Source organism: Paragemmobacter straminiformis (assembly GCF_014243445.1).
Lineage (GTDB): Bacteria > Pseudomonadota > Alphaproteobacteria > Rhodobacterales > Rhodobacteraceae > Paragemmobacter > Paragemmobacter straminiformis.
Window position 1 is genome coordinate 506,235 of the sequence record NZ_JACLQD010000001.1, and the last position, 455,952, is coordinate 962,186.

The 455,952-nt window shown below is 65.5% G+C and carries 421 protein-coding genes, 3 tRNA genes, 2 other RNA genes and 1 pseudogene (2 of these 427 running past the window's edge); 207 read left to right on the forward strand and 220 right to left on the reverse strand.

The annotated features are described in order from the left end of the window. Positions 1–361 carry the 5' portion of a transcriptional regulator BetI gene (gene betI / locus H7F16_RS02390; RefSeq protein ID WP_185795948.1) on the reverse strand. It extends 224 nt beyond the left edge of the window, so the window shows 361 of its 585 coding nt (coding positions 1–361); the start codon lies at positions 359–361; its stop codon lies beyond the left edge, outside the window. 90 nt (positions 362–451) lie between these two features. Here betI and H7F16_RS02395 point away from each other — a divergent pair, with 90 nt between their 5' ends. The 3 genes from H7F16_RS02395 (at position 452) to choV (ending at position 3,334) form a co-directional block, all read left to right on the forward strand. Continuing rightward, the gene (locus H7F16_RS02395) at positions 452–1,378 is read left to right on the forward strand and encodes a choline ABC transporter substrate-binding protein (protein WP_185795949.1); all 927 of its coding nucleotides are present in this window, start codon (positions 452–454) and stop codon (positions 1,376–1,378) included. A 94-nt stretch (positions 1,379–1,472) separates the two neighbouring features. Further along, positions 1,473–2,303 (forward strand): choline ABC transporter permease subunit, encoded by an 831-nt coding sequence (gene choW / locus H7F16_RS02400; protein WP_185795950.1) that lies wholly within the window; start codon positions 1,473–1,475, stop codon positions 2,301–2,303. Then, positions 2,300–3,334, forward strand: a complete 1,035-nt coding sequence (choV, locus tag H7F16_RS02405) for a choline ABC transporter ATP-binding protein (protein ID WP_185795951.1) — start codon at positions 2,300–2,302, stop codon at positions 3,332–3,334. Before choW ends, choV begins: the two co-directional genes overlap by 4 nt. A 113-nt stretch (positions 3,335–3,447) precedes the next feature. Here the strand turns inward: choV and topA are convergent, their stop codons facing one another. Both topA and dprA read right to left on the reverse strand, forming a co-directional pair. Beyond that, positions 3,448–6,060, reverse strand: a complete 2,613-nt coding sequence (gene topA, locus H7F16_RS02410; protein WP_185795952.1) for a type I DNA topoisomerase — start codon at positions 6,058–6,060, stop codon at positions 3,448–3,450. Between the two features lie 266 nt (positions 6,061–6,326). After that, on the reverse strand, positions 6,327–7,442 hold the full coding sequence (gene dprA / locus H7F16_RS02415) for a DNA-processing protein DprA (protein ID WP_185795953.1): 1,116 nt from the start codon (positions 7,440–7,442) through the stop codon (positions 6,327–6,329). A 218-nt stretch (positions 7,443–7,660) separates the two neighbouring features. On the opposite strand from dprA, the gene H7F16_RS02420 reads away from it, so the two are divergent. The 4 genes from H7F16_RS02420 (at position 7,661) to H7F16_RS02435 (ending at position 11,084) form a co-directional block, all read left to right on the forward strand. Next, complete coding sequence (locus H7F16_RS02420) at positions 7,661–8,938, forward strand: 4-aminobutyrate--2-oxoglutarate transaminase (RefSeq protein ID WP_185795954.1); 1,278 nt, start codon at positions 7,661–7,663, stop codon at positions 8,936–8,938. A gap of 261 nt (positions 8,939–9,199) precedes the next feature. After that, on the forward strand, positions 9,200–9,940 hold the full coding sequence (locus H7F16_RS02425) for an energy-coupling factor ABC transporter ATP-binding protein (protein WP_185795955.1): 741 nt from the start codon (positions 9,200–9,202) through the stop codon (positions 9,938–9,940). After that, positions 9,915–10,514 carry an energy-coupling factor transporter transmembrane component T family protein gene (locus H7F16_RS02430; RefSeq protein WP_185795956.1) on the forward strand — a complete coding sequence of 200 codons (600 nt, stop codon included), beginning with the start codon at positions 9,915–9,917 and terminating at the stop codon, positions 10,512–10,514. Before H7F16_RS02425 ends, H7F16_RS02430 begins: the two co-directional genes overlap by 26 nt. A 27-nt stretch (positions 10,515–10,541) precedes the next feature. Continuing rightward, the gene (locus tag H7F16_RS02435) at positions 10,542–11,084 is read left to right on the forward strand and encodes a biotin transporter BioY (RefSeq protein WP_185795957.1); all 543 of its coding nucleotides are present in this window, start codon (positions 10,542–10,544) and stop codon (positions 11,082–11,084) included. A gap of 65 nt (positions 11,085–11,149) precedes the next feature. On the opposite strand, the gene H7F16_RS02440 is transcribed toward H7F16_RS02435, so the two are convergent. The 5 genes from H7F16_RS02440 to metF form a co-directional block, all read right to left on the reverse strand. After that, entirely contained in the window at positions 11,150–12,232 is a 1,083-nt protein-coding gene (locus H7F16_RS02440; RefSeq protein ID WP_185795958.1) for an acetyl-CoA C-acyltransferase, read from the reverse strand. Continuing rightward, positions 12,229–13,440, reverse strand: a complete 1,212-nt coding sequence (locus H7F16_RS02445) for an AMP-binding protein (RefSeq protein ID WP_185795959.1) — start codon at positions 13,438–13,440, stop codon at positions 12,229–12,231. Before H7F16_RS02445 ends, H7F16_RS02440 begins: the two co-directional genes overlap by 4 nt. Before the next feature lie 25 nt (positions 13,441–13,465). Further along, the gene (locus H7F16_RS02450) at positions 13,466–14,230 is read right to left on the reverse strand and encodes an HpcH/HpaI aldolase family protein (protein ID WP_194308394.1); all 765 of its coding nucleotides are present in this window, start codon (positions 14,228–14,230) and stop codon (positions 13,466–13,468) included. Then, positions 14,230–14,670, reverse strand: coding sequence for a type II 3-dehydroquinate dehydratase (aroQ, locus tag H7F16_RS02455; protein WP_338401944.1), 441 nt, complete (start codon positions 14,668–14,670; stop codon positions 14,230–14,232). The genes H7F16_RS02450 and aroQ overlap by 1 nt, the downstream gene beginning before the upstream one ends. Positions 14,671–14,992: 322 nt before the next feature. Further along, positions 14,993–15,862: a methylenetetrahydrofolate reductase [NAD(P)H] gene (metF, locus tag H7F16_RS02460; RefSeq protein ID WP_185795961.1), complete on the reverse strand. Its 870-nt coding sequence runs from the start codon at positions 15,860–15,862 to the stop codon at positions 14,993–14,995. Positions 15,863–15,954: 92 nt separating this feature from the next. On the opposite strand from metF, the gene H7F16_RS02465 reads away from it, so the two are divergent. Beyond that, positions 15,955–16,860, forward strand: coding sequence for a LysR family transcriptional regulator (locus H7F16_RS02465; RefSeq protein WP_185795962.1), 906 nt, complete (start codon positions 15,955–15,957; stop codon positions 16,858–16,860). A 22-nt stretch (positions 16,861–16,882) separates the two neighbouring features. Here H7F16_RS02465 and H7F16_RS02470 read toward each other — a convergent pair whose 3' ends face one another. Further along, positions 16,883–19,429, reverse strand: coding sequence for an AMP-binding protein (locus tag H7F16_RS02470; protein WP_185795963.1), 2,547 nt, complete (start codon positions 19,427–19,429; stop codon positions 16,883–16,885). A 150-nt stretch (positions 19,430–19,579) separates the two neighbouring features. Between H7F16_RS02470 and H7F16_RS02475 the strand changes: the two genes are divergently transcribed. Then, positions 19,580–20,368 (forward strand): inositol monophosphatase family protein, encoded by a 789-nt coding sequence (locus H7F16_RS02475; protein WP_185795964.1) that lies wholly within the window; start codon positions 19,580–19,582, stop codon positions 20,366–20,368. 197 nt (positions 20,369–20,565) lie between these two features. Here the strand turns inward: H7F16_RS02475 and H7F16_RS02480 are convergent. Both H7F16_RS02480 and putA read right to left on the reverse strand, forming a co-directional pair. Then, a pseudogene (locus tag H7F16_RS02480) lies at positions 20,566–21,349 on the reverse strand (rhomboid family intramembrane serine protease). A 654-nt stretch (positions 21,350–22,003) separates the two neighbouring features. Further along, positions 22,004–25,444, reverse strand: a complete 3,441-nt coding sequence (gene putA / locus H7F16_RS02485) for a bifunctional proline dehydrogenase/L-glutamate gamma-semialdehyde dehydrogenase PutA (protein ID WP_185795965.1) — start codon at positions 25,442–25,444, stop codon at positions 22,004–22,006. A gap of 104 nt (positions 25,445–25,548) precedes the next feature. On the opposite strand from putA, the gene H7F16_RS02490 reads away from it, so the two are divergent. Then, complete coding sequence (locus tag H7F16_RS02490; RefSeq protein WP_185795966.1) at positions 25,549–26,034, forward strand: Lrp/AsnC family transcriptional regulator; 486 nt, start codon at positions 25,549–25,551, stop codon at positions 26,032–26,034. A 128-nt stretch (positions 26,035–26,162) separates the two neighbouring features. On the opposite strand, the gene H7F16_RS19800 is transcribed toward H7F16_RS02490, so the two are convergent. The 3 genes from H7F16_RS19800 to H7F16_RS02500 all read right to left on the reverse strand — a co-directional run bounded on the left by H7F16_RS19800 (position 26,163) and on the right by H7F16_RS02500 (position 27,810). Continuing rightward, positions 26,163–26,294 (reverse strand): hypothetical protein, encoded by a 132-nt coding sequence (locus H7F16_RS19800; RefSeq protein ID WP_277818342.1) that lies wholly within the window; start codon positions 26,292–26,294, stop codon positions 26,163–26,165. Between the two features lie 301 nt (positions 26,295–26,595). Further along, positions 26,596–27,636: an acyltransferase family protein gene (locus H7F16_RS02495; RefSeq protein WP_185795967.1), complete on the reverse strand. Its 1,041-nt coding sequence runs from the start codon at positions 27,634–27,636 to the stop codon at positions 26,596–26,598. Between the two features lie 88 nt (positions 27,637–27,724). Next, positions 27,725–27,810, reverse strand: a tRNA-Leu gene (locus H7F16_RS02500). Between the two features lie 117 nt (positions 27,811–27,927). On the opposite strand from H7F16_RS02500, the gene H7F16_RS02505 reads away from it, so the two are divergent. From H7F16_RS02505 to H7F16_RS02525, 5 genes are all read left to right on the forward strand, one after another. Then, complete coding sequence (locus H7F16_RS02505; RefSeq protein WP_185795968.1) at positions 27,928–29,133, forward strand: META domain-containing protein; 1,206 nt, start codon at positions 27,928–27,930, stop codon at positions 29,131–29,133. Further along, positions 29,130–30,152 carry a hypothetical protein gene (locus H7F16_RS02510; protein ID WP_185795969.1) on the forward strand — a complete coding sequence of 341 codons (1,023 nt, stop codon included), beginning with the start codon at positions 29,130–29,132 and terminating at the stop codon, positions 30,150–30,152. The genes H7F16_RS02505 and H7F16_RS02510 overlap by 4 nt, the downstream gene beginning before the upstream one ends. A 74-nt stretch (positions 30,153–30,226) precedes the next feature. After that, positions 30,227–30,931 carry a CoA transferase subunit A gene (locus H7F16_RS02515; protein WP_185795970.1) on the forward strand — a complete coding sequence of 235 codons (705 nt, stop codon included), beginning with the start codon at positions 30,227–30,229 and terminating at the stop codon, positions 30,929–30,931. Continuing rightward, positions 30,928–31,557 (forward strand): CoA transferase subunit B, encoded by a 630-nt coding sequence (locus H7F16_RS02520; RefSeq protein WP_277818353.1) that lies wholly within the window; start codon positions 30,928–30,930, stop codon positions 31,555–31,557. Before H7F16_RS02515 ends, H7F16_RS02520 begins: the two co-directional genes overlap by 4 nt. Positions 31,558–31,741: 184 nt before the next feature. Continuing rightward, positions 31,742–32,029, forward strand: coding sequence for a GNAT family N-acetyltransferase (locus tag H7F16_RS02525; protein ID WP_185795972.1), 288 nt, complete (start codon positions 31,742–31,744; stop codon positions 32,027–32,029). On the opposite strand, the gene H7F16_RS02530 is transcribed toward H7F16_RS02525, so the two are convergent. Then, complete coding sequence (locus H7F16_RS02530; RefSeq protein WP_185795973.1) at positions 32,030–32,896, reverse strand: lytic transglycosylase domain-containing protein; 867 nt, start codon at positions 32,894–32,896, stop codon at positions 32,030–32,032. It lies immediately after the preceding gene. 381 nt (positions 32,897–33,277) lie between these two features. On the opposite strand from H7F16_RS02530, the gene H7F16_RS02535 reads away from it, so the two are divergent. The 14 genes from H7F16_RS02535 (at position 33,278) to H7F16_RS02600 (ending at position 46,175) form a co-directional block, all read left to right on the forward strand. Continuing rightward, positions 33,278–33,451, forward strand: coding sequence for a Flp family type IVb pilin (locus H7F16_RS02535; protein ID WP_422121101.1), 174 nt, complete (start codon positions 33,278–33,280; stop codon positions 33,449–33,451). A gap of 636 nt (positions 33,452–34,087) precedes the next feature. Beyond that, positions 34,088–34,270, forward strand: a complete 183-nt coding sequence (locus H7F16_RS02540; protein WP_422121096.1) for a hypothetical protein — start codon at positions 34,088–34,090, stop codon at positions 34,268–34,270. Positions 34,271–34,394: 124 nt separating this feature from the next. After that, positions 34,395–34,583, forward strand: a complete 189-nt coding sequence (locus H7F16_RS02545) for a hypothetical protein (RefSeq protein ID WP_185795974.1) — start codon at positions 34,395–34,397, stop codon at positions 34,581–34,583. Positions 34,584–34,664: 81 nt separating this feature from the next. After that, complete coding sequence (cpaB, locus tag H7F16_RS02550) at positions 34,665–35,510, forward strand: Flp pilus assembly protein CpaB (RefSeq protein WP_185795975.1); 846 nt, start codon at positions 34,665–34,667, stop codon at positions 35,508–35,510. A gap of 233 nt (positions 35,511–35,743) precedes the next feature. After that, complete coding sequence (locus H7F16_RS02555; RefSeq protein WP_422121102.1) at positions 35,744–37,090, forward strand: type II and III secretion system protein family protein; 1,347 nt, start codon at positions 35,744–35,746, stop codon at positions 37,088–37,090. A 5-nt stretch (positions 37,091–37,095) separates the two neighbouring features. Beyond that, complete coding sequence (locus H7F16_RS02560; RefSeq protein WP_185795977.1) at positions 37,096–37,809, forward strand: OmpA family protein; 714 nt, start codon at positions 37,096–37,098, stop codon at positions 37,807–37,809. A gap of 254 nt (positions 37,810–38,063) precedes the next feature. Continuing rightward, positions 38,064–39,362, forward strand: a complete 1,299-nt coding sequence (locus H7F16_RS02565; protein ID WP_185795978.1) for a CpaE/TadZ family protein — start codon at positions 38,064–38,066, stop codon at positions 39,360–39,362. Positions 39,363–39,388: 26 nt separating this feature from the next. Next, a complete protein-coding gene (locus tag H7F16_RS02570) occupies positions 39,389–40,846 on the forward strand; it encodes a TadA family conjugal transfer-associated ATPase (protein ID WP_185795979.1) in 1,458 nt (485 codons plus the stop codon). A 7-nt stretch (positions 40,847–40,853) separates the two neighbouring features. Continuing rightward, positions 40,854–41,822: a type II secretion system F family protein gene (locus tag H7F16_RS02575; RefSeq protein ID WP_185795980.1), complete on the forward strand. Its 969-nt coding sequence runs from the start codon at positions 40,854–40,856 to the stop codon at positions 41,820–41,822. 12 nt (positions 41,823–41,834) lie between these two features. Next, positions 41,835–42,818: a type II secretion system F family protein gene (locus H7F16_RS02580; protein WP_185795981.1), complete on the forward strand. Its 984-nt coding sequence runs from the start codon at positions 41,835–41,837 to the stop codon at positions 42,816–42,818. Between the two features lie 13 nt (positions 42,819–42,831). After that, a complete protein-coding gene (locus H7F16_RS02585; RefSeq protein WP_422121097.1) occupies positions 42,832–43,392 on the forward strand; it encodes a tetratricopeptide repeat protein in 561 nt (186 codons plus the stop codon). 36 nt (positions 43,393–43,428) lie between these two features. Further along, entirely contained in the window at positions 43,429–44,274 is an 846-nt protein-coding gene (locus H7F16_RS02590; protein WP_185795982.1) for a tetratricopeptide repeat protein, read from the forward strand. 9 nt (positions 44,275–44,283) lie between these two features. Beyond that, entirely contained in the window at positions 44,284–44,784 is a 501-nt protein-coding gene (locus H7F16_RS02595) for a prepilin peptidase (RefSeq protein ID WP_185796613.1), read from the forward strand. A gap of 59 nt (positions 44,785–44,843) precedes the next feature. Next, a complete protein-coding gene (locus H7F16_RS02600; protein WP_185795983.1) occupies positions 44,844–46,175 on the forward strand; it encodes an ATPase in 1,332 nt (443 codons plus the stop codon). A 252-nt stretch (positions 46,176–46,427) separates the two neighbouring features. Here H7F16_RS02600 and H7F16_RS02605 read toward each other — a convergent pair whose 3' ends face one another. Continuing rightward, on the reverse strand, positions 46,428–46,976 hold the full coding sequence (locus H7F16_RS02605) for a 5-formyltetrahydrofolate cyclo-ligase (RefSeq protein WP_185795984.1): 549 nt from the start codon (positions 46,974–46,976) through the stop codon (positions 46,428–46,430). Continuing rightward, positions 46,973–48,343 carry a magnesium transporter gene (mgtE, locus tag H7F16_RS02610; RefSeq protein WP_185795985.1) on the reverse strand — a complete coding sequence of 457 codons (1,371 nt, stop codon included), beginning with the start codon at positions 48,341–48,343 and terminating at the stop codon, positions 46,973–46,975. The genes H7F16_RS02605 and mgtE overlap by 4 nt, the downstream gene beginning before the upstream one ends. A gap of 155 nt (positions 48,344–48,498) precedes the next feature. Between mgtE and guaD the strand changes: the two genes are divergently transcribed. Further along, positions 48,499–49,776 (forward strand): guanine deaminase, encoded by a 1,278-nt coding sequence (gene guaD, locus H7F16_RS02615; RefSeq protein ID WP_185795986.1) that lies wholly within the window; start codon positions 48,499–48,501, stop codon positions 49,774–49,776. A 130-nt stretch (positions 49,777–49,906) separates the two neighbouring features. On the opposite strand, the gene H7F16_RS02620 is transcribed toward guaD, so the two are convergent. The 4 genes from H7F16_RS02620 to H7F16_RS02635 form a co-directional block, all read right to left on the reverse strand. Further along, the gene (locus tag H7F16_RS02620) at positions 49,907–50,218 is read right to left on the reverse strand and encodes a ribonuclease E inhibitor RraB (RefSeq protein WP_185795987.1); all 312 of its coding nucleotides are present in this window, start codon (positions 50,216–50,218) and stop codon (positions 49,907–49,909) included. A gap of 10 nt (positions 50,219–50,228) precedes the next feature. Then, the gene (locus H7F16_RS02625) at positions 50,229–51,566 is read right to left on the reverse strand and encodes an 8-oxoguanine deaminase (protein ID WP_185795988.1); all 1,338 of its coding nucleotides are present in this window, start codon (positions 51,564–51,566) and stop codon (positions 50,229–50,231) included. 248 nt (positions 51,567–51,814) lie between these two features. Then, complete coding sequence (gene hisN, locus H7F16_RS02630; protein ID WP_185795989.1) at positions 51,815–52,615, reverse strand: histidinol-phosphatase; 801 nt, start codon at positions 52,613–52,615, stop codon at positions 51,815–51,817. A gap of 106 nt (positions 52,616–52,721) precedes the next feature. Next, complete coding sequence (locus H7F16_RS02635; RefSeq protein ID WP_185795990.1) at positions 52,722–53,084, reverse strand: helix-turn-helix domain-containing protein; 363 nt, start codon at positions 53,082–53,084, stop codon at positions 52,722–52,724. Between the two features lie 341 nt (positions 53,085–53,425). Between H7F16_RS02635 and H7F16_RS02640 the strand changes: the two genes are divergently transcribed. Continuing rightward, positions 53,426–54,394 carry an NADPH:quinone oxidoreductase family protein gene (locus H7F16_RS02640; protein ID WP_185795991.1) on the forward strand — a complete coding sequence of 323 codons (969 nt, stop codon included), beginning with the start codon at positions 53,426–53,428 and terminating at the stop codon, positions 54,392–54,394. Here the strand turns inward: H7F16_RS02640 and H7F16_RS02645 are convergent. Next, positions 54,382–55,233, reverse strand: coding sequence for a LysR family transcriptional regulator (locus H7F16_RS02645; RefSeq protein ID WP_185795992.1), 852 nt, complete (start codon positions 55,231–55,233; stop codon positions 54,382–54,384). The genes H7F16_RS02640 and H7F16_RS02645 overlap by 13 nt on opposite strands. 117 nt (positions 55,234–55,350) lie before the next feature. Here H7F16_RS02645 and H7F16_RS02650 point away from each other — a divergent pair, with 117 nt between their 5' ends. Then, a complete protein-coding gene (locus H7F16_RS02650; RefSeq protein ID WP_185795993.1) occupies positions 55,351–55,554 on the forward strand; it encodes a DUF1127 domain-containing protein in 204 nt (67 codons plus the stop codon). Between the two features lie 121 nt (positions 55,555–55,675). Continuing rightward, positions 55,676–56,416, forward strand: a complete 741-nt coding sequence (locus H7F16_RS02655; protein ID WP_185795994.1) for a Bax inhibitor-1/YccA family protein — start codon at positions 55,676–55,678, stop codon at positions 56,414–56,416. A 273-nt stretch (positions 56,417–56,689) separates the two neighbouring features. Here H7F16_RS02655 and rpmG read toward each other — a convergent pair whose 3' ends face one another. The 7 genes from rpmG to gatC all read right to left on the reverse strand — a co-directional run bounded on the left by rpmG (position 56,690) and on the right by gatC (position 61,483). Beyond that, on the reverse strand, positions 56,690–56,857 hold the full coding sequence (gene rpmG / locus H7F16_RS02660) for a 50S ribosomal protein L33 (RefSeq protein WP_185795995.1): 168 nt from the start codon (positions 56,855–56,857) through the stop codon (positions 56,690–56,692). 111 nt (positions 56,858–56,968) lie between these two features. Further along, the gene (locus H7F16_RS02665) at positions 56,969–57,688 is read right to left on the reverse strand and encodes a class I SAM-dependent methyltransferase (RefSeq protein WP_185795996.1); all 720 of its coding nucleotides are present in this window, start codon (positions 57,686–57,688) and stop codon (positions 56,969–56,971) included. Between the two features lie 115 nt (positions 57,689–57,803). Next, positions 57,804–58,204, reverse strand: an RNA gene (gene rnpB, locus H7F16_RS02670) — RNase P RNA component class A. A gap of 12 nt (positions 58,205–58,216) precedes the next feature. Beyond that, positions 58,217–58,888: an N-acetylmuramoyl-L-alanine amidase gene (locus H7F16_RS02675; protein ID WP_338401946.1), complete on the reverse strand. Its 672-nt coding sequence runs from the start codon at positions 58,886–58,888 to the stop codon at positions 58,217–58,219. Then, the gene (locus tag H7F16_RS02680) at positions 58,885–59,685 is read right to left on the reverse strand and encodes a hypothetical protein (RefSeq protein WP_185795997.1); all 801 of its coding nucleotides are present in this window, start codon (positions 59,683–59,685) and stop codon (positions 58,885–58,887) included. The genes H7F16_RS02675 and H7F16_RS02680 overlap by 4 nt, the downstream gene beginning before the upstream one ends. A gap of 35 nt (positions 59,686–59,720) precedes the next feature. Beyond that, entirely contained in the window at positions 59,721–61,199 is a 1,479-nt protein-coding gene (gatA, locus tag H7F16_RS02685; RefSeq protein ID WP_185795998.1) for an Asp-tRNA(Asn)/Glu-tRNA(Gln) amidotransferase subunit GatA, read from the reverse strand. Continuing rightward, positions 61,196–61,483 carry an Asp-tRNA(Asn)/Glu-tRNA(Gln) amidotransferase subunit GatC gene (gene gatC, locus H7F16_RS02690; protein ID WP_185795999.1) on the reverse strand — a complete coding sequence of 96 codons (288 nt, stop codon included), beginning with the start codon at positions 61,481–61,483 and terminating at the stop codon, positions 61,196–61,198. Before gatC ends, gatA begins: the two co-directional genes overlap by 4 nt. Before the next feature lie 122 nt (positions 61,484–61,605). On the opposite strand from gatC, the gene H7F16_RS02695 reads away from it, so the two are divergent. Both H7F16_RS02695 and H7F16_RS02700 read left to right on the forward strand, forming a co-directional pair. Beyond that, on the forward strand, positions 61,606–62,286 hold the full coding sequence (locus H7F16_RS02695; protein WP_185796000.1) for a metal-dependent hydrolase: 681 nt from the start codon (positions 61,606–61,608) through the stop codon (positions 62,284–62,286). 208 nt (positions 62,287–62,494) lie between these two features. Beyond that, positions 62,495–63,493, forward strand: a complete 999-nt coding sequence (locus H7F16_RS02700; protein ID WP_185796001.1) for an NAD-dependent epimerase/dehydratase family protein — start codon at positions 62,495–62,497, stop codon at positions 63,491–63,493. 366 nt (positions 63,494–63,859) lie between these two features. Here H7F16_RS02700 and H7F16_RS02705 read toward each other — a convergent pair whose 3' ends face one another. Both H7F16_RS02705 and H7F16_RS02710 read right to left on the reverse strand, forming a co-directional pair. Beyond that, a complete protein-coding gene (locus H7F16_RS02705; protein WP_185796002.1) occupies positions 63,860–64,348 on the reverse strand; it encodes a pyridoxamine 5'-phosphate oxidase family protein in 489 nt (162 codons plus the stop codon). A 65-nt stretch (positions 64,349–64,413) separates the two neighbouring features. Further along, a complete protein-coding gene (locus H7F16_RS02710) occupies positions 64,414–65,400 on the reverse strand; it encodes a 2-hydroxyacid dehydrogenase (RefSeq protein ID WP_185796003.1) in 987 nt (328 codons plus the stop codon). A gap of 164 nt (positions 65,401–65,564) precedes the next feature. Between H7F16_RS02710 and H7F16_RS02715 the strand changes: the two genes are divergently transcribed. From H7F16_RS02715 to H7F16_RS02745, 7 genes are all read left to right on the forward strand, one after another. Further along, positions 65,565–66,230, forward strand: coding sequence for an SH3 domain-containing protein (locus tag H7F16_RS02715; RefSeq protein ID WP_241741149.1), 666 nt, complete (start codon positions 65,565–65,567; stop codon positions 66,228–66,230). Between the two features lie 168 nt (positions 66,231–66,398). Continuing rightward, the gene (locus H7F16_RS02720; RefSeq protein WP_185796004.1) at positions 66,399–67,301 is read left to right on the forward strand and encodes a cation diffusion facilitator family transporter; all 903 of its coding nucleotides are present in this window, start codon (positions 66,399–66,401) and stop codon (positions 67,299–67,301) included. Between the two features lie 105 nt (positions 67,302–67,406). Then, positions 67,407–68,054 (forward strand): TetR/AcrR family transcriptional regulator, encoded by a 648-nt coding sequence (locus H7F16_RS02725; RefSeq protein WP_185796005.1) that lies wholly within the window; start codon positions 67,407–67,409, stop codon positions 68,052–68,054. Positions 68,055–68,130: 76 nt separating this feature from the next. Continuing rightward, positions 68,131–69,315 (forward strand): pyridoxal phosphate-dependent aminotransferase, encoded by a 1,185-nt coding sequence (locus tag H7F16_RS02730; protein WP_185796006.1) that lies wholly within the window; start codon positions 68,131–68,133, stop codon positions 69,313–69,315. Then, the gene (locus tag H7F16_RS02735) at positions 69,312–70,889 is read left to right on the forward strand and encodes a 5-guanidino-2-oxopentanoate decarboxylase (protein WP_185796007.1); all 1,578 of its coding nucleotides are present in this window, start codon (positions 69,312–69,314) and stop codon (positions 70,887–70,889) included. The genes H7F16_RS02730 and H7F16_RS02735 overlap by 4 nt, the downstream gene beginning before the upstream one ends. Positions 70,890–71,039: 150 nt before the next feature. Then, complete coding sequence (locus tag H7F16_RS02740; RefSeq protein ID WP_185796008.1) at positions 71,040–72,404, forward strand: aspartate aminotransferase family protein; 1,365 nt, start codon at positions 71,040–71,042, stop codon at positions 72,402–72,404. Positions 72,405–72,408: 4 nt separating this feature from the next. After that, on the forward strand, positions 72,409–73,803 hold the full coding sequence (locus tag H7F16_RS02745) for a glutamine synthetase family protein (RefSeq protein ID WP_185796009.1): 1,395 nt from the start codon (positions 72,409–72,411) through the stop codon (positions 73,801–73,803). Positions 73,804–74,158: 355 nt separating this feature from the next. Here the strand turns inward: H7F16_RS02745 and H7F16_RS02750 are convergent, their stop codons facing one another. Continuing rightward, positions 74,159–74,779, reverse strand: a complete 621-nt coding sequence (locus H7F16_RS02750; RefSeq protein WP_185796010.1) for a response regulator transcription factor — start codon at positions 74,777–74,779, stop codon at positions 74,159–74,161. A gap of 144 nt (positions 74,780–74,923) precedes the next feature. On the opposite strand from H7F16_RS02750, the gene H7F16_RS02755 reads away from it, so the two are divergent. Then, on the forward strand, positions 74,924–77,545 hold the full coding sequence (locus tag H7F16_RS02755; protein ID WP_185796011.1) for a hybrid sensor histidine kinase/response regulator: 2,622 nt from the start codon (positions 74,924–74,926) through the stop codon (positions 77,543–77,545). Here the strand turns inward: H7F16_RS02755 and H7F16_RS02760 are convergent. From H7F16_RS02760 to H7F16_RS02785, 6 genes are all read right to left on the reverse strand, one after another. After that, positions 77,515–78,297 carry a sirohydrochlorin chelatase gene (locus tag H7F16_RS02760; protein ID WP_185796012.1) on the reverse strand — a complete coding sequence of 261 codons (783 nt, stop codon included), beginning with the start codon at positions 78,295–78,297 and terminating at the stop codon, positions 77,515–77,517. The genes H7F16_RS02755 and H7F16_RS02760 overlap by 31 nt on opposite strands. Before the next feature lie 73 nt (positions 78,298–78,370). Beyond that, positions 78,371–79,300: a LysR family transcriptional regulator gene (locus H7F16_RS02765; protein ID WP_185796013.1), complete on the reverse strand. Its 930-nt coding sequence runs from the start codon at positions 79,298–79,300 to the stop codon at positions 78,371–78,373. Positions 79,301–79,382: 82 nt separating this feature from the next. Next, the gene (locus H7F16_RS02770; RefSeq protein ID WP_185796014.1) at positions 79,383–80,060 is read right to left on the reverse strand and encodes a DUF1028 domain-containing protein; all 678 of its coding nucleotides are present in this window, start codon (positions 80,058–80,060) and stop codon (positions 79,383–79,385) included. Positions 80,061–80,182: 122 nt separating this feature from the next. Then, positions 80,183–80,596: a RidA family protein gene (locus H7F16_RS02775; RefSeq protein WP_185796015.1), complete on the reverse strand. Its 414-nt coding sequence runs from the start codon at positions 80,594–80,596 to the stop codon at positions 80,183–80,185. Between the two features lie 100 nt (positions 80,597–80,696). After that, positions 80,697–81,854: an aromatic ring-hydroxylating oxygenase subunit alpha gene (locus H7F16_RS02780; RefSeq protein ID WP_185796016.1), complete on the reverse strand. Its 1,158-nt coding sequence runs from the start codon at positions 81,852–81,854 to the stop codon at positions 80,697–80,699. Between the two features lie 201 nt (positions 81,855–82,055). Then, complete coding sequence (locus H7F16_RS02785) at positions 82,056–82,970, reverse strand: LysR family transcriptional regulator (protein ID WP_185796017.1); 915 nt, start codon at positions 82,968–82,970, stop codon at positions 82,056–82,058. A 140-nt stretch (positions 82,971–83,110) separates the two neighbouring features. Here H7F16_RS02785 and chvE point away from each other — a divergent pair, with 140 nt between their 5' ends. From chvE to H7F16_RS02820, 7 genes are all read left to right on the forward strand, one after another. Further along, positions 83,111–84,187: a multiple monosaccharide ABC transporter substrate-binding protein gene (gene chvE / locus H7F16_RS02790; protein ID WP_185796018.1), complete on the forward strand. Its 1,077-nt coding sequence runs from the start codon at positions 83,111–83,113 to the stop codon at positions 84,185–84,187. Positions 84,188–84,253: 66 nt separating this feature from the next. Beyond that, positions 84,254–85,786: a multiple monosaccharide ABC transporter ATP-binding protein gene (gene mmsA, locus H7F16_RS02795; RefSeq protein WP_185796019.1), complete on the forward strand. Its 1,533-nt coding sequence runs from the start codon at positions 84,254–84,256 to the stop codon at positions 85,784–85,786. Next, positions 85,786–86,988, forward strand: coding sequence for a multiple monosaccharide ABC transporter permease (mmsB, locus tag H7F16_RS02800; protein ID WP_185796020.1), 1,203 nt, complete (start codon positions 85,786–85,788; stop codon positions 86,986–86,988). The genes mmsA and mmsB overlap by 1 nt, the downstream gene beginning before the upstream one ends. 7 nt (positions 86,989–86,995) lie before the next feature. Beyond that, positions 86,996–87,988 (forward strand): AraD1 family protein, encoded by a 993-nt coding sequence (gene araD1, locus H7F16_RS02805; protein ID WP_185796021.1) that lies wholly within the window; start codon positions 86,996–86,998, stop codon positions 87,986–87,988. Positions 87,989–88,001: 13 nt separating this feature from the next. After that, positions 88,002–89,744, forward strand: a complete 1,743-nt coding sequence (gene araD, locus H7F16_RS02810; RefSeq protein WP_185796022.1) for an L-arabinonate dehydratase — start codon at positions 88,002–88,004, stop codon at positions 89,742–89,744. Positions 89,745–89,752: 8 nt separating this feature from the next. Next, positions 89,753–90,664 (forward strand): Gfo/Idh/MocA family protein, encoded by a 912-nt coding sequence (locus H7F16_RS02815; RefSeq protein ID WP_185796616.1) that lies wholly within the window; start codon positions 89,753–89,755, stop codon positions 90,662–90,664. Positions 90,665–91,156: 492 nt separating this feature from the next. Further along, positions 91,157–92,149, forward strand: coding sequence for a substrate-binding domain-containing protein (locus tag H7F16_RS02820; protein ID WP_185796023.1), 993 nt, complete (start codon positions 91,157–91,159; stop codon positions 92,147–92,149). Positions 92,150–92,213: 64 nt separating this feature from the next. Here H7F16_RS02820 and H7F16_RS02825 read toward each other — a convergent pair whose 3' ends face one another. Genes H7F16_RS02825 through H7F16_RS02835 form a run of 3 tightly spaced genes read right to left on the reverse strand, consistent with a single transcriptional unit; the run spans position 92,214 to position 95,148 of the window. After that, complete coding sequence (locus H7F16_RS02825; RefSeq protein WP_185796024.1) at positions 92,214–93,188, reverse strand: carbohydrate kinase family protein; 975 nt, start codon at positions 93,186–93,188, stop codon at positions 92,214–92,216. Continuing rightward, positions 93,185–94,324, reverse strand: a complete 1,140-nt coding sequence (locus tag H7F16_RS02830) for a Gfo/Idh/MocA family protein (RefSeq protein WP_185796025.1) — start codon at positions 94,322–94,324, stop codon at positions 93,185–93,187. Before H7F16_RS02830 ends, H7F16_RS02825 begins: the two co-directional genes overlap by 4 nt. A gap of 2 nt (positions 94,325–94,326) precedes the next feature. After that, a complete protein-coding gene (locus H7F16_RS02835) occupies positions 94,327–95,148 on the reverse strand; it encodes a class I fructose-bisphosphate aldolase (RefSeq protein ID WP_185796026.1) in 822 nt (273 codons plus the stop codon). Positions 95,149–95,337: 189 nt separating this feature from the next. On the opposite strand from H7F16_RS02835, the gene H7F16_RS02840 reads away from it, so the two are divergent. From H7F16_RS02840 to H7F16_RS02865, 6 genes are all read left to right on the forward strand, one after another. Further along, a complete protein-coding gene (locus tag H7F16_RS02840; protein WP_185796027.1) occupies positions 95,338–96,180 on the forward strand; it encodes a phosphogluconate dehydrogenase C-terminal domain-containing protein in 843 nt (280 codons plus the stop codon). Continuing rightward, positions 96,180–96,902 (forward strand): transcriptional regulator NanR, encoded by a 723-nt coding sequence (gene nanR, locus H7F16_RS02845; RefSeq protein WP_185796028.1) that lies wholly within the window; start codon positions 96,180–96,182, stop codon positions 96,900–96,902. The genes H7F16_RS02840 and nanR overlap by 1 nt, the downstream gene beginning before the upstream one ends. A gap of 66 nt (positions 96,903–96,968) precedes the next feature. Beyond that, positions 96,969–98,681 (forward strand): D-apionate lactonase family protein, encoded by a 1,713-nt coding sequence (locus tag H7F16_RS02850; protein ID WP_185796029.1) that lies wholly within the window; start codon positions 96,969–96,971, stop codon positions 98,679–98,681. Then, positions 98,678–99,688 (forward strand): Gfo/Idh/MocA family protein, encoded by a 1,011-nt coding sequence (locus H7F16_RS02855; protein WP_185796030.1) that lies wholly within the window; start codon positions 98,678–98,680, stop codon positions 99,686–99,688. Before H7F16_RS02850 ends, H7F16_RS02855 begins: the two co-directional genes overlap by 4 nt. Beyond that, positions 99,685–100,929 carry a ribulose-bisphosphate carboxylase large subunit family protein gene (locus H7F16_RS02860; RefSeq protein ID WP_185796031.1) on the forward strand — a complete coding sequence of 415 codons (1,245 nt, stop codon included), beginning with the start codon at positions 99,685–99,687 and terminating at the stop codon, positions 100,927–100,929. The genes H7F16_RS02855 and H7F16_RS02860 overlap by 4 nt, the downstream gene beginning before the upstream one ends. Then, a complete protein-coding gene (locus tag H7F16_RS02865; RefSeq protein ID WP_185796032.1) occupies positions 100,929–102,308 on the forward strand; it encodes a four-carbon acid sugar kinase family protein in 1,380 nt (459 codons plus the stop codon). The genes H7F16_RS02860 and H7F16_RS02865 overlap by 1 nt, the downstream gene beginning before the upstream one ends. Before the next feature lie 116 nt (positions 102,309–102,424). Here H7F16_RS02865 and H7F16_RS02870 read toward each other — a convergent pair whose 3' ends face one another. Beyond that, the gene (locus H7F16_RS02870) at positions 102,425–102,622 is read right to left on the reverse strand and encodes a hypothetical protein (RefSeq protein ID WP_185796033.1); all 198 of its coding nucleotides are present in this window, start codon (positions 102,620–102,622) and stop codon (positions 102,425–102,427) included. A 216-nt stretch (positions 102,623–102,838) separates the two neighbouring features. Here H7F16_RS02870 and H7F16_RS02875 point away from each other — a divergent pair, with 216 nt between their 5' ends. Then, entirely contained in the window at positions 102,839–103,753 is a 915-nt protein-coding gene (locus H7F16_RS02875) for a hypothetical protein (RefSeq protein WP_185796034.1), read from the forward strand. Between the two features lie 31 nt (positions 103,754–103,784). On the opposite strand, the gene H7F16_RS02880 is transcribed toward H7F16_RS02875, so the two are convergent. The 8 genes from H7F16_RS02880 to H7F16_RS02915 all read right to left on the reverse strand — a co-directional run bounded on the left by H7F16_RS02880 (position 103,785) and on the right by H7F16_RS02915 (position 111,189). Continuing rightward, on the reverse strand, positions 103,785–104,480 hold the full coding sequence (locus tag H7F16_RS02880) for a ribulose-phosphate 3-epimerase (RefSeq protein WP_185796035.1): 696 nt from the start codon (positions 104,478–104,480) through the stop codon (positions 103,785–103,787). A gap of 10 nt (positions 104,481–104,490) precedes the next feature. Continuing rightward, on the reverse strand, positions 104,491–105,279 hold the full coding sequence (locus H7F16_RS02885; RefSeq protein ID WP_185796036.1) for an alpha/beta fold hydrolase: 789 nt from the start codon (positions 105,277–105,279) through the stop codon (positions 104,491–104,493). After that, positions 105,279–106,112: a sugar phosphate isomerase/epimerase family protein gene (locus H7F16_RS02890; RefSeq protein WP_185796037.1), complete on the reverse strand. Its 834-nt coding sequence runs from the start codon at positions 106,110–106,112 to the stop codon at positions 105,279–105,281. The genes H7F16_RS02885 and H7F16_RS02890 overlap by 1 nt, the downstream gene beginning before the upstream one ends. After that, a complete protein-coding gene (locus H7F16_RS02895; protein ID WP_185796038.1) occupies positions 106,112–107,188 on the reverse strand; it encodes a Gfo/Idh/MocA family protein in 1,077 nt (358 codons plus the stop codon). Before H7F16_RS02895 ends, H7F16_RS02890 begins: the two co-directional genes overlap by 1 nt. Before the next feature lie 63 nt (positions 107,189–107,251). Continuing rightward, on the reverse strand, positions 107,252–107,995 hold the full coding sequence (locus H7F16_RS02900) for an ATP-binding cassette domain-containing protein (protein WP_185796039.1): 744 nt from the start codon (positions 107,993–107,995) through the stop codon (positions 107,252–107,254). Then, positions 107,988–109,043, reverse strand: coding sequence for an ABC transporter permease subunit (locus H7F16_RS02905; RefSeq protein WP_185796040.1), 1,056 nt, complete (start codon positions 109,041–109,043; stop codon positions 107,988–107,990). Before H7F16_RS02905 ends, H7F16_RS02900 begins: the two co-directional genes overlap by 8 nt. 115 nt (positions 109,044–109,158) lie before the next feature. Continuing rightward, positions 109,159–110,145: an ABC transporter substrate-binding protein gene (locus H7F16_RS02910; RefSeq protein WP_185796041.1), complete on the reverse strand. Its 987-nt coding sequence runs from the start codon at positions 110,143–110,145 to the stop codon at positions 109,159–109,161. A gap of 144 nt (positions 110,146–110,289) precedes the next feature. Continuing rightward, entirely contained in the window at positions 110,290–111,189 is a 900-nt protein-coding gene (locus tag H7F16_RS02915; RefSeq protein ID WP_241741154.1) for a sugar-binding transcriptional regulator, read from the reverse strand. Positions 111,190–111,384: 195 nt separating this feature from the next. Between H7F16_RS02915 and H7F16_RS02920 the strand changes: the two genes are divergently transcribed. From H7F16_RS02920 to H7F16_RS02945, 6 genes are all read left to right on the forward strand, one after another. Next, positions 111,385–112,287: a tagatose-bisphosphate aldolase gene (locus H7F16_RS02920; RefSeq protein ID WP_185796042.1), complete on the forward strand. Its 903-nt coding sequence runs from the start codon at positions 111,385–111,387 to the stop codon at positions 112,285–112,287. A gap of 1 nt (position 112,288) precedes the next feature. Then, positions 112,289–113,659, forward strand: a complete 1,371-nt coding sequence (locus H7F16_RS02925; protein WP_185796043.1) for an ROK family protein — start codon at positions 112,289–112,291, stop codon at positions 113,657–113,659. A gap of 118 nt (positions 113,660–113,777) precedes the next feature. Further along, on the forward strand, positions 113,778–114,815 hold the full coding sequence (locus H7F16_RS02930; protein WP_185796044.1) for a fatty acid desaturase: 1,038 nt from the start codon (positions 113,778–113,780) through the stop codon (positions 114,813–114,815). Between the two features lie 35 nt (positions 114,816–114,850). Next, a complete protein-coding gene (locus H7F16_RS02935) occupies positions 114,851–115,219 on the forward strand; it encodes a thiol-disulfide oxidoreductase DCC family protein (protein WP_185796045.1) in 369 nt (122 codons plus the stop codon). Between the two features lie 81 nt (positions 115,220–115,300). After that, complete coding sequence (gene sseA / locus H7F16_RS02940; protein WP_185796046.1) at positions 115,301–116,149, forward strand: 3-mercaptopyruvate sulfurtransferase; 849 nt, start codon at positions 115,301–115,303, stop codon at positions 116,147–116,149. 3 nt (positions 116,150–116,152) lie between these two features. Beyond that, complete coding sequence (locus H7F16_RS02945; protein WP_185796047.1) at positions 116,153–117,331, forward strand: amino acid aminotransferase; 1,179 nt, start codon at positions 116,153–116,155, stop codon at positions 117,329–117,331. Positions 117,332–117,383: 52 nt separating this feature from the next. Here the strand turns inward: H7F16_RS02945 and H7F16_RS02950 are convergent, their stop codons facing one another. The 3 genes from H7F16_RS02950 to H7F16_RS02960 all read right to left on the reverse strand — a co-directional run bounded on the left by H7F16_RS02950 (position 117,384) and on the right by H7F16_RS02960 (position 119,590). Then, on the reverse strand, positions 117,384–117,731 hold the full coding sequence (locus tag H7F16_RS02950; RefSeq protein WP_185796048.1) for a GFA family protein: 348 nt from the start codon (positions 117,729–117,731) through the stop codon (positions 117,384–117,386). Between the two features lie 169 nt (positions 117,732–117,900). Next, the gene (locus H7F16_RS02955) at positions 117,901–119,223 is read right to left on the reverse strand and encodes an ammonium transporter (RefSeq protein ID WP_185796049.1); all 1,323 of its coding nucleotides are present in this window, start codon (positions 119,221–119,223) and stop codon (positions 117,901–117,903) included. A gap of 28 nt (positions 119,224–119,251) precedes the next feature. Beyond that, positions 119,252–119,590 carry a P-II family nitrogen regulator gene (locus tag H7F16_RS02960; RefSeq protein ID WP_185796050.1) on the reverse strand — a complete coding sequence of 113 codons (339 nt, stop codon included), beginning with the start codon at positions 119,588–119,590 and terminating at the stop codon, positions 119,252–119,254. A gap of 267 nt (positions 119,591–119,857) precedes the next feature. Between H7F16_RS02960 and H7F16_RS02965 the strand changes: the two genes are divergently transcribed. Together H7F16_RS02965 and H7F16_RS02970 are read left to right on the forward strand one after the other, a co-directional pair. Continuing rightward, on the forward strand, positions 119,858–122,212 hold the full coding sequence (locus H7F16_RS02965; RefSeq protein WP_185796051.1) for a transglycosylase domain-containing protein: 2,355 nt from the start codon (positions 119,858–119,860) through the stop codon (positions 122,210–122,212). A gap of 76 nt (positions 122,213–122,288) precedes the next feature. Further along, positions 122,289–122,768, forward strand: coding sequence for a VOC family protein (locus tag H7F16_RS02970; protein ID WP_185796052.1), 480 nt, complete (start codon positions 122,289–122,291; stop codon positions 122,766–122,768). 105 nt (positions 122,769–122,873) lie between these two features. Here the strand turns inward: H7F16_RS02970 and H7F16_RS02975 are convergent, their stop codons facing one another. Beyond that, the gene (locus H7F16_RS02975) at positions 122,874–123,491 is read right to left on the reverse strand and encodes an MlaC/ttg2D family ABC transporter substrate-binding protein (protein ID WP_185796053.1); all 618 of its coding nucleotides are present in this window, start codon (positions 123,489–123,491) and stop codon (positions 122,874–122,876) included. After that, positions 123,481–124,251, reverse strand: a complete 771-nt coding sequence (locus H7F16_RS02980; RefSeq protein WP_185796054.1) for an MlaA family lipoprotein — start codon at positions 124,249–124,251, stop codon at positions 123,481–123,483. The genes H7F16_RS02975 and H7F16_RS02980 overlap by 11 nt, the downstream gene beginning before the upstream one ends. A gap of 206 nt (positions 124,252–124,457) precedes the next feature. Here H7F16_RS02980 and H7F16_RS02985 point away from each other — a divergent pair, with 206 nt between their 5' ends. The 7 genes from H7F16_RS02985 (at position 124,458) to H7F16_RS03015 (ending at position 131,111) form a co-directional block, all read left to right on the forward strand. Further along, a complete protein-coding gene (locus H7F16_RS02985; protein ID WP_185796055.1) occupies positions 124,458–126,188 on the forward strand; it encodes a type I secretion system permease/ATPase in 1,731 nt (576 codons plus the stop codon). Then, the gene (locus H7F16_RS02990) at positions 126,185–127,510 is read left to right on the forward strand and encodes an HlyD family type I secretion periplasmic adaptor subunit (protein WP_241741156.1); all 1,326 of its coding nucleotides are present in this window, start codon (positions 126,185–126,187) and stop codon (positions 127,508–127,510) included. Before H7F16_RS02985 ends, H7F16_RS02990 begins: the two co-directional genes overlap by 4 nt. Before the next feature lie 78 nt (positions 127,511–127,588). Then, positions 127,589–128,047, forward strand: a complete 459-nt coding sequence (locus tag H7F16_RS02995; protein WP_185796056.1) for a RidA family protein — start codon at positions 127,589–127,591, stop codon at positions 128,045–128,047. Then, positions 128,047–128,817, forward strand: a complete 771-nt coding sequence (locus H7F16_RS03000) for a glycerophosphodiester phosphodiesterase family protein (protein ID WP_185796057.1) — start codon at positions 128,047–128,049, stop codon at positions 128,815–128,817. Before H7F16_RS02995 ends, H7F16_RS03000 begins: the two co-directional genes overlap by 1 nt. A 121-nt stretch (positions 128,818–128,938) precedes the next feature. Continuing rightward, positions 128,939–130,153: a GNAT family N-acetyltransferase gene (locus H7F16_RS03005; protein ID WP_185796058.1), complete on the forward strand. Its 1,215-nt coding sequence runs from the start codon at positions 128,939–128,941 to the stop codon at positions 130,151–130,153. A 60-nt stretch (positions 130,154–130,213) separates the two neighbouring features. Then, positions 130,214–130,831, forward strand: a complete 618-nt coding sequence (locus H7F16_RS03010; protein WP_206682559.1) for a glutathione S-transferase family protein — start codon at positions 130,214–130,216, stop codon at positions 130,829–130,831. Further along, the gene (locus tag H7F16_RS03015; protein WP_185796060.1) at positions 130,824–131,111 is read left to right on the forward strand and encodes a 4a-hydroxytetrahydrobiopterin dehydratase; all 288 of its coding nucleotides are present in this window, start codon (positions 130,824–130,826) and stop codon (positions 131,109–131,111) included. The genes H7F16_RS03010 and H7F16_RS03015 overlap by 8 nt, the downstream gene beginning before the upstream one ends. A gap of 451 nt (positions 131,112–131,562) precedes the next feature. Here the strand turns inward: H7F16_RS03015 and H7F16_RS03020 are convergent, their stop codons facing one another. Next, positions 131,563–132,051 (reverse strand): peroxiredoxin, encoded by a 489-nt coding sequence (locus H7F16_RS03020; protein WP_185796061.1) that lies wholly within the window; start codon positions 132,049–132,051, stop codon positions 131,563–131,565. Between the two features lie 92 nt (positions 132,052–132,143). Here H7F16_RS03020 and H7F16_RS03025 point away from each other — a divergent pair, with 92 nt between their 5' ends. Genes H7F16_RS03025 through H7F16_RS03035 form a run of 3 tightly spaced genes read left to right on the forward strand, consistent with a single transcriptional unit; the run spans position 132,144 to position 134,567 of the window. Beyond that, positions 132,144–133,349 carry an NAD(P)/FAD-dependent oxidoreductase gene (locus H7F16_RS03025; protein WP_185796062.1) on the forward strand — a complete coding sequence of 402 codons (1,206 nt, stop codon included), beginning with the start codon at positions 132,144–132,146 and terminating at the stop codon, positions 133,347–133,349. 1 nt (position 133,350) lies between these two features. Continuing rightward, the gene (gene rsmD / locus H7F16_RS03030; protein ID WP_185796063.1) at positions 133,351–133,914 is read left to right on the forward strand and encodes a 16S rRNA (guanine(966)-N(2))-methyltransferase RsmD; all 564 of its coding nucleotides are present in this window, start codon (positions 133,351–133,353) and stop codon (positions 133,912–133,914) included. Next, positions 133,911–134,567, forward strand: coding sequence for an HAD family hydrolase (locus H7F16_RS03035; protein ID WP_185796064.1), 657 nt, complete (start codon positions 133,911–133,913; stop codon positions 134,565–134,567). Before rsmD ends, H7F16_RS03035 begins: the two co-directional genes overlap by 4 nt. Positions 134,568–134,648: 81 nt before the next feature. On the opposite strand, the gene H7F16_RS03040 is transcribed toward H7F16_RS03035, so the two are convergent. Both H7F16_RS03040 and mbfA read right to left on the reverse strand, forming a co-directional pair. Beyond that, positions 134,649–135,353, reverse strand: a complete 705-nt coding sequence (locus H7F16_RS03040) for a nitroreductase family protein (protein WP_185796065.1) — start codon at positions 135,351–135,353, stop codon at positions 134,649–134,651. Continuing rightward, positions 135,353–136,330 (reverse strand): iron exporter MbfA, encoded by a 978-nt coding sequence (gene mbfA, locus H7F16_RS03045; protein WP_185796066.1) that lies wholly within the window; start codon positions 136,328–136,330, stop codon positions 135,353–135,355. Before mbfA ends, H7F16_RS03040 begins: the two co-directional genes overlap by 1 nt. Positions 136,331–136,457: 127 nt before the next feature. Between mbfA and H7F16_RS03050 the strand changes: the two genes are divergently transcribed. Continuing rightward, positions 136,458–137,084: a TetR/AcrR family transcriptional regulator gene (locus H7F16_RS03050; protein ID WP_185796067.1), complete on the forward strand. Its 627-nt coding sequence runs from the start codon at positions 136,458–136,460 to the stop codon at positions 137,082–137,084. A gap of 46 nt (positions 137,085–137,130) precedes the next feature. Here the strand turns inward: H7F16_RS03050 and H7F16_RS03055 are convergent, their stop codons facing one another. Both H7F16_RS03055 and accD read right to left on the reverse strand, forming a co-directional pair. Next, complete coding sequence (locus H7F16_RS03055; protein ID WP_194308422.1) at positions 137,131–138,369, reverse strand: bifunctional folylpolyglutamate synthase/dihydrofolate synthase; 1,239 nt, start codon at positions 138,367–138,369, stop codon at positions 137,131–137,133. Between the two features lie 39 nt (positions 138,370–138,408). Further along, positions 138,409–139,302 carry an acetyl-CoA carboxylase, carboxyltransferase subunit beta gene (gene accD, locus H7F16_RS03060; protein WP_185796069.1) on the reverse strand — a complete coding sequence of 298 codons (894 nt, stop codon included), beginning with the start codon at positions 139,300–139,302 and terminating at the stop codon, positions 138,409–138,411. 423 nt (positions 139,303–139,725) lie between these two features. Between accD and H7F16_RS03065 the strand changes: the two genes are divergently transcribed. The 5 genes from H7F16_RS03065 (at position 139,726) to H7F16_RS03085 (ending at position 144,745) form a co-directional block, all read left to right on the forward strand. Continuing rightward, positions 139,726–140,322 (forward strand): cation transport ATPase, encoded by a 597-nt coding sequence (locus H7F16_RS03065; protein WP_185796070.1) that lies wholly within the window; start codon positions 139,726–139,728, stop codon positions 140,320–140,322. A gap of 137 nt (positions 140,323–140,459) precedes the next feature. Beyond that, positions 140,460–141,221, forward strand: a complete 762-nt coding sequence (locus H7F16_RS03070; protein WP_185796619.1) for a DUF6478 family protein — start codon at positions 140,460–140,462, stop codon at positions 141,219–141,221. A 3-nt stretch (positions 141,222–141,224) separates the two neighbouring features. After that, positions 141,225–141,626, forward strand: coding sequence for a hypothetical protein (locus H7F16_RS03075; protein WP_185796071.1), 402 nt, complete (start codon positions 141,225–141,227; stop codon positions 141,624–141,626). A 66-nt stretch (positions 141,627–141,692) separates the two neighbouring features. Further along, entirely contained in the window at positions 141,693–143,693 is a 2,001-nt protein-coding gene (locus H7F16_RS03080) for an NADPH-dependent 2,4-dienoyl-CoA reductase (protein ID WP_185796072.1), read from the forward strand. 146 nt (positions 143,694–143,839) lie between these two features. Then, positions 143,840–144,745, forward strand: a complete 906-nt coding sequence (locus H7F16_RS03085; protein WP_185796073.1) for a LysR family transcriptional regulator — start codon at positions 143,840–143,842, stop codon at positions 144,743–144,745. A gap of 18 nt (positions 144,746–144,763) precedes the next feature. On the opposite strand, the gene H7F16_RS19955 is transcribed toward H7F16_RS03085, so the two are convergent. The 3 genes from H7F16_RS19955 to H7F16_RS03100 are packed head-to-tail and all read right to left on the reverse strand — an operon-like array spanning position 144,764 to position 147,213. Next, positions 144,764–145,771 carry an OmpA family protein gene (locus H7F16_RS19955; RefSeq protein ID WP_185796074.1) on the reverse strand — a complete coding sequence of 336 codons (1,008 nt, stop codon included), beginning with the start codon at positions 145,769–145,771 and terminating at the stop codon, positions 144,764–144,766. 21 nt (positions 145,772–145,792) lie between these two features. Next, entirely contained in the window at positions 145,793–146,497 is a 705-nt protein-coding gene (locus H7F16_RS03095; protein ID WP_185796075.1) for a GNAT family N-acetyltransferase, read from the reverse strand. Continuing rightward, a complete protein-coding gene (locus H7F16_RS03100; RefSeq protein ID WP_185796076.1) occupies positions 146,494–147,213 on the reverse strand; it encodes a competence/damage-inducible protein A in 720 nt (239 codons plus the stop codon). The genes H7F16_RS03095 and H7F16_RS03100 overlap by 4 nt, the downstream gene beginning before the upstream one ends. A 131-nt stretch (positions 147,214–147,344) precedes the next feature. Here H7F16_RS03100 and map point away from each other — a divergent pair, with 131 nt between their 5' ends. The 8 genes from map (at position 147,345) to H7F16_RS03140 (ending at position 156,693) form a co-directional block, all read left to right on the forward strand. Further along, the gene (gene map / locus H7F16_RS03105; protein ID WP_185796077.1) at positions 147,345–148,175 is read left to right on the forward strand and encodes a type I methionyl aminopeptidase; all 831 of its coding nucleotides are present in this window, start codon (positions 147,345–147,347) and stop codon (positions 148,173–148,175) included. Positions 148,176–148,502: 327 nt separating this feature from the next. Next, positions 148,503–149,333, forward strand: coding sequence for an S-formylglutathione hydrolase (fghA, locus tag H7F16_RS03110; RefSeq protein WP_185796078.1), 831 nt, complete (start codon positions 148,503–148,505; stop codon positions 149,331–149,333). Next, on the forward strand, positions 149,326–149,781 hold the full coding sequence (locus tag H7F16_RS03115; RefSeq protein ID WP_185796079.1) for a YaiI/YqxD family protein: 456 nt from the start codon (positions 149,326–149,328) through the stop codon (positions 149,779–149,781). Before fghA ends, H7F16_RS03115 begins: the two co-directional genes overlap by 8 nt. Positions 149,782–149,941: 160 nt before the next feature. Beyond that, positions 149,942–150,910: a DMT family transporter gene (locus H7F16_RS03120; RefSeq protein ID WP_185796080.1), complete on the forward strand. Its 969-nt coding sequence runs from the start codon at positions 149,942–149,944 to the stop codon at positions 150,908–150,910. After that, entirely contained in the window at positions 150,885–151,508 is a 624-nt protein-coding gene (locus H7F16_RS03125) for an HAD-IA family hydrolase (RefSeq protein WP_185796081.1), read from the forward strand. Before H7F16_RS03120 ends, H7F16_RS03125 begins: the two co-directional genes overlap by 26 nt. Then, complete coding sequence (locus tag H7F16_RS03130; protein WP_185796082.1) at positions 151,505–152,452, forward strand: ornithine cyclodeaminase family protein; 948 nt, start codon at positions 151,505–151,507, stop codon at positions 152,450–152,452. The genes H7F16_RS03125 and H7F16_RS03130 overlap by 4 nt, the downstream gene beginning before the upstream one ends. Before the next feature lie 39 nt (positions 152,453–152,491). Then, on the forward strand, positions 152,492–152,743 hold the full coding sequence (locus H7F16_RS03135; RefSeq protein ID WP_185796083.1) for a GlsB/YeaQ/YmgE family stress response membrane protein: 252 nt from the start codon (positions 152,492–152,494) through the stop codon (positions 152,741–152,743). 326 nt (positions 152,744–153,069) lie between these two features. Next, positions 153,070–156,693: a beta strand repeat-containing protein gene (locus H7F16_RS03140; protein WP_185796084.1), complete on the forward strand. Its 3,624-nt coding sequence runs from the start codon at positions 153,070–153,072 to the stop codon at positions 156,691–156,693. Positions 156,694–156,775: 82 nt separating this feature from the next. Here the strand turns inward: H7F16_RS03140 and H7F16_RS03145 are convergent, their stop codons facing one another. Together H7F16_RS03145 and H7F16_RS03150 are read right to left on the reverse strand one after the other, a co-directional pair. After that, positions 156,776–157,390, reverse strand: a complete 615-nt coding sequence (locus H7F16_RS03145) for a hypothetical protein (protein ID WP_185796085.1) — start codon at positions 157,388–157,390, stop codon at positions 156,776–156,778. Positions 157,391–157,720: 330 nt separating this feature from the next. After that, the gene (locus H7F16_RS03150; RefSeq protein WP_185796086.1) at positions 157,721–159,016 is read right to left on the reverse strand and encodes an AAA family ATPase; all 1,296 of its coding nucleotides are present in this window, start codon (positions 159,014–159,016) and stop codon (positions 157,721–157,723) included. Between the two features lie 340 nt (positions 159,017–159,356). Here H7F16_RS03150 and H7F16_RS03155 point away from each other — a divergent pair, with 340 nt between their 5' ends. The 7 genes from H7F16_RS03155 to H7F16_RS03185 all read left to right on the forward strand — a co-directional run bounded on the left by H7F16_RS03155 (position 159,357) and on the right by H7F16_RS03185 (position 169,794). Continuing rightward, entirely contained in the window at positions 159,357–161,177 is a 1,821-nt protein-coding gene (locus tag H7F16_RS03155) for a site-specific integrase (protein WP_185796087.1), read from the forward strand. Positions 161,178–161,283: 106 nt separating this feature from the next. After that, positions 161,284–163,119, forward strand: a complete 1,836-nt coding sequence (locus H7F16_RS03160; protein WP_185796088.1) for a type I restriction-modification system subunit M — start codon at positions 161,284–161,286, stop codon at positions 163,117–163,119. Continuing rightward, the gene (locus H7F16_RS03165) at positions 163,116–164,435 is read left to right on the forward strand and encodes a restriction endonuclease subunit S (protein ID WP_185796089.1); all 1,320 of its coding nucleotides are present in this window, start codon (positions 163,116–163,118) and stop codon (positions 164,433–164,435) included. The genes H7F16_RS03160 and H7F16_RS03165 overlap by 4 nt, the downstream gene beginning before the upstream one ends. Beyond that, positions 164,432–165,355 carry a GIY-YIG nuclease family protein gene (locus tag H7F16_RS03170; RefSeq protein WP_206682560.1) on the forward strand — a complete coding sequence of 308 codons (924 nt, stop codon included), beginning with the start codon at positions 164,432–164,434 and terminating at the stop codon, positions 165,353–165,355. The genes H7F16_RS03165 and H7F16_RS03170 overlap by 4 nt, the downstream gene beginning before the upstream one ends. Beyond that, the gene (locus H7F16_RS03175; RefSeq protein WP_185796090.1) at positions 165,352–165,990 is read left to right on the forward strand and encodes a hypothetical protein; all 639 of its coding nucleotides are present in this window, start codon (positions 165,352–165,354) and stop codon (positions 165,988–165,990) included. Before H7F16_RS03170 ends, H7F16_RS03175 begins: the two co-directional genes overlap by 4 nt. After that, positions 165,987–166,682 (forward strand): hypothetical protein, encoded by a 696-nt coding sequence (locus tag H7F16_RS03180; protein WP_185796091.1) that lies wholly within the window; start codon positions 165,987–165,989, stop codon positions 166,680–166,682. Before H7F16_RS03175 ends, H7F16_RS03180 begins: the two co-directional genes overlap by 4 nt. After that, positions 166,666–169,794, forward strand: a complete 3,129-nt coding sequence (locus tag H7F16_RS03185; protein ID WP_185796092.1) for a type I restriction endonuclease subunit R — start codon at positions 166,666–166,668, stop codon at positions 169,792–169,794. The genes H7F16_RS03180 and H7F16_RS03185 overlap by 17 nt, the downstream gene beginning before the upstream one ends. A 42-nt stretch (positions 169,795–169,836) precedes the next feature. On the opposite strand, the gene H7F16_RS03190 is transcribed toward H7F16_RS03185, so the two are convergent. The 4 genes from H7F16_RS03190 to H7F16_RS03205 form a co-directional block, all read right to left on the reverse strand. Beyond that, positions 169,837–171,609, reverse strand: coding sequence for a DUF927 domain-containing protein (locus H7F16_RS03190; protein WP_185796093.1), 1,773 nt, complete (start codon positions 171,607–171,609; stop codon positions 169,837–169,839). Between the two features lie 68 nt (positions 171,610–171,677). After that, entirely contained in the window at positions 171,678–172,106 is a 429-nt protein-coding gene (locus tag H7F16_RS03195) for a hypothetical protein (RefSeq protein ID WP_185796094.1), read from the reverse strand. A 390-nt stretch (positions 172,107–172,496) separates the two neighbouring features. Continuing rightward, positions 172,497–172,976, reverse strand: coding sequence for a hypothetical protein (locus tag H7F16_RS03200; protein ID WP_185796095.1), 480 nt, complete (start codon positions 172,974–172,976; stop codon positions 172,497–172,499). Positions 172,977–173,145: 169 nt separating this feature from the next. Next, positions 173,146–174,054 carry a hypothetical protein gene (locus tag H7F16_RS03205; protein WP_185796096.1) on the reverse strand — a complete coding sequence of 303 codons (909 nt, stop codon included), beginning with the start codon at positions 174,052–174,054 and terminating at the stop codon, positions 173,146–173,148. A 539-nt stretch (positions 174,055–174,593) separates the two neighbouring features. On the opposite strand from H7F16_RS03205, the gene H7F16_RS03210 reads away from it, so the two are divergent. Next, entirely contained in the window at positions 174,594–175,430 is an 837-nt protein-coding gene (locus tag H7F16_RS03210; RefSeq protein ID WP_185796621.1) for a protein NO VEIN domain-containing protein, read from the forward strand. Positions 175,431–175,448: 18 nt separating this feature from the next. Here the strand turns inward: H7F16_RS03210 and H7F16_RS03215 are convergent, their stop codons facing one another. From H7F16_RS03215 to H7F16_RS03275, 13 genes are all read right to left on the reverse strand, one after another. Continuing rightward, positions 175,449–176,744 carry a type II toxin-antitoxin system HipA family toxin gene (locus H7F16_RS03215; RefSeq protein WP_185796097.1) on the reverse strand — a complete coding sequence of 432 codons (1,296 nt, stop codon included), beginning with the start codon at positions 176,742–176,744 and terminating at the stop codon, positions 175,449–175,451. Positions 176,745–176,768: 24 nt separating this feature from the next. Continuing rightward, entirely contained in the window at positions 176,769–177,104 is a 336-nt protein-coding gene (locus H7F16_RS03220; protein WP_185796098.1) for a helix-turn-helix transcriptional regulator, read from the reverse strand. A 370-nt stretch (positions 177,105–177,474) separates the two neighbouring features. Then, on the reverse strand, positions 177,475–178,290 hold the full coding sequence (locus H7F16_RS03225; protein ID WP_185796099.1) for a recombinase family protein: 816 nt from the start codon (positions 178,288–178,290) through the stop codon (positions 177,475–177,477). A gap of 671 nt (positions 178,291–178,961) precedes the next feature. Further along, on the reverse strand, positions 178,962–179,363 hold the full coding sequence (locus H7F16_RS03230) for an XRE family transcriptional regulator (RefSeq protein ID WP_185796100.1): 402 nt from the start codon (positions 179,361–179,363) through the stop codon (positions 178,962–178,964). Between the two features lie 99 nt (positions 179,364–179,462). After that, positions 179,463–179,813: a cyclophilin-like fold protein gene (locus tag H7F16_RS03235; protein ID WP_185796101.1), complete on the reverse strand. Its 351-nt coding sequence runs from the start codon at positions 179,811–179,813 to the stop codon at positions 179,463–179,465. Beyond that, the gene (locus H7F16_RS03240; protein ID WP_185796102.1) at positions 179,813–180,733 is read right to left on the reverse strand and encodes an NAD(P)-dependent oxidoreductase; all 921 of its coding nucleotides are present in this window, start codon (positions 180,731–180,733) and stop codon (positions 179,813–179,815) included. Before H7F16_RS03240 ends, H7F16_RS03235 begins: the two co-directional genes overlap by 1 nt. Next, positions 180,726–181,517: a hydroxypyruvate isomerase family protein gene (locus H7F16_RS03245; RefSeq protein WP_185796103.1), complete on the reverse strand. Its 792-nt coding sequence runs from the start codon at positions 181,515–181,517 to the stop codon at positions 180,726–180,728. The genes H7F16_RS03240 and H7F16_RS03245 overlap by 8 nt, the downstream gene beginning before the upstream one ends. Continuing rightward, a complete protein-coding gene (gene otnC, locus H7F16_RS03250) occupies positions 181,514–182,164 on the reverse strand; it encodes a 3-oxo-tetronate 4-phosphate decarboxylase (protein ID WP_185796104.1) in 651 nt (216 codons plus the stop codon). The genes H7F16_RS03245 and otnC overlap by 4 nt, the downstream gene beginning before the upstream one ends. Then, entirely contained in the window at positions 182,161–183,423 is a 1,263-nt protein-coding gene (gene otnK / locus H7F16_RS03255) for a 3-oxo-tetronate kinase (RefSeq protein WP_185796105.1), read from the reverse strand. The genes otnC and otnK overlap by 4 nt, the downstream gene beginning before the upstream one ends. Before the next feature lie 3 nt (positions 183,424–183,426). Further along, positions 183,427–184,332 (reverse strand): L-threonate dehydrogenase, encoded by a 906-nt coding sequence (gene ltnD / locus H7F16_RS03260; RefSeq protein ID WP_206682561.1) that lies wholly within the window; start codon positions 184,330–184,332, stop codon positions 183,427–183,429. 37 nt (positions 184,333–184,369) lie between these two features. Beyond that, on the reverse strand, positions 184,370–185,818 hold the full coding sequence (locus H7F16_RS03265; protein WP_185796106.1) for an aldehyde dehydrogenase family protein: 1,449 nt from the start codon (positions 185,816–185,818) through the stop codon (positions 184,370–184,372). Between the two features lie 22 nt (positions 185,819–185,840). Further along, positions 185,841–186,665: an SDR family NAD(P)-dependent oxidoreductase gene (locus H7F16_RS03270; protein WP_185796107.1), complete on the reverse strand. Its 825-nt coding sequence runs from the start codon at positions 186,663–186,665 to the stop codon at positions 185,841–185,843. Positions 186,666–186,726: 61 nt separating this feature from the next. After that, positions 186,727–187,515, reverse strand: coding sequence for an HpcH/HpaI aldolase family protein (locus tag H7F16_RS03275; protein ID WP_206682562.1), 789 nt, complete (start codon positions 187,513–187,515; stop codon positions 186,727–186,729). A 224-nt stretch (positions 187,516–187,739) separates the two neighbouring features. On the opposite strand from H7F16_RS03275, the gene H7F16_RS03280 reads away from it, so the two are divergent. Next, positions 187,740–188,579 carry a cupin domain-containing protein gene (locus tag H7F16_RS03280; RefSeq protein WP_185796108.1) on the forward strand — a complete coding sequence of 280 codons (840 nt, stop codon included), beginning with the start codon at positions 187,740–187,742 and terminating at the stop codon, positions 188,577–188,579. A gap of 40 nt (positions 188,580–188,619) precedes the next feature. Here the strand turns inward: H7F16_RS03280 and H7F16_RS03285 are convergent, their stop codons facing one another. From H7F16_RS03285 to H7F16_RS03305, 5 genes are all read right to left on the reverse strand, one after another. Beyond that, a complete protein-coding gene (locus tag H7F16_RS03285) occupies positions 188,620–189,546 on the reverse strand; it encodes a LysR family transcriptional regulator (RefSeq protein WP_185796109.1) in 927 nt (308 codons plus the stop codon). Between the two features lie 91 nt (positions 189,547–189,637). Further along, complete coding sequence (locus tag H7F16_RS03290; protein WP_185796110.1) at positions 189,638–191,089, reverse strand: NAD-dependent succinate-semialdehyde dehydrogenase; 1,452 nt, start codon at positions 191,087–191,089, stop codon at positions 189,638–189,640. Between the two features lie 26 nt (positions 191,090–191,115). Further along, positions 191,116–192,021: an NAD(P)-dependent oxidoreductase gene (locus H7F16_RS03295; protein WP_185796111.1), complete on the reverse strand. Its 906-nt coding sequence runs from the start codon at positions 192,019–192,021 to the stop codon at positions 191,116–191,118. 111 nt (positions 192,022–192,132) lie between these two features. Further along, positions 192,133–192,978 (reverse strand): SMP-30/gluconolactonase/LRE family protein, encoded by an 846-nt coding sequence (locus H7F16_RS03300; RefSeq protein ID WP_185796112.1) that lies wholly within the window; start codon positions 192,976–192,978, stop codon positions 192,133–192,135. A 33-nt stretch (positions 192,979–193,011) separates the two neighbouring features. Next, on the reverse strand, positions 193,012–193,755 hold the full coding sequence (locus H7F16_RS03305) for an SDR family oxidoreductase (protein ID WP_185796113.1): 744 nt from the start codon (positions 193,753–193,755) through the stop codon (positions 193,012–193,014). Positions 193,756–193,963: 208 nt separating this feature from the next. Here H7F16_RS03305 and H7F16_RS03310 point away from each other — a divergent pair, with 208 nt between their 5' ends. Continuing rightward, the gene (locus H7F16_RS03310) at positions 193,964–195,346 is read left to right on the forward strand and encodes an MmgE/PrpD family protein (RefSeq protein ID WP_185796624.1); all 1,383 of its coding nucleotides are present in this window, start codon (positions 193,964–193,966) and stop codon (positions 195,344–195,346) included. Here the strand turns inward: H7F16_RS03310 and H7F16_RS03315 are convergent. From H7F16_RS03315 to H7F16_RS03330, 4 genes are all read right to left on the reverse strand, one after another. Next, complete coding sequence (locus H7F16_RS03315; RefSeq protein ID WP_185796114.1) at positions 195,343–196,119, reverse strand: glucose 1-dehydrogenase; 777 nt, start codon at positions 196,117–196,119, stop codon at positions 195,343–195,345. The two genes, H7F16_RS03310 and H7F16_RS03315, sit on opposite strands and share 4 nt — an antisense overlap. 63 nt (positions 196,120–196,182) lie before the next feature. Continuing rightward, positions 196,183–197,394 (reverse strand): ABC transporter permease, encoded by a 1,212-nt coding sequence (locus H7F16_RS03320; RefSeq protein WP_206682564.1) that lies wholly within the window; start codon positions 197,392–197,394, stop codon positions 196,183–196,185. Between the two features lies 1 nt (position 197,395). After that, on the reverse strand, positions 197,396–198,949 hold the full coding sequence (locus tag H7F16_RS03325) for a sugar ABC transporter ATP-binding protein (RefSeq protein ID WP_185796115.1): 1,554 nt from the start codon (positions 198,947–198,949) through the stop codon (positions 197,396–197,398). A gap of 43 nt (positions 198,950–198,992) precedes the next feature. After that, the gene (locus H7F16_RS03330; protein ID WP_185796116.1) at positions 198,993–199,955 is read right to left on the reverse strand and encodes a sugar ABC transporter substrate-binding protein; all 963 of its coding nucleotides are present in this window, start codon (positions 199,953–199,955) and stop codon (positions 198,993–198,995) included. Positions 199,956–200,450: 495 nt separating this feature from the next. Here H7F16_RS03330 and H7F16_RS03335 point away from each other — a divergent pair, with 495 nt between their 5' ends. The 7 genes from H7F16_RS03335 to H7F16_RS03365 all read left to right on the forward strand — a co-directional run bounded on the left by H7F16_RS03335 (position 200,451) and on the right by H7F16_RS03365 (position 211,199). Continuing rightward, on the forward strand, positions 200,451–202,091 hold the full coding sequence (locus tag H7F16_RS03335) for an MFS transporter (RefSeq protein WP_185796117.1): 1,641 nt from the start codon (positions 200,451–200,453) through the stop codon (positions 202,089–202,091). A 97-nt stretch (positions 202,092–202,188) separates the two neighbouring features. After that, complete coding sequence (locus H7F16_RS03340) at positions 202,189–203,811, forward strand: GMC family oxidoreductase (protein ID WP_185796118.1); 1,623 nt, start codon at positions 202,189–202,191, stop codon at positions 203,809–203,811. A 32-nt stretch (positions 203,812–203,843) separates the two neighbouring features. After that, positions 203,844–204,599 (forward strand): SDR family NAD(P)-dependent oxidoreductase, encoded by a 756-nt coding sequence (locus H7F16_RS03345; RefSeq protein ID WP_185796119.1) that lies wholly within the window; start codon positions 203,844–203,846, stop codon positions 204,597–204,599. 12 nt (positions 204,600–204,611) lie between these two features. Then, positions 204,612–205,514, forward strand: a complete 903-nt coding sequence (locus tag H7F16_RS03350) for an SMP-30/gluconolactonase/LRE family protein (protein WP_185796120.1) — start codon at positions 204,612–204,614, stop codon at positions 205,512–205,514. Positions 205,515–205,540: 26 nt separating this feature from the next. Further along, on the forward strand, positions 205,541–206,941 hold the full coding sequence (locus H7F16_RS03355; RefSeq protein WP_185796121.1) for an MmgE/PrpD family protein: 1,401 nt from the start codon (positions 205,541–205,543) through the stop codon (positions 206,939–206,941). Then, positions 206,941–208,419, forward strand: a complete 1,479-nt coding sequence (locus H7F16_RS03360) for an aldehyde dehydrogenase (RefSeq protein WP_185796122.1) — start codon at positions 206,941–206,943, stop codon at positions 208,417–208,419. Before H7F16_RS03355 ends, H7F16_RS03360 begins: the two co-directional genes overlap by 1 nt. Before the next feature lie 602 nt (positions 208,420–209,021). Next, a complete protein-coding gene (locus H7F16_RS03365; protein ID WP_185796123.1) occupies positions 209,022–211,199 on the forward strand; it encodes a hypothetical protein in 2,178 nt (725 codons plus the stop codon). 252 nt (positions 211,200–211,451) lie between these two features. Here H7F16_RS03365 and H7F16_RS03370 read toward each other — a convergent pair whose 3' ends face one another. The 4 genes from H7F16_RS03370 to leuB form a co-directional block, all read right to left on the reverse strand. Continuing rightward, entirely contained in the window at positions 211,452–212,657 is a 1,206-nt protein-coding gene (locus H7F16_RS03370; protein ID WP_185796124.1) for a PDDEXK family nuclease, read from the reverse strand. 213 nt (positions 212,658–212,870) lie between these two features. After that, positions 212,871–212,947: transfer RNA gene (locus H7F16_RS03375), tRNA-Pro, on the reverse strand. Positions 212,948–213,003: 56 nt separating this feature from the next. Further along, positions 213,004–213,966: a DMT family transporter gene (locus H7F16_RS03380; RefSeq protein ID WP_185796125.1), complete on the reverse strand. Its 963-nt coding sequence runs from the start codon at positions 213,964–213,966 to the stop codon at positions 213,004–213,006. Between the two features lie 121 nt (positions 213,967–214,087). Next, positions 214,088–215,194, reverse strand: a complete 1,107-nt coding sequence (gene leuB / locus H7F16_RS03385) for a 3-isopropylmalate dehydrogenase (protein WP_185796126.1) — start codon at positions 215,192–215,194, stop codon at positions 214,088–214,090. Between the two features lie 193 nt (positions 215,195–215,387). Here leuB and H7F16_RS03390 point away from each other — a divergent pair, with 193 nt between their 5' ends. Genes H7F16_RS03390 through H7F16_RS03400 form a run of 3 tightly spaced genes read left to right on the forward strand, consistent with a single transcriptional unit; the run spans position 215,388 to position 217,822 of the window. Continuing rightward, positions 215,388–215,933: a hypothetical protein gene (locus tag H7F16_RS03390; protein WP_185796127.1), complete on the forward strand. Its 546-nt coding sequence runs from the start codon at positions 215,388–215,390 to the stop codon at positions 215,931–215,933. Between the two features lie 3 nt (positions 215,934–215,936). Beyond that, positions 215,937–216,947, forward strand: a complete 1,011-nt coding sequence (locus H7F16_RS03395; protein ID WP_185796128.1) for a LytTR family DNA-binding domain-containing protein — start codon at positions 215,937–215,939, stop codon at positions 216,945–216,947. Further along, positions 216,944–217,822 (forward strand): LytTR family DNA-binding domain-containing protein, encoded by an 879-nt coding sequence (locus H7F16_RS03400; protein ID WP_185796129.1) that lies wholly within the window; start codon positions 216,944–216,946, stop codon positions 217,820–217,822. Before H7F16_RS03395 ends, H7F16_RS03400 begins: the two co-directional genes overlap by 4 nt. Here H7F16_RS03400 and H7F16_RS03405 read toward each other — a convergent pair. From H7F16_RS03405 to leuC, 4 genes are all read right to left on the reverse strand, one after another. Next, entirely contained in the window at positions 217,819–218,751 is a 933-nt protein-coding gene (locus H7F16_RS03405; RefSeq protein WP_185796626.1) for an endonuclease/exonuclease/phosphatase family protein, read from the reverse strand. The two genes, H7F16_RS03400 and H7F16_RS03405, sit on opposite strands and share 4 nt — an antisense overlap. A gap of 83 nt (positions 218,752–218,834) precedes the next feature. Beyond that, on the reverse strand, positions 218,835–219,671 hold the full coding sequence (locus tag H7F16_RS03410; protein WP_338401947.1) for a hypothetical protein: 837 nt from the start codon (positions 219,669–219,671) through the stop codon (positions 218,835–218,837). Between the two features lie 256 nt (positions 219,672–219,927). Next, positions 219,928–220,533 (reverse strand): 3-isopropylmalate dehydratase small subunit, encoded by a 606-nt coding sequence (gene leuD, locus H7F16_RS03415; protein WP_185796130.1) that lies wholly within the window; start codon positions 220,531–220,533, stop codon positions 219,928–219,930. Between the two features lie 11 nt (positions 220,534–220,544). Continuing rightward, a complete protein-coding gene (gene leuC, locus H7F16_RS03420) occupies positions 220,545–221,969 on the reverse strand; it encodes a 3-isopropylmalate dehydratase large subunit (protein WP_185796131.1) in 1,425 nt (474 codons plus the stop codon). Positions 221,970–222,197: 228 nt separating this feature from the next. Here leuC and H7F16_RS03425 point away from each other — a divergent pair, with 228 nt between their 5' ends. Beyond that, entirely contained in the window at positions 222,198–222,788 is a 591-nt protein-coding gene (locus H7F16_RS03425; RefSeq protein WP_241741161.1) for an SOUL family heme-binding protein, read from the forward strand. 151 nt (positions 222,789–222,939) lie between these two features. On the opposite strand, the gene H7F16_RS03430 is transcribed toward H7F16_RS03425, so the two are convergent. Next, positions 222,940–225,846, reverse strand: a complete 2,907-nt coding sequence (locus H7F16_RS03430) for an error-prone DNA polymerase (RefSeq protein ID WP_185796629.1) — start codon at positions 225,844–225,846, stop codon at positions 222,940–222,942. 319 nt (positions 225,847–226,165) lie between these two features. Between H7F16_RS03430 and H7F16_RS19960 the strand changes: the two genes are divergently transcribed. Further along, the gene (locus H7F16_RS19960) at positions 226,166–229,780 is read left to right on the forward strand and encodes a Hint domain-containing protein (RefSeq protein WP_185796132.1); all 3,615 of its coding nucleotides are present in this window, start codon (positions 226,166–226,168) and stop codon (positions 229,778–229,780) included. Positions 229,781–229,827: 47 nt separating this feature from the next. Here H7F16_RS19960 and H7F16_RS03440 read toward each other — a convergent pair whose 3' ends face one another. Next, positions 229,828–231,105 carry a lytic murein transglycosylase gene (locus tag H7F16_RS03440; protein ID WP_241741163.1) on the reverse strand — a complete coding sequence of 426 codons (1,278 nt, stop codon included), beginning with the start codon at positions 231,103–231,105 and terminating at the stop codon, positions 229,828–229,830. Positions 231,106–231,621: 516 nt separating this feature from the next. Between H7F16_RS03440 and H7F16_RS03445 the strand changes: the two genes are divergently transcribed. The 7 genes from H7F16_RS03445 (at position 231,622) to H7F16_RS03475 (ending at position 240,281) form a co-directional block, all read left to right on the forward strand. Then, the gene (locus tag H7F16_RS03445; RefSeq protein WP_185796133.1) at positions 231,622–232,560 is read left to right on the forward strand and encodes an ABC transporter permease; all 939 of its coding nucleotides are present in this window, start codon (positions 231,622–231,624) and stop codon (positions 232,558–232,560) included. Then, positions 232,557–233,390, forward strand: coding sequence for an ABC transporter permease (locus H7F16_RS03450; RefSeq protein ID WP_185796134.1), 834 nt, complete (start codon positions 232,557–232,559; stop codon positions 233,388–233,390). The genes H7F16_RS03445 and H7F16_RS03450 overlap by 4 nt, the downstream gene beginning before the upstream one ends. After that, entirely contained in the window at positions 233,387–235,045 is a 1,659-nt protein-coding gene (locus H7F16_RS03455) for a dipeptide ABC transporter ATP-binding protein (protein WP_185796135.1), read from the forward strand. The genes H7F16_RS03450 and H7F16_RS03455 overlap by 4 nt, the downstream gene beginning before the upstream one ends. Beyond that, positions 235,042–236,556, forward strand: coding sequence for an ABC transporter substrate-binding protein (locus H7F16_RS03460; protein ID WP_185796136.1), 1,515 nt, complete (start codon positions 235,042–235,044; stop codon positions 236,554–236,556). The genes H7F16_RS03455 and H7F16_RS03460 overlap by 4 nt, the downstream gene beginning before the upstream one ends. Positions 236,557–236,616: 60 nt before the next feature. Further along, entirely contained in the window at positions 236,617–238,170 is a 1,554-nt protein-coding gene (locus H7F16_RS03465) for a D-aminopeptidase (protein ID WP_185796137.1), read from the forward strand. A 228-nt stretch (positions 238,171–238,398) separates the two neighbouring features. Beyond that, on the forward strand, positions 238,399–238,758 hold the full coding sequence (locus tag H7F16_RS03470; RefSeq protein WP_185796138.1) for an Hpt domain-containing protein: 360 nt from the start codon (positions 238,399–238,401) through the stop codon (positions 238,756–238,758). Then, a complete protein-coding gene (locus tag H7F16_RS03475; RefSeq protein ID WP_185796139.1) occupies positions 238,755–240,281 on the forward strand; it encodes a response regulator in 1,527 nt (508 codons plus the stop codon). Before H7F16_RS03470 ends, H7F16_RS03475 begins: the two co-directional genes overlap by 4 nt. Before the next feature lie 46 nt (positions 240,282–240,327). Here the strand turns inward: H7F16_RS03475 and H7F16_RS03480 are convergent, their stop codons facing one another. Next, positions 240,328–241,170: a transporter substrate-binding domain-containing protein gene (locus H7F16_RS03480; protein WP_185796140.1), complete on the reverse strand. Its 843-nt coding sequence runs from the start codon at positions 241,168–241,170 to the stop codon at positions 240,328–240,330. 133 nt (positions 241,171–241,303) lie between these two features. On the opposite strand from H7F16_RS03480, the gene H7F16_RS19810 reads away from it, so the two are divergent. Next, positions 241,304–243,973 (forward strand): response regulator, encoded by a 2,670-nt coding sequence (locus tag H7F16_RS19810; protein ID WP_185796141.1) that lies wholly within the window; start codon positions 241,304–241,306, stop codon positions 243,971–243,973. A 221-nt stretch (positions 243,974–244,194) separates the two neighbouring features. Beyond that, entirely contained in the window at positions 244,195–245,148 is a 954-nt protein-coding gene (locus H7F16_RS03490; RefSeq protein WP_185796142.1) for a GNAT family N-acetyltransferase, read from the forward strand. Positions 245,149–245,173: 25 nt separating this feature from the next. Here H7F16_RS03490 and H7F16_RS03495 read toward each other — a convergent pair whose 3' ends face one another. The 3 genes from H7F16_RS03495 to H7F16_RS03505 form a co-directional block, all read right to left on the reverse strand. Continuing rightward, positions 245,174–247,135, reverse strand: coding sequence for an ABC transporter permease (locus H7F16_RS03495; protein WP_185796143.1), 1,962 nt, complete (start codon positions 247,133–247,135; stop codon positions 245,174–245,176). Continuing rightward, positions 247,132–248,166 (reverse strand): quaternary amine ABC transporter ATP-binding protein, encoded by a 1,035-nt coding sequence (locus tag H7F16_RS03500; protein ID WP_241741164.1) that lies wholly within the window; start codon positions 248,164–248,166, stop codon positions 247,132–247,134. The genes H7F16_RS03495 and H7F16_RS03500 overlap by 4 nt, the downstream gene beginning before the upstream one ends. A gap of 96 nt (positions 248,167–248,262) precedes the next feature. Beyond that, positions 248,263–249,207: an ABC transporter substrate-binding protein gene (locus H7F16_RS03505; RefSeq protein WP_185796144.1), complete on the reverse strand. Its 945-nt coding sequence runs from the start codon at positions 249,205–249,207 to the stop codon at positions 248,263–248,265. 187 nt (positions 249,208–249,394) lie between these two features. Here H7F16_RS03505 and H7F16_RS03510 point away from each other — a divergent pair, with 187 nt between their 5' ends. Further along, positions 249,395–250,099, forward strand: a complete 705-nt coding sequence (locus H7F16_RS03510; protein WP_185796145.1) for a response regulator — start codon at positions 249,395–249,397, stop codon at positions 250,097–250,099. Here the strand turns inward: H7F16_RS03510 and H7F16_RS03515 are convergent. Further along, positions 250,080–252,968 (reverse strand): ATP-binding protein, encoded by a 2,889-nt coding sequence (locus tag H7F16_RS03515; RefSeq protein WP_185796146.1) that lies wholly within the window; start codon positions 252,966–252,968, stop codon positions 250,080–250,082. The two genes, H7F16_RS03510 and H7F16_RS03515, sit on opposite strands and share 20 nt — an antisense overlap. On the opposite strand from H7F16_RS03515, the gene torT reads away from it, so the two are divergent. Beyond that, positions 252,957–254,117, forward strand: a complete 1,161-nt coding sequence (torT, locus tag H7F16_RS03520; protein WP_241741167.1) for a TMAO reductase system periplasmic protein TorT — start codon at positions 252,957–252,959, stop codon at positions 254,115–254,117. The genes H7F16_RS03515 and torT overlap by 12 nt on opposite strands. Before the next feature lie 52 nt (positions 254,118–254,169). On the opposite strand, the gene lhpI is transcribed toward torT, so the two are convergent. Then, positions 254,170–255,855, reverse strand: coding sequence for a cis-3-hydroxy-L-proline dehydratase (gene lhpI / locus H7F16_RS03525; protein ID WP_185796147.1), 1,686 nt, complete (start codon positions 255,853–255,855; stop codon positions 254,170–254,172). 178 nt (positions 255,856–256,033) lie between these two features. On the opposite strand from lhpI, the gene H7F16_RS03530 reads away from it, so the two are divergent. Both H7F16_RS03530 and H7F16_RS03535 read left to right on the forward strand, forming a co-directional pair. Then, the gene (locus tag H7F16_RS03530; protein WP_185796148.1) at positions 256,034–256,672 is read left to right on the forward strand and encodes a helix-turn-helix domain-containing protein; all 639 of its coding nucleotides are present in this window, start codon (positions 256,034–256,036) and stop codon (positions 256,670–256,672) included. A 12-nt stretch (positions 256,673–256,684) separates the two neighbouring features. Further along, positions 256,685–257,722 carry an Ldh family oxidoreductase gene (locus H7F16_RS03535; protein ID WP_185796149.1) on the forward strand — a complete coding sequence of 346 codons (1,038 nt, stop codon included), beginning with the start codon at positions 256,685–256,687 and terminating at the stop codon, positions 257,720–257,722. Positions 257,723–257,773: 51 nt separating this feature from the next. On the opposite strand, the gene H7F16_RS03540 is transcribed toward H7F16_RS03535, so the two are convergent. The 5 genes from H7F16_RS03540 to H7F16_RS03560 are packed head-to-tail and all read right to left on the reverse strand — an operon-like array spanning position 257,774 to position 261,722. Next, positions 257,774–258,802, reverse strand: a complete 1,029-nt coding sequence (locus H7F16_RS03540) for a trans-3-hydroxy-L-proline dehydratase (protein ID WP_185796150.1) — start codon at positions 258,800–258,802, stop codon at positions 257,774–257,776. A 12-nt stretch (positions 258,803–258,814) separates the two neighbouring features. Next, positions 258,815–259,540 (reverse strand): amino acid ABC transporter ATP-binding protein, encoded by a 726-nt coding sequence (locus H7F16_RS03545; RefSeq protein ID WP_185796151.1) that lies wholly within the window; start codon positions 259,538–259,540, stop codon positions 258,815–258,817. Then, positions 259,533–260,186: an amino acid ABC transporter permease gene (locus H7F16_RS03550; RefSeq protein ID WP_185796152.1), complete on the reverse strand. Its 654-nt coding sequence runs from the start codon at positions 260,184–260,186 to the stop codon at positions 259,533–259,535. The genes H7F16_RS03545 and H7F16_RS03550 overlap by 8 nt, the downstream gene beginning before the upstream one ends. 12 nt (positions 260,187–260,198) lie before the next feature. Next, a complete protein-coding gene (locus H7F16_RS03555; protein ID WP_185796153.1) occupies positions 260,199–260,864 on the reverse strand; it encodes an amino acid ABC transporter permease in 666 nt (221 codons plus the stop codon). Between the two features lie 60 nt (positions 260,865–260,924). Continuing rightward, complete coding sequence (locus H7F16_RS03560; RefSeq protein WP_185796154.1) at positions 260,925–261,722, reverse strand: ABC transporter substrate-binding protein; 798 nt, start codon at positions 261,720–261,722, stop codon at positions 260,925–260,927. Between the two features lie 176 nt (positions 261,723–261,898). Here H7F16_RS03560 and H7F16_RS03565 point away from each other — a divergent pair, with 176 nt between their 5' ends. The 5 genes from H7F16_RS03565 to H7F16_RS03585 all read left to right on the forward strand — a co-directional run bounded on the left by H7F16_RS03565 (position 261,899) and on the right by H7F16_RS03585 (position 267,003). Continuing rightward, positions 261,899–262,606, forward strand: coding sequence for a GntR family transcriptional regulator (locus H7F16_RS03565; RefSeq protein WP_185796155.1), 708 nt, complete (start codon positions 261,899–261,901; stop codon positions 262,604–262,606). A 111-nt stretch (positions 262,607–262,717) separates the two neighbouring features. Next, positions 262,718–263,674, forward strand: coding sequence for a dihydrodipicolinate synthase family protein (locus tag H7F16_RS03570; RefSeq protein WP_185796156.1), 957 nt, complete (start codon positions 262,718–262,720; stop codon positions 263,672–263,674). A gap of 1 nt (position 263,675) precedes the next feature. Next, positions 263,676–264,914: an NAD(P)/FAD-dependent oxidoreductase gene (locus tag H7F16_RS03575; RefSeq protein WP_185796157.1), complete on the forward strand. Its 1,239-nt coding sequence runs from the start codon at positions 263,676–263,678 to the stop codon at positions 264,912–264,914. 10 nt (positions 264,915–264,924) lie between these two features. After that, positions 264,925–265,926, forward strand: a complete 1,002-nt coding sequence (locus H7F16_RS03580) for a 4-hydroxyproline epimerase (RefSeq protein WP_185796158.1) — start codon at positions 264,925–264,927, stop codon at positions 265,924–265,926. A 135-nt stretch (positions 265,927–266,061) separates the two neighbouring features. After that, positions 266,062–267,003 (forward strand): hypothetical protein, encoded by a 942-nt coding sequence (locus tag H7F16_RS03585; RefSeq protein WP_185796159.1) that lies wholly within the window; start codon positions 266,062–266,064, stop codon positions 267,001–267,003. Between the two features lie 116 nt (positions 267,004–267,119). Here the strand turns inward: H7F16_RS03585 and H7F16_RS03590 are convergent, their stop codons facing one another. From H7F16_RS03590 to H7F16_RS03600, 3 genes are read right to left on the reverse strand one after another with little or no spacing between them, the layout of a single operon-like run. After that, positions 267,120–267,605 (reverse strand): cytochrome b, encoded by a 486-nt coding sequence (locus H7F16_RS03590; protein WP_185796160.1) that lies wholly within the window; start codon positions 267,603–267,605, stop codon positions 267,120–267,122. 39 nt (positions 267,606–267,644) lie between these two features. Continuing rightward, a complete protein-coding gene (locus tag H7F16_RS03595) occupies positions 267,645–269,120 on the reverse strand; it encodes a sensor histidine kinase (protein WP_185796161.1) in 1,476 nt (491 codons plus the stop codon). Then, positions 269,117–269,788: a response regulator transcription factor gene (locus H7F16_RS03600; RefSeq protein WP_185796162.1), complete on the reverse strand. Its 672-nt coding sequence runs from the start codon at positions 269,786–269,788 to the stop codon at positions 269,117–269,119. Before H7F16_RS03600 ends, H7F16_RS03595 begins: the two co-directional genes overlap by 4 nt. A 199-nt stretch (positions 269,789–269,987) precedes the next feature. Here H7F16_RS03600 and H7F16_RS03605 point away from each other — a divergent pair, with 199 nt between their 5' ends. Beyond that, a complete protein-coding gene (locus H7F16_RS03605) occupies positions 269,988–270,620 on the forward strand; it encodes a hypothetical protein (RefSeq protein WP_185796163.1) in 633 nt (210 codons plus the stop codon). A 5-nt stretch (positions 270,621–270,625) separates the two neighbouring features. Beyond that, positions 270,626–271,387: a COG4705 family protein gene (locus H7F16_RS03610; protein WP_185796164.1), complete on the forward strand. Its 762-nt coding sequence runs from the start codon at positions 270,626–270,628 to the stop codon at positions 271,385–271,387. Between the two features lie 78 nt (positions 271,388–271,465). Here H7F16_RS03610 and H7F16_RS03615 read toward each other — a convergent pair whose 3' ends face one another. Genes H7F16_RS03615 through H7F16_RS03625 form a run of 3 tightly spaced genes read right to left on the reverse strand, consistent with a single transcriptional unit; the run spans position 271,466 to position 274,172 of the window. After that, on the reverse strand, positions 271,466–272,173 hold the full coding sequence (locus tag H7F16_RS03615; protein WP_185796165.1) for a VIT1/CCC1 transporter family protein: 708 nt from the start codon (positions 272,171–272,173) through the stop codon (positions 271,466–271,468). After that, positions 272,170–273,516, reverse strand: a complete 1,347-nt coding sequence (locus tag H7F16_RS03620) for an ATP-binding protein (protein WP_185796166.1) — start codon at positions 273,514–273,516, stop codon at positions 272,170–272,172. The genes H7F16_RS03615 and H7F16_RS03620 overlap by 4 nt, the downstream gene beginning before the upstream one ends. Continuing rightward, positions 273,513–274,172 (reverse strand): response regulator transcription factor, encoded by a 660-nt coding sequence (locus tag H7F16_RS03625; protein ID WP_185796167.1) that lies wholly within the window; start codon positions 274,170–274,172, stop codon positions 273,513–273,515. The genes H7F16_RS03620 and H7F16_RS03625 overlap by 4 nt, the downstream gene beginning before the upstream one ends. Before the next feature lie 193 nt (positions 274,173–274,365). Here H7F16_RS03625 and H7F16_RS03630 point away from each other — a divergent pair, with 193 nt between their 5' ends. The 8 genes from H7F16_RS03630 to H7F16_RS03665 all read left to right on the forward strand — a co-directional run bounded on the left by H7F16_RS03630 (position 274,366) and on the right by H7F16_RS03665 (position 283,112). Then, on the forward strand, positions 274,366–274,674 hold the full coding sequence (locus H7F16_RS03630; RefSeq protein WP_241741169.1) for a PepSY domain-containing protein: 309 nt from the start codon (positions 274,366–274,368) through the stop codon (positions 274,672–274,674). A gap of 55 nt (positions 274,675–274,729) precedes the next feature. Next, the gene (locus tag H7F16_RS03635) at positions 274,730–275,086 is read left to right on the forward strand and encodes a hypothetical protein (RefSeq protein WP_185796168.1); all 357 of its coding nucleotides are present in this window, start codon (positions 274,730–274,732) and stop codon (positions 275,084–275,086) included. Positions 275,087–275,099: 13 nt separating this feature from the next. Further along, a complete protein-coding gene (locus H7F16_RS03640; protein WP_185796169.1) occupies positions 275,100–275,570 on the forward strand; it encodes a DUF2271 domain-containing protein in 471 nt (156 codons plus the stop codon). Positions 275,571–275,581: 11 nt separating this feature from the next. Next, on the forward strand, positions 275,582–277,789 hold the full coding sequence (locus H7F16_RS03645; protein WP_185796170.1) for a PepSY domain-containing protein: 2,208 nt from the start codon (positions 275,582–275,584) through the stop codon (positions 277,787–277,789). Next, on the forward strand, positions 277,770–278,738 hold the full coding sequence (locus H7F16_RS03650) for an FAD:protein FMN transferase (protein WP_185796171.1): 969 nt from the start codon (positions 277,770–277,772) through the stop codon (positions 278,736–278,738). Before H7F16_RS03645 ends, H7F16_RS03650 begins: the two co-directional genes overlap by 20 nt. 83 nt (positions 278,739–278,821) lie before the next feature. Further along, positions 278,822–279,592, forward strand: coding sequence for an ABC transporter ATP-binding protein (locus tag H7F16_RS03655; protein ID WP_185796172.1), 771 nt, complete (start codon positions 278,822–278,824; stop codon positions 279,590–279,592). Further along, positions 279,586–281,946: an ABC transporter permease gene (locus H7F16_RS03660; protein WP_194308396.1), complete on the forward strand. Its 2,361-nt coding sequence runs from the start codon at positions 279,586–279,588 to the stop codon at positions 281,944–281,946. The genes H7F16_RS03655 and H7F16_RS03660 overlap by 7 nt, the downstream gene beginning before the upstream one ends. Further along, on the forward strand, positions 281,943–283,112 hold the full coding sequence (locus H7F16_RS03665) for an efflux RND transporter periplasmic adaptor subunit (protein ID WP_185796173.1): 1,170 nt from the start codon (positions 281,943–281,945) through the stop codon (positions 283,110–283,112). The genes H7F16_RS03660 and H7F16_RS03665 overlap by 4 nt, the downstream gene beginning before the upstream one ends. Positions 283,113–283,180: 68 nt before the next feature. On the opposite strand, the gene H7F16_RS03670 is transcribed toward H7F16_RS03665, so the two are convergent. From H7F16_RS03670 to H7F16_RS03705, 8 genes are all read right to left on the reverse strand, one after another. Next, complete coding sequence (locus tag H7F16_RS03670) at positions 283,181–284,335, reverse strand: Gfo/Idh/MocA family protein (protein ID WP_185796174.1); 1,155 nt, start codon at positions 284,333–284,335, stop codon at positions 283,181–283,183. Next, the gene (locus H7F16_RS03675; protein WP_185796175.1) at positions 284,326–285,393 is read right to left on the reverse strand and encodes a sugar phosphate isomerase/epimerase family protein; all 1,068 of its coding nucleotides are present in this window, start codon (positions 285,391–285,393) and stop codon (positions 284,326–284,328) included. The genes H7F16_RS03670 and H7F16_RS03675 overlap by 10 nt, the downstream gene beginning before the upstream one ends. Next, positions 285,393–285,692 (reverse strand): putative quinol monooxygenase, encoded by a 300-nt coding sequence (locus H7F16_RS03680; protein WP_185796176.1) that lies wholly within the window; start codon positions 285,690–285,692, stop codon positions 285,393–285,395. The genes H7F16_RS03675 and H7F16_RS03680 overlap by 1 nt, the downstream gene beginning before the upstream one ends. 2 nt (positions 285,693–285,694) lie before the next feature. Beyond that, positions 285,695–286,651 carry an ABC transporter permease gene (locus tag H7F16_RS03685; RefSeq protein WP_185796177.1) on the reverse strand — a complete coding sequence of 319 codons (957 nt, stop codon included), beginning with the start codon at positions 286,649–286,651 and terminating at the stop codon, positions 285,695–285,697. Further along, positions 286,644–288,215 carry a sugar ABC transporter ATP-binding protein gene (locus H7F16_RS03690; RefSeq protein ID WP_185796178.1) on the reverse strand — a complete coding sequence of 524 codons (1,572 nt, stop codon included), beginning with the start codon at positions 288,213–288,215 and terminating at the stop codon, positions 286,644–286,646. Before H7F16_RS03690 ends, H7F16_RS03685 begins: the two co-directional genes overlap by 8 nt. After that, on the reverse strand, positions 288,212–289,378 hold the full coding sequence (locus H7F16_RS03695; protein WP_185796179.1) for a levoglucosan dehydrogenase: 1,167 nt from the start codon (positions 289,376–289,378) through the stop codon (positions 288,212–288,214). Before H7F16_RS03695 ends, H7F16_RS03690 begins: the two co-directional genes overlap by 4 nt. A gap of 125 nt (positions 289,379–289,503) precedes the next feature. Further along, the gene (locus tag H7F16_RS03700) at positions 289,504–290,625 is read right to left on the reverse strand and encodes a substrate-binding domain-containing protein (protein WP_185796180.1); all 1,122 of its coding nucleotides are present in this window, start codon (positions 290,623–290,625) and stop codon (positions 289,504–289,506) included. A gap of 55 nt (positions 290,626–290,680) precedes the next feature. After that, positions 290,681–291,502, reverse strand: a complete 822-nt coding sequence (locus H7F16_RS03705; protein WP_185796181.1) for a sugar phosphate isomerase/epimerase family protein — start codon at positions 291,500–291,502, stop codon at positions 290,681–290,683. Between the two features lie 213 nt (positions 291,503–291,715). Between H7F16_RS03705 and H7F16_RS03710 the strand changes: the two genes are divergently transcribed. Together H7F16_RS03710 and H7F16_RS03715 are read left to right on the forward strand one after the other, a co-directional pair. Further along, positions 291,716–293,104 (forward strand): ROK family protein, encoded by a 1,389-nt coding sequence (locus H7F16_RS03710; RefSeq protein WP_206682566.1) that lies wholly within the window; start codon positions 291,716–291,718, stop codon positions 293,102–293,104. Further along, positions 293,101–294,105, forward strand: a complete 1,005-nt coding sequence (locus tag H7F16_RS03715) for a substrate-binding domain-containing protein (RefSeq protein WP_185796183.1) — start codon at positions 293,101–293,103, stop codon at positions 294,103–294,105. Before H7F16_RS03710 ends, H7F16_RS03715 begins: the two co-directional genes overlap by 4 nt. Positions 294,106–294,176: 71 nt before the next feature. On the opposite strand, the gene H7F16_RS03720 is transcribed toward H7F16_RS03715, so the two are convergent. From H7F16_RS03720 to H7F16_RS03745, 6 genes are all read right to left on the reverse strand, one after another. After that, a complete protein-coding gene (locus tag H7F16_RS03720) occupies positions 294,177–295,187 on the reverse strand; it encodes an ABC transporter ATP-binding protein (RefSeq protein ID WP_185796184.1) in 1,011 nt (336 codons plus the stop codon). 40 nt (positions 295,188–295,227) lie between these two features. After that, on the reverse strand, positions 295,228–296,250 hold the full coding sequence (locus H7F16_RS03725; RefSeq protein ID WP_206682567.1) for a zinc-binding dehydrogenase: 1,023 nt from the start codon (positions 296,248–296,250) through the stop codon (positions 295,228–295,230). 37 nt (positions 296,251–296,287) lie between these two features. Beyond that, the gene (locus H7F16_RS03730) at positions 296,288–297,106 is read right to left on the reverse strand and encodes a carbohydrate ABC transporter permease (protein WP_185796186.1); all 819 of its coding nucleotides are present in this window, start codon (positions 297,104–297,106) and stop codon (positions 296,288–296,290) included. Further along, positions 297,103–297,960, reverse strand: a complete 858-nt coding sequence (locus H7F16_RS03735; RefSeq protein ID WP_185796187.1) for a carbohydrate ABC transporter permease — start codon at positions 297,958–297,960, stop codon at positions 297,103–297,105. Before H7F16_RS03735 ends, H7F16_RS03730 begins: the two co-directional genes overlap by 4 nt. Positions 297,961–298,025: 65 nt before the next feature. Continuing rightward, positions 298,026–299,312, reverse strand: a complete 1,287-nt coding sequence (locus H7F16_RS03740; protein ID WP_185796188.1) for an ABC transporter substrate-binding protein — start codon at positions 299,310–299,312, stop codon at positions 298,026–298,028. A gap of 60 nt (positions 299,313–299,372) precedes the next feature. Further along, positions 299,373–300,197 carry a sugar phosphate isomerase/epimerase family protein gene (locus tag H7F16_RS03745; RefSeq protein ID WP_185796189.1) on the reverse strand — a complete coding sequence of 275 codons (825 nt, stop codon included), beginning with the start codon at positions 300,195–300,197 and terminating at the stop codon, positions 299,373–299,375. A gap of 278 nt (positions 300,198–300,475) precedes the next feature. Here H7F16_RS03745 and H7F16_RS03750 point away from each other — a divergent pair, with 278 nt between their 5' ends. After that, positions 300,476–302,254, forward strand: a complete 1,779-nt coding sequence (locus H7F16_RS03750) for an extracellular solute-binding protein (protein WP_185796190.1) — start codon at positions 300,476–300,478, stop codon at positions 302,252–302,254. Positions 302,255–302,320: 66 nt separating this feature from the next. On the opposite strand, the gene H7F16_RS03755 is transcribed toward H7F16_RS03750, so the two are convergent. The 12 genes from H7F16_RS03755 to H7F16_RS03810 all read right to left on the reverse strand — a co-directional run bounded on the left by H7F16_RS03755 (position 302,321) and on the right by H7F16_RS03810 (position 315,717). Continuing rightward, complete coding sequence (locus H7F16_RS03755) at positions 302,321–303,916, reverse strand: ABC-F family ATP-binding cassette domain-containing protein (protein ID WP_185796191.1); 1,596 nt, start codon at positions 303,914–303,916, stop codon at positions 302,321–302,323. A gap of 239 nt (positions 303,917–304,155) precedes the next feature. Next, complete coding sequence (locus H7F16_RS03760) at positions 304,156–304,488, reverse strand: hypothetical protein (protein WP_185796192.1); 333 nt, start codon at positions 304,486–304,488, stop codon at positions 304,156–304,158. Positions 304,489–304,495: 7 nt separating this feature from the next. Further along, entirely contained in the window at positions 304,496–305,548 is a 1,053-nt protein-coding gene (locus tag H7F16_RS03765) for a ketopantoate reductase family protein (RefSeq protein ID WP_185796193.1), read from the reverse strand. Positions 305,549–305,558: 10 nt separating this feature from the next. Beyond that, on the reverse strand, positions 305,559–306,428 hold the full coding sequence (locus H7F16_RS03770; RefSeq protein WP_185796194.1) for an intradiol ring-cleavage dioxygenase: 870 nt from the start codon (positions 306,426–306,428) through the stop codon (positions 305,559–305,561). A gap of 89 nt (positions 306,429–306,517) precedes the next feature. Continuing rightward, entirely contained in the window at positions 306,518–309,043 is a 2,526-nt protein-coding gene (locus H7F16_RS03775; RefSeq protein WP_206682568.1) for an ATP-binding cassette domain-containing protein, read from the reverse strand. 82 nt (positions 309,044–309,125) lie between these two features. Beyond that, a complete protein-coding gene (locus H7F16_RS03780) occupies positions 309,126–310,187 on the reverse strand; it encodes a substrate-binding domain-containing protein (RefSeq protein ID WP_185796195.1) in 1,062 nt (353 codons plus the stop codon). Continuing rightward, entirely contained in the window at positions 310,180–311,211 is a 1,032-nt protein-coding gene (locus tag H7F16_RS03785; RefSeq protein WP_206682569.1) for an ABC transporter permease subunit, read from the reverse strand. The genes H7F16_RS03780 and H7F16_RS03785 overlap by 8 nt, the downstream gene beginning before the upstream one ends. Positions 311,212–311,241: 30 nt before the next feature. Further along, positions 311,242–312,222 carry a zinc-dependent alcohol dehydrogenase gene (locus H7F16_RS03790; protein ID WP_185796196.1) on the reverse strand — a complete coding sequence of 327 codons (981 nt, stop codon included), beginning with the start codon at positions 312,220–312,222 and terminating at the stop codon, positions 311,242–311,244. Positions 312,223–312,237: 15 nt separating this feature from the next. Continuing rightward, entirely contained in the window at positions 312,238–313,245 is a 1,008-nt protein-coding gene (locus H7F16_RS03795; RefSeq protein WP_185796197.1) for a Gfo/Idh/MocA family protein, read from the reverse strand. Then, positions 313,242–313,529, reverse strand: coding sequence for a YciI family protein (locus H7F16_RS03800; RefSeq protein ID WP_185796198.1), 288 nt, complete (start codon positions 313,527–313,529; stop codon positions 313,242–313,244). The genes H7F16_RS03795 and H7F16_RS03800 overlap by 4 nt, the downstream gene beginning before the upstream one ends. Before the next feature lie 17 nt (positions 313,530–313,546). Continuing rightward, on the reverse strand, positions 313,547–314,617 hold the full coding sequence (locus H7F16_RS03805) for an SDR family oxidoreductase (protein ID WP_185796199.1): 1,071 nt from the start codon (positions 314,615–314,617) through the stop codon (positions 313,547–313,549). A gap of 32 nt (positions 314,618–314,649) precedes the next feature. Continuing rightward, the gene (locus H7F16_RS03810; protein ID WP_185796200.1) at positions 314,650–315,717 is read right to left on the reverse strand and encodes a 2,3-butanediol dehydrogenase; all 1,068 of its coding nucleotides are present in this window, start codon (positions 315,715–315,717) and stop codon (positions 314,650–314,652) included. A 312-nt stretch (positions 315,718–316,029) separates the two neighbouring features. On the opposite strand from H7F16_RS03810, the gene H7F16_RS03815 reads away from it, so the two are divergent. Further along, positions 316,030–316,959, forward strand: coding sequence for an NAD(P)-dependent oxidoreductase (locus tag H7F16_RS03815; RefSeq protein WP_185796201.1), 930 nt, complete (start codon positions 316,030–316,032; stop codon positions 316,957–316,959). Between the two features lie 4 nt (positions 316,960–316,963). Further along, entirely contained in the window at positions 316,964–318,694 is a 1,731-nt protein-coding gene (locus tag H7F16_RS19585; RefSeq protein ID WP_185796202.1) for an extracellular solute-binding protein, read from the forward strand. Between the two features lie 367 nt (positions 318,695–319,061). Here the strand turns inward: H7F16_RS19585 and H7F16_RS03825 are convergent. The 3 genes from H7F16_RS03825 to rpoN form a co-directional block, all read right to left on the reverse strand. Beyond that, a tRNA-Met gene (locus H7F16_RS03825) sits at positions 319,062–319,138 on the reverse strand. Positions 319,139–319,180: 42 nt separating this feature from the next. Then, the gene (locus tag H7F16_RS03830) at positions 319,181–321,196 is read right to left on the reverse strand and encodes a hydantoinase/oxoprolinase N-terminal domain-containing protein (protein ID WP_185796203.1); all 2,016 of its coding nucleotides are present in this window, start codon (positions 321,194–321,196) and stop codon (positions 319,181–319,183) included. A gap of 221 nt (positions 321,197–321,417) precedes the next feature. After that, positions 321,418–322,671, reverse strand: coding sequence for an RNA polymerase factor sigma-54 (gene rpoN, locus H7F16_RS03835; protein ID WP_185796204.1), 1,254 nt, complete (start codon positions 322,669–322,671; stop codon positions 321,418–321,420). 227 nt (positions 322,672–322,898) lie between these two features. On the opposite strand from rpoN, the gene selD reads away from it, so the two are divergent. After that, positions 322,899–325,079, forward strand: a complete 2,181-nt coding sequence (gene selD / locus H7F16_RS03840; RefSeq protein ID WP_185796205.1) for a selenide, water dikinase SelD — start codon at positions 322,899–322,901, stop codon at positions 325,077–325,079. Between the two features lie 83 nt (positions 325,080–325,162). Here the strand turns inward: selD and mnmH are convergent, their stop codons facing one another. Together mnmH and argE are read right to left on the reverse strand one after the other, a co-directional pair. Next, positions 325,163–326,200: a tRNA 2-selenouridine(34) synthase MnmH gene (gene mnmH / locus H7F16_RS03845; RefSeq protein WP_185796206.1), complete on the reverse strand. Its 1,038-nt coding sequence runs from the start codon at positions 326,198–326,200 to the stop codon at positions 325,163–325,165. Then, on the reverse strand, positions 326,200–327,354 hold the full coding sequence (gene argE / locus H7F16_RS03850) for an acetylornithine deacetylase (protein WP_185796207.1): 1,155 nt from the start codon (positions 327,352–327,354) through the stop codon (positions 326,200–326,202). The genes mnmH and argE overlap by 1 nt, the downstream gene beginning before the upstream one ends. A gap of 136 nt (positions 327,355–327,490) precedes the next feature. On the opposite strand from argE, the gene H7F16_RS03855 reads away from it, so the two are divergent. The 3 genes from H7F16_RS03855 to H7F16_RS03865 all read left to right on the forward strand — a co-directional run bounded on the left by H7F16_RS03855 (position 327,491) and on the right by H7F16_RS03865 (position 330,372). Then, positions 327,491–328,171 carry a hypothetical protein gene (locus H7F16_RS03855; RefSeq protein ID WP_185796208.1) on the forward strand — a complete coding sequence of 227 codons (681 nt, stop codon included), beginning with the start codon at positions 327,491–327,493 and terminating at the stop codon, positions 328,169–328,171. A 377-nt stretch (positions 328,172–328,548) separates the two neighbouring features. Beyond that, positions 328,549–329,535 (forward strand): class I SAM-dependent methyltransferase, encoded by a 987-nt coding sequence (locus H7F16_RS03860; protein WP_185796209.1) that lies wholly within the window; start codon positions 328,549–328,551, stop codon positions 329,533–329,535. A 15-nt stretch (positions 329,536–329,550) separates the two neighbouring features. Next, complete coding sequence (locus H7F16_RS03865) at positions 329,551–330,372, forward strand: SDR family NAD(P)-dependent oxidoreductase (RefSeq protein WP_185796210.1); 822 nt, start codon at positions 329,551–329,553, stop codon at positions 330,370–330,372. Here H7F16_RS03865 and H7F16_RS03870 read toward each other — a convergent pair. Continuing rightward, positions 330,369–330,767, reverse strand: coding sequence for a hypothetical protein (locus H7F16_RS03870; RefSeq protein WP_185796211.1), 399 nt, complete (start codon positions 330,765–330,767; stop codon positions 330,369–330,371). The genes H7F16_RS03865 and H7F16_RS03870 overlap by 4 nt on opposite strands. Before the next feature lie 126 nt (positions 330,768–330,893). Here H7F16_RS03870 and hemF point away from each other — a divergent pair, with 126 nt between their 5' ends. Together hemF and H7F16_RS03880 are read left to right on the forward strand one after the other, a co-directional pair. After that, on the forward strand, positions 330,894–331,754 hold the full coding sequence (hemF, locus tag H7F16_RS03875; RefSeq protein ID WP_185796212.1) for an oxygen-dependent coproporphyrinogen oxidase: 861 nt from the start codon (positions 330,894–330,896) through the stop codon (positions 331,752–331,754). Positions 331,755–331,798: 44 nt separating this feature from the next. Continuing rightward, complete coding sequence (locus tag H7F16_RS03880; protein WP_185796213.1) at positions 331,799–332,143, forward strand: hypothetical protein; 345 nt, start codon at positions 331,799–331,801, stop codon at positions 332,141–332,143. Positions 332,144–332,270: 127 nt separating this feature from the next. Here the strand turns inward: H7F16_RS03880 and H7F16_RS03885 are convergent, their stop codons facing one another. Together H7F16_RS03885 and H7F16_RS03890 are read right to left on the reverse strand one after the other, a co-directional pair. Further along, a complete protein-coding gene (locus tag H7F16_RS03885; protein ID WP_185796214.1) occupies positions 332,271–334,778 on the reverse strand; it encodes an ABC transporter permease in 2,508 nt (835 codons plus the stop codon). Further along, positions 334,775–335,443 (reverse strand): ABC transporter ATP-binding protein, encoded by a 669-nt coding sequence (locus tag H7F16_RS03890; protein WP_185796215.1) that lies wholly within the window; start codon positions 335,441–335,443, stop codon positions 334,775–334,777. Before H7F16_RS03890 ends, H7F16_RS03885 begins: the two co-directional genes overlap by 4 nt. Before the next feature lie 13 nt (positions 335,444–335,456). Here H7F16_RS03890 and H7F16_RS03895 point away from each other — a divergent pair, with 13 nt between their 5' ends. The 3 genes from H7F16_RS03895 (at position 335,457) to H7F16_RS03905 (ending at position 338,892) form a co-directional block, all read left to right on the forward strand. Continuing rightward, positions 335,457–336,140 (forward strand): arylesterase, encoded by a 684-nt coding sequence (locus H7F16_RS03895; RefSeq protein ID WP_185796216.1) that lies wholly within the window; start codon positions 335,457–335,459, stop codon positions 336,138–336,140. 158 nt (positions 336,141–336,298) lie between these two features. Further along, positions 336,299–337,708, forward strand: a complete 1,410-nt coding sequence (locus H7F16_RS03900; protein WP_185796217.1) for an FAD-binding oxidoreductase — start codon at positions 336,299–336,301, stop codon at positions 337,706–337,708. Next, positions 337,705–338,892 carry an MFS transporter gene (locus H7F16_RS03905; RefSeq protein WP_185796218.1) on the forward strand — a complete coding sequence of 396 codons (1,188 nt, stop codon included), beginning with the start codon at positions 337,705–337,707 and terminating at the stop codon, positions 338,890–338,892. The genes H7F16_RS03900 and H7F16_RS03905 overlap by 4 nt, the downstream gene beginning before the upstream one ends. A 137-nt stretch (positions 338,893–339,029) precedes the next feature. Here H7F16_RS03905 and hemC read toward each other — a convergent pair whose 3' ends face one another. After that, on the reverse strand, positions 339,030–339,974 hold the full coding sequence (gene hemC / locus H7F16_RS03910; RefSeq protein ID WP_185796219.1) for a hydroxymethylbilane synthase: 945 nt from the start codon (positions 339,972–339,974) through the stop codon (positions 339,030–339,032). A 95-nt stretch (positions 339,975–340,069) separates the two neighbouring features. Between hemC and hemE the strand changes: the two genes are divergently transcribed. Beyond that, positions 340,070–341,101 carry a uroporphyrinogen decarboxylase gene (gene hemE / locus H7F16_RS03915; RefSeq protein ID WP_185796220.1) on the forward strand — a complete coding sequence of 344 codons (1,032 nt, stop codon included), beginning with the start codon at positions 340,070–340,072 and terminating at the stop codon, positions 341,099–341,101. Between the two features lie 53 nt (positions 341,102–341,154). Here the strand turns inward: hemE and H7F16_RS03920 are convergent, their stop codons facing one another. Then, complete coding sequence (locus H7F16_RS03920) at positions 341,155–341,952, reverse strand: glutathione S-transferase family protein (RefSeq protein WP_185796221.1); 798 nt, start codon at positions 341,950–341,952, stop codon at positions 341,155–341,157. A 309-nt stretch (positions 341,953–342,261) separates the two neighbouring features. On the opposite strand from H7F16_RS03920, the gene iolG reads away from it, so the two are divergent. Next, on the forward strand, positions 342,262–343,263 hold the full coding sequence (iolG, locus tag H7F16_RS03925) for an inositol 2-dehydrogenase (protein WP_185796222.1): 1,002 nt from the start codon (positions 342,262–342,264) through the stop codon (positions 343,261–343,263). Between the two features lie 339 nt (positions 343,264–343,602). On the opposite strand, the gene clpS is transcribed toward iolG, so the two are convergent. After that, the gene (clpS, locus tag H7F16_RS03930) at positions 343,603–343,935 is read right to left on the reverse strand and encodes an ATP-dependent Clp protease adapter ClpS (RefSeq protein ID WP_185796637.1); all 333 of its coding nucleotides are present in this window, start codon (positions 343,933–343,935) and stop codon (positions 343,603–343,605) included. A 201-nt stretch (positions 343,936–344,136) separates the two neighbouring features. Here clpS and H7F16_RS03935 point away from each other — a divergent pair, with 201 nt between their 5' ends. From H7F16_RS03935 to H7F16_RS03945, 3 genes are all read left to right on the forward strand, one after another. Then, positions 344,137–344,853 carry an HAD family hydrolase gene (locus H7F16_RS03935; RefSeq protein ID WP_185796638.1) on the forward strand — a complete coding sequence of 239 codons (717 nt, stop codon included), beginning with the start codon at positions 344,137–344,139 and terminating at the stop codon, positions 344,851–344,853. A 173-nt stretch (positions 344,854–345,026) separates the two neighbouring features. After that, positions 345,027–346,709: a D-alanyl-D-alanine carboxypeptidase family protein gene (locus H7F16_RS03940; RefSeq protein ID WP_338401950.1), complete on the forward strand. Its 1,683-nt coding sequence runs from the start codon at positions 345,027–345,029 to the stop codon at positions 346,707–346,709. After that, positions 346,706–347,377, forward strand: coding sequence for a fumarylacetoacetate hydrolase family protein (locus tag H7F16_RS03945; RefSeq protein WP_185796223.1), 672 nt, complete (start codon positions 346,706–346,708; stop codon positions 347,375–347,377). The genes H7F16_RS03940 and H7F16_RS03945 overlap by 4 nt, the downstream gene beginning before the upstream one ends. 113 nt (positions 347,378–347,490) lie before the next feature. Here the strand turns inward: H7F16_RS03945 and ccoS are convergent, their stop codons facing one another. The 8 genes from ccoS to ccoN form a co-directional block, all read right to left on the reverse strand. Next, the gene (gene ccoS / locus H7F16_RS03950; protein WP_185796224.1) at positions 347,491–347,649 is read right to left on the reverse strand and encodes a cbb3-type cytochrome oxidase assembly protein CcoS; all 159 of its coding nucleotides are present in this window, start codon (positions 347,647–347,649) and stop codon (positions 347,491–347,493) included. Between the two features lie 3 nt (positions 347,650–347,652). After that, a complete protein-coding gene (locus H7F16_RS03955; RefSeq protein ID WP_185796225.1) occupies positions 347,653–349,854 on the reverse strand; it encodes a heavy metal translocating P-type ATPase in 2,202 nt (733 codons plus the stop codon). Between the two features lie 2 nt (positions 349,855–349,856). Further along, the gene (locus H7F16_RS03960; protein ID WP_185796226.1) at positions 349,857–350,306 is read right to left on the reverse strand and encodes a FixH family protein; all 450 of its coding nucleotides are present in this window, start codon (positions 350,304–350,306) and stop codon (positions 349,857–349,859) included. Position 350,307: 1 nt separating this feature from the next. Further along, a complete protein-coding gene (gene ccoG / locus H7F16_RS03965) occupies positions 350,308–351,726 on the reverse strand; it encodes a cytochrome c oxidase accessory protein CcoG (protein ID WP_185796227.1) in 1,419 nt (472 codons plus the stop codon). A gap of 367 nt (positions 351,727–352,093) precedes the next feature. Beyond that, the gene (gene ccoP / locus H7F16_RS03970) at positions 352,094–352,975 is read right to left on the reverse strand and encodes a cytochrome-c oxidase, cbb3-type subunit III (protein WP_185796228.1); all 882 of its coding nucleotides are present in this window, start codon (positions 352,973–352,975) and stop codon (positions 352,094–352,096) included. Positions 352,976–352,978: 3 nt separating this feature from the next. Continuing rightward, complete coding sequence (locus tag H7F16_RS03975; protein WP_185796229.1) at positions 352,979–353,173, reverse strand: cbb3-type cytochrome c oxidase subunit 3; 195 nt, start codon at positions 353,171–353,173, stop codon at positions 352,979–352,981. 12 nt (positions 353,174–353,185) lie between these two features. After that, positions 353,186–353,911: a cytochrome-c oxidase, cbb3-type subunit II gene (ccoO, locus tag H7F16_RS03980; protein WP_185796230.1), complete on the reverse strand. Its 726-nt coding sequence runs from the start codon at positions 353,909–353,911 to the stop codon at positions 353,186–353,188. A gap of 14 nt (positions 353,912–353,925) precedes the next feature. Then, positions 353,926–355,524 carry a cytochrome-c oxidase, cbb3-type subunit I gene (gene ccoN / locus H7F16_RS03985; protein WP_185796231.1) on the reverse strand — a complete coding sequence of 533 codons (1,599 nt, stop codon included), beginning with the start codon at positions 355,522–355,524 and terminating at the stop codon, positions 353,926–353,928. A 219-nt stretch (positions 355,525–355,743) separates the two neighbouring features. Between ccoN and H7F16_RS03990 the strand changes: the two genes are divergently transcribed. After that, positions 355,744–356,592 (forward strand): universal stress protein, encoded by an 849-nt coding sequence (locus H7F16_RS03990; RefSeq protein WP_185796232.1) that lies wholly within the window; start codon positions 355,744–355,746, stop codon positions 356,590–356,592. 253 nt (positions 356,593–356,845) lie between these two features. Here the strand turns inward: H7F16_RS03990 and fnrL are convergent, their stop codons facing one another. Further along, a complete protein-coding gene (gene fnrL, locus H7F16_RS03995) occupies positions 356,846–357,592 on the reverse strand; it encodes a transcriptional regulator FnrL (RefSeq protein ID WP_185796233.1) in 747 nt (248 codons plus the stop codon). 82 nt (positions 357,593–357,674) lie between these two features. Between fnrL and hemN the strand changes: the two genes are divergently transcribed. Beyond that, a complete protein-coding gene (gene hemN / locus H7F16_RS04000; protein ID WP_185796234.1) occupies positions 357,675–359,030 on the forward strand; it encodes an oxygen-independent coproporphyrinogen III oxidase in 1,356 nt (451 codons plus the stop codon). Here the strand turns inward: hemN and H7F16_RS04005 are convergent. The 6 genes from H7F16_RS04005 to H7F16_RS04030 all read right to left on the reverse strand — a co-directional run bounded on the left by H7F16_RS04005 (position 359,027) and on the right by H7F16_RS04030 (position 366,739). After that, entirely contained in the window at positions 359,027–360,250 is a 1,224-nt protein-coding gene (locus tag H7F16_RS04005; RefSeq protein ID WP_185796235.1) for a glycosyltransferase family 4 protein, read from the reverse strand. The two genes, hemN and H7F16_RS04005, sit on opposite strands and share 4 nt — an antisense overlap. Beyond that, entirely contained in the window at positions 360,247–361,842 is a 1,596-nt protein-coding gene (locus H7F16_RS04010; protein ID WP_185796236.1) for an ABC transporter ATP-binding protein, read from the reverse strand. The genes H7F16_RS04005 and H7F16_RS04010 overlap by 4 nt, the downstream gene beginning before the upstream one ends. Continuing rightward, positions 361,839–362,948, reverse strand: a complete 1,110-nt coding sequence (locus H7F16_RS04015; protein WP_185796237.1) for an ABC transporter permease — start codon at positions 362,946–362,948, stop codon at positions 361,839–361,841. The genes H7F16_RS04010 and H7F16_RS04015 overlap by 4 nt, the downstream gene beginning before the upstream one ends. A 3-nt stretch (positions 362,949–362,951) precedes the next feature. Beyond that, entirely contained in the window at positions 362,952–364,100 is a 1,149-nt protein-coding gene (locus H7F16_RS04020) for a microcin C ABC transporter permease YejB (RefSeq protein WP_185796238.1), read from the reverse strand. Between the two features lie 21 nt (positions 364,101–364,121). Beyond that, on the reverse strand, positions 364,122–366,023 hold the full coding sequence (locus H7F16_RS04025) for an extracellular solute-binding protein (RefSeq protein ID WP_185796239.1): 1,902 nt from the start codon (positions 366,021–366,023) through the stop codon (positions 364,122–364,124). Between the two features lie 191 nt (positions 366,024–366,214). After that, complete coding sequence (locus tag H7F16_RS04030; RefSeq protein ID WP_185796240.1) at positions 366,215–366,739, reverse strand: c-type cytochrome; 525 nt, start codon at positions 366,737–366,739, stop codon at positions 366,215–366,217. A 121-nt stretch (positions 366,740–366,860) separates the two neighbouring features. Here H7F16_RS04030 and H7F16_RS04035 point away from each other — a divergent pair, with 121 nt between their 5' ends. Next, positions 366,861–367,691, forward strand: coding sequence for a prephenate dehydratase (locus H7F16_RS04035; RefSeq protein ID WP_185796241.1), 831 nt, complete (start codon positions 366,861–366,863; stop codon positions 367,689–367,691). Between the two features lie 28 nt (positions 367,692–367,719). On the opposite strand, the gene H7F16_RS04040 is transcribed toward H7F16_RS04035, so the two are convergent. Both H7F16_RS04040 and nudC read right to left on the reverse strand, forming a co-directional pair. Beyond that, on the reverse strand, positions 367,720–368,196 hold the full coding sequence (locus H7F16_RS04040; protein ID WP_185796242.1) for an SRPBCC family protein: 477 nt from the start codon (positions 368,194–368,196) through the stop codon (positions 367,720–367,722). A 64-nt stretch (positions 368,197–368,260) separates the two neighbouring features. Continuing rightward, positions 368,261–369,211, reverse strand: a complete 951-nt coding sequence (gene nudC / locus H7F16_RS04045; RefSeq protein ID WP_185796640.1) for an NAD(+) diphosphatase — start codon at positions 369,209–369,211, stop codon at positions 368,261–368,263. Between the two features lie 188 nt (positions 369,212–369,399). Here nudC and H7F16_RS04050 point away from each other — a divergent pair, with 188 nt between their 5' ends. From H7F16_RS04050 to aqpZ, 8 genes are all read left to right on the forward strand, one after another. Further along, positions 369,400–371,217, forward strand: coding sequence for a bifunctional 2',3'-cyclic-nucleotide 2'-phosphodiesterase/3'-nucleotidase (locus tag H7F16_RS04050; protein ID WP_185796243.1), 1,818 nt, complete (start codon positions 369,400–369,402; stop codon positions 371,215–371,217). A 36-nt stretch (positions 371,218–371,253) separates the two neighbouring features. Beyond that, positions 371,254–371,880, forward strand: a complete 627-nt coding sequence (locus H7F16_RS04055) for an HAD family hydrolase (RefSeq protein WP_185796244.1) — start codon at positions 371,254–371,256, stop codon at positions 371,878–371,880. A gap of 66 nt (positions 371,881–371,946) precedes the next feature. Then, an RNA gene (ffs, locus tag H7F16_RS04060) (signal recognition particle sRNA small type) lies at positions 371,947–372,043 on the forward strand. Between the two features lie 104 nt (positions 372,044–372,147). Beyond that, a complete protein-coding gene (locus H7F16_RS04065) occupies positions 372,148–372,615 on the forward strand; it encodes a hypothetical protein (protein ID WP_185796245.1) in 468 nt (155 codons plus the stop codon). Positions 372,616–372,668: 53 nt separating this feature from the next. Beyond that, entirely contained in the window at positions 372,669–373,271 is a 603-nt protein-coding gene (locus H7F16_RS04070; protein ID WP_185796246.1) for a hypothetical protein, read from the forward strand. A gap of 127 nt (positions 373,272–373,398) precedes the next feature. Next, positions 373,399–375,672 carry a mechanosensitive ion channel domain-containing protein gene (locus H7F16_RS04075; protein WP_185796247.1) on the forward strand — a complete coding sequence of 758 codons (2,274 nt, stop codon included), beginning with the start codon at positions 373,399–373,401 and terminating at the stop codon, positions 375,670–375,672. A gap of 133 nt (positions 375,673–375,805) precedes the next feature. Then, entirely contained in the window at positions 375,806–376,348 is a 543-nt protein-coding gene (locus H7F16_RS04080; RefSeq protein WP_185796248.1) for a hypothetical protein, read from the forward strand. Between the two features lie 77 nt (positions 376,349–376,425). Then, positions 376,426–377,115, forward strand: a complete 690-nt coding sequence (gene aqpZ / locus H7F16_RS04085) for an aquaporin Z (RefSeq protein ID WP_185796249.1) — start codon at positions 376,426–376,428, stop codon at positions 377,113–377,115. A gap of 55 nt (positions 377,116–377,170) precedes the next feature. On the opposite strand, the gene H7F16_RS04090 is transcribed toward aqpZ, so the two are convergent. Further along, positions 377,171–377,965, reverse strand: coding sequence for a CPBP family intramembrane glutamic endopeptidase (locus H7F16_RS04090; protein ID WP_185796250.1), 795 nt, complete (start codon positions 377,963–377,965; stop codon positions 377,171–377,173). 200 nt (positions 377,966–378,165) lie between these two features. On the opposite strand from H7F16_RS04090, the gene H7F16_RS04095 reads away from it, so the two are divergent. Then, positions 378,166–379,170: an SH3 domain-containing protein gene (locus H7F16_RS04095; RefSeq protein ID WP_185796251.1), complete on the forward strand. Its 1,005-nt coding sequence runs from the start codon at positions 378,166–378,168 to the stop codon at positions 379,168–379,170. A 305-nt stretch (positions 379,171–379,475) separates the two neighbouring features. Then, complete coding sequence (locus H7F16_RS04100) at positions 379,476–380,453, forward strand: helix-turn-helix domain-containing protein (RefSeq protein WP_185796252.1); 978 nt, start codon at positions 379,476–379,478, stop codon at positions 380,451–380,453. A 265-nt stretch (positions 380,454–380,718) separates the two neighbouring features. On the opposite strand, the gene H7F16_RS04105 is transcribed toward H7F16_RS04100, so the two are convergent. After that, the gene (locus H7F16_RS04105; RefSeq protein WP_185796253.1) at positions 380,719–381,504 is read right to left on the reverse strand and encodes a helix-turn-helix transcriptional regulator; all 786 of its coding nucleotides are present in this window, start codon (positions 381,502–381,504) and stop codon (positions 380,719–380,721) included. 133 nt (positions 381,505–381,637) lie between these two features. Here H7F16_RS04105 and H7F16_RS04110 point away from each other — a divergent pair, with 133 nt between their 5' ends. The 5 genes from H7F16_RS04110 to H7F16_RS04130 are packed head-to-tail and all read left to right on the forward strand — an operon-like array spanning position 381,638 to position 386,433. Then, on the forward strand, positions 381,638–382,771 hold the full coding sequence (locus H7F16_RS04110; RefSeq protein WP_185796254.1) for an ABC transporter ATP-binding protein: 1,134 nt from the start codon (positions 381,638–381,640) through the stop codon (positions 382,769–382,771). 24 nt (positions 382,772–382,795) lie between these two features. Beyond that, a complete protein-coding gene (locus H7F16_RS04115; protein WP_185796255.1) occupies positions 382,796–383,950 on the forward strand; it encodes an ABC transporter substrate-binding protein in 1,155 nt (384 codons plus the stop codon). 34 nt (positions 383,951–383,984) lie between these two features. Then, positions 383,985–384,842 carry an ABC transporter permease gene (locus H7F16_RS04120; protein ID WP_185796256.1) on the forward strand — a complete coding sequence of 286 codons (858 nt, stop codon included), beginning with the start codon at positions 383,985–383,987 and terminating at the stop codon, positions 384,840–384,842. An 8-nt stretch (positions 384,843–384,850) separates the two neighbouring features. Then, complete coding sequence (locus tag H7F16_RS04125) at positions 384,851–385,654, forward strand: ABC transporter permease (protein WP_185796257.1); 804 nt, start codon at positions 384,851–384,853, stop codon at positions 385,652–385,654. Positions 385,655–385,668: 14 nt separating this feature from the next. Continuing rightward, the gene (locus H7F16_RS04130) at positions 385,669–386,433 is read left to right on the forward strand and encodes an SDR family NAD(P)-dependent oxidoreductase (RefSeq protein WP_185796258.1); all 765 of its coding nucleotides are present in this window, start codon (positions 385,669–385,671) and stop codon (positions 386,431–386,433) included. A 130-nt stretch (positions 386,434–386,563) separates the two neighbouring features. Here the strand turns inward: H7F16_RS04130 and H7F16_RS20025 are convergent, their stop codons facing one another. The 14 genes from H7F16_RS20025 to H7F16_RS04195 form a co-directional block, all read right to left on the reverse strand. Then, a complete protein-coding gene (locus tag H7F16_RS20025; protein WP_422121099.1) occupies positions 386,564–386,995 on the reverse strand; it encodes a lysozyme in 432 nt (143 codons plus the stop codon). Between the two features lie 102 nt (positions 386,996–387,097). After that, entirely contained in the window at positions 387,098–387,475 is a 378-nt protein-coding gene (locus tag H7F16_RS04140; protein WP_338401951.1) for a helix-turn-helix domain-containing protein, read from the reverse strand. Continuing rightward, positions 387,472–387,684: a hypothetical protein gene (locus tag H7F16_RS04145; protein ID WP_185796260.1), complete on the reverse strand. Its 213-nt coding sequence runs from the start codon at positions 387,682–387,684 to the stop codon at positions 387,472–387,474. The genes H7F16_RS04140 and H7F16_RS04145 overlap by 4 nt, the downstream gene beginning before the upstream one ends. After that, positions 387,681–388,268, reverse strand: a complete 588-nt coding sequence (locus H7F16_RS04150; RefSeq protein WP_185796261.1) for an MT-A70 family methyltransferase — start codon at positions 388,266–388,268, stop codon at positions 387,681–387,683. Before H7F16_RS04150 ends, H7F16_RS04145 begins: the two co-directional genes overlap by 4 nt. Continuing rightward, entirely contained in the window at positions 388,261–388,893 is a 633-nt protein-coding gene (locus tag H7F16_RS04155) for a hypothetical protein (RefSeq protein ID WP_185796262.1), read from the reverse strand. Before H7F16_RS04155 ends, H7F16_RS04150 begins: the two co-directional genes overlap by 8 nt. Continuing rightward, entirely contained in the window at positions 388,893–389,345 is a 453-nt protein-coding gene (locus H7F16_RS04160; protein WP_185796263.1) for a regulatory protein GemA, read from the reverse strand. The genes H7F16_RS04155 and H7F16_RS04160 overlap by 1 nt, the downstream gene beginning before the upstream one ends. Then, a complete protein-coding gene (locus tag H7F16_RS04165; protein ID WP_185796264.1) occupies positions 389,345–389,671 on the reverse strand; it encodes a hypothetical protein in 327 nt (108 codons plus the stop codon). Before H7F16_RS04165 ends, H7F16_RS04160 begins: the two co-directional genes overlap by 1 nt. Positions 389,672–389,771: 100 nt before the next feature. Then, positions 389,772–390,122, reverse strand: a complete 351-nt coding sequence (locus H7F16_RS04170) for a hypothetical protein (RefSeq protein ID WP_185796265.1) — start codon at positions 390,120–390,122, stop codon at positions 389,772–389,774. After that, on the reverse strand, positions 390,119–390,439 hold the full coding sequence (locus tag H7F16_RS04175) for a dATP/dGTP pyrophosphohydrolase domain-containing protein (protein ID WP_206682570.1): 321 nt from the start codon (positions 390,437–390,439) through the stop codon (positions 390,119–390,121). Before H7F16_RS04175 ends, H7F16_RS04170 begins: the two co-directional genes overlap by 4 nt. A gap of 4 nt (positions 390,440–390,443) precedes the next feature. Further along, positions 390,444–391,208 (reverse strand): DUF3164 family protein, encoded by a 765-nt coding sequence (locus tag H7F16_RS04180; RefSeq protein ID WP_338401952.1) that lies wholly within the window; start codon positions 391,206–391,208, stop codon positions 390,444–390,446. Next, entirely contained in the window at positions 391,205–391,363 is a 159-nt protein-coding gene (locus H7F16_RS04185; protein ID WP_206682571.1) for a hypothetical protein, read from the reverse strand. Before H7F16_RS04185 ends, H7F16_RS04180 begins: the two co-directional genes overlap by 4 nt. A gap of 68 nt (positions 391,364–391,431) precedes the next feature. Continuing rightward, positions 391,432–391,716, reverse strand: a complete 285-nt coding sequence (locus H7F16_RS04190) for a hypothetical protein (RefSeq protein WP_185796267.1) — start codon at positions 391,714–391,716, stop codon at positions 391,432–391,434. Beyond that, a complete protein-coding gene (locus H7F16_RS19815) occupies positions 391,716–391,847 on the reverse strand; it encodes a hypothetical protein (RefSeq protein ID WP_277818343.1) in 132 nt (43 codons plus the stop codon). The genes H7F16_RS04190 and H7F16_RS19815 overlap by 1 nt, the downstream gene beginning before the upstream one ends. A 195-nt stretch (positions 391,848–392,042) precedes the next feature. Continuing rightward, positions 392,043–392,309: a hypothetical protein gene (locus H7F16_RS04195; protein WP_185796268.1), complete on the reverse strand. Its 267-nt coding sequence runs from the start codon at positions 392,307–392,309 to the stop codon at positions 392,043–392,045. 88 nt (positions 392,310–392,397) lie between these two features. On the opposite strand from H7F16_RS04195, the gene H7F16_RS04200 reads away from it, so the two are divergent. The 3 genes from H7F16_RS04200 (at position 392,398) to H7F16_RS04210 (ending at position 395,434) form a co-directional block, all read left to right on the forward strand. Further along, positions 392,398–393,141 (forward strand): XRE family transcriptional regulator, encoded by a 744-nt coding sequence (locus H7F16_RS04200; RefSeq protein ID WP_338401954.1) that lies wholly within the window; start codon positions 392,398–392,400, stop codon positions 393,139–393,141. 31 nt (positions 393,142–393,172) lie between these two features. Beyond that, positions 393,173–393,487, forward strand: coding sequence for a hypothetical protein (locus H7F16_RS04205; RefSeq protein ID WP_185796270.1), 315 nt, complete (start codon positions 393,173–393,175; stop codon positions 393,485–393,487). 612 nt (positions 393,488–394,099) lie between these two features. After that, positions 394,100–395,434 (forward strand): Nramp family divalent metal transporter, encoded by a 1,335-nt coding sequence (locus H7F16_RS04210; protein ID WP_185796271.1) that lies wholly within the window; start codon positions 394,100–394,102, stop codon positions 395,432–395,434. Here the strand turns inward: H7F16_RS04210 and H7F16_RS04215 are convergent. Next, positions 395,431–395,886 (reverse strand): phosphatase domain-containing putative toxin, encoded by a 456-nt coding sequence (locus tag H7F16_RS04215; protein ID WP_185796272.1) that lies wholly within the window; start codon positions 395,884–395,886, stop codon positions 395,431–395,433. The genes H7F16_RS04210 and H7F16_RS04215 overlap by 4 nt on opposite strands. A gap of 73 nt (positions 395,887–395,959) precedes the next feature. Here H7F16_RS04215 and H7F16_RS04220 point away from each other — a divergent pair, with 73 nt between their 5' ends. Genes H7F16_RS04220 through recR form a run of 3 tightly spaced genes read left to right on the forward strand, consistent with a single transcriptional unit; the run spans position 395,960 to position 398,681 of the window. After that, the gene (locus tag H7F16_RS04220; protein WP_185796273.1) at positions 395,960–397,714 is read left to right on the forward strand and encodes a DNA polymerase III subunit gamma/tau; all 1,755 of its coding nucleotides are present in this window, start codon (positions 395,960–395,962) and stop codon (positions 397,712–397,714) included. Positions 397,715–397,725: 11 nt separating this feature from the next. Then, the gene (locus H7F16_RS04225) at positions 397,726–398,079 is read left to right on the forward strand and encodes a YbaB/EbfC family nucleoid-associated protein (RefSeq protein ID WP_185796274.1); all 354 of its coding nucleotides are present in this window, start codon (positions 397,726–397,728) and stop codon (positions 398,077–398,079) included. Next, entirely contained in the window at positions 398,079–398,681 is a 603-nt protein-coding gene (gene recR, locus H7F16_RS04230; protein ID WP_185796275.1) for a recombination mediator RecR, read from the forward strand. Before H7F16_RS04225 ends, recR begins: the two co-directional genes overlap by 1 nt. A 164-nt stretch (positions 398,682–398,845) precedes the next feature. Here recR and H7F16_RS04235 read toward each other — a convergent pair whose 3' ends face one another. After that, positions 398,846–399,604, reverse strand: coding sequence for a DUF1013 domain-containing protein (locus H7F16_RS04235; RefSeq protein WP_185796276.1), 759 nt, complete (start codon positions 399,602–399,604; stop codon positions 398,846–398,848). Positions 399,605–399,729: 125 nt separating this feature from the next. On the opposite strand from H7F16_RS04235, the gene H7F16_RS04240 reads away from it, so the two are divergent. Then, a complete protein-coding gene (locus H7F16_RS04240; RefSeq protein WP_185796277.1) occupies positions 399,730–400,365 on the forward strand; it encodes a ribonuclease T2 family protein in 636 nt (211 codons plus the stop codon). A gap of 410 nt (positions 400,366–400,775) precedes the next feature. Here H7F16_RS04240 and H7F16_RS04245 read toward each other — a convergent pair whose 3' ends face one another. After that, the gene (locus H7F16_RS04245) at positions 400,776–401,765 is read right to left on the reverse strand and encodes an NAD(P)H-quinone oxidoreductase (RefSeq protein WP_185796278.1); all 990 of its coding nucleotides are present in this window, start codon (positions 401,763–401,765) and stop codon (positions 400,776–400,778) included. Between the two features lie 16 nt (positions 401,766–401,781). After that, entirely contained in the window at positions 401,782–402,492 is a 711-nt protein-coding gene (locus H7F16_RS04250; RefSeq protein ID WP_185796279.1) for a COQ9 family protein, read from the reverse strand. A gap of 107 nt (positions 402,493–402,599) precedes the next feature. Here H7F16_RS04250 and rpsU point away from each other — a divergent pair, with 107 nt between their 5' ends. Beyond that, positions 402,600–402,806 carry a 30S ribosomal protein S21 gene (gene rpsU / locus H7F16_RS04255; RefSeq protein WP_008027119.1) on the forward strand — a complete coding sequence of 69 codons (207 nt, stop codon included), beginning with the start codon at positions 402,600–402,602 and terminating at the stop codon, positions 402,804–402,806. A 311-nt stretch (positions 402,807–403,117) separates the two neighbouring features. Here rpsU and H7F16_RS04260 read toward each other — a convergent pair whose 3' ends face one another. The 3 genes from H7F16_RS04260 to H7F16_RS04270 all read right to left on the reverse strand — a co-directional run bounded on the left by H7F16_RS04260 (position 403,118) and on the right by H7F16_RS04270 (position 405,629). Then, positions 403,118–404,824: a methyl-accepting chemotaxis protein gene (locus H7F16_RS04260; protein ID WP_185796280.1), complete on the reverse strand. Its 1,707-nt coding sequence runs from the start codon at positions 404,822–404,824 to the stop codon at positions 403,118–403,120. Next, positions 404,817–405,086: a hypothetical protein gene (locus H7F16_RS04265; RefSeq protein ID WP_185796281.1), complete on the reverse strand. Its 270-nt coding sequence runs from the start codon at positions 405,084–405,086 to the stop codon at positions 404,817–404,819. The genes H7F16_RS04260 and H7F16_RS04265 overlap by 8 nt, the downstream gene beginning before the upstream one ends. 81 nt (positions 405,087–405,167) lie before the next feature. Next, a complete protein-coding gene (locus H7F16_RS04270; protein WP_185796282.1) occupies positions 405,168–405,629 on the reverse strand; it encodes an Lrp/AsnC family transcriptional regulator in 462 nt (153 codons plus the stop codon). A gap of 142 nt (positions 405,630–405,771) precedes the next feature. Between H7F16_RS04270 and ald the strand changes: the two genes are divergently transcribed. Next, positions 405,772–406,890, forward strand: coding sequence for an alanine dehydrogenase (gene ald / locus H7F16_RS04275; RefSeq protein WP_185796283.1), 1,119 nt, complete (start codon positions 405,772–405,774; stop codon positions 406,888–406,890). A 43-nt stretch (positions 406,891–406,933) separates the two neighbouring features. Here the strand turns inward: ald and mscL are convergent, their stop codons facing one another. The 5 genes from mscL to mobA form a co-directional block, all read right to left on the reverse strand. After that, positions 406,934–407,359, reverse strand: coding sequence for a large conductance mechanosensitive channel protein MscL (gene mscL, locus H7F16_RS04280; RefSeq protein WP_185796284.1), 426 nt, complete (start codon positions 407,357–407,359; stop codon positions 406,934–406,936). Positions 407,360–407,482: 123 nt separating this feature from the next. After that, positions 407,483–408,061 carry a GNAT family N-acetyltransferase gene (locus H7F16_RS04285; RefSeq protein ID WP_185796285.1) on the reverse strand — a complete coding sequence of 193 codons (579 nt, stop codon included), beginning with the start codon at positions 408,059–408,061 and terminating at the stop codon, positions 407,483–407,485. Continuing rightward, entirely contained in the window at positions 408,058–408,930 is an 873-nt protein-coding gene (locus H7F16_RS04290) for a molybdopterin guanine dinucleotide synthesis (protein WP_185796286.1), read from the reverse strand. The genes H7F16_RS04285 and H7F16_RS04290 overlap by 4 nt, the downstream gene beginning before the upstream one ends. Beyond that, positions 408,927–409,427: a molybdopterin-guanine dinucleotide biosynthesis protein B gene (gene mobB / locus H7F16_RS04295; RefSeq protein ID WP_185796287.1), complete on the reverse strand. Its 501-nt coding sequence runs from the start codon at positions 409,425–409,427 to the stop codon at positions 408,927–408,929. Before mobB ends, H7F16_RS04290 begins: the two co-directional genes overlap by 4 nt. After that, a complete protein-coding gene (gene mobA / locus H7F16_RS04300; protein WP_185796288.1) occupies positions 409,424–410,017 on the reverse strand; it encodes a molybdenum cofactor guanylyltransferase MobA in 594 nt (197 codons plus the stop codon). Before mobA ends, mobB begins: the two co-directional genes overlap by 4 nt. Before the next feature lie 70 nt (positions 410,018–410,087). Between mobA and H7F16_RS04305 the strand changes: the two genes are divergently transcribed. After that, positions 410,088–410,789 (forward strand): AzlC family ABC transporter permease, encoded by a 702-nt coding sequence (locus H7F16_RS04305; protein ID WP_185796289.1) that lies wholly within the window; start codon positions 410,088–410,090, stop codon positions 410,787–410,789. Continuing rightward, a complete protein-coding gene (locus H7F16_RS04310; RefSeq protein WP_185796290.1) occupies positions 410,786–411,109 on the forward strand; it encodes an AzlD domain-containing protein in 324 nt (107 codons plus the stop codon). Before H7F16_RS04305 ends, H7F16_RS04310 begins: the two co-directional genes overlap by 4 nt. Before the next feature lie 63 nt (positions 411,110–411,172). Here the strand turns inward: H7F16_RS04310 and H7F16_RS04315 are convergent, their stop codons facing one another. The 5 genes from H7F16_RS04315 to H7F16_RS04335 all read right to left on the reverse strand — a co-directional run bounded on the left by H7F16_RS04315 (position 411,173) and on the right by H7F16_RS04335 (position 415,238). Further along, positions 411,173–411,778: a hypothetical protein gene (locus H7F16_RS04315; RefSeq protein WP_185796291.1), complete on the reverse strand. Its 606-nt coding sequence runs from the start codon at positions 411,776–411,778 to the stop codon at positions 411,173–411,175. A 21-nt stretch (positions 411,779–411,799) separates the two neighbouring features. Further along, on the reverse strand, positions 411,800–411,943 hold the full coding sequence (locus H7F16_RS04320; RefSeq protein WP_185796292.1) for an aa3-type cytochrome c oxidase subunit IV: 144 nt from the start codon (positions 411,941–411,943) through the stop codon (positions 411,800–411,802). 90 nt (positions 411,944–412,033) lie between these two features. Further along, a complete protein-coding gene (locus H7F16_RS04325) occupies positions 412,034–412,549 on the reverse strand; it encodes a DUF6173 family protein (protein WP_241741172.1) in 516 nt (171 codons plus the stop codon). Beyond that, positions 412,546–413,568 (reverse strand): MBL fold metallo-hydrolase, encoded by a 1,023-nt coding sequence (locus tag H7F16_RS04330; protein WP_185796293.1) that lies wholly within the window; start codon positions 413,566–413,568, stop codon positions 412,546–412,548. Before H7F16_RS04330 ends, H7F16_RS04325 begins: the two co-directional genes overlap by 4 nt. After that, a complete protein-coding gene (locus H7F16_RS04335) occupies positions 413,565–415,238 on the reverse strand; it encodes an acyl-CoA dehydrogenase family protein (protein ID WP_185796294.1) in 1,674 nt (557 codons plus the stop codon). Before H7F16_RS04335 ends, H7F16_RS04330 begins: the two co-directional genes overlap by 4 nt. A 93-nt stretch (positions 415,239–415,331) precedes the next feature. Between H7F16_RS04335 and H7F16_RS04340 the strand changes: the two genes are divergently transcribed. After that, on the forward strand, positions 415,332–416,276 hold the full coding sequence (locus H7F16_RS04340; protein WP_185796295.1) for an L-threonylcarbamoyladenylate synthase: 945 nt from the start codon (positions 415,332–415,334) through the stop codon (positions 416,274–416,276). 54 nt (positions 416,277–416,330) lie between these two features. Here the strand turns inward: H7F16_RS04340 and H7F16_RS04345 are convergent, their stop codons facing one another. Next, a complete protein-coding gene (locus tag H7F16_RS04345) occupies positions 416,331–417,347 on the reverse strand; it encodes a hypothetical protein (RefSeq protein WP_338401956.1) in 1,017 nt (338 codons plus the stop codon). Positions 417,348–417,359: 12 nt separating this feature from the next. Then, positions 417,360–417,830: a transcription elongation factor GreA gene (gene greA, locus H7F16_RS04350; RefSeq protein WP_185796297.1), complete on the reverse strand. Its 471-nt coding sequence runs from the start codon at positions 417,828–417,830 to the stop codon at positions 417,360–417,362. A 287-nt stretch (positions 417,831–418,117) separates the two neighbouring features. Between greA and H7F16_RS04355 the strand changes: the two genes are divergently transcribed. From H7F16_RS04355 to H7F16_RS04365, 3 genes are all read left to right on the forward strand, one after another. Next, complete coding sequence (locus H7F16_RS04355; protein WP_185796298.1) at positions 418,118–419,767, forward strand: electron transfer flavoprotein-ubiquinone oxidoreductase; 1,650 nt, start codon at positions 418,118–418,120, stop codon at positions 419,765–419,767. Positions 419,768–420,001: 234 nt separating this feature from the next. Then, a complete protein-coding gene (locus H7F16_RS04360; protein WP_185796299.1) occupies positions 420,002–421,714 on the forward strand; it encodes a tetratricopeptide repeat protein in 1,713 nt (570 codons plus the stop codon). Beyond that, complete coding sequence (locus H7F16_RS04365) at positions 421,704–422,534, forward strand: 4-(cytidine 5'-diphospho)-2-C-methyl-D-erythritol kinase (protein ID WP_185796300.1); 831 nt, start codon at positions 421,704–421,706, stop codon at positions 422,532–422,534. The genes H7F16_RS04360 and H7F16_RS04365 overlap by 11 nt, the downstream gene beginning before the upstream one ends. Positions 422,535–422,709: 175 nt before the next feature. Here the strand turns inward: H7F16_RS04365 and H7F16_RS04370 are convergent, their stop codons facing one another. Then, positions 422,710–423,711: a polyprenyl synthetase family protein gene (locus H7F16_RS04370; protein ID WP_185796301.1), complete on the reverse strand. Its 1,002-nt coding sequence runs from the start codon at positions 423,709–423,711 to the stop codon at positions 422,710–422,712. A 60-nt stretch (positions 423,712–423,771) separates the two neighbouring features. Between H7F16_RS04370 and H7F16_RS04375 the strand changes: the two genes are divergently transcribed. The 3 genes from H7F16_RS04375 (at position 423,772) to H7F16_RS04385 (ending at position 425,026) form a co-directional block, all read left to right on the forward strand. Then, positions 423,772–423,990 carry a putative signal transducing protein gene (locus tag H7F16_RS04375; protein WP_185796302.1) on the forward strand — a complete coding sequence of 73 codons (219 nt, stop codon included), beginning with the start codon at positions 423,772–423,774 and terminating at the stop codon, positions 423,988–423,990. Between the two features lie 13 nt (positions 423,991–424,003). Next, positions 424,004–424,762, forward strand: a complete 759-nt coding sequence (locus H7F16_RS04380) for a tRNA1(Val) (adenine(37)-N6)-methyltransferase (protein ID WP_422121103.1) — start codon at positions 424,004–424,006, stop codon at positions 424,760–424,762. A 99-nt stretch (positions 424,763–424,861) separates the two neighbouring features. Next, the gene (locus H7F16_RS04385) at positions 424,862–425,026 is read left to right on the forward strand and encodes a DUF465 domain-containing protein (protein WP_185796304.1); all 165 of its coding nucleotides are present in this window, start codon (positions 424,862–424,864) and stop codon (positions 425,024–425,026) included. 8 nt (positions 425,027–425,034) lie between these two features. On the opposite strand, the gene yddG is transcribed toward H7F16_RS04385, so the two are convergent. The 4 genes from yddG to H7F16_RS04405 form a co-directional block, all read right to left on the reverse strand. Further along, complete coding sequence (gene yddG / locus H7F16_RS04390) at positions 425,035–425,916, reverse strand: aromatic amino acid exporter YddG (RefSeq protein ID WP_185796305.1); 882 nt, start codon at positions 425,914–425,916, stop codon at positions 425,035–425,037. A 133-nt stretch (positions 425,917–426,049) separates the two neighbouring features. Further along, positions 426,050–426,775, reverse strand: coding sequence for a beta-ketoacyl-ACP reductase (gene phbB, locus H7F16_RS04395; RefSeq protein ID WP_185796306.1), 726 nt, complete (start codon positions 426,773–426,775; stop codon positions 426,050–426,052). 112 nt (positions 426,776–426,887) lie between these two features. Beyond that, positions 426,888–428,063, reverse strand: a complete 1,176-nt coding sequence (locus H7F16_RS04400) for an acetyl-CoA C-acetyltransferase (RefSeq protein WP_185796307.1) — start codon at positions 428,061–428,063, stop codon at positions 426,888–426,890. Between the two features lie 124 nt (positions 428,064–428,187). Beyond that, positions 428,188–428,988 carry a cobalamin B12-binding domain-containing protein gene (locus tag H7F16_RS04405; protein WP_185796308.1) on the reverse strand — a complete coding sequence of 267 codons (801 nt, stop codon included), beginning with the start codon at positions 428,986–428,988 and terminating at the stop codon, positions 428,188–428,190. A 521-nt stretch (positions 428,989–429,509) separates the two neighbouring features. On the opposite strand from H7F16_RS04405, the gene rsgA reads away from it, so the two are divergent. After that, entirely contained in the window at positions 429,510–430,412 is a 903-nt protein-coding gene (rsgA, locus tag H7F16_RS04410) for a ribosome small subunit-dependent GTPase A (protein ID WP_422121104.1), read from the forward strand. On the opposite strand, the gene H7F16_RS04415 is transcribed toward rsgA, so the two are convergent. The 6 genes from H7F16_RS04415 to H7F16_RS04440 form a co-directional block, all read right to left on the reverse strand. Beyond that, complete coding sequence (locus H7F16_RS04415) at positions 430,409–431,560, reverse strand: polysaccharide pyruvyl transferase family protein (RefSeq protein WP_185796310.1); 1,152 nt, start codon at positions 431,558–431,560, stop codon at positions 430,409–430,411. The two genes, rsgA and H7F16_RS04415, sit on opposite strands and share 4 nt — an antisense overlap. A 3-nt stretch (positions 431,561–431,563) precedes the next feature. Beyond that, positions 431,564–434,623, reverse strand: coding sequence for a glycosyltransferase (locus H7F16_RS04420; protein WP_185796311.1), 3,060 nt, complete (start codon positions 434,621–434,623; stop codon positions 431,564–431,566). A 16-nt stretch (positions 434,624–434,639) separates the two neighbouring features. After that, a complete protein-coding gene (locus H7F16_RS04425) occupies positions 434,640–436,607 on the reverse strand; it encodes a glycosyltransferase (protein ID WP_185796312.1) in 1,968 nt (655 codons plus the stop codon). Between the two features lie 168 nt (positions 436,608–436,775). After that, positions 436,776–437,111, reverse strand: a complete 336-nt coding sequence (locus H7F16_RS04430; RefSeq protein WP_185796313.1) for a hypothetical protein — start codon at positions 437,109–437,111, stop codon at positions 436,776–436,778. A 403-nt stretch (positions 437,112–437,514) separates the two neighbouring features. After that, positions 437,515–440,625 (reverse strand): calcium-binding protein, encoded by a 3,111-nt coding sequence (locus tag H7F16_RS04435; RefSeq protein WP_185796314.1) that lies wholly within the window; start codon positions 440,623–440,625, stop codon positions 437,515–437,517. 542 nt (positions 440,626–441,167) lie between these two features. Further along, positions 441,168–442,493, reverse strand: a complete 1,326-nt coding sequence (locus H7F16_RS04440) for a serine hydroxymethyltransferase (protein WP_185796315.1) — start codon at positions 442,491–442,493, stop codon at positions 441,168–441,170. Between the two features lie 113 nt (positions 442,494–442,606). Here H7F16_RS04440 and H7F16_RS04445 point away from each other — a divergent pair, with 113 nt between their 5' ends. Further along, a complete protein-coding gene (locus H7F16_RS04445; protein ID WP_185796316.1) occupies positions 442,607–443,491 on the forward strand; it encodes a LysR family transcriptional regulator in 885 nt (294 codons plus the stop codon). A 29-nt stretch (positions 443,492–443,520) separates the two neighbouring features. After that, positions 443,521–444,423, forward strand: a complete 903-nt coding sequence (locus H7F16_RS04450) for a DMT family transporter (protein ID WP_185796317.1) — start codon at positions 443,521–443,523, stop codon at positions 444,421–444,423. A gap of 198 nt (positions 444,424–444,621) precedes the next feature. Here the strand turns inward: H7F16_RS04450 and H7F16_RS04455 are convergent, their stop codons facing one another. Next, positions 444,622–445,263, reverse strand: coding sequence for a response regulator transcription factor (locus tag H7F16_RS04455; protein WP_185796318.1), 642 nt, complete (start codon positions 445,261–445,263; stop codon positions 444,622–444,624). Between the two features lie 281 nt (positions 445,264–445,544). Here H7F16_RS04455 and H7F16_RS04460 point away from each other — a divergent pair, with 281 nt between their 5' ends. Both H7F16_RS04460 and H7F16_RS04465 read left to right on the forward strand, forming a co-directional pair. Then, entirely contained in the window at positions 445,545–446,066 is a 522-nt protein-coding gene (locus H7F16_RS04460) for a putative pterin-binding protein (RefSeq protein ID WP_338401958.1), read from the forward strand. Between the two features lie 43 nt (positions 446,067–446,109). After that, positions 446,110–448,737 carry a response regulator gene (locus H7F16_RS04465; protein ID WP_185796320.1) on the forward strand — a complete coding sequence of 876 codons (2,628 nt, stop codon included), beginning with the start codon at positions 446,110–446,112 and terminating at the stop codon, positions 448,735–448,737. 4 nt (positions 448,738–448,741) lie between these two features. Here the strand turns inward: H7F16_RS04465 and H7F16_RS04470 are convergent, their stop codons facing one another. Then, on the reverse strand, positions 448,742–449,713 hold the full coding sequence (locus H7F16_RS04470; protein WP_185796321.1) for a hypothetical protein: 972 nt from the start codon (positions 449,711–449,713) through the stop codon (positions 448,742–448,744). Positions 449,714–449,815: 102 nt separating this feature from the next. On the opposite strand from H7F16_RS04470, the gene flgB reads away from it, so the two are divergent. The 8 genes from flgB to H7F16_RS04510 form a co-directional block, all read left to right on the forward strand. Then, positions 449,816–450,172: a flagellar basal body rod protein FlgB gene (flgB, locus tag H7F16_RS04475; RefSeq protein ID WP_185796322.1), complete on the forward strand. Its 357-nt coding sequence runs from the start codon at positions 449,816–449,818 to the stop codon at positions 450,170–450,172. 3 nt (positions 450,173–450,175) lie between these two features. After that, positions 450,176–450,586 carry a flagellar basal body rod protein FlgC gene (gene flgC, locus H7F16_RS04480; protein WP_185796323.1) on the forward strand — a complete coding sequence of 137 codons (411 nt, stop codon included), beginning with the start codon at positions 450,176–450,178 and terminating at the stop codon, positions 450,584–450,586. Between the two features lie 28 nt (positions 450,587–450,614). Beyond that, positions 450,615–451,286, forward strand: a complete 672-nt coding sequence (locus tag H7F16_RS04485) for a flagellar hook assembly protein FlgD (protein WP_185796324.1) — start codon at positions 450,615–450,617, stop codon at positions 451,284–451,286. Positions 451,287–451,319: 33 nt separating this feature from the next. After that, complete coding sequence (locus H7F16_RS04490) at positions 451,320–452,594, forward strand: flagellar hook protein FlgE (RefSeq protein ID WP_185796325.1); 1,275 nt, start codon at positions 451,320–451,322, stop codon at positions 452,592–452,594. Positions 452,595–452,599: 5 nt separating this feature from the next. Then, positions 452,600–453,358 carry a flagellar basal body rod protein FlgF gene (locus H7F16_RS04495; protein WP_185796326.1) on the forward strand — a complete coding sequence of 253 codons (759 nt, stop codon included), beginning with the start codon at positions 452,600–452,602 and terminating at the stop codon, positions 453,356–453,358. Between the two features lie 78 nt (positions 453,359–453,436). Beyond that, entirely contained in the window at positions 453,437–454,225 is a 789-nt protein-coding gene (flgG, locus tag H7F16_RS04500; protein ID WP_185796327.1) for a flagellar basal-body rod protein FlgG, read from the forward strand. A 12-nt stretch (positions 454,226–454,237) separates the two neighbouring features. Next, complete coding sequence (locus H7F16_RS04505) at positions 454,238–454,897, forward strand: flagellar basal body L-ring protein FlgH (RefSeq protein ID WP_185796328.1); 660 nt, start codon at positions 454,238–454,240, stop codon at positions 454,895–454,897. After that, positions 454,894–455,952, forward strand: the 5' portion of a protein-coding gene (locus H7F16_RS04510; protein WP_185796329.1) for a flagellar basal body P-ring protein FlgI. It continues 60 nt past the right edge of the window; only the first 1,059 of its 1,119 coding nucleotides appear in the window; it begins with the start codon at positions 454,894–454,896; the stop codon falls past the right edge of the window. Before H7F16_RS04505 ends, H7F16_RS04510 begins: the two co-directional genes overlap by 4 nt.

The following is a 455,952-nucleotide window of genomic DNA, read 5'->3' on the forward strand; positions in this document are numbered from 1 at the left end:
TTGCCTCGGGAACGGTCTGCGCCAGCACGTAGAAGTTGAGCCATGCACCGACCACCTCGCGCCGGAAGTTTCCGGCGGTGAACGAGGCCGCGAGAATCGCCCGCAGGCGTTGCTCGGGCCCTTGGGCCACGGCCAGCGCGCCACGCACCTCGGCCCCGTAAAGCGTCAGGACGTGGCGCATGGCGGCCAGAAAGATATCGTCCTTCGAGCCGAAATAGTGGTGTGCCAAGGCGCTGGACATGCCCGCGCGCTTAGCGATCTGGCTGACCGTGACATCAAGCGAACCGACGCGACCGATCTCGGTGATCGTCGCTTTGACCAGCGCGGCCTTTCGGATAGGCTCCATCCCAATCTTCGGCATTCGGTGCGGCCCCAAGAAAAAACTTGCCAAACCGAATAAGCGTGAAGTTTATTAACTCGTCAATCAACAAAAACCGACAGGGAGTCCGCCATGTTCAAATCCACCCTCCTCGCCAGCGTCGCCACGCTGGCCCTGGCCGGTGCCGCAGCCGCTGAGGGTTGCGACAAGGTCACCTTCTCGGATGTCGGCTGGACCGACATCACCTCGACCACGGCCGCGGCGTCGGTCGTGCTGAAAGCGCTGGGATACGAGACGGAAACGAAAATCCTTTCGGTTCCGGTCACCTATACCGGCCTGTCGCAGGGCGACATCGACGTTTTCCTTGGAAACTGGATGCCGTCGATGGAGGCCGATATCGCCCCCTACCGCGATGACGGCAGCGTCGAAACCGTGCGCGCCAACCTTGAAGGCGCCAAGTATACGCTGGCCGTGAACGAGGCCGCCGCCGCCCTTGGCATCAAGGACTTCAAGGATATCGCCGCCCACAAGGACGAGCTGAAAGGCCAGATCTACGGGATCGAGCCGGGCAATGACGGCAACCGTCTGATTCTCGACATGATCGACAACGGTCCCTTCGGCCTTGACGGGTTCGAGATCGTCGAAAGCTCGGAACAGGGGATGCTGGCCGAAGTCGCCAAACATGACAGCGCGGGCGAGCCGATCGTCTTTCTCGGCTGGGAACCCCATCCGATGAACGCCAACTTCAAGATGTCCTATCTGACGGGCGGTGACGATTACTTTGGCCCGAACCTCGGCGGGGCCACGATCTACACCAACACCCGCAAGGGCTATGTCGCGGAATGCCCGAACACGGGCAAATTCCTGTCGAACCTGTCGTTCACCCTTCAGATGGAGAACGAGATCATGGGCGCGATCCTTGACGATGGCGAAGATCCGGAGGCCGCCGCCAAGGCATGGCTTGCCGCCAATCCCGCCGCCATCGAGCCGTGGCTCGAGGGTGTGACCACCAAGGACGGTGGCGATGCGAAAGCTGCCGTGACGGCCGCACTGCAGTAAACCGCGCCTTTGCGGAAACAGGGCGGGGGGCCTATGCCGCCCCCCGCACCCCCCGCAGAGTATTTTCCGCAAGGATGAAAGGGAGCGGCCGCGCATGGAGTGGCTTACCGATTACAAGATTCCTGTCGGCAAGACCGCGAAGCATATCTTCGACTGGTTCAAGGAACATGCCGGGCCCTTCTTCGACTTTCTCTCGATGCTGCTCGACGGCATGATCGCGGGCATCCTCTGGGTTTTGCAGACCCCGCCGCCGCTTTTGGTGATTGCGGTTTTCATCGCCCTGACGTGGTTTCTGCAACGGTCGTGGAAAACCTGTCTGGGCATCCTGCTCGGCTTTCTCTTCATCCTGAACCAGGGCTATTGGGAGGAAACGACCGAAAGCCTGACGCTGATCCTTTCGGCCTGCGTCGTCTGCATGGGGCTTGGCGTGCCGATCGGCATCGCCGCCGCGCACCGCCCGCGCCTCTATCGCGCGATGGTGCCGGTGCTTGACCTGATGCAAACCCTGCCGACCTTTGTCTACCTGATCCCCGCCATCGTGTTCTTTGGCCTTGGCATGGTGCCGGGGCTGATCGCCACCGTGATCTTTGTCCTTCCCGCGCCGATCCGCCTGACGCATCTGGGCATTTCGACCACGCCGCAACCGTTGCTGGAAGCGGCGACCGCATTCGGTGCCACGCCAAGCCAGCGGTTGTGGAAGGTCGAGCTTCCCTATGCCTTTCCGCAGATCATGGCAGGGCTGAACCAGACGATCATGCTGTCGCTGTCGATGGTCGTCATCGCGGCGCTCGTCGGGGCGAACGGTCTTGGCGTGCCGGTGGTGCGGGCGCTCAATTCGGTCAACACGGCGCTCGGCTTCGAATCGGGCTTCATCATCGTCGTCGTTGCCATCCTTCTTGACCGTATGCTGCGGGTGACCCGATGACGGCTGTAGAATTCGACCGCGTTTCCATCGTTTTCGGTGACAATCCCGATCGCGCGCTGCCGCTGATGGACCAGGGCATGTCCCGTGCCGAAGTGCAGGAAAAAACGGGGCAGGTGCTGGGCGTCCATGACTGTTCGCTAACCGTGGCCGAGGGCGAGATCCTTGTCCTCATGGGGTTGTCCGGTTCGGGCAAATCCACGCTTTTGCGGGGCGTCAATGCGCTGAACCCCGTGGTGCGGGGCGAGGTGCGGGTGAGCGACGGCAACAAGATGGTGTCGGTCACCAAGGCCGACCCCGAAACCCTGCGCAAGCTGCGGCTTTCGCGGATCGCGATGGTGTTTCAGGCCTTTGGCCTGCTGCCGTGGCGCAGCGTGCGCGAGAATGTAGGGCTGGGGCTGGAGCTTGCGGGCCAGACCCCTGCGCAGCGCAAGGCGCGCGTGGACGAACAGCTCGCGCTTGTGAACCTGTCGCAATGGGCCGAACGCAAGGTGGGCGAATTGTCGGGCGGCATGCAGCAGCGCGTCGGACTGGCCCGCGCCTTTGTCACCCAGGCGCCGATTCTGCTGATGGACGAACCCTTTTCGGCGCTCGACCCGCTGATCCGCGCAAGGTTGCAGGACGAGTTGCTGGACCTTCAGGCCAAGCTGAAACGCACGATCATCTTCGTGAGCCACGATCTGGACGAAGCCTTCAAGATCGGCAACCGGATCGCGCTGATGGAGGGGGGCCGCATCGTCCAGTGCGGCACCGCGCGCGAGATCATCGCCAATCCCGTTTCGGATTACGTGGCCGATTTCGTCGCCCATATGAACCCGCTCGGCGTGCTGACCGCCCGCGACGTGATGCAGGCGGGAACCAGCGGGGCCAGCCGGTCGGTCGACATCGACACGCCGGTGAAAGAGGTGATGTCCCACCTGACGAATGGCGTCACCGAACTTGCCGTGACCGATGGCGGCAAGCCCGCAGGCCATATCCGTGCCGAAACGGTGATGGCAAAGCTGCTGAACCCGCGCGGAACCTCGGCCCTGTAAGCGGGAACGCCCCGCCCAAAGGGGATGTGGAACACGCACAGGCAGGCAATGCCCCGCATGGTGCGCAAGCCTTGCGCACCCTTGCCGCCGGAATATCAAGAAAGCTGCGCGGCCTATGCCTTCTTGGCGACCTTCGGCTTCGCTGCCGCTTTCGGCTTCGCCGTGGCTTTCGGTTTGGACTCGGCTTTCGGCTTGGCCGCAGCCTTCGGCTTTGCGGTGGCCTTCTTCGGCGCGGCCTTCTTGCCGCCCTTGCCTGCCTTCTCGGCGACCAAGGCCAAGGCTTCCTCAAGCGTGACAGCTTCGGGGGTCAATTCCTTGGGCAGGGTCGCGTTGACCTTGGCCCATTTGACATAGGGCCCGTAGCGCCCCGGCATGACCTGAACCTCGCCGCCATCGGGATGCTCGCCCAACACGCGCAGGGGGCCAGCGGGGGCCGCCGTGCCGCGCCCGCGTGTGGCCTTGTTCGCCAGCACTTCGACCGCGCGGTTCATGCCGATGGTAAACACCTCGTCCACATCGGCAATGTTCGCATAGGTCGCGCCGTGTTTCACATAGGGGCCGAAGCGTCCGATCCCCGCCTCGACCAGCTCGCCCGTTTCGGGGTGCGGGCCGATGGGGCGCGGAAGGTCGAGAAGCTGCAAGGCCCGATCAAGCGTGATGCTTTCCGGCGACCATCCCTTGGGCAAGCTGGCGCGCGGCGGTTTGGGGGCGGCCTCGGTCGCCTCGCCGCGCTGGACATAGGGGCCGAAACGCCCCGATTTCAGGCTGATTTCCAAACCGTTCGCATCAACCCCGAGGACCGAGTCGCCCGCAGCCCCGCCGTTTTCGTCGCTGCCGCCGATGGGGCGGGTGTAGCGGCATTCGGGGTAGTTGCCGCAGCCGATGAAGGCCCCGCCCGAGCGCGCGGTCTTGAGATGCAGCCGCCCCGTCCCGCAGGTCGGGCAAGACCGCGGATCGGACCCGTCGGCACGCGCGGGGTAAAGATGGGGCCCGAGGAATTCGTCGATCTTGTCGAGAACCTCGCCGATCCGCAGATCGGCGGTTTCGGCGATGGCGGCCGAAAAATCGCGCCAGAAGCGTGACAGCACTTCCTTGTAATCGCGCTCGCCGGCCGAGACGTCATCGAGCTGCGCTTCGAGGTCGGCGGTGAAATCATATTCGACGTAGCGGCGGAAATAGTTCGTCAGGAAGGCGGTGACGAGACGGCCCTTGTCCTCGGGGATCAGGCGGTTCTTGTCTTTCCTGACGTATTCGCGGTCCTGGATCGTGCCGATGATGCTGGCATAGGTCGAGGGGCGGCCGATCCCCAGCTCTTCCATCCGTTTCACGAGGGTCGCTTCGGTATAGCGCGGCGGCGGCTGGGTGAAGTGCTGCTCGGGTGCGACCTTGCGCTTGTCGACAGCTTCGCCCTGCATGATCTGCGGCAGGCGGCCGCCTTCGTCTTCGTCATCGACGACCACTTCGTCGCGGCTTTCGTCATAGACCGCCATGAACCCGTCGAACAGCACCACCTGCCCCGTGGCGCGCAGGCCCACTTCGGCATCGGCGCTGGCGATTTCGACCGTGGTGCGTTCCATCCGGGCCGAAGCCATCTGGCAGGCGATGGTCCGCTTCCAGATCAGGTCGTAAAGCTTGCGCTGATCCGCCTCGGCCAGACGCAGGTCGTCGGCGCTGGCGGCCATATCGGTCGGGCGGATGCATTCATGCGCTTCCTGCGCGTTCTTGGCCTTGTTCTTGTACATGCGCGGGGCGTCGGGCACGTAGGTCGCGCCGAAGCGGCGCTTGATCTCGGCGCGCGCCGCCGTCACGGCCTCGGGGGCCATGTCGATGCCGTCTGTCCGCATATAGGTGATGTGCCCCGCCTCGTAGAGGCGCTGCGCGGCGTTCATCGTGGCCTTGGCCCCCATGCCGTATTTGCGGCTGGCTTCCTGTTGCAGGGTCGAGGTCATGAAGGGCGGATAGGGATTGCGGGTCGCAGGCTTGGCCTCGACGCTTGCCACCTTCAGCGTGCGCGATGTGACAGCCTGAACCGCCAATTCCGCCGCCGTGGCGGTGGGAATGTCGAACTTCTGCAATTTCTTGCCGCCAAGGACGGTCAGCTGCGCTTCGAATTCCTGCCCGCGCGGTGTCGTCAGAACGGCCTTGACGGTCCAGTATTCCTGCGCGCGGAAGGCTTCGATCTCCATCTCGCGCTCGACGATCAGCCGCAGGCAGACCGATTGCACCCGCCCCGCGGATTTCGCCCCCGGCAGCTTGCGCCACAGAACGGGCGACAGGTTGAAGCCGACAAGATAGTCAAGGGCGCGGCGGGCGAGGTAGGCTTCCACCAGCGGCAGGTCAACGTCGCGCGGTTCCTGCATCGCCTTGGTCACCGCATCCTTGGTGATGGCGTTGAAGGTGACGCGGCGGACGGTCTTGCCCTTTTTCAGCGACGAGGCCAGCGCCTCTTGCAGGTGCCACGAGATCGCCTCGCCCTCGCGGTCGGGGTCGGTGGCAAGGATCAGCGTATCGTCGGTTTTCAGCGCCTCGGTGATCGCGCGGACGTGCTTTTTCGACTCGGCCGCGACCTCCCACTCCATGCGGAAGTCGTTTTCCGTATCGACCGAACCATCCTTGGCCGGAAGGTCGCGGACATGGCCGTAGCTTGCCAGAACGACGTAACCGGGGCCGAGATATTTGTTGATCGTCTTGGCCTTTGCGGGAGACTCGACAACGACGACTGCCATGAAAATCCTGCCCTTTCGGCCCCGTGAATAGCGCGGCAACATGTGGGCGATGGGCGCGGCTGTCAATCGGCGGCTTTCCCGACCGTCATGGCGGGCGCGGAAGCTTTGCCCGAAATCGCGCAGACGCTGCGATTTTTCTGCGAAAAATCAAATGCCTGCCCCCGGCCACCGGCCAAAACCCCGGCGAACGCCGCATATAGCCGCAGCCCGACCGCCCCCCTTGGTCTGCCAGGGGTCGCTGCCCGCCAGCGCAGCCCGACCCGCCGCTAGACGCTGCGCGCCAAAAGCCCGCCCGCCTGCCGCGTGATCGCGCCGTCGAGTTCCAGCGCGACGAGTTCGGGCGCCACCTGTGCGGCAGGCAGGGCCAGATCGCGGATCAGCTGGTCCTCGGCCATCGGGCTTGGCCCCAGCCGCGCGAGGATCTGCCCGTGCAGTTCGGCCAGTTGCGACAGGGGCCGCGCCACGGGCACCGGACCGGGCAGCGGACGGGCCAGCGGCGGGCGGGCATCGACCTCGTCCCCGAAGTTGCGCTGCTGCTGCACGCCCAGCGCCTCGAGCACGTCGGCCGCACCGCGCACCAGCGTCGCGCCGTCGCGGATCAACATGTTGCAGCCGGCGGCGCGGGCGTCGAAGGGATGGCCCGGCACCGCCATGACCTCGCGCCCCAGTTCGAGCGCCTCGCGCGCGGTGATGAGCGAGCCTGACCGGGCCGCAGCCTCGACCACCACCACCGCCCGCGAAAGCCCTGCCACCACGCGGTTGCGTTGCGGGAAATGCCGCGCCTGCGGTTGCAGGCCCATCGGTTGTTCCGACACGAGGCACCCCCGTTCCGCAATCGCCGCCGCCAGATGCGCGTTCTCTTCGGGGTAGACGACATCGACGCCCCCCGCCATCACGGCCACCGTTCCCCCGTCGAGGGCGGCCAGATGCGCCTCGGCGTCGATGCCGCGGGCAAGTCCCGATGCCACGACCTGCCCTCCCTCGCCCAGCGTGACGGCCAGCCGCTTCGCCATCCGCAGCCCGAGCGACGAGGCGTTGCGCGCCCCCACCATCGCCACCATCGGGCGCGACAGCAGCGCCGCGTCGCCGCGCGCCCAAAGAACGGGGGGCGCGTCGGGCAGTTGCGCCAGAAGCGGCGGATAGGCCGCATCGCCGTGGCAAAGCATCGTAGCCCCGGCGATGCGCGCCTGACGCATCTCGTGCTCGGCCACCTCGACCGGACAGGGGCTGTAATCCTGCACGCCCGCGGCGCGCGCCACCTCGGGCAAGGCCGAAAGCGCCGCGGCCGCACTTCCATGTTCCTCGACCAGCCGGTGAAATGTCACCGCCCCGACGCGGCGCGACCGGATCAGCCGCAATCTTTCCAAAGCGTCGCGCGCCATTTCATCCTCCGGGCCATTGCGACTCGCATCCTTGCGGCGCAGGGTTAAAATTCGGTGAATCGCACCTCAGCGGCCAAAAGGTCGCGAATGGGCCAGCGCGGGCGACAAAATGGACCAGCCCCGCCTGTGCCTTCGTGATTGAAGCCGGACACAAAGTTTGATCAAATGCCGCCAAACCCGATCCGTCCGGCTCAGACGGGTCAGAACAGGAGCTTGCTATGCTGAACGTCGAAGTCGCCCGCCGCCGTGATGACGCCATTTCCCGTGGCGTCGGGATGATGACCCAGATCTATGCCGACCGCGCGCTGAACTCGGAAATCTGGGATATCGAAGGCAACCGCTACATCGACTTTGCCGCAGGCATTGCGGTTGTGAACACCGGCCATTGCCACCCCAAGGTCATGGCCGCCGTCACCGCGCAGATGGCGAAATTCACCCACACCTGCCATCAGGTGCTGCCCTATGAAAACTACATCCGTCTTGCCGAGCGGCTGAACGCCATCGTTCCGGGCGACTTCCAGAAAAAGACGATCTTCGTCACCACCGGCGCCGAGGCCTGCGAGAACGCGATCAAGATCGCCCGCATCGCCACAGGCCGCAACGCCGTGATCGCATTCGGCGGCGGCTTCCACGGCCGGACCTTCATGGGCATGTCGCTGACCGGCAAGGTCGAACCTTACAAGAAGGGCTTCGGCGCGATGATGCCCGATGTCTTCCACGTGCCTTTCCCGATGGGCCCGCATGGCATTTCGACCGAAGATTCGATGAAGGGCATCGAAAAGCTGTTCAAGGCCGACCTCGACCCGAACCGCGTTGCCGCCATCATCTTCGAACCGGTGCAGGGCGAGGGTGGCTTCTACGAGGCGCCGACCGACCTCGTCCGTGCCCTGCGCGCGCTTTGCGACAAGCACGGCATCGTCATGATCGCCGACGAGGTGCAGACAGGCTTTGCCCGCACGGGCAACCTCTTTGCCATGCAGATGCACGGCGTCGCGGCCGACCTGACGACGATGGCCAAGGGGCTTGCAGGCGGCTTGCCGCTTGCCGCCGTCACCGGCAAGGCCGAGCTGATGGATGCGGCCAATCCCGGCGGTCTGGGCGGCACCTATGCCGGCAACCCGCTGGGCATCGCCGCCTCGCATGCCGTGCTTGACGTGATCGAGGAAGAAGACCTCTGCGCCCGCGCCAACGAGCTTGGCAGCCGTCTGAAGCAGCGCCTCGAGCAGATCCGCTCGACCACGCCCGAGATCATCGACATCCGCGGTCCGGGCTTCATGGTCGCCGTCGAATTCGCCAATCCGTCGAACCACGAACCCGACGCGGGTTTCACCGGGCGGGTGCGGATGGAAGCGCTCAAGCGCGGGCTGATCCTGCTGACCTGCGGCGTCTATGGCAACGTGATCCGCTTCCTCGCGCCGATCACCATTCCCGATGCCCATTTCGCCGAGGCGATGGACATTCTGGAAGAATCGGTCGCGGCCGCGCGTCAGGGCTAAGCGCATTCCGCAATCCGGGACGGGGGGCTTTCCGCCCCCCGCGTGCCGCGTTCCGCGGCCCTCCCCCCGAGGATATTTGGGGCAAGAGGAAGCGACCGGACCTTTTTGCGCATTCATACTCGTCCAAATATCCTCAGGGGGTGAGGTGCGCAGCACCGAGGGGGCAGAATGCCCCCTGCCGTTCCGCAGCCTGACGAGGGGGCATAAAAGGAGGATGCGTTTGTGCTGGAACGGCCAAGCCCGTTGCGCTAATCGCGCAGCATGGCAGGGACAGGCACGATCACAGAACAGGGCATCACCCTTTCCGGCGCATCCTACGCCGTGGCGGGTCGTCCGATCCTGTCCGGTCTGACCCTTTCGCTCACCGAAGCGCGCATCGGGATCGTCGGGCGAAACGGATCGGGCAAGACCACGCTGTTGCGGCTGATGGCGGGGCTGGTGGCCCCGACCGAGGGCGCGGTGCGCATCGAAGGGGCCGATCCCGCCGACCGCAAGGCGATGTTGCGCCACCTTGGTATCCTGTTCCAGAACCCCGATCACATGATCCTTTTCCCCACCGTCGGGGAAGAACTTGCCTTCGGGCTGCGCCAGATGGGTGAAAGCGCCGAACGCGCGGCGGCTGCCGTTGACGCCCTTTTGGCTGCCGAGGGGCGCGCGCATTGGGCCAAGGCCGCCACCGCCACCCTGTCGCAGGGCCAGCGCCATTACCTGTGCCTTCTGTCGGTCTTGCTGATGCGGCCGCGCACCATCCTGCTTGACGAACCCTTTGCCGGTCTGGACCTGCCCACGCAGGCGCGGCTGGCGCGCCGCTTCGCCACGCTGCCGCAACGTCTGGTCACCATCAGCCACGACCCTGCCGCCGTGGCCACAGCCGACCGCGTGATCTGGCTTGACGCGGGGCGTGTCCGCGCGGACGGCCCGCCTGCCGATGTGCTGCCCGCTTTCACCGCCGAAATGGCGCGGATCGGAGAGGCCGATGCTGACGCTGACCTCGCCGGTTGAAACCCCGCTGCACCGCCTGCCCGCAGGCGCGAAGCTGGCGGGGCTTTGCCTTGCCACGGTGGTGCTGTTCCGGCTGGACAGCCCGGTGCCTCTGGGGGCCTGCCTTGCCATGCTTGCCGTGCTGCACCTAGCGCTCGGCCTGCGGTTCGCATCGACCGCGCTGCGCTTGCTGGTGCCGCTTTGGCCCTTTGTTCTGGTGATCGCGTTCTGGCACCTGTGGCTTGGCGAACCTGCCGCCGGCGCCACGATCCTGCTGCGGCTGGTAACAGCGGTGGCTGCGGCGAACCTTGTCACGATGACGACGCGGCTGTCGGACATGGTCACCGTCATCGAGAAGATCGCCGCGCCCTTGCGCCGCATCGGCCTGTCGCCACGCAGCCTTGCTTTGGCCATCGCGCTGGCGATCCGCTTCCTGCCTGTGCTGTCGCAGCGCATGGGCCAGATTTCCGAAGCCCTGCGCGCCCGTTCCCCCCGACGCGCCGGATACCGCGTGCTGATTCCGGCCTGTCTTGCGGCACTCGATGATGCCGAGCATGTGGCCGAGGCCTTGCGCGCCCGTGGCGGGGCAGGCTAAACCCGCGCAGTCACAACGGAGCCGCCCATGGAACGCACCCTCTCGCATGTTGCCCTTTTCGCCGCGCTCATCGCGGTGCTGGGCTTCGTGCCTGCCGTCACCCTGCCCTTCGGTGTGCCGATCACGGCGCAGAGCCTTGGCATCATGCTCTGCGGCACGGTTCTGGGGGCAAAGCGCGGCGCGCTTGCGGTGCTGCTGTTCCTGTTGCTCGTCGCCGTCGGCCTGCCGCTGCTTTCGGGCGGACGGGGCGGGCTTGGTGTCTTTGCCGGTCCCTCGGTCGGCTTTCTGATCGGGTTCCCCGTCGCCGCTTTCGTGGCAGGGCTGGTGGTCGAGCGTTGGACCGCCCCCGTTGCGCTTGCCGCACTTTCGGGCAGCGTGCTGGGCGGGATCGTGGTGCTTTACGCCTTTGGCATTCCGGGCATGGCGCTGGTGCTTGGCAAATCGATCCCCGAGGCGACGGGTCTTGCCCTTGTCTACCTGCCCGGCGACCTGATCAAATGCGCGCTTGCAGCACTGGTGACCCGTGGCATCGCGCAGATGCGCCCCGGCGCGTTGCTGTCGCGCAGCTGACACAGGGGGGCATGCAGCCCCCCGCGTTTTCCGCCTGCCCCCGCCGCCTACCCCCGCCGCCTACCCTAGCCGCGCAGGACCAGCGCCGTGCCAAGACCGCCCGCCGCGGCAATCGCGGCAAGGCCATACCCCCCCGCCAAATCGTGGAACAAGCGCACCGCCAGGATCGCGCCCGAGGCCCCGATGGGATGACCGCGGGCAAGGGCGCCGCCGCGCAGGTTGACCCGTGCCGCATCCAGCCCCGCGCCTTGCACGCAGGCGATGGCCTGCACGGCATAGGCTTCCATGACCTCGGCCCGCTCAAGGGCAAAAGGCGCAAGGCGCACCGCCGCAAGGGCCGCGCCGATAGCCGCAACGGGGGCGAGGCCCGGCTCATCGGGCGTTCCGCCCAAGGTCAGGCCCGAGACGATCTCGACCGCCCGCGCGGCCCGTGCCGCGATGCGTTCCGAGACCACCAGACACAGCGCCGCACCGTCCGCCGCGACGGCGGCATTGGCGGCGGTGATGCCGCCCGTCACAGGCGTTGCGCGCGCGGCCAAAGCGGGCGTCAGCGCCCTTGTGAAGGCATCGTCCGCCACTCCGGCCAGCGGCAGGATTTCGGCCCGCAAGTTCGCCCGTGCGGCCATCGCCTTGGCATGGCTGGCGACGGCCCAGTCATCCGCCGCCTTGCGGGAAATTCCCAGACGCAGCGCCAGCGCCTCGGCCGCCTGGGCCATGTCGGGGTCGCGGTCGGGCCAAGGGGTAAAGCGCGCCTGTCCATAGGGCGCATCGGCCCCCGGCATCCGCCGTTCGGGACGCTGCGAGGCGCTTTCCGCCCCGCCCGCGACAACGACATCTGCCCCGGCCGCGATCAGGGCGCGCGCCAGAAGCAGCGCGTCCAGCCCGCCCGCACATTGGCGGTCGATGCTCAGCCCCGCGACACGCTCGGGCAGACCCGCCAGCAGGGCCACGCGCCGCGCGGGGTTTCCGCCCTCGCCCAGCGCGTTCGAGACGATCACCTCGTCAACCCCTTCGGGCGCGATGGCAGCATCGGCCAACAGGGCTTGCAGGACAGACGCCCCCAAGGCATCGACCGAAAGCCCCCTGAAGGCCCCGCCCTGCGGCACCACCGCCGTCCGCCGCGCGGCGACAAGGAAAGCCCGCCTCATAGCCCGCACTCGGCGGCAAGGCGGGTGAGGTTGGTCTTGCCCGATGTCAGCATGGGCCAGTCCTTGCGCCAGATCACGGCGCGCGGGGCCTTGAGAGGCCCGAATCTGGCCCGTGCCGCTTGCAGGATCGCCGTTTCCGCGGCGGGGTCGCCCTGCATCACGGCCACCATCACCACGCCCCGCAGCGCATCGCGGCGCGGCAGCACCGCGACCCGCGCCACGCCCGGCAAGGCGGCAAGAAAGGTCTCGATCTCTTCGGGAAAGACGTTCTCGTCGGCGACCGTCACCATGCGCCCGACGCGGCCTGCCAGATGCAGCATGCCCTTTTCCATCCAGCCCGCCTCGCCGACCGAAAGCCAGCCCCGGTTCCAGCGGGCCGTGCCCGGATCATCACCCGCGTAGGACAGGAAGAGATAGGGCGAACGGACCCAGACCTCGCCCACGGCACCATCTTTCAACGCCTCGCCAGCGCGGTTGCGAATGGCGATGCGGACCGAAGGATAGGCGCGCCCGACCGAGTCGACCGCCGTGTCACTGTCGGCAAGGGTTATGAAACTCGCCTCGGCGGCGCCGTAGAATTCGCGCACACCGGCGGTCGGTGCCAGACGCGAAAGCGCTGCGCGCAGGGCCGCGTCAAGCTTCGATCCGCCGACCAGAACCACCCGCAGCGCGCCAAGCTCGGGCCCGCCCGCCTCGACCAGCATGCGCAATTGCGAGGGGGTGGCGTAAAGCACCTCGACCGCTTCGGCGGCCAGCGCGGCCCGCTGCCGGTCGGGCCGCATGCCGCCCATCAGATAGACCGCGCAGCCCATATGCGCCCCCTCGAGCGCACCATAGAGCGAGAGGGAATGCGCAAGCCGTCCCAATACGGCAACGCGCACGGCCGGACCAAGACCGAAGAGCCCCGCGTTCACCGCAAAACTGGCGATCCAGCTTGCCTGTTTGCGCAGAATGCGGCGCGGCCTGCCGGACGAGCCCGAGGTAAGGGTTTCAAAGACCGGGGGGGTCTGGTCAACCGGAGCGGGGGCATCTTCTAGCCCGATGCGGAAGGATTGCCCCTTGGCAGCCCGTGCCAATGCCGAAAGAAGTGCAGCCGCCCCGCCCGTTTCGGGAAGCACCGCCGCGTCGGGCAAGGCGGTGTCGACCCGGCCCACTCCGTCGGCGATCGTGGCCAGCCGATGCAGGCGAAAGCGATCCACGCTTGCCATTGGCCGCCCCCCTGCCCCTTGGGCCCTATTCTTCGCGGAACCGCGCCGAAAGCGCCCGTGCCGATTGCGCCAGCAGCACCATGTCGATCCCGACTGCCGTGAAGGTCGTGCCCCATTCGATGCAGCGCCGCGCGAATTCGAGGTCGGTGGTCAGGATGCCCGCAGGCAGGCCCGCATCGACGATGGCATGGATGGCGCGTTCGACCATCGCCACCACGTCGGGATGGGCCATGTTGCCCACATGCCCCATCGAGGCCGCAAGGTCCGCCGGCCCGATGAACAGCGCGTCCACCCCGTCAACGGCGGCGATCTCGGCGATGCGGTCGACCGCTTCCGCGGTTTCGATCTGCAGGATCAGACAAAGCTCGTCCTCGGCTTTGCGGTGATAGTCCGGCACGGTCTGGAACACCGAGGCGCGCATCATTCCGGCCACGCCCCGCAACCCGCGCGGCGCGTAGCGGATGGCCTCGACCGCGGCCCGCGCCTCGTCCGCGTTCTGGACATAGGGGATCAGCAGGGTCTGCGCGCCGAAATCCAGCAGGCGCTTGATCAGCACCTTGTCATTGCTGGCGGGCCGCACCACGGGGGCGGTGCGATAGGGGGCCATCGCCTGAAGCATCGGCAGGGTGTCGGGAATGTCCGTCAGGGCATGTTCGGTGTCGATCACGACCCAGTCGTAGCCGCAGGTTGCCAGCATTTCGGCGGTCAGGGACCCGGGGATCGAGTTCCACAGGCCGATTTGCTGGCGTCCGTCTTTCAGGGCGGCCTTGAAGCGGTTCTTCGGAAGCATCACTTGCTCACCAGCGTTTTCATCCGGCGCAGCGCCAGCCCGTAGCCTTCGGTGCCGAAACCGGCGATCACCCCTTCGGCTCGAAGGCTCACATAGGAATGATGGCGGAAAGCCTCGCGCCGGTGGACGTTGGAGATATGCACCTCGAGCACCGGCCCCTCGAAGGCGTTGAGCGCATCGAGGATCGCCACCGACGTATGGGTATAGGCCGCGGGGTTGATGATGATGCCCGAGGCTTCGGCCCGCGCCTGATGGATCCAGTCCACCAAGGCGCCTTCGTGGTTGGATTGGTGGAAACGGATGCTCAGGCCCAACTCCTCGGCAAGGGCCGAGCAGGCATCGGCCACATCCTCGAGCGTCTCGCGGCCGTAAATCTCGGGCTGGCGCATGCCGAGCAGGTTGAGGTTCGGACCGTTCAGAATGAATACGGGCTTTGGCACGGGCAAATTCCTGTCACGAAAGTTTCGCGACGATAGCCCCCAAGACGCGAATGCCACAAGGCCCGAAGGGGGATTCCTGCCAAGCATCGCATTCACGAACATGAACCGTTGCGCAAATGCCTGCGGGGCAACCGCGCGGCGCGGAACGGGCGTCGGAGGCTTGGTGCCGATGGGGTGCGCGTGACGCCCCGCCCTGCCGAAAAAAGGCGGGCGCCCGCCGTTTCGTGGTTCCTGCCCATTCCGCGGGAGCCCACCGGGTGCGGAAGGTCGAAGAACCGGCAGGCGCCCAGTCTGCCACAGACTCTCGGGGAGCGTGGATGCCTTAAGCCACTTTCTCCAAAGCCACTTCGGGTGCGATCCCCAAGGCCCGCACCACCTCGCGGGTCAGGTTCGGACGGTTGAGCGTGTAGAAATGCAGGTCCTCGACGCCACCTTCGATCAGGCGCGCGCAAAGGCTGGTGCATTGCGTCAGGGCCAGCAATTCCTCGCGCCCGTCGCGGGCGGCAAGGCGGAACGCCTCGTCCAGTGACGCGGGAACCTGCGTGCCGCAGCGAGCGGCGAACTTCTTCGCGCCCTCCCAGCTGATGATCGGCAGGATGCCCGGAATGACCGGCGCATCGATGCCCGCCTTGGCACAGGCATCGCGGAAGCGGAAGAACGTGTCGGCGTTGAAGAAGAATTGCGTGATGGCGCTGGTTGCCCCCGCGTCGATCTTGCGCTTGAGCCAGGTCACGTCGGCGGTCTTGTCGGCGGCGTCGGGATGCGGTTCGGGATAGGCACCGACGCGGATCTTGAACTTGCCGGTCCTTGCCAGCGCCTCGACCAGCTCGACCGACGAGGCGAAGCCTTCGGGATGGGCTGTGAAGCGGTCAGCCCCCTTGGGCGCATCGCCGCGCAGGGCGACGATTTCGGTCACGCCGGCGGCGGCGTAGCTTTCGGCGATTTCCAGCGTCTCGGCCCTCGTCGCGTCGACGCAGGTCAGATGGGCTGCGACGTTCAGCCCGTAGTTGCGCCCGATCGTGGCCACCGCCTCGTGCGTCAGCTTGCGGGTCGTGCCGCCCGCGCCATAGGTGACCGAGGCGAAGGACGGCTTCAGCGGCGCCAGCATCTGCACCGTCTCCCACAGCCGGAAAGACGCATCAAGCGTCTGGGGCGGGAAGAATTCAAAGCTGATGCGGGGCGTGACGGTCATGGTGGTCTCCTTCGTTGACCCTCTTGTGCCAGATCACCACCTGTGAGACAAATTCATAATATTCACGTTCAACATGAGAATGGCGCATAATCATGCATCTCGAATTCCGCCACCTCCGCACCATCCGCGCCATCCATCAGGCGGGCGGCCTTGCCCGTGCGGCCGATATGCTCAACATGACGCAAAGCGCCCTGTCGCATCAGGTCAAGGGGCTCGAGGATCAGGCAGGGGTGGAGCTTTTCGTGCGCCGCGCCAAGCCGATGCGGCTTTCGGCGGCGGGGTTGCGGATGCTGAAACTCGCCGAACGCATCCTGCCCGAGATCGACGCGCTGGAAGAGGAATTCCGCGCGCTGAAATCCGGCAAGACGGGGCGGCTGCACATCGCCATCGAATGCCACGCCTGTTTCGACTGGCTTTTCGTGGTGCTCGAGTTGTTCCGCCACGCATGGCCCGATGTGGATGTGGACATCCGCGCGGGACTTGCCTTTGACGCCCTGCCCGCGCTGCTGCGCGAGGAGGTGGATCTGGTGATCTCGTCGAACCCGACGGCGCTGGACGGGATCAGCTTCAATCCGCTTTTCGACTATCATCCCACCTTTGTCGCGGCCAAGGACCACCCGCTTGCGGCGAAAGCGGTGATCGAGGCCGAGGATTTCCGGAACGAAATCCTGATCACCTATCCCGTGACGCGCGACAAGCTGGATGTGTTCACCGAACTTCTGACCCCCGCGCGGGTCGAGCCGCGCGGACAGCGGCCCGTGGAACTGACGGCCGTGATCCTGATGCTCGTCGGGTCGAACCGTGGCGTCTCGGTGCTGCCCGACTGGGTGCTGCGCGATGTCCGGTCGAACGCCGACTACATCACCCGCCCGCTCGGGCCGCAGACCATCACGAAACGGCTTTACGCCGCGACACGGGAAGAGGATGCGACGCGCCCCTTCATGGCGCATTTCCTGCGTCTGGCACGGTCGGAACCCGTCAAACTCCAGCGCGGCTGAAAACGCGCAAGGAGCGGGGGTTTCACCCCCGCGCCCCCAGAGTATTTGTCCAAGGATGAAGCGGGGGACGGTGTTTGGCCCAAAGCCGCAGCAGCGCCCTTTGCGCGGCAAAGGCCAGAAGGCCGATCCCGATGCCGCCCGCGACCGACAGGGACGAGAAGAGCCATGCCGGCATGTCCGCGACAAAGGGGGCAAGCAGCAGGTTCGGCACGAAGCGGTGCGTCAGGTAGATCAGGTAGCTTGCCCCCGCCACGGCCAGCACGGGCCGCAGCGCCCAAGCCGGAAGGCGCATCTGCGGCACGAAGAGGAGCAGGGCGATCACCGCAAGGACAGAGCCGTATTTGAGCCATGCCCCGTACCAGTTGCCACCGTAGAGTGCGACGAGCGCCAGCACGGGCGCGGCAAGGGCAAGCACCAGAAGCCGCTGCCGCCCCCGCGCCACACCGACAAGCCAGCCGAGCGCTGCAAGGTAAAGCACCCATGCCAGCGTAAAGATCCGCTGGCCGCCGATATCCCAGACCAGCGGAAAGACGAAGCGCAAGGCCAGCGCCCCGCCTAGGAACCACAGCCCGAAGCGGAACGGATCGCGCCCGATCAGGCGGCGCAGTGGCGGAAGCATCACCAGCACGGCCAGAACCAGCATCATCTGGGCGAAGGCCTCGACGAACCAATAGAGGAACGGCAGCCGGTCGAAGGTTGCGGGCGCGCCGATGCCGAAGTTCGACACCAGCAGCGCCGAACCCCAAGGGATTTGCCCCCAAGCCACGGCGTAACCTGCAAGGATCAGGTAATAGGGGGCCAGCACACGGCCCAAGGGGCGCAGCAGATGGCCCACACGCCCCTCGGCCATCGCCGCACGCTGGAACCGCGCCAGCATCAGGCCGATCAGCACGACCATCACCGCAGCCCCGCCGTAAAGCGGCCAAAGCGTCTCGTGCGTCAGCACGACGGCGAGAACGGCGAGCGCCCGCATGACCAGCGCGGTATCGACGGTCGCAACCTTGGGCACGGGTGCCGTGGCGAGCGCCGCGAGGCGGGCGACGGACATGGCCTCCCACCCTTCGGGCAGATGGCCGAGGCGCGTTTCCAGCACCATCGCCAATTCGACATGGCGCAGGGAATCGCCGCCCAAGGCCGCGAAACTGTCGTCAGGTGATACGATGACAGGGTGGAACACCTGCGCGAAGGCTTGCGCGATATCCGTCGCCGCAACCTCGGGGCCGGACGCGAGGCGGGGGTAATCGATCTTGCCATTCGCAAGGCGGGGCAACGAGGGCATGTGGCGCAGCGAGACATGCCGCGCGGTGAGGCCGGTCAAGCCTGCCACGACGGATGCCACATCCGCCTGCCCTTCGGCTGCCACGCAAAGCCGCGTGTCATCGCCCCAGACAGCGGCGGGAATGCCCCGTTCGGCCAAGGCGGCCTCGACGGCGTCATGCCCGATCCGCAGGCCCGCGATCTTGGACATGCGCCGTGCGCGCCCCGTGATGCGGAACAGGCCGTCCGGCCCGATCTCGGCCAGATCGCCTGTCGCCAAGGCGCCGACCTCGGACCCGCGCGCAAGGTCGGCGCGGTCCGTGGCATAGCCCATCATCACGCCCGGCCCGTCATAGACCAACTCGCCATCGCGCAGCGACAGGCGCCCGCCCGGAACCGCCACGCCGATCACACCGTGCTTTTCGACCCGCGCCGCCTGTTCGGGCGGAAGATAGGCGATCCGCGCCGTGGCTTCGGTTTGACCGTACATTGCCAGAAACCGCCCGCCCCGCGCCGCCATCATCCGGCCGAGTTGGCGCATCCGCGCCACGGGCATCGCCCCCCCCGCCGAGGTGAGAAGGCGAAGATCGGGCAGATCGGCCTGATCGAAGCCAAGCCGCGCCAAGACCTGATGCCCGTGCGGCACGGCGGCAAGGCTGGTGGCCCGCACCGCGCGCAGGGCGGCAAGGAAGCCGGGTTGCAGCAACCCGCCTTCGGCCAGCCAGACCGATGCCCCGACCGACAGGTGGGAATTCAGCACCGAAAGACCGTAGGAATAATGCAGGGGCAGCACGAGCGCCGCCCTTTCGCCCGCCGTCAGCCCCTGAAACGCGGCGATGGCATCGGCGTTCTCTTGCACCGCGCGCGACGACAGCCGCACCGCCTTGCCATGTCCGGTGCTGCCCGATGTCATCATCACCACGGCCAAATCGGGGTGCAACGCGGGTTTGTCGCGCCCGTCGAGGACAAGCCGCCAGCGCCCGCCCTGACGTGCAAAGACGGCGTCGGGCTGGAAACGCGACCGGAAACCGGCCACCGCTTCGGCGTCGGGCAGCAGGGCCACCACATGCCCCGCGCCAAGAGCGCCAAGGTAGGCCGCGACGAAATCGGCCGAGGGTGCAGCCTCGAGCGCCAGAAGCTTGCGCCCGCCGCCCAGCCGCCGTGCAAAACGCCCTGCCCGTTCGGCAAGATCGGCATAGCTGACCTCGCCCGTCGCGGTGACAAGCGCCACAGCCGCCCCGTGAACGGCCAGATCACGGGCGAAGCGCGGGGCGAGGGGCAGAGCCCTGTCTGGGGCGGAACGGGCGTTCATCGGGGCCTCGTACTAAAACCTAGCGTTTCAGTCAACAAATTCTTACCCGCCGCTTTGCCCTGCACATCCGCCTTCCCTCTTTCCTTCCGCCCCGCCCCCGTGTAATCCCCGCCCCTTGACCGAACCCCGCGAAACCGACCGGAGCCTCACATGCAAGGCAGCGCCAACCTCAACCTGATGATCAAGGCCGCCCGCAAGGCTGGCCGCAGCCTCGTGAAAGACTTCCGCGAGGTCGAGAACCTTCAGGTCTCGTCCAAGGGCCCCGGCGATTTCGTCAGCCGCGCCGACCGCGAGGCGGAGCGGATCATCAAGGAAGACCTGCTCGGCGCGCGTCCGACCTATGGTTGGCTGGGCGAGGAGACCGGCGAGACGGAAGGCGCCGATCCGACCCGCCGCTGGATCGTCGACCCGCTGGACGGAACCACCAACTTCCTGCACGGCCTGCCGCATTGGGCTGTCTCGATCGCGCTGGAACACAAGGGCGAGATCGTCTCGGCCGTGGTGTTCGATGCCGCAAAGGACGAGATGTTCTGGGCGGAAAAGGGCGCGGGGGCCTGGTTGAACGACAGCCGCATGCGCGTGTCGGGGCGGCGCAACATGGTGGAAGCGGTTTTCGCGACGGGCGTGCCCTTCGGCGCCAAATCGACCCTGCCTGCCACGATGCAGGACCTTGCCCGCCTGATGCCCGCCTGTGCGGGTGTGCGGCGCTGGGGGGCTGCGGCGCTCGATCTCGCCTATGTCGCGGCTGGCCGTTATGACGGCTATTGGGAACGCGAGTTGAAAGCCTGGGACATCGCTGCCGGTCTGTTGCTGGTGAAAGAGGCGGGCGGCTTTGTTTCGGCCATCCGCGATGGCGACGAACCGCTGGTCAAAGGCTCGGTCATTTGCGGGAACGAAGGGTTGTTCGAACCCTTCCGCAAGATCATCCGCGGCGAGTAAATCCCGCACGCGCGGGGTTTGCACGGGGCCCACACGGGGGGCCATGCGCCCGCCCTGCGCCGCGTTCGGCGGCGCTTTGCGCAGGACAGTCCGATCCGTGAGATGCGGGTCAACGCACTGATCTTGCTTCGCTTTGTCCCGATTTCTATTGCGCCGCGCGTCGGGCCGAATGGCCTGAAGCGGCGCGTCGGGCCGCTTTAACGCCGCCCGCCCCAAGGCCCCCGATCCGAAGGAAGCGGCCGCCGCACCACGCGCGGCAGGCGGCTTTGAACCAAGGGATATTCCGCGACCGGATGGGGCGGCAGGCCGTGGTTGGCAGACCAGAACCCTGTTCCACCCAGCCGCAGGAAAACCGGCACGGCGAGAGCGAGTCCGGCGAGGAAGCCGCCGACATGCGCCCAATAGGCGACGCCGTCTGCATCGGTCGGGGTCATGGCTCCGCTGCCGAGCTGGAGTGCGAACCACACGCCCAGAACCACCCATGCCGGAATGGGGAAGATACGGAAAAATATGATGAAAATGAACAGGACATCCACCCGCGCGCGGGGGTAGAGCAGCAGGTATCCCCCCATCACACCCGCTATGGCGCCAGAGGCCCCGACCATCGGCACGCCCGAGGCGGGGTCGTCGAGAACCTGCGCCAGAGCGGCGGCGATGCCCGAGGCAAGGTAGAAGCCGAGGAAGGGGCCGTGGCCCATCCGGTCTTCGAGGTTGTCACCGAATACGTGCAAAAACAACATGTTACCCAAGAGATGCATCCAGCCGCCGTGCAGGAACATGCTGGTCAGGAAGGTTTCGTATCCTTGGCCATAGGCGATGCGGGCGGGAACGAGGCCCCAGCCCATGAAGAACCGCGCCACGGCCTGATCCGAGGGCAGGCCGAGCCAATAGGACAGGAATATCAGACAGTTAAGCCCGATCAGCAGGCGCGTCACATGGGGGGGTGCGCCCCGAGGGGTTATGGTCGCGGATCGGGAACATGGGGTGCAGGCTTTCCCATCGCGGCGCGGGGGTCAAGGGGTGCCGCGCAGGCGCAGACGGGGCGGTCCGCGCGGATGCACAGGGCATGCACAGTCTGACACGGCCGCATTAACCGCCGCTTTACCCTACCCGGCGGCACAGAGGACGGCGGAGGACGGGCCGAAGGGTGGGACGCAGGACGGGCGGCAGGACGGGTCGGAGGACGCGACGCAGGACGGGCCGAAGGACGGGACGCAGCACGGGACGGAGGACGGACCGCAGGACGGGCCGCAGCACGGGCCGAAGGACGGGACGCAGCATGGGACGCAGCACGGGACGGAGGACCGACCGCAGGACGGGCCGCAGAACGGGCCGAAGGACGGGACGCAGCATGGGACGCAGCACGGGACGGAGGACGGGACGGAGGACGGACCGCAGGACGGGACGCAGCACGGGCCGAAGGACGGGACGCAGGACGGGACGGAGGACGGGACGCAGCACGGGCGGCAGGACGGACCGCAGGACGGGAAACAGAACGCGCCGCAGCACGGGCGGCGGGACGGGACGGAGGACAGGACACAGAACGCGGCGCACGGCTGGCCGCAAAACTCACCACATGCACGGGCCGCAAAACGCGCCGCAGCGGGTATGGCCGCTGCGGCGCGCTTTGCGGGACTAGGCTTCGGACACGGCGACGAGCAGTTGTGCGTTGCCGCCCGATGCCGTGGTGTCGATGCAGACGTGCCGTTCGAGCCGCGCGTGGCCCGCATCGGGCCTGCCCACCAGCGGCAGGATCGGGCCTTGGCGCGCGGCCAGTGCCTGCGCATAGGCGCGCCCCGTTGCCGCGTCACCCCACCAGAGCGCGCCGGAAATCCCGCCGATCCGGGCGAGAACCCCGGGCGCGAGCGAGGGGGCTTCCACCGCCTGCCCGCCAAGGGCGCGCACGGCTTCGGCCTGCTGCACCGCCGCCGCCTCGGACGGGCCGAGGCAGAGAAGCGGCGCCCGCGCTTCGGAGCCGAGACGGTTCGATTCGCCCGTGGGGCCGGGCAGATCCTGACCTTCGGGCTTTGGCACGGCATGGGGGGCGCGCAGGGCGGCCATTACCTCGGCCTCGGCCGCGATGCGGCCGGCGGCAACGGTCACGTCAACCGGGGCCGAGGCGAACCGCGCGAGATAATCCGGCCCGCCCGCTTTCGGCCCCGTGCCGGAAAGCCCCTCGCCGCCGAAGGGCTGGCTGCCCACGACCGCGCCGATCTGGTTGCGGTTGACGTAGATGTTGCCGACCCGCACGCGGCTGACGATGCGCTGGACGCGGTCGTCGATGCGGGTGTGCAGGCCAAAGGTCAGCCCGTAGCCGGTGGCGTTGATCGCATCGACCACGGCGTCGATCTCGGCCGCCCTGAAGCGGGCGACATGCAGGACGGGGCCGAAAATCTCGCCCGGGAGATCGGCGATGCCGCCGACGCGAATGACGGTCGGGCCGACGAAGCAGCCTGCGGGGGCGGGCATCTCGTGCATCACGCGCCCTTCGGCGCGCGCGCGGGCGATATAGGCTGCGATGCCGGCCTGTGCTTCGGCGTCGATCACGGGGCCGACGTCGGTTGCAAGCTGCCACGGATCGCCCAGCGCCAGTTCCTGCATGGCGCCGAAAAGCATCTCTTCCACCGCTTCGGCCACATCCTCTTGCACGTAAAGGCAGCGCAGGGCCGAGCAGCGTTGCCCCGCCGACTGGAAGCTTGAGGCCAGAACGTCGCGCACGGCCTGTTCCGGCAGGGCCGTCGAGTCGACGATCATGGCGTTGAGGCCGCCTGTCTCGGCAATCAGCGGGGCGGTCGGGTCAAGATGTTCGGCCATCGCGCGGCGGATCAGCAGTGCCGTCTCGGTCGATCCGGTGAAGGCCACGCCCTTGACGCGCGGATCGCTTGTCAGGGCGCGCCCGACCACCGCACCGTCGCCGGGCAGGAATTGCAGGGCGGTCGCGGGAACGCCCGCCTTGTGCAGTAGGCCGATTGCCAAGGCCGCGATCAGCGGGGTCTGTTCGGCGGGTTTTGCCAGAACCGCATTGCCTGCGGCCAGCGCCGCCGCGACCTGCCCCGTGAAGATCGCAAGCGGGAAGTTCCACGGCGAGATGCAGGTGAACAGGCCGCGCGCGGGCTGGGACAGCGCCGCAGCGCCCGATGCGTAGTAGCGCAGGAAATCCACCGCCTCGCGCAATTCGCCCACGGCATCGGCGAGGGTCTTGCCTGACTCGCGCGCGAGAAGGGCGAAGATGCGGCCGTATTCGGCTTCATACAGGTCGGCGGCGCGGTTCAGGACGGCGGCGCGTTCGGCGGGGGCGGCCGACCAGGGTTCGGCCAGACGCAGGGCGGTTTCGACATCGGGGGTCGCGGCATCGACGACATGGCCGACCAAGGCGCCTGTCGCGGGGTTGCGGACCTCGTGCCGGATGCCGCCGGCGGTGCGTCCGGCCAGCATCGGCGCGGCCTCGAACAGGGCGGTGGCATGGGGGGTGCGCGCGGTCTCGATCGCGGCGAGGTCGAGCGCGTCGGTCAGGTCCCAGCCTTTGGAATTGGCCCGCGCCCCGAAGAGGCCCGGCCCCGTCTTGATGGCCGCCGAAGGCACGTTCGCCATCGCCTCCATCGCGGTGAGCGGGCAGGTTGCGACGGTTTCGGGCGGGACATCCGCGTTCACGATCTGGTTGACGAAGGACGAGTTCGCGCCGTTTTCAAGCAGACGCCGCACCAGATAGGCCAAGAGATCGCGATGCGCCCCGACGGGGGCGTAGATGCGGCAGCGGGTGGCGTTGTCGGTCAGCACGATGTCGTGCAGGCGTTCGCCCATGCCGTGCAGGCGCTGGAATTCGAAGGCCCGCTTGTCGGTTGCCATGTCGAGGATTGCGGCGACCGTATGGGCGTTGTGGGTGGCGAATTGCGGATAGATGCGGTCGGCCATGCCCAGAAGTTTGCGGGCGTTGGCGATGTAGGAGACGTCGGTCGCCTGCTTGCGGGTGAAAACGGGAAAGCTGGTCAGGCCCAGCACTTGCGCCCGCTTCACCTCGGCGTCCCAATAGGCGCCTTTGACCAGACGCACCATGATCTTGCGGTCAAGACGGTTGGCCAGATCGTAGAGCCAGTCGATCACCGCGCCCGCGCGTCGCCCGTAGGCCTGCACGACCACGCCGAAACCGTCCCAGCCCTTGAGCGCGGGGTCGGACAGCACGGCTTCGATCACCTCGAGCGAGAGGGCGAGGCGGTCGGCTTCCTCGGCGTCGATGTTGAAGCCAAGACCCGCGGCCTTGGCCAATCCGGCGAGGGCGCGGACGCGCGGGACGAGTTCTTCCATGACCCGCGCGCGCTTTGCGACCTCGTATCGCGGATGCAGGGCGGAGAGTTTGACCGAGATGCCCGGATTGGCGCGGATGTCATCGCCCTTGGCGGCGGCGGCGATGGCCGTGATCGCCTTGGAATAGGACAGGTGGTAGCGGCGCGCGTCGGCTTCGGTGCGCGCGGCCTCGCCCAGCATGTCGTAGCTGTAGCTGTAGCCCTTGGCTTCGAGTTCGCTGGCGCGCTTCATCGCCGCCTCGATGGTTTCGCCAAGCACGAACTGGCGGCCCATCTCTTTCATCGCCTGCGCGACAGCGCGGCGGATGACGGGTTCGCCAAGGCGTTTGACGGCGGCGCGCAGGTGGCCCACGACGCTGGGTTCGCGGTCTTCCAGAACCTTGCCCGTCAGCATCAGCGCCCAGGTCGAGGCGTTGACGAGGCTCGAGGCCGATCGGCCGAGGTGACGCCCCCAGTCGGAGGGCGCGATCTTGTCCTCGATCAGGGCATCCATCGTTTCGGCGTCGGGCACGCGCAAGAGCGCCTCGGCCAGACACATGAGGGCGATGCCCTCTTCGGTCGAAAGGCCGTATTCGGCAAGGAACACTTCCATCAGGCCGGGCTTGACGCTGTCGCGGATGCGGCGCACCAGATCGGCCCCTGACGCCGAGATCCGCGCCCGCGCGGCGGTGTCGAGGGCGGCCGCGGCGATCAGGCTTCGGTCCAGTGCGGCCTCGTCGGCGAGGGCGCCGCCCTCGATGATGGTCCACGGTGTCACAGTTGCGTCGCGGGGCATGGTAATATTCCTTTGTTTCGACTATAATAGCGCAGGTTTAACAGGCCGTTCTCCCCAATGCTGCCGTTTGGGCAGCCGGATCGGCCGTTCTTGCGGGGTATCCCATGTCGATCAGCCTGCCGCCCTATCGGTCTGCCGCGCGCATCGAACTTGACCGCTTCGACGAGGCGATCATCCGCACGCTGTCCATGGACGGGCGCATCAGTGCGACCGAACTGGCCCGCAGGATCGGCCTGTCGAAATCGCCCACGCAAGCGCGGATGAAGCGGCTGGAGGATGCGGGGCTGATTACCGGATACCGCGCCCTGCTTGACCCGATCCGGCTGGGGCTGGCCCATGTCGCCTTTGTTGAGGTGCGGCTGTCCGACACCCGCGAGGCGGCGTTGCAGGCCTTCAACAAGGCCGTGCTGGCGGTGCCCGAGGTGGAGCAGTGCCATATGATCGCCAGCCGCTTCGACTATCTGCTGAAGGTGCGCACCGCCGACATTCAGGATTACCGCCGCGTGCTGGCCGAACGCATCAGCGCGCTGCCGCATGTCGCCTCGACCTCGACCTATGTGGCGATGGAGGCGGTGAAGGACCTGTTCTGACCGGCGGCAAGGCGGGCTAAGGCGGAAGGCGGGCCAAGGCGGAAGGCGGGCCACAGCGGAGGGTGGGCCACGGCCGCGCCCCCGCATCGCCTTGGCGGCAAAGGGCACGGGCCTGCCGGTCAGAAGACCTATTTCTTCTTGTCGCCCGCGCCGATCTGGATGCCCTTGGCAAACAGCTCGCCCGCCTTGGCGGGATCGGCCTTTTTCACCTGTTTGGGCTTCTTCACTTCGCGGTTGCTGTGACTTTTTCCTTTGGCCAAGGCATGTTCCTTTCGCCCGCTCGGGGCAATTCGTGGAAGTGTCGCCCTGCCTTGCGCGCCAAGACAGGCGTCGAAACGCATGCAAAGCGGCCATGCCTGCCCCCCGCCTGACGCGGGTGCGCGCGCACCTGCACGCAGGTGCCCAAGGTCTGGTCGTTTCGCGGATTTGCCCAACCACGCGGCGCGAGAGCCGTGCAGGCCCGAAGGGGCACACCCCCTTATACGCCGCGCCCCTGCGGATGGCGAGGACTGCTTGCGATGGCGTCCGTAGACCCGTGGCCTTGACCACCCGAGGCAGGCGTCAGGCGACCGCTGCCGGACCCGCCGCGAAGCCGCGCTTGAGGCGCAGGGCCGGCTTTTCCACCAGCGACCAGGACAGGGCCGCACAGGCCAGTGTGACGGGCAGGGAAAGCGCGATGTTCCCCCACACCGTCAGAACGCCCGCCGAAGCGAAGGCCTGCTGGATCGGGAATGCATAGATGTAGGTGCCATAGGACCAGTCAGCGCCGCGATTGAACCGCGCCAATAGCGGCAGGCGTGCATAGCCGAGGACAAAGGCGCCATAGGCCACACAGATCGTCAGCATCGGCAAGAATAGCTTTGTCGGCAAAAGCAGGGCCGTGAGGGCGACGAGGCCAAGCGCGTAGACCCATGACAGCCGGACATGGTCGCGCCAGACCCAGAAGCACATGCCGATGATGAAGGGGAAGGAAAGCTGCACAAATCGATTGCTGTCGCTGGAGTAGACCATGCCGCCGTATGCCAACAGCATACCCGCCACCGAGGCCGCGAACCGCCGCGGGTTGCGGAGGATTCCGAGCGAGCCGATGGCAGCAACGCAAAGATAGAAATAGACCTCGAATTCCAGCGTCCATAGGGATGCGTTCGTGTCAGGCTCATACGGGTTGTTCTCGAACACTCCGGGCAGGGCGCGGGAGTGCCAGAACATCGACAAGGATGCGTTGGAGTAGATGTAGCGCGGGACCGCAGCCCAGTAATCGCGCGGCGCAGCCGTCGAGATGAAAGACCCGACAAGCGCGCAGACTAGCAACATCACGACCAGTGCAGGCATGATCCGAAGGAAACGCGCGACAAGGAACGAGAGCGGATTGGGCGCAGATTCAAAGCTGCGCGCAATGAAGAAGCCGGAGACCGCAAAGAAGAGCATCACGCCGAGACCGCCAAGCCCCATGCCGTTCAGGAGCAGCGCCACAGGCTCGCGATGGTAGTCGCCGTCTGTCACGGGATAGGCATGTGACACCAGCACCCCAACAGCCGCCAGAAGCCGGATCAGGTTGAAGTTGTTGTCATGACCGGCGCAGCGGTCGGAAATTGAAATCATCGGGGCGCCTGAAGGAATTCTGCAAATGCAAGAAACATTAAGCGCAGCGGGCCGCACGGCAAGGGAAATCCGTTGCACGGCCGATCGGTGGTGCCCGCGGCGAGAGTCGAACTCGCACGGCCTTTCGGCCTAAGGATTTTAAGTCCTCTGTGTCTACCGTTCCACCACGCGGGCAGGCGTGATGGGGGTCGCTACCAAGGTTTCGGCTGCCGGTAAAGCCCGCGACCCTACGCGCGCTTTGCCGCGGCCGAAACTGGCGCTAGGGTCGGGATTGGTTAACGGGGGGTTCCGATGCGCGTTTTGCCGGCTCTGCTTTGCCTGTTGCTTGCGGCCCTTCCGGCTGCGGCGGGCGAGGTCACGCGCGAGATCACCGGCAGCCTTGCCTATGCCCCGCGCATCGCGTTGCCGCCGGATGTGGAAATGGCGGTCGAACTCTCCGGCCCTTCCGGCCCAGTTGCCAGCCTGCGGCAGATGACGCGGGGGGCGCAGGTGCCTTTGCCCTTTGCCCTGGAGGCCCGCGAGGGCGAGGCGCTGACCCTGCGCGCGGCGCTGTTCCTCGACGGTCGTCCGCTCTGGATCACGGGGGAGGTGGCGGTTCCGGCGGGGGACGAAGATCTCGACCTCGGGCGGATTGCTTTGCAGGCGCATGTCGCCATCGGCCCCGACACGCGGCTCGATTGCGGCGGGCAGGAAGTTCGTCTGGGCATCACCGGCGACAGTGCCGTGCTGTCGGCGGGCGGAGCGAGCATCGCGCTGGCGCGCGGGGCGGCGGCGACCGGAACCCGCTTTAGCGACGGGGCCACGCCCGAAACCGCGCTTCGGCTGCAAGCGGGCGGGATCGCCGTGACCTTGCGCGGCAAGACATTGCCCGATTGCACGGCGCTGATCCCCGATGCGCTGCTGCCGCTGACATTGCGCGGCACCGAGCCGTTCTGGGCGCTGACCATAGCACCTGACGGGATGCGCCTCGAGCGGGCCGATGCGGCGGCGCTGGAACTGCCCCTGCCCCCTGTCGAAACCCTGCCCGGGGGCATCGCCTTGCGTGGCGGGGGGCTTGAGGTCACCCTGTCGGCCGCGCCCTGCCACGACGCCATGACCGGCATGCCCTATCCGCTGACGGGGGTTGTGACGCAGGAGGGCAAGACCCTGAACGGCTGCGGTGGTGATCCTGCGTCGCTGCTTGCCGGAGCATGGCGGGCCAGTGAGATCGGCGCCAAACCCCTGCGCGGCGGAGCCGAGGTCACGCTGGTCTTCGCCAAGGACAGGTTCAGCGGGCAGGCCTGCAACCGGTTCGGCGGACCCTTCAGCCTGACCGGAGAGGGGCTGCGCCTTGGCCCTGCCACGGCCACCCGCATGGCCTGCCCTGCCCCGCAGATGGAGGCCGAGACCGCGACCTTTGCCGCCCTTGCCGCCGCCACGGGCTTTGATATCGATGCAGACGGCCAACTTGTCCTTGTCGCCGCCGATGGCGTGCCGCTTCTGAAAGCCCGCAAATGACCTTTCCTGCCGACCGTGCCGAGACGATCATCCGCGAAAGCCTTGCCCATCTTTTGTCGCTGATCGGAAAGAAGGGCCGCTTCGTCTATGCCCACAAGGCTGATGATCCTGCGGCGGCAAGCGAAGGTTACAACATGCTGCGCCATTGCGGCACGTTGTGGTTTATGCTGCGGGCGGTGGCAGAGCTGGATGTGACGCTGACGACCGCCGAGACGAAGCGGCTTGCCGCGGCGATCGGCTATGCGGGCGGCAAGATGCAGCGACCGGCATGGATCGCCGGGCCGTCCTATGCGCTGGTGACGAAGGGCATGGTGAAAACCGGGGGGATCGGGCTGTCGCTGGTGATGCTGATCGGGTGGCGCGACCTTGCGGCGCGGCGCCGCCTGCCCGCGCCCGAATTGCCCGCACCGCTGGACGACACCGTCGCGGGGCTGGTGACCTATGGTCTGCATCAGGCCGAGGGGGGCGATTTCATTCACAAACGCAGCATCGAGGACGGCACGCCCACCCCCTTTCGCAGCGACTATTACACGGGCGAGGTGTTGCTTGGGCTGATCTGTGCCGAAGCGCCGCGCGATCTTGTCGGCCCGCTGACGCGGGGTTTGATGGAGCGGGGCTACGGTATCGACATCCAGAGCCACTGGATGGCCTATGCCGCCTGCGAGGCCATCGAGCGCGGGTATGTCGATGCGGCCTTTGGCGAGGCCTATGTGACGCGTCTGGTCGCGCATATGGCCGAACATACCGAATACCGCCTGCGCCGCGCCTCGACCCCCATCGCCTGCCGGACCGAGGCTTTGACGCGGGTGCTGATGCTGGCCAAGGCGCGCGGGGCGGACTGCACGCTTTCGGCGGAAACGCTTGCCACGGCGCGGGCCGAGGCCGAAACCAATCTGGCGCTGCAACTCGACTGGTATCGAAACGGCCAGTTCCTGAAGTCGGACGAGGACGACAAGGTGCAGATCGACTACATCCAGCACAATGCCACGTCCTACCTCAACTGGCTGGCCATCGGCTGATGCCGCAGCGCAGCGATTGACAGTGCCAAAGGGGCGGTCCCATATGTCGGCGGGCACCGCCACGGGGAGGAAACATGAAGAAAATCTATCCGGACGCCAGCGCAGCACTATCGGGTCTGCTGTTCGACGGCATGACCATCGCCAGCGGCGGCTTTGGCCTGTGCGGCATCCCCGAACTGCTGATTGCCGCCATCCGGCAGGCGGGCACGAAGGACCTGACGGTTGCGTCGAACAACGCGGGCGTTGACGGGTTCGGGTTGGGCGTTCTGCTGGAAAGCCGGCAGGTGAAGAAGATGATCTCCTCCTACGTGGGCGAGAACGCCGAATTCATGCGGCAGTATCTGTCGGGCGAGCTGGAGTTGGAATTCAACCCCCAAGGCACGCTTGCCGAACGCATGCGCGCCGGCGGCGCGGGCATCCCCGGTTTCTACACCCGCACCGGCGTCGGCACGGTGATTGCCGAGGGCAAGGAACACAAGGATTTCGACGGCAAGACCTATATCCTTGAACGCGCCATCAATGCCGACCTCTCCATCGTCAAGGCGTGGAAGGCGGACCCTTCGGGCAACCTCGTCTTCCGCAAGACCGCCCGCAACTTCAACCCGCCCGCCGCCACCTGCGGCCGTACTTGCGTGGCCGAGGTCGAGGAGATCGTGCCCTTGGGCAGCCTCGACCCCGACACGATCCACCTGCCCGGCATCTATGTGCATCGCATCGTGCAAGGGCAGCACGAAAAGCGCATCGAACAGCGCACCGTCCGCAAGAAGGAGGCCGTCTGATGTGGGACCGCAACCAGATGGCGGCGCGGGCCGCGCAGGAACTGCAAGACGGCTGGTATGTGAACCTTGGCATCGGGATTCCGACGCTTGTGGCGAATTACATCCCCGAAGGGGTGGAAGTGACCCTGCAATCGGAGAACGGGATGCTCGGCATGGGCCCCTTCCCCTATGAGGGCGAAGAGGATGCCGACCTGATCAACGCAGGCAAGCAGACGATCACCGAACTGCCGCAGACGGCGTTCTTCGACAGCGCCCAAAGCTTCGCCATGATCCGCGGCGGCAAGATCGCGATGGCGATTCTTGGTGCGATGGAGGTGGCCGAGAATGGTGACCTTGCGAACTGGATGATCCCCGGCAAGCTGGTCAAGGGCATGGGCGGGGCGATGGACCTTGTGGCGGGCGTGGGCCGCGTGGTCGTGGTGATGGACCACACCAGCAAGCACGGCGAGTCAAAGGTGCTGAAACGCTGCACCCTGCCGCTGACGGGGCAAGGCGTGGTGAACCGGATCATCACCAACCTTGGCGTTCTGGATGTCGTCGAGGGCGGCCTCAAACTGGTCGAACTTGCCGATGGCGTGACCGAAGCCGAACTGCGGGCCGCGACCGAGGCGACGCTGGTCAACTGAGCGCGGCGCGGGCCCGAGTGACGGTTCCGCGTGGCGGGCGCGCGTGGCATGGATGTTTCGCCCCCTCTTTCCCCGCGGCCGTTCCAAGGCGGGGACGGGGGGGGGCGGCACCCGCGGAAGCGGAAGCTTTTCCTTGCCGCCTTGCGCGCGACCTGCGAGTCTGGGCGCAGACCGGAGCGCCGCCATGACACATACCATCACCCGCGAACATGGCCCCACCAAGGGCCGCTATGTCATAAGCCTTGGCGCGGCCGAGGCGGAGCTGACCTATTCCATCACCTCGCCCAAGCTGATCATCGCGGACCATACCCTTGTGCCGGACGCCTTTCGCGGCACGGGCGCGGGTCTCGCCCTTGTCACGCGCATGGTCGAGGATGCCCGCGCGGAAGGGGTCAAGATCATGCCGCTTTGCCCCTTTGTGAACGCGCAGCGCAAGAAGCACCCCGAATGGGCCGATGCCTTTTCGGTCTGATCAGTCGGAAGCGGAAATCACGCGGAACACGCAAGGGTCGGTGACAAGTTCGGGCGGGCTTTGGCACAGGCCCTGTGCCACCTGCCACGCCGCCAGAACCTTTGGCACGTAGTCGCGCGTTTCGGAATAGGGCGGCACCCCGCGATTGGCTTCGACCGCGCCCTCGCCCGCGTTATAGGCAGCGATGACCATCAGCGGGTCGCGGCCGAAACGCTTCATCAGCCAGTCGAGATAGGCGATCCCGCCCTTGATGTTCTGCACCGGATCGAAGGCATCGGCGACGCCGAAGCGTTGCGCGGTGGCGGGGATGAGTTGCATGAGGCCCTGTGCGCCCGCCCCGCTTTGCGCATCGGCCACGCCGCCGCTTTCGGTCGCCATCACGGCAAGCGCCAAGGCGGGCGAAACCTCGGTTCCGACGGTGGCCTTGAGAAGCTCGACCCCCCAATCCTTGGCCAATTGCTGCATGGCTTGCAGGCGCGGGGCGGCGACGACCTCGCCCTTGGGGCCTTTGCCCAGCGTGGCGAGGGCCAGCGCGAAGCGGCCATCGGCCTTGTCGATGCCCGCAGGCACCGTATCCCAATACCAGCTGTAACGCGCGGCCGCTTGCGGCAGGGGCCCCAAGGGCCGGTCGGGCGCGTCAGGCAGGGGAAGGTCGGGCTTTACCTGCGGCACCTTGGGCAAGAGGGCCAAGAGACGCGCCTGTTCGACCGGATCGATCTGGACGGTGATGCGCTTGCCGGGAAGCGAGTCGCCCACGCGGATGCGTTTGAAGGTGAAATCGGCCTTTGCGGGCGGCTCTTGGGCCGAAAGGACCTGAGCCGCAAGCAGGGTCACACACACCACCCCCAAAGCTGCCCGCCGAAACATCGATTCCCGCCCCTGTTCGCTGGCATTGCCGGTTTACCGACGAATGGGTGCGACTCTCGCAAAGAATCGCGTCTTTGGCCACCCGAAGGCAGGTGAAAGGTGGCGTTTTCGCCCAAGGTGTTAACAAACCGGGCCGATTTTCGTGTTTTCTTTCGAGTGGCGATAAAAATAAACCAGCAAAAGCAATGGCTTGATAATTTTCAGCAAAAAAATCGACCTGCCCAAAAATGCCCCGACGCGCCCCAAATCAGGCCACGTTCAGGGGGCTATATAGGGACATGCCGAACGGGATCGGATGGAACAGAGGCCACCGAAACAGCAACCGCCCGGCATGTAACGAAGTGAAACCGTAACGAGTAAGGAACGACCAAAATGCTGAAACTGAAAAACTTCTTCAAAAACTTCTCGGCCAACGAAGCTGGCGCCGTGACCGTGGACTGGGTTGTCCTCGCCGCTGCCGTCGTCGGTCTGTCGGCTGTGGTCGGCACCACGGTGAAAACCGCGATCAGCACCAAGGCCAACGCGATCTCGACCTCGATCGCTGCTGCCAACTGATATTGGCAAACGGTCCGGGGTGGCTGCGTTCGCATCATGCGACCGACGGGCCACCCCGTGCCGGCTGATCCCAAAATGCTCAGAACCCTCCTTCGGAAGTTTTGCGCCGGCGAAGCGGGGGCAGTTACAGTTGACTGGGTGGTCTTGACCGCCCTTGTCGTCGGACTGTCTGCGGTCGTCGGGACAACGGTGAAAACATCACTCCAGACCAAAGCGAACGCGATCTCGACCTCGATCGCGGCCGCCAGGTGAGAAACTGAGTCGGGGCGAATCCCGCTGGACCCTTCACTACGGTGTTGCGCGGCCCGACTCGTCTTATCGCCCAGAGTGCTGGGATTGAGCCGAAAACCATCCGAAAGATGGCATTTTCGCCAGATTCACACCAGAAAGGACGCCGGACACAGACGAAAGCATGGGTAGTTAAGAATTGTTTCGTTTCCTTTCAAAGGGTTGCGTTAACAATTGCTAAAATCCTTCCGCGGACGGGATATGCCTAAAGCATTCCTAACTGCGGCCACGATTCGAGGGCCATATGAGGCCATACCGAACGGAGATCGGGACGGAACAGAGGCCGGACCGAAGAGACCCGAACGGTTGTGAAAACTCGAAGCAAACCGTGTAAAAAGGATGACGACCATGCTGAAGCTGAAAAACCTGTTCAAAGCCTTCTCGAACAACGAAGCCGGTGCCGTGACTGTTGACTGGGTGGTTCTGACCGCCGCTGTCGTCGGCCTGTCGGCTGTTGTCGGCTCGACCGTGCTGACCGCCATCAACTCGAAGGGCAACGCGATTTCGAGCTCGATCGCCGCGACGAACTGATCCGGCTGGAATTCGTCTAGGGATCCGCGGCCATGTTGAGACCCGACATGGCCGCGATCTCACATCATGACCCGGTCAGGCGGCTTTCGCCGGTCCACGTAACAGTAGCACCGAGAGGACGAAGATGTTTCCGCGCCGCCTCTTAAAGCGCTTCAAGCGCGGGCTCAGTCGGGAAGACGGAGCCGTGACTGCGGACTGGGTCGTCTTGACCGCAGCCGTGGTCGGAATGGCCGCCGCGCTGTTCAGTATCTTGCAGGATCCGGTCAACGGGGCTGCCACTTCCATCTCGAACAAGATTGCGGCCAGCAACTGAGCCGGCCGTTCCAGCGGCCGGTTTTGACGGGTTAACGGTATCATTGCGGTCTTGTTGGACCGGAACAAAGGGTAAAGACAGATGCGTGCGATGTTCGGATTGGTGCTGTTGATCGGCATGGCCCTTGCGGGTTTTGCCGTCTACATGGCCCAGGGCTACATCAACCAGACGGAAAGCGCCCTCACCGCCGAGCGGAGCTTCCGCGAGAAGCTGGGCGAAGTCGTGCCGGTCTATGTCGTGACCGAGCAGCTTGGGTTCGGGGATCCGATCACCAAGGACAACGTGCAACAGATCTACTGGCAGAAAAGCGCCCTTCCTGAAGGCACCTTCAGCGAGGAGGACGCGCTTTTCCCGCCGGAAACGGACAAGCCGCGCTATGCGCTGCGTCCGATGGAAATCAACGAACCCGTCCTTGCCATCAAGGTGACCAAACCGGGCGAACCGGCGGGCCTTGGCAGTGCGCTCCAGCGCGGGATGCGCGCCTTTGCGGTGCGGGTCGACGTGTCGTCGGGCGTGTCGGGCTTTGTCTATCCGGGCAATTCGGTCGACATCTACTGGACGGGCACCACCGAAAAGGGCGACGTCACGCGGATGATCGAAAACAACGTGGCCGTGATCGCCGTGGACCAGTCGGCTTCGGGCGATGCGACCGGCGGGGCGATCGTCGCGCAGACCGTGACCGTCGCCGCGACGCCCGAACAGGTGGCGCGACTGGCCCAGGCGCAGGCGACGGGCCGTCTTGCCCTGTCGCTTGTCGGGTCGGACGATGACAGCGTGTCGGGCGCGGTCGAAGCGGATGCGACCTCGCTTCTTGGCCCGGCCGAACCGGAGAAGGTGGTCACCGCAGCGCCCGTCGCGCAGGTCTGCACCATCAAGACCCGCAAGGGCGCCGAGGTCCTCGAGATCCCGATCCCCTGCACGAACTGAACAGGTTTTCCCTCAACTTGCGGTCGCCCCTGTGGCGGCCGCATTCCCTTTTGGGGTGAATTCGGGGTGGAACCGCGACATATCCACATCAGAAACACCCGCCAAGGTTTTGATTCTTGCAATAAATGCGCCTCTAGGGCACATTCGGTGAAAGATCGGGCGACCAAGACCCGTCAGGCAGTGATCGAAAGGGCAGGTCACAGATGCGTATCGGACTGCTTACCACAGCCGCCATGCTGGGCGTTGCCCTTGCGTGGGCTTTACCCATGCCTGCGGCGGCGGAAACCCTGCGTGTGCTGTCGGGCACCTCGTCCGAGCCCCTGTCTGTGCCGATGAACCGCGCGGTCGTGGTCGAAAGCGACACGCCCTTTGCCGAGCTTTCGATTGCCAACCCCGGGATTGCGGATATCTCGACCCTGTCGGACAAGTCCATTTACGTGCTGGGAAAAACGCCGGGCCGCACGACGCTGACGCTGCTGTCGGCCGAGGGCAAGCTGATCACCAACGTCGAGGTGCAGGTCACCCCCGATATCGGCGAGTTCAAGGAACGGCTCAAGCAGATCCTGCCCGGCGAGAATATCGACGTGCGCACCGCCAATGACGGCATCGTGCTGTCAGGCACCGTGTCGTCGATCACGAAACTCGACAGCGCGATGGAGCTTGCGAACCGCTACGCGCCCGACCGCGTGTCGAATCTGATGACCGTGGGCGGAACGCAGCAGGTCATGCTGAAAGTGCGTTTTGCGGAAATGCAGCGGTCGGTTTCGAAAAACCTGTCCTCGTCGCTGGCCATCGCCGGCACGCGGATCGGCGGACAGACCGGCACCTATCTGGACAACGGCAACACCATCGGCGGCACCAAGACCTTGCGGTCGGATGCGGCGGGCGGTTTCTCGATCGGGGCGGGGATCGGCTCGCTCGAGTTCGAGGTGCTGCTCGAGGCGCTGGAAGCCAAGGGCGTGGTCCGCACGCTGGCCGAACCGAACCTGACCGCCCTTTCCGGACAGCAGGCATCGTTCCTTGCCGGTGGCGAATATCCCGTGCCGGTCGCGGACGACAAGGGCGTGAAGGTCGAATACAAACCCTTCGGCGTGTCGCTGGACTTTATCCCGACCGTGCTTGACGGCGATCTGATGAACCTGCAGCTTGAGGCGACGGTTTCGTCGATCGACAACTCGGTCACGCAGGAATCGGCGGGCATCACGCTCAACGCGTTCAAGACGCGCAAGACCTCGACCACGGTCGAGATGCGCGACGGCGAAAGCTTTGCCATCGCCGGACTGTTGCAGGACGATTTCCGCGACAACAACAGCAGCATTCCGTGGCTGGGCGACGTGCCCGTGCTGGGCGCCCTGTTCCGGTCGACGGCCTATCAGCGCAGCCAGACCGAGCTTGTCATCATCATCACGCCCCATCTGGTCAGCCCGACACGGGGCGAGGCGCTGGCGCTTCCCACCGACCGCATCAAGATTCCGACCGAGCGCGACCTGTTCCTGTTCGGCAAGTTGACGGGCAAGGGCGCGGCAGGCGAAGTCGCACGGCAGGATTTCAGCGGTTCCTACGGTTACACGATGGAGTGAGACGGATGACGAAACCCACGGCACCGCTTCTCTTGATCGTTGCGCTTGGCCTTGCCGCCTGCAACAGCCCCAACCTTGACCGCACGGCGGGCCATGAAGTCGACGAAGGCGGCTTCGGCAATGCGACGGCCAACAACATGCTGGTGCAGACCGGGCAGCGCGACGCGACCTTTGCACTGGGCACGCGCTTTGCCGCCGAGGTTCCGTCGACCATCACCTTTCCGTTCAACAGCGCGGATTTGACGCCCGAGGCGCGCGCGGCGCTGATGCAGCAGGCCGACTGGATACGGCAGTTCCCCGAGCTGCGTTTCTCGGTCTATGGACATACGGATGCGGTGGGGTCGAACGCCTATAACAAGTCGCTCGGCCTGCGCCGCGCCAAGGCGGTGGTCAACTTCTTCGCAAGTCAGGGCATTTCGCCCAGCCGCCTTGAAGCCCTTGTTTCCTATGGCGAAACCCGCCCCGTCATCGCAACGCCCGGCCCCGAGCAACAGAACCGCCGGACGGTGACCGAAGTGTCGGGCTTCGTGAAGAACCATCCCGGCCTGCTGAACGGCAAATATGCCGAAGTGATCTTCCGCGCCTATGTCGCTTCGGCCACGCCGACGGCGGGAACGCCCGCGCCTGCGGGGGCTGCGGCGGGTGCCGCAGGGGCAGCGGCCGCGCCCGCAGCCTCGGGCGGAAGCACGGGCGGCACGGCCACCGGCCCCACGCCCTGACCGGCCCGAAAGGCCGCCGCAAAGCGGCCATCGGGATGGGTTCGCATAGCGAAACGATGGGCGCCGGATTGCGCCCGATGCCGGTCAAACCCAAGTAAAACCAAACAATCACGATTTTTTGGCCCAAGAATCGCCACCATTCCCCCCCAGCCTCGGGCGCTAGGAAACAGGTGCGCGGGCCGTCTCTCGCGCCGGATTCCGGGGCGGACGAATCACGTGCCCCGGTGTCCGTCAGTTGAAAAGGACTTGGGGCGATGAGCACGGCAGTCAGTCTTCAGCCGGAACCGGCAGCACTCGTGGCCTGCACGATCTCGCGGGATGTGCAGAACTTCGATCTTCTGATCGACGACATGGAAATCGAGCTTGGCGAAAGCTGGGGCGACCTTTCCTTTGACGAAGCCCGCGAATATCTGAGCCAGCCCGACGCTGCCGCACTCGAATTCGTTGCCATCGCGGTGAATGCCGATGACGAGGGCGATCTGACCCGCATCACCGACATCATCCGTGCGGCCAAGGAGCGGCAGATCAAGGTCGTGCTGATTGCCGACCAGATCAGCCCTGCGGGGTTGCACCAGTTGTTGCGGCTTGGGGCGGATGATTTCGTGCCCTATCCGCTGCCCGACGGCGCGCTGCACGAGGCCATCGAGCGCATCCGCAAGCCGGCGGCGGTTCCTGCCGCGGCCCCTGCCGCAGCGCAGGCGACGGTCACGCATTTGCACGCCGTGCCGACCGAACCCGTGGTGCAGGCGCCCGCGTTCAAGGCCAAGGGCGACCGCAATGGCGTGGTGCTGCCGGTTCACGGCCTTGCGGGGGGATCGGGGGCTTCGACCTTTGCGGCGAACCTTGCCTGGGAGCTGGCCATCGTCGAGAAGACCAACGCGCCGCGCGTCTGCCTGCTCGACTTCGATTTCCAGTATGGGTCGGTGGCGACCTTTCTTGACCTGCCGCGCAAGGAGGCGGTGTTCGAACTGCTGTCCGACACGGGTGCCGCCGACAGCGATGCCTTTCTGGCCGCGATGCTGACCTATAACGACAAGCTGCATGTTCTGACCGCCCCGGCGGATATGCTGCCGCTTGACATCGTGGCGCCCGAGGACATCGGGCGCATCATCGACATGGCGCAGACGAATTTCGATTTCGTCGTGATCGACATGCCCAAGACCATCGTGGCCTGGACCGAGACGGTCCTGTCGCGCGCGCATGTGTATTTTGCCACGCTCGACCTTGACCTGCGTTCGGCGCAGAACGTGCTGCGACTGGTGCGCGCGCTGAAGGCCGAGACGCTGCCGCATGAAAAGCTGCGCTATGTGCTGAACCGCGCGCCGAAATTCACCGACCTGTCGGGCAAGTCGCGCGTGAAGCGGATGGCCGAAAGCCTTGACATCAAGCTCGAGGTGCAGATTCCGGATGGCGGGGCGCAGGTCACGCAAGCCAATGACCACGGCCAGCCCTTGGCCGATATCGCGCCGAAAAGCCCGGTGCGGCGTGAAATCCAGAAACTCGCAAAATCGCTCTACGACCTGAACAAGGCCGTCGAGACCGGTAAAAGCTGATCCGTAGGCCTGGGGGGGCCAAACCGATGTTCTCACGTTTCAAGAAACCTGACGCGACCGAAGCCAAGCCCCTGCCCGCCGCAGGGGTGCGGCCCGCAGCGCCCGTAGCCCCGCCCGCGGGCCAGCCCAGCGCCGCGCCCCGGCCCGCGCTGGCGGCACGACCGGTGGCGGCGCAGCCTTCGGCCGAGGCCGTGGCCGCGGACAAGGAAAAGAAGCGCAAGGACCGGTTGATGGAGCTCAAGGTCGAGCTTCACAAGAAGCTGCTCGAGAACCTGAACCTCGCGGCGCTGGAACATGCGACCGAAGCCAACCTGAAGGCCGAGATCGCCGACATCGCCTCGGAGGCGCTGACCGAAATGTCGGTCGCGCTGAACAAGGACGACCGCGCGACGCTCAACCAGGAGCTTTATGACGAGGTGATGGGGCTTGGCCCGCTGGAGCCGCTGCTGAAAGACGACAGCGTGTCCGATATCCTTGTGAACGGGCCGCACCGTATTTTCATCGAACGCGGCGGCAAGCTGACGCTGACCGATGTGACGTTCAAGGACGAACGCCACCTGTTGCGGATCATCGACAAGATCGTTTCGGCGGTGGGCCGCCGTGTCGATGAATCGAACCCCTATTGCGACGCCCGCCTTGCCGACGGGTCGCGCTTCAACTGCATGGTTCCGCCCGTGGCGGTGGACGGCAGCCTTGTGTCGATCCGGAAGTTCAAGAAGGAAAAGCTTGCCATTTCGGACCTTGTCCGCTTCGGGGCCTTTACCGAGGAGATGGCCGCCTATCTGCAAGCCGCCGTGTCCTGCCGCCTGAATGTCATCGTCTCGGGAGGGACGGGTTCGGGGAAGACCACCACGCTCAACGCGCTGTCGTCGTTCATCGACAACACCGAACGCGTGCTGACCATCGAGGACACGGCCGAACTTCAATTGCAGCAGGTCCACGTGGGCCGCATGGAAAGCCGCCCCGCCAACGTCGAAGGCAAGGGCGCCGTGACCCAGCGCGACTGTCTGCGCAACGCGCTTCGGATGCGCCCCGACCGGATCATCGTGGGCGAAACGCGCGGCGAGGAAGTCATCGACATGTTGCAGGCCATGAACACGGGCCATGACGGGTCGATGACCACGATCCACGCCAACAGCGCGCGCGACGGGATCAGCCGCCTTGAAAACATGGTGGCGATGGCGGGCATCGAAATGCCGCTGAAGGCCGTGCGCAGCCAGATCGCAAGCGCGGTCAACCTGATCGTGCAGGCCAGCCGCTTGCAGGACGGCTCGCGCCGGATGGTCAGCATCACCGAGATCACGGGGATGGAAGGCGAGGTGATTTCCATGCAGGAAATCTTCCGCTTCGAACGGCTTGGTGTCGAACCCAACGGCAAGATCATCGGCCGTTTCAACGCGACGGGGGTGCGGTCGCACTATTCCGACCGCTTCCGGCAGTGGGGCTATGACCTTCCGGCCTCGATCTATGAACCCATCGTGTGAGTAGCCCATGCAAATCAGTGCCGCACCGCTTATCTACATCCTGATCTTTGTCGCTGTCGTCGTTCTGGTCGAGGGCCTGTACCTGACCGTCTTCGGCAAATCGATCAGCCTGAACAGCCGCGTCAGCCGCCGCCTTGCGCTTCTGGAAAAGAACCAGAACCGCGAACAGGTGCTGGAACAGCTCCGCAAGGAGATGACGCAGCACATGAACGCGCGGGGCATCCCGCTTTACCAGATGCTGGCGTCGAAGGCGCAGAAGGCCAACATCGCCTTTACCCCGCAGCAACTGATCGGGATCATGGGTCTTGTGTCGGTCATGGCGCTGGTGGCGCTGACCTTCGGGACGGGCGCCGCACTGGGCGTGCGGATCCTGCTTTCGGTCGGCTTCGGTGTGGGCGGGGTCTACTTCTGGGTCAACAAGAAGGCCAAGAAGCGCATGTCGATGCTGGAAGAACAGCTTCCCGATGCGGTCGAGCTTATGGTGCGGTCGCTGCGCGTGGGTCACCCCTTTTCGTCGGCCATCGGCATCGTGGCGAAAGAGGTGGCCGACCCGCTGGGTTCGGAGTTCGGCCTTATCGCGGACGAGGCGGCCTATGGCCGCGACGTTTCGGAAAGCCTGCGCGAATTCGCCAAGCGGATGGACAACCAGGACCTTCATTTCCTTGCGGTGGCCGTGACGATCCAGCAGCAATCGGGCGGCAACCTTGCCGAAATCCTTGAAGGTCTGGCCAAGGTCATCCGGTCACGCTTCAAGCTGTTCCGCCGCGTCAAGGCGATCACGGCGGAAGCGAAATTCTCGGGCCTGTTCCTGTCGGGCTTTCCGCTGGGGGTTCTGGCCTGCATCCAGGTGTTCAAACCCGATTTCTACGACCCCGTCATCAACACCGAATACTTCGTTCCGGGTGCGCTTTTCGTCGGCGTCTTTCTTACCATCAACATCCTGTTCATGCGGATGATGGTCAACATCAAGGTCTGAGGCGGTATCGAAATGTCCCTGTTTTCAAGTATTTCCAACAGCCTTACCGACCTATTCGGTCCGCTCGGCCCGCTTCTGGTGCTGGGGGGGATCGGGCTTGTGCTGATCGTGGCGACGCTGCCCTTCATGCTGCGCCGCCCCGAGGACCCGTTCGACAAGCTCAAGCCGAACAAGGCCGCGGCCCCGCGCCGCGTGACCAAGGCCGCCACACCCGATGCCCTGCGGCGCGGGGGCAATATCAAGGCCGACAAGCTTGAACGCTTTGCGCATTTCCTTGAACCGCAGGACAAGGAGCAGATGTCGGCGGCGCGCCAGAAGATGATGCGGGCGGGCTACCGGTCGAAGAACTCGGTCCGGATCTTCCACGCATGGCAATTCGTGCTGGGCATCGGCGCGCTGCTGATCGGCTGCATCTATACCTATACGATGAACCAGATCATTCCGGTCGAAATGAAGAATATGGTCATGTGGACCATTCTTCCCGCCGCCGCCGGATATTACCTGCCGGCCTATTGGGTCGCCCGCCGCCTGCAGACACGGCAACAGCAGATCGTCGAGGGCTTCCCCGATGCGCTGGACATGATGCTTGTCTGCGTCGAGGCGGGGCAATCGCTGGACCAGTCGATCAGCCGGGTCGCCAAGGAGATCGGCGGGGCCTATCCGGCGCTGGCGGAAGAGTTCGACATCGTGGCGCAGGAAACCCGCGCCGGCAAGGAACGCGTCGTCGTGCTGCGCGACATGTCGGACCGCGTGGGCCTGTCGGACATCACCTCGTTCGTCACGACGATGATCCAGTCGGCCAGTTTCGGCACCTCGATCGCGGATGCCTTGCGTGTCTATTCTGCCGAAATGCGTGACAAGCGCGTGATGCGGGCGGAAGAAAAGGCAAACACCTTGCCGACGAAACTTACCCTCGGCACAATGATGTTCACGGTGCCGCCGCTTCTGGTCATCCTGATCGGACCTTCGCTATACGGCATCGCCACTTCGTTCTGATGGTGCCCGCCGCGTGCGATCCTATGTGTTTGGCCTTGTGCTGCTGACCCTGTTGGCCGCCTGTTCCGCAGGCGGCCTGAACCGTTCGGGCGATGCGGGCTTTGCCCCCGGCATCGACAGCCGCCGCGAAGGCGAGGACGGGCTGATCGTGGGCCACCGGCTGATGGCGGCGGGGGAATACGAGCTGGCGCTGCGGGCCTATTACCGCGCCGCGTCGGAACAGGGGCTGAACAGCGATATCCTTTCGGCGCTTGGGTCGGCCAACCTCAAACTCGGCAGGCTGGGACAGGCCGAGCAGCTTTTGCGCCGCGCGCTCGAGGCGGATCCGACCTTTGTGCCGGCGCTGAACAACCTTGGGGTGGTGCTGATGGAAAAGGGGCAGGCCGGCGAGGCGCGCGTGGTCTTCAAGCAAGCCTATGCGCTGGACAGTGGCGATTCCGACTCGATCCGCGAAAATCTGCGACTCGCTATCGCGCAAAGCGAATCCGCGCTTTATGATACCCCCCAAGAAAAGCCCGCCTTCAACCTCGTGCGGCGCGGACAGGGGCGTTACGTCCTTCTCTCGCAGCTATAGGCGCCAAGGACGGGATGAGCAGTAAGGACGCCACCGATGCGCCACACCGCCCTTGCGGCCATTTGCCTTGCAGGCATGGCCCTTCTTGCCGCCTGCCAGCCCTCGGGGAAGGCGGCCTCTGACCGCGCCCTCGCCTCGATCAACGAGGTGGACGACGAGAACCTGAACCAGATCATGCTGACGGTCGCCGATCCGGCCGAAGCGGTGGCCTATTTCACCAAGGTCAGCGCCGAGAAGCCGGATGATCCGGACCTGAAACGCAGCCTTGCGAAATCGCTGATCCGCGCGGGCAAACCGACCGAGGCGGCGACGGTGCTGAAGGCGATCACCGCCACGCCGGCCGCGACCAACGAGGACCGCGTGAACCTTGCCGACGCGATGATCCGCACGAACGACTGGACCGGGGCCAAGGCCGAACTCGACCGCGTGCCGCCCACCTACGAGACCTATGACCGCTACCGCCTCGAGGCGATGGTGGCCGACAGCCAGAAGAACTGGAAAAAGGCCGACAGCTTTTACGAAATCGCCTCGGGGTTGACGACGAAACCTGCGGGGGTGCTGAACAACTGGGGTTTCTCGAAGCTGACCCGTCAGGATTATGCCGGTGCGGAACGGCTGTTCACCGAGGCGCTGACCTTTGATGCCAACATGTTCACCGCCAAGAACAACCTGGTTCTGGCCCGCGGTGCGCAACGAAAGTACGATTTGCCGGTGATTGCCATGACCCAGACCGAACGCGCCGAATTGCTGTACACGCTGGCTTTGACAGCGATCAAACAGGGGGACCTGACCGTGGGCAAGGGCCTGCTTCAGGACGCCATCGAAACCCATCCGCAGTATTTCGAGGCCGCCGAGCGCAGCCTTCAGGCGCTGGGGGGCTGAGCGATGGATATGCCCGTGCTTCCGACGCTGTGGACGGCGCTGTGGTTTCTGCTGCCGGTGGTGCCGATTTCGATCTGGGTGTCGTGGTCCGACCTGCGGTCGATGAAGATCCCGAACAAGGCCGTGCTGGCGACCGCCGCCGCCTATCTTGTGATCGGCCCGATCGCGCTGCCGTTCACGATGTGGCTTTGGGGATGGGCGCTCGGGGCCGGTGTGCTGGTCGCGGGGTTCATCGCCACCTCGGCCGGATTCGTCGGTGCGGGTGACAGCAAATTCGCCGCCGCGATGGCGCCCTTTTTCATCGGGGGCGATGCGCGCTTCATCCTTGCGCTTTTCGCCGGCTGCCTGCTGGCCGCTTTCGCCACGCACCGGATTTTCGGGCGCATCCCCGCCTTTCGCCGCGCGACGGCGGATTGGGAAAGCTGGACGCACAAGGATTTTCCGATGGGGCTGGCGCTGTCGGGCACCTTCGTCTTCTACTTTGTCCTCGCTCTCCTTTTCTCTGCCTGAATTTTTGCACGATCCGGTAGTATCCCGTTAAGCATGATCGCCCCAAACGGACGCATGCCATGAACGCACCTGTCGCACCGCTGACCCCTTCGACCCCCGCGATTCAGGCGCCGCCCGTCCCGCGCACGCTGGCGGAAACCGGTCTTGCACCTGTGATGCTGCGTGACATTCTGCTGAAGACCATGTTCCGCATGAATGCCGAACATGTCTCGACGCTGGCGCGCATCTGCTGCCTGCCTGCGCCGCTGATCCAGGAACTGATCGACGCCGCCCGCGGCCAGAAGCTGATCGAGGCGACCGGCACGCTGCACGCCACATCGGGCAACGAGATGGGCTACCAGTTGACCGAAGCGGGCAAGGCCCGCGCGCTGGATGCGCTGTCGCAGTCGGAATATTATGGGGCGATGCCCGTGCCGCTGGCGGCCTATAAGGAACAGGTCAAACGCCAGTCAATCCGCAACATCACCCTGACGCGGGCGGAACTGCTGCGCGGCATGGGGCATCTAATCCTGCCCGACGACTTGATCGACAACCTTGGTCCCGCCGTCACGTCGGGCCGTTCGATCCTGATGTATGGCCCACCCGGAAACGGGAAATCGTCGATCTCGAACGGCATCCGCGACGCGCTGGGCGACCGCATCCACGTGCCGCGCGCCATCGAATATTCGGGACAGGTGATTACCGTCTATGACCCGATCGTCCATTCCGCGGCCTCGGAAAGCGGGGATGATCCGATGGCGCTGCGCCGTGCCGCGAACCGCTTCGACGCGCGCTATGTGCTGTGCGAACGGCCCACGGTCATCACCGGGGGCGAACTTACGCTCGACATGCTCGACCTGAAATACAACCCGACCGCGCGCACCTATACGGCCCCTTTGCAGCTGAAGGCCACGGGCGGCATCTTCATCGTCGACGACCTTGGCCGTCAGGCCGAACCGCCGCAAAAGCTGGTGAACCGCTGGATCGTCCCGCTCGAGGAATCGCGCGACATCCTTGCGCTGCAATCGGGCGAGAAGTTCACCGTGCCCTTCGATACGCTGGTGATCTTTTCGACCAACTTCCACCCCAACGAAATCTTCGACGGCGCGGCGTTGCGGCGGATCTTCTTCAAGATCAAGATCGACGGGCCCAGTCAGGAAAACTTCCTCAAGATCTTCGCGCTTGTCGCGCGCAAGAAGAAGATTCCGCTGGACGAAGCCAGCCTCGTGCATCTTCTCAAGGTCAAATACCCGACGATCAACAACACCTACGCCAATTACCAGCCGGTCTATCTGATCGACCAGATGATCGCGATCTGCGAGTTCGAGGGCATCCCCTACCAGATGACGCCCGAGTTGATCGACCGCGCCTGGGCCAACATGTTCGTGAAGCAGGAAGCCATCGCAAAGTAGCCAGCCGCGATTTTTCTGCGAAAAATCCGCCCCCGTCCTGTCAGGGCGGTTCGCGCGACAGGCCCGCGCAATCGAGTATTTGGGCAAGGCTGAAACGGACGGCCTGCCCTTTCAGCCTTGCACGAAATACTCCGGGGGGAATCGGCCAACGGCCGATGGGGGGCTGGCCCCCCTTCTTGTTGGCCGGACATCCGCGCGCCCCTTTGGCGGTTGCCTGATCTTTCGCAGAAAAATCGGGGCCGCAGCGGGGTGTCAGAAAAGGCGCAGGCCCGTTTCGGTCACGATGGCATCGAGCTTCTGGTCGTATTCGTCGGTCGGCACCTCGGGCAATTCCTGTGCCGCGAAGGCAAAGCCCACCGCCAAGGTCGGCCTGCGCGACCGCAGCAGGGCGAGCGTGCGGTCATAGAACCCGCCGCCGTAGCCCAGACGGAAGCCCCGCGCGTCGAAGCCGACGAGGGGGACGATGACCACCTCGGGTTCGATCCATGCGCCCTCGGCCGGGACCATCGCCTTGAAGGTGCCCTCGACCAGCGCACAGCCCGGGGACCATTCGCGGAATTTCAGCGGCGTGTCCTTTGCCATGATGACAGGCACGCCCACGGCCCCCTGATGCGCGGCCATTGCGGACATCGGGTCGATTTCGGTCCGCATGGCCATGTATCCGGCCAGCGGCTTGCCGCGATGGGCCGACAGGTAATCGGCCAGAATCTCGGCCGCCTGCCCCTGCCCTGCGGCAAAGGCACCGGCCCGCGCGGCGAAGCACGCCTTGCGCGCCGCGGCCTTCACCTCGTCTATGGTCATAGCAGCACCATCGTCGCCAGCCCCAGAAATGCAAGATAGCCCATCACATCCGTCAGCGTCGTCACGAAAGTGCCAGAGGCCAAGGCCGGATCGAGCCCGAAGCGTTCAAGGGTCAGCGGCACCATGACACCGCCGAAGGCCGCGACGATCTGGTTGGTGATCATCGCGAGGGCCAGCACAAGACCCATCCACGGATCGCCCAGCACCAGCGTGCCGACAAGGCCGAGGATCACCGCAAGGACCACCCCGTTGATGGCGCCCGCCGTCACCTCGCGCAGCACCACGCGCCGCGCGTTGGAACTGGTCAGGTCGCGCGTCGCAAGCGCGCGCACGGCCACCGCCAGCGATTGCGTTCCCGCGATGCCGCCGGTCGAGGCGACGATGGGCATCACCGCCGCCAGAGCCACCAGTGCGGCAATCGTCGCCTCGAACCGCGAGATGACGAAGGCCGAGAGCGAGGCCGTGAACAGGTTCACCACGAGCCAGGGCAAGCGTTGCCGCACGGTGGCGATGGGGCCGTCGAACACGCTTGCCTCTTCGCCGACACCGGCGAGGAGAAGCATGTCCTCCTCGTGTTCCTCGTCCAGCACGTTCATCGCGTCGTCTATGGTGATGACGCCGACGAGACGGTCGTTTTCATCGACCACGGGGCAGGAGATGAGGTGATACTGGTTGAAGATATAGGCGACCTCTTCCTCTTCCTCGGTCGCAACCACGGTGCGGAAGCTGTCTTCGGTGATGTCCTTGAGCCGCACATCGCGCCGCGCGGACAGCAGACGCCCGAGGGTGATGTACCCCAGCGGCTTCATGCGGGGATCGACAAGGATGACGTGGTAGAACTGGTCGGGCAGCGCGGTCGCCTCGCGCAGGAAATCGATGGCGTCGCCCACGGTCCAATGTTCGGGGGCGACCACCACTTCACGCTGCATCAGACGTCCGGCGGAGCCTTCGGGAAAGCTCATCGCCTGTTCGACGGCAACGCGGTCGACCAGTTCCAGCGCGTCGAGGATCTTGCCCTGCGCGGGGGCTTCGAGGTCTTCGAGAATGTCCACGACATCGTCGGTGTCGAGGTCGCGCACGGCCTCGGCCACCACTTCGGGGGGCAGGCTTTCGATCACCTCTTCGCGGATCGTCTCGTCAAGTTCCGACAGCACGTCGCCGTCGATCTCGCCCGACCAGAGTGCCAGCAGCTCGCGCCGCTCGGTGGCGCCGATCTGTTCCAGAAGGTCGGCGATGTCGGCGGCGTGCAGCGGTTCGAGAAGGCGGCTGACGAGGGCGGAGTCGCCCTGATCGACGGCCTCGCGGATCGCTTCGACCCGGGCCTCGTCCAATTCGACTTCTTCTCCGGCTGCCTCGTATTCCGCCATGCCGCCAGCCCCCTATGCGATTACCCCGAACCTAGCGAAAGCTGTTTCACCGAAACAGGGGGCGCGGGGAAATTTACCCATGCGCCAATTAGGCATAGCCTGCAAGCAGGCGTTAACGTGCTTGTGACCGCCGGCGCGACAGGGAAACGAATGATATGGCCGATCTGCTTCTGGGACAGGTTCTCAGCTTTACCGCCGACCCCTTCGTTGCGGGCGAGTCCGCGGCGCGGCACGAAAGCCATGGTGCCGTGCTGGTCGAGGCGGGACGCATCCTTGCAACCGGCCCCGCCGACCGTCTGCGCGCCGCGCATCCGCAGGCCCGCATCCATGACTACGGGCGCGACCTGATCACTGCGGGTTTCATCGACGCCCATGTGCATTATCCGCAAACCGCGATCATCGCCTCGTGGGGGAAGCGGCTGATCGACTGGCTGAACAGCTACACCTTCCCCGAGGAAATGCGGTTCGCCGACGCCGCCTATGCGGCCGAGGTGGCCGAGCGCTACCTGACGCTTGCCACCGCCCACGGCACCACCACGGCCTGCACCTATTGCACCATCCACCCCGAAAGCGTCGACGCCATCTTCACGGCGGCACAGGCCCGCGGGATGCGGATTTATGCGGGCAAGACCTGCATGGACCGCAACGCACCCGACGGCCTGCGCGATACCGCGCAGACGGCCTATGACGAGTCAAAGCGCCTGCTCGGGAAGTGGCACGGGGTGGACCGCCTGTCCTATGTCATCACGCCCCGCTTCTCGCCCACATCGACGCCCGAACAGCTCGGGGCGCTTGGTGCGCTTTGGGGCGAATATCCCGATTGCCTGATGCAGACCCATCTTTCGGAACAGGTGGACGAGATCGCCTGGGTGAAAGACCTGTTTCCGCAATCGCGCGATTATCTCGACACATACGAGGCGCAGGGGCTGCTGCGCGAGGGGGCGCTTTTCGGACATGCGATCCATCTGACGCCGCGCGAAAGGGCGCGACTGGTCGAGGCGGGGGCGAGCCTCGTGCATTGCCCGACCTCGAACACCTTCATCGGATCGGGGTTGTTCGACATGGGGCTTGCGCGCGCGCTTCGCGTGGGATTGGCGACCGATACGGGCGGCGGTTCGAGCTTTTCCATGCTGCACACGATGGCCGCCGCCTACGAGGTCGCGCAGCTGCGCGGGCAGGCGCTGCACCCGGCGCAGTTGATCTGGCTTGCCACGCAAGGGTCTGCCCGCGCGCTGCATGCCGAAGACCGCATCGGCAACATCGCTGCGGGGATGGAGGCGGACCTGACGATCCTGAACCTTGCCTCGACCGCCGCCATCGAACAGGCCACCCGCCGCGCCGGAACCATCTGGGAGGCGCTGTTCCCGACCATCATGATGGGCGACGACCGCGCTATCCGCGCCACATGGATCAACGGCAAACCGTCACGCTAGGCAGAGCCGCCAAGGCGGCACGCCACCCCCGCGCGCCGTGGGCGCGCGACCGGGGGGCTTTCCGCCCCCCTGCGGGCCGCGCAGGGCGCGCCCCTTCCCCCCGAGGATATTTCGACGCGTATGAAAGGCGCTATTCGGCCAATTCCCAGCCGTCGGGGTAGAAGTCGTATTTGAGCGCGAGTTCCGTGGAAAGCCGCTCTTTCTCCCAGATCGCCTCGGGCGTCACGGGAATGGGGCCGAAGCTGGCGATCAGGGTTTCGCCGTCGCTCTCGCGTTTTGTCTTGAACCCCCGGGCGCGGAGGTCTTTTTCAAAGGCCGCCCAATTGGCGTCGGTCTCTTCCAGAAAGAAGACGAAATCGATCACCGAGGTCGCGGGCAAACCCTGCACCCCCTTGAACGAGGCGAAGGTTTCGCGCCGCTGCGCCTCGTAGTTATGTGCCATTGCCTTGCCCCTATGCCATAAGCCGCGCCGCGAGCCGGTTCTGCCGCTCGATCACGCGGGGCAGATCGACCGTGGCCATCTGACCGCCCCTTACCACCTGTCGCCCCTCGACGAACAGGTCCCGCACGCGCATCGGCCCGCAAAAGACCAGCGCCGCGACGGGGTCCCACGATCCCGCCGCCTCGATCCCCGATACGTCCCATATGGCCAGATCGGCCCGCTTGCCGACCTCGAGCGATCCGCAATCGCTGCGGCCAAGAACACGCGCGCCGCCCAGCGTGGCAATCTCCAGCGCCTCGCGCGTGCCCATCGCATCGGCCCCCAGTGCCACGCGTTGCAAAAGCATGGCCTGCCGCGCCTCGGCCATCAGGTTGCCTGCGTCATTGCTGGCCGACCCGTCCACCCCAAGCCCGACCTTGACGCCCGCATCGCGCATCGCCCGCAAAGGCGCGATTCCCGACCCGAGCCGGCAGTTGGAACAGGGGCAATGCGCCACCCCCGTTTTCGTCCGCGCGAAAAGGTCGATCTCGCCCGCGTCCAGTTTTACGCAATGCGCGTGCCAGACATCGTCGCCGGTCCAGCCGAGGTCTTGGGCGTATTGCCCCGGACGGCAGCCGAATTTCGCAAGGGAATAGGCGATGTCCTCGTCATTCTCGGCCAGATGGGTGTGCAGCATCACCCCCTTGTCCCGCGCCAGAACCGCCGCCTCGCGCATCAGGTCGCGGCTGACGGAAAACGGCGAGCAGGGCGCAAGGCCCACCCGCACCATCGCCCCTTCGGCCGGATCGTGGAAGGCGTCCACCACCCGCACCATATCGTGCAGGATATCCGCCTCGCGTTCGACCAGACTGTCGGGCGGCAAGCCCCCGTCGGACTCGCCGATGCTCATGGCGCCCCGCGTGGGATGAAAACGCAAGCCCAGCTCGGCGGCGGCATGGATCGTATCCTCGAGCCGCGCGCCGTTCGGGTAAAGATAGAGATGGTCCGAGGTCAGCGAACAGCCCGAGAGCGCCAGTTCCGCCAACCCCACTTGGGCCGAGGTGAACATCTCTTCCGGCCCGAAGCGCTGCCAGATCGGGTAAAGCGTCTTGAGCCAGCCGAAGAGCAGCGCATCCTGCCCGCCCGGCACCGCCCGCGTAAGGGTCTGATAAAGGTGATGGTGCGTGTTCACCAAACCCGGCGTCACCACGCAGCCCTTGGCCTCGACCACCTCGCCGACGGTCGTCAGCCCCAGACCGACGCCCGCGATCACCCCGTCACGGATCAGCACATCACCGCCCGCCACCTCGTCGCGCGTGGCGTTCATCGTCACCACCTCAGCCGCGCCACGGACCAGAACCTCTGCCATCGGAATACCCCCCCCCCTGTGCCGACCCTTCGGTTGCGCCAAAAGCGGACCCGCGCGACAGAAGGGGGAAGGACTCGTCGCAGGCAGGGCGAGCTTACCGCAAAGCGGCAAGACGCTCAAACCCCTGTTCATCCTTGCGGAAAATACTCCACGGGGGGGAAGGGGTGCGGCAGCACCCCTTGGGGGGCGTGAAGCCCCCCTTTGCCTTGCGCCGGGGGCGCGAGGGCAAGGGCTTGCGCGCTGTCAGGTCAGCCGTTCAGCAGGGCCAGGGCTTCGGCATGGATCGCGCGGTTGGCCGCAGCAAGCACCTGCCCGCCCTCGTGGCAGGGGTTGCCTTGCCAGTCGGTCATGATGCCGCCCGCCGCCTCGATCACGGCGATGGGGGCCTGCACGTCATAGGCCTGCAAGCCCGCCTCGATCACCAGATCGACCATTCCCGCCGCGACAAGCGCGTAGCCGTAGCAGTCGGTGCCATAGCGGGTGAGTTTGGCCTGAGCCGCGACACGCCGGAAGGCCGCGCCTTCGGCTTGGGTGCCGACTTCGGGGAAGGTGGAATAGAGGATCGCTTGCGAAAGCGGCCTGTGGGTGCGCGCGCGCAGCGCCGCCTCGCCCGATGGTCCCACGACCCGCGCGCGGCCTAGCCCCCCCTCGAAGCGTTCGCGGATATAGGGTTGGTCGATGATGCCGTAGACAGGCCCTGCCGCATCGCGGACCGAGATCAGCACGCCCCAAGTCGGGGTGCCGGAAATATAGCCCCGCGTGCCGTCGATGGGGTCAAGCACCCATGTCAGGCCGCTTGTCCCGGCTTTGGGGCCGAATTCCTCGCCCAGAATCCCGTCATGGGGCCTGCGCCGCGCCAGAATGGCGCGCATGCGTTCCTCGGACAGGCGGTCGGCCACGGTGACGGGGTCGAAGCGCGTGCTTTCCTTGTTTTCGGCTGCCAGATCGGTCTTGCGGAAATAGAGAAGCGTCGCCTCGCGTGCCGCATCCGCCAATTCTGCGGCGGTGGCGAAGATGTCTTCCGCCTCGTCTGCCGGGATCCTTGCCATGCCTGCCTCCGCTTGAACCTGCCCTTCCGCCTAAGCGGCGAAAGGGTTCGGGTCAAGTTCCACGGTCAGGCATCGTGGCGGTTCAGGCCGCGTCTCAGGCTGCGTCTCAGGCGGCGTCGCTGAGAACGCGGGCGAGGTCGAAGAGGCGGCGGCGCTGCGCTTCGGGAATGGCGTAGTAGGACCGCACGAGTTCCAGCGCCTCTTTGTCGGCCATGAAGTCGCCTTCGGCGGCCCGTGCCTGTTCGCGCGCGTCATCCAGCCCTTCGAAGAAGAAGCCGATGGTCACGCCCAGCGCATCCGCAACATCCCAGAGACGCGAGGCGGAAACGCGGTTCATGCCGGTTTCATACTTCTGGATCTGCTGGAACTTGATCCCGACCTTGTCGGCCAATTGCTGTTGCGTCATGCCCACCATCCAGCGACGATGCCGGATACGCTTGCCCACATGGGCGTCAACCGGGTGCTTCATAATACTTAACTCCAAACCTGCCTGTCCCTGTCTAACTATAAGCATAATCCATGCCAAACACAGCAAAACGCCGCGCGGACCGAAAAAAAGCGCCGAAGCCGCGGAAACCTATCTTTTCGGATATGTCCGATTATACAGTTGGACAAGAACAGCCCTGCCAAAGCGGGCAATCATCCTGTAGGGTTTCTCGTTTTGGCTGGCTCACCCTTAGCGTGTTTCGCAAATTGCTTTTCATTTTGCATTCATCGGAAGGGATTCTTAGCATAATGCAACGATCTTGGGCGTCATTTCTCCCTCAGCCCGTCGCTTGGCTGCCCCGAAACACGTAGCGAGAGAAAAACATGCAGGCATGGCAAATCGAAACCCTTGGTGCGGAACCGGTTCTGCGCGACCTGCCCTTGCCGGTGCCCGCCAAGGGTCAGGCGCGGGTCAGGATCGCGGCGGCGGGGCTGAACTTTGCCGATCTTCTGATGGCGAAAGGCAGCTATCAGGAACGGCACCCCCTGCCCTTCACGCCCGGTCTAGAATGTGCGGGCGTGGTCGACGCGCTGGGGCCGGACACGACCGGCCCCGCCGTCGGCACGCGGGTGGCCTGCTTTGCGGGGGTCGGCGGGCTGGCCGAGTTCGGCGCCTTTCCGGTCGAGACGCTGACGCCGATACCCGACACGATGTCCTTCGAGACGGCGGCCGGTTTCCAGATCGCCTATGGCACGTCGCATCTGGCGCTTGGCCATCTCGGGCGGCTGCGGGCGGGCGAGACGCTGCTTGTGCTGGGGGCGGCAGGCGGGGTCGGGCTGACGGCGGTCGAGATCGGGGCGCTGATGGGGGCGCGTGTCATTGCCTGCGCCCGTGGCGAGGAGAAACAGGCCATCGCCCGCGCCGCCGGGGCGCAGGAGACGCTCGACAGCGAAACCGCCGATCTGAAAGCCGCGCTCAGGGCAATGGGCGGGGTCGATGTGGTCTATGATCCGGTCGGCGGCGCGGCCTTCGATGCCGCCTTGCGGGCCACGCGCCCCGGCGGGCGACTGCTGACCATCGGCTTCGCCTCGGGCGAGGTGCCGCAGGTTCCTGCCAACCTTTTGCTGGTGAAGAACCTGTCCGTCATCGGCATGTGGTGGGGCGGCTATGCGAAATTCGCCCCGCATATCCTGCAAGACAGCCTGTCGACGCTTTTCGCATGGCAGGCTGCGGGCAAGCTGCGCCCGCATGTCTCGCATCTGCTGCCCTTTGCGGAATTGGCTGTAGGACTCGAGCTGCTGCGCAACCGCAGGGCGACGGGCAAGGTGGTGATCGGCATTCAGCAGCAATAGGCCTGCCGCAACTGCGACAGAAGGGCGGCGGCGGGTTCGCCGCGCAGGGTGGGGGCGGCATAGAGGCAGATGCTTTGCTGGCCCAGATCAGGCAGGGCGCCCCGCGCCTCGATCGGGACGAGTCCCTGCGGCATGGCGTTGGTCAACCGCGCCGAAATGGCAAGGTCGGCGGCGACGGTGGCCTCGATCGCCTGCTCGCTTTCGCCGTCGACGGCCAGTTCCCATGCGATCCCCGCCCCGGTCAGCGCCGCGATGGCCTTTTGCCGGAAGATGCAGCTGTCCTTGAACCCGAGCCGCAAGGGGCGCTTTTGCCAGATCTGCCCGTCATCGGCACCGACCCAGACAAGATCGCGCGTGCCAAGCACTTCGGCCCCGGCGCCGGGCAGGTCTTCGGTGGTGAGGATCACGTCATATTCGCCCCGCGCGAAGCCTTCGCGCAAAAGCAGGGTGAAGCTCGAGGCAAGGCTGACGCGGACACGGGGATAAAGCGCCGCAAGCCGCTTGAGGATGCCCGGAATCGCCGGATAGACGATGTCATGCGGCACGCCGAGGCGCAGCTCGCCCTCGTATCCGGCCGAGGTCAGGCGTGCCATCGCCTCGTCGTTCAGGGCCAGCATCTTGCGGGCGTAGACAAGCAGCTGCTCGCCCTCGGGTGTCAGGGTCAGCTTGCGGGCGGCGCGGGCGAAAAGGCCGAGGTCCAGCGCCTCTTCCAGACGTTTGAGCTGCATGGAGACCGCAGATTGCGTCAGGTTCAGCAGACCCGCCGCCCGTGTCACCCCGCCGCTGTCGGCCACCGCCACGAAGGACCGAAGGGCCACAAGGTCGAGCATCCGCGCCATCATCACACTCCCTGATGAAGAACCGCACAATCATTCGTTTTACGAATAAACCAATCTGGCGCATTCTTCAAGCATCCCGATGGAAATGCCATCGGCCATCACAGAAAGGAATGCGCCATGCTCTCCCTCCGCCTTGGCCTGCTGCGCCTGCCGAACCTCTCGTTGCGCTTTGGCGCATGGCTCGGGCTTGCCCGCAGCCGGGCGCATCTTGCCCGGCTCGACGACCATTTGCTGCGCGATATCGGCCTGACGCAAGAGCAGGCGAAAGCCGAGGTTTCGCGCCCCGTCTGGGACGCGCCCGACCACTGGATCCGCAAGTAGGACCGCGTTCCGTTTTTGGCCCCGCGCGTCTTGAATTCTGTATCTGCCGTCCCGATATTCGACAGCATACGGACTGCGGGGCCAGACAATCCGCAGCCAAGGGTCAATATCGGAGGCTTACATGGCTGACTACCAAACGATCCGCACGGTCGGCGCAGGCGCCCAAGCCGCACAGATCGATGCCGGGCTGCGCGCCCATATGAACAAGGTTTACGGGCTGATGTCCGTGGGCATGCTGCTGACGGGCGGCGTTGCCTGGGCGGTCGGCACCTCGGATGCGCTGCTTGGCATCTTCCGCGATCCGATGACGCTGCAGCCCAATATCCTTGGCTGGGCGATCATGTTCGCGCCGCTTCTGATGGTCTTTGCCTTCGGGGCCGCGATCAACCGCATGTCGGTTTCGGCGGCGCAGCTGTTCTTTTACGCCTTCTCGGCGGTGATGGGCCTGTCGCTCGCGTGGATCTTCAAGGCCTTTACCGGCGTGTCGATCGCGCAGACCTTCCTTGTCACCTCGATCGCCTTCGCCTCGCTGTCGCTTTACGGCTATACCACCAAGCGGGACCTGTCGGGCTTTGGCACCTTCCTGATGATGGGTCTGGTCGGGCTGATCGTGGCATCGATCCTGAACATCTTCATCGCCTCGTCGGCGCTTGCCTTTGCCGTGTCGGTGATCGGCCTGCTGATCTTTGCCGGTCTGACCGCCTATGACACCCAGCGCATCAAGACCGATTACATCGCCCATGCCCAGCATGGTGACACCGAATGGCTAGGCAAATCGGCCGTGATGGGGGCGCTGAACCTTTACATGAACTTCATCAACATCTTCATGTTCCTGCTGCAATTCCTGGGCAACCGCGAATAAGCGGCGCGCCACGGGCAAGGCAAAGGGCCGGTCGCAAGACCGGCCCTTTTGCTTTGCCACCCGAACCACACCAGCCCGTCAGCCCAATCGTCCCGCGTCCCGACCCGCTTTCATACTCGCCGCAAATATCCTCGGGGGAGGCCCGCTTGCGGGCCGTGGGGGCGGAAAGCCCCCGCGCCGCCCTGGCCGGAAAGCGCCGGGTCGCAGGGAGGGCACGAACGCAAAAAGCCGCCCCTGCGGGCGGCTTGCGGCATTGCTGCGAAAGGCAGGATCTTACTTGATCTTGCCTTCCTTGTATTCCACATGCTCGCGCTTGACGGGGTCGTATTTCTTGACCGACATCTTTTCGGTCATGGTGCGGGCGTTCTTCTTGGTCACGTAGAAGTGCCCGGTCCCCGCCGTCGAGTTCAGACGGATCTTGATCGTCGTCGGCTTCGCCATAGTCGTTTCTCCTGCAACGGGGAAACGCATCGCCCCCGCGAAATCTCTTGAAGCCCGCCTTTTACCCACGCGGGGGGCAGAGTCAACCGCAATCCGAAAGGAAAGTGACGACTAGGCGGCCGTGTCGTCATTGCGGGTGAAAACCACCACCTCGCAGGGATATTCGGCGTCGCCGCTGCGGTCGAGCACATCGGTCACGCGGCCAAGCTGCCGGCATGCGTCGCCCATGATCCGGACCACGCCCTCGCGCGTGGCACCAAAGGGATCGAGCGCGTTGGACGCGCGCGGCGCATGGCCCCGTGTGTGGTCGATCAGGATCACCCCGCCCGGCTTCAGGCTTGCAGCCCAGGCGCGGAACGCCTTGGACGGGTCATAGGCATGGTCCCAGCTGTTGGAGTAGACGAAATCGGCCCGCCCGGCCCATTCGGGATTTTCGTCGTGGAAGTCCCATTGCACCGTGTCGGGGAATTCCTTGGCGGTTTCCGAGATGTCGGTGCCGATCACCCGTGCCGACGGCAGGCGTGACATGAACCATTCCTGTTCCTTGCCGCGCCGCACGCCGTGGCACAGGCCGAAGCCCACCGTCCGGCGCGCGGCCAGCCAGTCGGCAAGAAAGACGATGTGCCCCTTTTTGACGAACTGGGCGCGCAGCTTGAGCTTGTTGCCCTCTTCCTGCGTGCGCCGGTAGGTTTCGTAGTCGTCGTAGAGGTGCTGGGTGTAATCCTCGCCCTGCTCGATCCGCGTGCGGGCAAGGGATTCGCTGTTGGCCACAGCCTCTTTGAACATGGATCTGCGCGCGGCGCGTCGTGCCGCCTTTTCGTCTTCGGACATCCGTCACCCCTAACTCTGGACAGGATGCCAATGAATCAGACAAGCCGATGCGAAGCCAGCACAAAGCGTGGCGGCATGCAGCCTTTCGACAACCGCCACGGGCGGCAGGGGGGAAATGCGCGGATGGCCTGTAAGCCGGATTCTGTCCAAGGTCGGGTCTTGCGACCCTTCCTCTGGATGACCATTCCTCTGCCGCTCGTGTTACCACGGCGGTCAAGCTGCCAACCCGGGCCTCTGGGCTGAAGCGTCCCTGCGGAGGTCTCTGCGTGATGCAGACCTTTCCGCGCGAGGCCCCTATTCGGCATTGCTCCGGGTGGGGCTTGCCTTGCCGTCCTTGTTGCCAAGTCCGCGGTGGGCTCTTACCCCACCGTTTCACCTTTCCCCTGCATGCAGGGTAGTCTCTTCTCTGTGGCGCTTTCCCTGGGGTTACCCCCGCCGGGCATTATCCGGCACCCTTGCTTCATGGAGTCCGGACTTTCCTCGAAGGTTGCCCCCCGCGGTCATCCAGCCATCCGCGCGAGGGGCGGCTTACGCCCGCGGCGCCAAGCCGTCAACGCCAAAGCGCCGCGCAAGGTCGGTCGCCATGCCCGCATCGACCCTGTCCAGCGGGCCGAAGGCCTGCGGGCGGAAGCGCAGGCGGAAGGCGTTGAGGAGCAGCGCCTCATCTGCCACGGCATAGCCGAAGGCCCGCGCGGCGGGGGCGAAGAGCGCGGCATCCGCTTCGCCCCCGTCGGGCCAGACGGACAGCCCGCCCAGCGCCAGCCGCCGCCAGTCGAAGCGCGCGCCGGGGTCGGCCTTGCGGGCGGGGGCCATGTCGGAATGGCCGATCACGCGGCAGGCGGGAATGGACCAGCGCGCCATGACCCCGGCCAGCAACCGCTCGAGTGCGGCGATCTGCGGTTCGGCAAAGGGGCTGCGCCCGTCATTGGCAAGTTCGATGCCGATGGAACGGGAATTGACATCGGTCACGCCCGCCCATTCGCCCGCGCCCGCATGCCATGCGCGCAGCCTTTCATCGACCAGCGCTTCGGCCATGCCGGTTTCCGAGATCAGCCAATGGGCCGACACCTCGGCCGACGGGTCGCACAGGCGCGCGCGCGCCTCGGCGCAGGTGGCCATGGCCGTGTAATGGAGGACGATGATGTCGGGCAGCGCCCCCCCGCGCCGTTCCGAGACGTTCGGCGAGGGGTAGCGGGTCACTGGAGGCGGAAGGGGCGCGGGTCCCAGGTGCAGGCGAAACCGTCGCCGTCCGGGTCCAGCCCCTTGCGGTCACGTTCGGGGCCGCCGGCCTCGAGGAAGGCCTGTTGCGCAAGATCGGACGAGCCGTAGCGGGCGCAGGCGACCAGCGGGTCGGTCAGGCGCAGCGACGAGCGGCTGTAGACCTGCGTGCCGGGGTTGTTGGTGGTTTTCAGCGCGTATTCCACGATATTGGCACCCGTCGCCGTGCGCTCGGGGATCGCGGTGGGCTGGATCACCTGATATTGCGCACGGTTGCGCGCCAGACGTTCCTTGTCGCTTTCGATGGTCTCGCGCTGCGACACGGCGTTGAAATCCTGCTCGTCGGAAATGCCGGTGTTGCTATGCACCATCTCGCCCGACTCGGTCTGGATGTTGCTGGGGGCATCGCCGCGCGGGCGGTTCGGATCGAGCGGGCCGGTGTTGGCCGCGGGCTGGGTATAGGTCGGCTGCGGATAGGTCGTGAGCGGCGTGTTCACCGGATCGAGCGGCGCCGTGGTGGCAAAGACCGGCTGGTTCGGGTCTTGCACGCCCGTCGCACGGTCGATGGCGGCAGCGGCGGCATCGGTCGAAAAGGTCGTGGGGGCGGCGCCGATCGGGGCGCCTGCCACGGGCTGGCGCGCGGCCGAGGCCGCCTGCTCGCGCATGTAGCTGTTGTAGTCGCCGAAACCGACGCCCGCGCCCGCGCCCGAATCCGGCACAGGCGGGGAACAGGCCGCCAGCCCGAGAAGGCTTAGGGCAAGAATAGCTTGGGTCCGCATCGGTCTGCCTCGGTTCCGTTTCTTGGCTTGCGCCATTACCACCATTTGCCCGGCTTTGCCACAAAGCCCGCCGCGCGTTCCAGCACATAGGCGTGATTGAGCAGATCGCCTTCTTCCCAGGGCCGCCCGATCAGTTGCAGCCCCATCGGCAAGCCCTTGGCATCCAGACCCACCGGAACCGAAACGCCCGGAAGGCCCGCAAGGTTCACCGTGACGGTGAAAACATCGTTCAGATACATCTCGACCGGATCGGCGCTTGCCATTTCGCCCAGACCGAAGGCGCTGGACGGCGTGGCGGGGGTCAGGATCGCGTCGACCCCGTTGGCGAAGGCAAGTTCGAAGTCGCGCTTGATGAGCGCCCGCACCTTGCGCGCGCGGTTGTAATAGGCGTCGTAGAAGCCCGCCGACAGAACATAGGTGCCGACCATGATGCGGCGCTGCACCTCGGGGCCGAAGCCTTCGGCGCGGGTCTTTTCATACATCTCGGTGATGCCGTCGCCCGCGGAAAGCGTGGCGCGGTGCCCGTAGCGCACGCCGTCATAGCGGGCGAGGTTGGACGAGGCTTCGGCCGGGGCGATCACGTAATAGGCGGGCAGCGCGTATTTCGTGTGCGGCAGCGAGATGTCGACGATTTCGGCGCCGGCATCGCGAAGCATCTCGGCCCCGTTGTGCCACAGCGTCTCGATCTCGGCGGGCATGCCGTCCATGCGGTATTCTTTCGGGATGCCGATCTTCTTGCCACGGATGTCGCCGGTCAGCGCGGCCTCGAAATCAGGCACGGCAAGATCGGCGGAGGTGGAATCCTTCGGGTCGTGCCCCGACATGGCGGCAAGGAAGATCGCCGCGTCCCGCACCGATTTCGTCATCGGGCCGGCCTGATCGAGCGACGAGGCGAAGGCCACCACGCCCCAGCGGCTGACGCGCCCGTAGGTCGGCTTGATGCCGACGATGCCGGTAAAGGCGGCAGGCTGGCGGATCGACCCGCCCGTGTCGGTTCCCGTGGCGCCAAGGCAGAGGTCCGCCGCCACCGCCGCCGCCGACCCGCCCGACGACCCGCCGGGTGTCAGCTTGCGGTCGTCGACCTTCCACGGGTTCACCGCATTGCCGTAGCAGCTCGTCTCGTTCGAGGAGCCCATCGCAAACTCGTCCATGTTGAGCTTGCCCAGCATGACCGCGCCCGCATCGAAAAGCCTGGTGGTCACGGTCGATTCATATTCGGGCCGGAAGCCGCGCAGGATGTTGGATGCGGCCTGCGACGGCACGCCCTTGGTGCAGAACAGGTCCTTGATCCCGAGCGGAATGCCGCACAGATCGGGGGCCGCGCCCGCCTTGAGCCGCGCATCCGCCGCGCGCGCCTGATCCAGCGCGATATCGGGTGTCTTGTGGACGAAAGCGCCCAGCGTGTCGGCGGCGTCGATGGCCGTAAGGCAGGACATGGTCAGATCGACCGCCGAAATCTCGCCCTTGCGCAGCGCGTCGCGCGCCGCGGCGATGGTCCATGTGTTCGCGTTCATTCCACCACCTTCGGCACGGCAAAGAAACCTTCGCGCGCATCGGGCGCGTTCTTGAGGATTTGCGACTGGATGTTGCCATCGGTCACCACATCGGCCCGCCGCTTCAGGCGCATCGGCGTGACCGAGGTCATCGGCTCGATGCCCGTGACGTCGACCTCGTTCAACTGCTCCATGAAGGTCACGATGTCGTTGAGCTGGCCTGCCAGTTTGGGCAGGTCGGCTTCCTCGACGCGGATGCGTGCCAGCTTGGCCACCCGCCGTGCGGTTTCGATGTCGATGGACATGTCGCGCTCCGAATTTTCCTTCGCCCGTTTAGCCCCCGCCCCGCAACCCCGCAAGACCCGCCGCGCCATTCCCTTTCGTGCCGGGCGGGCTAAAACAGTCGTCAGGCATCAAGGAGGATGAAATGCAGATCACCTGGCTCGGCCATTCCGGCTTTCGCATCGAGGTCGAGGGCGCGACGTTGCTGATCGACCCGTGGCTGTCGGGCAACCCCATGTTTCCCGCCGACCGGCGCGCCGAGGCGATCAGGGGCGCAACCCATGTGTTGCTGACCCACGGGCACGGCGACCATTCGGGCGATGTCGCGGCCATCTGCAAGGAGCTGGATGTCCCGCTTGTCGCCATCTACGACCTTGCCGCGCATTTCGAAAAGACCGAAGGGCTGAAGATCGTCGGCTTCAACAAGGGCGGCACGGTCGATCTGGACGGGGCCAAGGTCACGCTGGTCAATGCCTGCCATTCGTCGAGCCTTGGCGCAGTGCCGGTGGGGTCAGAATGCGGCTTCATGATCGCGGGGGGCGGGCATACGGTCTATGTCTCGGGCGATACCGACATCATGGCCGATATGGAGTGGATGGGCGATTACCACAAACCCGATATCGGCATCCTGTCGGCGGGCGGGCATTACACGATGTGCATGGCGCGCGCGACCTATGCCGCGAAACGCTATTTCGATTTCAAGACCGTGATTCCCTGCCACTACCGCACCTTTGGCGCGCTGGAGCAGAACGCGCAGGTGATGCGCGACGGGCTGCCCGGCGTGAAGGTGATCGAACCCGAGGTGATGGTGGCCATCGCCCTGTGATGCGACAGGGGGCGGCGCGGCCGTGGCGGGGGGCTTGCCCCCCCTTGCGGTGCTTGCGCCACGGGCTGCGGCTTGCGGGCCGCCGCCCCGCCCCCCGCGGGGTGTTCCGGCCCTGCGGACAGGCATAATCGCGAAGGGCCGTCGCTCTTTGGGTTGACCTGCCCCCTTTTGTTGCGCGACTTGGGCGCGACAGGACTGGAGGGTTGGAATGGCGAAGCGTGCTTTGGTGACGGGATCGGCGGGTTTCATCGGCTATCACCTGTGCGCCCGCCTGCTTTCCGAGGGTTGGCAGGTCGTCGGACTGGACGGCATGACCACCTATTACGACGTGCGCCTGAAAGCGCGGCGCCATGCGATGCTGTCGCAGAATCCGGGCTTTCGCGCCGTCGAAGGGCTGGTCGAGACCGCAGGTCTGGTGCGCGAGCTGGCCGAGGGGGCGGATGCGATCATCCATCTGGCCGCACAGGCGGGGGTCCGCTATTCGATCGACGCGCCCCGGTCCTATGTCGAGGCGAACCTGATCGGCACCTTCGAGGTGCTCGAGGCCGCGCGGGCGACGAAACCGGCGCATCTGCTGATGGCATCGACCTCGTCCGTCTACGGGGCGAATACCGAAATGCCCTATGCCGAGGTCCACAAGGCCGACAGCCCGATGTCCTTTTATGCCGCGACGAAGAAGGCGACCGAGGCGATGGGCCATTCCTATGCCCATCTTTACGACATTCCGACCACCATGTTCCGGTTCTTTACGGTCTACGGCCCCTGGGGGCGGCCGGACATGGCGCTGTTCAAATTCGTCAAGGCGATCCTGTCGGGCGAGCCGATCGACATCTACAACCACGGCGACATGCGGCGGGATTTCACCTATGTCGATGATCTGGTGACGGGGATCGTCCGGCTGGTCGGCGTGCCTCCGGCGGGCGGGGCGGCGGGGCCGATGGACAGCCTGTCGCCCGTCGCGCCCTTCCGGATCGTGAATATCGGCAACGGTGCGCCGGTGGGGTTGATGGATTTCGTGCTGGCCATCGAGACCGCGCTGGGGCGCAAGGCGGAAAAGCGCTTCCTGCCGATGCAGGCGGGGGACGTGCCGGCGACATGGGCCGATGCCAGCCTGATCGAGGCGCTGACAGGGCCGCTGCCCCGCACCGGAATAGACGAAGGGGTCGCCCGTTTCGTCGCGTGGTATCGGGATTTCTACGGGGTCTAGGGCGCATGAAAACGGTGCGCAGCGAGTGCGCACCCTACCGGAACGCGGGTTGGTCGTTTTTCCATGCAGCTTGGTGGCGGGCGCGGCGTAGGGTGCGCAGGCGTTGCGCACCGTTTCGCGACCGCCGGTTGGGCGTTTTTCCGTGCAGCTTGGCGGCGGGCGCGGCGTAGGGTGCGCAGGCGTTGCGCACCGTTTCGCGACCGCCGGTTGGGCGTTTTTCCGTGCAGCTTGGCGGCGGGTTCGGCGTAGGGTGCGCAGCGAGTGCGCACCGTTTCGCGACCGCCGGTTGGGCGTTTTTCCGTGCAGCTTGGCGGCGTTGCGCACCGTTTCGCGACCGGCGGTGCAACGCCTGCGCGCGCTTCGGGGTCAGTGCAGCGGTCCCTTGGTCACATGGCCCTTGACGTCCGGCTTCGGGTCGCGCCCGAGGAGCATTTGCAGCCCCGCGAAGAGACCGGAGCCGTTCTTCCAGATTTCGGCGCGCGACGGGTCGAAGCGCAGAAGGAGAAGGTTCTTGTCGTCCCTGCCTTGGGGATACCATGCCGCGATGAAGGGGTTCCACAGCCGTTCGACCACGGCCGGATCGCTGTGGGGCGAGATGAGGCCGTGGACGGTGGCGAACAGGGCGTGGTCGCTGGCGGCGAAGGTGAAGAAGGCCGGAGCGGTCGCGGTGACTTTGGCGCCGAGTTCGGTGTCCTTTCCGGTGAAAATCCAGATAGGGCCGTGATCATGTTCGCCTTCGGTGATGGCGGTCATCGGACGCGGGGCGGCGCTGCCCCCTTCGAGCCCGAGCATGACGGTGCGGTCGGAGTGCAGCGCGCGCCAGAAGCCGGCACGGAGTTCACGGTCGTCGGTCATAGGCATCTTCCTTTGGTTGGCAGAGGAAGAAGCCGCCGGGGCGGGATCGGGTTCCCGCCGCGCGTTTACAGCATTCCGGGCACGACCTGATCGGGGGGGCGGTGGCCATCGGCGAAGGTCTTGATGTTGATGATGACCTTTTCGCCCATCTCGACCCGCCCCTCGCGCGTGGCCGACCCCATGTGGGGCAGCAGGACCACGTTGGGCAGCTCGCGCAGGCGGGGGTTTATCTCGGCCCCGCGTTCGTAGACATCAAGCCCCGCTCCAGCGAGTTCGCCCGCCCTGAGCATCCGTGTCAGGGCGTTTTCGTCGATCACCTCGCCGCGCGAGGTGTTCACGATCACGGCCGAAGGTTTCATCAGCTTGAGCCGCCGCGCGTTCATCAGATGGAAGGTCGAGGGCGTGTGCGGGCAGTTCACGCTGATGACATCCATGCGCGACACCATCTGGTCGAGGCTTTCCCAATAGGTGGCCTCGAGTTCGGTCTCGACCTCGGCGCGGACGCGGCGGCGGTTGTGGTAGTGGACCTGCATGCCGAAGGCGCGGGCGCGTTTTGCGACCGCCTGCCCGATGCGCCCCATGCCGAGGATGCCAAGCCGTTTGCCGCCGATCCGCCCGCCCAGCAGCGAAAGCGGCGACCAGCCGTGCCATTCGCCCGATTGCATCAGGGCCAGCCCTTCGGGAATGCGGCGGGTCACCGCCAGCACCAGCGCCATCGCCATGTCGGCGGTATCCTCGGTCAGCACGCCGGGGGTGTTCGAGACGAGAATCCCGCGCGAGCGGGCGGTGCCGACGTCGATATGGTCGACCCCTGCGCCGTAATTGGCGATGAGTTTCAGCTTGTCGCCCGCCTGCGCCAGCAATCCGGCGTCGATCTGGTCGGTGATGGTGGGCACCAGAACATCGGCGCGGCGCAGGGCTGCGGCAAGTTCGTCGCGGGTCATGGCATCGTCGGTGTCGCGCAGGTCGACGTCGAACAATTCCTTCATCCGGGTTTCGACAACTTCGGGCAACCGTCGCGTCACGACAACACTCAGCCTCGATGCGGGCATGAGCTTCCTCCCTTGCACTTCCAAATCGCGTTCATGAATGGCAAAGTGGCGGGAAGCGGGGAAAGGCACAAGTCCCCGCCGCAAGGCACAGGCCGCAAGAGCCTGGCAAACATGGCAGGCCGCCGGATCGAACCGGCGCGGGGCTTCGGGCACAGGCGGACAGAATGAGAATTATGCAGGCAGTGGCGCTTGTGGTGACACTCGGCTTGATCGGGGTGGCCGCCGCGGAAGAGCTTGGCAGCAAGCGTCCGGCACCGCGCCCCGAAAGCCTGACGGCGACCGGCGAGAGCGCGGCCCCGCTTCCCTCGGCCGAGGCAGGGGCGGCCAAACCCGCGCCCGCCCTTGCCGCGCCCAAGCCCCAGCCCGCCGTGGCGAAACCGCGCGTTCCGCCGCGCGATCCGACGCGGGGGACCGTCACCAACCTGCCCCTGCCGCGCTATGTCAGCCTGAAGGGGAACGAGGGCAACGCCCGGCGCGGCCCCGGCCTGACGCACCGGATCGACTGGGTGTTCACCCGTGCCGGAATGCCGCTGCGGATCACCGCCGAATACGAACACTGGCGCCGGGTGGAAGATGCCGAAGGTGCGGGCGGCTGGGTGCATTACTCGCTGCTGTCGGGCGTGCGATCGGCCCTTGTGGCGCAGGATCTGGCCGATTTCCGCGATGGCCCCAGCGACGATGCCGCTGTTCTGTTCCAGGCGGAACGCAATGTCGTCGGCTGGATACAGGAATGCGAGCCGGAGTGGTGCCGTCTGTCCATCGATGGCGAAAAGGGGTGGGTCCGCAAGACCGCGCTTTGGGGTGTCGATGCGGGCGAAGTGATCGAGTGACAGGCCCTGAGGCGAAGCGGGCAAGGCCGGCAGCGGGTGGCTGAGGAACGGGCCGCGCGCGACGGGATTGCGCCGCCCGCGCGCTTTGCGAGACGGTCTCACTTGCCCCCGAGGCCCGCGATGCGCTAGCCCCGAAAGTCTTGACAGGACCAATGTCGGACACAGCGGATGAGCCTTGACCAATCCTCGCGCATGAACCTTTCCGCCGCTTTCGCCTCGGTCGTGGTGGCAAGTGTGCTTGTCATGCTGAAGCTTTGGGCTTTGGGCGAGACCGGCGCGCTGTCTGTCGCGGCCTCGCTTGCCGACAGCGCGATGGACCTGATGATCAGCCTCGGGGCGATGGCGGCGATCTTTTACGCGGCCAAGCCTGCGGACGAGGACCATGCCTTCGGCCATTCCTCGGCCGAGGATCTTGCCGCACTCGGGCAGGCGGTGTTCATCGTCATTTCGGCCAGCGTGATCGCATGGGCGGCGGTTGTGCGGTTGCTCGACCCCGCGCCGGGGCGGATGCAGTCGGAAAGCTCGGGCATGGTGGTGATGACGCTGTCGATCCTGCTGACGCTGGGGCTGGTGCTTTGGCAAGGGCGGGTCGCGGCGCGGACGGGCAACAAGGTCGTCGCGGCGGACCGGTTGCATTATCTGGGCGACCTCTTGCCGAACATCGGGGCCATCGTGTCGCTTTGGGCATCGAAGTCCTTTGGTCTGGCGTCGATCGATTCGGTCGTGGCGCTGGGGGCGGCGGCGATGCTGGTGATGGGGGCCGTGCGGATCGGCAAGGGGGCTTTCGATGCGCTGATGGACCGCCGCGCCGACCCCGACATCGTCGCGGGGATCGGCCGCATCGCGGATGGCTGGCCGGGGGTGCATGGATACCATGACCTGAAAACCCGCACCGCCGGAAGCCGCGTCTTTGTCAACATCCACATCGAGCTTGACGGCGACCAGTCGCTGCGCGAGGCGCATGACATCGGCGCGGGATTGCGGCGCGCGATCCTTGCCGCCTATCCGCAGGCGGATGTGATCGTGCACAAGGATGTGGCCTATCCCGATCCGGACGAGGGAAAGGTCTAGCGCGCCCCGAAACCCCGGCAGCATCCCGCCGGTGCGGGGCACAAGTGGCGTGACAGTTCTTATCCAGTCGTATAATTCATGTGGGATACCGCTTTCCGGACCGCCATGACCGACCACACCGCACATCGACGCCCCTACCGTCGCGAGGCCGAAGAAAAGCGGCGCGACGACCTGATCGCGGCAGCGATCGCCCTTGTCTCCGAGGGCGGGGCCGAGGCGGCGACCGTGCGTGCCATCGCAGACCGCGCGGGGGTGACGCCGGGCCTGATCCGGCATTACTTTGCCACCAAGGACGATCTGACCCAGACCGCCTATCGTCTGGTGATGGAGCGCATGACGCAAAGCGCCGTCGAGGCCCTGTCGGGCGCTGCGCCCGATGACCCCGTGGGGCGGCTTGCGGCCTTTGTCGCCGCGAATTTCCGTGCCCCCGTTCTGGACCCCGTCAATCTTTCGGTCTGGGCGGCCTATCTGCACCGGTCGCGCAACGACCCCACGATCAACGCGGTCCACCAGACCACCTATCTGGCCTATCGTGACCAGTTGCAGACCTTGATCGCCGCCTTGCCCGGCCGCCCGGTTGACGCCGAGAAGGACAGGCGCGACGCCATCTCGTGCAACGCGCTGATCGACGGGCTCTGGATCGAGGGCGCGGCCCTGCCCGACGCCTTTCGCCGTGGCGAGGTGGCGCGGATCGCGCTTGATGCCATCGGCGCGATCCTGCGCCACCCGCTGCCGTCGCCGCCCGATATCTGACGGCGACCGGACCGCCCCCCCTGCCGCCCTCCCCTACCGACACCCTCCTGCCGACCGACCGACCAAAGGAAGCCCCATGCGCTACGCCCCCGTGACAGAACACCTTGCCGGATTGGGCAGCGAGAAATGGGCCGTCCATGTGCGCGCCCGCAAGATGAAGGCCGCGGGCGATGCGGTGATCGAGCTGACCATCGGCGAACCCGACGTGCCGACGCCGCCCGCGCTGATGGAAGCGGCGGCGCAGGCGATGCTTTCGGGGCGCACCGGCTATTCCAACGGGCGGGGCGAGCCTGCGCTGCTGCGCGCGCTGTCGGCCCGTTACAGCGCGCGGCGCGGGCGGACCATCGGGACCGACCAGATCATGTGTTTCCCCGGCACACAGACTACGCTTTACGCCGTGCTGCATGCCCTTTGCGCCGACGGGGACGAGGTGCTGCTGGGCGATCCGATGTATGCCACCTATGAAGGGCTGGTCCGTTCGACGGGGGCGAGGGTCGTGCCCGTGCCGCTGCGCCCCGAAGCGGGGTTCCGCATGCAGGCCGCCGATGTCGAGGCGCGCATCACCCCGCGCACGCGGGTTCTGATGCTGAACTCGCCGCACAACCCGACGGGGGCGGTGCTTGACCACGGCGACCTGCGCGCCCTGTGCGAGGTTGCGGCAAAGCACGATCTGTGGGTGCTTTGCGACGAGGTCTATGAAGAGATGTGTTTTCCCGGCACGACCTTTTGCTCGCCGCTCGACCTGCCCGAATATGCCGAGCGGGTGGTCGTGGCCTCGAGCATCTCGAAATCGCATGCGGCACCCGGATTCCGTTCGGGCTGGTGCGTGGGACCGGCCGAGTTCTGCGCGCGACTGCTGCCGCTTTCGGAAACCATGCTGTTCGGCAACCAGCCCTTCATCGCGGATATGACCGCCGCCGCCGTCTCGGCCCCCTCGCCCGTCGCGGCGGGCATGGTCGAGCGGTTCCAGCGCCGCGCGGCCCTGATGGGGCGGCTGCTCGACGGGGTCGAGGGGCTGCGGGTGCATCAGCCGCAGGCGGGGATGTTCGCGCTGGTCGATGTGCGGGCAACCGGCCTGTCGGGCGACGGGTTCGCCAATGCGTTGCTCGACGCGGCCAAGGTGGCGGTGATGCCCGGCGAAAGTTTTGGCGCCGCGCTTTCGGGCTGGCTGCGTGTCAGCCTGACCCAGCCCGATGCCGTGATCGCCGAAGCCTGCGACCGCATCGCGACCTTTGCCGCGAGCCGCAGGAGTGCCGCATGAGAACCGTCGGACAGGCGCTGGTCGAAGGGTTGCGGCAACGCGGGGTCGAGGTGGTCTTCGGCATTCCGGGTGTGCATACGATCGAACTTTATCGCGGGCTTGCCGGGGGCGGCATCCGCCATGTCACGCCCCGCCACGAACAGGCCGCCGCCTTCATGGCCGACGGCTATGCGCGGGTGTCGGGCAAGCCGGGGGTGGCATTCGTCATCACCGGACCGGGCCTGACCAATGCGCTGACCGCGATGGCGCAGGCGCGGGCGGATTCGGTGCCGATGCTGGTGGTGTCGGGGGTGAACCGTCGCGCCTCGCTGGGCAGGGGAATGGGGCATCTGCACGAATTGCCCGATCAGGCGGGACTGATGGCGCGGCTTTGCCCGACCGAGCGGGTCGAGGACCCTGCCGCGCTTTCGGCGGCGCTCGACCGCGCCTTTGCCCGCATGGCGACGGGGCGTCCGGGTCCGGTGCATATCGAGATACCGACCGATGTGATGGGGCTGGCCTGCCCCGAGCCTGCGCTTGGCGCGGTGGCTGACGCCACGGCCCTGCTGCCCGAGGCGGGCATCGCGCAGGCTGCCGCGATGCTGAACGGCTGCGACCGCGCGGTGATCCTTGCCGGAGGGGGGGCGCGGGGTTGCGATGCGGCGCTGACGGCATTGGCCGAGGCGCTGGACGCGCCGGTCGTGATGACGGTGAACGCACGCGGGATGCTGCACGGGCACGGGCTTGGCGTGCCGGCCTCGCCCTCGCTTGATGCGGTGCGGGGCTTGATCGCGGGGGCGGATCAGGTGCTGGCGCTGGGAACGGAACTTGGCCCGACCGATTACGACATGTACATGCGCGGCGGCCTGCCCGACCTGTCGGGGATGATCCGCGCCGATGTCTGCGCCGATCAGTTGCAGCGCCACCCTTGCGCCCTGCCGGTGCAGGCGACGGTTGCGGCGATGCTGGCTGCGCTGGCCCCGCGCATCACCCCGCGCAAGGGTGACGGGGCCGCCCGCGCGCGGGCCGCACGGGGGGCGGCGCGGGCGGAACTGGCGGGGCTGCACCCGTCGATGCCCGCCCAGTTGGCGATGGTCGAGGCGATCCGAAGCGCCCTGCCCCAAGCCATAATCGTGGGCGATTCCACCCAGCCGGTCTATGCCGCGAACCTGTTCTACGACCATGACCGCGCGGGCGGCTGGTTCAACGCGGCCACGGGCTATGGCGCGCTCGGCTACGGGCTTGGCGCGGCGATCGGCGCGGCCATCGCCGCCCCCGGCACGCCTGTCGTCTGCCTGATCGGCGACGGCGGCCTGCAATTCGACCCGGCCGAGATGCGTGTGGCGGTCGACGAGAACCTGCCCGTCACCTATGTCGTCTGGAACAACGCCGCCTACCGCGAGATCGCCGAGGCCATGCGTGACGCGCAGACCGAGGTGATCGGCTGCTCGCCCTCGCCGCTGAAACTTGGCCATCTTGCGGCCGCCTGCGATCTTGGCTTCGAGAGCGTCGAGAACGCGCCCGAGGCGCTGGCCGCCGCCCTGACCCGCCCGCATCGCGGGCCGAGGCTGGTCGAAGTGCGCGTGACCGACTGAGCGGCTTTCACACTGGCCCAAATATCCTCGGGGGGTGAGCCGAAGGCGAGGGGGGCCGAGGCCCCCCTTTTCTGTCTGGCGAAACTGGCCGCTTCCATTTGATCAAATTCCGCGCCATAAGCTTGGGCCAAGATTTGACGGGTGATCGTGATGACCAAGACCATCGCTGGCGTAAGGGCCGAACGGCTCGACCGGCTTGCCCTGCGCGAGGCGAAACGCTTTGCGTCGGGGCGTCCGCATTCGGCCGCCGCCATGCTGGCGGGAAGCGGGGTGTTCCTGAACGGCGTGCCGATGCACTGGATGACGGATTGGCCGATGCCGCATCTGCCGCTGGTGGCAAGCGCCAAGGGCGCGCGGATCACCGATATCGACGGATACGAGATCGACGATTTCTGTCTGGGCGACACGGGGTCGATGTTCGGCCATTCTCCGAAAGCGGTGGTCAAGGCCATCCGGCATCAGGCCAAGCACGGGCTGACCTATATGCTGCCCACCGAGGATGCGCTGGAAGCGGGGCGTCTGCTCACGCAGGTGTTCGGGGATTTCCGCTGGCAGATCGCGACGACGGCGACCGATGCCAACCGCTTCGCGCTGCGCGTGGCACGGGCCGTGACGGGGCGGGCCAAGGTGCTGGTGTTCAACGGCTGCTATCACGGCACGGTCGATGACACGATGGTGGAATTGCGGGCCGGCCGGACCGAGCCGCGGGCGGGCCTTGTGGGGCAGGTGCAAGACCTGACCAAGGGCGCGGTGGCCTGCGAGTTCAACGATCTGGCCGGTGTCGAGGCCGCGCTGAAGACGGGCGAGATCGCCGCCGTCCTGACCGAACCCGTGATGACCAATTCCTGCATGGTGCTGCCCGAGGCGGGGTTCCTTGACGGGTTGCGCAGCCTGACGCGGCGCTACGGGGCGCTTCTGGTCATCGACGAGACGCATACGCTTTCGACAGGGCTTGGCGGCTATACCGGCGTGCATGGACTGGCCCCCGATATGTTCGTTGTCGGCAAATGCGTGGCAGGCGGCATGCCCACCGCCGTCTGGGGCATGACGCCCGACATCGCCGCGCGGTTCCAGCGCTATGACGCGGGGCGCGAGGCGGGGCATTCCGGCATGGGGACGACCCTCTCGGCCAATCCGATGCAATTCGCCTGCCTGCGCGCCACCCTGTCCGAGGTGATGACGGCGAAGAATTACGCCCGCATGGACAAGGGGGCCGCGCGACTGGTGGCGGGGCTGACCGCCGCGATCGAAAAGCACAAGGCCCCGTGGCACGCGCTGCGCGTGGGCGCGCGGGTCGAGTTCATCTGCGCCAAGGGACCGCTGAAGAACGGGACCGAAGCCGCCGCCGCGCATCAGCCCGCGATCGAGGCGGCGCTGCACACGGCGCTTTTGAACCGTGGCTGCCTGATCGCGCCCTTCCACAACATGATGCTGGTCAGCCCTGCCACGACCAAGCGCCAGATCGACCGGCTGATCGCCGCCTTCGACGAAATCCTGACCGACCTCTTCGAGTGACCCCATGACCGAAACGACCAGCCCTTCGGGCAGCACCGTGGCCGTGGCCGAAGCCTTCCTTGCCGCGCACCCCGAGATCGAGGCCTTCGACATCGTGCTGCATGACGCAAACGGCATCGGGCGCGGCAAGATCATAAGGCGGCACGAATTGCTGCCCTTCTTCAGAAGCGGGCGGCATCTGCCGATCTCGATCCTCGGCCTTGATATCTGCGGCGAGGATGTCCACGAGACGGGGCTGATCTGGGATCAGGGCGATGGCGATTTGCGGGCATGGCCGATCCCCGGTTCCTTGGTGCCGCTGCATGGCACGAACCCGCCGCGCGGCGAGGTGTTCATGTCGATGTATGACCTGAACGGGGCGAAGATGGGATCGGACCCGCGCCATGCGCTTCAGGCACAGGTCGATGCGATGGCGGCCGAGGGGCTTTATCCCTCGGGGGCGTTCGAGCTTGAATTCTTCCTGCTCGACAACCAGCGCGGACCGGATGGCAAGGTGATGCCCGCCCGCGACGTGCTGGACGGGCGGGCAAGCTTCAAGACCGAGGTTTACAGCGTCGACCATCTGCACGGGATGCTGCCGCTGTTTTCCGACATCTATGCGGCGGCGGCCAAGGCGGGGATCAAGGCCGAGACGATGATTTCGGAATATGCCCCCGGCCAATACGAGCTGACCCTGCACTACCGCACCGATGTGATGCAGGCGGCAGATGATCTGATGCGGCTGAAGCGCATCGTGCGCGGGCAGGCGCGGGCGCATGGGGTGACGGCGTGCTTCATGGCCAAACCGGTCGAGAAATATGCCGGATCGGGCATGCATTTCCATGTCTCGCTCTGTGACGCGGCGGGCAAGAACGTGTTTGTCGAGGCGGTCGAGGGGCAATGGTCCGACACCATCCTGCATGCCTTGGGCGGGCTGCGGGCGACGATGGGGGAATCGATGCTCGTCTTTGCGCCGCATGCCAATTCGTGGCGGCGCTTTGCGGCACAAAGCTATGCGCCGGTCAGCCCGACATGGGGGGTGAACAACCGCTCGGTCGCCTTGCGGATTCCGGCGGGCGACATCAGGGCGCGGCGGATCGAGCATCGTCCGGCCGGAGTGGATGCGAACCCCTATCTGGTGGCCGCGACCGTGCTGGCGGGCATCCGCCACGGCATGGCGCAGAAGATCGATCCGGGGCCGGAGACGACCGGAAACGGCTATGCCGAAGCACAGGACGCGCCGCCGATTCCGGTGGACTGGCGCTCGGCCATCGTGGCCGCCGAAGGGTCGGCTTTCCTGAAAGAGGCGTTGGGGACCGAGATGCACCGCACCTTTACCGCGATCAAGGCCGCCGAATATGCCCGCGTGGCGCGGACCGTGAGCGAGGTGGATTTCGACCTCTATCTGCACACCGTCTGACGGGCAGACCTGACGGGGCAGACGATTTTTCTGCGAAAAATCGGGACCTTGCCTGATGCCCCTGCGCAGCCCGCAGGGTGCAGGGCGCGCATTCCGGGCGGGGGCCATGCTGTGCGTTCTGCCGTGACGCCCTGCAGGTTACGGCACGGGGTCTGACGCGGCGGGGCGGCTGGGAGGGTCGCAAGATCGAGTATTTGGGCAAGGATGAAGGGGCAGGTTCCCTTGCGCTTTCATCCTTGCGCAAAATACTCCGGGGGGAGCGGCCAGGGGCCGCAGGGGGGCTGGCCCCCCTGCCCCGCCGGATGCGGGCGCGACAGGGCAAGGCAGGCGGGATTTTTCGCAGAAAAATCGGGGCTCAGTGCATGCCGGAATCGCGGGCGATCATGGCCGCATGCGTGCGGTTCTTGGCCCCCAGTTTGCGCGACAGCGTCTTGACGTGCAGCTTTACCGTCACCTCTTGCAGATCGAGGTCGCGGGCGATTTCCTTGTTCGACTTCCCTTCGCAGATGCCTTTGAGGACATCGGTCTCGCGGCGGGTCAGGCCGGCCAGAACCTGATCGACCGGGGCTTCCTGCATCAAAAGCGAGATCGGGGCGAAAATCTCGCCCGAGGCCATCGTCTGCACGGCGGCGACCATCGCGCGCGATGCGAGGGTTTTCGGAACGAAACCCGCCGCCCCTGCCGCAAGCGCCGCCTCGGCCAGATCGCGATGCGTGGTGCCGGAGATGATGGCGATGGGCAGGTCGAGCTTTGCCGCACGGGCCGCGGCAAGCGCGCGGGCCAGCCCGTCAAGCCCGTTCATGCCGGGCATGGTGTAGTCGAGAAGCACGATGTCGAACACGGTATCGCCCGCGATGGCCTCGAGTGCGGCATCGAGATCGGGCACGGCGCGCACCTCGGCAAAGCCCTCTGCAAGCAGGAAGGCGGCCAAAGTCTCGCGAACGAGATCGTGGTCATCTGCGAGGAGTACCCGCATCGATTGCGGACTGTCTTTACCGGGAAACACGCGATCATCCCATACCTTTGTCTCCATCATTCGATGCAGAACGGGATGGAACGCAAGCCTCTTGTGATCTATCTTTGTAAAAAGGCGTTGGATCAGTGGGCAGGATCGCAGGAAATGACCCAAGACAGTCGGTCCAGGGCCTCCGATGCCATAGCCTCGTTGCGCCTTGCCGGGGCAATCGTGCTTGTCTCTGTCTGCATGATCGCAATCGGGATGCTGGCGCTTGACGTGAAAGACCGTCTCAAGGCGCTGGAACGGGCCAATTCCGACAATACGCAATGGGTCCTTATGCAATCCGAGGTCGAGGTGCTTCGGTTGCAGGGGGCGATCCTGTCGGCGCTGGCTTCGCCGCCGCCCGCCGACATGCCGGCGGCGCTTGACGAGACGCGGCGCTGGTTCAACGTGCTTTACAGCCGTGTGTCCATGCTCGAGCAAAGCTCGATCTACGCGCCGTTGCTGGGCAAGGCCGATTATCAGGACGACCATCACGTCCTGCGCGCCTTTCTTGACGACAACGTCGCGCTGATCGACAGTTCGGACGACAAGCTTCTGGCCGCGCTGCACGATCTGTCGCTGCGCCTGCCGCCGGTGCGCAATGCGGCACGGCAGTTGACGCTGAAGGCGCTGACCGATTTCGCCGCCGTGTCGGACGCCCAGCGCGAATCCATGTCGGACACGCTGGTGCGGCTGGCGATCATGACGGGTGCCTTGTTCCTGTTGCTGGCCGGTGCGGTGATCGTGCTGTCGCGGCTTTACAAGGTGTCCGAGACCCGCGCGGGCGAGTTGCGCAACACGGGCGCGCGTCTGGCGACGATCATCTCGAATTCCGCCGATGGCATCGTGGTGACGGACAAGTCCGGTGCCATCCTCGAATTCAACCCCGCCGCGCAGGCGATCTTCCTGCGGCGGCGCGACGAGGTGGTCGGGGGCAGCGGTCTGGACCTGCTGTTCGCCGACGGGGCCAACGGCAAGCAGGGCCGCGCGCTGGCCGAGGCCATGGCGAAGATGACCGACGGGCGCGAGCCGCTGCGGATGGAAATCGACGCGCTGCGCGGCGACGGCACGACCTTTCCGGCCGAAATCTCGATCGCGCTGTCGCGCCCTGCGGGCGGCAACCTTGTCGTTTCCTTCGTGCGCGACATCTCGGACCGGCGCAAGGCGCAGCGCGACCTGACCGACGCGCTGGATCGCGCGCTGGCGGGCGAGAAGGCCAAGGCAGAGTTCCTCGCCGTGATGAGCCACGAGATGCGCACGCCGCTGAACGGGCTGATCGGGTCGATGGACCTTTTGGGCCAGACCGGGCTGAACGAGGAACAGCGCGAGTTGCTGTCGGTGATGGAAACCTCGGGCGACATCCTGCTTGGCCATGTCAATTCCGTGCTGGACATCAGCAAGGCCGAGGCGGGGGCGATCCAGATCGTCGAGGACCGCTTCGATCTGGACCGGCTGATCGACGACACCGTGTCGAACCAGACCGGCCTTGCCGCATCGCGCGGCACGACGATCAACGTCGTCCGTGCGAGCGGCCCCTTGGGCGAGGTCACCGGCGATGCGGGGCGGATCCGGCAGATCTTGCTGAACCTTGTCGGCAATGCGGTGAAGTTCACCAAGGACGGGACCATTACCGTCGAGACCGAAATTCTGGCCGAGCGCGATGCGGGGACCGGACGCAATATCTACGAATTCCGCGTGATCGACAGCGGAATCGGCATTTCCGAAGCGAACCTGTCGCGGATCTTCGAGGATTTCGTGACGGTCGATGCCAGCTACGGCCGGTCGCAGGGCGGCACCGGCCTTGGCCTTGGCATCGCGCGGCGGCTGGCGCAGGCGATGGGGGGCAACATCGGAGCCGAAAGCGAGGAAGGCGAAGGCAGCCTGTTCTGGCTGCGCCTGCCCCTTGCCGCGCCCGTGGGCGAGGCACCGGCGGAAGCGTCGCGCGACACGCGTCTGCGCGGTGACCAGCAAGCCCCGCAGGGCAAGCCGCTGAACGTGCTTGTTGTCGAGGACAACGAGATCAACCGCTTCCTGTTGCGCCGCTATCTGGAAGCTGCGGGCCATACGGTGACCGAGGCGGTCGACGGGTTGAACGGGGTCGAAGTGGCGCAAGGCGCGGCCTTTGACGCGATCCTGATGGATATTTCCATGCCGCGTATGGACGGAGTCGAGGCGACCACGCGCATCCGCGCTTCGGGCGGGCCATCGGCCAAGGCGCGCATCCTTGCCCTGACCGCCCATGCCCTGCCCGAAGAGCAGCAGCGGTTCCGCAGCGTCGGCATGGAGACGGGGCTGACCAAACCTGTCGACCGTGTGGCCCTGCTGCGCAGCCTTGCCGCCGGAACGGGGACCGAGATCGCGGTCGAGACCGGCGCCGTGGCCGAGGACGATGTGCTCAATCTGGCGAGCCTGCGGGAACTGGTCGAACAGATCGGGCAGGAGATGGCCGCCACCCTGATCCAGCGGCTGGTCGAAGAGGGCGAGGGCATGGTCGGGCGTATCCTGACGCTTGCCGCCCCGGCGCATGACGCGGAAGTGGCGCGGATCGCGCATCAACTGGCCGGAACCTCGGGCACCTTCGGCACCACCAAGCTGCGCCATGTGCTGAGCGGGATCGAACAGGCGATCAAGCAGGGGGACCGCGACGCCCTGCACAGGAACCGCAGCGCCCTTCCCGAGATCTGGCAGGCGTCGCGGACCGCGCTGGAAGCTCAGGTCGCGCTGATGGAAAGCGTGGCCTGAGCCGCCGCCCTGCGCAAGGCATCGGCGATAAGCGATGGCACGCGCGGGTCAAGACCGACAGGTTCAAGCAAGCGGCCGCGAAACCCCGCCTCGTGCAGGGCTTCGGGAAGGTCGTCGACGACATGCCCGCCCTTTGCGGCGAAGAAGGGCAGGACAAGCGCCCCTTCCGAGAAGCCTGCCGCCGCCTCGGCGATGCGCGGGGACTGGTCGATGAAGGCGGCCTCGACACGGCCAAAGCCCGATGCGGCGATGCGTGCGGCCATCGCATTTGCCACCTTGGCCGGAGCGGGGCTGCGGAACGAGCCATGCGCGGCCAGCAGCAGCTCGGCATCTGCCGGGGCCACGCCTGTCGCTGCCGCCGCCTCATGCGCGAGGGTGACGGTCAGGCGTTGCACGGCGTCGTCGATGCCGAAGGGGTCTAGCACCTGCCACGCGCCTCCGCCCGCTTCGGCCAACCGCTTGGGCAGGTGGTCGCGGGTGAACCAGCCGTCGGCCATGAAAAGCGGATAGGCAAAGCCCCCCGCCGCTTCGCCCGCCGCTGCTTCGCCCCCCGCTGCTTCGCCACTAGCGGCCCCGACCTGCACCGCCCGTGCCACCGCTTCGGCCAAGGCCCCCTCGGTCGCGAGGGTGGCAGAGGCCACATGCCAGTCGGGCATGAGCGCCTGCACGCGGGCGGCGAGGGCGGCGATTTCCGCCTCGGCCGGGGCCGGATCGGAGGGTTGGCCGTGCGAGATGATCAGGGCTGCGGGCATGGGATATCCTTTGTCAGCCCATCTATGCGCGCCGTGGCCCGCGTCAAGTTGCGGCGCGTAGGGCGTGACCGCGTCATGTGCGGGGCGAGGTCAGGCCGGGCAAGGCGCTTTCGGTGACGGTGGCGCGGCAATGCGCGACAAAGGCGGCCACGGTCCGGCGCTGCGCGGCCCCTGCGGCAAGGATCAACCCCATGCGCATCGGCGGCAGATCGGTCTCGATCGGCACAAAGACCAGCCGGCTGCCATCGGGCGCGCGGTCGGACCCGAGACGGATGTTGGCGATGGAATAGCCGAACCCGTTGGCCACCATCGCCCGCATCACGCCCATATCCCGCGTGCGCTCGGCGATGTCGGGTTTCGGGCCTGCGAAGAGCGACAGGAAATAATCGGCACTGTAGGGCAGGTCGAGCAGCACCATCGGATGGGGCGCCAGTTCGGATGCGGTGACGCTGGCACGGGTGGCCAAGGGATGATCCGCCGCCAGCAGGGCATAGGGTGGCAGGGCGAGAAGCGGAACAAAGGTCAGGTCGGGCGGGACCTGCATGTCATAGGACAGCGCCGCGTCAAGACGGGCGTGGCGCAGCGCGTCGATCAGGGCGGCGTGGTCATGTTCGGATTGCCGGAAGTCGACCTGCGGGTAGGCATCGGCAAAGCTGCGGCGCAGGCGGGGCAGGACGACCTGCGCAAAGGTGAGCAGGCAGCCGACCGAGAGCGCCCCGCTCACGGCGCCGGTCAGTTCCGCGGCACGGTCGCCAAGGGCGGCGGCCGCTTGCAGCAGATGGCGCGCCTCGGCCACCAGCTCGCGCCCGCCTTCGGTAAGCGACAGGCCCTGCGCATGGCGGCGGATGAACAGCGGCAGGCCGAATTCGGCCTCGAGCTGGCCGATGGCGGCCGAGATGGAGGGCGACGAGACGTGCAGCCGTTCGGCGGCAAGCGCGACCGAGCCGCTGTCGGCGACCGCGATCAGATATTCGATCTGGCGAAGGGTAAAGCGAAACGGCATGGCCCAAGGCTAGCGCGGCGGGGCGACGGGGGAAAGGGCGCCGATGCGCGGCCTGCGCCCCGAACGCGGGGGCAGAGCGGCGCTATTCGTCGCCGGGCACGCCGTAACTGGGCGCCTCGCGCGGGTCGCGGGCGCGCTGGATATAGGCGGCCATCTGCGGGGCATAGACCTGCCATGCACGGGCGACGGCCTCGATGGGGCAGCCGTCGTCCACCCAGTCGGCGCGCAATTCCGCGCAGGGCCATGTGTCGGCATCGACCATCAGCAGGCCCGCCGAATGGACGGGACCCGCCTCGCCCCCGGCATCGCGTCCGGCGCGCAGGGCGGCGACCAGACGGTCGCCCAGCGCACCGGTGCTTGCCTCGAAGGCGGCGACCATCGCTTGCGGCACGCCGTCATCGGCCAGAAGGTTCCCGCCCGCCACGCAGTCGCGCCCTTCGGCCGTGTTCCAGACCCCGAGGATGCGGGTGCCGGAATGGGTGGCCGTGTTGCCCTTGGCATCGAGACAGAGAAGCTGGCGGTATTCGGCATGTGCCGCCCCCGCCACCACAGCGGCCATCGCCGCCGCCGCACCGGCCCCCTGCCCCATCGCATCAAGCAGCCTTGGCCCGAGGGTCGGGTCGGTGATGTTCTGCGTCGCGGCCACCCCTACCCCGGCCCGCGCATGGGCGCAGCGCGCCGCGACGGCGGGCGAGGACGACGAGATCACCATGCCGAAGCGCCCCGTATCGGCGCAGCGTGCGAGAAGGGAGAAGGTCATGGACGGGCCTTTGTCATCTGTCGGCGCCTTGCGGCTTTCATACTCGCCCAAATATCCTGCAAGGGGGTCCGGGGGACGGCATACGTCCCCCGGCGTCGGGCATAGAACGGATCAGTCGGGGATCAGTCGGGGATCACGGCGGTGGCGTCGATTTCCACCAGCCAGTCGGGACGGGCAAGGGCCACGACGACAAGGCCGGTGCAGACCGGAAACACGCCTTTGATGTATTCGCCCATCGTGCGGTAGACCGCCTCGCGGTGGCGGACATCGGTCAGGTAGACGACGAGCTTGGTCACATGCTCCATCTTGCCGCCGCATTCCTCGACGAGTTGGCGGATGTTCTGCATCACCTTGTGGGTCTGCTCGACGGGATCGTGGCTGTCGATGTTCTTCGCGGTGTCGAGGTCCTGCGGGCATTGGCCGCGCAGGAAGATCATCGTGCCGCGCGCGACGACCGCCTGGCACAGGTCGTTGTCGAGCTTCTGTTCGGGATAGGTGTCTTTGGTGTTGAACTTGCGGTGGCGGGTATGGGCCATGATGTCCTGCGTTGGGTTCCGTCTGAAAGGGCGCGGCGGGGGTTTTGCACCCCCGCACCCCCGCAGAGTATTTGGGCAAAGATGAACGGGGAAGGCGGGGTCAGGCGAGATCGGGCATCATCTGCGCGATGTAGGTGGCGAATTCGAAGTTGGGCCGTTCGAGATGGCTGAGGGGCCCGGGCGAGGAAAGGCCCGCGCAGAGACCGCGATAGACCTTTTCGGTGCAGCCCTTGTCCTCGATGTTCACCTCGTCCAGCAGGGCCTTGACCGTGGCGATGTGGTCGGGCGCCTGCGGGTCGGCCATCCAGTCGGCGCTCATCCCGCCGCCGAACAGCACCTTGACATGGCCGGCTCCGTCGGGCGTCAGGCTGAGGTACCAGAAATACCCCGGTGTCAGGGTGATCAGCAGCGTCGGATAGATCGCGATGAGCCATGTCACGCGGCGCTGGTCGCCGGTCAGCGTGGTGTTCGAGGGATGCGCCAGAGCCAGCGGAACCGTGTCGTTCTTGACGATCCAGTGGTAGTTGAAGGCGGGCGAGCCTTCGGGGCAGGTCATCAGCGCAAGGTCGCAGCTGCCGCCGATGGTGCCGGAATGGCAGGCGGGAAGGTGGTAGCTTTCCATGAAATTCTCGGCCAGCACCTTCCAGTTGGTGGCCCAGCGGAATTCCTCGCGGAAGGTTTCGGTGTAGCTGGACATGTCGAGGTGACCAACAAGGTCTTCGACGCCCTTTAGACGTTCGTGCGGGTCGGGGGCATCGGGGTTCAGCGTCACGAGAACCCAGCCCAGCCAGTCGACGACGCGGATCTGCGGCAGGGCGATCGCCTCTTTGCAGAAGCCTTCGTTCAGGGTCATGGCCGGCGCGCCGCGCAGGGTGCCGTCGAGGTTGTAGGTCCAGGCGTGGTAGGGGCAGACGATGCTGCGGACATGGCCGCGCCCCTGCAAGAGCGTCGACATGCGGTGACGGCAGACGTTGGACATGCCGCGCAAAGCGCCGTCGCGGTCGCGCAGCACGATCACGGGTTCGCCCGCGATCTCCATCGTCAGATAGTCGCCCGGTTCCTTCAGCGCATCGGCGCGGCCCGCGCAAAGCCAGTCCTTGGCGAAGATATGCTCTTGTTCGGCCTTGGCGAATTCGGGCGAGGTATAGACCGATTTCGGCATGGCGAGCGCGCGTTCGAACGGCGTGGCCACGTTGGCGCGCAGCTCGGCGATGGCGGCGGCGGCTTCTTCGGTCAGGGCGGGGTCGTGCTGGGTCATGGGCTTCTTCCGGCGGGTCGTTACGGGTTGCGGCTGGACAACCGGGGCGTGTGTTCGGGGCATTTCACCCGGCGGAACTATGAAGTCAAACCCGTCGGGATGACAGGGGAAAGCGTGTCGCGGTCCAGACACAGGGCGGACCATCGGCCATGCGGGCAGAGGCTTAAAGAACGATGTTCCGCCGCGCGGCTTCGGCAAAACCTAATCAAGCCCAGCGTCGCCCTGCCCCTGCACGATCATATCGGCCAGACGCCGCGCCACGGGCGTCAGGATCGCGCCGCGACGGGTGAGCAGGCCGAAGGGTTCGACCGTGATGCCAAGGTCGAGCGGCAAGATGACATAGGGCGCGTCGGGGGCAGAGCCGAAGCGGTCGCAGACGGCACGGGCCAAGGGGGCGATGGCGTTGGATTGCTGGATCAGCGCCAGGGTCAGCAGGAAGGACGGCGTGGCAAGCCGCTGCGGCGGTTGCGGCAGGCCGAGGATGCGCAGGCGGGCCAGCACCTCGCGCGTCAGCAGGGCATCGGGGCCAGGCATGACCCAGTCGTAATCCATCAGCTCGATCGGGTCGATTTTGGCCTGCAAGGCAAGGCGATGGCCGCGGCGCACCATCAGGGCGACGGGTTCGCTGTCGATGGGGTCCGAGAGCGTGAGCTGGCCTTCCATGCCGAGGGGCATCCGCCCGATGGCGAAATCGAGCCGTCCGGCCAGAAGTTGCTGGCCCAGAAGATCGGACGGGGCGACGATGGCTTCGGCCGTGACACCCGGCAGGGCGAGGCGGGCCGTGCGCAGCGCGGGCAGCAGGCGGTCGAGCGCGGGGCCGGTGACAGAGCCGATCCGCACATGGCCCGACCCGCCCGAGGCGATTTCAGCGATCTCGCGTTCGGCGTCGCGCAATTCGGTCACCACGCGGCCGGCGCGGCGGGCAAGGGCTTCGCCCATCGCGGTGAGGGTGATGCCGCGCCCCGTGCGCAGATGCACGGGCTGGCCCGAGATCCGCTCGACCTCGGCCAGCAGGCGCGAGGCGGCGGGCTGGGCGATGGAGAGCCGTTCGGCGGCAAGGCCGATCTGTCCGGTTTCGGCCAAGGCATGGAGCAGCCGCAGATGGCTGAGCTTCAAGCCCCTGCGCAGAAGGGAATCTGTTTCAATCATAACATTTCAGCCATGAATTCATCATGAAGCATTCTTTGACGGATATGCCGCGGATTGGCAACTAAAGCCCCACGTGCCGCGGCGGTTCGCGGCAAGGGAGGAACACAATGAAACTTTCCAGAAGGGCGCTTTTCGCGCTCGCAACTGCCGCTGCCGTGATCGGCGCCCCGTCGCTGTCCTTTGCCCAGGACAAGGGCACCATCGGCATCGCCATGCCGACGAAATCTTCGGCCCGCTGGATTTCCGACGGGGAATCGATGGTCAAGCAGTTCGAGGCCGCCGGCTACGCGACCGACCTGCAATATGCCGAGGACGATATCCCGAACCAGCTTGCCCAGATCGAGAACATGATCACCAAGGGTGTGAAGGTTCTGGTCATCGCGGCCATCGACGGCACCACGCTGTCGAACGCGCTGGCGAACGCGCAGGCCTCGGGCATCAAGGTCATCGCCTATGACCGCCTGATCCGCGATTCGGGCGATGTCGACTATTACGCGACCTTCGACAACTTCAAGGTTGGCGTGCAGCAGGCGGAATCGCTGGTGAAGGGCCTGAAAGAGCGCTTCCCCGATGTGAAACCGTGGAACGTCGAACTTTTCGGCGGCTCGCCGGACGACAACAACGCCTTCTTCTTCTACAACGGCGCGATGTCGGTGTTGCAGCCGATGATCGACGCGGGCGATATCGTCATTCCGTCGGGCCAGACCGGCATGGACGTTGTCGGCACGCTGCGTTGGGACGGTGCGGTCGCACAGGCCCGCATGGACAACCTGCTGTCGGCCAACTACGGCGACAAGGCCCTGCATGGCGCGCTGTCGCCCTATGACGGGCTGTCCATCGGCATCCTGTCGTCGGTCAAGGGCGTGGGCTACGGCTCGGGCGATCTGAAGATGCCGATCGTGACCGGTCAGGACTGCGAGGTTCCGTCGATCAAGTCGATCATCGCGGGCGAGCAGTATTCGTCGATCTTCAAGGACACCCGCAATCTGGCCGGCGTGACCGTGAAGATGGTCGACGCGATCCTGCAAGGCGGCGAGCCCGAGATCAACGACACCACGACCTATGACAACGGCGTCAAGGTGGTTCCGTCCTACCTGCTCGAGCCGCAGCCGGTCGATGCGACCAACTACGAAAAGGTTCTCATCACCGATTCGGGTTACTACACGGCCGACCAGCTGAAGTAAGCTGACCCAAGTCACGGCCCGCCCCCGAGCCTGTCGGGGGCGGGCCTTTCTTCACCGGAGGGATAAATGGCGACGCTTCTGGAAATGCGCGGGATTACCAAGGTCTTTCCGGGCGTGAAGGCGCTGGACCACGTGAACCTGACGGTGGAACAAGGCGAGATTCACGCGATCTGCGGCGAGAACGGCGCGGGAAAATCGACGCTGATGAAGGTTCTGTCGGGGGTTTACCCGCACGGGTCCTATGAGGGCGAGATCATCTATGACGGCGCGCCCCTGCACTGCCGCGGCATCCGCGACAGCGAGGCCAAGGGGATCATCATCATCCATCAGGAACTGGCGCTGGTGCCGCTTTTGTCGATTGCCGAGAACCTGTTCCTTGGCAACGAGGTGGCAAAGCGCGGGGTCATCAACTGGCCGGAGTGCTTCCAGAAAACCGAAAGCCTGCTGAAAAAGGTGGGGCTGTCGGAAGCGCCGACAACGCAGGTCGGCAAGCTGGGCGTGGGAAAGCAGCAGCTGATCGAGATTGCCAAGGCCCTTGCGAAAGATGTGCGCCTGCTGATCCTTGACGAACCCACGGCGGCCTTGCAGGAGAATGACAGCCAGAAGCTGTTGGACCTGCTTTTGGAATTGAAGCGGCAGGGGATCACCTCGATCCTGATTTCGCATAAATTGAACGAGATTTCGCGGGTCGCGGACCGCATCACCATCATCCGCGACGGCACTTCGGTTTCCACGCTGACGACCGATGCCATTTCCGAAGAGCGCATCATCCGCGACATGGTGGGCCGCGACATGGCGCACCGCTACCCCGACCGCACGCCGAAGCTGGGCGAGGTGCTGATGGAGGTCGAGGGCTGGAACGTCTGGCACCCCGAACAGACGGGCCGGCAGATGATAAAGGATGTGTCGATCAACGTCCGCAAGGGCGAGATCGTGGGCATCGCCGGGCTGATGGGCACGGGGCGGACGGAACTGGCGATGAGCCTGTTCGGCCATTCCTACGGGCGCAACATCTCGGGCAGGGTGAAGATGGGGGGCAAGGCCGTCGACACCTCGACCGTGACGCGCGCCATCGCGGCGGGGCTGGCCTATGTGACCGAGGACCGCAAGCAACTGGGACTGGTGCTTGAGGAACCGATCGTGAAGAACATCACGCTGGCCAATCTGGCGGGCGTGGCGACACGGTCGGTCATCAGCCGCGGACGCGAGCAACAGGTGGCCGAGGAATACCGCCGCGCCATGTCGATCCGCACGCCGAGCGTGTTCCAGAAGGTGGTGAACCTGTCGGGCGGCAACCAGCAAAAGGTGGTGCTGTCGAAGTGGCTGTTCACCGATCCGCAGGTGCTTATCCTTGACGAGCCGACGCGCGGGATCGACGTGGGCGCGAAATTCGAGATTTACACGATCATGAACGACCTCGTCGCCCAAGGGCGCGGGGTGGTCATGATCTCGTCGGAGATGCCCGAGCTTCTGGGCATGTGCGACCGTATCTACGTGATGAACGAGGGCCGGATCATGGGCGAACTGACCAAGGCCGAGGCCAGTCAGGAACGGATCATGGCGCTTATCCTGAAGAACGAAACGACAAAGGTGGCATGATGGCAGAGACAACGGCAGCCGGCGGCGGCAAGGGTATCGGCGCGCATCTGGGCGGGCATCTGCGCGAGAACGGGATGCTGATGGCGCTGGTCGCCATCGTTCTGTTCTTTTACGTGATCCTGCAGACCGTGCCGCAGAATCCGGTCGATTTCCTGTCGGCGCAGAACATCACCAACCTGTTCCTGCAAAACTCGTACGTCATCATCATGGCGCTGGGGATGCTGCTGGTGATCGTGGCGGGGCATATCGACCTGTCCATCGGGTCGGTCGTGGGCTTTACGGGTGCTGTCGCGGCGGTGTTGACGGTGAACATGGGCTTGCCGGTCTATGCGGTGATCCCCGTCTGCCTGCTGATCGGGGCCTGCATCGGCGCGGCGCAGGGCTACTGGATCGCCTATTGGCGGATCCCGTCGTTCATCGTGACGCTGGCGGGGATGCTGGTGTTCCGGGGACTGACGCTGTGGCTTTTGAACGGGCAGAACGTCGGCCCCTTCCCCAAGACATTCCAGTCGCTGTCGACCGGGTTCATTCCCGATGCCTTCGGCGTCGACAAGCCGAACGTGACGGCACTGGTCATCATCGCGGTGGCGGCTGCCATCGTGGTCTGGCTGGGCTGGCGCGCGCGCAGCCGCGATCAGGAATTCGGGATCACTCCGGAACCGATGGCGATGTTCGTCGCGCGCAACATCGTGGTGACGGCGGCGCTGATGTTCGTGGGCTACAAGCTTGCCACCTTTCGCGGCCTGCCGAATGTGGTCGTGGTGCTGGGGCTGTTGACGGTGCTTTACGCCTTTTTCACCGAAAGCACGACGACGGGGCGCCGCGTCTATGCGCTGGGCGGAAACGAGAAAGCGGCGAAGCTGTCGGGCATCAACACCGACCGTCTGGTGTTCCTGACCTTTGTCAACATGGGGGTTCTCGCCTCGCTTGCCGGAATGATCGTGGCGGCGCGGTTGAACTCGTCCACGCCCAAGGCGGGGGTGGGGTTCGAGCTTGACGTGATCGCGGCCGTTTTCATCGGCGGGGCGTCGATGACCGGCGGGTCGGGCAAGATCATCGGGGTGGTGGTCGGCGCGCTGATCATGGGGGTGATGAACAACGGCATGTCCATTCTGGGCATCGGCATCGATTACCAGCAGGTGATCAAGGGGCTGGTGCTTCTGGCCGCCGTGATCTTCGACGTTTACAACAAGAACAAGTGAGGGCGTCATGCTGATTTCCCAGATCATCGGGCCCGACGGCAAGACCGCCGTCGTGGTGCGCGAGGGGTCGGAGGCCGCCGTGCTGCGGGCCACACCCAGCACCTATGCGCTGGCGATGGAGGCGGCGGGGTCGCGCCGTCCGGTCGCCGCAGTGGTGGCCGAGCGCGGGCTTGGCGAGGCGGTGGACCTGCCCTCGCTTCTGGCGGCGGGGCGGGTGACGCTGCCGATCACCCATCCCGATCCGGTGCATATGCATCTGACCGGAACGGGGCTGACCCATCTGGGAAGCGCCTCGGCCCGCAATGCGATGCATGCCAAGCTGGAAGGCGCCGAGGTGCTGACCGACAGCATGAAGATGTTCCGCATGGGCCTCGAGGGCGGGCGGCCGCAGGCGGGTGCCGTGGGGGCGCAGCCGGAATGGTTCTACAAGGGCAACGGCACGACCGCCGTGGCCCCCGGCGGGGCGTTGACCATGCCCGGCTTTGCCGAGGACGGCGGCGAGGAACCCGAGATCGCGGGCATCTATGTCATCGCCCCCGATGGCGCGCCCTGCCGTCTGGGCTGGGCCTTGGCGAACGAGTTTTCCGACCATGTGACCGAGCGGGTGAATTACCTGTGGCTGGCGCATTCCAAGCTGCGGCAGGCCTCGTTCGGCCCCGAAATCCTGATCGGGGATCTGCCCGCCGATGTGCAGGGCACCAGCCGCATCCATCGGGGCGGCGCGGTGGTCTGGGAAAAGCCCTTCGTCTCGGGCGAGGCGAACATGTCCCATAGTTTCGCCAACCTTGAACACCACCACTTCAAATATGACATCTTCCGCCACCCCGGCGATGTGCATGTGCATATGTTCGGGACCGCCACGCTAAGCTTTGCCGACGGGTTCGGCACGCAGGCGGGCGATGTTTTCGAGATCGAGGCCGCGCCCTTCGGGCTGCCGCTGAAGAATACGCTTGCCAAGGCCCCCGCCATAGATGGCACCGTGGCCGTGACCGCCCTTTGAAAGGAAGCCCGAAATGACCTTCAAACCCGCCGCATGGCCCCGCAAGTTGCGTTCGCAGGAATGGTTCGGTGGCACGGGCCGCGACCAGATCTACCATCGCGGATGGATGAAGAATCAGGGCTTCCCGCATGACCTGTTCGACGGGCGGCCGGTCATCGGCATCCTGAACACCTGGTCCGAGCTGACGCCCTGCAACGCGCATCTGAACGACCTTGCCCAGCGCGTGAAGCACGGCATCTACGAGGCGGGCGGCTTTCCGGTGGAAGTGCCGGTGTTTTCGGCCAGCGAAAGCGCCTTTCGCCCCACGGCGATGATGTTCCGCAACCTGGCGGCGATGGCGGTCGAGGAAGCGATGCGCGGGCAGCCGATGGATGGCTGCGTGCTGCTGGTCGGATGCGACAAGACCACGCCCAGCCTGCTGATGGCGGCGGCCTCGACCGACCTGCCGTCGATCGTGGTGACGGGCGGGCCGATGCTGAACGGCTATTACAGGGGCGAACGGGTCGGGTCGGGCACGCATCTGTGGAAGTTTTCCGAGGCCGTGAAGGCGGGCGAGATGACGCAAGCCGAGTTTGCCGAGGCCGAGGCGTCGATGAGCCGCTCTCCGGGGTCGTGCAACACGATGGGCACGGCAAGCACGATGGCAAGCATGGCCGAGGCGCTTGGCATGGCGCTGTCGGGCAATGCCGCCATTCCGGCGGTGGACAGCCGCCGCCGCGTGATGGCGCAACTGACCGGGCGGCGCATCGTGCAGATGGTGAAGGACGATCTGAAGCCTTCGGACATCCTGAAGAAAGAGGCCTTCGAGAACGCGATCCGCACCAATGCGGCCATCGGCGGGTCGACCAATGCGGTGATCCACCTGCTTGCCATCGCCGGGCGCGTGGGGGTCGACCTGACGCTGGACGACTGGGACCGCTGCGGGCGCGATGTGCCGACGATCGTGAACCTGATGCCGTCGGGCAAATACCTGATGGAAGAGTTCTTCTACGCCGGCGGCCTGCCCGTGGTCATCAAGCGGCTGGGCGAGGCGGGCTTGCTGCACAAGGACGCGCTGACCGTTTCGGGCGAGACGGCCTGGGATCAGGTCAAGGATGTGCAGAACCACAACCCCGATGTGATCCTGCCTGCCGACAAGGCGCTGACGAAATCGGGCGGGGTTGTCGTGCTGAAGGGCAATCTTGCGCCCAAGGGGGCGGTGTTGAAGCCCAGCGCCGCCACGCCGAGCCTGATGGTGCATCGGGGCCGCGCGGTCGTGTTCGAGGATATCGACGACTACAAGGCCAAGATCAACGACGAGGCTTTGGACATCGACGAAACCTGCGTCATGGTGCTGAAGAACTGCGGGCCAAAGGGCTATCCCGGCATGGCCGAGGTGGGCAACATGGGCCTGCCGCCCAAGGTGCTGCGCAAGGGCATCACCGATATGGTGCGCATTTCCGATGCGCGCATGTCGGGGACGGCCTTTGGCACGGTCTGCCTTCACACCTCGCCCGAAGCGGCTGTTGGCGGGCCGCTCGCCGTGGTGCGGAACGGCGATTTCATCGAACTCGACGTGCCGAACCGCCGCCTGCATCTGGACATTTCCGACGAGGAACTGGCGCAGCGGCTGGCGGCATGGACGCCCACGCATTCCGAGTTCGACTCGGGCTATGGCTGGCTGCACCAGCGGCATGTAGAGGGTGCCGATACGGGCGCGGACCTCGATTTCCTCAAGGGCAGCCGCGGGGCGCCCGTGGGGCGGGATTCGCACTGATGGGGCGGATGAAGGTCGCGCTGGTCGGGATCGGCAAGATCGCGCGGGACCAGCATGTTCCGGCGCTCGCCGCTTCGGGCGATTGGGAATTGGCGGCAACCGTCAGCCGTGCGGGCACGGTCGAGGGGGTCGAGGCCTACACCGACTTTGCCGCGATGCTGGCGGCGCGGCCCGATATTCCGATGGTCTCGCTGTGCCTGCCGCCGATGCCGAGATTTGCCTATGCCGAGGCCGCGCTGAAGGCGGGGCGGCATGTGATGCTGGAAAAGCCGCCGGGGGCGACGCTGGCCGAGGTGCATGCGCTCGAGGCTTTGGCCGCGGCGCAGGGCCTTACGCTTTACGCCACATGGCACAGCCGGATGGCCGAGGCGGTGGCGGCGGCCAAGGCGTGGCTGTCGGATAGGGTGGTGCGCCGCGCGCATATCACCTGGCGCGAGGATGTGCGCAAATGGCACCCCGGTCAGGACTGGGTCTTCGAGCCGGGCGGGATGGGGGTGTTCGATCCCGGGATCAACGCGCTGTCGATCCTGACCGAAATCCTGCCCGCCCCCGTGCATGTGACCGCCGCCACGCTGGAATTCCCCGAAAACCGCGACACGCCGATTGCGGCGCAGATCACCTTTTCGGGCGGGGTCAGCGCCGATTTCGACTGGCGTCAGGAAGGCCCGCAGACATGGGATATCGAGGTCGAGACCGACAAGGGGCCGATGGCCCTGCGGATGGGGGGAAACCGGCTCGAGATCGGCGGGGTCGAGGCAGGGGGCGTCAATTCCATCATGGGGGAATATCCCGCCCTTTATGCGCAGATGGCAGCACTGGTGCGCGCGGGGCGGTCGGATGTCGACCTGTCGCCCATGGTCCATGTGGCCGATGCGCTGACGCTGGGCAAAAGGGTCGTCACGGCCCCGTTCCATTTCTGAAATGAAAGAGGGTCCGGACCTTGCCGTCCGGACCCTATCGACAGGCTCTGCCCATCGTTCATGCCACGGTTTGACCGCCGCGGCCGCCTGCCGCTGGGGACAGCAGGGGGCCGGTTGCCGAAACTCGTAATGCAATCATAAAGCGTGATACTCGAACCGCACTTGTCACTGCGCGCTGGGACTGCTTCGCGCTGGCACGGGCCATGACACGCCGACCCTTGATCCGCCAGAGAGGGACAACTGCCCTGACGCCCTTGGGTTTACCGATTAACCTTACGCAAACAGCAATAACACGACCGTACAACAAGGTGCAGTCAAGTTTGCGTAGTGCGGATTTTCCGAACAGGGGTGCGACAGACAGACGAAGCGAAAAACCTATACTTTGGATCAGTTACCAAGACGGCGGCCGATCCGTGCAAGCGGGGTTCTGCGAATCCTGTTGCCCGTCCGGCGCATGGGGTTAGACTCGGGCAAAGACCAAAGAGGACCGGCGTGGCAGGCATTCGCGACATCGCAGAAAAGGCGGGGGCCTCGATCGCAACCGTGTCGCGGGTGATCAACGGTTCGGGCTATGTCTCGCCGGGGATGCGCGCGCGGATCGAAGCGGTGATCGCCGAATTGCAGTTCCGCCCCAACGCAGGCGCGGCGCTGATGCGGCGTGGGAAAAGCCGGATGGTGGGTGTGCTGCTTCCGGCGCTGGATGTGAAGTTCTTCGGCATCCTCGCGCATGTGATCGAACAGGCGCTGTTCCGGCGCGGCTACCACGCCTTCATCTGCTGCAGTTCCGAAAGCCCCGAGCACGAGGCCGAATACATCGCCGCCATGCTGGCGCAACGGGTGGACGGGGTGATCATCGCCTCGGTCGCCTCGGACGCTGCCGCCGCCGCACGGTTGACGGCGGCCGGCGTTCCCATCGTGGCGGTGGACCGTGCGATTGCGGGGGCGGTGACGGTCAAGGCCGACCATTACGCGGGCGGGCGCCTGATGGCCGGCTATCTGACCGGCTTGGGCCACAGGCGCATCGCGGTCATCGGCGCTCCGGAACATTCGACGCCGGTGCAAGAGCGGCTTGCCGGTGTCCGCGACGCGCTGGCCGGGGCGGGGCTGGAGCCTGTCGCCGTGGCGCTCGGGGCAAAGCATGGCTTCGAGGCCTGCCGCGACCTGCTGCTCGGCCTGCTCGACAGGGGCTTGGCGGCAGATGCGGTGATCGGATTGACCGACCTTGCCGCCCTTGGTGCGATCCACGCGCTGCACGAGCGCGGCATTTCGGTGCCGACGGATGTGTCGGTGATCGGCTTCGACGACATGCCGCTGGCGCGCTACATCATTCCGCAGCTGACCACCGTGGCCCAGCCCATCCGCGAGATCGGCGAGTTGGCGGTGGAACAGATCGTGCGGCTGATGACGGGCGAGGCGCTGAGCGATGCGACGCCCCCTGCCCTGTCGGTCGTGGTGCGCGGCACCACAGCCCCGCGAAAGACCTGAGCGGCTTTCATACTCGGACAAATATCCTCGGGTGGGTCCGGGAGGGCAGACAGCCCTCCCGGGGTCAAAGCAGGGCGACCAGGGGGGGGATGGATTCCGTGGCCGTGGCGCCTTTCAGCGCAGCCGCCGCCGCGCGGTGGCCAAGGCGAAGGCAGGCGTCGGGCTGCCAGCCTTCGTGGATGCCGTAAAGGCAGCCCGCGGCAAAGGCATCGCCCGCGCCGACGGGGCTGACGATGTCTTCGGGCATCACCGGGTCGGGGCGTCGGGTGATGCGGGTGCCGTCGGCGCCGAACCACAGGCCCAGCGCGGGGGTATGCAGGATCACGGCACGGGCGACACCTCCGGCCAAAAGCCGGGCGGCTGCGGCGGCAATGGCGGATTCGTCCGCGGCTCCGGCAATGGCGATGCCCGTGGCGCGGGCGGCTTCGACCTCGTTCAGGAAAAGGTAGTCGATATGGGGCAAGGCCGCTTCGACGGCGGCGCGGAATTCGGCGCGGTCGGTCGAGACAAGATCGACCGCCGTCTCCATCCCCGCCGCCTTGGCGCGGGCAAGCACGCGGCCAGCACCGGTCTGGCCCTGCTCGACAAGATCGAGCTGGCCCAGAAGGTTCAGGTAGCCGAGGTAGAAGATACGCGCCCCACGGGCTGCGGCGGATTCGACGGCGACGTCCTCTTCCGAGAGCAGGTCATTGGTGCCGGGGTGATAGAAAAAGGTCCGGCTGTCACCGGGCAGGTTCATCACATGGGTATGGGCGGTGGGGGCGCGGCCGGTCTGTTTCAGCCCTGCGCGGTCGGCACCTGCCCCCTTGACCGCCGCAAGGACGGTTTCGGCGTGGCGGTCGGTGCCGATCAGGCCCATCGCATAAAGCGGCAGGCCGGTGCGAAAGGCCGAGAGGGCAAGAAGGACGTTTGCGGCGCCGCCGCCGGTTCCCTCGACCTCGTCCCTGATGCGGACGAGGTCGCTTTTCTGCGGCCATGCCTCGATCGTGTGGACGATGTCCACGATCCAGTTTCCGGCACAGGCGATGCCGCGCTTCATGCGTAGGCGACCTTGACCGATTGGCCGGACTTGCCCGCCTGAAGTGCTGCGGTCAGCACGGCGTGGTGGGCGGCGGCCTCGGCCGGGGTGGCGCAGGGGAAGCCCTTGGCATCGCCCCCTGCCAGCTCGTCGACAAAGGCGGCCCACATCTGCTGGATGGCATCGGTAAAGCCGAATTCGAATATGCCGCCCGTGATGGCGGGGAACAGCGGGGTGTAGCCCAGATCCTCGGTGGCCCAAGCCTGCGGCCCGCCTGCCGTGTAATGCATATAGGACCATTGGCGCGGCGATTTGGTGGTGAAGAAGGCCGAGCCGTTCATGCCCAGCACGCGGATGGACCATGTGTTCGCCTCGCCCGGGGCGATGCGCCATGTTTTCAGCACCAAGGGGAACGCGCCGTCTGCATGGGGGACGGTGGCGGTGATGGTGGCGTTGTCCCATGTGTCGCAAGGGACGGTGCCGCCCTTGCCGTCGGGGCGGGTGGGGACGCGTTTGACAAGCGAGGCTGTGACGCTTTCGGGGCGCCAGCCAAGGCGGAGGGGCACGTGCAGGACATGCATGCCCAGATCGCCCATGCAGCCGTATTCGCCGTTCACGCGGGCCATGCGCTTCCAGTTCAGCGGCTTTTGCGGGTTGATGTCCGACGAATGGAGGAAGCACGCTTCCACTTCGAGGATCGGACCGATGGCGCCGGAGGTGACGAAATCAACGACCTTCTGCGCACCGGGGTAGAAGGGCATTTCCGAGGAGCAGCGGACGAGAAGATCGGGTCGGGCGGCGATGGCGGCCATGATGGTGGCGTTCTGCGCGGCATCCATGCCGAAGGGTTTCTCGCCCAAGAGGTGCTTTCCGGCGGCAAGGATCGCGGGGTAAAGCTCGGCATGCAGCACGTGGGGGACGGCGCAGTAGACGGCGTCGATGTCAGGGTTGGCGAGGAGTTCGCGGTAATCGGTCGTCTGCTGCATCGGGCCGAGGTGGTCGGCATACCAGCCCAGAAGCGCGGGGTTGGTGTCGCAGACGGCGACGATGCGGGGCTTGGCCTTCACATCGGTCAGGTGCAGCCAGCGGGCGGCGGCCGAGGCGAATTCGCGGCCCATCAGACCGCAGCCGATGATGCCGAAGCGGATCTCGCGCATGGTCAGATCATCTCCAAGGCGGTTTCGGGTGCGGTGCCTTCGTGGACGATGGCCATCAGCGCGCGGGTCATTCCCGCGGGGTTCGGATGCTGGACCACGTTGCGGCCATAGACGATGCCGCGCGCGCCTTGACGCATCAGCTCGGCGGTGCGCGACAGGATTTCGGCATCGGAGACACGGCCCCCGCCACGGACAAGGACGGGCAGACCTTGGGCGATTTCGATGACGCGGTGGTATTCGGCCACGTTCTCGCAGGGATCGGCCTTGATGATATCGGCGCCAAGTTCGGCGGCCTGCCGGACAAGCGGCAGGATCAGGTCGATGTTGCCGTCGACCATGTAGCCGCCTTTGGAATTGTCTTGCATCACAAGGGGTTCGACCATGAGCGGCATCCCCATGATCTCGCATTCCCGTTTCAGGCTGTTCACGTTGCGGACGCAGGCGCGGTAGACCTCGGGCTGGTTGGGCAGCAGCAGCAGGTTGACCACGACGCAGGCCGCATCGAGGACCACGCCCTGCTCGACAGCGCGGTCGATCACCTCGGAGAAGAGCGACGAGGGGAGCGGGGTGCCGTAGACATTGGCGATGTCAGTGCGCAGCACCAGCGCGGGGCGGGCCTTGCCGGGGATGGCTTGCAGGATCGGCGCGGTGCCGGGGGGAAGCTGGATCGCATCGGGGGCGGCGGCGGCGATGGTCTGGATCGCCTGTTTCATGTTCTCGATCCCGCCGAGGAAGGAGCGTTCGTTGAACATGCCGTGGTCGATCGCCACGTCGAAGCAATTGCCCGAGGGCGAGAAGAGGCGGTTCATGCGGGCGGATTTCATGGGGGCGACCTGTGCTGGAAACGTTTCCAGAAGGTTACTTGCCGCCACCCGCCTTGTCAAAAGCTTTGGTGGAGGGTTTTGCAGAAGGCGGAAATTCAACTGGTATGATGAGTATACATGCGCTAGACCCTTTGCCAAGCCGCCGGACGCGGTTGTTCAGCTTTGCGAAACCCTTGGAGGAAAAAGCACATGGCGAAATCGGTCGCGGTTCTGGGAGCGGGCGGGAAGATGGGTTTCCGTGTTACACGGAAATTCGTTGAAGCCGGGTATGACACCCGCGCGGTGGAGGTGGGCGACATCGGTCGCGCGCGTCTGGCCGAGGTGGGCATTGCGGCGGTCGACCAGACGGCGGGGCTGGACGGGGCCGAGGTGGTGGTTCTGGCCCTGCCCGACAGCCTGATCGGCAAGGTCGCGCACGAGATCGTGCCGAAGCTGGCTGCGGGGACGATGGTCGTGATCCTCGACGCTGCGGCCCCCTATGCGGGGGCGCTGCCGGAACGCGCCGATATCACCTATTTCGTGGGCCATCCCTGCCACCCGCCGCTTTACAACGACGAGACCGACCCCGCAGCACGGGCCGATGTGCATGGCGGCGTGGCCAAGCAGGCCATCGTCTGCGCGCTGATGCAGGGGCCCGAGGCGCATTACGAACTGGGTGCGGAAATCTGCCGAGTGATGTGGTCGCCCGTGATGCGGACGCATCGGGTCACGGTCGAGCAGTTGGCCATTCTGGAACCGGGGCTTTCGGAAATGATCGCCATGCCCTTTGTCGACATGATGGCGGAAGCGGTCGAGGTTTGCGCCGGGACATACGGCATCCCGCGCGAGGCGGCGTTCGACTTCCTGATCGGGCATCTGAATGTGGAAATCGCCATGTGGTTCGGCTATTCGCCCAAGGTGCCGTCGGATGCGGCGCTGCGGGTGATGGCCCATGCGCGGAAATATCTGATCAAGGACACATGGTTGGACGTTCTGTCGCCCCCCGTGGTCAAGGACAGCTGCGAGCTGATCGTGCAGGGCCGCACCGCCTGATGAGCGGGCCGATCCAGAAGCGCAAACTGGGCGAGGAGGTGCGCTTGCGCCTGCTTGCCCAGATCGAGGGCGGCGAATTGCGGCCCGGCGACGCGCTGCCCTCGGAGCGGGAACTGATGGAAAGCCTTGGCGTCGGCCGCCCCGCGATCCGCGAGGCGATGCAGGCGCTGGAGCGGTCGGGGCTGATCGGAATCCGCCACGGGGAACGGGCGCGGGTGGCGGAACCTTCGGTCGGGCGGATGGTCGACCAGATGTCCGAGGCGATGAAACATCTGCTGGTGCATTCCAACGCGAGTCTCGAGAACCTCAAGGATGCGCGGGTGACATTCGAGGTCGAGATGGCCCGGATCGCTGCGCGGCGGCATTCGGGAAGCGACCTTGAACGGTTGCGCGACACGGTGGCGCGGCAAGAGGCGGCGCTGGGTGACGGGGCGGCGTTCCGGCGGCTGGACGGGCAGTTCCACCGCGAGATTGCGGCGATCAGCGGCAATCCGATCTGGTCGGCGCTGTCGGACGGGCTGTTCCGCTGGCTGAACGATTTCCACGTCGATCTGGTGAGCGTGCCGGGGAAAGAGAACCTGACGCTGGCCGAGCATCGCGGCATCATTGCGGCGATTGCCACGGGGGATGCGGCGCGGGCGGCGGCGGCGATGGCGGATCACCTGAACCGCGCGAACGAGATGTATCGGCGCGGCGGCGGCGATTCCGGAATGCACAGGTGATGCAGACACGGGGTGCGCGGCCTTAGGGCTTTGGCAGGTTTCGTGAAGCAGGGATGAAGCACTGGTATGACGACTGGGGGCGGAGCGATGGAATATCAGGTCGGGCGGCTTTCGCTTCTGGTCGTCGAGGGTGATCTGCGGCGCATCTGTTTTGACGGGGTCGAGGTGCTGCGGCGGGTGTCCTATCCGGTGCGCGACGCAAGCTGGGGCACCTTTGCGGTGCGGACGGTTTCGGAAGCGGTCGAGCGGGATGCGGGGCGGTTGCGCTATGAACACCATTTCGCCGCGCGGGATGGCGGCTTTGCGGGGGTGTTTCGCGCCGAGATCGAGGAGGCGCATCTGGTGCTGACGGTCGAGATCGACGCCGCGACGGATATTGCGGTGAACCGCGCGGGGTTCACGCTGCTGCACCCTTTGCGCGGCGTGTCGGGGCAGGCGCTGGCGGTGACGCATGGCGACGGGTCGGTCGAGGCGCTGCGCTGGCCTGCGACGATCTCGCCCGGCCAGCCGGTGTTCGACATTGCGGGACTGGCGCACGAGGTCGCGGGCGTGCGGGTCGCCCTGACGATGGCGGGCGAGGTGTTCGAGATGGAGGACCAGCGCAACTGGACCGATGCGAGTTACAAGACCTATTGCCGCCCGCTTGCCCTGCCCCTGCCCTTTGCGCTTGGCCCCGATGCCCCCGTTCGGCAGCGGGTCGAGCTGCGCCTTGGCGGGCAAGCAGCCAAGGCGGCGGCGGGGGATGCGGCGCAAGAAGGTATCGTGCCCGAGGTCGCCGTGGCGATGGAGGCCGGACTGGCCGAGGCGGTCTTGCCGGGGTTTGCGGTGCAATTGCGGCTGCGGGCGGGGGACAGGGTGCCTGCGCTGGCGGGGCCGGTGCATCTGGAGATCGTGGTTGACGAAGGGTTGGACGGGTTGGCGCCCATCGCCGCCGCCTGCGCGGGGCTGGATGTGGCGCGGGTCACGGTGTTGACCGCGCCTTATCTGAAAAGCCACCAGCCCGAGGGGCCATGGCCCGACGGGCCGACCCCGATGGCGCTGGTGGCGAAAGCGCGGGCGCTGTTTCCCCGTGCCGCCGTGGGCGGGGGGATGTTCACCAATTTCACCGAATTCAACCGCTGCCGCCCCGATCCCGATCTGGTGGATTTCGTGACCTTCGGCGGGACGGCGGTGGTTCATGCCGCCGACGACATGTCGGTGCTGGAGACGCTTGAGGCCTTGCCCGGGGTCTTTGCCTCGGCGCGCGGCATCGCGCGGGGCAAGCCCTTGCATCTTGGGCTTTATTCGATTGGCATGCGGTCAAATCCCTATGCGGCGGATTGTGTGGCCAACCCCGCGCGCGAGCGTCTGGCGATGGTGCGCGACGACCCGAGGCAAGAGACGCGCTTTGCCGCCTGCTTTGCGGCGGGGGTGCTGGCCGGGGCAAGTGCGCAAGGGGTGGCATCGGTCGCGCTGGCAATGTCGGACGGCCCCTTGGCTGCGGGCGGGGCCGGTGGGGTTTGGCCGGTCTATCACGTGCTGCGCTTTGCCCGTGACCTTGCGGGCGCGGCGGCGCGGACCGGGGCGGGCGGGAGCATCCGCATCGAAACGGCGCGGGGGTCCATCATCGCGGTGGTTGAGGGGGCGGTGACGCTGCCCGCCGGTGCGCGCGGGCATGTGCTTTGCGCGGCGACCGAAGCGGCGGCGCGGGCGGCGGACTGGCTTGACGGGCCGCCGCAGGATTTGGGCGGGGTGCGGCTTTCGCGCTTCGATCTGGCTTTTCTGGAGGGACGGGCATGACGCATCGGGGCGTGCTGATCGGCTGCGGGTTCTTTGCCCGCAACCATATGGAGGCCTGGACGCGGCAGGCGGGGGTGAAGATCGTGGGGGTCTGCGACACCGACCCCGCCAAGGCCGAGGCTTTCGCGGCGGCCTACGGGGCCGAGGCGGGCACCGATGCGGCAGAGATGCTGGCGCGGTTGCGGCCCGATTTCGTCGACATCGCCACCACGGTCGGGTCGCACCGGGCGCTGGTCGAACTGGCGGCGCGCCATGCGCGGCTGGTGATCTGCCAGAAGCCCTTTGCCGAGACGCTGGACGACGGCGCGGCGATGGTGGCGGCCTGTGCCGAGCGCGGTGTCGTGCTGACGGTGCACGAGAATTTTCGCTGGCAACGGCCGATCCGCGAGATGAAGGCGCGGATGGACGGGCTGGGCAAGCCCCGCTTCCTGCGGCTGTCGTTCCGGCATGGCTATGACATCTATGCCAACCAGCCCTATCTGGCCGAGGTGCCGGACCTTGCCCTGACCGATGTGGGGCTGCACCTGTTCGACATGGCGCGCCATCTGATGGGCGATGTGGTGCGGGTGGCCTGCGAGGTGCAGCGGCGCAATCCGGCGGTGAAGGGCGAGGACGCCTTTACCGCGCTGCTGCGCCACGCCTCGGGGGCGGTGAGTTCGGTGGAATGCTCGTTTCATTCGGTGCTGGAGCCGGACCCGTTCCCGCAATCGCTGGCGCTGCTGGAGGGGGACGAGGGGTCGCTCGAGCTGACGCAGGGCTATGCGATGCGGCTGCACAAGGGCGGGCGGGTCGAGAGTTTCGACACGGAACCTGCCTGCCCCGACTGGGGGGCGAAGCCGTGGCATCTGATACAGGATTCGGTCGTGGCCTTTCAGGCGCATGTGGCGGCGGTGCTGGACGGGCGGGCCGAGGCGGCGCCTTCGGGGGCGCATAACCTCGGGACATTGCGGCTGACGCTGGCGGCGATACGGGCGGGGCAGACGGGACAAACGGTGGATCTGGCATGACACGCTTCGAGGCGGATTATCTGGTCGAGACGGGCTACGATCTGGCCGTGGCGGCCGAGGCGATGGCGGGCGAGCAATCGTCGGGCACCTTTCTGCCCGTGCCGGGGGAAACGCCCGAGCTGAAGGCGCGGGCGGCGGCGCGGGTCGAGCGGATCGAGGAGATGGGAGAGGTCGCGGCGGCCCTGCCCGGGGCGGGCAAAGGGTCGGGCGTGGTGCGGGCGGCAAAGGTGACGCTGTCATGGCCGCTTGCCAATATCGGGCCGAGCCTGCCGAACCTGCTGGCGACGGTGGCGGGAAACCTGTTCGAGTTGAAGTATTTCAGCGGCCTGCGCCTGCTTGACCTGCGCCTGCCCGTGGAATTCGTGCAGCGCTATGGCGGGCCTGCCTTTGGCGTTTCGGGGACGCGCAGGCTGACCGGGGTGCAGGGGCGGCCGTTGATCGGAACGATCATCAAGCCGTCGGTCGGGCTGTCGGCCGCGGATACGGCGGAAATGGTCGACCTGCTTTGCGCGGCAGGGATCGACTTTATCAAGGATGACGAGTTGCAGTCGGACGGGCCTGCCTGTCCGTTCGGGGACCGCGCCCGCGCGGTGATGGAGGTGATCAACCGCCATGCGGACCGGACGGGGCGCAAGGTCATGTTTGCCTTCAACGTCACGGGCGAGGTGGACGAGATGCAGGCGCGGCACGATCTGGTCGAGACGCTGGGCGGGACTTGCGTGATGGTCTCGCTCAACTCGGTCGGGTTGACGGGGTTCACGGCGCTGAAGCGGGCGGCGCGCCTGCCGATCCATGCGCATCGCAACGGCTGGGGCGCGCTGTCGCGGCATCCGTCGCTGGGGTTCGACTATGTGGCATGGGCCAAGCTGTGGCGCGTGGCGGGGGCGGACCATCTGCATGTGAACGGGATCAGGAACAAGTTCTGCGAAAGCGATGCGTCCTCGATCGCCTCGGCCCGTTCGGTGCTGCGCCCGATGTTCGCAGGGGGGCCGGGTTGCGAGGCGATGCCGGTGTTTTCCAGCGGGCAATCGGCGGCGCAGGCGCATGACACATGGGCGGCGCTGGGGTCTGTCAATCTTATCCATGCGGCGGGGGGCGGGATCATGGCGCATCCGGGCGGGCCTGCGGGGGGTGTGGAAAGCATGCGGGCGGCGTGGGAGGCCGCCGTTGCGGGCGTTCCTCTGGCGGTGGCGGCGCGCGAGAACCGCGCCCTTGCGCAGGCGGTGGGGCTGTTTTCGTGATGCCCTCCACTGATGCGCTGCCCGCCCCCGTTGCGCTGCCCGACCCTGTTGCGCTGCCTGATGGCGTGCTGCTGACATGGTATGGCGATGATTTCACCGGATCGGGCGCGGTGCTGGAGGCGCTGGAATTCGCGGGGTTGCCTGCGGTCCTGTTCCTTGGCCTGCCGTCGCCCGCGCTGATGGCCCGCTTTGCGGGCAAGCGGGCGGTGGGAATTGCGGGCGATGCGCGCAGCCGCGATCCGGCATGGATGGAGGCGCATCTGCCGCCCGTCTTTGCCGCGCTGCGGGCGATGGGCGGGCGGGTGCTGCATTACAAGCTGTGTTCGACCTTTGACAGCGCGCCGCATGTGGGCAGCATCGGCAAGGCCGCCGAACTGGGGATTGGCGACTGGGCGCCGCTGGTGGTGGGCGCGCCGAAGATCGGGCGCTGGCAGATGTTCGGCACCCTGTTCGCGCGCAGCCCGCAAGGCGTGGTGCGGCTGGACCGGCACCCGACGATGGCGGTGCATCCGACGACACCGATGCACGAGGCCGATGTGCGGCGGCATCTGGCGGGGCAGACGGATTTGCCGGTGGGGCTGGTCGATGTGCTGGCCTTGCAGGCGCGGGAGGGCGGGGCCGCCTTGGCCGCGGAACTGGCGGCGGGCGCGCGGATCGTGGCATTCGACGTGCTGGACCAGCAGACATTGGCCGAGGCGGGGCGGGTGATCTGGGCGCGGGCGATGGAGCGGCCGCTTTTCGCGCTGGGCTCGCAGGGGTTGGAAGAGGCGTTGATCGCGCATTGGGACCTGCCGCGCCCCGCGCCACGGCTGGCGGGGCCAGCGGGGCGGATCGCGGTCGTGTCGGGATCATGTTCGCCCGATACGGCGCGGCAGATCGCGGCTGCCGGGGCGGCGGGCTTTGCCGCGCTGCGGTTGGCGGCAGAGCGGGCGGTGGATGCGCGCGGCTGGGCGGAAGAGGTGGCACGGGTCGAGGCGGCGGCACTGGCGGCGCTGGAACGGGGGGAAAGCCCGCTTGTCTATACGGCGAGCGGGCCGGAGGATGCGGCCCTCGGGCGGGTGGCTGCGGCGCGCGCGGCGGCGGGGCTGGATGCGGTGGCGATGACGGCGCGCCTGTCGCAGGGTCTGGGCGGCATTCTGGCGCGTGTGGTGCGCAAGGCGGGGCTGACGCGGGCCGCGATTGCGGGGGGCGACACGTCGAGCCATGCCACGGCGGAACTGGGCTGCGTGGCGCTGACGGCCGAGGCGGCGATTGCGCCTTCGGTTCCGCTGCTGACCGCGCATTTCAACAGCGGGCCTGCGCTGGAACTGGTGCTGAAGGGCGGGCAGATGGGGGATGCGGGGCTGTTCGCGCAGATCCGCGACGGGATCAGGGCCTGACAGGCGGCGACCGGCCCCGGAGGTCTGGGGCCGGTCGCCAGAAGCGCCGCTGCGTCCTGTTCGAGCGAAGGGGATCAGACAGGATCAGGACGGGTAACGCGGCACCAAGGCTTTGGTCAGTTGCGCTTGCGGCTGGTCGAGACGGCCCCCCCGGCCCCGTCCGCGCCATCGCGCAGGCCGCGCGCGGTGGCGATGTCCGACGGGTGCAGGGGTTCGGAAAGCACGGGTTCGGCGCGGAAGCGCGAGCGCATCTCGGCGGGCATGGCGGCCATTGCGAGGGCAAGGGCGGCAAGGCCCAGCAGCAGCGAAGTCATTTGTAGAAATGTCTGGGACTGGGTCACAATCGGCTCCTGTTGGCGGGAGTGGTGGGCACGGGTCCGGCAGAAAGACCGGCCGCGCCCACCGGGGGCAGTGCTGCAATGGGGAAAGGCTGTGCCAAAGGGCCGTGGCGGGCAAACGAAAGTATTGGAATTCCAGTGTTTGGCGGCTAGCGTTCGGGCAAGATTTCTTAACGGCTTTGAAAGGAACTCATGTCGCTGTCCTTCGCGCAGAAGCTCGGCATCACGGCGGTTGTTCTGGGATGTTCCACCCGCAAGGAGCTTTGCGCCCGGTTTCGCGCGCTCAACCCCGCGACAGAGTTCGACCTCGAGCGCAGTTTCAAATGGTTGCAGGGAAAATCGCTGCCCCGTTCGATGACCGTCTACGAGGATTGGGCGCGGCTTCTGGGCACGGGGCGCGGCGGGACGTGGCTTGCGGGCTGTTCGGTCGAGGCTTTCAGCGAAGAGGTCTGCGCCCTGTTTCAGGCCGATGCGCGCGAGGTGCAGGCGCGGACGGCGGCGTTTCTGGGCGAGAAGGCGGCGACGGGGGATGCGCTGGTCGGGGATTTCGTCTGCTATTCCTGGGCGTGGTCGCCCTTTCATCAGGGACTGCTGATCCGTGGCGAGATGGCGCTGCGGCCTGCGGCGCAGGGTAAGGTCGGCGCGGTCTACAGCGAGCAGCTCGACGGGCATCTGGGGGTGTTCCGTGGCAGCGGAACGCGCGCGGGGCGGACCTTGCAGTTGACGCTGTCGGGGGCCGAGGGCGAGCATATGGCGCAATCGCTGCTGGTGTCGGGGCGGCCGAGCGACTGTTTTTGCGGGTTGAGCCAAGGCTTTACCGTGGCCGGAACGATGGAGGAGGTTTCCGTCTGCCGGATCGTGGGGATGCGCCTGCCCGAGGGCGGGACGGTCGAGGGGCTGGCCTATCTGCCGCATCGGGCCGATGCGGTGGCGGCGGATCTGGCGGCCTGCGGCTATGCGGCGGGGATCACCGATGCGCTGGCTGCGGCCGTGATGCGCTTTCTGGACGGCGGGGGCGCGCCGCATCCGCTGAAGGTGCTGGGCGAGGACCTGACCGAGGTTGCCCGCGCCCTTGCGCTGGCGCGCAGCGAAGGCGCGCGGGGGTAGCGGCGGATAAGGGCGGGTGCGGCCTGCGGGGTCAGCCGAGGCCGTGCAGCCATTCCATGCGGGCGGCAAGGTCGGGCGCGCCGAAGGCGAGCGAGCCAAGCACCACGGTTTCGGCCCCTGCCCCGCGCAGCAGCGGCACGGTGGTATCGCGGATGCCGCCATCGGCAGCAAGGACGATGCGGCGTCCGGCGGGCGCGATCAGCGCCTTGGCTTCGGCCAGACGGGTGGTGGCGCGGGGGTCGAGGCCCTGCCCCTTTACCCCGATGGCGGTGCCGAGCAGGGTCAGGACATCGAGCCGTCCGATATGGGGTGCGGCGCGCGACACGGGGGTTTCGACGCGCAGCACCATGCCGGATTTGAGGCCGTATCCCGCGATCAGATCAAGCGCCTTTGACGCATTGGCGTTTTCGGCGTGCAGGCTGATGAGGTCGGCCCCCGCTTCGGCGAATTGTTCGACCTGCGACAGAAGCACGGCGTCGTCGACCATCAGATGCACGTGGATCGGCAGGTCGGAGACATCGCGGATGCGGGCGACGAGGTCGGGAAAGAACAGGAAGGCGGGGGCAAAGACGCCGTCGGCCACGTCGATATGCAGGATATCGGCATGGGGACGGATGCGGGCCATGTCATCGGCCAAGCGGATCAGGTCGGCGGACCAGACCGAAAACTCGGCGATCAGGCGGTGTGTCGGCAGGGCGGCGAGCCAGTCGGAAGCAGGGCGGGGCATGGTCGGTCCTTCAGGTCAGGAAATCGGTAAGGGCGCGGTGCAGGGCCGCGAGATGGGCCGGTTTGTCACTGCCCTTGGGCGGCAGGGTGACATGGGTCGCAGCCGGAATGAGGGCGGCGAGGTCGCGGGACAGGGCGAGCGGGTGGATCGCATCTTCGGCGCAGCCCGCGACAAGGGTGGGCAGGCGCAGGGCGCCGAGGTCGGCGGGGGTGACGCCCGGGCCGTCGCGCGAGATGGTGTTGAGCAGGATCGCCGTGCGCGAGACGGGGGTGCGGTCGAAAAAGCCGCGCAGCGAGTTGAGGTTGTCGGGCGCGGTCGCGGCGAGGGTTTGCGCGGTGTCCGAGGACAGGAAGGCCGCCCGTGCCTCGGCCACGGGAAGGCGGACGAGGGCAAGGCCGACTTCGGCATTGGGTGCCATGTTGGGCGGGGCGGCATCGCAGCCCCAAGCGGGGCGGACGAGAAAGAGGCGCGAGACAAGTTCCGGCCGCGTGACGGCAAGGCGCAGGGCGATGGCCGCCCCCATCGAGATGCCACCGATGGCGACGGGCTGGCCAAGCGTTTCGGCCAGTGCCGCCACATCCTGCGCGAATTTGGCAAGGCCGGGCTGCGGGTCGAAGTCGGATGTGCCGTGGCCGCGACAGTCGAGCGTGAGGCAGCGCAGGCGGGGATCGGCCGGGAAGGCCTCGAAGGTCTGGCGCGCATCGCCGCAGAGGCCGTGCTGGAAGATCACCGGACGGCCCGCGCCGCCCGCATCGTGGACGGTCAGGCGCAGGCCGTCGCGGTGCAGGACCGAAGGCATCAGGCCAGCCCGCGCAGGAAGGCTGCGACGGCGGGCGCTTCGGGCGCGGTCAGGCCGTGGGTGACGAGATCGCCGTGAAAGCCCGCCGCTTTGAGGCAGGCGATGAAATGCGGGAAATCGACCACCCCCTGCCCTGCCGTGGCAAAGCTGCCGTCGGGGTGGCGGTCCTTGGCGTGGGCCATGACGATCCGGTCGGCCAGACGGTCGACCGCATCGGCGATGATGGCGCGGCGGTCAGCATCGGAGGCCGTCTCGAACAGGTTGGCGGGATCGAGGACGATGGCGAGGGCGGGGCTTTGCAAGCTGTCGATCAGGCGGCGCGCGGCGGCGGCGCTGTCGACGACATTTGCAAGCTCGGGTTCGATGCCAAGGCGGATGCCGGCGGATTCGGCCTGTTCGCAGGCCTTGGCCATTTCAGCCAGCAGGTCGCGCCATGCCTCGGGCGTGGCATTGTCGGGGTGGTGCGCCCATTGGTCGGTGGCATGGCGGGTGCCGGTGCAAAGCGTGACCATGCCGGTTCCCATGGCGCGGGCATGGGCGATGAGCAGCGACAGGCGGCGCAGGCCCGCCGCGCGCTGGGCGGGGTCGGGGTGGATCATGTTGTAGGTGCCCGAGACGGCGGCGATGGCGACGCCCGTCGCCTCGGACGCGCGGCGGATGGCGGCGATGTCGGCTTGGGCAAGCGCGTCGGGCATGGCGGGCATGCCCGAGCAGGCCATGTTGTATTGCACCGCCGCATAGCCCGCGTCACGGGCCGCGGCCAGCACGGTCGCGGGGTCGCTGCCTGCGAAGGTTTTGGCAAAGATGCCCAGACGAAGCGGCGCGGGCTGCATCAGACCGGACCCGCCGCCTGATCGATGCGCACGGGCTGGCCGCTGCGGACCGATTGGGCGATGGCGACCATCGCGCGGACCGAGGCGATGCCGTCCTCGATATCGGCGCCTTGCATCGGGGTGCCGTTCAGCACGGTATCGGCGAAGCCTTCGAGCTGGCGGCGGTAGAAGTGACCGTCGGCGCCGAGGACGCGGCGGCTTTCGCCCGCGCTTTCGTGGAAGATGTCGACCTCGGAGGATTTGTAATACCAGGGGTTATAGGTCTTGCCGAGGATGGACCCGTTGGCGCCGTAGATCTGGAAGCCTTCGTGCCAGTCCATGCGGACGGCGACGGTCAGGTCGAGATGGCCGAGCGTGCCGTTTTCGAATGCGACATCGACGAACCAGCAGCGCAGGCCGCCACGGTTGAGCAAGCGCGCGTCGACCGAGGCGATGGGGCCTGCGAAGTAGCGGGCGGTGTCGACCAGATGGCTGCCGTGGGCAAGCATGTAATAGCGGTCGAGGTCGGCTTTGGGGTCGCCTGCGGGTTTGCGGGCGTTGCGGCTGGTGACCATCAGCGGCTGGACGGCATCGGTCATCGGGTAGCGGTGGGTGCTGTCGCAATACCATGCTTTGAGCGCGACCATCTCGCCCATGTCGCCGTCGACGAAGGCCTTGGCCGCCTGCAAACCGGCGTCGAAGCGTTTCATATGGCCGACCTGGAGGATGCACCCCGAGGCGGCGGCGGCGGCGCGGAGGCTTTCGGCCTCTTCCACCGAGGTGGCGAGGGGTTTTTCGCACAGCACATGCTTGCCCGCTTCCAGCGCGCGTTTGGCGGCGGGAACGTGGAAGGCATCGGAGGTGGCGATGATGACGGCCTGAAGGTCGGGGTCGGCCAGCATGGCATCGTAATCGGCAAATTGCCGTTCGGGCGCGTGGGTGGCGGCCATGCGTTCGCGCAGGTCGTCGGCCACGTCGCAGATGGCGTAGAGCGTGGCATTGGCCGCCTTGGTGCAGCTTTCGAAATGCGCGGCCTGCGCGATGGGGCCGCAGCCGAGCACGCCGACGCGGAGAAGGCGGTCTTGTTTCTTGGGCATTCGATCCTCGTCGCCTGTGTCGGTCGTGGTGCGGGGGCGGACCGTGATCCGCCCCGCCTTGGCTTAGCCGCCAACCATGAGCTTGACCACCTCGTCATGGGTGGTGTCGCTGATGCGTCGTTCGCCCGCCATGACGCCGCGCCGCAAGACGACGATGCGGTCGGAGACGGCGAAGATGTCTTGCAGGTTGTGGCTGATGAAGATCACGCCGCGGCCCTGCTCCTTGAGCTGGTGGATCAGGCTGATGACCTTGCGCTGTTCCGGCACGCCGAGGGCGGCGGTGGGTTCGTCCATGATGAGGACCTGCGCGTTCCAGTAGACCGCGCGGCCGATGGCCACGGCCTGCCGCTGCCCGCCGGAAAAGTTCGACACCGGCGCGTCGAGGCGGCTGACGTGGAAATCGAGCAGGGCCATCGTGTCGCGCGCGGCTTCGGCCATTTTCTTGCGGTCGAGGACGGGCAGGAAGCCGAAGGCCTTGGTCATGGGTTCACGGCCAAGGAAGATGTTGGCGCCGATCGACAGGTTGTCGGCAAGGGCGAGGTCCTGATAGATCGTCTCGATGCCGCTTTCGCGGGCTTCCTGCGGCGAGGCGAAGCTGACCTCGCGCCCTTTCAGCAATACCTGGCCCGAGGAGGGGCGGTAGACGCCCGAGATCGCCTTGATCAGCGTGGTCTTGCCTGCGCCGTTGTCGCCGGCAAGGGCCACGACCTCGCCTGCGTTCACATGCATGGACAGGTCGGCAAGCGCCTGCACGGGGCCGAAGTTCTTGGACAGGTGACGGGTTTCGAGAAGCGGCTGGTCACTCACTTTGGCGGCCTCCGGAAATGCGGCGCTGGGCTTGGTCGATCAGGACCGAGATGATGATGACGACCCCGACCGAGATGAATTGCCAGAAGGGTTCGACGTTGATGAACACAAGGCCGTACTGGATGACGGCGATGACGAGCGCCCCCGCCACGGTGCCGAGGATGGTGCCCGAGCCGCCGAAGAGGCTGGCCCCGCCGATCACCACGGCGGCGACCGAGTCGAGCAGAAGCGGTTCGCCCGCCTGTGCCGCACCCGCCGTGAAGCGGGCGGCGTAAAGCACCCCCGCAAGGCCCGCGCAGATGCCCGACAGGACATAGAGGCGCAACAGGTGGCTTTTGATGTCGATGCCCGCGCGGCGGGCGGCCTGTTCATTCGCGCCGATGGCGTAGTTGTGCTGGCCGAAGCGGGTTTGCGACAGGATGTAATGCATGACCAGCACGAAGATGGCCGTGATGATGATGATCCACGGAATGCCGAGGATGCGGCCGTTGCCCAGAAGCGCGAAGAAGCTGTTCTTGACCGGAACCGTGGTGCCGCCTGCCAGAAGGAAGGCCACGCCGCGCGCCACGCCGAACATGCCCAGCGTGCCGATGAAGGGCGGCACCCGCAGGCGCGAGACGAGAAGGCCGTTCACGAAACCGGGGATCATGGCAATGGCGACGGCGACCAGCGTGCCGAAAAGCACGGCCAGCGGCTCTCCCATGGCGGGGGCCGACCAGTTGATGACATGGGCCGCGACCACCGCCGCAAGCCCCATGATGAAGCCCATCGACAGGTCGATCCCGCCCGAGATGATGACGAAGGTCTGACCCGTCGCCAGCAGAAGCGGGGCCACGGCGAAAATGGCGATCGAGGTGATGTTGTAGGGATTGACGATGAAGCTGCCGCCGAATGCGGTGCGGCTCCATGCCTCGAACCCGATGATGAGGGCGGCGAGGAACAGCCACGCGCGCAGGTCGGCGATGCGCTGCACGAGGGTGCGGGACTTGTCGGCATGGTCTGCTGGGGGCGAGACGTGTCCGCTGCTTGCGGGCGGCGCTTCGGTCATTTGGCGGTCCTGTCGGCTGGGATGGCAAACCCCGGAACCGTGGCGGATTGCCGGGCACCGGGGCGCTGGTCTTGGGAGCAAATTGCCCCCGCCGCAGGGGCGGGGGCGGGAGCGATCATTCCGAGTAGACGTATTTCGCGACGTTCGGGTCGGAGACGTTGTTCTTGTCGATGATCGTGAAGCCCGTACCGATGCTGACCGGGATCGAGTTGCCGGTCAGGTGGGCATAGGCCGAGACCACGCCGTAATAGCCGATTTCGGCGGGGTGCTGGGCGATGGCCACATCGACAAGGCCGGTCGAGAGGTTGTCGACGATGGAACCGGGCGCGTCGAAGGCGACGACCTTGACGTTGCCGGTCTGCCCGGCCTGCTGCACGCCGTTGGCGGCACCGAGGGCCGAGAAGAGGTTGGCGCCGAACACGCCCTTGAGGTCGGCTTCGCGGGCCAGAACGCCCTGAAGCTGCGAGGCGGCCTTGTTGGCGTCATTCTCGTTGAACTGGGTTTCCAGAACGGTGACGTTGGGGAATTCCTCGGCCATCGCCTGCTTGAAGCCCGCTTCGCGCTGGTCGGTGGTCGAGATGCCCGGCTTGACGTTCGAGACGTAGACCTTGCCTTCGCCGCCGATGGCCGCCGCGAGGGCGCGGGCCGCGATCTTGCCGCCGAGGACGTTGTCCGAGGCGATGTAGGACAGCGGGAAGTCGGCATCGCCCGCGCCGGTCTGGTACTGGCCGGTGCCGATGAAGGTGTCGACGGTGATGACGGGGATGCCCGCGTCATGCGCCTTGCGCAGCGGCTCGACCAGCTGGGTGGTGTCGGTCGGCGCGATCAGGATAGCGTCGGGGGCGCGGGCGATGACCGCATCGAGCACCGGAACCTGCGTCACGGGGTTGAAGTCGGGCGCGCCCTGGAAAACCAGTTCGACACCCAGCGCATCGGCAGCGGCCTGCGCGCCCTTTTGCATGGTGATGTAGAAGGCGTCGGTGGTCAGGCCGGGAATCAGCGCAATCGTGAATTTCTTGTCCTGCGCCTGCGCTGCACCCATGCCGAGCGAGAGCGACAGGCTGGCCGCAGCAACGGCCCCCAGAATCGAACGACGTTTCATGTTTTCTCCTCCCATTGGGCCGGAATCGCCCTTTTGGGCTTTCGCGCCGGACCCGGTTCACGTGGGGCAAATGAAAGCCGAGAGGCGGCTTGGGTCAAGAGAAATTTTTTGCAGCAATATTTTGCTGCACTTGCGAAAAGGATTTCACAAGCCGCGGGACAGGCCGTCCAGCACCGCCTGGGCGGTTTGCGCATCGGTCACGAGCGCGTTTATCAGACCCGCGCGGGCGGCCCCGATGATGGAAAGGGCCTTGGCCTCGCCCGAGGCCACGCCGATGCACAGCCGCGCACGTCTGAGTTGTTCGGGCGAAACGGCGATCAGGCGGTCGGCCCCCTCCCAGTCGATGGGGCGGCCCTGCGCGTCGAAGTAGTGGCGAATCACGTCGCCCGCCGCATCGACGAGTTGCTGTTCGGAGGGGGTGGCAAGGCTGGCGTCGGGGGCGTTCAGCGCATGTGGCAGGCCCACGCCGACAACGGCGACATCGATGCGGTCCCACAGGGCGACGGCCTCGCGGATGGCGGGATCGGCAAGGAAGATGTCGCGGGTGTCGGGCGAGGGCAGGAAGGGCGCATGGACGAAATAGGCGGTTCCGCCGGCCTGTTCTGCCGCCATTCTGGCGAATTCGTTGATCTGGAAATGGGCGTGGTGCTGCTGCATGCCGCCGGTTGCGGGCACGACAAGCACGCCTGTCATGGGGGGCAGACCCGCCTCGAGGACGGCGCGGATCGCGCGGCCCCAGCCCAGCGCCAGAACGGCGCCGGGGCCGAGGTTGGCGGTTTTCAGCATGGTCCCCAAGGGGGCGGCAAGGGCCACGGCGGCATTGCCTGCCGGGGTTTCGACGACCGAGACGCGGCGCAGGCCAAGTTCGCGTTCGAGTTGAGCGCCCAGCGCATCGGGGACGACGAGGTCTCGCACCTCGATGCGCACGATGCCTTCGGCCCGCGCCCGTTGCAGCAGGCGCGAGATGGTGGCGGTGGACAGGCCGAGCTGCTTGGCGATCTGCACCTGCGGCAGGTCGCCGACATAATGCAGTTTCGCCACCATGTGCATCAGCGCCCGCGTTTCACCGGCGTCGGGAGTGCCTGCCTGAGACAGATTGCAATTCCTTTCTGCAACGTGTTACATCGCTTACCATAGCAGCCCCGCTGTGTCTGACAACGGAAAGTTCCCGCCGGAATGGCACGCGGGGCTTACCCTTGTGCGGGCAAGGGGGCAACCGGCAAGCAAAGGCAGGATGTGATGACCCGAATGACCAGTGCCGAACGGCGCGGCTACCAGCTGATCTGCGGCGACGAGGGCGCGATGATGGTGATCGCCTGCGACCAGCGCGGCGGCATGCGCACGATCCTTGGCGCGACGCCCGAGGAGCAGGCCAAGATCGGCACCGACATTCTGGGCCAGACCAAGATGGACATCGCGGCCTATCTTGCGCGCCATGCGACCGCCGTTCTGGTCGATCCGGTCTGCGCCCTGCCTGCGATGATCGACGAGGGGATGCTGCACCGGTCGACCGCGCTGCTGGTCGGGCTGGACGATTCCGGCTTTGGCCTGACGCCCGAAGGATACCGGATCTCGAAGCTGGTCCCCGGCATCACGGCGCGCAAGGTGCGCGAGTTGGGCGGCACCGGCGCCAAGATCATGGTCTATCTGCGGTCGGACATTCCGGCCGCCAACATCGCCAATATCGCGCTGCTGCAAGAGGTGATCGCGGATTTCGCCGCCGAGGACCTGCTGCTGGTGGTGGAATTCCTGACCTATGCGCTGCCGGGCGAGGACAAGGCCACCCATTCCGCCGCCGTTCCGGCGCTGATCGAGGGCGGGTCGCGCATCTGTCTCGACCTTGGGGCGAAGGTGCTGAAGATCCCCTATCCCGGAACGCCGGAGGCTTGCGCCAATGTCACCGCGATGTGCGCGGGCGTGCCTTGGGCGGTGTTGTCGGCGGGGGTGGACCATGCGACCTTCCTCGGGCAGGTCGAGACGGCGATGGCCAACGGCGCTTCGGGGGTGATCGCGGGGCGGTCGCTGTGGAAGGATTGCATCTCGCTTGACCGCGCAGTGACGAAGGAGCGGCTGACCACGGTCGCGCTGCCGCGGTTGCGGGAAATTCAGGCGGTGATCGGCCGCTACATGCCAAGGGGCTAGGATGCGCGCCACGATCGGCATCGACATCGGCGGGACGAATGTCCGCGCGGCGCGGATCGGCGCGGATGGCGTGGTGCAGGACCGCCGCGCAAGGCCGAGCCTGCGCGACGGCGAGGGCTGTTTGCGCCTGTGCAGGGAAATGGTCGCGGAATTGCGTGACGAAACGGTCGCGGCCATCGGGGTCGGCGTGCCGGGTCAGGTGGATTTCGCAAGCCAGCGGGTGCTTTCGGGGGGGTATGTGGACCTGTCCACCCTGCCCTTTGCCGAACGTCTGGCACAAGAGACGGGCCTGCCTGTCACGTTGGACAACGATGCGAACATGGCCCTGCTGGGCGAGGTGGCGCAGGGGGCCGCCAAGGGGCTGGCGCATGTCGTGCTGCTGACCATCGGCACCGGGATCGGGGGGGCCATCCTTGACCACGGGCGCATTTTGCGCGGGCGCGGGGTGGCGGGGCAGCTGGGCCATCTGACCGTGGTGCCCGAGGGGCGCGACTGCGTCTGCGGCAAGCGGGGCTGCACCGAGACGGAAAGCTCGGGCACGGCCTTCGGACTGCATCTGGCCGAGGCGGGATTGCCTGCGGGCACGCGGGCCGAGGCGTTGCTGGCGCGGGGCGATGCGGTGGCAGAGCGGGTTCTGCACCGCTGGGCCGCGCCGCTGCGCGGGGCCATCGACACGCTGATCGCCACGCTTTCGCCGGAGGCCGTGATCATCGGCGGGGGGGCTGGCGCTGCGATGGTGGCGGCGCTGGGCCGCGTGCCGGCGCGGAGATCGTGGTTTCACGCGCCGGTTCTGGGCGCGGGTCTGGGCGATGATGCGGGCGTGATCGGGGCTGCGGTGGCGGCACGGCCCAAGGGGCGGCGCGCCGTTCTGGTGAACGGGGTGCCCGCTTCGGGAAAATCCGGTGTGGCACAGGCGATCGCGGCGGCGACGGGCTGGCCCATCCTGTCGCTGGATACGGTGAAGAACCCGTTTCTGGTGGAACTTGCCCCCGTGGACCGCTTGATGAACCGGACCTTGGGGCGGGCGGCCTATCGGTCGATCTTTGATCTGACGGCGCAGTTCGCGCCGGATGCCACGGTCATAATTGACGCATGGTTCGGCTTTCAGCCGCCCGAGGTGTTGCAGGCCGGGCTTGCCGCGGCGGGGATCACCGAGGTGCGGCAAATCTGGTGCCACGCCCCGCCCGAGACCATCGGCGCGCGCTATGCGGCGCGGGTCGCCACACGGCCTGCGGGGCATCCGGGGCTGGATTATGTGCCGGAACTGGTCGCGCTGGCGACGCGGGCGCGGCCGCTCGACGGCTATCCGAGCCACGAGGTCGACACGGCCGCGCCGCTGGACAGGGACGCTTTGATGCGGTTTCTGGCCTGACCTTGCGGCAGAATGGCGCTATCGCGCCGAAAGCGCGGCAATGGCCCTTTCCGGCAAGCCTGCAATGCGTCATGAAGAATGACCCGCTGCGCCCGCGGGTGGTGACAAAGGTAAAGCGATGACCGGACCCGAGACTGCGCCCCCGCAAGGGCCGCGCGATGCGATGGCTTGGGTGCGGGTTCTGGCGCGCTATCGCGACCCTTCGACAAAGCGCAGCATTCTGGAGCTGGCGGCGACACTGGTGCCTTTCTTGGCGCTGTGGGGGCTGGCATGGGCGTCAATGTCGGTCAGCCTGTGGCTGACGCTGGCGCTGGCGGTGGCGAACGGTTTCTTTCTGGTGCGGCTGTTCTGCATCCAGCACGATTGCGGCCATGCGGCCTTTTTCCACAGCCGCCGCGCGCAGGACTGGGTGGGGCGCTGCATGGGGGTGTTGACGCTGACGCCCTATGACGTGTGGAAGCGGACCCATTCGATGCACCATGCGCGGCACGGCAACCTCGACCAGCGGGGGATCGGCGATATCCTGACGCTGACGGTGGCCGAGTATCGGGCGCGGGGCTGGTTCGGGCGGTTGATGTACCGGCTGTACCGCAACCCGCTTGTGCTGTTCGTGCTGGGGCCGGCGTGGCTGTTCTTTCTGCAGAACCGGCTGCCGATGGGGCTGATGACGGCGGGGGTGCGCTACTGGATTTCGGCGATGGGGACCAATGCGGCCATTGCCATCGGTCTGGGTCTGATCATCTGGCTGGGCGGGTTCATGCCCGTGCTGCTGATCTATATCCCGACCTCTGTCGTCGCGGGAACGCTGGGGGTCTGGCTGTTCTATGTGCAGCACCAGTTCGAAGAGACGCATTGGGCCAAGGAGGGGGACTGGCAGTTGCACGATGCCGCCCTTGCCGGATCGTCGCACTACGTGTTGCCGCAGCCCCTGCAATGGCTGTCGGCCAATATCGGCATCCACCATGTGCATCATCTCTATTCGCGGGTGCCGTTCTACCGTCTGCCCGAGATCTTGCGCGACCATAAGGAACTGGCCGATGCGCAGCGCCTGACGCCGCTGCAAAGCCTGCGGTCGGTCGGACTGAAACTATGGGACGAGCAGCGGGGGCGGCTGATGTCCTTTGCCGAGGCGCGGCGGCTTTATGACGCGGCCTAGGTGACGGGCGCGGGCTTTGCGCTAGCTTGCCGCGCATGAGCGACGAGATCCGCATCCTTTACAACGACACCTGCCCTGTCTGCCGGTTCGAGATCGACGGCTACAGGCGCTTGGCCGAACGCGGGGCGCTGCCGCTGCGCTTTGACCGGCTGGACGAGGCCGCCGCATGGGGGCTGACGCCGGATGCCGCCGCGCGCCGCCTGCATGTGGTCGAGGACGGGCGGCTTTTGTCGGGGATGGCGGCGTTCCGGGCGATCTGGGCGCGGCTGCCGCATCTGGCATGGGCCGCGCGGGTCACGGGCTGGCCGGTGATCCGGCAGGGGATGGAGTTTGCCTACGACCGGATCGCGGCCCCGGTTCTTTACCGCGCGCATCTGCGCAGGCAGGCCCGAAAGGGGCGGTAACGGTGTATTCCGGCCTGTGCAGACTTGCCCTTTTGCCGCGTTGAGGCTACCTCCCGCCTGTCGCCATACAAGGGTAATCCCATGTCCGATGATCCGAAGACGCTGGTTTCGACCGAATGGCTTGCCGCGCATCTGAAGGACCCTGACCTGCGGGTGCTGGATGCGTCGTGGTATCTGCCCGACGCGGGCCGCAACGCCAAGGCCGAATATGCCGCCGCCCATATTCCCGGTGCGCGCTTCTTCGACATCGACGAGATTTCGGACCAGCGGTCGTCGCTGCCGCATACCGTGCCTCCGGTCGAGAAGTTCATGAGCCGGATGCGGGCGATGGGCGTGGGCGACGGGCATCAGGTGGTGGTCTATGACGGGGCGGGGCTGTTTTCGGCAGCGCGGGTGTGGTGGACGTTCCGGCTGATGGGCAAGATGGATGTGGCCGTGCTGGACGGGGGTTTCCCCAAATGGCGGGCCGAGGGGCGCGAGATCGAGGATATGCCGCCCGTGGTGCGCGACCGGCATATGACGGTGAGCCGCCAGAACCAGCTGGTCAAGGATGTGACGCAGGTGGCCCATGCCTCGAAGCTGCGCGAGGCCGAGATCATCGACGCGCGGTCGGCCGCACGGTTCAAGGGCGAGGCGCCCGAGCCGCGCGCGGGGCTGCGGGGCGGGCATATCCCGGGGTCGAAGAACGTGCCCTTCGGCACGCTGTTGCAGGCGAATGGCACGATGAAGCCCGTGGCCGAGCTGCGCGCCGTGTTCGAGGCGGCGGGGGTGGACCTGACCAAGCCCGCCATCACCACCTGCGGGTCGGGGGTCACGGCGGCGGTGCTGTCGCTGGCGCTGGAACGGATCGGCCACAGGAACCACGCGCTTTATGACGGGTCGTGGTCGGAATGGGGCATGTATGACGATTTGCCCGTGGAAAAGGGATAAGGGATGTTCGACCATTTGAAGCCGCAGCCGCAGGACAAGATCCTGCAACTGATCCAGATGTTCCGCGAAGACCCGCGCACGACCAAGATCGACCTTGGCGTGGGCGTCTACAAGGACGCGACCGGCCTGACCCCCGTGATGCGGGCGGTGAAGGCGGCGGAGAAGAAGCTGTGGGAGGTCGAGACGACCAAGACCTATACGGGGCTTGCGGGCGAGCCTGCCTATAACGCGGCTTTGGCGGGGATGATCCTTGGCGATGCGGTTGGCATGGAGCGCGTGGCCTCGGTCGCGACACCCGGCGGGACGGGGGCGATCCGGCAGGCGCTGGAATTGATCAAGCTGGCGACGCCGGAGGCAACGGTCTGGCTGTCGAACCCGACATGGCCGAACCATCCGTCGATCATCAAATACCTTGGCATGAAGATGGCCGAGTACCGCTATTTCGACGCCGAGACGCGGGGCGTCGATTTCGGCGGGCTGATCGAGGACCTTGGCGCGGTCAAGGCGGGGGATGTGGTGCTGCTGCATGGCTGCTGCCACAACCCGACGGGCGCGAACCTTGATGCGGGCCAGTGGGCGCAGGTGGTCACGCTGCTGGTGGCCCGTGGCGCGGTGCCGCTGGTGGACCTTGCCTATCAGGGGTTCGGCGACGGGCTTGAAGCCGATGCGGCGGCGACGCGGTTGGTGGCTTCGTCTTTCCCCGAGGTGCTGATTGCGGCCTCGTGCAGCAAGAATTTCGGCATTTACCGCGAGCGGACGGGGATTCTGGTCGGGATCGGCGCGGCGGATGGCAAGGGGGTGCTGCAAGGCAACCTCAACTTCCTGAACCGGCAGAACTATAGCTTTCCGCCCGATCACGGGGCGCGGCTGGTGACGATGATCCTTGAGGATGCCGCGCTGAAGGCCGATTGGCAGGCGGAACTGGAAGAGGTGCGGCTGAACATGCTGGGCCTGCGCAAGGCCTTGGCCGACGAGCTGCGCCGCGTGACCAATTCGGACCGTTTCGATTTCGTCGCCACCCATCGCGGCATGTTCAGCCGCCTTGGCCTGACCGAGGCGCAGGTGGTGCGGCTGCGGGAAGAGCATGGCATCTATATGGTGGGCGACAGCCGCATCAACATCGCGGGGCTGAATGCGAGAACGGTGCCGATCCTGGCGGCCGCCATCGCGCAGGTGTCGTGAACGAACCGACCCAAGGCCAAGGCCCGGCGCGACCCGCCGGGCCTTGCGCGTTTCAGAAGGCGGCGCCGTTGACGGCCTTGCGCGGAATGGCGGCAAGGTCGGCCGCGGGCACGCAGCGGATGTTGACGGCGCGCATCGGCTGCCCGTTCTGTTCGCCCTCGGCAAAGGGTTCGGTGCCGCAGGTGGTGCAGAAGCGGTGGGTGATGCGGTGTTTGTAGAACCGGTAGCGGCCCAAGGACGCCTCGCCGCTGTCGAGCGTGAAGGCGGTGGCGGGCACGAAGGTCAGCAACAGCCCCTTGCGGCGGCAGATCGAGCAGTTGCATTCGTAAACTTCGGCCGGCAGGTCAGCCGTCACGGTAAAGGCCACGGCACCGCAATGGCAGGAACCTTGGTAGGGCATCGGCTGCGTCCCCCTGTGGTTGCAGGCGCAGGATAGCGCGATACCGCAGGGGCGCCAAAGAAAAAGGGCCCGCGCAGGGAGGAGTGCGCGGGCCGCTTCAGTTTCGTGCAAGGGGGAGGAGCCTTGCCCGCCGTGTCGCAAGGGGCCGGCGCACCGGCCCCCCGTAACCTCAGCCGTGGTAGGCCGCTTCGCCGTGCGAGGCGAGGTCGAGGCCCTGCCGTTCGGTATCGCCATCGACGCGCAGGCCGACGGTCATATCGACCAGCTTGTAGAGGACGAGCGAGATGATGCCCGACCACAGGATGGTGATGCCGACGGCTTCGATCTGGATCCAGGTCTGGGCCGCGATCGAGTAGTCGTCGCCCTTGACCCCGCCAAGGCTGGCCGCCGAGAAGATGCCGGTGCCGATGGCGCCGATGATGCCGCCCACGCCATGCACGCCGAAGACGTCGAGGCTGTCGTCATACTTGAACATGTTCTTCACCACGGTGACGAAGAAGTAGCACACGCCCGAGGTGATCGTGCCGAGGGCGATTGCCCCCATCGGGCCGACCGTGCCGCAGGCGGGGGTGATGGCGACCAGACCGGCGACCATGCCCGAGGCGGCACCCAGCATCGAGGCCTTGCCGCGCAGCACGCCTTCGAGCAGCGACCAGGCGCAGACGGCGGCGGCGGTGGCGACGAAGGTGTTGATCATGGCAAGGGTGGCACCGCCGTTGGCTTCAAGGTTGGAGCCGACGTTGAAGCCGAACCAGCCGACCCAGAGCATCGACGCGCCGATCATGGTCATGACCATCGAATGCGGGGCCATGTTTTCCTTGCCGAAGCCGACACGCTTGCCGATCACGAGGCAGCCGACGAGGGCCGCGACACCGGCGTTGATATGCACCACGGTCCCGCCGGCGAAGTCGATGGCACCCATCGTGAAGATCAGGCCCGACACGTCCCAGACCATATGGGCCACGGGGAAGTAGACGAAGGTCACCCAAAGCACCGAAAAGAGCAGGATCGCCTTGAATTTCACGCGCTCGGCAAAGGCGCCGATGATCAGGGCGGGGGTGATGGCCGCAAAGGTCATCTGGAAGGTGATGAACAGGTATTCGGGGATCACGTAGCCCGCCGAGAAGGTGGCCGCCATGCTGTCGGGCGTCACGCCTGCAAGGAAAAGCTTGCCGAAGCCGCCCCAGTAGGGCGAGGTGCCGCCGCCGAAGGTGACCGAATAGCCGTAGACGACCCAGAGGATCATGATGACGCTGGCGATCAGCGTCGTCTGCATCAGGATCGACAGCATGTTCTTGGCGCGCACGAGGCCGCCGTAGAACAGGGCAAGGCCCGGCAGGGTCATGAACAGCACGAGCACGCTCGAGGTCATCATCCAGGACACGTCGCCCTTGTCCATCACGGGAGCGGCGTCTTGCGCCAGCGCCGGCAGGCCCGCCATCAGCGCCGCGGCCAGCGCGGTCAGGCCCGAATATTTTGCGAAGTTCTTCATTGGTTCGGTTTCCCCTTCCCGGACACGTTCAAAGCGCGTCGTCATCGGTTTCGCCCGTGCGCACGCGCACGGCGTGCTGGACGTCCAGCACAAAGATCTTGCCGTCACCGATCTTGTCGGTCTTGGCGGTGGTGCGGATGGTTTCGACCACCTGCTCGGCCAGCGCGTCGGAGACGACGATCTCGAGCCGGACTTTCGGCACGAAGTTCACCGCGTATTCCGCGCCGCGATAGATTTCGGTGTGGCCGGATTGCGAGCCGAAGCCCTTGATCTCGGTCACCATCATGCCGCGGACGCCGATCGTGGTGAGCGCCTCGCGCACTTCCTCAAGCTTGAAGGGCTTGATGGCTGCAATGATAAGTTTCACGTCGTTCCCCTTCCGTTGGCCGGGACCGGTGGCCCCGAGCGGTCCTTGACCTGCATCAGGCGGAAGCGGGCGCGGGCATACAAGAAAGGGGCGGGGCGTTCAGGGGCGGGATGCCGCCGAAACTGCCCATTTTTTATACTTTTTGGGCGACTTGTCTAAATAATGAGCGGATCGCGCACCCGAATCGCGGCAGCTTGCCCTTCGCATTCCGGTTGCGGGGGGTTAGATTAACGCAAAACCAGACGCGCGAAGCACGGGCAGCAGACGATGGCATTGACGGGCAAAGGGCGTGGTCCGCTTGTGGCGGACCGGCGCTATTCCTCTGTAAAGACGGCGAAGGCGACGGGCGGTGGGCCGCGCGGCGGCGCGGGCGGTGGTGGTGGTGGCGGCGGCGGTGGTGGTGGCGGCGGTGGGCCGAGAAAGCCCGCGCCCCCGAAACGGGCCCCGCGCAAGGCGCCGCGCAAACGCGGCGTCATCGGGACGCTGGTCTTTGGCCTGCTGGGGTTGATCTGGCGCGTCGTCTGGGGTGTGGGCTGGCGCGTCGGGTTCGTTTCGGCAACGATCCTGTTCTTCGTGGTCATGTATTTCTACGCCCAACTGCCGCCGGTAAGCGCGCTGATCGACGCCCGCGCCAAGGGGTCGGTCACGATGCTGGACCAGGATGGCAAGGTCTTTGCGTGGCGGGGGGAAACCTTTGGCGGGATGATCACCGCCGACACGGTTTCGCCCTATCTGCACGATGCCGTGGTGGCGACCGAGGACAAGCGCTTTTACCGCCATTTCGGCATCAGCCCGCGCGGCATCGCGAGTGCCGTGCGCATCAACCTGTCCGAGGGGCGCGGACCGCTGGAAGGCAACGGCGGGTCGACCATCACGCAGCAGGTGGCAAAGCTGCTGTGCCTTGGCGTGGCCTATGATCCGAAGAAATGGAAATCCGAGGCGGAATACGAAGCCGATTGCCGCAAGGGCGGGATCGTGCGGAAGATCAAGGAAGTGCCTTTCGCGATGGCGATGGAGGCGAAGTATTCCAAGGAAGAAATCCTGACGATCTATTTCAACCGCGCCTATCTGGGCGCGGGGGCGCGCGGCTTCGAGGCGGCGGCGCAGCGGTATTTCGGCAAATCGGCCAACGAGGTGAACCCCGCCGAGGCGGCGATGCTGGCGGGCCTGCTGAAGGCGCCCTCGACCTTTGCGCCGACGAACAACCTCGAACGGGCGCGGGCGCGGGCAAATGTGGTGATCGGGCTGATGGAGGAGCAGGGCTATCTGACCAAGGCCGAGGCCGACGAGGCCCGCGCCAACCCCGCAAAGCTGAGTGCGGCGGCGCAGACGAAATCGGGCGGCTATTTCGCGGATTGGGTGATGGAGACGGCGCCGGCTTTCCTGACCTCGGAAACCACCGAGGACGTGGTGATCAAGACGACGCTCGACCAGCGGATGCAGAAGGCGGCCGAGGATGCGGTGGCCTATGTGTTCGACAGCAAGCTCAAACAGGGGTCGAACGCGCAGACGGCTGTGGTGGTGATGTCGGCCGACGGGGCCGTCAAGGCGATGGTGGGGGGCCGCAAGACGGAAGCGGCAGGGTCGTTCAACCGCGCGACGCAGGCGCTGCGGCAGACGGGGTCGGCCTTCAAGCCCTTTGTCTATGCGGCGGCGCTGGACCTTGGCTGGAGCCCGATGGATTATGTGGAGGATGTGCCGCTGACCATCAACATCCCCGGATCGGGGCCTTGGACACCTTCGAACTACGACAAGGAGTTCAAGGGCATGATCACGCTGGCCCAAGCCTTGCGGGAAAGCCGGAACATTCCGGCGGTCAAGGTTTCGGAAGCGGTGGGGCGCGATCTTGTGCGGCAGGTGGCCCAAGGGTTCGGGATCGAAAGCGATCTGGCCGCCGGCCCCGCGCTGGCGCTTGGCGCTTCGGAAGCGACGCTGATCGAGATGACGGGGGCCTATGCGGGCATATTGAACGGCGGGTCGGCGGTGAAGCCCTACGGGCTGACCGAATTGCGCCTGCAGGGCGAGAATGACCCCTTGATGGGGGCGGCAGGCGGGATCGGCGAGCGGGTGATACAAGAAAAATCGGCCCGCCTGCTGACATGGATGATGACGCAGGTGGTCGAGGGGGGAACCGGTGCGCGGGCGCGTCTGCCCGACCGTCAGGCCGCCGGAAAGACCGGCACGACGCAGGCCGCGCGGGATGCGTGGTTCGTGGGTTTCACTGCCGATTACGTGGTGGGCGTCTGGATGGGCTATGACGACAACACGCCGCTCAAGGGGGTGACGGGGGGCGGCATTCCTGCCGAGATCTGGCACGAGGTGATGATGCGCGTGAACGAGGGCGTGCCGCCAAAGCCCCTGCCGATGATCGTGCCGGAGCCGAAGGCACCGCCCCCGCCGGGGACCGAGGCGCAGCCCTTGCCGCCGGGCGCGCTTGAAGGGGGGATCGACACGGATGGCGATGGCGTGATCGACGCCTGGCCGGTCGACCCGAACGATCCGAATGCCGCGCTTGCCCGCCCGCGCGAGGTGCCGCAGGGCGAACCGGTGCAGCCGCGCCGGAACCGCGCGCAGGAGGACCCCGTCGAGTCGCTGCTCAAGGATTTGCTGGGGATCAACTGAGGGCAAGAAAACCGCCGGAGCCGGGGACATTCGCGCTATGCTGGGCGGAACCGTGACCCGCAGCGGAGGCAGCGCCATGACCACCCCCAAGAACACGATCTGCATCTGGTATGACCGCGAGGCCGAGGCCGCGGCCCGTTTCTATGCCGAGACCTTTCCCGACAGCGCGGTGACGGGCGTGTTCCACGCGCCCGCCGATTACCCTTCGGGCAAGGCGGGCGATGTGCTGACGGTGACCTTTACGGTCGCGGGGGTTCCCTGCCTTGGCCTGAACGGGGGGCCGGCCTTCCGGCAGTCGGAGGCGTTCTCGTTCCAGATCGCGACCGAGGATCAGGCGGAAACCGACCGCTACTGGAACGCGATCACCGGCAATGGCGGGGCGGAAAGCGCCTGCGGCTGGTGCAAGGACCGCTGGGGGCTGAACTGGCAGATCACGCCGCGCGTGCTGACCGAGGCGCTGGCGCAGGGCGGGGCGGTGGCCGAGCGCGCCTTTGCCGCGATGATGCAGATGGGCAAGATCGACGTGGCCGCGATCGAGGCGGCGGTGCGGGGGTAGCGAAGGGGAGCGGGCTGGCGGTGCGGGCCTGCGTGCCCAAGGTGCGCAGCAAGTGCGCACCCTACGATCTGTTGTTCAAGGGCGTTGGGCGACGGGCAGCCGCTTTTACAGGGTCTTGAGCTTGGCGATCAGCTTGTCGATGTCGCCGCCCGCCTGATCGAGCATCGCGCCGATTTCGGTCCGCTCGGAGGCGAGCATGTTCACGCCTTCGATGATGATGTTGAAAAACAGGTTGCGGCCCGATTTGTCCGAGACATGCCAGCGCAGGTCGAAGGGGGCTTCGCCCTTCAGCGTGGCGGTCGAGATCACCTCGTAATAGCTTTTGATCGGCTTGGCGTCGGTGACTTCGATCTTGCCGCCGATGAATTCGCGGAAGCGGCGGCCGTATTTGCGCGAGAGATAGCCCTGATAGGCTTTGGTAAAGGCCGTCATCTGCGCGGGGGTGGCCGAACGCGCGGCAACGCCGAGGGCCGAGCGGGCGATCACCGGCACGTCGGCGTATTTGACGAAGAGCTTTTCGAAATCGCCGAACATCTGGGTTTCGGAGCGGCCGGAGCTGATGATCGAGTTCACGTCGGCCACGGCCTTGTCGATCAGCGCGCGCGCGGTCGCCACGTCGAGTTCGGCAGCGGCGGGCAGCGGCAGGGCGAAGGCAGCCGACACGGCAAGTGCGACCGAGGTGAAGCCGCGGCGCGTCAGGCGAAGGGTGGGATCATTGCGCATAGGGGTCCTCGAAATTGGGGTCGTCGCCGCTGCCGTCTGCGGCACTGCCGGTCTGACCCAGCGCGAACCGCCTGTTTTGCAGATAGAGAAGCCGCGCCTGCGCGTAGCTGTCTGCGCTTTCATATAGGATGGAATCGAAAGTCGAGGAATAGCGTTGCCGATCACCAAGGGTTGAAGCGAACTTGGCGCCGGTCATCCAGTAGGTTTCAGGCGCTTGCAGCACGAGGCGCAGCGGGTTCAGCGCCACGTCGACCAGCGTTCCCGCGAAATCGCGGCCCGTCGAGGGGCCGAGGACCGGCACTTCGATGTAGCGCCCCTCTTTGGCACCCCAGACATGGAGGGTTTCGCCGAAATCGGTCGGCGCGCCGTTCAGGCCGAGTTCGGTCGCGGGATCGAACAGCCCGCCGATGCCGATGGTGGTGTTGACCACGAAACGCGCGGTGTTGCGGATCGCATCGCCCGGATTGGCCTGCAACAGATCGTTGACCACATCGCCGGGGCCGTCGAGGTTCGAGGCGAAATTGGAAACGCCCGCTTCGATGGGCGCGGGCACGACCGAGCCATAGGCCGAGGCCGCCGGGCGCAGCAGGGCCTTGTCGAGCGCGCGGTTGAAAGCGTGGACGCGGCGATTCACATTCTCGTCAGGATCGTTAATGCCCTGCGGCGCGGGTTCGCGGGCGCAAGCCGAAACGAGAAGTGCAAGCACGAGCATGGCTGCGGTGCCGCGGCGGCCCTTGCCGGGATGAACCCAAGAAAACATTGGAACTCTGCGGATCATCTTTCTACTTTCGGCATAGCCCGCGGGCAAAGGATAAGGTTCGTAAAAGCGCCTTGGCCGGGGAAAGACAAGGCATAAGACGCCCGCAAGGGCATGACAACCGACGAAGCGTGTTCTGGCAGATACGCGTTGCGGAAAGCCGCCCAAAGGGCCAGACAATTCCTTTACGACGATAAGGGGTGTTTTGGATGAGTCGAGAGTTTCAACGTGGCCTGAATGAATTGCGCGCCGCGCGGGTCGAGCAGAACGGTCTGCTTGTCGCGGCCTTTGTATTTTCCGTCTTCGTCAATATCCTGATGCTGACCGGACCGCTTTACATGCTGCAGGTCTATGACCGCGTGCTGGGAAGCCGGTCCGAGGCGACATTGGTCGCACTGTCGGCGCTGGTGACGTTTCTTTTCGTGGTCATGGGCATTCTGGACCATGCGCGGGGGCGGGTGCTGGCGCGGGTGGGCGCGCGCATCCAGCAAAGGCTGGAACGGCGGGTGTTCGAGGCCGCTCTCAAGCGGTTGATGGTGGCGCCGGACGATCCGACCGCCCTTGCCGCGCAGAAGGATGTCGAGGCGGTGCAGCGGTTCTGGTCCTCGCCCGCGCTGGTCGCGCTGATCGACATGCCCTGGGCACCGCTGTTTCTGGTGGTGATCTTCGTTTTCAACTGGGTGCTTGGCGTGATGTCGGTGATCGGCGGGATCATCATCGTGGCCATCGCCATCCTGAACCAGACACGGACCAAGGTGCCGCTGGCGCGGGCGACCTCGGCCGGGTTGCATGCCGACCGTGCGGGCGAATTGCTGAAAGGCGAGGCCGAGACGATCCGCGCGCTGGGCATGACGGGTGCCGCGTTCGACCGCTGGCAAAGGGCGCGCGGCGTGGCCGTGGCCGAAGGGATGGCGGCATCCGATGTGGGGGGGGCCTATTCCATCATCTCGCGCACGTTCCGGCTGTTCCTGCAATCTGCGATGCTGGGGCTTGGCGCTTGGCTGGTGCTGCATGGCGAGATGACGCCCGGCGCGATGATCGCGGGGTCGATCCTGATGGGGCGGGCCTTGCAGCCGATCGAGCAGGCGGTTGGGCAATGGTCGGTGGTGACGCGGGCGCGCGACGGATACGGGCGCTTGTCGGAGTTGCTGACGCGGGTGCCGCCCGAACAGCAGCGCACCGCCCTGCCCCGCCCCAAGGCGCAGGTCGAGTTCTCGGGCGTCACCGTGATGCCGCCGGGCGAGCAGGTTCCGGCCTTGCGGATGATGACCTTTACCCTGCCGCCCGGTCAGGCGCTGGGGGTGATCGGGCCTTCGGGCGCGGGCAAGTCGACCGTGGCGCGGGCGATTACCAATGTCTGGCGCATCGCCAGCGGCAAGATCCGGCTGGATGGCGCGACGCTGGACCAATATGACCCCGATGTGCTGGGCGGCTATATCGGCTACCTGCCGCAACGGGTGACGCTGTTCGACGGGACGGTTGCAGAGAACATCTCGCGTCTGGGCAAGCCCGATCCGGCCAAGGTGGTGGAAGCCGCCAAGGCCGCCGCCGCGCATGAGATGATCCTGAAGCTGCCCGAAGGCTATGACACGCGGCTGTCATCGGTGGGCGGGCGGCTGTCGGGCGGGCAGATGCAGCGCATCGGCCTTGCGCGGGCGCTTTACGGCAATCCGGTGCTGCTGATCCTCGACGAGCCGAACTCGAACCTCGACAACGAGGGGTCGCTGGCGGTGAACGCGGCGATCCGCGCGCACAAGGCGGCGGGCGGATCGGCCATGATCATGGCGCACCGTCCGGCGGCGATTCAGGAATGCGACCTGCTTCTGGTGGTGGAAGAGGGCACGCGCCGCGCCTTTGGCCCGCGCGATCAGGTCCTGCGCGAGATGGTGAAGAATTCCAACGAGATCAACCGCGCGGCGACGCCCGGAGGTGTGGTATGAGTATGAACCCCAATTCCCTTCCCCCGGTGCCTCCGACATGGTCGCCCCGCGGCCCGATCCTGCTGGGCGCCGGCGCCCTGGCCGTGCTGCTGGGCGGCTTTGGCCTGTGGAGCGTGACGACCACGATTTCGGGCGCCATCGTGGCGAACGGGCAGATACAGGTCGAGCAGAACCGGCAGGTGGTGCAGCACCCCGATGGCGGGGTGGTCGAGGCGATCAGCGTGACCGAGGGGCAGGCCGTCAAGGCCGGTGACCTGTTGCTGACGCTGGACGGGGCGATGCTGAAATCGGAGTATTCCATCGTCGAGGGGCAGTTGTTCGAGCTTATGGCCCGGCGCGCGCGGCTGGAAGCCGAGCGCGACGATGCCGCCGCCCCCGTGATGCCCGCCGAACTGGTCGAGACCGCGAAGGCCCGCGCCGATGTGGCCGAACTGGTCGACGGTCAGGTGAAGCTGTTCGACGCCCGCCGCGATACCGTGGCGCGGTCGACCGAACAGTTGCAGCGCCGCAGCGACCAGACGCGCGAACAGATCAACGGCATCGACGCGCAGGTGACGGCGATGGCGACGCAGCTCGATCTGGTGCGCAAGGAGCTGGCCGACCAGAAGGCGCTGCTGGAAAAAGGGCTGACGCAGGCCAGCCGCGTTTCGGAATTGCAGCGGCAAGAGGCCGACATGATGGGCCGCGCGGGCGAGCTGACCGCAGCCCGCGCCGAGGCCGAACAGCGGGTGACGGAAGTCGACCTCGAGGTGCTGCGCCTTGCCGCCCAGCGGCGCGAGGATGCCAGCACGCAGCTGCGCGACATCGGCTCGCAAGAGCTGGAACTGGTCGAGCGCCGCCGCGCGCTGAGCGGGCAGATCGAACGGCTTGCCGTGCGCGCGCCGGTGTCGGGTATCGTGCTGGGGCTGGCGGTGACGACGCCGCGCGCCGTGGTGCGGCCGGCGGACCCGCTGCTTTACATCATCCCGCAGGACCGCCCTTTGGTGATCGAGGCGCAGATCCCGCCCATCCACATCGACGAGGTGCGGGTGGGGCAGGAAGTGCGGCTGGTGTTCCCCGCCTTTTCCTCGCGCACGACGCCGGAACTTTTCGGGGTGGTGTCGGTCGTCTCGGCCGATGCGTTCAACGACCAGAAGACGGGGGCGACCTTTTACCGGGCCGAAATCGTGCTTGAAGCCGAGGACATGGTGAAGCTGGGTGACAAGGAATTGCTGCCCGGGATGCCGGTGGAGGCCTTTATCAAGACGGGCGACCGCACGCCGATGGCCTATCTGCTGAAGCCCTTTACCGACTATTTCCAGCGCGCCTTCCGCGAAACCTGACGCGAAAGCGTCGCTTCCGGTGCTTGCGGGGGGCCATGCCTCCCGCTAGCGTCTGGCCGAACCCGAACGGAGGCCCCCATGACCATCGAAGCCCGTCTTGCCGAACTTGGCGTCACCCTGCCCGACGCGCCCGCCCCTGCGGCGAATTACGTACCTTTCGTGGTAGTGGGCACGCTGGTCCATGTGTCGGGCCAGATTTCGCAAGATGCGAACGGGCTGATCAAGGGGCGGCTTGGCGCGGATATGACGGTGGAACAGGGGGCGGCTGCGGCGCAGCGCTGCGCGATCTCGTTGCTGGCGCAGGTCAAGAAGGCCTGCGGCGGCGACCTCTCGCGTCTGGTGCGGGCGGTCAAGCTGACCGGATTCGTCAATTCGACGCCGGATTTCACCGACCAGCCCAAGGTGATCAACGGGGCGTCCGATTTCCTTGTCGCGGCCTTGGGCGATGCCGGCCGGCATGCGCGTTCGGCGGTCTCGGCGGCCTCGTTGCCGCTGGGGGTGGCGGTCGAGATCGAAGGCATCTTCGAGATCCGCTGATGCGCGTGCCCCTGCCCGATGCGTTCCTGCGTGCCCCGCTGGCCCACCGCGCGCTGCATGACGTTGCCGCCGGCCGGCCCGAGAACAGCCGCGCCGCGGTGCGGGCGGCCATCGCGGCGGGTTACGGGATCGAGATCGACCTGCAACTGTCGCGTGACGGGGTGGCGATGGTGTTCCATGACGAGACGCTGGAACGCCTGACCCCGCGCGAGGGGTGGTTGCGCGACCTGACGGCGGCGGAACTGGCCGCCACGCCGCTGACCGGCGGGGACGAGGGGATTCCGACCTTTGCCGAAATCCTGACCATCGTCGCGGGGCGCGTGCCGCTGCTGGTCGAGTTGAAGGACCAGACCCTGCGCATGGCCGAAACCGATGGCAAGCTCGAGGCGGCGACGGCCAGCGCAGTTTCGGGCTATAACGGTCCCGTGGCGCTGATGTCCTTCAACCCGCATTGCATCGCGCATCTGGCCCGTCTTGCGCCGCATCTGCCACGGGGGATCACCACCTCGGCCTATGACCATGACGACTGGGCGCCGCTGCCGCCCGACACCTGCGACCGCCTGCGCCTGATCCCCGATTACGACCGCGTCGAAGCCGGTTTCATCAGCCACGAGGTCGCCGATCTGGCCCGGCCGCTGGTCGCCGGATTGAAGGCGAAGGGGGCGGCGATCCTGTGCTGGACCGTGCGGTCGCCGCAGGTCGAGGCCGAGGCGCGGCGCGTGGCGCAGAATATCACCTTTGAAGGCTACATGGCGGCGATGCCCGCTTGACGCATGGCGATTGCGGGCCACCCTTAGCCCCCTGCCGGCTTTCACACCGGCGCAAATATCCTCGGGGGGGTCCGGGGGGGCAGACAGCCCCCCCGGCCTGTCCGGCAAACCGACGGTATCCATGACCGAGCCCGAACTTCACGACAGCATGACCGAAATTCCCGCCGCCGCATGGGACGCTGTCGCCTGCCCCGAGGCGGCTGACGGCGGGCGGCCGCTCGATCCGTTCACCACGCACCGCTTTCTGGCGGCGCTCGATGTTTCGCATTCGACCGGCAAGGGCACGGGATGGGGGCCGAAGCCGCTGGTGATCCGCGAAGGCGGGCGGCTGATCGGGGCCATGCCGCTTTATGTCAAAAGCCACAGCCAGGGCGAATACATCTTCGACCACGGCTGGGCCGAGGCGCTGGAACGGGCGGGCGGGCGCTATTATCCCAAGTTGCAGATCGCCGTGCCCTTCACCCCCGCCACGGGGCGGCGGTTTCTGGCGGCCCCCGACGCGCCCCATGCCCGCGATGCGCTGGTGGAAACCGCCATCGGGCTGGCGCGGGGGAACCGGCTGTCGTCGCTGCACGCCACCTTTTGCACCGCGGAAGAGGCAGAGACGCTGGCCGCCCGCCACGGCTTGCTGCACCGTGTCACCCAGCAGTTCCACTGGGAAAATCGCGGCTACGCCAGTTTTGACGATTTCCTTGGCGACCTGTCATCGCGCAAGCGCAAGAACATCCGCAAGGAACGCGAGACGGCCCGCGCCTCGGGGCTGACGATCCGGGCGCTGACGGGGGACGAGATCGAGGACCGCCATTGGGACGCGTTCTGGGTGTTCTATCAGGATACCGGCAGCCGGAAATGGGGCACGCCCTACCTGACGCGGGCGTTCTTTGCCGAGATCCACCGCAGCATGCGCAACGATGTGCTGCTGGTGCTGGCCGAACGCGACGGAAAGCCCGTGGCGGGGGCGTTGAACTTCATCGGGCGCGAGACGCTTTACGGCCGCTACTGGGGTTGCACCGAGGATCATGCCTGCCTGCATTTCGAGCTGTGCTACTATCAGGCCATCGATTACGCCATCGCCCACCGGATGCCCCGTGTCGAGGCAGGCGCGCAGGGCGAGCACAAGCTGGCGCGCGGCTATCTGCCGACGCCCGTGCATTCGCTGCACTGGATCGCGGACGAGGGCTTCCGCGAGGCCGTGGCGCGCTATCTGCGGTCGGAACGCCGCGCGGTGGATGAAGAGATCGAGGTGCTGACCGCCTATGGCCCCTTTCGCAACGCCCGATCCGAGGACGGGCAAGAGGGCGAGGGGCAGGACGGGGACTGGCAAGGCGGGGACTGACAGGACGGGGACTGACAGGGCGGGCGTTTTGCGCCACTCTGGCCCCTGATGGAGGTGACGATGACCCTGACGCTTTATTCCCACCCGATGTCGCGCGGCCGCATGGCGCGCTGGATGCTGGAAGAGGTGGGCCAGCCCTACGAGGTGGTCTACCTCGACTATGGAACGTCGATGAAAGCGCCCGGCTATCTGGCGCTGAACCCGATGGGCAAGGTGCCCGCGCTGGTGCATGACGGGCATGTGGTGACCGAATGCGCCGCCGTGATCGCCTATCTGGCCGATGCCTTTCCGCAGGCCGGGCTGATGGCGCCGGACCGCGCCGCATTCTACCGCTGGATGTTCTTTGGCGCGGGCCCCTTCGAGGCGGCGGTGACAAACCGCGCGCTGGGCGTCGAGGTGCCGCCGGAAAAGGCGGGCTTCGTGGGCTATGGCGGGTTCGACCGGGTTCTCGACACGCTCGACGCCACGCTGTCGGCGCGGGACTGGCTGGCGGGCGACGGGTTCTCGGCGGCGGACCTTTATGTCGGATCGCAGCTTGGCTACGGGCTGGTGTTCGGAACCCTTCCGGCGCGGGCGTCGTTCACGGCCTATTGGAACCGGATCAAGGACCGCCCCGCCCGTCTGCGCGCCTCGGCGCTGGACGATGCGGCGCTGGCGAAAGCAAAACAGAATGGCTGAGAAACTGACGGACCGCGCGGCACTGGAGCCCTTGCTGGCCAATGGCTGGCACAGTGTCGAGGGGCGGGATGCGATCGGCAAACGCTTCGTCTTCCGCAACTTCGTCGAGGCCTTCGGCTTCATGACCCGCGCGGCGCTCTGGGCCGAAAAGCTGGACCACCATCCCGAATGGTCGAATGTCTACAAGACCGTCGACGTGGTGCTGACGACGCATGATTGCGACGGGTTGAGCGAGCTTGACGTGAAGCTTGCAAGGAAGATGGACCAACTGGCCGGATAGCCCGCGATTTTTCTGCGAAAAATCGGGCCGCGCGCCTGCGGACGGCATCCTGGCTGCAAAGGTCAGACGGCAGCCAGAGAGACGGGGGGCCAGCGACGGGGGCCAGCGACGGGGGCCAGCGACGGGGGCCAGCGACGGGGGGCCAGCGACGGGGGGCCAGCGACGGGGGGCCAGCGACGGGGGGCCAGCGACGGGGGGCCAGCGACGGGGGGCCAGCGACGGGGGGCTGTCTGCCCCCCGGCCCATCGCGGGGCGATGGGCTCCCCCCGAGGATATTTGGACAAGTGCGAAAGCAGGGGCTTTCTTGCCGCTTTCACACCCGCGCAAATATCCTCGGGGGGTGAGCCGCCCCAAGGGCGGCGAGGGGGGCAGACGGCCCCCCTTTCCCGAAGGATGCGGCGCGCGCGACCTGTCGGTATGGCGCGGAATTTTCGCAGAAAATTCGTGCGGGTCAGATCTTCTCGAGCAGTTCCTCGCCGACCGAAAGCTCGCAGGCGCCGGGTTTCTCTTCGGTGTTCAGCACCTTGACGACACCGTCCTCGGCATAGATCGCGTAGCGTTTGGAGCGGTCGATCAGACCGACGACGCCGGCGCTGAAGTTCATGCCGATGGCCTTGGTGAAGGCGGCTTCGGAATCGGCCAGCAGGGTGACCCCGGCCTTGCCGGCACCCGTGGCGGCATCCCAGGCTTCCATGACCCAGGGGTCGTTGACCGAGACGCAGATGATTTCGTCGACACCTTTGGCCGCGAATTTCTGGCGCGTGCGCATGAAGCTGGGCAGGTGGATGGTCGAGCAGGTGTCGGTGAAGGCGCCCGGCAGGCCGAAGACCACGACCCTGCGGCCCTTGAGCCGGTCCTGGATCGAGACGGGCGAGACGTTGCCGTCCTCTCGCTTGAGCAATGTGGCTTCGGGCAGTTTTGAACCCACGGAAATCGTCATGAATCATCCCTCTTCGCGTTGCGTTTTCTTCCTTGCGGGATATAGGGTCCGGCCTTGAAATAGGCCAGTGCTGGCGGGACGGAGGAACGGGAATGGCGCGGATCGTGATCGTGGGGGCGGGGCAAGCGGGTGCGGCCTGTGCAGCCAAGCTGCGGAGCCTCGGCTATGACGGTGCGATCACGCTTTTGGGCGAGGAACCCGCGCCGCCCTACCAGCGCCCGCCGCTGTCAAAGGCCTATCTTCTGGGCGAGATGGAGGAAGAGCGGCTTTGGCTGCGGTCGGCGGCCTTCTATGCCGAGCAGAAGATCGAGCTGCGTCTTGGTGCGCCGGTGCGCGCGATAGACACCGCCGCGCGGCGCGTCATGGTGGGGGACGAGGCCCTTGGCTATGACGAGCTGGTGTTGACCACGGGATCGACGCCGCGCCGCCTGCCTGCCGCGATCGGGGGCGATCTGGGCGGGGTCTATACCGTGCGCACCCTTGCCGATGTCGATGCGATGCGGGGCGAGTTCGTGGCCGGGCGCAGGCTTGTCATCGTGGGCGGGGGCTATATCGGCCTCGAGGCGGCGGCGGTGGGGGCGAAGCTGGGCCTTGATGTCACGGTGCTGGAAATGGCGCCGCGCATCCTGCAGCGGGTGGCGGCGCCCGAAACCTCGGACTACTTCCGCGCGCTGCATGCCTCGCGGGGGGTGAAGATACTGGAATCGACCGGGCTCGAGCGGCTGTTGGGCGAGGGACGCGTGAGCGGCGTGCGCTTGTCGGACGGGCGCGAGCTGGCGGCCGATTTCGTGATTGCGGGCGTGGGTATCCTGCCCGGCACGGCCTTGGCGGAAGCGGCGGGGATCGTGATCGAGAACGGCATCAGGACCGACGCGATGGGCCGCACCTCGGCCGCGCATGTCTGGGCGGCGGGGGACTGTGCCTCGTTCCCGTGGCAGGGCGGGCGGCTGCGGCTGGAATCGGTGGGAAATGCCATCGATCAGGCCGAGGCGGTGGCGGCGAACATCATGGGGGCAGAGGCCCCCTATGTCGCGCAGCCGTGGTTCTGGTCGGACCAGTATGACACGAAATTGCAGATCGCCGGGCTGAACACGGGCTATGACCGGATCGTCACGCGCGGACCCGAGGGGGATGCCGTCTCCTTTTGGTATTTCAGGGGCGACACGCTTCTTGCCGTGGATGCGATGAACGACAGCCGCGCCTATATGGTGGGCAAGCGGCTGATCGAACAGGGCAAGCCGGTAGACCCTGCGGCGATTGCGGATCCTGCGACCGTGCTGAAGGCGTTGCTCAGGTAACATGCGGATCATCGGCGGTCAGTTTCGCGGCCTGCACCTTGCCCCTGTGGGCGAGGGCGACCCCAAGGCGCATTTGCGCCCGACATCGGACCGCGTGCGCGAGTCGATCTTCAACCTGCTGGTCAACGGCGGGCATGGCGATGTGTTGACGGGGGCAAGGGTGCTTGACCTGTTCGCGGGCACGGGGGCGCTGGGGCTCGAGGCGATCAGCCGCGGGGCGGCGCGGGTGGCCTTTGTCGATGACGGGGCTACGGCGCGGGCGCTTTTGCGGCGGAATATCGAGCTGACGCGGACGATGGGTGTGACCGACGTGTGGCGGCGCGATGCGACGAAGATGGGGCCGAACCGGGGTGAGGGCTATGACCTTGTGTTCCTTGACCCGCCCTATGGCAAGGGGATGGGCGAGGCGGCGCTGGCCTCGTGCCTTGCGGGGGGGTGGCTTGCCCCCGATGCGCTTCTGGTCTGGGAGGAGGGGGTTGCCCCCCTGCCCCCTGCGGGCTTTGATATGGTGGACCAGCGGCGCTATGGCGATACGCATGTGACGCTGCTGCGGGTGGCGCAATGACGCCGCGCGCCGTGATCTTCGATTGCGACGGTGTGGTGGTCGATAGCGAGCATCCGACCCTGCTGATGGTGCAGGCGGATCTTGCCCGCTACGGCCTGCCCGTGACGCTGGAAGAATTGAACGCCAGATATGTGGGCGGCACGGTCGAGACCGTGGCCGAGCGCGCCCGCGCCAACGGTGCGGCGCTGCCTGCGGATTGGGTTCAGGATTTCTACCGGCGCATGTATGCGATGCTGCGCGAGAATACGCCGCTGATCGAAGGGATCGTCGGCGTCCTCGATGCGCTGGATGCGGCGGGGGTGCCCTTTGCGATGGGGTCGAACGGGACCATCGAGAAGATGCATATCACGCTGGGCCAGCACGGGCTGATCGGGCGGTTTCGCGGGCATCTCTATTCGGGGCAGGAGATCGGCAGGCCGAAGCCCGCGCCGGACCTGTTTCTGATGGCCGCCGAGCGGCTGGGGGTTGCGGCGGGCGACTGCGTGGTGATCGAGGATTCGGTCGCAGGGGCCACGGCGGCGCGGGCGGCGGGGATGCGCTGTTTCGGCTATGCGCCGCATGGCGATGTGACGGGGCTTGCGGGCGTGGGCGCGCAGGTGTTTTCGTCGATGCGCGACTTGCCCGCGCTGTTGGGCCTGAACGGCGAAATCTGACGCAGATTTCACGGCGATTTTTGACGCAAAAATCGGGGGCGGGGCGCGGAATTTGCGCCAGATTCCGGCGCGATTTCTGCGTCAGAAATCGCTTTGGCGGAAGATCGAGAGGATTTCCGGGAGCGGCTTCTTGCGTTTGGCGACGGCGGGGACGGTCGCATCCCCGGCAGGCCAGCCCACGGGCAGGATCATGACGGGTTTTTCATGGTCGGGCCGGCCCAGCAGGGGGCCAAGGAATTTCATCGGGTTGGGCGTGTGTTCAAGGCAGCACAGCCCCGCATGGTGCAGCGCCGCGATGAGGAAGCCCGTGGCGATGCCTGTGCTTTCGGGGACGTAATAGTTCTTGTAGCGCGCGCCGTCCTGCGTGACGCCGTAGCGTTGGGCAAAGACGACGATGAGCCAGGGCGCATCGGTCAGGTGGGGTTTGGACACGCCCGTCCCGATAGGTTCGAGGGCGGCAAGCCATTCGTCACCCGCCCCGCCCGAGTAGAAGGCGCGTTCTTCCTCTTCCGCGCCTTGGCGGATGCGGGCTTTCAGCGCGGGGTCCGAGATGGCCACGAAATGCCACGGCTGGTGGTTCGCGCCCGAGGGGGCCGTGCCGGCAGCGGCGATGCAGGCCTCGATGATCGGCAGCGGAACGGGGCGGGGCGAGAACTGGCGGACCGAATGGCGTTTTTTCATATAGGCAAGGAAGCTTTCGGCCGCGGCCTGCGCCTGATCGTCGGGCAGTTGCACGCGGTCGGGCAAGGCCAATGGCTGATAGCTTACCTCACCCTTGCGATACATCAGCCGCCCCCGATCAATGCCCCTGCGGCAAAGACCAAAGCACCGCCGAGCACGACCTGCAAGGCCGCACGCAGGAACGGGGTCTCCATGAAACGGTTCTGGATCCATGCGATGGCCCAAAGCTCGACGAAAACGACGATCATGGCGATGGTCGTGGCGGTCCAGAAATCGGGGATCAGGTAGGGCAGCGCGTGGCCCATGCCGCCAAGCATGGTCATGACACCCGAGGCGAGGCCCCGCTTCCAGGGGGAGCCGCGACCCGAAAGGACGCCGTCGTCATGGGCGGCTTCGGTGAAGCCCATGCTGATGCCCGCGCCGACGGATGCTGCGGCCCCGACGAGGAAGGTCGTCCATGTGTTCTGCGTGGCAAAGGCCGTGGCGAAGATCGGCGCGAGGGTCGAGACCGAGCCGTCCATCAGCCCCGCAAGGCCCGGCTGCACCCATGTCAGGATGAACTGGCGGCGGTCGGCGGCATCTTCGGCCTCGCGCGTGTCGGGGTCGAGGTGGGTGCGCTCCAACTCTCCGGCGCGGCGTTCGTGGCCCGCCTCGGCCGCGGCGAGATCGCCCAGCAGCTTGCGGGTGGCGGCGTCCGAGGTGGATTGCGCGGCGCGGGTGTAGAACTTGTGCGCTTCGGATTCCATCGCCGCCGCTTCGGCGCGGATGGTGGCAAGCGGCAGGTTGGCGGTCAGCCAGACGGGTTTGCGGGCATAGTGGCCCGCGACATGTTCGCGGCGGATGAGCGGGATCACATCGCCAAAGCGGGTGCGATGCAGGTCGATCAGGCGCTGGCGGTGCGTATCCTCTTCCGCAGCCATGCCGTCGAACACGGCGGCCGAGCCTGCATATTCGCCGCGCAGGCGTTCGGCGTAGCTGCGGTAGATGCGGGCGTCATCCTCTTCGGAGGAGATGGCGAGGGCGAGGATTTCCTGCTCGGTCAGGTCGGAAAAGCGGCGGCGGGTGGTGAGGCCGGGAATCATGGAGCGCCCTGTCAATCTGGAATGATTCTAAAATAGCGAAGCGCCAATCGGCGGCAAGGCGGAAATGGCGCGCCCGCTTGCCGCAGGGGAAGCGGGTGGTCTATGCTTTGCGCGATCGGGGGACAGCATGCCAGTTACCGTCGCGGCCGTGCCGCAGACCATACGCCGCGGGCGCAAGTTCGACCAAGTGCTTGCCGGCGCGCGGACGGTGTTTCTGCGCGACGGCTTCGAGGGCGCCTCGGTCGATGACATCGCGCGGGAGGCGGGGGTCAGCAAGGCGACGCTTTACAGCTATTTCCCCGACAAGCGGCTGTTGTTCATGGAGGTGGCCAAGGCCGAATGCCGCCGCCATGCCGACGAGGCGGCGGCCCTGATCGACGAGACCGCGCATGTGTCGCAGGTGTTGCGCGTTGCCGGACTGCGGATCGTCGGCTTTGCGCAATCGGATTTCGGGCAGCGGATGTTCCGCATGTGCGTGGCCGAAAGCGACCGGTTCCCCGCGCTGGGGCAAGAGTTCTATCAGGCGGGGCCGATGGTGGTGCGCGAGCGTCTTGTCGGGTTTCTGGAACGGGCGCGGGCGCGGGGCGAGGTGCGGATCGAGGATCTGGCCCTTGCGGCGGACCAGTTCGCCCAGCTGTGCAAGGCCGATCTGCATGATCGCGTGATCTTCGGCATCAGCGATTCAGCGCCGCGCGACGTGGCGCGCGTGGTCGAAGGCGCGGTCGCCATGTTCATGGCCCGCTACGGGGTGTGACCGGGGCGAAGATTTTTCGGCGAAAAATCTTCGGGCGGCGGCGGGGTCAGCCGTTTTCGCGCAGGATGCTGCCGGCAAGGTAGAGCGAGCCGCAAATCAGCACGCGCGCGGCGGGGTTTCCTGCGGTGATGGCGGCGAGCGCGTCGCCCACCGACGCAGCGGCGACGGCGTCGATGCCGGCCTTGCGGGCGGCTTCGGCCGTCACCTCGGCGGGCAGGGTGTTCTGCTCGCCTGGGATGGAGACGGCGTGCAGGCGCGTGACCTGCGGGGCAAGCGGGACCATGTAGCCCGACACATCCTTGGTGTTCAGCATGCCGCAGATGAGGTGGGTTTCGCGTTCCGGCATGCGGGCAAGCGTGGCCGCGACCGCTTCGCCCCCGGCGGGGTTGTGGCCCCCGTCGAGCCAGAGTTCGACACGCGGCGCGGCGTCGACGAGCGGGCCGCGGCGCAGGCGTTGCATGCGGGCGGGCCATTCGGCGCGGGTGACGGCGGCTTCGGCGGCGGCCTCGTTCCGGCCAAGGGCGCGGAGTGCGGTGATGGCAGCGCCTGCGTTCTGGATCTGGTGCGGGCCGGGAAGGTTGGGCAGGGGCAGGTCGAGAAGGCCGTTCTCGTCCTGATAGAGCAGGCGGCCATTTTCTTCCCAGACATGCCAGTGCTGGCCGAAGACAAGCAGCGGCGCGCCGAGGCGGTTGGCGCGGGCCTCGATCACGGCAAGCCCCTCGTCGGTTTGCGGGCCGACGATGCAGGGCACGCCGCGCTTGATGATGCCGGCTTTCTCGCCCGCGATCGCGCCCACGGTATCGCCGAGAAAGGCCTGATGGTCGAGGCTGACGGGGGTGATGATGGTCAGCGCGGGGCGTTCGACCACGTTCGTCGCGTCAAGCCGCCCGCCGAGACCCACCTCGAGCAGCGTCCAGTCGGCGGGGGTGCGGGCAAAGGCCGCAAAGGCGGCGCAGGTGGTGATCTCGAAAAAGGTGATCTCGTCGGGACCGTTCCTTTCGACGCATTCGTCGAGAAGGGCGGTGAGGGCGGGTTCGGAGATCAACTCGCCTGCCAGCCGGATGCGTTCGTGGAAGCGGGCAAGGTGGGGCGAGGTGTAGGCATGGACGCGGTCGCCCCCCGCCTCAAGCCCCGCGCGGATCATGGCCTGCGTGCTGCCCTTGCCGTTCGTGCCCGCGATATGGATCACGGGCGGAAGGCTGCGTTCGGGATGGCCCAGCGCCGCCAGCAGGCGATGCACCCGGTCGAGCGTGAGGTCGATGACCTTGGGGTGCAGGGTCATCATCCGTTCGAGGACGGCGTCGGAGGTCCTGGTGGCCACGGGTCAGGCTTCGGCAGGTTGCAGGGTCAATTCGCCCTTGATCGCGGGGGGTTGGCCCGTAAGCAGGCGGATGATCGTGACCAGTTCCTCGCGCATCGCCTTGCGATGGGTGACGCGGTCGAGCATGCCGTGGTCAAGCAGGTATTCGGCGCGCTGGAACCCTTCGGGCAGTTTCTCGCGGATGGTCTGTTCGATCACGCGGGGTCCGGCAAAGCAGATCAGCGCGTTGGGTTCGGCGATCTGCACATCGCCCAGCATGGCGTAGGAGGCCGTCACGCCGCCCGTGGTCGGGTGGGTGAGGACGACGATATAAGGCAAGCGCGCCTCGCGCAGCATTTCGACGGCGACGGTGGTGCGGGGCATCTGCATGAGGGACAGGATCCCTTCCTGCATCCGCGCGCCGCCTGCGGCCGAGAAGAGGACGAGCGGGCGCTTCATCTCGACCGCGCGCTGTGCGGCGGCAAGGATGGCGTTGCCGACATACATGCCCATCGATCCGGCCATGAAGGAGAAGTCCTGCGCCACGGCGACGACGGGGGTGCGGGCGATCTCGCCCTCGGCCACGAGCATGGCTTCGCGTTCGCCCGTCGCCTTTTGCGCGGTCTTGAGACGGTCGGGGTATTTCTTCTGGTCGCGGAAGTGCAGCGGATCGACGACGGGTTCGGGAACCTTCACCTCGGTGAAGATGCCGCCGTCGAAAAGCGCGCCGAAGCGGTCGCGCGGGCTGATCGCCATGTGATGGTCGCAGTGGGTGCAGACGTTGAGGTTGGCGGCGAGTTCGCGGTGGAACAGCATCGTGCCGCATTCGGGGCACTTGGTCCAAAGGTTCTCGGGCACTTCCCTGCGCGAGAAGAGCGAGTTGATCTTGGGACGGACGTAGTTCGAAATCCAGTTCATCGCAGGCGCGGCCCTTCGGTCGTGGCACTTGGCAGTCGGAGACAGATAGTCCGGCGGGGGGTGAATTGCAATCGTCGGGCAGCGGGCGTCGGGCAGCGGGCGTCGGGCAGCGGGCGTCGGGCAGCGGGCGTCGGGCAGCGGGACGGCGGGCAGCGGGACGGCGGGCAACGGGCGGCAGCGGAACAGGGCGGGCGCCCGGTGCTGCGCGGGGCGGTTGCAGGACGGGGGGCAGGACGGGGGGCTTTCCGCCCCCCACGCGCCCCGTGCGGGGCGCCCCCCCCGAGGATATTTGGGCGAGCATGAAAGGGCCAAGGGCGCCTGCGCCGCATCAAGCCGATGGACGCATGGGCTGCGGGGGCGCTATGCAAGGGGCAAAGCCGTCACGGCGGGATGCCGGCATGTGCGGAGCGATGGGGTGGCAGAATGACGAACCCGTGGAGGGCGGCCCTTGCCGTGCTGGTGGCGCTGGCCTTGGCAGGTTGCGATGCGGCGGGCGTGGGGCGCATCCGCAGCATCGACATTCTGGACGGGGCGGTCACGGCGGCGGCACCCTCGGGCTATTGCATCTCGCCGGGGGCGGGGATGCGGGGGACGGATGCCGCGGTGATCCTGATGGGGCGCTGTTCGGGCAGCCCTTCGGCCACGGCGGCACCGGCGGTGATCACGCTGTCGGTCGGCCCTGCGGGATCGGCCGGAGTGATGGCGGATGGCGGGGCGAGCCTTGCGGCATTCTTCCAGACCGAGGAGGGGCGCGGCGCGCTGAGCCGTGCGGGCAAGGCCGAGGATGTGCGCGTGCTGTCGGCCGTGGGCAGCGACGATGCCTTTGTCATGCATGTGGCCGACAGTGCCGTGGGGGAATACTGGCGGGCCATACGCGGATTGCGCGGACGGCTTGCGACGATCTCGGTCAGCGGGGCCGAGGGGGCGCCGATCACCTCGGGACAGGGCAAGGCGCTGCTCGAGGCGACGCTGGCCGCGCTGGCGGCGGCGAATCGGGTGGCCGCTGCGGTGGCGCCGTGACACTTTCGGCGGGGCTTGCGCAATTTTGGCAGTGGCGCGCCCCGCCTTTTGCGGCATAAACAGCCACGGGGCGCGGGCTGCAGGGCACGCGCGCGCGGCGTGGGCACGCGGGTGTGGGGCAGTGTGATTTGGGCAGGCTGGACAGCGTTTTGGACAGGGTGCTTCAGCGACGCGCGCTGAGGCGGTGGGAAGAGATGGCCGAGGCCGCGCCGGCTGCCGATTTTTCGGCATTGCGGGTGTGGCGCAACCGTGCGCGCGCCCTGCGCCGCCAGCTGGACCGCGTGATCCATGCGGCCGACCACAGGCTTGCCCTGCCGATCATCGGATCGAACGCGATGCGCAAGTTGCCGGGCACCGACTGGGTCTGGCGGCCCGATCTGTGGAAGGGACCGATCCCCGTGCCGGGGATGGCGGCGGTGACCACGCGGGCGCAGGTGTGCGAGGGGGCGACGATCTTCCACGATTGCCGCCAGTCGGAACTGACGCTGCGGCAGGTGCGGAACACGCGCGAAGAGGATGTGGCCCCCTTTGGCCTGCGGATGGACGTGTTCCGTTTCGACGGGTCGTTCCTGTCGCTGGTCATCGACCTGCCGGACGAGGGCGCGCGGGGGCTGAAGCTGCGCCACCTGTTGCGGGTCGATGCGATCATCGAACTGGAAAAACCGCTCGAGATCTTTGCGCGGCTGAACATCAAGCACGGGCCGAACACCGAACAGGTGGTGCGGGAAATGCCCTTTGACGCGCCCCATGCGATGGTGGAATTCGACCTTGCCTATACCAAGGTCAACGAAAAGCGGATCGAGCGGCTTTGGGTCGATCTGATCTTCGAGGGGCCGGAAATGAACCAGATCACCCTGCGCGACCTGACGGTGAGCCGCAGGCCAAGGGCGGAGTTGTAAGTGATGGACGCGGCAAGGGACGGGGCAAGGGACGGGGCAAGCCTGACAAAGACGCGCATCCGCAACGGGGTTTGGGAAGGCGTGTTGAAGGCCGAGTCCGATATCGGGCAACCCGCACTCGAGGTGCGGCTGAACGAGGTGGCGCTGCCGGGCCTGTCGGTCACGGCCTTGCCGGACCGCGAACGGGAATGGCTGGTCAAGGTGCCGGTCCCGGCGTCGGTGCTGAACGAGGGGGTGCAGACCTTTCTGATCCGCGCCCGCGCGTCGGGGCAGACGCTGGCGCATTTCACCATCATCACCGGGGTGGCGATGGAGGACGATCTGCGCGCCGAGGTCGATCTGCTGCGGGCGGAGCTTGACATGCTCAAACGTGCGTTCCGGCGGCATTGCGTGGAAACCGCGTGAGCTGACGTCGCGTTCGCGGGTGACTTCGCCGCCGCGCCGCGCCATCGTGGCGGGCAGGAGGAGACCATGCCCTATCCGCATCTGCTGGCACCCCTGACGCTGGGCCATATCACGCTGCGCAACCGCGTGGTGATGGGGTCCATGCATACGGGGCTGGAGGAGCGCGGCGACTGGGACCGCGTGGCGGCCTTTTACGCCGCGCGGGCACGGGGCGGGGCGGGGCTGATCGTGACGGGGGGCATGGCGCCCAATGTCGAGGGCGCGGTGTTTCCGGGGGCGGCGGGGCTGTTCGGTGATGCCGACATCGCCAACCATCGCCGCGTGACCGCGCAGGTGCAGGGCGAAGGCGGGCGGATCGTGATGCAGATCCTGCACGCGGGGCGATATGCCTATGGCAGGGAGTGCGTCTCGGCCTCGGCCATCCGTTCGCCGATTTCGCCCTTTACCCCGCGCGCGCTGGACGAGGCGGGGATCGAGAAGCAGATCGCCGACATGGTGACCGCCGCCCTGCGGGCGCAGGAGGCGGGGTATGACGGGGTCGAGGTGATGGGGAGCGAGGGGTATTTCCTGAACCAGTTCCTCGTGCGGCATGTGAACCGCAGGACCGACCGCTGGGGCGGAGCCTATGAGAACCGGATGCGGCTTGCGGTCGAGGTGGTGCGGCGCATCCGTGCCGCGACGGGGGCCGGATTCCTGCTGGTGTTCCGGCTGAGCCTGATCGATCTGGTGCCGGACGGATCGACCTGGGACGAGGTCGCAACCCTTGCCAGGGCCGTGCAGGCGGCGGGGGCGGATGCGATCAACACCGGCATCGGCTGGCACGAGGCGCGGGTGCCGACGATTGCGACAAGCGTGCCGCGGGCGGCCTTTGCGCATCTGACGGGGCGGTTGCGGGGGCAGGTCGGCATTCCGGTGATCGCCGCCAACAGGATCAACACCCCCGAGGTGGCCGAGGGGATTCTGGCGGCGGGCTTGGCCGATCTGGTCGGCATGGCGCGGCCGCTGCTGGCGGACCCCGATTTCGTGGCCAAGGCGGCGGCGGGGCGGGCGCGCGAGATCGCGCCCTGCATCGCCTGCAATCAGGCCTGTCTGGACCACACCTTCAGCGGCAAGCCCGCGACCTGTCTGGTCAATCCGCAGGCGGGGCAGGAACTGGATCTGGTCTATGCGCCCGCGCGGCAGCCGCGCCGGATCGCCGTGGTCGGTGCGGGGCCGGCAGGGATGATGGCGGCGGCGGTGGCGGCAGAGCGCGGGCACCGGGTGGTGCTGTTCGAGGCGGCGAATGCCATCGGCGGGCAGTTGCGTCTGGCGGCGGCGGTGCCGGGAAAGGAAGAGTTTCGCGGATTGATCGACTGGTTCGCCACGCGGCTGGCCGTGGCCGGGGTCGACCTGCGTCTGGGTGCCGCGCCGACGGCCGAGGCGTTGCGCGGCTATGACGAGGTGGTCGTGGCCACGGGAGTTGCCCCGCGCGCGGCCGGAATCGCCGGGCAGGAGCGCGCGCTGTCCTATGCCGATGTGCTGCGGGGGGCGCCCGTGGGCGCGCGCGTGGCGGTGATCGGGGCGGGGGGAATCGGCTTCGATGTGGCCGGATTTCTGGTGCAGGGCGGGGAAAGCCCGGCGCTGGATGCGGGGCTGTGGCGGCGCGAATGGGGGGTGGGCGATCCTGCGACCTCGGCAGGCGGATTGGCCCCCCCTGCCCCGCTTGCGCCCGCGCGGCAGGTCTGGCTGCTGCAACGCAAGGCCGAAAGACCGGGGCGCGGGCTGGGCAAGACCACGGGCTGGATCCACCGCGCCGCGCTGGCGGCCAAGGGCGTGCGGATGCTGGGCGGAGTGAGCTATGACCGGATCACCGCCGAGGGGCTGCACATCTTTCGCGAGGGCAAGCCGGAACTGATCGAGGCCGATTCGGTTGTGATCTGCGCCGGGCAGAGCGAGCGGCGCGAGCTGTGCATCGCGCTTGATGCGGCGGGGGTTCATCATCATGTCATCGGCGGGGCGCATGTTTCGCGCGAACTCGACGCGAAAACTGCCATAGATCAGGGCGCGAGGCTTGCAGCGTTGCTTTGATCGGCCCTGACGGTACGGAACCGTCCGTTTCCCGCGGCGCAACGATGGTAAAGAATACCGCGGATAGGTCGCATCCCTGCCCCGATCCTGCCCGAATTGACGATCAATAACGGGTCATTCGCCCTCATAGTTGCCAGAGGAAGACAATGGACCGACTGACCGAGATGGAAGCCTTTGCCACCGTGGTGGACCAAGGCGGCTTTACAGACGCGGCCAAGAAGATGGGAATCTCCAAATCGGCCGTGTCCAAGCACGTGTCGGCGCTCGAGGCGCGTTTGGGGGCGCGTCTGCTGAACCGCACGACCCGCCGCGTGTCACCCACCGAGATCGGGCTTGCCTATTACGACCGCGCCCGCCGCGTGCTGAACGATGCCGGAGAGGCGGATGCGCTGGTTACCAGCATGCAATCGGCGCCGTCGGGATTGTTGCGCATCAGCGTGGCGACCGACTTCGGCGTGAACCTTCTGTCGCCGATCCTTGGCGACTTCCTGCTCGAATTCCCCGACATCACCGTGAACATGGTGCTGAACAACCGTTATGTGGAGCTGATCAGCGAAGGCTTCGACCTTGCGATCCGCGTGGGCGAGCTGGAGGACAGCTCGTTGCGCGCCCGCAAGCTGACGGAAACGACCAAGCGCATGATCGCCTCGCCCGCCTATTTCCAGCGGCACGGGCGGCCGATGAAGATCGACGATCTGAACGACCACAAGCTGTTGCACTATTCCAATCAGGCCAATGGCAACGTCTGGAAGCTGACCGCCCCTTCGGGCGAGAAGCGTCAGGTGCGCACGGCGGGATGGCTGACGGTGAACGACGGCCAGTCGCTGCTGAATGCCGCCGTGTCGGGGCTGGGCATCGCCTATCTGCCCTCGTTCCTTTACGCCGATGCGATGAAACAGGGGCTGGTGGAAGAGGCCATTCCCGGCCTGCCCGTGGAAGTGCAAGGCATCTATGCCGTCTATCCGCCGGGACGGTTCACCCAACCCAAGGTGCGGGCTTTCATCGATTTCCTTGCACGGCAACTGATCGACAAGGGCCCGGACGCCTGGTAATTTCGAGCACGAGAACCTTTAGCGGGTCGGGGTGGGCAACACCTCGACCCGTCGGTTTTTGAGCCGCCCTTCGGGGGTGTCGTTGCTGGCGCGGGGGGCTGCAGGGCCAAGACCTTTTGCGGCGATGCGGTCGGGGGCTATGCCGTAGCTTGCCACCAGAACCTCGCGCACGGCGTCGGCGCGCTTTTGCGACAGGGCGGTGTTGGCCTCGACGCTGCCCGATGCATCGGTGTGGCCGACAAGGGTGACGCGGGCCTCGGGATTGGCGGCGAGCCAGTCGGCCAGTTCGCGCAGCGAGGCATAATCCCCCGACGACAGCGCCGCCATGCCCGAGGCGAAGCCGAGGTCCTCGAGAACGGCGGGTTCCCCTGCCGACAGGCTGGCTTGCAGTCCGGTCGCGGGCAGCGAGCCCGTGGGAAGGCCAGAGAGGTCGACGGCTTCGGCGGGCAGTTCGGGCGATTTGGTCGAGGCGGTCAGGTCGGGCGGGGCCTCGGTTCCGACGAGGGTCAGCTGCACGAAGCCCTGATCGGCCGAGCGGCTGACGAGAAGCGACAGGTATTCCGGCCCGTGCTTTCCGCTGCGGCTGGCCGAGAGGAAGCGGAAATCACCAAGGTCCACATGCATTTCGGGTTCGGGCAGGACGTCGATCGCGTAGCGGAAATCGAAGCCGCCGCAGGCCGCCGTTTCGCATTCGTAAAGCGTCTGCCACCCTGCGGCGGCGATCTGGTCACGCAGGGGGGAAATCAGTTCGAGCGTCGAGCGCCCCGCCCGGTCGAGCCGCCATGCGGTTTGCTGGAAACTGCCCTCGGTCAGTTTTGCCGGAACGGTATCGGCGGCGAAGGGACCCGTTGGCAGGCGGTACGAGGTGAGATCGGCGCGACGCTCGCCCTGCGCCGTGGCGGGGGCGTTGAAATCCAGCGTGAAGGCGCGGGCCGGAGCCACCGGCGCAAGGGCAAGCGCCACGGCAAGCCAGATTGCACGGCCTTGCCGCGCGGCGGGTTCTGCGCTGTTCCGACGGGTCTGCACTGCTCTGGCCTCTTTGCGGGCTCACAACTTCCGATAGTGGTAGTGTCCCACAACAGACATGTTCAGGGAAGCATAGAGTGCCCGCGCGCCCGCGTTCGCCTCGGTCACGAGAAGGGCAAGCGTGTCGGCCCCGTGATCTTGCGCCCATAGGGCGGCCGCCCGCAGGATATTGTGCGCGGTTCCCTGCCGACGATAGGCGGGCGCGACCTCGAGCGCGTGCAGCATGGCGGTCTTGCCGTGAAGGGCGACAAAGGCCACGCCGGCGGCACGGTCGCCGTTGCGGCCCAGAATCACGCATTTGGGGACCGCGACACGCTCCATCACCGCAAGCCGCGCGGGGTTGAGGCCGGATTCGAACCACAGCGCCGTGGCGATGCCAAGCGGCGGCCAATGGGGAAAGGTGGTCAGGAAAGGCGGCGCGGGGTCGGCAAGGGCTGCGGTCGGGGCGGCATAGGCGACGACGGGATCGTTGATGCGGTAGCCGCGCGCGGCAAGGGCCGCGTCAAGTGCCGCGTCGTCGGGCCAGATGACGAAGATCGGGCTCTGGCCCAGGGCGCGCATCGCGGCTTCGGCCTGCGGGATATCGGCCCCGGCCCAGACGCCGGAGGCACTGGTGGCGGATACGCGCTGCCCCGCCCCCTGCCCTTCGCGCACGATCCAGGGGCCGACCGCATGTTTCGCGGCGGGGGGCCATGTCGCTTCGGTCAGGGCGGGCAGGTCGATCATGCGAACATCTTGGCCAGCCGGGTCATGGCCGCGTCGATGCGGGCGGCATCGGTGCCACGGATCACAAGGTTGGTGCCGTAGACGCCGTTGGTGTTGAAGGGGTAGCTGCCCATCGAGAGGTCGGGGAAAGCGGCGGCGAGGGCGGCGAAATCCGACGCGATCTCGCCCTCGCCCCTGTTGACGCGCAGGGATTGCGACAGAAGCGGCGCGCCGCCGGTAAGGGTGGGAAGGACACCTGCGAGCATGGCCTCGAAGATGGTCGGCACGCCGGCCATGACATGCACGTTGCCAAGGGTGAAGCCGGGCGCTGTCGAGATGGGATTGTCGATCAGCGTGGCACCGTCGGGAATGCGGGCCATGCGTTGCCGCGCCTCGTTGAAGGGAAGGCCGGCGCGGTCGTAATGGGCCTGCAGCAGGGCCATCGCATCGGCCCGGTGGGTGATGGCCACGCCGAAGGCGGCGGCGATGGCATCGGCGGTGATGTCATCATGCGTGGGGCCGATGCCGCCCGAGGTGAACACGTGGTCATAGGCGGCGCGCAGCGCGTTCAGCGCCGTGACGATGCGGTCATGGTCGTCGGGGACGACGCGCGCCTCGGCCAGGGTGATGCCGTGATCGGTCAGCCGCTGGGCCAGATGGTGCATGTTTGAATCGCGGGTGCGGCCCGAAAGGATTTCGTCGCCGATGACCAGAATTGCGGCGGAAGGGTTGGGCATGGGCGTCTCTTTCGGCTGCGATGGCATGGGTATAGGGCGCTGCGTGGCGCTTTCAAAGGTGCTTCAGGGCGCAGGTCTGGTCTTTGACACGCAATTTGCCTATCTAGAGAGAAAGAGTCGCAAGGACAGACATGTTGGACGAAACGCGCGGTCGCATCACCAAGGACGGCATCCGCATCCACGAGGATGCGGATTTCGCGGGCATGGCCAAGGCAGGGCGGGTGGCGGCGGCGATCCTCGACGCCGTGGCGCCGCTTGTCGTGCCGGGGGCGACGACGGGCGAGATCGACGCCTTCATCACGGCGGAAGTCGAGCGGCATGGCGTGACCTCGGCCACGGTGGGATACAAGGGCTATCAGCACGCGTCCTGCATCAGCGTGAACCATGTGGTCTGCCACGGCATTCCGGGCAGCAAGGTTCCGGGCCGCACGAATGACGTGTTGCAGGCGCAGGACATCCTGAACATCGACGTGACGGTGATCGTGGATGGCTGGTTCGGGGATACGAGCCGGATGTATGTTGCAGGCACGGCCAAGCCCTTTGCCCAGCGCCTGATCAACGTCACCCACGAGGCGCTGATGCGCGGCATCGCTGCGGTGAAGCCGGGCAACACCTTTGGCGACATCGGCCATGCGATCCAGTCCTATGTCGAGGCCAACCGCATGAGCGTGGTGCGCGACTTCTGCGGACACGGGTTGGGCCGCGTGTTCCACGCCCCGCCGAACGTGCTGCACTACGGCCGTCCCGGAACCGGCCCCGTGCTGGAAGAGGGGATGTTCTTCACCATCGAGCCGATGGTGAACCTCGGCCGGCCCGAGACCAAGGTTCTGGCCGACGACTGGACCGCGATCACCCGCGACAAGAGCCTGTCGGCGCAGTTCGAGCATTCTGTGGGTGTCACCGCCACGGGCTGCGAGATCTTCACGCTGTCGCCCGCAGGCAAGTTCCATCCCACCCAGTGACCCTGCGGAGCGCGGGCAGGCCCGCGCAAGCCTTTGTCCCCTCCGGGGCGGGAAGATCAGGGGGGCTGCCGCCCCCCTCTTGGCCGTTCCGGCCAATTCACCCCCTGCGAGTATTTGGGCAAGGCTGAAAGGCTGTTGTTCCTGCCGCTTTCATACTCGGGGAAATATCCTCGGGGGGTGCGGGGGGCAGACGGCCCCCCGTTCCGCGGCTGGTGCGGTTCACGACGGCAGGGCGCGGGGAAACGGACGGGGGCGGGTTTTTGCTGCCCGAGGGTTGCATGCCCCTGCGTGGCGTGGAAATTTGGGGACAAAGCGAAAGGACATGTGATGAAGACCGTTTCGGAAAGCCGGGCCTTCGGTGGTGTGCAGGGCGTCTATTCCCATCCCTCGGCACTGTGCGATTGCGACATGACCTTCGGATTGTTCCTGCCCGAACAGGCCGAGGACGGGCCGGTGCCCTTGCTGTGGTATCTGTCGGGGCTGACCTGCACGCACCAGAATGCGATGGACAAATCCGGCGCGCAGCGTTGGGCGGCCGAGGCGGGGATCGGCATCGTGTTTCCCGACACCTCTCCGCGCGGAGCGGGGGTCGCGGATGATGCGGCCTTTGACCTTGGCCAAGGCGCGGGCTTTTACGTCAATGCGACCGAAGACCCGTGGGAGCCGCATTTCCAGATGTGGGACTACATCACCGACGAATTGCCGGACGTGCTGTTTTCGGCCTTTCCATTGGCCGAGGTGGCGCAGGGCATCACCGGGCATTCGATGGGCGGGCATGGCGCGCTGACCATCGCCATGAGTTTTCCGGGGCGGTTCCGGTCGGTTTCGGCCTTTGCGCCGATCTGCAATCCGACGGCCTCGGATTGGGGGAGGAAGCAGTTCTCGGCCTATCTGGGCAAGGACGAATCCGCCTGGGCGGCCTATGACGCCACGCTTCTGATGCGCAAGCGCGGCTTTGACGGGCCGATGCTGATCGATCAGGGGACGGCGGACCAGTTCCTCGACCTTCTGAAGCCCGAGGCTTTGGCCGAGGCGATGGCGGCGCGGCGGCAGGGCGGGTCGTTCCGGATGCAGAAGGGCTATGACCACAGCTACTTCTTCGTCTCGACCTTCATGGAGGAGCATGTCGCCTTTCACGCGGCGGCGCTGCATGCCTAGGGTCTACATCGACGCCGATGCCTGCCCCGTCAAGGAAGAGGCCGAGCGGGTGGCCACGCGGCACGGGGTGGCGATGATCGTCGTGTCGAACGGCGGCATCCGGCCTTCGGCCAATCCGCTGGTGGAAAGCGTCTTCGTGACGGAAGGCCCCGACGAGGCGGACAAGTGGATCGCCGAACGGGCCGGGCGCGGCGATGTGGTGGTGACGGGGGATATTCCGCTGGCGGCCCGCGTGATCGCGGCGGGAGCGGTCGTGGTCAAGCACAATGGCGAGGTGCTGAACGGGCGCAACATCGGCAATGCGCTGGCCACGCGCGACCTGATGCAGGATCTGCGCAGCGCCGACCCGTTCCGGCAGGGCGGGGGGCGGCCTTTCAGCAAGGCGGACCGGTCGCGGTTTCTGGAGGTGCTGGAGCGCGAGTTGCGGGCGGCAAAGGCGCTGGGGTGAGGCGTGGCGGTGCGCAACGCGTGCGCACCCTACGCGCCCTGTAGGGTGCGCACTCGTTGCGCACCTGCTGCCCCCCCATCGCGCAGCCGTTCAAACCCGCCCTGTCCATGTCGCGGGCGGGACAGATTAACGCGGGATGGCGCGGTGAAGTCGGGGCATCATGACCACGCATCCCCCGGCCCGCGTCAAGCTGACGGGCATCCTTTTGGCGCTTGGCGGATCGGCCACGCTGTCGATCAACGATCTGGCGATCAAGTTCCTGTCGGGATCTTACGCGCTGCATCAGGTGATCCTGATACGGGCCGGGATCGGGATGGTGTTCCTGATCGGGCTGATGCATTTTTCCGGCACGGGCTTCCGGCAGGTTCTGACCAGACGGCCCAAGGACCACATGATCCGCGTGGGTTTCGTGCTGTGTTCGAACCTGTGCTATTTCCTTGGCCTTGCCGCCCTGCCCTTGGCCGATGCCGTGGCCATCGCCTTCGTCTCGCCCCTGCTTGTCACGCTTCTGTCGATCCTTGTGCTGGGCGAGGAGGTCGGGCCGCGGCGCTGGCTGGCGGTATGTGTGGGCATGATGGGGGTCGTGGTCATGTTGCGGCCGGGCAGCGGGGTGATCCAGCCTGCGGCGGTGCTCGTGCTGGTTTCGGCCTTCTGCTATGCGTCGTCGCACATGATGACGCGGCGGATGAAGGATACGGAAAGCGCCATGGCGCTTTCGTTCTTTGTGCAATGCGGGTTCATCGTGCTGTCCACGCTGATGGGGCTGACCGTCGGGGACGGGCATTTTTCGGGGTCGGACAATGCCTCGATCGCGTTCCTGTTCCGGCCCTGGGTCTGGCCGCCGCTGCATGATCTGCCGTGGTTTCTGGCCACGGGGATCGCGGTGGCGATTGGCGGGTTGATGGTAAGCCAGGCTTACCGCCTGCTCGAGGCGGCCTTGGTGGCGCCTTTTGAATATGCGGCGATGCCGCTGGCGATTTTCTGGGGCATCGTGATCTTCGGCACCTGGCCCGACATGACGGCGGCGGTGGGGATTGCGCTTATCTGCGGGGCGGGCCTTTATACGCTGTGGCGCGAGACGCGGCGGAAGAAGGACGTGACCGGTGACCCCCGAGGCAGTGATCTTTGACATCGGCAACGTGCTGACGCGCTGGCAGCCCGAGGCCTTTTACGACCGTGTGATCGGGGAAGAGCGGCGGCGGGCCCTGTTCGCGGCGGTGGACCTGCACGGGATGAACGATCTGGTCGATGCGGGTGCGGCCTTTCGCGAAACCGTCCATGACTGGGCCGCGCGGCACCCCGACTGGGCTGCGGAAATCCGGCTGTGGCATGACCGCTGGGTCGAGTTGGCAAGTCCGCGCATCGACGGGTCCATCGCTTTGCAAAGGGCGCTGCGGGCCAAGGGCGTGCCGGTCTTTGCGCTGACGAATTTCGGGCGCGACACTTTCGAGCATGCCTTGCCGCTGATGGATTTCCTGCGCGATTTCGACCGGCTTTACGTGTCGGGCCGGATGGGGGTGATCAAGCCCGATCCGCGTATCTATGCAATGGTCGAGACGGATTGCGGCATTGCGCCGGGGCGGCTGCTCTTTACCGATGACCGTGCGGACAATATCACCGCGGCGGCGCGGCGGGGCTGGCGGACGCATCAGTTCGAAAGCTGGCAGGGCTGGGCGCGGCGGCTGGTCGCCGAAGGGTTGCTGACGGAAGGCGAAGCGGGGCTATGAGCATCGAGATCATCGGACCGGAGGCCGAGGCGCTTTTGTCATGGCAGGGGCTGACCGATGCCCTCGAGGCGGGCCACCGCCTGCCGAGGGCCGAGATCAAGGACCTGTTCCTGTACCGTGGCAAGGATACGATCCTGAACCGCGCGGCATGGATCGACGGCTTGGCGCAGCTGGTCAAGGTGGCGACGATCTTTCCGGGCAACGGGGCGCTGGGGTTGCCGTCGATCCACGGGGCAGTGAACCTGTTCGACGACAGGACCGGGGACCTTAGGGCGCTCGTGGATTTCCATCTGGTGACGAAATGGAAGACGGCGGGCGACAGCCTTTTGTCGGCCAAGCGGCTGGCGCGGCCGGATTCGGGGGTGATCCTGATCCTTGGCGCGGGGCCTGTGGCGCGGTCGATGGTTGCGGCCTATGGCTCGCATTTCACGGATGCGCGGTTTCTGGTCTGGAACCGCACGGCGGCGGGGGCCGAGGCGATTGCGGCGACCGATGCGCGCGTGACGGCGGTGACGGACCTTGCGGCGGCGGTGCGGCAGGCGGATATCGTCTGTTCGGCCACCATGACCAAGACGCCGATCCTGCGCGGCGAATGGCTGCGGGCGGGGCAGCATATCGACCTGATCGGCGCATATCGCCCCGACATGCGCGAGGCCGACGACGAGGCGATGCGGCGGGCGCGCATCTTCGTCGACAGCCGCGCCACCACGATCCACCATATCGGCGAGATCATGGACCCCATCGCCAATGGCACGATCACCGAGGCCGATATCGCCGCCGATTTCTACGATATCGCGGCAGGGCTGTACCGGCGGTCATCCGCCGAGGAGATCACGCTTGCCAAGAATGGCGGGGGCGCGCATCTCGACCTGATGACGGCGCATTACATCATGGGCTGCTGGACCAACCGGAGGGAACCGCAAGCGGACCAGAGCGTTCGGTAAGCAAGGGGCACACCGCCCCATGCAGGAAGGGTTCTGCCCATGTCGATCATCTGGACCATCATCATCGGCTTCATCGTGGGCATCATTGCCAAGATGATCGCGCCGGGGCGGAACGAACCCTCGGGGTTCATCCTGACCACGCTTCTGGGCATCGTCGGGGCTTTCGTCGCGACCTATCTGGGGCAGGCACTTGGCTGGTATCCCCCGAACCAAGCCGCCGGATTCATCGCCGCCGTGATCGGCGCGATCATCGTGCTGGCCGTGTGGGGCGCAGTCTCGCGCCGCGCGTGACCTTGTTTGCCGCCCAAGGTGGCGGCAAGCGGTGGCACGGCCAGAACCATCGCGCCCTGCCCTTTCGGGCATCGCCGCCGTGGCGGGATGCTTGAACCGCGCCAAACGGGGCGGGTTGCCGGGGCGGGGGGAGCTGGCCCGAAGCCCCCGTCCCGCGCGCGGTGAAATCCCTGCGCGCCTGTCGGCAGGGCCCGCATCCGCTACCGGAGACGGGCGCCGACGGCGGCTTTGGCCGCCTGACGTTGCGAAATTCCCTTTGACACGACCCGGCCCTGCGGCACACGTTCCGGCAGAGTGGTATGCCTGCGTAACGAGTGGAGAGTTGAATGGCCGTTTTTCAGGGCGGAAGCGCCAATGATGTGATCACGGCAGGAGCCGAGAGCGATTACATCAACGCGGGCGAAGGCAACAACACCGTTCAGGCCGGAGGCGGCACCAACGCGGTCGTCGCGGGGGCGGGCAACGATACGGTCATGGCCGGTTCGGGCGACGACGCCATTTCTGCCGGTGAGGGCCGCAATCTGGTCGAGGCAGGCGAGGGGAACAACGTAGTCTCGGCCGGTGCGGGCGCGGATACGATCACCGCCGGGGCCGGCAACGACGTGGTCTTTGCCGGTGAGGGCAGCAATGCTGTCGCGGTCGGTGACGGGCGCAATGTGGTTGGCGCCGGATCGGGGGCGGACACGATCCTGTCGGGCGGGGGCGACGATGTTCTTGGCGCAGGCGAGGGCAACAACAGCATCGACGCGGGCGGCGGCAACAACACGATCAGCGCGGGGTCGGGCAGCGACAGCATCGCAACGGGCGCGGGCAACGATGTCATCGCGGCGGGCGAAGGCAACAACAGCATCGCGGCGGGTGACGGGGCCAATGTCATCGCGGCCGGTGGCGGGGCGGACCGGATCACCGCAGGGTCGGGCGCCGATGTGATCGCGGCAGGCGAGGGCAACAACAGCATCGACGCGGGCGGCGGGCGCAACATCGTAAGCGCCGGGTCAGGCAATGACAGCATCGCCAGCGGCGCGGGGGATGACACGATCTTTGCCGGAAACGGCAACAACACGGTCAACGCGGGCGCGGGCAACAACCTGATCGCCACGGGCTTTGGCAACAACACCATCACCACGCTTGGCGGCAACGACACGGTGTTCGGCGGACAGGGCAACAGCCTGCTCGATACGGGCGGGGGCAGCGACCTTGTATATGGCGGCATCGGCAATGATGTCTTTGTCCACCGCTTCGGGGCCAACGCGGGGGCAAGCGATTTCTACGAGGGCAGCACCGGCCGCGATACGCTGCGGCTTGAACTGACGCAGGCGGAATGGCAGCGGGCCGATGTGCAAGCGGATGTGGCGCGGTTTCTGGCGCATCTGGCAAGTGCCACGAACCAGAGCCTCGGGCTTGCGGGGCTGACGACGCCGTTCACCTTTGCCTCGACCGGATTGACGGTGTGGAACATCGAGGGGTTCGAGGTCGTGGTGGCGGGGGTCGTGCTGGACCCGAGGAACGAGGCGGTCACGGCGCGCGGCGACCTTGCCGGAACGACCGAGGACAGCCCCGCGCCCGCGATAGACCTGCTGGCCAACGATCTGGTGCCCGATCGGGTCGCCTCGGTCACGCTGCTGACGCCCTCGGCGCTGGGAACCGCCGGTCTGGCCCTGTCGCTGGACGGGGCGGTGCAGACGGCGGTTCTGACCTTTACCCCCGGTGCGGCATTGCAATCGCTGCGCGAAGGCGAGGTCCGGTCCGAGACGCTGACCTATCGCGTCACCGATGCGAATGGCGATCAGGCGACGGCCACGGTCACCATTTCGGTGACCGGGACGAATGATGCGCCGACGGTTTCGGCCCATGCGGCCGATGTGGTCGAGAATGCCGTGGTGACGGGTGCGGTCACGGGCCTGGATGCCGATGCGGGAGAGACGGCCACGCTGAGCTATGCGCTGACGGGGGCCGCGCCGGAGGGGCTGAGTTTCCTGCCGGATGGACGGTATTCCTTCGACGCCTCGGGCTATGATGCACTGGCCGAGGGCGAGACGCGGGTTCTTTCGGTGGGTTTCGTCGCGACCGATGTTCACGGGGCGGCATCAGAGCCGCGAAGGCTGACGATCACGCTGACAGGCACCAACGACGCGCCGGTTGCCGTGGCGTCGGTCGCTGCGGTGGACGAGGGCAATGCCGTTTTCGGAACGGTCACGGCCCTTGATGCCGATGCGGGCGAGACGGCCACGCTGACCTATGCGCTGACCGGCCCTGCGCCAGAGGGGCTGAGCTTCGGGTCCAACGGCAGCTATTTCTTCGACGCCTCGGGCTATGATGCGCTGGCCGAGGGCGAGACGCGGGTTCTTTCGGTGGGTTTCGTCGCGACCGATGTTCACGGGGCGACATCAGAGCCGCGAAGGCTGACGATCACGCTGACAGGCACCAACGACGCGCCGGTTGCCACGGCGGCGGTCGCGGCGGTGGACGAGGATGCCGTGGTGACGGGGACGGTCACGGCCCTTGATGCCGATGCGGGCGAGACGGCCACGCTGACCTATGCGCTGACGGGGGCCGCGCCGGTGGGGCTGAGTTTCCGGCCCGATGGCAGCTACAGCTTCGACGCATCGGGCTATGGCCATCTGGCGCAGGGCGAGACGCTACAGGTGCAGGTGGGCTTTACCGCGACCGACGCGCAGGGGGCCAGTTCGAACGAAGAGACCCTGAGCTTTACCATCACCGGCGCGAATGACCGGCCCGTGGTGCAGGACATCGCCATCACCTTGGGCGAGAACGCGGCGACCTTCGGGATCCTGTCGGGACGCGATGCCGATACAGGCGACAGCGACTCGTTGACCTATGCGCTTGTCGGGCCCGCCATTCCGGGGCTTGTGGTCAATCCTTCGGGCGGGTTCAGCTATGCGGCGTCTTTCGACCGTTTGGCGCAGGACGAGACCTTTAGCTTTACCGCCGTCTATGTCGCCACCGATGCGCTTGGCGCGCAGTCTGACGGGGGGCAACTGACGATCACGGTCGTCGGAAGCAACGATGCGCCCGTGGTGAGCGGACCGATCACCCGGACCGTGACCGAGGATGCGGGCGTGGTCGCGGTCGATGCGCTGGGCAATGCGTCGGATGTGGACAGCGCCGCGCTTTCGGTCCTGTTCACCGCGCCGCTGCCGGCGGGGGTTTCCTATGACGCAGGAACGCAGCGCTTCCTGATCGATCTGAACGCGCCAGCCTACCAGCAGCTCAACACGGGGCAGAGCGCGACGGTTACGGTGAACTACGGGGTGAGCGATGGCTTAGCGACGGTGCCCACCTTTGTGACATGGACGGTGCAGGGGGTGAACGACATTCCCGCAAGCCCGCCTGTGGTGACCACCGGCGCCGACCCGCTGGACAATGACGCCCGCGGCGCGGCGGCGGCGGGCATATTGACGGGAAACAACACCGCCGAAACCATCTACGGCGGCGCGGGAGGCGACACGATCGCGGGCCAAGGCGGGGCCGATACGATCTATGGCGGATCGGGGGCCGACAGCATTTCGGGCGGGGGCGGCACCGACCTGATCTATGGCGGGTCGGGCAATGACGTGATCACCGGCGACGCCAATGCCGATACGATTCAGGGCGGCTACGGTGCCGATACCCTGACCGGAGGCGCGGGGGGCGGGATTTCCGACGTCTTTGTCTTTGCCTCGCTGTCCGACACCGGCGACCGGATCACCGACTTTGCGCCGAACACGGACAGGATCGACCTTGGCGCCATCGACGCGGCCCCGAACGATCCTGCGGTGGGCGCGTTCAGCTTTGGCGGCACGACCGCGAGGGCGGGCGGGGTCTGGTATTTGCAGCTTGGCGGCGACACGGTCGTCTACGTCGATACGGATGGCGATGTGTCATCGGCGGAACTGGTCATTTCGCTGACCGGAACGCTGACGCTGGCGGCCACCGACTTCGTGCTGTAGCGGCGCGAAAGGCACCGCCACCCGATGCCCTGCGGGTGGCGGCGGCGCACAGGTTCAGGAGCGCCGTTTCAGGATGGCCAGTTCAGGACGGGTCCTGCGCGGGGCAGCTGCCGCCTTCCAGATCGAGGGGACGCGCGAACTCGTCAGGAATGGACGAGGTGGCGAGACTTGAGGTCAAAACCCTGCCGGTCTTGGGGTCGCGCAGCGCCCACCAATGGGTGATATCGTCGATGAAGGCGTAGTAGTGCAGGTTCTGGCCGATGCGCGACAGGGCGCGCGGCTTGCCCATCGTATCACCAAAGACCCAGACGCCGGTATCGGTGTCGGAGTAGAAGGCGACGATGTGCAATTCGCTTTGCCGCGTGGGAAGCTGCGTCACCAGCAGCCCGAGGCGGCTTGACGGAAAACCGGCGCATACCGCCAGCTGCGCGCTGGTCACCGCGACATCGTCGCAATCGGCGGCGGGCTTGCGCTTGCCTTCGATCACGGCGGCGGTCAGCGGTGTCCATGTGTCGGCCCCCGGATCGGGGCGGAAGAACACGCGCTTTTTCAGGCGGTTGTCGATCTCTTGCAGGGATTCGATGCTGGTGCCATGCGGCCATTCATTCGCGTCGTAAGAGCTTTGGAGCGCGCCGCAGGTCGCGATGGAGCCGAAATCGCGCTTCATGATGTTGGACTGGGGCATGAACCAGTTCATGATCTGCGGAAAGGGATTGTCGCGCGCGGCAAGGGGGGCCGCCCCGAGCGGGGAAAGCAGTGCGATACAGGCCAGTCTGAAACAAAGTGAAAGTGAGGGCATTTCATCACCGTCATCGGAACTGCCATGCACGCCAAGGCCAAGCGGACCAGACGCACCGTTACATCTTGGGCTATCCGTAAGTTTCAGGCCGATCAATCATAAGGCGTATTTCCGGCAAATATCCATACCGATGCCCCGGCAATACCCATACGAAACGATGGGTAAAAGCCGCGCCGCGCGGCGTGGCACAAGGGGCGGGACGGCAAGGCGAATCAACCGACGCGCCGCCTAGTCCCGGCGCAGCGGGGTTTTCGACGGGGCATCCTTGACGTCGCTGATGACGTTTTGCCACGCGAGATCGAGCAATTCGCGCGTCAGGCGGACGGGCTGGCCCAGATAGCTTGACGCCGCCGAGACATGTTTCAGCAGAAAGCCGGGATGCGCGCCCGAGGTGACAAGACCCTGCGCGGGATAGGTCTTGTCGTAGAAGTCTTCCACCACCTCGGGCACGTAAGGCACGGCGCGACGCACGCAGGCGCGGCGGAAGATTTCCAGATACTCGGCGCGCGTGGGGCTGGGAACGTGGATCTTGAAGAAGATGCGGCGCAGGCCCGCGCTGTCGGTGATGTCGGTCATGCGCATGTTGGTCGAGAACACCAGAAGCAGGTCGAAGGGCACGACGAACTTCTTGCCGGTGTGCAGGGTAAGAATGTCGAAGCCGCGTTCCAGCGGACCGATCCAGCGGTTGATGAAGGCCATCGGATGCTCTTTCTGGCGCCCGAAATCGTCGATCAGGAACATGCCGCCCAAGGCCTTGATGTGCATCGGGGCTTCGTAGAAGCGGGCATGGGCCTCGAAGATGAGGTCGAGCTTGCCAAGGGTCAGCTCTCCTCCGGCGGTGATGATCGGGCGGCGGCAGCGCACCCAGCGGCGGTCGACGGCCTCGCCCTGGTCTTCGCTGACGACGATGTGGACCGTGTCGTCGAAAACCTGGATGATCTCGTTTCGCACCATGAAGGCATGGGGAAACAGGATCGTGTCGCTGAAGGTGGTGGCCAAAGCCTCGGCGATCGAGGTCTTGCCGTTTCCGGCCTCGCCATAAAGCAGGACCGAGGCGGCCGAGTTCACGGCGGGGCCGAGACGTTCGGTGAGGCCCGCAGGCAGGACGAGATGCGACAGGGCTTGTTCGAGACGGGACTGATGGATGGTTTCGGCGCTGATGCTTTGGGCTTCGACCTGTGCGACGAAGGCTTCGAGCGGCACAGGGGCCGGACCGACATATTGCGAAACGGCCAGAACCTCGGCGGCCCAGACCTCGCCGCGGTCGGACAGGGCAAAGCGCAGGTCCGAGCGCATCTCGCTTTGCAGGGCCAGACCGCGCGCCTCGATCAGTTGCAGGCGCACCATTTCTTCGGCCAGCGCACGCACGATGACGCGGGGAAGGTGGATCGCGTCGGCCAGTTGCGAGATGGCCATCACGCCATTGTATTTCATGATCTTGGCGGCAAGCCCGATCAGGAAATCGACGCTCAGTCCGGTCTCTTCGAGGCTGGAGGGCGCGGCGGGATGGGTGAAATCGGTCATCGGCTGTTCTTCGTCCCTGAATGCGTCCGGCGGCGTAACAAGGCGCGCAAGGCATCCAACAGCCCAAACGCGCCAAGAGCAAGCCGCAGGCAGGGCGGAAAGCAGGATTTGTTAACACAGCAGCAGGGCTGGTCGGGCGGGACCGCCCGCAAGGCGGCGACTGCAAGGCGCGGCAAGGTTTTTCGGGATTTTTTGATTTGGTCGGAGCGAGAGGAACATAACCCAAAATTCGAAAGAGCGAGCATCGTCAATAAGTTGTTGACTATCTTGACACTTTCTTGGGACCACTGTTCCGGAATTGTGTTCCGGAGAGGTGGTCCGGAAGTCTTCGGAGAGGCTGATGACGCGTGGAACTTATCTCTTCAAGCGGGACGGGGTTTACTACGCCCGAATCGATGTTCCGACCGATCTGGTCGCCGCTTTGGGGAAAGAAACGCTCAAGAGGTCGCTCAAGACGAAAGACACACGCGAAGCAAAGTCCAAGTTGCCCTCGATCATCGCAGAGTGGCAGGACCTGTTTATCGCGACACGGTCCAAGCTCGCCGTTTCGCCCTCTGACCGAGAACACGCCGTCTGGGACCACTACACTTCGGAGTTGCGCGCTGACGAGTCGGAACGCGTTAATCGCCCATCGGAAACCGAGATCAAAGCAGCAATCGACCGTATTCAGGCGCGTGTCGAGAAAGGCGAAATCACCTCTACCGATCCGCTAACCCTTCTTGAGGCCACGCTCGACGTGCAAGTCATGAAGAATGCAAAGACGTTTTCCGAGACAGTGCGACGAGCCAAGCTCTCCGAACTGAAGCGTCATCTCGCGTCCAATATCACAGTCCTCGTCGCTGATGCCGTCGACGACTATCTGACGAAGAACAAGTTCAAGATCGCCAGATCAACCCCCGAATGGGTTTCGCTCGCACGACTTTTCATGCGCGCGGAGATCGACGCCCTTGAGCGAACAATGGAAAGGGATGTTGGCAACTACGAAGGTGTCCCGAAAGACCCGTTGATCAAGCAGCCATCGCAGGAGCGCGGTAGTCCGCACGGCTCGGCCGCGCCTGGAGAGACGATAGCGGAAGCCTTGGAAGCCTTTCGGAAGGAGAACCCGCGGAACGTTTCGAAGAGTAGGATCGACGAAGCCTGCCGCGACATCGGCATCTTCATTCAGACGGTCGGCCTTCGCTTCCCAATTGCGAACGTCACCAAGAAACACGTGCGCGACTGGAAGGCCCTGCTCATGAAGTATCCGGTGCGTGCTACCGAGGTCGTCGATCTCCGCGGCCTCACCATCGCCGAGGCCGTCGCTGCGAATGAAAAGCTTAAACGACCAGTGCTGTCGGACAGAACAGTGAACCGATATCTGTCTAGCCTTTCCGCCTTTTGCTCCTGGGCTGCGGTGAACGGTTATATCACGACCAACCCATGCCAGGGGATGGCGCTTCCGAAAGAGCGCAGATCCAAGACGCTGCCTTTCACGAGCGATCAAATGAACATCCTCTTTCGTTCCCCTCTCTTCACGGGAGCCCAGAGTGGAGACAAGTGGAGCCTGATCGCCCGCCCCGGCAATGTCATGATCCGTGACCACCGGTTCTGGGTGCCGTTGATCATGCTCTTCACCGGTGCACGGCCAGGAGAAATCGGCCAACTCGCGCTGTCCGATGTGCGCGAGGAGCACGGGCACTGGATCATGCACATCACGACCGAGGGTGACGATCACGAGCAGGGCAAGACCGTAAAGACCGAAGGGTCCATGCGCGTCGTCCCGCTGCATCCGGAACTCATCAAGCTGGGCCTGCTGACATATCACAAAGAGCGGAAGGCAGCCGGCGATAGGCAGTTGTTTCCGGGCGCGACGAGGAACGAGCGTGGGCAGATGATGTCGGATCTTTCACGAGAATTCGGCAAGTATCTTAAACGCATTGGCCTGAAAGACGGTCGCGGCCTCTCGCTCTACTCGTTCCGCCATGGTGCAGCTGACGCGCTCAGGCGCGCGGGACATCTCGACGAACAATTCGGTTTCTTGCTTGGCCACACCAAGGCATCGATGACGCAACGCTACGGACTTCTGCCCCAGGGAATGTTGGATCAGCGCGTCGAGCTTATCAGGTCGATCGCCTATCCGGGGTTGCAGCTAGGCCACCTCTATCTGCCCACGCAACCTTAGCCTCGCGCTAGTAAAGCATCGCACTGTCGTCGAGCTACCGACTGCATTGCCAAACGCAGCCGACATCGGTTCTACTGCCGGATGAATGCATTCGGAGCCTACCCCTTTGAACCAGCAAGCCCTTTCGTCTTTCCTCTGGTCTGTCGCCGACCTCCTCCGTGGCGACTACAGGCAGTCCGATTACGGTAAGGTCATCCTGCCCTTCACTGTTCTGCGCCGTATCGACTGCGTGCTCGGGCCGACAAAGGATGCCGTTCTGGAGGAACTGGCGCTGCGCCAATCGCAGGGGATGAACCCTGAACCCTTCCTGCTGCGCAAGGCGGGGCAGACATTCTATAACACGTCGAAGCTCGACCTGAAGAAGCTGCTCGGCGACCAAGACAACATCGCGGCCAATCTCTACAGCTACGTCCAAGCCTTTTCGCCCGCCGTGCGCGACATTTTCGAGCGGTTCGAGTTCTCCGCGCAGGTGGACCGCCTGTCCAAGTCGGGGCTGCTCTATCAGGTCGCCGAAAAATTCGCACAGATCGACCTGCACCCCGACCGCGTGGACAACCATCAGATGGGCCTCGTCTTCGAGGAACTCATCCGCCGCTTCGCCGAACTCTCGAACGAGACCGCAGGGGAGCACTTCACGCCGCGTGAGGTTATCCGCCTCATGGTCAACCTGATGTTCGTCGAGGATGACGACGTGCTGTCAAAACCCGGCGTCGTTCGCACCATCTACGACCCAACAGCGGGCACGGGGGGCATGCTCTCGGTCGCTGGCGAATACCTGACCGAGCACAACGACCGCGCCTCGCTGGTCATGTATGGGCAGGAGTTAAACCCCGAGTCCTACGCGATCTGCAAGGCCGACATGCTGATCAAGGGGCAGGACGTTTCGAACATCATCTTCGGCAATACCCTGTCCGACGATGGCCACCCCTCGCAGAAGTTCGACTACATGCTGTCCAACCCGCCCTTCGGCGTGGAATGGAAGAAGGTCGAGAAAACCGTCCGCTCGGAACATGAACGCCTCGGCTTCAGTGGCAGGTTCGGCCCCGGCCTTCCGCGCGTCTCGGACGGCTCCCTCCTGTTCCTTATGCACCTCTTGTCCAAGATGCGCCCTGCACGCGATGGCGGCAGCCGCTTCGGCATCGTGCTCAACGGCTCGCCCCTCTTCACGGGCGGCGCGGGCAGCGGTGAATCCGAAATCCGCCGCTACGTGCTCGAGAACGATCTGGTCGAGGCGATCATCGCCCTGCCGACCGACATGTTCTACAACACGGGCATCGCCACCTATGTCTGGGTGCTGTCGAACCGCAAACCAGACCACCGCAAGGGACAGGTTCAGCTGATCGACGGCTCGAACTTCTGGCAGAAGATGCGCAAGAGCCTTGGCTCCAAGCGCAAGGAGATGGGCGACGCCGACATCGCCACCGTCACGCGGCTGTTCGGCGGCTTCCATCAGGCGCAGCTTGCCACCGTCTTCGATGCTGCTGGCAAGGAAACGGGCAGGCATGTCGTGCTGGAGGGTGAGGCCGCGCCCGAGGCTCCGGCAGGTGGCAAGGTCAAGCTGGCCCGCTTGGCCCGCATCTTCCCCAACACCGCCTTTGGCTACCGTCAGATTACCGTGGAGCGGCCCCTGCGCGATGCGGCGGGCACGGTGGTGCTGGGCGAACGTGGCAAGGCCAAGGGCAAGCCGCAGCCTGACACTGCCCTGCGGGATACCGAAACGGTGCCGCTGAACGAGGACGTGAAGGATTACTTCAAGCGCGAGGTGCTTCCCCATGCGCCCGATGCATGGATCGATGAAGATAAGACCAAGGTCGGCTACGAGATACCGTTCAACCGCCACTTCTATGTCTTCGAGCCGCCCCGCCCGCTGGCCGAGATCGATGCCGAATTGGCCGAGGTGACAGGCCGTATCCAGCGGATGCTGACGGAGTTATCGGCATGACAAGGCAGTATCCGGCGTATCGGGAATCTGGGGTGGAGTGGCTTGGGCAACTTCCCGACGGGTGGTCAGTGATGAACCCTCGCCGCATCTTTTCGCAAGAACGGGAACCTGCACAGGCAACAGACGAGCAGTTGTCTGCGACTCAGAAAAGCGGGGTCATTCCGCAAAGACTTTACATGGAGCAGGAAGACCAGAAAGTGGTTCTGGCCCTTGCAGGTCTCGACAACTTCAAGCGCGTCAGAGCGGGTGACTTCGTCATTAGTCTTCGCAGTTTTCAAGGCGGTATTGAGCGAAGCTCGTATGATGGGTGTGTCAGTCCTGCCTACACCGTCTTGCGTCCGAAGCTGAAAACTGATGGTGGCTATTTCCGTTACCTGCTGAAGACCGATGAGTTCATCTTAAAACTGCAATCCGTGACGTCTGGGATTCGAGACGGCAGAAATGTCAGCTATGAGCAGTTTGCACTTGTTCCGCTTTGCTTCCCTCCCCTGCCCGAACAAACCGCCATCGCAGCCTTCCTCGACCGAGAGACGGCCAAGATCGATGCGCTGGTCGAGGAACAGCGGAGACTGATCGATCTGCTGCGCGAAAAGCGGCAGGCCGTCATCAGCCACGCCGTCACCCGTGGACTGAACCCCGCCGCCAAGCTGAAACCCTCGGGCGTGGACTGGCTGGGCGATGTGCCGGAGTGGTGGGAGGTGGCAAGCGTCCGTCGCTGTTCAACCCGCGTAGTGACAGGCAGCACCCCGTCAAACGATGCGCCCAATACTGAACAAGACGAAGCCTTCGCTTGGTATACTCCCGGCGATTTCAGTGAAGAGTTGCTGCTTTCTGCGTCCGCTCGAAGCGTGCCAAGTTCAACCGTTCTCGCGGGCGAACTGCGGGTATTCCCGTCCAACAGCGTTTTGGTGGTCAGTATAGGCGCTACACTCGGGAAAGTGGGCTACAGCGAAGTGGCGTGCTCAGCCAACCAGCAGATCAACGCTATTGTTCCCAACGAAAAGGTGACGGCTCGCTTCCTAGCCTATTCACTGTCCGAAAAAACTGCAGTGATGCGCTTCCTGTCAAATGCGTCGACAATCGGCATTATGAACCAAGAAAAGACAAAGGAAATTGTTATCGCGGTTCCTCCTATTCGAGAGCAGGACGACATAGTTCGGTATTTAGACCAGCGAACTAGCGAGTTAAAAGCGCTCAGCGAAACCGCCGAAGTTGCCATCACTCTCCTCCAAGAACGCCGTGCCGCTCTCATCTCTGCCGCCGTAACAGGCAAGATCGACGTGCGCGACTTCGCGGCCGAAACCGAAGCCGCATGATGACCCAGACCCTTGGCAAATCGCTCGAACTCTTCTTCATCGACGGTCGCCCCGACGGCATCCTGACCGCCGAGGTGTTCAACTGGACCGGCCATGTCCTGATGACCCCGCGCACCCGCATCGCCGATGCGCTGAAACGCGACGAGGCCGCGCATACCGGCGTCTATCTGCTGCTTGGCGAGCGCGATGGCGAACCGCTGGCATATGTCGGCGAAAGCGACAACATCCGCAAACGCATCACGCAACACGACGTGCAGAAGGACTGGTGGGAAACGGCGGTGCTGGTCACCACCTCGGCCAACAACCTGAACAAGGCGCATGTCCGCTACCTCGAAGCGCGGCTCGTTGCCAAGGCGAAAGAGGTGGGCCGCGTTCCCCTCGACAACGGCACCGCCCCCGCCGCCATGGGGCTGACCGAGTCTGCCCGCGCCAACATGGAGGCTTTCCTCGATTACCTCTGGATGGTCCTGCCCGCCCTACGCATCGACATGTTCCTGCAACACGCCAAGCCCAAGGGGGCTGCATCAGTCGCCGCCACGGTGGCATCCGGCCCCGTGTTCGAACTGGTGAACAAAAAGCACGGGCTGCATGCGAGGGCATCGCTGATCGACGGTGAATTCGTGGTGCTCGAAGGATCGACCGCCCGCCTGACATGGGCCAGCGCGGCGCAGAACCAGCACAGCTACGCCCATATGCGCGACGATCTGGAAAAGGCAGGCATCTTGTCACCCCAAGGTCCCGTCTGCGTCTTTACGGCCAGCTACGCCTTCAGCAGCCCAAGCGCAGCCGCCGCCATCGTAAACGGCCGCCCCGCCAACGGCCGCATCGAATGGCACGTGCCCGGCACCCAACAGACCTACCACGCGTGGGAGGCGGCAAACCTCGCCGCTCAAGTTCCGAGCGACGAGGATTTCGAATGACCGAGATCTCCCCCGAGCACATCGAATGGGCCACTGTCGACCGGATGCGGCAGATGCTGGCCCAACCGCGTCAGGGGTTCGAGGTGACGGGGACGCTCGCCTTATTCACGGGAATTCTGTGCTGGACCATGCAGCGTATCCGGACAGACGATGACCAGACGGATGGCATCGCAAAGAAAATGGCGACCCTCTCGAAAAGCTTACAGAAACGACCGTTTAGCCAGTTCTTAAAGACTGAACCGAAAGAGGTTTTCACAACGAGTCTTGACGGATCTGGCGTGAGTTCAGTTGCGCTCAATTCAATGACAGATTTCAAGAAGGACGGAAAAACCCTTAGCGCATACAACGGTCTTGTCGCGTTGCGAAACGCCGTTGGTCATGGTGATGCCCGCCGACTCACCCCGATAAACCGGGAAGGCCAGTTGCTTGGATACAGGTTCCTTTGCACCCAAGCATATCAGGCCGAGAACAACGGCACGTGGATCGAGAAGTGGCGCGGCACTCTCAGTCTCGACGTCGAAGGAATGACCAGCATCGCCGGCGAACTGGCACTTCAATTCTGTGAGACTCTGCAAGATGGCAGACCCAATTTCGAGACCGAGGCGCGCAAAGTCCTCGAGGCGCCTCCACGATGATTGGATCAGATGACCCGCTCACCGACGCCCTGAATGACCTGACTGGACCCGAACTGTCCTGTTATTGCCCTTGCGCGGGACGCGACGTCAGTCTGGCGCTGGCATGGTTCGGATCACGCTTCGACCGCTTCGTCTTCTGCGACCGTGGTTACCGCCGCGAGAACATGACCGGGCGCGATGCGGTTCCAGCGAATTGGAAGCGCATTCATGTGGTGCCCGAAGAACGACGGCGGCCTGATGAAAGACCAGACCGCTCGTTCATGCCAAAGGTCATCGAAACATGGCATCGCCCTGACGGTTCTGCGGTGGTTCTGGAGTTTCGGGCAGAGCCCGCGGAAGACTGCCTAACAGCACGCTTCGCTGCCGGGACGATCTCGGCGCTTTTGCACATCAACGACGGCGTCGGCGAGGGGGGGTCAAACCTGTGGTTTCTCGGAACTCCGGGACAGTGCCAAGCACAGGCAAGCCGTTGCCTGCTTCCCGAGGTGGAAGCTCGGCTGGCGGATGAGGCTCTGATCATAACAGACGGAATGCTGACTGACCGTGAATTTGCCAACTCAAGACCGTTCCGGCGCAATGGTCGGTCGTGGAAGCCAATTGCGGACTTAGATGCCACCCGTGAGCGCGGGCATGGTGTGACCGTCTGGCGCACAACGCTTATGCGAGAGGTTCAAGATGACTTTGCACCGTGAGGTCAAACTCGAGGACCAGATCTGCGCCGCGATGGCCGCCTCGGGCTGGCTTCACGCGGACGGCGATGCCGCCCTCTACGACCGCGCCCGCGCCCTGTTCCCCGCCGACATCATCGCATGGGTCCAAGCCAGCCAGCCCAAGGCGTGGGAGACGCTGAGCAAGAACCACGGCACGGCGGCAGAGGTGATGCTGCTCGACCGCATCCGCAAGCAGATCGACGAGCGGGGCACCCTCGAGGTGCTGCGCAGGGGCGTCGAGATGATTGGGCTTCGCTCGGAGATAAAGCTAGCGCAGTTCAAACCCGCATTCGGGACGAACGACGAGTTGACCGCCAGCTACAACGCCAACCGCCTGCGCGTGGTGCGGCAGGTGCGCTATTCGCTTCAGAACGAGAACAGCATCGATCTGGTGCTCTTCCTTAACGGCATCCCTGTCGCCACGGCTGAATTGAAGACCGACTTCACCCAAGGCATTCAGGACGCCGTAGACCAGTATCGCTTCGACCGCCTGCCCACCCCCAAGGGCAAGCCCACAGAGCCCCTTCTAAGCTTCCCCGGCGGCGCCTTGGTGCACTTCGCGGTGAGCGATTCCGAAGTGATGATGACCACCCGCCTCGCTGGCCCCGACACGCGCTTTCTGCCGTTCAACAAGGGTGACCACGGCGGCAAGGGCAATCCGGTGAACCCGAATGGGCACCGCACGGCCTACCTGTGGGACGAGGTCTGGCAGCGCGACAGCCTGCTGGAAATCCTTGGCCGATACATGGTCGCGACGAAAGACGCCAAGAAGCAGATCACCGGGATGATCTTCCCCCGTTACCATCAGCTTGACGCCACCCGAAAGCTGCAAGCGGCGGTGCTGGCCGAGGGTGCTGGTGGGAAATACCTCATCCAGCATTCGGCTGGTTCAGGTAAGACCAATTCCATCGCCTGGTCCGCCCACTTCCTCGCCGATCTCCACGACGCCGAACACCAAAAGGTCTTTGACTCTGTGCTTGTGGTGTCTGACCGCAATGTGATCGACACGCAGCTTCAGGAAGCGATTTTCAGCTTCGAGCGGACAACCGGGGTCGTGGCCACGATCAACAGCGATGCAGGGGCCAAGAGCGGGCAACTGGCAACGGCGCTGGCAGGTGGCAAGAAGATCGTCGTCTGCACCATCCAGACTTTTCCCTACGCGCTGGCGGCAGTGCAAGAGCTTGCAGCATCCAAAGGCAAGCGGTTTGCCGTCATCGCCGATGAAGCCCATAGCAGCCAGACAGGCGAGGCTGCGTCGAAGCTGAAGCTAGTGCTGTCGGCAGAAGAGGCCGCAGACGTGGCGGACGGAGGCGAGGTCAGCGCCGAAGACGTGCTTGCCGCCCAGATGGCCGCACGGGTGGGCGAGACAGGCATCACCTATGTGGCCTTCACGGCGACCCCCAAGGCAAAAACGCTGGAACTGTTTGGGCGGCGCCCAGACCCCAGCCTGCCTGTCAGTTCAACCAACCTGCCCGAGGCATTTCATGTCTATTCGATGCGGCAGGCGATCGAGGAAGGATTCATCCTCGATGTGTTGAAGAACTACACGCCCTACAGCCTCGCCTTCCGCCTGGCAGGGGATGGCAAGGAGATCGACGAGAAAGAGGTCGAGCGTAACGAGGCTGTCAAAGCCCTGATGCGCTGGGTTCGTCTTCACCCCTACAACATCAGCCAGAAGGTGCAGGTGGTGGTCGAACACTACCGCGCCATGGTGCAGCCTCTGCTTGAAGGTAAGGCCAAGGCGATGGTCGTTGTGGGCAGCCGTCACGAAGCCGTGCGATGGCAATTGGCAATCGAGAAATACATCAAGTCCAAGGGCTACAAGCTGGGAACCCTCGTCGCCTTCTCGGGCGAGGTAATCGACAAAGAGAGCGGGGCCGAGCCGTTCACCGAGACCAGCAAGCAGCTGAACCCCGGCCTCAAAGGACGCGACATACGGGAAACCTTCAAGGAACCTGACTATCATATCCTGCTGGTCGCCAACAAATTCCAGACTGGTTTCGACCAGCCACTGCTTTGCGGGATGTATGTGGATCGTCGCCTCGCGGGCATCCAAGCGGTGCAGACCCTGTCGCGCCTGAACAGGGCTTATCAGAGCGGCGGTGTGGTCAAGGACACGACCTACGTCCTCGATTTCGTGAACAGCAGCGATGACATCCTCAAGGCCTTCCGCACTTACTACGGGACAGCGGTGTTGGAAGACGTGACCGACCCGAACATCGTCTTCGACCTAAGGGCAAAGCTGGATGCGGCGGGGCATTACGACGACTTCGAGGTCGATCGCGTTGTGCAGGTCGAAGTGAACCCAAAGTCCACCCACGGAGATCTGGTCGCGGCGATCTCTCCTGTCGCAGACCGCTTGCTGAAAGCCTATCGGGCCGCTCATGAGCGCGTGAATACTGCACGTGATAGCGGAGACGACAACACGTCCAAAGACGCTCAAGACACGCTCTCAGCGCTTCTTCTCTTCAAGAACGATATGGGTGCGTTCCTCCGTCTCTACACCTTCCTGTCGCAAATCTTCGACTACGGGAACACGGCTATCGAGGCCCGGAGCATCTTCTACCGCCGCCTCATCCCGCTGCTCGAATTCGGCAGAGAGCGCACATCGCTCGATGTATCGAAGGTTGTCCTGACGCACCACAAGCTGAAGTCAGGCGGGCAGCAGCAGCTGTTCTTGGGGGGTGATGCTGAGCCCCTGAAGCCGCTTACCGCGACTGGTTCTGGGACGCTACAAGAGAAGGAGAAAGCGCTTCTGGCAGAGATATTGGCGAAGCTGAACGACCTTTTCCAAGGCGACGTCACCGACGATGACCAACTCATCTACGTAAACAATGTGATTAAAGGTAAACTGATGGAAAGCGCGACGCTGGTCCAACAGGCAACCCACAACAGCAAAGAGCAGTTCGCAAACTCGCCCACCCTCATGCCAGCGCTGACAGATGCGATCATCGACTCGCTGGAGGCACACAATACAATGAGCAAACGGGCGCTAGAGTCTTCGGCGATACGGCAGGCGTTGATTGATATCTTGCTCGGGCCCGGACAGCTTTATGAAGCTCTGCGCAGTAAGTCCGGTGTAGCTCATCCATGATCTTAAAATTGATGGGACCGGCGGGACCGGTCCCATGTTTGATCAATTAGCGCGATAAGCACCGAGCTTTTTCAGATCGATGACATAAAGACGCGGACGACCGGGCACAGAACGCGGCGCCTTCCGCATGAGCCGCGCACCGTCTCCGCCCAGCAGCAGGCCCATGTCGAAAAGCGCTTTTGCCGCCTTGGTGGCATCGAGCCCGCGGAAGACATGGCCCCAGGCAACGGGAGAGAAGTAAGCACGCGTCTCATCGCGCATCTCATCCGGGCAGACACCGGCCGCGAACGGCCCCTGGACATCAGGCATACCTGACAAGTTAGCCGCGACATGCCTCTGGAGACCAGACACGAAAGCATCCGAGGCTTCGCGCTTCGATGCATAGCGATAGTCATACCAATCGAGAAAGGCCCGATGTGCCGCGTCTCTTGCTTCTGCAGAGCCCCAGCCTGTCAGGCCGGCCTTGGTCGCCACAGTTCCGCTGATCGCCACGAGTGCAAGACGCTGGGCAACGCGCTCGATCTGCCCGTCGGGTGCGGAGGGGAGATCCAAAACCCAAGATGCAGCATAGCGGTCAACGGCTGATCTGAGCACCTCGAGTTTCCCCTTGCCGATGATTTCGATGCAATACTCGACGAAGGCCGGTCCCGCGGTCCCGTAAGCGGTCTGGCTTGCGCGCCTGACTGTATCTGCGAATTTGGCCGGACTGGTTTCACCGTGAAGATCATCAAACACACCATAGGTGTGCGCATCAGACTCGATGTCGATCAACCGAACCTCGTGCCCCGCCATCGCCGATACACCGGCCTCTGCAAGCTTGTCGGCTGCGCTGATCTCCCCGGACGACAGGTAGGCAAGCTGCCAGCGCTTCGTATCCTGCAAGGTGCCCTCCATCGTCATACGTGCTTTACCGGACCCGTTCCCGAGCATGTAGATGGCAGCATGCAGGTCCCGCGGGGCGATCTCCGCAATTTCGTCGAGAGGAAGCAGCATCCCGTTAAGGGCTGCGGCTGTCGCTTCGAGGCCGTTCGAGGTGGCGCGCCAGGGAGAAATGAGATCAGGCGATCCCCAGGCAGAAGCTGCCAAGCGAAGCAAGGTGGTTTTCCCCGAAGACGACGCCCCGCGGAAATGGACTCCACCGCTAGGCATGCCAAGTGGCGCCAGGAGCGGGCCGGAGAAGGCCACAGAAGCCGCGAGGATCATCAGCGGGTTGCCGATGCACCTGAGCCCAACCTCGGCCTTCCACTCGCCCGCAGAGCCCATCCGAGACGTAGCCGACACATGACCCCCTGCCGGCAGTTTGGGCACAACACGTTGATCACCAAGCACAGCTCCACCAGCGACAAAGGCCGAGTAGGTGCTGTCGACCCAGCCGCTCCTCTCGACGCAGAGCATACTCTGCCCGGGCTTCCATGCCCGCAGGAGGTCAAGCAGGCGCTCCTTCGACTTCCGGTCAGCGCCGAGTTCCAGCCCATGGTCGACGAGCTTTCCCACAACCTTCGACGGGTGGCAGGTCAGGTCGGAGTTGGTCACGCTGATGTCGCGCCACGATCCATCCGGCGCACGCACGGACACAAGCTTGCCCCAGCCCGTCCCGTTCGGGCTGCGCCTGGTGGCATCGATCCGAAGCGGCGAGCAGACATAGATCGGATCGGACAGGCCGTCCTGGGGCAGATAGTAGACCCCGTCATCGAACATCGCATAGTCGTCCGGCAGCTCGGGAGGCGTTGCTTCAGCCGAGTGCAGGTGAGATGCGATAATTGCGTTCGAATTCATCGTTTTATCCTTTCTGAGGGTTTGATTGGTATGGATCATCGTGCGCAGCGGCTGGCTGCGTGTCAGTTCGAACCGAACCGCGATGACCTGTGCGTCGGGAGTGGGGTTTAGACGGCCGAGTGAGCCGAAGGGGCTTCAAGATTGGCCACATTAATGGCGCCCCGAAGACGTGCCTCGTAGCCGGCTCTCGCGGCCTGCGTCATTGAGCGAGATACCCAGCATAAGGAACGACCAGTCTGCATGCCGAGGAATCTGCGCGTGCTGGCCACATCCTTGGCGATGTATTTCAGCCAACCGTCCGGGGCATAGACCAACCTCGTATAAAACTGCCGCGAACCCGCATGACCAGGAACAGTTCCGACGGCACGACGCATAGCGTGCTGAACACGATCACGGTCGATTCCGTTGGGAACGATGACCCCGTGCAGATGCAACATGCCCCTGCTCCTTTTTGCTTCAAGGACAAGGAAGACCTGAAGTGCGCCAAGATCCGCTGAGCGCAAGGCAGAGTTCATCCGCTGACCGATGACCCTCATGGGATACCTATGCTTGGCCAGGTAGATTTGAAACGGCTCGGACAGTCTCAGCGTAACGGCGTATCCGTTCCGTCTTGCGGCGTAGCGGACAAATTCACAGTGCCGTTGATCTGAGTCGAGCTTTGCCCAAGGGACCAAGAGCGGTGAGTAACGAGGTGATACGGTGCAGGTTTTAGACATGGGGTTTCGCTCCCTGTAGAGGGGTTGATGAGGGATGATGTTGATAGGGAGAAAGGCGCACTGAACAAATGCGCGCCAACTTGCTGACGGCGCCTTAGAAACTTGGACTTTTCGCCGCCTTCGGATCAGCCGAGCTTAGACATTATGCGCGTTTGCCTGGTCACGGTCAGGGCCGCTCAATTTGTCGGAACCGCGAACATCGACTTGCCGCTAGACCAACGCTGTAAGCAGCTTGATGGCGTAGTCTTCAGCATTGCGATCTTCGAGCGGAGCGATAATTGCCCGGTCCCCTTTGCGAACGACCAAGTTCTGCTCAAGCTTCGCAGCAACAGCCAACTGGGGTTTGTTGAAGTGCCCTTCGATCAGCCAAGCCCGGTTCGAAAAGTCACGCTGGGCGCGCCAAAGTTCGACCGCGCGATGCAATTCAATGCCAAGCGCGATCAAGTTGTCGGCTTGCGACGAGATCATAATTTCAGCCTCGACATCTGAATGCGCGTGGCTGAAAGCGAAGTCGACGAAGGCGCTTCCAAATTGGCGCTTTCTTCCGTAACGCCTCGAACCCGTCAGAAGTTCGAGAATGTCTTCCGCAATCGTTGCTGTGGCAAACTGATTTTTGCGCGAAAGCAGCACCTTTTTCAGCAGCTTAGGCGTCTTCAGCGTTTTCGTCCGTCCAAGAATCGTGTATTTCATAGCTGGTTCTTCTCGATAACTAGGGGTGAGCCGCTCTGACGCCGGGCAGTTGCAGCTGTCCGGCGTTTATCATTCCCAACCCGCAAGCGGATCGAGCTGGGTGTTTCTAGAAAGGCGAGATTGAAACGCTTCGGTCAGAAGCCGAGGGTTTCTTCTTTAGGAAGCTGTCTCAGCGCGGCTCCCTCCTCAGCAAGGTTTCGATCGCGCGCCCAACGAACGACGGGACGTCGGAGGAGAGCGCTTCGGCAAGCTGACGCAAGCTGGCAATGTCGCATTCGGCATGTGAGCCCCCAATAATCCTCTGAAGCCAGGGGAGCGGCACAGCTGCTTTCTCTGCCAGCATCTCCGTATCCAGTGCTTGTCTTTCCATGAGCGCTTGCAGGGCGAGCTCAAACGGAAGCTCATCAAAGAGGCTCACCGGTTCCGTCCGAGATGAGGCGCTCCCCTCGTCGCCGAGTTCAAGGGTGGGGATAAACCCGCGGCGCCGGCGCAGCCAAGGTTCAGCTGTCTCCGCGCTTACCTTGGCAGGTTTCCCTTCAGTCTTGATTCCTTCGCCACTCAGCGCCGTCCGAACAGCGCCTTCGCCAATGTCGGCGAGAAGCGCAAGTTCTCTGATCGTCAATGCAAACCCATGCTTGAGGCGCATTCTTGCGATGGCCATATCGAGTGTCCGGCGCAACGGGCTGTCCTCGTTCGCCAGAGGTGTAGGTTCGCCACCGAAGCTGCACCGTGACGCGCTTTCGACGAGCAGCGCGATGTCATTCCAGTCGTCATTTGAGAATGCGGTCCGGGCAAGCGCGCTGCCCTGTTGATACGCGAAATCGAAGGCCGCCGAGATCTGGCGCGCTGCGTGAAACTTTCCCAAGTCGACGTTAGCGATAATGTCACGAAAGTCCCGCGGCATCATGCCTAGCGAAAACTCATCAAGGCTGATGCCGAGGTAAGCCTCAGCGAGTTCGACTTCACCCTTTGTCGCCACCATCAGGCAGGCGATGCCCAAGATCACTTCCCGAAACTCATTCAAGACGGTTGTCTTGTCAGTCGCGGTCCGAGGCGCCGTCAGGTTGCGGGGTTCCATCTTACTGTCCTCTTTGGTTCGGATGATCCGATTCGATTGAATATATGTAGCAATATCTGATGTGCCACTTGAGCACAAGTAAAATATAAGAAGCATTCCTAAATATATTCATATGTTCTTGAGCGTAGGACCACAGCGAAGCATCCTGCACGAAATGTAAGAGCACGTCATAGGAGGATTTGGGCGCCAAAATGCGGCTGGGGCAGAAGGCATCCCCTTCGCTCTGCTCGCCTTTTTCTAGGACTTCGACTTCCCCATGCGACCCGTTCCCCACGGAATGTCGAGCCGTTCCTATTTCCTCGATGCTGACGGGTGATCGGAGCGCGCGGTCGACGACATCATGGATGCGCTCTAAGCACTCGGGTCTGACGGTGCTTCCGGAACGCGTTGATCGAGCGTTCTGTTCGTCTGGGAGATACCCACTTCATAGTTCGCCGATCACCTGCGGGGGCGTGTGATCAAAAGGTGGTGCACATGAGGTCAAGCGGGCACCAGATTTCTCCGTGACAACCCATGCGAGCGTTTCTACCCTGGGCGCTATGGCTCCCTCGGACTGGTCAGACGAAGAGAACGACACGGTCGTCGCGGAATACTTCGCGATGTTTGCCGATCATCTTGCTGGCCAGCAGTTCATCAAGGCGCAGCGGCACCGTGCTCTGGCGGAGCGGCTTCCGGCGCGGTCGGAGAAGTCAGTCGAGTTCAAGTTACAGAACGTCAGCGGCGCGTTGCAGGCGCTGGGAGAGGCGTGGCTCGACGGTTACGCACCGGCGACGAACTTCCAACTCTCGCTCGCGGATGCGATCGTGCGTTGGCAGAAGGTGCATCCGTCGTGGGCGGCGAGACCAGCGCAGAGGGGTGTGACGGCTTTCGCCGATGCGTATGCACTCTTTGTCGGTCCCTCGCCTACCCTGGCAAACCGTCCCCCTCCGAGGGATCTGGAGAAGATGCTGAAGGTCGCGCGCAAGTTCGACGTGGCGGGGCGGGACGCGCGGAACCGCGCGCTCGGGCGGGCGGGCGAAGAGCTGGTGGTGGCCTACGAACGTGAGAAGTTAAGGGCGGCGGGCCTGACGGGTCTTTCGCATAAGGTCCGTTGGGTCTCGGAAGAGGACGGTGACGGTGCAGGCTATGACATAGCCAGCTTCGATCTGGATGAACGCCCACGCCTGATCGAGGTGAAGACGACGAACGGGGCTTGGGATCGCACGCCCTTCTTCATCAGCCGGAATGAGCTGGAGGTTGCTGAAGAGTGGCGCGCGGAATGGTGCCTGTTCCGACTCTACGACTTCGCCCGCACCCCGAAGGCGTTCGAGTTGCGGCCGCCGCTTGATGCGCATGTCTCGCTGACCGCGATGACCTATCAGGCGGGCTTCCACTGACGGGCTAGGACCGAGGGCCTATAGCGGACCTTCCAGCGCGGCGATCTCTTCCGGCGAGTCTTCGAAAACATAGGGGTTCAGGATCGCGCGTCCGGCCAGAAGGTCCTGCAAGGCGGGGTCGATCCCAGCATGGGATGCAAGCTCGCGGTAACGGGCGCGGATCGTCTCGATCTGGCGCTTGGCGATGGAGACCGCTTCATCGCGGCGCAGTGAGAAGTGGCCCACGGCATCGAGGGCTGTGGCGATGCGTGAACGGCGGTCAGTGCGGGTCACGGCCATGGCCTGATTGGCCTCGCGACCCAAGCGCGGACGGGGATCGATGTCATAGGCTGGGGTCAGGCGGATCGATCTGCCATCCCAGAAGCAGGCGTGGTTGCGGGCGTGATCGTCGGTGTTACCGACCAAGATGTTGAACAGCATCCGCGACCAAAGCTCCCGCAGATCGCACGACGGATCGGCGGCGCGGTGCCGGATCGCATCGGCGATGGCGGGGTAGCTCGCATAGCGTGCCGCGGTTTCATCCAGACCCTGCAGCGTGAGCGAGGAGACCATCGCCCTCCGCAGGAAGCCATGATTGGTGTGGATGCGGTCGAACCGCTCGACGAGCAGGACATCCTTGCCTGCGGCCTTCACAAGCTGGACAGGTGCCACGTCGAGGCCGACGGCCTGAGCCAGCTTCATGGCGAGGTATTCTCCCTGCACCACGTTATGCGTGTCTCGCGACGCTGCGAATTTGGCGATGAGCTTCCTGTTCCCGTCCACGAGCTGCGCTTTGGGTCTCGCACCACCGATCGAGGTGCCGTGGCGGAGGGCGTCGTCAAGGTCAGGCGAAAGCGGCACTCCGGCCTCGACCGCTTCAGCCGCATTAAGAAGCTCCTCCAGACGCGCCTCGCGTTGCAGTCGGGGAACGTAAGCGGTGGGTGAGGTCTGGAAGTCGAGCGCGCCGATCCGGTCCGAGCCGGAGAGCAAGAGGTAGTTGAGCTCGTCGAGGTCACCGGTGTCGACATCGCGGCCGCGACGCTGGAATTGGCGGTTGAGCACCACGCGACGGCCCCACTGGTCTGGCGCTGCATCGCGGAGGGCGCCCGCGATGACATGCGGAGCTTCCGGCACGAGAACAGCATCTACCAGCGGCAGTTCGGGCAACCAGATCGGGATGGCGTTGGGGCGGGCAAGGTAGCTTTTGCCATAGGTGAAGCGGTTGATCCCGTCCGCAAGATCGATGCGACCGCAGACCACCGGCTCGGTCGCCTCCGGCAGCCAGATCCAGACATATGCCGACAGCGCGGGTGCAAGCAGGGCGGGGCGCTTCATTTGGAGGGCCGGAGTTGGTGGGGATCAGAAGTCATTGTCGGGCTTCGCTTGGCTGGCCTGGAAAGCCCGCTTGGGCAGCAGCGCGTTCATCGCCTCCTTCTGGCTCCGTAGGGTTCCAAGCTGGGTGGCATCGACGTCGAAGAGTGGCAGGCCGAGAACGATCGCGGCCTCGAAAGCAGCGCCGATAGCGGTGCCGGGCTCACCTGCTTCGAGCCGCTGGATCACGCCGCGCGAGACGCTGACGCGTGCGCCCAGCTCGGCCGCCGTCATGCCGCGCTGCACACGCGCAGCGCGGATCATGGCGCCGAAGGTCGCCAAGGCGTCTGTGGCTTGCGATGAGAGCGATTGAGCTTGTTTCATGATCTATATATAATACTCAAAATACTCATAAGCAACATATATAGACCATATTCTGCCGGTTTGGAGTGCGCAGCGGCGGCCGGCTTGAAACTATCTCCCAGACAGACCGGGCATGTAACCACTTCGCACTTGCGCGCGTATCTAGGCTAAGTCAGCACATTCCAAATGTAAGGCTTTACCGAAAGTCCATATCGGCTGCACCAGCCGCTCACCTGTGCGTCCCGTCACTCGCCAGCCACCCTCATAGCGCCCAGCCGGACAGCGTGCACCAGCGCTCGCCCCACGAAGCCTGGCAGCAAGTGCAGACGCCAGTGCAGCGAACTTTGAAGGCCGATCACGAGCGCACAAGAGATATGGCCGGAGGTCGCGCTTAGAAAAGGCCGTAAAGCGGATTGGCCCTCATCAGGCGATCTTCTTCATCCGAGACATCTACAAAGCGCTTCCGGGCCTGCCTGAGCGGCACGCGGACACGGCCTACGGTCCATGTCTGGTTTTGACCGGTGAGGACCCCAAGCTGGTTGAGCTGATCCACCACCTGCACCGCTTTGACTTTGTCCGGATCAGCTTCGGCGCGAAGAATACGAACAATTGCATCGATGATGGCATTTGCTTTGTCCGAGGCCGCTGCGGTGCCCTTCACCTGCGCTTCACGGATATTGGGATTACCGAACGACGCCCCCTCGGCCTTCTTGCGTCCCATGCCTTCTTTAGTGCGCCGGGAGATTTCATTGTGCTGAAGTTCAGCCCGCTTCAGACGCGCCTGCTCGCTTGCCTGCGCAAAACCTTCTCCATCCTTGAGAGAAAGAATTCGATCCGGAGATGGAACGAGCGCTTTGATGTTCTCTTCGGATGCCGCGTGCCTAGAAAGGCGCGACCAATCCCAGACGACGAGAACAGCGTCATGATCTCTACAGGCTTGAAGAGCATTCAGCAGTCCCTGACGACCACGTAGACTTGAGGCACCCGCTCCGGAAGCCACATCTTCAAAGACCTCTATCAAAGGCAAATGGCAACCTCGGGCGAACTCGTGAATTGCTTCCCGCTGAAGATCGATGCTGATGCCCTCGCGTCCCTGACGCTCGGTAGAAACACGAACGTAGCCGACGATCGCCTTCGCGCCAGTGCCATCCTTCCTTCTCGCTGCCATCAGCACACCCTCCGCTCCAGCACGATATGGTGCGGCCATGCGAGGGATGAAGAGGCTGCGAAAGATAAAGGCGCGCTGTGTCAGATGAGAGAGCGCTGTAAGAAGGTGTGAAGGTAAGAGGAGTATAGACGTGTGGGAACCTATCCGATCCCCTTTAGGAACCCGTTATGCTAGCAAACCTGTCGAAACCTAAGGGTTGGAGTGACCGCGGAGGACATACGGAGCCAACGCTGGCGCGAGCACATAGGCGAAGCTGCGGTTAGCCAAGTAGCTAGATAGCTGCATCCGACTAAATAGATGCAGGCAGATGCATGTCTAGCTGCTCGCCTATGTCCGTCGCGCATCGTCATCCCACCATGGGCCTACATTTACTCGCCCGTCGTGATTTGCGTTGGATGCATGGCTGGATGGTTGACAGATGGAGAGATTTTCGCGGCGGCTCCGAACTTGTTCGCCATAGCCACGAAGTCCTTATTTCTCTGGATCGGAACGGTTTACACTTGTCCAAAGTGTTACCTTACGAGACGGCCGGAACCTGCGTCCCGGCTCTTGGTGTCACCCTTTCTGACGACTAGGTGTCACCCGAGTGTAAACCGGCAGGTTGTCGTTTCCGATAAGCTTCTTGCGTCCTGGATTGATTTGGGCGCATGGCTTGCAACCTGCGGAATCTGCACTCAGACCAAACTCCGCCAGCGGTCCCGTCGAACGGTTCACGTCTCATGAAGGAAGAGCTTCAGCACCCGCCGGATAGTGCGAGCCGGCGCGGGGTCGGTCTTGGCGGAAGAGTCACGGATGATCTTGATCCATTCTTTCTCGTTTTCCGTCAGGTTTTCGCCCAGCAACTCGGAAAGGAGCTTCAGCATTTCTGGGCCAAAGCTCTGCTCGACCGCAAGCCGCATAACGAAAGACGGATCGGCTTCGAGGGCTTTTGCGAGAGCGGGCACGCGATCCAGTGCCAGCTTAGCATTGCCCATCTTGAGCATGGTAATGAAGTTGGCATTCCTGAAGCCCGCCTCGCGGGCAATGTCAGCCTGGGTCTTGTGATGCAATTCTTCGATGCGCCGGTCGATGAACTGGGCAAGGTGGGAGGAGGCGTAGGGGGTCGTGCTCATGCTGGTGTCCTTGAAATTTGCGCACGTAGCTGTGCGATGTTTCAAAGATAGCGAGAGAGCAGATGGGGAATTCGTGGGACTTGGGCGGCAAGGCGGAAACTATATTACGATCTCGCACTTCAATTCGTGCTTTCCCTTGCGCAGGAGCGGACCAATCGTTCCATCCAGCATACCGATGCGGATCAGCCCGGGAGAGTAGCGGTAGCCGCCGTGGAAGAACGCTAGGGTCTTCCACGGAGCGTAATAGCAGAGATCACCGGGGCGCTCGCCTTCGAACCGGATGGCACCCCGCTCCGACAAGCCCGCCGGAAGGCGCGCCATCTTTTCGTTCTGGCCGTAATCCTCGATCGTCAATTCGAGCGGCAGCATGGCAAAAAGATCGCGCGCGGTCGGGTTGCCGAACAGCGTGAGGCTGAAGTTCTTGCCTGCAAAGCTGCAGCGGACGCGCATCAGCCGCCTTTCTTTACCTCGGCGGCCATGTCGACCCCGTTCAACGCACCGACGAGATCACTTAGCATCGGAACATAGTCTTCGCCCCGGCCGGTTGCGATGGCATGGGTATAGTAATGCTTGGCGCCGCCTGCGATGATATTCACCATGTCCGCATCCGATGCCATGTCATTGAGATAGCGCAGATCCTTCGCCGCGTTCGCGATGGAGAATTTGTGCGAGTCACGATTGCGGTCCACGACGTAGCCCATGAACGTCTCAAAGAAGCCGTTGCCCATTCGGCTGGGGGAAATCACCTCGCGAATGATTTGGGGCGAGATGCCAACCTTGGCCCCAAGCACGACGACTTCAGAGAAGAGGGCGCCGTAAGACAGGCCGATGAAGTTCATCAGAAGTTTCATCTTGTGACCGCTGCCCACTTCGCCGATCCGGGTGGACTTTGCAGCCCATGTATCGAGAACGGGACGAATACGGTCAAAGATAGCCTCTTCGCAGCCGACCATTGCGCTAAGCTGGCCCGCTTCGGCCTGCACTGGTGTGCCGCCCAAGGGCGCGTCGACAAAATGCCCGCCTTTGGCTGACAATTCGGCAGCCAGCGCCTCGGTCGACGCAGGGTTGGCGGTAGATGCGTCGATGACAATCAGTCCTTTGCGTGCACCCGCAAGAATGCCATCCGGGCCGCGCATCGTCGCTTCGATCTGAGGCGAGTTCGACAGGCAGATGTGGATGATATCGCAGACTTCGGCCATCTGTCTCGGGCTGGTGGCTTCCTTGGCCCCCATCGACAGCAGGCTTTCGACCGGCGTGCGGTTCGAGCGTCCGCGCACCCACAGCTCATAGCCCTTGGCACGGATGTTCTTGGCCATGCCGTGGCCCATGAAGCCAAGGCCGATGAAGCCGATGACGGGTTTGTCAGACATGCGAGTGGTCCTTTTGCGATGCGTTCTTTTGTGCGGCCAGCCAGCCAAGGGTTTTGTCGGTATTTGCCCCGGGCAGGTATTCCGCGCCGATCGGGCGCGACCAGCCAAGGGCGGTGATGCGGTCGAAGACGTAGCGATAGTCCAATTCACCATGATCGGGTGCGCCACGGTCTGGCACGGCGGCGATCTGGATATGTCCGATCAAGGGCAGCAGATGCTCCACACGCCGTGTCACGTCGCCTTCGATGATCTGGACATGGTAGAAATCGAACATCAGTTTCAGGTTCAACCGACCGACTTCGCGTATGATATCGGCGGCGAGGCTTGTCGAGCTGAGGAAGTAGCCGGGAGCGTTGTAGGGGTTCAGCGGTTCGATCAGGATCGTTATGCTGTCCTTTGCCCCCTGCTCGCAGGCGTAAAGAAGGTTGGAAACAAACGACGCACGCGCCCTTGGCCCGCTCGTGTTGCCGGCCATGACATGAACTGCGCCCGCCCCGATGACGCGGGCATAGGCCAACGCTTCGTCAATGGCAGCCCGCGCCTCGACTTCGCGTCCGGGAAGGGCAGAAAGGCCATTCTCGCCGTGCGAGACATTGCCTCGACGAGTGTTCAGGCCAAGCATGGACAGCCCTGTTTCCTGCAATGCGGCGCGCACTTCGTCCGCAGGGACGTCATAGGGCCAATGACATTCGACCGCATCGAAGCCGGCGGCCTTGGCCGCGCGGATTGCGACGGGTAGCGGGCGGTCGGCCCAGAGAAAACCGAGATTGGCGGAAAATTTCATGCGTCCCACTCGACGTTGAAGGTCGTGGCGAGCTCTTGCACCTGCACCTGGTTTAGAAGGCGCGGGTTCATGCCCCGCGTCAGAAGCGCGAGCCGTGCGGTTGCTTCCAACTCTTCGATGGCATTGCAGGCAGCCTCGACATCCTTGCCAGCGACAACGGGGCCGTGGTTGGCCAGCATCACCGCGCTGCGCTTGCCCGCTAGGCCACGCACAGCCTCGCCCATCGCCGGATCGCCGGGACGGAAGTAGGGCAAGAGTTTCACCCGTCCAAGCTGCATCACCGCATAGGGCGTGATGGAGGGAAGGAAATCGTCCGGGTCGGCGTCGCTTACCGTCGACAAGGCGACCGAGTGGCATGCATGCAGGTGGACCACTGCCCCCGCCGTGCTCCTCGTGTCGTAAAAAGCTTTGTGCAGGGGCATTTCCTTCGTAGGCGCATCGCCTCCGACGTGGCGGCCTACCGCATCGAATTGCGCCAGACGTGCGGGATCGAGCCTGCCGAAACTGCTGCCGGTGGGCGAAACGAGGAGCCCGCCATCGGGCAACCGCACCGAGATGTTGCCCGTGGAACCATGCGTCAGGCCCCGGTCGAACATGGACGCGGCAAGTGTGCAGATGGTTTCACGCAGTCGGCTTTCTTCGCTCATCCCAACCTCTCCAACGCATCGGCAAAGAAGGTCTCGGCCCCGAAATTTCCGGATTTGAGCGTGATTGCCACCTTCTGCCCCTCGCTTTCGGCAAAGCACCACGGCACACCCGGCGCAATCTCCTGGCCCACATCCAGACGGTCGATGTGCAAAGCCTTGGCCACCGCGCCAGAGGTTTCGCCCCCTGCCACGACGAAGCGCCTTGCCCCTTTGTCACGGGCAACCACCGCGCAGGCGGCCAACGCATCTTCGACGAGCTTCCCCGCCCGCTCACGACCCAGACGCGCCTGAGTATCCTTCACGGCCTGCGGTTCGGCCGTGGCATAGATAAGCGGCGTTCTTGCCAAGTCCTGTGACCGAAGCCAGTCGAGCGCGGCGCCGGCGCCTTGGTCGGCAAGGCAGACGGGATCGAGCCGGAAACCTGGTCGCCCTGCAGCCAGTGCGGCGGCGACCTGACGGTTGGTCATGGCAGAACAACTGCCCGAAAGAAGAACGGCAGGCCCGTCTAAAATACCCGCTCGCGCCGTCGCTCCCCGCGCGACCTTGCCCTGATCCGCCCATAGTTTCGGGAGGGCCATCGCAACGGCGCTTCCACCCGTCAGCAAGGTCATGTCCTGACATGCCGTGGCGATCACGGTCAGGTCGTCGTTCGACACGGCGTCGACCACGACATGGGCAACTCCATGCGCCCGAAGCTCTTCCAGACGCGCCGAAAGAGCCCCTGCCCCGCGTGCCACCACATGGCGATTTGCCAGACCGACCGGCCGCTTCACCTGCGGTGCCAGAAGCCGCATGAGATTGGAGTCGCGCATAGGGGTCAGCGGGTGGTCCTTCATCGGGCTTTCCGCCAACGGCTGCTCGCCGACGAACAGGTTGCCCATGAAAATGCTCCGCCCATTTTCGGGGAAAGCCGGACAGTAGATCGTCTGATCGACACCCAATTCCTCAATCAGCGCTTCGGCAACCGGTCCGATATTGCCATCGGGCGTCGAGTCAAAGGTGGAGCAATACTTCCAGAAGAACCGCACGGCTCCAGCCCGACGCAGCCAGTTAAGCGCTGCTCGGGTCTCGTTCACGGCAACAGCAACGGGCTCGGTCCGGCATTTCAGGGCGATGATTTCAAGCGCTGCAGTTTCCGACGGTTCGCCTTTGGGCACACCCATCCGCAACGACACGGGAACGCCTGACCGGGCGAGCAAACCGGCTAAATCCGTGGCTCCGGTCAAATCGTCGGCAATGGCTCCGAAGAAGGTCGTCATGCGCTATTCGAGCCCCGGTAGGGACAGTTGCGCGTTTCGGGCGTAGACCTTGGCGACGGCAGCGTCATCTTCTCTGCCAAGGCCCATGCCGCTGGCCGCAACGAACTGCTGCAACGCAGCAGCCGTCAAAGGAGCCGCGAACTTCGATGCCCTCGCGGCGTCGAGCACGATACCGAGGTCTTTCGGCCAGATGTCGACGGCGGAATGGGGCGTATAATCTCCCGCCACCACGTGAGGTGCACGGTTTTCTAACATCCAGCTCGTTCCAGCGCATTTCGGGATGACTTTGAGGAACGTCTCCGGCGCAATCCCTTGGGTCATGCCGAATGTGAGAGCCTCGGCCATAGCCGCGATATGGGTGCCCGCAAGCATCTGGTTGACCGCTTTCATGGCCGACCCCATCCCGGCGCTGTCGCCAAGTTCGAATACGGTCTCTGCCGTCGCGTCCAGCACGGGACGTGCCGCCGCAAAAGCCTCGGGGCTGCCGGAAGCCATGATCGCGAGTTTGCCTGCCGCCGCCTTGACCGACCCGCCGGAAATCGGTGCGTCAAGGTAATGCAGTCCAAGTTCGGCACAGCGAGCCGCCACTGACCGCGCGAAATCCGGCGCGACCGTAACGCAGCATAGAACGACCGCGCCTTTCTTCAGCATTGGAGCGATACCTTGGGCGCCAAAGAACACCGCTTCTACCTGCGCCGCGTTCAGGACAACCACGACCAAGGCGTCAAGGTTTCCCGCGGCGACCGTGATGCTCTGCTGCGCACCGCCCTGCGCGCGGAACCGCTCGACCGCGGCCTCGCTGACATCCGCGCCGCAGACCGCATGGCCTGCCCGCAAAAGGGACGAGGCCATGCCGAACCCCATCGAGCCCAGACCAATCACACCGACCTGCATCGCCTTCGTCTCCATTCCGCCCGCGCAGCCCGCGCGGCATTTTCCGCAATTGTCACACATGCTCGGGCAACTCCGCTGCCTCGGTCGCGAAACCGTAGACCGACTTCACTTCGAGGTATTCCTCGAGCCCGAAGACACCCATCGACCGCCCGATACCCGATTGCTTGTAGCCGCCCATCGGCGTCAGCGAATTGGTCGCCGCACCGTTGAAGCAGACCCGTCCCGCCGCGATCTGCGAGCAGACACGGTAGCCGCGCTCGCGGTCGGTGCCAAAGACGTAGCCGCCCAGACCGAAGATGGAGTCGTTGGCAATTGCGATTGCCTCGGCCTCGGTGCGGTAGGGAATGACACAAAGGACAGGCCCGAAAATTTCTTCCTTCGCGATGACCATGTCAGGGCGGACATCGGCGAAGACCGTGGGCCTGACGAAGTATCCGCCGCTCAGCCCGTCGGGACGTCCAAGCCCGCCACATACCAACCTTGCGCCCTGATCGATCCCCGACTGGATATACCGCTGCACCGTCTCATATTGCGCCAAGCTGACCGCCGGACCCATTGTTGTCGCAGGATCGCGCGGATCTCCGATGCGGAAACGCGACGCCTCATCGGCAAGGAAGGGAAGCACAGCTTCGACCTGATCTTGGTGCACGATCATCCGGCTTGGAGCGTGACAGGACTGGCCAGTGTTGAAGAAGCAGCGTTGGATGTTCCACCGCGCTGCCTTTTCAAGGTCCGCGTCCTGCAGGACAACGTTGGCAGACTTGCCACCCAGTTCGAGACAGGTCCGCTTCACTGTGCGCGCCGCGGCCTCACCGACTTTGGCACCTGCTCCGGTCGAACCGGTGAACGAGATCATGTCCACTTCGGGATGCGCGGCCATCGCTTCTCCAACGACGCGACCACGGCCGATGACGAGGTTGAAGACCCCCGGCGGAACCTTCGCCTCGTGCATCACCTCGGCCAGAAGTATCGCGCTGAGCGGTGAAGCGTCGGACGGTTTGAGAACAACCGTGCATCCGGCCGCAAGCGCGTAAATCATCTTGATGACCGGCGTCTGGATCGGCCAGTTCCATGGTGCGATCAGCGCGCAGACACCAATCGGCTCGCGTCGGATGATCGTGTCGCCAATATGCCGTTCGAAGGCATAGGTCCGGATCAGGTTACGTGCTACTTCCAAGTGCCCGATCGGACCCGAAACTTGCGCCTTGGAACTGACAGGAATTCCGACCTCACGCGCGATGATATCAGCGAACTTGTCAGCCCGCGCTTTGTAGGCCGCGATGATTCGATCGATCAGCGCGATACGGTCGGCCACGCCCCACTTCGAAAAACTGACAAAGGCGCGACGGGCAGCGAGAACCGCACGGTCCACGTCGGCAACTCCAGCCTGACCGACCGAGGCGAAGACGCTTTCGGTGGTTGGGTCGATGACTTCGCGGATGCCGCCGGTCAAGGGTTCGACCCAGGTGCCGTCGATGTAAAGTTGCCAGTGGTTTATCATGCTCTGTCCTTCCGCACTTCTACTAGGAGCTGTGCGTGTAGCCGCCGTCACAGGCGATGGTTTGTCCGGTGATGAAGCTGGATGCTGGCGACGACAGGAACATCATCAGGCCGACAAGATCCGGCGGTTCCATCCCCCGTTTGATGCATTGCTGCGCAATCTGGTTGCGCTTAAGGTCTTGGGTAGGATTGACCGCCCGTTCGACTTCGGTTGCGACCGCACCAGGGCGCACGCAGTTGACGTTGATCCCGTCTTCGCCCAACTCTCGGGCCATGGCGTTGGTGAACCCGATCATTGCCGACTTCGACGTAACGTAATGCATGTAATTCATCACGCCCTTCGGCACGGCGTCCGAGGCGATATTGATGATCCGGCCCCACCCTGCCTTGCGCATCACCGGTGCCACAGCACGGGCACACAGAAGTGGGCCGTTGATGTTGACGCGCATGACGCGGTCCCATTCGTCGAGCGGTATGAACTCGAATTTGCGTTTCTCGAGCGAGGCGAAGATCGCAGCGTTATTGATCAGCACATCGACCCGACCGAATTGATCGACAACACTCTGGATCATGGCATTGACTGAAGCTTCGTCGGCAACATCCACTTTGATCGCCGCAGCGCGGCCGCCAGGCAGTTCAATCTCGGCCTTGACCTTTTGGGCGTTGTCCAACTGAACATCGGCCACAATCGCAATGGCTCCCGCCGCGCCGAACTGGCGGGCAAGTTCGCGCCCGATACCCTGACCCGCGCCAGTGATCACCACCACGCGATCCGCCACGCTGAAATCACGCGCCCATTCCGGCACACCGGAATCCTGCGGCGCCTTTACGTGGTTCACTTCGTTCATCTGTTCCTCCCAGATTGTGCGGTGGCACGGGCATGCGGTCTTTGCCGCAGTGCCGTCTGCGTCACCGAAAGCTCTTTGCGGTTGCCGTCGCCGCGCTCATTAGAAAACCCGTATCGCTTCCGGCCGAGACGTAGCTCGCCCCGAGCGCGATCATTTCCTTGGCGACTTCAGGCCGCGAGTTCAGCCCTCCGACCCCCAGCCGTTTGCCGTGCCGTTTGCAGGCGGCGGCCACCTTTTCATAGGCTTCGCGCACTTTCGGGTGGTCGAGCTGACCTGGAACGTTAAGCGAATTGCAAAGATCGTTCGTGCCGATCAACAGCATGTCGAGCCCCTCGACGGAAGCGATCTCGTCCGAATTGCCGACCGCTTCGATCGACTCAATCATCCCGACCACAAGCGTTGCATCGTTCATCGCCTGCATCGTTTCCGCAGCGGGACCGATGCGGAACAAGGTGTGTGGGTTCATCCCCAGAAGCGAACGGCTGCCCATCGGCGGGAATTTTGCTGCCTGAACCAGCAGTTCAGCATCTGCTCGGGTTTCGAGGTGCGGAACGATCACACCCTGAGCACCGGCTTCCAGCGTCCGCCCGATTTCGGCAGCATCCAATCCCGGCACACGCACCATAGGCGTCACGCCAAGGGCCGTCGAAGTCATGCAAATCTGGCTGACCGTTTCGAGCGAAAAGCTGCAGTGCTCAAGGTCGATGTAAAGGCAGTCGAAGCCAGCGCTCTTGGCGATCGCAGCGATTTCCACTCCACGCATCAGACGCACAATCATGCCCACGGCAAGGCCACCCGAAGCCATCTTCTGCTTCACGCGGTTTTCCGAAACGATGGGCGGGGTGTTCATGCTGTTTCCAATGTCCGACGGGGGCGCCGAAACACGACCTGTGACAGGTCATCGCGGCGGTTCCTGACTCTTGGAGACCTTTCCCCTTCCGATCAAGCGAGAGCGGCCGCGCCGCCCCGGACCCAATAACACAAGGTTATACCGCAGCTTTTTTCGGGATATCGCAGCTACCCCCGCCTGCCTTAACTGAGGCCAACCGAAACCCGAGACCAAGGAGTTGGAAGATGCGTATTTCCGAAGCGGCTACGTCGGAAGGCGGCGATGTGGGTTCGATGCGTGTGGGTAAACTTTCGCAGAAGTTCCTGCTGCAGGGCGAGAACGGATCGCCGAATAACTACCTGCTGAACGTCGGCCTGACCGGCTCTGGCGGCTGGGGCACCCCGCGCCACCGGCACAACTTCGACCAGATCCGCTATGTGTTGAAGGGCAAATACCCGGCCTCGCCGCATAAGATCATGGGCGAAGGTTCGGTCGCCTATTTTCCCGAAAGCGTGCATTACGGACCGCAGGACCGCCCTGAAGGGCTGGAAATGATGGTGATCCAGTTCGGTGGCGCAAGCGGATCGGGGTTCCTTTCCACACCGGACCGCGAAGCGGCGAACAAGCGGCTTGAAGCCAAAGGCACCTTCAAAGACGGAATTTTCACCTGGATCGATAACAAGGGCCAAAAGCACAACATGGACGGCTCTGCCGCCTGTTTCGAAGAGGCGACGGGCCAGAAACTGGTCTTCCATCCCGCCCGCTATGACGACGTCGTCATGATGGACCCGGCCGCTTATGAATGGGCACCGACCGGCATGCCGGGCGTTTCGACCAAGCTTCTGGGCGTGTTCACCGAACGCAACATCCAGATCCGTTTCTTCAAGGTTGATGCCGGCGCCACGATGAACACCGGCACGCGCGACCAGCTCGAAGTGCTTTTCATGGCAACCGGCTCGGTCACCGTCGAAGGCACGACCTATCGCGAAAAGACCGGCATTGAGCTTCTGCCGAGCGACAAGCCTACGGATATCAAGGCCAATGCCGAGTCGATCTTCTTCTCGGTGACGCTGCCCAAATTCTGATGGCAGCGACCCGGCGCAGCGCTCCCCTGCGCCGGGACAGTCAGGGTGCAGGGCCGGTGCGAGAAAGCTCCAGACCGCATTCCTTCACACATGCGACCAGATCTTTGCGCGGCAGGTCCATCTCATATCCCTCGCGGAAGAAGACCGCGATGTTCCGGCTCAGGACCGGGTCTTCGAAGGGCAATGCGACAAGGCGGCCCTCGCTGAGTTCCGAGCTAGCTGCATGAACAGGCAAGAGCGCCAGATAGTCCGAAGTGGCGACCAGTGACTTCAGAAGCGACACCGAACCGCAGACCGTGACCTGCTGGGGAGGACCGACATTCATCGTATTCATGACATGCTCGAGCACAGTATGCGACCGCCGCGAGGTGGGTGAAATCCACGGGTGCTGCACAAGGTCCTGCCAGGTCAGGTTCTCCACGCTGTGCAGCGGATGACCCGGTCGGACGATGACGCAAAGATGATCGCGGAATAAAACTTGCTGGCGTAGGCCGTCGAGCATGTCGAAGACTTCGGTGAAGCCGACAACGAAGTCGAAGTCGCGGCGAAGTAGACCCGTCAACAGGTCGAACTGTGCGTTTTCGACGACTTGAAGGTCGCCATCGGGATGCATCATGCGCCAGCGGCCAAGGGCCATAGGGATGATCGACCCCGCCATGCTCGGCAAACTGCCGACACGGATCGACTCGGTCAGCCCCGAGCGGGCATTCATCAGATCGCGCTTTGCAAGCTCCACCTCCTCGCGGATCAGACGGGCATGGCAATAGAGGATTTCGCCGTAATTTGTGGGGACGATTCCACTTGGCCCCCGTTCAAGAAGGTGCATCCCCATCTCGGCTTCGAGCCGGTCCATTGACGTCGATAGCGCTGGCTGCGACACCTTTAGCGACTTCGCAGCGCGGTTCAGGCTGCCATGTTCGATGACGGCTGCAAAATAGAGCAGTTTCTTGGGGTCGATATCGAACATCTCGGCAGCGTCAGCCTCCTGTGGCGCGGGCTCCGCCACAGGGGATGATTGTATCGACAACACGGCCCGCAACAAGCCGTTGCCTGCGATATCAGACGCGGACACGGCGTTCGGCGATCGTCTTGGCGACGGTATAGCTTTGATACATTTCCGGCCCCCCTTCACGCCCGATCCCGCTTTCGCGATAACCGCCAAATGGGGCATCGGCACCGGGACTCGTGAAGCAGTTGAGCGCGATCGAACCCGCCTGAAGCTCGTGCGTCAGCCAATCCGCAGTCGCCATGTCATTGGTGAAGACGAAACCTGCGAGACCCATTTCGAGGCTATTCGCAATTTCGAGGGCCTGATCCATCGAACCGACTGACATGCAAGGCGCAATCGGGCCGAAGGTTTCTTCGGTCATCACACGAGCGTCGAGCGGCACATCGGCAAGGACCGTCGGTCGGAAGAACCAACCCCGATTGCCCAATCGCGCACCACCCGTGGCGATCTTTGCTCCCCGTTCCACGGCGTCCTGCACGAAGCCTTCCATGGTTGCCAGACGGCGGCGGTTGGCCAGCGCGCCCATCTGCACGCCTTCCATGAAGCCATCGCCGACCTTCAGGCTTTCTGCCTCTCGGACCAAAGCTTTGACGAAGTCGGGATAGACCTTCTCATGGATCAGAAAGCGCGAAGCGGCCGAACAGAATTGCCCGGCCATGCGGAATTTCCAGTGCGAAGCCAGTCGCGCGACTTCAACCGGATCGACCGTATCATCGACGAGCACCGGCGCGTGGCCGCCCAGTTCCATCAACACAGGCTTCATCGTTTCGACCGCAAGGCGGCTGAGGTGCTTGCCCACATTGATCGAGCCGGTCAGCGTCACCAGCCGCGTGATGGGCGACAGGACGAGCGTGCGGGATACATGGTCAGATTCACCGAAGACCACGTTCAGCACGCCCTTCGGCAGACCGGCATCCAAGAAGCACTGCGCGAACAGACAAGCGGTTGCAGGTGTGTCAGAGGACGGCTTCAGAATTACCGAGCATCCCGTCGCAAGTGAGGCACTGATTTTCCGCGAAGGCGCGCTCATCGGCACGTTCCACGGCGTAAACGCGGCAACCGGACCCACCGGCTCGCGGATGACGTATTGTTGGATCGGCGGATCGGTGGGAACGATGCGCCCGTATATGCGCCGGATCTCTTCCGAGTCCCAGTCGAGGAACGTGGCCGAACGCTCGATCTCGGCTCGCACTTCGGCAAGCGTCCGTCCCGACTCGGCCACGAAGATCGGCGCGATGTCCTCGGCCCGCTCGCGCACGAGGGCAGCTGCCCGCCGCATCAAAGCTGCGCGGGCCGTTGGCGAGGTCTTGCGCCAAGTCTCGAACCCACGCGCCGATGAGGCAAGCGCGGCTTGCAAATCTTCTTCAGTAGCCTTTGGCACGGTGCCAAGGGTCGCTTCGGTGCTTGGATTTTCGACCTCGCACAGGGTCGGTCGGTCATAGATCCACTCGCCATCGATCAGAAGTCCGATGCGCGGATAAGAAATGGCGGGTGCGGTCATTTGAAGGTCCTTTGCAGTCGTTCGGGTCACAGGCCGAGAAAGGCCAATACTTCGGCTTCGGCGATCTTGGCGGCACGGGCACGTTGGCCCCAGGTTTGCGCGCCGATATGGGGGGTAAGGATCACATTGGACAGCGCAGCAAGACGCGTCGGCACATGCGGTTCGGTGTCGAGCACATCAAGCGCAGCACCTGCGATGCCCCCCCTTTCAAGCGCATCGATCAGCGCGTCGGTATCGACAAGGTTGCCGCGCCCGACATTGACCAGACGTCCCTTCGTCCCAAGGGCCGCCAGCACATCGGCGTCGATGATAGCGGAAAGATCATCGGTTCCCGGAACGGCAAGGACCAGGACATCGGATGCTTCGGCCAGCGCTCGCCAACCATCGTGCAGACTGTCGCCCAGCCCTCGGTTCGACGGGCGGTCAAGACCCGCGATCCTCATTCCCGAAACCCGCGCCCGCGCTGCGATGGCCTGCCCGATCCGACCGCTTAATCCCGCGATCCCGATGGTCATGCCAACGAGGCTATCTCCCAGATCGAAGCGCCCCGATGCCCACGCCCCCCGAGAGAAGCGGTCCGCAGCAACCAGATTGCGGCAAAGCATCTGCGTCAGGGTCATGGCAAGGTCGGCAACATCCTCGGTCACAGTTTCATTGACCAGCCGCAGCTTGATTCGGCGCGCATCGAGCGCCTTTCGATCTATCTTTTCAGAACCCGCCCCCTGCGAAATGACGAAGGCGAGGTTGGGAAGCAAAGAGATCGTCTCTTCGTTGCAACCACGCGAGGCGCTCGTCATCAAGACGCGCACTTCGGCCCTCTCGTCCGCGCCTAATCTCGCGATGCCAGAAGCGTCCGGCACGATACGCCAGAGGATTTCAAGGCAAGGATAGGTCATGCCCGCAAGTGCGGGATAGGCAAGGATCGGCTGCATGGAAACCCGTTTCCACCAATGGAACTGAGCGCCAAGCTATCCCCCGGCCTCTCTTGCTGCAACGAACTGCGCCAGCCACACGCCGTCGAGATATAACCAAAAGCTATACCCTTAAGGACGTGGCCCGCCGACATCGACACGCGCCATAAAGACCGCGCTTTTGCGTTTCTCCGTTGCGATTTCGTCGCTCGGCCCAAGGAAGGTAGTCATGAACAGCGTCTTTCCGTCCTCACCCCCTAGGACGCAGGAAATGGCCGAGCCGTCGAAGCGGAAGACATCGGTGATTTCTCCCCCATCCAGCACCCGCAGAAACTCGCCGGTATTGAAGCAGCCAACCCAAATCGCGCCTTCCGCATCGGCACAAAGCCCGTCAGGGAACCGGTCGCTCAGATCGGCAAAGACGCGCCGGTTCGACAGGTTACCCTGCGCGTCCAGGTCGAAAGCGGCGATGCGCCCCTCCCAAGTCTCGGCCACGATAAGCGTGCCACCGTCATCTACGATAACCGAACCATTCGGAAAATCGACACCGTCCGCCACGGCGGTGATATATCCGTCGGGGTCGACCCGATGCAGCTTGGTCGTTTTTCGCGCCTCGCCGGCGTCGTAGTCATAGCCGAAGTCACCGACATAGATGCGCCCGTCCGCGTCGATGGCGAAATCGTTGACATAGCCCGCAGCGTAACTGGACAGGTCGGCATAGGTCGATAGATTTCCATCCCTGACCTCGACCAAGCGGCAATCTGCGGCAGAGACAACGATATGCCGCCCGTCCGGCAGGAAACCTTGGCCCGACGGCCGTGCCGGAACGAAGCACACCTCGCGCCGCTCTCCGTCAGGCGTCAGGGCGAAGACGCGGTTATCGAAAACATCTGACACCCATAGTTGCCCGTCATGCCATTTCGGCGCTTCAAGAAACTTGAAGCCGTCAGCTAGAAGTGTCGCCCTATGCTCGCGCATGTCTTCCCCCTTCTCCTCACTTGAACGCGCCGCTTACCACCCGCCATCGCAATGGATGTTCTGGCCGGTGATCAGGTCAGCCTGCGCCGATGCCAAGAAGACAGCCAGATTGGATATGTCTTCCGGCAAGATACGACGCTTCAGACTTTGCCGTTCGAGAATCCAACGATCATATTCCTCGGCCTTGTCGCCGAAATGCCGGAATTCGGCATCCGACAGCACGGCGCCAGGGCTGATGCCATTGACGTTGATGCCGTAGTGCCCGAGCTCACGCGACAGGGATTTGACCAGACCATACATGGCACCCTTCGACGCGACGTAGGGCACGAAGCCTTCCCAATGGCCGGTCAGCGTTAGAGAGGTCAGATTGATAATCTTGCCTTGTCGTTTTTCCTTCATCGCGGCGCTGCACGCCCGCGTCAGGATGAAGGCCGCGCTAGAGTTGATGCGGACCTCGGTTTCGTATTCCTCGATCGAGAACGCCTCGTGCGGTTTGTTCACGACGAAAGCCGCATTGTTGATCAGGATATCGACCCCGTCCAATTCCGCGCAAAGTCGTGTGACGGCGGTTTCGGTGGCAGCGAGGTCATTGAGATCGCAGCCGAAATAGCGGACCGGCGCGGGAAGCCCCGCAAAACAGGAAGCAGATTCTTCCATCCCCGGACGGTCAAGCGCGACGACCTGTGCACCCTCGGCCACAAAGCGGGCGACCAAAGTCTGGCCAATGGTGCCAAGTGCCCCTGTTATAAGGGCCGTCTTGCCCGAAAATTGTGCCATGCTGCGCATCCCGTTACTTCCATTCGTGAAGCATCACAGAAGCGGAATTGCCCGCGCAGGTGAACCGGCATTCCCACAACCTTGCGCCGCGCCTATAACCAAGAATTATAACCTGCCGCCATTTACCAAGTGTGCAGATGGATCGGCGGAGCGACGGCACTTAGGGTCAGCCCTAATGCCTGACCTGCTACAAACGAAAGACCAATCCATGTCTGGACCCCGCGATCTAATCCATCTCTTTGCTGCCCATGCCGCTAGGATGCGCTATGAGGATCTGACCGAAGAGGCGCGGGAGGCCGCGAAGAAGAGCGTGCTCGACACGCTGGGCGTCATTCTGGCCGCAAGCGGCAGCGAACCTGCCGTGCGTGGGGTCATCGATATCGTCCGCGAAAGCGGTGGCGCACAGGATTGCACGCTGCTCGCCTTTGGCGGAAAGGCTCCGGCGCTGATGGCGGCGCTTGCGAATGGCGCCTTGGCACATTGCCTCGACTACGACGACCAGACACCGTGGGGCCAGCATTGCGCGAGTTCCATAGTCCCTGCGGTCTTTGCAATCGCCGAGAGGAGCGGCGGCATATCGGGGCGCGAGTTGATCACGGCCGTCGCCGTGGGTCAGGACATCTTTGCACGCCTGCGCTGCAATGTGGGCTGGAACAAAGACTGGAACCTGTCGACCGTGCTTGCTGTCTTCGCCGCTACTGCTGCGGCGGGGCGAGTGGCGGGGCTTGATACCGAGCGCATCGCCCATGCGATGGGCATCGCCTCCATGCAATCGAGCGGAATCATGGAAATGGTTGCCGGTCGCGGCAGCGATCTTCGTGGCATGTATGCAGGCTTCTCCGCCAAGGGCGCGGTTCTGGCTGTGCTGATGGCAGAAAAAGGCATCACGGGCATCGACCGCATGTTCGAGGGCAAATACGGCTTCTTCAACACATATTTCGGCGGACGATACGACCGCGCGGCCATCGTCGAAGAGTTAGGAACGGACCTTCTTGGCAGTGGCACGCTTTACAAACGCTGGCCATGCGTCGGCACGGCGCACAGCCATATGAAAGCCGCCATCGACATCGTAACCGAGAACAATCTTACGCTTCGTGACATCGCTGAAATCCGGTTGCACGTCGGAGATTATCACGACCTGATGTGCCAACCATTGGCAGAGCGTCGCGCGCCTGCCACCTTGGCGGATGCGAAGTTCAGTCTGCCCTTTCTCGTCGCTATCGCGGTGGTTCGCAGAGGCATGAGCGTGACCGATTTCTCGGAGGCCGGTCTGCGTGATCCTGAAGTGTTGGCGGCAGGGGGCAAGATTTCCCTCCACACCGACCCTGCGCTCGACTGGAAGCTGGAACTGCCACCGGGACGTGTCGAAATCGTTGCAACCGACGGTCGCCGCTGGACCATCACCGGGACGAAAGTGCCTGGCAATGCGGACAATCCGATGGGCTGGGCAGACATCTTCGCCAAGTTCCGCGAATGTGCCGCAGTCGCGGTCACACGCATCGACCCGGAAAAAATCGCCCGGGCGCAAGAACTGGCCCGGGCGCTGGAAGAGTTGGAGGATGCGACGGACCTTGTCCGGGCGCTGGCTTAGATACCTGCGGTTTGCGCCCCATCTGCGACGAGAGCGTGACCGGTGATGAACGAGCCCTGCTCGGAGCACAGGAACAGGACGGTCGCCGCAATCTCTTCGGGCTTACCCATGCGGCCCACCGGTTCCTGTTTGATGATGCGGGCGCGGCCTTCCTCGGTCCCGCCCGTGTAGCGGGCGATCATGGGCGTGTCGATGATACCGGGGCAGAGCGCATTCACCCGGATGTTCTGGTCGGCGTATTCCAGCGCGGCCACCTTGGATGCCACGGTCACGCCAAACTTCGAGGCGCAGTAACCCGACTGGTTTCGGATCGCCATGACGCCTGCACCGGACGATGTGTTGACGATCGCCCCGCCACCGTTCTTCAGCATCAGGGGGATCTGGTGTTTCATGCACAGGAACACGCTTTTGAGGTTCACGTTGAGCACGCGGTCGAGAAGATCCTCATCGAGATCCACAATCGACGCGCCGGGCTGTTCGATACCTGCGTTGTTGAATGCCGCATCGAGTCTACCAAACGATATGATCGTCTTCTCCAGCGCGGCTTTGATTTCCGCCGATTTCGTTACATCTGCACGGACGGACAAAGATTTGCCTCCGGCGGCCGCGATCAGGGCTGCCGTTTCCGCAAGCCCTTGTTCGGAGATGTCCACGATCGTTACGGACGCGCCAGCTTCAGCAAACGCCAGTGCCGTAGCGCGCCCGATCCCGCTGCCAGCGCCAGTGACGAAGGCGACCTTGCCCGAATAGTCGAATGTCGGGGCTTTGCTCATGTCGAGTTCCTGTCAGTCTGTCTTGAAAAGTGACGGTCCGACACTCTTGCCGGACCGGTAGTATCAGTGACCTTTGGCGCGGCCTTGGTTGCCGACCGTGTAGATCGCGGCGGCCACGACGACGACGATCCCTTCGATCAGGCCCTGCCAGTTGGCACCAAGGTTCAGAATGTTGAAGCCGTTGGTCAGTGAGAAGAGCAGGAGCGCCCCTGCCAGCGTTTTGATCACGCTGCCCGCGCCGCCGAAAAGCGAGGTGCCACCAAGGATCGCCGCAGCGATCACAGTCAGTTCGGCACCGGTCAGACCTGCAGGGTTGATCGACCGCAGGCGGCTTGCGAACAACACGCCGGCAAAGCCCGCAGCACCGCTGCACAGCACGAAGGCCATCAGCTTGTAACGCAGCACGTTGATACCAGACAAACGAGCCGCCTCGCTATTGCCACCCACTGCATAGATACGGCGCCCCACCATCGTGAAGCTAAGGACAAACCATACGACTGCGGTGAAAATGCCCATATAGACGACCGGCGTTCGAACGACGAGTTCACCGCCCGAAGCGAGTGCCAGCAGCAGAAGAATTACCCCACCAATCACCGTGCCAACGGCAGCGGGACGCAGCGACTTGCCGCTTGAACGGCTTTTGATAACGCTGCCGATCCCCAGAGCAAGGCAGACGATCCCTGCCGCTACGACCAACAAGAACACATCATTCTTGCCAGATTCAAAGGCTTTCATTTGGGCGATTACACCAGGGTCCTTCACAGAGAGCGACCGACCGTCGGTATAAATAAGCACAAGCCCGCGGACCGCCGTCATAGTGCCCAGCGTCACGATGAAAGCGTTGATACCGACGAACTGAACGATCGATCCGTTCAGAAGCCCAAGCGCCATCGCTACAGTCATAGCCAGGGCAACTGCCGGCCAAAATCCCATCGCGTCCGCATTGCCGACCAGCACCGCGGCGGCCAAGGCCGCGACCGAGGCCACCGACAGGTCGAAGTTGCCGGTGATCAAGATCACCGTCATCGCGACCGCCATGATCGAGGTCAGCGACGACTGATAGATGACGTTGGTCAGGTTCTGAATGCTGAGATAGTTTTCCTGTCCCAGATAGGTGGTGATCATCGTCAAGACGAAAATTAGGAGCAACAGCGCGTAATAGACGCCCATCTCGCGAAGTCCGAAGATCCGCTTCCAATTGGTTGGCTTGGCAGTGGCCGTCTGGCTTGCGCGGGATTGGGTCTGGGTCATTTGAGTATCGCTCGCCATGGTCATGTCAGTGTCCTGCTGCCTTGCCGGAACCGTTTACCGCTTGCCCCTTAGGGCCCTGACCGCCTGCCAGCAGCAGCAATTCGTGTTCCGATGTTTCATGCACATTGCGCTCGGCAATGCATTTTCCGTCACGCATCACGAGGATGCGGTCAGCGACGGCCAAGAGTTCCTCGAATTCGGAGGAGACGATGATCACCGTCTTCCCTTCGCCCGCAAGTTTCCGGATCAGTCGAAGGATGTCGGTCTTGGCGCCGATGTCGATGCCCGCCGTCGGTTCGTCCAGAAGGAATAACTTCACATCACTGAACATCCACTTGGCGATCGTAACCTTCTGCGCATTACCCCCGCTGAGCTCGCGCACGAGGATATCGGGCGAGCTTGCCTTGATCGAGAGCATGCGGATCGCCTCCTCGCCACGTTCGCGTTCGCGTTCGGGCTGGGGCAGCATGTTGAAGGCGGAAACGCCCTGCAATGCAGGAAGGGTCAAGTTGCGCCAGATCTCAAATTCCGGCACCAGTCCTTGTCCCATGCGATCTTCTGGCACCAGCCCGATCCCGGCGCGAACCGAAGCCGCCGTGCTGCGGGCCAAGGTTTGGCCATCAAGAAGCACGTCGCCGACTGCGTCCTTGTCGGCACCAAAGATGGCATGGATCAACTCGCTGCGACCCGAGCCGAGCAGTCCGGCGACACCGATCACCTCGCCCTTTGCCACACTAAGTGAAACTGGCATCAACTTATCGGGCGAGGATAGACCGCGCAGCTCCAGCCGTGGCGTGCCGCTGGCCGCAGACGGGCCAATACGCGCCTCAGCTGCGCGCTCGAGTTCTACGATCTGCTTGCCGACGATTGCTTCGGCCAGCCGCGTCTCGTCCAAGGTGGAGGTTTCGGCGCGCAATACCGCTTCGCCATCGCGCAGCACCGTGACCTGATCGGTCAGGGCCATCACCTCATCAAGAAAGTGGGAAACGAAAAGGATCGCCTTGTTCTCGACTTTCGAAAGCTGGCGGACAGTCGCGTAGACCAATTCGCGTTCGTCGGTCGCCAGGGATGCCGTCGGTTCGTCCATCACGATTAGATCGGCACCGGTGCCGAGCGCTTGGAGAATCGACACCATCTGCCTTTCACCAATAGAAAGATCACCTGCAAGTGCATCTGGGTCTGGCCAGTAGCGCACGCGCTCGCACAATTCGTCGAACCGCTTGCGTGACACGGAGGCGAGGCGCCAAGCGCCAGTGCTTCCCAGAAAAACGTTTTCCAGAACCGACAGCGTCGGAACCAGAGGAATATGCTGGTGGATCGTGGCAACGCCCATGTCATTGGCGGCTTTGGGACTGTCCCAACTGACGGGTTGACCGCGCCACGAGATAGTCCCGCCCGATGCCTTGAAGGCACCGGACAGGATCTTGATCAAGGTGGATTTCCCTGCACCGTTGGCCCCGAGAAGGCCGTGGACCTTACCCTGCACGATGTCGAGATCGACACCGCGCAAGGCAACCGTTCCATTACCAAAGGTCTTCGCGACCGAACGCAGGGTCATGATTGGACTGGTCTTTTCCATGCGTTTGGAAGCTCCGTCTTCTTCAGGTCAACGTCAGGTCAGATCACCACTGCTCGGGGCAGGAATCGAGCGTTTCTTTAGTGATCTGCGGCATGTCGTAGGTCACGTAGCGCGCCTTCGGCGTGTCAGGGTTGGTCGCTGCTTCCAACAGCGATTGGAACATCAAAGCGCCCAGCAGACGCGGACGGGTGCAAACCGAACCATACATCTCGCCGTTCTTGATCGCGTCATAGCCGAGTTTGGAGCCACCACCCGTAGCGATCAGGGTGACTTTCGATCCAGCCGCTTCGATGGCACGGGCGCAACCGATAGCCATATCGTCCGCTTGGCTGAAGATCAGGTCGAGATCGTCATGCGCAGTCAGGAAGTTCTGGCAAACGGATTCACCTTCGTCCGGGGTCCAATTGGTGGGCTGGGCGGCGACGATCTCATAGTTCGCGCCGGCTTTGTCGAGCGCAGCCTTGAACCCGTCGGTGTCGAGCTTCACCACGGCATATGCCGGGTCGCCTTCCACGATCGCGATCTTCGCGGTGCGGTCTTTCGGCAGCAGGCCAGCAGCCATTTCGCCCGAAACATAACCCGCCTTGAAGTTGTCGGTGGCAACGAAAGCCGAAAGTTTCGGATAGGGATCATCCACGGCGCGGGTGTTCGGATCGCCGACCTGCGAGGCGATTGCCACAACCGGTTTGCCGGCTTCGTCGATCTTGTCGACGAAGGATTCTGCAACGACCGAGTCAAGCGGCAGAAAGCCGATACCGTCCACGTTCTGGGTCAGCAAGTCGTCGATCGCGTTGCCCTGCTTTTCGACGCTGCCGCGCGGATCAAGCACGACGACCTTCACACCGGCCTTTTCCGCAGCTTCCTTGAAGCCCTCGGCGGTCTGGACGTTGTAAGGGTATTCGAGACTGGCGGGAACGTAGCCAAAGGTCATTTCTTCAGCATAGGCCGCTCCGGCCGAAAGCAGAGTGGCAGCCATCAGCGCCGCTGTGCGTTTGGTGAATTGCATGTATTCCTCCCTGGTCATGCGTCGTTAATCTTTTGCCGTCCGGTTTGCACTGGACATGCACAAGTTCCTCGGGGCGCAGGCAAACGGTGCTAACCGCCCTGCGTCCTTGCTTTTTCGTCTTGGCACAACCGGGATGACCGGCCGAACCGTTCCGTCAGTTGAATGATGTGCGGTCGCTTCCTCGTCGCTGTCCGCAACTCCTCCGACCATTGGCCTAGCATGTCGGTTTTTACCGATACAGCGTTTCGGACGGTTCGGCGGTAGCAAGGTATAACAGCGCGTTATGCCACCTCAACCCGGGGCGGGTGGCCGGGTTACGCACCGTTTGCTGGAAGAACGCGGTGCAACCTTGATCTGGCTCAAACGCAGAGAAATAAGGACAAGTCAGTTATAATGGCGTGTTATTTGCCGAGCCCGCGGAACTGACAGTTGATTGCGGTCACGCACGCCATCTGCAACGCATGGGCACGCGGCAATGCGCAAGGAAACCCCGACATGACGACCTCGTCCCTAGCCGGCCCGCTCTCGCATCGGTCGTTCCGACTGCTTTGGCAGGGCGGTCTCGTATCGAATCTTGGCACAATGGTTCAGACGGTCGGCGCAGGTTGGTTGATGGCGACGATCTCGACGCAATATGACATGGTCGCCTTCGTTCAGGCGGCCACGACCCTGCCTGTGATGCTATTCTCGATCCCTGCGGGCGCACTGGCGGACAGCTATGAACGGCGCAAGATCCTCATGGTCGCGCAGTTGCTGATGATGGGAATGTCGCTCGCGCTCGCCATCGTTGCTTTTGCAGGCCATGTCACGCCGTGGCTGCTGCTTGTGCTGACCTTCCTCATCGGTTGTGGAACGGCGCTGCACACGCCGTCATGGCAGGCATCGGTCGGCGACGTGGTTCCGCGCGACCAGATAGCGGGCGCTGTGACATTGAACAGCATGGGTCTCAATCTGACCCGAAGTGTCGGGCCTGCGCTCGGTGGGCTCATCGTCGCCTCGGCAGGTGCCGCAGCGGCCTTTGCTTTCAACGCAGCAAGCTTTCTGCCGATGATCTATGCGCTGCTGCGGATAACGCCCGAAAGTAAAGCCGAAGCCCTCCCGCGAGAAGGACTTCGCCACGCCGTGTGGGCGGGCTTTCGCTACGTTTCTATGTCACCAAACCTCGTAACGGTCATTCTGCGCGGCTTCCTCTTCGGCGTTGCAGCCATCGTCATCCTCGCTTTGTTGCCCATCGTCGCACGCGATCTTCTCGGCGGCGGCGCCCTCGTCTACGGTTTCTTACTTGGCGCTTTCGGACTTGGCGCGATCGGCGGGGGTCTGGCGAACTCGCATCTGCGGGCGAGGCTTTCGAGCGAAGGACTCGTGCGCCTCGCCTTTTGCGGCATGGCGCTGAGTGCCTGCCTCGTCGCGGTCAGTCGGAACGTCTGGCTGACAGGGCTAGTGCTCTTGCCCGCTGGTGCCAGTTGGGTGCTGGCCTTGTCGCTCTTCAACGTGATGATGCAACTCTCCACGCCCCGCTGGGTGGTTGGGCGCGTGCTGTCGATTTACCAGACCGCGTCATTCGGCGGGATGACGGCGGGCGGATGGCTGTGGGGACGCGTTGCCGAAGGCCAAGGTGTGCCGACTGCACTCTTCATCGCCGGCGCACTTTCATGCGTTGGGGCTGCAATCGGCCTGCGATTTGCGGTGCCGCCACTTGCGGCGCGCAATCTGGACCCGCTGGACCATTTCCGCGAGCCCGCGACCCAGCTGGACCTGCAACAGCGCAGTGGCCCGATCTTCATCATGATCGAATACGAGATCGACCAGACCGATGTGCCCGATTTTCTGTCTGTCATGGCCGAACGCCGACGTATCCGGATCAGGGACGGGGCACAGCAATGGGTTTTGCTGCGCGATGTCGAGAACCCGAGCTTCTGGAAGGAAGCCTATCACGTGCCGACCTGGGCAGATTACTTGCGTCATAATCAACGCCGGACCCGAATGGATGCGACCGTTTCGGAGCGGCTGATCGCGTTGAACCGTGGACAGGCAAAGCCGTCGGTCCGACGCATGATCGAGCGTGAGACCGTGCCGCAACGCGATGACATGCCGCTGAAGCCCTTCGACGATCTGCATGGCTTATCAATAACCTGACATTATACCCCTGATCCGTCAGAGCTCGGTTTCCCGATGCCCCCGACACCGGTGTTTCCTACTGTGGCGCACAGACGGCCAGCCAAGGGACAAACCTATGAACACCTTTGACTACATCATCGTCGGCGCAGGCTCGGCAGGCTGCCCTGTCGCTCGTGCCTTGACGGAAGATCCCAATGTCTCTGTCCTTCTGGTCGAAGCCGGACCCCATGCCGACCGCTTCTGGGTGAACACGCCGGCGGGGATGGCAAAGCTCTATTTCAATGAGCGGCTGAACTGGAACTACCACACCGAACCCTTGGCCAAGCTCAAGAACCGCCGGATGTATTGGCCGCGCGGCAAGACGCTGGGCGGGTCGTCCTCGATCAACGGCATGGTCTTCATCCGTGGGCACGCGAAGGATTTCGACAGTTGGCGCGATCTCGGCAACCCCGGCTGGGGCTATGACGACGTCCTACCCCACTTCAAAGCGATGGAGCATTTCGAACGCCGCGCCGACCAGTGGCGCGGTCAGGGTGGGCCACTCTGGATCAGCGATCCGGTCGTCAAATCCGCTTCCAGCTACGATTTCATCGAATCCGCATCCCGTCTCGGGCATCCTAGGACCGAAGACATGAACGGCGAGGCGCACGACGGCGTCGGTTTCATGCAGCACAGCATCAAGGGAGGGCGCAGGCATTCCGCCTTCGTTGCCTTCGTGAAGCCGATCCTAAACCGTAAGAATTTGACAGTGGTGACCGATGCGCCCGTCCAACGCGTCTTGTTCGATGGTAAAGCAGCAACTGGCATCGAGGTGAAGCATGAAGGTGAACTCCGCCGCTTCACCGCTGCGCGCGAAGTGATCCTGTCGGGTGGCGCGCTGAACACTCCGCAACTCCTCATGCTGTCCGGCGTTGGACCAGGTGGCGAATTGCAGAAACACGGCATTCCGGTGGTGCATGAAAGCGCAGGCGTCGGGCAGAACCTGCAAGACCACTTCTACATGCACACCGGTTGGCGGGCGACGGCTGATAGCTCTTACAACGCGAATATCGCCGGGCTTCGGAAATATTGGGAAGGCTTCAAATACTTGATGACCCGCCGCGGCTATCTGGCGCTCGGCTCGTCTCAGGTCGCAGCCTTCGTCAAAAGCAGTCCCGACGAGCCTTATGCCGACCTGCAGATCAGCTTCCGGCCCATGACGTTCCAGTATTTCCCCGATGGCACCGTTGCTGTCGAAAACCAGCCCGGCATGGGTGTCTCTGTCTACCAGTTGCGTCCTCAGACCACCGGAACGGTCACGCTGCGCTCGAACCGCCCTTCGGACAAAGCGGTGTCTTCGCCGGAATTCCTGACCGATCCCTATGATATCGCGGCCATGATCAGTGGCATCAAACAGATCCGCCAGATCATGACCACCGAACCGATCCGTTCCCGCGTGGTGTCCGAAGAAGTTCCGGGACCCAAGGTCAGGACCGACGAGGACATCTTCAATTTCATGGTCGAAACCGGCAACTCGGCGCACCATCAAGGCGGCACGTGCAAGATGGGCCGCGACCCGATGGCCGTGGTCGACGAGCGTCTTCGGCTGAGAGGAATCGAGCGACTCCGCGTGGTCGACGCCTCGATCATGCCGCATCTCACCTCGGGCAATACCAACGCGCCAACCATCATGATCGGTGTGAAGGGCGGCGAGATGATCCGGCTGGACGCGACGCCACGGCGTGCGATTTCAGCGTGACACAAACAGACAAGAACGGCAGGGACAAGAATATGGCACGTTTCGAAGGCGATTGGATCGTAGTGACAGGCGCCGCGAGTGGGATCGGGGCAGCAGTCGTTCGCCGCTTGTTGAGCGACGGAGCATCGGTGCTAGCGTGCGACCTTTCGCAGGACGCGCTGGGTTCGCTATACGGAGAATTACCGGACGAAAAGCGCCTTGAAACTGCACGGCTCGACGTGACCAATCACGCGGCCGCGCTTGAGATGGTGGCTTCTGCACGCGCTCGGCATGGCGCACTGCGGGGACTGGTGAATTGCGCCGGAATTGCCGGCGTAGCGAACATCATGGACGTAGAACCAGACGCCTACCGCAAGGTGATGGGGGTCAACCTCGATGGCACGATCAACATGTGCCAAGCCTTCGTGAGAGCGGTGAAAGACGACAAGAACCATCGCGCGATCGTCAACATTTCCTCTGGGGCGGGCCTGATGGGTGTGGCGAACCGCTTGCCGTATGTGGCTGCGAAATTCGGGGTTTCCGGTATCACCAAGTCAATGTCGCCAGAACTCGGCCCGCTGGGAATCCGCGTCAACGCCGTGGCACCGGGCGTCACACGCACGCCTTTCATGGAATATGTCCTGAAAGACCCGGCGGCAGCGGCCCGCATCATCGCAGCCCACCCCATCGGGCGGATCGGCGAGCCCGAAGAGATTGCCAACGTCATCGTCTTTTTGCTGACTGACGATGCCAGCTTCATGACAGGCGCGGTGGTTTCGGTAGACGGCGGCCAGACGGCCTGCCTTTAACGGAGCCTCCCTATGCCCGACATTCGGCTGCTCGTCGATTGCAAGACCAACCTCGGAGAAGGTCCGGTATGGGACGTCGCCGAGCAGCGCCTTTACTGGGTCGACAGCACAGCAGGCGAAATCTTCCGGTGCCTAGAAGACGGAAGCGAAGTGCAGCGCTTCTATCTTCCGACCTTCATCGGCTCGCTGGCCTTGCGCGAAACCGGTGGCGCTGTCTTGGCGATGGCAGACGGCTTCAACTTTTTCGACTTCGATACCCAACGCATCACGCCGATCTATAACCCCTTCGCGGATCGACCCGAATACCGTTTCAACGATGGAAAGGTCGACCGAAAGGGGCGTTTTTTTGCAGGTGCGATGGGTCTGGACTTCGACCCGCTCGATGTTTCGAAGCCGAAGGCTCCGGCGCGCAACGGTTCCCTCTTTCGGCTCGACCCAGACCTAAGCGTGCACGAGTTGGAAACCGGTCTGATCTGTTCGAATGGTCCCTGCTGGAGCCCGGACGACAGAACGTTTTATTTCGGCGATTCCGAGCACAAGACCATTTGGAGCTATTCCTACGACATCGAGACAGGCCGGATCGCTGATCGTCGACTATTCGCATCCGATCAGGGTTTCGCCCGGACTGTGGATGGCGCGACGGTCGATGCCGAAGGGTTTCTCTGGATGGCCAAGGTGCTGGGTGGCCAGATCATCCGTTACGCGCCTGACGGCAGCATTGACCGCGTCATAGATTTTCCGCTGCGGAACCCAACGAGCGTAAACTTCGGCGGCAGCAATCTCGACATTCTCTACGTTACCTGCATGGGCCGCCCCATGCGAGGCATCCCGCCGACCCACCCGAATGCTGGCGGTGTATTTGCTATCCACGGCCTTGGTGTTCAGGGCCTTCCCGAGCCGCGCTTCGCCGGCTGACCTTCCGAACTCAGGACAGAACCCTAATGGCACCCACCGCCGACATCTCGCACGACTTTGCAAGCTTCGCCGCGAATACCCGCTACGAAGACCTGCCAGAGGCAGCCGTAGAGGCAGCAAAAAAGAGCCTTCTGGATACTCTTGGCGTCATGCTAGCGGCAAGCGGCATGGAGCCGGCCGTCCGTCCGATCCTCGAAACGGTCTTGGAAAACGGCGGGCAAGAGCAGGCGACCATCATCGGCTTCGGCAAACGGGTGCCCTCGTCACAGGCGGCCTTCGTAAACGGTGCCCTCGCTCATGGGCTGGATTTCGACAGTCAGACCCCTTGGGGTGCGCATCCCGATAGTTCCGTTGTTCCCACTGTCCTTGCTCTTGCCGAAAAGCGGGGCGGAGTGTCCGGCAAAGAACTGATCCGTGCCATTGCCATCGGACAGGAACTCTTCATCCGGTTGCGCTGCAACGTCGGCTGGCACATGGACTGGAACCTCTCAACCGCCGTCGGCTGCTTCTCGGCGACAGCAGCGGGCGCGGCAGTAATGGGTTTGGATACTCCCACAATTGCCCGAGCGCTTGGCATCGCCAGCATGCAGTCAGCGGGCACGATGGAACAGATCTTCGGGATCGGCAGCGATCTTCGCGGCATGTATGCAGGGTTCACCTCGCAAGGTTGCGTCAATGCCGTTCTGCTTGCGGCCAAGGGAATGACAGGAATCGACGGGCTCTTCGAAGGCGAGGCGGGCCTTTTCAAAGTCTATTTCAAGGGCGAGTATAACCGCGAAGCGATGCTCAAGGACCTCGGCTCCGAATTCCTTTGCGGCGGCATGACCTATAAATATTGGCCCGCCGTCGGTAACGCCCACACCTACATTCATGCTGCAATCGAACTCATGCGCGAAAACAACGTCGCGTTGGAAGACGTCGAAAAGATCCGCGTTTACTGTGGCGACTTCGCGATCCGAATGTGTGTTCCGCTTGAAAAGCGGCAGGTTCCAGGCACTCTCGTAGACGCCAAGTTCAGCTTGCCGTTCCTCGTCGCCCTTGCGCTCACGAAGAGGCAAATGAACATCTCGGACTTCACCCAAGCCGCGTTGCGGGAAAGCGCGGTCTTGATGCTCGCTCGCAAGGTCACACCGGTGTTGGACCCGGCCTTCAACTGGAACGGCCGATTGCCGGACGGAAAGGTGGAGATCACCCTGACGGGTGGCCGGACCATTTCTCGCCTCGGTTCACATGTGCCAGGCACCCCCGACAACCCGATGACCTGGGATCAAATTGGATGGAAATTCAAGGATTGTGCGTCAGCTGCAATCCATCCTGTGGATGCGAACTCCGCAAGCCGCGCAATCGATCTTGTCCAGAAGCTGGAAGCGCAGGACAGCAGCGTCATCAGCGCGCTTTTTTCTACTGTGTCCGGCGGGGTTGCGTGATGCAAACCTACTCGAACTGGATAAACGGAACGTTCGTCGAACCGTCGTCTTCAGCATGGATCGATAGCGTCGACCCCTATCGCAACGAGGTCTGGGCCCGCATCCCCGCGAGCAACCAGACTGACGCGGATCGTGCCGTCGCGGCTGCAAAAGCTGCAATGACCAAAGGGCCTTGGGCGACCATGACCGCATCGGCCCGCGGTCGCATCCTTTCGAAAATTGCGGACGTATTGGAAGCGAACATCGAAAGATTGGCGATCCTTGAAGTCCGCGACAACGGCAAACTGCTCGCCGAAATGCGCGGGCAGGTGAAATACTCCGCAGACTACTGGCGCTACTACGCCGGGCTTGCCGACAAGATCGAAGGCAGCGTCGTCCCGATCGAAAAGGCCGACACGATCGGCATGACCTTCAAGGAACCGGTCGGAGTCGTTCTTGCCATCACCGCTTGGAATTCTCCGCTGACGTTCTTTGCCTTGAAGTGCGCCCCCGCCCTCGCCGCAGGTTGCGCTGTCGTTCTGAAACCGTCCGAATTTTCGTCTGTAAGTTCACTGGAATTTGCCGCGCTTACCAAGGAGGCGGGGCTGCCGGACGGTGTCATAAATGTCGTATCCGGCTATGGCGCAGACATCGGCAGCACCCTTGTCGAACACCCTGATGTCGCACAGATAACCTTCACCGGTTCTGACCAAACTGGTGCCCACATCTACGCGGCAGCTGCTCGCCACATGAAGCGGGTCGCCATGGAGCTCGGCGGGAAATCACCCAACATCGTCTTCGAAGATGCCGACCTCGAAGCAGCAGCCCACGGCGCGGTATCCGGGATATTCGGGGCGGCCGGACAGATGTGCACTGCAGGGTCGCGTCTGCTTGTCCAAAATTCAATCAGGAGCGAATTCACACAAAAGGTCGTTGACCTCACGAAGTCTATCAAGCTCGGCGATCCGACGGACCCTGCAACCCAGATGGGCCCCATTTCGAATGCCGCGCAACACCGCAAAGTGCTCGACTACATAGGGATCGCAAAGGCTGAAGGAGCAGTCTGCACTCTGGGAGGCGTCGCTCCAGAATCGACCCTGTCAAATGGCCTGTTCATCTCTCCGACCATTTTCACCGGCGTAACGAACGACATGCGTATCGCGCAGGAAGAAGTCTTTGGACCGGTGCTTTCCGTCATCGGTTTCGAAGACGAAGCCGAGGCGATCCAGATCGGAAACGACATCGCCTTCGGCCTTGCTGCTGGCGTCTGGACCAAAGATATCGGGCGGATGATGCGAATGACGAAGGATCTGAATGTAGGCACGGTTTGGGGCAATACCTACCGATCCTATAGCTACACCTTGCCGTTCGGCGGGAGAAAACGGTCTGGGATAGGGCGTGAGAATGGGATCGAGTCGATCAATGAGTTTCTCGAAACCAAAAGTTTGATGCTGTCAGTGAGAACTGTGAACCGAAAGCCGAACTTCGTCCCCGATTGAGGTCTATCTCAAGAGGCCAATTCGGGCGGAGAGCGGACCGTCCCGGACGCAGAACTCCTCTCGCTGCACATGGAGGAAACGGCCACTCACTCGAGACGCCAGCACGGATGATCGCACTCCGTATTCTTGTCGTAACGAGCCCATCGCGAACAGTCGTGCACAGTGTTTACGAAGAACATTCCGTAGACGCAGCATCGTCAGTGCGAAAAGCGGAGGCTTGCACAAGCCTCGGCGCCTAACCACATGAGCGTCATTAAGGAAGATAGCCTAACTCCCCACGCGGGGAGGGGCGGGCACACGGTCGGCACTTGCTTGCATGACCTCAAAGCGATCAAACACAGCAATTCGTGCTGGGGTTGACTGCTCGCACTCCCTTCACGTATCGATTGTTCCATGCCGTTGGCTGCCGCTTACTTTTGGCAAACGCAAGAATACCTACGCATTATGATCTGGAAGAAACAGAACGAACAATTGCCCATAATGTCGGGAATCTTGCGCCGAGCGGCACCGAGGGATCAATACAGTTTTTCTGTAGGCGTCTTGATCGAACTGCAGCAGGCAACATCCAATTACTTTGAACTTTCCCGGATAGGTAAGTCTTAATGTCTACTCTCCCGCAGAATTTCTTTAACCATGATGCGCAGGCTGGTGGGTTCTTCCCGCTCGCACATGTTGGAATTGAAATAGAATCAATCGGTAACAGGCAAAATACACTTATCGAAGGAATTCGGGGAACTGGAAAAACCCATATTCTGAAGATGCTTAAGCGCTACCATTTGAGCAGCTTTGCTAAAAGCAGAATCTTGCCAGTGTATGTCTCACTTGCCGAAATAAGTGAGCATTCAAAAAAGGATCCTGATGAGTTCAGAGTTCAGCTTTATGCCCGGATCGTTAGCACTGCAATCGAAACCTTAGAGGCAAACAAGCATCATCTTTCCCCGAATCGCGGAGTAGTGACAGGCGCAGTTCGGTTAATGCTCCGAGGGCTTGGATTAGACGGCTACTTCGGTGTGGAGAACCTCGACAAAAGCATTGATCAGGTCAAGACAATTGCTGATGAGCTTCTTTTCAAGTTAAGCTATGATATTACAGCAGCGGATCTGAAGAATTTTCGCTCATCAAGCTCCGGCCTTAAGAATGCCGGCGTTGCTTCGACTGACTTGAAAATGAGTTCGCAAGGCGTAGGATCGCTTGGTGCTAGTGTTAGTCTTTCAAGTGAGGAATCACTATCAAACACTCACACTGACGAAGAAAGCGTGAGGCTTCTTGGGTCGCGGTTGTCCCACAGAAATGCTTCACAGTTCATGATAAACTTCCTTCAGCAAGTTCAAATCATTCTCGACCTAGAACACACCTTGATCTTGCTGGATGAATGCTCGGAAGCTGGTCGTGAGGCGCAAGTTGAGATTTTTAGATTCTTTAAGGCAATTCGCGGATCAACTTCAAAACTTTCCGACAAGGAGCATTGTGCCTTCTTCGTCGGCTCAGTCTACCCAAGATCTGAAACATACTACCCTAGCCGGGAGGTAGACGGCTTTAGCTTTGAGCCGGGGCAGGACTGCGGTGTTGAGTTTGTTCAATGGGACGAAGCCGAGCCAGAGTCCTATATGAAGTTCTTTGAACAAATGCTTATCGCCCGGGCTAGGGCGGTTTTTGGATTTGAGGGCACTATCGCGAACTTCATCTCGCGCTTTTACGACGGGCGTAAGACCTTTAACCATATTGCTATCTGCGCGGGCGGCACGCCGCGTCGCTTTTGGGAGATACACAAACGATCCTATGATTCCGGAACCAACAAAGTCAGCTTTCCTCGCGCCAAGATCGCGATCCAGGAGATTGTGAACGAACAGACACTTGGCCACACAAGCCTAACAACAAATGATCATGCTATTGTGCAGCATGTGATCAAAGTGCTCACATTGAAGAATGAGGAAGCCCGCGCGAAATCGAAGACCAGCAAAAATAAGGTCCCACAGGGAATATACTTTTCAGCCACGCAGCAGAATTCGGCGCACTTTGGGCGCCTGATCATGCAAGGTGCAATCTTTGATAAATCACGTATGAAGAGCAGGCGGCATAGCCTTCGCCCACATCCCATTTTCGCTTTAGACACGGCTATTGCCTACTCAAATAGAGTGATTCCTGAAGTTAACTTTGATATCGTAGCCGAACAGGACTTTCCTAAGCTCACAGAGGATGGCTTCGCCCACGCGGCTTCGTTTGAGCCGCCAAGTAGGCAAGGTGATAAAAGCTGGACTATCGAGAGCGTTTTCAAAGCATACTCGTCCAGCCCACCAACGTCGTCCTTAAAGAAGTTGTCCCCAGTAATCGAGCGCGGCTTTATTAAAGCAATAAGGCCAAACGGAAATGCATTTGTCACTGTCCTTGATGGAGGTTCTGACGCTTTTGTTTCTAAGGCCGAGATGGCGAAACTCATTGCTGGAGGTGCAACAAAGGGAGCGGAGGTTACATTTACGATATCTAAGAATAACCTCGGAAGGCAGGCCTCAAACTTGCGTCTGGTTGAAAAAGGGCCTACTGATGATAGGGCTAAACTTCTTCAGGATGTCGCTCAATTCATAAAAAATGCGGTGCGAGTTGAGGCGGAAATACCTCTTGCACGACTCGCACTTGATATTAAGAATCATTTTGGTGATGAAATTGGGGAGCAGGGTTGGATTGGGCATAAGAAATTTTCGGGGCTTGTTTCATCGCTGCCACTTGAAGGCGTTAAGCTGGAACTGGATTCGAGCCCTGGGTTCATCCGACGCATCGATTGAAGAAAATTGTTGGGGTGAGTTGAATGATCTAGCAGTGGAATTTCAACAGAAGGTGGCTCTTTCTCGGTGAACGTCCACTTCGAGCATTTTTTCTTACCCCTCTCCGGGCCGCTGTCTTCGTCTGCAAGCGTCCGCTTTTGAGCCCCCATCGCTGCTTTCATCGCCCGGCTCTGCTGCGGCGCTACATAAACGGCGGCTTAGGGGAGCACGACGAAGAAATATCTAGCCAGCCCGCCCGTCTGCTCAGGGCCGTTAGAGACGATGGTCTTCTTCGACACTAAGCCGCGGGCGCAATACATTTACCAGCCGGTTTGACGCATCAAGCAGCCAAGCGAGCTGATCCGTCACTCCGTCGGGTTCATCCACTGCGATGGTCAGCTCGTTGGGATCATGCAGAGCTCGGAGACGCAACGGTTCATCCCCGAAATCCTCCTGCAACGATGCAGAATCTTCGACAAGACGCTCGATCAGGCCACTCCCCGGCACGTCTACAAGATATAATCCCGCTCTACCTTTCATGCGAAATGCTGTCACCCAACGCGCTGGAGGTGGCAGCAAAATCTTGACCCAGTTATTTCCTCCATGACGTGGCGGAGATTGGTCGGGATGGTCGAAGCGCGCCCGATCAATGAAAGATTGCCAGAATGCCTTATTCGCCTCCTTGACCGCGCTTTGCTCTGGAGCGATCGCGGCCTCACTCTCAACCGAACTTTCGTCGTCGTTCACCACCTGAAGCGCAGCACCACGATCGTCCGTGAGGATACGTTGACGTATCACTTCGGTCTTGAACGGGATGAAAGGCACAATGAACTGACGACCAGAGTTGTCTCGCCATCTCTGAAACTCAACGAGCGCTAGACGCGTGCCCTTTTCGCCGATGTGCTCTGCGATGGCAGTGGCGTCTTCGCGGATACCATCTCCGGCCAGCAAAAGGTGAAAGTCGCCACTCCTGAGATTGCGCGACACTGCATCCGTGAAGACGGCTTCACTCAAGCTCGCCCCATGAGCTTCCACATGCGCAAAGAGAGGATTCTCTCCAGCCCAGCCTAGCTTCGCCTTGAGCCGCGCGGTCAAGTCCGCATAGCTCCAACGCCGCAGCAGCGCGGCGTATTCCAAGACTTGGGCGATGACCTCTCGTCGCGCCTGAGGGTTACGCCAGAGTTTACATTCGATAAGGACAGGACGGCCGGCTGGTGTAATGCCGAAGACGTCCAGAAAGACGCTACCCCCTGTTTTCGGCAAGGTCAGTTCGCGGCAGACCGGAATAAAATTCACTGCGCTCGGATCGATCTGCGTCAAGGGAACGAGATCTGGCTCGCGGAAGAGAAGTTCTTGCAGAAAGCTCTCCGAGAAGCCTTCGGACAGGTCGCTCCGTTCAAACCGGGCGGAAGTGCCGCCTTCAAGAAGGAATGCAGTCATATGCGGGACGGTCACCTTGATAGCGTCTGCCTCGAGCATCTCTAGGGTTCAGCCTACATGCAAGCGCGAACACCTCGTCCGTTTTTGCGCATGAGTAAAGCGATGGGACCGTGGGACCGCGGGACCGTGGGACCAGCAGATCATCGTCCAACGACTCGCCAATCGATGTTCCGGAGAACTGATCCGGAAAACTGTTCCGGAGTCGCTCCGTCGCTGCGAACTAAGTGTTTGATTTTTCGGGATATTTTTAAATGGTCGGAGCGAGAGGATTCGAACCTCCGACCCCCTGCTCCCGAAGCAGGTGCGCTACCAGACTGCGCTACGCTCCGACCGTGCGGGAGGGGTTACAGCCTGCCCGCGTGCTTTGCAAGACCCTGCGGGCGATTCATTCGCCGGAACGGCGGCGTTCGAACAGGCGCAGCCATGCGCCGATGCGCGGTTGCATGCCCGTGTCGAAGCGCGAGCGGTTTTCCAGCACGGGGCGGTTGGTGGAGACGGCGGGCGTGCCTTCGCGCAGCACGATGTAAAGGCCCGACCCGATGATGACGAGGCTGCCCAGCGCCGTGTTCAGGTCGAGCGACTCGCTGAAGAAAAGCCAGCCGTAGAACACGGCCCAGAGCATCTGCGAATATTGCATGGGGGCCACGATCACGGCGGGTGCTGCGCGGTAGGCGTAGATCGACAGCAGCCCCCCGATCAGCGCCATCGCCGACATCGCGCCCAGAAGGCCCAGATGCGCCAGCGGCATCGGCTGGTAAAAGAAGGGCAGCGCCAATCCCATGACCACGAAGTTCGCCACCATCGGGTAGAGCATCAGCACGATCGAGCGTTCGGCCTTGCCCACCTTGCGCACGATCACCGAGGTCAGCGCGCCCATCGTCGCCGCAGAGAGCGCGGCAAGGTGGCCGAGGCCGAAATCGACCTGACCGGGGCGCAGCACGATCAGCACGCCCAGCAACCCCGCCACCACCGCCACGCCACGGTGCAGGCCGATGCGTTCGCCAAGGATCGGGATCGCCAGCAAGGTGATGAGGATCGGCATGGCGAAGAAGATCGCGTAGCATTGCGCCAGCGGCAGCACGGAAAAGGCATAGAAGCCGCCAAGCCCCGTCAGCACGGCCGAGGTGGTGCGGATCACCGTCCACCACGGGTGTTTCGGGATCAGCGTGCCGTCGGTGCGGTCGCTCATCAGCATGATGGTGATGAGCGGAAAGCCCAGAAGCCCCGCGAAGAATATGATCTGGAACGGGGCGTAGCTTTCGCCAAGGGCTTTCACGATCACATCGTGGGTGGCGTAAACCCCGAAGGAGGCGAGGGAAAGCAGCGCTCCGCGAAAGTTGCTGTGCATGGGTGATCCGCCGTCAGGGTGTGAAACCGTTACCACATGCCGTTTAGGGCGGTTCGTACCCGCTGCGCAAGGTCAGGCGGGGTGGAACGGGGGGCCGGATCGGCGGCCCCCCGCCTATGGCTTAGAGCGAGGCGTCCAGAGCGGCGATGATCGCATCGCCCATCTGGCTGGTGGTCACGGGCTTGCCGCCTTCGGGGCCCATCAGGTCGGCGGTGCGGACACCGTCGGCCAGCACCTTTTCAACGGCCTTCTCGACCCGCGCGGCTTCGTCGCCTAGATCGAAAGAATAGCGCAGCGCCATCGCGAAGGACAGCACGCAGGCGATGGGGTTGGCCTTGCCCTGCCCCGCGATGTCGGGGGCCGAGCCATGCACGGGTTCATAAAGCGCCTTGGGCCGGCCGTTCGCCATCGGCTGGCCGAGCGAGGCCGAGGGCAGCATGCCGAGCGAGCCGGTCAGCATCGCCGCCATGTCGGAGAGCAGGTCGCCGAAGAGGTTGTCGGTCACGATGACGTCGAACTGCTTGGGCCAGCGGCAAAGCTGCATCGCGCCCGCGTCGGCATACATGTGCGACAGTTCGACGTCGGGGTATTCCTTGTCATGCACTTCCTGCACGACCTGACGCCACAGGATGCCGGATTCCATGACGTTGGCCTTCTCCATCGAGCAGACCTTGTTGTTCCGGCGGCGGGCAAGTTCGAAGGCCGAGCGCGCCACGCGGGCGATTTCGCTTTCGGTGTAGCGCTGGGTGTTGATGCCGACGCGTTCATTGCCTTCGGTGAAGATGCCGCGCGGTTCGCCGAAATAGACGCCGCTGGTCAGTTCGCGCACGATGACGATATCGAGACCGGCGACGACATCCTTTTTCAGCGAGGAGAAATCGGCCAGCGCGTCGAAGCATTGCGCGGGGCGCAGGTTCGAGAAGAGGTCCATTTCCTTGCGCAGGCGCAGAAGGCCGCGTTCGGGCTTCACGCTGAAATCGAGGACATCGTATTTCGGGCCGCCCACCGCGCCCAGCAGGACGGCGTCAACCTCTTGCGCCTTGGCCATCGTGGCATCGGTCAGGGGTGTTCCGTGGGCATCATAGGCGCAGCCGCCGACGAGGTCTTCGGTCACGTCAAAGGCGATGCCGCGCTTGGTGCCGAACCAGCCGATGATTTTTTTCACCTCGGCCATGACTTCGGGACCGATGCCGTCACCGGCGAGGATGAGGATGGAGGGATTGGCCACGGGGCGCTCCTGAAAAACATGGGGAATGGTTGCGGGGTGGCCTAGCCCGTTGCCAATGCGCGGTCAAGACGATGCGGGGTTTGCCAAGGGCGCGGAACGGGTTAGATGCGACTTTAGGCGGACTATACGAATTCGATATTCGCCCGTTAAGGAGTGTATGCTACCGCTTGCTCCATGTGGTGAGGTAACGATTATGCCCGATATGGTGCTTAGGGTGCCGCTTGGCCCGACGGTTGTTCTGCGCGGAACGGAAGCTTCTGCGCTGTTCCGGCACCGTTACATGCTTTTCCTTTACATCGGGGCGGCCGGCGTGGGGCTGCTCGGGTCGGTCGGGACATGGGGCGAGACGCCGCCCGAAATCCAGCTTTCGCTTGCGGTTCTGCAGGTGATGGCGGGCGTTCTGGTGATGGTGCTGCTGGTCTGGTGCCAAAGGCTGCTGGCCCATTGGACGGGGCGACCGCGTTCGGTGCATCTGGGGGTGCTGGTTTTCGCGGCCACGGCGACCGCCGTTCTGACGGCCGAGGTTTGCGACCGCGACCTGCTTGGCCTTGAAGCGGCGTCGACGGCGATCCTGCTGTCGCAATTCGTGTTCTACGCCGTGCTGATGCAATTGATGCTGAGCGTGCTGTTGCAGTTCACCCTGCCGCGGATGCTGGCAGACCTGCGCCGCCTTGCCGACGGTGACGAGGTGACGCCGGACGAGACGCAGGCAGGTTCCGCGGCAGGTTCCGGGGTCTGAACGATGGCAGGCACCGACACAAACACCGGCATGGGCACCGGCGCGGGCATGGGCACCGGCGCGGGCATGGGCACCGGCACGGGCACAGGAACGGGCACGGATGACCGGACCGCGCCCGAACGCCTTGCGCTGGGGCTTTTGACGCTGGGCACGCTGCATGTGCAAAGGGGCGAAAGCGGGCAGATCTTTCGCCACCGCTACATGCTGCTTGTCTATCTTGCGGTCCTGCCGTTGCTGATTATTCTGGATACGAACCCGCAAGCCCACGGTCAGCCGCCCGAGGTGCGCGGGCCGGTCTATATGGCGGCGATCGCGGCCTCGATGCTGACGATCGGCGCGGTGGTCGAACTGTGCTATGTCTTGCGCATAAGGCGATTGCCGCTGAGTGTGGCGCTGGCGCTGGCCACCGTGGCGGCCCTTGCCGCGTCGGAAGGGGTGTCGCGCCTGATCCTGCCGCCGCATTCGCGCAGCCTGCTCGAATTCCTGCTGGTCTACGGCTTCTATCTGGCTTTGACCGAGGTGGGGGCGGCGCTTGTGGTCCACAACCTCATGCCCGCCATCCTGACCGAGATCAGGGGCCGTCCGATCCGGACGCTGGCCCAGACCGCCCCCGATTTCGGCAGGACCGAGGCCGATGCCGCCCCGTCCGAGGCGGCAAGGGCTGCGGATGCGGACGGCGGCTATCTGGTGGCCGACCAGACCCGCATCGCCTTTGCCGCGCTGCAAAGCCTTCAGGCCTATGGCAATTATGTGCAGCTGCGCAGCCGGAGCGGCGAGCATCTGGTGACCGGACCTCTGGCGCGGCTGGTGGCGGAAATTCCGCCCCGTTACGGGTTTCAGGTGCATCGGTCGCATTGGGTTGCGGCCTCGACGGTGAAGGGCTGGTCGGTCAGGGGCGGGGATATCAGGCTTCACCTTGAGGGGGACCACCGCGTTCCCGTCGCCGTGACGCGGCGGCGCGAGGTGCGCGACTGGCTGGAAGGGTTGAACCTGCCGCAAAGGGGCCGGGGATGAGCCGCAAACCGCAAACACGCACTTCCGGCGAGGGCCTGCATGTGCGCCTGATCAACGGCGACACGCTGCGCCTGCGGCGGTTCGAGGTCGGACGGCTGTTGATGCACCGCTATCTGATGGCGGTCTATCTGGGCGTCGTGATCCTGCTGACGCTTGCCGATCCCAGCGGTCAGGCAGTCTCGACCCCGCTGCGGTTGCGCAGCCTTGTCTATGTCATCGGCCTGACCTCGACGATCCTGTGCCTTGGGCTGACCTGCCTTGCGATCGAGCTGTGGCGGGGCGGCAAGGGCAAGCCCGTGCAGGTGCATGGCTCGCCCATCATGCTGTTCACGGCGGCGGTGGCGCTTGGGGCGTCGCAGATCGCAGCCGTGGCGGTGGTGCCGACGCATGTGGTGCAGATCAAGGTTTTCCTGATCCTTGTCGTCTTTTACTACGTGATGACGGAAGTGTTCATCCAGCTGGTGGCATGGTTGCTGATGGACCGCATCCTTGCGGAACTGCGCGACCGGCCCGAGGGCGCGGTGATCGGCGACACGCCGCGCGCGGCCAATGACATGCTCGACGCGGGCGTGCGCGATTTCCCGATGGCCGAGATCCTCCACCTCGAGGCGCGGGGGAATTACGTGGCCATCCACACCGACAGCGGCGTGACCGAGGTTCCCGGCCCGTTCTCGGCCCTGATCGAGCAGATGCCCGATACCATCGGGCTGCGGATCCACCGGTCGCATTGGGTGGCGCGGCGGGCCATCGTGCGGTCGCGCAAGCAGGGCCGTGATCTGCTGGTCGATCTGGTCCACGGCGGCACGGCCCCCGTGGCGCTGCCGCGCCAACGCGAGGTGATGGACTGGCTTGTCGCCTCGGAGGTTGCGGCCTAGCCCGACAGGTCGATCCAGATCGGCCAGTGCCGCGAGGCGGCGGCAAGCGCCGCTGCGGTGGCAGGGTCGGCCGTATCGGGGCGCAGGATGCCGCTGGCGGTGACGGCCAGCCGAGCCGAGGGAAGCAGGTAGTCGAGCCGCAGCGCGCCAAGGGGCGGGCCGTAATCGACCGTCGGCTGCGCGCCCAAAGGGTCGGTAAGGCCCCGGTGGGCCAGCAGCGACAGCAGGGCCGCGGGGCGGCCGTCGCCCCGGACCGGATCGAGGTTCGCATCGCCCAGAAGCACGAAACGGTCGGGGGGGGCGGCGGGAAGGTGACCGTCCAGATAGGCCAGCCAAAAGGCCGCCTCGTCATGGTTGCGGCGGCCATTGCGGTCTTGCGGCCCGTCGAAAACCGGCGGCGTGGCGTGCCATGCCAGAAGGTGCAGCGCCTCGCCCGAGGGGAGAAGCAGGGGCACATCCCAATGCGCGGTGGTGGACAGGCGCTGGCTGGCGCGGTCTTGCGGCGTCATGTCGGGGGGCAAGAGCGCGGCGGGAAGATCGGCCCAGAGGAAGGTCGAGAAATCCCGCGCCTGCCCGTCCAGCACCGGCAGGCGCGACAGGATGGCCATTCCGCCGGCACCGGGAAAGCGACCCCAGCCCTGGGCATCGCGCGCCTCGGCCAGCCGGCCGTTGCCGTCGATGTCGAGCCCCGTCGGCACGCCGGTGTTGGGGTTCAGCGCGAAGCGGTAGGGATAGGACAGGCCGGCCCGGGCAAGTTCGGCGCGGAAGGCATCGAGTGCGGCAAGCCCGTGGTCATGGTCAAAGCCCGTCAGCAGCAGCACATCGGCCCCAAGGGTGGCCAGAACCTGCACGGCGGCCCGCACCTGCGCATCGCCGCCGCCCGCGATGTCGCGCAGCAGCAGGCCCGGCCCGTCCCGTTCGAAACCGATGTTCCATGTGGCGATGCGAATGTCCTGCCCCGCGCGGGCGGGGCATGCCCAAAGCAGCGCGGCGCAGCCCAGCAGCGCCGCGATCAGGCGAGCAAGGGCCCCTCGTCGAAGGCGAGTGCCGTGTCGCGCCGTTTCTGTTCCACCATCCATGCGACGCGCAGCATCGCCACGCCGCGCAGGACCAGCGAAGCCGGAAGGAAAGCCCATGCCGCCATCGTCCAGATCAGGGTCTGTGCCGAGGCCAGCGCCGCAGCCTCGAACCCGCCGAGGATCAGGCGCACCCCTGCCGGAACAAGGAATGGCAGGAAAACTCCTAACGCCACGTTAACAAGCGCGTCGCGGCGCAGGCGGATGATCACGTCATGGCCTGCGGTGGGATCGAAGGTCGGCAGGTTGATCCAGACGTTGAAGGCGGGTCCGCGCCACGGCCAGCGCACCGCCTGCAACAGCATCACCCCGCCGAGCATGCCCAGAAGGCTGACGGCATAGGCCAGCGCCGCCGCCTCGCGCAGTTTGGCACCCGCTTCGAGTTCCGAGGCGGGGTCGAGCATCAGCGCGGCAAGCCGGACAGGGCTGAACTGGAAGTCGAGCAGATGCGCCAGAAGCCCCGCCACCGCCGCGACAAGCGCCGTCAGCGCGCCCGAAGACTCGGCATCGCGGAGCGACAGGGTCAACAGAAGCACCACGGCAAAGAGCAACCCGAAGCGGAAGCGGTTGAAGGGTGCCGCGTCGCGGAATTCGATCAGGCTGGGGGCGGCGCTGTTGTATTCGACAAAGGTCATCAGGCCGACGAACAGCGCGACAAGGGCCGCCATCTGTTTGGCATCGGCAGACATCCCCGGCAAGACAACCGAAGGCAGGACGGCCAAGGCCATCACAAGTATTGCGCGGATGATCGCGCCGGGAAGCCGCGAAACCACTGCCCTGTCACCTTTCGCCGATCCCTGACCCTGCGTAAGCCGCAAGTGCCGGTCCGGTCATTTATCCGCCTGTCGGGCGGTCTGCCTCAATCTTGCCCCAATTGTGCCCAGATCGCGCCTTGCTTGCAACAGGCGGCTTCGGCCCGCCGCTGCCTTGGCGCCCGAAGGCGGCAAAACTGTCGCCCAAAAGCCGCAAATAGTTAATGAAATAGGGCCGCCCTTGCGGACGGCCCCCATATCTTGCGGTGCGGCAGGCTTAGGCCCAGGGACGCGTGGTTGCGGCCTTGGCCTCGTAGGCGTCGATCGACGCGGCCTTTTCCAGCGTCAGGCCGATGTCGTCGAGCCCGTTGATCAGGCAATGCTTGCGGTGGCTGTCGACCTCGAAGCCGAAAACCTGCCCGTCAGAGGTGGTGACGGTCTGGCCTTCGAGATCGACGGTGATGCGGGCGTTGGCCCCCTTGCGGGCGTCGGCCATCAGCACGTCGACAACCTCTTGCGGCATCACGATCGGCAGGATGCCGTTCTTGAAGCAGTTGTTGAAGAAGATGTCCGCGAAGCTGGTCGAGATGACGCAGCGGATGCCGAAGTCGAGCAGCGCCCAAGGGGCGTGTTCGCGCGACGATCCGCAGCCGAAGTTGTCGCCGGCCACAAGGATTTCGGCCTTGCGATAGGCGGGCTGGTTCAGGACGAAATCGGGGATCTCGGCCCCGTCCTGCGTGTAGCGCATCTCGTCGAACAGGTTCTTGCCAAGGCCCGACCGCTGGATCGTCTTGAGGAACTGTTTGGGGATGATCATGTCGGTGTCGATGTTGACCAGCGGCATGGGGGCCGCGATGCCGGTCAGGGTGGTGAATTTCTGCATTGCTCTGTTCCTTACACCGTCTCGCCCATGACATCGCGCACATCGGTCAGATGCCCCGTGATCGCAGCCGCAGCCGCCATCGCGGGCGACAGCAGATGGGTGCGGCCGCCACGGCCCTGACGCCCCTCGAAATTGCGGTTCGATGTGGCGGCGCAACGCTCGCCCGGCTGCAACTGGTCGGGGTTCATCGCAAGGCACATCGAGCAGCCCGCCAGACGCCATTCGAAACCGGCGTCGATGAAGATCTGGGCCAGACCCTCTTCCTCGGCCTGTGCGCGGACAAGGCCCGAACCGGGCACGACCATGGCGCGCAGGCCGTCTTTCTTTTTCTTGCCCTTCAGGATCGCGGCGGCGGCGCGCAGATCCTCGATCCGGCCGTTGGTGCAAGACCCGATGAAGACCGTGTCGATCTTGATGTCGGTCAGCTTCTGGCCGGGGGTCAGACCCATGTATTCGAGGCTGCGCTTGACCGCTTCGACCTTGCCGCCGGTGAAATCATCGGGGCTGGGGACGGTGCCGGTGATGGGCAGAACATCCTCGGGGCTGGTGCCCCAGGTGACGACGGGGGCGATGTCCTCGCCCTTGATCGTGACCACCTTGTCGAAATGCGCGCCTTCGTCGGTGAAGAGCGTCTTCCAATAGGCGAGTGCGGCTTCCCACTTGGCACCCTTGGGCGCGTGCGGGCGGCCCATGACATAGGCAAAGGTCTTTTCGTCGGGCGCGATGAGACCCGCGCGCGCGCCGCCCTCGATGGCCATGTTGCACACGGTCATGCGGCCTTCCATCGACAGCTCGCGGATGGCCTGACCGCAATATTCGATCACATAGCCGGTGCCGCCGGCGGTGCCGGTTTCACCGATCACCGACAGGGTGATGTCCTTGGCGGTGACGCCGGGGCGGAGCGAGCCGGTGATTTCCACCTTCATGTTCTTGCCCTTGCGCTGGATCAGCGTCTGGGTGGCAAGGACATGTTCGACCTCCGACGTGCCGATCCCGTGGGCGAGCGCACCGAAAGCGCCATGCGTGGCGGTGTGGCTGTCGCCGCAGACGACCGTCATGCCCGGCAGGGTCCAGCCCTGTTCGGGGCCGACGATATGCACGATGCCCTGGCGCACGTCGGAGACGGGATAGTAGTTGATCCCGAAATCCTTGGCGTTCTTGTCAAGGGCGGCGACCTGGATGCGGCTGTCCTCGGTCATGGTCGCGGCATTGGCGCGGTCGAGCGTGGTGGGGACGTTGTGGTCCGGCACGGCGATGGTCTTTTCCGGCGCGCGGACCTTGCGGCCTGTCATGCGCAGCCCTTCGAAGGCCTGCGGGCTGGTCACTTCGTGGACGAGGTGACGGTCGATGTAGAGCAGGCAGGTGCCGTCATCGGCCTGATGGACGACGTGGTCGTCCCAGATCTTGTCGTAAAGGGTGCGCTTCGCCGTGGTCATGGCTCTCTCTCGGATTGGAATGGGATTGGGTCGGACGGGCACGCGGGGCGCGTGCAAAAGCGGACTTCAGCGAAGTCGTGCGAGAATGGACCGGCTTTCGCGGCTGAAGCGCCACGGCAGGCGCGCACGGTCATCCATGTCGAAAAATCGGATCATGCGCGGCTTGATACGCTCGAATCCGGGCTGAGGCAAGCTAGCTGTAGGACTGGCACGGCAGAGGATGGCGGGATGCGGGCGCTTTGGGGCGGAGTCTGGCTGGCGGTGGCGGGAATGGCGGGGATGGCAATGGCCGAGGAACACAGACACAAGGGCTACGAGATGCCGCCCTATACGGTCGAGTCGGTGACCGACGGGGTCGAGCTGCGCCGCTACGGGGCGCATGTGGTGGCCGAGGTGACGGTCGAGGGCGACCGCTCTGCCGCCATCGGGCGGGGCTTTCGCGCCCTTGCGGGCTATATCTTCGGGGGCAATGCCGAAGGCGAGAAGATCGCGATGACCGTGCCGGTGGAACAGACGCCCGCTGCGGCGGGAGGCTGGACCGTGCGCTTCACCATGCCGGCGGCCTATGGTGTGGACGACCTGCCCCGCCCCCGCGACGCGCGCGTCAGGCTGGTGCAGGTGGCACCCGACCGTCAGGCGGTGGTGACATTCACGGGCCTGCCGGTGACGGCAGATCTGGAAACGCGGGCCGCAAAGCTGCGCGACTGGATCGCGGCGCGGGGCATGACCATCACGGCGGGTCCGCATTTCCAGTTCTACGACGCGCCGATGACCCTGCCGTGGAAGCGCCGCAACGAGGTGGCCTTTACGGTGGAATGACCCCGCCCCGATTTTTCTGCGAAAAATCGCGCGCAACACCCGGGGCGGCGGCGGATGACAGGGCGGACGGGGGGCTTTCCGCCCCCCACGGCCTGACGGCCTCCCCCCGAGGATATTTACGCCGGTGTGAAAGGGGTAAGGGGCTGCCCTTTCACCCTTGCCCAAATACTCGAATGCCGTGGCTGGCCACAGGTGCCACGGCCGGAAGGGGCGCGGGATTTTTCGCAGAAAAATCGGGGGTGCCGCTGGCCGGGGTCAGGTAGGGGCGCAAGAGGGCGAGCGGGTGGCAGCGCAGCGTGAGGCGCATCGAGACGTAGTCTTCCACCACCGCCTCGCCCGCCGTCATCGCGGCGAAGGTCACGGCGGGTTCGACGATCCCCTCGCCATCCAGATCGCCGCCGAAAAGCGGCAGGGGCTTGCCCTTGACCAGCGCGCGGGCGGCCCAGAGCGCGTCGCGTCGCGTGAGGCCGAGGCTGGCGAAGCAATCGGCCTCGGCCAGACGGGTGAGCATGGCGGGGGGCGTGCCCGCGCGGCGCCAGACATCCTCGACCGTCTGGAAGCCGTTCCCGCGCGAGGTGACGATCCAGCCCGCCTCGTCCTGCGCCAGACCGTTGATCTGGCGAAAGCCGAGCCGCAGGGCAAGGCCGCCGCGGCCGTCGCTTTCCATCGTATTGTCCCAGTCGCTGGCGTTGATGCAGGGCGGCAGCACGATCACCCCGTGTTCGCGGGCATCGCGGACGATCTGGGCGGGGGCGTAGAAACCCATCGGCTGGGCGTTCAGAAGCGCGCAGGCGAAGATGCCGGGGTGGTGGCGTTTGAGCCATGCGCTGGCATAGACGAGATGCGCGAAGCTGGCCGCGTGGCTTTCGGGAAAGCCGTAGCTGCCGAAACCCTCGATCTGGGCAAAGCAGCGGGCGGCGAAATCGTCGTCATAGCCGTTGGCGCGCATGCCTTGCAGGAAGCGGTCGTGGAATTCGCTGACCGAGCCATGCTTCTTGAAGGTGGCGAGCGAGCGGCGCAGGCGGTCCGCCTCGGTCGGGGTGAAGCCTGCGCCGATGATGGCGATCTGCATCGCCTGTTCCTGGAACAGCGGCACGCCCAGCGTCTTGCCCAGCACGCGGCCCAGCGCGTCGGAGGGGAAGCTGACCTGTTCCTGCCCGTTGCGGCGGCGCAGGTAGGGATGGACCATGTCGCCCTGAATGGGGCCGGGGCGGATGATGGCGACCTGTATCACAAGGTCGTAAAAGGATTTGGGCCGCATCCGTGGCAGGAAATTCATCTGCGCGCGGCTTTCCACCTGAAACACGCCCAGAGAGTCGGCGCGGCAGAGCATTTCGTAGGTTTCCGCATCCTCGCGCGGGAGGGTCGAGAGCGTCAGCCGTTCGCCGTGGTGGCGCTCGACAAGGTCGAAGGCCTTGCGGATGCAGGAGAGCATGCCGAGCGCGAGGATATCGACCTTGAGGATGCCCAGGCTGTCGATGTCGTCCTTGTCCCAGCAGATGACGGTGCGGTCCTCCATCGTGGCGTTCTCGATGGGGACCAGTTCGTCAAGCCTGCCTTCGGTGATGATGAACCCGCCCACGTGCTGCGAGAGGTGGCGGGGGAAGCCCTGTATCTCCTCGACCAGTTGCAGGGTCTGGGTCAGGCGGCGGTCGGCGGGGTCGAGGCCGATTTCGCGCAGGCGTTCCCCGGTCATCTGGCCCGCGCCGCCCCAGCCCCAGATTTGCCCCGACATGGCGCCGAGCACGTCGTCCGACAGGCCCATCGCCGCCCCCACCTCGCGCACGGCCCTTTTGCCGCGATAGTGGATCACGGTGGCGCAGAGCCCCGCGCGGTGGCGGCCGTAGCGGGCGTATATGTGCTGGATCACCTCTTCCCGCCGTTCGTGTTCGAAATCGACGTCGATGTCGGGCGGTTCGTTGCGGGCTTCGGAGATGAATCGCTCGAAGACCATCGTGCCCACCTCGGGCGAGACCGAGGTGACGCCAAGCGCGTAGCAGACGATGGAATTGGCCGCCGAGCCGCGCCCCTGGCACAGGATGCCGCGCGCGCGGGCAAAGGCCACGATGTCATGCACGGTCAGGAAATAGGGTTCGTATTTCAGCTTGCCGATGAGGGCGAGTTCATGCGCCATCTGCGCCTGCACCTTGTCGGGCGCGCCTGCGGGGTAGCGCCATGCCAGCCCCTCGGCGGCGAGGCGGGCAAGGCGGGTGGTGGCGGTTTCATCCCCCGTCACCTCGGAAGGGTATTCGTAGCGGAGTTCGTCGAGAGAGAAGGCCAGACGCGACGCGATCTCGCCGCTGCGGTGGACGGCCTGCGGATGGTCGGGAAAAAGGCGCAGCATCTCGACCTCGGACCGCAGGCGCTGTTCGGCATGGGGCAGCGCGCGGCGGCCAAGGGCGTCGACGGTGCAGCCAAGGCGGATGGCCGTCAGCACATCGGCCAGACGCCGCCGCCCGCCGTGGTGCATCACGGGCTGGGCCGATGCGACGGGCGGCAGGCCATGCGCTGCGGCAAGGCGTGCAAGGCGGTGCTGGCGGGCGCTGTCCTGCCCGTCGTAGCGCGGGGCCATCAGCAGGCTGCACTGGTCGGGAAAGGTGGCGACCAGCGGCTTCACCCAAGCCTGCCACGCCGCCCTTTGCCCGTGTTCGGGCGGGTGGACCAGCAGCTCCAGCCCCGCGCCCCATGCAAGCAGGTCGGCGGCGTAAAGAACGCAGCCGCCCTTGGGCGCCGCAAGCCGCCCTTTGGACAGCATCCGGCAAAGCCTCCCCCAGGCCGCGCGGTCGCGGGGGAGTGCGGTGAGGGTGAACCCCTCGACCAGCCGCAGCCGTGCGGCGGGGATCAGGCGGATCGGGGCGGGCATGCCATTCCCGGCCGCCAGACGCGCAAGCTCGCGCGCCTGCGTATGCGCCCGCACGATACCCGCGACCGAGTTTTCATCGGCCACGGCAAGGCCCGCCATCCCCATCTCGGCGGCGCGCGTCATCAACTCCTCGGGGTGCGATGCCCCGTGAAGGAAGGTGAAGTTGGACAGGGCAGAGAGTTCGACGAAGGACATTGGCAGCACGGGAAATGAGAACATTAAGCGAACATTCTAGCGCGGGGTTGCAGGTCTGGCGAGTCTTTGCAGCGCGCGTCCCTTCTGCGCCCCCTTCTGCGCCCTGCCCTGCCCCCGTTCATCCTTGCCCAAATACTCCGGGGGTCCGGGGGCTGGCCCCCGGCGCGGAATGCAGGCAGCGCCGTTAACCAGTTGGGCAATACCGCGCGCCCTGCACACAGTCGGGCCGCAGAATGACCCCGCGGCCTTCCCATTTCGGCACGCAAAGCGCCGCATTGCCGCGCAAAGCTGGCGGCTTGCGGGGCAGAATGCCCGTTTGGTGACGAGTGCAATTGTGACGACCTATTACATCGTAGCCTCGACCGCAGGCGGCGCGCAGGCCGCAGGCAATGTGAACGGCTATCCGCAGATCACGGCGGGCGGGGCGATCAACGCACAGCCGGGCGATGTGTTCATCGTCGACGGCGGTGTCGACACCAACCTGACGATCAACTCCGCAGGGGCCGTGGCAACCCCGGTCACGGTGCAATTCGACCAAAACCTGACCGCGCTTGCCACGCCCAATTCGGCAAGCATCAGCTTCGGACAGAACACGCTTCCCACGGTGCAGATCGCGGCCGGGGTGGATGCCGACGGGCTGCAACTCGACGGGCGGTCCTCGGACGGGATCACGGTCAATGCCGCCGACGGGGCCAAGGTCGGCATGATCACCGGCTCGCCCGATACCGATACGGTCACTGCGGGCAATGGCGTCACCTTTAACGGGCTGTGGCTGAACGACAGCACGACCGCCAGCCTGACCATCGGGCATGATGCCGTGTTCAACTATGTGGTGACGCTGGATGCAGCCGATTCCACGATGACGATGACGGTGGGCGACCGCGCGGTGTTCAATGTCTCGGCCTCGCTCACGGCCACGAATGCCGACCGCAGCCTGACCTTCGGCAACGATGTGACGATCCACGGCAACCTGACGATGACGGGGCAAGGCACGCCCGGCAATGTCGGGGATGTCACGCTTGTCGCGGGCAACAACCTGCATATCGACGGCGCGCTGTCGATGGATGGCGCCTATCTGAACGAAAGCTTCAAGGCGGGCATCAATGCCTATGTGCAATCGCTGACGATGTCGGTGACGAACGGCACGGCGGCGGTCGACTTCGGCACCGGGGCGCAGATCTACACGAATATCACGATGGGCGGGCAGGCGTCGACGTCCAGCCTGATCTTCGCGGACGGGGCGGTCATCGGCACCTCCGGCAACGGCAGCATCACGGCGGCCGGCAATACCAGCCAGTACAACATGCTGCTGGGCGACAACATCACCGTGAACGGCAGCCTGTCCATGACGGGCGCCAACAACACCCAGTGGATCCAGGCCGGCGACAGCCTGCGCGTGAACGGCGAGATGAACCTTGGCGGGCAGGTGTTCACCAACGGGGTGAAGATCGGCGACAACTTCTGGCTGCTCGGCAATCTGACGACTGCGGCCAATACCGCCGCGACCGAATACATCAACATCGGCAACGAATGGCGGATCGGCGGGCAGCTCAACACATCCGGCGGTCAGGACGAGCTGTTTCTGGGCCGTCCGGTTCCGGGGCAGGTGGCGGTCGTCGTGGCCGATGGCATCGCCGATGACGGCGTGTCGGTCCAGGCCCCGCTGGGGCAAGAGGCGGCCTTCCGGACCGCGGCGCTGGGCGCGGGCTGGGCGCAGAATGCCGATGGCAGCTACAGCCCGACCGCGACGGCGCAGAACCTGATCTTCGGCAACATCATGTTCTTCAACTTCGACAAGGCCGCCGATCCGACGGCCGAGCCGAACTGGGCATCGCAGCCCGCCTTTCGCACGCCGAACGGAATCGTCGACGGAACGGCGGGGGCCGATGTCTTTGGCCCCGGCGACACCGATGCCGATGGCGATGCGGTCGACGGGGCCGACGGGAACAACGACACGCTTCTGACCGGAGACGGGGCCGACAGCGTCAACGCGGGCCTTGGCGACGATCTGGCAGAGGGCGGCGCGGGGTCTGACATCCTTGCAGGCGGGGACGGGAACGACAGCCTCGATGGCGGGACCGAAGAGGATACGCTGTCGGGCGGGCTCGGGGCGGACAGGCTGGACGGCGGGGCGGGGAACGACTCGCTTTCAGGTGGCGACGCCAACGACAGGCTGGACGGCGGGGCAGGCAACGACACGCTGGACGGCGGGGCGGGCGACGACCTTTTCGTGCTGGCAACGGGCTTTGGCAACGACAGTGTCCTTGGCGGCGAGACGGGCGAGACAGGGGGCGACACGCTCGACGGCTCGGGCTTGACCGAGGGCGTGACGCTGACGCTGGCAACGCCGGAATCCGGCACGCTTTCGGCTGCGTCGGGAACGCTGGGCTTTGCCGAGATCGAACGCGTCCTGCTTGGCGCGGGCAATGACACGGTGACCGGCTCGGCCGGAAGCGACGCCGTCGATGGCGGGCTGGGCAACGATTCGCTTGCAGGCGGGGATGGCAGCGACACGCTGGCGGGTGGCCTTGGCGACGATGCGCTTGACGGCGGGGCGGGGGCTGACAGCCTGACAGGCGGCGATGGCAGCGACACGCTGGCAGGCGGGCTTGGCGACGATGCGCTTGACGGCGGGGCGGGGGCGGACAGCCTGACCGGCGGGGACGGCAGCGACACGCTGGCGGGTGGCCTTGGCGACGATGCGCTTGACGGCGGGGCGGGGGCGGACAGCCTGACGGGCGGCGATGGCAGCGACACGCTGGCAGGCGGCCTTGGCGACGATGCGCTTGACGGCGGGGCGGGGGCGGACAGCCTGACCGGCGGGGATGGCAGCGACACGCTGGCGGGTGGCCTTGGCGACGATATGCTTGACGGCGGCGACGGGGCGGACAGCCTGACGGGCGGGGATGGCAGCGACACGCTGGCGGGTGGCCTTGGCGACGATGCGCTTGACGGCGGGGCGGGGGCGGACAGCCTGACAGGCGGGGATGGCAGCGACACGCTGGCGGGTGGCGGCGGGGTGGACAGCCTGACGGGCGGGGCGGGCGCGGACCGCTTTGTCATCGACGGCACCGCCGACCTGATTGCCGATTTCGACACGGTGACGGGCATCGGCAACGTCGCGCAGACCGACAACGATTTCATCGACCTTGCGGCCTATTACAACGACGTGACGCTTGCCGCGTGGAATGCCGCGCATCCGGCCCAGACCTATACCAACCCGCTGGCATGGCTGAAGGCCGATCAGGCGGATGGCACGCTCGATCTGGCGGGGGGATTGCGGCTTTACTTCAACGGCGTGCCGGTCGATGGCGCGGGGCTGTCGGTCGAGAACACGAATGTCATCTGTTTCGCGCGCGGCACCCGCATCCTGACCGACCGTGGCCCCGTTGCGGTCGAGAACCTGCGGCTCGGGCATCGGGTGCAGACGGTGGACAACGGCTGCAAGCCGCTGCTCTGGATCGGGTCGAGCGCCGTCGCCGCGGACGGGCCGCTGGCCCCTGTCCGCATCGCGGCGGGGGTGCTGCACAACGAGGCGCCGCTGCTGGTGTCGCCGCAACACCGCTTGCGCATCCGCTCGTCGCTGACCGAACGGCTGACGCGGAACGAGGAGGTGCTGGTCGCCGCCAAGCATCTGGTCGGCATTCCGGGCATCACGCGCGAAACCGGCGAGGAGGTGGAGTATTTCCACTTTCTGCTGGACCGTCACGAGTTGGTCTTTTCCAACGGGGCGGTGACGGAAAGCCTGTTCACCGGGCCAGAGGCGCTGAAATCGGTGACCGCCGCCGCGCGGGACGAGATTGCCACGCTGTTTCCCGAACTGGCGCGGATCGAGGGCGTGCCGCCCGCCCCCGTGCGCCCGCTGCTGCGCGGCAAGGTGGTAAAGAAGCTGGCCGAGCGCCATGCGCGGAACGGCAAGGCGCTGGTCGCCTGACGAGGGGGGGCGGACGGGCGCGGCGCGCGGGTCTTGCGCGCCACGGCCTAGCGCAGGTGTCTGAGAACCTCGAGGCTGGGATAGCCATCGGGCACCATGCCGATGGAGCGTTGATAGGCGCGCAGCGCGGCAAGGGTCTTGGGGCCGATCTTGCCATCGGCGCCGCCCGTGTCATGGCCCGCGCGGGTCAGGCGCTGCTGCATTTCCTGCCGCTCGGCAAAGGTCAGGGCGCGGTCGCCGCGCGGCCATTCGGCGCGGATCGGCGGGCCGCCCGCCAAGCGGTCGGAAAGGTGGCCGATGGCGATGACATAGGCGTCGGCGGCGTTATAGCGTTCGATGGCGTGGAAGTTGCGGAAGATCAGGAAGGCCGCACCGCGCGCCCCCGCGGGCAGCAGCAGCGATCCTGCGCCGTGGTCGGGAAGCGCCCGCCCGTCGGCCTGCCGCACGCCAAGCGCCTGCCAGTCGGCCACGGGGCGCTGGCCCCTGTCGCCGGTCTGGCTGTAGTCGAAGCCCTGCGGCAGCGACACCTCGATTCCCCAGGGCCGCCCCGTGACCCAGCCCGATTTCGCCAGATAGGCGGCGGTCGAGGCCAGCGCGTCGGTCGGGTCGTCGGACCAGATGTCGCGCCGCCCGTCGCGGTCGAAATCGACGGCAAAGGCCTGATAGCTTGAGGGGATGAACTGCGTGTGGCCCATCGCGCCCGCCCAGCTTCCGGTGAAGTTGCGCGGGGCGACATCGCCGGTCTGGAGGATGCGCAGCGCCTCGATCAGCTGGCCCTCGAAGAAGCGGCCGCGCCGCCCGTCATAGGCAAGGGTCGCCAGCGCCTCGATCACCGGAATGTCGCCACGGTTTTCGCCATACGAGGATTCCAGCCCCCAGACGGCCACGACCACCTCGCGCTCGACGCCGTAGGTGGCTTCGATCCGGTCGAGAAGGCGGCGGTGCTTGCGCAGCGCGGCCTTGCCGTTCTCGACACGTTTGTCCGACACGGCGCGGTCGAGGTAGTCCCAGATGGTCTTGGTGAATTCCGACTGGTTGCGGTCTTTCTCGATCACGTCGCGGTTGTAGCGCAGGCCGCGGAAGGCGCGGTCCAGCGTGGCGTCCGAGATGCCCGCCGCGCGGGCACGGGGACGGAAGCCTTCGGTCCATTGCTCCAGCCCTGCGGGGCTGCCGACTTCGGTCACCTGTATTCCTTCCGGTCCGGTCGCCTTTGGTGCGGCACCCTGCGACAGCGTCAGCGGAGAGGCAAGAGAGGCCATGCCGCCACAGCACAGGCCCAGCGACAGAAGCGCCGCGCCGATAGACTTGCCCTTGCCCGACCGCATCACCCTGCCCCGCCTGCTGCTTCTTTTCTTTAGTCCGATGCTAGCGCAAGGCGCTGCCCCCGCCTAGCGAGCGCATGGGCGCGCCGGCAGATTGCCGCCGCTATGCACGCAACGTAGGCGGCAGATCGAAAAACGGCATGGACCGGCACGAGCTTGCTTGACGATTCGGGGTTGCGCCTTTCCTTTGGGCGGATGCGGGCGGCGGGTCTGCGGAAGGTGCAAGGCTCCGGCCCGGGCGCTGCCGCGCGAAACGCTTGAAAAACGGCCAGAGCCGGACGATCCGGCCGGATGAGTGCCTTGTTTTTGTTCGTTCCCCTATCAAAGGCCGCAGGAGTGACGGCGGGACGACCGACTTCCCCTCGCCACCGCGGTGGCGCTACTGGCAGGATCGCACGATGAGAGAGCCGCCACCCGCACCGCTTGGCAAGCCCGCTTTCGGGGGCCGATGTTCCGCAAGCGTTGCGGGCCTGTGCGATGCGGCCGCCGCGCACAGCGCAGCGTCGGGGGGCTGAGGGGTTGCACCGTTACCGTTTCATCCTGTTCCGGCCCCTGCAATTCCTGCCCGTGCTGCTGGGCATTTCGGTCATCACCTTCTTTCTTGTGCGGCTGATCCCCGGTGATCCGGCGCGGATCCTTCTGGGCACCCGCGCCACGCCGACGGCCATTGCCAACATCCGGGCGCAATACGGGTTGGATGAGCCTTATCTGGTGCAGTATTTCTTCTTTCTCAAGAACCTCGGCGCGGGCGAGATGGGGCGGTCGACCCTGTTCAAGATCGACGTGCTGCGCCTGATCGCCACGCGCATCGAACCGACCTTGGCGCTGGTGCTGGCCGGGGTCGTGCTTGCCCTGCTGATCGCGGTGCCGAGTGCCGCGCTGTCGGCCCGCAGGCAGGGCGGGGCCGCCGACCATGCGGTGCGGGTGCTGTCGACGGCGGGCCTTGGCTTTCCGTCGTTCTGGCTGGGTGCCATGCTGATCCTGCTGTTCTCGGTCAAACTCGACTGGTTGCCCGTCTCGGGCTACGGGACGAACCTTGGCGACAAGTTGGTGCATCTGGTGCTGCCCGGCCTGACCATCGCGCTGTCGCTTTCGGCGGTGCTGACGCGGTCGCTGCGGGCGGGGATGATCGCGGGGCTGGGATCGGACATCGCCACGGCGGCGCGGGCGCGGGGGATGCCGGAAAACGTGGTCTTTTGGCGCCATGTCGTGCCGAATGCGCTGGTGCCGACGGTCAACCTGCTGGCGGTCAACATCGGCTGGCTGATCGGCGGAACGGTGGTGGTGGAAAGCGTCTTTGCCGTGCCGGGGCTGGGGCAGTTGATGGTGCGCGGCATCTTCAGCCGCGATTACATGGTGGTGCAGGGCGTGGCGCTGACCTTCGCCTGCGCCACGGTGCTGATCAACTTCATCGCCGATATCGTCACGGTCGCCCTTGACCCGAGGGTCGAGCTATGACCGCCGCTCTTGCCCCGCGCCACAGGCTGTTGCGCCGCCCGATGCTGCTGGCGGGGCTGGGGCTGCTGGGGGCTTTTGTCGTGCTGGCGGTCTTTGCCCCGCTGATCGCACCCTATGATCCGATCTGGCAGGACAGCGCGGCGCGGCTGGTTCCGCCCTCGGCCGCGCATCCGTTCGGGACAGACAACTTCGGGCGCGACGTGTTCAGCCGCGTGATCTGGGGCGCGCGGGTCGATTTGCAGATGGCGGTCATCGGCGTGGTCTTTCCCTTTCTGATCGGCACGGCCATCGGCACGGTCGCGGGGTTTTTCGGAGGCTGGATCGACGCGCTGTTCATGCGGGTGATCGACGTGGTGCTGGCCTTTCCCTTCCTTGTGCTGATGCTGTCGATCATCACCATCCTCGGGCCGGGTCTGGGCAGTTTCTACATCGCGATGGCGCTGGTCGGGTGGGTCAGCTACGCCCGATTGATCCGCGCGCAGATTCTGGTGCTGAAAACGCAGGATTTCGCGGTTGCGGCGGCGAGCTTAGGCTTTTCGCGGGGGCGGATCATGTTCCGGCATCTGCTGCCCAATGCGCTGGCGGGTTCGCTGGTCTTTGTCATGTCGGATACGGTGCTGGTGCTGCTGAACGGGGCGGCGATCAGCTATCTGGGGCTGGGCGTGCAGCCACCCGTGGCGGAATGGGGGATCATGGTCGCGGAAGGTCAGGGCTTCATCACGCAGGCGTGGTGGATCACGCTGTTTCCCGGCCTTGCCATCGTGACGCTGGCCTTCGGCTTTTCGCTGACAGGCGATGCGCTGGCCGATCTGTTCGGGGTGCAGGAATGACCGCGCCGCTTGCCATTGCGGGCCTGTCGGTCGCCTTTCGCCACAACGGCGAGGAGCGCCGCTTGCTCGACGATGTGGCGCTGACGCTGAACAGGGGCGAAATCCTTGGCCTTGTGGGGGAATCGGGGTCGGGCAAAAGCCTGCTCTGCCGGACTGTGATGGGGCTTTTGCCTTCGGCCAAGTTGCAGGTCACGGCGGGGTCGATCCGGCTTGACGGAGAGGACATTCTGGCAGGCGACCGTTTCGCGGACATCCGCGGGCGGCGCATCGGGATGATCTTCCAGAACCCGACAAGCCATCTGGACCCCGTGATGCGGATCGGGCAGCAGATCAGCGAGGGGTTGATGCGCCACAAGGGGCTGGGCGCGCAGGCCGCGCGGGCCGAGGCGACCGATCTGCTGGCGCAGGTGGGCTTTGCCGACCCGCCGCGCGCCTTTGAAAGTTTCGCGCACCAGTTTTCCGGCGGGATGCGGCAAAGGGCGATGATCGCCATCGCGCTGGCCTGCGACCCAGAGATCCTGATCGCGGATGAGCCGACCACGGCGCTGGATGTGACGATACAGGCGCAGATCCTGCGGCTGCTGATGGATTTGCGCATAGAGCGGGGTCTGTCGATGATCCTGATTACCCATGACCTTGGCGTCGTGGCGCAGACCTGCGACCGGATCGCGGTGATGCAGGGCGGGCGCATCGTCGAGACGGGAGAGAAACGGGCGCTGCTTGCCGCCCCGCAGCACGGCTACACGCGCCAGCTGATCGCCTCGCACCCGTCGGTCGGGGCGGCGGGCGCGCATGTGGCGGTGGACCGCGAAGGCGCGCCGCTTATCAGGGTCGAGAACCTCGAGGTGCGGTTTCCCGTGGGCGGGGGGTTCCTGCGCAAGGGGCAGGCGCTGCGCGCGGTCAAGGATGTGTCGCTGTCGGTCTGGGCGGGCGAGACCGTCGGGATCGTGGGCGAATCCGGGTCGGGCAAAAGCACGCTGGCGCGCACCATCCTCGGGCTGACGCCCGCCACGTCGGGCGATGTCCTGTTCGAGGGCGCATCGCTGGCAAAGGACCGCGGGGCCACGCTGCGGCGGCTGCGGTCGGATGCGGCGATGGTGTTTCAGGACCCGTTCAATTCGCTCAACCCGCGCATGACCATCGGCGCGACACTGGCCGAGGTGCTAAAGACCCAAGGCGAAACCCCGCCCGACCGGATCGCGGCGCGGATCGGGGAATTGCTTGACATGGTCGGGCTGGAGCGCAGCTTTGCCGGGCGCAAGCCGCGCAGCCTTTCGGGCGGGCAATGCCAGCGGGCGGGCATCGCGCGGGCCTTGGCGGTGAACCCGCGCGTCATCATCGCCGACGAATGCGTGGCGGCGCTGGATGTGACGATACAGGCCCAGATCATCGACCTGTTCCGCGCCCTGACCGCCACGGGCAAGCTGACGCTGATCTTCATCGCGCATGACCTTGCCATCGTGCGGAACCTTTGCGAGCGGGTCGTGGTGATGCATCACGGCGAGATCGTCGAGGACGGCCCCTCGACACGCATCTTCGCGCGGCCCGAGCGCCCCTATACCGCGGCCCTGATCGCGGCAATTCCCGACATAGACCCAGACCGCCCCCTCAACGGCGGCACACCGACCCACATCCAACAGGAGCTTGCACCATGATACGGAACTGGACCAAAGCCGCGCTGCTTGGCCTTGCGCTGTCGACAGCGCTTGTCTCGGTCGCCGAAGCCGCCGGCGTGCTGACCATCGGACGGCGCGAGGACGGCACCACCTTCGACCCCATCGCCACGGCGCAGAATACCGATTTCTGGGTGTTCTCGAACGTGTTCGACGTTCTGGTGCGGGTGGACAAGAAGGGCGCGAACCTGATGCCCGGCATTGCCGAAAGCTGGGATGTGTCGGCCGATGCGCTGACCTATACCTTCCATCTGCGCGACGCCAAATTCTCGGACGGTTCGGCGCTGACATCCGAGGATGTGGCCTATTCGCTGACCCGCATCCGCGACAGCGAGCTTTCGCTTTGGTCCGACAGCTACAAGATCATCGCGGACATGCAGACGCCCGATGCGAAAACGCTGGTGGTGACGCTGAGCGGGCCTTCGGCGCCGTTCCTGTCCACCCTTGCCATGCCCGGCGCGTCGATCGTGTCGAAGGCGGCGATGGAAGCGATGGGCGAAGAGGCCTTTGCCGAAAAGCCCGTGGGATCGGGTGCCTTCATGGTTGACCAGTGGTTGCGCGGGGATCGGGTGATCCTGAAGAAGAACCCGAACTACTGGGAGGCCGACAAGGTGAGCCTTGACGGGGTCGAGTGGATTTCCATTCCCGACGACAACACCCGCATGTTGGCGGTGCAGGCGGGCGAGCTGGATTCGGCGATCTTCGTGCCCTTCTCGCGCGTGGCGGAATTGCAGAAAGACCCGAACCTGACCGTGGTGATCGACCCCTCGACCCGCGAGGACCATCTGTTGCTGAACCACGAGCATCCGCCGCTCGACAACCCCAAGGTGCGCGAGGCGTTCGATCTTGCCATCGACAAGCAGGCCATCGTGGAAACGGTGCTGTTCGGTCAGGGCGAGGTGGCGAATTCCTACATTCCCAAGGGCGCGCTGTACCACAGCGACGACAACGGCGCGCGCGGCTTTGACGCCGCGAAAGCCAAGGCCCTGCTGGCCGAGGCGGGGGCCGAGGGGATCACGGTCAACTACGTGGTGAATGCGGGCAACGAGGTCGACGAACAGATCGCCGTCCTGTTGCAGCAGCAGCTTGCGACCGTGGGCATCACCGCGAACCTGCAAAAGGTGGACCCGAGCCAGACATGGGACATGCTGGTCAACGGCGACTATGACCTGTCGGTCATGTATTGGACCAACGACATCCTGGACCCCGACCAGAAGACGACCTTCGTTCTGGGGCATGATGTCAACATGAACTACATGACCCGCTACAAGAACGACACGGTCAAGCAACTGGTGGCCGATGCCCGTCTGGAAATGGACGCGACCAAGCGCGCGGCCATGTATGGGGAAATCCAGAAACTCGCCAAGGCCGATACCCATTGGATCGACCTGTATTACAGCCCCTACATCAGCGTGACGCGCAAGGGTGTCGAGAATTTCGGCCAGAACCCGCTGGGCCGGTTCTTCCTCGAGGAAACGGTCAAGACCTACTGAGAAACCGGCGGCGGCCCCGATGCGGGCCGCCGCCTTCCGATCCGGACAAAGGGGATGACGATGCCGCAGCTTGACCTGACCGCCCTGACCGCAGCCCTTGATGCGCTGCCCAAGCGTTTCCCCGGACCGGGGGGCGTGGCGGGCGTGATGCTTGAGGGCAAGGTGATCGCCACCCGCGCATGGGGCTATGCCAACCTTGACAGCGCAAAGCCCATGACAACGGACACGCGCCTGCCCATCTGTTCGATCAGCAAGCAATTCACCTGTCAGGTTCTGCTGGCCACGCTGGGCGAGCCGGAAGCCTATGACCACCGCGTCGCCGATTACCTGCCCAAATTCACCGGCCCGCTGCCAAGCCTGCGCCAGTTGTGCAACAACCAGTCGGGCCTGCGCGACTACTGGGCGCTGACGGTCCTGCAAGGGGCCTTGGCCGAACAGCCCTTCCGGCGCGAGGATGCCTTGCCGCTGATCGCGCGGATGAAGACGGGGCATTTCCCGCCGGGCAGCCAGTATTCCTACTGCAACTGCAACTTCCGCATCGTGTCGGAAATCATCGAAAGCGAAACGGGCAGGCCGCTCGATGCGCTTTATGCCGAACATATCTTCGGCCCCGCGGGCATGAAGACCGCCGTTCTGACCGCCGACACCAGCCACCCCGAGGACGGGGTCGTGGGCTACGAGGGGACCGATGCGACCGGCTTCTTTCCGGCAGAGAACGCGATCTACTGGGTGGGGGATGCGGGCATTTCCGCCTCGCTCGGGGATATGCTGGCCTATGAGGCGTGGATCGACGCCACGCGCGACGATGCGGCCGGGCTTTACCGCCGCGCCGCGGCCCCGCCGCGCTTTGCCGATGGCGCGCCCGCCTTTTACGGCTACGGCCTTGCGCATGAGACCATCGCGGGGTTGCCCTTCATCGGCCATGCGGGGGCCTTGCGCGGGTTCCGCGCCCAGCGCCTGAATTGCCGCGAGGCGCGCTTGTCGGTGGTGGTGATGTTCAACCACGAAGCCAGCCCCCATGCCGCCGCCGAAAGCCTGATCAACGCAGGCCTCGGCCATGCGGAGCCGGAACCCGCCCCCCTGCCCGATGGCTGGGAGGGGCAGTGGATCGGGCCGAACGGGCTGCTTGCCCGCATCGAAAGCGGACGCCGCAAGGCGACGCTGCGCTATGCGACTTCGCCCGACACGGTGACCTTGGCAGCCGATGGCACGCTGGCGGCTGCGGGTCTGTCGCTGGCAAGACAGGGCGACGCGCTGGTGATGCGGCGCGATTTCGACAACCTGACCGCCAGCTTCGCCCCGCTGGCCACGATCGACCACGCCGACGCCTCTGGCATCGCGGGGCGCTGGCATTCGGACGAGCTAGAGGCCGAGGTGACGGTCGAGGTGCGCGACGGCGGGGTCTTCGCCCGTTTCACCGGAATGCTCGGCTCGGGGCGGATGGAGCGCATGGCACCCGTCTGTCCCGATGTCTGGATCGTGGCCACCCGCCGCTCGATGGACGCCCCCGCCCCCGGAGACTGGACCGTGACGGTCGGGCGCGATGGCAAGGGCGCCGCAACCTTTTTGACGCTGGGGTGCTGGCTGGCGCGCGGGGTGACCTACCGGCGCTAGCGCGGCGCGCCCCGTGCCGCAGGCGGGGCAGGTCTGGCCTGTTGCGAAAATCATTTGCCTGAACGGGCCGAGTATTACAGTGTTCATGGGCAATTATGCCCTGTGCCCCATCGCTAGATGCGGCCGAGTGACGACCATCGTTTTGCTGACTTTGTGTAGTGTCGAAAGCCTGCTCCGTTTCCTGCGGATGTGATTTCAGACTTACCTGCGAATTCGAAGGACCAGTCCATGATAGACCGCCGCGCCATCGACCGTCTGTACGAGACCGTCGGAAGCGATCCCGAAAGCCTGATCGAGATGATCGAGTCCTTTCTGGAAGAGGGGCCGGTTCTGGTTGCGCAACTGGCCGGGGCCGCCGCCGCGCGGGATTTCGTGCTGATGCGCCGGACCGCGCATTCGCTGAAATCGAACGCCCGCGACTTTGGCGCGACCCGACTGGGGGCGCATTGCGCCGAGATCGAAGAAGAGTTGCGCGCCGGGCAGGAACCCGATGACGCAGCCCGCCGCGCGGCCACGGTCGGCGCGGAATGGCAGGTCGTCGAGCCTGCCTTGCGCGCGCTTGCGGCGGAGTTCGGGGCGCTGGCATGACGATCGAAGCCAAGGTTCTGGTCGTCGACGACAGCCGCACCTCGCGGATGATCGTGAACAAGGCTTTGCAACAGCTGGGCTGCCAGACGGTCGAGGCGGCATCGGGGCGCGAGGCGCTTGACCTGATGGGGCGTGACAGTTTCGATCTGGTCCTGCTTGACATCGAAATGCCCGAGATGGACGGGCTGGCCGTGCTGCGGCAGATGCGGGCAACGGGTGACCGGCTCAACACTCCGGTTCTGGTGATCTCGGGGCAAGAGGGCAATCTGGACGTGGTCGTTGCCGCCATCGAGCTGGGGGCCGAGGATTTTCTGCCCAAACCCTTTGACCCGACGCTGTTTCGCGCCCGTGTCGCATCATGCGTCGAGAAAAAGCGCCTGCGCGATACGGAGATCGACTACCTGCGGCAGATGGACAAGCTGTCGGAAGCGGCGATGGTGATGGAAAGCGGCAAGTTCCACCCCGCCAACCTCGGGCTGGAAGCGGTCGCGGCGCGGCCGGATTCGGCGGGGCGGCTGGCCGCTGTCTTTGTCGAGATGGCGACGCAGGTCTATGACCGCGAACTTGCCCTGCAACGCAATGTCCGCACACTGAAGGGCGGCGCGGTCCTGCTGCTTTCGGGGCTGCTGTGGGGATTGGTGGTCCCCTTGTCGGTGATGATCTACCGCGAGAACCCGCTGACGCTTGGCGTGACCTTCTGGTCGAACCTCGTGGCCGGGCTGGTGTGCTGCGGCTGGGCGGTGGCGACGGGCAAGAGCCTGCGCATCACCTGGTCCGAGTTCCTGTTCCTGCTGGTCTGGGCGCTGATCTTCGGCTTCAGCAGTGTCGTGCTGTTCGAGGCGGCGGGGCGCGTCTCGGGGATTGCCCTGTCGATCATCATGGCGATGCAGGGCTTTGCGGTCTTTGCCATCGCGGCCGTGATGCGGATCGAGGCGCCAAGCCTGCGGCGGTTCATCGGCCTTGCGCTGGGGCTGGTCGGCGTGCTGGCCCTGTTGCTGGTGCGCGAGGATGGCGGCGCGCTGGACGGGTGGGGCTGGATGCTGATCGCGATGATGGTGCCCATCCTTTACGGCGCGATCGACATTCTGCTGGCGGTGAAGCATCCGCCCACGCTGGATTCGGTTGTGAGCAGCGGGCTGGTGCTGGTGCTGTCGGCGGTGCTGGTGCTGCCCTTTGCCCTTTGGCGCGGGCATTTCTTCGTTCTGGCCGCCGAGCCGGGCCTGAGCGACCTGCTTGTGGCGATCACCGGTTTCTGCATCGGGCTTTGCACGGTGCTTTACATCCGCCTGATCGCGATGGCGGGCGCGGTGTTCGGCAGCCAGAGCGCCTATGCCGTTACCGTGGCGGGGATCGGCTGGAGCGTTCTTCTGCTGGGCGAGTCGCTCTCGCTCTGGACGGGGTTCGCGCTGGTCATGATCGTCTCGGGCCTGCTGCTTGTCGGCCCCAAGCGCGAGGCGGGCAACGTCGAAGTCGAATTCCGGCGCAAGAGGAAGGCAAGACTTGGCAAAGCGATCACCGCCTGACCCGCGCGCCACGCAGGCACAGCCCTGCCCCGCGCCGGCGGGGCGGTCAGAATTTCTGTGTCAGGTCGACGCCGAACCATTTCGCGGACAGGGCCGACAGCGTGCCATCGGCCTGCATATCCGCGACGATCTTGGCAAGGGCTTCTTCCAATTCGGGGTCGCCGGGTTCTATGGCCATCGCGGCGGGGCCGTAATAGAGCGGCTGGCCCACCACCTTGATCGGCGCGCCTTCCTTGATCAGGAACAGGAAATACATCAGGTCGTCGACCATCGCGTCGATGGATTTGCCTTCGGCCAGGGCTTTGGATGCCTCTTCCGAGGTTTCGAAGGGCACGACGACGGCATCCTTGATCTTGTAGGCCGGGGGCGGTTCGTCGGCCATGCCCATCGGTTCCTGCAGGACGTATTTCTCGAAGATCGACCCGTTCAGGGCGCCGATGCGTTTGCCCGTCGCATCGGGCGGCGACTGGATTGTGGTGTTGTCGCGCTGCACGGCAAGCACGGTCGGCGAGTAATAATAGACCGCCGGAAAGACCAGAACCTTGGCCCTGTCGCCGGTCGGAGACATGCTGCCCACCGACAAATCCCACGCACCGCCCCAATTGCCGGCCGTGACCACATCCCATGTGGGGGTGACGAATTCGACCTTGACCCCAAGGCGCTTGGCCACTTCTGCCGCGACCGAGGCGTCGAAGCCCTGCCATGCGCCCGTCTCGTCAATCCAGGAATAGGGGGGCCAGGCCGGATCGGACGCGATCTTGATGACCCCCGCCGCGTTGATGCGGTCAAGGACCGGACCGGCGGCAAGCACCGTCGGCGCAAGGATGGCTGCGAGACAAAGCGTAACGAACCGGCGCAGGATACGTGTCACGGCCTTCTTGCCCCCCATGCTGTCGCGGCACTTTGCCGGATGGCCATTTGTTTACGAACCTTGCCCGAGACAGGGGCCTGTCGCAAGCGCAGTGACCGTGCGACCGGCCCCGATGCGGGGTGTGACCTGTCTTGTTGCGCGGGGCCGCGCGATGGATAGGCAAGCGCAGGGCCAAAGGCTTGGCGTCGCGGGGCGGATCCTGATCTGCCTTTTGCTGATGTCCTCGGTCGTGGTGGTCATCAGCGCCATCGCGCTTTCCTCGTTTTCCCAGCTGCGCGGAACCATCGACCGCATCGTGTCGAAGGATCTGGAAGCGATCCTGCTGGCTGACGAGCTGAAACAGCGGGCCGAGGCGCTGTCGGGCATGGCCCCGTCGCTTTATGCGCAGGGGCTCAATCAGGATGCGCTGCTGAAATACACGATGACCAGCTTTTCCGAGCAGGAGCGGCTGCAACTGCTGATCGGGCTGCTGGCGTCGACCTCGGCGCTGGATACGGAAAAGATCGATGCCGCCAAGACGGCGCTGTTCCTGAACCTCGACCAGCTTGCGACGACCTTGTTCCAGGGCGCGACGTTGCGCCAGAAACTCGACGCGGAAATCGGCAAACTTGCGATGTTGCAGCAGTCCGGGCCGGTCGAGGCGGGGGCGGGTTCGGCCTCGGCCCTGATTTCGGGGCAGGTGCTGACCTTCCTGATCGAGGAGGACGCGGCGAAGCTGGACCAGGAGGTGGCGGAACTGAAGCGCAGCATCGCGCAGATGGCCCCTGACACGCCCGGCCTAGCGGCGGTGCAAGAGCTGTTGGTCGCCGAGCAGGGGATCATCGCGATCAAGCGTGACCTGATCGTGCAGATGGCCAAGGTGCGGGACCTTCTGGCGCAGAACGTGACGCTGTCGGCCACGCTGGTCGACATGGCCGAGCGTGTTTCGGTCGATGTGGTCGGACAGGTCAAGGACGCGACCGCCACGGGTCAGCAGCGGCTTGCGGTGCAGGCCTATTGGCTGAAGATCTTTGCTGCCGTGTCGATCATGGCGGCCATTGCGACGGCGCTTTACATGCAGCTTTCGGTCCGCCGGCGCATCGTTGCCCTGCGGGACGCGATCCGCGACGGATCGGATGCGAAACTGGCACCCTTGGCCGATGGCAAGGACGAGATTTCCGCGCTGGCCGCCAATGTGCGCTATTTCGTGCGCACGATCAAAGAGGCCGAAACCGATCTGGAAAAGGCCCGCGCCGTCGCCGAAGCCGCGAACGAGGCCAAGAGCACCTTCCTTGCCACCATGAGCCACGAGATCCGGACCCCGATGAACGGCATCATCGGCATGTCGCGGCTTTTGCGCGACACCAAGCTGGACGAGGAACAGGCCGATTTCTGCAAGACCATCGACCAAAGCGCCGACGCGCTGCTGGGGATCATCAACGACATCCTCGACTTTTCAAAGGTCGAAGCGGGCAAGATCGACCTTGACCTGCACGACTTTGACCTGCGCGACACGGTCGAGGGGGCGATAGACCTTGTGTCCGGACGGGCTGCCGAAAAGTCGCTGAACCTTGCCTATCTGATCGAGCCAGAGGTTCCCGCCTGGATCATCGGAGATTCGCTGCGGCTGCGGCAGGTGCTGATCAACCTTGTGAACAACGCGATAAAGTTCACCGAGAAAGGCGATGTCTTTGTCAGGGTCGCGGTGGACCGGTCGGAACCCGCCCTGCACGCGGACGAGATCGCGCTGCGCTTTTCGGTTGCGGACTCGGGGCCGGGAATACCGGCCGACAAGATGGACAAGCTGTTCCATTCCTTCAGCCAGCTCGACGCGACGACGACGCGCAAGCATGGCGGAACGGGGCTTGGGCTGGCGATATCGAAACGTCTGGTCGAATTGATGGGCGGGCACATCTGGGCCGACTCTCCGCCCGGCGAGGGGGCGACCTTTGCCTTTGTGATCCGCGCGCGGCGTTCGGCCGCCGCCTTGCCCGAAAAGCGGACGGGCGAGGGGCCGGTTGTGGCAGACCTTCGGGATCGCAGGGTGCTGGTGGTCGACGACAACGAGGTGAACCGCAAGGTGCTGCAAGCGCAGCTCACGTCATGGGGATTGCGGCCGGTCGTCGTATCCGGCCCCGCCGAGGGTGTGGCGCGGCTTGAGGCGGGAGATGCCTTCGACCTTGCCGTGATCGATCTGAACATGCCCGACATCGACGGTCTGGGCTTTGCCGCGATGCTGCGGGCGCGGGCTGACAGCCGGACCCTGCCGCTGATCCTTTACACCTCGCTTGTGCCGCTGTCGCAGGCGCATCGCGACGAGGTGCGCGCCCTTGGCTTTGCCGAGGTTCTCGCCAAGCCGATCAAGGCGTCGCAGTTGCAGACGTCGATCTTCCGCGTTCTGGGCAACGAAAGCGAAAAGCGGGTGCAGGGCGCACAGGCGGCCCCCGCATCGGTGGCCGGTTTCGCGGCGCTTCATCCGCTGCGGATCCTGCTGGCGGATGACAACATGACCAACCGCAAGCTGGGACGAAAGGTGCTAGAGCGGCTGGGCTATGAGGCCGATCTTGCCAATGACGGGGCGCAGGCCCTCGAATGCGCTGCCCGCACGCGCTATGACCTTGTGCTGATGGATATCGAGATGCCGGTGATGGACGGGATCGAGGCCTGCCAGACCATCAAGGCCGATCCGGCCTATGGGGCGCCCTGCATCGTCGCGCTGACGGCCAATGCGATCACGGGCGACCGCGAGAAATATCTGGCGGCGGGGTTCGACGGCTATCTGTCAAAGCCGCTGAACCTTGACCAGCTGATGCAGCAACTGGCGCGCGCGAAGCCGGTCTAGGCGGGCGGGGCGCGGGCGGGGCCTGCCGCGCCGGTTCTGTGCGGTTCAGTGCGGTTCTGGATGAATGCCCAAGCATTCCGTCCGTAAATGAGCCGTCCGGTAATAATCTTTGACAAGATCGCACGCGCCGGGTGAGGGTTTCGGGATTGACCTTGATGCCTTGTGCGGCGGCACCGGCTATCGGAACCGCGCTTTCTTTGTCCGATCGGGGATAGTGACCTATGGGCCGTATTCTTGTTGTCGATGATTCAAGCACGGTCCGGCTGAAGCTGACCAAGGCGGTCAGGACATTGGGGCACGAGGTCTTTGCCGTGGCCGACGGTCTTGCCGCGCTGAAGGCGGTGAACGAGCAAGACTACGACACCGTGCTTCTCGATATCATGATGCCCGGCATGGACGGTTTCGAGGTGCTGGAAGCGGTCAAATCCGAGCCCCGGACCAAGGACATTCCGGTCATCGTCATTTCGGCGCTGAGCGATACGATGACCAGTGTCGTCAAGGCGATGGAACTGGGGGCCGAGGATTTTCTGCCCAAGAACTTCGAACTCGACCTGTTGAAATCGCGTCTGACGGCCAGCGTCGAGAAAAGCCTGAAGCGGATGGCCGCGCCGCAAATCTCGGTGCGCGCGGCCGCGCCCGACGACATTCCCATTCTGCTCAGCCTGATCAACACCGCAGGTGCGGGCCTGCCGCTCGAGATCTGGCGCAGCACGGCGGCAGAGGGGCAAAGCGCCTGGGACAAGGGCCGTGCCGATATGTTGGACGACGCGCTCGACGTCCATTACGGCAACTGCTGGATCGCCGAGACGCCGGTCGGCGGGCTTGGGGCGATGGTGCTTTACGTGCCACCGAGGCAAAGCAATCCGGGCAATGCGGGCGCGGCCAGCTTCATGGGCCCGCTGGAAGAACTGGAGTGTGCGGCGCATGGCACGGCCCATGTGGCCTATCTTTGCACCGTCGACAGCGCGCGCGGGCAGGGCATCGGGTCGGCCTTGCTGCGTTTTGCGGAAAGCCGCCGCACCGAGCAGGGGCTGACGCTGGTCGTTGCCAGCTCGAACTACGGGGCGCGGGCGCTGTACCAGCGGCACGGATATTCCGAAACGATGCGCCGCCCGATGATACTGGCGAACGGCCACGTGAACGGGCACGACTGGATCCTGATGCGCAAGGCCTGATGCGCAGGCCCGCGCCGCCCGACGGTCAGCGGCGCGCGCCTAAGCTTTCGACGCGGTTGCGCGACCATGTCAGCAGGACATGGTCGGCAAGCAGACCGATGAAGGCGACGGCGAAGCCCAGAACCAGCCCCTTGCCCACATCGGCCGAGGACAGGGCACGCTGCATTTCCTGCCCGAGGTCCTGCGTTCCGATGAAGGCCGCGATGATGACCATGAACAGCGAGAACATGATCGACTGGTTCGCCCCGACCAGCAGCGTCGGAACCGCCAAGGGCAGTTTGACCTGCCAGAGCATCTGGCGCGGATTGGCCCCCGACATGAGCGCGGCCTCGACCAGCTCGGGCGGGACCGAGCGCAGCCCCTCGACCGTGTAGCGCAGGATCGGCACCGTGGCGAAAACCACGACCGCAGCGATCACGGCCACGTCGTTGACGCCGAACAGCATGATGACGGGGATCAGGTAGATGAAGCTGGGGAAGGTCTGGAGCGTGTCGCAGACCAGCAGCATCCGCGCGGCGCGTTTGGGGCGGGCTGCGGCGATCAGGCCAAGTGGCAGCCCGATCAGCAGGGCAAGCGTCACCGAGACCGTGACCATGTAGACGGTGATCATGGCGCGGTCCCACCAGCCCGACAGCGCGATGGGCAAGGCAAAGGCCAGACAGACCAGCGCCGAACGCCGGCCCCCCACCCGCCAGCCGATGCCCGCGACAAAGACCAGAACGGCGCTGGCGGGCAGCCACAGGAACGCATCGCGCAGCGGGATCAGCACCCATGTTATCAGGAACCAGCGCAGCCAGTCGGCCAGCGGTGCCACCACCGTCAGCAGCACATCGACACCCGCATCGACAGGCCCCGCAAGGCTGAGGGCCTGCTTGCGCTCGACCTCGGTGAAATAGGGGTGCAGTGCCGACAGGGCAAAGCCGATCGCGGTCAGCGCGAGCCATGCCAGCAGATGCGGATGGCGCTGGCGAAAGGTGGCGCCGGCGGCGTGGTGGACCGGCTGGCGGTGCGCCGCCGCCTTGGACATGCGGTCGAGCAGGATCGCCAGAAGGACGATGGTCGTCCCGATTTCGAAGGACAGGCCGATCTTGAGGGCCTGCAACAGTTGCAGAAGCTTTTGCCCCAGCCCCGGCATTCCGATGAACGAGGCCAGAACCACCATGGCAAGGCTTTGCATAATGACCTGGTTGACCCCGATCAGAATCTCGGTCCGCGCGGCGGGCAGGCGCACGCGGGTCATCAACTGCCAGCGCGTGGCCCCCGACATCTTGCCGCTTTCGATGATCTCGGGCGGAACGGCGCGCAGGCCGAGCAGCGTCAGGCGGATCATCGGCGGGACCGAGAAGATGATGGTGACGATGGCACCGGCTTTCGGACCGATGCCGATGAAAACCACGACCGGAATCATATAGGCGAAATGCGGCAGTGACTGCGCGATGTTCAAAAGCGGGTTCAGCACGCGCTCGGCGACCGAAAAGCGCCATGCGAGCGTGCCGAGCGCCAGCCCCAGAAGCACCGAAAGCGGGGCCGCCACCACGATGACGGACAGGGTTTCCATCGCCCATTGCCATTGGCCCATGACGGCGATCCAGACAAAGGTGCCTCCGGCGAACGCGGCAAGGCGGCGCCCGCCCAGGGCATGGCCCAGCGTCGCGGCGGTCGCCGCGATCACCACCCACGGGATCGGGCCAAGGCGGGGCCAACGCGCCTTGCCGTAAAGCAGGTTGGCCGTGACATCGAGCCCGAATTCGACGAGGTCGGAAAAGGCGCGGGTCAGCGCCATCAGGCCAAGGTCGTCGCGGGCAAAGGCGAAGGCCGCGTTGATCCATGCGGCAAAGGGAATGACCAGCGCCTCGGGCGGGCGCAGCAAGGCTTCGGGCAGGATGTTGCGACCCGTGGCCAAAAGGGCGGCCAGCAGCAAAAGCGCCTGCGCGGTGCGGCGGCGGTCGAAACTGGCCGGGGCGGGCGAGAGTGCGGCTGCGGTCATGCCGCGGTCTCCGGAAGGTCGGGGCCAAGAAGGATGTCGAGCGCCTCGGCGCGGTCCATCAACCCGACCGAACCGTCGGCCGCGCGGACCGGGATGAAGTCGCGCGGGTCGCAGGCGATGATCCGCGCGATCTGGTGCAGGGTGGCATTTGCCGCAAGGGCATCGCCCTCGACGCTGCGCCCGTTCACGGGGCGCGACAGCGCCCCCGCCCGCACCACGCGCGACCGGTCAACCGCCGATGTGAATTTGGCGACATAGGGGGTAGCGGGGGCCATCACGATCCGTTCGGGCGTGTCGCATTGTTCGACCATGCCGTCCTTCATGATGGCGATGCGGTCGGCCAGACGGATCGCCTCGTCGAAGTCATGGGTGATGAAAACGATGGTCTTGGCGACCATTGCCTTGAGCCGCAGGAATTCGTCCTGCATCTCGCGCCGGATCAGCGGGTCGAGCGCCGAGAAGGGTTCGTCCAGAAACCAGATGTCGGGCTCTACCGCCAGCGAGCGCGCGATGCCGACGCGCTGTTGCTGCCCGCCCGAGAGTTCGCGCGGGAAATAGCCCTCGCGCCCCTTGAGGCCGACGAGGGACAGCATCTCGGTCGCGCGGGCGATGCGCGACGCGCGGTCCTGTCCGCGCATTTCCAGCGGAAAGGCCACGTTCTCAAGCGCGGTGCGGTGGGGCAACAGGCCGAAGGACTGGAACACCATGCCCATCTTGCGGCGGCGCAGGTCGATCAGTTGCGCTTCGGTCATCGCGCCGAGATCGCGGCCCTCGACCATCACGGCGCCGCTTGTCGCGTCGATCAGGCGGGCAAGGCAGCGCACCAGCGTCGACTTGCCCGAACCCGACAGGCCCATGACCACCAGCATCTCGCCGCGCTTGATGGACAGGGATACGTTGCGCACCGCGGCGATGTGGCCGCCGGCCTGCAAGTCCTGCGTGGTCGTCCGTTCGTTCAGTTCGGGCATCTGGCCCGGTCCGAACACCTTCCAGAGGTTATGGCAGGAAATGACGCTGTCCGTATCGGTCAAGGCGGGGCTCCGTTGGAAAAACCACCCGGCGCGAACCGGGTGGACAGTCGGGGACGGGCCGCCCGACGGGCGACCCGGGGTTCGTTCGGTCAGGGGTCACTCGACCCAGGTTTTCCAGACGGCCTCGTTGTCGGCCAGCCACTTGGCCGCGGCATCCTCGGGCTCCATGCCGTCGACATCGACGAGCTTGGCCATTTCCGCGATCTGCGGGTTGGTGAAGCTTACCTTTTGCAAGGTGGCATAGGCTTTGGGCCATTTTTCGGCCATGCCGTCCCATGCGGCGATCTTCAGGTAGCCGTTGGCGGGGTTGCCGCAATCATAGGTCTTGTCCGGAACCGGACCGACGGCGGGGTCCTTGTCGCAGCCTTCTTCCCATGCGGGGAATTCCACGAATTCGCCCGGCCAGACGGCTTCGGCAAAGTTCGGGGTCCAGTTGAACACCACGATCGGCGTCTTGGTCTTTTCCGCTGCGGCGATTTCGGCCCAAAGTGCCGCCGCCGACCCTGCGTTGACCACGACGAAGTTCATGCCCAGCGCATCGACCTTTTCCTGGTCATGCTTGAGCCAGTCCACCGGACCGCCAAGGAAACGGCCCTTGTCGCCGGTTTCCGGAGTTGCGAATTTGGCGGCGCAATCGTTCAGCGCCTTCCAGTCGGGCAGGCCGGGGCAGGCCTCTTTGGTCCATGACGGATACCACCAGTCCTCGCGGGTGATGGCGTTGTGGGTGGCGACATCGACGATCCCGCCCTTTTCGACGGCGGCGCGGAAAGATGCGCCGAATGCGCCTTCCCAGACTTCCAGTTCCAGCGTGGCATCGCCCAGACGCACAGCTTCATAGACGGCCTGACTGTCGGTCGAGACGTATTCGACGGCAAGCCCTTCGGATTCGAACATCTGGCCGACGACATTGCTCATGACGATCTGGCTGGACCAGTTGTGGATGGGAATGGTGATCGGGTCGGTCGAATCCTCGGCTTGGGCCATTCCCGCGCCGAGCGCGAAAGAAGCGGCGGTAAGAAGCAGGCGCGTCTGTCTTTGCATGGTTTTCGATCCCTGTTGTGCCGCGCCCTGTGAAGCGCGTGCTTTTTTCACGGAAAGTCACAACCTTTCCTGAGAGAAAACTTAGGCAGCAGTTGTGAACGCGTCAGACCCCGTAGATGAATGGCTTGGAGAAAGATGTGACAGGATGTTAACAAGATCCGGCCGTCAGTTCGGTGAAAGTGCGCCCATGACCATCAGACCGGCCCATATCGTGGTGATCGAGGACGAGCCGGTGACGCGCACCGCCTTGGCCGGATACCTCGAATCCTTCGGCTACCGCGTGACCGAATGCGCCAGCGCCGAAAGCGCCGAGCGGGTGCTGGCACTGGAAAACCCCGACCTTTTGATCGTCGACATCAACCTGACCGGCAAGGACGGGCTGGAGATCACCCGCGAACAGCGGGCGCGGTCGGAAATCGGGATCATCCTTTTGTCGGGACGCACCGATGACGTCGACCGGATCGTGGGGCTGGAGCTGGGGGCCGACGACTACGTCTGCAAGCCCTTCAACCGGCGCGAATTGCTGGCGCGGATCAAGAACCTGTTGCGGCGCACGGCGGCGATGCGGCAACTCGCCCGGCGGGTGGTGCATTTCGCGGGCTACACCTTCGACACGGCGGCGCGCCACATCACCGATGCCGAAGGCGCGACGATCCAGCTGACGCGCGGCGAATACGAATTGCTGCGGGCCTTTGTGCTGAATCCGGGTGTGGTGATGGACCGCGACCGCCTGCTTGCCACGATCACCCACCGTCAGAACGGCACCAACACGCGCACCGTGGATGTGATGGTCAAGCGGCTGCGCGCAAAGCTGGGCGACGACCCCAAGGTGCCGCGCATCTTCGGCACCTCGCATGGCGAAGGCTATGTGTTCACTGCGCCGCTTGGCTAGGCGCGTCCGACAGCGACCGGAGCGCCGCGCGCAACTCGGCCTCGGCCGCCGTGGCAAGCCGTGACAGCGTGGCAAGGCCGGCTGCCGAAGGTGCCGCGCCGCGCGACAGCCCGTCGAGATGCCCGACCAGTTCGGGCAGGTCGAAGTTGCCCGCCGCCCCCTTCAACTGGTGCGCCCGCCGCGCCATCGCGGGCAGGTCGCCCGCACGGGCCGCCGCAATCACCGCTTCGGTTTCGGCAGGCAGGCGGTCGAGCATGAGGACCAGCAGGTCACGGGTGCGGCCATGACCAAGGTCTTGCAGCGTGGTGCGCACCGCCGCCGCGACATGCGGGGGGCAATGCCGTTCGAGACTGGCCTTCAGCTCTTCGGGCGTGATCGGCTTTGCGACGACCTCGCGCATTCCGGCGGCAAGGCAGGCGGCCACATCCTCGGGCTGGACATGGGCCGAACAGCCGATCACCGGCAGATGCGCAGCCTGCGGTGAACCCGGCAGGGCGCGGATGCGGCGGGTGGCTTCGATCCCCGATATGCCGGGCAGGCTGACATCCATCAGAACCGCATCGAAGGCTTCGGCCGCGACCAGCGCCACGGCCTCTTCGCCCGTGGGAACCGTTTTCCAGCGATGCCCCAGCGCGTCGAGATAGGCCTCGACGACGCTGCGGTTGACGGGATGGTCCTCGACCACCAGCACGCGCAGGCCGCGCAGGGCGGGAAGCGGGGCGGCATCGGTGCCCCCCTCGTCCTGCGCGGAGAGGGCAAAGGGCAAGGTCAGGGTAAAGACCGCCCCCTGCCCCGGCACCGATTGCGCCGTCAGCGTGCCGCCCATCACCTCGGCCAGGCGGCGCGAGATGGTCAGGCCCAGACCCGTGCCGCCATAGGTGCGGGCGGTCTGGGTGGTTTCCTGCTGGAAGGGGGCAAAGACCCGTTCCAGCGCATCGGGGGCGATGCCGCGTCCCGTATCCTCGACCGCAAAGGCATAGCGGCGCGGCCCTTCGCCCGACACATCGGTCACCCGCAACGTGATGCTGCCGCTGTCGGTGAATTTCGCGGCATTCGAGATGAGGTTGAAGAGGATCTGGCGCAGCTTGTCCATATCGCCCAGAAGCGGCTGTTGCGGCGTTTCGGGCAGGACGACCCGCAGGGCCAGCCCCTTTTCCTCGGCCACCGGAGCCATCAGCAAGGCGATGTCGCGGATCGCACTGTCAAGCCGGAAGGGCACGGCCTCGAGGCTGGCATTGCCGCTGTCGAGTTTCGAATAGTCGAGAATGCTGTTCAGGATGCCCATGAGCCCCTTGCCCGACCCGAGCGCCGCGTTCAGCCGCGCGCCCTGCGCTTCGGTCAGGCCGTCGCGGGCAAGGCTGCGCAACATGCCCAGCACGCCGTTCATCGCGGTGCGGATCTCGTGGCTCATCATCGCAAGGAATTCGGACTTGGCGCGATCTGCCGCTTCGGCGCGGTCGCGGGCGGCATCATGGGCGGCCACCTCGCCGCGCAACTGTTCGGTCTGTTCGGCGACAAGGCGTTGCAGGTCGCTGCGATGGGCCTGCAATTCGGTCAGGTAGCGTTCGCGTTCGGCTTCGTATTCGCGGTTGGTGATGGCCTCGCGGCGGAACACCTCGACCGCGCCTTCCATGCGGGCGATTTCGTCATCGCCCTTGGGCACGACCGCCGCGCCAAGGTTGCCGGTCGCAAGCCGTGTCATCGTCGCGGAAAGCGCGTTCAGACGGCGGATCAGGTTGCCGCGCACATAGAACCACAGCACGGCAAGCGACAGCACGAGCGCCAGCACCGACGAGGCCGCGTAAAGCTGTTGCGTGGCGCGGATGGCCTGTTCGGCGGCGCGTCCGGCATCGACGGCGCGGTCCTCGATCTCGTCGGCAAGGGCGGCGGCGCTTTGCTCGAGCCCGAGGGCTGCCACCCGCACATCGGTTTCCGCATCGGCGATGCGGGCGGTCAGATCGAGGTTGCGGGCCGTCAGTTCGAAAAGGCCGCTCACCTCGGGCGGGCTGGCGCCGCCGGAATTGACCACGCGCAACAGTTCGAGCGCCCGGTCGGCGCGGCGCGGATCGTTGACCGAGAGGATGCGGCGGGTCACGACGCGCACCCTTTCGTCAAGCTCGGCCCGCAATGCGCCAAGGTCGGTCTGGGCCTTTGCCGCGACGATGCGGTTCAAGAGCAGCCCGATTTCCGAGGCATGGGCGCGCAGTTCGAACATCAGGCCAAGCTGGAACAGATCGACCTCGATCAGCCGGTCCAGCGCATCGAAGCGCGCCTGACGGTCGCCGGGGGATTCGGTTTCGAGATCGTAGAGGTTCGAGATCACCGCCGAGGTGCCCATCTCAGCATTGGCCACCAAGGTATCCGCGATGCCGGTCAGTTCGACCGTCGCGTCGAGGCCCCGTTGCAAGGTGGCATCGCGCTGCGCCGTGACGCGGATGCGCTGGCGCACCAGCGCGTCGAGCGAGGTGATCGCCTTGCGCATGCGGGCTTCGGCGGCAAGCGCCTCGGCCGGGGCGGCATTGGCTGGGGCGGCGCTGCGCGGCGTGCTTGCAAGGCGGTCGTGCAGGGCGTCGACCTGACGGAACAGATAGGCCGCGCGTTCGACCCGCTGGTCCTCGTCGGTCACGGCGGCAAGTTCGGGGGCTACGGCGACGACGCGGCTGGTCTCCTCGGCCACGCCGCGCACTTGCGAAATGGCGGGGATGGCTTCGGTCACCACGCGCGACTGGTTGCGCGCGACATCCTGCAATTCGAACCAGCCAAGGATACCGGTCGCCGCCGGAAACCCCGCGATCACAAGGATGGCAAGCATGAGCCTGCCACCGAGACTCGACTTGTGGACGAAGTTTCGCAAAGCTTGCTCCTGCATGCGGAGGACCGCAGGGACAGGCTAACATCGAAAGCGGGGCATGTGGGAAGCGAGTTGACGGTGATGCGGAGGCTGGCTGCGGTGCTGGTGCTTATGCCGGTGCTGGTGCTTATGCCGGTGCGGATTCTGGGCGGACCGGCGGCGGCACAGGAGGTCTGGCCCCTGCAAGAGCGGGCGGTGGCCTTTGACGATACGAGCGCGGGTGTTCCCGTCGATTACGTCCCGCTGGCCCGCGCAAGCCGCCCGTGGCGGCTGTGCGTGCTTTATCCGCATCTCAAGGACGCCTACTGGCTGAGCGTGAATTACGGAATGGTGGTCGAGGCGCGCAAGCTAGGCGTGGCCTTCGACGTGTTCGAGGCGGGCGGCTATCCCAACCTGTCGCGCCAGATCGAGCAGTTGCAGGGCTGCGCGTCGGATGCCTTTGATGCCGTGATCCTCGGGGCGGTGTCCTATGACGGGCTGACGCCGACGGTGGCGGCCATCGCCGCGAAGAAGCCGGTGATCGCCTCGGTCAACGACATCGACGATACCGGCATCACCGCCAAGGCCAGCGTGCCGTGGCGCGAGATGGGGGCCGCCGCCGGGCGGGTGATCTCGGCCCGCCACCCCAAGGGCAGCACGCCCGTGCGGATCGCATGGTTTCCGGGCCCGAAGGGCGCGGGCTGGGTGCGGTTCGTCGAAGAGGGATTCCGCGCCGAAATCGCGCAAAGCTCGGCCCAGATCGTGGCCACGCGCTTCGGGGACACGGGGCTGGAACAGCAGGTGCTGCTGGTCGAGGATGTCTTGGACGAGGTTCCGCAGATCGACTATCTGGTCGGCAGCGGCCCGATGGCGGAAGCGGCCGTGTCGATCCTGCGCGCGCGGGGTCTGTCGGACAGCGTGCAGGTCGTCTCGACCTATATGAGCCATGCGGTCTATCGCGGCATCAAGCGGGGACGCATCCTTGCGGCGCCGACCGATTTCGCGGCCTTGCAGGGAAAACTGTCGGTCGAAATGGCGGTGCGCGCGCTGGAAGGCAGCCTGACGGTGCGCCATGCGGGTCCGGCCATCGTGGTGGTCGATGCGGCGACGATCGACCGGATCGGGGCCGAAGGCTCGCTTGCCCCCGCAAGTTTCGCGCCCATCTTCTCGCAGCCCGCGGGCAGGTAGGCCCGCAGGCCGCCGTTCCTGCGCCCGCCCGCAGACCAGCCCGCGCGCGCGCCTAGCCTGCCGTGCCGATCCATGCCGGAGGCGCTATCGCCGCCTGCCCCGTGCAGGCCGCGTCGGCGCACATCGCAAGATTGCCGAAACGCACCTCGCGCTGGCACAGGCCGGGCGCGTAATGGGCATATTTGCCCGAGTTCGTCATCAGCACCCGTGCCTCGGGCGGAAAGACCGGTTCGGAAATCGAACACCAGCACAGGTCGGGCACCAGCCGCACCCCTGCCCCGGTCAGACGCTGCGCGGTTCCGTCGGCCCCGATGGCGGCCAGCGTCTCGCGGCCCAGCGTGATGATCGTGGCCACGCCCGGCTTTGGATGGCGACCGGCAAGTGCGGCATCGAAGGCGCGGCATTCCTCGGCCGAGAAATGCGGGCTGCCCAGCGCGACAAGGTCGACCGCAGCCGGAGCGGCGTTGAACATGGCCCAAAGGCGGCGGAAGTCGTCGGGGCCGATCCTGACGGTCGTGGCACCGGCGGCCACGGGCAGATCGGATTCGGGCGTGATCCCCGCGACATGCAGCATGGGCGAGGCCGAGGTCGTTCCGAAGGCAGCACAAAGCGCCTTGAGGTCGTCATCCGAGGGGGTCGCGCCTTCGAGCCCGCGGATCAGGGGAATGCAGTCGGGCGCGGCCTGACCTGCCAGCCAGCCCAGCATCGGCCAGAAGGCATCGTCGGCACCGGCAGGACAGGCCACCTCGACGATCCGCTGCGGCGCGCGGTTTTCGGCCAGATAGACGCCCGAACGCGGCGCGCGGCCGGTCAGGGCGATGCAAAGGTCAAGAAAGTCGGGCAGTTTGACGGTGCGCGCCCCCAGAATGCTGTTGGCATAGATCACGGCGTTCGATTCAGCCCAGGCGATATCCTCGCCCTTGGCGGGCCTGTCGGCAAAGAGATAGGGCGCGCAGGTGAAGCTGGGTCTTGCACCCATCTCGACATAGGCATCGGCAAGCTTGCTGGCGGGGTCACCGAAATCTTCGGCCACGCCCTGGCTGCGCCAGTTGGCGTGATCGACGGATATGGCGTTCATCGTGGTGGGCACCTTCACCCTTGCGCCCATGTCGGCCATGCGCCGTGCAAAGGTCAGGAAGGCGGGGCTGGCATAGATGCAGCCGTCGATATGCACGCGGGTCACATCGGTCAGCCGGGTCGCACCCTGTGCCGCCGCCATCGTGCAGATCGTCTCCATCGCCAGTTTCGGCGCGGCACCCGACTGCCCTTGCAGAACGGCGCGGTCGGCTTCGGACAGTTCGAGCGCATCGGCAGAGACAGGATCAAGCACGATGCGCGTTTCGCCCGCCGTCAGCACCCCGTCGGTGATGCTGACCGTTGCGGCCCGCCCGACGGCCGCGAATTCCGCCGCATCCAGACGCACCACGGCAACATGGTTGCCGAACATGCGGTCCGCGATGACCGCCCCGAGGGTCAGGATATCCTCGTTCTCGCGGAAGATCAGCGCGGCCGGTGCGTTTCCGGCGAAGGTCAGCCCCAACAGCACGCCGCTTCCCGTGCAGGACCCGCGGCTGGTCGGCATCAGCACGACGCGCCCGCCCAAAGCCTCGCCCTGCTGGGGGTGGTGGGCATCGACGATCACGCCGGAGCGCGCATCGACCCCGCCCCAGAAACTCAACCCCTCGGTGCAAACAAGAACCGGCCCCCCGACATTTGCCGGAACGATGAGTTTTCCCACCTTGATCTCCCTGAAACAACATCCGTTGCGGAACCCTGAAGAGTTGCGCCGTTACCCCGTTTTCCCGCAAAGCTGCTAAAACATCTGTCGTTGCGTGGGGCGATGCCTTATGCATAGTGTAGCAGATGTGGTAATAAAAGAAAAAACTGTGAACGATGTGAAAATCGAGGGTTGGTCAATGGACCAAGAAAGTACCGGGCAAGACACTGTAGAAGATGCGAATTGGGCCGAAGAGCGCGAGAAACTGCGCGCCGACCTTGGCCAGCGGATGAAAGCCCTGCGGCAGGATTGCGGACTGACCCTCGAAGGCGCGGCGATACGGACCGGCCTTGCCCTTTCGACCATCCACAAGATCGAAAACGGCCGCGTCTCTCCCAGTTACGAAAATCTGGTGCGGGTGGCGCGTGGCTATGGCGTGGGGATCGAGCGTCTGCTTTCGGCCGAGGATGGCACCAACACCGCCAAGACCCGCATGACCGTGACGCGCGCGGGCACCGGCGGCAAGGTGCGCACCGCGTCTTATGAATACGAGGTGCTTTGCACCGCACTGTCGGAAAAGAAGATCATTCCGCTTGTCGCCACGATCGACCGGCGCGGCAAACTCGGCCCCAAGGATCTTGGCGCCCATGACGGCGAGGAATGCATCTACGTTCTGTCCGGCCGCGTCGAATTGCAGGTCGAGCATTACGCGCCGGTCGAATTGGGCGTTGGCGATTGCGCCTATTACGACAGCACCCTGAAACACGCGATCCGCGCGCTGGACGACACCGAGACCCGGATTTTCTGGACCTCGACCGACGACGCCTTTACCAGATGAACACGAAGTAGAATGACCCAAGCCAGAACCATCTCGATCGCCGACCTTGAAACCAAGGTCACGGGTATCTTTGCACAGGCAGGCATCCGCCCCGAAACCGCACAGGCCATGTCGCGCGTGATCGTCGCGGGCGAGCGGGACAATTGCAAATCGCACGGCATCTACCGGATCGAGGGCTGTCTGCGCGTGCTCAAGGCGGGCAAGGTCGTTCCCGACGCCGTTCCGCGCCTGCTTGAAGGTGCGGGTCCGATCCTGCAGATCGACGCGGCAGGCGGCTTTGCCTGCCCCGCCTTCGAGGAGGCCAAGACCGCCCTTGTCGACCGCACGCGGAGCTTCGGCCTTGCCGCCCTTGTGATCCGCGATTGCCTGCATTTCTCGGCGCTCTGGTACGAGGTCGAGGAACTGGCGCGCGAGGGGCTGGCCGCGCTGTCGATGTGCCCGAGCTATTCCTCGGTCGCGCCAAGCGGCGGGGCCGCGCCACTTCTGGGCACCAACCCCTTTGCCTTTGCCTATCCGCGCAAGGGGCCGCATCCCTATGTCTTCGACTTTGCCACCAGCGTCGTCGCGCGGGGCGAGATCGAGTTGCACCGCCGCGCTGGCAAGCCCATTCCCGAAGGCTGGGCCATCGATGCATCGGGCAAGCCGACGACCGACGCGGCCGAGGCGCTCGGGGGGGCGATGCTGCCCTTCGGCGGGCACAAGGGTTCGGCCATCTCGACGATGATCGAGCTGATGGCGGGCGCGATGCTTGGCGAATTCATGAGCGCGGAAGCCTATGCCTTCATGGGCGGCACAAATCTTTTGCCGCGCCACGGGGCGCTGATCCTTGCCTTCGATCCGGCACGCTTTGCGGCGCAGACCGGCCGCGACCCCATCGCCGAAGGCGAGCGCCTGTTCACGGCCATCGCGGACCAAGGCGCGCGCCTGCCGTCACAACGGCGCTTTGCCGCGCGCGCGCGGGCCGAGGCCGAAGGCATCGCGCTGACCGAGGCCGAATTCCGCCAGCTCGACCGGCTTGCCGAGCTTGGCCTTGCGGCGGTCGATGCCTGAAACGGAAACACCCGCCACGTCAGGGCGCGGCGGGGTTCCAGAAAGGGCCGGTCACAGGTCGGCGGGCCATGTGTCGGACAGGCGGTATCCGCTTTGGAACGGGTCCGAGGGGTCGACCATCAACTGGTGCGTCCCGATCACCCAGGCCCGGCCGGAAATCACCGGGCTGATGCCCGCGGTTCCGTTGATGTCCACCTTTGCGTCGATGTGGCAGTGGAACTCGGTGTCGATGATCGACTTGCCGATGAAGCGGTCGCCCAGCGCCATCTGACCCCGCGCGAACAGAACCGCCATCCGCGCCGAACAGCCCGTGCCGGTGGGCGAGCGGTCGATCTTGCCCGGACGGATCGCCACGGCGTTCTTGCCGACCAGAACCCCGTCCTGCCGTGTCACCGGATCGGTGAACTGGCAAAAGGAAATATGGTTCCAGTCGTTTGCGGGGTGGCGGAAGCCAAGCTGTTCGTTCGCGGCCTTGGTGATCTTCATTCCGGTCATGGCGATGTCGCGGGCATTGCGCGGCGTGATCTCGAGGCCGACCGAGGCCGCATCGACCAGCACGAAGCTGTCACCGCCATAGGCGGTATCGACCGTCAGCGTGCCGATCCCCTCGACCTCGATCTTTGCGTCAAGATGGCCCACGAAGGACGGCACGTTGCGCACGCTGATCCGCTCGGCCTTGCCGTTGCGGCATTCGGCCTGAACCTCGATCACGCCGCCGGGCGCTTCGAGGACCATCCGCGTGACCGGTTCCTGCATCGGGATGATGCCCGTATCCAGAAGCACCGTGGCCACGCAGATGGAATTGGAGCCGGACATGGGCGGCGTGTCCGCCGGTTCCATGATGATCCAGCCCATCTGCGCCCGCGGGTCCTTGGGCGGCACAAGCAGGTTCACATGCCGGAACACCCCGCCGCGCGGTTCGTTCAGCACAAAGTTCCGCAGGCCCTCGTCGCGCGCGATCCAGCGCGACTGTTCCCAGACGGTCGCGCCCGGCGGGGGCAGCACGCCCCCCACGATCACATCGCCCACCTCGCCTTCGGCATGGCAGGACACGACATGCACAACCCTGGTCGTCCGCATGGTCCTGCCGCCTCAGTTCTGGGTCATCTTGACGAAGGCCGCCGTCTCGGGGTTTTGCGGCGCGTCGAAAATCTGCTGGGGCGTGCCGATCTCGGCCATGACGCCTTTCGAGAAGAAGGCCACGCGGTCCGACACCTCGCGTGCGAATTTCATCTCGTGCGTGACGCAGATCATCGTCATCCCTTCCGAGGCGAGCATGCGCAACGTATCGAGAACCTCGCCCACCAGTTGGGGGTCAAGCGCCGAGGTCACCTCGTCAAAAAGCATGTAGCCCGGCGACATCGCCAAGGCGCGCGCGATGGCCATGCGCTGCTGCTGGCCGCCGGACAGCCGCGAGGGATAGACATCGAGCTTGTCACCCAGACCGACGTGGGACAGTTGCTTTTCGGCAATCGCCGCCGCCTCGGCCTTGCCGATGCCCAGAACCTTGCGCGGGGCGAGCATCACGTTCTCCATCACCGTCAGGTGCGGAAAGGCGTTCCACTGCTGGAACACGATCCCGAGCTTGGTGCGCAGCTTGTTCAGGTCGGTGCCGCGGGCATGCACCTCGGTTCCGTCAACCTTGATGCGGCCGGAATCGATCGGCTCAAGCCCGTTGATGCAGGTGAGCAGCGTCGATTTCCCCGACCCCGACCCGCCGATGATCGTCAGAACCTCGCCCTTTTGCACCGTCAGGTCGATGCCTTTCAGAACTTCCAGCGGGCCAAAGGATTTGCGGACGTTTTCGATCTCAATCATTGGACCACCGTTTTTCGAGATACCCGCCGAAACGGGCGATAGGGAAGCTGATGACAAAGTAGAAGGCACCGCAGATCATCAGCAGCAGCAGCGGTTCCTGCAAACGGGTGATCAGGATCTGCGTCGATTTCAGCAGTTCGGTCACCTGCACGATATAGACAAGCGCCGAGTCCTTCATCACTCCCAGCGCCAGCCCGATCCACGAGGGCAGCGCGACGCGGGTCGCAAGCGGCATGACGATATAGGCCATGTCCTGCCACCAGCTCAGCCCGAGCGAGCGCGCCGCGCGCCGCGTCGTGAAGGGCACGGCCCCGACCGCGCCGCGCACGATTTCGGCGCAATAGGCGGCGGTGTAAAGCGTCAGCACCCCGCAGGCCACGGTAAAGCCCGACATCTTGAGCTTCAGCACCATGCCCATGAAGGCATTGGCCAGCACAAGCTGGATGAGCAGCGGAATAGAACGCGAGACATCCAGAACAAAGGTCAGCGGGGCGGCCCACCACGGGCCGACCTGAAAGCGGAAAATCCCGAAGATGATGCCAAGGCAGGTTCCCAGCACGACGGCGATGGCGGTGACAAGCAGGGTGATCCCTGCCCCCTTTGCCAGAAAGACCATATCCTGAACGGTCAGTGCGGTATCGAACATCGCTCTCTCCCTTCAATAGCGGAACAGGCGGGTTGCGATAAGGCGCGCACCGATCTGGATGATTTTCGTCATGACGTAGAAGATGACGGCGGCAAGGGCGAACAGCTCGAAGGTGCGGAAGGTCAGCGCGTTCAGATCCTGCGTCACCCCGTAGAGGTCGAAGTTCATGCCGACCGTGATGCCAAGCGAGGTCATCAGGATGGCCCAGACCATCTGGTTTGTCATCGGCAGGAAGGCGATGCGCAGCATCTGGGGCAGCACGACATAGCCGAAGGCCTGCACGGCCGACATGCCGAGCGACCGCGCCGCGCGGGCCTGCGTGTCGGGAATGGCCTTGAGGGCGCCGCGAAAATTCTCGGACAGGTAGCCCGCGTTGTTGAAGGTGATCCCGATCAGAAGCGAGACATAGGGGCTGAAATGCACCCCGAAACTCGCCACGCCGAAATGGGCCATGTAGATCTGGAACAGGGCGGGCGTGTTGCGCGCGAGTTCCACCCATGTCGTGGTGATCGCGACGAGGAAGCGGTTGTTCGACAGGCGGAAGCCCGTCAGGACCACGGCCAGCACGATGCCGATGGCCATCGATAGCAGCGCGATCTCGATGGTGACAAGCGCCCCGTCAAGCATGAGAGGAAGCTTGGCCAAGGCCTGCTTCCACTGGAAGGTATAAGAGAACATGCGCGCCTCTTGCCGGCGTGAAAAAGGGGTGCGCGCCGACGCGCGCACCCCCCGATACTATCAGCGATAGGCGTTCGGGACCAACAGGCTCGGAATGTCGCCGCCGATCCACTTTTCATAAAGCTCGTCGTAACGGCCGGTACGGACCTGCTGGTTCACGAAGAGGTTCAGATAGTTGATCAGGCCGTATTCCTCGCGGTTGGTGAAGAGTGCGACGTAATCCGTGTCGAAGGGTGCCTTGCCGACAACCTTTGCCCCCGGATAGTTGCCCGACTTGACGTTGGCCTGCGCCACGGTCGAGGTCGAGACCGTGCCGTCAAGCTGGCCCTGGCTCAGCGCAAGGAAGACGTCCGCCTGCGTCTGGTAGGGGCGGAACTCGCCCTCGCCCCATGCCTTGACCTGCTCTTCCAGCGCGATCGCCTCGTAGGTGCCGGCAACGGCCCCGACGACCTTGCCCTTCATCGTCTCGTACGAGGTGATCCCCGACTTTTCGTTCGCGGTCACGGCCATTTCGAAGGCGAAGTAGGGAATGCTGAAGCCCACGGTCTTGGCACGTTCGAGCGTGTCCGAGGTCGAGGCGACGCCGACATCGACGCGGCCCGACATCAGCGCGGGAATACGCTCGGGGAAGGGGGTTTCAACGATTTCGGCGGTCACACCCAGCGCGGCGGCGAGGTCGTTGCAGTAATCGACGTCGAAGCCCTGCGGGTTGTTGCTCTCGTCGCGGAACCCCATCGGCGGGAAGTCGAGCACCACCGCGCAGCGCAGGGTGCCCGAAGAGATGATGTCGTCGAGCTTGTCGGCCTGTGCGGCTCCGGCGGACACGAGCAAAGCGGCAACTGTAACCAAAGTCTTCATGGTGGAGTCCTCCCTGTGATTCGGCTTTTTCCTTTCCCATCGTGTCATGCGTTTTCCGCTTTGGCAAAACTTTTTTATTATAAGAAAAAATATCGCCCGTGATGGCAGGGCTTGGCCAGCCCGCTTGCCCGAAACGCGCGAACCTGTATCCTTGTTGTCGACAAGGCGGGGCCGGAATGACCGAAACAGACACAGCCGACTGGTCCGACCGCAAGCGCGGCGCGGGGGCGAAACTCGTCTATGACACGCTGCGCGACGAGATCCTCGACCTCGTCCTTGCCCCCGGAGAGCCGGTGGACGAGGCGGGTCTGGCCGAGCGTTTCTCGATGTCGCGGACGCCCGTGCGCGAGGCGCTGGTCCGGCTTGCGGGCGAGGGGCTGGTGACGATGCTGCCCAACCGCTCGACCGTGGTGGCGCAGATCGACTACCCGAACCTTTCGGCCTTCTTCGACGCGCTGACGCTGATGTACCGTGTCACCACGCGGCTTGCGGCAGAGTTCCACACCCCCGCCGACCTTGCGGCGATCCGCCTGCGGCAAGAGGTGTTTTCCCGCGCCGTGCTGGCGGGCGACACGGCGGCGATGATCACCTGCAACCGCGACTTCCACGCCGCCATCGCGGAAGCGGGGCGCAATTCCTACTACCTGCAACTTTTCCTGCGCCTGCTTGACGAAGGCCGCCGCATCCTGCGGCTTTACTATTATCCGCGGTTCGAGGCGCGGTTGCCGCATCCCTACATCTTGGAACACGAGGCCATCATCGCCGCCGTCGAGGCGCGCGACATCGACCTGTGCGACCGTCTCGCGCGCGAGCATGCCGACCAGATCGTGCGCCAGATCCAGGAGATGATCGCCAGCGACCGCCGCCAGCACATCGCGCTTTGACCCTGCCACCCGCCAGATTTTTCTTATTCGAAAAATTCTTGTCGACAAACTTAATGCAACGTCTATGCTGACCCCGTAACCCAGATTCGCACCCCATCAGGAGGAACGTCCATGGACTCCAGCATTTTCACCGGCACGATCCCTGCGCTGATGACGCCCTGCAAGGCAGACCGCACCCCCGATTTCGACCGGCTGGTCGAAAAGGCCAAGGAACTCGTCGCACTCGGCATGTCGGCGGTGGTCTATTGCGGGTCGATGGGCGACTGGCCGCTGCTGACGAACGAGTGGCGGATGGAAGGCGTCGAGCGCCTTGTCAAAGCGGGCATCAAGGTCGTCGTGGGCACGGGTGCCGTGAACACCGCCACCGCCGCCGCACTTGCCGCGCATGCGCAAAAGGTCGGCGCGCATGGCTTGATGGTCATTCCGCGCCTGCTGTCGCGCGGCACGGTCCCCGCCGCGCAGAAAGCCCATTTCAGGGCGATCCTTGCCGCAGCCCCGAACCTGCCCGCCGTGATCTACAACAGCCCCTACTACGGCTATTCGACCAAAGCGGACCTGTTCTTCCAGATCCGCGCCGAACACCCGAACCTTGTCGGCTTCAAGGAATTCGGCGGTTTTGCCGACCTGTCCTATGCCGGCGAGGCGATCACCTCGGGGTCGGATGACATCAAGCTGATGATCGGGGTCGATACGGCCGTCTACCACGGCTATGTCAACTGCAACGCCGATGGCGCGATCACCGGCATCGGCAACGTCCTCCCGCGCGAGGTGCTGCACCTTACCAAACTGTGCAAGGCTGCCGTCGCAGGCGATGCGACCGCGCGGCGTCTGGCCTTTGAACTCGACAGTGCGATGCAGATCCTGTCCGAAGTCGATGCCGGCCCCGACCTTGTGCTGTTCTTCAAGCACATGCTGGTCATCCGTGGCGATGCATCCTTCAAGCTGCATTTCAACGAGACCGACGCCCTGTCGCCCAGCCAGCAGGGTTTCATCGAGAAGCAGCTGGCGCTCTTTACCGCGTGGTATGCCGACTGGTCGTCGAAACTGGACGCGAAGCACAGCGCCTGACATGACCGCCGAAGTCGTCGTCATCGGCGCGGGGGTGGTGGGTCTTTCCGCCGCCCTCGCCCTGCAATCGCGCGGGTTTGCGGTCACCGTGATCGACCGCACAGGCCCCGCTGCGGGTGCATCGGCGGGCAATGCCGGTGCCTTCGCCTTTACCGACATCCTGCCCCTCGCCTCGCCGGGGATCCTGCGCAAGGCGCCGCGCTGGCTGCTTGACCCGCTCGGCCCGCTGAGCGTGCCGCCAGCCTATGCGTTGCAGATCGCGCCGTGGATGTTCCGTTTCTGGCGCGCCTGTTCGCCCCGCGCGGTCGCGGCATCGACACGCGCGCAGACCGCGCTGATGGACCTGTCCAAGGCGGAACTCGAACCCTTCCTTGCCCTGACCGGCACGGCGGAGATGCTGGCCAAACGCGGCAACCTTCAGGTCTACGAGGGCGAGGCTGAATTCCGCGCCTCGCTTCCGGGCTGGCAGGCGCGGCAGGATCACGGCATCGAATTCCACCACATGAACGCCGCCGAAATGGCCGCCGTGCAGCCCGGCCTGTCGCCGCGCTTCACCCACGGCACATTCACCCCCGGCTGGTATTCCATCGCCGACCCCAAGCTTTACACCGAAGCCCTTGCCGACCGGTTCCGCGCCAATGGCGGCAGGCTGCGCATCGCAGAGGTGACAGCCGTCAGCCCCGCACAGGACGGCGCGACCCTGTCCTTTGCCGATGGCGCGACGTTGCGGGCGGGCAAGGTGGTCGTCGCCGCCGGAGCCTTCTCGCACCGCATCGCCCGCAGTCTGGGCGAGGCGATCCCGCTGGAAACCGAACGCGGCTACAACACCACGCTGCCCGCGCGGGCCTTCGACCTGCGGATGCAGGTGACCTTCGGCGGCCACGGTTTCGTCATCTCGCGCCTGTCCACCGGCATCCGCGTCGGCGGTGCGGTCGAACTCGGCGGTCTGTCGCTGCCGCCCAATTACAAACGCTCGGAGGCCATGCTGAAGAAGGCGCAAGCCTTCCTGCCGGGGCTGGATGCGACGGGCGGCGTGCAGTGGATGGGCTTCCGCCCCTCGTTGCCGGACAGCCTGCCCGCCATCGGCCACGCGCGGGCGACACCGCATGTCGTCTATGCCTTCGGCCACGGCCATCTGGGCCTGACGCAAAGCGCGGGCACCGCCCGCCTTGTGGCCGATCTGGTCACGGGGGTCCGCCCCGCCATCGACCTTGCCCCCTTCAGCCCGCAACGTTTCTAAGGTTCGCACAATGGCCGTTCATACCTTTTCCTGCATCGATGGTCACACCTGCGGCAACCCCGTGCGCCTTGTCTCGGGGGGTGGCCCGCGCCTCGAGGGGGCCAACATGCTGGAACGCCGCGCCCATTTCCTGCGCGAGTTCGACTGGGTCCGCACGGGCCTGATGTTCGAGCCGCGCGGGCATGACATGATGTCCGGCTCGATCCTCTATCCGCCGACGCGCCCCGATTGCGACGTGGCGGTGCTGTTCATCGAAACCTCGGGCTGCCTGCCCATGTGCGGGCATGGCACCATCGGCACCATCACGATGGGCATCGAGAACGGCCTGATCACCCCGCGCGAACCGGGCAAGCTGTCGATCGACGCGCCTGCGGGCAAGGTCGACATCGCCTACCGCCAAGAGGGCCGCTTCGTCGAGGAAGTGCGCCTGACCAACGTCGCATCATACCTTCACGCCGAGGGGCTGACCGCCACGGTCGAAGGTCTGGGCGAGGTCGTGGTCGATGTGGCCTATGGCGGCAATTTCTACGCCATCGTCGAGCCGCAAGCCTGTTTCGACGACATGGCCAGTTTCACCGCGGGCGAGCTGATCGGCTTCAGCCAGAAACTGCGCGCCGCACTCAACGCCAAATACGAATTCGTCCACCCCGAACATCCGGCCATCAACGGGCTGAGCCATATCCAGTGGACAGGCAAGCCCACGGTCGATGGCGCCCATGCCCGCAACGCGGTGTTCTACGGTGACAAGGCGATTGACCGGTCGCCCTGCGGCACCGGAACCTCGGCCCGCATGGCCCAGCTTGCAGCCAAGGGCAAACTGGCGGTGGGCGACGAATTCCACCACGAAAGCATCATCGGGTCCATCTTCAAGGGCCGTGTCGAGGCCGCCGCCAGCGTGGCGGGCCGCGCGGCCATCATCCCCTCTATCGCGGGATGGGCGCGGATGACGGGCTACAACACCATTTTCATCGACGACCGCGACCCCTTTGCCAAGGGCTTCGTGGTGCGCTGAGGGCAGGGGTCCGGCCCTTTCCGGGGCGGGCGTGATCGAACACTTGCCCGTCGTGCAAATCCGGCCAAGTCTGGCACGATGTCGGCACCCGTCAGGGACAGCCGGGTCAAACCGCCGATTTGGAACAGGGACTGCATGACACGGGCCAAGACCATCCTTCTGCGCGCCATGTTGGGCTTGACCGTCTCGGCCCCTGCCGCGCGCGCCGACCTGCTGGCTGCGGGGCAAGCGTGGCGCGAGATCCCCTTCGAGGTGGTGGATGACAAACCCCTGCTGGCGGCCAAGGTCGGTGACGTGGCGGGGCGGATGATGTTTGACACCGGCACGCCCATGGCGGTGTTTCTGAACCGCGATGCCCTGCCCTTGCCGGCGGGGACAGTCGCAGGCAGGGGCACCGCCGCCTCGGGGCAGGCGATCGAGGTAAGGCTGCACGAGGCCCCTGCCCTGCAGATCGGCGGCCAGCCCTTTGCGACGGCCCCGATGGCGCCGAGCGGCAACTTCGGCTTTGTCGAGGGGATGTTCGGCCCCGATTTTCTGGGTTTCGTCGGCACTCCGGCGGTCGAGGGCGGGGCCTTTGCGCTGGATTACGGGCGCAAGGTGCTGACCGTTCTGCGCAGCGACGGCGCAGGCGCATTGGCCGTGCCACAGCCCGCGCCTGCCGATGTGGTCGCGCGGCTGACCGTTGCCCTGCGGCGGGGCGAGATGCCCACTTCGGGGGCCTTCATCGGCGATATGCCGGTGGTGCTGGAGTTCGACACGGGCGACAGCGGCACGCTTTACCTGCGGGCCGAAACCCGCGCGCGGCTTGCGGAAGGGGCGCTTCTGACCGTATCGGGCGAGGCGGGAACCTTGGCGGAAGTCACCTTCGGCGGCGCGACCTTTGACGGCATCGCGGTTCATCTGGTCGAGGCCGGCGGCCCTGCCGACAAGCGGCCTTGGCCGGGGTCAGATGCGCTGCGGCTGGGGGCGGGCTTTCTGTCGGACCACCCGAGCCTGTGGAACTTTCCGGCAGGGACCATCACCTTCCTGCGGGCGGGTGCCGATTTTCTGGCCCCGCGTCAGGCATCGGGCGGCTAGGGCCGCAGGCGGTTGGGGTCTGTCAGGCCGTGGCGTGACGGGCCTTTCGGCCCGACACCTGTTCTTTGCAAAGCGGGGGCTTCAGCGCGATCCGCGTCTGGCGCGCCCCTGTGCCATCACTTTGACCGCAGCATACGGGTCAGCGAGCCATCCTTCAGCACGAACTGGTGGAACAGGGCGACCAGCGCATGCAGGCCCGCCAGAACGAGGATGACATTCGCCATGAAGGCGTGCGGCTCGCCCGTGGCGTCCAGTCCGCCGAACCATGTGACCGCCCCCAGCGCCGGAACGACCAGCAAAACCAGATAGAGCAGGCGGTGACCCCAGGTCGCGGCAAGCGCGGTCAGGCCCGTTCCGGCCGCTGCGGGGTGGCCCTGCACCATGCGCAGGCCAAGGCGCAGCACGACCATGACAAGAACGGCGATGCCGACCCAGACATGGACGTTGGGAATGATCCCGAGGGTCGGTTCCGCGCCGCCTTCTAGGCGGGCGTCGAGGGCATCGCCCATGCCCTCGCTGTAAAGATAGTTGAAGCCGATCAGAGCCGCCGTCAGCCAATGGAGGCCGATTTGCGCTTTGCTGTAACCATCACGTTTAACCATAGTGCCTGTATCCTCGTCCTTGTGGCGACGTGTTCGCCGTTACTTGGTTTGATCTGTTGCTGCGCCGGGGGGTGCGGGTGGCCGGAACCACGCCGCCGGGCCGGCGTCATCTGCTTCTTCCGCCATGCGATGCCCGTCCGCAGGCGGAAAGAGCAGCGACGCGGTCAGTCCGGGTGTGTTGTCGGCCAGTTCGAAGGCCGCGCCGTGCAGTTTCGCAATCGACGCGACAAGGCTCAGCCCGAGGCCGGTTCCCGCCACGGACCGGCTGGCGTCGAGCCTGACGAAACGGTCAAGCACGCGCGCTCGGTCGGGGGCGGGAATGCCGGGGCCGTCATCGCTGACGGTCAGGACAGGACCGGCCCCGTCAGGGCGGACCGCAACCGTGATCCGCGCAGGGGCGGGACAGTGGCGCAGGGCGTTGTCGACCAGATTGACGACGGCTTGCGCAAGAAGCCCTGCGTCGCCCTGCACCAGGGCGGGGCCTGCCGCCGGATCGAGCGAGAGGACATGCCCCGCCTCGGCGGCGGTGGGTTCCAGCAGGTCATGGACGTCGCGCGCGATGGCGGCCAGATCGACGGTCACCGCTTGCAGGGTGACCGTTCCCGATTGCAGCCGCGCCAGCCGCAGGATGGCATCGAAGGTCGCGGAAATCGCGTCGATGTCTTGCAGCGCCGATCCGATCTCGTGCCGGGCTTCGTCCGGCAGGTCGGCAGACAGGGCCTGGGGTTCCAGCCGCATCCGCAGGCGCTGGAGCGGCGCGCGCAGGTCATGGGCCACATCGGTCGAGACTTGCCTTATCGCGTGGATGCCCGCCTCGAGCCGGTCGAGCATCCGGTCCACGCGGCGCGACAGGTCGGCGATGTCGTCGGTGCCGCTGTCGCCGATCCGTCTTTGCAGCGCCCCTTGGCCGATGGCATCGAGCACCGTCTCCATTCCGGTGATCCGCGCCTCGTTCCGGCGGGCGATGACATAGGCCAGACCCAGCGACAGCAGCAGCGAGGCCACGATTGCCAAGGCCGTCGCGCGCAGCAGGATGTCGGTGCTTTCGGTCACCCAGGCCGTGTCGCGCGCGACGATGACCCAGCCGATGCGGGTCTGCACGCCATAGGCGGAATAGGCATCCGGTCCGGCCGCCTGCCCTGCCCCGCTGACGGACAGGAAATCGCGACCGGGGACAAGGTCGCGCGCGCCGGTGAAAGGGGTGGCAAAGCGGGCCGCAAGGCGCAGCGTTCCCGTCGTCTGCCCTGTCATGGCATCGACATAGGCAAACAGCGTCGAGGCGTCGCCCACCGCCCTGACCTGGGCGGCGATCTGTTCCTCGAGATCGGTCCTGTCGCCCGCATCCGCGATGCGGGCAAGTCCTTCGGCCGAGGTGCGGACATCACGGGCCAGACGGTGCGACAGTTCCTGCGAGATCACGAAATAGGACAGCCCGCCCGCCGCAAGGGTTCCCAGCGCGAAAACGACAGAAAGCGCGAGGGCAAAGCGCATCGACCATGACGGTTGGCGCATCATGGCTGCAACACATAGCCCACGCCGTGCAGCGTGGTCAGGTAGGGTTTTGCAAAGGGTCGGTCGATCTTGTTCCTGAGCCGGCTGATATGGGTTTCGACGACGCTGGTCTTGGGGTCGAAATGCAGGCCCCAGACGGATTCGAGCAGCACAGTCCGCGTCTGCACGCGGCCCTGACGCTCCATGAAATGGCGCAGCAGCAGGTATTCGCGGGGTTGCAGGTCGATCCATTGCCCGTCACGCCGCGCGCGGCGGCTGGCGATGTCGAGAACCAGATCGCCCGCGACGAGTTCCAGAACCTCGGCCTGCAGGGCGGGGCGGCGGCGCAGCGTGTCGATGCGGGCGAGAAGTTCGACGAAGGCGAAGGGTTTGACCATGTAGTCATCCGCCCCCGCGCGAAGGCCGGTCACGCGGTCGTCGATGCTGCCCATCGCGGTGAGAAGGATCACGGGGGCCGTCACCCGTGCCGCCCGCAGCGCTTGCAGCACCGAAAGACCGTCGAGGCCCGGCAGCATCCGGTCGAGGATGACCATGTCATAGCCGCCCGCCATCGCCTGCGAGAGCGCGTCGCGGCCGTCGGCCAGATGGTCGACCACATGGCCTTCGGCAAGAAGGGATTTGACCACGTAGCGCGCCGCCTCGGCATCGTCTTCGGCATAAAGCAGTTTCATCGCGGCCACGTCCTGCGCCCGAACCCGTATGCGGCCCGGTTCACGCGTCTTATCCGAAGTCGCGGCGCAAGCGAAGGTGCAAGCGACCGCGCGGACCTTACGGATTTGTAAGATTGCGGTCAGGGCTTTCGCGAAACCTGCGGGCATAGGGATCACCAGCGTCGCGACGCCCGTGGCGCTGGAAGAGGCGAAACCGAACATGGCCCCAGTCCTGCGCAACCTGCTTTTGTCGGTGGTGCTGATCGCCGTTCCGGCAGGGGGCTTCACCCTTGTCGAGACGGTTTTCCTTGCTCCGGCGCAAAGCCCCGTCGCGCTGTCGGCGCTGGGCGACCTGTCGGCCTATGCCGCCATCGTGGCCGATACGCAGAAGATCGCGGCAACGGCGGATTTCGCCGCAGCGGAACGGCGCATCAGCGATCTTGAAACCCTGTGGGACAGGAACGAGCCCGCCCTGCGCCCTGCCGATCCCGCCGCTTGGGCCAGCATCGACGATGCGGCGGATGCGGCCTTTGCGGCGCTGCGGACCGATAGGCCCGACGCGGCAAAGGTGCAGACCGCGCTCGGGGCGCTGCTATCGGCCTTGGCGGCACCCGTTGCCGCCGCAGCCAGCCAGCCGGTCCAGCTTGTCGCGGGGATCGCCGTGACCGACGACACCGGACATGCCCTGCCCTGCGAAGAGCTGATCGGCACGTTGCGCGACAGGCTTGCCGGCAAGACCCCGCCCGCTGCGGTGGCCGATTTGCAGGCCAAGGCGCTGGAACGCTGCAACGCCGATGACGATACGCGCGCCAACGTCTTTTCGGCGCAGGCGCTGGCCATGGTGAAGGAATGAAACCGATGACCGATGCACCCGACGGCCTTGCGCCCGTCAACCGCGTTCCCGAAGTGACCGCCGGTTTCTGGCTGATCAAGCTGACCGCCGTGACGATGGGCGAGACGGCCGCCGATTTCCTTGCCGTCAACCTCGGTCTCGGGCTGGCGGCGACGACCGTTCTGATGACGGCGGTTCTGGTGGCCGCGATCCTGTGGCAGTTCCGCCAGCGCCGGTATGTTCCGGCAAGCTACTGGACATCGGTCGTGCTGATCTCGGTGGTGGGCACGCTGGTCACCGACAACATGACCGATGCGCTGGGCGTGCCGCTTCTCAGCTCGACCATCGGGTTCACGCTGCTGCTTGGGCTGACCTTTGCGGTCTGGTGGCTGGTCGAACGGTCCCTGTCGATCCACGCGGTCTTTACCCTGCGGCGCGAGGTGTTCTACTGGCTGGCGATCCTGTTCACCTTTGCGCTGGGCACGGCGTTCGGCGACCTGATTTCCGAGGCCTTCGGGGTCGGCTTTGCCGCAACGGGCGTGCTGTTCGGGCTGGTCATCGCATCGCTGGCCACGGGATATTTCGCGCTCGGCCTCGACGGCATCTGGGCCTTCTGGCTGTGCTATATCTTCACCCGCCCGCTTGGCGCGTCTTTCGGTGACCTTCTGGCGCAGCCTGCCGACTATGGCGGGCTTGGCCTTGGCACCGTGGTAACCAGTCTGGCATTCCTTGCGATCATCGCAGGCACGGTCGGCACGATGACCCTGCGGCGGCGCATCCGCGCCTGACCCTGCGGCAGGGACAGGCGCGCAGGATCGGGCGCATAGGGCGGACAAGCGCATAGGGCGGACACGCCGCCCCCGGTTCTAGACCGAAACGCCGAAGACCCTGCCCACCCCCGCCGTGATGGCCATCGCGGCGGCACCCCAGAACAGCACGCGCGCGGTGGCCCGCATCTTCGGCGCGCCGCCCGCATGCGCACCCAGCGCACCAAGCCCCGCAAGGCTGACGAGCGTGGCGATCACGACCGCGGGGATGATCCATGCATCGGGGGCAAGCGCTGCGGCAGCCATCGGGACGGCAGCGGCAAGCGTGAAGGTCAGGCCCGAGGCAAAAGCCGCTTGCAGCGGATTTGCCGAATGCACCTCGGACAGGCCCAACTCGTCCCGCACATGCGCGGCGAGGGCATCTTTCTGCGTCAACTCGCGCGCCACAAGCGCCGCCGTCTGCGCCGAAAGCCCGCGCGATTCGTAGATCGAGGCCAGTTCCCGTTCTTCGGCCTCGGGCGTGTCGACCAGCGCCTGACGCTCGCGCGCGATATCGGCGCGCTCCACATCGGATTGCGAACTGACCGACACATATTCTCCGGCCGCCATCGACATGGCTCCGGCGGCCAGCCCTGCGGCCCCTGCGATCAGGATCGCGGCGCGGCCCGGATCGGCGGCGGCAACACCCACGATCAGCGAGGCGACCGAAACGATCCCGTCATTCGCCCCCAGCACGGCGGCACGCAGCCATCCGGCGCGGTCGAGGTAGTGAAGCTCTTCATGGGCGGATTGGTAGGCAAGCGTCATGATGTTCTGTCCGTTCTGGCAGAAGGATCGGGGATCAGGTCGATGGTGGCGCGAAAGCCATCCGTCCTGCCCGGAATGGGTGAATGCAGCGACAGCTTCGATCCGATGCGCCCCGCGATGGTCTGGACGATGGCAAGGCCAAGGCCACTGCCCTCGCCCCCGTCGCCGCGCACGAAACGGTCGGTCAACCGGGCCATCTGGTCGGGCGGTATCGCCGCGCCGCCGTTCTCGACCGCCAGCAGGCCCGAAGCGTCGAGCCTTATGGCAACGCCCGATCCGCCTCCGTGGCGCAGGGCATTCTCGATCAGGTTCCGCGCCACGATGGCCACCGCATCGGGATCGACGGTCGACATCACCGCAGCATCCGGCAGGGACAGGTCAAGCCGCTCTGCATCCTTGCCATAGCGGAAGTCGCGCGCCACAAGCGACAGGACGGCGCCGATATCGGTCGGCCGGTCGACAAGCAGCCGCGCCCCTTCGGCTCGGGCAAGCTGCATGAGCTTCTCGGACAGCCGCGTCAGACGTTTCAGGGTGGCTTCCACCTCGTCCGCGCGGCGGCGGGTTTCGGCATCCGCCGATTGCTGGCGCAGGCGCTGCACCTGTGCCAGCGCCCCGGCAAGCGGTGTTCGCAGCTCGTGCGCGGCATTGGCGGCAAAGCTGCGCTCGGCGGCAAAGGATTTTTCAAGCCGCGCCAGAAGGTCGTTCACCGTATCGGCCACGGGGCGCAATTCGGCGGGCAGGCCCTCGCGCGGCAAGGGTGTCAGACGGGTCGCACCGCGCAACGCCAGCTGGTCGCGCAGCCGGTCAAGAGGGCGCAAGCCGAAACCCAGCCCGTAAAAGATCGCCACCACGCTGAGCGGCACCATGACCAGAAGCGGCAAGGCAAGGGCCACGACCATCTCGAACGCCACCTCGCGCCGATGCGACAGCGGTTCGGCAATGGTCAGGATCACCGTGTTGCTGACGGCGGCCTCTTGATAGAAACGCAGGTCCTGCGCGTCGTGAAAGCCGGCTGCGTCGAACAGCGGAAAATCCGCAGGCTCTGCACGGTGCGAGGCCAGCAGAACCGCGCCGGTCTGGTCGCGGACGACATAGGTGAAATGCTCCTCATGCGCGGCAAGGCCCGTCACACGGCGCGTGATGCCCGCCTCCTCGCGGTTCAGCACATCGACCACGGCCAGTTGCAGGATGCGCTGCCCCGTCTCTTGCAGGGCGGAATCGAAAACCTCGTCCATCTCGTCGGACAGGATCTTTGCCGTCAGCGCGGCCGTCGCAAGCCAGAGCGCCGTGACGATCAGCGACAGCGCGACGGCCGAGCGGATGCGGATCGACGCCCCCTTCATGCGCTGCCCAGCCGATAGCCCAGCCCGCGTTCGGTCACGATCACATCGGCCCCCAGTTTCTTGCGAAGGCGGCTTATATGGACCTCGATCGTGTTGCTTTCGACTTCGGTGTCGAATGAATAGAGCCGTTCCTCGAGCACGGTCTTTGACAGCAACTGACCCGGCTTTTGCAAGAACGCCTCAAGCAGCACCCATTCGCGCGCGGTCAGCGGCACGGGCTTTCCCCCCCGCGTCAGGCTGCGGGCGGCAATGTCGACCGACAGCTCGCCCAACTCGATCCGCGGGTTCGGGTTGCCCGCGTAACGGCGCGACACCGCCCCGATCCGCGCGGACAATTCGGTCAGGTCGAACGGTTTGACCAGATAGTCATCGGCCCCCGCGTTCAGCCCCTCTATCCGGTCGGACACCTGATCGAGCGCGGTCATGATGATGACGGGCGTGACATCACCCCTGGCCCGAAGGCCGCGCAGGAAGGGCAGGCCGCGCCCGTCGGGCAGCATGAGGTCGAGAAGGATCAGGTCGAAATGCGCCACGGCCAAGGCATCGCCCGCGTCGTCCAGCCGTGCGGCGTGATCGACGGAATGCCCTTCGCTTTCGGCCTGCTCGCGCACGGCCCCTGCGATGACGCGATCATCCTCGACCAACAATATCCGCATCGAATCCTGTCCTTGGCCCTGTGGCACGCGACCTGTGACACGCAACCCGTGACCATCCCGCCCCGTTCCCGTGCCGCCCCGTCCCTATCCGGCCAACCTGACGCGGACCTGAAGCAGATTTTCTGCATGCTTCAGGCAGGCGTCAGCTTCGCGGGCCAGAAGGGCTGCGTGGAAGCGATCCGGAGTGTCACGCATGATCCGCCTGTCAACAAGCCTTGTCATCGCCGGTCTCATGGCGGCCGCTTCCGCCGCAAGCGCAGAGGCCGATTGCGCCGTTCCCATGGCGGAATGGCAACCGCGCGGTGCCGTCGTCGAACTTGCCGGCCAGAACGGCTGGCGCGTCGCCCGCATCCGTCTTGACGATGGCTGCTACGAGGTGACGGGCCTCGACACCAAAGGCCGCCGGATCGAGGTGAAGCTCGATCCCGCGTCGCTGGCGGTGGTCGAGATGGAGTTCGAGGACGGTGACGGCGGCGAAGACCACGAGAGCGATGACGACTGACACGCCGCCCCCCCTCTATCCCCATCGAAATACCCATCGAAAAGGACATCACGACATGAAACAGGCCATTGCCCTTCTCCTCGCCGGCAGCGCCTTCAGCCTTGCGGGCGCCGCTTTCGCAGGTGCCGCCCCCGCAGGCGCGCATGCTTTCATCTTTGAAGGTCCGGCCGCCGGCACGGACAGCAGGCTTTTGCGCGTCAGCGGTGACGATGACGAAGGCGAAGGCGAAGGCTGGTTCTGGTCCGGCTCGGACGAGGGCGGGTCGGATGACGACGACTGCGAGGATGACGACGAGGACGAAGGCGGCTGCGCGGCAGGCGCTGCGGGCAATGCGGCACCCGCAGGCAGCGTCGCCCCGCCGAAGAACGGCCTATTCACCGACGGCACGACGCCGCAGGTCAAAACGAACTGAACGGAGTACACCCATGAAACCGCTACACGCAGCCCTTGCGCTGACCACCGCGATCATCGCCCCCGGACTTGCCTCGGCGCGTCCGGTCACGCTGACCACCAACCTTGCGCAATACGGCGGGCCGGGGGCCTATCTTGCGATCTACGTCACCGATGCCTCGGGTGCCTATGCGGGCAGCCTCTGGATGGCGGGCGGACGGTCGAAATATTACCGGCATCTGTCGGACTGGTCACGGCTGACGGGCGGCGACGCCGCGCAGGTTGACGGCATCACCGGCGCAAGCGTCGGCTCGGGCCGCAGCCTCGAGTTGACGATGGACCTTGCCGACAAGCTGTTCGACGCGGGCTACACGCTGCACATCGACGCCGCCGCCGAGGACATGCGCGAAAGCCCGAACGAGATCGCCGTGCCGCTGACGACCCAAGGCGCGGGCCAGCCCGTGCAGGGCCGCCGCTACATCGCCGATTTCACCTACGCCTTCTGACAGGACCGATCATGCTCCGCTCCCTCCACCGCTGGCCCGGCCTTCTGGCCGCCGTCCTTGTGCTTGCCCTGTCGCTCAGCGGCGTGGCGCTGTCGGTCTTTCCGGCGGTGGAGGCAATATCCGCACCTGCCGCCGTCACGGGCCAGACCGTCGCGGACCTTGCCGCCAAGGTTCTGGCAACCCACCCGACCGTGGAACAGATCCGCCGCGCCCCTTCGGGCCGGATCACCGCCTATTGGTTCGTCGGCGATACGCCGGGGTCAGCGGTGATCGACCCGGCAACGGGGCAGGATGCGGGGACGGCAGACCCCTCGGCGCTGAAGACATGGTTGACCGATTTCCACCGCGCGCTTCTGCTGGGGGACGCGGGGCGCTGGACGACGGCCGCAGGCGCCCTTGCCATGCTGGTGCTTTCGGCTTCGGGCTGCGTGCTGATCGCCCGCCGTCAGGGCGGCTGGCGCCGCTGGTTCGCGCCGATGCGCGGCCCCGCGGCCGGCCGTTGGCATGGCGAGTTGGCGCGGGCTGCGGTCGCCACGCTGACGCTTTCGGCGCTCACGGCCCTGTGGATGACCGCCGCGACCTTCGACATGCTTCCCGCGGACGAGGCAAACCCCGCCTTTCCGGCGCAGGTCAGTGGACAAATGGGCCTGTCTCCGGCTGCGATGCCGGCGCTGTCCTCGGTTCCGGTCGCCGAATTGCGCGACCTGACCTTTCCCTATGCCGGCGACGCGACCGACGCCTTTGCGCTGACCACCGCGCAGGGGTCGGGTTTTGTCGATCAGGGCAGCGGCGCGCTTCTGGACTGGGCGCCGAATGGCCCCTGGGCGCGGGTCGGCGAATGGATCTATCTGCTGCACACCGGCGAGGGCGCGGCCCTCTGGGGGATGCTGCTTGGCCTTCTGACCCTTGCGGCCCCTGTCCTTGCCGTGACCGGCACGCTGGTCTGGCTGCGCAACCGCCGGAACCGGCCCGCGCTTGCAGGCATGGCCCGCGCCGACAAGGCGGAAACCGTGATCCTTGTCGCAAGCGAGGGCGGCAGCACCTGGGGTTTCGCCAAGGCGCTGGGCCAAGCCTTGCAAAAGGCCGGCGGCAGCGTCCACCTTGCCCCGCTCTCGTCCTATGCACCGGCCAGCTACGCCGCAGCCGAACGCATCGTCGTCATGGCGGCCACATGGGGCGACGGCGATGCCCCCGCGTCAGCCCGCAGCGCGCTTGGCCTGATCGCCGAGGCAGCGCCCCATCCGACGGCCCCGCTTGCCGTCCTCGGGTTCGGGGACCGCAGTTTCCCCGTCTTCTGCGGCTTTGCCGAAGACATCGACGCCGCCGCCCGCGCCGCCGGATGGCAGATGCTTCTTGCCCTCGACCGGATCGACCGGCAATCCGCGCAAGCCTTTGCCCGCTGGTGCGCCGCCCTTGGCGATGCGATCGGCACCCCGCTTTCGGTGATCCACCAGCCCGAACCGCCGCGGACACTGCCGCTCGCCCTTGTGTCGCGCCGCGACTATGGCGAGGCCGTGCAGGCCCCCACCGCCATCCTGCGCTTCGCCCTTCCGCGCGCGTCGGTCATCGACCGCCTGCTGGGCCGTGGCCTTGGACGGTTCCAGCCCGGCGACCTTTTGGGCATCGTGCCCGAAGGCAGCACCGTGCCGCGCTACTACTCGCTGGCCTCGGGGGTGCAGGACGATTTCGTCGAGATCGTCGTGCGCAAGCATCCCGGCGGCCTTTGCTCGGGCCTGTTGCTCGACCTTGCGCCCGGTCAGGCGGTGCGGGCCTTCGTCAAGTCGAACCCCGGTTTCCGGCCCGACCGCAGCGATGCGCCGCTGTTGCTTGTGGGGGCGGGCACCGGCATCGGGCCGCTTGCGGGCATGATCCGCGCCAATGCCCGCCGCCGCCCGATCCACCTTTGGTTCGGCGCGCGCCATCCGCAGGCCGATTTCCTTTACGCCGACGAACTCGACGGCTGGTCTGCCTCGGGCCATCTTGCCACGCTCTCGACCGCCTTTTCGCGCTCGGCCGCGCGCCAGTATGTGCAGGACCGTCTGCGCACCGATGCCGAGCGGATCCGCGAGCTTGTCTCAAAGGGCGGGCGCATCATGGTCTGTGGCGGGCGCGAAATGGCGCAGGGCGTGCGCGAAACACTGGCCGAGATTTTGGCACCCGCCGGAGTTTCCCCGAGCAGCCTGAAAGCCGGAGGCCGATATGCCGAAGACAGCTACTGACCCTGCGGTGCTGCGCCTTGGCGGGGCGACGATGGGCACCGAATGGAGCGTTCTGGTCGATGCACCGCTCGCCGCCCCAGCCCGCGCCGCCCCAGCCCGCGCCGCCTTGCAGGACGATCTGCAACGTGCCGTGGACGAGGTCGATCTCCAGATGTCGACGTGGAAGTCCGACTCGGCGCTGATGCGGTTCAACGCGGCACCGGTCGGCCAGTGGCTGGCCCTGCCGCGCCATCTGCTCAAGGTGCTCGAGGCGGGGCTGGCTGCGACCGCGATGACGGGCGGCGCATTCGAGATGAACCTGGGGGATGCGGTCCGCGCCTGGGGCTTCGGCTCTGCCGAGATCGACCTTTCCGCGATCAAGGCCGCCAGTGCCGCGCCGCGCGTATCGGCGTTGCAGGCTTTGGACATCGACCTTTCCGCCGGTCTTGCCCGCAAGACCGCGCCGCTGTCTCTCGACCTGTCGGGTATCGCCAAGGGATATGGCGTCGACCTTCTGGCCGAAACCGTGATCGCGCGGGGCATCGCCCATGCGCTTTGCGCGATAGACGGCGAAGTCCGTGCCGTGGGGGCGCGGGCCGATGGCACGCCCTGGCCGGTCGGGATCGACGATCCGGACAGCGCCGCGCGCGGGGGCCATTCGGTCATCTCGCTTGAAAACGCATCGGTTGCCACCTCGGGCGACTACCGGCATTTCCTGACGCTTCGCGACAAGCGCCTGTCGCACACGATGAACCCCGTCACCCGCGCGCCTGTCGTAGACGCCCCCGCCTCGGTCACCGTGCTGGGCCAGTCCTGCATGATGGCGGATGCGATGGCCACGGCGCTCATGGTGCGGGGCATGGCTGCCGGACCGCGCCTTGCCACGGCGCAAGGCATCAGCGCGCTTTTCCTCGGGCGCGGGGACAAGACCTGCGGCACGGGCCTGTTTTCGGACAGAAGCGCCGGTTGACGTAGCTTGCACCCCGTGGGGTGCTGCGCCCTCTGCGGGTGTCTCGTGCGGGCGTCTGGTGACGGGTCCATTGACTTGCATCAATGCCGCATCTCCAACTGGGCCTATCGTCGGATGAACGACACTGGGCGGGGTATGCCGTGGCGGCGGGGGAGGCGATCATCGAAGCGCGGGGTCTGACCAAGACCTACCGCAACGGCCCTGCCGAGGTGCAGGCGCTGCGCCATGTCGATTTCACCGCGCGGCGCGGCGAATTCATCGTGGTCCTTGGCCCGTCAGGTTCGGGAAAGTCCACCTTTCTGAACATCCTTGGCGGAATCGACCGCGCCACATCCGGCTCGGTCCTGTTTCAGGGGCAGGACATCACGACGTTCAACGATCAGGCACTCACGGGCTACCGGCGCGATCACGTGGGGTTCGTCTTTCAGTTCTACAACCTTGTCCCCAGCCTGACCGCGCTTGAGAATGTCGCCCTCGTGACCGAAATCGCGGCCAATCCGATGACGCCCGAAGAGGCATTGGCAATCGTGGGGCTGTCGTCGCGCAGTGCCCATTTTCCCGCACAGCTTTCGGGCGGAGAGCAGCAGCGCGTCGCAATCGCCCGCGCCATCGCAAAACGCCCCGGCCTTTTGTTCTGCGACGAGCCGACGGGCGCGCTGGACAGCGCGACAGGGGTGCTGGTTCTGGAGGCGCTGGCCGAAGCGAACCGGTCCACAGGTGCCACGACGCTGATCATCACCCACAATGCCGCCATCCAGCAGATCGCGGACCGGACCTTGCGTTTCGCCGACGGGCGGATCGTCGAGGAGGTGAGCAATGCCACACGCAAACGACCGGATCAGGTGTCATGGTGATCCCGCCCCTTCGCCGCAAGGCCCTGCGCGATCTGCGGCGCTTGTGGGGACAGGCTCTGGCCATCGCGCTGGTGCTGGCCGCCGGGGTGGCCACGCTCATCCTCGGAGACGGGGCGCATCGGGCGCTTTCCGATACCCGCGACCGCTACTACGCCGATTACCGCTTTGCCGACCTGTCCAGCGATGTCGTGCGCGCGCCGCTCGCATTGGTCGATGACATCCGGGCGATCGAGGGCGTGGTTCAGGCAGAGCCGCGCATCGTCAAGCTTGCGCGCCCCGAGATCGAGGGCATGACCGAACCGGCCTCGGTGCTTCTTGTGACGGTGCCGCAGGCGGGCGGGCTGAACCGCCTGCATCTGCGCGAGGGGCGGCTTGCGCAATCCGGAACCGCGGACGAGGCCGTCGTGTCGCAAGATTTCGCAACCGCGCATGGCTTCCATCAGGGATCGCGGCTCGGGGTCGTGATGAACGGCAAAAGGCGCGATCTGACGGTCACGGGCATCGCCCTGTCGCCCGAGTTCATCTATGCGCTCGGGCCGGGCGAAATGATGCCCGATCCGCGCCGCTTCGGCGTGGTCTGGATGACGCGCCCTGCCCTCGAGCGGGCCTTCGACCTTGAAGGGGCCTTTTCGAACGTCGTCCTGCGGCTGGCACCCGGTGTGCCCGAAAGCCGTGTCATCGCGGCACTCGACCGGCTTACCGCGCGCTATGGCGGCGGCGGGGCGACGGGGCGCAGCATGCAGACCTCGCACGCCTTTCTCGATGCCGAACTCAGGCAACTCGGCGCGATGGTCAAGGTTCTGCCGCCGATCTTCCTGCTTGTGGCGGCGATGCTGGTGCATATGACGCTGTCGCGGCTGATCACGCTGGAGCGCGAACAGATCGGTCTTTTGAAGGCGCTGGGATACAGGCCCGTCCAGATCGCGCAGCATTATCTGGAATTCGTGCTGATGATCGCCCTTGGCGGCATTCTTGCGGGTTTCGTGGCCGGGGCGTGGCTGGGTGCGGGTCTGGCGCAGCTTTACGCAAGGTTCTTCTCGTTCCCGTTCCTCGTGTTCGGGGCCGATGTGCGGGTTTACGGGCTGGCAGCCCTTGTCACCGCGGTCGCGGCGATGGCGGGCGCGCTGCAATCGCTGCGCGCCGTTCTGTCCCTGCCGCCGGCCCTGGCGATGGCCCCGCCCGCGCCTGCCGATTTCAGGCGCGGCGCGGGCGGGATGGCGGGGATCTTCCCGATGCGGCAAACCCGGCGCATGGTGCTGCGCCACCTGTTGCACTGGCCGTTCCGCACGGCGTCGAGCGTGTTCGGAATGGCGATGGCTGTTGCCATCCTTGTGGCATCGCTCTGGTCCTTCGGGTCGATAGATCACATGATCCGCGTCACCTTCCGCCTTGCCGAACGGCAGGACGTGAAGATGGTCTTTGCCGCACCCGAACCCTTGCGCGCCCTTGACAACGTCCGCCACATGCCGGGCGTGATGGCCGCCGAACCCTTCCGCGCGATCCCGGCCAAGCTGACGCATGCCACAAGGTCGAAGCGTCTGGCGATCGAGGGGCGGCCCGCCGATGCCAGACTGTCGCGGTCGCTTTCGCCCGACCTGCGCCCCATGCCCATGCCCGGGGCCGGACTGGTTGCAAGCGAGGCGCTGGCCGAGGCCTTGGCGCTGCGGCCCGGCGATCTTGTGCAGGTCGAATTCCTCGAAGGCCGGCGACGGGTGGTCGACCTGCCCATCAGCGGCATCTCGCTTGGCTATGTGGGCCTTGGTGCCGCGATGGAGATCGGCGCGCTTGGAACGGCATCGGGCGAAGGCCCCGCGATTTCGGGCGCGAACCTTCTGCTGGACGCGGCGCAAGAGCGTGAATTCTTTGCCGCCGCCGCCGCCGCACCGGGGACGGGGTTCCTGAACGTGACCGCCCTGACCGTCTCGCGCTTCCGCGCGACGCTGGCCGAGAACATCACCCTGATGGTTTCGGTCTATGTCACGCTGGCCGCGATCATCGCATTCGGCGTGGTCTACAACTTCTCGCGCATCGCGCTTTCCGAACAGGGGCGCGAACTGGCCAGCCTTCGGGTGCTGGGCTTCACGCGGGCCGAGGTCTCGGGGGTCATATTGCTGGAACTGGCGGTGGTGGTCCTGCTGGCACAACCCTTGGGTTGGCTGATCGGCCACGGCATCGGGCGGGCGATGGTTGCGGCGTTCTCGTCCGATCTCTACCGCGTTCCCTTCATCATGGGACGCGAAGTCTATGCCACCGCAAGCCTGATCGTGATCGCCGCCGCCATCCTTTCGGCCATCGCGATCCGTGGCCGGATCGACCGGCTCGACCTGATCGCCGTCCTGAAGACGAGGGAATGACCATGCGCCACCTGATGACCGCCGGAGCCATCGTCGCAGCCCTTGCGCTGCTTGTCTGGGTGTTTCGTCCCGCACCCGTCGCCGTCGAGACGGCGCGCGTGACGCGCGGCGACCTGACCGTCAGCATCGAGGCCGAGGGCGAAGCGCGCATCCGCGAAGTGGTGATCGTCTCGGCCCCGATCACGGGGCTGTTGCAGCGCATCACCCTTCACCCCGGCGACCGCGTCGAGGCGGGGCAGAGCGTCGCGCAGATCGGGCCTGTCTCACCGGCGCTGCTCGACTCGCGCGCCCGTGCCGTGGCCGAGGCGACGGCCGCCGCCGCCGCCGCTGCGGTCGACCTTGCCCGTAGCCAGCTGGTGCAGGCCGAAGCCATGCGCGACTTTGCAAGGACCGAAGCAGATCGCGCCCGCGCCCTTTTTGACCGCGCCACCCTGTCGCAAAGGCTGCTGGATGACGCCATACTTGCCGAACGCACGGCCACGGCGAATGCCGCAAGCGCAGGTGCCAACCTGTCCGTGCGCGAACAGGAATTGCAAAGCGCGAGGGCCATGCTTGACAGTGCGGCCGACCCTGCGGCCGCCTGCTGCATCGGGGTCGCGGCACCCGTTGGCGGCAGCATCCTGCGGGTCGTGACCGAGGATGCGCAGGTGGTGCAGGCCGGAACCCCGATCATGGAGCTTGGCAATCTCGAAGACCTCGGGATCGTCGCGCATGTCCTGTCGCGCGACGCGGTGGGCATCGTCGAAGGGGCCGAGGCGACCGTTACGGGCTGGGGGGGTGCCGATCTTGCCGCGCGTGTCGACCGGATCGAGCCGAGCGCTGCGACGCGGGTTTCCGCGCTGGGAATCGAAGAGCAGCGGGTCGAGGTGCGGCTGTCCCTGCGCGAGGCTCCTCCGCCCGCGCTTGGCCACGGCTTCGGGGTCACGGCCCGGATCACGGTCGGGCAGGCCAAGGGCATCGTCACGGTGCCGATTGCCGCCCTGTTCCGTTTGGGGGGTGATTGGGCCGTCTATACCGCCGAGGGCGGCAGGGCCGCGTTGCACCGCGTTTCGCTGGGGCTAAGAAACGACGATCTGGCCGAGGTGCGCGACGGGCTTGGAGAAGGGGACAGGGTCATCCTGCACCCCGCAGACGCGATCAGCGAGGGCGCGCGGATTGCGCCGTGAACCGGCCGAACCGGCGCCCGCAATGGTCGGGCAAGGCGGTCGGTCGGGGCGCGGCGGGGGGCAGGATGTCAGGCCGCTCCGGCCCGACAGGATTGCCCGTCCAGATCGACCCAGACGCCGCCCTTGCGGCTTGACGCGACGCAGGCTGCGACAAAGCGCATTCCCGAAACACCTTCCGCGCTGCCGGGCAGATCGGCGGGCAGATCACCCGCCTGCCTGCTGCGATATGCGCGCACCGCTTGGGCCGCATCGGCGTAAAGCGTTGCAAAGGCGTCGAGATAGCCTTCGGGATGCCCTGCCGGAGTGCGGCTTGGCGTCAAGACGGTCTCGCCACCCCGCCGCAGCAGCCGCGTCGGCTCGCCCAAGGGGGTAAAGGACAGATCGTCTGGGTGTTCCTGATCCCACGACAGGCCGCCCGCCGCGCCGACGATGCGCAGGCGCAGCGCGTTCTTGGTGCCCGGCGCGATCTGGGTTGCCCAGATCATCCCCTTGGCCCCCTGATCGAAGCGCAGCATGACGGCGGCGTTGTCGTCGAGCCGACGGCCCGGCCCGAAGGCCGTCAGATCGGCCAGCACCGCCACGGGGGCCAGACCGCTGACGAAAGTGGCAAGGTTGAGCGCATGCGTTCCGATGTCGGCAATGCAGCCGCCATCGCCCGACATGGCCGGATCGGTCCGCCAGAGGGCCTGTTTCTGGCCCGTGGCCTCGACCGGAGACGCAAGCCAGTCTTGCAGATATTCGACCTGCACATGCCGGACCGGCCCGATGGCCCCGCGCGCGACAAGGGCGCGTGCCTCGCGGACCATGGCATAGCCCGTGTAGGTCTGGGTCAGGATGAAGGGCACGCCGGTTTCCGCGACAAGGGCGGCAAGGGCCTCGGCCTCGGCTGCGGTGCGGGTCATCGGCTTGTCGCAGATCACCGGAATGCCCGCGTGCAGGAATGCCGTGGCGACGGGGGCGTGCAGATGGTTCGGGGTGACGATGGCGACCGCGTCGATGCCATCGGCGCGCGCCGCCTCTGCGGTGGCCATCGCGGCATAGCTGGCATAGCTGCGCTCGGCCGCGATCCCGAGGGTATGGGCCGAAAGCACGGCGCGGATCGGGTCAGAGGACAGGGCCCCCGCGACAAGTTCCCACTGCCCGTCAAGCCGCGCCGCGATGCGGTGCAGCCCGCCGATAAAGGCCCCCTGCCCGCCGCCGACCATTCCAAGTTTCAAACGCATTCCGCTAGTCCCAACATGGCCCGCAGGGCTGCCGGATCGGCTTTGCCTTGGGCAAAGTCGTCAAAGGCCTGTTGCGTCACCTCGATCAGGTGGCGCTGCACGAAGGGCGCGCCTTCGGCTGCGCCCTGCGCCGGAGATTTGAGGAAACACTCCCACTCGACAACCGCCCAGCCGCGATAGCCGTGCTGCGTCAGCTTTGAAAACACCGCCCCGAAATCCACCTGCCCGTCGCCAAGGCTGCGGAACCGCCCCGCCCGTTCGGCCCAGGGCGAGTAGCCCGAATAGACTCCCTGCCGGCCATCGGGCCGGAATTCGGCATCCTTGACGTGAAAGGCCGAGATGCGGTCGTGGTAAAGGTCGATGAAGGCCAGATAATCCATCGCCTGCAACAGAAAGTGCGACGGGTCGTAATTGATGCGCGCGCGGGGGTGTTCGGCGACAGCCGAAAGGAACCGCTCCCAGCTTGCGCCGTCAAAGACATCCTCGCCGGGATGCAGTTCGAAGCCGATGTCGATGCCGTTTTCGTCATAGGCGTTCAGGATCGGCCCCCAGCGGCGGGCAAGTTCGGCAAAGGCGGTCTCGACCAGTCCGGCGGGACGCTGCGGCCAGGGGTAAAGATAGGGAAAGGCCAGCGATCCGGTGAAGCTGACCGTTCCCGCAAGCCCCAGCCGCCGCGCCGCCGTGGCGGCCTTGGTCACCTGATCCACCGCCCAGGCCTGCCGCGCTGCGGGCCTGCCGCGCAGGGCTTCAGGGGCGAAGGCATCGAAGGCCGTGTCATAGGCCGGATTCACGGCGACAAGCTGGCCTTGCAGATGGGTAGAAAGCTCGGAGATGGCGACCCCCGCCTCGGCGCAGATGCCAAGCACCTCGTCGGCATAGGTCTGGCTTTCGGCGCAGCGGTCCAGATCGAAAAGCCTGCGGTCCCATGTCGGTATCTGCACGGCCCTGTAGCCCAGCCCCGCCGCCCATCGGGTGATGCTTGGCAAGCTGTGAAAGGGCGCATCGTCGCCCGCGAATTGGGCAAGGAAGATGCCCGGCCCCTTGATCGCCCCCGCCATCACGCGGCCCGTTCCGACAGCATGGTCAGGGGGCGGATATCGACCGGACAGGCCAGAAGCCGGTCAAGCTGCGAGAACAGCGGTTGCAGATGCGGCATCGCCAGATGCGCGTCCAGCGCGGCGCGGCTGGTCCAGTTTTCATAGAACACAAAGACGCAGGGATCGGCGGCATCGACGTGGAAATCGTAGTCGATGCAGCCCGCCTCGGCCCGCGTGGGCGCGACCTGCGCCAAAAGCAGGGTCACAAGCTCGTCGCGTGTCTCGGGACGGGCGGTGACGGTTCCGATGATCGTGTACATGGTCAGCGCTTCTTCTGGCTGAGCGCGACGGCAAGGATGATGATCCCGCCCCGCGCGATAAGCTGCTGGCTGAATTCCAGACCCATCAGGATCAGCCCGTTGTTGATAAGCCCGATCATCAGCGCGCCGACGATGGTGCCGACGACCGTTCCCTTGCCGCCGAACAGGCTGGTCCCGCCAAGGACAGCCGCCGCGATGACCGAAAGCTCGTCGCCTTCGCCAAGCTGGAAGCGCCCCGATTGCAGACGCCCCGCGTAAAGCATCCCCGCAAGCGAGGCCGCACAGGACGACAGGACCAGCACGCGGAACTTGATCGCCGCCGTGTCGATGCCGGAATAGCGCGCCGCCGTCTCGCCGCCGCCTGTCGCCAGAACCCTGCGGCCAAAGCCCGAACGGCGCAGCGCGACATGGCCCACACCCGCGATGACCGCCATCCAGAACATCAGCACCGGAACCTTGCCGATGGAACCGCCACCGAAGACCCAGGAATAGGACGGCGACAGGATGGGCACGGCCGCCGTGTCGGAAATCCACATGGCCACACCCTTGGCGATGCCCATCATGGCAAGCGTGGTCAGGAATGACGGAATGCCGATCCTTGTCGTCAGCCAGCCGTTGAACACCCCCACGGCAAGGCCCGTCGCCAATCCGGCAAGAATACCGCCAAAGGGTCCCGCCACCGCAATCGCCATCGCCACAGTCACCGTGGCAAGCCCCGCGACAGCACCCACCGACAGGTCGATCTCGCCCGCCGACAGCACGAAGGTCATGGCCACCGCCATCACCGCGATCATCGCCGTCTGGCGCACGATGTTGAGCAGGTTGTTGGGGTTCAGGAACCCTTTGTCATTCAGCGTCAATGCAAAGACCACAAAGATCACCGCAAAGCCGATGTAGATGATGTTCTGCCGCCAATTGGCGAAGAATGCCCCGGCGGGGGCGGTTGCTGCCTTAGCCATGCTCGGCCTCCTTGATGCTCAGGGCTTTCTGGATTTCCACCTGCAAGCGCCGCTCGGCGGCTTGCAGCGCGTGTTCGGGGTTCGTCTCGGACGGATCGTCCAACTCGGCACGGTCGAGCATCTGATGCGCCCGCCCGTCGGCCATCACGAGGATGCGGTCACAGGCTGTCAGCAGTTCCGACAGTTCGGACGAGATGACGATGACACCCTTGCCCGACCGGGCAAGGTCGCGCACCAGACGGATGATTTCCGCCTTGGACCCGATGTCGATGCCCGCCGTGGGTTCATCGAGGATCAATATCTCGGGCTCGGTCGCGAGCCATTTGCCGATGACCACCTTTTGCTGGTTGCCGCCCGACAGGGTCGACACCGCATGGTCGCGGCTTGCCGTCTTGACCGAAAGCCGCTGGATCATGTCGTCGGTGATGGCGCGGACGCGGGCGCGGTCTACGAACCCGCGCGGCGAGATGCGGCCCACCACCGCCATCACCATGTTATCCGCAACGCTATGCGCCGGAATGATGCCTTGGGTCGCCCGCGCCTCGGGCACCAGCGCGATACCCTTGGCAATGGCGTCGGCGGGGCGGCGGATCGCCACCTTTTGGCCCTTGATGCGGATCTCGCCCGCGATGGCAGGCTCGATCCCCGCGATGACCCGCGCCAGCGCCGACCGCCCCGAGCCAAGCAATCCGGCCAGACCCAGCACCTCGCCCCGATGCAGGGCAAAGCTCACCTCTTCGGGCTTGTGCGGTCCGGTCACGGCCGAAAGCTCAAGCAGCACCTCGCCCCGCGTGGCATCGCCACGGGCCACATCGGCCAGCCCTTTCGACTTTTTGCCCACGATATGTTCGATCATCACGTCGATGGGCAGATCGGCCAGCGGCGCGGTGATGACATGCTTGCCATCGCGCAGGATCGTGGCGCGGTCGGCGATGCGGGCGATTTCGTCCATGCGGTGGCTGACGTAGATGATCGCCACGCCCTCGGCTTTCAACTGTCGCAGAAAGACGAAGAGCCGTTCCACATCCGACACCGAAAGCGCGGTCGAAGGCTCGTCAAGGATCAGCACCCGCGCCTTCTGGCTTATGGCCTTGGCAATCTCGGTCAGCTGTTTCTGGCCCGCGCCCAGATCGCCCACCAGTGCGACGGGGTCGACCTGCACTTGCAGCATATCGAAGATCGCCTGCGCGCGGCGGATGGAATCGGCGTCGTCGATCATGCCGCGCGCGTCCCGCGCCTCGCGTGTGAGGAAGATGTTCTGCGCCACGGTCAGCGTGGGGATCAGCGACATTTCCTGAAAGTTCATGGCAATGCCCGCCGCCCGCGCCGCTTCGGGCGTGTGGGCGGCCAAGGGTTGGCCCCCCACGACGATGTTTCCCTCTTCCGGCACGTGAACGCCGTTCAGCACCTTGAGGATGGTGGACTTGCCCGCCCCGTTGCCGCCGAGAAGGGCATGGACCTCGCCTGCGAGAACCTCGAAATCCACGTTGTCGAGGGCACGGATGCCGCCGAACGACTTGGAAATCCCCGTCATACGCACGGCAACCGGGGCGGGGGCGGTCATTCCACGCGCTCCCACTTGCCGCTTTCACCCGACCGCAGCATGGCATCGGCCACGAGTTCGGTCAGCAGACCGTCTTCGAAATTCGGGCTGGGCTGCTTTCCGGTGGCGATGGCATTGAACAGGTCGAAGCATTCCACGATCTTCGTCTCGGAATAGCCGATCCCCAACCCCGGAATGGGCCAGAGACCGCCGCCATAGGGATGGGCGGGTCCGGTATAGACGGTGCGGAAGCCGCGCGCATCGGCGGGATCATCCGCGAACATCACCTGCAATTCGTCGCGGCGTTCATAGTTGAAATGGATCGACCCTTTGGTGCCGTGGATTTCCAGCGTGATGAAGTTGTTGCGCCCCCAAGCGTTGCGCGTCGCCTCAAGGCTGCCGATGGCGCCATTGCCGAAACGCAACATCGACACCACCTCGTCATCCACATCGACGGGCGCACGCTCGGCATGGGCCGATTTCTCGGATGCGCCCAGCTTGTCGACCCCGCCCTGCTGCATCGGGCGCGTGGTGACATAGGTCTTGGTCATGGCGATCACCTCGGCAATCGGGCCGACAAGGTAATGCGCAAGATCGACCACATGGGTGCCGATATCGCCCACAGTCCCCGAGCCTGCGATCTTTTTCTGGAAGCGCCACGACAGCGGGCCGTTTTCATCGGCCGACCAGTCCTGAAGATAGGTTCCGCGAAAGTTCAGGATGCGGCCGATGCGGCCTTCGTCGATGTATTTCTTGGCCAGCGCCACGGCAGGCGTGCGGCGGTAGTTGAAAGCGACCATGTGGATGATCCCTGCGGCCTTTGCCGCCTCGGTCATCGCGCGGGCTTCCTCGACCGTCCGCGCCAGCGGCTTTTCGCAGATGATGTGCTTGCCCGCCTTGGCCGCGGCAATCGCGATTTCGGCATGGACATTGTTCGGCGTGCAGATATCGACCACGTCGATATCGGGCCGCGCCACCACGGACCGCCAATCGCTCGACGCCTCGTCAAAACCGAAGCGGCGGCGGGCCTCTTCGGCGGCTCCGTCGGTGATATCGACCACCACCTTGCGGTGCGGGATCGCCGGGGCGGGCCAGAAGAACATGGGCATCGAGGCATAGGCCATGGCATGCGCCTTGCCCATGAACCCGCCGCCGATCATGGCAACATTCATCACTTTGGTCATTGTCGGTCTCCGGTGTTGAAGGAGGCGGGTGTCGGAAGGGAGCGGGCCTTCGCGGGCGGGGAGCTGTCGCCACCCCGAAGGCCCGGTTGACGCGCGGGGCCATGGGAGCCCCCGCGCGGCAAGCTTTACTGCATCGAGGATTTCACGTTCTCGGTCGCTTCGGTCGAATAGACCTGCTTCCACGCCTCGAGCAGATTGCCCTGGGAAACGGGCAGCGCGGGCAGGGCCACAAAGGCCGGAGCCGCCTTGTCGAGCAGCGCATAGCCCGCAAGCTTCGCCTCGACCACGCCGGCGTCATAGGGGCGTTGCGCGCCCAGACCCTTGATGAAGCCGCCCTGTGCCATGCTGATCGCCACGTTTTCCCCAAGGTCGACGGTGGTGATGACCAGATCATCGCGCCCGTTGGCCCGTGCGGCGGCCATCACGCCTTCGGCCGGAACGTCCCAGACGGCCCAGATGCCCTTGATGTTCGGGTTTGCGGTCAGCATCGCGCCCGCCGCCTTTTCGGCATCACCCGAAAAATCCGGCCCGCCGATGCCCTGCTCGTCCACGATCTTGATGTTGGGGTAGTCGCTGGCGATGGTGGCCTTGAAGGCGTCATAACGCTGCTTGGTCACGAAGAAGTCGGCGGCGTGGAACACCAGACCGATCTCGCCCCCGTCCGGCCCCAGCGCCTTGGCCATCAGATGGGCCGCGGCGACGCCGTTTCCGTAGTTGTCGGCCGAGACGACCGACACATAGTCGGTGCCCGCCACGAAACCGGCCGGCACGTTGTCCATGAACACGAGCTTTGCCCCCGCCTCATGCGCGGCGCGGTAGGCGGCGGCGGTGGCGGTCGGGTCGGTCGGGATCGACACGATGATGTCGGGCGACTGCGCCATGATGGTTTCAAGATCGCTGACCTGCTTTTCGGGCTTGAAGCCCGCATCGGTCACGGCGATCACCTTGATCCCCATCGCGTCGAACTGGGTTTGCAGCCCGTTGATCTGCGCGCGGCTCCAGTCGTTGCCGCCGTAATGCATGACGATGGCCGCCGTGGCCCCCATCTCCTTGATCTTGGCAAGCTCCTCATCGCTCAGCACCACGTCGGATGCGGGCGACGGATCTTCACCGCTCGGCCCTTTGGACAGGACGGTTTCCTGCAACTTGGCAAGCGCCTCGTCCGGTCCGGCAAAGGCCGGAGCGCCAAGGCCGATGGCAAAGGCCAAGGCGGTCGCGGAACACATAAGGGTTCTTCTGGTCAACATGTCTTCTTCCTCCCAGAGAAGTTGCGGGGTCGATCCCCGGTGACGGACGCGCGGATCAGCCCGCGATGGCCCGGTTCAGGTAGTCCATGCTCAGCCGCGCCCCTTCGGCGGGGTCGGGCCATGCGTCGAGTTCGGTGCAGACCCAGCCTGCAAAGCCCACATCCTTCAGCGCCTGAAGGATCGGCCCCGTGGGGACATCGCCACGGTCAAGCGGGGTGAAGGCAAAGGGGTCGCGCTGGAACCCCTTGAGGTGGACGTAGGTGATCCGCTTCGCATGGTCGCGGACCAGCTGCGCGGGGTCGCCCCCTGCGGCGGCCAGATGCGCCGTGTCGGGGCAGAAATCGATGGCGGTCAGATCGAAGATCTTGGCCACTTCGGCCGGGCCTTCGACGATGGTGGACAGGTGCGGATGGTAATGCGCGCGCAGGCCCATTCCGTCGGCGATGTCCTTCACACGGTCCAGCGCCGCGCCGAGCTTGTGGAAATCCGGCTCGCGGGTGCCGTCGAACCGCTTGGCCCCGCCGCCCACCACCAGATGCGGTGCGCCCAGTTCGGCGGCGCGTTCCGCCGCACGGGTCACGCGGGCCAGTTCTTCGGGCAGGATGTCGTCGAAGATGAAATTGCCGCCCGCATAGGTGGCGACAAGGTCAAGCCCGCTGTCTGCCAGCAGCTTGCGCATCGCCGCAGCACTATGGTCGAGCAGGTTGCCGTCAAAGAGTTCGACCCCCGCGTAGCCCGCCGCGGCAATGTCCGCGAACGCGCGGTCCATGTCGCCGAACGTGCGGTAGCGCAGCTGGGTGATCGATGTGACGCCGACCGCGTCGCCACCAAGTCCACCCCAGCAATTGGCGTGATAGGCCAGTTTCCACTGCACCATCGTCGATCCCTCCCTGTCTTTGCCATCCGGGTCCTGGCCGTCTGGCGGTGCGGACCTCCTCTGGCCGCACCATTGGCCTAAGCGCAGATTTGCGCTTGGTCAACATTATTTCTGCATATGTTTTGCCACTTCTGCATTTTTTCAGCAAAAGTTTTTTCTTGATCGACGAAAGCCGCCTTCGTATCCCTGTCTCACGCCAGCAGGATGCCGTTTTTGCCCGACTCAGCGATCCACCAGACCGAATCACACAGCCATCGCGGCAAGGGGCGTCCCCGCACCGCAGAAACGGCTGCGCCGTCGCTGGTCGATCTGCTCAACCTCGTCCGCAGCGAGACCGCGACCACGCGGCAGGAACTGGAACGCGCCAGCGCGCTTGGCCGCGCCATCGTGGCGGACCGTCTGGCCCTGCTGGGCGATCTTGGCCTTGTCGATGAAAGCGAGCTTGGCACCGCGACGGGCGGGCGCGCGCCGCGACTGGTGCGCTTTGCGGCGCGGCGTGCCGCCATCCTTGTCGCCACGCTTGACCAGACGGCAATCGGGGTCGGCGTGGCCGACCTGTCGGGCAACCTGCTGACCGAACATCACGAGGCGGCAGACCTGACGGGGCCGCCGGACCAGTTGACCGACCGTCTGGCCGCGCTGTTCCGCTGGTCGCTCGACCGCCACGCCACGCCCGCCGGTGTCTGGGGCATTTCGCTTTCCGTGCCGGGTGCCGTACAAAGCGCGCAGGACGGCGCTTTTCTTGCCACCACACCGCCCGTCCTGCCGACATGGGAGGGTTTTCCCCTTGTCGAAACCCTGACCCGCAGCTTTGCCGTGCCGGTCTGGATGCGGTCGAGCGTCGAGACCATGACGATGGGCGAATTGCACGCGGGCGCGGGGCTGGGCCGGCGCACCATGCTTTTCGTCAAGATCGGGCGGCGCATCGGCGCGGGAATCGTGTGCGACGGCCAGCTCTATCGCGGCGCGCAGGGGGCGGCGGGGCTGATCGGCTCGCTTCCGGTCACATCGGGCGGGCAGACCGGATCGCTCGACGCGATGGCGGGATCGGACATGATCCAGCGCGAGGGCATGATGGCGGCCACCGAAGGCCGCAGCCCGCTGCTTGCCGATATCCTGCGGCGGGGCGGCGAAGTCACCGCGATCGAGGTATCGCAGGCCGCCCAGATGGGCGATGCCGCCTCGGCCGCGATCCTTGCGACATCGGGCCATCTGATCGGGCAGGTCGTGGCCACGCTGGCCAATGCCCTGAACCCCGACCTGATCGTGCTGTCCGGCTCTATCGTGCAGACCAACGACACGCTGCTGGCCGCCGTGCGCGAGGCGGTCTATGGCGCCTCGCACCCGCTCGTCACGCGCGATCTGCGGATCATCCGGTCGCAGATGGGCAGCTCGGCCGGTCTGGTCGGGGCGGCCCGCGTGGCGTCAGAGGCGTTGTTCGCGCCGCATTTCCTGAAAGAATGGGTGTTGCAGGGCAGCCCGCAGGCGCATCCCGAGTTTGCGGCACTTCTGTCGCGGCTCAAGACCGCGCCGCCGCCGCCGCCACCCGCCATCCCCCCGATGCCTCCTGCGCCGCCGCAAGGAAAGGATCATCCGAAATGACGATTTCCGGACTTGGCCCGCATGGCGAACGTGCGGCCCCGCCCGAGCGCGTGACCTTGCTTCCCGATGACCGCACCGCGGCCAAGGCCGCCGCATGGCGGATCGCGGTGGTGCTGCATACGCTGGAAAGCGACTGGGCCAAGCAGCAACTGGCCGGAATGGTCGGCATTTTCGGCGATTGCGGGGCTGCGGTGATCGATGTGGTGGACTGCGGCTTTTCGCCCGCGCGGCAAGAGGCCGAACTGGACCGGCTGATCGCGCAGCGCCCCGATGCCATCGTCTCGCTGCCCGTGGCGAACGAGCAGGTCGCCGCCGCCCATGCCCGCGTCACCGCGGCGGGAATAAAGCTGGTCCTGCTTGACAACGCGCCGACCGGTCTTTTGCCGGGCACGCATTACACGGCGCTGGTCTCGGCTGACAATTTCGGTCTGGGCAAGATCGCGGCGATGGGTCTTGCGCCGCATCTGGCGCAGGGCGCGCATGTGGGGGTGCTGGGCTTCGCCGCCGATTTCTTCGCCACCAACGAACGCGAGATCGCCTTTGGCAAATGGCTGCAAACCCACCGGCCCGACGTGCATCTGCACAGCGCCCGCTTTGGCCGGATCGACGAAGCCGCCATGCTGGCCGAACGCATGGCGCAGGAAAACCCCGGGCTTGCCGGTTTCTTCGTCGTCTGGGACACGCCCGCGCTTGGTGTCGCGCGGCATCTGGCCACGCGCGGGCTGGCGCTGCCGATGGTGACGGTCGACCTTGGCGAAGATGCCGCCATCGAACTGGCAAAGGGCGGCTCTTTCCTGTGCATCGCCGCGCAGCAACCGTTCCAGCAGGGCGTCGCCACGGCGCAGACGGTCATCCTGACGCTGCTCGGGCGTCCGGTTCCGGCATGGGTCGCCCTGCCGGGAATAGCGGTCACGGCGGGGAATGTGGTGGAAAGCTTCCAGACCGTCTGGCGCCAACCCGCCCCCAAAGAGGTGTTGCGCCTGTTGGGACTGGCCCGCTAGCGGCATCGGGTGGCGGCATCGGGTGGCGGCATCGGGTGGCGGCGGCGGCGGTCGGCGCCGGTGGCCCGCCGCTAGGCCGCGATGGCCCGCCCTTCGGGGTCGAAAAGGTGGTAATGCCGCGCCTTGGGCGAGACGGACAGCGTGGTTCCCGCAGGCACATGGGCCGTGCCGGGCAAGCGGACGGTCAGCAATTCGTCCTCGCCGATGTCGAGATAGACGAAACTGTCTGCCCCCAGACTTTCCGAATGGACGGCGGTGCCCGTCCATGCGCCGCCCCCGTTCCCGGCAAGCTCCAGATGTTCGGGCCGCACGCCGACATAATGCGCAGGAAAGGACGCGGCCTTTGCCCCCGTCAGGATGTTCATCTTGGGTGAGCCGATGAACTGCGCCACGAAAAGCGATTGCGGGGCGTTGTAAAGCTCCATCGGGGTGCCGACCTGCTGCACCTCGCCGTCTTTCAGCACCACGATACGGTCGGCCATCGTCATCGCCTCGACCTGATCATGGGTGACATAGATCATCGTCGTATCGGGCAGCGAGGCGCCAAGGCGGGAAATCTCGATCCGCATCTTCAGGCGCAGCGCCGCATCGAGGTTCGACAGCGGTTCGTCGAACAGGAACACCTTGGGATTGCGCACGATGGCCCGCCCGATGGCCACGCGCTGGCGCTGGCCGCCCGACAGGTCCTTGGGCTTGCGTTGCAGATAGGGGCCAAGGTGCAGCGTCTCGGCCGCGGCGGCGACGGCACTGTCACGCGCCGCCTTTGGCATCTTGGCGATCCGCAGGGCATAGGCCATGTTTTCGGCCACCGTCATATGCGGGTAAAGCGCGTAGGTCTGGAACACCATCGCAATCCTGCGCTGCGATGGCGGCATGTCGTTCACCACCTGCCCGTCGATGGCGATGCTGCCCGAGGTCACGGCCTCGAGCCCCGCGATCGAGCGCAGCAGGGTCGACTTGCCGCAGCCCGAAGGGCCGACGAAAACGACGAACTCGCCGGATTTTATCTGCAAATCAATGCCCTTGAGGACGTCCACAGGGCCAAAGCTCTTGCGCAGGTTGGTGATGGTGATGTCGGACATGGGTGCTCCGTGGGGCTGGATGGGGACGGGGTCGCGCGCCCTAGCGCACGAACACCGCTTTCTCGGTCTCGCGGGCGTCGAACATGCGAAAGGCGGTTTCGGCCTCGTGCAGGGCAAAGGTGTGGGTGGCCAGACGCTCGAGGTCGATGGCGTGGGTCTCGATCAGCCGCAGGATGTCGGCATATTCGTCGATGCCGAAATACCAAGACCCGAAGACCGTCACCTGCTTGCGGATCAACTGGTCGCTGGGCTTGATCGTGGTCGAGGCCGCCTCGCCCACCAGCGCCAGCTTGCCCATCGGGGCAAGCGCATCGAGCGCCATGTTATGCGCGACACTCTGGCCCGAACAGTCGACGGCACCGGTCAGCCCCTCGCCTCCGGCGAATTCCCTGATCTGGTCGGCCGCCGAAGCATCGCGCGGATCAAGCACAAGGTCGGCCCCGAGCGACCGCGCAAAGTCCCGCCGTTCCGCGATCGGATCAAGTGCGACGACCCGCCCGCCCATCGCCTTGGCGGCAAGCGTGCCTGCCGCGCCCATCGGCCCCATTCCCCAGATGCCGATGCGCGACAGCCCGTTAACGCCCAGCTTGCGCGCGGCCGAAAACAGCGTGCCGAAGGCATCGGTCGAGATGGCGGCGGCAAGATGCGACATGCCCTTGGGGGTTCTGAGCAGGTTGCGCGCCGGAACCCGCAGGAATTCCGCATTGCCGCCGTCCATCGTGAAGCCAAGGCATTTCCACTTGGCGCAAAGGTAGAAATGCCCTGTCCGGCAATGGTGGCAAACACCGCACCCCACGCCAAGATAGACCGCGACATCATCGCCTTCGGCAAATTCGGTCACCGCCTCGCCGACCCTGACGACCACGCCCGCCGGTTCGTGCCCGCAGACGAACTGGTTGGAATCGCCGCCCGAAATCACCGCATTGCCGTAATACAGGCTCAGGTCGCTGCGGCAGATGCACGAGGCCTTGATCTCGACAAGCACCTCGTCGGGGCCGATCTCGGGCACCGGCACGGCGCGGACTTCGACCTGCTTGTTGCCGGGCAGGAAAACGGCTGTCATCTTTGACATTCTGGGGCCTCGATCCTTTTGAAGGGGGTCACTTGACTGCGCCGGCCGACAGGCCGCGCACGAACGAACGCTGCATTGCAAGGAAAAGGACGACCAGCGGGGCAAAGGCGATCAGACCGGCGGCGGCGATCCCGCCGTAATCGACGCCGTAGCGTCCCTGAAGGCTTGCCGCGCCGACGGTGATGGTTTTCAGCGTCTCGGTTTGCAGCACGACCAGCGGCAGCAGATATTCCTGCCACGAGAACAGGAACACGATCAGCGTCAAGGACATCAGGCCCGGACGCGCCAGCGGCACCACCACCGTCAGAAAGCCGTAAAGCGGCGATGCGCCATCCATCGTCGAGGCCTCGATCAACTCGTCGGGGACCTCTTGCATGACGGTCCGCATCATGAAGACCGAAAAGGGCATCAGCAGCGCCGCCTGCGGCAGGATCACACCGATATGCGTGTCGATCAGCCCCAGCGCCTGAAGGTTGCCGTAAAGCGCCACGATCACCGAAGGGGCCGGCACGACAAGCCCGGCAAGGAACAGCGCGAACAGCGCCTCGCGGCCGCGGAACTGCATCTTGGCAAAGGCATAGCCTGCAAGCGGCGCGGTCAGCAGGACAAGCACGGTGACCGCCACGGAAATCTTGAGCGAGTTCCAGAAGAAGGTCGAAAAGCCGCTCTCGGTCCAGACGCGCAGGTAATTCGCCGTCTCGATGGGCCAGGGCAGGCTGAGCGGACCGTTGAACAGATCAGCCTCGCTGCGCATCGACGCCAGCAGCACAAGATAGACGGGCGCAAGGGCGTAAAGCGCGAAGACGGCAAGGACGACGGTTTGCGAATGTCTGGTGAAGCGGTTCATTTTACCCTCAGAAGCCGGAAGGCAAGCGCGCTCAGGCTCAGCACGATGGCCAGAAGGACGACAGACAGGACCGAGGCGTAGCCGTAGTCCCCGACAAGGAAGAAGGTCTTGTAGACATGGGTGGTCAGCACCTCGGTGGCATAGCCGGGGCCGCCCTGCGTGGTGACCCAGATCAGGTCGAAGAAACGCATCGCCTCGATTGCGGCATAAAGCCCGAGGAACAGCGTCGAATTCTTCAGCAGCGGCACGGTGATGTCGCGGAACTTGCGCCACCACGGCGCACCGTCGACATCGGCGGCCTCGTAAAGCGAGGGGTCGATCGACTGGATGGCACCAAGGTAGATCACCACGCAGAAGCCGAAGAAGGTCCAGGCCCCCACCACGTTGAGCGAGACAAGCGCGGTGCCTTCCTCGGCGAGCCAGGCGCCCGCAAGGTTGCCCAGTCCCAGCATGTCGAGGCTGTAGTTGAGCAGTCCGAACAGCGGATTGTAGATCCATCCCCAGATGATGCCCGCCACGACCAGCGGGATGGTGCGGGGCAGGAAGTAGATGGCGCTCATCATCTGGATGGTGCGCGGGCTGCGCTCGGCCAGAATCGCGGCCAGCAGCAGGCCCGCCAGCAGCGGAAAGGCCAGCGTCAGAACGACCCAGATGGCGTTATGGCCCAGCGCCGCCCAGAACACCCCGTCCGATCCGAGACGGGCATAGTTATCAAGGCCGACGAAATCCTGCGCGATGCCGTTATCCCATGAAAAGAACGAATAGGCGGTCACCTGAAGGATCGGCAGAACCACGAAGGCCCCGTAAAGCAACAGCGCCGGCAGCAGGAAAAGATAGGCAGGGCGCGAGGACATGGGGCGGGATCTTTCCTTTGGGCAGGGGGTGGGCGGGTCGCAGGCTGCGACCCGCCGCGACGGGTTCAGGGAAGCCAGCGCTCGCCGTTGGTGCCTGCGGTCTCCCACGCGGCCTGCATGGATTGCAGGAACTCCTCGGCCGTGACCTCGCCACCGACAAGGCGCTGAAGCTCGGGGTAAAGAACCTGCGTCACGCTTTCGGGCAGGGTCGTATGCAGGTCGTAGAAGTTGGTATCCGGCGTGGCGAGGCCGGCGGTGAAGAACTCCTGGACCACGGGGTCGGCGCCCCACTTGGCCAGTTCCTCGGGCGTCGTGCCGATCGGCACGGTGTAGCCCTTTTGCACCCAGACCTGCCGGCTTTCGGGCGAGACGAGGCAATCAAGATAGGCCGCCGCCGCATCACGCACGGCCGGCGACGCGGTTGCAGACAATTGCCACTGCGACCCCTCGCCCCACATCGTGCCGGGTGCGACACCCTCGGCCAAGGGGGGCAGCATGAACACGCCCATGTCGAATTTCGCGCCACGGATCATGTCTTGCAGCACCCACGTGCCGGTGATCGTCATCGCCGCACGGCCCGACAGGAACAGGGCGTTCGCCTCGTCATAGCCGACGCCGTTGAACCCGCGCGGGAAAGTGTCGGCCTTGGCCCAGTCCTGAAAGGTCTGCGCGGCCTGCACGAAGGCGGGGTTGGTCCATGGCTCGTCGCCGAAGAACACCTTTTCCTCGAGCGCGCGCCCGGCGGTCAGGCCAAGGATCAGGCTGAAGGTGTTGGTCGCAGGCCAGCGGTCGCGGTTGCCGAAGGCCACGGGGATGATCCCGTCCGCCTTGAGCGTCTCGACCAGTGTCTGGAATTCGGCATAGGTCTTGGGCACGCTCAGGCCGTTCTCGGCAAAGAGGTCCTTGTTGAAATAGACCCCCATCAGGTCCTGCTCCATCGGCAAGCCATAGACCTTGCCGTCATAGGAGTTGCGGCCCTTGTAGAATTCGTTGACCTGATCCCAGCCGTATTTGGCGTAATAGTCGTCAAGCGGCGCAAGCGCGCCGACCCGTGCATAGCCCGACAGGACCGATGCGGCGGGCCAGGTATAGGCAAGATCGGGCGTCTTGCCCGCCGAAACGGCCAGACGGTAGCTGTCGCGGATGCCGATCGAGGGGGCTATGGTGCGCAGCACCTCGGCCCCGTTCAGCGCCGGTTTGCAGGTGGCGATCAGCTCGTCCATCGCAGGTCCGGCGGCGGTGATGCCGCTTTGCGCGAACTGGTCCCACTGCGTCACCACGACGCTGTCCTGCGCTGCGGCCTGTGTTGCGATGACAAGCGCCATCGGCACGCCCCAAAGGGTTCGTTTCATTGTCGTTCCTCCCGGTTTGAAAATGACCCGCCGCCCCTGATGCGGGGCTGGCGCGGGGGCTCAGAGAATGGACTTCAGATAGGCATGGGCGCGGCGGGCCAGATCGTCCGGCTCGACGTTGCGGCGGTTGAAGCCGATTTCCATCGCCAGATAGCCGTCATAGCCCGTGTCGCGCAGCGCCTGCACCAGCGACACGTAATCCACGACCCCGCTGCCCGGCGCGTCGCGGTTCACATCGGCAAGGTGGATATGCCTGAGCCGCTTGCCGAGACGGTAGACGTAATCCGTCGGCACCTCGTTGCGGTAAAGCGTGTGGTAGGTATCGAACATCGCCCCCACATTGGGACGGTCGACCCTGTCCATCAGCGCGATGACATCATCGCATGAGTCGATCAGATTGCTGTCGGCCGAGGTGGGTTCGACCGCAACGGCAACACCCGCTCCGGCGGCATGGTCGGCCACCTCGGCCAAGGCGGCGGCCGTCCAGTCGAGCGCTTGCGGCCGCGCTGTTCCGAACACCTGCCAACCGGCGACATAAAGCAGTGTCGGCGCGCCCCATTCGGCGCAAAGGTCGGTCACCTTCTTGTACATGTCGATGGCGGCCGCCCGTTCCGCCGCATCGGGCGAGGCCACGTTATAGCCCGCGCCGCCACCGGGGGCGGGCAGCATGCTCGACACCGCAATCCCTTCGCCGTCGAGAACGCGGCGGATTTCCTTGCGCCGTTCCGCCCCCAGATAATCGGGAAAGGCATGGGGCGCGGCCGCCCCGATCTCGATCCCGTCATAGCCGATGCGGGCAAGACGCTTGATGGCCTCTTCCAACGGATACGAGGGCACCCAGACCGGAAAACCGGAATAGACCCATGTGTTGAATGCCAGTTTCATCGCGCCCTCCCAAGCTGTGTTCCGCCTTTGCAGACCCACCGGCACGGGCAAGAGACCGCGCCTTTCCTCTGCGGGCCCAATGGATTTGCAGGCCACGGACAGACCCTATCCAAGCTGGACGGGTGTCGTAACCGGCTAAGATGTCCAAATTGGACAAGTCCGCGCGCCCTGTCCAAAACGGACGTCTGGACGCCCTGCCCCGCAATCGCTTAGATGGCGGACAGCACCCCGCCCGGGCAGGCCGGACCGGCTGCCGACCTTTGCAGGGGCGCGCACGATTGACTGAACCGGCCAGCAAGACCCCCCGCGACAGCGACCGCGAACGCCCCGAAGGGCCCTATGAACGCGGCGACGGGGCCGCGGCCGACCAAAGGACCATCCGCGACGAACAGGTGCGCTTCGTCGATTTCGTCGCGCAAATCTATGACGGGGCCGAAACGCTGCTTGGGCCTGCGGGCAGCCAGCGCGAGATGCGGATGATCCTGCATCTGATCGCCAGCCATTTCGACGGCCAGCTTGTGACAAGCTCGTCCCTCGCGGCGGCGTCGGGGCTGAGTTACGGCACAGCGCTGCGGACCATCGACGATCTGGACGCGCGCGGCCTTGTCGTGCGGCGGGAAAGAACCGCCTCGGGGCGGTCGCATTCGCTGCACCCTTCGGCGATGCTGCTGGCGCGCTGGCGTCAGTTTGCCTATCGCAGCGATGCGCTGATGCGCGGCACGCTTGGCAAGGAGACCCCCGCAAAGCCGCGCCGGACGGCCCCTTCGGCGGTGCTGCCCCCGCCTGCGGTTCTGGAAACCAAGCTCGGCCTTGGGCGCGGCCTGCGGGTTCTGGTCCACGCCGATCCGACATTCATGGCGATGCTCAACCTCAAACGCCAGTTCGAGATGATCATGGGCACGCGCATCGAAAGCCGCGCCCATTCCATCGACAGGCTGCATGCCGAATTGATCGCCAACGCGCAAAGGCCCGTGTCGCAATACGATATCGTTGCCGTCGACCTTCCGTGGTTCGGCGAGATGGCCGATGCGGGGCGCCTGCTGCCGCTTGACGCGCTGGTCGCGGGATCGGGCTTCGACCAGACCGACATCTACCCCGACGCCTTGGCCAGTTCCTTCTGGCAGGGCCAGCAATACGGCGTGCCGATCATGGTTTCGGGCGAGATACTGGTCTATCGCAAAGACCTTTTGGCGGCGGCCGGGCTGGAACCGCCACGAACGGTCGAGCAGACGCTCGCGGTCGCGCGCAGCTTGCACGACCCCAAGGCGGGCATCGCCGGAATCAGCTGGAACGGCGGGCGCGGCACCCCGCTCGGCCACACGTTCATGATGGTCATGAGCGCCTTTGGCCAGCCGGTCATCGACCTGCGGCCCACCTCCGACGGCTATGACACAAAGACCCTAACGCCCGAAAACCTGCGGCCCATGTTCCAGTCCGAGGCGGCCTTGCAAACCGTCGAGTATCTGCTGGACCTTCTGGCGGTCTCGCCGCCGGGGATATTGCAGATGGCATGGTATGACCGTGCGCGCACCTATGCCAAGGGACGCGCCGCGATGGCCTATTCGCATTCGCTGCTGGCCCCGATCCACGAGACGGATGCAACCTCGCCCGCCTATCAGCGCACGGGCTATGCCCCGCATCCGACCGGCCCAAAAGGCAGGCCGATCGTGCCGATGGGCGGGTATTCCCTTGCGATCCCCGCCAATATCGCGGCCAATCGCATCGGAGAGGTCTGGCGCGCGCTGCAAACCCTGACCACGGCCTCGGCCACGAAACTTTACCTTGCCAATGGCAGCCTTGCGAGTTCGCGCACCAGCGTCAGCCGCGACCCCGAGGTTGCCGCGCTGTCGCCGATGATCTCGGCCGTGGACGAGATGGCACGGCAAGGCTACCTGCGGATCTGGCCGCGCCCTCCGGTTCCGGGCATTTCCGACCTGATCGTGATCGCGGGCGAGGAAATCCACGACATCCTGAGCGGCACCAAGACGGCCCGCGACGCGCTTGATACGGCGCAGCGCCGCGCGCTTTCGCTGCCGCAGTTCAGCCATTCCCCCTAGCGCCGCACCGGCGCTTTCGCCCCGCGCCCCGCGCGACAGCGGCCCATCCTTCACGCGGCCCATCCTTCACGCGGCAGGGCGTGACGGCAGTTCGATCACGCGGTCGGGTGCGACCGATCTGACAAAGGCGTCATCGTGGCTCACGATCAGGACTGCCCCGTCATAGGCGGCAAGCGCCGCCTCGAGCGCGGCAAGGCTGTCAAGATCGAGATGGTTCGTCGGCTCGTCAAGGATCAGCAACATCGGCGGCGGGGTTGCCCCCAAGGCACAGGCAAGACCGGCGCGCAGCCGTTCTCCGCCACTCAGCCCGGCAGCGCGACGCCGGGCGTCAGCGGCGCGAAACCCGAACCGCGCCAAGGCGGCATGGGCCATGCGGGCATCGGCCGCAGGGTTCAGATGCCGGAAATTCCCGCTCAGGGTCCGCTCCGGTGCCAGCATCCCGACATGCTGGTCCAGCAGCGCAAAGGGCACCGAAACCTCGACCCTGCCGCGCATCGGCGCAAGCTGGCCGGTGATCAACCCGAGCAGCGTGGTCTTGCCGCTACCGTTTGGCCCGGCAATGGCGATGCGTTCGGGTCCGGTCACGGTCAGCGACAGGTCGCGAATGACCGGATGATGCGGGTCGTATCCGCCGGTCAGCCGGTCGAGCCGCAACACGGTCTTGCCCTCGGGCAGGCCGGTCGGGGCGATATCCATGCGCAAGGGCTGCATGATCTCGATCTTTTCGCGGGCCTCGGACAGCGCCGCATCCGCCGCGTCACGGCGGGCGTCGCGAAGGCGCGCCCCCGCGCTGTCAGATGCCTCGGCCCGCCCCTTGGCAAAATCGAACTGGATCTTCGATTGCCCGCCCTTTGCCCTTGCCCTGTGACCGGCGCCGTCTTTGCGGTTCTTGCGTTCCTGCGCGTCTTGCGCGCGGCGCGCGGCCGCGTCGCGCGTCTTTTCCGCATGGGCAAGGTCGCGCTGCGCCGCCTCGCGTTCGGTTTTCTTCCTCAGCCGGAAATCGCTTAAACTGCCACCGTATCTTGCCGCCCCGAGCGCCGACAACTCGACAATCGCGTCCATCTCGGCCAGCAGCGTCCGGTCATGGCTGGCGACGATCGCCCCCCGCGCCCATCCACGCAGCAATTCGGCCACCGCCTCGCGTCCGGCCCGATCAAGATTGTTCGTCGGCTCGTCGAGAAGAAGGAAATCAGGCTCGGCCATGATGACCGAAGCAAGGGCGGCCCGCGTGCGCTGGCCACCCGAAAGCGCGGCCAAGGGGGTCAGCGGCGCGACCGACAGGCCGCAGCGCTGCAAGGCGGCCTCGATACGGGCGGGCGCTGTCCAATCGGTATCGGCAAGCAGGTCGGCATCGGCCTGCCCCGCCTCGGCCCGCGCAACCCGTTCAAGGGCTGCGCGCAGGCCGAAAAGGTCGGCCACGGTTGCTTCGGGGCGATCAACGGCATCCTGCCGCATCATCGCGACGCTGCCCTTGATGTGAACCTGTCCCGATGACGGGGCCAGATCACCCGCGATCAGACGCAGCAGCGTGCTTTTCCCCGCGCCGTTGCGCCCGACGATGCCGGTGCGTTCGCAGCCGAAGCCAAGGTCGAGGTCGGTAAAGACGGGGTCGCGGTCAGGCGTGGAATAGGACAGGCGGAACAGGGACACGGATGCAGGCATGGGCCGGAACTTTTCGCTGTGGAACCAAAGGGGTGCAGGCAGCGGGGTTCAGGTCCATGGCGAATGTGTCTCCCATGATGCGGACATCAGGGATTTATTCTCATAATTGGAATTTTACAAGAGAGCCGCTGTCCTTCCGGCATGCGCGGATCGGGCCGGAAGCGGCCAGGGTCGCGGCCAGAGTCGTGGCCAGCGTCGCGGGCAGGGTCGCGGGCAGAGTCGCGGCCAGTCCCCTCGGGCTATTTGATCGCGATATAGGTGGCGGCGTCCAGCTGTGCGCAGCGGACAGCCGTATGCGCCGACAGGATGCGGGTGGCGATGTCGCGCGCATCCTCGCAGAGCGAACGCAGTTTCTCGGCCGTCCGGTCAGGCTTGGGAAGCAGGCTGATTTCGATATTCACGGCCGGTTGGTCCGCAAGCGACCGCACGCCGATGGCGACGAACTGGCAGGCCGCCTCGGGGATATCGAGCCTTGCGCAAAGAAGCGCGCGCGTCTGGGCAAGAAGCCCGTCAAGCGCCGCGTCCTTCTCGCGCATCAGGGCCGCGTCAATGAAGAACTTCACATTTGCCATGATACCCTTACCCCCGCACCAATGCCTCGCCCAGCAGTCGCGCGTGGTCGGGATGCGGCTTCAACCTGCCCGCCTCGATCTCGAGCGCGATTTCGACGACGCGGCGGTTGACCGGCGCGTCCTGACCATGCGCGCGCAGGATATCGACGACCCATCCGTTGACCTCTTGCACCTCGGCGCGGCGGCCTTTGCGCCAGTCTTGCAGCGATGTCGTCAACGTATCCTCGCGCGAGAAGGTGCGCAGCACCTCGGCAAAGATTTCATCGACGTAGCGTTCGGGGTGGTTGCTCATCACCGGCGGCATCCCGATGATCGGCATGACCGTCGCCCCGTCGGCCAAGGCGGCGCGCATCGCCTCGTATCCCGCCTCGCGCATCACCTCGAGCATGCCGGGCGCACGGGCGGCATCGTTCAGGGCGGTGTCGATGATCGCCGAAGGGATCAGTTCGGCGGCGTTCACCACCAGCTTCATCCATTTGGCCGAGCGGATATCCTCGACCACCTCGACCCGCCCCGAATGGCGCAGGATGTCGGCCACGCCCTCGACCCGGTGCTGCTGCGCGGGGTCAAGCGCGCCCAGCGCGAACCAGCTTTCGTCATGGTCGTTCTGGCGGTTCGTGACGCCCGGCACCCACATGTTCGATGCGATCTCGATCACCGCGCCGATGGTGCGGTGGCGACCGACGACCGAGGCGATATCCTCGTGCGTCATGCCGTTTTGCAGGCCGATCAGAAAACCGTCCTCGGCCAGAACCGACTTGGCAAGGTGGCTTGCCCAGACCGTGTCATAGGCCTTGACCACCAGAAAGATCAGATCGAAGGGCTGCTTGATCTCGGCCACCTGACAAAGATGCAGGGCGGGCACCTGCACGTTGAAGCTGCGCGTCGGCATGTTGACCGTGATGCCCTTCTCGCGGATCGCTTCGATATGGGCGGGCCATTGGTCGATGAAGGTCACATCGAGGCCCGCTGCGGCGAAATCGGCGGCGATAGAGGCCCCCTGCGCGCCGGTGCCCAGAAAGGCGATGCGGGGAGAGGTGGTCGTATCGGCTGCGGACATGGCGGGATTCCTATGCTTTGGTCGCTGCGCTGCGGTTCAACACGAAGTCGAATTCGGACCGCCATTTCGTTTCGCCGCCGGTCACCCTGTGGAAAGGGGCGATCAGGCTTTCCTTGACGCCGAACACCGCGTCGGACGTCAGGTAGTCGTCGCCCGCCACGAAGGTGTGGGTCACCACGGTGTCGAACCCGTCGCGGCTGACGATGAAATGCATATGCGCGGGCCGCCACGGGTGCCGCCCCAGCCGGTCCAGCAATTGCCCCACGGGGCCGTCATCGGGGATGGGGTATGAGACCGGCTTGATGCCCCGGAAGCTGTAGCGCCCGTCCGCCCCCGTCACAAAGACGCCACGGTTGTTGTGGGCGGGCTGCACATCGGGTTGCTGCACATCGTAGAACCCGTCCTCGTTGTCGGACCACACATCGATGCGCGCGCCAGACAGAGGAGCGCCGTCGATATCGGTCACGCGCCCTTCGAACAGGCAGGTTTCGGCTCCGCCCGCCTTGGTGATCGTGGCGCCCATCGGGTATTCGGGCACGCCGTCGACATGAAAGGGGCCAAGCACCGTGTTTTCCGTCGCACCCGTGGGGCGGCGGTTGTTGATCGCATCGACCAGCATCGACACGCCCAGCACATCGGAAAGCAGGATGAACTCTTGCCGGTTGCCGTCGCACATCTGCCCCGTGCGGGTCAGAAAGCCGATGGCCGCCTCCCATTCGGGCTGGGTCAGGGAAACGTCTTTCACAAAGGCATGCAGATGCGCGACAAGGCGCGACATCACATGGGCAAGACGCGGGTCGGTATCGGCCCCGATCCGGCCATTCACCGCCGCGACCGATCCGGCTTCGGTGAAATATTCGAGGGTCGTTGCGCGGGTCATTTCGGTTCTTTCTTATGGCGCCGGGTTGTGCGGGGCTGACGCCGGCCACGGAAGGGGCCGACGCTTTGCCCTTGGGCGTGCAGAGGGTGTCAGGTCTTGGTCTGGCTTCGCGCCGTCGAGTAGATCAGCGCGGCGGCAAGGATCAGCACGCCCTGAAACACGTATTGATAGGTCTGCGACAGGCCAAGGAAGGACACCGCGTTCAGCACCTCGGTCAGCAGCACGGCGCCCATGACGGTGCCGATAAAGGTGCCGCGCCCGCCGCGCAGGCTGGTGCCGCCCAGAACCACGGCCGTAATGCTGGCAAGCGTGTAGCTGACGCCTTGCTGCGGATCGCCCACGCCGATCTGCACCATCAGCATCACCGCACCCAGCGCCGTGCAAAGCGCCACGGCGATGTATCCGGCAATCGCCACCCGGTCCACGCGGATGCCCATCCGCCGGGCCGACCCTTCGTGCGAGCCGATGGCGCGCAGCTGCCAGCCCTGCCGACTGTAGCGCAGCCCGTATTCCGCCGCCAGGGCCACCGCCACCAGCACGATGAACGCCACCGGAATGGGCCCGAGCTTCCAGCCGATGAAATCCATCACCGCAAAGTTGATATAGCCGTCCGGCCCGTCGCGCAGCACGAAGCTCATCCCCTGAAGGCCGATGTACATGGCAAGCGTGGCCGCGATCGGCGTGAAATTCGCAAAGCGGATGAGCAGGCCGTTGACCGACCCCACGACCAGCGCGCCAAGGACCATCAGCGCAAAGCCAAGCGCGATGGTCTGCGGCGACTGCCCGTCATTGATGAAGAACGAGGCCACGACGACAAGAAACCCCGCCAGCGGCCCCACCGAAAGGTCGATCCCCCCCATCAGCAGCGCGATGGTCTGCCCCATCGCGATAAAGCCGAGCGCCGTCGCAAGCAGAAGGATGTTCGAGATGTTGAAGGCGGAAAAGTAGTTGCCGTTCTGGCTGAAGACATACAGCCCCAGCAGGGCGATCACGGCGGCAAGCGGGGCGACAGTCGCGTTGTCGCTTTGGATGAAGCTGCGCAAACCGCGCGCCGCGGGGCGCGGGCTTTGGCTTGGCGCCGCTTGGGCCAGATGCGTCTGCGCCTTGACCGCCGCCGCGACGATGCGCTCTTCGGTCACGGCCTCGCCGGTCAGGGTTTCGGCAACCCGCCCCCGCGACATGACGATGACGATGTCGCACAGCCCTTCGAGTTCGGCCGCGTCCGAGGAATTGACGATGACGGGCGTGCCCGATTGCGACACCTCGCGCAGGATGCGGTAGATTTCGAACCGCGCGCCGACATCGACGCCCTGCGTCGGCTCGTCCGCCAGAATGAAGCCCGGGCGCGACATCAGGGCGCGCGCCATGACAACCTTTTGCTGGTTGCCCCCCGACAGCGACAGGATGGCGGCATCCAGCCCCGGCGATTTGACGGCCAGCGATCCGAACAGGCGGTTCACCTCGGCCAGTTCCGAACGGCGGTTGACGATCCCGAGACGGCTGAGCTGGTCGAGGGCGGAAAAGGTCGCGTTCTCGCGCACGGTCAGGTCGGCGATGATGCCTTCCGAGTGGCGGTCCGAGGGCATGTAGGCCGTGTTTTGCCGCACCTGCGCCGCCGTCAGGGCGGTGCCGTTCAGCCTGACTTCGCCGGTCCATGCCTCAAGCCCGGCCAGCGCCCGCATCACCTGCGCCTGCCCGTTGCCTTCGACCCCCGCGATGCCGATGATCTGCCCGCGACCGACGGCAAAGCCGACATCGTGGAATTTCCGTCCCGACAGGCCGCTCACGGCGAAATTCGGTTCGGGCGCGGCTTGGGCGCATTTGGGCGGAAAGGCCGATGCCAGACTGCGCCCGACGATCATCGCCATCAGATCGTCGTCGGTCACATCGCGCACCAGCGCGCCGCCTTCGACCCGTCCATCCCGCAGCACCGTGACGCGATGCGCGATCTGGCGCAGTTCGGCAAGCCTGTGGGTGATGTAGATCACCGCCGTCCCCTTGGCCACGATGGCGCGGATGCGGTCGAACAGCATTTCGGTTGCATCCTGATCGAGCGCGGCCGTCGGCTCGTCAAGGATCAGCACAGGCGGGCGCGTCGCCAGCGCCTTGGCAATTTCGAGAAGGTGCTTTTGCGCCACCGTCAGCGCGTCGGCCCGCAGGTGCAGCGCAACATCCAGACCGACATCGTCCAGCATGGCGCGTGCGATCGTATCGGGCGCGGCCCCTTCGAAAACGCGCGCGGGCAGCGCCACGCGCAGGTTTTCCAGCACCGACAGATCGTCCAGCACCGCCGGATGCTGGTACGAGATCGAGACCCCGAGCGCTGCCGCCTTTTCCGGCGACATGGGGCTTACGGTCACGCCGTCGAATTCCACGCTTCCCTGTTCGGGCGTCAGAACCCCGGCGATGATGTTCATCAGGGTCGATTTTCCGGCGCCGTTCTCGCCAAGGATGGCATGGACTTCGCCCGGATGGATATCGACCGACACGTTCGACAGCGCGGTGACGCCGGAAAAGACCTTGGTAATTCCTGACAGGCGGATCTTCGGCGCGACCAATGCGGCGACGGCGGCATCCTGCAATTGCATGTCGTTCATGGGGGCTACCTTGGGCATGACATGTCCTGCTGTCCCGGTGACGGGGCGATGAAGGGCCGGTCCGAAGCCGCGGCGCAGCTTCAGACCGGTTCGCAAGTGTTTACTGACCGACGGCTTTGGCCTGCGCGTCATCGGCCATCTCGGCCGACAGGTAGATCGAGCCGGGCAGATCGTCGCGGCAGGTCACGGGGTTCGGCGAACCCGAGACCGAGTCCTCGTAGACCGGAGCCTTGAAGATGTTGTCCGCCGGCGGCGTGCCGTCGGTGGCAAGGGCGACAGCCCATTGCACGGCAAGACGCACGTTGTCGTTTCCGGTCGCGACCGTGAACAGCTTGAAGTCGGGGTTGGCTTCGTGGTTCTGCGCCCAGAAGCACGACAGCGAGTTGCCGTCCGAGGTGGCGATGGCAGGGATCGACCGCTTGAACTCGGCAAAGACCGGCAGCGCACCCACCAGCGAGGGGCCGAAGTCGGACACGATCACGTCGATCTTGTCGTTCTTGGCGATTTCCGCCGAAAGCACCTGCTGCGTCAGCGACGGGTCCCAGTTGGTGACGGCAAAGGGCTCGGGGTTGATGAACTTGTATTTGTCATCAAGCACGGTCTTCATGCCTTCCAGCTCGTCCAGACCCTGGCTGTTGCCGGCAGGGCCGGAAAGGAACAGGATGTTGCCGCCGTCGGGCAGGTTCGCCTTGATCCAGTTGCCCCAGCTCTTGCCGTCCTCGACAAAGGACGAGCCGATGAACTTGGCGTAGTTCACGCCTTCCTCGCCGCCGACGTCGACGCGGTAGGGAACCACGATGGTCCCTGCGCGATGCGCGTTGGTAAGCGCGGGCAGCACGGCCGGACCGGCATCGCCAAAGACGACCATGGCGTTGATCCCGCGTGCCGCCATCGAGTTGATGTCCGAAATGGCCTTCTGGGTGTTGCCCTGACCGTCGGCATATTCATACTGCGTGATGCTCGGGCATTTTGCGGCCTCTTCGGCACCCGAAGCGGTGGTCACAAGGCGCCAGCTGTTGCCGCCGAAGCCGTCGAGCAGGGCAAGCGAGGCTTGCTTCGGCCCGCACCACGACGGGGTTTCGGCCAGCGCGGTGGTGGCGGTCAGCGCCGTGGTCAGGGTGGCCGCCGCGATTGCAAGCGACATGATCTTGGTTTTAGACATTGTCCGTTTCCTCCGAGTTGGACTGTTGAGCACGTGTTATTGCGGACCGTTTCCAGCGGACCGAGTAGACGCCGATCCCGAACACCAGCGCCAAAGCCTGGATGATGGTTTGGGCAGAGAACGGCACTCCGACGGCAAGGGCGAACTGGCTGAGCTGGTTCAGGAAGAACGCCGCGACGACCGTCGAAATCGGATAGCCCCGCCCCCCGAGCAGCGACGTTCCCGCCAGCACCACCACCGCGACCGATGGCAGAAGCAGACTGTCGCCCTGAAAGGCCGTGGGTTCGCGGGTGATGCCGGAAATCAGCACCCCTGCAAGGCAGTAGAGAAGCTGCGCAAGCACATAGGCCGCAGCCTGATAGCGCCGCACGGGCAGGCCCGCCGCATGCGCAGCAAGCGGGTTCGCCCCGATCGCCTCGAACCGGCGGCCCATGACCGTCGCCTTGAGCAGAAAGCTCACAAGGCAGGTGACGACCACGGCGAACAGAACCGAGTTGGGCAGGCCCAGCGTCTTGCCGCCGGCAATTTCGGCCATCAGCGGCGTCGTGATGCGCGGCACGCCGCCCGACACGGCAAAGACAGCCCCGTAAAGCAGCGCGTTCATCCCGATGGTCGCGATGATCGCATTCAGCCGCATGACACCGACAAGGATGCCGTTCACAAGACCGGCCACCAGCGCGCAGCAAACCGCGATCAGGATCGAGCCGAAGAGCTGCGCATCGTTTCCGCCCGAAAGGTGGGTGGTTATGACAACCGCAAGCGAAACGCCGCCCGCCAGCGACAGGTCGAACCCGCCCTGCTGCACCACCAGCATTTGCCCCAGCCCGACGATGGCGATGATCGCCGCAAAGGGCAGGCTGCCCGACAGGCCGCCGACCGACACGGCCGAGGGCGCAAAGACGGCGCAGACGACCAGCAGCACAAGTGTCGACAGCACGACCGTGGCAAAGCCGCGCGCGACCTTTACCTTTCGCCAGTCAAAGGCGTATCCCGCTTCCCGCGTCAGTCGGACCTCGTGCGCCACCTGCGTTCCCCCCCGGTTTCGTGCTTGGTCTCAGGCGATTTCGAGCGTGATCTTCACGGCCTTGGTCGGGTCCTTGCCCAGCTCATAGGCCGTGATCGCGTCGTCGAGCGCGAAGCTGTGCGTCTGGATCGGCGACAGGTCGATTCCCGTGCGCTCCAGAAAGCGGATGGCCCCCGGCCAGACACCGGGCGAGCCGATGCAGCCGCGCACGGTCAGATCCTTGATCTGGATCTTGCCCAGTTCGACCGGAATTTTCTGCCCGATGCTGATGCCGACCATCGAGACGAACCCTTCGGGGCGGGCATAGTCGAAGACATTGGCCAGCGATGACGGGTGGCCTGCGGCTTCCACCACCAGATCGGCGCCGCCCTTGGTCATTTCGGTCACGGCCTCCACCGCATCGCCCTTTGACGGATCGACCGTGCCGACCGCGCCCAGTTTCATCGCGATCTCGCGCCGCAGCGGCACCGGATCGACCACGATCACCTGCGCCCCCATTCCGATGGCCGCCGCCGCCGAGACAAGCCCGATGGTCCCGCCCCCCGAAACCACCACGGTTTGCGAGGCATTGACCCCGCCGTGCCGCAGCACCGCGTAATAGCCGCAGGTAAAGGGTTCGATCAGCGCGCCCTTGGCATCATCGACCGCATCGGGCAGCTTGTGCAGCCATTCGGGACGCGCGGCGAAGAACTCGCGGTTGGCCCCGTCCATCGAGAAGCCGAAATGGTGGATACGCTCGGGCGTGCGGATCACGCATTCGCCCACCACACGGTCACCGCGCTGCAAACCCTTGACGTTGCGGCCCACCTCGACCACCTCGCCCACCCATTCATGGCCGGGGGTGACGGGGTAGGAAATCGGGATGATGTATTTGCCCGCAAGCAGTTCGTAATCCGAATGGCAGATGCCGACGCGGCGCGAGCGGACCAGAACCTCGTTGTCACTGATCGACGGGGTCTGGATATCGGTGACAACGGGCTGGTTCGGCTTGTCGAAGATAAGGGCTTTCATGATCTGTCCTCGTCCTTAGGCAACGGTTTCGATGCGGCCGCTTGTGGCCGAGCGGAACACGGCCTCCAGCAGTGCGATGTTGTTGACCAGATGCTCGCCGGTGACCGGATAGGCATCGCCGCCGCGCACCGCGCGGGCAAAAGCCACAAGATTGTCCTTCACCGGTTCGGCCTTGCCGATTTCGCGGGTCACGATCGGGCCGCCCGCCATCGCGCTGGTCACGATCCAGCCGTCAGGCGCTTCGACATGCGCCTTGTCGCGGATGTCGATCCAGCCTTTCGACCCGTAGACCGTGAAGCGCGACATGAACGGGTTGGCAAGCGAGGCCGAGACATAAGAGGTGCCACCCCCCTTGAACTTGACAAAGGCCGCCACCGTGTCGCCCTGCGGCAGGTCGGATGACAGTTGCTCGCAGATGCACAGCACGCTTTCCGCAGCACCGAGCAGCCGCACCGACAGGTCAAGCAGGTGAATGCCCGTCGCCGTCATGCCGCCCGCAGGGGCCTGATCGGCCTTGAGCCGCCAGTTGTCGCGGGCCAGCGACAGGAATTTGTCATGGCTGAAATTGGCCTCGATCTGGTGGATGCGCCCCAGCGTTCCGGCATCGGCCATCGCCAGAAGATCAGCCACGGGCGGCTCGAACCGGCGTTCATGGCCCATGCCCAGCACCAGACCCGCCGCGTGGCACAGGGCGACGGAACGCTCGGCCTCGGCCTTGGTCAGCGCCAGCGGCTTTTCGCAAAAGACATGCTTGCCCGCCGCCACCGCCGCCGCGATCTGGGCGGTGTGCATGGAATGCGGGGTTGCCAGAACCACCGCCTCGACCGCCGGATCGTTCAGCGCGTCGGCATAATCGGCCGAAAGCGCCACGCCCTTCGACGCGCAAAGCTCGCGCACCGTTTCAAGGTTCGGCTCGACCGCCCGCACCACGCGGATATCGGCAGGCGCGGCCTGTAGCACGGCCAGCATCTTCTGGCCCCACCAGCCCATGCCCACAAGGGCGATGTTGACGGGATTGCTCATGTCCGGTTGTCCACGCGCTTGGCAAAGGGACGGATCGACACGGTTTTCCACAGCCCGACCTTGGCAAAGGGGTCGTTGCGGTTGAAATCCTCGACCTCGGCCAGAGAATTGGCTTCCAGCACGAAGCAGCTGCCGATCATGGTCTGTTCGTCATCGGCCAGAAGCGGGCCGGAAATCACCGTCTTGACCGGTGCCGCAGCCAGATAGGCCTTGTGCGCGTCATAGTTCGCAAGCCGTGTTTCGACGGCCCCCTCGTGATCGAGGCAGTGGACAACGTAATGCATGGTTCTTCCTTTCGCGCTTACGCGGGAATGATCTTGCGCGCGCGCAATTCGTCGAAAACGTCGGTAAAGCTGCTGCGGGTGGACTGATACGCGTCAAAGCCAAGCGTGCGGCTGTTGGTCATGTCGGTGAAACATTCCAGCGTCCGGCCAAGGTCGGCGTCGCTGTGCCACCACGAGGCCAGCTTATCGACCGCAATGTCCTGCAAGCCGTGCTTGGCGACGATCTCGGCCCAGATCTTGGGCGCGTCGGCCATCTGCTCGACCAGCAGCGTCGGCTTGCCGGGGTGTTCGGCGACAGGCAGGCCGAAGTAACCGGCGATCTGCTGCCACAGCCATGTCCAGCGGAAGACATCGCCGTTCGAGGTGTTGAAGGGCGTGTTCGCCGCCTCGGGCGTGGTCGCGGCCCACATCAGCTGCTTTGCCAGCAACCGCGCATCGGTCACATCGGTCACGGCGTTGTATTGTTCGGTCGAGCCGGGGTAGACAAAGGGCCGCCCCGTGTGCTTGCAGATCGAGGCATAGACCGCCAGCGTCACCGCCATGTTCATCGCATTGCCGATGACAAAGCCGATCATCGTATGCGGGCGATGCACCGACCATGTGAAGCCGCGCTTTTCGGCCATTTCGAACAGAACGTCTTCCTGCGCGTAGTAGAAATTCAACCCCGGCAGGCGCGGGCTGCTTTCGAGGAAGGGCGTATAGGGCTTGACCTTGGCGTAGTCGTCGAACGATCCGAGGTAATGCTTCAGCCCCGTCACAAGGGCGGCATGTTTGACCGGCGCGCCGTCCAGCCCGTCGAACAGGTTGCGGATCATCGCGGCGTTGACGCGGACGTTTTCGGCCTCGTTCGCCTGCCGCGACCATGTGCAGAAGAAAACATGGGTCACATCCTTGGCCGCCGCCAAGGCAGCCTTGGTGCCTGCCGCATCCTGAAGATCGGCCGCGATGTGGCGGTCGGAAAATTCAAGCTCTGCTGCCCCGCGCGACACGGTCACGACCGTCCAGCCATTGGCTTTCAACAGGCGTCCGGCATAGCTGCCCGACAGTCCCGTGGCCCCCACGATCAACGCTACGTTCTTGGTGTTCATTTGGTGGTTCTTTCTTTCGTGCAGCGCAGGCGTCAGGTGGTGACAAGGATCTTGAGATGTTCGCCCGCCGGGTCGAGCAGCGCCTCGAACCCTTTGGCGACGACATCCTTGGCGTCGATGCGGGCGGTGATGACCTTTTCCACGGGGAAATTGCCCGCAGCGATCATCCGGGCGATGCGCGGCCAGATCTGCGTCGGGTAGCACCATGTCGCTTCCACGGTGATATCCTTGAGCGCCCAGAGCATCGCGTCGATGCTTGCAGGCTTCATGTGCAGACCCACCTGCACCACCCGCCCTTGACGGCGCACCGCCGCGACACATGTGTTGAGCGAGGCTTCGAGACCCACGCATTCCAGCGCCACGTCAACGCCCACGCCCTCTTCTGTCAGATCGGCTACAATCTGCGACAAATCTCCGCTTCGGGGATCGACGACGATGGCATAGGGCGCGATGTCCTTGATGATCCGGCGGCGGTTGGGGTTCGGCTCGGACACGATGACCAGCGCGGCACCCGCCGCATGGGCCGCCAGAACCGTCAACGCGCCGATGGGGCCTGCCCCCGAAACCAGCACGGTCGATCCGGCGGTCACGCCGCCCCGATCCACGCCGTACAGCGCCACGGCGGCCGGTTCGATCATCGCGGCCTGATCGTCGGTGATGTTGTCGGGCACGGGCTGGGCGTTGTAATCCTTGATCACCGCCTTTTCGCCCATGCCGCCCCAGGCCCAGCTAAGCCCCACGCAGCCCATCACGGGCGACAGGTGGAACAGCCCGCGCTTGCCGTAATAGTCGTTGCGCGGCGACAGAAGCGGCTGGATCGAGATGCGGTCGCCCGCCGAAACATGGCTTACGGCATCGCCAACCGCCAGAACCCGCGCCGAAAATTCATGGCCCAGAATCTGCGGATTGGTGGCCCCGGTATAGACATGCGGCTCTTTCGGCGTGACGATCGGGCCTGCCAGATATTCATGCAGATCGGTGCCGCAAATGCCGGTTACCGCAGGTGCGATAAGCACATCATCGGGCGCCAGTTTGCCCGAAGGCTCGGCCACATCCTCGACCCTGATATCCCGCGCACCGTGGAAACGGACTGCCCGCATCGCCTTATCCTCCTGTCTTGTCACGACCGCACGCGTTTTGCGTTGCGTCATGTTCTACCCTAGCGCCCTGCCGTCTGCGCGCATCAGCCCGAAAGGATGGGCCTTGCAAATCGCCGGTCACGGTTTCGGTACAACATCCGCCTCGCATCGCGCCGGACCCCTCCGGTCCATCGGCCACGACTCACTCCCTTGATCCATCGATACCAAACCGGATCGGGCAGGTCGGACCGAATTTATTCGTTTCGGATAAATTGAAAACGGAAGCGCCGAAGCGACCGCCTATGTTGGCCCCACAGGGGAGCGAGGTGGGTTATGGATTCGAAATTCGCTGCGGACGCGCGCGCAGGTGCCGCGGGCAAAAAGATCGGCTGGATCGGGGCGGGCAAGATGGGCGCCCCCATGATCCGCAATCTTCTTGCCGCCGGAATTCCGGTTTCGGTGTCAGAGCCGAACCCTGCGGCGCAGACAGCGCTTGCGGCAGCGGGTGCAACGGCGGCGGGCGATTTGTCCCCGATCGACGGCGCCTCTATCGTTTTCGCGACCCTTCCCAATGACGAAGCCCTGCGCATGGTCGTCGCGGGCACGCAGTCCGCCAAAGGCGTGGCCGAACGTCTGGCCCCCGGCAGCGTGCTGGTCGAGATGAGCACGGTTTCACCCGAATGCTCGGCCGAAGTTGCGAAAATCCTTGATAAAGCGGGCATTTTCTACGTCCGCGCGCCCGTATCGGGCAGCACGACGATGGCAGAGAAAGCCTCGCTCACGATCCTTGCTTCGGGTGCGTCGCAGGGGTGGGACGCCGCCTTGCCCTTGCTTGGTCTTTTGTCGGCCCGCCAGTTCTGGCTCGGCGCGGGCGAGGAAGCGCGCTACATGAAACTCGTCCTCAACACCCTCGTCGGCGCAAGTTCGGCCATTCTGGCCGAGGCCGTGGCCCTTGGCGCAAGCGGCGGTCTCAGCCGCGCCGCGATGATGGAGGTGATCTGCGAAAGCGCCGTCGCCTCGCCCCTGTTCAAATACAAGACCGATCTGGTGGTTTCCGAAGATTACACCCCCGCTTTCACGATCCAGCAGATGATAAAGGATTTCACCCTGATCAGCGATGCGGGCCGCAGCAACGGCGTGCCGCTGATGACGGCGGGGCTGATCCTCGAACTTTACCGCACGGCGGCGAATGCAGGATTGCAAAACGAGGATTTCTTCGCTTTGGTGAAATGGCATTCTGGGATTTCCGCACAACAGGGCTGAACCGGTGCAGCAGATCAATCCGACCCACGCGCCCACACCCGAACTGACCGCGCACGAGTTGTCGCGGATCGTGGATTTCCTTCGGAAACTCCGCGCACCCTTCGATTCGGGCCTGCCCGGCGCGGCCAAGGACGTTTACTGGAACGTCGTGCTCGAGCTGGTCGACAGCCACCTGCGGCGCAAGCCCATCGACAAATCGGGGCTGATCACCCTGGCCGGCGTGCCCTACAGCACCGGAAACCGGATGATCGCCAAGATGATCGAGGACGGGCTGATCCGGCAGGTGCCGCGCGGAGGCGGGCTCAAGACCCATTTCCTCGAACCGACCGACACGCTGCTGCACAGCTTCATGGAATACGCCACCCATGTGAAAGGCCACCTCGCCAAGACCTTCGGCCTGCGCAAAGGGGCCGAGGCGAACGAATACTACTTTGGCGGCAGCTATTTCGCGGCGCAGATCATCTCGCCCGTCCGGGGCGACGACATCGCGGGCAAGGTTCCGGGCGACATCCGCTTTTTGCTGAACGACGACAACTACTTCTCGTCGATGCGCAACCTCTGGTCCGATTTCCGCAACGACCTTGGCCGGAAAAGCAGCTTCGATCTGCAACGCCTGCCCGATCTTTACGTCAATTCGCAAAGCTATTTCGAAAAGCCGACCGCCGAATATGACGTCATCTCGATCAACATGCCGTGGTTGGGCGAGTTTGCCGAAAAAGGCTACCTCGCCCCGCTCGACGATCTTTTGCAGGACGCCGCGATCAACCCGCTCGACTTCCACCCCTCGGTCTGGGGAACGGGAAACTGGAAGGGCACGCAATACGGCATCCCGCTCTATTGCACGATCGAGATCCTTGCCGCCCGCCGCGACCTGTTCGAGGACAAGGGGCTGACCTTCCCGCGCACCTTCGACGAAACCATTGCCGCGGCCCGCGCCCTGCACCGCCCCGCATCGGAATTCTACGGCATCGCCTGGAACGGACAGCGCGGCATGCCCATCGCAAACTCGTTCATGTTCTTTCTGGCCGCCTGCCAAAAGACCATCATCGACATGCCGCTGCACAATCAGGAAAGCTGGGTCTTTCCGAAATTCGAAAAGCTCAAGCTGCAAATCGACACCGTCGATGCGGTCGAGGTGATCGAATACATGAAGCAGCTCGTCGAGGTCTCGCCCCCCGACATCGAATTCATGGATTGGGAAAAACGCATCCAGTGCTTCATGTCGGGCCGTGCGGGTCTGGCCTATTGCTGGACGATGCGCGCGGCACGGTTCGAGCATGAACTCAGCTCGCAGGTCGCGCGCCGCGTGGCCTATCTTCCGCCCCCCTCGCGCCGCCTGCGCCGGATCGCGGCCCCCATCGGCGGCTTCCTGATGACCATTCCCGCCTCGGTAAAGCCCGCGCGGCAAAAGCAGATCATGAACGCGATCACATGGATGGTCTCGCCCGAGGCGATGAAGGCGCATGTCAAGAACGGCTTCCCCGTGGCGCCGCGCTTTTCCGTCTGCGCCGACCCCGAGGCGCTGGCCTCGTCGCCCATCGTGAGCATGGTCGACCAGCTCGCCCGCCGGAACGAGCTTGTCACATGGGCGCGCCCGCCGATTCAGGAATTCAGCCTGATCGAACGCATCCTCGGCGCCGAAATCCACGACGCGGTCTTCCACGGCAAGCCCGCGCGTCAGGCGCTGCGCGATGCCGAAAACAGCATCCTCAGCGCGGTCAACAGCGCAGGCTAGGGCAACCCGCGTCTGTGAAGAGGTGACCGGGCAACCGCCTCCCGCACCCTGCCGCCACCCGCCCATCCGTCAGGGCGGGTGCCGCGGCGGGGCGGTGCCTGCCCGCCACCATCTGACGCCATGCCCGCCCGAAGCGCCCGATCTGCCCGCACCCGAACCGCAATCATGCTGGCATCGGCACGCCGTCACGCCGCAGCGTTGCACCCCGCCCGAAGAAACCGCAGACAGCAAATCCCCGGAAAAGCAGGCCACCCCGTGAATCGCCCGCCCCGGTCCGCCCCCGCAAGCAGACAGGCAGCACCGCAAGCACCCGCAGCAGCGAATGACCGCCGCGCCAAGCTGCTGATTTTCAACGCATTAGGTTAATTGGTGGCGAGGGGGGGACTCGAACCCCCGACCCCATGATTATGAGTCATGTGCTCTAACCAGCTGAGCTACCTAGCCACTGGCGCGGTCACTAAGGCCAGTGACGCGGGGCGTCAAGCCTCAATCGTCGGCTCTGGCATGTGCAACGCGCGGACGACCCGAGGCGGTGGCGGTCAGGGTCGCCTCGATGAACATGGCGCGGCCTTCCACCTCGGCCTCGCGGATGTCGCGGGTGGTGGTGACGCGCAATTCCTCGGCCCCGGCGGCGCGGGCGCGGGTGCTGGCCTCTGCGACCAGCGCCGCCTCCATCGCGTCAAGCGCCGCGTCGCGGCTGTTGAAAAGCTGCAACCCCGCGGGCAGGTGGGCGGTAAAGCGCCCCTCGCCGGGGCTGCTGACCAGACCCGTGGCGCGCTGGCTGACCTGCCCGACCACCGCGCCGATGGCATTAGCCACGCCCGCATGCTCTGGCAGGATCATCCGCGCGCCCAGCCGTTCACCGACCGCGCCGTAATAGGACGGGGCCGACGCCCCCAGCCCGATCACCGGAACACCCAGCCTGACCCCGATCTCGACCACACCGCGATGCTGCGACAGGCCCGCCGCGACCAGACGGTGCCGCGCCAGCGCCTCGGGCAGCTCGCCCGCGAATTCCGCATCCTCGCCAAAGGCCGCTTCCAGCAGGCAATCCACGGTCTGCGCGGTCAACTGGTCGATGATCGCCCGCGCCAGCGTCGGCGCGTCGGGGGCGAAGCGTTCGCCCCTGCCGTTCCTGCGCCGCGCCAGCAAGCGCACCGCCTTTTCCGCCGCCTCGCCGTCCCATGCCGCAAGCCGCCCCAGCACATGGCTCGCGTCCGAGGGCGTCACGCCCGCGATCATCACAAGCCCCCGCGCCACCAAGCGTTCGAGAGCGGCCACTTCCAGCCGCGAGGTCAGCGCCACCGCCACGGGCATCGGCTGCGCAAGTCGCCCCAGCACGGCCAGATCGCGCGGGCCAAGCCCGCCCGTGTTGCCGCCCATCGGAATGGCAAAGCGCCCGTCATGCTCGCCCACCGCATCCGCCGAAAGCCAGCGGTCAAGGGCGGCATGCACCATCGGCCCGTGATCCACCGCCAGAAGCGACACGGGCACCAGACGGCGCGGGCCAAGCCGCAAGCCGCCCGCAAGCCCCTCGGTCACCAGATGCACCTCGCTGTCGCCGCCAAGGCCGGTCGTGCGCATCGCGACGGCTTCCACCATCGTCCGGAACCCGCCGACACGCGCGCCTTGCGGGTCGATCTCGGGCAGGCCGCCACGCAGCAGCGCCACGTCGGTCGTCGTGCCGCCGATGTCGGACACCAGCGCGTCGCTTTCTCCGGTCAGCCAGCGCGCGCCGACGATGCTGGCGGCGGGGCCGGACAGGATCGTCTCGATCGGGCGCTCGCGCACCATCGCCGCCGAGATCAGCGCCCCGTCGCCGCGCACCACCATAAGCGGGGCGGAAATCCCCACCGCGCCAAGGTGCCGTTCGCAGGCGGCGACCAGACGGTCGATCATCCCGATCAGCCGCGCATTCAGCACGGCCGTCAACGCCCGCTTCGGCCCGTTCAACTGGGCCGAAAGCTCGTGCGAACATGTCACCGGACGCCCCGTCACGCGGCGGATCAGATCGCGGGCGGCCACCTCGTGCGCGGGGTTGCGGGTGGCAAAGCGTGCTGCGACGGCAAAGCCCATCACACCCTCGCCCAGACCCGCGACCTCGGCCTCGAGTGCTTCCAGATCGAGCGGCGCGTTCTCGCTGCCCGCATGGCTGTGCCCGCCGCCGATGCGGATCACCGGATCGCCCTTCAAGGCTTCGGTCAACCCGCCACGATCGAGGTCGTCGGCATCGAAGCCGATAAAGACCAGCGCCACGCGGCCGCCCTGCCCTTCGACCAGCGCATTGGTGGCCAGCGTGGTCGACAGCGACACAAGCGCGACCTTGGCGGCATCGATCCCCGCCCCCGCAAGCGCCGCATCCACGGCCTTGCCGATCCCGATGGCCAGATCGCCCCGCGTGGTCAGGGACTTGGCCGAACCGATCACGCGGTCGGCGCTTTCGTCCACGATCACCGCGTCGGTATAGGTGCCACCCGTATCGACGCCCAGAAAGTAAGCCATGCACCGTCCCCTGTTTCGCGCCCTCCGCACCTAATGCGAAGCCCGCACAAGGTCACCCCCGCCTGCGACCTTTTTCGTCGCGAAGGGGACAGGCGGGCGGCGAAAACCGGCCCTTCCCCCCTTTCAGCCTTGCCCAAATACTCATGCCGACCCGTCCGCGGCGCCACGGTGGCAGACCGGCCGCCCCCGCCCTGCATACGTGGCAGGCACGGGCTGCACGCCTAGCGCAGGATGCGCCGCCGATGCGCGGGCGGCAGGCCCAGCATCTCGCGGTATTTCGCCACGGTCCGGCGGGCGATGGCCGCGCCCTCGCCCGACAGAACGGCCGCCAAGGCCTCGTCGGTCAGCGGGGCGCGGCGGTCCTCGGCATTCACCAGATCGGCCAGTTTCGCCCGCACCGCCGCCGCCGACAGCGTCCCGCTGCCGATCCGCCCCGAAAACAGGTTGCGCAGCCAAAGCGTGCCCTTCGGCGTGTCGACACTGGTTCCCGCGACGATCCGGCTGACCGTGCTTTCGTGCAGGCCAAGCCCCTCGGCGACTTCGGTCATGGTCAGCGGCACCAGCGCCGCCAGACCATGGTCGAGCGCGGCCTCCTGCCGGCGCAACACCTCGGTCCCCACCCGCAACAGGGTGGCATTGCGGCTTTCCACAAGGCGGATCACCGCCCGCGCCGCGCCCCGCCCCCCGCCCCGCCCCGCGCTGACCGACATGGCCGGCAGCGACGACCGGTTCAGCGACACGACCCAGCCTTCGACATGCCGGCGCGCCACGATGTCAGGCTCGCGCACCGGTGCCGAAAAAGCCGAGAATTGCGCCCCCGGTTTCGGATCGAAGCGGCGAATGGTGCGAAAGCAGTCCTGCACCGCATCGACCGCGACGCCCAGCGCCCGCGCCAGACGCTCGGCATCGCCCGTGGCCATCAGCGGCAGGTTCTCCAGCACTCCGCGCAGCACGGGGCTGTCCTGCCCCGCCTCGACCGCCTGCAACAACAGGCATTCCGACAAAGACCGCGCGAACAGCCCCGCCGGCTCGATCGACTGGAGCCGCCGCAACACCTGTTCCACCTGCGCCACCGGAACCCCGGCCTCGGCGGCGATCTCGGTCAAGCTCCGTCCCAGCCATCCTGCCGGTTCCAGCGCCTCGGCCAGCAGTTCGGCCACGCGCAGCGCATCGCCGCGCAGGCCCATCGCCGCGATCCGCTCGACCACATGCGCCATGAGGCTTGGCCCCGCACTCGCGGCAAGGTCCGGATCAAGCCCGCCCCCGCCCAGCGCGCTTTCCCAGCGCGGCAGCCAGTCACCCGCCTCGGGGCGGGCGGGGTGCAACAGCAGATGCGGGTTTTCGGCGGCCTGCTCCTCGAGATAGCGCGTCAACCCCTCGGCATCGGCCTTCAGCACGCGGATCGACGCCTGCAACCCGAGGTTCAGCTGCAACCGCTGGCTCTGCGTGACCCTGATGTTCTGGCGCGTCTCCATGCCCGCAGTATGTGCAGCGGCACGGGGCGTGGCAACCGCGCGCGCCGCACACCGCCGCTTCACGCCCGCCCCCATTCGCCCCCGCCCCCTCGCCCCCATTCGCCCCCGCCCCTCGCCATTCCGCGGCGCGGGCTTTAAGGTTGCGGGGCGGGGGCCGCCCCCCGCGCACCGCCGGTTCGCGCCTGTCGCGCCGCGCGGGTCATGTCTGCCAGAATGAAAGCCCGAAGATGATCGAACCGCTGCCCCTCGTTCAGGATGTCGTGCTGATCGGCGGCGGGCATACCCATGCGCTCGTCTTGCGGATGTTCGCGATGGACCCGCTGCCGGGGGTGCGGCTGACCGTCATCAACCCCGATCCGGCCGCCCCCTATACGGGCATGCTGCCCGGCCATATCGCGGGGCATTACACCAAGGCCGAGATGATGATCGACCTTGTCCGCCTCGCACGTTTCGCGGGCGCACGGGTGATCCTCGACCGCGCCACGGGGATCGACCGGGCGGGCAAGCGCGTGCTTCTGGCGGGGCGCGCACCGCTGGCCTATGACCTTTGCTCCATCGACATCGGCATCGCCTCCGACCTTCCCGATGTGCCGGGCTATGCCTTGCACGCGACCTCGGCCAAGCCGCTCGGCACCTATGCCGAACGGTGGGAGGCTTTCGTCGAACGGCGTCTGCCCGCGCCGCGTCTTGTCATCATCGGTGCGGGCGTGGGCGGCGTCGAGCTGGCGCTGGCCTCGGCCCACCGTCTGCGCGCGGCGGGGGCCGTGCCGCAGATCACCCTGCTGAGCCGGGGGCCTGCGCTGCCCCATATCGGTGCCGCCGCCCGGTCGACGCTTCTGGCGCAACTGGCCGCGCAGGGGATCGCGCTGATCGAAGGGGCAAGCCCCGCCACCATCACGGCAGGCGCGGTCACCCTGTCCGATGGCCGCACCCTTCCCTCGGATTTCACCCTGACCGTGGCCGGCGCCCGCCCGCAGGGCTGGCTTGCCGCAACCGGACTGGACTTGCACGAGGGGTTCGTCACCGTCTCGCCCGCGCTGCAATCCTCGGACCCCGCGATCTTCGCGGCGGGCGATTGCGCGCATCTCGGCTTTGCGCCGCGCCCCAAGGCGGGCGTCTATGCCGTGCGCGCGGCCCCGGTGCTGAACCACAACCTGCGCGCGGTGCTGACGGGGCAACCCTTGCAAGCCTTCCGTCCCCAGCGCGACTATCTCAAGCTTGTCTCGCTTGGCGGCAAACGGGCGCTGGCCGACAAGTTCGGTCTGGGCGGCGGGGCCGGATGGCTTTGGCGGCTAAAGGACCGGATCGACGCCAAGTTCATGGCGAAATTCGCCGATTACCCCGCCATGCCCCGCCCGCTTCCCGCCCATCCCGTGGCAGGTCTGGCCGAGGCGCTTGGCGAAAAACCCCTGTGCGGCGGCTGCGGGGCAAAGGTGGGGGCAATGGCCCTGTCCGAGGCGTTGTCGCACCTGCCCGCACCGGCCCGCGCCGATGTGCTTGCGGGGGCAGGCGACGACGCCGCGATCCTGACCCACGGTGCCGGAAAACAGGTCATCACCACCGACCACCTGCGCGCCACCTGCGGCGACCCGCGCCTCATGGCCCGCATCACCGCGATCCATGCGCTTGGCGACATCTGGGCGATGGGGGCCGCGCCGCAAGCCGCCCTCGCACAGGTGACCCTGCCGCGGATGGGGGCAAGGATGCAGGCGGAAACGCTGGCCGAAATCATGGAGGAAGCCGCCGCCATCCTGCGCGCGGCGGGGGCCGACATCGTCGGCGGGCACACCACCATCGGGGCCGAGCTGACCATCGGCTTCACCCTGACCGGCCTTGCCGAAACCCCGATCACCAAGGCGGGGGCACGGCCGGGCGATGCGCTCATCCTGACCAAAGCCATCGGCACGGGCACCATCCTCGCCGCCGACATGGCACTTGCGCGGATCGACGGGCTGATCCTCGGGCAGGCCGTTCAGGCCGCCTATGCCTCGATGTCGCGCCCGCAGGCGGGGGCCGCGGCGATCCTCGCCCCCCATGCGCACGCCATGACCGACATCACCGGTTTCGGCCTTGCGGGGCATCTTCTCGAAATGCTCGACGCCTCGCAGGTCGCGGCCCGGATCGAGCTTGCCGCGATTCCCCTGCTGCACGGGGCCTCAGCCCTTGCCGCTGCGGGGCAGGCAAGCTCCCTCGCCCCCGCCAACCGCGCCGCGACCGACTGGCGTATGACCGCGCCGCACGGCCCCGTGACAACGCTGCTCGCAGACCCGCAAACCGCAGGCCCGCTGCTGGCCGCCGTTCCCGCAGACACCGCGCAATCCCTGCTTCAGGCGCTGCGCGACGCGGGCGAAACGGCGGCGATCATCGGCCATGTCACGGCCGGCGCGCCGCATATCACCGCGCTCTGATCCTGTCGGCTTCCTCTTGCCCCAAATATCCTCGGGGGTGAGGGCCGGCACGGCCCGAGGGGGCAGAATGCCCCCTTTCGCCCTCAGCCCTTCACCGCTGCCGCGACCTGATCGGCAATCGCGCCCAGATCGGTCAGGGCCCCCACCGGCACCTCGGTCAGCGGCACCTCCATCCGCGCCCGGTGCTTGCCGTAGCGCGGGTCGTAATGATGCTCCATCAACCCGTCGGCCAGTTCGACGAACCGCCCCGCCGCCGCCATCGCCCGCCATTCGGCCACAAGCGCCGCCGCATGGGCATGGCGCAGCGCGCCAAGCACCGCATCAAGCCGCGCCGGATCGGCCACAAGATCGGCATAGGCGGTGACAAGATACTGCGCCCGCGCCGCCCGCGTGGCCTCGATCGAGATGCGCGGCGCCGCCACCATCGCCCGCCACAGTTTCGGCGGCAGACGCACCTCGCCCACCTTCGAGCTTTCCGCCTCGATCACCACGGGACGCGACGGATCAAGCCGCGCCAGCGCAACGGCAAGCCGGCCCTCGAAGGCCTTCTGGCTCGGCTGGTCGCCCATATGCCCGAACAGCGAGCCGCGATGGTTCGCCATGCCTTCAAGGTCGATCACCTGCACACCGCGTTCCGGCAACAGGTTGAGAACCTCGGTCTTGGCGCTGCCGGTATTCCCGTCAAGCACGACGACGGGGCAGGGAAAGGGCGCGTCGTAAAGCGAATCGACAACCAGATGCCGCCAGCTCTTGTAGCCGCCCTCGATGATCTCGACCCGCCAGCCGATCTGGCTCAGGATCGAGGCGAAAGAACCCGACCTCTGCCCCCCGCGCCAGCAATAGACAAGCGGCCGCCACCCCCCCGGCTTGTCGGCCAGCGGCCCTTCCAGATGCCGCGCCGCGTTCTTGGCCACCAGCGCCGCCCCGATCTTGCGGGCGGCAAAGGGGGCAACCTGCTTGTAGATCGTCCCGACCCTCGCGCGTTCGTCATCATCCAGCACCGGAAGCGAGATGGCACCGGGCACATGGTCCTCGGCCCATTCGGCAGGGGCGCGGACATCGATGATATCGTCGAAGCCAAGCGCGAAGATGTCGAGCAGACCGTTCAGCTTGACCGCCATCAGATCCCCGCCTCCAGCCGCGCGACAAGCTCTGCCAGCATCGCCCCGCAACGCTCCATCTGTTCCACGCTCACATATTCGTCGGGCTTGTGCCCCTGCGCCATCGACCCCGGCCCGCAGATCACCGTGGGAATCCCCAGACGGGCATCGAACAGCCCGCCTTCGGTGCCGAAGGCCACCTTGATCGTGCCATTGGCCCCGGTGAGGGATTTCACGAAATTCACCACCTCGGCCTGCACGGGCGTGCCGAGACCGGGGTAATCCCACAGCCGCTCGACCCGTATCGCCGCCTCGGGAAAGGCCTCATGCAGCGGGGCGACGATGGCGGCGGCCCCCGCCTCGACCTCGGCGATCAGCCCTGCGACATCCTCGCCCGCAAGCGAGCGGATTTCCCAGTCCACCACCGCCTGGTTCGGCACGATGTTGACCTGCACCCCGCCGTTCAGCTTGCCCACATGCAGTGTGGAATAGGCAACGTCGTAATCGGCGTCCTTCATCCCTTCGGCCGCCACCCGCGCCTGCACCGACCGCACGACGCCCACGAAATCCGCCGCCAGATGCAAGGCGTTCAGCGCCAGCGGGGCCAGCGCCGAATGGCCCTCGCGGCCCTGACAGGTCGCCCGCAGCGCCACCTTGCCCTTGTGTCCCGTGGCAACCTGCATCCCCGTAGGCTCGCCCACGATGCAAAAGCGCGGGCGCACCGGGGCCGAGGCCAGCATATCGACCAGCGACCGCACGCCCATGCAGCCGATCTCTTCGTCATAGGACAGCGCCAGATGCAGCGGCACCCGTAGCGGACGCCGCGCGGCATCGATCATCGCCGCGATGGCGCAGGCGACGAAACCCTTCATGTCGGCGGTGCCCCGCCCGTAATAGCGGCCCCCCGCCTCGGTCAGTTCGAACGGCGGATGGGTCCATGCCTGGCCTTCGACGGGCACCACATCGGTATGGCCGGACAGCATGACGCCGCCCGCGCCCCCGGGGCCGACCGTGGCGTAGAGGTTCGCCTTGCCGCCGCCCGCATCGGGGATCAGGACCGATGCGATGCCCGCCTGCCCCAAAAGGTCGCGCACAAAGTCCATCAGGGCCATGTTCGGGCGGTGGCTGACCGTATCGAAACCGATCAGATGGCCAAGAATGTCGCGGGTCTGCATGTCTGTCTCCTGTTGCGACCACCTAACCGCAAAGGGCGCGATTGCGAAAGGGGCGGCACCCCGCATGGTGCCGCCTTCTCTTGCCCCCGCCGTCCGCAGGATGCAAAGGTCACGCCCAGCGAAAGGCCGATTCCCGATGCGCTTGCTTGCCTCCCTCCTCCTTGCCGCGACAGCCCTTGCCCCCTCCGCCGGCGCCGAGACGCAGGCCACCCCTGCACCCGCCGCAACCGAAGCCGCCGCCGGACCGGGCGACGCCAATGCGGGTGCCGTGTCGCAATTCATGGCGGCGCAAGACCTCTTCGCCTTGGGCCGCGCCCGCAAAGACCCGCTTGCCGTGCTTGCCGCCGCCCGCCTTGCCGCGACCATCGTGGCAACCGATACCGACCGCCTTCCCGACCCCGCGGGCGAAGCCGTGCCGCCCAGCCATCCCGATTCCGGAACCATGTTCACCGCCGCAAAGGCCCTCGCCGCCGAGGACGAGGCCCTTGTCGATCTCGTCGCCCGCAGCGCGGCCGAGGCGGCGCGCCTTCCCGCCCGCAGCCTGATCCGCAGCACGCGCGGCATCGCGGCGGGTGCGGCGCAGGTCTATACCTTGCCCTTCTTCGGCGGGTCCGTGGCCGAAGTCGGATTGCTTGGCGATGGCAAGGCGAACCTCGACCTCGCGGTCGCGCTCGACAAGAAGACCGCGCTCTGCCTCGACACCGGCCCCGAGGGACGCGCGCTTTGCACCTTTGCCCTGACCGACAACGCCGAAGTGACCGTCACCGTCACCAACCGCAGCGACAGGGACGCCAGCTACAGCTTGCTCACCAACTGAACGACCACGAATTTTCTGCGAAAATTCCGCGCCGCACCCGAAGCGCAACCTATTGATAAAAAACATTTGCTGCGCAGCGAAACCGCAGCGGAAAGGGGCCTTGCGCCCCCGTTCATCCTTGCCCAAATACTCACCTTTCACCGCCGGATGCGGGCACCACGCCAGCCGTTGCGCGCAGCGCCGCAGCGCGGGACCCGAGTATTTGGGCAAGGCTGAAACGGCAGGGTCACGGGGCAGGGTCAATGGGCAGGATCACGGGGCAGGATCACGGGGCCCGACCTGCCCGCTGCCCGAAGGGCTTGGCCCGCGCCGCCTCTGGCTGTATGGATGGCGGCCCGAAGCCCAACGAAAGGACAGGCCGCCTTCTGCGGCCCCCCATGCGCAGCGCACGCCTCGAACAAGCCCTTGCCTCCGGTCTTCTGTCCCTTCCGGCCGAGGGGCGCATCGCCGTCCTGCGTCCGCGGATCGGCGACGAGTTGCACGACCTGCCGCGCGAGCGGCTTCAGGTCATCACCGGTTTCCGCCCCGATCACGACTGGTTCGCCGCCCGTGGCTATCCCACAGCCCCCCGCGCCGAGGGGACCTTTGCCGCCGCGATCGTCTGCCTGCCCCGCGCCAAGGCCCATGCCCGCGCCCTTCTGGCCGAGGCGGCGCAGATCGTCACGGCAGGCGGCCCCGTCACGGTCGACGGGCAAAAGACCGATGGCATCGACGCCGTCCTGAAAGACCTGCGCGCCCGTGTCGCCCTGTCCGAGTCTCTGTCGAAGGCCCACGGCAAGCTTGCCGTCTTTCCGGCGGGTGACAACCTTGCCGACTGGGCGGCGCGGCCCGCGCAGGTCGACGGGTTCACCACGGTTCCGGGCGTCTTTTCCGCCGATGGCATCGACCCCGGTTCGGCCGTGCTTGCCGCCGCCTTGCCGGCCGACCTCAAGGGCCATGTGGCCGACCTCGGCGCGGGCTGGGGGTATCTGTCGCGCGTGGTGCTGTCGCGGGCGGGGGTGAAATCCTGCCATCTGGTCGAGGCCGAGGCCGAGGCGCTGGACTGCGCCCGTCTCAACGTCACCGACGAGCGCGCGGCCTTTCACTGGGCCGATGCGACCACGTGGAAGGCGCCGCGCATGCTTGACCATATCGTCATGAACCCGCCCTTCCACACCGGGCGCGGGGCGGACCCTGCCTTGGGCGTGGCCTTCCTTGCGGCGGCGGCGCGCAACCTTTCGCCGCAGGGCGTGCTTTGGCTGGTCGCGAACCGCCACCTGCCCTATGATCGCACGCTGACCACGCTGTTCCGCGATGTCACCGAAATCGGCGGTTCTTCGGCCTACCGGCTGACCCGCGCCGCCTTGCCGCTGCGGACGCGCTGACACAGGGGTTATCCGATGTCCTTTTCCATCGCCGGCAAGACCGCCATCGTCACAGGGGCCGCGAATGGCATCGGCCTCGCCATCGCCCGCCACCTTGTCGACAAGGGCGCGAATGTGATGTTCGCCGACATCGACGAGGACCGTCTCGAAGAGGAAGTCGGGGCCGGGTCTCGCGCCGAGGGCCCGGTGCGCATGTTCGCGGGCGACCTGCGCGAACGGCTGACCATCGCCAACCTGCTGTCGGCCACCATCGACGCCTTCGACCGCGTCGACGTTCTGGTCAACGCCAGCCGCCAGTTTTCGGTCTCGGACGCGCTCGACCCCGAAAAGGATTGCGTCGAGTCCCTGCTTGACCAGAACCTGATGACCGCGCTGCGCCTGTCGCAGATGACGGCGAAACGCATGATCGCCAAGGCCGGAAAGTCACCGTCCGACGGGGACGGGGCCGCCCCGATCATCGGCTCGATCATCAACCTGTCCTCGCTTGCCGCGACGCGCACGCAACCGGCGCTTCTGGGCTATTCGATCAGTTGCGCCGCCGTCGAGCAGATGACCCGCTCGCTCGCCGTGGCGCTGGCCCCCAAGGGCATCCGCGTCAACGCCGTCTCCTTCGGTTCGGTGATGAGTGCCAGCTTGCAGGCCGCCCTGAGGGACGAGGGCGACTGGCGCGGCGTGATCGAGGCGGGCACCCCGCTCGGCCGCATCGCCGCCGCCGACGAGGTTGCCGAAGCGGTGCATTTCCTCGCCTCAGACGCCTCGGGCTTCATGACGGGGCAGGTGCTTACGGTCGACGGCGGGCGCGGCCTTGTCGACGGGGTCGCGGTCCCTGCGCATTAACTCTCGGGATATTGCGCCTTGCATTGCGCGATGACCGATTGCGCCTCGCGGGAAAGCTGGTCGCGCTTGGTGTAAAGGCTTTCAAGCTTGGCCCGCTCGGCGTTCAGGTCGATGGCCACGGGCCGCGTGCGGGTCTCGACCTCGTCCTCGAGGCAGGGGCGCGTGGTGTTGGCAACCGCAGGGTCGCGCGAGGGGACGACGCATTCCTTCCAGACCGGAACGGTGACGATATATTCCTCGTAGGCATAGCCGCGGTCCAGATTTCCCTGCACCTCGGAAACCAGCTTCTCGACCGTGCGCAAGTCGCGCGTATTGCGGTTGATGCACTGCTCTTGCGGCGTGCCGCAGGCGGCAAGAAGCGGCAGGATCGACAGCGAGAGGGCAAGGCGGCGCATGGGGAAACCCTTTCCGTGGAATGGCACGCGCCCGTTCTAAGCCCATCGCGCGGTGATGCCAAATGCCATGTTGGCGCGGCTTGTTCCATTTGCTAGGCATTGGGGTGTAAACCCAAGGAGACAGCGATGAGTGACCCGTTCGATGCGCGCAAGGCCGAAGCCGCCGCTTGGTTCCGGACATTGCGCGACCGGATCGTCGCCTCGTTCGAAGACCTCGAGGACCGTTACGGCACCGGCACCCCCGGCCGGTTCGAGGTGACCCCCACGACCCGCGCCGATGGCGGCGGCGGGTTGATGAGCGTGATGCGCGGCGGCCGCGTGTTCGAGAAGATCGGCGTCAACGTCTCGGAAGTGCATGGCACCCTTGGCGAACGCGCGCAAAAGGCGATGGCTGCGCGCGGCGTTCCGGGAATGGACAAGGACCCGCGTTTCTGGGCATCGGGCATCAGCCTTGTGGCCCATATGGTCAACCCGCATTGCCCCGCCGTGCATATGAACACCCGCATGTTCTGGACCCCGCACGCCTGGTGGTTCGGCGGGGGCGCGGACCTCAACCCCTGCATCGAATATGCCGAAGACACCGCCCATTTCCACGGCCAGATGCAGGAAGCCTGCGACGCCCACGACCCTGCCTATTTTCCCAGGTTCAAGGCCTGGGCCGACGAGTATTTCTTCGTCCCCCACCGTGGCCGCGCGCGCGGCGTGGGCGGCATCTTCTACGATGACCTGAACACCGGCGACTGGGAGGCCGACTTTGCCTTTACCCGCGACGTGGGCGCGCATTTCCTGCCCGCCTTCGTGCCGCTGACCGAAAAGCGCGTCGGCACGACATGGACCGAGGCCGACCGCGAGGCGCAGCTTGTCCACCGCGGGCTTTATGCCGAATACAACCTCGTCTACGACCGCGGCACCAAGTTCGGTCTGGAAACCGGACATGACGCCAACGCCGTGCTGATGAGCCTGCCGCCCGTGGCCAAGTGGACATGACGCCTGCCCCGCGCTAAAGGGGGCGCGACACAGGCGGGGACATCATGGCCGATATCGAGATCAAGGCGCGGGCCTTCTGGAGCGACAGCGAGGGTGACAGCATCGCCGTGGGCTTTGCCGCGACCGAAGACCCCGAAGACGGCTATGTGCTGTTCGAGGGCAGGAAAGGCGCTGCGCCGAAAGCGATCTATGTCGAGGTGTCCGACGACATCTTCGGCGCCGATGACGCCATCGAAAGCGTGGCCCATGCCGAGGCGGGGTTCACACTGACCCTGACAGCCAAGGCCGCGCCGAAATTCGGAATGGTGCGCGAGGTCGTGGTGACCATCGACCCCGCGGACGAGGATGGCATGGCCGCCCTCGCCGTGCTGAAAACCCTGATCGCCTGAACGGTTTCTGACGCAGAAGCCGGCCCGGAATTTGGCGCAAATTCCGGTCCCCGCGACCAAGCGGGCCGCAGATGCCCCCCGATTTCCGCGTGCGGAAATCGTCGCGGAATTTGCGCCAAATTCCGCGCTACTCCTGCCCCCGCAGCACCTGCGCCGGACGCGCCGCAAGCGGGCGCAGCGCGAACAAAAGCCCCGCAACGGTCGTGGCCAGCACGCCACCCGCCACGATGGCAATGGCCGACAGGGGTTCAAAGGCATATTTCGCCTCCATCACCCAGACCATCACCGCCCATCCCGCCATTCCCCCCGCAAGGATCGCCACCGCGCCCGCCGCGGCCCCCATCAGGGCCGAACGCAGCGCGAATGAACCAAGGATGCCGCGCCGCGTCGCCCCCAGCGTCTTCATCACCGCCGCCTCGTAGACCCGCGCAGGCTCTCCGGCCGCCGCCGCGCCGATCAGCACCACGAAACCCGTCAGCAAGGTCGCCGCCGCCGCCCATGCGGTTGCCGTGGCAATGGCCGAAAGGGCCTCGGTCACGCGGCCGATGGCGTCGCGGATGCGGATGGCGGTGACATTGGGCATGGCCTTGGTGATGTCGCGCAGAAGCGGCGCTTCGGCCTCTTGCGGCGCATAGACCGTGGCAATCCATGTATGCGGCGCGCCTTGCAACGCGGCGGGGTTCATCGTCATCACAAAGCCCATTCCGGCGCTTGAGAAATCCACCTGCCGGAAACTGGTGATCGTCGCCGGAATGTCCCGCCCCAGCACGTTGACGACAAGGCTGTCCCCGATCTTCAACCCGATCTCTTCGGCCTCTTCCGCCGCAAAGGACACCTGCGCGGGGCCGGTGTAATCCTTTGGCCACCACTTGCCCGCCACGACCTTGGCATTGGCCTGCGGTTCCTCGGAATAGGTGATGCCGCGATCCCCGCGCACCACCCAATGCTCGCCCGCCACCTCTTTCGCGGGCCGTCCGTTGATCTGCGTCAGCACCCCGCGCAGCATCGGCGCGCTTTCCACCTTGGTCACCAGCGCATCGCCTTGCACGCGGGCAAGGAAGGCCTCGATCTGGTCGGGCTGGATATCGACGAAAAAGAACGCGGGCGCCCGTGTCGGCAGATCGGTCGCGATGGCCGACCGGAGGTTCGCGTCGATCTGCCCCACCGCCGCCAGCACCGACAGCCCCAAGCCCAGCGAAAGCACGACCGAGGACGCCTCGGCACGTGGCCCGCCGATGGCCGCCAAGGCCAGCCGCAGCCCCGGCCTGCCCCGCGCAAACCCGCGCCTCGCCGCCCAGCGCGCGCCATGCCGCAGGCCCCAAGCTGCAAGCCACAGCACCGCCAGCGCCCCCAGCACGCCCGCCGCGGCACCCAGCGTCAGCTTCCAGTTGCCCGAAAACCAGACCGCCCCGCCCAGCAGCAGCGCCGCCAGCGCCACGATCCCGACAACACGCTTGCCCGCCACCCGCCGCGACTGCACCGCCCCCCGATACAGCGCCGCCGCCCGCAACCGCTCGACCCGCGCAAGCGGCCAGAGCGTGAACAGGAAGGCGGTGACCAGACCGTAGAACGCCGCCTCGACCAGCGGCATCGGGTATAGCCCCACATCGGCAGGGAAGGGCAGCGAGGCTTCGATCACCCCGCCAAAGGCCAGCACCGCCCCCGCGCCAAGGCCAAGCCCCAGCGCCACGCCAAGCCCCGCCAGAACCGCCACCTGCAACAGGTAGATGCGAAAGATCAGCCGCCCCTCGGCGCCCAGCGTCTTGAGCGTGGCGATGGTCGCCGTCTTGCCGTCAAGATAGGCCCGAACCGCCGCCTGCACGCCCACGCCGCCCACCGCCAGCCCCGCGATGCCCACAAGGACAAGGAACGCCCCCATCCGGTCCACGAACCGCTCCACCCCCGGTGCCGCTCGGCTCCGGTCGGCCCAGCGCATCCCCTTGTCGGCAAAGGCCGCCTCGGCCTCGCGCTTCAAGGCGGGCAAGCGCGCCCCGGGTGCCAGCCGCAGCCGGTATTGCGTCTCGTAAAGCGAGCCGGGCGCCAGCAACCCCGACCCGTCGAGCGCCTTGGTCAGAACGATGGTGCGCGGCCCCAGCGAAAAGCCGCCCGTGGCCGAATCCGGCTCGCGCAGCAGCACGGCCCCAAGGCGAAAGACCCGCGTGCCAAGGCTGAAACGGTCGCCAAGGGCCAGCCCCAGCCGTTCCACTAGCACCTTGTCCATCGCGGCCCCGGGCAGGCCGCCCGCATCTGCCAATGCCCCGGCCAGCGTTCCGGCCTCAAGCGTCACGGCACCGACCAGCGGATAGGCACTGTCGACGGCCTTTACCTGCGTCAGCGCCGAATCCTCGCCCACCACGGCCATCGACCGGAAATCGACGATCTCCGACACGGCCTCGGCCTGCGCCTCCATCCACGCCCGCTCCTCGGGTGCGGCGAAGCGATAGGTGAATTCAAGCTGCGCGTCCCCGCCCAGCAGAACCGCGCCCTGCTCCTGCAACCCCGCCCCGATGGACGCCCGCACCAGCCCCACGGCGGCAATCGCGGCAACTCCCAGCGCAAGACAGGCCAGAAACACCCGGAACCCGCGCAATCCCCCGCGCAATTCGCGCCGCGCCAGACGCCATGCAAGGCTCATGCGACGCGCCCGTCGGCCAGATGCACCACCCGGTCGCAGCGCGCGGCAAGCTCGGGCGCATGGGTCACAAGCACAAGCGTCGCCCCGTGCCGGTCGCGCAACCCGAACAGCAACTCCATGATCGCGGCCCCGTTCACGCCATCGAGGTTCCCCGTCGGCTCGTCCGCCAGCAGGATCGCCGGCCGCGGTGCCGCCGCCCGCGCCAGCGCCACGCGCTGCTGCTCGCCCCCCGACATCTGGCTCGGATAATGGTCCATCCTTGCGCCCAGACCCACGGCCCGCAACTCGGCCTCGGCCCGCGCGAAGGCATCGGCCACGCCCATCAACTCAAGCGGCACGGCGACATTCTCAAGCGCGGTCATCGTCGGGATCAGGTGGAACGACTGGAACACCACCCCCATCCGCCCCCGCCTGAACCGCGCCAGCGCATCCTCGTCCAGCGCGGTCATATCCTGCCCCAGCGCCACCACGCTGCCGCCCGTGGCCCGTTCGAGTCCCCCCATCAGCATCAGAAGCGACGACTTGCCCGACCCGCTCGGCCCGACCAGCCCGACGGTCTCGCCGGCATGAACTTCCAGTGATATGCCCTTGAGTATCTCGACCGGCCCCGCATTTCCCGCCAAGGTCAACCGCGCATCCTTCAGCGCCAGAACGGTATCCGTCATGCAATCTGCCCCTATGCCTTCCCCCAGATATGGCGCGGCCCGCGCGATCCGCAACGTCACGTTTGCGTTTGCGGCCATCGCGGGGGCGACCGCAGCAAGCATGGCACAGGCCGAACCGCTCACCCTCGTGGCCTTTGGCGACAGCCTGACCCAGGGCTACGGCCTGCCCGAGGGTGACGGGCTTGTCCCGCAATTGCAGGCATGGCTCACCGCCCAAGGCGCCGATGTCACGGTCCTCAACGCAGGCGTCTCGGGCGATACCACCGCCGGAGGGCTTTCGCGCATCGCATGGACGCTGACGCCCGATGTCGATGCCATCATCGTCACCCTCGGCGGCAACGACCTTCTGCGCGGCATCGACCCGTCCGAGACCCGCGCCAATCTCGACGGCATCCTGACCGAAACGCAATCCCGCAACCTGCCCACCCTGCTCGTCCCGATGGTCGCCCCCGGCAATTTCGGCGCCGGCTACAAGACCGCCTTCGACGCGATCTACCCCGACCTTGCCGCCGCCCACGGCGCAACCCTTGCCCAACCCTTCTTCGCCCCGCTCACCGGGGGAAGCGAGGACCCCGCCGCCATGCAACCCTGGCTGCAAGCCGATGGCATCCACCCCAACAAGGACGGCGTGGCCAAGGTGGTCGCCGTCCTCGGCCCCGAAGTCCTCGCCCTGCTGAAATCCCTCCCCGCCAACTGACCGCGCTTTCATACTCGTCCAAATATCCTCGGGGGGAAGGCGCGGCCTGCCGCGCCTCGGGGGGCAGACGGCCCCCCGCCCTGCCCTTTCACCCGTTACCCCGCTTGCATCTTCCGCGCCTCTGTCCGATCAATCCCGCGACAAGCCACAGGCGCAGCATGACCCTCCTTACCGACCTCACCGCCCTGCTCGGTCCCGCCCATGTCCTGACGGGAGCCGATGCCCATCGCCTCGCCCATGACTGGACCGGCACCTACCGCGGCAGCCCGCTTGCCGCCGTCCGCCCCGCCGATACGGGCGAAGTGGCTGCGGTGGTGCAACTTGCAGCCCGCCACGGCATCCCCGTCATCCCCGTCTCGGGCAACACGGGCCTCACGGGCGCGACCTATACGGAAAACGGCCTCCTCCTCTCGCTCGAACGCCTCAACCGCATCCGCGAGATCCGCCCCGGCTCGCGCCTTGCCGTGGTCGAGGCGGGCGTGATCCTCTCGCGCCTGCACGAGGCGGCCGAAGGGCATGGCCTCTACTTCCCGCTCTGGTTCGGCGCGCGCGGCTCGGCCATGATCGGGGGCGTGCTGTCCACCAACGCGGGCGGGTCCAACGTGCTGCGCTACGGCTCGACCCGCGCGCTGTGCCTCGGCCTCGAAGTCGTGCTGCCCGATGGCCGCGTGCTCGACCTCATGTCGGAACTGCACAAGGACAATTCCGGCTACGACCTGCGTGACCTGTTCATCGGGGCCGAAGGCACGCTCGGCATCATCACGGCGGCGGTGATGAAACTGGTCCCTGCCCCCCGCGCCCATGCGACCGCGGCACTTGCGATGGGCAGCCTGCCCGATGCGCTGACCCTGCTGAACCGCCTGCAAGAGGCATCGGGCGGCCTTGTCGAGGCCTTCGAATTCATGCCCGAAACCTACAGCCGCAGGCTGGCGCAGGTCCGCCCCGATCTCGGCCTGCCCTTCGCCGCCATCCCTCCGGTGACGATCCTTGTCGAACTGGGGGCCACCGCGCCCTTTCTTGCCGAACCCGACGCGGGCGGCACCCCCCGCCTGACCGCCCTGCTACAGGAAACGCTGGCCCGCGCGATGGAGGAAGGCCTTGTCCATGACGCCGTGATCGCCGCATCCGAAGCCCAGAGCCGCGCCCTTTGGGCAAGGCGCGAGGCGGCGGCGGAAATCACCTTTGCCAAGCGCCCCTTCATCGACACCGACATCGCCGTCCCGCTCGACCGCGCCGAAGCCTTCCTCACCGAAATCCACGCCCGCCTTGCCGCCTTTGCCCCCACGGCCGAAACCCTGACCGTGGCGCATCTGGGCGATGGCAACCTGCATTTCACCGTCTTTCCCGAAGCCGATGATCCCGCCTTCCACGACCGCGTGGTCGAGACCATCGAAGATGTCGTGCAATCGCTGCGCGGATCCTTCAGCGCCGAACATGGCGTGGGCCTGTCGAAACGGAACTCGATGGCCCGCCGCAAGGACCCCGTGGCGCTCGACGTGATGCGCGCGGTCAAATCCGCACTCGACCCGGACAACCGCATGAACCCCGGCAAGGTGCTTCCCGAATGACGCTCGCCTCGGTCCTGCGCGACCCCACGCTGCGCCTGATCGCGGTTGCCCTCTTGCTGATGGGGGCGCTCAACGCCTCGGTCTACCCCTACCAGTCGCTTGTCGGAATCGAGAAGATCGGCCTCTCCGAGCCGCATTTCGCCCTCGTCCTTGTCATGGCCTCGGTCGTGGCGGTCACGGCGTCGGTGCTTCTGGGCATCCTTGGCGACCAGCGGGCGGGGCGGCGGCGCATCGCGCTGGCCACCGCCTCGGCGGGGGCGCTTGGCGTGGGGCTGATGCTCGCCGCCCCCGGAACGCTGTCGCTCGTCCTGTGCCACGGGCTGCTCCTGCCTGTCGCCTCCTCGCTCTACGGCCAGCTTTTCGCGCTCGCCCGCCTTGCGCGGTCCGAGGATGGCGCGGTGCGCGATGCCATCACGGGCACGGTGCGTTCGGCCATGTCGCTGTCCTTCCTCGGGATGCTCGTCTTCTGGAAACTGGCGTTCGGCGCGGGCGTCGACGTCATGGCGATCTACATCTCCGCCCTCGTCGCGGCGGTCTGCATGACCACGCTGCTGGCGCTGTTCTGGCCCAAGGACGGGACAACCCGCTGGGATGACCAGCCCTCGGGCCTGAACCTGCGCGCGGCCATGGCCGAGATGGCCCGCCCGCAAATCCTGCTCCGCGTGCTGTGCCTTGGGGCCGTGGCCGCCTCGGGCAACCTCTACATGGTGCTGACCACGCTGATCTTCGACGCAAGCCCCGTCCGCGATCAGGGCGATGTGGCGCTTTACGTCGGCATCGTCGCGGGGTGGGAGGTTCCTTTCATGCTGCTCCTGCCCCGCGTCATCGGGCGGATGAAGCGCCAGCATGTTCTGGCCGCAGGGGCGGCGCTCTACTGCGTCCACCTCGCGCTTCTGCCGGTGCTGGCCGACCACGCCTCGGTCTGGGTGCTGACGCTGTTCGCGGGTCTCGGCGGCACGGCGATCATCACCCTGCCCATCGCCTATTATCAGGACCTGCTGGCCGGACGTCCCGGCACGGCGGGGGCGATGCTGGCGGTGCAAAAGCTTGTCGCCGATACCATGGCCGCCGCCGCCTTCGCGCTTGGCACGACGCTGGGCGGCTTCACCCTCACCGCAGCCCTCGGGGCGACCATCGCCATGACAGGGGCCGCAGCCCTGCTCTGGATCGACCGCAACAGGTAACGGGGCCGCGCAAGGAAGCGCCCGCCGTTTCATCCTTGTCCAAATACTCGAATCCTACGCCCGCCGCCCGACGCAGGGGCCGCAGGCAAAGGTGCCTTCCTTCCCCCCGGTCGCAGAAAAGGGGGGCGGGCGGCACCTCAATGCCAGCCGAAGAAATCCTTCGGCGCGCGGCCCAGCAATTCCTCGGCCAGATCGCGCCCCAGCGCCGCCGCGTCGGATATCACGCCCCGCCGCGCGCCGCTGATCGATTCCGTCCCGTCGGGGCGCAAGATCTCGCCGCGCAGCCACAGGTTTTCCCCGTCGAGGATCGCCAGCCCCGCAATCGGCGTCTCGCAAGACCCGTCCAGCCGTTGCAGGAACGCCCGCTCCGCCGCCAGCCGGATGCCCGTCTCGCGGTGGTGGATCGCAGACAGCATCCATTCCACCCGCGCATCGGCCACGCGCCGCTCGATCCCGATCGCCCCTTGGGCCACGGCCGGCAGCATCTCTTCGGGTGCAATCGCCGCCCGCGCCACATGCGCCATGCCAAGCCGGTTCAACCCCGCCATCGCAAGGAAGGTCGCCACGGCAACGCCTTCGTCAAGCTTGCGCATCCGCGTCTGCACGTTGCCGCGAAACTCGACCAGCTTCAGGTCGGGCCGCCGCAGCGCCAGTTGCGCCCGCCGCCGCAACGACGACGACCCCACCACCGCCCCCTGCGGCAAATCCGCCAGGCCGCCGTGACGGGGCGAGACGAATCCGTCGCGCACATCCTCGCGCGGCAGGTAGCAGTCAAGCACCAGCCCCTCGGGCTGAAGCGTCGGCATGTCCTTCATCGAATGGACCGCGATATCGATGCCGCCTTCCAGCAGCGCCTCTTCGATCTCGCGCGTGAACAGCCCCTTGCCGCCGATTTCCTTCAACGGCTTGTCAAGAATCTGGTCCCCCGTGACCTTGATCACGACAATCTCGAAGGCCGCTTCCGGCAAGGAAAACGCGGCCATCAGCGCGCGTCTCGTCTCATGCGCCTGCCACAGCGCAAGGGGCGATCCGCGGGTGCCGATCTTGAGGGGTTGGGCGGGGTTCGGAAGCGCATGGGTCATGGCGCGAAGCCTTACATGTGTCACGCTAGCCTGACAACTCTTGACAAGCATCCGCACAACCCCGACCCATGTGGATGCAACAAAGGGGCAGACGGATGAGCGACAAGACGATCCTGAGGGCGCTGAAAGGCGAGGTTCTTCCCACGCCCCCGATCTGGATGATGCGGCAAGCGGGGCGCTACCTGCCCGAATACCGCGCCACGCGGGCGCAGGCGGGCGATTTCCTCTCGCTCTGCTACACCCCCGACCTTGCGGCCGAAGTGACCTTGCAGCCGATCCGCCGCTACGGCTTCGATGCGGCGATCCTTTTCGCCGACATCCTGCTGCTTCCGCAGGCGCTTGGCCCGAAACTCTGGTTCGAAACCGGCGAAGGCCCGCGGATGGAAACGACCACCACGATGGCCGCCGTCAAGGCGCTCAAGTCCAAGGACCTGATCCACGAAACCCTCTCGCCCGTCTACGAAACCGTCCGCATCCTGTCGCGCGAACTGCCGCGCGAAACCACGCTGATCGGCTTTGCCGGCGCCCCCTGGACGGTTGCCACCTACATGATCGCGGGTCGCGGCTCGAAGGATCAGGGGGCCGCGCATGCCCTCAAATCCGCCGACCGCGAGACCTTCTCGGCCCTGATCGACGTCATCACCGAAGCCACGGTCGATTACCTGTCGGAACAGGTCAAGGCAGGGGCCGAGGTGGTCAAGCTGTTCGATTCATGGGCCGGTTCGCTGAAAGGCGCGGATTTCGAGGATTTCGCCGTCAAACCCACCGCCCGCATCATCGCCGCCCTGCGCGCCCGCCATCCCGGCCTGCCGATCATCGCCTTCCCGCGCGAGGCGGGTCAGGGCTACATCGGTTTCGCGCGGAAAACCGGTGCCGATTGCGTCGCACTCGACAATTCGGTCACGCCGGAATGGGCGGCCGCCCATGTGCAGGTCTCGGGCTGCGTTCAGGGCAATCTCGCCCCCGAACATATGGTCACGGGCGGCGAGGCGCTGGTGCGCGAAACCCGCAAGGTGGTCGAAGCCTTCCGCAACGGGCCGCATATCTTCAACCTCGGCCACGGCATCACCCCCGATGCCGACCCCGAGAATGTCGCACTTATGGTGCAGACGGTGCGCAACGGCTGACAGACGGGGCGTTACAGACGGGCGACGCGCCTTGCAGCAGGGCCGCCGCCGCCTCAGACCAGCCCCAGTTCGGCATCGGTGGCGATGCGGTCGTATTTGTCGGTCGGCGGCATCGGGCGGTCGCGCCAGTGCGGCGCAAAGGTGAAGGATGATTTCATCCGCCCCGCCGGCAAGGCCCCGTTCCCCGCACCGGCGGCGTAATCGTAGTAGAGCTTGACGATCTCGTCATATTGCACCTGCTGCGCGGCCGGATGCGACAGGCAGGCCGCCTTCCACCGCGCGACGCGGGCAAAGGCGGGGTCGTCGGGCAAGGTAAAGCCTTCGTAATGGTCCAGAAACCAGAAGCGCATCATCAGCGGCGTATAGACGGCCTCGGCCCAGCCGAAACGGTCGAACAGAAAGGTTCCTTCGGGGTTGTAGAAGCGCAAACCTTCGTCAAGCCATGCGTATTGGTCCAGCAGCGCCTTGCGCCGTTCCTCGATCTTGGCGCGGTCGCGGTTCATCACCATGCCATAGCCCGCGTTGCCGAATGGCCCCTCGCGCGTGGTGAACAGCCGTTCGACCGCCCGCTCGTAAGGGTCCGTCCGCGCCACGGGCACCTCGGGGTAGCGCTCGTCGAAATAGGCCATCAGCACAAGGCTCTCTTTCAGGATGCGCCCCTGCTCGTCCTCAAGAACGGGCAGCGCCGTCGTGCCGCGGGTCTTTTCCAGCAACCATGCCTCGCGCGGCTTGGTGATGTCGACGACCTGAAACGTCACCGCGTCGCGCAGCCCCTTCAGCTCCAGCACGATCTCGACCCGCTGCGAAAAGGGGCAGACCGGAATATGGTAGATGATCGGTTTCGCGGGCATGGCGGCCTCCATTTCACTCAGCGACATTAGGGTCGGCACGGTCCGGCGCGCAACCGCGCAGATGGTGCGGCATTTTGGAATTTTTCAGTTGAACTGCGCCAAACATGGAATATAAATTCCACAAGCAAGGCGCGCCCATGCCGCAGGGCGTCAGGCGGCAAGACGATTCGACGGCAAACAAAGGGCTTCGATGCCGACGGGGCACAAGACCCCCGCTGATGCATTTGACCCAAAGGCAAAGGGCGTCTATCGCGCGCAAGCCGCCCGCAGGAACACCGCCCCCAAGGGGCAGCAACGAAAGAGGATGACATGACGATCAGGTTCGGACTTCTCGGCGCAGGCCGCATCGGCAAGGTGCATGCCAAGGCCATCACGGGCGATGCCAACGCCAAACTGGTGGCGGTGGCCGATGCCTTCCCCGCCGCGGCGCAGGCCATCGCAGACCAATACGGCTGCGACATCCGCAGCATCGATGCGATCCTTGCCGCCAAGGACATCGACGCCGTGGTGATCTGCACCCCCACCGACACCCACGCCGACCTGATCGAAGCCTTCGCCAAGGCCGGCAAGGCGATCTTCTGCGAAAAGCCCATCGACCTGTCGCTCGACCGCGTCAAAGCCTGCCTCAAGGTGGTGCGCGACACCAAAGCCATCCTGATGGTCGGCTTCAACCGCCGCTTCGATCCGCATTTCGTCGCCGTAAAGGGCGAAATCGCCAAGGGCAGCATCGGCGCCATCGAAATGGTCACCATCACCTCGCGCGATCCGGGCGCCCCGCCGCTCGACTATATCGCCCGCTCGGGCGGCATCTTCCGCGACATGACGATCCATGACTTCGACATGGCCCGCTTCCTTCTGGGCGAGGAAGTGGCCGAGGTTTCGGCACAAGCCTCGGTCCTCGTCGATCCGGCCATCGGCAAGGCGGGCGATTACGACTCGGTCCAGGTCTTGCTGCGCACCGCCACCGGAAAGCTGGCCGTCATCTCGAACTCGCGCCGCGCCACCTATGGTTACGACCAGCGGATCGAGGTCCACGGCTCCAAAGGTGCCGTCTCGGCCGAAAACCAGCGCCCCGTCTCGATCGAGGTGGCATCGGCCACGGGCTACACCCGCCCGCCGCTGCACGACTTCTTCATGACCCGCTACACCGAGGCTTATGCCGCCGAAATCGCGACCTTCATCGCCGCCATCGCGGGCAAGGCTCCCGCCTCCCCCTCGGGCGAGGACGGGATGCTCGGCCTTGCACTGGCCGAAGCCGCGCTGAAATCGGTCAAAGAGGGCCGGACGGTCAAGGTTTCCGAAATCCTCTGATCCCGCGCGACCCGACAGCCTTGCTCCCCGAACGCCGTGCAGCCCCGCTGTGCGGCGTTTCGCTTTGGCAACCACCCCCGCCGCCCCGCCCCACAGGGCGCAAGGCGGGCAAGTCAGGCGCGCGCCTTGCGGCGTTCCACCCTGCACGGCGGTTTCACCTTTGCCCAAATACTCATGCCACGGCCCCGCCCCGCGCATCGCCGCAAGACGGCCACCCCGGATTTCCGGCGAAAATTCCCGCCCCCACGCCCGAAAGCGGCGCCCGATTTTTCGCAGAAAAATCGCGGTCGGCCAAAAGGAAAGGCGCCTGTCAGGACAAGGGCGAAACCGGCGCGCCGGTTACTCCTCTTTCTCCATCGTGCATTGCAACGGGTGCTGGTGGCGGCGGGCGAAATCCATCACTTGCGCCACCTTGGTTTCCGCCACCTCGAACGAGAACACGCCCACCACGGCCAGACCCTTCTTGTGCACGGTCAGCATGATGTCGAAGGCCTGCGCATGGCTCATGCCGAAGAACCGCTCCAGCACATGCACCACGAATTCCATCGGCGTGTAATCGTCGTTCAGCAGCATCACCTTGTACATCGGCGGGCGCTGCGTCTTAGACTTGGTCTTGGTCAGAACCGAGGCATCGTTGCCAGGCCCTCCCGGACCTGCGGGGGTGCTTGCCATGTGGAACGGGGTCAAGGTCACGGCAAGCAGGCTCCGTCGCTGGCTGAGAGAGTCGGGATTTTCCATTGCCCCTCCAATATAGCCCAAAAGCCGCCTGCGAAAAGGGGTTCGCGCAAATGCCGCCTTTTCCCCGCCGTCCGGCCCCATCCGCCGCTTGCACCCTCGCCGCCCGCGCGGCACAAGTCGGTGGCACAGCCCCGGATGGCCCCCATGATCACGACCATCGGCTTCGACGCCGACGACACGCTCTGGCAGAACGAGGCCTTCTTCCGCCTCACGCAGGACCGTTTCACCAGCCTTCTGGCCGACTATGCCGAAACCTCGCATCTGCATGACCGCCTTCTGGCGGCCGAGCGTCGCAACCTTGGCCATTACGGCTTCGGGGTAAAGGGCTTCACCCTGTCGATGATCGAGACCGCCATCGAGGTGACCGAAGCGCGCGTTCCCGCATCGGTGATCGCCGAGCTGATCGCCGCAGGGCGCGAGATGCTGGCCCACCCGATCGAGCTTCTGCCCCACGCCGCCGAGGCCGTGGCCGAACTCGCCCGCGACCACCGCGTGATCCTGATCACCAAGGGCGATCTGCTGGATCAGGAACGCAAACTCGCGCAATCCGGCCTTGGCGATCTGTTCCACGCGGTCGAGATCGTCTCGGACAAGACCGCCCGCGCCTACGAGACGATCTTCTCGCGCCACGGCGACGGGGCCTGCCGCGCGCTGATGGTCGGCAACTCGCTGAAATCCGATGTGATCCCGGTTCTCGACGCGGGCGGATGGGGCGCGCATGTGCCGCACGGGCTGACATGGGCGCTCGAACATGCCGAAGCCCCCGCCCACCATCCCCGCTTTCTGACCCTGTCTGACCTGTCGGAATTGGCCGATAAGGTAGAATTGATCAAAGCCACCCACAACATCTAGCGCCAGCGCCGCTGCGCGGGGTTTCGCCGCCCCCCATACCAATGCATGCAGATTCCCGCCAAACCCTTTGAAACTAGGGGGTTTTCCCGATCACTACCCTGTGTTACCCTCTGCCCGAGGCAAATTTGGACCCCACCAAAAACCGGGGCCGCGGCAGACAAGGGACAGGCGAAGTGACATCGCGTTCTGGGCAACTCGCCCGCATGCTTTCATTCTGGGCCGTCATGGCGCTGGCCTTTCTGCTGGCCCCGACCGGGGTTTTCGCAGCCCCCCATGCGTCCATCGTGATCGATGCGCGCTCGGGCGAAGTGCTGCATGAGGAAAACGCCGACGCCCGCCTGCACCCCGCCTCGCTGACCAAGATGATGACGCTTTACATCACCTTTCAGGAACTCGAACGCGGCTCCATCTCGCTCGACAGCATGGTGACGGTCACAAAACACGCCGCCTCGCAGCCGCCCTCGCGTCTGGGCCTGAAGCCGGGGCAAAAGATCGCCGTGCGCTACCTGATCCGCGCCGCCGCGATCAAATCGGCCAACGATGCCGCCGCAGCGCTCGGCGATTTCATCGGCGGCAATCAGGACGATTTCGCCCGCCGCATGACCCGCACCGCCAAGGCGCTGGGCATGACGAACACCACCTTCAAGAACGCCAACGGCCTGACCGCACCGGGCCACCTGTCCTCGGCCCGTGACATGACCACGCTGGGGCGCCATCTGTTCTATGATTTCCCCCAGTATTACAACATCTTCTCGCGCCGCTCCTCGGATGCGGGCGTGGCCACTGTCAATTCGACCAACCGCCGCTTCCTCGATGCCTACAAGGGTGCCGACGGCATCAAGACGGGCTACACCGTCGCTGCGGGCTTCAACCTCACCGCCTCGGCCGAACGCGACGGCAAGCGGCTGATCGCCACGATCTTCGGCGCGACCTCGACCGCGAACCGTAACGCCGAGATGACCAAGTTGCTGAACAAGGCCTTCGAGAAGGCCCGCAAGAACGCACCTTTCAACCCGCCCGAAGCCCCGGCTGCGACCGATGCGCTGGTGGCGCAGGCCGACACCGCCCTGCCCGAAGTCGAAGACGGCGCGGGCAAGACCCTGCGCGTCGCCACCGGCATGGACAGCTCTCCCCGCCCGCTCGCCCGTCCGGCGGCGCTGGCCCCCGAAACCGTCACCGCCGCCGCCGAAGCCGTCGACGCTATGCAGGACGGCATCCTTGGCGCGCTGGCCGAAGCGACGGGCGGCGAAGAGGTGATCGAAAGCCAGGCGACCGAACTTGCCGATGCCGCCGTGCCCGCCGCCACCCTTGCGGTGGATGATGTCGAACGCGCCTCGGCCAGTGCCGAAACCGCCCTTCCGGCCGAGGGACTTCCCAGCGAAGAGGCCCTTGCCGAGGCCGTGGCCAACCTGCCCGCCGATGCCCTGCCCCCTGATGCCCTGCCCGCCGATCCGGCAGCCGCAACCGCAACCGCCGCAGCCGACGCCCAGCCTCTGCCGTTCCAGATCGCCTCTGCCGCCGCCGTCGCCCCGCCCAAGCGCAAATCGCCCATCTATGACGATGCCGCCACCGGCCCCGATCCCGCCGAAGCGCCCGAAGTCGTGTCCTTCTCCACCTCGGGCGACCGGCATTGGGGCATCACCGTGGGGCGCTACGGATCAAGCTACGAGGCCGAGAAAGCCCTGCTCAAGATGCAGCTTGTCGAAAGTGCCACGCTCAGCACCTCGCGGCCCAAGGTCATGCAGAAATCCGGCGGGTTCGAGGCGACTTTCGTCGGTCTGACGCAGGATCAGGCCGATCTGGCCTGCCGCCGCCTGCAAGCGCGCTCGGTCACCTGCTTTACCATCGGCGAATGACGGTTCCTGCTGCACCCGTCCCCGTCACCCTGCCCGTCTACGGCAGCGCCGTGCGTTTTCCCGTGCGCCGCATCTTCTGCGTCGGGCGCAACTATGCCGAACACAGCCTCGAGATGGGCGGCGATCCGACCCGCGAGGCGCCCTTCTTCTTCACCAAACCCGCCGATGCCGTGGTGGAATCGGGTGCCACCATCCCCTACCCGCCCCTGACGGCCGACCTGCACCACGAGGCAGAGCTTGTCGTCGCCATCGGCACGGGCGGGGCTGATATTCCGCTGGCCGATGCTCCGGCCCATATCTGGGGCCACGCCGCCGGAAACGACCTGACGCGCCGCGACCTGCAGGCCGGGGCAAAGGCCGCCCGCCGCCCGTGGGACATGGCCAAGGGCTTCGACAATTCCGCCGTGATCGGCCTTTTGCATCGCGGCCCGCTTGCCGATGGCGCGATCACCTGCACCGTCGACGGGCGGGTGACGCAATCGGCGCGCCTTTCGGACATGATCTGGTCGGTGCCCGAAATCATCGCCCATCTTTCAACATACGTGACGTTGCGGCCGGGCGACCTGATCTTCACCGGCACCCCCGCAGGGGTAGGCCCCATCGCACGGGGCCAGACCTGCACGGTCGCCATCGACGGGCTGTCCCCTGCCACCGTCACGCTGCGCTGAAGCGATTTCTGACGCAGAAATCGCGGCGGAGTTTGACGCAAACTCCGCTCACCCGCCGTCACGCCCCCGATTTCTGCGTGCAGAAATCGCCGCGAAATCTGCGCCAGATTTCGCTACCGCTTTGGTCTGTCATCGTAATCCTTGGTCAGGATCCGGTTCGCATCGCCCTCGGGGTCGTCGAACTGCTTGGTCTTCATCGCCCAGAAGAACGCCGCCAGCCCGATGCCGCCCAGAAACAGCGACACGGGAATCAGGAATGCCAGTATGTCCATGCCCTACCTCAGCCGCAGCGCGTTCAGCGAAACGGTGATCGAGGACAGCGACATCGCCAAGGCCGCCGCAAGGGGTGTTGCCGCCCCCATCAGCGCCAAGGGCACCGCAATCACGTTGTAGCCGCCCGAGATCAGGAAATTCTCGACGATCCGGCGCGAGGCTTGCCGCCCGATCCGGACCGCATCCCCGATGGGCGCCATATCCTGCCCGAGCAGCACGATATCCGATGCCACCCGCGCCGCGTCGAGCGCGCTTGCGGGCGACACCGACACATGCGCCGCAGCCAGTGCGGCCGTGTCGTTCAGCCCGTCGCCCACCATCAGCACGCGCCGCCCTTCGGCCGTCAATCCGGCCACCCGCGCCGCCTTTTCGGCGGGCAGGGCGCCATGCGTCCAGTCGTCGATGCCCAGCCGCGCGGCCAGTTCGCCCACCGCGCCCTCGGCATCGCCCGACAGCAGCACCACCCGCAGCCCCTGCGCCCGCAACGAGGCGACCGCCGCCTCGGCCCCCGGTCGCAGGCTGTCGGCAAAGGTAAAGGCCCGCACGCCTTCCTCGGTGGCAAGATAGGTCGCCGTCACGCCCAGCGCCTCGGCCCCGCACCATGCCGCACGGCCCAGACGCACCCGCTTGCCGCGCCACAGCCCCTCGACACCGTAGCCCGGCACTTCGCGCATCTCCTCGACCCGTTCGGGGCGAATGCCCGCCGCCCGCGCCGCATCGGCCAGCGCCAGCGCCAACGGGTGCGACGAGGCCGCCGCCAGCGCCGCAGCCACCTCGACCGCCGCGCGCGGGTGGTCGGACAGGTTCGTGGGCCTCGGCGCGCCCATCGTCAGCGTGCCGGTCTTGTCGAAAACAACCGTATCCACCTCGGCCAACCGCTCGAGCGCGGTGCCGTGCTTGATCAGCAACCCCTTGCGGAACAGCTTGCCTGATGCCGCCGTCACCACCGCAGGCACGGCCAGGCCCAGCGCACAGGGACAGGTGATGATCAGCACCGCCGCCGAGATGTTGATGGAAAACCGCAGATCACCGCCCGTTTTCCACATCCAGAAACCAAAGGCGGAAAAGGACATGATATGCACCAGCGGCGAATAAAGCCGCGCCGCCCGTTCCGCCAGACTCGTGTAGCGCGTCTTGGCACTCTCTGCGACCGCGACCAGATCGGCCATGCGGTGCAGCGATGAATCCCGCCCCGCCGCCGTCACGCGCAGCACAAGCGGCCCTGTCAGGTTCACTTCGCCCGCAGAAACCACCGTATCCACGCCCGCAAAGACCGGCAGGCTTTCGCCCGTCAGCAGCGACCGGTCCAGTTCCGACTGCCCCTCGACCACCACGCCATCCACGGGCATCCGCCCGCCGGGGCGCACGCGCACCAGATCGCCCGCGACCACCTCGGCAATCGGCACCACCACCTCGGCCCCGTCGCGCAGCACCGTGGCACGCGGCACTTCCAGCGCTGCCAGTTCCTCGGCCGCCGACCGCGCCACCGCCCGCGTGCGATGGTCCAGATAGCGCCCCGCCAGCAGAAAAAACGACAGCATCACCGCCGCATCGAAATAGGCGTGATGCCCGCCCTTGATCGTCTCGAACAGGCTGATCGACGACGCAAGGATCAGCGCCAGCGAAATCGGCACATCCATCCCCAGCCGCCCGACCCGAAGCGAGGCCCATGCGCTCTTGAAGAACGGTTGCCCCGCAAAGATCACCGTCGGCAGCGCAATCGCCGCCGAAATCCAGTGGAACAGATCGCGCGTCGCATCCTCGGCCCCCGACCAGACCGCGACCGACAAAAGCATGACGTTCATCATGCTGAACCCCGCCACGCCCAACCGCATGAGCAGCTCGCGCCCCTGCCGGTCGGTTTCGGTGGCACTCAGCAATCCGGGGTCCAGTTCGTGCGCCTCGTAGCCCACAGCGCGCAGCGCGGCGATCAGACCGTCGGCCGTCACCTCCGGCCCGGCGTCCACCGACACCCGCCGCAGCGTCAGGTTGACCCGCGCCGATTTCACCCCCTCCACGGCCATCAGCCCATGCTCGACCGTGCTGATGCAGGCCGCGCAATGCGCCGTGGGCAAGGACAGCATCAGCCGCGCCGATGCCGGCATCGACAGCTCCGCGATCCGTTCGGCACTGGGGGCCGCAACGCAAGCGGGGCAGGCCGAAACCGCGGCCCGCCCCTCGTCCGGTGTCAAGGCGATCGTCATGGTTACTTCTCTACGAATACATCGAGCCGCTGGCGGAACAGCGTGCCATCCGGCGCGGTCGCCTCGACCATCATCATCCATTTGCCTTGGGCCAGCGGCACATCGGCCACCCAGACCCCGCCTTCGCGGCGGAATTCGGGGTGCGTGTCGTCCTTCGCCTCGGTCGGACGCCCCAGCAGCACGTCAAGCTTGGTCACGGGGGCGGCAACCCCGTCCTTGCTGATGTCGATGCTCAGCCTGCCGCCCTGATAGCCATGGACCAGCTTCCAGCCAAGCGCGTCCTGCGCCTTCTTCTCGGCGTCGAAGCTCTGGCTCGCGACATAGCCGTTCTCGACCTCAAGCCCCGGAAAGGTGCTGATCGCCTGAAACGCCATCACCAGATTGACGCCGATGATCACCGCAAAGGCCCCGACCGTGATCGCCAGCACATGCTTGCCCGTCAACTCGCCCATCTCAATCGTCCTTTCCGTTGAACACCGTATCATGCGACACGCGTTCGGTCCCGTCCTCGTTGGCGATCCACAGGCGGATATCGCTCCGCTCCTCGTGCGCGCCCTCGCTGTCTGGCGGCGCTTCGACATAGACGCGCTGCGAATAGGTCTCGTTGGCGGGGACAAGCACCTTGGCCCCCTCTTCCCCTTCAAGCGTCACGACAAAGCGGCTGCTCGCGGTCAGGGTGATCCAGTACCACTTGTCCATCCCCGACTTGTTGCGCAGGCGGATGTCATAGGTGTTGCGGATCGTGCCATCGGCCAGCGTCACGTAAAGCGGGTTGCGCACCGGCGTCACGCTCACATCGATGGGCGAGCGCATGAACAAGGCCACCACCAGCGCCACGCCCACCGCCGACCAAAGCGCGGTATACATGATCGTGCGCGGGCGGAACACATGCTTCCACACGCTTTTCGGGGTCTGGCCCGCGCGTTCGCGCACCTCGTCCGTCAGGGCAAGATAGCCGATCAGGTCGCGCGGCTTGCCGATCTTGTCCATCGTGTCATTGCAGGCGTCGATGCACAGCCCGCAGGTGATGCAGGCCAATTGCTGGCCATCGCGGATGTCGATTCCCATCGGGCAGACGTTCACGCAGGCCATGCAGTCGATGCAATCGCCGTTGCCCTCGACATTCTGCTTGCCGCGCGGCTCGCCGCGCCAGTCGCGATAGGCGATGGTGATCGTGTCCTCGTCCATCATCGCGGCCTGGATGCGCGGCCAGGGGCAGGCATAGATACACATCTGCTCGCGCGCGAAACCGCCAAAGGCAAAGGTCGTCGCCGTCAGGATCAGCATCGTCGTATAGGCGATGGGATGGGCGTTGCCGGTCACCAGATCGACCGCCAGCGTCGGCGCGTCGGTAAAGTAGAAGATCCACGCGCCCCCCGTTGCCAGACCGATCAGGAACCAGATCGACCACTTGGCCGCGCGCTTGCGGATCTTCTCGGCGTCCCAGCCCTGCCGGTGCAGACGGATACGGGCATTGCGGTCGCCTTCGACCCAGCGTTCGACAAGGATGAACAGGTCGGTCCAGACCGTCTGCGGGCAGGCATAGCCGCACCAGACCCGTCCGGCGGCACTGGTGAACAGGAAAAGCCCGAGGCCCGCCATGATAAGCAGGCCCGCGACGAAATAGAATTCATGCGGCCAGATCTCGATCATGAAGAAAAAGAACCGCCGGTTCGCCATGTCGATCAGCACGGCCTGATCGGGCAGGTTCGACCCGCGGTCCCAGCGCAGCCACGGGGTGATGTAATAGATGCCCAGCGTCACCGCCATCAGCCACCATTTCAGGGTGCGGAAGTTTCCCTTCACACGGCGCGGAAAGATCGGCTCGCGCTTGGCATAAAGGCTTTGCGGTTCGGTATCTGGGGATGACAAGGCGCGGACTCCCGGCGTTAGGCTTGGCCCCCCGTATCGGCTGAACGGCGCGGCGCTTCCTTGACCTGTATCAAATACTACTCGGGGATGCAGCTTTACCCCTGCGACAATCCCGCACGGACTGATTTTTCTGCGAAAAATCCTCAAAAACGATCTTCCTGCGAAAGATCGCCGCAGCTTTCCCGAAACGGTGCGCAACGGTCGCCGTAAGGATTTTCGCAGAAAATCCTTGGCCGCCAAATGAAAAAGCGGGGCCATGAACGGCCCCGCAGTAAGGGAAGAAATTGCACCGGCACCCCGAGGAAACGCGCGAACAGTGAAGTACCGGTGCTGTGCCCGACAGAAGGGAAGTCTGTCGGGAACCTCGTTACTCGCCACCCCCGCGGGAATGGACATAGGCGGCCACGGCGCGGATCTCGTCCTCGCTCAGACGCCCTGTCCAGCTCGGCATCACACCGAAGCGGGCATAGGTGACGGTATGCTTGATCGTGTCGCGGTCGCCGCCGTAAAGCCAGATCGCGTCGGTCAGGTTCGGCGCGCCCTGTGCGCGGTCGCCCTTGCCCTGCTCGCCGTGGCAGGCCGCGCAGTTGTCGGCGAAAAGGGTCGCCCCCTCTGCCGCCAGCGTCGCGTCATGCTCCTGGCCCGAAATCGCCAGCACATGCTCGACCAGCGCGTCGATCTGTGCCGGTTCCAGCAATCCGTCCACGCCGAATTTCGGCATTTCCGAATAGCGGGCATCGGGGTCGGTCGTGTTGCGGATGCCGTGGGTGATGGTGGTATGGATCGCCTCCATATCGCCGCCCCACAGCCAGTCGTTGTCCAGCAGGTTGGGATAGCCCTTGCCCTGAACACCGGCCGCGCCCGAGCCGTGGCACTGCGCGCAGTTGTTGCGGAAAACCGAAGCCCCCGCAGGTTCCGCGTAGGCCATCAGCTCCTTGTTGGCCGGCAGGCTTTGCAGATCGGCCGCGACCAGCTTGGCCTTGATATCCGCATTCGCCGCGTCGAACCGGTCGATTTCGGCCTGAACATCGGCGCGGGTCGAGGCATGCAGCAGCCCCGGCGTCGCCCCGTGGATCAGCGGCCAGGCTGGATAGGCCACGGCATAGCCGATGGCCCAGACGATGGTCGCGTAGAACACCCAGACCCACCAGCGCGGCAAAGGGTTGTTCAGCTCTTCGATGCCGTCCCAGCTATGGCCGGTCGTTTCGACCTGCCGGGCGGTTTTTTTGGTGACTTGCTTGGCGCACATCTCTCACGCCTCCATCTCGCCGCGACGGTCGTCGACGGCAGGTTTCTTGTCATTGCGAAAGATCGAGCGCGCCGCGTCGTCATGCAGCGGCCTCGATCCCGGACGCAGGGCCCAAAGGATCACGCCCATGAAAACCAGCGTCAGAGCCAGAAGCGCCCAGCTGTCCGCGATGAAGCGCAACAGTCCATACGTATCCATGTCCTGTCCCCCTTACCGGCTTGCATCGGGCGTGAAGGTCGAGAAGTCGACCATCGTGCCCAGCACTTGCAGATAGGCGATCAGCGCATCCATCTCGGTCACGCCCGCCTGCCCGTCGAAGTTCGACACCGTCGCCTTGCCATAGCGTTCCAGCAGTCCGGCGGTATCGGCATTCGGATCGGCCTGCGCCTCGAAGTCGGCCACCGCATTGGTGATCTGCTCCTCGGTATAGGGCACGCCCACCATGGCCGAGGTCGACATGCGGTCGCCGATATACTTGCCGTCGAGCTTCACGTTCGAAAGGAAGCCGTATTTCGGCATCACCGATTCCGGCACCACCGATTGCGGGTCGGTCAGGTGATCGACATGCCACGCGTCCGAATACTTGCCGCCGACGCGGGCAAGGTCCGGCCCCGTGCGCTTCGACCCCCACTGGAACGGGTGGTCATACTGCGACTCGGCCGCAAGGCTGTAATGGCCGTAGCGTTCCACCTCGTCGCGCATCGGGCGGATCATCTGGCTGTGGCAGACGTAGCAGCCCTCGCGCATGTAGATTTCCTGCCCGGCCAGTTCCAGCGGCGTATAGGGCCGCATGCCCTCGACCTTTTCGATGGTGTTCTCGAGGTAGAACAGCGGAACGATCTGCACGATCCCCCCGATGGTCACCACCAGAAGCGACAGAACCATCAAAAGCGTGGCGTGCGTCTCGATTGCCTTGTGCTTGTCAAGAAAAGCCATTTGTCCTGCCCCCTTTATTCAGCAGGAACGACGCCTGCGACACCGGCCTTGGCAGGCTGGGCGCGGACGGTCATCCACAGGTTGTAGCACATGATAAGCGCACCGGTCAGGAACATGACGCCCCCCAGCCCGCGCACGACATACATCGGGAACTTGGCGGCAACCGTGTCGGCAAAGGCGTTCACAAGGAACCCGTTCGCATCCACTTCGCGCCACATCAGGCCTTCCATGATGCCGGTCACCCACATCGAGGACGCGTAAAGCACGATCCCGATGGTGGCGAGCCAGAAGTGCCAGCTGACCAGCTTCAGGCTGTAAAGCCCCTCGCGGTTCCACAGGCGCGGCACAAGGAAGTAAAGCACGCCGAATGTGATCATCCCGTTCCAGCCAAGCGCGCCGGAATGGACGTGACCGATGGTCCAGTCGGTATAGTGCGACAAGGAGTTCACAGCCTTGATCGACATCATCGGCCCTTCAAAGGTCGACATGCCGTAAAAGCCGACCGACACCACCATCATCCGGATGATCGGATCGGTGCGCAGCTTGTCCCATGCGCCCGAAAGCGTCATCAGACCGTTGATCATGCCACCCCAGGACGGCATCCACAGCATGACCGAGAATACCATGCCAAGGGTCGAGGCCCAGTCCGGCAAGGCGGTGTAGTGCAGGTGGTGCGGACCGGCCCAGATATACAGGAAGATCAGCGCCCAGAAGTGGATGATCGACAGCTTGTAGGAAAAGACCGGCTTTTCCGCCTGCTTCGGCACGAAGTAATACATCATGCCAAGGAAGCCCGCGGTCAGGAAGAAGCCCACCGCATTGTGGCCGTACCACCATTGCACCATGGCCGACTGCACGCCCGAAAAGACGGTGATTTCCGCCGAACCGAAGATCGAGACCGGAATGGCAAGGTTGTTGCCAAGGTGCAGCATGGCCACCGTCAGGATCATCGACAGGTAGAACCAGTTTGCCACGTAGATATGGGGTTCCTTGCGCTTCATCAGCGTTCCGGCAAAGGCCACCAGATAGGCGACCCAGACGATGGTCAGCCAGATGTCCACATACCAGACGGGCTCGGCATATTCCTGCGCCTGCGTGGCGCCAAGGACGTAACCGGTCGCGGCCAGCACGATCACAAGCTGGTATCCCCAGAACACGAACCAGCCAAGGCTGCCGCCGAACAGCCGCGCCGCACTCGTGCGCTGGACGACATAGAAGGACGACATGATCAGCGCGTTACCGCCAAAGGCGAAGATCACCGCGCTGGTGTGAAGCGGCCGCAACCGGCCGAAATTCCCGAAGGGCTGAAGCCATTCGAAGTTGAGCGACGGAAAAGCCAGCTGGAAGGCGATGACCACCCCCACAAGAAAGCCCACCACGCCCCAGAAAGCCGTGGCGATCGCTCCCGCCCTGACCACCGAGTCGAAATACTCGCCCTGATCGACGGGCTTTGCCTCGCCCATCGTGCGCAGCGTGTACAGAAAGACGATGCCGGCAGCCAGCATCACCTCGATCGCATTGACCATATAGGCCAGGTCGCGCGCGTAATTGGCGGCAATCGCGGCGCAAACCGCGATAACCCCCAGCACGACCAACTTTACGTAATCCCACATTTCGTCGTCCCTTCGTCTCTTGGCCGGGTCGCCGCCTTGCCCCGAATCCCGCGGGACAAAGACGCGCCGGGCGCTTTGCGACTGGTTCGCTTTTGCCGTTGCAGCGACAATCACGCCTTGATCCATATCAACCGCTGCGGAAGTGCGGTTTGATACGGGTCAATGTAGCACGTGCGGAACGTGTTAAGGTTTGTTTCGCAATCCTGAAGGGAGGCTCTCATGGCCTATAGATCGCTGTTTACCGTCGTCACGAGTCCGGACCGCGCCGAGGCTGCTGTCACAGGTGCCGCGACGTTGGCGATGGCGCATGACGCACATCTCGACATCCTCGCACTTGGCGTGGACCGGACGCAGATCGGCTATTCCTATGTCGGGTCGGGCGCTGTCGTGCTGCAAGCCGCACTCGACCGTGCCGAACAGGACGCGCGCGATGTCGAAGCCGCCGTCCGCAAGGCCGTGGCCGAACAATCGCCCACCCTGCGCGCCTCGGTCGAGGCGGCGGTGACGCAGCTTGGGGCGCTGACCGACATCGTGGCACAGCGCGCCCGTTTCGCCGACCTCGTCGTCCTGCCCAAGCCCTATGGCGGCGGTCAGGGAACCGAGGCCGAAGCCGTCGTCGAAGCCGCCCTGTTCGAGGGCCACGCCGCCGTTCTGGTCCTTCCCGAAGGTGGTGCCGGCACGGCCGCAAGCCCCCGACGCATCGTGATCGCATGGAACCAGAGCGCCGAGGCGATGGCCTCGATCCGCCGCGCGCTGCCGATCCTGAAACAGGCCGATGCCGTCAACATCGCCGTCATCGACCCGCCGCAACACGGGCCCGAACGCTCGGACCCCGGCGGGCTGCTGTGCCAGATGCTGGTGCGCCACGGCGTGCGGGCCGAAGTCTCGGTTCTTGCCCGCTCATTGCCGCGCATCTCGGACCTTCTGGCCCGGCACGTGCGCGACCAGGGAGCCGACATGCTGGTCATGGGGGCCTACGGCCATTCCCGCTTCCGCGAGGCGATTCTTGGCGGTGCCACGCGCAACATGCTGGAACAGGCCGAAGTGCCGGTGCTGATGGCGCATTAAGCCCGAAGGTGGCGGCGCGGCGCCGTCGCAAGACGAGTATTTGGGCAAGGATGAAAAGGCACGTCGCGCGCCCGACGCCCGGGGCCGGACCGCTTCCCTCCCCCTTTGCGGGGGGGGAGAGGGCGCGGGGCGCGAGATGCACGCCCGCCCTGCGCCGCGTTAACCTTAACGCAGGCTTAAGCACGGCGTGACAAAGCGTGCATGCCCCGTGCATCGCGCAGGCCAAGGGAAAGATTCCCGATCCGGGACTCTGTCAGATCAGGAAACCGCCGTCGCTGTCGTCGCCCGCCTCTTCCATCAGGCGGTCGAGGTTGGGGATGATCACATGGCGCTTGCCCTGCAATTCGATCACCCCGTCGCGCTTCAGGGCGCTGACCTGGCGGCTAACGGTCTCGAGCGTCAGGCCCAGATAGTCGGCCATTTCCTCGCGCGTCAGCGGCAGATCGAAGATCAGCGCGCCCTTCTGGGACTTCAACTTCAGGCTGGCATCCCGCCGCGCGATGATCGCCAGAAGCGAGGCGATCTTCTCGCGCGCCGTCTTGCGGCCCAGCAGAAGCATCCACTCGCGCGCGGCATCGAGTTCGTCCAGCGTCATCTCGAGCAGGCGCTGCGCGATATGCGGCGTCTTGCCCATCAGCTCCTCGAAGGGCTTCTTGCGGAAGCAGCACATCACCAGATCGGTGGTCGCCGTCACGTCATAAGCCGCCTTGTCGCGCCCCGGTCTGCCAACGAAATCAGAGGGTAACAGCAAACCGACCATCTGCCGCCGCCCGTCCTCCATCGTCTGCGTCAGCGTGGCGATTCCCGTCACGACCGAGGCTACAAAATCCATCCGGTCGCCCGACCAGATCACCGTTTGGCCCGCCTGAAAGCTGCGGTAATACTTGATTTCTTCAAGTTGCTGCAACTCGTCGGATTCGCAGCGCGCGCAGACGGCGCGATGGCGGATCGGACAGTCACCGCATTGCTGGTGGACGATGTTCAGATCGTGCTGAGCCATGTCACCCCTTCCGTGTGCCAAAAATTTTGGCGGTTTGATCTGTATCAAGGCTCGGTGTGCCCGTGCCGACAAAGGTAAACACATGACACAGGAATCGCAACTCACCCGTCTCGGTCTATTCGACGCACGTGTGCCCCGCTACACCAGCTATCCGACGGCCCCGCATTTCGGCGGGTCGGTCACTCCTGCAACATTCTCAGGCTGGGTGGAAGCGATTCCCGCGGGTTCCTCGATCTCGCTCTACCTCCACGTCCCATTCTGCCGCCGCCTCTGCTGGTTCTGCGCCTGCCGCACGCAAGGCACCTCGAGCGACGAGCCGGTGATCGCCTATGTCAAAACCCTGAAAGCCGAAATCGCGCTGCTGAAACAGCACCTTGCCCCCGGCGTCAAACTTGCCCGCCTGCATTGGGGTGGCGGGACGCCGACCCTGCTTCAGCCCGACCAGATGCGCGACCTTGCGGCCACCGTGTTCGACGCCCTGCCGATGGCAGACGGCGGCGAGTTCTCGGTCGAGATCGACCCGAACGAGGTCGACGAAGCCCGCCTTGACGCATTGGCCGAAAGCGGGCTGAACCGCGCCTCGATCGGGGTGCAGGACTTCGACCCCGAAATCCAGAAAACCATCGGCCGCGAACAACCCTACGAGCTGACCAGACGCGTTTCGGAAATGATCCGTGACCGCGGCGTGCGCTCGCTCAACGCCGATATCCTTTACGGCCTGCCGCACCAGACCCGCACGCGCATCGCGGATTCGGTCCAGAAACTGCTGACCCTCTCGCCCGACCGTGTGGCGCTTTACGGCTATGCCCATGTGCCGTGGATGAGCCGCCGCCAGCAGATGATCCCCTCGGATGTGATGCCCACACCCGAAGAACGCCTTGCCCTGTTCGAAACCGCGCGCGAGCTTTTCGTCTGGGACGGGTATCAGGAAATCGGCATCGACCATTTCGCCCGCCCCGAAGACAGCATGGCCGTGGCCCAGCGCAGCGGCCATCTGCGGCGCAACTTCCAGGGCTATACCGCCGATACCGCACCGATCCTGATCGGGCTGGGCGCATCCAGCATCTCGCGCTTCCCGCAGGGCTATGCGCAGAATGTCTCGGGCACGTCGGACTATACCAAATCCATCCGGGCGGGCCGCTTCTCGACGCATCGCGGCCATGCCTTTCAGGGCGAAGACACGCTGCGCGCCCGCATCATCGAGGCGTTGATGTGCGACTTCCACGTCAGCCGCGCCGAACTTCTGCGCGATTACGCCACCACGGCCGAACGGATCGACAGCATGTTCACAGAGGCCGCGCGCGCTTTCGAGGGCATGGTCCGGCTTGACCCGACGGGCCTGACGATCCTGCCGCAGGGCAAGCCGCTTACCCGCATGATCGCCCGCGTCTTCGACGCCTACGACCAGACCAAGGCCCAGCACTCCGCAGCCATCTAGGCGCGGCCCCGCTCGACGAAATCGACCATGCGCGGCAGGCAGATGCGGCGAAGGTCATAGTGCTGCAACACCGTCTCGCGCGCCGCCTTGCGCAGGGGCATGTAGCGGTCGGGGTCTGCCAAGGCCTCGGTCAGCACGCGCGACCAGCCCGCGACATCGAAAAAATCGACCAGCAGGCCGTTTTCGCCGTGCCGGATCACCTCGCGCACGGGGGCGGTGTCGGACCCCACCACCAAAGCCCCCGCCGCCATGCTTTCCATCATCGACCATGACAGGACGAAGGGATAGGTCAGATAGGCATGGGCGCGGCTGATCTGCATGATGTTCACGAACACGCCGTAAGGCACCTTGCCCATGAAATGCACCCGCGACAGATCGAGTCGGTCCTGCACCTCGGCAAGGAAGCGGTCCTTCCAGCTGATGCCGTCGGGCGGAGGGTTGCCGTAACTCACCTCGTTGCCGCCCACGATCACCACCTGCGCCTCTGGCCGCGCCGCCAGCACATCGGGCAGCGCGCGCATAAAGCTGTGATAGCCGCGATAGGGTTCCAGATTGCGGTTGACGAAGGTCAGCACCTCGTCGCCCGCGCGCAGGACGCGCCCGTCGGGCAGCGTGACGCTGGCCGAACCGTCTGGCACCATGACAGCGGTATCCACCCCGTCAAAGATCACCTCGATCATCCGCCGCAGCGGCGCCGGATAGGTCGACGCCTGCCACTCGGTCGGCGACACGCCCGCATCGGCATGCAACAGCGCCTGACCCAGATGCGCGGTGCGCCCCTGCGCGATCATCACCTGATCGAATGTCGCGGCCCCGAATTCGGGGTCGAATCCCGTATCCGCCCCCACGCCGCGATAGTAGTATTCGGCGTAGACGATCAGCCGTGCCTCGGGCCAGACCTCTTTCAGAAACAGGGTCTCGCCCCAGCCGGAATGGCCGAAGATCACATCGGGCACATATCCCTTTTCCTCGCGCAGGCGCTTGCAGGCGCGCGCGACCACCACGCCACGGTCGCTTTGCTGGGTGTAGTTGCGGCCCAGACGGCAGGCGGCCGGGTCGACCTTTTGCGCCTCGAACTTGTAGCGCAGGGTCGGGGTTTCGGTCTCGCGCTTGTTGGTCAGGTCGGTCAGCGCCGTCACCTCGTGGCCGCGGCGGCGCAGTTCGGGGGCAAGGTGCAGGAATTGGGCGGGATAATTCTGGTGAACCAGCAGTATCTTCATGCCTGTCCGTCCCCGAAGGCGGCTGCCATCAGGGCGCGGGTATAGTCGCTTTTGGGCGCGGAGAACACCGCGGCACTGTCACCCGCTTCCACCACATCGCCCGCCTTCATCACCATGACCTTGTGCGACAGCGCCCTGACCACGCGCAGGTCGTGGCTGATGAAGATATAGGCCAGACCCCATTTCCGTTGCAGCGACCGCAGCAGATCGACGATCTGCACCTGCACCGTCATGTCGAGCGCACTTGTCGGCTCGTCCAGCACCACCAGTTTCGGGCGCAGGATCATCGCCCGCGCAATCGCGATGCGCTGGCGCTGCCCGCCCGAGAATTCGTGCGGGTAGCGCGCCATCCATGCGGGGTCGAGCCCGACCTCGGCCATGATTTCGGCCACCATCTCGCGCCGGTCGCGCCCCGGTTCCAGCCCGTGGACGCCCAGACCTTCGGCAATGATCTGCTCGGCGGTCATGCGCGGCGACAGGCTGCCGAAAGGGTCCTGAAACACCACCTGCATGTCGCGCCGCACCGCGCGCAGCGCCCCGCGCCCCGCATCGCGCAGGTCGCGGCCCATGAACACCACAGGCCCGTCCGAGGCCGTCAGCCGCAAGATGGCCAGCGCCAGCGTGGTCTTGCCGGACCCGCTTTCGCCGACAATCCCCAGCGTCTCGCCCGCGCGCACGCTCAGCGTCGCGTCGTTCACCGCCTTCACATGGCCCACCGTGCGGCGCAGCAGCCCCGCCGTGATCGGGAACCAGACGCGCAGATGTTCCGTCCGCACCACTTCGGCGGCCCCTTCGGGCACGGGGTCGGGCAGGCCCTTGGCCTCGGCTGCCAGCAGCTTTTGCGTATAGGGGTGCTGCGGATTGGCGAAAATCCCGGCCGCAGGCCCCTGCTCGACGATCTCGCCGCCCTGCATCACGCAAACGCGGTCGGCGATGCGCCGCACGATGCCAAGATCGTGGGTGATGAACAAAAGGCTCAGCCCCTCGCGGCGCTTCAGGTCGGCCAGCAGCTCCAGTATCTGCGCCTGAATCGTCACGTCCAACGCGGTCGTCGGCTCGTCCGCCACCAGCAACTCTGGCCCGTTGGCCAGCGCCATCGCGATCATCACCCGCTGCCGCTGCCCGCCCGAAAGCTGGTGCGGATAGGCCCACAGACGGCTTTCGGCCTCCGCGATGCCGACCTTTTGCAAAAGGTCCACGATCCGCGCCCGCGCCGCGGCGCCCGTCAGCCCCTGATGCAGCGCAAGGCTTTCGCCCAACTGCTTTTCAATCGTGTGCAGCGGGTTCAGGCTGGTCATCGGCTCTTGGAAGATGAAGCTGATGTCATTGCCCCGCACGCGGCGCAGCGCGGGTTCCGACGCGCCGATCATCTCGGCCCCGAGGTAGCGCACCGACCCCTGCACATCGGTCCCTTCGGGCAGCAGCGAAACGGTGGACAGCGCCGTGACCGACTTGCCCGACCCGCTTTCCCCGACCAGCGCGACCGTCTCGCCCTTGCCCACGGTAAAGGACACCCCCTTCACCGCCTCGATCACGCGCCCGTCCTGCCGGAAGCGCACGGTCAGGTTTGCCACCTCGAGTACCGCGCTCATCGGAAGGTCTTTCTCGGGTCAAAGGCATCGCGCACGCCCTCAAAGACAAAGACGAGCAGGCTCAGCATGATGGCAAAGGTGAAGAAGGCGGTAAACGCAAGCCACGGCGCCTGCAGGTTCTGCTTGGCCTGCTGCGTCAACTCGCCCAGCGACGGCGCGCTTTGCGGCAGACCGAAGCCAAGGAAATCCAGCGTTGCAAGCGACCCGATGGTGCCGGTGATGATGAAGGGCAGCATGGTCAGCGTCGCCACCATCGCATTGGGCAGCACATGCCGCACCATGATGACCCGGTCAGGCACCCCCAAGGCCCGCGCCGCGCGGACATATTCGAAATTCCTAGCCCGCAGGAATTCGGCCCTGACCACACCGACAAGCGAGGTCCAGCCGAACAGCACCATCAACCCGATCAGCAACCAGAAACTCATCTGGAAAATCGCCCCCACGATGATGATGACGTAAAGCGTGGGCGTGGCCCCCCACAGCTCGATCACCCGCTGGAACACCAGATCGACCAGACCGCCGAAATAGCCCTGCACCGCCCCCGCCGCTATGCCGACCACGCTCGTGATCAGCGTCACGATCAGCGCAAAGGACACCGACAGCCGGAAGCCATAGATCACCCGTGCCAGCACATCGCGCGCGGTGTCATCCGTGCCCAGCCAGTGATTGGCATCGGGGGCCGAAGGGGCAGGCCCGTCCAGATCGTTGATCGTGTTGAACTTGTAGGGAATGGGCGGCCACAGGATCCAGCCCTGCTCGACGGGTTCGCCCAGCGCCGTGCCCTTCTCGGTCGCCTCGGCCAGAATGCCCTCGGGATCGTCCCAGCAGGCTTCGGACCCGCCCGCCACGATCAGGCAACGCACTTCCACATCGGAATACTTGGCCTCGGTCTTGAAATCGCCGCCAAAGGCCGTCTCGGGGTAGAACTTCAGGAAAGGCGCATGCAACTCGCCCCTGTAGCTGACGATCAGCGGGCGGTCGTTGGCGATGAACTCGGCAAAAAGCGACAGGCCGTAAAGCAACAGGAACAGCCACAGCGACCAATAGGCCCGCCGGTTGGCGCAGAAGTTCCGCCAACGCCGCTGGTTCAGGGGGGAAAGCGCCATGTCCTACCCCCTTTTCCCGAAGTCGATGCGCGGATCGACCCAGACATACATCAGGTCCGAGACGATCCCCATCACCAGCCCGATCAGGCCAAAGAAGAACAGCGTGCCGAAGATCACCGGATAATCCCGCTCGACCGCCGCCTTGAAGCCAAGCTGCCCCAGCCCGTCGAGGCTGAAGATCGTCTCGATGATAAGGCTGCCGCCAAAGAACACGCTGACGAACAGCGCCGGAAACCCTGCGATCACGATCAGCATGGCGTTGCGGAACACATGGCCGTAAAGCACGCGGCTTTCCGTCAGCCCCTTGGCGCGGGCGGTCATGACATATTGCTTCTTGATCTCTTCAAGGAAGGAGTTCTTCGTCAGCAGCGTCAGCGTGGCAAAGCTTGAAATCGTGCTGGCCACCACCGGAAGCGTGATGTGCCACAGGTAATCCACCGCCTTGGCCCACCACGACAACTCTTCCCAATTGTCGCTGGTCAGCCCGCGCAGCGGGAACAGCCGCCAGTAGGACCCCCCCGAAAACAGCACAAGCAGCAGGATGGCGAAAAGAAAGCCCGGAATCGCATAGCCGACGATGATGGCCCCGCTTGTCCATGTGTCGAACTGCGACCCATCCCTGACAGCCTTGCGGATGCCCATGGGAATGGAAATCAGATAGGCGATCAGCGTCGACCACAGCCCGAGCGTGATGGACACGGGCATCTTTTCCAGCACCAGATCGAAAACGTCGATCGACCGGAAGTAGCTTTGACCGAAGTCGAAGCGCATGTAATTCCACATCATGGTGAAGAACCGCTCGGCGGGCGGGATCGCCTCTTTGCGGCACTCGGGCGCCTTGAGCGTGGCCTTGCCGGTATAGCCTGCGTCGCAGACGATGCGGGCAAAACCGAACTGCACTTCGAGCTGGGCAAGGAATTCCGGCGGCAAGCCCCGCGCGCCGATGTAACCCTCGTCCTCGGCGGCCTGAATGCCTGCGTCGGCCCCGTTGCCCGACACGCTGTCGAGCGCGTCGCCATTGCCTTCCAGCCGCGCCGCGACCTGTTCGATCGGGCCGCCGGGGACAAACTGGGTCAGCGCGAAATTGATCAGCATGATCCCGAACAGGGTCGGGACGATCAGCAAGATCCGCCGCAGGATATAGGCGCCCATCGGGTGCGTTGCCTTACATGCTCACTTGAAAACGCCTGCCGCCTTCAACGCTTCGCCCTTCTCGGCATTGTACCACCAGAAATCAAGCTCGCCCGAGGAATAGGGCGGCAATTCCGCCGGATGTTCGTACATGTCGTAATAGGCGACCGTGTGCTTGTTCTTGTACCATTGCGGCACCCAGAAGCGTTCGGCCCGCAGCACGCGGTCAAGCGCGCGGGTGGCGACCTTCATCTTGTCGTTGCTGTCCGCCGCCATGACCACGTCGATCAGACGATCCACCGCAGGCGATTTCAGCCCCATCAGGTTGAAGGCGGAAACGTCGCTGGTTGCAGACCCGTAATATTGCTTCAGATCCGATCCCGGAATGTAGTCGGACCGCGCATTGCCCGTGATCATGTCGAAATCATAGGCAGGCGGACGGGTGCGGCTTTCCATCTGCGCATCGTCGACCGTCGTCATATAGGCATCCACGCCCAGCGCCTTGAGGTTCTCGATATAGGGCGTGATCACCCGGTCAAAGCTGGGGCTGTCGTTCAGGAACTCGACCCGCAGCGTCTCGCCCTTGGCATTGCGGCGGATGCCGTCATCGCCCACGGTCCAGCCCGCCTCGTCCAGCAGCGCCGATGCCGCGCGCAGGTTCTTGCGGTCAAGCTGCCGCTCGCCCGACACGGGCGCCACCACGGCCTCGTCGGTCAGGATGCTTGCGGGAAGCGTGCCGTCATCGACAAGCGGTTGCAGGATGGCCGCCTCATCCGGCGAAGGCACACCGGTCGCCGCCATGTCGGTGTTTTCCCAGACCGAATTGATCCGCGCGTATAGCGCATAGAACAGCGTCTGGTTCGACCATTCAAAGTTGAACATCATGCCCAAGGCCTCGCGCACGCGCGGGTCCTGGAATTTTTCCTTGCGCAGGTTGAACAGAAAGGCCTGCCCGCTGGCCTTGGCCCCCGAGGGCAGCTCGGTCTTGATCACCTGACCGCTGGCAACCGCCGGAAAATCGTAACCCGTGGCCCAGGTGATCGACGATGCCTCGTTGCGGAAGGTGTAGTTGCCCGCCTTGAACCCTTCGAAGGCCGCCTGATAGTCGCCGTAATACTCGACGCGGATGCGGTCGAAATTGTTGCGCCCCCTGTTGATCGGCAGGTCCTTGCCCCAATAGTCGGGGTTCAGCTTCCATGTGATCGATTTCGACATGTCCAGCTTGTCGAGGACATAGGGCCCCGAACCGAGGAAGGGCTTCATGCTGCTTTCCTCGAGGTCCAGCCCCTCGCGCTCGTATTGCGCCTTGGAAAACACCGAAAGCCCCCCGACCGAGGCCGGCAGATCGCGCGTCGGCACGCCGGGCTTGAAGGTGAACTTCACCCGATGCGGATCAAGGATTTCGGCCCCCTGCACCTGCTGGCCGAAGATCGTGCGGAAATCGGTCAGGCCCTTTTCCAGAAAGACATTGTAGGAAAAGACCACATCTTCCGCCGTCAGCGGCGTGCCGTCGGAAAACTTCGCCTCGGGCCGCAGGTTGAAGATCACCCATGACCGGTCGGCAGGATATTCCATCGTCGTGCAAAGCAGGCAATAGCTGGTCCCGATCTCGTCCGACGTTCCCGTCAGGATGGATTCGTAAGGGGCCGAGGCCAGCGCCGCCGCCCGCCCCTTGACCGAATAGGGGTTCAGCGAATCGAACCCGCCCGAGGTCCAGATCGAAATCTCGCCCCCCTTGGGCGCATCGGGATTGACGTAGTCGAGGTGCTGGAAATCGGCCGGATACTTCGGCGGGTCGCCGAATGTGGTGATTGCGTGGGAAACCGTCACCCCGTCCTCGGCCCGCGCGGCAACCGCAAACCCCGCAAGGACAAGCGCCAGAAACCCGGCCCCCGCCCAGCGGACAAAACCCCCGTCAATCGCCTTTGCCCGAACAACCGCCATACCCTGCTCCCCGACTTGTCTGACGGGTATGCTAGCGGAACAATCGCCGCCCTCAAGTTGCGATTGCGTGAAAGGGTCCGGCGGCAAAACTCTTCGATGGGTTTTGCAAATTCCTTCAAGGGAATTTGCCCCCGAAATGCGAAACGCCGCCCCCGGACGGGAGCGGCGTTTCGTGAACCCGTCGGGTCCGATTACTTCAGCGTCGCCAGATAGGCGATCACGTTGGCGCGGTCTTCGGGTTTCGGCAGACCGGCGAAGGACATCTTGGTGCCCGGCGCGTAATCCTTGGGGCTGTGCAGGAAGTTGAACATGTTCTCCGGGGTCCAGCTGTCGCCCGCCATCGCCTTCAGCGCGTCGGAATAGGCGAAATCCGGAACCGAGGCCTTGGCACGGTCAACCACGCCGTTCAGGTGCGGGCCGGTCGCGTTCGCGCCGTCGACCTTGTGGCAGGATTTGCACTTGGCAAACACCTTCTCGCCCGCGGCCACATCGGCTGCGGCGTAGACGGTGGCAAAGTCCACCTCGGCAGCGGCGGCATCCGCGGCGGGGGCCTCTTCCGCACCCGTGTCGATGCTGTAGGCTTGCGCCACTTCTTCGCCGTGGCCCTCGCCCCCGGTGTGATAGAGCGATTCCGCCGCCCATGCGCCCAGCAGGTAAACCAGAAGCGAGCCGCAGACCGCACCGGTCACCTTGGTCAGAGTCATCGTGTCGAACATGTCGCGCCTTCCCTTGGCCGTCGTTTGGCGCGGTATGTATCCGCTTCCACCACCCTCTTTCAAGGTGTACATGCGCGACCAATCGCCCCGATGCAGGGGTTTTCGCTTCAAGGACACATAAATGCCCGGTCGCATCGCTTTTCAGGGGGAACCCGGTGCCTATTCGCATCAGGCCTGCCGCCAGTCGCGCCCCGATATGGAAGCGATCCCCTGCCCCACCTTCGAGGAGGTGATCGAACAGGTGCGCTCGGGAAAATGCGACCTCGGGATGCTGGCGGTCGAGAATTCTACCTATGGCCGCGTGGCCGATGTCCACACGCTCTTGCCCGAATCCGGCCTGCATATCATCGACGAGGCCTTCGTCCGCGTGCATATCAGCCTGCTTGCGGTAAAGGGTGCCAGCATCGACCAGATCAAGCGTGTGCGCTGCATGTCGATCCTGCACGGGCAGGCGCGCGGCTTCATCAAGCGCCACAACCTTGCCACCCTGAACTGGCACGACAACGCCGCCGCCGCGCGCGAGGTGGCCGCCCTGAACGATCCGGCCGAAGCGGCACTCGCCTCGGCGCTGGCGGGGGAAATCTACGGGCTCGACGTTCTGGCGACCGAAATCGAGGATCAGGCAAACAACACCACCCGATTCCTCGTGATGTCGCGCAGCCCCGACCAGTCGCGTCGCGGCACGGGCATGATGATGACGACCTTCACCTTCCGCGTCCGCAACATTCCCGCCGCCCTCTACAAAGCGCTCGGCGGGTTTGCGACGAATGGCGTGAACATGACCAAACTGGAAAGCTACATGGTCGGCGGCAGCTTTACCGCGACCGAATTCTACGCCGACATCGAGGGCCATCCCGAAGATGCCAACGTAGCTCTTGCGCTGGAAGAGCTGCGCTATTTCACATCGCAGGTGAACATCCTCGGCGTCTATCCCGCCGACCGCCAGCGCTAGGCTCCGCAGGGGCTGCGGCTTGGCCGCGTCAGGCCTGCCCGCCCGTCCCGCCCTGCCGAAGCTCGATATCCGCCGCCAGTTGCGACAGGCGCGTGTCGTAGCGCTTCTGCACCCGGCTTTTGGCCAGCTTCAGCGACTGGATGAACAGCCGCGCCGTCAGCGTGCGGGGCTTCACCTCGACCTGCATCAGCAGGCGCGTCCGCTTGGCGGCAAGCGAGACCAGCTCGGCATTCAGATGCCCCTCGACCGCTGGCCCGTCGAAAGCCAGCGTCATCCGCCCCGCCGGGTCCAGTGTCACGACCTTGATCTGCAACTCGCGCTCGCGCCCCTTCCAGGCGAAGCGGACATGCCACGTCATCCCCGGCCCGGGTTTCTTGAGCTTGTCTGTCCGCGTCACATCGGCCCCGCGCCGCAGCGCCGAACGTTCCCAGCCATCGAAATCCGACAGGAAGGCAAAGACAAAATCGATCGGCGCGCCGATATCCGTTCTACCGCTCAGTTTCATCCGACCCGCCTTTGACTGCCGCACCGTTTACGTCGGGTTTTGCACCCTTTTGTTTAATCTTGCCTCAATCGAGGCGGTCGGCAAGCCAGTTGGCAATAAGGAAATGCGCAATCGCGCCTTTTCTTGCCGGTTTCAGCCGGGGATGCAGCCCCGCCATCGCGGTGACCATCTCTTCGCGGCTGACCCAAAGCGCATCCTCAAGCTCGTTCGGGTCAAGCGTGATCGCCTCGTCCAGCGCCTCGCCCGCACAGCCGAACATCAGGCTTGCCGGAAAGGGCCAGGGCTGGCTTGCCAGATAGCGCACCGCACCGACGCGCACGCCCGCCTCCTCGAACACCTCGCGCCGCACCGCCGCCTCGAGCGTCTCGCCCGGTTCGACGAAACCTGCCAGCAGCGAATACATCCCCTCGGGCCAAGCCGCGTTGCGGCCCACCAGCACCCTGTTGCCCCGCGTCACCAGCATGATGACGACCGGATCGGTGCGCGGGAAGTGGTGCGTTCCGCAGGCCGGACAGTCGCGCTGCCACCCGCCCTGCGCCATGACCGAGGGCGCGCCGCATGCCGCGCAAAACCCGTGGCTGCGGTGCCAGTGCAGCACCGCCTTGGCCGTCGCCGCCAGTTCCGCAGCCCGTGGCGACAGTTGCACCATGACCCCGCGCAGTTCGAGAAAGACGAAGCTGTCGTCCAGCGCCGGATGCCGCTGCTCGCTTGCATCGAAGAACCCGGCCTCGACCCCCGCCGCCCCCGCCTCGGGCGACCAGTCCGAAATATCCTGCGCAAAGCGCGCCACCCCGTCATCGAGGCCAAGGAACACCGCAGCCCCCGCGCCCGCCAGAACGGGGCTGTCCGCCGCCAGCCAGCCAAGGTCGTCGCCCTGCATCAGCGGTTTGCCGCGCCAGAGCGGAAGAACGCGCCCCCCGGCCAGCAGCCGCGCAAGCGCCGCGCCATCGCCGCGCAGATGCGCGGCACGGTCCAGCCCCGACCCGCCAAACGTCACCGTCTCGGCAATGCGCATCGCGCCTCTCCCCTTGAATCCGCCGCCCGTCTTGCCACGCATCATGCCGCCACGTAAAGCCGCCGCCGCATCGGCCGCGCCACACGCCAAGGTTGCATTAACCATGAATCCGTGCGACTCATGCGGCCGTCCGTGGTCCGGCCCCGACCCGCCTTGCAGGGTGTCCGGCCTTTTGCGATTGGTCCGTTGTGCATACCGACACGTCCGAACACCCGCCAGAAGCGCAATCCCGGCCGCGCTGCGTGGTGCATCTGCGGCTTCTGGCGACATCCGACCTGCATGCCCACCTGATGCCTTGGGACTATCTCGACGACCGCCCCGCCGCCTCGGGGCTGGCGCAGCTTGCCCCCCTGATCCGCCGTCTGCGGGCCGAGGCGCCGAATTCCCTGCTGCTCGACAATGGCGACTTTCTGCAAGGCAGCCCCTTGGGCGACTGGGTCGAACAGCGCCCGCTTTCGGCCCCGCATCCGATGGTGCTGGCGATGAACGCGCTTGGCTATGACGCGGGCACGCTTGGCAACCACGAATTCAGCCACGGCCTGCCGCTGCTGCTTGCAGCCCTTGCAAGCAGCGGTTTTCCCGTCGTCTCGGCCAACCTGACCCGCCGCGACGGCCCGCTTGTCCCTGCCTTCACCCTTGTCGACCGCCCCGTCTCGGACAGCCACGGCAAGCGCCATCCCTTGCGGATCGCCATCACCGGCTTCGCCCCGCCCCAGACCGTAAGGTGGGAGGCGATGAAGCTTGGCGGTGCGATCGCCGCCGCCGATATCCTGCCCTCGGCCCGCGCGGTTCTGGCGCAGATCGCCGCCCTGAAGCCCGATCTGACCATCGCCCTCGCCCATACCGGCATCGCCGAGGCGCATGAGACCGCAGGCATGGAGAACGCGGCCCTGCCCCTTGCGGCGCTCGACGGAATCGACGTGCTGATCGCGGGCCACACGCATCTGACCTTTCCGGCACAGGCCGAAAGCCTGAACGGCAAACCCGCCGTCATGCCGGGCTTTCACGGCTCGCATCTGGGGGTGATCGACCTGACGCTTCACCAGACCGCCACCGGCTGGCAGGTGGCGTCCCACGAAGCGCGCGCCCTTCCCACGCCCGAGGCACCCGATGCCGATCCCGCCCTTGCCCGAAGCGCCCGCCCCGCGCATCACGGCACCCTGCGCGCCATGCGCCGCACGCTGGCGCAGACGACAACCCCGCTTCACAGCCATTTCGCGCTTGTCGCACCCAATGCGGCGCAATCGCTGGTCGCCGCCGCGCAAGCCGCGCATTTCCGCCCGCAGCTCTCCGGCGAACTGGCCCGCCTGCCGCTGCTTTCGGCCGTCGCACCCTTTCGCGCGGGCGGACGCGGCGGCCCTGCGAATTACACCGACATACCCGCAGGCCCCGTGTTGCAGCGCCATGTATCGGCGCTCTATCTGCACCCGAACACGCCCGTCCTGTTGCAGGTCACGGGGGCCGAACTGGCCGACTGGCTCGAACGCGCGGCAATCCTGTTCCACAGGGTCCCGCCGCAAAGCCGCGATGCCCCCCTGATCCGCGCCGATATCCCCGGCTTCGACTTCGACCTGATCGAGGGGCTTTGCTTCACCATCGACCTTGCGCAACCGCCCCGCTTCGACGCGCGCGGGGTGCAGATCGCCGACAGCCGCCGCATCACGGGCCTCAGCCACGCGGGCGCAGCCCTGCGGCCCGAGGCCGACTTCCTTCTGGTCACCAACAGTTACCGCGCGGGCGGGGGCAGCTTTCCGGGCACGGCACGCGCGCCCGTCGCCACCGGCACCCGACCGATCCGCGACATCCTCGCCGACCATATCGCAGCCCTTGGCACCATCGCCCCCGCCCCGTCGCGGAATTGGCGCTTTGCCCCGATGCCCGGCACCACCGTCCTTTTCGACACGGGCCCCAATGCCGCAGCCCATATGGCCGAAATCGCCCATCTGCGCCCCGAACCGCTCGGGCTGACGCCGCAAGGCTTCCTGCGCTTCCGCCTCTCGCCCTGATCGGCTACAAGGCGCGGCACCTGAAAGGACGGCCCCATGTTCGACGCAGTTTTCTTCGATCTCGACGGCACGCTGATCGACACGGAAAGCCTCGCGCTGACCTCGGGCCTTGCCGCCTTTGCCGCCTGCGGCCACGAGGTGGACGATACCTTCATGCACGGGCTTGTCGGCAAGGCCGAGCCGATGGCCGCCGCGATCATCCGCGCCGCGCTGCCCACGCTGGACCTGACCGCCTTCAACGCCCATTGGCGGCAGGGCTTCAGCGCCGCGATGGAGGGCGGTCTGCCCCTGAAACCCGGCGCGGCCGAGTTGCTGGCGCGCATCCGCCAGCCGATGGCGCTTGTCACCTCGTCGGGCCGGACAGGGGCGCATCACAAACTGGGCCTTGCGGGCCTGACCGCGCATTTCCGCGAAGTCATCACCTTCGAGGATGTCACCCACCCCAAACCCGCGCCCGAACCCTATCTGCTGGCCGCAAGCCGCTTCGGCGTGTCGCCCGCCCGCTGCCTCGTGTTCGAAGACAGCGACATCGGGGCCGAGGCCGCCCACCGCGCGGGCTGCACCGTGATCCAGATCCCCGATGTCGCCCCCACCAGCGGCACCTTCGCCGCCCATGTCGCCGCCGATCTGATGGCGGGGGCGCGGCTTGCAGGGCTGATCTGACACAGGCAAACGGCCCGTCCGCACATCCGCTTGCGAATCCCGCCCACGCCCCCTATATCCACCCGCGAGAGGTTGGCGCGGGCGAGCGCCTCGCCAACCCGGTCAGGTCCGGAAGGAAGCAGCCGTAACGAGCCCCGCTTGGGTCGTTGTCCAGCCTCTCACCTTCTTCCTTCCAGCGCCCGAAAGGCTTGGCCGCATCCGGCGGGCCAGTCTTTTGCGGCTTGTCATTCGCGGGCCACCCGCCCCGCATGCGAAAAGGAAACCGCGATGTTCAGCGCATGGAAGCAGGAAAAGGCAACCGCCGCTCTGGTCGAGGACGCGCAGGCGATGGCCGACAGGCTGTCATCGGCCAAGCCCCATGTCCGCGACAGCTATGCCGCGACCGCCCGCTTCTGGGAACTGTCCTATCTGGCCGAAGGTCACGCCCTGCACGATCTTTCGGCATGGAAACCCGCCGCCGTCGCGCGTTTCGTCACCTCGGCCCAAGGCAAGATCGCCGCCCTGCGCAAGGCGCGCGATTATGACAGCAGCGACGGTCTGGCCGTCTGGCTGCACACCGCCCGCGCCGTGACCGAACCGCGCATCGCCCCCGCCGTGCGCGACATCTGGCAGGCGCTTCTTGCCGCCGGTCCGAATGCCGCGTCGATGACGGCCGACCTTCTGGCCGACGCGGGCCTGACGGGCGATCCCGCGCGCTCCATCCCCAAGGGGTTCGACGCCGACGACACGCCCTAGGCCCGCCGCGCCGACCCGTTTACGCAACCGCCGTCACGAAAGGGGCCGACCCGATGCTCTGGGACATCCGCACACAGATGAAACCCGCGCTGGCGGTGATCGACCTTATCCCCAACATCCACCGCACCCCCGCCCTTGCCGCCCTGCGGCGCGCGGTGCTCGAAGGCCGCCCCGCCACCTTTCGCCTGACCGACGAGGAACGCGAACTCGCCTTTCACGACGCGCATGTGCAGCTCACCTCGCCCATCGGCGCGCGGGTGCTGCGGGCGCTTTACGATGCGGGCCACCTCAAGCTGAAGAAGCCCGCCACGAAATCGCTGCCCGCGCTTGATGCCTATATCGCCACCGAAGCCGCCTTCCGCGCCGAGGTGGCCCGCCTTGTCGCCGCCGATGATGCACGGCGCAGCCGTCTGGCGGAAATCATCGCCGACCCGGCCTGCGCCCGCCCCGACGAACTGACCGTCGATCTGGTCGACAAGGTCATCTCGGCCCGCCACGGCTATGCCGCGACCGGCACGGTGACGATTGCGGGCCTGCCCTGCCACCGCAGCCACAGCAGCGCCACCGCCGCCGATGATGCCCGCTACCGCAGCGAAGCCAGTTTCCGCTGCTGGTGGATCGACAGCGCGGGCCAAAGACAGGGCGACGCCGGATAAGCCCCTTCTTCCCTGCGACCCGACGGCTTTTTCGCTTTCCGGCTATTGCGCAGGCCAATCCCTTGCGACGCTGCCCGCCCATGACCGGTCAGGGCAGAACGTGACAGCGAAGTGGCGAGGCGGAGTTTTGCGAACGGCGCTTCTCGTGGCGCTGGCCCTGCCATGCGCGGCACGGGCCGAAACCGAAACGCCCCCCGACGCCGCCCGTATCGAAGACGCCGCCACCCGCGCCGAAGGGGCGATCCGCTCGGGCGGGGTCGAGCTGCACACCCTCGAAGCCCTGCGCGCCGAACTTGCCGGACTGCGCGATGCGCTGGCCGCCGCCGATGCGCGCGGCGATGTCGCGGTCAGGGCGTTGCGGGCGGAACTGGCGGAACTGCCCCCGCCCCCGCCTGCGGGTGAAACCGAACCCGCGCGGATCGCCGCCGAACGGGTCCGTCTGGCCGAAGCCGTAGCCGAAGCCGACGCGCCGCTTCTGGCGGGAAGGTTGGCCCTTGCGCGGTTGCGCGTGCTGATCGCCGATCTCGACCGGCAGTCGCGCGCCCGCACCCGCGCCGAAATCCTCGGGCGCGGCCCCTCGCCCCTCTGGCCCGAAACCCTTGCCAAGGGCGCATCGGGCATCGCCGCCGAGGGGGCGCGCCTGCGGCAGGGCTTTGCGGCCGATGCCGCCCTCCCGTCGCGTCAGGACTGGCTGCGCACCGCGCTTGTCATGCTGGCGGTGCTTGTGCCGCTCTCGGTTCTGGGCTGGTTCATCGGCCTGCCCGCGCTGATGCGCCGCGTCGAGGCGGGCGAACGCGCGCCCGATGGCCGCCCGAGGCGGGCGCGCGTCGCCCTGTCGCTGGTCCTGCGCGCCGTGGCCGCCTATCTGCTGGCGGCGATCGGCGCCGCCGGACTTGCCGCGCCTTTCCTGCGGCCGGCCGGCATGCCCGAAACCGCCAGCGAACTTGTCGTGCTGCCGGTCATACTCATGGCGGCGCATTGGCTGGCGCATGCGCTTTTCGCCCCCGATGCCCCGCACCGCCGCATCATCGCGCTGACCGGCGCAGAGGCGCGGCGCGCCACGCGGCTTGTGCAGGGTCTGGGCCTTGTCGTGGTCCTCGAGATGTTCGCCGAAGCGGCCGAGGTCGAAGGCCGGCTCGGTGCCGAGGGCAACGCGCTTGTCGCTCTGGTGCTTCTGGCCACGGCCGCAGCATTGCTCTGGGCGCTGGCGCGCAGCCTGCTTGCCGCCGATGGCGCGGCGCGGTCGCACGATCTGCGCCGCGTGCTGGCGCAGGCCCTGCGGGCCGTGGCGGTCGCCGCGGTGGTGGCGGCGGTGCTTGGCTATTCCGCCCTTGGCCGCGCGATGATCGACCCCTGCCTGATCTCGCTCTGGCTCATCGGCATGACCATCGTCGTGCAACGCGCCATCCTTCTGGCCGCACGCGGCCTGACAGGTGCCGTCCGCCCCGAAAGCGACGCCACGGGGGCAAGCGTGGCGCTGACGGCCATCGCCGTCGGCACCGCGCTGGGGCTGCTGTCCCTGCCCCTGCATGCGCTCCTTTGGGGCGCGCGCCTGTCCGACCTGCGCGACGGCTTCCGGCTCTTGCGCGACGGGATCGACCTTGGCGGCACGCGGCTCTCGCTTGGCGGGGTGGTCGTGCTGGTCGGAGTGTTCGCGCTGGGTGTGGTCCTGACGCGCTGGGTCCAGAAACTGCTGCGCTTCGACGTCCTGCCCAACACGCGCATCGACCGGGGCGGTCAAAGCGCCATCGTCACCGGCTTCGGCTATGCGGGCATCCTCGTCTCGGCGCTGGTGGCGATCACGATGGCGGGGATCAACCTTGCCAGCCTTGCCATCGTCGCGGGCGCGCTTTCGGTGGGCATCGGCTTCGGCCTGCAAGCCATCGTGTCGAACTTCGTCAGCGGCATCATCCTGCTGGTCGAGCGCCCGATCAAAGAGGGCGACTGGATCGAGGTCAAGGGCCACTCGGGCACCGTGCGCAAGATCTCGGTCCGCTCGACCCGCCTCGAAACCTTTGACGGCCATGACGTCATCGTGCCCAACGCCGACCTTGTCACCGGATCGGTGCGCAACATGACCTTGGGCAGTCTGTCGGGGCGGATCGACCTGCCGGTGGGCGTCGCCTATGGCAGCGACCTCGACCTTGTGCGCGAAACCCTGCTCGGGCTTGCACGGGCGCATCCGATGGTTCTGGCCCACCCCGAACCCGTCGTCTTTCTGATGAAACCGGGCGACAGCAGCGTCGAACTCGAACTGCGCTGCTTCGTGCGCGACATCGGCAAGGGGGTTCCGGTGCGGTCTGACCTCTATTTCTCGATCCTGCGCAGCTTTGCCGAAACGGGGGTCATCATTCCCTTCCCCGTGCGCGACCTGCGCGTGACGGCTGTTCCTTCACCCTGAACCGCGCCGCGCGCCCTTTCGCTTTGCGGATAGTGGCAGGCAGAGGCCGTCCCTACACTTCCGGATAGGTCGCAACCTGCGGTCCGGGCCCTGACAGGCGCGGGCCGCCCCCTTCGGGACAGGAGATTTCCTGATGAAGCATCACATCCTGCTGCTCGGCTCTGCCGCACTTTGCCTGACGGTCGCCACTGCTCCGGCACATGCCGAAATGACCGCGGGCGAGAAGGCCGCCGCCGCCATCGCAATTCTGGGCATCGCGGCCCTTGCGCATAACCAGCACCATTACCGCAACGGCTATTCCCCCGCGAATGCCATGCAGACGGCCGAGTTCGAACGCGGCTACCGCGACGGCGTCCACGGCTACAGCTACGACTCGCGCGGCAGCACCCGCCACTATGCCGAAGGCTACGAAGCAGGCTTGGCCGAACGCGAGAATTCCACAGCCCACCTCCGCATTCCGGCCACGGGCCAAAAGGCCCCGCCGATGGCGCTGTCAGGCTGTGCCGATATCGTGGCGCAAAACTTCGATGTCGATACGGGCAGCGTGCATTTCGTCAAATCCCGCTCGCCCGGCAAACACCAATGGGAAATCGAAGCCGCGGTCGGGCATCAGCACATGGTCTGCAAGATGCGCGACACGGGAGAGCTGATCGACCTGCGCGGCGGCAAACTCTGACACGCCCGCCCCGCGCCGCACCCCAGACAGGTGCTGCGCGGGGCAGGCCACCTTTCCCCCATTTTCAGGACATCCCGATGAAACGAAAACTCGTGGCCGAGGCATTCGGCACCTTCTGGCTCGTGCTTGGCGGCTGCGGCAGCGCGGTTCTGGCAGCAGGCTTCCCCGAGGTCGGCATCGGCCTTCTGGGGGTGTCGCTGGCCTTCGGTCTGACGGTGCTGACAATGGCCTATGCGGTGGGCGGCATCTCGGGGGGGCATTTCAACCCCGCCGTCAGCCTTGGCCTCGCGCTTGCCGGACGGTTCGAGATGCGCAACCTTGCGGGCTATTGGGTCGCGCAGGTCGTGGGCGCGGTGCTCGCAGCGGCGGTGCTGGCCGTCATCGTCTCGGGCAAGGCCGATTTCGCAGGTCTGGGCGGGTTTGCCTCGAACGGCTACGGCGCGGCCTCGCCCGGCGGCTTCGGGCTTGTCGCGGCGCTGGTGACCGAGGTGGTGATGACCGCCTTCTTCCTGATCGTCATCCTTGGCGCCACCGCAAAGACGGCACCCGCAGGCTTTGCCCCCATCGCCATCGGGCTTTGCCTCACGCTCATCCACCTCGTCTCGATTCCGGTGACCAACACCTCGGTCAATCCGGCCCGCTCGACCGGCATGGCCCTTTTTGCCGAAGGGCCGGCGCTGGGGCAACTCTGGCTGTTCTGGATCGCCCCTCTGGCCGGCGCGGCCCTTGGCGCCCTGTTGTGGAAGGCGCTTCTGGCCGATGACTGACGCCAAGCCAAGGCGGGCGGGCGGCAGCAAAGCCGCCCGTCACCCTGTTCTGTCGCTAGCTGTCGGGGTCGCGATGCGTCGTGCCGATGCGGCGCATCAGCCAAATCCCGTAGATCGCATTGGGCAGCACGACCAGCACGGGCAGGAACATCGTCCAGCCTGACACAACCGCGACATCCGTCCCCCCGCCCTGCGTCCCCCCGTCCTGCGCCCCCCCGCCCTGCCCCCCCGCCGCACCCAGCAGGAACGTGGCGAAATCCCACAGCCCGTGCAGAATGACCGGCGGCCAAAGCGACCCCGTGCGCAGCCGCAGGGCGATGAACACAAGCCCGCTCATGAAGGCCGCCGTCGACTGGATCAACGCCGCCGCCAGATCGCCGGTGACAAAGACGTTCAGGCTATGCACCGCCCCGAAGGCGACCGAGGTCAGCATCACCGCGCCCCAGACCGGCACGCTGCGGCGAAAGGCCTGCAAAAGCACCCCCCGGAACATCAGCTCTTCCGAAAAGCCCACGAAAAGCGTGTTGACCAGAATGATCCCCATCACCCCCGCAGGCGGCAGGCCGGCCGCAGCCGCTACGGCCAGGGCCCCCGCGATGTAAAGCGCGGGCAGCCAGACCAGCCGCCACGCCCGCAAGGACGCGCCCCGCGTCAGCCCCACATCGTGCCACTGCTGCAACAGCGCGACCGTCAGGATGAAGGCCGAGGCCAGCACCCAAGTCCAGCCGATGCCCCGCGTAACCCCGTCCTGCAACGACATCTCGCCGCCCGAGGCAAGGTTGCCGCCGATGATCGTGACCATCGTCCAAAGGACAAAGGCCGAAAGCGCAATGGCGAGCCGCCTGTTCATTTCCTGCCCCCGTCCGCCCACCCGCCACGGGCCGCGATGCGACCAGCCTAACGCGTTGATGCAGCGTCACTATCCGTTACGCGAAACCGGGCCGATGCGGAGCTTGCACAAGACGGCGCCCGCCCGCGCTTCGCCTTTCGGATAGCGCGGTGCCGCCATTGCCGGAACAGTCGGCCAAAGCCCTGCATCAGGAGAAGCCGATGCCTTTTGCACCCGCCCGTCCGACTCTGGCCGCAAGGTCCGTTCCGGCCCTCGCCCGGTCGCTGGCCCTGTCACTGGCCCTCTCGCTCGCCCTGTCGCATCCCGTCTTGGCGCAGGCCGAAACCGTGGCGGCCGATGCGCGCGGAACCCTTCTGACCGGCAGCCTCAGGGGTGACGAAACCGATGAATATTCCGTTGCCGCCGAAGCGGGACAGACGCTTTCGGTCGACCTTGCGACATCGAACGCCAGCCTCTCTTTCAACATCCTGCCCCAAGGCGGGGCCGAGGCGCTGTTCGTCGGCTCGACCTCGGGCGCTGTCGCCGACATTCCGCTTCCCGCAGCCGGAACCTATGTCGTGCGGGTCTCCCTCATGCGCAACGCGGCGCGGCGCGGCGAAAGCGCCGACTACAGCGTGTTGATCGGGCTTGGCGGCGCCGATTTCGCCGATGGTCTGGCGGGCGGCCCCGACTGGTGGGCCGTCTCCGGCGTGACAGGTGGCGCGCTCAACATCCGCTCGGGCCCCGGCACCCGCTACCCCGTCACCGGCAAGGCCCAGAACGGCGAGGTGATGCAGAACCGCGGTTGCCGCATGTCGGGCGCGACCCGCTGGTGCAGCGTCCGTGTCGACGGATCGGGCGTGCAGGGCTGGGTCGCGGGGCGCTATCTGGTCGAAACCGCAGCCCCGATGGCCGCCGAGGTGCCCCCGGGCGGGCCCAAGGGCAACGGCCTGCCCTTCGACGCCACCGGAGAAATCCCCTGCGCGGCCAGCGGCGACACCTTGGCATCCTGCCCCTTCGGCGTGGTCCGCGACGGCCCCGGCAATGCCGGCGTCTGGGTCGTGCTGGACGATGGCACCGAACGCGCGATCCTGTTCGAGGGCGGCAAACCCGTATCGGCTGACGCGCCCGCCGATGTCACCTTTGACAAGTCGGGCGACATGTTCCGGATCCGCATCGGGGCCGAACGCTACGCCATTCCCGAAGCCGTGGTGAACGGCGGCTGACAGCGCCTTGCATGGCGACAGGCCCGTGGCTGTCTGTCGGCGTCACGATTCGCCCATAAATTGTGCAATCGCCGAAGGCAGCCGTCAGGTCGCACCGCCCCACAACCAAGGCGAGAGCCTTTCGGCAAAAAACACGTGCATTTCGCGAAACCTGCTGAATAATAATGGTTAATATCACCTGCCCGTTTTTCCGGCTGGCCGCGCCGCGCAGCGATCACCGCCACGGGCAAGGCGCGTAACACGTTGCGTATTTTCAGGTTTCCCGTTGTCCGCACATCCGTTTCGACGTCACGAGGCATTTTCAGGTGATCGAGTCCCCCGCCCAGTTCCGGATGCATCGCGCCTACGGGCGCGACATGGACCCCGCGCGCGGGTCCGTCATGTTCACCGAAACCCTGCGCCTGTCGCTGCTGTCCGAACGCGGGATGATCACCACCGAACTGCTGACCCTCGGCGACACCGGCATCACCCTTGGCCGCGTCCGCTCGACCGGGCACGAGGTCGCGCTTCGCGAAGCCGAAACCGTCACCTTCCTCTTGCCGCGATCCGGCAGGCTCGACATCGCGATCCGCGATCGCGACTACAGGGTGTCATCCGGCAACTTCATGGCCTTTCGCCCGACCGAACGGCGCACCCGGTCGACACCTGATGCCACGGGCCTTTTCCACGCCGCCACGCTGCAAATACCGATGGCCCGCCTGCGCGAACTGGCACAGCGCGACGGCACATCGGCCGACACTGCCTTTGTCCTCGACGGGGCAAAGGTGCAGGGCGACACGGGCCGTTTCCTCGCCCGCACCCTTGCGCAACTCTGTCAGGACCTGTTCCAGCGCCCGCCCGAATTCCTGCCCGCCAAGATCGTCTCTGCGATCCGCGTCATGATCGACGACACCCTGTCCGAGATGATGGGCGACGCCCCGCCGACACAGCCCTCGCGGCGGACCCTTCCGGCCTTTCACCGTGTCCGTCAGGCCGAAGAGATCATGCACCTTCACAGCGACGACCCGCTGTCGATGGTCGAGGTCGCCCGCACCCTCGGCGTCAGCCTGCGCAGCCTGCAACTGGCCTTCAACGAGGTCTATGGCGGTCTCAGCCCGCGCGATGCGCTCAACCGCATCCGTCTGCACAAGGCGCGCCACCGCCTGCTTGCGGCCGATGGCGCGGATATGGTGACCAAGGTCGCGCTCGACAGCGGCTTTTTCCATCTCAGCCGCTTTGCGCAGGCCTATGCCCGCACCTTTGGCGAAAGGCCCAGCGAAACCCTCGCCCGCCGCCGCGCCTGACGGCCCCGCGCTGGCCCATAGCACTGGCCAACCCGCACCTTCGGCCCCGCAACCGCCCACGAGGACAGGACAAGTCGCGGGGCCATCACTCTTTACGATGCGAAATCCGCGCGGGTCCGGACCGGACCGGGGCGACCCGCCCTTCGATGACCGCACTGCCGCAGGGGCATCCGCGCCCGCATGGCAACAGGATTCCGCAACGCGGGCAGGGCCACTATCCACTATACGAAAGGCGTGGTCATTTGGCCGCCCTCCGGCCAGCCGGTCACCGCAGCGACGACAGGGTCGAGATGAAGCGCGAGAACAGCTCGCCCTGCGATCCGATCTGCAACTTGGTGTAGATGTTGCGCTTGTGAATGCGCACCGTCCCCGGCGTGATCCCCATCGCCTGCCCCGTCGCCTCGGCGGAATAGCCCTTGAGCGTGTATTCCACCACCTCGGTCTCGCGCGCCGTCAGCAGGTTGCGCCCGAGGCTGCGAAAGGCGTGGTCGATCAGCGAGGTCAGCGCAGGCCCCGAACCGGCCGCCGGCCCGTCCTCGAACTGCCGCGCCAGATCCGACCAGTTGCGCCGCGCCACGGCAGCGACGAAGGGCAGCACCGCCGCAAGGTCACGAAACTCGCGCGCGGTAAAGGCCCGCGAGCTGCGCATCGCCGAGATCACCACGCTGACCCCTTGGCCCGCATCGACCATGAAGCCGATTTCCTCGGCCAGTTCGGTCTGGATGTAGTAATTCCGGAAGTATTCGCCCTGATAGAAACGGTCCGGCGCCAGATCGCGCAGCCGCACGATGCGGGGCAAGGCCGTGGTCGTGGCGTTCAGGTAGAACGGGTCCAGCAGATAGGGACCGGCCTGATAGTCGGCCACCATCACCTTGCGCTTCCAGTCCGGAAATTCGTCATGCAGCGCCAAGGGGCGCTGGTCGCCGCGATAGGCAAAGGTGACGCTATGCTCGAAAGGCGCGATGCAGCGCAGCGCGCCGACCAGTTCGGGCGCGAATGCGGGGCTGTTCAACGCCTCCACGACGCGGGCGCTTGCCACGTGCCAGTCCATCTGCCTCGTTCCGCCCCTTTTGCCCCGATCTATGCCTTTTAGGGTATATACAGGCTTTGCCGCCCTTCATAGGCTGAAGGCCACGAAAGGAATAGGCACCCGCGCGTGCCCAATCACAGGGAATGCCCGCCAGATGACGGCTCCGACCCGAGGCGAAGACGAAAGCCAAGCGCCCGTGATCGCCGAATTCGTCGATACGACGAAGCGGTTCGGCGACATCGTGGCGGCAGAGCGGCTCAACCTGCAAATCCGGCGGGGAGAGTTCCTGTCCTTTCTCGGCCCGTCCGGCTGCGGCAAGACGACGGCGCTGCGCATGCTGGCCGGGCTTGAAACCCCGACCGAAGGGCGCATCCTGATCGACGGGCAGGATATGGGCGACGCCCCCGCGCACCGCCGCCCCGTGAACATGGTGTTCCAGCAATACGCGCTCTTTCCGCATATGACGGTGGCCGAAAACGTGGGCTACGGCCTGCGCCAGCGCCGCCCGCGCATGGACCGCGCCGAAATCGCCCGCCGCGTCGACCGCGCGCTTGAAACCGTGCGCCTTTCGGACTTTGGCCCGCGCCGCATCTGGCAGATGTCGGGCGGCCAGCAACAGCGCGTGGCACTGGCCCGCGCCATCGTCAACGAACCCAAGGTGCTGCTTCTCGACGAACCGATGGCCGCACTCGACGCCAAACTGCGCGGCGAGATGCAGATGGAACTGCTGTCGCTGCAACGTGTGCTGGGCATCACCTTCATCCTTGTGACCCATGACCAGCAGGAAGCCCTGTCCATGTCGGACCGCATCTGCCTTATGGGTCAGGGGCGCATCGTGCAGATCGGCACCCCGCGCGACCTTTATGACCGCCCCGCCAACCGCTACGCCGCCGGTTTCGTCGGCAGCGCGAACATGCTCGACGCCACAGTGCAATCGACCGCCGACGGTCAGGCCCGCGTCGCGCTGGCCGACGGATCGTCGGTCACGGTCTTTTCTGCCGGCGACCGCGCGGCGGGCGACAGGGTGGCCATCGCCGTCCGCCCCGAAGCCCTGCGCCTCTCGGTCTCGGACAGTGTCGACGCGGGGGCCACGGGTTTTGCCGCGACCATCACGCACAAGACCTTTCTCGGCGAACATATCGAATGCCTGCTGCATCATCCCGTGCTGGGACAATTGCAGGTCAACGTGCCCAGACAGGCCGAAAGAAGCCTGCCGGGTGCCGACGTGGGAAGAACCGTCCACGTCCTCTGGGATCACGGCAGCGGCCTGATCCTCGGTCAAGACTGACACCTCCAACAAGGGAACGGACACATGCAAGACGACAAGGCTCCGATCACGCGTCAGAAGTTCATCGAAGAGTTGCTCCGGTATCGCAAAGGGTCGGTCACGCGACGGCATTTCCTTGGCGTGACGGGCCTTGGCACCGCCATGGCCGTGATGGGGGGCGCCATGCCTCTCTTGTCACCGCGCCGCGCCTTTGCCCAGGACATCGGCGGCGAGGTGGTGCTGGCCACCTGGCCCAACTACCATGACCCCGCCAACTTCGACGCCTTCGCCGCCGAAACGGGGGCCGCCGTGCAGGTCAACGTCTTCGGCTCGAACGAGGAGATGCTGGCCAAATTGCAGGCGGGCGGCTCGGGCTGGGATGTGTTCGTGCCCACCAACTACACGATCACCACCTATGTCGATGCCGACCTGATCGAACCCCTGGACCTGTCGAAACTGCCCAATTACGACGCGGCCGCGTTCGAGGCGCGCTTTGCGGATGCGGGCACCGTCGGCGGCAAGCTCTATGCCGTGCCCAAGAACTGGGGCACCACCGGCATGGCCTGGGACAGCAGCAAGGCCAAGGCCCCCTTCACCAGCTGGAAGGAATTCTTCGACGTCACCATGACCGATTTCTCGGGCCGGACGATGGTGCATGACTACCAGCTCACCACCATCGGCAACGCGCTGAAATACTTCGGCTATTCCTTCAACTCGATCGACGCCAAGGAACTTGCCGACGCCGAGAAGCTGCTGATCGACGTCAAGCCCCACCTCTTCGCCATCACCTCCGACTACCAGCCCGCCATGCGCAACGGCGACGCGTGGCTGACCATGTGCTGGACCGGCGAAGGCAAGCAGCTCAACCGCGACATCCCCGAAATCCAGTTCGCCGTGGGCAAGGAAGGCGGCGAGATCTGGTCGGATTACTACGCCATCCCCAAGAACGCCCCGCACCGCGACGCGGCCTATGCGCTGATCAACTACCTGATCGACCCGCAGGTGAACGCGAAAGAGGCGCTGGCCCACGGCTTCCCGGTCGCGGATTCGCGCGTCAACGCGCTTCTGCCGCCCGAGCTGCTGGCCGACCCGATCCTGCACCCCGCCGCCGAATTGCTGAACGCGCTCGAATTCGGCGCGGCGGTCACCCTGACCGATCCGAACCGTGCCGAGCTTATGGCGCGGTTCAAATCGGCCTGAGGCAGCGGCGCGGCAAAGGGGAACGGACAGGACGATGGCGATCTCGCGGCACAAGGCGCGGCTTTTGCTGCTGGGTCCGGCAGGGCTGTGGTATGCGGCCCTGCTGGTGCTGCCGCTTGCCGTCGTCCTTGTCTATTCCTTCGGAGAACGCGCGGCGGCGGGCGGATACGCCCCCGCCTTCACCCTTGCGCAATATGCCAATCTCGGCAGCCGCTGGGCCGCCTTCAAGAACACGCTGGTCCTTGCCCCCGCCGGCACGCTGGCCGCGCTGCTGATCGCCTATCCGCTGGCCTATTTCCTTGCTGTCCGCGTCAACCCGAAATGGCGCACGGCGCTTCTGGTGCTGGTGATCGTGCCCTTCTGGACCTCGATCCTGATCCGCTCCTACGCCTGGATCTACCTGCTCGGCGGGCGCGGCATCCCGACACTTCTGGCCGACCTCGGCCTTGGTGACTGGCGGCTGATCAACACCCCCTTCGCGGTGCTGGTGGGCATCGTCTACGGCTACCTGCCGCTGATGGTCTTTCCGGTCTATGTCAGCCTCGAGAAACTCGACAAACGCCTTCTCGAAGCGGCAGCCGACCTTGGCGCGCCGCCGTGGCGCAGCTTCCTGCAAGTGACGCTGCCGCTGTCGCTGCCCGGCGTGGCGACGGGGTCGATGCTCGTCTTCATCCTTTTGATGGGGGAATACCTGATCCCGCAGATGCTTGGCGGCGGAAAGGTCTTTTTCGTCGGCAACGCGCTGGTCGATCTGTTCCTGCAATCGCGCAACTGGGCCTTTGGTTCGGCCATGTCCGTGACGCTGGTTGCAACCATGCTTGTCGTGGTCACGCTTTACATGCGCTTCCTGAAACGCATCGGCGCGGCCCGCGACGACATCGGCGTGATGTAGGGGGCCGCATGCGCATTTACGCCACGCTCGTCTACCTGTTCCTGTACCTGCCCATCGGGATCATCGCGCTGTTCAGCTTTTCGGCAGGCCGCTCGGCCAGCCAGATGCAGGGCGTCTCGGTCGTCTGGTATGGCAAGGCGCTGTCCAATCCCTTCGTGATCGACGCGCTCAAGACTTCGGCCTCGGTCGCCCTCACCTCGGCGGTCCTCGCCTCGGTTTTCGGCACGATGGCGGCCCTTGCCCTGACCGGCATGAAAGGCCGCCTGCGCGTGCTGTTCGACGCGATGGTCTACATCGCCATCATGATCCCCGGCATCGTGATCGGCATCGCCACCCTCATCGCGCTTGTCACCGTCTTCGACAGCGTCAACCCGTGGCTCGAACCGCTGACCGGCTACCGCCTGTCGATGGGCTTTGCCAGCCTGACAGCCGCGCATGTCCTGTTCACCATGTCGCTGGTCATCGTCATCGTCCGCGCCCGCATCGAGGCGATGGACCGCAGCCTGATCGAGGCCTCGTCGGACCTCGGGGCAAGCCCCCTCGCCACCTTCTGGCAGGTGACGCTGCCGCTGCTCTTTCCCGCCATCCTCGCGGGCTTCCTGCTCGCCTTCACCTTCAGCTTCGACGACTTCATCATCGCCTTCTTCGTCGCAGGCTCTGAAACCACGCTGCCCATCTACATCTTCTCGTCGATCCGCCGCGGCGTGACGCCCGAAATCAACGCCATCGGCACGATGGTCATGGCCACCTCGCTGCTGCTGCTCGTTCTGGCCCAGACGATGCTGCGGCGGGCCGGCACCTCCAAACAATGACAGGAGCGCACCCCATGTCCGGATGCCTGCAATCACGCGTCGTTCTGGTGACGGGCGCAGGCTCGGGCATCGGGCGGGCAGGGGCGATCGCGATGGGCGGCGAAGGTGCGACCGTCATCGTGACCGACCTCGACCCCACCCTTGCCGAGGCAACCGCCGCCGCCATCCGCGCGGACAGAGGCAAGGCCGAAGCCCTGCCCCTCGACGTGCGCGACGATGCCGCAATCGACGCCGTCGTCGCCGATATCACCGCCCGCCACGGACGGCTTGATGTGGTGCATTCGCACGCGGGCATCCAGATCGCCGGAAAGCTGGAAGAGGTGAGCCCCGCGCAGATGGACCTGTCTTGGGCGCTGAACGTGCGGTCGCATTTCGTGCTGTCGCGCGCCGTGCTGCCGCAGATGCGCGCGCAGGGCGGCGGGTCGGTCATCATCACCGCCTCCAATTCCGGCTGCCAATACGACCGCGGCATGATCTCTTATGCCACGACCAAACACGCCGCCGTCGCGATGGTGCGCCAGATGGCCGCCGACTACGCGCGCGAGAAGATCCGCTTCAACGCCCTGTGCCCCGGTTTCGTGGACACCCCCTTCAACGCAGGGTTCGAACGGCAGATGGGCGGGCGCGCGGCGCTCGAATCCTACATCAGCGACACCATCCCGATGGGCCGCTGGGCCACGCCGCAGGAAATCGCCGACGGCATCGTTTTCCTCGCATCGGACCGTTCGTCCTTTGTGACCGGCCTCGCGCTGGTCATCGACGGGGGCGAAATCCTCTAGCCGCCCGGCCGCCTGCCGCGTCGATCGGGAGGGCGTGCTGTTCTACCTCGACCCGCCCTATTGGGGCTGCGAGGACGACTATGGCCGGACCCTCTTCAGCCGCGAGCGGTTCGAGGATTTGGCGGGCCTTTTACGGGGCCTTAAAGGCCACTTTATCCTGTCGCTGAACGACTTGCCCGAGGTGCGGGAATGCTTCGCCGGATTGCAGATATCCGAGGTCACCACGACCTACACCATCGCGGCCGGCGCGGCCCAAGGCGGGCGGCGCGAGCTGCTGATCAGCAACTGGAGGTTGCCTTCGGCTGCCTGCGTCGAACTCCCACTGATTGGCGCGGCCCATCACGGCGTTGACCGTCGGCTCGTAATTCTTCGCCAAGGCCTGCTCTGTCATGACCCGGGCCTGATCGAGGGTGATCTGCATGCGCGGCCCGACCTTGCCCACACCCGCGGCGCTGGTGATGCCGGGGCCGATGGTCCACTTGCCTGCGGGACAAAGATACGACCGAAGGACCATACCGTCTTCGAGTTCGAGAGCGGCCAGACCCTTCTGTGACGTGCGCATGAAAAATCCCCGCTGAGCGGGGCTTCAACCCCCGGTTTCAGGGGTCAGGATGCAATGCGAATTTCGGGAAATTAGCCCGCAACGGCGTGCGGGGTGGCGAAGTCAGAAGAGACGCATCTGGCGGCTGTCGGGGGCGGCATCGGTGCTGGCGGGGACAGCGGCAAGCCAGCGGCGCACGGCCACATCCGACGCGTGCAGTCTGCGTGCAATTTCTGCAACGGGCAAGCCCTGAGATTTCCAGAGCTGCGCAAGCCACGGTTTGGGCATCGGAACGCGGCGGGGCAGGTGGACGCGGTCGGCCAGATCGGCCAGACGGCGGGCAGTCTCGACCCCCAGCTCGCGCTCGACCATGCCGCGCCCTTTGGGATCGCGGGCGATGTAAAGCTCGGCCCCGCCGAAGGCCACAAAGAACCGGACGGCCTCATCCTCGCCAAGGGCCATGACATAGGGTTCAACATGGGCGGGGGGACGCACGGTCACGACCGCACCTCGCGCTGCAGCGAGTTGACCTTGGCCTTCAGCATCTCGATATGGCTGCGAAGCCCACGCTGTGCCCGCTCGTTCTTCAGGACCTCGCGCTGGAATGCCTCCTCCAGCACACGCAACCGATCGAAGAGGTGGAGGATGGCCACCTGCTCGGGGTTAAGCGTCAGGGCCCCCAACGGCGGGAATTCGGGGCGCTCCGTCATGCCACGCCCTCGAACTTGCCCGCCTCGTTGCCCCAACCCGCCCAGCCCGCGCGCGGCTGGCGGCTGAACAGCTCGATCCTCTGCGCCTGTGGCATCAGCGCCTCGGCCGCTGCAAAGGCCTCGTCCGGCTTCCGGCTATGCTCGCGCTTCGGCGCCATCACGACCGACCGCACGCATTTCTCGGTGCGGGGCGCGCCTCGTGTGGCGATCAGGAAGGGCTCGCCCGCGTTTCGCAGCAGATAGCCGGTGCCGAAGGCGAGCTTCCCCGCCGACTTCGCCGTCTTCACCCAATGCCCGCCTGTCTTGTACTCGAACCCCCACGCCTCGATCACCTGCAGCGCGGCGGGCAGCATCGGCGACACCGCCCAGAGCCACAGCAGGCAGTTTTCAGCGGCAAGGATCGACACGGGCAGGGCGGCGATCTCGTCGAGGGTCATGCATTCGTAATGTGCCTGCGGCGCGCGCTCGTAACCCTTGGGGCTGCGCATCTCGTAGGCCCAAGGCGGGTCGGCCATGATCATCTGGAACCCGCCAGCGGGGCGGCGGTCGATGAACTGCCGCGTAACGATGCGGGGGTCAGCCATACGCTTCAACCTGCAAGGTCTTTAACTTGTACGATGCCGTGCCATCATGTCGGGGCGAATCGTTCTCCGGCGTCATAGAAAAGGAACACCGACCATGGATTTTGATGGCATTGTCAGCAGCACGCAGGCCGTGGTCGGTCTGGTTGGCGGAGGCATCGATCTTGCCAAAAAGATTGGCGGCGTTCTGAAGAGCGAAGGTGAAAAAGTCGACCCGCAAACCGCTGAGCTCTTGAGACAGCTTCAAGAACAACTCGTCGAAACAAAGCTCGCGCAGATAAACCTTCTCGATGTCCTGCTCAAACACAGAACTGAGATGGCTCAGGCTGATCGCCGCGCCGAAATGATGCGCGATTACGTGCCGTTCCATACTCCGGAAGGTGCGATCGTCCTTGCCGCCAAAGACGCCGTGAATGGTTCGCCGTCGCACTACCTTTGCCCACAATGCGCGGAGCATGGCGTTCGGACATTCCTGCAGCCGGCCGGATCGGGCAAACGGTGCCATCCGTGCCAGGTCTTTTACGACTTCGAGCGGGAAACCCCCATTCGCAGAAACCGCACTGGAGACTACTACTGAGCTCGAGGCAAGTGCAGGGGCCAACTCTGGGTCGGCCAAACGATCAACCATCACCGCGCCTCCACCTTGATGCCCGCCCGCGCACACATGCCCTTCAGCGCCTCGATCACCGATGCGATCTGCTTCCAGTCGCGCATCTGGTCGACGTCGATCGGGACAGCGCCCCAGCTCTTCTCGAAGCGGGCGCGGACAAAGGCGTTCAGCCCCTCGGCCCCCGGCACGGCGACGGCACCGGCATGGACCAACTTCGACCAGAGCACATGGCAGAAGCGCACGTCGCTCCGGCTGGCAAAGGGGCGCGGGGCGCGGGCCTTGGTGCCCTTGGCCTCGGGCTTGAACCCGCGCGCCTTCAGCGCATCGACCACCGCCTCCAGTTCGGTCGTGGAACAGGCGCGCAAGCTATCCTTGCCCACGACCTGCAGCGTCAGGTCGCGGCGGGTTTCCTCGTCGATGCCCAACTGCCGACAGCCGACATGGATCTTGCGGATGACGGATGCCGACATCACAAGGCCTCCGTCTTGGTCGGCAGGGCAGGCTCCGCCGAGGGGCGGAACATGCACAGGAACGCGCTGGTCTGCACATCGGTGACCTCGGCGCGCTGCAGATGCATCAGCCACGTCCGGTCGATCAGGCGGACCGCATTGTCGTTGGGCGCGGGCCAGGCGACCAAACGCAGCCCACGTACGACTACGCCTGCATCCAAAGCCGCATTGACATCAGCCGGAGTAGCAAAGGGCAGCGCCACCAGTTCGAATTGGGCGCGGCGGCTTGGCGCAAAGTCGGGATGAAGATAGACGCGGAAAACGCGAAGAGGGATCAACTCGGACACTGTGTAACCTCACTGTCAGCTGGGCTGGAAAGGACCCCCCGACCGAAGCCGGGGGCAGTCATGGGAGGTTGGCGCGGATGGTCCGTCGCGCCGCCGGTTGTCAGTCTACGGTGGCGGGCATCGGATGGCCCGTCAGCGCGGCGTCGAGCTCGTCGCCGGTCAGACCGAACGACCTGCACAACCGCCGCCGGATGGCGGACAGGTCCGCACTGGACGGCACGCCGCCGATCCAATGCCGCCGTGCGGTCTCGACCGCCGTATCGAAAGCCAGCCGCAGGCCACGCGTGACCATCTCGGCATCGTCCGACGACAGGGTCGGGTCGAGGTCGCGAACAGCCTGCACCGCCCGCGCCGTCGCCAGCTGGTGAACCGTCGCCGCGTCCCGATGATCAGGCGTCGGCTTCGGGATCAGGTGGCGCACCTCGCGGATGAAGTTACGGCGGGCCATCATGCACCCGCCCTTTCCGCAAGGTGCTCGCGCGCCTCGCCTTCCTTGGGTTCCGGCCACAGGCGGCTCTGGTTCACCGCCAGTTTGATGCGGATGGCCTGCGCCAGCCGCTCGTCGCTAATACCGGCACGGCGCTGCATGTCCCACATCAGCATCTGGCAATCGGCCAGTTCCATGACGTCGGTCGGGTCGGAGGCGAACTCCAGCGCTTCCTTCGACAGGTGCTTGGCAGGGCCGATGGCCGAGACTTTGCCGAAGGTCTCCTCCGACCACTTCGCATGCTCCTCGCGCAGCATGGCAAGACGGTTTTCGGTGTTCATGCCCTCACCCCCGCGCCAGATCGATGGTGATCGGCTGCCACGGCGCGTCCTGCGTGTCGCGGCGGTAGAGCCGGACATAGGACTTCGAACCGACGATCCGCATGGCGTCGCGGATGGCCTGCATCGCGGCCTTCCAACGCGGGTCCTCGATCTCCAGCCGCAGCAGCATGAAGATCTCCGACCGGTTCACCTTGCCCGGCTTGTCTGTGTTGAACGCGCGGGTGACGATCATGCGCAACTCGTCGCGCGCGCCGGCCGCCCATTCGTTCATGCACTCGTCGAGCAACTCCTTCGCGGTCTGAAGCTCGGGGCCGAAGTCGATGTAGTCGGCGACCTGAACGGTCACCTTGAACAGGCCGTCATGGGTCATCAGGGTCTTGTTGCCCTTCTTTCCACCGACCGTCGCGCCGTATTCCTGCGCCAAGAGCGCCTCGAACCCGCCGATGTCGTCGAAGGTGTGACCGAGGAACCGGCTGACCTGTTCCGAGAGTGCGATGCCGTAGCCGGCCACTTTGCGGACCAGTTCGTCCTGCAGAAGGTGCTGCGGTTTGATCAGGGACACGGCCAGACGGTGCCCTCCGGCAAGAAGGTGCAGGCTTCCGTCCTTCTTCTGGCGAATATGGATTGGGTCCTTGATCCCGAATTCCTTTGCCGACTCGAGGATCGAATTGACCCCAGCCTCGGTGACGGGGCGCATGCGATCCTTGACGATGATCTTTGCGCGCTCGACGCGCGTCAGAACAGGCTCGGGGATTTCGTTACTCTTCACAGGGTCGGCTCCTTCGTCATGGTGTAGAAAAACCGCCGCGCGCCGTTCACCACGCGGGGCTGGCAGATGATCTCCGCGCCGTGCTGGCGCAGCTCGGCGACACAGGCGTTGACCGCCATGACACCTGCCCTCCGCACGATCTGGCGTGTGGTCACGGGCTTGCCCTCACGCAACACGCGAAGGACCTTCTGCAGGCGGGGCGAATGAAGCGGGGCTGCGTTCATCATGACGGCTGATGCCCCCGACCGTTGCAGCGCCCGCAAAGCCGGTTGTGGATGCCGTCCGACATGAATTTGTTGCCGCAACACATGCAGCTTCGGGTCCCGCGCTTCTTGCGGGCGTCGGCCTCGCGCTGCTTCGTGGAACGCAGGTTCTCGACGTACTCGCTGCTCGGGCTCCACGGCGACACCTGGCGCCCATCCGGCCCGAACACGGCATAGCCCTGTCCCATGCGATATCGAATGTCGAACTGGTTCGGCTTGGGCTTGCTATAGGCGACCGAGGTCATCAGACACCCCCGCCCAGACCGAGGGTCACAAAGACCGCCACCGTCAACAGGATCAGTCCGCAGACCGCTTCCAGCACTTCGCTGGAGGACATGCGGGCATAGACCTCAAAGCACTCGCGGATCGATTGCATCGGAACCACCTACACACTCACGCCCCGCAACATGCGGAGCGGACAAATCGGAAATCCGGCACATGCCGGCATCGACAGCGCGGACTGCCATAGCGGCATCCCCTTCGCTGATCAGATGATGGACGAACGCGCCCCGCTCTTCGGGCGACATGCGCGCGACCAATGCCAAAGCGATGAGGCGGGGACCGACGGCCATCAGGCGGCGCGCCCCTGCTCGCGGGTCATCCGGCTGCGGTACAGAAGGGCGAAAAGGTCCGGCCCGATCTCGGCAATCATCTGGGCGCGCAGTTCGCGCGCCTTGGGGCCGTTCCAACCGCCAGTGGCAGCCAGCTTGGCATTCGTCGGATCGACGCCGTGGGCCGCGCTCCACTCCTTAAGGTTGGTCCCGAACACACGGAGCGCCCCGAGGAACGTATCGTAGAAGATCGTGCCGGGCTGAAGCGAGGGGGCGGAGGCTGTCATACTGTTCTCCGTTAGGATAAACTTCGCGTAACGTAGTTTGCGTTCACGTTCACTTTTGAACGTTAAATGCGATCTAGTCAACTGGGGCGTGCGTGCTTTGAACGTTTTTTACGGTCAGCGGCTTTTGGAGTGGCGAAGAGCGTCTGGCTTGAGCCAGCGAGCACTCGCCTCCGCTCTAGGCGTGAGCCAAGGTTTTATTGGCGATATCGAGAGTGGGCGGTCAGCGCCGTCGCGCAATTTCCTGCAAGCCTTGAGCGAGCATTTCAGGGTCAATCCGGCGTGGATTCTGGAAGGCCGCGAGCCTCAAATCTTCGAGGACGGCCCCGGATTTTCGTCCGACGTTGGCCGAATCGCACCCCCTCAAAAGGGCAAGCCGCTGGCCGGTCATCTGACCATCGACGGGCAGGATTTCAGTCTGATCACCCGTCACAAAGCGCATGTTTCGGCTGGAAAAGGCCTCGCCGCTGTTGACGGATTGGAAAAAGACGGTCTCGCCTTTTCGAACAGTTGGCTCCTTAAAGCCGGTCTTGTCGCCGATCTCTCCGCCTTGGTCCGCGTTCGCGGCGACAGCATGTCCCCTGCCATACCCGACGGCGCGACCGTTCTGGTCGATCTCCGCGGGATCACGGCCGAGCAGCCCGGCGTCTACATCTGCATCCTCGACGACGACGTCTTTGTGAAGCGTGTCCACCAGCTGCGCGATGACAAGACTGTCGTCGGCCACGTGCTCGTATCGGACAACCCCCAATATCCGCCAGTTGTGGTCTCCGGCCGAGACAACTACCGATTGCGAATCGTCGGAAAGGTCGTGCTCGCGATGCACACCGTGTAAGGTTCAACCGTACCCAGTTCAGGAGTTACCCGTGCGTCACGCCTCTGCTCTCTGCCTTTGCCTTTTCACCATCTGCCTCTCCTGTGGTGCCAAAGCCGCCGATCTTGATTGCAAGGACATCGCCTGGAAGGCGCGGCTCATCATGACCGCTCGTCAGATGAACGGCGACATCGTGAAATTGACCGCCGATACCGAGCGGGAAGGCTGGCCCTTCGCCCGAGAAATGATTCTCGAAGCATACGCGCTGCCGCTGGAGACCAAGGCCGAAAAACAGCGCCCGACTGGCGCTATGGAGGCTTTCGGTAACGAGTGGGGTCGCCGCTGCCTCGCAGGCGAACTGGATTGAATCGCTTCCCACTTCGCTATGGTCACAACCGCACTCTGATAGACAAGCATTTATCGTCTTTTCAGTGGCTTAAGGCCTAACTGGGAAGCGCGGCACGAACTTTCCACCCGATTTCCCATTTCCGCCGGATCGTTTGCATGTTCGCTGGGCATAATCTGCCGCTCGTCAAAGCGGTTTGTCTCAGTATTTCAACGGTTTATGCCGAACATGCAACCGTCCGTCCGATCTTGCAGCCCCATTTGCATGTTCTGGCCTCCGCGAACCGTCGCTTTTCCCGTTCAACCCGTGGCAAGCGGTCGTGAAAACCCCTGTTTTCCTTGGCTTTAAACGGCCCTTTTCGGCTAGTCGGCAGCCCGCCCGCCACATCGGCGTTCAGCCGTCGCACCATGCCGAGTGCAACTTTCCCCGCGCCGCCGTCACCATCCACCAGCAACCCGCTAACCCTGCGGCCTGCCACGCTTTTTCAGACAATCCCACCCATTCTCGGATGTTCCCGCGTCACTGCAGATATGTCTGTCAACGCACAGGCAGATTCCCCCTTTTGCCGCCATTGACCTGCGGGCCGTGCGGCCCCATAGTAACAATGATAATCATTCGCAAAAATGGACGGACATGACGCAACCAACCCCAGGCTGGCGCAGTGGCAGCGAGACCCCCTCGCTTTCCGAGGTGTTCCGCAGCATCGCGGTGCCGACGGGCCGCTCTTCCTTCCGCAGGTTCTTTGCCTTCATCGGGCCGGGCTATCTGGTAGCCGTGGGCTACATGGACCCGGGCAACTGGGCGACCTCGCTCGCGGGGGGGGCGAAGTTCGGCTACACGCTGCTTTTCGTGGCGCTCCTGTCCAACATCATGGCGATCCTGCTGCAATCGCTCTGCGCCCGCCTTGCCATCGCCTCGGGACGCGATCTTGCCCAAGCCTGCCGCGATGCCTTTCCGCGCTGGGTCTCTGTCCCGCTCTGGCTTCTGGCCGAGGCCGCGATCATCGCCACCGACCTTGCCGAGGTGATCGGCACCGCCATCGGCCTGAACCTGCTTTTCGGCATCCCACTCGAAATCGGCGTGTTCATCACGGCGGCCGACGTGTTCCTGATCCTCTGGCTGCAAAACCGCGGCTTCCGCTATGTCGAGGCCTTCATCATCGCCATGCTGGGGGTCATCGCCGCCTGTTTCTTCATCCAGATCGCCATGGCCGATCCCGACTGGAACGCCGTGATCCTCGGCTTTGCGCCGTCGATCGAAATCGCAACCAATCCTGAAATGCTCTACATCGCGCTCGGCATCATCGGCGCGACGGTCATGCCGCATAACCTCTACCTGCATTCCGGCATCGTGCAGACCCGCGCCTTCGGTCAGGCCCCGTCCGAAAAGCGCCAGGCCCTGCGCATGGCGACATGGGACAGCACCATCGCCCTGATGTTCGCGCTGACGATAAACGCCTCGATCCTGATCCTCGCCGCCGCAACCTTCCACGCCTCGGGCAATACCGAGGTGGTCGAGATCGACAAGGCCCACGCCCTGCTCTCGCCCCTGCTTGGCGGGTCGCTTGCCCCCATCCTCTTCGGCCTTGCGCTGCTCTGCTGCGGGCTGAACGCCACGATCACCGCCACGATGGCGGGCCAGATCGTGATGGAGGGCTTCATCCGCTGGCGCATAAGCCCCGTCGCGCGCCGCCTGATCACCCGCGTCTTCGCCATCGTTCCGGCCATCGCCGTGATCCTGTGGTGGGGAAGCGAGGGGACGGGGCGGCTTCTGATCCTGTCGCAGGTCGTGCTGTCCTTCCAGCTTCCCTTTGCCATCGTGCCGCTGGTCATGTTCACGGCCAGCCGCAAGAAGATGGGCGACCTCGTGGCCCCGCGCTGGCTTACGGCTCTTTGCGCCCTGATCGCGGTGACGATCATCGCGCTGAACCTGAACCTGCTCTGGTCGGTGGCGACGGGCGGCTTCTAGGCCCGCGCCGCCCAGGCAAATTGCGCGTCCGTTTCCACCGCGCAGGGCCGCACCCCGCGCAGACGCGCAAGCGCGGCGGCAGGTTCTTCGCCCGCATCCACCATAAGCCGCAACACGGCCGCCCCCGACCGCCCGCACCCGCCCATGCAATGCACCAGCACGCGGCCACCCCGCGCGAGGGTCGCTGCGATTTCGGGCGCGACCGCATCCCAGCCTGCGTCCGGCACCCCGTAGTCCGCCACCGGACAGTGCAGCCACGCCACCCCTGCCGCGCCCAGCGCCCGGCCCATGCCGCCCGCGCCGACGCGCTCCATCTCGGCGGCGGTGGTCATGGAAACCACCAGCGCGGGCCCCCAGTCCAGCCATGCCGCCAGATCGCCCGCAAAGTCCCCGCCGCGCCCGGCACAAGGCGCAACCATCACCGCGCCGCCCCCCACCGACAGAACCGCCATTTCCCCTCCTTCGGGTTTACGCCGCCCGCGCCCCGCCCTACTGTGACCGCTGATTCAGGTGAAAGCGGTTCCCATGTCCGAGACCACGGAAAAAGCCTATCAGGTGCTTGCCCGCAAGTATCGCCCGCAAACCTTTGCCGACCTCATCGGCCAAGAGGCGATGGTCCGCACCCTGAAGAACGCCTTCGCCGCCGACCGCATCGCCCATGCCTTCGTGATGACCGGCGTGCGCGGCGTGGGCAAGACGACGACCGCCCGCATCATCGCCAAGGGGCTGAACTGCATCGGCCCCGATGGCACGGGCGGCCCCACGACCGAACCCTGCGGCACCTGCGAACCCTGTCGCGCCATTGCCGAAGGCCGCCACGTCGACGTGATGGAAATGGACGCAGCCTCGCGGACCGGCGTGGGCGACATCCGCGAGATCATCGACTCGGTCCACTATCGCGCCGCCTCGGCCCGCTACAAGATCTACATCATCGACGAAGTGCACATGCTTTCCACCAGCGCCTTCAACGCGCTGCTGAAAACGCTCGAGGAACCCCCGGCGCACGTCAAATTCATCTTCGCCACCACCGAAATCCGCAAGGTGCCCGTCACGGTCCTGTCGCGCTGCCAGCGCTTCGACCTCAAGCGCATCGAACCCGAAGTGATGATGGCCCATCTTACCCGCGTGGCATCGGCCGAAGGCGCGACCCTCGCCCCCGATGCGCTGGCGCTGATTACCCGCGCCGCCGAAGGCTCGGTCCGCGATGCCATGTCACTGATGGATCAGGCCATCGCCCACGGCGCGGGCGAAACCTCGGCCGCGCAGGTCCGCGCCATGCTCGGCCTTGCCGACCGTGGCCGCGTTCTCGACCTGTTCGACCTTGTGATGACCGGCGATGCCGCAGGCGCGCTGTCCGAACTCGCCGCGCAATATGCCGACGGTGCAGACCCGATGGCCGTGCTGCGCGATCTGGCCGAAATCACCCATTGGGTCTCGGTTATCAAGATCACGCCCGATGCCGCGAACGACCCCACCACCCCGCCCGACGAACGGACGCGCGGGCTCGACATGGCCGAAAAGCTGCCGATGCGGGTGCTGTCGCGCATGTGGCAAATGCTGCTCAAGGCGCTCGAGGAGGTGCCGCTTGCCCTCAACGCCATGATGGCCGCCGAAATGGCGGTGATCCGGCTGACCCATGTGGCCGACCTTCCCGACCCCGAAACCCTGATCCGCAAGCTGCAATCACAGCCCATGCCCTCCGGTCCCGCAGGCGGCGCACCCGCAGGCGGTGGCGGTGGCGGCGGCGGCATGGTCCACGGCGCTGCGCGGATGGCCCCCGCCGGCCCGATGCGCGGCCCCGTGATGCAGGGCGGACAGGCCCTCGCACTGGCCGAAGACCAGCTTCAGGTCTACGCAACCTTCGATGCGGTCGTGGAACTGATCCGCCAGAAGCGCGACATGAAACTGCTGTTCGAGGTGGAAACCAACCTCCGCCTCGCCCGCTATTCCCCCGGCCGGATCGAATTCCAGCCCACGGGTGACGCCGCCCCCGACCTTGCCGCACGGCTCGGCCAACGGCTTCAGGGCTGGACCGGCGCGCGCTGGGGTGTCTCGGTCGTAAGTGAGGGCGGCGGCGCCACCCTTGCCGAAGAACGCGACAAGGACCGTTTGGCCGCCGAAGCCGAAGCACAGGCCAACCCGCTGGTGCAGGCGGTGCTGGCCGCTTTCCCCGGCGCGAAGATCACCGAAATCCGCACCCCCGAAGCCCTCGCCGCAGCCGCGCTGACCGAAGCCCTGCCCGAGGTCGAGGATGAATGGGACCCCTTCGAAGACAGTTGAAAGGACGAACGATGCTGAAAGGTATCCCCGGTCTCGGCGCCTTGGGCGACATGGCCGGAATGATGAAAAAAGCGCAGGAAATGCAGACCCGCATGGCCGAGATGCAAGAGCAGCTCGCCAATACCGTCGTCATGGGCGAATCCGGCGCCGGCCTCGTCAAGGCCCGCGTCACCGCCAAGGGCGAGGTGACGGGCCTTGATATCGACCCCTCGATCCTCGTGGCTTCCGAGAAAGAGGTCGTCGAAGACCTGATCCTCGCCGCGATCAAGGACGCGCAGGTCAAAGGCCAGCAACGCATGTCCGACGAGATGCGCAAGATGACCGAATCCCTTGGCCTGCCTGCCGATATGAAGCTGCCCTTCTGATGGCCGATGACGCCCCGCGCGAGATCGAGGCGCTGATCGACCTCATGGCACGGCTGCCGGGGCTTGGCCCCCGCTCGGCCCGCCGTGCGGTTCTCACGCTGTTGAAAAAGCGCGGGCAACTCATGGCCCCCTTGGCGCAGGCGATGGCGAACGTGGCGCTCACCGCCCGCGATTGCGTCGTCTGCGGCAATATCGGCACGTCGGACCGCTGCGCCATCTGCACCGACGACCGCCGCGCAACGGGGGAAATCTGCGTCGTGGAAAACGTCGCCGACCTTTGGGCGATGGAACGGGCCGGCGCGTTCAAGGGCCGCTACCATGTGCTGGGCGGCACGCTTTCCGCGCTCGACGGCATCGGGCCGGACGAGTTGCGCATCCCCGCCCTCACCCGCCGCATCGCCGACGAAGGCATCACCGAGGTCATTCTCGCCCTCAACGCCACGGTCGACGGGCAGACCACCGCGCATTACATCGCCGACAGCCTGTCGGGCAGCGGCACCAGCATCACCTCGCTGGCCCAGGGCGTGCCCATCGGGGGCGAGCTGGACTATCTCGACGACGGCACGATCGGCGCGGCACTTCGGGCGCGGAAACGGTTCTGAAGACGCGAAATCTGACGCAGATTTCGCGCCGTTTTTTGGCGCAAAAAACGCCCCCACCCCGCGCGCCCGGAATTTGCGTCAAATTCCGTCCCGTTTTCTGCGTCAGAAAACGCAAAGGCCCCGACCGTGGTCGGGGCCTTGTCCGTCTCGGGTCGGGGCAGCACTCAGCGGCGGCGGGTGCCTTCGCCCTCGTCCTCGTCCTCGTCATCCTCGTCCGCGGCGGGCAGGTTGAAGAAGCTTTCCGCATCCGAGAAGTCGGCAGGCTTCTCTTCCCGCTCGGTCCGCGCGAATTGCTCGAGTCCCGAAGGCATCTTCGGCTCGGTATCCATGCCCAGCGACTGCTCGGTCGACACCAGCTTGCGCCGCTCGTCATCGGTCATCACGGTGCCTTCCGCGGCCTTCTTGCGCGCGGCAGCCTGCACGGCGGCGTCAAGCTCCGACTGGCGGCACAGGCCAAGCGCCACGGGGTCGATCGGGTTGATGTTGTTGATGTTCCAATGCGTCCGCTCGCGGATCGACTGGATCGTCGGCTTGGTCGTGCCGACCAGCTTGCCCACGGCCCCGTCCGACAGTTCGGGGTGGAACTTCACCAGCCACAGAATGGCCGCCGGACGGTCCTGACGCTTCGACAGCGGCGTGTAGCGCGGGCCACGGCGCTTTTCCTCGCCCACGGCGGCGGCGTTGAACTTGATCTTCAGCTTGTAAAGCGGATCGGCCTGACCGCGTTCGATCTCGACCGCGTCGAGCTGGTTGTTGCCGACGGGATCGAACCCCTTGACGCCGGTCGCCACATCACCATCGGCGATGCCCTGCACCTCAAGCTCGTGCATCCCGCAGAAATCGGCGATCTGGCGGAAGGACAGCGTCGTGTTGTCGACCAGCCAGACAGCGGTGGCCTTGGCCATGAGCGGCTTCGTCGTCATCTGGGGCTCCTCTACAATATCTCTCAAGCGCCGGGAACTCGGCTGCGGCCTGGGCCGCCTTTCCACGATTTCGGGGAAGTTCAATCGCGCATATAGTCAGTTTCGCACGATTAGGAAAGTGACAAATGACAGGCTTGCGATTGCTCCTTGTGGCGCTTCTGCTGCTGCCGCTTCCGGCCGGGGCCGAAGGCGAGCGTGCGGGGGATTTCGACTATTACCTGCTCTCGCTCTCGTGGTCGCCCACGTGGTGCGCCCTGACCGGCGATGCGCGCGGCGATCCGCAATGCGACCGCCCCCTCGGGTTCACGCTTCACGGTCTCTGGCCGCAATATGACGCGGGATATCCCAGCTATTGCCGAACCGGCGCGGCCGACCCCGCCCGCAGCGAAACCGCCGCGATGGCCGATATCATGGGCGGCGCGGGCCTTGCCTTCTACGAATGGAAGAAGCATGGCCGCTGCACGGGCCTTTCGGCGGCCGATTACTTCTCTACCGCCCGCCGCGCCCATGACAGCATCACCATCCCCCCCGTCCTGCGCCGCCTGTCGAAAGACGTCACCCTGCCCGCCAGCGTGGTCGAGGACGCCTTCCTCGAATCGAACCCGCAGTTGTCGGGCGACATGCTCACCGTCACCTGCGACGCCGGCATGATCGAAGAGGTCCGCATCTGCCTGACCCGCGATCTGGAGCCGAGGGCCTGCGGCGCCGATGTGGCCCGCGATTGCCGGATGAAAGACGCGGTGATGGAGCGGGTGCGGTAGCGGGCGGAAGGCAAATTGGCGCGTCACAAGCGCAACGACAAGGATTGCCCCGTGGCCCCAAGCCACGGGGCGCGCCCGACCCGCCCCCACGGGGCGGGCGCACGTATACGTGCACCCACCCCTCGGGTCGGTCGCGCCCCTGACGTTGCGCGATCCGAATCCGGAGCCGGGACATTCTGCTGACGCCCGGGCAGACAATAACGAGAGGGCTTCGGCAGACGCAAACCCTTCGTTTGGTGAACGGGGGATTGCCCCCCCACTCCACCGTCGGTCAACGCACTCCCGACCGCCACGACCTTGCCATCAATCTCCGTAGGGTGCGCACGCGCGGCGCACCATTACCGCCCCCTCACTCCACCCTCGGTCAGGTAGGGTGCGCACTCGCTGCGCACCGCCCCCACCAACGCCCCTCACTCCACCTTCAGCACGATCTTGCCCACATGGCCCGAGCTTTCCATCCGCGCATGCGCCTTCGCGGCATCCTCGAGCGCGAATTCGCTGTCCATCACGGGGCGGAACTTTCCGGCCGCGATCATCGGCCAGACATGCGCCTCCACCTCGGCGGCGATGCGCGCCTTGGCAAGGTCGCTCTGCGGGCGCAGGGTCGACCCTGTGATCGTCAACCGCCGCATCATCACCTCGGCAAAGTTCAACTCCACCTTCGGCCCCTGCAGAAAGGCGATCTGCACCAACCGCCCCTCCGTCGCCAGGGCCTTGACGTTGCGCGGCAGGTAGCTGCCCCCGACCATGTCGAGGATCAGTTGCGCCCCCCCCTCGTCATGCATCATCGCCACGAAATCGCCGGTGCGGTAATTCAGCGCCTTGTCGGCCCCCAAATCCTCGCAGGCGGCGCATTTCTCGTCAGAGCCCGCGGTGGTGAAAACCCGCGCCCCCAGCGCCTTGGCGATCTGGATGGCCGTCGTGCCGATTCCCGACGATCCGCCATGCACAAGAAAACGCTCGCCCGCCCGCAGGCCCCCGCGCATCACCACATTCGACCAGACGGTGAAACAGGTCTCGGGCAGGCAGGCGGCCTCGCGCATCCCCATCCCCGCCGGCACCGGCAGGGCATGCGCCTCGGGCGTCGCCACATATTCCGCGTATCCCCCGCCCGGCAGCAGGGCGCAGACCTTGTCGCCGATCTGCCACCGCGTGACGCCCGGCCCCACCTCGACCACCGTCCCCGACGCCTCGAGCCCCGGCAGGGGCGAGGCATTGGCAGGCGGCGCATAGCTTCCCGCCCGTTGCAGCGCATCGGGGCGGTTCACGCCGGCATAGGCCACGCGGATCACGATCTGCCCGTGTTTCGGCACTGGCACCGGCTTGGTCGCCGGCACCAGCACCTCGGGCCCGCCGGGTTCGCGGATCTCCACGGCGCGCATCGTGTGGGAAAGTTCCATGTCTCTGGCCTTTATCTCAGCGGAAGCGGTCCATCACCCTGCCCGGAAGATCATCCGGCACGGCAGGCACGCGCCATTTCTCCATCAGCTTCATCGGCCCTGCAAGCAGCGCTTTCCCGAGAGGGTTGTCGCGGATCGCGGCCTTGGCCTTTTCGATCTGCATCACATCCCCGATCCGCCGGTCGAGGAACTCCCACGTTGCCTGATGCCCGGGACTGTCGTCGCCCAGCCAGTAAAGCACCGTCGAGCCGTAAACCGCCGACAGCGTGGCGCGCTTCGAATACCAGTTCAGATCCCGCGTGGTGTCGCCCAAAGCCACCCATATCGCATCCGCCGTGCCCCAGACCAGTTTCGCCCCCTCGGCCGCGTGCTGCGGCAGGGCGAATAGCGTGGTGCCGCGCCGCACCAGCTCGCGGTCCTCGACCGCTTCCAGCCGCAGACGCACCGCATGGGCGATCCGGTCGCGGAACCGCATCGACGACAGATCGCCTGCCGCCAGCGCCGCCCGCATCTGCGCATCGCCGCGCAGATGATAGGCCACGGCAAGGTCGATCCCGCCCCGCGGGAACAATGCCCGCGCCAGCCCCGCCGACACGCCCGAATCGGCAATCGCCTCTTTCAGCGTGGTTTCCGACCAGCCGTCAAAGGGCACATGGGCCAGCGCCGCCGTCAGAACCGCGTCTTTCCAGTCGATCGCAGCCCCGTCTGCCGGATTTTCCGATGTCATCGCCGCTTCCTTTCCCGCTTTGGTGGACAAGCCCGTCACCGCTTGTTATAGGGCGCACGCCTGCACACTGTAGTGCAACTCTAACTTAGGAAGGTGGTGACAACCACATGCAGGTCAGCGTCCGCGACAATAACGTCGAACAGGCACTCCGTGCCCTCAAGAAAAAGCTCCAGCGCGAAGGCGTGTTCCGCGAAATGAAGCTCAAGCAGCATTTCGAGAAACCCTCCGTCAAAAAAGCGCGCGAGCAAGCCGAAGCCGTTCGCCGTGCGAGGAAACTCGCACGCAAGAAGCTCCAGCGCGAGGGCGGCCTCTGAGCCGTTAGCGACACTGGGGAACACTCCGCAAGGATTGCGCCCAAACGATCAACCCCCGTCCGTCAGGCCGGGGGTTTTTCTTTGGCAAGCCAAGCACCGCCCCAGCCCGCTTCGGCGGCCTTCAGGGAGCTGGGCAAAGGGCAAGGTCCGCACAGACGCCCTCGCCCGCCCTTACCACCCGCCCTGACCGCTTGGGCAGGGGGCGCAGCAAGGGCGGTCTGTCTGCAAAGGCTGCCGCCATGCCGCACTTTCCCGACCGCCCAGCCAGTTGCGACCCGCTACGCCGGTCTTTCTGCAACCGTCATCCCCCTTCAGGCCCTGCGCCGGAAACTCAGCGGCGCTTCCTCTTGCACGCGGAACTGGGCGACCGTTCCCTGCATTTCGTCGGTCACCGAAACCAGCGTCTGGCAGGCGGCTGACGTCTCCTCGAACATCGACGCGTTCTGCTGCGTCACGCGGTCCAGATCGGCAATCGCGGCGTTCATTTCGGCCAGCCCGCGCGATTGCGATTCCGCCGAGCGGGCGATGGTCGCCACATGCCCCGCCATCTCTTGGACCGAGGTCGTGATCTCGCCCAGCGCCTCGCCCGTGCGGCCGACCAGAAGCACGCCGTCGCGCACCTGTTCTCCGCTTTCCTCGATCAGCTGGTTGATCTCCTTGGCCGCATCCGAACAGCGCTGCGCCAGTGCCCGCACTTCCGATGCGACCACGGCGAACCCGCGCCCCGCTTCGCCCGCGCGCGCCGCCTCGACCCCCGCGTTCAGCGCCAGAAGATTGGTCTGGAAGGCAATCTCCCCGATCACATCCGTGATCCGCGCGATCTTGGTCGCGCTTTCGGAAATGCGGTTCATCGACCCGATGGCCTGACCGACGACCTCGCTGCCCTGCACCGCACTGCGCCGCGCCCCGTCGGTCGCCCCTTCGGCCTGCACCGCCAATGCGGCCGAGGCCTGCACCGTCGTCGTCAACTCGGTCATCGCGGCCGAGGTCTGCTCGAGCGTTGCCGCCTGCCGTTCGGTCCGCCGCGCAAGATCACCCGCCGCCTCGTTGATGGCGCGGGCCTCCGACCGGATCTGCCCTGTCACCTCTGACAGACGCCCGATCGCCCCTGCCAGCATTGCGGCGGCCTGATTGAAATCGACCCGAAGCCCTTCGTATTCCGGTGCCAGCGGATCATGGATCGTCACCTTCAGGTCACCCGAAGACAGGCGCGACAACCCTGCCCGCAACGCCTCGACCGCCGCTGCCGCCTTGGCCGCGGCCTCGGCCCTTATCTGTTCCTGCCGCGCCTCGGCCAGACGCACGGTTTCCGCCGCCGCCGCCGCGCGGGCCTGTTCGGCGCGCATCTCGGCCTGCGCTTGCTCGGCATGGGCGGCCTGCACCTCGGCGGCCGCCTTGGCGGCTTCGGCCAGGCGCAAGGCCGCGACAGCCTCGCCCTCGGCCCGATGCACCTGCGCCATCGTCTCGGCCAGCTTTTCCTGCCGCGCTTCGGCTTCGGCGATCAGGCCCCGCACACGGTGGACCGCCAGCAACAGCGCCGCCGTCTCTCCTGCGAGAATGGCACCATGCATCAGCGTGCGCTCTATATCGGTCAGCAGGCCGATTGACGGGTAGACCAGCACGGGCCACGCCACGCTCAGCACCAGATGGTGCAGCACCACCAGACCCGCCGCGACCAGCAGGGCCCGCATGTCGGTCATCGCGACCAAAGCCGCCATCGCGGCAAAGAAAAGCATGTGCAGATCGACCTGCCACGGATGCCCCGCCAGGGCCGCCGTCATCGCAACAGGCTGTCCGATCACGGCCAAAGCCGTCGCCACCCGCGCCACGGGTGCGGCCTGCCGCTGCCCCGACAGGCCCAGCGCCAGAAATCCGGCCGAAACCAGCGCCGCGGCAAACCCGTTGCCGACCGCCCAGCCGCTTGCCGCCGTCACAGGCAGAAAGACCGCCGCCGCCCAGACCAGCTTGCGCGCCGCTTCCGCCTGCGTGGCCGCAAAGGCGTTTCCAAGTTCACTCATCCTGTGCTCCACACATGCGGGCCAAGCCCGTGCCATCGGCCACGGCCCAAGCACCGCCAGCCCGCAACCTTTCAGGAAAATCCGCAGCCTCGCCCTGCGCCAGCACCGCAAAGGCGGCGCGTTCCGGCCCGACCAGCCGCCCGCCTGCCGCACCGACCAGCGCCACGGCATCGGCCCAGGGCGGCAGCAGCACCAGCACCGGCCCGCGCCCCGCCGGCGGCAGCGCCGCCAAGGGGGCTGCCAGCACCAACATACCTGCCATCCCGAAAAACCGGCCCATCCGCGCGCCCCAAGGGTTCACCTCGGCCCGTTCTACGCCAAGCGGGTTAACGCTTTGTCACCGTCACACGGCCAGCGCCGTCGTCTTGACGACCGTCCGCAAGGCAAAGCTGGAATGCATCTGCCGCACCCCCGGAAGGCGGCTCAGATACTGGCGGTGGATGCGGGCGAAATCCTCGGTATCCTCGGCCATGATCTTGATCAGGTAATCCGCCTGCCCCGCCATCAGATGGCATTCCAGAATGTCGGGTATCTTCGCCACCTCGCGCTCGAAGGCGTCGAGCAATTCGTCCGCCTGCCCCTGCAAGGTGATCTCGACGAAAACGGTCGTCGGCCGCCCGAGGCGCCGCGCATCCAGCAGCGCCACATAGCCCGCGATGAACCCCTCTTCCTCAAGCCGCTGCGTGCGGCGGTGGCAGGCCGAAGGCGACAGGTTCACCCGCTCCGACAGTTCGGCATTGGTGATCCGCCCTTCCTTCTGCAAGACGGTAAGGATCCGGCGGTCGGTTGCGTCAAGCTCGGACATGGCGGCAGGTTCCTGCGTGAATTCGTGTGATTGCCGAAGATTCTACCGCCCAAGCCCATGCGCGTCACCCAGAATTCAAAGCATCTGCGCCAAAGATGAACAAAGCTGGCCCCAAGGACAAAAGTCCAAGGGAGGAACGTCCATGAAAATCGGTTGCCCGAAAGAGATCAAACCGCAGGAATTCCGGGTCGGCATGACGCCGGGCGCGGTGCATGAAGCCGTGGCGCATGGCCACAGCGTGATGGTCGAAACCAACGCAGGCACGGGGTCGGGCTTTTCCGATGCCGATTACCTCGCCGCGGGGGCGCAGATCGTCGGCACCGCCGAAGAGCTGTTTGCCAAGTCCGAGATGATCGTGAAGGTCAAGGAACCCCAGGCCGTCGAACGCGTCCGCCTGCGCGAAGGGCAGCTTCTCTTCACCTATCTCCACCTCGCCCCCGATCCGGAACAGACCGCCGATCTGCTGAAATCCGGCGTCACCGCCATCGCCTATGAAACCGTGACCGACGCGCGTGGCGGCCTGCCCCTGCTTGCCCCCATGTCCGAGGTTGCGGGCCGTCTGGCCCCGCAGGTCGGGGCGTGGACGCTGCAAAAGGCCAATGGCGGGCGCGGCGTTCTGCTTGGCGGCGTGCCGGGGGTCGCTCCGGCCCGCGTCGTCGTGCTGGGGGGCGGGGTCGTCGGCACCCATGCCGCACGGGTCGCCGCCGGAATGGGCGCGGATGTGACCGTGCTCGACCGCTCGATCCTGCGCCTGCGCTACCTTGATGACACCTTCGGCGGGCTGTTCAAGAACGGCTATGCCAGCGCCGCCGCCACGGCCGAGCTGGTGCGCGATGCCGATATGGTCATCGGGGCCGTGCTGATCCCCGGTGCCGCCGCGCCGAAACTTGTCACCCGCGCACAGCTTTCAACCATGAAACCGGGTGCAGCCATCGTCGATGTCGCCATCGATCAGGGCGGCTGTTTCGAGACGAGCCACGCCACCACCCATCAGGACCCGATCTACACCGTCGACGGCATCCTGCACTATTGCGTGGCGAACATGCCGGGGGCCGTGGCCCGCACCTCGACCCAGGCGCTTGGCAACGCGACCCTGCCCTTCCTGCTGGCACTGGCCGACAAGGGCTGGAAAAAGGCCTGCGCCGACGATCCGCATCTGATGAACGGGCTCAACACCCATGCGGGCAAGCTGACTTACGAAGCGGTCGGCACAGCACTTGGCCTGCCCACCATCGCGGCAGCCGAAGCCCTGCGCCTGTAACGGGCAAAACGCCCGCCCCGTCATGCGGGGCGGGCGCATCCGGTCACTTCTTCAGCGCATCGCGGATCTGCAACAGAACGTCCAGTTCCGTCGGACCGCTCGGCGCGGCCGCCGCTGCGGCGGCTTCTTTCTTGGTGGTCGCGTCCTTCAGCTTGTTCACCGCTTTGACCAGCAGGAACACCACCCATGCGATGATCAGGAAGTTGATCACGGCAGTGATGAACGACCCATAGGCAAAGACCGGTGCCCCTGCCTCGCGCGCGGCGGCAAGAGACACGGGTGCTGTGCCCGACAGATCGAGGTAGAGGTTCGAAAAATCGACGCCGCCGGTGATCAGGCCGATGATCGGGTTGATCAGGTCAGCTACCAGCGAATTGACGATCGCCGTAAAGGCCGCGCCGATGATGATACCCACCGCCAGATCGACGACGTTGCCTTTGGCGATGAATGATTTGAACTCGTTCAGCATATCCCACGATTCCCTTGTTGTTATGCATTGCCCCGTTCATCCGAGGGGCTTCCTGCAACCGCGCCGAAGCGCAGCGCGACTATGGCACAACCAAGGGCTTCCGATAAACCGCTTTCACAACCTCTACAGGTTTCGCACCATCGTATGTGCCTCGCGGAACCCGAACACATAGCGAAGCGGGCCGATGGGCGTGCTGCGCTCAAGCGCGAAACCGCGCCGCTCGTACAGCGCCCGCGCCCGCGCGTTGGTGTCCACCACGTCCAGCCGCACCGCCCCGTAGCCCCGCGCCCGCCCTTCGTCGCAGATCGCCGCCAGCAGCGCCGTGCCGATGCCCTGCCCCCGCTGGTCGGGCCTGACGCACAGCCCGTCAAGAAGGAACCGCGTCTGGTCGCCGTCGCCGCCCAGCAACTGCATCACGCCGCTGCGCCATGCCCCGCCCCATGCCCCATAGACCGCGCGCAGATCGGCGGGCGTGCCGCCGGCGAAACTGCCGGCCGGAGTCTTGAACCCCGCAAGCCCGACCAGCCCCCCGGGGCCGACGGCGATGATGCAATGATCCGCCCGCATCACCCGCTCGACAAAGGCCAGCGCCAGAGGCTCCGGCCCCAGCACGCGCCCGAGCTTGCCGCCAAAAGCCTGCCAGTACAGCGCCGCCGCCTCGCGCCGCATCGCCTCGGGCAGGCCAAGCGCGCAGCGGATCATGCGGCCTCCAACGCGGCGCGCAACGCCGCCTCGTGGCCCGCACCCAGAATCCAGCCCTCGTCCGGCGGCAGGCCCGATGGCACCCGCATCAGCGCAGCGATCTGCCCCGCCCGCGCCAATCGCCGCAGCGACCGCGCCAGCAGCCGCACCTGCGCCGCATCCTTGATGCCCCCTTCCGCTGCCACCCGTGCCGCCAGAAGCGAGGGGTAGATTTCCGCCAGAACCACCCCCGCCCGTTCCGTCTCTGTCGCGTCAAAGGGCCAGACCGCCACGCCCGCGCCTTGCGCCAACCTGTGGACCATCGGCAGACCCATCAGCACCTGCGACCCGACCGACCCCGTGGTGTAAAGCTTCCACACCGGCTGCGCGCGCGGCACGACCTGCTCGACCGCCCGCCGCTCGGGCAATCCCAGCGCCGCATAATCCACAGCCTTGGTCGCGGGCAACGCGGGCAGCTCCAGCCCCGCCGGACGCCCCCAGAACGGCCCCGCCCCGCCAAAGGCACGGTTGATCTCTGCGGCCACGACGAACCGGTTGTTGCGGTTGCCTGCATCATCCGCGATGCGTCCGGCCATCCACGCCCAGACCGCCCGCGCCTCGGCCCGCCCCGTCAGCCGCGCGGCAAACCCCGCCGGATAGCCCAGCGCGAAATCGAAGCCGACCAGAACCCGCCGCCCCGCCGCCCGCTCGGCCGCCAGAACCGCGGCAAGCGCCGCCTCGGCCGCCGCCCGCGTGCGGAAATATTCCACCCGCTCGGCCTCGCCCGCCACACCGATCCAGATCGCATCCGCCGAAGGTCTGGCGGGCGACGGCGCCGAGGCCGCCGACCAGTCCACCACCACCACCGTATCGAATGCTGGGCCCGTCACGCGCCCCCCGTCAGGCCGACTTCGGCCAGAATGAAATCGGCCACCGCCTTGGCATCGTTCAAATCCAGCACCGGCACGGGCAGCGACATCGCCTCGTCCGTCGCCACCGCCCGCACAAGGGGGTCGCCGGGCTGGATCAGCTCGTGCCCTGTCTCGCGCCGCCACACCTCGACCTTGGCATGGGGATCACGCTTGTAGCCCTCGACCAGCACCAGATCGACGGGCGCCATCCGCGCCAGCACCTCGGCCAGTTCCGGCTCGGGTCCGCGATGCTCGTGCAGGATGGCGAAGCGATGGGCCGAAGCCAGCACCACCTCCGATGCCCCTGCCGCCCGATGCCGCCACGTGTCCTTGCCGGGCTGGTCCAGATCGACATCATGATGCACGTGCTTGACCGTAGACACGGTAAAGCCGCGCCCCGTGATCTCGGCCACCAGCCGCTCCATCAGGCCCGTCTTGCCAGAGTTCTTCCAGCCGATGACGCCGTAAACCTTCATATCCCCGCCCCGATCATGGCCTCCGCCCGCGCCAGATCATCGGGCGTGTTCAGATTGCCGAAAGCCCCGTTCCCTGCAAAATCCGCCCGCGCGGCACCCTGCATGTCGGCAAAGGCCCGCACCCGCGCCTTCTCGCCGCTCGCCAGAAAATCGCGCAGCGCCCCGCGCAGGCCCACGGGCCAAAGACCAAAGGTCGGGTGGTCATCGCCCCCCGACCGCGCCAAGGCCACGCCCCCCGCCGACCGCTCGGCCGCCAGCGCCAGTTGCGGCACGAGATCGCCCGGAAAAAAGGGGCAATCCACCGCCACCGTCACGATGGCCGTCGCCCCCAGCGGTGCCGCCCAGTCCAACCCCGCCAGCACCCCCGACAGCGGCCCCTGCGGCGCGTCATCCGCCAGCACGGGCAGGCCAAGCCCGCCGAAGCGCGCCGCATCGCCATTGGCGCTGATCGCCAGACGCTCCACCTGCGGCTCCAGCCTGTCGACCGACCGCGCGACAAGCGTGCGTCCCGCCAGACGCAGCAACGCCTTGTCGGCACCGCCCATCCGCCGGCCCTGACCGCCCGCAAGGATCACCCCGAAAAGCCGCACCCGTTTTGCCCTTTTCCTCCGCCCCCGAAAGGCCTAAGCCGAAGCGCCCTCAAGGTAAAGCAGCGCCCGCATGTCACCCGTCCGTTCCGCCTATTTCCGCGGCCTCCGAGCCTCGCTCCCCTTTACTGTGGTGGCGATTCCCTTCGGCATGCTTTTCGGCGTGGTTTCCACCGAAGCGGGCCTGCATGTCTGGGAGACGATGGTCTTTACCATCGCCGTTTTCGCGGGCGCCTCGCAATTCGCGGCGATCCAGACCATGCAGGAACAGGCGCCCGTCGTGATCGTGCTGCTGACCGCGCTGGCCGTGAACCTGCGGATGCTGATGTATTCCGTCGCCCTCGCCCCGCATTTCGGAACCACGCCGCTCTGGCTCCGCGCGGTGATGAGCTATTTCCTTGTCGACCAGACCTTTGCCACCACGATCGTCGAGGTGGAAAAGAACCCCCGCCTGACCCAGTCCGAAAAGGTCGCCTTCTTCTTCGGCACGGTGACACCCATCGTTCCGGCATGGTTTGCCGCAGCCCTTGCCGGGGCCATCGTCGGCCGCGCCGTGCCGCCGGAATGGGCGCTCGACTTCGCGCTGCCCATCACCTTCCTCGGCATGGTGGCCCCCATGCTGCGCAGCCTGCCCCATGTCGCGGCTGCGGCAACCGGCATCGCGCTGTCGCTGGCGCTGGCGTGGATGCCCTTCGGCACCGGCCTTCTGGTCGCAGCCAGCATCGCCATGACCGTGGGCGCCCTGCTCGACGCTTGGACCGAGGCGCGCAAATGATCGACCGCAGCACGCTTTACATCGTCATTCCCGCGCTCGCGCTCGGCACCTATCTCATCCGCTTTTCCTTCCTCGGCACGCTGGGCAACCGCCCGCTGCCCGCATGGCTGACCCGCGCGCTGAAGTTTACCGCCGTGGCGATCCTGCCCGCCCTTGTCGCCCCCGGCGTGTTCTGGCCTGCCGCGACGAACGGCCAGACCGATCCCGCCCGCCTGACCGCAGCCATCGTCACGCTGGCCGTGGGCATCGCCACAAGGAACACGCTCGCCGCCATCACCGCAGGGGCTGTGGCGCTCTATGCGATGCTGGCGCTGTTCTGAAACGCAAAAGGGCGCGCAACATCTGCGCACCCTTCCTGTCGACCGTCCGGTCCTGTTGCGGGCTTACTTCGGGCCTTCGCCCGCCTGCACCAGCAACACCCCGTGGTTGTTGTCGGCGTCCTCGTCGCGGATTTCCTTTTCCACGACACCGGGCAGCTTGGCAAAGGCGTCATGCAACTTGTTCGGGAACCACGTCGACGGCAGGTCTTCGAACCCCGGCACATCGCGCAGGATGCTGGAAATCGAATTGGCGCATTGGGCCTTGGGCACCGCCCCATAGGCCTTGGCCCGTGCGGCGACCATTTCGGCCACGGCGGGGCTGACGGTCACCGTCTGCTCCTGCACGCGAAAGGTCTCGCGGGCGTGGTAGTCGATGTAGAACAGCACCATCTTGTCGGTGATGCCGTAATGCACGTCATTGCGCTCGGGGATCGCGGGGTGATGCCAGGTCCCCGCCGGATCGAACATGATCCGCTCCGACGCGTTTATAAGCAGCCCGCTATGCGCGCCCGCGCCCGAATTGTTGTTGACCACCGTGAACAGCGTGATGGTCTTTGGCCCCTCGGCCACGAAATGCGCGGCTGCAACCGCCTCGTCAGGCGCCCAGACGGGTTCGGCCCCGCAGGCCGAAAGCGTCAGGGCCGCCGCACAAAGAGCCAGCGCGCGCATCATGGACAAGGGGTTTTCCACTTAGCCGTTCACGATCGCCATGAAGATCAGGATGCAGATCACCAGCACGGCGCCGCGGCTTACGAACCACATGAAATTGTCGAAGGTCTTTTCCTGCACACGGATATCCATGTTGCCCGGCTTGTAGTCGCTATGATCGGCCATGACGGTTCCCTTTCGTATCGTTTTGCCGCGACATACCCGATTCACCGCGCGCTGTCACGGGTGCATCGCCCGCCACGGGGTCGCATCCCCTCAGGCCGAGGCATCGCCCGACTCGCCCCCCGCCCATTGCTGCATCATGGTAAATCCGATGCGCCGCGGCGGTTCGGCAGGGCTTTCCTTGGGCACGGCGCGCAGGATCACGTTCAACTGGCTGACATGCTGGATCATCTGGGTCTTCAGCCCGTCCTCGTCGCGCCCGTAGAACGTGACAAGATCGGGTTCGAAATATCCCACACCCTCGATCTGCAACACGCCGCCCGCGCCGCCGGTGAAGCCCATCGCCACCTCATGCGCGGCGTCGAGCTGCGCCTCGAAGTTCTGGATATACAGGATCAGCCGGTCATAGGCCCATTCGGCGGGGCTTTTGTCCCTGACCGGACGTTTCGACATCACCTGCGGCAGGGGCGCGTTTTCCACCGTGACCGCCTGCGCCGGGTCGCAATGCACCGCACCCGAGCGCGGCGCCACCGCGCCCGCCTCTTTCTGTGTCCCCGCCGCCTTCGCGCCCGCCACCTTCGCGCCCGCCGCCTTCGTCTTGCCGCTCATGCCCTTCCCTCCGCTTGCCACAGCCACGCCCCCGCTTGCGACAGATGGCGCGTGACCAGCCCCCGTGTCGCCAGACAGTTCAGATGCGCCACCGCCTCGACAAGCGCGAGCCCCGCCTCGGCCCCGCCGATCTCGCGCTTGAACAGTGGCAGGAAACACTCCACCGCAGGGCGCGGCGTGGCAAGATGCTCGATCAACCGCTCCAATGCGGCCTCGTGGTTCTCGATCATCTGCACCAGACGGAAGGGCAAGCCCGTAAAGGGCAGCTTGTGCCCCGGCAGGATCACATCTTCCTCGCGCGCGACGGTCTGGAACCTGCGGCAACTGTCCAGCCATTCGCTCAGCGGGTCGGCATCCGGCTCGGTCGGGTAGACCCCGATATTGGCCGATATCCCCGGCAAAAGCTGGTCCCCCCCAAGCACAAGGCCATCGGTCCAAAGCGTCGCATGTTCGGGCGCGTGCCCGTCGCCGCAGCGCACCCGCCAGTCGCGCCCGCCTGCGGTGATGCTGTCCCCCTCGCGGATGCGGCGAAAGCCGGGCGGCAATGCCTCGACCACGTCGCAGAAATTGAACGGGCGCTCCGCCGCCCGCCGCGCCAGCTCGGCCGCCGGAATGCCCGCCAGCCTTTGCCATGACAGCGCCTCGGCCGAAGGCACCGCCTGCTCGTCCAGCACCAGCATCCGCGCGTAAAGCCAGCTCGTGCGGGTTGTCACCAGCTCGGCCCCCCGCGCCTGAAACCATCCGGCAAGGCCGATGTGGTCGGGGTGGTAATGCGTCACGATCACCCGCCTGACGGGCCTGCCACCCAGCGGCCCCGCCATCAGCGCCTCCCAGATCGCCTTGCCGCGGCGCGAGGAAAAGCCCGTGTCCACCACGGTCCAGCCATCGCCGTCGTCCAGCGCAAAGACATTGACATGGTCCAGCGCCATGGGCAGCGGCAGGCGCATCCACAAAATGCCCTCGGCCACCGCGATGGCCTCGCCCTCGGCGGGTGCGGTCCCGAACGGATGCCGGATCATGCCACCACCGCATAAAGGTCGGCGGCCCCCAGCCGCACCTGCGCCAGCAGCCCCGCATATTCCGGCAACATCCGCCCCAGCGCCACCCGCGCCAGCGCCGCCCGCGCCGGATCGGCCAAAGCCGCCCGCACATGGAAATGCGCGCCCAGCACCAGCGCAAAGGCGCGCAGGTAGGCCACCGCCCCGGCCTGACGGTCGACCATCGGCATCGCCAACAGCTCTTTCGTCACCGCCCGCAACTCTTGCGCCGCAAAGGCAAGGGCCGGCGCGCCACCCGCTTCCGCCTCGACCTCGTCCAGCAGCGCAAAGGCCGCGGCCCCGCCATCGGCCAACTTGCGCCCGACAAGGTCCATCGCCTGTATCCCGTTGGTGCCTTCGTAAATCCGCGTCACCCGCACATCGCGCAGCAACTGGGCGACGCCGGTTTCCTCGATGAACCCCATCCCGCCATGCACCTGCACCGCCATATCCGCAACACGGCTGCCCGCATCGGTGCCATATGCCTTGGCGATCGGCGTCAGAAAGGCCGCCCGCGCCGCCCATCCGGCCGCGCCACCCGCCTCGCCCGAAGCCCGCGCCATATCGCCCGCCACGGCACAGGCCAGCGCTATGGCCCGCGCCGAAAACACCTCGGCCCGCATCTCGGCCAGCATCCGCCGCACATCGGCATGTCCGGAAATCGGCCCCTCGCCCAGCGGGGTCCGCCCCTGCACCCGCGCCGCCGCAAAGGCCTCGGCCGCCTGCAAGGCCGCCTCTGCCACGCCCACGCCCTGCACCGCCACACCAAGCCGCGCGTTGTTCATCATCGTGAACATCGCCGCCATCCCCCGATGCGGCGCCCCCACCAGCCAGCCCACCGCGCCCGCGAAGTCCATCACGCAGGTGGGCGACCCGTGCAGCCCCAGCTTATGCTCCAACCCCACGACCGACAGCGCATTCGGCCGTGCCGGACGCCCTTGGGCATCGGGCAGGACCTTCGGCACAAGGAACAGGCTGATCCCGCCCGTCCCCGCAGCCGCATCGGGCAGACGCGCCAGCACAAGATGGCAGATGTTCGGCATGAACGCCGCATCGCCCCAAGTGATGTAGATCTTCTGCCCCGTTACCGCATAGGTGCCGTCGCCCAGCGGCTCGGCCCTGCACCGCAGCGCGCCGACATCCGACCCCGCCTGCGGCTCGGTCAGGTTCATCGTCCCGCTCCATTCGCCCGAAACCAGCTTCGGCAGATAAAGCGCCCTGATCGCCTCCGACCCGTGATGCTCCAGCGCCTCGATCTGCCCCTGCGTGAGCAAAGGGTTCAGTTGCAGGGCCAGACAGGCCCCCGAGAACATCTCGTTCACCGCCATCGCCACGGTCACGGGCAACCCCATGCCGCCATAGGCTTCGGGCGCGGCCATGCCGACCCATCCGCCTGCGGCAATGGCCCGATAGGCCTCGGCGAAGCCCGCAGGGCCGCGAACGCCGCCCGCTTCAAGCCGCGCGCCCTCGCGGTCGCCGCTGCGGTTCAGCGGTGCCAGAACCTCCTCGGCCAAGCGCCCCGCCTCGGCCAGAATTGCCCTGACCGTCGCCGACCCCGCCTGCCCGAACCGCTCGGTTGCGGCCACCTGCGGCAGTCCCACCACCCGATCCAGCAGGAACTGCAACTCCTCCAGCGGCGCGCGATAGGTCATGTCCGTCCTCGTCTTGCTTGTGAAACAGGGATCACGGGGCTATGCCGTGGAACCTACCCCAAGCCCCGACCGCCACAAGCCAAACCTCGCGTCATGACCGAAACCCTGCTGCCCACGCCCCAAGGACTGATCCGCGCCGCAGCCATCCTGTCGGCGGGCGGACTCGTGGCCTTTCCGACCGAAACGGTCTACGGCCTTGGCGGAGATGCGCGGTCCGACCATGCCGTGGCGCGGATCTTCGATGCCAAGGGCCGCCCCCGTTTCAACCCGCTGATCGTCCACGTGCCCGACCTTGCGGCCGCCCGCCGCTATGCCCGCTTCGACGCCCGCGCCGAGGCCATCGCCGCTGCCTTCTGGCCCGGCCCGCTGACGCTGGTCCTGCCGCTGCGCGAGGATGCGGGGCTTTCCCCCCTCGTCACCGCAGGGCTCGATACCGTGGCCATCCGCGTTCCGGCCCATGCCACCGCGCGCGCCCTGCTCGCGGCCTTCGACGGCCCGCTTGCCGCGCCCTCGGCCAACCCCTCGGGCAAGGTCTCGCCCACCCGCGCCGACCATGTGGCCGCAGGGCTGACAGGCCGGATCGACGCCATCCTGAACGGCGGGGCCTGTGCCGTAGGGGTGGAATCCACCATCCTCGGCCTTGCGGGCAAAGCGCAGCTGCTGCGCCCCGGCGGCATCCCCGCCGAAGTGCTGGAAGCCGCCCTCGGCCAGCCACTCGCCACGGGCGGCAGCGCCGAGACGCCGAACGCGCCGGGGCAATTGGCCAGCCACTACGCCCCCGCAGCCCCCCTGCGCCTGAACGTGACAGAACCGGCAGCGGGCGAAACTTGGGTCGGCTTCGGCCCCTGCGCGGGTGCGGCGCTCTCGCTCTCGGCCACGGGCGATCTGGTCGAAGCCGCCGCCAACCTGTTCCACATCCTGCGCGAGGCCGACCGCATCGCTGGCCCCGCAGGCATCGCCTTTGCCCCTGTCCCGCAAACGGGCCTTGGCCGCGCGATCAACGACCGCCTTGGCCGCGCCGCAGCCCCCAGACCCTAGCCAGATCCGTTCGGACGGATCTGCAAATTTCTTGCAAGAAATTTGCCCGCGCCCTCAGTCGAAGGTTCCCGTCACCCGACCGAACAGCATGAAGGCCCGCGCCGTGCGCGTGTCGCCCAACTCGGCAAGGTCAGAATCCGAGGCATTCGGCTCCACCTCCTGGAACACCTTGTCAAAGGTCCGCAGGAAATGATGCCCCGCATCGCGGAACACCGGGTCCTCGCGCATCCGCCCAGCGGTCAGCGCCAGCGACGAGCGGTCGCGAATCCCGCCAAGGCCCGCAATCGCCCGCCCGCGCTCTCCGGCGGCGAACTTGCGCCACAACTCGGGCCGCGCCCGCTCGGGGCGCAGGTCATCCATGTAGATGCCTTCCTGCGACAGAAGGGTCAGCACATCCTGCGCCGCCCGCACCAGCTTGGCGGCGCTGCGGTCCTCCAGCGCCAGACGCAAGGCGCGGAACCCCGCCTTGTCATCCGGCCCTTCGGGAAAATTCATCGCGCGGATGAAGTCGGCCACCGCCAGCGGCGGGCGCAGCGCATCCGCAGGTGTCCCGAGCGCAAGCGTCGGCTCGTCATCGGCCGACGGTTTCGGCGCAACCAGCGCGGCCTTGCGGTCGGCGGACGGCACCGTCAGGCTGCCATCCCGCCGCGTCTGGAACGAGGCCAGCGCCACCCCCGCCTCCTTGGTCACAGCCGCAATCTCGTCAAGCCGCTGCTCGACCACCGGCTTCATCGAGGCCGCCGATTGCTGCCCCACCAGATAGGCGTTGCGCATCGCGTCCACCGTGGCCTGCAACCGTGCCGCCTCGGCCCGCAGCACCCGCACCGACCGCAGCGTCGTCACCGCCGCCCAGATCAGCGCCAGCGGCAGGAACACCACCAGCAGCGTCATCACCAGCCCCAGCAAGCCCGCGCCATCCGACGGCGGCGACACCAGCGCATAGGCGATCACCGCCACCACCCAGACCACCGCCAGTCCGGCGGCAACCAGCTCGGTCGCGCCCAGCCCCGTGGGCTCATCCGCCCGAAGGAAGACTCCCAGCCCCGGCTTAGGTCTTTCGTCGTCGGTCATCCCCATCCCCGATCAGATGTAGCGGATGCTCAGGATCTCGTAGCTTTTCTGCCCGCCGGGGGTCTTGACCTCGACGCTGTCGCCCTCGTCCTTGCCGATCAGCGCGCGCGCCAGCGGCGAGCGGATGTTCAACAGGCCGCGCTCGATATCGGCCTCGGCCTCGCCCACGATCTGGTAGGTCTTTTCCTCGTCGCTGTCCTCGTCCACCACCGTGACGGTCGCGCCGAACTTGACCGCGCCCGACAGTTTGGTCGGGTCGATCACCTCGGCCAGCGACACCAGCGCCTCAAGCTCCTTGATGCGCCCCTCGATGAAAGACTGCTTTTCGCGCGCCGCATGGTATTCGGCGTTCTCCGACAGGTCGCCATGCTCGCGCGCTTCCGCAATCGCGCGGATCACGGCGGGCCGCTCGACCGATTTCAGCAGTTTCAGCTCGTCGTCCAGCGCGGTGAAGCCCGCACGCGTCATCGGAATCTTTTCCATCGGCTCCAACACAAACAAAAAGGAAGCCACGGTCCCGACAAGGGACAGTGGCAAAGGGCAGTGTTGCGCCCACCTGACCCGACCAAGATCGCAAATGCAAGGGGGCGCGCCCGCCGAAATTGCGCCCCGCCCGCCCAATGCGCGGCCCGATGCCGCAATGCGACATGCGAATGCCGCGATCCGATTGACCCTTTGCCGCGCGATGGGCTAGGGGAATGCAGCGGCGGCGCAACTTTATTGCTTGATTGCGTGCCGCGTGGGCAGGACAGAACAGGGAAGCGCACGAGATGGCCGAGATCGTCCGGGAATCGATGGAATATGACGTCGTTATCGTCGGCGCAGGACCTGCGGGCCTTTCGGCGGCGATCCGCCTGAAACAGCTCGACGCCAATGTTTCGGTCGTCGTGCTGGAAAAAGGCTCCGAGGTCGGCGCGCATATCCTGTCGGGCGCGGTGCTTGACCCTTCGGGCCTCGACGCGCTGATCCCCGACTGGCGGACCCGTGGCGCCCCGATCAAGACCGAGGTGGTCGAAGACAACTTCTACGTCCTCGGCCCCGCCGGACAGGTCCGCATCCCGAACTGGCCGATGCCGCCCCTGATGAACAACCACGGCAATTACATCGTCTCGATGGCCAATGTCTGCCGCTGGATGGCGGGGCAAGCCGAAGAACTCGGCGTCGAGATCTTCCCCGGCATGGCGGCAAGCCAGCTTGTCTATGAGGGCGACCGCGTCAAAGGCGTGGTGGCGGGCGAATTCGGGCGCGACCCCGAAACCGGCGAACCCGGCCCCTCCTATGAACCGGGGATGGAACTGCACGGCAAATACGTCTTCCTGTCCGAAGGCGTGCGCGGCTCGCTGTCGAAAGAGGTCATCGCGAAATACGACCTGTCCAAAGGCCATTGCCCGCAGAAATTCGGCCTCGGCATGAAGGAAATCTGGGAGATCGACCCGGCCAAGCACCGCCTCGGCACCGTCACCCACACGATGGGCTGGCCGCTCGGGTCCAACGCGGGCGGCGGGTCGTTCATCTACCACCTTGAAAACAATCAGGTCTATGTCGGCTTCGTGGTCCATCTGAACTACGAAAACCCCTACCTCTACCCCTATATGGAATTCCAGCGCTTCAAGCACCATCCGATGGTTGCCGAACTGCTGAAGGGTGGCAAACGCGTGGCCTATGGCGCGCGCGCGATTTCCGAGGGCGGCTGGCAGTCCATTCCCAAGATGGTCGCCCCCGGCGTGGCGCTGCTGGGCTGCTCGGCGGGCCTTGTGAACGTGCCGCGCATCAAGGGCAACCACAACGCCATGCTTTCGGGCAAGGCCGCCGCCGAAGCCGCCTTTGCAGCACTGCAAGCGGGCCGCATGGGCGACGAGCTGACCGATTACGAAACCGAGGTCCGCAGCGGCGCCATCGGCCGCGACCTGAAGCGCGTGCGCAACGTCAAGCCGCTCTGGTCCAAATACGGCCTTGTCGCCAGCCTCATGGGCGGGGGCATCGACATGTGGACCAATACCGTCGGCTTCTCGCTTTTCGGCACGATCAAGCACGGCAAATCCGACGCTGCCGCCACGGGCCTTGCCAAGAACTTCAAGCCCATCGACTACCCCAAACCCGATGGCAAACTGTCCTTCGACCGCCTGACCAACGTCGCCTTCAGCTTCACCAACCATGACGAGGCGCAACCCGCCCACCTCAAGCTGAAAGACGCCTCTGTCCCGATCTCGGTCAACCTGCCCAAATACGCCGAACCCGCGCAGCGTTACTGCCCCGCAGGCGTCTACGAAGTCGTGTCGGAAGAGGGGAAAGACCCCCGCTTCGTCATCAACTTCCAGAACTGCGTCCATTGCAAAACCTGCGACATCAAGGACCCGTCGCAGAACATCAACTGGACAACCCCGCAGGGCGGCGGCGGGCCGAACTATCCCAACATGTGACCAAGGGGCCGTTTTGCGGCCCTGAAAGCGGCCCCGCGTCAGGCGCGGATGCGGGGCCGCCGTTTTGCGGTGCCTCGCCCCCCTCTATGCCTGCGGCAGAAAAGCCCGCGATTTCCGCGCTGCCTGCCGCGCACGCTCTGACATTCGCGCGAGCATCCGCATTTCCGCCCCGCGCCGATTGCCTTGGCCCACCGCCGCGTCTAGCCTGCGCCGAAGCCCTCTGCCGGAGTCGCCATGCCCCTTCGCCTCGCCCGACCCATTCTCGCGCTGACGCTGGCAGCCTTCACGCTGCCCGCCCTCGCGCAGGACAAACCGTCAGGCGAGGATGCGGGCGCCTATCTCGCCGCCCGCGTCGCCGCGACCGAGAACGACTATGCCGAAGCCGCCGCGTGGTATGACCGCCTGCTGCAATCGGCCCCGAACGACCCCGCCCTTCTCGAAGGGGCCGTGATCTCGAACATGGGCCTTGGCGACGTGGCGAAAGCCGCCGGATTTGCCGACCGTCTTGCCAAGGCGGGTGGCACCTCGCAGGTGGCATGGACCGCGACCATCGCCGAAAAGGCGCAGAAAGGCGACTTCAAGGGCATCATCGACGACCAGAAAGCCGGTCGCACGGCGGGCAAATTGCTCGACGGTCTGGTGACCGCATGGGCTGCCTTGGGCAACGGCGACATGACCGACGCGCTGGCAGGCTTCGACGCCCTGTCCAAGACGCAGGGCCTCGAAGCCTTCGGCCTCTATCACAAGGCCCTCGCCCTTGCCTCGGCGGGCGATTTCGAAGGGGCCGACGACATCCTGTCCGGCAAGGACTCGGGCCCCATCGCCGTCATGCGCCGTGGGGTGATCGCCCATGTGCAGATCCTGTCGCAACTCGAACGCAACCCCGACGCCATCGCCCTGCTCGACCGCAACTTCGGGACCGAGGCCGATCCCCAGATCGACGCCCTCCGCACCCGTCTCAAGGCGGGCGAGGTCTTGCCCTTCGACATCGTCACCAACGCCAAGGACGGCATAGCCGAGGTGTTCTTCACCCTTGCCGCAGCCCTGCGCGGCGAAGCCGATGACGGTTTCACCCTGCTTTACACCCGCATCACCGCCTATCTGCAACCCGGCCACGGCGAAGCCCTGCTGCTTTCGGCGGCCCTGCTCGAATCGCTGGGCCAACCTGCCTTGGCCGAAGAAACCTACGCGCTGATCCCCGCCGACAGCCCCAGCTACCACATCGCGGAAATCGGCCGCGCCGACACGCTTTTTGCCCAAGACAAGTCCGATGCCGCGATCGAGGTGCTGCAATCGCTCGCCCGCACGCATGGCAACCTTGTCGCCGTGCAGACCGCCCTTGGCGATGCGCTGCGCCGCGAGGAACGCTTCAAGGAAGCCATCCCCGCCTATGACGCCGCCATCGGCCTGATCGGCAAACCCGAACGCCGCCACTGGGGCCTGTTCTACGCCCGCGGTATCAGCCACGAACGCAGCGGCGATTTCAAAACCTTCGAATCCGACCTGCGCCGCGCGCTCGAACTCGAACCCGACCAACCGCAGGTGCTGAACTACCTCGGCTACAGCTTCGTCGACCGGGGCGAGAACCTCGACGAGGCGATGAAGATGATCCAGACCGCCGTCGCCAAGCAACCCGACGCGGGCTACATCATCGACAGCCTCGCTTGGGCCTATTTCCGCCTGGGCAAATACGAAGAGGCTGTCGAACCGATGGAGAAGGCCTCGCTCCTCGAGCCGGTCGATCCCATCGTCACCGACCATCTGGGCGATGTCTACTGGGCCGTCGGCCGCCAACGCGAAGCGCAGTTCCAATGGCGCCGCGCCCTGTCCTTCGACCCCGAAGAGAAGGACGCCACCCGCATCCGCGCCAAGCTGGAAAAGGGTCTCGATGCCGTGCTTGCGGCCGAGGGTGCAAAGCCCCTGACCGACGTGGCGGATGGCAACTGAATTCGCACCGGCCAAGATCAATCTCGCGCTGCACGTCACAGGGCAGCGCGCCGATGGCTACCACCTGCTCGACAGCCTCGTGGTCTTTGCCGATACGGGCGACCGCATCACGGCAAAGGCCGCGCCCGACCTGACCCTTTCGATCACCGGCCCCCGGGCAGCAAGCCTGCCTGCCACGGATGACAACCTTGTCCTGCGCGCCGCCCGCGCGATCGGGGTGACGGCGGCGATCACGCTCGACAAGCACCTGCCCATCGCCTCGGGCATCGGCGGCGGCTCCTCGGACGCTGCGGCAACCCTGCGCGCCCTTGCCCGCCTGTCGGGCAAGGCCATGCCCGATGCGGCGGCGATCCTGTCTCTGGGCGCGGATGTTCCGGTCTGCCTCGCGCCGCGCCCGGTCCGCATGACGGGCATCGGCGAGACGCTCGCGCCCCTTGCCCATGCGCTGCCCCCGTCATGGCTGGTGCTGGTGAACCCCGGCGTTGCCGTCTCGACGCCGCAGGTGTTCAAGGCGCTGGCCCGCCGCGACAACGCAGGCCTGAAGCCTTTGCCGAAACTGGCCAACACCGCCGAATTCGCCGCTTGGCTTGCCATGCAACGCAACGACCTCGAGGCCCCCGCACAAGGTCTTTTGCCCGAGATCGCGGCCATGAAATCCGCCCTCACCGCGCAGCAAGGCTGCCTGCTCGCCCGCATGTCGGGTTCGGGCGCCACCTGCTTCGGCCTGTTCGCCGACCCGCTTTCCGCCCATGCCGCGGCAACGGCGATCCGCCACGCGCAGCCCCTGTGGTGGGTGGCCGACGCGGCGGTTATGGCCTGACATATTTGCCGATTGCGGTAGGTGCGCGCCCGAACCGAGGGGTGGGTGCACGTATACGTGCGCCCGCCCCGTGGGGGCGGGTCGGGCGCGCACCGTGGCTTGGGGCCACGGTGCAATCCCTGCCGATGTGCAACATGTCTGGACCGCCATTGGGGCGAAGCCCACAACCCCGCGCTTAAGCGATCCGCGCCACCACATAGCCCGCCAGATCGTCCAGCATCGCGCGCAGCGGATGCTCGGGCATCACGGCCAAAGCCGCCCGCGCCTTGGCGACCCATGCCAGCGCCTCGGCCCGTGCGGCCTCCATCGCGCCATGCTTGGCCATCAGCGCCCGCGCATGGGCCAGATCGCCCTCGTGCTGGTCGCCCTTTTCGATCACCCGCACCCAAAAGGCCCGCTCTTCGGCATCGGCCTTGGCCACGGCCTTGATCACCGGCAGCGTCAGCTTGCGCTCGCGGAAATCGTCGCCGGTGTTCTTGCCGATGGCGGCATCGGTCCCGCCGTAATCCAACAGGTCATCGACGATCTGGAAGGCGATCCCCAGCGCATCGCCATAATCGCGCAAGGCCAGCACCTGCGCCTCGGGCACGCCCGAAATCACGGCGCCCACTTCCGTCGCCGCAGCGAACAAAGCCGCCGTCTTGCCGCGCACCACCGTCAGATAGATCGCCTCGGTCGTCGCCAGATCCTGCGCCGCCGTGAGCTGCAAGACCTCGCCCTCCGCGATCACCGCCGAGGCATTCGCCAGAATGTCCATCACCCGCAGCGATCCTGTCTCCACCATCAACTGGAAGGACCGCGCGAACAGGTAGTCGCCCACCAGAACGCTCGACTTGTTGTCCCACAGCAGGTTCGCCGTCGGCCGCCCGCGCCGCCGCTCGCTTTCATCCACCACGTCGTCATGCAGCAGCGTGGCGGTATGGATGAACTCGACCGTCGCCGCCAGCTTCACATGGTTGTCGCCCGCATAGCCGCACAGCCGCGCCGCCGCCAGGGTGAGCATCGGCCGCAACCGCTTGCCACCCGCTTCCACCAGATGCGCCGTCACCTCGGGAATACGCGGCGCATGTTCGCTTGCCATCCGCGTGCGGATCAACGCATTGACCGCCGCCATGTCGTCGGCCAGCCACGCCGCCAGCCTGTCATGCGGTTTCTGCGAAGCGTCCATCAAACCCATCTTCCCCCGACCCCCGAAGCACCCTCGACACCACCGGTGCGAAGCCCTTAACTCTTGCCCATGAAAGAACTTCTGCGCAGCACCGACCCCACGGTCATCGCCTATGCTTCGGCCCTTCTGTCGGGCGAGGGTATAGACGTGTTCGAGTTGGACGTCCACATGAGCATCCTCGACGGATCCCTCGGCATTTTGCCGCGCCGCCTGATGGTGCGCGATGCCGATCACTTCATGGCGGCGGCCATCCTGCGCGACCTCGACATCCCCACGGGCCGCGATTGAGGGCGCGCGCATGATCTTCCCGGACGAGGCGCTCTCCGACGACAAATTCCTGATGGGCCGCCTGCGCCTGTTGCAGCCGCGTCAGGGCTACCGCGCCGCGACCGACCCCGTGCTTCTTGCCGCAGCCTGCCCCGCCACCGCCGGCCAATCGGTGCTCGACCTCGGTTGCGGGGCGGGGGCTGCCGCGCTTTGCCTTGCCGCCCGCGTGCCGGACCTGTCGCTTGCGGGTCTGGAACTGCAACCCGGATATGCCGACCTCGCCCGCCGCAACGCGGCCCGCAACTGCGTGGCGATGCAGGTGGAATGCGGCGATATCGCAGCGATCCCGCGCGCCTTGCGCCGTGGCTTCGACCATGTCATCGCCAACCCGCCCTATTACCACGCGGCAGGCTCTCCCTCGCCCGTCGCCGTCCGCGACACCGCCCTGCGCACCAATACCCCCATTGCCGAATGGGTCGCCGCCGCCGCCACGCGGCTGAACCCCGGCGGCTGGCTGACGATGATCTTCTCGACCCCCAACCTGCCCGAAGCCCTTGCCGCCCTGCCGCCCAAGCTTGGCTCGCCGCTCGTCCTCCCCCTCGCCCCCCGCGACGGGCGCGAGGCGCCGCGCCTCATCCTGCGCGCCCGCAAGGGCGGACGTGCCGCCTTCCGCCTGCTGCCGCCCTTCGTGCTGCACCAAGGCCCCGCCCATGATGGCGACCGCGAGAATTATACCCCCGCCGCAAACGCCGTCCTGCGCGATGGCGCCGACCTGTCGGCTGCGTTCCGCTGATCCGCTTCAAACTGTCCGAAAGTCTGTAAGACAATTTCGTGACACGACTCATCTTCTGTGTTGCACTGGTCCCATCTGGAACCAAACAGGAGGATGGACATGACGATTGCTTCGCATCTGCAGGAACTGCGTCGGAAGCATGAGACCCTCTCGGATCTGGTCGAACGCGAGCAGCGAAGCCCCGGCTCGGATGCCATGCGGATTGCCGAGCTTAAGAAGCAAAAGCTCAAGCTCAAGGAAGAAATGAACCGCCTTCAAGGCTAATCGGGCTTCTAGCCCGCGGCGCTGGCCCCGGATCTAGCGACAGCACTCGCTCTGGCTGCCAGCGCCGCCCCTCCGGTTATCAGGACGGCCGCCGCAAGGATGGTCCATGACGGGCTGGTGACGCCTGCCCCGATCAGCGCGAGAGTAGACAACAGCGGCGCCGCATACGAGGCGACACCCAAAAGCTGTATGTCCCCCTTCTTCATCCCGATATCCCATGTAAAGAACGCGGCCCCCACCGGCCCGATCCCCAGCGCAAGCACCGCAAGCCAGCCGCCCGTGCCTTGGGGCCAAAGCGTGTCCTCCACGGCAAGATGCACCGCCAGCGACAGGATCGCCGTGCCGATGCAATAGACCGTCACGCTTTCGGTCGGCACATCGCCCAGCCGCCGCGACAGCGTGGAATATCCCGCCCAAGTCAGCGCACACAGGAAACCGAGCGCCAGCCCCGCGCCCGTCGCCGCCCCGCCCGCATCGCGCCCCAGCACGATCAGCGCCGCCCCGGCAAAGGCAACCAAAGCGCCCAGAACCGCCAGCGGCCGCAAACGCTCGCCCGGCAGAAATCCCGCAAAGATCACGATGAACAGCGGCCAAAGATAGGCCATCAGCCCCGTCTCGGCCGCAGGCGCAATGCGGAACGCGGTGAAGTAAAGCGCATGATAGCCGAACAGCCCGACGATCCCGAAGGCATAGACCCGCCACGAAATCCCCCGCAGCCGCCCGATTCCGTTCCGCAAGGTCCAGACCAGCCCCAGCGTCCCGCCGATGCCGAAGGTCAGCGCGTTCAGCAGAAACGGCGGCACAGGGGCCGACCCGATGGTGAACAGCGCCAGCAGCGACCACATCAGCACCGCCGAAAACCCGATTGCCGTCGCCTTTGAACTGGTCATCCCGCCCCGCAAATTTCTTCGAAGAAATTTGCAAAAATCTTCGAGGATTTTTGCCGCACCACCTGTAACCGTTCGCCATGAAAAGAAAAGGCCCGCGCGGCGCACGGGCCTTTCGCAATCCTGTCAAAGCAACTCAGACGAAATACTGCCCGCCATTGGCGGAAATCGTCGACCCGGTGATAAAGCCCGCATCGTCCGAGGCAAGGAACACCACCGTCCGCGCGATTTCCGAAGGTTCGCCCAGACGCCCGACCGGAATCTGCGGGATGATCCGCTCGGCCAGCACCTTTTCGTCGATGGCCTTCACCATCTCGGTCGCGATGTAACCGGGGCAGATCGCATTGACGGTAATGCCCGCCCGCGCGCCCTCTTGCGCCAGCGCCTTGGTAAAGCCCAGATCGCCCGACTTGGCGGCGGAATAGTTGGCCTGCCCCGCCTGCCCCTTTTGCCCGTTGATCGAGCTGATGTTGATGACGCGCCCGAACTTGCGGTCACGCATGCCCGACCACAGCGGATGGGTCATGTTGAACAAACCGTTCAGGTTGGTGTCGATGACCTCTTTCCACTGCTGCGGCGTCATCTTGTGGAACATGGCGTCCCGCGTGATGCCTGCGTTGTTCACCAGAACGTCGACGGGGCCGACCTCGGCCTCGACGCGCTTGATGCCTTCGACGCAGGCGTCATAGTCGGCCACCGACCATTTGAACGTGGGAATGCCGGTTTCCTTGGTGAAAGCGGCCGCCGCCTCGTCATTTCCGGCATAGTTTGCCGCGACCTTGTATCCGGCAGCCTTCAGCGCCACCGAAATCGCCGCCCCGATGCCGCGGGACCCCCCCGTCACCAATGCCACACGCGCCATGCTTTCCTCCCTGAAAGACCTATGCTGTTGAAATACCGTTACCGAAACGAACAAGGACGCGCAAGATTATTGCGCGTCCATTTTGCACCTGCGTCATTGCGTCCGCAGAAAATCAGGCACGCTCAAGGCACATGGCAACGCCCATGCCGCCACCGATGCACAGCGTGGCAAGGCCCTTCTTGGCCCCGCTCCGGCCCATTTCATGCAGCAGCGTGTTCAGGATGCGCGCGCCGCTCGCGCCGATCGGGTGGCCGATGGCAATCGCGCCCCCGTTCACGTTCACGATCGACGGGTCCCAGCCCATGTCCTTGTTCACGGCACAGGCCTGCGCGGCAAAGGCTTCGTTCGCTTCCACAAGGTCAAGGTCACCGACCTTCCAGCCCGCCTTTTCCAGCGCCTTGCGGCTTGCATGGATCGGCCCCACGCCCATGATCGACGGATCAAGCCCGGCAGTCGCATACGAGGCGATCCGCGCCAGCGGCGTCAGCCCGCGCTTGGCGGCTTCTTCCACGCTCATCACCATGACCGCAGCGGCGCCGTCGTTGATGCCGCTGGCATTGCCCGCCGTGACCGACCCGTCCTTGACAAAGGCGGGGCGCAGCTTCTGCATCGACTCGAGCGTCGCGCCGTGGCGGATGTATTCGTCGGCATCCACCACCGTCTCGCCCTTGCGGGTTTTCACGATGAACGGAATGATCTCGTCCTTGAACTTGCCCGCCTTCTGCGCGGCTTCGGCCTTCAGCTGGCTTTGCAGCGCGAATTCGTCCTGCACGTCGCGGCTGATCTGCCACTGGTTGGCTACGTTCTCGGCGGTCTGGCCCATGTGATAGCCGTTGAACGCATCCCACAGCCCATCGCGGATCATCGAATCGATAAAGCTCAGATCACCCATCTTCTGGCCCGCGCGCAGATGTGCCACATGGGGCGACAGCGACATGCTTTCCTGACCACCCGCGATCACGATGCGCGCATCGCCAAGCTGCACGTGCTGCGCGGCCAGGGCCACCGCCCGCAGGCCCGACCCGCAGACCTGGTTCAGCGACCATGCGCTGCCCTCTTTCGGCAAACCGGCGCGGATATGCGCCTGACGCGCGGGGTTCTGGCCCTGACCGGCGGTCAGAACCTGACCAAGGATCGTCTCTTCGACCTCGGCCTTGTCCACGCCCGCACGCGCCACCACGGCCTCGATCACGGCAGCGCCCAGCTCATGCGCGGGGGTTGCCGCGAAAGACCCGTTGAAGCTGCCCACCGCGGTCCGCGCCGCCGAAACGATTACCACATTGGTCATAGGCTCAGTCCTCTCTCCCGAAGAATGCGGCAGCAGGAAAACTTATGCCGCTTTGCAGCATCGCTAGACGTCGCGGGTTTCAAAAGCAACGGGACTCTTTCGCACATGTGCGCCGACAGGCGGATCACAGCGTCGAAAGCGCCGCCAACCGCTCCATTTCGGCCTCTGCCGCATCGAAACTCAGGGCCACGCTGTCCGCCCCGCTGATCCCGATCAGATCGACATCCGCAGGGTCGATCTGCCCGCAGACCAGAATCCGCATTTCGGGCATGCTGATCTTCAGCGCGACCAGCAACCGCGTCAGCGACAGAAGCGAGCGTTTGCCCCCCGTCGAAATCCCCAAAAGCCGTGGCGGCGTGGCGGCCAGTTCGTCGACCAGCTTGTTGTGCCCCAGCCCCAGCAGCAAATGCACATCCCAGCCCTTGGTCCGCAAAAGCTCGGCTGCCATCGCGACGCCCAGCGTGTGGTCCTCGCCCGGCACCGAAACAAAGGTGGCACTCCGCCCCGTGTTCAGCGGCGGCAGGGGCATTGACCGGCGCAGGCTGCGCATCAGCGCATAGATCCGGCCCACGGCCACGGTCACCTGCAGGAACGACACCTCGTCACGGTCCCACATCGCCCCCAGACGCGAGGCCGCCACGGCAAGGTAGGACAGGCACAGCACATCATGCCCGATTCCCCGCGCCTCGGCATGAAGGATGAAATCGGCAGCCGCCTGCCGGTCGTCGGACAGCAGCGCCTTGCACAGGGTGGCAATCTCGCCTTCGGGTGCAACCGATGTGGCCGGACGCTGCTTGGCGACCCGTTCGATCACCTCTTGCGCCAACGCCCGCAACGCGCCTTCCGGCAGCTTGTGCCGCACCCCCTCGACCGCGTTCAACACACGGTCGAGTTGCTCGGGATTGAAAGGATCCGAAGCGTTCATCTTTAGTGACCATCCCCCACAGAATGCGGCGCCCTCTCGTCCTCTTACGGGCCGTTCGGTATGCCACCGCATGCGCAATGTTAGCGCAACGTGGCGTCTCGGCAAGCCGAACCTCGTCTGGAAGGGTTTCGCACCATCGGCAGGCCAGCGGCTTGCGAACACAGGGTAAATCCTGCCGTTCCCGCCGCCGCACCGCGACCGGAACCCCGACCCGAACGGCCTGCCGCGCACCTTGGGGCTGCCCCGCCCCGCGAATCGGGAGCCCCCGCCCTGCCCGCCAACGCCCCCGTTTCGACCGGCCCGCAGGCGCGCGAAGATCTGCGCCGCCACATCCGCGCCGGCTTCCCTGCGGACACATAATCCTTGCATCCGTCCCGCCCGCCCGCCATGCAGACAGCGTGACACACACCGATGACACCACGCTGGAAACACTCGGCTGGTCGGCCTTCTTTGCCGACCAGATCGGCACCGATGACGCGGGGCTGATCCCCCTGCGCATCGCCACGGTCCACCGCGCCCGCATGGGGGCCGTGGGCCTGAACGGCCCGCTGCGCCTGTCCTTGCCGATCAAGCTGAACACCGCCGATTACGCCGTGGGCGACTGGGTTCTGGCCGCGCCCGAAACCCATCTGGTCGCCCGCCGCCTCGACCGTCGCACCCTGCTGCAACGCCGGACCGAAGGGGCCAAGTTCCAGCAGCTCATCGCCGCCAACGTCGACACGCTCTTCATCGTCACCTCCTGCAATGACGACTTCAACCCCGCCCGCCTCGAACGCTATCTGGCACTCTGCAACGAGGCCGGAACCACCCCCGTCATCGTCCTGACCAAGGCCGACCAGACCGAAGACCCCGCCCGCTTCCAGCGCGAGGCGGCAAGCCTGCAACGCGACCTGCCCGTGGTTTTCCTCAACGGCAAATCCCCCGAGGCGGCGACCATCCTTGCCCCGTGGTGCGGCACAGGGCAAACCGTGGCGCTTGTCGGCTCGTCCGGCGTGGGCAAATCGACGCTTCTCAACACGCTCGCCGCGCATGACGAAGATACGGCGCAGGCCACGGGCGACATCCGCTCCTCTGACGAAAAGGGGCGACACACCACCACCTCGCGCTCGTTGCACCGCATCGCGGGCGGCGGCTGGGTCATCGACACCCCCGGAATGCGCACCCTGCATGTCAGCGACGTGGCGGCCGGCCTCGACGTGCTGTTTGCCGAGATCACCGAACTTGCCCCGCAGTGCCGCTTCCGCGACTGCACCCATCAGCACGAACCGGGCTGCGCCGTGCTGGCGGCAGTCAAGGACGGCACGCTCGATGCCGCCCGCGTCGACCGCTGGCGCAAACTGGTTGACGAGAATGCGCAGAAAACCCCCGTCCTCACCGGACCGCGCGGCAACAAGATCGACCCCGCCCGCAAGGGCCGCCGCTAGCTTGCCATCGGCAAGCGGCTGAACCAGCTTTCCGCCGCCAGCACGGGGGCAGGCACCGGGGCCGGTATCGGCACGGGCCGCAAGACCGCCTCGGCCAATGCGCGCCAATGCGCGTCAAGCGCCGTCGTCACCGATGCGGGCATCTCGCGCGGGCCGAAACCTTCGGTCAGGGCCAGGGCCGCCGCCCAATCCGCCACCTCGTCCTGCGGGCGGCCCAGATGGGCCAGCACTCCGGCCATCTTCACCAGCTTCGGACGCCCCACGATGACCCCTGCCACGCCATAGGCCGCCGCCGTGACATAGCCGTGCATCGACGCGCCGACATAGCCCTGCGAAAAGGCAATCGCCGCCGCGATCTCGCGCAGGCCCTCGGGCCGCGACAGGTTCACCCGCGGCCCCGTCATCGCGGCCGCAAGCCGGTCGGTCGCCACGTCATCCCCGTGGCACGCCCCGATGCCGATCAGCACCGGAACCAGCCCCGCCTTGGCGCAAACCGCGTCGAGCAGCGGTGCCAGCCCCTCGACCGGCCCCGCGACCGACCGCGCCTTCACATGCACCGCCAGAAACCGCGCCGCGCCATCCGCTCCGGTCCGTTCGACCATCCGGCGGAAATCGGCCGCCAGACCCGCCTTGGGCCAAAGCCGCGCCAGACCCAGCGCCGTATCGGGCACCACCCTTGCCTGAAACGGCGCCAGAAAGGCCGCACTCGCCGCATCCCTCACCGCCACATAGCCGCTCGCCGCCAGTGCCGCCGCCACAAACCCCGCCTCGCGCGGCTCGAATGCATGGGGCACCCCCGGCGCGTTCCACAGCACCGGCACCCCCCGCCGCGCGCCAGCCAGCGCCGCCCCCAGCCACAGCGCCCCATAGGCCCATTCCGCGCATTCCGCATAATCGGGCAGGGTCACCGGCCGCGCGTGGATGATGTTCCCGCCGCCGATCAGCACCCCGTCATAGCCGCGCGGGCCGAACAGCGCCTCCATCAGCGGCTCGGGCGTCACGGCATCGCGCCAGACCACCCCGCGCCCCGTGGGCGAAGCGGGCCTTACCGTCACCCCCCATTCGGCCATCCGCCCGGCCGCAATCAGCGGAAACAGCAGGTCGCCATAGTTATGCACGTCAAAAGTGCCGGTCAGCACGACTTCCACGGATCAGGCTCCCATATGGGCGTCGATCGCCGCCAGCACCGCAGCGGCCCGCGCGTCCCAAGTGATACCGTCCAGCACCGCCTCATACTCCGGCCCCCCCGGCGCGGGGGCGGCCAAGGCATCGCGCAACTGTGCGGCAAAGGCCTCGGCCCCGTCGGCAAAGCGGATATAGGGCAGCAGTTCGGCATCCACATTCTCGACCTCGGTCGACACGATGTGCCGCCCCGCCGCGAAGTAATTGTAGACCTTCAGCGGGTTCATGCTTGTGGTCAGCGCGTTCTTCAGATGCGGCACCAACGCCACGTCGAAAGCCCCGATGCAGCCATGCACCTGGTCATAGGGCACCACTCCGGTAAAGGTCACGTTGGGCAGCCCCTCGACCTCGGCCGTATCCTCTGCCCGCGCACCGCCGCCGACGATGGCGAAATGCACATCCGGCATCGCCAACGCCGTGGCGCGGATCAGGCCCCAGTCGATCCGGTCGCGCAGGTTGCCGACATAGCCCGCAAGCGGGCGCGGCAGCCGGGCCAGCATCTCGGGCACCGCCAGCCCCTGCGCCACCCGCTCGGTCCCGTTCGGCACCACGCGGATATCGGCGGCAAGGGGCGCAAAGGCCTCGGCCACGGGCGCGCAATTGGTAAAGGTCAGGTCGAACAGCGGCAGCGTCGCCTCGTAGCTTGCCGCGATCTTCGGGCGATAGGCATCCGACATGGCGAAATTGCGCTGGTCGTCGATCAGGTCGCCGATGATCCCCCGAAAGGGGATCCGCGCCGCCACCGCCGGAAAGTCGAAGACCACGGGGCAGACCCATGCATAGGCATTGGCGGCATCGATCCCCGCCGCCGTCATCTGCGCCTCGACCCATGCGGGATAATCGGCCAGCGACCTGCCCACCCCGGGCAACACCGACCGCTTGCCCTTGCGATCCCAAAGATAGGTCCGCGCCCGCATCGCCCCGCTGTCGCGCAGCCCGTATTGGTTGGCGACCGTATTGCCCAGCACCATCGCCCCCGCCGACCCGCGTGAAGGGTCCGCGAGCTTTGCCAGATCCTGCACCTCCATCGGCGCATCCAGCTGCAACACCCGCCGCACCCGCCCCGAGGCGACCAGATGCTTCATCATCATATCCGACCGCCGCCCGTAGATGCCGCTGTCGTTCTGCTTCCAGAACATCACCAGATCGAAGGCATCCGCCGCAGGCTCTGCCACCACCGCCGGAGCCGCAGGCCGCAGCGCCGCATAGCCCCGCTCGGCAATGTCGAGCAATTTGCGGAAACTCGGCGGCAGGCCCGGCCCTGCCTCGGCCGCCCGCGCAATCGCCAGTTCCAGCCGCTCGCGGTTGACGCGGAAGCCAAGCTCCTGCTCGAAGGCCTCGCGCACCGCCCGCCGCCCGACATGGGCCATGCCCGCGTCCCGCTCGGCCCGCAACGCGGTCAGCCGTTCGGCCAGACCGTCTGCCTCGATCACCTCGACCATCCCTTGCAGCGCAAGGTCGCGCAAGGGCGGCACATCGGTCACCAGAATGGGCAGACCAAAGGCCCCCGCATCCGATACCTTGGCCGGAATCTGGTATTGGCTGATCGGATGCACCTTGTCCTGCAACAGCACGACCGCATCGCCCGCCACGATGTTCGACGGCAAATCCTCAAAGGCGCAATCGGGGTGATAGACGATCCGCGCGCCCTTGTGCCTGTCGAGTTCCGCCCTGATCCGCTTGTCGGTGATCGTGCCGACCAGATGCAGCACGAAGCGCTTGTCCTCAAGCGCGGCCAGGGTTTTCGCGATGTCGAATACCCCTTTGTGCGCCCGCGCCGTGCCGACAAAGACCAGCGCGAAATCGTCATCCGCCATCCCCATCCGCGCCCGCTCGGCGGCACGGTCGAAACGGTCGGCGTGAAAGTCGGCCTCGTCGCGCGCATGGCGCACCATGATCCCGCCAAAGCGTTTGCGCAGCGCCATGTTCGACACGATCACCGCATCCGCATCGCGCACGATCCCGTCGGCCGCCCGCGTGGCCAGTTCGCCATAGGGCTCGCGCAGCGCATCAACCCCTGCGGCGGCCAGATCATCAAGCGGCGCGCTCGTCTCGTCGGGGAAGAAGGACAGCTCGAAATCGTCCACATCCAGCACCAGCGGGCAGCCGCAGCGTTCCTTGATCAGCGCACCCAGCAAAAGCGAGGGCAGCCGCGGCTTGCAGGCGACGACCAGATCGTAATCCGCCGCCGAAGCCATCGCCACGGCGGCGGGCCAATAGTCCTCCATGCTCTTGCAGGCAAAGCCCCGCACCTTGCGGTTGCTTCCCGCAATCGGACCCCAGACCTTGCCGCCGAACCGCGACCAGATCGGCCCGATCAATTCCACATCCCAATCGCGTTCGAGCAGATCATAGATCACCATCGCCCGACCGACCGGATTGTGCCCCAGATCCCACGCGATCACCGCCGCGCGTTTGCGCTTTGCGGGGGCGGCGACGGCCGCAGGCTTTGCCACGGGCGCGGGCTTTGGTTCCGGCGTCACCACGGCGGCCCGCACGTCGCGCAGATCGACCCAACGGTCCACGCCCCATTTCCGCGCGATGAAATCCCGCCGCGCATCCTCGATCCCTCGGGGCAGGAATTCGACCACGAACCCCCGCTGCGACATCGCCGAAAAGTCCCGCGCATCGGTCAGGAACACGGGCCGCAGCGCAGCGCCCTGCCGTTGCTGCTGCACGATGGCCGACACGGCGGCATCAAGATCAGCGCCGCGCAAACCGGTCACGTCACAGGCGACCGTCTCGCAGGCGCCCAACCCTTGGGTCAGCGCGCCAAAGCCCGTGGGCGCCACCATCGGCACATCCGGCAGCACCGCCGCGGGCCAGCCGGCATCGGCCACATCCCCGACCGCCACCGCCGCCCGCGCCCCCGCCGCCCGCGCCCCTGCCGCCCGCGCTACTGGGGCCAGCCTCGGCCCCAGCGTCACCACCCGCGCCGTCTTGCCGCTGCTCTTCTGCACCAGCCCGTGCAGCGCCTGCGAAGCGCGGTGCAGCTGCTCGACACGTCCCATCAGCTCGATCCGGTTCATGGTCCCCGCCCCTGTCCTATTCCGCCGCCAGCGCCAGACGCGGCGCGATCCCTGCCAGCTCGACCAAGGCCGCAGCCGCAGCCTCTGCCCCGTTCGGGCGCGACAAAGCGCGGCACCGGTCCGCCAGATAGCTGCGTGCCGCGTCCTGCATCAGCAGGGGCACCATCTCGGCCAATTCATGCAGGTCGGTTTCCGAAATCTCGAAGGCCGCCGCATTGTCCTGCGCGAATTTCGCCCGCCCGTACTGGTCATCCATCGTCGGATGGCGGTTGGCGACAAAGATCGTCGGCACCTCGAAGCCGATCAGCTCGTGGAACGAATTGTATCCCGCCGCCGAGATGCAGAAGTCGAAGGCGCGGATATACTGGCTGAGAGGAAAGCCCCGCAGCACGGTCACATCGGGCCACAGCGTCAGGGGCACCGACCCGTTCACCCATTCCGCCACGCAAATCTGCAAACCGGGCACCTTGGCAAGCTCGGCCACGATCTGGTCGAGCATCGACAGAAGGTCGCGCTGATACCCCGACCCAAGCTGGACCAGCACCGCAGGCCGCGCGGGGTTCAGCCCCAGCGCCGCCGCCGCCGCATCGCGCGCCAGCAACTCGCCCGGTTCCAGCAGCCGGATCGGATCGACCTGCAACGCCTCGTCCCGCAGCAGGGCGGTCACACCGTCATCCCGCTCGGCCGCCAGCTCGCCCGGTTCGATCACCAGATCGCACCAGCGCGCATTGGCCATGAAGGCGCTTGTCGTCTTACCCCACATGCCCCGCCGCACCCATGCCAGACGGCAATCGCGGCGCGAGGCGACGGCCCGCATCAACCCGTCCGACGGGTGGTTGCCGTCATAGATCACCAAGGCGGGGTCGTAGCGGTCGATGATCCGCCCCAGATGGGCCGCGAACCACGTATCCCACAACCCGAAATCGCCGCCCACCGCACCGGGCGAGGGGATGTATTCCACCGGATAGCCGAAGCTTTCCACCACGCCCACCGCCTGCGCCTGTGTGGCAAAGACGATCTCCGACGCAGGCCCGATCCGCCGCGCGATGGCCAGAAGCCGCGTCAGATGCCCGACACCCACGCCATTCGACGACAGGCACAGGATCGGCCGCTGCGGCGCTTCGGCGGGCAAGGCGCGGGTCTTGCCATATTTCGCGACCGGCCCCGCCCGGCAGGCTGCCACATAGGCCGCCGCATGCGTGCCATGTTGCGGCGCGGCAGCAAGCGCCACGCCCACACCGGTCGCCGGATCGCCGCTATAGACCGGCCCCGCACCATAGCGCGTCCGCAGGCCCGGATCGGCCACCACGGCACGCCCCGATGCCAGCATCGCCGCCACCAGCGCATCGGCCGCCTCGCGCAGCACCAGCACGTCGATCCCCGCCACAAGCCGGTCGATCGACAGGTCACAGCCGTCCAGCGCGATGTGATCCATCTCTTCCAGACCGGCCACCTCGGGCGCCGTGCCGATCCAGCCCACGGCCTTGCGGCGCTTGGGCATGTCCGGCACCGGCAGCGCCTCGGCCACCGGAAGCCATGTCCGCCCGAAGGGCCCGGGCCTGCGCCCCGCCGTCCGGCGCAATTCTCCGTAAACCGCATGGCGGCGCACCCGCACATGCGGGCCAAATCCCGCCCGCTGGATCACATCCGCAGGCGTGTGGCACACCACCGCAACCTCGCGCAGCCCGTCCCAGGGCAGCCCGAAGCGGTCAATCTCAAGCGTTGCGGGCGCATGGACGATCATCCGCGCGGCACCCGCTCCGGCCTCGTCCGCGCCCAGCCTGCGCGCCAGCCCACGGCGCAGGCATGTCTGTATTTCCGCGGCGATGCAGGCACCGCTGTCGGGCGTCACCGCCTGCAACAGGCCGATGCCCAGCCCCTGCCCGGCCAAAAGACGGATTTCCTGCGCCAGCCTGCGGCCCATATCGCCTGCCACCGTGAAATCGGCAGCCATGATCAGGTCCAGACGTTGCAACGGGGTCATTCCTCGGCACTCCTTGGCCAGACGGTCGCCCCTCCGAAGCAAGCCGCCTCCGGCCGGCGCCTGCGGTGCAGGTCCGTCGGTCAGCTTCGGTTCGCTTCGGAAAAGGCAGCTTCTTCGCCGGACCTCGGCACGGTCACCCGCGCCCGGACCGGCTTGGTTCGGTCAGGTTCAGCCGTGGTAGGCGTGCGGGTTGCCCACGCCCGGGTTTTCCGGCCCGCCGGCAGCTTTCGGGTTGTCCGATTTCTCGTACCCCTGCGAGTTCGAGTGTTCGCCAGCGGCGGAACCGCCATTGCCGTTCCCGTTCCCGTTGCCGTTGCCGTTCCCGTTGCCCTTCTGTCCGCCTTCGGATGACCCCGAGTCCGAGCTGGAGTGTTCGGCAGCGGCGGAACCGCCTTTGCCGTTCCCGTTCCCGTTGCCCTTCTGTCCTGCTTCGGATGCCCCGGCTGCCGCTAGCGACAGACCCGTGGCGATGGCGATGACGCGCATCAGTTCGCGACGATCCATAAAAGTAATCCCCTGAGTGTGTGAAAAACAGATTGCACCGATTACAGGTCACACGGGTCCGGCAATGGACCCGGGGGCAGGGTCTTGGCAGCACCTTTGCCCCGGCAGTTTTGCTGCACTGCAACACAGCTTTGGATTGTGGCGGAACTGCGACAGAATCCGGCCGCAACATGGCGCGCCGCGGTTTGGCCGCAAAAACTTCACCCCGCGCCCCGCTTTCTGCCCTGACGAAGGCGCTGCCGCCCAAACTTAGGTCGGGGCCGCACAGACCAATGTTTGCAAGGCCGCCTTGCAGCTTCGGGTTGCTTTTGTGGCAAAACGAATCACTGCCGACCGGCTGCAAAACGATGGGGATCACAGGCTTTCGCCCATGACCCCCCGCCTTTTGCGCAGATTTGCAGCCTTAGACGAGCAAGGTCGTATCGTAGCTCAACCCTTGGGTTGCAACCCCCAGCAGAGTGATCGAACCGCCATCCATCGACGCATTGTCGCTGAAATCGCCGAAGGACTGGTTCAGCACCCCGTCGTCGCGATAGTCGGCCACCGCCTCGGCGAGGGACGAGTACCACGAGGTCAGGTCGATCCAGTCGTTGTTCGACGGGTCGCCATCATTGATAGCAGAACCGCTCTGGTTGAAGTCGGTGACCGTCATCTGGCCACCTGCGACAAAGACAAAGCTGTCCGCCCCGTCGCCGCCGGTCAGCGTGTCATGCCCGGTTCCGCCGACCAATGTGTCGGCATCAAGACCGCCGTTCAGCAGATCGTTGCCCTCGTCGCCCGACAGGTAATCACTGTCATCACCGCCAAAGACGGTATCATTGCCCGCGCCGCCAAGAATGGCGTCCTGGTCGTTGAAGGCCAGCGGATCGGTCGCATCGGCGGCGGCAAAGGGAACGTTGCCCTGCGACAGACCGCCATAGATCAGGTCGTTTCCGGCTCCGCCCTCGATATAGTCCGACCCTTCGCCACCGATGACCGTGTCATTCCCGTCCTCGGCCAGCAGCGCATCGGCATCGATGCCGCCATCGATCAGGTCCGCGCCCGTCCCGCCATAGACAAGATCGGCATCGTCTCCGGCAAGCACCGTGTCGTTGCCCGCACCGCCATAGACCGAATCCGCGTCGTCGAAGGGATGCGCGTCGGGCAGGTTGATGTTGGGCAAGCCGCTGTCATAGGCATCGACGCCCGAACCCGACCGGACCAGATCGTCACCCTGTCCACCCGAAAGCTGGTCGGCACCGTTCCGGCCGATCAGCACATCGTTGCCCGCCCCTCCGGCAAAGCTGTCGTCGCCCTCGGTGCCGGTAATCGTATAGTCCGCCCCGCCCAGCAGGATCTTCTCGAAGCTCTCGAAGGTCACCCGCCCCGCGCCTTGCGTGATCGTGCCGCTGTCCGCGCCCGTATAGGTGATCGACACACCCCCGCCCGCCGTGGTCAGGTCAAGCGTATCGGTGCCGTCCCCGCCGTAAAGCGTTCCGGTCCCGAACCCGTTGGTCACGATGGCCACATCGTCGCCCGCGCCAGCCTTGACCAGCACGTCACCGCCGCCTGCGGCCAGCGTGTCGTTGCCCGCGCCACCGTCCAGCGTATCGGCCCCCGTGCCACCCGAAAGCACATCGTTGCCCTCGCCGCCGACAAGCACGTCATCGCCTTCGTCGCCCGAAATCGAGTCGTTGCCCGTGCCGCCATCGACGCTGTCATTGCCCGCTCCGGCAAAGACCGTGTCATTGCCGCCTGCGGCAAGGATCGTGTCGTTCAGCCCGTCCGGCCCGTCGATCCGGTCGCCCTGCGCATCGGGGAACAGAACCGGCATCAGGTCATTGCCATCGGTCCCGTTCACCACGCCATCCGGCTTGGCGAAGATCTCGCAGACGCTGAAATCCGGTGCCGCCGCGACGTTGGCGGCGCGGTCGAACCAGTAGAACTGGTAATGCATGCTCTCGAAGGTGAACGCCTGGTTGATTGCGGTCGGGCTCCACGTCCCGTCCGAATTCTGCGCCCATCCGGCAGCAAGCGCCGCCGAGGCAAAGGCCAGCTCCTTGCCCGCAGGGGCCTCGACACGGATGCCGTTGCCGCCAAGGCCGTCGGCGGTGATCACCGTATCCTGCGCCGCAGGCTGGCCGAGGATCAGGTTGTCGCTGCCCCCGTTCATGGCGATGTTGCCAAGCACGAACCAGTTGTCGCCCACCTTGATGTATTCGCCACGGGTCTGGTTGTTCGACCCGACGATATGCCCGCCGACATAAAGGTTGTCGCCGATCACCACGCCGTTCTGGTCGTTGCAGCCCCCCAGCACGATGCTGCAAGTGACGTTCAGGTTGTTGCCCGCCTGCATAAGCTGCAAGCTCTCGTTGCTGCCAAGGTTGACGTCGCCCTTCACCGTCACGTTGTCACCGATGGCAAGGCAGTTCTCGGCGAAGTTCGAGTTCATGCAGATCGACCCGCAGCCCAGCTTGCCGATGACGGTGTTGTCCCCCACCAGCAAATCGTTGTCGCTGTAGTTCGAATTCATGTAGACCGAAGCGCCGATGGCGCTGTTCGCGCCCAGCAGGAAGACGTTGTCGCTGTAGTTCGAATTCATGAACACGGCGCCGCCCACCTTGGCGGCGGTTCCCAGCGTCAGGTCGTTGTCGCTATAGTTCGAATGCAGATAGATCGACTGGCCGACCACCGCATTCAGGCCCATCGTCACCGTGTTGTCGCTGTAGTTGGAGTGCAGGTCCACCGCCCCCCCGACCGCCGAGTTGTCGCCCGCCGTAAAGGACGCCACCGCATAGTTCGACGCCATGGCAACCGTGCCCGTGACCGACAGGGCATCGCCCGCGGCAAAGGTCATGTGGTTCGTGTCCGCCGCCGATCCGTCGCCGAACATGCAAACCGTGCCCTTGACCGTGGCATTGTCGCCCAGCGTCAGGCTCTTGTCCGCGAAATGGCCCGCCATGTTCACATCGCAGTTGAACACCGCGCCATCTCCGGCGGTCACGTTCATCGTCGTGTAATGCGCATTCAGGGTGAATTGCTGGTTGAAGGTGACGTTGTCGCCCGCCGTCACCGTCGCCTTCTCGGAATCGCACATGACGACGCCGTTGAACGTCACACCGTTGCCCGCCGTCACCGTATCGGTTCCCGCCGAGCCGACGATCAGCCCCACCTTGGCCCCGTCACCCGCCACCACGTTGATCGCCTTGGCAGACGAGGCCAGCAGTTGCACCCCGTCGGCATCCACGCCCGCCGCAATCTTGACCGTCGCCTCGACCCCCGGAAAGAAGGTGATCGCCCCCTGGTTCACAAAGGGCAGGCCGGTGACGTTCTGGTTGAACTGCACCTCGACCGGTCCGGTCTGCCCGTTGGCCATCTGGATGATCGTGTTCGAGCTGAAGCCGTTGTCGACGATGAACACATCACCGGGCTTGGCCGTGATCAGCCCCGCATTCACCTGCGGAAAGCCGTTGACGTTGCCGGGGTCGACAGTCCCGACCGGGGCGTTGAAAGCGACGATGTAGTAGGTTGTCATACGCACATACTCTCTAAACTGGGGGCTCCGGAACCGGAGCGATACCGGCCGGCCATGACAGGCCGACCCTTGCTGCTACTGACGCGAAACCGGGTGCCGGACAGGCCGGACCCGAACCTTGCCGTGGTCAGGGATGGGTTTTTCGGGGAAACGTCGCGACGCTTGCGTCTCTGCGACAGGACCGATGCCACGCACCGGAAACAGGGGACGTCATTTCGAACATGTTCACCTCGTACCACACATGTCGAACTGCACCTTTACCCGCCCCCACGGTTTGACCGGAACCTTCCGGCCGCGCTGCAATTCGCCCCGAAAGAACGCGCAACACCGGATTCAAGGCAAGGTTTTTTTTGTGAATTCCCTAATTTTTCCGCCCGCCCTGCCGTAAGGCATGCCATGCGGCGGCCCTGCGCCTCGGCCAAACCGCACCACGGCTCAACCTGCGGTTTCAATCGCCTGCCGCGCCCGTCCCGCGCCGCCGCAGTCGTTCCGTTTCGCACGGCATCGCGGCAACGCCTTGGCGGAAAAGCCTTTCGCCGCCCTCAGGCGCGGATGAAATGCAGCCCCTGAAACCCGGCCCGCAACGCCTTAGTGCGCGGGGCCACCGTCGCCGGATCGTTCGCCTGCAACCCTTCGGCGATCAGCGCGGCCAGCGCCTTTGTATGCGCCACGGTCACACCCCGCCGCACCAGTTCCGGCGTCCCGATCCGCAAACCGTTCAGGTCGCCCGCCACCGCGGGAATCGGCAGCCCGATTCCGCAGGCCAGAAACCCCGCACGCCGCAGCGTCTTTGACGCCGCCTGCCCGCCCCCGAATCCCGCCGCCTCGATGGCGAACTGGTGGCTCTGCGTCATCCCCCGCCCGGCGGCAAAGACGGGCAGGCCCAGCGCCGCCAACTCCCCCGCCAGCGCCCGCGACACATCCACCATCGCCTGCGCATAGGCCCGCCCGTGCGCCCGCCAGTCCAGCAGGCCGATCGCCAGCGCCGCCGATTTGCCCGCGTCGAAATTCGCCGTCATCCCCGGATAGGCGATGGCATCGAGCCGCCGCGCAATCTCTGCCTCGCGCGTGACGATCAGCCCGCCCGCAGGCCCGCCAAGGCTTTTATAGGTGCTCATCGTCATCAGATGCGCCCCCTCGTCCAAGGGGTTCGCCCAGACCCCGCCCGCGATGATCCCGCATTGATGCGCGGCGTCGAACAGCACCTTGGCCCCCGCCTCGTCGGCAATCGCGCGCACCTCGCGCACCGGATGCGGGAACAGGTTCAGGCTGCCGCCGATGGTAATGACCTTGGGCCGCACCCGCAGCGCCAAGTCCCGCAGCCCGTCAAGGTCCACCGTATAGCCGTCCGCATCCACGGGCGCGGCATGTGTCACCAGCCCGTAAAGCCCCGCGCAGCCATCGGCATGATGCGTCACATGCCCGCCCACCGTCGAGGGCGGCGCGATGATCGCATCCCCCGGCTTTGCCAGCGCCATGAAACCGTAAAGGTTCGCCAAAGCCCCCGACCCGACCCTGATCTCGGCATGGCTCGCCCCGAAAACCTCGGCCGCCAGCTCGGCCGCGATGACCTCGATCTCCTCGATGGCCTCAAGCCCCATCTCGTATTTGTCGCCCGGATAGCCAAGCGACGGGCGCGATCCCAGCCCCCGCCCAAGTGCTGCCTCGGCCCTCGGGTTCATGACGTTGGTCGCGGGGTTCAGGTTGAAGCACTCGCGGTCATGGATCGCCAGATTGCCCTCGATCAACGCCTCGATCCGCGCCTCCACCGCCGCATCGGGTGCTGCGGCAACCCCGGCCGCCACCCCCGCGATCAGATCTTCGCAAACGGCAGGCACCCAGTCACGGCGGATCAATCGGGCGGTCATCGGCATATCTCCCCTTGGCTTTCCCGCAGCCAAGCAAACCCCGCCCTTGCACGCAAATCAGTTTTCCGGAATTCTAGCCTTAGAAAACCTAAGCCTAAGGCGCCGCGAACCCCATGCCCGTCACCCCGCCCCGCCCCAAGGACCTGCCGCTCACGGCCCTGCGCGCCTTCGAGGCCGCAGCCCGCCTCGGCAGCTTCGCGCTTGCCGCAGCGGAACTGGGCGTGACGGCGGGGGCCATCACCGCCCATGTCAAGGCGCTCGAAGCCACGCTCGGCGCGGCGCTCTTCCAGCGCACGCCGCGCGGGGTGCGGCTGACACCCCTCGGCCAGACGGTGCTCCCCGCCTTCACCGATGCCTTCGACGCCCTCGGCCAGGCCGTGCAATCGCTGCGCAGCGCCGCCGCCCCGCGCACCGTGCATATCGCAACCCTGCCCGCCATCGCGCAACTCTGGCTCTCGCCGCGCCTGCCCGCCCTGCGCGCCGCCGCCCCCGATATCCAGATATCCATCACCGCGCTGGAATCCCCGCCGAACCTCAAGCGCACGCCCTATGACCTGTCGCTTTTCTACGGTCCCGAACCGGATGGCGCGATTTCGCACGACATCATCTTCCCCGTCTGCGCCCCCGCCATCGCCGCACGGCTTTCCGGCCCCGCCGACCTTGCCCGTATCCCCTGCCTGTCCGATGCCGTCTGGTCCGACGACTGGGCACTCTGGCTCGCCGCCGCAGGGGCAAACATCACAGCGCGCGGCCCCGTCTTTTCGCTCTACGCCCTCGCGGTCGAGGAAACCGTCAACGGCGCAGGTGCGCTGATCGGGCATGGCGATCTCATCTCGGGCCATCTGGCGCGCGGCACCCTCGTCGCCCCCTTTCCCGAACGCCTCGCCCTGCCGCGCTACCTGCGCCTCTGGTCCGAACGCCCTCTGGCCGCAGGCAGCGCCGCCCGCCGCACCGCCGACTGGCTGCGCACCCTTGGCATGGCCTCGGCCACACCGTAGCGTCGCACAGCGCAATTGCCGGACAGCCCATGACCAAAATCCCCAGCCGCAAGCCCCGCAGCCTGATCGGCGTCGCCCTCATGCTTGCCGCCATGACGATCCTGCCCTTCCTCGACGTGGTGGCAAAGACCCTTGGCAACCAGAACATGCCGATCATCCAGATTGTCTGGGCGCGCATGGCTTTCGGCGCGGCGCTGACCCTGCCCTTCGTGCTGCGCCTCGGCGGGGTGCGGGCGCTCTGGCCCGACCGGCCGTGGTATCACACGCTCCGCGCGGCGCTGCTGATCTCGGCCACCTTCTCGTTCTTCTTCGCGCTGAAATTCTTGCCCATCGCCGATGCGCTGGCAATCTTCTTCGTCCAGCCGCTCGTCGTGACGGCCCTCTCGCCGCTTGTGCTGCGCGAACGCGTCGGCCCGCGCCGCTGGACGGCGGTCGCCATCGGCTTTCTCGGCACGCTCATCATCATCCGCCCCGGCTTTGCCGAGGTGAACCCGGGCACCTTCCTCGCCCTCGCCGCAGGCACCAGCCTCGCGCTCTATTTCCTGATGACGCGCCGCATCGCGGGCCAGACCCATGCCGTCATCACCACCTTCCACACCAGCCTGATCGGCACCGCCCTGACCACGGCCGTGGCGCTGTTCTTCTGGCAGGCCCCCAGCCCGCCGCAATGGGGCCTTCTGCTGCTCATCGGGCTCATCGCGACCGTCGGCCATTTCCTGATCGTGCGCGCCTACGACCATGCCGAAGCCTCGCTCCTCGCCCCGCTCGCCTATACCGAGATCGTCATGGCAACCCTTGCCGGATGGTGGTTCTTCGGTGATTTCCCCGATGGCTGGACCTTCCTCGGCGTGGCGATCCTGATCGCCTGCGCGATCTACATCTCTCTGCGCGAAGGGGCGCGCAAACCTCCGCTCACCCCCGAAGCCGCCTGAACCCCGCGCCCGCCCCTTCATCCTTGCCCAAATACTCTCGGGGGGAGCGGCCGCAAGGCCGCGCGGGGGGCAGACAGCCCCCCGTCCCGCCCGCAAGGGCACCAAGGCGGCAGGCAAAACAGCCAAGCCAGCCCTCCGCACAAAAGAAAAAGGCCCGCAGCAGCGCCGCAGGCCCTTTGCCATCGAAAACCGCTCGACTCAGATCAGGCCAAGGTCCCGCGCCACGATCACGGCCTGCGTCCGGTTGGTCGCCGACAGTTTCTTGCAGATGCTGGTCACATGCATCTTGATCGTCGGCTCGGCCAGTTTCAGGTCGTTGGCGATTTCCTTGTTCTGCTTGCCCTCGGCCAGATAGGAAAGAACCATCATCTCCTTGTCCGACAGACGGCCGTTCTTCGTCGTCCGCCCCGCGTTATGCCGTTCGCGCACCAGTTCGAGCGGCATGTAATGCTCGCCCGCATGCATGAAGCGGATCGCATTGGCCAGCGACCGCACGCCCGTCGTCTTGAGAACGATTCCCGAAGACCCCGCGTTCATGATCTCGTCCAGCATCCGCGGCGTCGGGTTGCCGGTGATGATCGCCACGGGCTTGCCGCCGTTGATGCGGATCGCGCGCCGCAACCCCGACACCCCGTTCATGCCCGGCATGTTGAGGTCGAGCAGAACGACATCGAAAGGACCCGCAGCGGTGATATGCTCCAGCGCCTCCTCCAGCGTCTTTCCGGTCGTCACCTCCATGTCGGAAGCCGAGGAAAGATACATCGCAAAGACGTCGAGAACCATCTCATGGTCATCCGCGATGAGAATCCGGATCTTTCCGCTACCGTTTCCGCCTGTCATAGACATTCGCTTGGTCTCTCCATTCGTTCGCCTGCGCCACCGCGCCGGTCTGCAAGAAGCGGACCAGACCGGCAGCCTTTTGCCAGCAGCAGTTAAACAAGGATACCGCCTTCCAACGGTATGACAACCATCACCACGGAAAACCCGACCAAGTAGCAAGGTTACCATACTTTTGTATGGGAAGGCATCCGTAATTGGAATGGAAGGCACCCCCCCTTTTGTTATCTTTTGGCTCATAGTTTATCTTTCGGAGCCATCCAGAAATGTCGTCCGCGTATCCAGTGCCCTGTTTTTCCCGTGCCGCCCTCGTTCTCCTGACCGGTCTCGCCCCGCTTCCGACCCTTGCCAAGACGTCCCTTCCCCCCCTCCCCGCCCCCACGGGCGAGGTGGTGCTGACCGTCTCGGGCGCCCTGTCGCAGACCAACACCCCCGGGGGGGCCGCTTTCGACATGGACATGCTCGCCGCCCTGCCTGCCAGAAGTTTCGTCACCACAACGACATGGACCGACGGGGAAAAGCTGTTCTCCGGCGTGCCGCTCAAGACCCTGCTTGAAACGGTCGGCGCCTCGGGCAGCACGCTGACCGCCACGGCGCTGAACGACTATTCCGTGACGATCCCGCTCGACAGCCTGTCGGATGACGCGCCGATCGTCGCCTATTCCATCGACGGGGCACCCTTCCCGCGCCGCGACAAGGGACCGCTCTGGATCGTCTACCCCTACGATGCCGACCCCGCCTACCGCTCCGAAGCGGTCTACGGCTACAGCATCTGGCAACTCAGCACACTGACCCTGTCGAATTGACCCCCCGTGCGGCCCGTTTGGCCAGTCCCTTTCCGGTATAGCCATGAGCCTGTTCAACGAAGCACTGGAGGAAACCAGAACGACACGCGCTGCCCAGCGCGTGCGGAACCTCATCCTTGTCGTCGTCGGACTGGTGACCGTCGCGGCGACGGCCTATGTCTTTACCGACATCGACCACCAGCTCGAACGCTCCTCCTCGGTCGACAGCGACAACGTCACATGGTCCGTCGCACAGGTCGAGGTCGACACCCTCAAACTGCAACGTGCCGTCTCGCAGGCGCTGGCCCATCCGGACGACACCTCGCGGCTCGAAGCCGTGCGCCTGCTCTTCGACATCTTCTACAGCCGCTTCAACATCATGGCCCGCTCGGACCAGATGGCCGCGCTGCCCATCAACCATGAACTGCGCGAGGAACTCTGGGCCCCCGGCGCCTTCTTCGAACGCATCACTCCGGTCATGGACGGCCCCGACAAGGGCCTTGTCACCGCCCTGCCGTCACTCGATGTGGAGATGCAGATCATGGCCGACGATGTGCGCCACCACGTCGTCTCCTCGTTGCAGGACCTGATCGTCACGGGCGATGCGCGGCGGCACGAATTGCGCAAGTCGCTTCAGGTCTTCGCCGCTGCGGCGCTGGCGCTGATGGGGGTTCTGGCGGGCTTCGCCCTTGTCATCGTCCTGCAGAACCGCGCGCAGCAGCGCCGGTCCGAAACCACCGAACGCGCCGTCCACAACCTGCGCGCCACCATCGAGAATTCGCTCGATGCCGTGGTGGTTGCCGACATGTCCGGCACCATCACCGAATGCAACCGCTCGGCCGAAACGCTCTTCGGCCTCACACGCGACATCGCGCGCGGCCGCCGCCTGTCGGACCTGCTGGCCAAGGACGGTTTCGACGACCCGCTCGCGGCCCTGCACCATCCCCGCCGCGGCGGCGGCGGCAGCGAAGCCGATCTGCTCGACGGCCGCATCCAGATGACCGGCCGCCACGCCGACGGCCGCGACCTTCCCGTCGAAGTCGCGCTGACCCAAGCCAAGGGCGCGGGCGGCGAACCCATGTCCATCGCCTTCATCCGCGACATTTCCGAACGCATCGAACGCGAGGAAAGCCTGCGCCGCGCCCGCAACGACGCGCTCAAGGGCGAAGAGGCCAAGTCCCGCTTCCTCGCGGTGATGAGCCACGAGATGCGCACCCCGCTCAACGGCCTGATCGCGGCGGCAGAGCTGATGCAGAACTCGACCACGCTCGACCAGCGGCAAAGCTGGCTGTCCGAAATCGTGCTGTCCTGCGGCTGGGCAGCACTCGATCAGGTCAACAACGTCCTCGAACTCACACGCCTCGGCAATGACCAGACAGGCAGCTACGTCGCCTCGGTGTTCTCGCCCGTGCAGGTGATCCGCGACCTGATGCTGCAAAACCAGCCGCAGGCCACCAAGCGCGGCAACCTGCTGCACTTCGAAGAACCGCAAACCGCGGTCCCCCTTGTCAACGCCCCGCGCCAGCTGTTCCTGCGCGTGCTCTACAACCTCATCGGCAACGCGATCAAATTCACCGACGGCGGCGCGGTCACCGTGACCCTCTCGACCGAGGTGTCGGGCGGCAGCATCCGGCTTGTCGTCTCGGTGATCGACACCGGCATCGGCATCGCCGAAGCCGACCTCGAACGCATCTTCCACAACTTCGAAACCCTCGACGCCTCTTACGCCCGCATGCGCGAAGGCACGGGCCTCGGCCTTGGCATCGCCAAACTCTCGGCCGAGGCGATGGGCGGCGAAATCCGCGTCGAATCCCAGCTTGGCAAGGGCACCACCTTCACCCTCGACGTCACCCTGCCCATCGCCGAATCCGGCCAGCAGGACAGCGCGCGGACCGAAGGCCCCCTGCCCGAAACCCGCGCCCTTTCGATTCTCGTGGTCGAGGACAACCCGATCAACAGCCTTCTGCTGACCGAAATGCTCCGCCTGCGCGGCCATACCGTCGCCAATGCGGTCGACGGTCTGGAAGCCGTCGAACAGGCCGGCCGCGCGACCTTTGACCTGATCCTCATGGACATCTCCATGCCGCGCATGGACGGGCTGGATGCCACCCGCAACATCCGCAAGGAAGGCGCATCCAGGGATGTGCCGATCATCGGCGTGACAGCCAACGCCAGCCCCGACAAATTGCCCGAATTCCTTGGCGCGGGCATGAATGACGTGCTGGTCAAACCCATTACCCGTGGCGCCTTGATGAACATCATCGACCAGCATGTCTCGGCCGGACGCCACCGCCCCGTCGGCATGTCGCTTGCCGTTCCTGCCGAACAAAGCCCCGTGCTGAACGCCGATGTCTTTACCGAAACGCTCGAGGAAATGGGCAGCGCCTTTGTCGAAAGCCTTGCCGGAAAACTGCTCGCCGAAACCGCCAGCGTGATAGACCATCTGCGCGACCTCGCGACGACCGGCTCTTTCTCCGAGGCGGCCAAGGCCGCGCACAAGACAGCGGGTGCCGCGGCGGCCATCGGTCTCAGCGGGCTTTACAACACGCTCTCCGCCTATGAACGCGCCGCCCTCGCCGCCGATCGTGCCACGATCGACCGCTGCCTTGGCGACCTGCGCGAGATGCTGCCCCGCACGGTTGCGGTTCTGCGCGAAAAGGGGTTCGCGGTTTTCGTGCAAGCCGGGGACTGACCGCTCAATCCCCCTGCATCGCGGCGAATTGGGCCGACAGGTCCACCCCCGCCGCCGCCGCCTTGCCGGCCTTCTTGCGCGGCGCGGGGGCCTCGTCCCCCATCTCGGCAAAGGCCGCCGCAAGGTCCAGTGCCGCAGGCTTCGGCGCGGGGTCCGCGACCCCGCCCTCGTCCAGATCGGCAAAAGCCGCCGAAAGATCGACCACCACCGCCTTGGGCTTGGCGGCTGGCGCGGGGGCCTCTGCGTCCCCCATCGCGGCAAAGGCCGCGGCAAGGTCCAGTGCCGCAGGCTTCGGCGCAGGTTCCGCGACCCCGCCCTCGTCCAGATCGGCAAAAGCCGCCGAAAGATCGACCACCACCGCCTTGGGCTTGGCGGCTGGCGCGGGGGCCTCTGCGTCCCCCATCGCGGCAAAGGCCTGATCCAGATCGGGCACAATGGGCTTGGCCCTGCCCTTGCGGCCCTTGGCCCTGTGTAGCTCGGCCGCCTCGCGCGCGATCACCTCGGCCAGTTCCGCCTCGGCCTCGGCGCGTTCCGGCGACGGGGTGGCGGGTAAAGGCGGTGCAGGCACGGGCGGGGCAGGCACGGGCGGGGCGGCATCGGCACCGGCTTCCGCCTCCTCGTCATCACCTCCCGCCATCAGCATCTTGGCGGCGTCTTCCAGACTCAGCGTCGTCAGGGCGACACGGGCGGCGGGCGCGGGCTTGGGCAGCGGCGCAGGCACGAACACGGGTTCGGGGTCCGGCGCGGGCGGGGCCGCGACCACGGGCGGCAAGACCACCTCTGCCGGCACCTCCATCGCCCGCCGCATCAGCGCGATCCGCGCCGCAAGCAGCGCCCGCCTGCCGATCCCGTCAGGCATGGCCTCCCACAGCGGCGCGATCCGCGCCATCGCCTCATCGGGGTGCAGATGCGCGGTCAGCGCCAGCACCTCGTCCACCAGAACAGGCAGCGGCGCGCGCAGGGCGGGCAGGGTCATCTTCGCCTCCATTTTTCCACGGCGCACCACGTGGCACGCCCCTTGCACAGCCAAACCCCGAACGAACGGGGCAACCCGCAGCACAGCGGAAGATCAACCACCATGACGGTCAGTTTTTCAGATTCGATAGCCCTGCATGCAAATGCCCTCTCGCTGCGCGAAAAGCGCAACGAGATCCTCGCCTCGAACATCGCCAATGCCGCGACGCCGAACTTCAAGGCCCGCGACTTCGATTTCGAAGCCGAACTCGCCCGCGCCTCGGGGCCGGGCAGCGCGGCCACGGGTGCCGAACCGGCGCTTGCCTACCGCGTGCCGGTGAACACCTCGCTCGACGGCAACACGGTCGAGCTTTCGGTCGAGCAGATGGAATTTTCGGAAAACACGCTGCGCTACCAGACCAGCCTGTCTTTCCTCAACCGCCGCATCTCGGGCCTGCTTTCGGCCATCAAGGGGGAATGACGCATGAATGACCTGAAGAACGTCTTCGACGTCGGCGCCCGCGCCATGTCGGCCCAGATGGTGCGCATCAACACCGTGGCGTCGAACCTTGCCAATGCGGGCACCGTCGCCAGCACCGCCGAAGGGGCCTTCCGCGCCCTGCGGCCCGTGTTCGAAACCACCTTCTCCGATGCCAGCGACAGCCTCGCCACCACCGATGCGACCGGCGTCGTCATGCTCGACCGCCAGCCCGAACGCCTGTTCCGCCCCGACGATCCGGCCGCCGACAAGGACGGTTTCGTCTACGCCGCCGCCGTGAACCCCGAAGAGGAGATGGTCGAAATGACCGAAGCCTCGCGCCAATACCAGAACACGCTGGAAGCCATGTCGACGCTGCGCGCGCTGATGGCACGAACCGTGCAGATGGGCCAGTGACAACGGCCCCCCGAAAGGACGCCCCCGAATGGATATCTCTTCGCTCCTTGGCACCGGTTCCTCCGCTGCAAGCACCGCCCCGGCCAGCGCCAAGTCGCCCTCGGCCCTTGGCCAGCAGGACTTCATGACCCTGATGCTCGCCCAGCTCCAGAACCAGAACCCCCTCGACCCGATGGAAAACACCGAGTTTCTGGCGCAGCTCGCCCAGTTCAACACCGTAAGCGGCATCTCGCAGGTCAACTCCACCCTCACCAGCCTGACCGACCAGATGCGCGATTTCCGCGTGGCGACGGCGACCAACCTTCTCGGCCATCAGGTCCTCGTGCCGGGCAACATCGCCCGCCCCGATGCCACGGGCACCATCGAAGGCGTGGCCGACCTGCCCGAAGCGGCCTCGTCGGTCACCGTCACCTTCTCGAACGCCAAGACGGGCGAGCTGCTGAACAGCCGCGTCTACGGCGCGCAATCGGCGGGGCTGATGGGCTTTGACTGGTCCGCCATCCCGCAAGAGCTGACCGCAACCCGCACGCCGATCCGCATCGACGTCACCATGACCACCCCCGAAGGCACCAAGGACGTCGGCGCATCGGTCTTTGCCAAGGTGCTTTCGGCCCGCGCGGGGGCCAACGGCTCCGATCTCACCCTCAACATCGAAGATTTCGGCGCGATCGATTCCGCTGAAGTCGACGCCTATCGCTAAGCGCGACCCAACAGGACAAAGGAAAGAAACCGAATGTCGATGAGCACCGCCCTCTCGGGCCTCAAGGCCGCGCAGACCGAAATCTCGGCCACCTCGCACAACATCGCCAACGTCGGCACCGTGGGCTTCCGCTCCAGCCGCGTCGAATTCGCCGATGTGTTCTCGTCCTCGCCCATGTCGAACCAGCGCACGGCCGTCGGGTCGGGCGTGCAGGTGCAGCGCGTGGCGCAGAACTTCAGCCAGGGCAACGTCGTGACGACCGGCAACCTGCTCGATATCGCCATCGAAGGTCAGGGCTTCTTCGCCCTGCAACCGCAAGCCGACAGCAACGGCAGCGCCGGCGGGGCCGTTTTCTCGCGCGCGGGTGCCTTTACGATGGACACCAATGGCCATGTCGTGAACGGCGCGAACCAGGCGCTGCTCTGCTATCCGGTCACCACCGGCGGCGTGCCGCTGACCACCCAGATCAATCAGGCCGTGCCGCTGACCATCCCGATGCAGACCGGCGCGCCCTCGCGCTCGACCGAGGTGAACCTCGTCCTGCATCTGCCCTCGGACGATGCGATGCTCGGCAGCCAGTCGGCCGTCCCGCCCGCCGCCGCCTTCGATCCGGCCGATCCGACCACCTTCGCCCGCCGCAGCGTGGTGCCGGTCTATGGCGCAGACGGCACGCCGGTTCAGGCCGAGGCCTATTTCGTCAAGACCGCCAGCCCCGATGCGACCAGCACCGACACCACCTACGCCATGCACCTCGTCATCGACGGGCAAGAGGTCGCGCCGACCGATCCGGCCATTCCCTCGACCCTCACCTTCGACGGCGCGGGCGAGCTGACCTCGGGCAACACGCTGTCCTTCGGCGGCACCGAACCCATCGCCTTCCACTTCGACGGCTCGACCCTGACCTCCAGCCCCTTCGCCGTGGCACAGGCCAGCCACAACGGCGTGACCCCCGCCAAGCTGACCAACCTCGAACTCGACGGCTCGGGCTCTGTATGGGCCACCTATGGCACGGGCGAGCGCATCGCCCTTGGCCAGATCGTGCTTGCCAACTTCTCCAACCCGCAAGGGCTGAAGGTCATGGGCAAATCCACCTTCGGCATCACCTCCGAATCCGGCCAGCCGCTCACCGGCACGGCGGGCACCGCAGGCTTCGGCGCGCTGCGCTCGGGCGCGCTGGAACGCTCGAACGTCGAACTGACCGAGGAACTCGTCAACCTCATCTCGGCCCAGCGCAACTATCAGGCCTCGGCCAAGGCGATGGAGACCTCGACCTCGCTCATGCAGACCATCATGAACATCCGTGGCTGATCGCAATGGATAAGCTGATCTATACGGCGCTTAACTCTCTGGGCTCGCTGCGCGGCACCCAGATCGTGACCGCCCAGAACCTCGCCAACCAGAACGTCCCCGGCTTCCGCCGCGACACGGTGGGCGAGGGGAAAAGCTTCATCCTCGACGACGGGGGCGAACTGTCCTCGCGCGCCTTCCAGATCGACCGCGAAAACGCGGGCTTCTCGACCCAGCCGGGGTTCATGAACCAGACGGGCGAAGCCCTCGACATCGCGATTTCCGATCAGGGCTATTTCTACGTCCAGCCCGACACGGGCGGCGCACCCGCGCTGACCCGTCGCGGCGACCTGCATGTCGGCCTTGACGGCACGCTCGTCAACGGCGCGAACGAAGCCGTCCTCGACACCGCCCAGCGCCCCATCGTGCTGCCGCCCTTCCGCAACATCGTCGTCGACGAAATCGGCCGCATCAGCATCGAACCCGCCGACGGCGCGCCCGGCGAGCGGCTCGAGGTGGCGACCATCGGCACCACGCAAGCCACCGGCCTGCAACTCGTCAAGGGCGAGGACGGACAGATCCGCCCCACCACCGGCCCCCTGCCCACCCCCGACCAGTCGGCCAAGGTGATGCAAGGCGTCCTCGAAGGCTCCAACGTCAACTCGACCGAGGAGCTGATCTCCTCCATCGACCTGCAACGCAGCTTCGAGCTGAACATGCGTGTCGTCTCGACCGCCAAGGAACTCGACGAAGCGGGCGTCTCGCTCTTGCGGCTGCCGACCTAAAACTTTCCCCACCCCCGCCGTGGGGTGGCACAGGCCTTGCAAACGGACAGCGAACCGCAACCCTGAAAAGGTGCCCCGATGTCCTCAGACGCGATGCACGTCGCCAAGACCGGCCTCAACGCCCAGCAGACCCGCATGCAGGTCATCGCCAACAACCTGGCGAACGTGAATACCACGGGCTTCAAGCGCGACCGCGCCAATTTCGAAACCCTGCTCTACCAGAACATCCGCCCCGCAGGCTCGCAGACCTCGGATACGACGCAGCTCACCACCCCGCTGTCCGTGGGCACGGGCGTTCGCATCGTGAACACCGAAAAGCTCTACTCCCAAGGCAACCTCGTCACCACCGACAACGCGCTCGACGTGGCGATCGACGGTCAGGGCTTCCTTCAGGTGCTGATGCCCGACGGCCGCATCGGCTACACCCGCGACGGCACCCTGTCGAAGAACGCGAGCGGCACTTTGACCACGGCCTCGGGCTACGTGATCCAGCCCGAAATCCAGATCCCCGACAACGCCTCGTCCATCACCATCTCGGCCGACGGCATCGTCAGCGTCCAGACCCCCGATCAGGTCGAGGCGCAAGAGGTGGGCCAGCTCACCCTCGCCACCTTTGCCAACCCGCGCGGGCTGGAACCGCTGGGCGAGAACATGGTCGTCGAAAGCCCCGCCTCCGGTCCCGCCGTGGTGGGCGCACCCTATGCCGACGGCATGGGCAAGATCGTTCAGGGCGCGCTCGAATCCTCGAACGTCAACGTGGTGCAGGAACTGGTCGACATGATCGAGACCCAGCGCGCCTACGAAGTGAATTCCAAGTCCATCTCCGCCTCCGACGAGATGATGCGCTTCCTTTCCAACAAACTCTAAGGGCCGTTCCCGATGAAACTCGCTCCCCTGTCGCTGCTCCTCGTCCTTCTCGCCTCGGCCTGCACCTCGACCATGGTGGAAGAGGCCGAAAGCCTGAACTACGATCCCGTCTACCCGACCGAAGGCCTTGCCGAGGCCGCCCCCACGGGCGGCATCTACACCGCCTCGTCGGCGGGTCTCTTCGCCTCGGACCGCCGCGCGGCGCGGGTGGGCGACATCCTCACCGTGCAGTTCGAGGAACGCTTCCAGGCCTCGAAAACCCAGTCCACCAGCGGCCAGCGCGCCAGCGACTACAGCATCGACATGCCCGATGCCCTGACGATGGGCCTCGACAACGGCGCGCTCGACAACGGCACCGACCAGTCCTTCTCGGGCAAGGGCTCGGCGCAACAGTCGAACTCGCTGACCGGCCGCCTGTCGGTCTCGGTCATCCGCGTGCTTCCCGGCGGCTTGCTTGAAATCTCGGGCCAGAAGCGCCTGACCCTCAATCAGGGCAACGAATACATCCGCCTGACGGGTGTCGTCCGCCCCGAGGATATCAACGCCGAAAACGTGGTCATGTCCGACCGCATCGCCCATGCCACCATCAAATACGTCGGTGCGGGCGCGATCTCGGACACCTCGCGGCAGGGCTGGCTGCGCCGCGGCCTGAACGAGGTATCGCCGCTGTGATCCGCACCCTCATCCTTGCGCTGATGCTGGCCCTTGGCGCGGGCGCGGCCCATGCCGACCGCATCAAGGACCTCGCCTCGGTCGCAGGGGTGCGCTCGAACCCGCTTGTCGGCTATGGCGTCGTCGTGGGCCTTGCCGGCAGCGGCGACGGCAACACCGGCCTGACGCTGCAATCGCTGCAATCGCTGATCTCGCGCCTCGGCCTCGTGGTCGAGACCGCCGACCTCAACGCCAAGAACGCCGCCGCCGTGATGGTGACGGCGGAACTTCCGCCCTTCGCCAAAGAGGGCCAGACCATCGACGTCACCGTCTCGACCGTGGGCAGCGCCAAATCGCTCAAGGGCGGCACGCTGCTCATGACCCCGCTCATGGGTGCCGACGGCCAGATCTACGCCATCGCCCAAGGCAACCTTGTCGTCGGCGGGCTTGGCGTATCGGGCGAGGACGGCTCCTCGCTCACCGTCAACATCCCCACCGTGGGCCGCGTGCCCGAAGGCGGGCAGGTGGAAAAGGTCGTCGATGCCCCCTTCAACGACAGCGACAATCTGGTGCTGAACCTCAACCGCGGCGATTTCTCGACCGCCGCCTCGATGGCCAAGGCCATCAACGAGGTGTTTGGACCGGACATCGCCACCCCCATCGACGCCACCTCGGTCTCTGTCCGCGCCCCCTATGATCCGGGCCAGCGCGTGGCCTTCATGGGCATGATCGAAAACGTCGAACTCACCCCCGACGCCCCGGCGGCAAAGGTCGTCATCAATTCGCGCTCGGGCACGGTGGTCATCGGCGGCAACGTCCGCGTCACCCCCGCCGCCGTCAGCCACGGCTCGCTCACCGTCAACATCAAGGAAGACCCGACCGTGACGCAGGGCGCCACCGTGGTGAACGGCGACAACGGCGCGGTCGTCGTGCCGGGCCAGACCACCACCACCCCCGACACCACCGTCGCCGCAACCGAGGAAAAGGCCCACACCTTCGTTTTCGACGCGGGCGTGTCGCTCTCCTCGCTCGTCGATGCGATCAATGCCGTGGGGGCCTCTCCCTCGGACCTCGTC

Bases quoted from the DNA above. Each gene is read 5' to 3' on its own strand.
- H7F16_RS03220 (WP_185796098.1), bottom strand. From the start codon at position 177,104: ATGAAACAAGCTCAATCGCTCTCATCGCAAGCCACAGACGCCTTGGCG.
- H7F16_RS04325 (WP_241741172.1), bottom strand. From the start codon at position 412,549: ATGAGCGGCAAGACGAAGGCGGCGGGCGCGAAGGTGGCGGGCGCGAAG.
- H7F16_RS02750 (WP_185796010.1), bottom strand. From the start codon at position 74,779: ATGCGGGTACTCCTCGCAGATGACCACGATCTCGTTCGCGAGACTTTG.
- H7F16_RS03570 (WP_185796156.1), top strand. From the start codon at position 262,718: ATGGACTCCAGCATTTTCACCGGCACGATCCCTGCGCTGATGACGCCC.
- H7F16_RS02890 (WP_185796037.1), bottom strand. From the start codon at position 106,112: ATGCAGCCCGCGCCGCTTCGTCTGGGCATCTTTGCCAAAACCTTCGCA.
- H7F16_RS03885 (WP_185796214.1), bottom strand. From the start codon at position 334,778: ATGAGCCTTGCATGGCGTCTGGCGCGGCGCGAATTGCGCGGGGGATTG.
- H7F16_RS03625 (WP_185796167.1), bottom strand. From the start codon at position 274,172: ATGCGGATATTGTTGGTCGAGGATGATCGCGTCATCGCAGGGGCCGTG.
- H7F16_RS02505 (WP_185795968.1), top strand. From the start codon at position 27,928: ATGCGCGTTTTGCCGGCTCTGCTTTGCCTGTTGCTTGCGGCCCTTCCG.
- H7F16_RS02905 (WP_185796040.1), bottom strand. From the start codon at position 109,043: ATGACCGAAGCGCCGCCCGCAAGCAGCGGACACGTCTCGCCCCCAGCA.
- H7F16_RS03700 (WP_185796180.1), bottom strand. From the start codon at position 290,625: ATGTTGACCAGAAGAACCCTTATGTGTTCCGCGACCGCCTTGGCCTTT.
- H7F16_RS03765 (WP_185796193.1), bottom strand. From the start codon at position 305,548: ATGTCCGCAGCCGATACGACCACCTCTCCCCGCATCGCCTTTCTGGGC.
- H7F16_RS02990 (WP_241741156.1), top strand. From the start codon at position 126,185: ATGAGTATGAACCCCAATTCCCTTCCCCCGGTGCCTCCGACATGGTCG.
- H7F16_RS19810 (WP_185796141.1), top strand. From the start codon at position 241,304: ATGGATAGGCAAGCGCAGGGCCAAAGGCTTGGCGTCGCGGGGCGGATC.
- H7F16_RS02870 (WP_185796033.1), bottom strand. From the start codon at position 102,622: ATGACTTCGCTGCTGCTGGGCCTTGCCGCCCTTGCCCTCGCAATGGCC.
- ccoS (WP_185796224.1), bottom strand. From the start codon at position 347,649: ATGGACATACTGGCATTCCTGATTCCCGTGTCGCTGTTTCTGGGCGGC.
- H7F16_RS02760 (WP_185796012.1), bottom strand. From the start codon at position 78,297: ATGCCCGCAGCCCTGATCATCTCGCACGGCCAACCCTCCGATCCGGCC.
- H7F16_RS03510 (WP_185796145.1), top strand. From the start codon at position 249,395: ATGACCATCAGACCGGCCCATATCGTGGTGATCGAGGACGAGCCGGTG.
- H7F16_RS02865 (WP_185796032.1), top strand. From the start codon at position 100,929: ATGCCCTCCACTGATGCGCTGCCCGCCCCCGTTGCGCTGCCCGACCCT.
- H7F16_RS02920 (WP_185796042.1), top strand. From the start codon at position 111,385: ATGACCCGAATGACCAGTGCCGAACGGCGCGGCTACCAGCTGATCTGC.
- flgG (WP_185796327.1), top strand. From the start codon at position 453,437: ATGTCCTCAGACGCGATGCACGTCGCCAAGACCGGCCTCAACGCCCAG.
- H7F16_RS03120 (WP_185796080.1), top strand. From the start codon at position 149,942: ATGACCACGCATCCCCCGGCCCGCGTCAAGCTGACGGGCATCCTTTTG.
- H7F16_RS04090 (WP_185796250.1), bottom strand. From the start codon at position 377,965: ATGAACAGGCGGCTCGCCATTGCGCTTTCGGCCTTTGTCCTTTGGACG.
- H7F16_RS03370 (WP_185796124.1), bottom strand. From the start codon at position 212,657: ATGCTCGAGGCAGACGCTATCAAGGTGACCGTCCCGCATATGACTGCA.
- H7F16_RS04150 (WP_185796261.1), bottom strand. From the start codon at position 388,268: ATGGCTGACCCCCGCATCGTTACGCGGCAGTTCATCGACCGCCGCCCC.
- H7F16_RS04465 (WP_185796320.1), top strand. From the start codon at position 446,110: ATGAGCCTGTTCAACGAAGCACTGGAGGAAACCAGAACGACACGCGCT.
- H7F16_RS03210 (WP_185796621.1), top strand. From the start codon at position 174,594: ATGGCTCCCTCGGACTGGTCAGACGAAGAGAACGACACGGTCGTCGCG.
- H7F16_RS02825 (WP_185796024.1), bottom strand. From the start codon at position 93,188: ATGAAGCGCGGCATCGCCTGTGCCGGAAACTGGATCGTGGACATCGTC.
- H7F16_RS02730 (WP_185796006.1), top strand. From the start codon at position 68,131: ATGCGCTACGCCCCCGTGACAGAACACCTTGCCGGATTGGGCAGCGAG.
- H7F16_RS02780 (WP_185796016.1), bottom strand. From the start codon at position 81,854: ATGACCCAGCACGACCCCGCCCTGACCGAAGAAGCCGCCGCCGCCATC.
- map (WP_185796077.1), top strand. From the start codon at position 147,345: ATGTTGGACGAAACGCGCGGTCGCATCACCAAGGACGGCATCCGCATC.
- H7F16_RS03000 (WP_185796057.1), top strand. From the start codon at position 128,047: ATGCGCGTGCCCCTGCCCGATGCGTTCCTGCGTGCCCCGCTGGCCCAC.
- H7F16_RS04235 (WP_185796276.1), bottom strand. From the start codon at position 399,604: ATGACGACGAAGCCGCTCATGGCCAAGGCCACCGCTGTCTGGCTGGTC.
- H7F16_RS04335 (WP_185796294.1), bottom strand. From the start codon at position 415,238: ATGACCTATCGCGCGCCGCTGGAGGAGTTGCAGTTCCTGCTGGATCGG.
- H7F16_RS03545 (WP_185796151.1), bottom strand. From the start codon at position 259,540: ATGATTGAGATCGAAAACGTCCGCAAATCCTTTGGCCCGCTGGAAGTT.
- metF (WP_185795961.1), bottom strand. From the start codon at position 15,862: ATGACCGTCACGCCCCGCATCAGCTTTGAATTCTTCCCGCCCCAGACG.
- H7F16_RS03165 (WP_185796089.1), top strand. From the start codon at position 163,116: ATGACAAGGCAGTATCCGGCGTATCGGGAATCTGGGGTGGAGTGGCTT.
- H7F16_RS03990 (WP_185796232.1), top strand. From the start codon at position 355,744: ATGGCCTATAGATCGCTGTTTACCGTCGTCACGAGTCCGGACCGCGCC.
- H7F16_RS02720 (WP_185796004.1), top strand. From the start codon at position 66,399: ATGAGCCTTGACCAATCCTCGCGCATGAACCTTTCCGCCGCTTTCGCC.
- H7F16_RS03355 (WP_185796121.1), top strand. From the start codon at position 205,541: ATGGCACCCACCGCCGACATCTCGCACGACTTTGCAAGCTTCGCCGCG.
- H7F16_RS03055 (WP_194308422.1), bottom strand. From the start codon at position 138,369: ATGATGACCCTGCACCCCAAGGTCATCGACCTCACGCTCGACCGGGTG.
- H7F16_RS03715 (WP_185796183.1), top strand. From the start codon at position 293,101: ATGACGATTTCCGGACTTGGCCCGCATGGCGAACGTGCGGCCCCGCCC.
- H7F16_RS02430 (WP_185795956.1), top strand. From the start codon at position 9,915: ATGCTGACGCTGACCTCGCCGGTTGAAACCCCGCTGCACCGCCTGCCC.
- H7F16_RS04015 (WP_185796237.1), bottom strand. From the start codon at position 362,948: ATGGCGCTTTCCCCCCTGAACCAGCGGCGTTGGCGGAACTTCTGCGCC.
- ccoP (WP_185796228.1), bottom strand. From the start codon at position 352,975: ATGTGCGCCAAGCAAGTCACCAAAAAAACCGCCCGGCAGGTCGAAACG.
- H7F16_RS02440 (WP_185795958.1), bottom strand. From the start codon at position 12,232: ATGAGGCGGGCTTTCCTTGTCGCCGCGCGGCGGACGGCGGTGGTGCCG.
- H7F16_RS03565 (WP_185796155.1), top strand. From the start codon at position 261,899: ATGACCGAAACAGACACAGCCGACTGGTCCGACCGCAAGCGCGGCGCG.
- H7F16_RS03725 (WP_206682567.1), bottom strand. From the start codon at position 296,250: ATGACAGCCGTTTTCCTGCCCGGCAACAAGCAGGTCGAAGTCCGCGCC.
- H7F16_RS02855 (WP_185796030.1), top strand. From the start codon at position 98,678: ATGACGCATCGGGGCGTGCTGATCGGCTGCGGGTTCTTTGCCCGCAAC.
- H7F16_RS02425 (WP_185795955.1), top strand. From the start codon at position 9,200: ATGGCAGGGACAGGCACGATCACAGAACAGGGCATCACCCTTTCCGGC.
- hisN (WP_185795989.1), bottom strand. From the start codon at position 52,615: ATGGCAAGGATCCCGGCAGACGAGGCGGAAGACATCTTCGCCACCGCC.
- H7F16_RS03395 (WP_185796128.1), top strand. From the start codon at position 215,937: ATGGCAGGCACCGACACAAACACCGGCATGGGCACCGGCGCGGGCATG.
- H7F16_RS03690 (WP_185796178.1), bottom strand. From the start codon at position 288,215: ATGACCGCCCCCGCCCCGGTTGCCGTGCGTATGACGGGGATTTCCAAG.
- H7F16_RS03025 (WP_185796062.1), top strand. From the start codon at position 132,144: ATGGCGCGGATCGTGATCGTGGGGGCGGGGCAAGCGGGTGCGGCCTGT.
- H7F16_RS03335 (WP_185796117.1), top strand. From the start codon at position 200,451: ATGACGACCTCGTCCCTAGCCGGCCCGCTCTCGCATCGGTCGTTCCGA.
- H7F16_RS20025 (WP_422121099.1), bottom strand. From the start codon at position 386,995: ATGCGCACGTCACAGAAGGGTCTGGCCGCTCTCGAACTCGAAGACGGT.
- H7F16_RS04210 (WP_185796271.1), top strand. From the start codon at position 394,100: ATGACGCAACCAACCCCAGGCTGGCGCAGTGGCAGCGAGACCCCCTCG.
- H7F16_RS02600 (WP_185795983.1), top strand. From the start codon at position 44,844: ATGAACGCACCTGTCGCACCGCTGACCCCTTCGACCCCCGCGATTCAG.
- H7F16_RS04120 (WP_185796256.1), top strand. From the start codon at position 383,985: ATGGCGATCTCGCGGCACAAGGCGCGGCTTTTGCTGCTGGGTCCGGCA.
- H7F16_RS03745 (WP_185796189.1), bottom strand. From the start codon at position 300,197: ATGAAACTGGCATTCAACACATGGGTCTATTCCGGTTTTCCGGTCTGG.
- H7F16_RS02735 (WP_185796007.1), top strand. From the start codon at position 69,312: ATGAGAACCGTCGGACAGGCGCTGGTCGAAGGGTTGCGGCAACGCGGG.
- H7F16_RS03635 (WP_185796168.1), top strand. From the start codon at position 274,730: ATGAAACAGGCCATTGCCCTTCTCCTCGCCGGCAGCGCCTTCAGCCTT.
- mgtE (WP_185795985.1), bottom strand. From the start codon at position 48,343: ATGGCGGAATACGAGGCAGCCGGAGAAGAAGTCGAATTGGACGAGGCC.
- H7F16_RS03900 (WP_185796217.1), top strand. From the start codon at position 336,299: ATGACCCTCCTTACCGACCTCACCGCCCTGCTCGGTCCCGCCCATGTC.
- H7F16_RS04425 (WP_185796312.1), bottom strand. From the start codon at position 436,607: ATGACCCCGTTGCAACGTCTGGACCTGATCATGGCTGCCGATTTCACG.
- mbfA (WP_185796066.1), bottom strand. From the start codon at position 136,330: ATGATTCCCGGCCTCACCACCCGCCGCCGCTTTTCCGACCTGACCGAG.
- gatA (WP_185795998.1), bottom strand. From the start codon at position 61,199: ATGAACGCGAACACATGGACCATCGCCGCGGCGCGCGACGCGCTGCGC.
- H7F16_RS04125 (WP_185796257.1), top strand. From the start codon at position 384,851: ATGCGCATTTACGCCACGCTCGTCTACCTGTTCCTGTACCTGCCCATC.
- H7F16_RS04155 (WP_185796262.1), bottom strand. From the start codon at position 388,893: ATGGTTGATCGTTTGGCCGACCCAGAGTTGGCCCCTGCACTTGCCTCG.
- H7F16_RS03075 (WP_185796071.1), top strand. From the start codon at position 141,225: ATGGACGCGGCAAGGGACGGGGCAAGGGACGGGGCAAGCCTGACAAAG.
- H7F16_RS04215 (WP_185796272.1), bottom strand. From the start codon at position 395,886: ATGGCGGTTCTGTCGGTGGGGGGCGGCGCGGTGATGGTTGCGCCTTGT.
- H7F16_RS02860 (WP_185796031.1), top strand. From the start codon at position 99,685: ATGACACGCTTCGAGGCGGATTATCTGGTCGAGACGGGCTACGATCTG.
- H7F16_RS04145 (WP_185796260.1), bottom strand. From the start codon at position 387,684: ATGACGGAGCGCCCCGAATTCCCGCCGTTGGGGGCCCTGACGCTTAAC.
- H7F16_RS03760 (WP_185796192.1), bottom strand. From the start codon at position 304,488: ATGGCAAATGTGAAGTTCTTCATTGACGCGGCCCTGATGCGCGAGAAG.
- H7F16_RS04455 (WP_185796318.1), bottom strand. From the start codon at position 445,263: ATGACAGGCGGAAACGGTAGCGGAAAGATCCGGATTCTCATCGCGGAT.
- H7F16_RS03705 (WP_185796181.1), bottom strand. From the start codon at position 291,502: ATGGTGCAGTGGAAACTGGCCTATCACGCCAATTGCTGGGGTGGACTT.
- argE (WP_185796207.1), bottom strand. From the start codon at position 327,354: ATGCAGACCCGCGACATTCTTGGCCATCTGATCGGTTTCGATACGGTC.
- H7F16_RS03695 (WP_185796179.1), bottom strand. From the start codon at position 289,378: ATGACCAAAGTGATGAATGTTGCCATGATCGGCGGCGGGTTCATGGGC.
- H7F16_RS03800 (WP_185796198.1), bottom strand. From the start codon at position 313,529: ATGCATTACGTTGTCCACTGCCTCGATCACGAGGGGGCCGTCGAAACA.
- mmsA (WP_185796019.1), top strand. From the start codon at position 84,254: ATGGCGACGCTTCTGGAAATGCGCGGGATTACCAAGGTCTTTCCGGGC.
- H7F16_RS03475 (WP_185796139.1), top strand. From the start codon at position 238,755: ATGACGATCGAAGCCAAGGTTCTGGTCGTCGACGACAGCCGCACCTCG.
- choV (WP_185795951.1), top strand. From the start codon at position 2,300: ATGACGGCTGTAGAATTCGACCGCGTTTCCATCGTTTTCGGTGACAAT.
- H7F16_RS19815 (WP_277818343.1), bottom strand. From the start codon at position 391,847: ATGCAATCGATCCGCGAGTGCTTTGAGGTCTATGCCCGCATGTCCTCC.
- H7F16_RS03935 (WP_185796638.1), top strand. From the start codon at position 344,137: ATGGCCCCCATGATCACGACCATCGGCTTCGACGCCGACGACACGCTC.
- H7F16_RS03460 (WP_185796136.1), top strand. From the start codon at position 235,042: ATGATACGGAACTGGACCAAAGCCGCGCTGCTTGGCCTTGCGCTGTCG.
- H7F16_RS02705 (WP_185796002.1), bottom strand. From the start codon at position 64,348: ATGACCGACGACCGTGAACTCCGTGCCGGCTTCTGGCGCGCGCTGCAC.
- rpmG (WP_185795995.1), bottom strand. From the start codon at position 56,857: ATGGCGAAGCCGACGACGATCAAGATCCGTCTGAACTCGACGGCGGGG.
- H7F16_RS02945 (WP_185796047.1), top strand. From the start codon at position 116,153: ATGTTCGACCATTTGAAGCCGCAGCCGCAGGACAAGATCCTGCAACTG.
- fnrL (WP_185796233.1), bottom strand. From the start codon at position 357,592: ATGGCTCAGCACGATCTGAACATCGTCCACCAGCAATGCGGTGACTGT.
- H7F16_RS03330 (WP_185796116.1), bottom strand. From the start codon at position 199,955: ATGCAATTCACCAAACGCACAGCGGCGCTGATGGCTGCCACTCTGCTT.
- H7F16_RS02700 (WP_185796001.1), top strand. From the start codon at position 62,495: ATGGCGAAGCGTGCTTTGGTGACGGGATCGGCGGGTTTCATCGGCTAT.
- H7F16_RS04175 (WP_206682570.1), bottom strand. From the start codon at position 390,439: ATGAACACCGAAAACCGTCTTGCCATGCTGCGCGAGGAGCATGCGAAG.
- H7F16_RS04080 (WP_185796248.1), top strand. From the start codon at position 375,806: ATGAAGCATCACATCCTGCTGCTCGGCTCTGCCGCACTTTGCCTGACG.
- H7F16_RS03590 (WP_185796160.1), bottom strand. From the start codon at position 267,605: ATGGTTAAACGTGATGGTTACAGCAAAGCGCAAATCGGCCTCCATTGG.
- H7F16_RS03010 (WP_206682559.1), top strand. From the start codon at position 130,214: ATGACCCTGACGCTTTATTCCCACCCGATGTCGCGCGGCCGCATGGCG.
- H7F16_RS03015 (WP_185796060.1), top strand. From the start codon at position 130,824: ATGGCTGAGAAACTGACGGACCGCGCGGCACTGGAGCCCTTGCTGGCC.
- H7F16_RS03640 (WP_185796169.1), top strand. From the start codon at position 275,100: ATGAAACCGCTACACGCAGCCCTTGCGCTGACCACCGCGATCATCGCC.
- H7F16_RS02815 (WP_185796616.1), top strand. From the start codon at position 89,753: ATGAAGGTCGCGCTGGTCGGGATCGGCAAGATCGCGCGGGACCAGCAT.
- H7F16_RS03180 (WP_185796091.1), top strand. From the start codon at position 165,987: ATGATTGGATCAGATGACCCGCTCACCGACGCCCTGAATGACCTGACT.
- H7F16_RS04170 (WP_185796265.1), bottom strand. From the start codon at position 390,122: ATGATGGCCCGCCGTAACTTCATCCGCGAGGTGCGCCACCTGATCCCG.
- H7F16_RS02925 (WP_185796043.1), top strand. From the start codon at position 112,289: ATGCGCGCCACGATCGGCATCGACATCGGCGGGACGAATGTCCGCGCG.
- flgB (WP_185796322.1), top strand. From the start codon at position 449,816: ATGACGGTCAGTTTTTCAGATTCGATAGCCCTGCATGCAAATGCCCTC.
- H7F16_RS03240 (WP_185796102.1), bottom strand. From the start codon at position 180,733: ATGTCTGACAAACCCGTCATCGGCTTCATCGGCCTTGGCTTCATGGGC.
- H7F16_RS04430 (WP_185796313.1), bottom strand. From the start codon at position 437,111: ATGGATCGTCGCGAACTGATGCGCGTCATCGCCATCGCCACGGGTCTG.
- H7F16_RS02950 (WP_185796048.1), bottom strand. From the start codon at position 117,731: ATGCCCTACCAAGGTTCCTGCCATTGCGGTGCCGTGGCCTTTACCGTG.
- accD (WP_185796069.1), bottom strand. From the start codon at position 139,302: ATGAACTGGATTTCGAACTACGTCCGTCCCAAGATCAACTCGCTCTTC.
- H7F16_RS02510 (WP_185795969.1), top strand. From the start codon at position 29,130: ATGACCTTTCCTGCCGACCGTGCCGAGACGATCATCCGCGAAAGCCTT.
- H7F16_RS03430 (WP_185796629.1), bottom strand. From the start codon at position 225,846: ATGTCCTTCGTCGAACTCTCTGCCCTGTCCAACTTCACCTTCCTTCAC.
- flgC (WP_185796323.1), top strand. From the start codon at position 450,176: ATGAATGACCTGAAGAACGTCTTCGACGTCGGCGCCCGCGCCATGTCG.
- yddG (WP_185796305.1), bottom strand. From the start codon at position 425,916: ATGACCAGTTCAAAGGCGACGGCAATCGGGTTTTCGGCGGTGCTGATG.
- H7F16_RS03580 (WP_185796158.1), top strand. From the start codon at position 264,925: ATGGCCGTTCATACCTTTTCCTGCATCGATGGTCACACCTGCGGCAAC.
- H7F16_RS02540 (WP_422121096.1), top strand. From the start codon at position 34,088: ATGCTGAAGCTGAAAAACCTGTTCAAAGCCTTCTCGAACAACGAAGCC.
- H7F16_RS03305 (WP_185796113.1), bottom strand. From the start codon at position 193,755: ATGGCACAATTTTCGGGCAAGACGGCCCTTATAACAGGGGCACTTGGC.
- H7F16_RS03675 (WP_185796175.1), bottom strand. From the start codon at position 285,393: ATGGCGGGGGCGATCAAGGGGCCGGGCATCTTCCTTGCCCAATTCGCG.
- H7F16_RS04035 (WP_185796241.1), top strand. From the start codon at position 366,861: ATGCCCGGTCGCATCGCTTTTCAGGGGGAACCCGGTGCCTATTCGCAT.
- H7F16_RS02955 (WP_185796049.1), bottom strand. From the start codon at position 119,223: ATGAAGAACTTCGCAAAATATTCGGGCCTGACCGCGCTGGCCGCGGCG.
- H7F16_RS03645 (WP_185796170.1), top strand. From the start codon at position 275,582: ATGCTCCGCTCCCTCCACCGCTGGCCCGGCCTTCTGGCCGCCGTCCTT.
- H7F16_RS04095 (WP_185796251.1), top strand. From the start codon at position 378,166: ATGCCTTTTGCACCCGCCCGTCCGACTCTGGCCGCAAGGTCCGTTCCG.
- H7F16_RS02840 (WP_185796027.1), top strand. From the start codon at position 95,338: ATGGCGAAATCGGTCGCGGTTCTGGGAGCGGGCGGGAAGATGGGTTTC.
- H7F16_RS04320 (WP_185796292.1), bottom strand. From the start codon at position 411,943: ATGGCCGATCATAGCGACTACAAGCCGGGCAACATGGATATCCGTGTG.
- H7F16_RS02915 (WP_241741154.1), bottom strand. From the start codon at position 111,189: ATGGTGGCGAAACTGCATTATGTCGGCGACCTGCCGCAGGTGCAGATC.
- H7F16_RS03185 (WP_185796092.1), top strand. From the start codon at position 166,666: ATGACTTTGCACCGTGAGGTCAAACTCGAGGACCAGATCTGCGCCGCG.
- H7F16_RS03425 (WP_241741161.1), top strand. From the start codon at position 222,198: ATGCGGGCGCTTTGGGGCGGAGTCTGGCTGGCGGTGGCGGGAATGGCG.
- H7F16_RS03195 (WP_185796094.1), bottom strand. From the start codon at position 172,106: ATGAGGGTCATCGGTCAGCGGATGAACTCTGCCTTGCGCTCAGCGGAT.
- H7F16_RS02565 (WP_185795978.1), top strand. From the start codon at position 38,064: ATGAGCACGGCAGTCAGTCTTCAGCCGGAACCGGCAGCACTCGTGGCC.
- H7F16_RS03720 (WP_185796184.1), bottom strand. From the start codon at position 295,187: ATGTCCGACATCACCATCACCAACCTGCGCAAGAGCTTTGGCCCTGTG.
- ltnD (WP_206682561.1), bottom strand. From the start codon at position 184,332: ATGGAGACGAAGGCGATGCAGGTCGGTGTGATTGGTCTGGGCTCGATG.
- H7F16_RS03245 (WP_185796103.1), bottom strand. From the start codon at position 181,517: ATGAAATTTTCCGCCAATCTCGGTTTTCTCTGGGCCGACCGCCCGCTA.
- mnmH (WP_185796206.1), bottom strand. From the start codon at position 326,200: ATGGCGGTCAAGCTGAACGGTCTGCTCGACATCTTCGCGCTTGGCTTC.
- H7F16_RS02650 (WP_185795993.1), top strand. From the start codon at position 55,351: ATGCTCTCCCTCCGCCTTGGCCTGCTGCGCCTGCCGAACCTCTCGTTG.
- H7F16_RS02640 (WP_185795991.1), top strand. From the start codon at position 53,426: ATGCAGGCATGGCAAATCGAAACCCTTGGTGCGGAACCGGTTCTGCGC.
- H7F16_RS03920 (WP_185796221.1), bottom strand. From the start codon at position 341,952: ATGCCCGCGAAACCGATCATCTACCATATTCCGGTCTGCCCCTTTTCG.
- H7F16_RS04065 (WP_185796245.1), top strand. From the start codon at position 372,148: ATGTTCAGCGCATGGAAGCAGGAAAAGGCAACCGCCGCTCTGGTCGAG.
- clpS (WP_185796637.1), bottom strand. From the start codon at position 343,935: ATGGCAAGCACCCCCGCAGGTCCGGGAGGGCCTGGCAACGATGCCTCG.
- H7F16_RS03320 (WP_206682564.1), bottom strand. From the start codon at position 197,394: ATGACCATGGCGAGCGATACTCAAATGACCCAGACCCAATCCCGCGCA.
- H7F16_RS02830 (WP_185796025.1), bottom strand. From the start codon at position 94,324: ATGCGCGAGATCCGCTTCGGCATCATCGGCTGCGGTCTGATGGGCCGC.
- H7F16_RS03490 (WP_185796142.1), top strand. From the start codon at position 244,195: ATGGGCCGTATTCTTGTTGTCGATGATTCAAGCACGGTCCGGCTGAAG.
- dprA (WP_185795953.1), bottom strand. From the start codon at position 7,442: ATGGCGCGCGACGCTTTGGAAAGATTGCGGCTGATCCGGTCGCGCCGC.
- H7F16_RS02775 (WP_185796015.1), bottom strand. From the start codon at position 80,596: ATGGCCCATACCCGCCACCGCAAGTTCAACACCAAAGACACCTATCCC.
- H7F16_RS04470 (WP_185796321.1), bottom strand. From the start codon at position 449,713: ATGACCCTGCCCGCCCTGCGCGCGCCGCTGCCTGTTCTGGTGGACGAG.
- choW (WP_185795950.1), top strand. From the start codon at position 1,473: ATGGAGTGGCTTACCGATTACAAGATTCCTGTCGGCAAGACCGCGAAG.
- hemF (WP_185796212.1), top strand. From the start codon at position 330,894: ATGAGTGACCCGTTCGATGCGCGCAAGGCCGAAGCCGCCGCTTGGTTC.
- araD (WP_185796022.1), top strand. From the start codon at position 88,002: ATGACCTTCAAACCCGCCGCATGGCCCCGCAAGTTGCGTTCGCAGGAA.
- H7F16_RS04190 (WP_185796267.1), bottom strand. From the start codon at position 391,716: ATGACCTCGGTCGCCTATAGCAAGCCCAAGCCGAACCAGTTCGACATT.
- mscL (WP_185796284.1), bottom strand. From the start codon at position 407,359: ATGCTGAACGAGTTCAAATCATTCATCGCCAAAGGCAACGTCGTCGAT.
- hemC (WP_185796219.1), bottom strand. From the start codon at position 339,974: ATGACCCATGCGCTTCCGAACCCCGCCCAACCCCTCAAGATCGGCACC.
- hemE (WP_185796220.1), top strand. From the start codon at position 340,070: ATGAGCGACAAGACGATCCTGAGGGCGCTGAAAGGCGAGGTTCTTCCC.
- H7F16_RS04270 (WP_185796282.1), bottom strand. From the start codon at position 405,629: ATGTCCGAGCTTGACGCAACCGACCGCCGGATCCTTACCGTCTTGCAG.
- H7F16_RS02530 (WP_185795973.1), bottom strand. From the start codon at position 32,896: ATGTTTCGGCGGGCAGCTTTGGGGGTGGTGTGTGTGACCCTGCTTGCG.
- H7F16_RS02655 (WP_185795994.1), top strand. From the start codon at position 55,676: ATGGCTGACTACCAAACGATCCGCACGGTCGGCGCAGGCGCCCAAGCC.
- H7F16_RS03790 (WP_185796196.1), bottom strand. From the start codon at position 312,222: ATGAAAGCCCTTATCTTCGACAAGCCGAACCAGCCCGTTGTCACCGAT.
- H7F16_RS03450 (WP_185796134.1), top strand. From the start codon at position 232,557: ATGACCGCCGCTCTTGCCCCGCGCCACAGGCTGTTGCGCCGCCCGATG.
- H7F16_RS03325 (WP_185796115.1), bottom strand. From the start codon at position 198,949: ATGGAAAAGACCAGTCCAATCATGACCCTGCGTTCGGTCGCGAAGACC.
- H7F16_RS04030 (WP_185796240.1), bottom strand. From the start codon at position 366,739: ATGTTCGACACGATGACTCTGACCAAGGTGACCGGTGCGGTCTGCGGC.
- H7F16_RS03115 (WP_185796079.1), top strand. From the start codon at position 149,326: ATGCCTAGGGTCTACATCGACGCCGATGCCTGCCCCGTCAAGGAAGAG.
- H7F16_RS03465 (WP_185796137.1), top strand. From the start codon at position 236,617: ATGCCGCAGCTTGACCTGACCGCCCTGACCGCAGCCCTTGATGCGCTG.
- H7F16_RS02645 (WP_185795992.1), bottom strand. From the start codon at position 55,233: ATGGCGCGGATGCTCGACCTTGTGGCCCTTCGGTCCTTCGTGGCGGTG.
- H7F16_RS04485 (WP_185796324.1), top strand. From the start codon at position 450,615: ATGGATATCTCTTCGCTCCTTGGCACCGGTTCCTCCGCTGCAAGCACC.
- H7F16_RS03135 (WP_185796083.1), top strand. From the start codon at position 152,492: ATGTCGATCATCTGGACCATCATCATCGGCTTCATCGTGGGCATCATT.
- H7F16_RS02445 (WP_185795959.1), bottom strand. From the start codon at position 13,440: ATGGCAAGCGTGGATCGCTTTCGCCTGCATCGGCTGGCCACGATCGCC.
- recR (WP_185796275.1), top strand. From the start codon at position 398,079: ATGGCCGATGACGCCCCGCGCGAGATCGAGGCGCTGATCGACCTCATG.
- H7F16_RS04495 (WP_185796326.1), top strand. From the start codon at position 452,600: ATGGATAAGCTGATCTATACGGCGCTTAACTCTCTGGGCTCGCTGCGC.
- H7F16_RS04505 (WP_185796328.1), top strand. From the start codon at position 454,238: ATGAAACTCGCTCCCCTGTCGCTGCTCCTCGTCCTTCTCGCCTCGGCC.
- H7F16_RS03795 (WP_185796197.1), bottom strand. From the start codon at position 313,245: ATGAGCAATCCCGTCAACATCGCCCTTGTGGGCATGGGCTGGTGGGGC.
- H7F16_RS02880 (WP_185796035.1), bottom strand. From the start codon at position 104,480: ATGCCCCGCCCTGCTTCCGACTGGCTCGCCGCCCTGCCGACACACCGC.
- H7F16_RS03810 (WP_185796200.1), bottom strand. From the start codon at position 315,717: ATGCGGGCAGTCCGTTTCCACGGTGCGCGGGATATCAGGGTCGAGGAT.
- nudC (WP_185796640.1), bottom strand. From the start codon at position 369,211: ATGCGCATTGCCGAGACGGTGACGTTTGGCGGGTCGGGGCTGGACCGT.
- H7F16_RS04365 (WP_185796300.1), top strand. From the start codon at position 421,704: ATGGCAACTGAATTCGCACCGGCCAAGATCAATCTCGCGCTGCACGTC.
- H7F16_RS04490 (WP_185796325.1), top strand. From the start codon at position 451,320: ATGTCGATGAGCACCGCCCTCTCGGGCCTCAAGGCCGCGCAGACCGAA.
- H7F16_RS03205 (WP_185796096.1), bottom strand. From the start codon at position 174,054: ATGGAACCCCGCAACCTGACGGCGCCTCGGACCGCGACTGACAAGACA.
- rsgA (WP_422121104.1), top strand. From the start codon at position 429,510: ATGGGGGCCGTGGGCCTGAACGGCCCGCTGCGCCTGTCCTTGCCGATC.
- H7F16_RS03660 (WP_194308396.1), top strand. From the start codon at position 279,586: ATGGTGATCCCGCCCCTTCGCCGCAAGGCCCTGCGCGATCTGCGGCGC.
- ald (WP_185796283.1), top strand. From the start codon at position 405,772: ATGAAAATCGGTTGCCCGAAAGAGATCAAACCGCAGGAATTCCGGGTC.
- H7F16_RS04160 (WP_185796263.1), bottom strand. From the start codon at position 389,345: ATGTCGGCATCCGTCATCCGCAAGATCCATGTCGGCTGTCGGCAGTTG.
- sseA (WP_185796046.1), top strand. From the start codon at position 115,301: ATGTCCGATGATCCGAAGACGCTGGTTTCGACCGAATGGCTTGCCGCG.
- H7F16_RS04265 (WP_185796281.1), bottom strand. From the start codon at position 405,086: ATGGCAGGTATGTTGGTGCTGGCAGCCCCCTTGGCGGCGCTGCCGCCG.
- H7F16_RS03315 (WP_185796114.1), bottom strand. From the start codon at position 196,119: ATGAGCAAAGCCCCGACATTCGACTATTCGGGCAAGGTCGCCTTCGTC.
- H7F16_RS02545 (WP_185795974.1), top strand. From the start codon at position 34,395: ATGTTTCCGCGCCGCCTCTTAAAGCGCTTCAAGCGCGGGCTCAGTCGG.
- putA (WP_185795965.1), bottom strand. From the start codon at position 25,444: ATGCCCCGCGACGCAACTGTGACACCGTGGACCATCATCGAGGGCGGC.
- H7F16_RS04330 (WP_185796293.1), bottom strand. From the start codon at position 413,568: ATGATCCGGCATCCGTTCGGGACCGCACCCGCCGAGGGCGAGGCCATC.
- H7F16_RS03855 (WP_185796208.1), top strand. From the start codon at position 327,491: ATGCGCTTGCTTGCCTCCCTCCTCCTTGCCGCGACAGCCCTTGCCCCC.
- H7F16_RS02975 (WP_185796053.1), bottom strand. From the start codon at position 123,491: ATGCGCAATGATCCCACCCTTCGCCTGACGCGCCGCGGCTTCACCTCG.
- H7F16_RS04435 (WP_185796314.1), bottom strand. From the start codon at position 440,625: ATGACAACCTACTACATCGTCGCTTTCAACGCCCCGGTCGGGACTGTC.
- H7F16_RS03870 (WP_185796211.1), bottom strand. From the start codon at position 330,767: ATGCGCCGCCTTGCCCTCTCGCTGTCGATCCTGCCGCTTCTTGCCGCC.
- H7F16_RS04375 (WP_185796302.1), top strand. From the start codon at position 423,772: ATGAAAGAACTTCTGCGCAGCACCGACCCCACGGTCATCGCCTATGCT.
- hemN (WP_185796234.1), top strand. From the start codon at position 357,675: ATGACACAGGAATCGCAACTCACCCGTCTCGGTCTATTCGACGCACGT.
- H7F16_RS04405 (WP_185796308.1), bottom strand. From the start codon at position 428,988: ATGAACGCTTCGGATCCTTTCAATCCCGAGCAACTCGACCGTGTGTTG.
- H7F16_RS04195 (WP_185796268.1), bottom strand. From the start codon at position 392,309: ATGACAGCCTCCGCCCCCTCGCTTCAGCCCGGCACGATCTTCTACGAT.
- H7F16_RS03100 (WP_185796076.1), bottom strand. From the start codon at position 147,213: ATGCCCAACCCTTCCGCCGCAATTCTGGTCATCGGCGACGAAATCCTT.
- H7F16_RS03150 (WP_185796086.1), bottom strand. From the start codon at position 159,016: ATGACCGATTTCACCCATCCCGCCGCGCCCTCCAGCCTCGAAGAGACC.
- H7F16_RS02635 (WP_185795990.1), bottom strand. From the start codon at position 53,084: ATGAAGCACCCGGTTGACGCCCATGTGGGCAAGCGTATCCGGCATCGT.
- iolG (WP_185796222.1), top strand. From the start codon at position 342,262: ATGACGATCAGGTTCGGACTTCTCGGCGCAGGCCGCATCGGCAAGGTG.
- H7F16_RS03265 (WP_185796106.1), bottom strand. From the start codon at position 185,818: ATGATAAACCACTGGCAACTTTACATCGACGGCACCTGGGTCGAACCC.
- H7F16_RS04260 (WP_185796280.1), bottom strand. From the start codon at position 404,824: ATGAGTGAACTTGGAAACGCCTTTGCGGCCACGCAGGCGGAAGCGGCG.
- H7F16_RS02885 (WP_185796036.1), bottom strand. From the start codon at position 105,279: ATGCCTTCGGTCCTGCACCGCGACGGCCTGCGCCTGACCGTCCACGAT.
- H7F16_RS04020 (WP_185796238.1), bottom strand. From the start codon at position 364,100: ATGGGCGCCTATATCCTGCGGCGGATCTTGCTGATCGTCCCGACCCTG.
- phbB (WP_185796306.1), bottom strand. From the start codon at position 426,775: ATGGCGCGTGTGGCATTGGTGACGGGGGGGTCCCGCGGCATCGGGGCG.
- H7F16_RS03215 (WP_185796097.1), bottom strand. From the start codon at position 176,744: ATGAAGCGCCCCGCCCTGCTTGCACCCGCGCTGTCGGCATATGTCTGG.
- H7F16_RS02935 (WP_185796045.1), top strand. From the start codon at position 114,851: ATGAGCGACGAGATCCGCATCCTTTACAACGACACCTGCCCTGTCTGC.
- H7F16_RS03085 (WP_185796073.1), top strand. From the start codon at position 143,840: ATGGACCGACTGACCGAGATGGAAGCCTTTGCCACCGTGGTGGACCAA.
- H7F16_RS03735 (WP_185796187.1), bottom strand. From the start codon at position 297,960: ATGTCCTCGCGCCCTGCCTATCTTTTCCTGCTGCCGGCGCTGTTGCTT.
- H7F16_RS03815 (WP_185796201.1), top strand. From the start codon at position 316,030: ATGGATTCGAAATTCGCTGCGGACGCGCGCGCAGGTGCCGCGGGCAAA.
- H7F16_RS04360 (WP_185796299.1), top strand. From the start codon at position 420,002: ATGCCCCTTCGCCTCGCCCGACCCATTCTCGCGCTGACGCTGGCAGCC.
- H7F16_RS04225 (WP_185796274.1), top strand. From the start codon at position 397,726: ATGCTGAAAGGTATCCCCGGTCTCGGCGCCTTGGGCGACATGGCCGGA.
- H7F16_RS03530 (WP_185796148.1), top strand. From the start codon at position 256,034: ATGGACCAAGAAAGTACCGGGCAAGACACTGTAGAAGATGCGAATTGG.
- H7F16_RS02525 (WP_185795972.1), top strand. From the start codon at position 31,742: ATGACACATACCATCACCCGCGAACATGGCCCCACCAAGGGCCGCTAT.
- H7F16_RS03480 (WP_185796140.1), bottom strand. From the start codon at position 241,170: ATGGGGGGCAAGAAGGCCGTGACACGTATCCTGCGCCGGTTCGTTACG.
- H7F16_RS03020 (WP_185796061.1), bottom strand. From the start codon at position 132,051: ATGACGATTTCCGTGGGTTCAAAACTGCCCGAAGCCACATTGCTCAAG.
- H7F16_RS04420 (WP_185796311.1), bottom strand. From the start codon at position 434,623: ATGAACCGGATCGAGCTGATGGGACGTGTCGAGCAGCTGCACCGCGCT.
- H7F16_RS03860 (WP_185796209.1), top strand. From the start codon at position 328,549: ATGCGCAGCGCACGCCTCGAACAAGCCCTTGCCTCCGGTCTTCTGTCC.
- H7F16_RS03455 (WP_185796135.1), top strand. From the start codon at position 233,387: ATGACCGCGCCGCTTGCCATTGCGGGCCTGTCGGTCGCCTTTCGCCAC.
- H7F16_RS03440 (WP_241741163.1), bottom strand. From the start codon at position 231,105: ATGCGGTCGGGCAAGGGCAAGTCTATCGGCGCGGCGCTTCTGTCGCTG.
- H7F16_RS03630 (WP_241741169.1), top strand. From the start codon at position 274,366: ATGATCCGCCTGTCAACAAGCCTTGTCATCGCCGGTCTCATGGCGGCC.
- H7F16_RS03535 (WP_185796149.1), top strand. From the start codon at position 256,685: ATGACCCAAGCCAGAACCATCTCGATCGCCGACCTTGAAACCAAGGTC.
- H7F16_RS03890 (WP_185796215.1), bottom strand. From the start codon at position 335,443: ATGACGGATACCGTTCTGGCGCTGAAGGATGCGCGGTTGACCTTGGCG.
- H7F16_RS02715 (WP_241741149.1), top strand. From the start codon at position 65,565: ATGAGAATTATGCAGGCAGTGGCGCTTGTGGTGACACTCGGCTTGATC.
- H7F16_RS03755 (WP_185796191.1), bottom strand. From the start codon at position 303,916: ATGCCTGCATCCGTGTCCCTGTTCCGCCTGTCCTATTCCACGCCTGAC.
- H7F16_RS02420 (WP_185795954.1), top strand. From the start codon at position 7,661: ATGCTGAACGTCGAAGTCGCCCGCCGCCGTGATGACGCCATTTCCCGT.
- H7F16_RS04110 (WP_185796254.1), top strand. From the start codon at position 381,638: ATGACGGCTCCGACCCGAGGCGAAGACGAAAGCCAAGCGCCCGTGATC.
- H7F16_RS02680 (WP_185795997.1), bottom strand. From the start codon at position 59,685: ATGCGGACCCAAGCTATTCTTGCCCTAAGCCTTCTCGGGCTGGCGGCC.
- H7F16_RS02875 (WP_185796034.1), top strand. From the start codon at position 102,839: ATGTCGCTGTCCTTCGCGCAGAAGCTCGGCATCACGGCGGTTGTTCTG.
- H7F16_RS02515 (WP_185795970.1), top strand. From the start codon at position 30,227: ATGAAGAAAATCTATCCGGACGCCAGCGCAGCACTATCGGGTCTGCTG.
- fghA (WP_185796078.1), top strand. From the start codon at position 148,503: ATGAAGACCGTTTCGGAAAGCCGGGCCTTCGGTGGTGTGCAGGGCGTC.
- H7F16_RS03050 (WP_185796067.1), top strand. From the start codon at position 136,458: ATGCCAGTTACCGTCGCGGCCGTGCCGCAGACCATACGCCGCGGGCGC.
- H7F16_RS02745 (WP_185796009.1), top strand. From the start codon at position 72,409: ATGACCGAAACGACCAGCCCTTCGGGCAGCACCGTGGCCGTGGCCGAA.
- H7F16_RS02725 (WP_185796005.1), top strand. From the start codon at position 67,407: ATGACCGACCACACCGCACATCGACGCCCCTACCGTCGCGAGGCCGAA.
- H7F16_RS02590 (WP_185795982.1), top strand. From the start codon at position 43,429: ATGCGCCACACCGCCCTTGCGGCCATTTGCCTTGCAGGCATGGCCCTT.
- H7F16_RS02625 (WP_185795988.1), bottom strand. From the start codon at position 51,566: ATGGCAGAGGTTCTGGTCCGTGGCGCGGCTGAGGTGGTGACGATGAAC.
- H7F16_RS04400 (WP_185796307.1), bottom strand. From the start codon at position 428,063: ATGACCAATGTGGTAATCGTTTCGGCGGCGCGGACCGCGGTGGGCAGC.
- H7F16_RS03280 (WP_185796108.1), top strand. From the start codon at position 187,740: ATGCGTATTTCCGAAGCGGCTACGTCGGAAGGCGGCGATGTGGGTTCG.
- H7F16_RS02835 (WP_185796026.1), bottom strand. From the start codon at position 95,148: ATGAAATCCGCCCGCATGAACCGCCTCTTCTCGCCCTCGGGCAATTGC.
- H7F16_RS03340 (WP_185796118.1), top strand. From the start codon at position 202,189: ATGAACACCTTTGACTACATCATCGTCGGCGCAGGCTCGGCAGGCTGC.
- H7F16_RS02465 (WP_185795962.1), top strand. From the start codon at position 15,955: ATGCATCTCGAATTCCGCCACCTCCGCACCATCCGCGCCATCCATCAG.
- H7F16_RS03040 (WP_185796065.1), bottom strand. From the start codon at position 135,353: ATGTATCGCAAGGGTGAGGTAAGCTATCAGCCATTGGCCTTGCCCGAC.
- H7F16_RS03035 (WP_185796064.1), top strand. From the start codon at position 133,911: ATGACGCCGCGCGCCGTGATCTTCGATTGCGACGGTGTGGTGGTCGAT.
- H7F16_RS03290 (WP_185796110.1), bottom strand. From the start codon at position 191,089: ATGACCGCACCCGCCATTTCTTATCCGCGCATCGGACTTCTGATCGAT.
- H7F16_RS03665 (WP_185796173.1), top strand. From the start codon at position 281,943: ATGACCATGCGCCACCTGATGACCGCCGGAGCCATCGTCGCAGCCCTT.
- H7F16_RS04355 (WP_185796298.1), top strand. From the start codon at position 418,118: ATGGCCGAGATCGTCCGGGAATCGATGGAATATGACGTCGTTATCGTC.
- H7F16_RS03670 (WP_185796174.1), bottom strand. From the start codon at position 284,335: ATGCGTTTGAAACTTGGAATGGTCGGCGGCGGGCAGGGGGCCTTTATC.
- H7F16_RS04115 (WP_185796255.1), top strand. From the start codon at position 382,796: ATGCAAGACGACAAGGCTCCGATCACGCGTCAGAAGTTCATCGAAGAG.
- H7F16_RS02985 (WP_185796055.1), top strand. From the start codon at position 124,458: ATGAGTCGAGAGTTTCAACGTGGCCTGAATGAATTGCGCGCCGCGCGG.
- H7F16_RS04445 (WP_185796316.1), top strand. From the start codon at position 442,607: ATGCCCGTCACCCCGCCCCGCCCCAAGGACCTGCCGCTCACGGCCCTG.
- H7F16_RS04440 (WP_185796315.1), bottom strand. From the start codon at position 442,493: ATGACCGCCCGATTGATCCGCCGTGACTGGGTGCCTGCCGTTTGCGAA.
- H7F16_RS04345 (WP_338401956.1), bottom strand. From the start codon at position 417,347: ATGACCGACGACGAAAGACCTAAGCCGGGGCTGGGAGTCTTCCTTCGG.
- H7F16_RS03555 (WP_185796153.1), bottom strand. From the start codon at position 260,864: ATGTTCTCTTATACCTTCCAGTGGAAGCAGGCCTTGGCCAAGCTTCCT.
- H7F16_RS03175 (WP_185796090.1), top strand. From the start codon at position 165,352: ATGACCGAGATCTCCCCCGAGCACATCGAATGGGCCACTGTCGACCGG.
- H7F16_RS03775 (WP_206682568.1), bottom strand. From the start codon at position 309,043: ATGCCCAAGGTAGCCCCCATGAACGACATGCAATTGCAGGATGCCGCC.
- H7F16_RS03365 (WP_185796123.1), top strand. From the start codon at position 209,022: ATGTCTACTCTCCCGCAGAATTTCTTTAACCATGATGCGCAGGCTGGT.
- H7F16_RS04105 (WP_185796253.1), bottom strand. From the start codon at position 381,504: ATGGACTGGCACGTGGCAAGCGCCCGCGTCGTGGAGGCGTTGAACAGC.
- H7F16_RS02495 (WP_185795967.1), bottom strand. From the start codon at position 27,636: ATGATTTCAATTTCCGACCGCTGCGCCGGTCATGACAACAACTTCAAC.
- H7F16_RS04310 (WP_185796290.1), top strand. From the start codon at position 410,786: ATGATCGACCGCAGCACGCTTTACATCGTCATTCCCGCGCTCGCGCTC.
- H7F16_RS03620 (WP_185796166.1), bottom strand. From the start codon at position 273,516: ATGAAGGGGGCGTCGATCCGCATCCGCTCGGCCGTCGCGCTGTCGCTG.
- H7F16_RS04130 (WP_185796258.1), top strand. From the start codon at position 385,669: ATGTCCGGATGCCTGCAATCACGCGTCGTTCTGGTGACGGGCGCAGGC.
- rsmD (WP_185796063.1), top strand. From the start codon at position 133,351: ATGCGGATCATCGGCGGTCAGTTTCGCGGCCTGCACCTTGCCCCTGTG.
- H7F16_RS04340 (WP_185796295.1), top strand. From the start codon at position 415,332: ATGACCGAAACCCTGCTGCCCACGCCCCAAGGACTGATCCGCGCCGCA.
- H7F16_RS02470 (WP_185795963.1), bottom strand. From the start codon at position 19,429: ATGAACGCCCGTTCCGCCCCAGACAGGGCTCTGCCCCTCGCCCCGCGC.
- H7F16_RS03225 (WP_185796099.1), bottom strand. From the start codon at position 178,290: ATGGCCGCACCATATCGTGCTGGAGCGGAGGGTGTGCTGATGGCAGCG.
- H7F16_RS04055 (WP_185796244.1), top strand. From the start codon at position 371,254: ATGTTCGACGCAGTTTTCTTCGATCTCGACGGCACGCTGATCGACACG.
- H7F16_RS03550 (WP_185796152.1), bottom strand. From the start codon at position 260,186: ATGTTCGATACCGCACTGACCGTTCAGGATATGGTCTTTCTGGCAAAG.
- H7F16_RS03390 (WP_185796127.1), top strand. From the start codon at position 215,388: ATGCCCGATATGGTGCTTAGGGTGCCGCTTGGCCCGACGGTTGTTCTG.
- H7F16_RS03770 (WP_185796194.1), bottom strand. From the start codon at position 306,428: ATGACCCGCGCAACGACCCTCGAATATTTCACCGAAGCCGGATCGGTC.
- H7F16_RS02605 (WP_185795984.1), bottom strand. From the start codon at position 46,976: ATGACCATAGACGAGGTGAAGGCCGCGGCGCGCAAGGCGTGCTTCGCC.
- H7F16_RS02570 (WP_185795979.1), top strand. From the start codon at position 39,389: ATGTTCTCACGTTTCAAGAAACCTGACGCGACCGAAGCCAAGCCCCTG.
- ccoN (WP_185796231.1), bottom strand. From the start codon at position 355,524: ATGTGGGATTACGTAAAGTTGGTCGTGCTGGGGGTTATCGCGGTTTGC.
- H7F16_RS02580 (WP_185795981.1), top strand. From the start codon at position 41,835: ATGTCCCTGTTTTCAAGTATTTCCAACAGCCTTACCGACCTATTCGGT.
- H7F16_RS03605 (WP_185796163.1), top strand. From the start codon at position 269,988: ATGGCCCCAGTCCTGCGCAACCTGCTTTTGTCGGTGGTGCTGATCGCC.
- leuC (WP_185796131.1), bottom strand. From the start codon at position 221,969: ATGACCACGGCGAAGCGCACCCTTTACGACAAGATCTGGGACGACCAC.
- H7F16_RS03170 (WP_206682560.1), top strand. From the start codon at position 164,432: ATGATGACCCAGACCCTTGGCAAATCGCTCGAACTCTTCTTCATCGAC.
- H7F16_RS04315 (WP_185796291.1), bottom strand. From the start codon at position 411,778: ATGCGCGCGCTGGCTCTTTGTGCGGCGGCCCTGACGCTTTCGGCCTGC.
- H7F16_RS03190 (WP_185796093.1), bottom strand. From the start codon at position 171,609: ATGATCCATACCAATCAAACCCTCAGAAAGGATAAAACGATGAATTCG.
- H7F16_RS03400 (WP_185796129.1), top strand. From the start codon at position 216,944: ATGAGCCGCAAACCGCAAACACGCACTTCCGGCGAGGGCCTGCATGTG.
- H7F16_RS03615 (WP_185796165.1), bottom strand. From the start codon at position 272,173: ATGACGCTTGCCTACCAATCCGCCCATGAAGAGCTTCACTACCTCGAC.
- H7F16_RS02435 (WP_185795957.1), top strand. From the start codon at position 10,542: ATGGAACGCACCCTCTCGCATGTTGCCCTTTTCGCCGCGCTCATCGCG.
- H7F16_RS03230 (WP_185796100.1), bottom strand. From the start codon at position 179,363: ATGAGCACGACCCCCTACGCCTCCTCCCACCTTGCCCAGTTCATCGAC.
- H7F16_RS03130 (WP_185796082.1), top strand. From the start codon at position 151,505: ATGAGCATCGAGATCATCGGACCGGAGGCCGAGGCGCTTTTGTCATGG.
- H7F16_RS02395 (WP_185795949.1), top strand. From the start codon at position 452: ATGTTCAAATCCACCCTCCTCGCCAGCGTCGCCACGCTGGCCCTGGCC.
- aqpZ (WP_185796249.1), top strand. From the start codon at position 376,426: ATGAAACGAAAACTCGTGGCCGAGGCATTCGGCACCTTCTGGCTCGTG.
- H7F16_RS04450 (WP_185796317.1), top strand. From the start codon at position 443,521: ATGACCAAAATCCCCAGCCGCAAGCCCCGCAGCCTGATCGGCGTCGCC.
- H7F16_RS03685 (WP_185796177.1), bottom strand. From the start codon at position 286,651: ATGGCTAAGGCAGCAACCGCCCCCGCCGGGGCATTCTTCGCCAATTGG.
- ccoO (WP_185796230.1), bottom strand. From the start codon at position 353,911: ATGGCTTTTCTTGACAAGCACAAGGCAATCGAGACGCACGCCACGCTT.
- H7F16_RS03560 (WP_185796154.1), bottom strand. From the start codon at position 261,722: ATGAAGACTTTGGTTACAGTTGCCGCTTTGCTCGTGTCCGCCGGAGCC.
- H7F16_RS02930 (WP_185796044.1), top strand. From the start codon at position 113,778: ATGACCGGACCCGAGACTGCGCCCCCGCAAGGGCCGCGCGATGCGATG.
- H7F16_RS03600 (WP_185796162.1), bottom strand. From the start codon at position 269,788: ATGAAACTGCTTTATGCCGAAGACGATGCCGAGGCGGCGCGCTACGTG.
- H7F16_RS03155 (WP_185796087.1), top strand. From the start codon at position 159,357: ATGACGCGTGGAACTTATCTCTTCAAGCGGGACGGGGTTTACTACGCC.
- H7F16_RS02995 (WP_185796056.1), top strand. From the start codon at position 127,589: ATGACCATCGAAGCCCGTCTTGCCGAACTTGGCGTCACCCTGCCCGAC.
- H7F16_RS02970 (WP_185796052.1), top strand. From the start codon at position 122,289: ATGACCACCCCCAAGAACACGATCTGCATCTGGTATGACCGCGAGGCC.
- H7F16_RS03310 (WP_185796624.1), top strand. From the start codon at position 193,964: ATGTCTGGACCCCGCGATCTAATCCATCTCTTTGCTGCCCATGCCGCT.
- H7F16_RS03730 (WP_185796186.1), bottom strand. From the start codon at position 297,106: ATGAACCGCTTCACCAGACATTCGCAAACCGTCGTCCTTGCCGTCTTC.
- H7F16_RS03295 (WP_185796111.1), bottom strand. From the start codon at position 192,021: ATGCAGCCGATCCTTGCCTATCCCGCACTTGCGGGCATGACCTATCCT.
- H7F16_RS03235 (WP_185796101.1), bottom strand. From the start codon at position 179,813: ATGCGCGTCCGCTGCAGCTTTGCAGGCAAGAACTTCAGCCTCACGCTG.
- H7F16_RS03005 (WP_185796058.1), top strand. From the start codon at position 128,939: ATGACCGAGCCCGAACTTCACGACAGCATGACCGAAATTCCCGCCGCC.
- H7F16_RS02695 (WP_185796000.1), top strand. From the start codon at position 61,606: ATGCAGATCACCTGGCTCGGCCATTCCGGCTTTCGCATCGAGGTCGAG.
- H7F16_RS02710 (WP_185796003.1), bottom strand. From the start codon at position 65,400: ATGCCCGCATCGAGGCTGAGTGTTGTCGTGACGCGACGGTTGCCCGAA.
- H7F16_RS02895 (WP_185796038.1), bottom strand. From the start codon at position 107,188: ATGCCCAAGAAACAAGACCGCCTTCTCCGCGTCGGCGTGCTCGGCTGC.
- H7F16_RS03505 (WP_185796144.1), bottom strand. From the start codon at position 249,207: ATGCAAAGACAGACGCGCCTGCTTCTTACCGCCGCTTCTTTCGCGCTC.
- H7F16_RS03200 (WP_185796095.1), bottom strand. From the start codon at position 172,976: ATGAAATACACGATTCTTGGACGGACGAAAACGCTGAAGACGCCTAAG.
- H7F16_RS02665 (WP_185795996.1), bottom strand. From the start codon at position 57,688: ATGTCCGAAGACGAAAAGGCGGCACGACGCGCCGCGCGCAGATCCATG.
- H7F16_RS03780 (WP_185796195.1), bottom strand. From the start codon at position 310,187: ATGTCTAAAACCAAGATCATGTCGCTTGCAATCGCGGCGGCCACCCTG.
- H7F16_RS03650 (WP_185796171.1), top strand. From the start codon at position 277,770: ATGCCGAAGACAGCTACTGACCCTGCGGTGCTGCGCCTTGGCGGGGCG.
- nanR (WP_185796028.1), top strand. From the start codon at position 96,180: ATGAGCGGGCCGATCCAGAAGCGCAAACTGGGCGAGGAGGTGCGCTTG.
- H7F16_RS02575 (WP_185795980.1), top strand. From the start codon at position 40,854: ATGCAAATCAGTGCCGCACCGCTTATCTACATCCTGATCTTTGTCGCT.
- H7F16_RS03975 (WP_185796229.1), bottom strand. From the start codon at position 353,173: ATGGATACGTATGGACTGTTGCGCTTCATCGCGGACAGCTGGGCGCTT.
- H7F16_RS03880 (WP_185796213.1), top strand. From the start codon at position 331,799: ATGGCCGATATCGAGATCAAGGCGCGGGCCTTCTGGAGCGACAGCGAG.
- H7F16_RS03960 (WP_185796226.1), bottom strand. From the start codon at position 350,306: ATGGGCGAGTTGACGGGCAAGCATGTGCTGGCGATCACGGTCGGGGCC.
- topA (WP_185795952.1), bottom strand. From the start codon at position 6,060: ATGGCAGTCGTCGTTGTCGAGTCTCCCGCAAAGGCCAAGACGATCAAC.
- H7F16_RS03610 (WP_185796164.1), top strand. From the start codon at position 270,626: ATGACCGATGCACCCGACGGCCTTGCGCCCGTCAACCGCGTTCCCGAA.
- H7F16_RS02450 (WP_194308394.1), bottom strand. From the start codon at position 14,230: ATGCTTCCGAAGAACCGCTTCAAGGCCGCCCTGAAAGACGGACGCCAG.
- H7F16_RS02765 (WP_185796013.1), bottom strand. From the start codon at position 79,300: ATGCCGTTTCGCTTTACCCTTCGCCAGATCGAATATCTGATCGCGGTC.
- H7F16_RS02850 (WP_185796029.1), top strand. From the start codon at position 96,969: ATGACGACTGGGGGCGGAGCGATGGAATATCAGGTCGGGCGGCTTTCG.
- H7F16_RS02555 (WP_422121102.1), top strand. From the start codon at position 35,744: ATGCTGGGCGTTGCCCTTGCGTGGGCTTTACCCATGCCTGCGGCGGCG.
- H7F16_RS02965 (WP_185796051.1), top strand. From the start codon at position 119,858: ATGGCATTGACGGGCAAAGGGCGTGGTCCGCTTGTGGCGGACCGGCGC.
- H7F16_RS04040 (WP_185796242.1), bottom strand. From the start codon at position 368,196: ATGAAACTGAGCGGTAGAACGGATATCGGCGCGCCGATCGATTTTGTC.
- H7F16_RS03585 (WP_185796159.1), top strand. From the start codon at position 266,062: ATGACACGGGCCAAGACCATCCTTCTGCGCGCCATGTTGGGCTTGACC.
- greA (WP_185796297.1), bottom strand. From the start codon at position 417,830: ATGGAAAAGATTCCGATGACGCGTGCGGGCTTCACCGCGCTGGACGAC.
- H7F16_RS03655 (WP_185796172.1), top strand. From the start codon at position 278,822: ATGCCGCATCTCCAACTGGGCCTATCGTCGGATGAACGACACTGGGCG.
- H7F16_RS02490 (WP_185795966.1), top strand. From the start codon at position 25,549: ATGTCGATCAGCCTGCCGCCCTATCGGTCTGCCGCGCGCATCGAACTT.
- selD (WP_185796205.1), top strand. From the start codon at position 322,899: ATGATCGAACCGCTGCCCCTCGTTCAGGATGTCGTGCTGATCGGCGGC.
- H7F16_RS02620 (WP_185795987.1), bottom strand. From the start codon at position 50,218: ATGGCACATAACTACGAGGCGCAGCGGCGCGAAACCTTCGCCTCGTTC.
- H7F16_RS04005 (WP_185796235.1), bottom strand. From the start codon at position 360,250: ATGAAGATACTGCTGGTTCACCAGAATTATCCCGCCCAATTCCTGCAC.
- H7F16_RS03830 (WP_185796203.1), bottom strand. From the start codon at position 321,196: ATGGCTTACTTTCTGGGCGTCGATACGGGTGGCACCTATACCGACGCG.
- H7F16_RS03095 (WP_185796075.1), bottom strand. From the start codon at position 146,497: ATGATCGACCTGCCCGCCCTGACCGAAGCGACATGGCCCCCCGCCGCG.
- H7F16_RS03595 (WP_185796161.1), bottom strand. From the start codon at position 269,120: ATGATGCGCCAACCGTCATGGTCGATGCGCTTTGCCCTCGCGCTTTCT.
- H7F16_RS04285 (WP_185796285.1), bottom strand. From the start codon at position 408,061: ATGATCCGCTGCGCGCTTGGCCTGCCCGAGGCGATGCGGCGCGAGGCG.
- H7F16_RS04305 (WP_185796289.1), top strand. From the start codon at position 410,088: ATGTCACCCGTCCGTTCCGCCTATTTCCGCGGCCTCCGAGCCTCGCTC.
- rpsU (WP_008027119.1), top strand. From the start codon at position 402,600: ATGCAGGTCAGCGTCCGCGACAATAACGTCGAACAGGCACTCCGTGCC.
- H7F16_RS03380 (WP_185796125.1), bottom strand. From the start codon at position 213,966: ATGCACAGCAACTTTCGCGGAGCGCTGCTTTCCCTCGCCTCCTTCGGG.
- H7F16_RS02980 (WP_185796054.1), bottom strand. From the start codon at position 124,251: ATGTTTTCTTGGGTTCATCCCGGCAAGGGCCGCCGCGGCACCGCAGCC.
- H7F16_RS03865 (WP_185796210.1), top strand. From the start codon at position 329,551: ATGTCCTTTTCCATCGCCGGCAAGACCGCCATCGTCACAGGGGCCGCG.
- chvE (WP_185796018.1), top strand. From the start codon at position 83,111: ATGAAACTTTCCAGAAGGGCGCTTTTCGCGCTCGCAACTGCCGCTGCC.
- H7F16_RS03080 (WP_185796072.1), top strand. From the start codon at position 141,693: ATGCCCTATCCGCATCTGCTGGCACCCCTGACGCTGGGCCATATCACG.
- H7F16_RS03345 (WP_185796119.1), top strand. From the start codon at position 203,844: ATGGCACGTTTCGAAGGCGATTGGATCGTAGTGACAGGCGCCGCGAGT.
- H7F16_RS03270 (WP_185796107.1), bottom strand. From the start codon at position 186,665: ATGAACGAAGTGAACCACGTAAAGGCGCCGCAGGATTCCGGTGTGCCG.
- H7F16_RS03575 (WP_185796157.1), top strand. From the start codon at position 263,676: ATGACCGCCGAAGTCGTCGTCATCGGCGCGGGGGTGGTGGGTCTTTCC.
- H7F16_RS04370 (WP_185796301.1), bottom strand. From the start codon at position 423,711: ATGGGTTTGATGGACGCTTCGCAGAAACCGCATGACAGGCTGGCGGCG.
- H7F16_RS03540 (WP_185796150.1), bottom strand. From the start codon at position 258,802: ATGCGGACGACCAGGGTTGTGCATGTCGTGTCCTGCCATGCCGAAGGC.
- H7F16_RS04025 (WP_185796239.1), bottom strand. From the start codon at position 366,023: ATGGCGGTTGTTCGGGCAAAGGCGATTGACGGGGGTTTTGTCCGCTGG.
- rpoN (WP_185796204.1), bottom strand. From the start codon at position 322,671: ATGGAGACGCGCCAGAACATCAGGGTCACGCAGAGCCAGCGGTTGCAG.
- H7F16_RS02755 (WP_185796011.1), top strand. From the start codon at position 74,924: ATGACCCAAGACAGTCGGTCCAGGGCCTCCGATGCCATAGCCTCGTTG.
- H7F16_RS04070 (WP_185796246.1), top strand. From the start codon at position 372,669: ATGCTCTGGGACATCCGCACACAGATGAAACCCGCGCTGGCGGTGATC.
- otnC (WP_185796104.1), bottom strand. From the start codon at position 182,164: ATGAGCGAAGAAAGCCGACTGCGTGAAACCATCTGCACACTTGCCGCG.
- guaD (WP_185795986.1), top strand. From the start codon at position 48,499: ATGGCCGATCTGCTTCTGGGACAGGTTCTCAGCTTTACCGCCGACCCC.
- H7F16_RS03350 (WP_185796120.1), top strand. From the start codon at position 204,612: ATGCCCGACATTCGGCTGCTCGTCGATTGCAAGACCAACCTCGGAGAA.
- cpaB (WP_185795975.1), top strand. From the start codon at position 34,665: ATGCGTGCGATGTTCGGATTGGTGCTGTTGATCGGCATGGCCCTTGCG.
- H7F16_RS03895 (WP_185796216.1), top strand. From the start codon at position 335,457: ATGCCTTCCCCCAGATATGGCGCGGCCCGCGCGATCCGCAACGTCACG.
- araD1 (WP_185796021.1), top strand. From the start codon at position 86,996: ATGCTGATTTCCCAGATCATCGGGCCCGACGGCAAGACCGCCGTCGTG.
- H7F16_RS02475 (WP_185795964.1), top strand. From the start codon at position 19,580: ATGCAAGGCAGCGCCAACCTCAACCTGATGATCAAGGCCGCCCGCAAG.
- leuD (WP_185796130.1), bottom strand. From the start codon at position 220,533: ATGCAGAAATTCACCACCCTGACCGGCATCGCGGCCCCCATGCCGCTG.
- H7F16_RS04240 (WP_185796277.1), top strand. From the start codon at position 399,730: ATGACAGGCTTGCGATTGCTCCTTGTGGCGCTTCTGCTGCTGCCGCTT.
- H7F16_RS02560 (WP_185795977.1), top strand. From the start codon at position 37,096: ATGACGAAACCCACGGCACCGCTTCTCTTGATCGTTGCGCTTGGCCTT.
- H7F16_RS03275 (WP_206682562.1), bottom strand. From the start codon at position 187,515: ATGAACACCCCGCCCATCGTTTCGGAAAACCGCGTGAAGCAGAAGATG.
- H7F16_RS02910 (WP_185796041.1), bottom strand. From the start codon at position 110,145: ATGAAACGTCGTTCGATTCTGGGGGCCGTTGCTGCGGCCAGCCTGTCG.
- H7F16_RS03945 (WP_185796223.1), top strand. From the start codon at position 346,706: ATGACGGTTCCTGCTGCACCCGTCCCCGTCACCCTGCCCGTCTACGGC.
- gatC (WP_185795999.1), bottom strand. From the start codon at position 61,483: ATGTCCATCGACATCGAAACCGCACGGCGGGTGGCCAAGCTGGCACGC.
- H7F16_RS04250 (WP_185796279.1), bottom strand. From the start codon at position 402,492: ATGACATCGGAAAATCCGGCAGACGGGGCTGCGATCGACTGGAAAGAC.
- H7F16_RS04010 (WP_185796236.1), bottom strand. From the start codon at position 361,842: ATGAGCGCGGTACTCGAGGTGGCAAACCTGACCGTGCGCTTCCGGCAG.
- H7F16_RS04385 (WP_185796304.1), top strand. From the start codon at position 424,862: ATGACGATTGCTTCGCATCTGCAGGAACTGCGTCGGAAGCATGAGACC.
- H7F16_RS02770 (WP_185796014.1), bottom strand. From the start codon at position 80,060: ATGACCTTCTCCCTTCTCGCACGCTGCGCCGATACGGGGCGCTTCGGC.
- H7F16_RS03740 (WP_185796188.1), bottom strand. From the start codon at position 299,312: ATGAAACGAACCCTTTGGGGCGTGCCGATGGCGCTTGTCATCGCAACA.
- H7F16_RS03360 (WP_185796122.1), top strand. From the start codon at position 206,941: ATGCAAACCTACTCGAACTGGATAAACGGAACGTTCGTCGAACCGTCG.
- H7F16_RS04245 (WP_185796278.1), bottom strand. From the start codon at position 401,765: ATGGAACTTTCCCACACGATGCGCGCCGTGGAGATCCGCGAACCCGGC.
- H7F16_RS04220 (WP_185796273.1), top strand. From the start codon at position 395,960: ATGTCCGAGACCACGGAAAAAGCCTATCAGGTGCTTGCCCGCAAGTAT.
- H7F16_RS03285 (WP_185796109.1), bottom strand. From the start codon at position 189,546: ATGTTCGATATCGACCCCAAGAAACTGCTCTATTTTGCAGCCGTCATC.
- H7F16_RS03905 (WP_185796218.1), top strand. From the start codon at position 337,705: ATGACGCTCGCCTCGGTCCTGCGCGACCCCACGCTGCGCCTGATCGCG.
- mobB (WP_185796287.1), bottom strand. From the start codon at position 409,427: ATGAAGGTTTACGGCGTCATCGGCTGGAAGAACTCTGGCAAGACGGGC.
- H7F16_RS03300 (WP_185796112.1), bottom strand. From the start codon at position 192,978: ATGCGCGAGCATAGGGCGACACTTCTAGCTGACGGCTTCAAGTTTCTT.
- H7F16_RS03145 (WP_185796085.1), bottom strand. From the start codon at position 157,390: ATGAACTGGTTCATGCCCCAGTCCAACATCATGAAGCGCGATTTCGGC.
- H7F16_RS03140 (WP_185796084.1), top strand. From the start codon at position 153,070: ATGGCCGTTTTTCAGGGCGGAAGCGCCAATGATGTGATCACGGCAGGA.
- H7F16_RS02595 (WP_185796613.1), top strand. From the start codon at position 44,284: ATGCCCGTGCTTCCGACGCTGTGGACGGCGCTGTGGTTTCTGCTGCCG.
- H7F16_RS03955 (WP_185796225.1), bottom strand. From the start codon at position 349,854: ATGACGATCGCCTTGACACCGGACGAGGGGCGGGCCGCGGTTTCGGCC.
- H7F16_RS03515 (WP_185796146.1), bottom strand. From the start codon at position 252,968: ATGCAGGAGCAAGCTTTGCGAAACTTCGTCCACAAGTCGAGTCTCGGT.
- otnK (WP_185796105.1), bottom strand. From the start codon at position 183,423: ATGACGACCTTCTTCGGAGCCATTGCCGACGATTTGACCGGAGCCACG.
- H7F16_RS03495 (WP_185796143.1), bottom strand. From the start codon at position 247,135: ATGACCGCAGCCGCACTCTCGCCCGCCCCGGCCAGTTTCGACCGCCGC.
- H7F16_RS03470 (WP_185796138.1), top strand. From the start codon at position 238,399: ATGATAGACCGCCGCGCCATCGACCGTCTGTACGAGACCGTCGGAAGC.
- mmsB (WP_185796020.1), top strand. From the start codon at position 85,786: ATGGCAGAGACAACGGCAGCCGGCGGCGGCAAGGGTATCGGCGCGCAT.
- H7F16_RS03065 (WP_185796070.1), top strand. From the start codon at position 139,726: ATGACGAACCCGTGGAGGGCGGCCCTTGCCGTGCTGGTGGCGCTGGCC.
- H7F16_RS03680 (WP_185796176.1), bottom strand. From the start codon at position 285,692: ATGTACACGATCATCGGAACCGTCACCGCCCGTCCCGAGACACGCGAC.
- H7F16_RS02740 (WP_185796008.1), top strand. From the start codon at position 71,040: ATGACCAAGACCATCGCTGGCGTAAGGGCCGAACGGCTCGACCGGCTT.
- H7F16_RS03805 (WP_185796199.1), bottom strand. From the start codon at position 314,617: ATGAACACCAAGAACGTAGCGTTGATCGTGGGGGCCACGGGACTGTCG.